The sequence below is a fragment of the Brachybacterium massiliense genome (assembly GCF_900184245.1).
Classification (GTDB): Bacteria; Actinomycetota; Actinomycetes; order Actinomycetales; family Dermabacteraceae; genus Brachybacterium; species Brachybacterium massiliense.
On sequence record NZ_FXXB01000008.1, the window covers coordinates 397,679 to 847,938 of the forward strand.

419 protein-coding genes, 11 tRNA genes and 3 pseudogenes (2 of these 433 running past the window's edge) are annotated in these 450,260 nt (G+C 70.9%); 202 read left to right on the top strand and 231 right to left on the bottom strand.

The annotated features are described in order from the left end of the window. The 3 genes in view from BN4251_RS11815 to BN4251_RS11825 are tightly spaced (at most 35 nt apart) and all read left to right on the top strand, a layout consistent with a single transcriptional unit that may run on beyond the window. A protein-coding gene (locus BN4251_RS11815) for a metal ABC transporter permease (RefSeq protein ID WP_087485290.1) crosses the window boundary here: on the top strand, positions 1-716 show its 3' portion. The gene continues 184 nt to the left of window position 1, outside the view; only the last 716 of its 900 coding nucleotides appear in the window; the start codon falls outside the window, past its left edge; it ends in the stop codon at positions 714-716. A 35-nt stretch (positions 717-751) separates the two neighbouring features. Continuing rightward, entirely contained in the window at positions 752-1,216 is a 465-nt protein-coding gene (locus tag BN4251_RS11820) for a Fur family transcriptional regulator (RefSeq protein ID WP_087485291.1), read from the top strand. After that, entirely contained in the window at positions 1,213-1,785 is a 573-nt protein-coding gene (locus tag BN4251_RS11825; protein WP_087485292.1) for a DedA family protein, read from the top strand. The genes BN4251_RS11820 and BN4251_RS11825 overlap by 4 nt, the downstream gene beginning before the upstream one ends. Here BN4251_RS11825 and BN4251_RS11830 read toward each other — a convergent pair. Continuing rightward, complete coding sequence (locus BN4251_RS11830) at positions 1,767-2,573, bottom strand: isoprenyl transferase (RefSeq protein ID WP_087485293.1); 807 nt, start codon at positions 2,571-2,573, stop codon at positions 1,767-1,769. The two genes, BN4251_RS11825 and BN4251_RS11830, sit on opposite strands and share 19 nt — an antisense overlap. A 59-nt stretch (positions 2,574-2,632) precedes the next feature. Continuing rightward, positions 2,633-3,367, bottom strand: a complete 735-nt coding sequence (recO, locus tag BN4251_RS11835; protein ID WP_087485294.1) for a DNA repair protein RecO — start codon at positions 3,365-3,367, stop codon at positions 2,633-2,635. A 202-nt stretch (positions 3,368-3,569) separates the two neighbouring features. Between recO and BN4251_RS11840 the strand changes: the two genes are divergently transcribed. Next, positions 3,570-4,286, top strand: coding sequence for an EcsC family protein (locus BN4251_RS11840; protein ID WP_087485295.1), 717 nt, complete (start codon positions 3,570-3,572; stop codon positions 4,284-4,286). Beyond that, positions 4,286-4,570, top strand: coding sequence for a 2'-5' RNA ligase family protein (locus BN4251_RS11845; protein ID WP_087485296.1), 285 nt, complete (start codon positions 4,286-4,288; stop codon positions 4,568-4,570). Before BN4251_RS11840 ends, BN4251_RS11845 begins: the two co-directional genes overlap by 1 nt. Here BN4251_RS11845 and BN4251_RS11850 read toward each other — a convergent pair. Next, positions 4,567-6,804, bottom strand: coding sequence for a M28 family peptidase (locus BN4251_RS11850; protein WP_087485297.1), 2,238 nt, complete (start codon positions 6,802-6,804; stop codon positions 4,567-4,569). The genes BN4251_RS11845 and BN4251_RS11850 overlap by 4 nt on opposite strands. Before the next feature lie 90 nt (positions 6,805-6,894). Next, the gene (locus BN4251_RS11855; protein WP_087485298.1) at positions 6,895-7,821 is read right to left on the bottom strand and encodes a LysR family transcriptional regulator; all 927 of its coding nucleotides are present in this window, start codon (positions 7,819-7,821) and stop codon (positions 6,895-6,897) included. A gap of 168 nt (positions 7,822-7,989) precedes the next feature. Here BN4251_RS11855 and BN4251_RS11860 point away from each other — a divergent pair, with 168 nt between their 5' ends. After that, positions 7,990-8,955, top strand: coding sequence for an EamA family transporter (locus tag BN4251_RS11860; protein WP_170932029.1), 966 nt, complete (start codon positions 7,990-7,992; stop codon positions 8,953-8,955). Between the two features lie 26 nt (positions 8,956-8,981). Here the strand turns inward: BN4251_RS11860 and leuA are convergent, their stop codons facing one another. The 6 genes from leuA to BN4251_RS11890 form a co-directional block, all read right to left on the bottom strand. Then, a complete protein-coding gene (gene leuA, locus BN4251_RS11865; protein WP_212647636.1) occupies positions 8,982-10,691 on the bottom strand; it encodes a 2-isopropylmalate synthase in 1,710 nt (569 codons plus the stop codon). A 302-nt stretch (positions 10,692-10,993) separates the two neighbouring features. Then, the gene (gene era, locus BN4251_RS11870; protein WP_087485301.1) at positions 10,994-11,971 is read right to left on the bottom strand and encodes a GTPase Era; all 978 of its coding nucleotides are present in this window, start codon (positions 11,969-11,971) and stop codon (positions 10,994-10,996) included. Continuing rightward, on the bottom strand, positions 11,961-13,295 hold the full coding sequence (locus BN4251_RS11875) for a hemolysin family protein (RefSeq protein ID WP_087485302.1): 1,335 nt from the start codon (positions 13,293-13,295) through the stop codon (positions 11,961-11,963). The genes era and BN4251_RS11875 overlap by 11 nt, the downstream gene beginning before the upstream one ends. Before the next feature lie 40 nt (positions 13,296-13,335). Then, positions 13,336-13,797 (bottom strand): rRNA maturation RNase YbeY, encoded by a 462-nt coding sequence (gene ybeY / locus BN4251_RS11880; RefSeq protein ID WP_087485303.1) that lies wholly within the window; start codon positions 13,795-13,797, stop codon positions 13,336-13,338. A gap of 2 nt (positions 13,798-13,799) precedes the next feature. Further along, a complete protein-coding gene (locus BN4251_RS11885) occupies positions 13,800-14,846 on the bottom strand; it encodes a PhoH family protein (RefSeq protein ID WP_087485304.1) in 1,047 nt (348 codons plus the stop codon). Beyond that, on the bottom strand, positions 14,843-15,217 hold the full coding sequence (locus tag BN4251_RS11890; protein ID WP_087485305.1) for an HIT domain-containing protein: 375 nt from the start codon (positions 15,215-15,217) through the stop codon (positions 14,843-14,845). Before BN4251_RS11890 ends, BN4251_RS11885 begins: the two co-directional genes overlap by 4 nt. 77 nt (positions 15,218-15,294) lie before the next feature. Between BN4251_RS11890 and BN4251_RS11895 the strand changes: the two genes are divergently transcribed. Further along, positions 15,295-15,837 carry an NADPH-dependent FMN reductase gene (locus BN4251_RS11895; protein ID WP_087485306.1) on the top strand — a complete coding sequence of 181 codons (543 nt, stop codon included), beginning with the start codon at positions 15,295-15,297 and terminating at the stop codon, positions 15,835-15,837. Positions 15,838-15,987: 150 nt separating this feature from the next. Here BN4251_RS11895 and BN4251_RS11900 read toward each other — a convergent pair whose 3' ends face one another. The 3 genes from BN4251_RS11900 to hrcA all read right to left on the bottom strand — a co-directional run bounded on the left by BN4251_RS11900 (position 15,988) and on the right by hrcA (position 19,006). Continuing rightward, the gene (locus tag BN4251_RS11900) at positions 15,988-16,776 is read right to left on the bottom strand and encodes a 16S rRNA (uracil(1498)-N(3))-methyltransferase (protein WP_087485307.1); all 789 of its coding nucleotides are present in this window, start codon (positions 16,774-16,776) and stop codon (positions 15,988-15,990) included. A gap of 21 nt (positions 16,777-16,797) precedes the next feature. Continuing rightward, complete coding sequence (gene dnaJ / locus BN4251_RS11905) at positions 16,798-17,925, bottom strand: molecular chaperone DnaJ (protein ID WP_087485308.1); 1,128 nt, start codon at positions 17,923-17,925, stop codon at positions 16,798-16,800. 70 nt (positions 17,926-17,995) lie between these two features. Next, positions 17,996-19,006 (bottom strand): heat-inducible transcriptional repressor HrcA, encoded by a 1,011-nt coding sequence (hrcA, locus tag BN4251_RS11910; protein ID WP_087485309.1) that lies wholly within the window; start codon positions 19,004-19,006, stop codon positions 17,996-17,998. A gap of 130 nt (positions 19,007-19,136) precedes the next feature. Here hrcA and BN4251_RS11915 point away from each other — a divergent pair, with 130 nt between their 5' ends. Together BN4251_RS11915 and BN4251_RS11920 are read left to right on the top strand one after the other, a co-directional pair. Further along, positions 19,137-20,033 (top strand): DUF3097 domain-containing protein, encoded by an 897-nt coding sequence (locus BN4251_RS11915; protein ID WP_170931951.1) that lies wholly within the window; start codon positions 19,137-19,139, stop codon positions 20,031-20,033. Positions 20,034-20,158: 125 nt separating this feature from the next. Beyond that, positions 20,159-20,914 carry a DUF4870 domain-containing protein gene (locus BN4251_RS11920; protein WP_087485311.1) on the top strand — a complete coding sequence of 252 codons (756 nt, stop codon included), beginning with the start codon at positions 20,159-20,161 and terminating at the stop codon, positions 20,912-20,914. A gap of 92 nt (positions 20,915-21,006) precedes the next feature. Here BN4251_RS11920 and BN4251_RS11925 read toward each other — a convergent pair whose 3' ends face one another. The 6 genes from BN4251_RS11925 to BN4251_RS11950 all read right to left on the bottom strand — a co-directional run bounded on the left by BN4251_RS11925 (position 21,007) and on the right by BN4251_RS11950 (position 27,978). Beyond that, positions 21,007-21,378, bottom strand: a complete 372-nt coding sequence (locus BN4251_RS11925) for an iron chaperone (RefSeq protein ID WP_087485312.1) — start codon at positions 21,376-21,378, stop codon at positions 21,007-21,009. Between the two features lie 40 nt (positions 21,379-21,418). Then, positions 21,419-22,567 (bottom strand): radical SAM family heme chaperone HemW, encoded by a 1,149-nt coding sequence (hemW, locus tag BN4251_RS11930; protein ID WP_087485313.1) that lies wholly within the window; start codon positions 22,565-22,567, stop codon positions 21,419-21,421. Beyond that, complete coding sequence (locus BN4251_RS11935; RefSeq protein WP_245810327.1) at positions 22,564-23,283, bottom strand: MOSC domain-containing protein; 720 nt, start codon at positions 23,281-23,283, stop codon at positions 22,564-22,566. Before BN4251_RS11935 ends, hemW begins: the two co-directional genes overlap by 4 nt. Then, positions 23,280-25,160: a translation elongation factor 4 gene (gene lepA / locus BN4251_RS11940; protein WP_087485314.1), complete on the bottom strand. Its 1,881-nt coding sequence runs from the start codon at positions 25,158-25,160 to the stop codon at positions 23,280-23,282. Before lepA ends, BN4251_RS11935 begins: the two co-directional genes overlap by 4 nt. Before the next feature lie 129 nt (positions 25,161-25,289). Continuing rightward, positions 25,290-26,207, bottom strand: coding sequence for an alpha-E domain-containing protein (locus tag BN4251_RS11945; RefSeq protein ID WP_245810328.1), 918 nt, complete (start codon positions 26,205-26,207; stop codon positions 25,290-25,292). Beyond that, positions 26,194-27,978, bottom strand: a complete 1,785-nt coding sequence (locus BN4251_RS11950; protein ID WP_170931952.1) for a circularly permuted type 2 ATP-grasp protein — start codon at positions 27,976-27,978, stop codon at positions 26,194-26,196. Before BN4251_RS11950 ends, BN4251_RS11945 begins: the two co-directional genes overlap by 14 nt. A gap of 64 nt (positions 27,979-28,042) precedes the next feature. Between BN4251_RS11950 and BN4251_RS11955 the strand changes: the two genes are divergently transcribed. Together BN4251_RS11955 and rpsT are read left to right on the top strand one after the other, a co-directional pair. Continuing rightward, positions 28,043-28,699, top strand: coding sequence for a type II toxin-antitoxin system PemK/MazF family toxin (locus tag BN4251_RS11955; RefSeq protein WP_087485316.1), 657 nt, complete (start codon positions 28,043-28,045; stop codon positions 28,697-28,699). A gap of 274 nt (positions 28,700-28,973) precedes the next feature. Then, a complete protein-coding gene (gene rpsT, locus BN4251_RS11960; protein WP_087485317.1) occupies positions 28,974-29,240 on the top strand; it encodes a 30S ribosomal protein S20 in 267 nt (88 codons plus the stop codon). Between the two features lie 100 nt (positions 29,241-29,340). Here rpsT and holA read toward each other — a convergent pair whose 3' ends face one another. From holA to BN4251_RS12000, 8 genes are all read right to left on the bottom strand, one after another. Then, positions 29,341-30,327: a DNA polymerase III subunit delta gene (gene holA / locus BN4251_RS11965; RefSeq protein WP_087485318.1), complete on the bottom strand. Its 987-nt coding sequence runs from the start codon at positions 30,325-30,327 to the stop codon at positions 29,341-29,343. 35 nt (positions 30,328-30,362) lie between these two features. After that, positions 30,363-32,723 (bottom strand): ComEC/Rec2 family competence protein, encoded by a 2,361-nt coding sequence (locus BN4251_RS11970; RefSeq protein ID WP_087485319.1) that lies wholly within the window; start codon positions 32,721-32,723, stop codon positions 30,363-30,365. Next, a complete protein-coding gene (locus BN4251_RS18880) occupies positions 32,720-33,517 on the bottom strand; it encodes a ComEA family DNA-binding protein (protein WP_087485320.1) in 798 nt (265 codons plus the stop codon). Before BN4251_RS18880 ends, BN4251_RS11970 begins: the two co-directional genes overlap by 4 nt. An 85-nt stretch (positions 33,518-33,602) precedes the next feature. Beyond that, positions 33,603-34,283, bottom strand: a complete 681-nt coding sequence (locus tag BN4251_RS11980) for a vitamin K epoxide reductase family protein (protein ID WP_087485321.1) — start codon at positions 34,281-34,283, stop codon at positions 33,603-33,605. 37 nt (positions 34,284-34,320) lie between these two features. Continuing rightward, a complete protein-coding gene (locus tag BN4251_RS11985; RefSeq protein ID WP_087485322.1) occupies positions 34,321-35,313 on the bottom strand; it encodes an NAD-dependent epimerase/dehydratase family protein in 993 nt (330 codons plus the stop codon). Further along, positions 35,310-37,943, bottom strand: a complete 2,634-nt coding sequence (locus BN4251_RS11990) for an alpha/beta fold hydrolase (protein WP_425426215.1) — start codon at positions 37,941-37,943, stop codon at positions 35,310-35,312. The genes BN4251_RS11985 and BN4251_RS11990 overlap by 4 nt, the downstream gene beginning before the upstream one ends. 62 nt (positions 37,944-38,005) lie before the next feature. Then, on the bottom strand, positions 38,006-39,037 hold the full coding sequence (locus BN4251_RS11995) for a 3-oxoacyl-ACP synthase III (protein WP_087485323.1): 1,032 nt from the start codon (positions 39,035-39,037) through the stop codon (positions 38,006-38,008). A 104-nt stretch (positions 39,038-39,141) separates the two neighbouring features. Beyond that, positions 39,142-40,119 (bottom strand): sugar phosphate isomerase/epimerase family protein, encoded by a 978-nt coding sequence (locus tag BN4251_RS12000; protein ID WP_087485324.1) that lies wholly within the window; start codon positions 40,117-40,119, stop codon positions 39,142-39,144. A gap of 67 nt (positions 40,120-40,186) precedes the next feature. Here BN4251_RS12000 and BN4251_RS12005 point away from each other — a divergent pair, with 67 nt between their 5' ends. Further along, positions 40,187-41,416 carry a GNAT family N-acetyltransferase gene (locus BN4251_RS12005; RefSeq protein ID WP_087485325.1) on the top strand — a complete coding sequence of 410 codons (1,230 nt, stop codon included), beginning with the start codon at positions 40,187-40,189 and terminating at the stop codon, positions 41,414-41,416. 30 nt (positions 41,417-41,446) lie between these two features. Next, positions 41,447-42,055 carry a thymidine kinase gene (locus tag BN4251_RS12010; protein WP_087485326.1) on the top strand — a complete coding sequence of 203 codons (609 nt, stop codon included), beginning with the start codon at positions 41,447-41,449 and terminating at the stop codon, positions 42,053-42,055. A gap of 27 nt (positions 42,056-42,082) precedes the next feature. Here the strand turns inward: BN4251_RS12010 and BN4251_RS12015 are convergent, their stop codons facing one another. Then, positions 42,083-42,445 carry a hypothetical protein gene (locus BN4251_RS12015; RefSeq protein ID WP_087485327.1) on the bottom strand — a complete coding sequence of 121 codons (363 nt, stop codon included), beginning with the start codon at positions 42,443-42,445 and terminating at the stop codon, positions 42,083-42,085. A 252-nt stretch (positions 42,446-42,697) separates the two neighbouring features. Here BN4251_RS12015 and BN4251_RS12020 point away from each other — a divergent pair, with 252 nt between their 5' ends. Next, entirely contained in the window at positions 42,698-46,162 is a 3,465-nt protein-coding gene (locus tag BN4251_RS12020) for a proline dehydrogenase family protein (RefSeq protein ID WP_170932031.1), read from the top strand. Positions 46,163-46,199: 37 nt separating this feature from the next. Next, positions 46,200-47,258: an acyltransferase family protein gene (locus tag BN4251_RS12025; RefSeq protein WP_087485329.1), complete on the top strand. Its 1,059-nt coding sequence runs from the start codon at positions 46,200-46,202 to the stop codon at positions 47,256-47,258. Between the two features lie 64 nt (positions 47,259-47,322). On the opposite strand, the gene BN4251_RS12030 is transcribed toward BN4251_RS12025, so the two are convergent. Then, a complete protein-coding gene (locus BN4251_RS12030; protein WP_087485330.1) occupies positions 47,323-48,711 on the bottom strand; it encodes a UTP--glucose-1-phosphate uridylyltransferase in 1,389 nt (462 codons plus the stop codon). 186 nt (positions 48,712-48,897) lie between these two features. Between BN4251_RS12030 and metG the strand changes: the two genes are divergently transcribed. Together metG and BN4251_RS12040 are read left to right on the top strand one after the other, a co-directional pair. Further along, the gene (metG, locus tag BN4251_RS12035; RefSeq protein WP_087485331.1) at positions 48,898-50,697 is read left to right on the top strand and encodes a methionine--tRNA ligase; all 1,800 of its coding nucleotides are present in this window, start codon (positions 48,898-48,900) and stop codon (positions 50,695-50,697) included. Between the two features lie 117 nt (positions 50,698-50,814). Then, positions 50,815-52,275, top strand: coding sequence for a sugar porter family MFS transporter (locus BN4251_RS12040; RefSeq protein WP_087485332.1), 1,461 nt, complete (start codon positions 50,815-50,817; stop codon positions 52,273-52,275). Positions 52,276-52,294: 19 nt separating this feature from the next. Here BN4251_RS12040 and BN4251_RS12045 read toward each other — a convergent pair whose 3' ends face one another. The 6 genes from BN4251_RS12045 to BN4251_RS12070 form a co-directional block, all read right to left on the bottom strand. Continuing rightward, entirely contained in the window at positions 52,295-54,166 is a 1,872-nt protein-coding gene (locus BN4251_RS12045) for a transketolase (RefSeq protein ID WP_087485333.1), read from the bottom strand. Positions 54,167-54,261: 95 nt separating this feature from the next. Then, positions 54,262-54,993 carry a PIG-L deacetylase family protein gene (locus BN4251_RS12050; protein ID WP_087486361.1) on the bottom strand — a complete coding sequence of 244 codons (732 nt, stop codon included), beginning with the start codon at positions 54,991-54,993 and terminating at the stop codon, positions 54,262-54,264. A 10-nt stretch (positions 54,994-55,003) separates the two neighbouring features. Beyond that, positions 55,004-56,095, bottom strand: coding sequence for an FAD-dependent oxidoreductase (locus tag BN4251_RS12055; protein ID WP_087485334.1), 1,092 nt, complete (start codon positions 56,093-56,095; stop codon positions 55,004-55,006). Positions 56,096-56,145: 50 nt separating this feature from the next. Next, positions 56,146-57,417: an O-acetylhomoserine aminocarboxypropyltransferase/cysteine synthase family protein gene (locus tag BN4251_RS12060; RefSeq protein WP_087485335.1), complete on the bottom strand. Its 1,272-nt coding sequence runs from the start codon at positions 57,415-57,417 to the stop codon at positions 56,146-56,148. Positions 57,418-57,486: 69 nt separating this feature from the next. Further along, the gene (locus BN4251_RS12065; protein ID WP_087485336.1) at positions 57,487-58,128 is read right to left on the bottom strand and encodes a DNA-3-methyladenine glycosylase I; all 642 of its coding nucleotides are present in this window, start codon (positions 58,126-58,128) and stop codon (positions 57,487-57,489) included. An 8-nt stretch (positions 58,129-58,136) separates the two neighbouring features. Next, positions 58,137-59,003: a siderophore-interacting protein gene (locus BN4251_RS12070; RefSeq protein WP_425426203.1), complete on the bottom strand. Its 867-nt coding sequence runs from the start codon at positions 59,001-59,003 to the stop codon at positions 58,137-58,139. Positions 59,004-59,070: 67 nt separating this feature from the next. On the opposite strand from BN4251_RS12070, the gene BN4251_RS12075 reads away from it, so the two are divergent. Next, a complete protein-coding gene (locus BN4251_RS12075; protein ID WP_087485338.1) occupies positions 59,071-60,597 on the top strand; it encodes a phytoene desaturase family protein in 1,527 nt (508 codons plus the stop codon). A 155-nt stretch (positions 60,598-60,752) separates the two neighbouring features. After that, entirely contained in the window at positions 60,753-62,165 is a 1,413-nt protein-coding gene (locus BN4251_RS12080; RefSeq protein ID WP_087486362.1) for a peptide MFS transporter, read from the top strand. A 3-nt stretch (positions 62,166-62,168) separates the two neighbouring features. Here the strand turns inward: BN4251_RS12080 and BN4251_RS12085 are convergent, their stop codons facing one another. From BN4251_RS12085 to BN4251_RS12095, 3 genes are all read right to left on the bottom strand, one after another. Next, the gene (locus BN4251_RS12085) at positions 62,169-62,348 is read right to left on the bottom strand and encodes a hypothetical protein (RefSeq protein ID WP_087485339.1); all 180 of its coding nucleotides are present in this window, start codon (positions 62,346-62,348) and stop codon (positions 62,169-62,171) included. After that, a complete protein-coding gene (locus BN4251_RS12090; protein WP_087485340.1) occupies positions 62,345-62,560 on the bottom strand; it encodes a hypothetical protein in 216 nt (71 codons plus the stop codon). Before BN4251_RS12090 ends, BN4251_RS12085 begins: the two co-directional genes overlap by 4 nt. Positions 62,561-62,633: 73 nt before the next feature. Further along, positions 62,634-63,935 (bottom strand): hypothetical protein, encoded by a 1,302-nt coding sequence (locus BN4251_RS12095; RefSeq protein WP_087485341.1) that lies wholly within the window; start codon positions 63,933-63,935, stop codon positions 62,634-62,636. Positions 63,936-64,146: 211 nt separating this feature from the next. Here BN4251_RS12095 and BN4251_RS12100 point away from each other — a divergent pair, with 211 nt between their 5' ends. Beyond that, complete coding sequence (locus tag BN4251_RS12100; RefSeq protein ID WP_087486363.1) at positions 64,147-64,674, top strand: HNH endonuclease; 528 nt, start codon at positions 64,147-64,149, stop codon at positions 64,672-64,674. A gap of 86 nt (positions 64,675-64,760) precedes the next feature. Further along, positions 64,761-66,296, top strand: coding sequence for a UDP-N-acetylglucosamine 1-carboxyvinyltransferase (locus tag BN4251_RS12105; RefSeq protein ID WP_170931954.1), 1,536 nt, complete (start codon positions 64,761-64,763; stop codon positions 66,294-66,296). Between the two features lie 16 nt (positions 66,297-66,312). Here the strand turns inward: BN4251_RS12105 and BN4251_RS12110 are convergent, their stop codons facing one another. Genes BN4251_RS12110 through BN4251_RS18735 form a run of 4 tightly spaced genes read right to left on the bottom strand, consistent with a single transcriptional unit; the run spans position 66,313 to position 71,810 of the window. Beyond that, a complete protein-coding gene (locus BN4251_RS12110) occupies positions 66,313-68,217 on the bottom strand; it encodes an FAD/NAD(P)-binding protein (protein WP_087485343.1) in 1,905 nt (634 codons plus the stop codon). Then, positions 68,214-69,068 carry an ABC transporter ATP-binding protein gene (locus BN4251_RS12115; RefSeq protein WP_087485344.1) on the bottom strand — a complete coding sequence of 285 codons (855 nt, stop codon included), beginning with the start codon at positions 69,066-69,068 and terminating at the stop codon, positions 68,214-68,216. Before BN4251_RS12115 ends, BN4251_RS12110 begins: the two co-directional genes overlap by 4 nt. Next, positions 69,065-71,224: an iron chelate uptake ABC transporter family permease subunit gene (locus BN4251_RS18730; RefSeq protein WP_245810329.1), complete on the bottom strand. Its 2,160-nt coding sequence runs from the start codon at positions 71,222-71,224 to the stop codon at positions 69,065-69,067. Before BN4251_RS18730 ends, BN4251_RS12115 begins: the two co-directional genes overlap by 4 nt. A gap of 19 nt (positions 71,225-71,243) precedes the next feature. Beyond that, positions 71,244-71,810, bottom strand: coding sequence for a peroxidase-related enzyme (locus BN4251_RS18735; protein WP_245810420.1), 567 nt, complete (start codon positions 71,808-71,810; stop codon positions 71,244-71,246). On the opposite strand from BN4251_RS18735, the gene BN4251_RS18740 reads away from it, so the two are divergent. The 3 genes from BN4251_RS18740 (at position 71,782) to BN4251_RS12135 (ending at position 76,113) form a co-directional block, all read left to right on the top strand. Then, positions 71,782-72,450, top strand: a complete 669-nt coding sequence (locus BN4251_RS18740; RefSeq protein ID WP_245810330.1) for a hypothetical protein — start codon at positions 71,782-71,784, stop codon at positions 72,448-72,450. The two genes, BN4251_RS18735 and BN4251_RS18740, sit on opposite strands and share 29 nt — an antisense overlap. A 137-nt stretch (positions 72,451-72,587) precedes the next feature. Further along, positions 72,588-74,519 carry a glycoside hydrolase family 127 protein gene (locus BN4251_RS12130; RefSeq protein ID WP_245810331.1) on the top strand — a complete coding sequence of 644 codons (1,932 nt, stop codon included), beginning with the start codon at positions 72,588-72,590 and terminating at the stop codon, positions 74,517-74,519. Positions 74,520-74,589: 70 nt separating this feature from the next. Then, entirely contained in the window at positions 74,590-76,113 is a 1,524-nt protein-coding gene (locus tag BN4251_RS12135; RefSeq protein ID WP_087485346.1) for a DUF1846 domain-containing protein, read from the top strand. 13 nt (positions 76,114-76,126) lie between these two features. On the opposite strand, the gene BN4251_RS12140 is transcribed toward BN4251_RS12135, so the two are convergent. Beyond that, positions 76,127-77,137 carry an endonuclease/exonuclease/phosphatase family protein gene (locus BN4251_RS12140; RefSeq protein WP_087485347.1) on the bottom strand — a complete coding sequence of 337 codons (1,011 nt, stop codon included), beginning with the start codon at positions 77,135-77,137 and terminating at the stop codon, positions 76,127-76,129. A gap of 180 nt (positions 77,138-77,317) precedes the next feature. Between BN4251_RS12140 and BN4251_RS12145 the strand changes: the two genes are divergently transcribed. The 5 genes from BN4251_RS12145 (at position 77,318) to BN4251_RS12165 (ending at position 83,057) form a co-directional block, all read left to right on the top strand. Further along, positions 77,318-78,070, top strand: coding sequence for an alpha/beta hydrolase (locus tag BN4251_RS12145; protein ID WP_087485348.1), 753 nt, complete (start codon positions 77,318-77,320; stop codon positions 78,068-78,070). A 228-nt stretch (positions 78,071-78,298) separates the two neighbouring features. After that, the gene (recQ, locus tag BN4251_RS12150; protein WP_087485349.1) at positions 78,299-80,197 is read left to right on the top strand and encodes a DNA helicase RecQ; all 1,899 of its coding nucleotides are present in this window, start codon (positions 78,299-78,301) and stop codon (positions 80,195-80,197) included. Between the two features lie 67 nt (positions 80,198-80,264). After that, positions 80,265-81,380, top strand: a complete 1,116-nt coding sequence (locus BN4251_RS12155) for a hypothetical protein (RefSeq protein ID WP_087485350.1) — start codon at positions 80,265-80,267, stop codon at positions 81,378-81,380. Between the two features lie 35 nt (positions 81,381-81,415). Next, complete coding sequence (locus BN4251_RS12160) at positions 81,416-82,057, top strand: (deoxy)nucleoside triphosphate pyrophosphohydrolase (protein WP_245810332.1); 642 nt, start codon at positions 81,416-81,418, stop codon at positions 82,055-82,057. 55 nt (positions 82,058-82,112) lie between these two features. Further along, positions 82,113-83,057 (top strand): SMP-30/gluconolactonase/LRE family protein, encoded by a 945-nt coding sequence (locus BN4251_RS12165; RefSeq protein WP_087485351.1) that lies wholly within the window; start codon positions 82,113-82,115, stop codon positions 83,055-83,057. On the opposite strand, the gene BN4251_RS12170 is transcribed toward BN4251_RS12165, so the two are convergent. The 5 genes from BN4251_RS12170 to BN4251_RS12190 form a co-directional block, all read right to left on the bottom strand. Beyond that, positions 83,045-83,419 (bottom strand): DoxX family protein, encoded by a 375-nt coding sequence (locus tag BN4251_RS12170; RefSeq protein ID WP_087485352.1) that lies wholly within the window; start codon positions 83,417-83,419, stop codon positions 83,045-83,047. The genes BN4251_RS12165 and BN4251_RS12170 overlap by 13 nt on opposite strands. A gap of 54 nt (positions 83,420-83,473) precedes the next feature. Further along, positions 83,474-84,313, bottom strand: coding sequence for a uroporphyrinogen-III synthase (locus BN4251_RS12175; RefSeq protein ID WP_087485353.1), 840 nt, complete (start codon positions 84,311-84,313; stop codon positions 83,474-83,476). Between the two features lie 4 nt (positions 84,314-84,317). Continuing rightward, positions 84,318-85,298: an NYN domain-containing protein gene (locus BN4251_RS12180; RefSeq protein WP_087485354.1), complete on the bottom strand. Its 981-nt coding sequence runs from the start codon at positions 85,296-85,298 to the stop codon at positions 84,318-84,320. A gap of 68 nt (positions 85,299-85,366) precedes the next feature. Further along, positions 85,367-85,720: a cupin domain-containing protein gene (locus BN4251_RS12185; RefSeq protein ID WP_087485355.1), complete on the bottom strand. Its 354-nt coding sequence runs from the start codon at positions 85,718-85,720 to the stop codon at positions 85,367-85,369. 25 nt (positions 85,721-85,745) lie between these two features. Further along, positions 85,746-86,654 (bottom strand): LysR substrate-binding domain-containing protein, encoded by a 909-nt coding sequence (locus BN4251_RS12190; RefSeq protein WP_087485356.1) that lies wholly within the window; start codon positions 86,652-86,654, stop codon positions 85,746-85,748. 71 nt (positions 86,655-86,725) lie between these two features. On the opposite strand from BN4251_RS12190, the gene BN4251_RS12195 reads away from it, so the two are divergent. From BN4251_RS12195 to BN4251_RS12220, 6 genes are all read left to right on the top strand, one after another. Then, positions 86,726-87,757, top strand: coding sequence for a YeiH family protein (locus BN4251_RS12195; protein WP_245810333.1), 1,032 nt, complete (start codon positions 86,726-86,728; stop codon positions 87,755-87,757). A gap of 62 nt (positions 87,758-87,819) precedes the next feature. Beyond that, a complete protein-coding gene (locus BN4251_RS12200; protein WP_087485358.1) occupies positions 87,820-88,242 on the top strand; it encodes a TOBE domain-containing protein in 423 nt (140 codons plus the stop codon). Next, positions 88,239-89,021: a molybdate ABC transporter substrate-binding protein gene (modA, locus tag BN4251_RS12205; protein ID WP_087485359.1), complete on the top strand. Its 783-nt coding sequence runs from the start codon at positions 88,239-88,241 to the stop codon at positions 89,019-89,021. Before BN4251_RS12200 ends, modA begins: the two co-directional genes overlap by 4 nt. Beyond that, positions 89,018-89,788, top strand: coding sequence for an ABC transporter permease (locus tag BN4251_RS12210; protein ID WP_087485360.1), 771 nt, complete (start codon positions 89,018-89,020; stop codon positions 89,786-89,788). Before modA ends, BN4251_RS12210 begins: the two co-directional genes overlap by 4 nt. After that, entirely contained in the window at positions 89,785-90,795 is a 1,011-nt protein-coding gene (locus tag BN4251_RS12215) for an ABC transporter ATP-binding protein (RefSeq protein ID WP_087485361.1), read from the top strand. The genes BN4251_RS12210 and BN4251_RS12215 overlap by 4 nt, the downstream gene beginning before the upstream one ends. Beyond that, complete coding sequence (locus tag BN4251_RS12220) at positions 90,792-91,442, top strand: endonuclease III domain-containing protein (RefSeq protein ID WP_087485362.1); 651 nt, start codon at positions 90,792-90,794, stop codon at positions 91,440-91,442. Before BN4251_RS12215 ends, BN4251_RS12220 begins: the two co-directional genes overlap by 4 nt. Here BN4251_RS12220 and BN4251_RS12225 read toward each other — a convergent pair. From BN4251_RS12225 to BN4251_RS12240, 4 genes are all read right to left on the bottom strand, one after another. Further along, on the bottom strand, positions 91,372-92,406 hold the full coding sequence (locus BN4251_RS12225; RefSeq protein ID WP_140398430.1) for a LacI family DNA-binding transcriptional regulator: 1,035 nt from the start codon (positions 92,404-92,406) through the stop codon (positions 91,372-91,374). The two genes, BN4251_RS12220 and BN4251_RS12225, sit on opposite strands and share 71 nt — an antisense overlap. 13 nt (positions 92,407-92,419) lie before the next feature. Next, entirely contained in the window at positions 92,420-93,328 is a 909-nt protein-coding gene (locus BN4251_RS12230) for a carbohydrate ABC transporter permease (RefSeq protein ID WP_087485363.1), read from the bottom strand. Positions 93,329-93,338: 10 nt separating this feature from the next. Next, positions 93,339-94,358 (bottom strand): carbohydrate ABC transporter permease, encoded by a 1,020-nt coding sequence (locus tag BN4251_RS12235; protein WP_245810334.1) that lies wholly within the window; start codon positions 94,356-94,358, stop codon positions 93,339-93,341. A gap of 71 nt (positions 94,359-94,429) precedes the next feature. Then, entirely contained in the window at positions 94,430-95,707 is a 1,278-nt protein-coding gene (locus tag BN4251_RS12240; RefSeq protein WP_087485364.1) for an ABC transporter substrate-binding protein, read from the bottom strand. Between the two features lie 842 nt (positions 95,708-96,549). On the opposite strand from BN4251_RS12240, the gene BN4251_RS18020 reads away from it, so the two are divergent. Further along, the gene (locus tag BN4251_RS18020) at positions 96,550-98,100 is read left to right on the top strand and encodes a hypothetical protein (RefSeq protein WP_140398432.1); all 1,551 of its coding nucleotides are present in this window, start codon (positions 96,550-96,552) and stop codon (positions 98,098-98,100) included. Here BN4251_RS18020 and BN4251_RS12250 read toward each other — a convergent pair. The 3 genes from BN4251_RS12250 to BN4251_RS12260 all read right to left on the bottom strand — a co-directional run bounded on the left by BN4251_RS12250 (position 98,012) and on the right by BN4251_RS12260 (position 100,237). After that, complete coding sequence (locus tag BN4251_RS12250) at positions 98,012-98,959, bottom strand: DNA adenine methylase (RefSeq protein WP_083311011.1); 948 nt, start codon at positions 98,957-98,959, stop codon at positions 98,012-98,014. The two genes, BN4251_RS18020 and BN4251_RS12250, sit on opposite strands and share 89 nt — an antisense overlap. Before the next feature lie 463 nt (positions 98,960-99,422). Next, on the bottom strand, positions 99,423-99,824 hold the full coding sequence (locus tag BN4251_RS12255) for a recombinase family protein (RefSeq protein ID WP_087485366.1): 402 nt from the start codon (positions 99,822-99,824) through the stop codon (positions 99,423-99,425). Further along, positions 99,821-100,237, bottom strand: coding sequence for a hypothetical protein (locus tag BN4251_RS12260; RefSeq protein WP_070637944.1), 417 nt, complete (start codon positions 100,235-100,237; stop codon positions 99,821-99,823). The genes BN4251_RS12255 and BN4251_RS12260 overlap by 4 nt, the downstream gene beginning before the upstream one ends. A 203-nt stretch (positions 100,238-100,440) precedes the next feature. Between BN4251_RS12260 and BN4251_RS12265 the strand changes: the two genes are divergently transcribed. Further along, positions 100,441-101,442 carry a DNA-processing protein DprA gene (locus tag BN4251_RS12265; RefSeq protein ID WP_087485367.1) on the top strand — a complete coding sequence of 334 codons (1,002 nt, stop codon included), beginning with the start codon at positions 100,441-100,443 and terminating at the stop codon, positions 101,440-101,442. 15 nt (positions 101,443-101,457) lie between these two features. On the opposite strand, the gene mobF is transcribed toward BN4251_RS12265, so the two are convergent. Further along, complete coding sequence (gene mobF / locus BN4251_RS12270) at positions 101,458-105,021, bottom strand: MobF family relaxase (protein ID WP_087485368.1); 3,564 nt, start codon at positions 105,019-105,021, stop codon at positions 101,458-101,460. A 340-nt stretch (positions 105,022-105,361) separates the two neighbouring features. Here mobF and BN4251_RS12275 point away from each other — a divergent pair, with 340 nt between their 5' ends. The 18 genes from BN4251_RS12275 to BN4251_RS12360 all read left to right on the top strand — a co-directional run bounded on the left by BN4251_RS12275 (position 105,362) and on the right by BN4251_RS12360 (position 122,591). After that, positions 105,362-106,477, top strand: a complete 1,116-nt coding sequence (locus BN4251_RS12275; RefSeq protein WP_087485369.1) for a DNA cytosine methyltransferase — start codon at positions 105,362-105,364, stop codon at positions 106,475-106,477. 90 nt (positions 106,478-106,567) lie between these two features. Continuing rightward, positions 106,568-108,241 carry an ATP-binding cassette domain-containing protein gene (locus tag BN4251_RS12280; protein WP_087485370.1) on the top strand — a complete coding sequence of 558 codons (1,674 nt, stop codon included), beginning with the start codon at positions 106,568-106,570 and terminating at the stop codon, positions 108,239-108,241. Positions 108,242-108,244: 3 nt separating this feature from the next. Beyond that, positions 108,245-108,853 (top strand): TetR/AcrR family transcriptional regulator, encoded by a 609-nt coding sequence (locus tag BN4251_RS12285; RefSeq protein WP_087485371.1) that lies wholly within the window; start codon positions 108,245-108,247, stop codon positions 108,851-108,853. 14 nt (positions 108,854-108,867) lie between these two features. Further along, the gene (locus tag BN4251_RS12290; protein ID WP_212647614.1) at positions 108,868-110,022 is read left to right on the top strand and encodes an MFS transporter; all 1,155 of its coding nucleotides are present in this window, start codon (positions 108,868-108,870) and stop codon (positions 110,020-110,022) included. Further along, entirely contained in the window at positions 110,019-110,423 is a 405-nt protein-coding gene (locus BN4251_RS12295) for a GNAT family N-acetyltransferase (RefSeq protein ID WP_245810336.1), read from the top strand. Before BN4251_RS12290 ends, BN4251_RS12295 begins: the two co-directional genes overlap by 4 nt. A gap of 94 nt (positions 110,424-110,517) precedes the next feature. Continuing rightward, on the top strand, positions 110,518-111,369 hold the full coding sequence (locus BN4251_RS12300) for a helix-turn-helix domain-containing protein (RefSeq protein ID WP_245810337.1): 852 nt from the start codon (positions 110,518-110,520) through the stop codon (positions 111,367-111,369). A gap of 236 nt (positions 111,370-111,605) precedes the next feature. Continuing rightward, entirely contained in the window at positions 111,606-112,685 is a 1,080-nt protein-coding gene (locus BN4251_RS12305) for an ArdC-like ssDNA-binding domain-containing protein (RefSeq protein ID WP_087485373.1), read from the top strand. Then, positions 112,685-113,611, top strand: coding sequence for a bifunctional DNA primase/polymerase (locus BN4251_RS12310; RefSeq protein WP_087485374.1), 927 nt, complete (start codon positions 112,685-112,687; stop codon positions 113,609-113,611). Before BN4251_RS12305 ends, BN4251_RS12310 begins: the two co-directional genes overlap by 1 nt. Further along, on the top strand, positions 113,608-114,423 hold the full coding sequence (locus BN4251_RS12315; RefSeq protein ID WP_170931955.1) for a DUF2637 domain-containing protein: 816 nt from the start codon (positions 113,608-113,610) through the stop codon (positions 114,421-114,423). Before BN4251_RS12310 ends, BN4251_RS12315 begins: the two co-directional genes overlap by 4 nt. Further along, positions 114,420-114,830, top strand: a complete 411-nt coding sequence (locus tag BN4251_RS12320; protein WP_140398433.1) for a hypothetical protein — start codon at positions 114,420-114,422, stop codon at positions 114,828-114,830. Before BN4251_RS12315 ends, BN4251_RS12320 begins: the two co-directional genes overlap by 4 nt. 100 nt (positions 114,831-114,930) lie before the next feature. Beyond that, positions 114,931-115,812: a hypothetical protein gene (locus BN4251_RS12325; protein WP_087485377.1), complete on the top strand. Its 882-nt coding sequence runs from the start codon at positions 114,931-114,933 to the stop codon at positions 115,810-115,812. Next, positions 115,809-116,819, top strand: a complete 1,011-nt coding sequence (locus tag BN4251_RS12330) for a ParB N-terminal domain-containing protein (RefSeq protein WP_087485378.1) — start codon at positions 115,809-115,811, stop codon at positions 116,817-116,819. Before BN4251_RS12325 ends, BN4251_RS12330 begins: the two co-directional genes overlap by 4 nt. A gap of 74 nt (positions 116,820-116,893) precedes the next feature. Continuing rightward, on the top strand, positions 116,894-117,568 hold the full coding sequence (locus BN4251_RS12335) for a hypothetical protein (protein ID WP_087485379.1): 675 nt from the start codon (positions 116,894-116,896) through the stop codon (positions 117,566-117,568). 19 nt (positions 117,569-117,587) lie between these two features. Next, a complete protein-coding gene (locus tag BN4251_RS12340; RefSeq protein ID WP_087485380.1) occupies positions 117,588-119,228 on the top strand; it encodes a M23 family metallopeptidase in 1,641 nt (546 codons plus the stop codon). Next, positions 119,228-119,494 (top strand): DUF6112 family protein, encoded by a 267-nt coding sequence (locus BN4251_RS12345; protein WP_087485381.1) that lies wholly within the window; start codon positions 119,228-119,230, stop codon positions 119,492-119,494. Before BN4251_RS12340 ends, BN4251_RS12345 begins: the two co-directional genes overlap by 1 nt. Before the next feature lie 139 nt (positions 119,495-119,633). After that, positions 119,634-119,903 (top strand): DUF6112 family protein, encoded by a 270-nt coding sequence (locus BN4251_RS12350; protein ID WP_087486369.1) that lies wholly within the window; start codon positions 119,634-119,636, stop codon positions 119,901-119,903. A 34-nt stretch (positions 119,904-119,937) separates the two neighbouring features. Continuing rightward, positions 119,938-121,173: a conjugal transfer protein TrbL gene (locus BN4251_RS12355; RefSeq protein ID WP_245810338.1), complete on the top strand. Its 1,236-nt coding sequence runs from the start codon at positions 119,938-119,940 to the stop codon at positions 121,171-121,173. After that, positions 121,122-122,591, top strand: coding sequence for an SCO6880 family protein (locus BN4251_RS12360; RefSeq protein WP_087485382.1), 1,470 nt, complete (start codon positions 121,122-121,124; stop codon positions 122,589-122,591). The genes BN4251_RS12355 and BN4251_RS12360 overlap by 52 nt, the downstream gene beginning before the upstream one ends. A gap of 7 nt (positions 122,592-122,598) precedes the next feature. Here BN4251_RS12360 and BN4251_RS12365 read toward each other — a convergent pair whose 3' ends face one another. Next, on the bottom strand, positions 122,599-123,660 hold the full coding sequence (locus BN4251_RS12365) for a CHAT domain-containing protein (RefSeq protein WP_087485383.1): 1,062 nt from the start codon (positions 123,658-123,660) through the stop codon (positions 122,599-122,601). Positions 123,661-123,813: 153 nt separating this feature from the next. On the opposite strand from BN4251_RS12365, the gene BN4251_RS12370 reads away from it, so the two are divergent. The 8 genes and pseudogenes from BN4251_RS12370 to BN4251_RS18995 form a co-directional block, all read left to right on the top strand. Further along, entirely contained in the window at positions 123,814-124,599 is a 786-nt protein-coding gene (locus tag BN4251_RS12370; protein ID WP_087485384.1) for a hypothetical protein, read from the top strand. Beyond that, a complete protein-coding gene (locus tag BN4251_RS12375; RefSeq protein ID WP_087485385.1) occupies positions 124,596-126,077 on the top strand; it encodes a TraC family protein in 1,482 nt (493 codons plus the stop codon). Before BN4251_RS12370 ends, BN4251_RS12375 begins: the two co-directional genes overlap by 4 nt. A 33-nt stretch (positions 126,078-126,110) precedes the next feature. Beyond that, positions 126,111-126,656: a hypothetical protein gene (locus BN4251_RS12380; RefSeq protein ID WP_170931956.1), complete on the top strand. Its 546-nt coding sequence runs from the start codon at positions 126,111-126,113 to the stop codon at positions 126,654-126,656. 29 nt (positions 126,657-126,685) lie between these two features. After that, the gene (locus tag BN4251_RS12385) at positions 126,686-128,437 is read left to right on the top strand and encodes a type IV secretory system conjugative DNA transfer family protein (RefSeq protein ID WP_087486370.1); all 1,752 of its coding nucleotides are present in this window, start codon (positions 126,686-126,688) and stop codon (positions 128,435-128,437) included. A 93-nt stretch (positions 128,438-128,530) separates the two neighbouring features. Beyond that, a complete protein-coding gene (locus tag BN4251_RS12390; protein ID WP_087485387.1) occupies positions 128,531-129,010 on the top strand; it encodes a single-stranded DNA-binding protein in 480 nt (159 codons plus the stop codon). Between the two features lie 15 nt (positions 129,011-129,025). Further along, positions 129,026-129,631, top strand: a complete 606-nt coding sequence (locus tag BN4251_RS12395; RefSeq protein WP_087485388.1) for a hypothetical protein — start codon at positions 129,026-129,028, stop codon at positions 129,629-129,631. A 6-nt stretch (positions 129,632-129,637) separates the two neighbouring features. Then, positions 129,638-129,838, top strand: coding sequence for a hypothetical protein (locus BN4251_RS12400; protein WP_087485389.1), 201 nt, complete (start codon positions 129,638-129,640; stop codon positions 129,836-129,838). A gap of 165 nt (positions 129,839-130,003) precedes the next feature. Then, positions 130,004-131,083, top strand: a pseudogene (locus BN4251_RS18995) (recombinase family protein); the annotation flags it as partial. Positions 131,084-131,672: 589 nt separating this feature from the next. Here BN4251_RS18995 and BN4251_RS12420 read toward each other — a convergent pair. From BN4251_RS12420 to BN4251_RS12475, 12 genes are all read right to left on the bottom strand, one after another. Continuing rightward, positions 131,673-131,745: transfer RNA gene (locus BN4251_RS12420), tRNA-Ala, on the bottom strand. A gap of 34 nt (positions 131,746-131,779) precedes the next feature. After that, complete coding sequence (locus BN4251_RS12425; protein ID WP_342744526.1) at positions 131,780-132,400, bottom strand: histidine phosphatase family protein; 621 nt, start codon at positions 132,398-132,400, stop codon at positions 131,780-131,782. Between the two features lie 26 nt (positions 132,401-132,426). Beyond that, positions 132,427-132,804 carry a ribosome silencing factor gene (gene rsfS, locus BN4251_RS12430; RefSeq protein WP_087485393.1) on the bottom strand — a complete coding sequence of 126 codons (378 nt, stop codon included), beginning with the start codon at positions 132,802-132,804 and terminating at the stop codon, positions 132,427-132,429. Beyond that, on the bottom strand, positions 132,801-133,370 hold the full coding sequence (locus BN4251_RS12435; protein WP_087485394.1) for a hypothetical protein: 570 nt from the start codon (positions 133,368-133,370) through the stop codon (positions 132,801-132,803). Before BN4251_RS12435 ends, rsfS begins: the two co-directional genes overlap by 4 nt. Next, entirely contained in the window at positions 133,367-133,972 is a 606-nt protein-coding gene (nadD, locus tag BN4251_RS12440; protein WP_087485395.1) for a nicotinate-nucleotide adenylyltransferase, read from the bottom strand. Before nadD ends, BN4251_RS12435 begins: the two co-directional genes overlap by 4 nt. 4 nt (positions 133,973-133,976) lie before the next feature. After that, the gene (locus BN4251_RS12445; RefSeq protein ID WP_087485396.1) at positions 133,977-134,159 is read right to left on the bottom strand and encodes a hypothetical protein; all 183 of its coding nucleotides are present in this window, start codon (positions 134,157-134,159) and stop codon (positions 133,977-133,979) included. A gap of 88 nt (positions 134,160-134,247) precedes the next feature. Continuing rightward, positions 134,248-135,552: a glutamate-5-semialdehyde dehydrogenase gene (locus BN4251_RS12450; RefSeq protein ID WP_087485397.1), complete on the bottom strand. Its 1,305-nt coding sequence runs from the start codon at positions 135,550-135,552 to the stop codon at positions 134,248-134,250. 59 nt (positions 135,553-135,611) lie between these two features. Further along, the gene (gene proB, locus BN4251_RS12455) at positions 135,612-136,757 is read right to left on the bottom strand and encodes a glutamate 5-kinase (protein ID WP_087485398.1); all 1,146 of its coding nucleotides are present in this window, start codon (positions 136,755-136,757) and stop codon (positions 135,612-135,614) included. Continuing rightward, positions 136,754-138,286, bottom strand: coding sequence for a GTPase ObgE (gene obgE, locus BN4251_RS12460; protein WP_087485399.1), 1,533 nt, complete (start codon positions 138,284-138,286; stop codon positions 136,754-136,756). Before obgE ends, proB begins: the two co-directional genes overlap by 4 nt. Before the next feature lie 99 nt (positions 138,287-138,385). Next, the gene (gene rpmA, locus BN4251_RS12465) at positions 138,386-138,640 is read right to left on the bottom strand and encodes a 50S ribosomal protein L27 (RefSeq protein ID WP_087485400.1); all 255 of its coding nucleotides are present in this window, start codon (positions 138,638-138,640) and stop codon (positions 138,386-138,388) included. Between the two features lie 33 nt (positions 138,641-138,673). Further along, the gene (gene rplU, locus BN4251_RS12470) at positions 138,674-138,982 is read right to left on the bottom strand and encodes a 50S ribosomal protein L21 (RefSeq protein WP_015775855.1); all 309 of its coding nucleotides are present in this window, start codon (positions 138,980-138,982) and stop codon (positions 138,674-138,676) included. 259 nt (positions 138,983-139,241) lie between these two features. Then, positions 139,242-142,127, bottom strand: a complete 2,886-nt coding sequence (locus BN4251_RS12475; RefSeq protein WP_087485401.1) for an Rne/Rng family ribonuclease — start codon at positions 142,125-142,127, stop codon at positions 139,242-139,244. Between the two features lie 367 nt (positions 142,128-142,494). On the opposite strand from BN4251_RS12475, the gene BN4251_RS12480 reads away from it, so the two are divergent. From BN4251_RS12480 to BN4251_RS12500, 5 genes are read left to right on the top strand one after another with little or no spacing between them, the layout of a single operon-like run. Next, on the top strand, positions 142,495-144,051 hold the full coding sequence (locus BN4251_RS12480; RefSeq protein WP_087485402.1) for a cytochrome ubiquinol oxidase subunit I: 1,557 nt from the start codon (positions 142,495-142,497) through the stop codon (positions 144,049-144,051). Positions 144,052-144,071: 20 nt separating this feature from the next. Beyond that, complete coding sequence (cydB, locus tag BN4251_RS12485) at positions 144,072-145,154, top strand: cytochrome d ubiquinol oxidase subunit II (protein ID WP_170931957.1); 1,083 nt, start codon at positions 144,072-144,074, stop codon at positions 145,152-145,154. Positions 145,155-145,167: 13 nt separating this feature from the next. After that, positions 145,168-146,886 (top strand): thiol reductant ABC exporter subunit CydD, encoded by a 1,719-nt coding sequence (gene cydD, locus BN4251_RS12490; RefSeq protein ID WP_087485403.1) that lies wholly within the window; start codon positions 145,168-145,170, stop codon positions 146,884-146,886. Next, a complete protein-coding gene (cydC, locus tag BN4251_RS12495; RefSeq protein WP_087485404.1) occupies positions 146,883-148,613 on the top strand; it encodes a thiol reductant ABC exporter subunit CydC in 1,731 nt (576 codons plus the stop codon). The genes cydD and cydC overlap by 4 nt, the downstream gene beginning before the upstream one ends. Then, a complete protein-coding gene (locus BN4251_RS12500) occupies positions 148,610-149,743 on the top strand; it encodes a sensor histidine kinase (protein ID WP_087485405.1) in 1,134 nt (377 codons plus the stop codon). Before cydC ends, BN4251_RS12500 begins: the two co-directional genes overlap by 4 nt. Positions 149,744-149,752: 9 nt before the next feature. Here the strand turns inward: BN4251_RS12500 and BN4251_RS12505 are convergent, their stop codons facing one another. The 10 genes and pseudogenes from BN4251_RS12505 to BN4251_RS12550 all read right to left on the bottom strand — a co-directional run bounded on the left by BN4251_RS12505 (position 149,753) and on the right by BN4251_RS12550 (position 159,229). Next, a complete protein-coding gene (locus BN4251_RS12505; RefSeq protein ID WP_087485406.1) occupies positions 149,753-150,382 on the bottom strand; it encodes a response regulator transcription factor in 630 nt (209 codons plus the stop codon). Positions 150,383-150,437: 55 nt separating this feature from the next. After that, a complete protein-coding gene (gene mutM, locus BN4251_RS12510; protein WP_087485407.1) occupies positions 150,438-151,394 on the bottom strand; it encodes a bifunctional DNA-formamidopyrimidine glycosylase/DNA-(apurinic or apyrimidinic site) lyase in 957 nt (318 codons plus the stop codon). Between the two features lie 4 nt (positions 151,395-151,398). Further along, the gene (gene rnc / locus BN4251_RS12515) at positions 151,399-152,151 is read right to left on the bottom strand and encodes a ribonuclease III (protein ID WP_087485408.1); all 753 of its coding nucleotides are present in this window, start codon (positions 152,149-152,151) and stop codon (positions 151,399-151,401) included. Further along, the gene (locus BN4251_RS12520; RefSeq protein WP_087485409.1) at positions 152,151-152,759 is read right to left on the bottom strand and encodes a YceD family protein; all 609 of its coding nucleotides are present in this window, start codon (positions 152,757-152,759) and stop codon (positions 152,151-152,153) included. Before BN4251_RS12520 ends, rnc begins: the two co-directional genes overlap by 1 nt. Positions 152,760-152,792: 33 nt before the next feature. Continuing rightward, complete coding sequence (coaD, locus tag BN4251_RS12525) at positions 152,793-153,284, bottom strand: pantetheine-phosphate adenylyltransferase (RefSeq protein ID WP_087485410.1); 492 nt, start codon at positions 153,282-153,284, stop codon at positions 152,793-152,795. A 32-nt stretch (positions 153,285-153,316) separates the two neighbouring features. Beyond that, positions 153,317-153,667, bottom strand: a pseudogene (locus BN4251_RS12530) (DUF3224 domain-containing protein); the annotation flags it as partial. Between the two features lie 52 nt (positions 153,668-153,719). Then, positions 153,720-154,334, bottom strand: coding sequence for a GNAT family N-acetyltransferase (locus BN4251_RS12535; protein ID WP_087485412.1), 615 nt, complete (start codon positions 154,332-154,334; stop codon positions 153,720-153,722). Positions 154,335-154,400: 66 nt separating this feature from the next. Further along, positions 154,401-155,984 (bottom strand): HNH endonuclease signature motif containing protein, encoded by a 1,584-nt coding sequence (locus BN4251_RS12540; RefSeq protein ID WP_087485413.1) that lies wholly within the window; start codon positions 155,982-155,984, stop codon positions 154,401-154,403. 469 nt (positions 155,985-156,453) lie between these two features. Then, on the bottom strand, positions 156,454-157,008 hold the full coding sequence (gene rsmD / locus BN4251_RS12545) for a 16S rRNA (guanine(966)-N(2))-methyltransferase RsmD (protein WP_087485414.1): 555 nt from the start codon (positions 157,006-157,008) through the stop codon (positions 156,454-156,456). 1 nt (position 157,009) lies between these two features. Further along, entirely contained in the window at positions 157,010-159,229 is a 2,220-nt protein-coding gene (locus BN4251_RS12550) for an ATP-dependent DNA helicase RecG (protein ID WP_087485415.1), read from the bottom strand. Between the two features lie 264 nt (positions 159,230-159,493). On the opposite strand from BN4251_RS12550, the gene rpmB reads away from it, so the two are divergent. Next, positions 159,494-159,691 carry a 50S ribosomal protein L28 gene (gene rpmB, locus BN4251_RS12555; RefSeq protein ID WP_087485416.1) on the top strand — a complete coding sequence of 66 codons (198 nt, stop codon included), beginning with the start codon at positions 159,494-159,496 and terminating at the stop codon, positions 159,689-159,691. Between the two features lie 99 nt (positions 159,692-159,790). On the opposite strand, the gene BN4251_RS12560 is transcribed toward rpmB, so the two are convergent. From BN4251_RS12560 to thiL, 3 genes are all read right to left on the bottom strand, one after another. Further along, positions 159,791-160,702: a GNAT family N-acetyltransferase gene (locus BN4251_RS12560; RefSeq protein WP_087485417.1), complete on the bottom strand. Its 912-nt coding sequence runs from the start codon at positions 160,700-160,702 to the stop codon at positions 159,791-159,793. After that, positions 160,699-161,775, bottom strand: a complete 1,077-nt coding sequence (locus BN4251_RS12565; RefSeq protein WP_087485418.1) for an NAD(P)-dependent alcohol dehydrogenase — start codon at positions 161,773-161,775, stop codon at positions 160,699-160,701. The genes BN4251_RS12560 and BN4251_RS12565 overlap by 4 nt, the downstream gene beginning before the upstream one ends. Before the next feature lie 65 nt (positions 161,776-161,840). Next, positions 161,841-162,881 carry a thiamine-phosphate kinase gene (thiL, locus tag BN4251_RS12570; protein WP_245810340.1) on the bottom strand — a complete coding sequence of 347 codons (1,041 nt, stop codon included), beginning with the start codon at positions 162,879-162,881 and terminating at the stop codon, positions 161,841-161,843. 100 nt (positions 162,882-162,981) lie between these two features. On the opposite strand from thiL, the gene BN4251_RS12575 reads away from it, so the two are divergent. Next, positions 162,982-163,473 (top strand): DUF3515 family protein, encoded by a 492-nt coding sequence (locus BN4251_RS12575; RefSeq protein WP_087485419.1) that lies wholly within the window; start codon positions 162,982-162,984, stop codon positions 163,471-163,473. A gap of 16 nt (positions 163,474-163,489) precedes the next feature. Here the strand turns inward: BN4251_RS12575 and BN4251_RS12580 are convergent, their stop codons facing one another. The 7 genes from BN4251_RS12580 to leuC all read right to left on the bottom strand — a co-directional run bounded on the left by BN4251_RS12580 (position 163,490) and on the right by leuC (position 170,487). Further along, complete coding sequence (locus BN4251_RS12580; protein ID WP_087485420.1) at positions 163,490-164,605, bottom strand: D-alanine--D-alanine ligase family protein; 1,116 nt, start codon at positions 164,603-164,605, stop codon at positions 163,490-163,492. 23 nt (positions 164,606-164,628) lie between these two features. After that, positions 164,629-165,627, bottom strand: coding sequence for an NAD(P)H-dependent glycerol-3-phosphate dehydrogenase (locus tag BN4251_RS12585; protein WP_087485421.1), 999 nt, complete (start codon positions 165,625-165,627; stop codon positions 164,629-164,631). Next, the gene (locus BN4251_RS12590) at positions 165,624-166,424 is read right to left on the bottom strand and encodes a lysophospholipid acyltransferase family protein (RefSeq protein WP_170931959.1); all 801 of its coding nucleotides are present in this window, start codon (positions 166,422-166,424) and stop codon (positions 165,624-165,626) included. Before BN4251_RS12590 ends, BN4251_RS12585 begins: the two co-directional genes overlap by 4 nt. Then, positions 166,424-167,005 carry a DUF2867 domain-containing protein gene (locus tag BN4251_RS12595; protein ID WP_087485423.1) on the bottom strand — a complete coding sequence of 194 codons (582 nt, stop codon included), beginning with the start codon at positions 167,003-167,005 and terminating at the stop codon, positions 166,424-166,426. The genes BN4251_RS12590 and BN4251_RS12595 overlap by 1 nt, the downstream gene beginning before the upstream one ends. Beyond that, on the bottom strand, positions 167,002-168,324 hold the full coding sequence (murA, locus tag BN4251_RS12600; RefSeq protein ID WP_087485424.1) for a UDP-N-acetylglucosamine 1-carboxyvinyltransferase: 1,323 nt from the start codon (positions 168,322-168,324) through the stop codon (positions 167,002-167,004). Before murA ends, BN4251_RS12595 begins: the two co-directional genes overlap by 4 nt. A gap of 97 nt (positions 168,325-168,421) precedes the next feature. Beyond that, the gene (leuD, locus tag BN4251_RS12605) at positions 168,422-169,036 is read right to left on the bottom strand and encodes a 3-isopropylmalate dehydratase small subunit (RefSeq protein WP_087485425.1); all 615 of its coding nucleotides are present in this window, start codon (positions 169,034-169,036) and stop codon (positions 168,422-168,424) included. 11 nt (positions 169,037-169,047) lie between these two features. Continuing rightward, positions 169,048-170,487, bottom strand: a complete 1,440-nt coding sequence (leuC, locus tag BN4251_RS12610) for a 3-isopropylmalate dehydratase large subunit (RefSeq protein WP_087485426.1) — start codon at positions 170,485-170,487, stop codon at positions 169,048-169,050. Positions 170,488-170,626: 139 nt separating this feature from the next. Here leuC and BN4251_RS12615 point away from each other — a divergent pair, with 139 nt between their 5' ends. Further along, positions 170,627-171,361, top strand: coding sequence for an IclR family transcriptional regulator (locus BN4251_RS12615; protein WP_087485427.1), 735 nt, complete (start codon positions 170,627-170,629; stop codon positions 171,359-171,361). A gap of 6 nt (positions 171,362-171,367) precedes the next feature. On the opposite strand, the gene BN4251_RS12620 is transcribed toward BN4251_RS12615, so the two are convergent. The 6 genes from BN4251_RS12620 to BN4251_RS12645 form a co-directional block, all read right to left on the bottom strand. Further along, on the bottom strand, positions 171,368-172,186 hold the full coding sequence (locus BN4251_RS12620) for a universal stress protein (RefSeq protein WP_087485428.1): 819 nt from the start codon (positions 172,184-172,186) through the stop codon (positions 171,368-171,370). Between the two features lie 113 nt (positions 172,187-172,299). Further along, positions 172,300-172,372: transfer RNA gene (locus tag BN4251_RS12625), tRNA-Glu, on the bottom strand. A gap of 50 nt (positions 172,373-172,422) precedes the next feature. Beyond that, positions 172,423-172,495 (bottom strand) — tRNA-Glu (locus BN4251_RS12630). Positions 172,496-172,530: 35 nt separating this feature from the next. Continuing rightward, positions 172,531-172,602 (bottom strand) — tRNA-Gln (locus BN4251_RS12635). 183 nt (positions 172,603-172,785) lie between these two features. Beyond that, on the bottom strand, positions 172,786-174,276 hold the full coding sequence (gene gltX, locus BN4251_RS12640; protein ID WP_281255313.1) for a glutamate--tRNA ligase: 1,491 nt from the start codon (positions 174,274-174,276) through the stop codon (positions 172,786-172,788). 38 nt (positions 174,277-174,314) lie between these two features. Next, entirely contained in the window at positions 174,315-175,100 is a 786-nt protein-coding gene (locus BN4251_RS12645; RefSeq protein ID WP_087485430.1) for a fumarylacetoacetate hydrolase family protein, read from the bottom strand. A gap of 114 nt (positions 175,101-175,214) precedes the next feature. Here BN4251_RS12645 and BN4251_RS12650 point away from each other — a divergent pair, with 114 nt between their 5' ends. Beyond that, a complete protein-coding gene (locus BN4251_RS12650; RefSeq protein WP_087485431.1) occupies positions 175,215-176,300 on the top strand; it encodes an LLM class flavin-dependent oxidoreductase in 1,086 nt (361 codons plus the stop codon). A gap of 19 nt (positions 176,301-176,319) precedes the next feature. On the opposite strand, the gene BN4251_RS12655 is transcribed toward BN4251_RS12650, so the two are convergent. Then, positions 176,320-176,862 (bottom strand): DUF2199 domain-containing protein, encoded by a 543-nt coding sequence (locus BN4251_RS12655; RefSeq protein WP_087485432.1) that lies wholly within the window; start codon positions 176,860-176,862, stop codon positions 176,320-176,322. Between the two features lie 208 nt (positions 176,863-177,070). Between BN4251_RS12655 and BN4251_RS12660 the strand changes: the two genes are divergently transcribed. Next, positions 177,071-178,060, top strand: a complete 990-nt coding sequence (locus tag BN4251_RS12660; protein WP_087486373.1) for a 3-methyladenine DNA glycosylase — start codon at positions 177,071-177,073, stop codon at positions 178,058-178,060. A gap of 56 nt (positions 178,061-178,116) precedes the next feature. Continuing rightward, positions 178,117-180,678 carry a DEAD/DEAH box helicase gene (locus tag BN4251_RS12665; RefSeq protein WP_087485433.1) on the top strand — a complete coding sequence of 854 codons (2,562 nt, stop codon included), beginning with the start codon at positions 178,117-178,119 and terminating at the stop codon, positions 180,676-180,678. A gap of 81 nt (positions 180,679-180,759) precedes the next feature. Here the strand turns inward: BN4251_RS12665 and BN4251_RS12670 are convergent, their stop codons facing one another. From BN4251_RS12670 to BN4251_RS12765, 19 genes are all read right to left on the bottom strand, one after another. After that, on the bottom strand, positions 180,760-180,990 hold the full coding sequence (locus BN4251_RS12670) for a hypothetical protein (RefSeq protein WP_087485434.1): 231 nt from the start codon (positions 180,988-180,990) through the stop codon (positions 180,760-180,762). A 156-nt stretch (positions 180,991-181,146) separates the two neighbouring features. Continuing rightward, complete coding sequence (locus BN4251_RS12675; RefSeq protein WP_087485435.1) at positions 181,147-182,181, bottom strand: trypsin-like serine peptidase; 1,035 nt, start codon at positions 182,179-182,181, stop codon at positions 181,147-181,149. 298 nt (positions 182,182-182,479) lie between these two features. After that, a complete protein-coding gene (locus BN4251_RS12680) occupies positions 182,480-182,755 on the bottom strand; it encodes a DUF6457 domain-containing protein (RefSeq protein ID WP_087485436.1) in 276 nt (91 codons plus the stop codon). After that, positions 182,755-183,486 (bottom strand): respiratory nitrate reductase subunit gamma, encoded by a 732-nt coding sequence (narI, locus tag BN4251_RS12685; RefSeq protein ID WP_087485437.1) that lies wholly within the window; start codon positions 183,484-183,486, stop codon positions 182,755-182,757. Before narI ends, BN4251_RS12680 begins: the two co-directional genes overlap by 1 nt. Next, on the bottom strand, positions 183,483-184,307 hold the full coding sequence (gene narJ / locus BN4251_RS12690) for a nitrate reductase molybdenum cofactor assembly chaperone (protein ID WP_087485438.1): 825 nt from the start codon (positions 184,305-184,307) through the stop codon (positions 183,483-183,485). The genes narI and narJ overlap by 4 nt, the downstream gene beginning before the upstream one ends. Further along, the gene (narH, locus tag BN4251_RS12695) at positions 184,307-185,941 is read right to left on the bottom strand and encodes a nitrate reductase subunit beta (RefSeq protein ID WP_087485439.1); all 1,635 of its coding nucleotides are present in this window, start codon (positions 185,939-185,941) and stop codon (positions 184,307-184,309) included. Before narH ends, narJ begins: the two co-directional genes overlap by 1 nt. 29 nt (positions 185,942-185,970) lie before the next feature. After that, positions 185,971-189,729 carry a nitrate reductase subunit alpha gene (locus BN4251_RS12700; RefSeq protein WP_087485440.1) on the bottom strand — a complete coding sequence of 1,253 codons (3,759 nt, stop codon included), beginning with the start codon at positions 189,727-189,729 and terminating at the stop codon, positions 185,971-185,973. 52 nt (positions 189,730-189,781) lie between these two features. Continuing rightward, positions 189,782-190,588, bottom strand: coding sequence for an MFS transporter (locus BN4251_RS12705; RefSeq protein WP_245810341.1), 807 nt, complete (start codon positions 190,586-190,588; stop codon positions 189,782-189,784). Between the two features lie 56 nt (positions 190,589-190,644). After that, on the bottom strand, positions 190,645-191,931 hold the full coding sequence (locus tag BN4251_RS12710) for an ISL3 family transposase (RefSeq protein ID WP_087483965.1): 1,287 nt from the start codon (positions 191,929-191,931) through the stop codon (positions 190,645-190,647). 92 nt (positions 191,932-192,023) lie between these two features. Beyond that, a complete protein-coding gene (locus BN4251_RS12715; RefSeq protein ID WP_342744528.1) occupies positions 192,024-192,470 on the bottom strand; it encodes an MFS transporter in 447 nt (148 codons plus the stop codon). A gap of 249 nt (positions 192,471-192,719) precedes the next feature. Next, complete coding sequence (locus BN4251_RS12720) at positions 192,720-193,247, bottom strand: glycine cleavage system transcriptional repressor (protein WP_087485441.1); 528 nt, start codon at positions 193,245-193,247, stop codon at positions 192,720-192,722. Positions 193,248-193,295: 48 nt separating this feature from the next. Then, positions 193,296-194,927, bottom strand: a complete 1,632-nt coding sequence (cimA, locus tag BN4251_RS12725) for a citramalate synthase (RefSeq protein WP_087485442.1) — start codon at positions 194,925-194,927, stop codon at positions 193,296-193,298. 7 nt (positions 194,928-194,934) lie between these two features. Continuing rightward, a complete protein-coding gene (locus tag BN4251_RS12730) occupies positions 194,935-196,026 on the bottom strand; it encodes a branched-chain amino acid aminotransferase (RefSeq protein WP_087485443.1) in 1,092 nt (363 codons plus the stop codon). A 50-nt stretch (positions 196,027-196,076) separates the two neighbouring features. After that, positions 196,077-197,150 carry a 3-isopropylmalate dehydrogenase gene (locus BN4251_RS12735; protein WP_087485444.1) on the bottom strand — a complete coding sequence of 358 codons (1,074 nt, stop codon included), beginning with the start codon at positions 197,148-197,150 and terminating at the stop codon, positions 196,077-196,079. A gap of 26 nt (positions 197,151-197,176) precedes the next feature. Further along, positions 197,177-198,781 (bottom strand): phosphoglycerate dehydrogenase, encoded by a 1,605-nt coding sequence (serA, locus tag BN4251_RS12740; protein WP_087485445.1) that lies wholly within the window; start codon positions 198,779-198,781, stop codon positions 197,177-197,179. Positions 198,782-198,876: 95 nt separating this feature from the next. After that, complete coding sequence (locus BN4251_RS12745; protein ID WP_087485446.1) at positions 198,877-200,130, bottom strand: hypothetical protein; 1,254 nt, start codon at positions 200,128-200,130, stop codon at positions 198,877-198,879. Between the two features lie 201 nt (positions 200,131-200,331). Continuing rightward, positions 200,332-201,363 carry a ketol-acid reductoisomerase gene (ilvC, locus tag BN4251_RS12755; protein WP_087485448.1) on the bottom strand — a complete coding sequence of 344 codons (1,032 nt, stop codon included), beginning with the start codon at positions 201,361-201,363 and terminating at the stop codon, positions 200,332-200,334. Between the two features lie 113 nt (positions 201,364-201,476). Next, complete coding sequence (gene ilvN / locus BN4251_RS12760) at positions 201,477-202,013, bottom strand: acetolactate synthase small subunit (RefSeq protein WP_245810423.1); 537 nt, start codon at positions 202,011-202,013, stop codon at positions 201,477-201,479. Between the two features lie 5 nt (positions 202,014-202,018). Beyond that, complete coding sequence (locus BN4251_RS12765) at positions 202,019-203,776, bottom strand: acetolactate synthase large subunit (protein ID WP_245810342.1); 1,758 nt, start codon at positions 203,774-203,776, stop codon at positions 202,019-202,021. Positions 203,777-204,160: 384 nt separating this feature from the next. On the opposite strand from BN4251_RS12765, the gene nirB reads away from it, so the two are divergent. The 3 genes from nirB (at position 204,161) to cobA (ending at position 208,895) form a co-directional block, all read left to right on the top strand. Then, on the top strand, positions 204,161-206,851 hold the full coding sequence (gene nirB / locus BN4251_RS12770; protein ID WP_087485450.1) for a nitrite reductase large subunit NirB: 2,691 nt from the start codon (positions 204,161-204,163) through the stop codon (positions 206,849-206,851). Further along, complete coding sequence (gene nirD / locus BN4251_RS12775; protein ID WP_087485451.1) at positions 206,848-207,264, top strand: nitrite reductase small subunit NirD; 417 nt, start codon at positions 206,848-206,850, stop codon at positions 207,262-207,264. Before nirB ends, nirD begins: the two co-directional genes overlap by 4 nt. 65 nt (positions 207,265-207,329) lie before the next feature. Beyond that, the gene (cobA, locus tag BN4251_RS12780; RefSeq protein WP_087485452.1) at positions 207,330-208,895 is read left to right on the top strand and encodes a uroporphyrinogen-III C-methyltransferase; all 1,566 of its coding nucleotides are present in this window, start codon (positions 207,330-207,332) and stop codon (positions 208,893-208,895) included. 22 nt (positions 208,896-208,917) lie between these two features. On the opposite strand, the gene ilvD is transcribed toward cobA, so the two are convergent. The 5 genes from ilvD to BN4251_RS12805 all read right to left on the bottom strand — a co-directional run bounded on the left by ilvD (position 208,918) and on the right by BN4251_RS12805 (position 214,941). Beyond that, positions 208,918-210,750, bottom strand: coding sequence for a dihydroxy-acid dehydratase (gene ilvD / locus BN4251_RS12785; RefSeq protein ID WP_087485453.1), 1,833 nt, complete (start codon positions 210,748-210,750; stop codon positions 208,918-208,920). Positions 210,751-210,851: 101 nt separating this feature from the next. Beyond that, on the bottom strand, positions 210,852-212,366 hold the full coding sequence (gene gatB, locus BN4251_RS12790) for an Asp-tRNA(Asn)/Glu-tRNA(Gln) amidotransferase subunit GatB (protein ID WP_087485454.1): 1,515 nt from the start codon (positions 212,364-212,366) through the stop codon (positions 210,852-210,854). After that, positions 212,366-213,871 (bottom strand): Asp-tRNA(Asn)/Glu-tRNA(Gln) amidotransferase subunit GatA, encoded by a 1,506-nt coding sequence (gatA, locus tag BN4251_RS12795; protein ID WP_087485455.1) that lies wholly within the window; start codon positions 213,869-213,871, stop codon positions 212,366-212,368. Before gatA ends, gatB begins: the two co-directional genes overlap by 1 nt. Positions 213,872-213,873: 2 nt before the next feature. Then, on the bottom strand, positions 213,874-214,170 hold the full coding sequence (gatC, locus tag BN4251_RS12800; protein ID WP_087485456.1) for an Asp-tRNA(Asn)/Glu-tRNA(Gln) amidotransferase subunit GatC: 297 nt from the start codon (positions 214,168-214,170) through the stop codon (positions 213,874-213,876). An 18-nt stretch (positions 214,171-214,188) separates the two neighbouring features. Continuing rightward, positions 214,189-214,941 carry a GNAT family N-acetyltransferase gene (locus BN4251_RS12805; protein WP_170931960.1) on the bottom strand — a complete coding sequence of 251 codons (753 nt, stop codon included), beginning with the start codon at positions 214,939-214,941 and terminating at the stop codon, positions 214,189-214,191. 184 nt (positions 214,942-215,125) lie between these two features. Between BN4251_RS12805 and BN4251_RS12810 the strand changes: the two genes are divergently transcribed. Then, a complete protein-coding gene (locus tag BN4251_RS12810) occupies positions 215,126-215,353 on the top strand; it encodes a hypothetical protein (RefSeq protein ID WP_087485458.1) in 228 nt (75 codons plus the stop codon). Positions 215,354-215,413: 60 nt separating this feature from the next. After that, entirely contained in the window at positions 215,414-217,675 is a 2,262-nt protein-coding gene (locus BN4251_RS12815) for a RecQ family ATP-dependent DNA helicase (protein ID WP_087485459.1), read from the top strand. 24 nt (positions 217,676-217,699) lie between these two features. On the opposite strand, the gene BN4251_RS12820 is transcribed toward BN4251_RS12815, so the two are convergent. The 4 genes from BN4251_RS12820 to mnmA are packed head-to-tail and all read right to left on the bottom strand — an operon-like array spanning position 217,700 to position 222,550. After that, positions 217,700-220,234 carry an NAD-dependent DNA ligase LigA gene (locus tag BN4251_RS12820; RefSeq protein WP_170931961.1) on the bottom strand — a complete coding sequence of 845 codons (2,535 nt, stop codon included), beginning with the start codon at positions 220,232-220,234 and terminating at the stop codon, positions 217,700-217,702. A 35-nt stretch (positions 220,235-220,269) separates the two neighbouring features. After that, the gene (locus BN4251_RS18750; protein WP_245810343.1) at positions 220,270-220,752 is read right to left on the bottom strand and encodes a hypothetical protein; all 483 of its coding nucleotides are present in this window, start codon (positions 220,750-220,752) and stop codon (positions 220,270-220,272) included. After that, positions 220,692-221,444, bottom strand: coding sequence for a hypothetical protein (locus BN4251_RS18755; RefSeq protein ID WP_245810344.1), 753 nt, complete (start codon positions 221,442-221,444; stop codon positions 220,692-220,694). Before BN4251_RS18755 ends, BN4251_RS18750 begins: the two co-directional genes overlap by 61 nt. After that, the gene (gene mnmA, locus BN4251_RS12830) at positions 221,441-222,550 is read right to left on the bottom strand and encodes a tRNA 2-thiouridine(34) synthase MnmA (RefSeq protein WP_087486375.1); all 1,110 of its coding nucleotides are present in this window, start codon (positions 222,548-222,550) and stop codon (positions 221,441-221,443) included. Before mnmA ends, BN4251_RS18755 begins: the two co-directional genes overlap by 4 nt. Before the next feature lie 158 nt (positions 222,551-222,708). Here mnmA and BN4251_RS12835 point away from each other — a divergent pair, with 158 nt between their 5' ends. Further along, positions 222,709-223,551 (top strand): phosphotransferase, encoded by an 843-nt coding sequence (locus tag BN4251_RS12835; protein WP_087485461.1) that lies wholly within the window; start codon positions 222,709-222,711, stop codon positions 223,549-223,551. A gap of 25 nt (positions 223,552-223,576) precedes the next feature. Here BN4251_RS12835 and BN4251_RS12840 read toward each other — a convergent pair whose 3' ends face one another. Genes BN4251_RS12840 through BN4251_RS12870 form a run of 7 tightly spaced genes read right to left on the bottom strand, consistent with a single transcriptional unit; the run spans position 223,577 to position 230,268 of the window. Further along, positions 223,577-224,764, bottom strand: coding sequence for a cysteine desulfurase family protein (locus BN4251_RS12840; RefSeq protein WP_245810345.1), 1,188 nt, complete (start codon positions 224,762-224,764; stop codon positions 223,577-223,579). After that, complete coding sequence (locus tag BN4251_RS12845) at positions 224,761-225,690, bottom strand: hypothetical protein (RefSeq protein WP_087485463.1); 930 nt, start codon at positions 225,688-225,690, stop codon at positions 224,761-224,763. The genes BN4251_RS12840 and BN4251_RS12845 overlap by 4 nt, the downstream gene beginning before the upstream one ends. After that, positions 225,687-226,697 carry a vWA domain-containing protein gene (locus BN4251_RS12850; RefSeq protein ID WP_245810346.1) on the bottom strand — a complete coding sequence of 337 codons (1,011 nt, stop codon included), beginning with the start codon at positions 226,695-226,697 and terminating at the stop codon, positions 225,687-225,689. Before BN4251_RS12850 ends, BN4251_RS12845 begins: the two co-directional genes overlap by 4 nt. Next, positions 226,682-227,698, bottom strand: a complete 1,017-nt coding sequence (locus BN4251_RS12855; RefSeq protein ID WP_245810347.1) for a vWA domain-containing protein — start codon at positions 227,696-227,698, stop codon at positions 226,682-226,684. The genes BN4251_RS12850 and BN4251_RS12855 overlap by 16 nt, the downstream gene beginning before the upstream one ends. Further along, positions 227,695-228,201 carry a hypothetical protein gene (locus tag BN4251_RS12860; RefSeq protein ID WP_087485466.1) on the bottom strand — a complete coding sequence of 169 codons (507 nt, stop codon included), beginning with the start codon at positions 228,199-228,201 and terminating at the stop codon, positions 227,695-227,697. Before BN4251_RS12860 ends, BN4251_RS12855 begins: the two co-directional genes overlap by 4 nt. Further along, complete coding sequence (locus tag BN4251_RS12865) at positions 228,188-229,084, bottom strand: DUF58 domain-containing protein (protein WP_087485467.1); 897 nt, start codon at positions 229,082-229,084, stop codon at positions 228,188-228,190. Before BN4251_RS12865 ends, BN4251_RS12860 begins: the two co-directional genes overlap by 14 nt. A gap of 32 nt (positions 229,085-229,116) precedes the next feature. Then, positions 229,117-230,268: an AAA family ATPase gene (locus BN4251_RS12870; protein WP_087485468.1), complete on the bottom strand. Its 1,152-nt coding sequence runs from the start codon at positions 230,266-230,268 to the stop codon at positions 229,117-229,119. 241 nt (positions 230,269-230,509) lie between these two features. Between BN4251_RS12870 and glgX the strand changes: the two genes are divergently transcribed. The 3 genes from glgX to glgB all read left to right on the top strand — a co-directional run bounded on the left by glgX (position 230,510) and on the right by glgB (position 237,080). Continuing rightward, a complete protein-coding gene (gene glgX / locus BN4251_RS12875) occupies positions 230,510-232,723 on the top strand; it encodes a glycogen debranching protein GlgX (RefSeq protein ID WP_087485469.1) in 2,214 nt (737 codons plus the stop codon). A 93-nt stretch (positions 232,724-232,816) separates the two neighbouring features. Continuing rightward, positions 232,817-234,844 carry an alpha-1,4-glucan--maltose-1-phosphate maltosyltransferase gene (locus BN4251_RS12880; protein WP_087485470.1) on the top strand — a complete coding sequence of 676 codons (2,028 nt, stop codon included), beginning with the start codon at positions 232,817-232,819 and terminating at the stop codon, positions 234,842-234,844. Between the two features lies 1 nt (position 234,845). Beyond that, positions 234,846-237,080 (top strand): 1,4-alpha-glucan branching protein GlgB, encoded by a 2,235-nt coding sequence (gene glgB / locus BN4251_RS12885; protein ID WP_087485471.1) that lies wholly within the window; start codon positions 234,846-234,848, stop codon positions 237,078-237,080. 55 nt (positions 237,081-237,135) lie between these two features. On the opposite strand, the gene BN4251_RS12890 is transcribed toward glgB, so the two are convergent. The 3 genes from BN4251_RS12890 to BN4251_RS12900 all read right to left on the bottom strand — a co-directional run bounded on the left by BN4251_RS12890 (position 237,136) and on the right by BN4251_RS12900 (position 240,401). Next, complete coding sequence (locus BN4251_RS12890) at positions 237,136-238,038, bottom strand: tetratricopeptide repeat protein (protein WP_087485472.1); 903 nt, start codon at positions 238,036-238,038, stop codon at positions 237,136-237,138. 75 nt (positions 238,039-238,113) lie between these two features. After that, on the bottom strand, positions 238,114-239,205 hold the full coding sequence (locus BN4251_RS12895; RefSeq protein ID WP_087485473.1) for a DUF8094 domain-containing protein: 1,092 nt from the start codon (positions 239,203-239,205) through the stop codon (positions 238,114-238,116). Further along, positions 239,202-240,401, bottom strand: a complete 1,200-nt coding sequence (locus BN4251_RS12900) for a hypothetical protein (protein WP_087485474.1) — start codon at positions 240,399-240,401, stop codon at positions 239,202-239,204. The genes BN4251_RS12895 and BN4251_RS12900 overlap by 4 nt, the downstream gene beginning before the upstream one ends. A 197-nt stretch (positions 240,402-240,598) precedes the next feature. On the opposite strand from BN4251_RS12900, the gene nucS reads away from it, so the two are divergent. Both nucS and BN4251_RS12910 read left to right on the top strand, forming a co-directional pair. Then, entirely contained in the window at positions 240,599-241,306 is a 708-nt protein-coding gene (gene nucS, locus BN4251_RS12905) for an endonuclease NucS (RefSeq protein ID WP_087485475.1), read from the top strand. A 43-nt stretch (positions 241,307-241,349) separates the two neighbouring features. After that, complete coding sequence (locus BN4251_RS12910) at positions 241,350-242,570, top strand: N-acetylglucosamine-6-phosphate deacetylase (protein WP_087485476.1); 1,221 nt, start codon at positions 241,350-241,352, stop codon at positions 242,568-242,570. A gap of 73 nt (positions 242,571-242,643) precedes the next feature. On the opposite strand, the gene BN4251_RS12915 is transcribed toward BN4251_RS12910, so the two are convergent. From BN4251_RS12915 to BN4251_RS13000, 18 genes are all read right to left on the bottom strand, one after another. Further along, entirely contained in the window at positions 242,644-243,084 is a 441-nt protein-coding gene (locus BN4251_RS12915) for a DUF2550 domain-containing protein (RefSeq protein WP_087485477.1), read from the bottom strand. An 18-nt stretch (positions 243,085-243,102) separates the two neighbouring features. Continuing rightward, a complete protein-coding gene (locus BN4251_RS12920; protein WP_087485478.1) occupies positions 243,103-243,384 on the bottom strand; it encodes a F0F1 ATP synthase subunit epsilon in 282 nt (93 codons plus the stop codon). Further along, positions 243,381-244,853 carry a F0F1 ATP synthase subunit beta gene (gene atpD / locus BN4251_RS12925; RefSeq protein WP_170931962.1) on the bottom strand — a complete coding sequence of 491 codons (1,473 nt, stop codon included), beginning with the start codon at positions 244,851-244,853 and terminating at the stop codon, positions 243,381-243,383. Before atpD ends, BN4251_RS12920 begins: the two co-directional genes overlap by 4 nt. Before the next feature lie 52 nt (positions 244,854-244,905). Continuing rightward, a complete protein-coding gene (locus BN4251_RS12930; RefSeq protein WP_087485480.1) occupies positions 244,906-245,820 on the bottom strand; it encodes a F0F1 ATP synthase subunit gamma in 915 nt (304 codons plus the stop codon). A gap of 72 nt (positions 245,821-245,892) precedes the next feature. Continuing rightward, the gene (atpA, locus tag BN4251_RS12935; RefSeq protein ID WP_087485481.1) at positions 245,893-247,518 is read right to left on the bottom strand and encodes a F0F1 ATP synthase subunit alpha; all 1,626 of its coding nucleotides are present in this window, start codon (positions 247,516-247,518) and stop codon (positions 245,893-245,895) included. Between the two features lie 80 nt (positions 247,519-247,598). Continuing rightward, positions 247,599-248,414 carry a F0F1 ATP synthase subunit delta gene (locus BN4251_RS12940; protein ID WP_087485482.1) on the bottom strand — a complete coding sequence of 272 codons (816 nt, stop codon included), beginning with the start codon at positions 248,412-248,414 and terminating at the stop codon, positions 247,599-247,601. A gap of 9 nt (positions 248,415-248,423) precedes the next feature. After that, positions 248,424-248,969 (bottom strand): F0F1 ATP synthase subunit B, encoded by a 546-nt coding sequence (locus BN4251_RS12945; RefSeq protein WP_087485483.1) that lies wholly within the window; start codon positions 248,967-248,969, stop codon positions 248,424-248,426. A 10-nt stretch (positions 248,970-248,979) separates the two neighbouring features. After that, positions 248,980-249,207 (bottom strand): ATP synthase F0 subunit C, encoded by a 228-nt coding sequence (gene atpE / locus BN4251_RS12950; protein WP_087485484.1) that lies wholly within the window; start codon positions 249,205-249,207, stop codon positions 248,980-248,982. Positions 249,208-249,310: 103 nt separating this feature from the next. Then, positions 249,311-250,054 carry a F0F1 ATP synthase subunit A gene (gene atpB, locus BN4251_RS12955; protein ID WP_087485485.1) on the bottom strand — a complete coding sequence of 248 codons (744 nt, stop codon included), beginning with the start codon at positions 250,052-250,054 and terminating at the stop codon, positions 249,311-249,313. A 276-nt stretch (positions 250,055-250,330) separates the two neighbouring features. Continuing rightward, positions 250,331-250,756 carry a Cg1360 family ATP-synthase-associated protein gene (locus BN4251_RS12960; protein ID WP_245810348.1) on the bottom strand — a complete coding sequence of 142 codons (426 nt, stop codon included), beginning with the start codon at positions 250,754-250,756 and terminating at the stop codon, positions 250,331-250,333. 89 nt (positions 250,757-250,845) lie between these two features. Beyond that, complete coding sequence (locus tag BN4251_RS12965) at positions 250,846-251,970, bottom strand: MraY family glycosyltransferase (RefSeq protein WP_087485486.1); 1,125 nt, start codon at positions 251,968-251,970, stop codon at positions 250,846-250,848. Continuing rightward, complete coding sequence (locus tag BN4251_RS12970) at positions 251,967-252,917, bottom strand: L-threonylcarbamoyladenylate synthase (RefSeq protein WP_087485487.1); 951 nt, start codon at positions 252,915-252,917, stop codon at positions 251,967-251,969. The genes BN4251_RS12965 and BN4251_RS12970 overlap by 4 nt, the downstream gene beginning before the upstream one ends. Further along, complete coding sequence (locus tag BN4251_RS12975) at positions 252,914-253,822, bottom strand: N5-glutamine methyltransferase family protein (RefSeq protein ID WP_087485488.1); 909 nt, start codon at positions 253,820-253,822, stop codon at positions 252,914-252,916. Before BN4251_RS12975 ends, BN4251_RS12970 begins: the two co-directional genes overlap by 4 nt. Continuing rightward, on the bottom strand, positions 253,819-254,958 hold the full coding sequence (gene prfA, locus BN4251_RS12980) for a peptide chain release factor 1 (protein ID WP_087485489.1): 1,140 nt from the start codon (positions 254,956-254,958) through the stop codon (positions 253,819-253,821). The genes BN4251_RS12975 and prfA overlap by 4 nt, the downstream gene beginning before the upstream one ends. Before the next feature lie 91 nt (positions 254,959-255,049). Beyond that, complete coding sequence (gene rpmE / locus BN4251_RS12985) at positions 255,050-255,259, bottom strand: 50S ribosomal protein L31 (RefSeq protein WP_087485490.1); 210 nt, start codon at positions 255,257-255,259, stop codon at positions 255,050-255,052. Between the two features lie 141 nt (positions 255,260-255,400). Continuing rightward, on the bottom strand, positions 255,401-256,375 hold the full coding sequence (locus BN4251_RS12990; protein WP_245810349.1) for a LacI family DNA-binding transcriptional regulator: 975 nt from the start codon (positions 256,373-256,375) through the stop codon (positions 255,401-255,403). Positions 256,376-256,380: 5 nt separating this feature from the next. After that, complete coding sequence (locus BN4251_RS12995; protein WP_087485492.1) at positions 256,381-258,396, bottom strand: aldo/keto reductase; 2,016 nt, start codon at positions 258,394-258,396, stop codon at positions 256,381-256,383. A 71-nt stretch (positions 258,397-258,467) separates the two neighbouring features. Continuing rightward, complete coding sequence (locus BN4251_RS13000; RefSeq protein WP_087485493.1) at positions 258,468-259,754, bottom strand: ISL3 family transposase; 1,287 nt, start codon at positions 259,752-259,754, stop codon at positions 258,468-258,470. Positions 259,755-260,153: 399 nt separating this feature from the next. Between BN4251_RS13000 and BN4251_RS13005 the strand changes: the two genes are divergently transcribed. The 3 genes from BN4251_RS13005 to BN4251_RS13015 all read left to right on the top strand — a co-directional run bounded on the left by BN4251_RS13005 (position 260,154) and on the right by BN4251_RS13015 (position 263,373). Continuing rightward, on the top strand, positions 260,154-261,473 hold the full coding sequence (locus BN4251_RS13005; RefSeq protein WP_245810350.1) for an ABC transporter substrate-binding protein: 1,320 nt from the start codon (positions 260,154-260,156) through the stop codon (positions 261,471-261,473). Further along, complete coding sequence (locus BN4251_RS13010) at positions 261,470-262,465, top strand: carbohydrate ABC transporter permease (RefSeq protein ID WP_087485494.1); 996 nt, start codon at positions 261,470-261,472, stop codon at positions 262,463-262,465. Before BN4251_RS13005 ends, BN4251_RS13010 begins: the two co-directional genes overlap by 4 nt. Before the next feature lie 65 nt (positions 262,466-262,530). After that, complete coding sequence (locus tag BN4251_RS13015; RefSeq protein WP_087485495.1) at positions 262,531-263,373, top strand: carbohydrate ABC transporter permease; 843 nt, start codon at positions 262,531-262,533, stop codon at positions 263,371-263,373. A 58-nt stretch (positions 263,374-263,431) separates the two neighbouring features. Here the strand turns inward: BN4251_RS13015 and rho are convergent, their stop codons facing one another. From rho to lysA, 5 genes are all read right to left on the bottom strand, one after another. Then, positions 263,432-265,435 carry a transcription termination factor Rho gene (rho, locus tag BN4251_RS13020; RefSeq protein WP_212647615.1) on the bottom strand — a complete coding sequence of 668 codons (2,004 nt, stop codon included), beginning with the start codon at positions 265,433-265,435 and terminating at the stop codon, positions 263,432-263,434. A 329-nt stretch (positions 265,436-265,764) separates the two neighbouring features. Further along, positions 265,765-266,679, bottom strand: coding sequence for a homoserine kinase (thrB, locus tag BN4251_RS13025; protein ID WP_087485496.1), 915 nt, complete (start codon positions 266,677-266,679; stop codon positions 265,765-265,767). Then, complete coding sequence (gene thrC, locus BN4251_RS13030) at positions 266,676-267,734, bottom strand: threonine synthase (protein WP_087485497.1); 1,059 nt, start codon at positions 267,732-267,734, stop codon at positions 266,676-266,678. Before thrC ends, thrB begins: the two co-directional genes overlap by 4 nt. A 5-nt stretch (positions 267,735-267,739) precedes the next feature. Then, the gene (locus BN4251_RS13035) at positions 267,740-269,089 is read right to left on the bottom strand and encodes a homoserine dehydrogenase (RefSeq protein ID WP_087485498.1); all 1,350 of its coding nucleotides are present in this window, start codon (positions 269,087-269,089) and stop codon (positions 267,740-267,742) included. A gap of 131 nt (positions 269,090-269,220) precedes the next feature. Continuing rightward, positions 269,221-270,633 (bottom strand): diaminopimelate decarboxylase, encoded by a 1,413-nt coding sequence (gene lysA / locus BN4251_RS13040; RefSeq protein WP_087485499.1) that lies wholly within the window; start codon positions 270,631-270,633, stop codon positions 269,221-269,223. Between the two features lie 329 nt (positions 270,634-270,962). On the opposite strand from lysA, the gene BN4251_RS13045 reads away from it, so the two are divergent. After that, positions 270,963-273,245 (top strand): bifunctional alpha,alpha-trehalose-phosphate synthase (UDP-forming)/trehalose-phosphatase, encoded by a 2,283-nt coding sequence (locus tag BN4251_RS13045; RefSeq protein WP_087485500.1) that lies wholly within the window; start codon positions 270,963-270,965, stop codon positions 273,243-273,245. 149 nt (positions 273,246-273,394) lie between these two features. Here BN4251_RS13045 and BN4251_RS13050 read toward each other — a convergent pair. The 3 genes from BN4251_RS13050 to BN4251_RS13060 all read right to left on the bottom strand — a co-directional run bounded on the left by BN4251_RS13050 (position 273,395) and on the right by BN4251_RS13060 (position 275,398). After that, positions 273,395-273,467 (bottom strand) — tRNA-Arg (locus tag BN4251_RS13050). 81 nt (positions 273,468-273,548) lie between these two features. Then, a complete protein-coding gene (tsaD, locus tag BN4251_RS13055; RefSeq protein ID WP_087485501.1) occupies positions 273,549-274,604 on the bottom strand; it encodes a tRNA (adenosine(37)-N6)-threonylcarbamoyltransferase complex transferase subunit TsaD in 1,056 nt (351 codons plus the stop codon). Next, positions 274,601-275,398: a M23 family metallopeptidase gene (locus tag BN4251_RS13060; protein ID WP_245810351.1), complete on the bottom strand. Its 798-nt coding sequence runs from the start codon at positions 275,396-275,398 to the stop codon at positions 274,601-274,603. The genes tsaD and BN4251_RS13060 overlap by 4 nt, the downstream gene beginning before the upstream one ends. 401 nt (positions 275,399-275,799) lie before the next feature. Here BN4251_RS13060 and BN4251_RS13065 point away from each other — a divergent pair, with 401 nt between their 5' ends. From BN4251_RS13065 to BN4251_RS19000, 5 genes are all read left to right on the top strand, one after another. Further along, a complete protein-coding gene (locus BN4251_RS13065) occupies positions 275,800-276,615 on the top strand; it encodes a response regulator transcription factor (protein ID WP_087485502.1) in 816 nt (271 codons plus the stop codon). Beyond that, complete coding sequence (locus BN4251_RS13070; RefSeq protein WP_087485503.1) at positions 276,612-277,718, top strand: sensor histidine kinase; 1,107 nt, start codon at positions 276,612-276,614, stop codon at positions 277,716-277,718. Before BN4251_RS13065 ends, BN4251_RS13070 begins: the two co-directional genes overlap by 4 nt. Before the next feature lie 123 nt (positions 277,719-277,841). Continuing rightward, positions 277,842-281,642 carry a multifunctional oxoglutarate decarboxylase/oxoglutarate dehydrogenase thiamine pyrophosphate-binding subunit/dihydrolipoyllysine-residue succinyltransferase subunit gene (locus BN4251_RS13075; RefSeq protein ID WP_087485504.1) on the top strand — a complete coding sequence of 1,267 codons (3,801 nt, stop codon included), beginning with the start codon at positions 277,842-277,844 and terminating at the stop codon, positions 281,640-281,642. Between the two features lie 94 nt (positions 281,643-281,736). After that, complete coding sequence (locus BN4251_RS13080) at positions 281,737-282,366, top strand: GDSL-type esterase/lipase family protein (RefSeq protein ID WP_170932034.1); 630 nt, start codon at positions 281,737-281,739, stop codon at positions 282,364-282,366. Between the two features lie 132 nt (positions 282,367-282,498). Next, the gene (locus tag BN4251_RS19000; protein WP_369801468.1) at positions 282,499-282,573 is read left to right on the top strand and encodes a 50S ribosomal protein bL37; all 75 of its coding nucleotides are present in this window, start codon (positions 282,499-282,501) and stop codon (positions 282,571-282,573) included. 80 nt (positions 282,574-282,653) lie between these two features. On the opposite strand, the gene BN4251_RS13085 is transcribed toward BN4251_RS19000, so the two are convergent. Together BN4251_RS13085 and BN4251_RS13090 are read right to left on the bottom strand one after the other, a co-directional pair. Beyond that, positions 282,654-283,001 (bottom strand): anti-sigma factor, encoded by a 348-nt coding sequence (locus tag BN4251_RS13085; protein WP_087485506.1) that lies wholly within the window; start codon positions 282,999-283,001, stop codon positions 282,654-282,656. Next, positions 282,998-283,705: a sigma-70 family RNA polymerase sigma factor gene (locus tag BN4251_RS13090; RefSeq protein WP_425426204.1), complete on the bottom strand. Its 708-nt coding sequence runs from the start codon at positions 283,703-283,705 to the stop codon at positions 282,998-283,000. Before BN4251_RS13090 ends, BN4251_RS13085 begins: the two co-directional genes overlap by 4 nt. Positions 283,706-283,950: 245 nt before the next feature. Between BN4251_RS13090 and BN4251_RS13095 the strand changes: the two genes are divergently transcribed. From BN4251_RS13095 to BN4251_RS13120, 6 genes are all read left to right on the top strand, one after another. Further along, positions 283,951-284,517 carry a DoxX family membrane protein gene (locus BN4251_RS13095; protein ID WP_087485508.1) on the top strand — a complete coding sequence of 189 codons (567 nt, stop codon included), beginning with the start codon at positions 283,951-283,953 and terminating at the stop codon, positions 284,515-284,517. Positions 284,518-284,521: 4 nt separating this feature from the next. Continuing rightward, positions 284,522-285,847, top strand: a complete 1,326-nt coding sequence (aroA, locus tag BN4251_RS13100) for a 3-phosphoshikimate 1-carboxyvinyltransferase (protein ID WP_087485509.1) — start codon at positions 284,522-284,524, stop codon at positions 285,845-285,847. After that, entirely contained in the window at positions 285,844-286,911 is a 1,068-nt protein-coding gene (rsgA, locus tag BN4251_RS13105) for a ribosome small subunit-dependent GTPase A (protein ID WP_087485510.1), read from the top strand. Before aroA ends, rsgA begins: the two co-directional genes overlap by 4 nt. 68 nt (positions 286,912-286,979) lie before the next feature. Then, entirely contained in the window at positions 286,980-287,774 is a 795-nt protein-coding gene (gene hisN, locus BN4251_RS13110; RefSeq protein ID WP_087485511.1) for a histidinol-phosphatase, read from the top strand. A 131-nt stretch (positions 287,775-287,905) separates the two neighbouring features. After that, entirely contained in the window at positions 287,906-289,126 is a 1,221-nt protein-coding gene (locus tag BN4251_RS13115) for a pyrophosphate--fructose-6-phosphate 1-phosphotransferase (RefSeq protein WP_087485512.1), read from the top strand. A gap of 4 nt (positions 289,127-289,130) precedes the next feature. Beyond that, a complete protein-coding gene (locus BN4251_RS13120) occupies positions 289,131-289,952 on the top strand; it encodes a C2 family cysteine protease (protein ID WP_170931963.1) in 822 nt (273 codons plus the stop codon). A gap of 15 nt (positions 289,953-289,967) precedes the next feature. On the opposite strand, the gene BN4251_RS13125 is transcribed toward BN4251_RS13120, so the two are convergent. The 3 genes from BN4251_RS13125 to BN4251_RS13135 form a co-directional block, all read right to left on the bottom strand. Further along, a complete protein-coding gene (locus tag BN4251_RS13125) occupies positions 289,968-290,597 on the bottom strand; it encodes an SGNH/GDSL hydrolase family protein (RefSeq protein WP_087485513.1) in 630 nt (209 codons plus the stop codon). Positions 290,598-290,664: 67 nt separating this feature from the next. Then, positions 290,665-290,738: transfer RNA gene (locus BN4251_RS13130), tRNA-Met, on the bottom strand. Positions 290,739-290,911: 173 nt separating this feature from the next. Next, positions 290,912-294,001 (bottom strand): UPF0182 family membrane protein, encoded by a 3,090-nt coding sequence (locus BN4251_RS13135; protein WP_087486381.1) that lies wholly within the window; start codon positions 293,999-294,001, stop codon positions 290,912-290,914. 177 nt (positions 294,002-294,178) lie between these two features. On the opposite strand from BN4251_RS13135, the gene BN4251_RS13140 reads away from it, so the two are divergent. Further along, complete coding sequence (locus tag BN4251_RS13140; protein WP_087485514.1) at positions 294,179-294,712, top strand: PPA1309 family protein; 534 nt, start codon at positions 294,179-294,181, stop codon at positions 294,710-294,712. A gap of 7 nt (positions 294,713-294,719) precedes the next feature. Here the strand turns inward: BN4251_RS13140 and BN4251_RS13145 are convergent, their stop codons facing one another. The 4 genes from BN4251_RS13145 to BN4251_RS13160 all read right to left on the bottom strand — a co-directional run bounded on the left by BN4251_RS13145 (position 294,720) and on the right by BN4251_RS13160 (position 298,142). After that, a complete protein-coding gene (locus tag BN4251_RS13145) occupies positions 294,720-295,187 on the bottom strand; it encodes a single-stranded DNA-binding protein (RefSeq protein WP_245810353.1) in 468 nt (155 codons plus the stop codon). Between the two features lie 15 nt (positions 295,188-295,202). Next, complete coding sequence (locus BN4251_RS13150; protein WP_140398435.1) at positions 295,203-296,570, bottom strand: recombinase family protein; 1,368 nt, start codon at positions 296,568-296,570, stop codon at positions 295,203-295,205. Positions 296,571-296,726: 156 nt separating this feature from the next. Then, positions 296,727-297,443, bottom strand: a complete 717-nt coding sequence (locus BN4251_RS13155) for a hypothetical protein (protein ID WP_087485516.1) — start codon at positions 297,441-297,443, stop codon at positions 296,727-296,729. A gap of 165 nt (positions 297,444-297,608) precedes the next feature. Further along, a complete protein-coding gene (locus BN4251_RS13160; RefSeq protein ID WP_087485517.1) occupies positions 297,609-298,142 on the bottom strand; it encodes a helix-turn-helix domain-containing protein in 534 nt (177 codons plus the stop codon). Positions 298,143-298,335: 193 nt separating this feature from the next. On the opposite strand from BN4251_RS13160, the gene BN4251_RS13165 reads away from it, so the two are divergent. Together BN4251_RS13165 and BN4251_RS13170 are read left to right on the top strand one after the other, a co-directional pair. Then, positions 298,336-298,614 carry a helix-turn-helix domain-containing protein gene (locus tag BN4251_RS13165; protein WP_087485518.1) on the top strand — a complete coding sequence of 93 codons (279 nt, stop codon included), beginning with the start codon at positions 298,336-298,338 and terminating at the stop codon, positions 298,612-298,614. A gap of 28 nt (positions 298,615-298,642) precedes the next feature. Next, complete coding sequence (locus BN4251_RS13170; protein WP_087485519.1) at positions 298,643-298,945, top strand: hypothetical protein; 303 nt, start codon at positions 298,643-298,645, stop codon at positions 298,943-298,945. A 155-nt stretch (positions 298,946-299,100) separates the two neighbouring features. Here the strand turns inward: BN4251_RS13170 and BN4251_RS13175 are convergent, their stop codons facing one another. Continuing rightward, the gene (locus BN4251_RS13175) at positions 299,101-299,304 is read right to left on the bottom strand and encodes a hypothetical protein (protein WP_087485520.1); all 204 of its coding nucleotides are present in this window, start codon (positions 299,302-299,304) and stop codon (positions 299,101-299,103) included. A gap of 126 nt (positions 299,305-299,430) precedes the next feature. Here BN4251_RS13175 and BN4251_RS13180 point away from each other — a divergent pair, with 126 nt between their 5' ends. The 56 genes from BN4251_RS13180 to BN4251_RS18050 all read left to right on the top strand — a co-directional run bounded on the left by BN4251_RS13180 (position 299,431) and on the right by BN4251_RS18050 (position 342,222). Next, positions 299,431-299,637 (top strand): hypothetical protein, encoded by a 207-nt coding sequence (locus BN4251_RS13180; protein WP_087485521.1) that lies wholly within the window; start codon positions 299,431-299,433, stop codon positions 299,635-299,637. A gap of 59 nt (positions 299,638-299,696) precedes the next feature. Beyond that, positions 299,697-300,569, top strand: a complete 873-nt coding sequence (locus BN4251_RS13185) for a phage antirepressor KilAC domain-containing protein (protein WP_087485522.1) — start codon at positions 299,697-299,699, stop codon at positions 300,567-300,569. Positions 300,570-300,854: 285 nt separating this feature from the next. Continuing rightward, on the top strand, positions 300,855-301,106 hold the full coding sequence (locus BN4251_RS13190) for a hypothetical protein (protein ID WP_087485523.1): 252 nt from the start codon (positions 300,855-300,857) through the stop codon (positions 301,104-301,106). Between the two features lie 226 nt (positions 301,107-301,332). Further along, on the top strand, positions 301,333-301,512 hold the full coding sequence (locus BN4251_RS13195) for a hypothetical protein (RefSeq protein WP_087485524.1): 180 nt from the start codon (positions 301,333-301,335) through the stop codon (positions 301,510-301,512). Positions 301,513-301,526: 14 nt separating this feature from the next. Next, on the top strand, positions 301,527-301,955 hold the full coding sequence (locus BN4251_RS13200; RefSeq protein WP_140398436.1) for a hypothetical protein: 429 nt from the start codon (positions 301,527-301,529) through the stop codon (positions 301,953-301,955). Between the two features lie 6 nt (positions 301,956-301,961). Then, entirely contained in the window at positions 301,962-303,374 is a 1,413-nt protein-coding gene (locus BN4251_RS13205) for a ParB/RepB/Spo0J family partition protein (protein WP_087485526.1), read from the top strand. A gap of 127 nt (positions 303,375-303,501) precedes the next feature. After that, positions 303,502-304,338, top strand: a complete 837-nt coding sequence (locus tag BN4251_RS13210) for a hypothetical protein (protein ID WP_087485527.1) — start codon at positions 303,502-303,504, stop codon at positions 304,336-304,338. Further along, the gene (locus BN4251_RS13215) at positions 304,338-304,946 is read left to right on the top strand and encodes a hypothetical protein (RefSeq protein ID WP_087485528.1); all 609 of its coding nucleotides are present in this window, start codon (positions 304,338-304,340) and stop codon (positions 304,944-304,946) included. The genes BN4251_RS13210 and BN4251_RS13215 overlap by 1 nt, the downstream gene beginning before the upstream one ends. Then, a complete protein-coding gene (locus BN4251_RS13220) occupies positions 304,943-305,860 on the top strand; it encodes a hypothetical protein (RefSeq protein WP_087485529.1) in 918 nt (305 codons plus the stop codon). The genes BN4251_RS13215 and BN4251_RS13220 overlap by 4 nt, the downstream gene beginning before the upstream one ends. Further along, positions 305,857-306,357, top strand: a complete 501-nt coding sequence (locus BN4251_RS18040) for a hypothetical protein (protein ID WP_140398437.1) — start codon at positions 305,857-305,859, stop codon at positions 306,355-306,357. The genes BN4251_RS13220 and BN4251_RS18040 overlap by 4 nt, the downstream gene beginning before the upstream one ends. Beyond that, positions 306,357-306,875, top strand: a complete 519-nt coding sequence (locus BN4251_RS18045) for a hypothetical protein (protein WP_140398438.1) — start codon at positions 306,357-306,359, stop codon at positions 306,873-306,875. Before BN4251_RS18040 ends, BN4251_RS18045 begins: the two co-directional genes overlap by 1 nt. A 29-nt stretch (positions 306,876-306,904) precedes the next feature. Continuing rightward, positions 306,905-307,108, top strand: coding sequence for a WhiB family transcriptional regulator (locus BN4251_RS13230; protein ID WP_212647641.1), 204 nt, complete (start codon positions 306,905-306,907; stop codon positions 307,106-307,108). Positions 307,109-307,363: 255 nt separating this feature from the next. Continuing rightward, positions 307,364-308,260 (top strand): hypothetical protein, encoded by an 897-nt coding sequence (locus BN4251_RS13235; RefSeq protein WP_087485532.1) that lies wholly within the window; start codon positions 307,364-307,366, stop codon positions 308,258-308,260. Beyond that, entirely contained in the window at positions 308,257-308,610 is a 354-nt protein-coding gene (locus BN4251_RS13240; protein ID WP_087485533.1) for a DUF4326 domain-containing protein, read from the top strand. Before BN4251_RS13235 ends, BN4251_RS13240 begins: the two co-directional genes overlap by 4 nt. Next, positions 308,607-308,750, top strand: a complete 144-nt coding sequence (locus BN4251_RS18340) for a hypothetical protein (protein WP_170931964.1) — start codon at positions 308,607-308,609, stop codon at positions 308,748-308,750. Before BN4251_RS13240 ends, BN4251_RS18340 begins: the two co-directional genes overlap by 4 nt. Beyond that, positions 308,747-309,124: a hypothetical protein gene (locus BN4251_RS13245; RefSeq protein WP_087485534.1), complete on the top strand. Its 378-nt coding sequence runs from the start codon at positions 308,747-308,749 to the stop codon at positions 309,122-309,124. The genes BN4251_RS18340 and BN4251_RS13245 overlap by 4 nt, the downstream gene beginning before the upstream one ends. Positions 309,125-309,319: 195 nt before the next feature. After that, entirely contained in the window at positions 309,320-309,490 is a 171-nt protein-coding gene (locus tag BN4251_RS18345; RefSeq protein WP_170931965.1) for a hypothetical protein, read from the top strand. Beyond that, positions 309,487-309,810 (top strand): hypothetical protein, encoded by a 324-nt coding sequence (locus BN4251_RS13250; RefSeq protein WP_087485535.1) that lies wholly within the window; start codon positions 309,487-309,489, stop codon positions 309,808-309,810. The genes BN4251_RS18345 and BN4251_RS13250 overlap by 4 nt, the downstream gene beginning before the upstream one ends. Further along, entirely contained in the window at positions 309,807-310,337 is a 531-nt protein-coding gene (locus BN4251_RS13255) for a hypothetical protein (RefSeq protein WP_087485536.1), read from the top strand. Before BN4251_RS13250 ends, BN4251_RS13255 begins: the two co-directional genes overlap by 4 nt. Before the next feature lie 136 nt (positions 310,338-310,473). Continuing rightward, positions 310,474-310,698 carry a hypothetical protein gene (locus tag BN4251_RS13260; protein WP_087485537.1) on the top strand — a complete coding sequence of 75 codons (225 nt, stop codon included), beginning with the start codon at positions 310,474-310,476 and terminating at the stop codon, positions 310,696-310,698. After that, positions 310,695-311,000, top strand: coding sequence for a hypothetical protein (locus BN4251_RS13265; RefSeq protein ID WP_087485538.1), 306 nt, complete (start codon positions 310,695-310,697; stop codon positions 310,998-311,000). The genes BN4251_RS13260 and BN4251_RS13265 overlap by 4 nt, the downstream gene beginning before the upstream one ends. Next, complete coding sequence (locus BN4251_RS13270; RefSeq protein ID WP_087485539.1) at positions 310,997-311,377, top strand: hypothetical protein; 381 nt, start codon at positions 310,997-310,999, stop codon at positions 311,375-311,377. The genes BN4251_RS13265 and BN4251_RS13270 overlap by 4 nt, the downstream gene beginning before the upstream one ends. After that, positions 311,374-311,679: an RNA methyltransferase gene (locus tag BN4251_RS13275; protein WP_087485540.1), complete on the top strand. Its 306-nt coding sequence runs from the start codon at positions 311,374-311,376 to the stop codon at positions 311,677-311,679. Before BN4251_RS13270 ends, BN4251_RS13275 begins: the two co-directional genes overlap by 4 nt. Before the next feature lie 180 nt (positions 311,680-311,859). Beyond that, positions 311,860-313,050 (top strand): hypothetical protein, encoded by a 1,191-nt coding sequence (locus BN4251_RS13280; RefSeq protein WP_140398439.1) that lies wholly within the window; start codon positions 311,860-311,862, stop codon positions 313,048-313,050. Beyond that, on the top strand, positions 313,022-313,531 hold the full coding sequence (locus BN4251_RS13285) for a hypothetical protein (protein WP_140398440.1): 510 nt from the start codon (positions 313,022-313,024) through the stop codon (positions 313,529-313,531). The genes BN4251_RS13280 and BN4251_RS13285 overlap by 29 nt, the downstream gene beginning before the upstream one ends. 573 nt (positions 313,532-314,104) lie before the next feature. Next, positions 314,105-314,329, top strand: a complete 225-nt coding sequence (locus BN4251_RS13295; RefSeq protein ID WP_087485544.1) for a hypothetical protein — start codon at positions 314,105-314,107, stop codon at positions 314,327-314,329. Between the two features lie 1,297 nt (positions 314,330-315,626). Next, entirely contained in the window at positions 315,627-316,487 is an 861-nt protein-coding gene (locus BN4251_RS18495; protein WP_212647616.1) for a hypothetical protein, read from the top strand. An 18-nt stretch (positions 316,488-316,505) separates the two neighbouring features. Next, on the top strand, positions 316,506-318,116 hold the full coding sequence (locus BN4251_RS13305; RefSeq protein WP_087485545.1) for a hypothetical protein: 1,611 nt from the start codon (positions 316,506-316,508) through the stop codon (positions 318,114-318,116). A gap of 40 nt (positions 318,117-318,156) precedes the next feature. Further along, a complete protein-coding gene (locus tag BN4251_RS13310) occupies positions 318,157-319,599 on the top strand; it encodes a phage portal protein (protein ID WP_170931966.1) in 1,443 nt (480 codons plus the stop codon). Then, positions 319,599-320,336, top strand: coding sequence for a VG15 protein (locus BN4251_RS13315; RefSeq protein ID WP_087485547.1), 738 nt, complete (start codon positions 319,599-319,601; stop codon positions 320,334-320,336). Before BN4251_RS13310 ends, BN4251_RS13315 begins: the two co-directional genes overlap by 1 nt. A gap of 131 nt (positions 320,337-320,467) precedes the next feature. Next, on the top strand, positions 320,468-321,133 hold the full coding sequence (locus tag BN4251_RS13320) for a hypothetical protein (RefSeq protein WP_087485548.1): 666 nt from the start codon (positions 320,468-320,470) through the stop codon (positions 321,131-321,133). Between the two features lie 16 nt (positions 321,134-321,149). After that, positions 321,150-321,515, top strand: coding sequence for a hypothetical protein (locus BN4251_RS13325; RefSeq protein WP_087485549.1), 366 nt, complete (start codon positions 321,150-321,152; stop codon positions 321,513-321,515). A gap of 18 nt (positions 321,516-321,533) precedes the next feature. Beyond that, positions 321,534-322,529: a major capsid protein gene (locus BN4251_RS13330; protein WP_087485550.1), complete on the top strand. Its 996-nt coding sequence runs from the start codon at positions 321,534-321,536 to the stop codon at positions 322,527-322,529. Positions 322,530-322,608: 79 nt separating this feature from the next. Beyond that, positions 322,609-323,019: a hypothetical protein gene (locus tag BN4251_RS13335; RefSeq protein ID WP_087485551.1), complete on the top strand. Its 411-nt coding sequence runs from the start codon at positions 322,609-322,611 to the stop codon at positions 323,017-323,019. After that, entirely contained in the window at positions 323,019-323,363 is a 345-nt protein-coding gene (locus BN4251_RS13340) for a hypothetical protein (protein ID WP_087485552.1), read from the top strand. Before BN4251_RS13335 ends, BN4251_RS13340 begins: the two co-directional genes overlap by 1 nt. Beyond that, positions 323,347-323,661 carry a hypothetical protein gene (locus BN4251_RS13345; RefSeq protein WP_087485553.1) on the top strand — a complete coding sequence of 105 codons (315 nt, stop codon included), beginning with the start codon at positions 323,347-323,349 and terminating at the stop codon, positions 323,659-323,661. Before BN4251_RS13340 ends, BN4251_RS13345 begins: the two co-directional genes overlap by 17 nt. Further along, the gene (locus BN4251_RS13350) at positions 323,661-324,011 is read left to right on the top strand and encodes a hypothetical protein (RefSeq protein ID WP_087485554.1); all 351 of its coding nucleotides are present in this window, start codon (positions 323,661-323,663) and stop codon (positions 324,009-324,011) included. Before BN4251_RS13345 ends, BN4251_RS13350 begins: the two co-directional genes overlap by 1 nt. A gap of 70 nt (positions 324,012-324,081) precedes the next feature. Then, the gene (locus BN4251_RS13355) at positions 324,082-324,744 is read left to right on the top strand and encodes a hypothetical protein (protein WP_087485555.1); all 663 of its coding nucleotides are present in this window, start codon (positions 324,082-324,084) and stop codon (positions 324,742-324,744) included. A 43-nt stretch (positions 324,745-324,787) separates the two neighbouring features. After that, complete coding sequence (locus BN4251_RS13360; protein ID WP_087485556.1) at positions 324,788-325,036, top strand: hypothetical protein; 249 nt, start codon at positions 324,788-324,790, stop codon at positions 325,034-325,036. Continuing rightward, positions 325,033-325,437, top strand: a complete 405-nt coding sequence (locus BN4251_RS13365; RefSeq protein WP_087485557.1) for a hypothetical protein — start codon at positions 325,033-325,035, stop codon at positions 325,435-325,437. The genes BN4251_RS13360 and BN4251_RS13365 overlap by 4 nt, the downstream gene beginning before the upstream one ends. A 155-nt stretch (positions 325,438-325,592) precedes the next feature. After that, the gene (locus tag BN4251_RS13370; RefSeq protein WP_140398441.1) at positions 325,593-325,937 is read left to right on the top strand and encodes a hypothetical protein; all 345 of its coding nucleotides are present in this window, start codon (positions 325,593-325,595) and stop codon (positions 325,935-325,937) included. A 43-nt stretch (positions 325,938-325,980) separates the two neighbouring features. After that, entirely contained in the window at positions 325,981-330,315 is a 4,335-nt protein-coding gene (locus tag BN4251_RS13375; protein WP_140398442.1) for a phage tail protein, read from the top strand. Between the two features lie 168 nt (positions 330,316-330,483). Then, entirely contained in the window at positions 330,484-331,188 is a 705-nt protein-coding gene (locus BN4251_RS13380) for a hypothetical protein (protein ID WP_140398443.1), read from the top strand. Positions 331,189-331,201: 13 nt separating this feature from the next. Beyond that, a complete protein-coding gene (locus BN4251_RS13385; protein ID WP_140398444.1) occupies positions 331,202-332,209 on the top strand; it encodes a hypothetical protein in 1,008 nt (335 codons plus the stop codon). Beyond that, positions 332,206-333,288: a hypothetical protein gene (locus BN4251_RS13390; RefSeq protein ID WP_140398445.1), complete on the top strand. Its 1,083-nt coding sequence runs from the start codon at positions 332,206-332,208 to the stop codon at positions 333,286-333,288. The genes BN4251_RS13385 and BN4251_RS13390 overlap by 4 nt, the downstream gene beginning before the upstream one ends. An 11-nt stretch (positions 333,289-333,299) precedes the next feature. Beyond that, a complete protein-coding gene (locus tag BN4251_RS13395) occupies positions 333,300-334,253 on the top strand; it encodes a hypothetical protein (protein WP_087485563.1) in 954 nt (317 codons plus the stop codon). Then, a complete protein-coding gene (locus BN4251_RS13400) occupies positions 334,253-334,831 on the top strand; it encodes a hypothetical protein (RefSeq protein ID WP_087485564.1) in 579 nt (192 codons plus the stop codon). Before BN4251_RS13395 ends, BN4251_RS13400 begins: the two co-directional genes overlap by 1 nt. 11 nt (positions 334,832-334,842) lie before the next feature. Beyond that, the gene (locus BN4251_RS13405; protein WP_087485565.1) at positions 334,843-335,049 is read left to right on the top strand and encodes a hypothetical protein; all 207 of its coding nucleotides are present in this window, start codon (positions 334,843-334,845) and stop codon (positions 335,047-335,049) included. Positions 335,050-335,110: 61 nt separating this feature from the next. Further along, complete coding sequence (locus tag BN4251_RS13410) at positions 335,111-338,131, top strand: carbohydrate binding domain-containing protein (protein WP_087485566.1); 3,021 nt, start codon at positions 335,111-335,113, stop codon at positions 338,129-338,131. Positions 338,132-338,144: 13 nt separating this feature from the next. Next, complete coding sequence (locus BN4251_RS13415; protein ID WP_087485567.1) at positions 338,145-338,474, top strand: hypothetical protein; 330 nt, start codon at positions 338,145-338,147, stop codon at positions 338,472-338,474. Between the two features lie 79 nt (positions 338,475-338,553). Continuing rightward, the gene (locus tag BN4251_RS18350; protein WP_170931967.1) at positions 338,554-338,730 is read left to right on the top strand and encodes a hypothetical protein; all 177 of its coding nucleotides are present in this window, start codon (positions 338,554-338,556) and stop codon (positions 338,728-338,730) included. Further along, positions 338,730-339,914: a peptidoglycan-binding protein gene (locus BN4251_RS13420; protein ID WP_087485568.1), complete on the top strand. Its 1,185-nt coding sequence runs from the start codon at positions 338,730-338,732 to the stop codon at positions 339,912-339,914. The genes BN4251_RS18350 and BN4251_RS13420 overlap by 1 nt, the downstream gene beginning before the upstream one ends. Positions 339,915-339,917: 3 nt before the next feature. Then, entirely contained in the window at positions 339,918-340,364 is a 447-nt protein-coding gene (locus tag BN4251_RS13425) for a hypothetical protein (protein WP_087485569.1), read from the top strand. Next, positions 340,357-340,812 carry a hypothetical protein gene (locus tag BN4251_RS13430; RefSeq protein WP_087485570.1) on the top strand — a complete coding sequence of 152 codons (456 nt, stop codon included), beginning with the start codon at positions 340,357-340,359 and terminating at the stop codon, positions 340,810-340,812. The genes BN4251_RS13425 and BN4251_RS13430 overlap by 8 nt, the downstream gene beginning before the upstream one ends. Beyond that, positions 340,809-341,246 carry a hypothetical protein gene (locus BN4251_RS13435; protein ID WP_087485571.1) on the top strand — a complete coding sequence of 146 codons (438 nt, stop codon included), beginning with the start codon at positions 340,809-340,811 and terminating at the stop codon, positions 341,244-341,246. The genes BN4251_RS13430 and BN4251_RS13435 overlap by 4 nt, the downstream gene beginning before the upstream one ends. A 322-nt stretch (positions 341,247-341,568) precedes the next feature. Continuing rightward, positions 341,569-342,222, top strand: a complete 654-nt coding sequence (locus tag BN4251_RS18050) for a hypothetical protein (RefSeq protein WP_140398446.1) — start codon at positions 341,569-341,571, stop codon at positions 342,220-342,222. Between the two features lie 59 nt (positions 342,223-342,281). Here BN4251_RS18050 and BN4251_RS13450 read toward each other — a convergent pair whose 3' ends face one another. The 5 genes from BN4251_RS13450 to BN4251_RS13470 all read right to left on the bottom strand — a co-directional run bounded on the left by BN4251_RS13450 (position 342,282) and on the right by BN4251_RS13470 (position 346,644). Then, complete coding sequence (locus BN4251_RS13450; protein WP_087485574.1) at positions 342,282-342,536, bottom strand: hypothetical protein; 255 nt, start codon at positions 342,534-342,536, stop codon at positions 342,282-342,284. A 461-nt stretch (positions 342,537-342,997) separates the two neighbouring features. Next, a tRNA-Thr gene (locus tag BN4251_RS13455) sits at positions 342,998-343,070 on the bottom strand. Positions 343,071-343,179: 109 nt separating this feature from the next. After that, positions 343,180-344,793: an alpha/beta hydrolase gene (locus tag BN4251_RS13460; RefSeq protein WP_087485575.1), complete on the bottom strand. Its 1,614-nt coding sequence runs from the start codon at positions 344,791-344,793 to the stop codon at positions 343,180-343,182. A gap of 122 nt (positions 344,794-344,915) precedes the next feature. After that, positions 344,916-345,650, bottom strand: a complete 735-nt coding sequence (locus BN4251_RS13465; protein WP_087485576.1) for an ABC transporter permease — start codon at positions 345,648-345,650, stop codon at positions 344,916-344,918. A 25-nt stretch (positions 345,651-345,675) separates the two neighbouring features. Further along, entirely contained in the window at positions 345,676-346,644 is a 969-nt protein-coding gene (locus BN4251_RS13470; RefSeq protein ID WP_087485577.1) for an ABC transporter ATP-binding protein, read from the bottom strand. Positions 346,645-346,844: 200 nt separating this feature from the next. Here BN4251_RS13470 and BN4251_RS13475 point away from each other — a divergent pair, with 200 nt between their 5' ends. Both BN4251_RS13475 and BN4251_RS13480 read left to right on the top strand, forming a co-directional pair. Further along, complete coding sequence (locus BN4251_RS13475) at positions 346,845-347,978, top strand: sensor histidine kinase (protein ID WP_245810354.1); 1,134 nt, start codon at positions 346,845-346,847, stop codon at positions 347,976-347,978. Beyond that, on the top strand, positions 347,960-348,643 hold the full coding sequence (locus BN4251_RS13480; RefSeq protein ID WP_212647617.1) for a response regulator: 684 nt from the start codon (positions 347,960-347,962) through the stop codon (positions 348,641-348,643). Before BN4251_RS13475 ends, BN4251_RS13480 begins: the two co-directional genes overlap by 19 nt. 198 nt (positions 348,644-348,841) lie before the next feature. Here BN4251_RS13480 and BN4251_RS13485 read toward each other — a convergent pair whose 3' ends face one another. Then, positions 348,842-349,207, bottom strand: coding sequence for a metallopeptidase family protein (locus BN4251_RS13485; RefSeq protein ID WP_087485579.1), 366 nt, complete (start codon positions 349,205-349,207; stop codon positions 348,842-348,844). 127 nt (positions 349,208-349,334) lie between these two features. On the opposite strand from BN4251_RS13485, the gene BN4251_RS13490 reads away from it, so the two are divergent. The 5 genes from BN4251_RS13490 (at position 349,335) to BN4251_RS13510 (ending at position 352,877) form a co-directional block, all read left to right on the top strand. Beyond that, a tRNA-Glu gene (locus BN4251_RS13490) sits at positions 349,335-349,407 on the top strand. 141 nt (positions 349,408-349,548) lie between these two features. Then, positions 349,549-349,622, top strand: a tRNA-Asp gene (locus BN4251_RS13495). A 191-nt stretch (positions 349,623-349,813) separates the two neighbouring features. After that, positions 349,814-350,836: an NADP-dependent oxidoreductase gene (locus BN4251_RS13500; protein ID WP_087485580.1), complete on the top strand. Its 1,023-nt coding sequence runs from the start codon at positions 349,814-349,816 to the stop codon at positions 350,834-350,836. Positions 350,837-350,944: 108 nt separating this feature from the next. Further along, positions 350,945-351,020, top strand: a tRNA-Phe gene (locus BN4251_RS13505). Between the two features lie 183 nt (positions 351,021-351,203). Continuing rightward, positions 351,204-352,877, top strand: coding sequence for a formate--tetrahydrofolate ligase (locus BN4251_RS13510; protein WP_087485581.1), 1,674 nt, complete (start codon positions 351,204-351,206; stop codon positions 352,875-352,877). A gap of 206 nt (positions 352,878-353,083) precedes the next feature. Here BN4251_RS13510 and BN4251_RS13515 read toward each other — a convergent pair whose 3' ends face one another. Genes BN4251_RS13515 through BN4251_RS13540 form a run of 6 tightly spaced genes read right to left on the bottom strand, consistent with a single transcriptional unit; the run spans position 353,084 to position 359,977 of the window. After that, positions 353,084-353,674 carry a cation:proton antiporter gene (locus BN4251_RS13515; RefSeq protein ID WP_087485582.1) on the bottom strand — a complete coding sequence of 197 codons (591 nt, stop codon included), beginning with the start codon at positions 353,672-353,674 and terminating at the stop codon, positions 353,084-353,086. After that, a complete protein-coding gene (locus BN4251_RS13520) occupies positions 353,671-354,237 on the bottom strand; it encodes an MrpF/PhaF family protein (RefSeq protein ID WP_087485583.1) in 567 nt (188 codons plus the stop codon). Before BN4251_RS13520 ends, BN4251_RS13515 begins: the two co-directional genes overlap by 4 nt. Continuing rightward, positions 354,234-354,773 carry a Na+/H+ antiporter subunit E gene (locus BN4251_RS13525; protein ID WP_087485584.1) on the bottom strand — a complete coding sequence of 180 codons (540 nt, stop codon included), beginning with the start codon at positions 354,771-354,773 and terminating at the stop codon, positions 354,234-354,236. The genes BN4251_RS13520 and BN4251_RS13525 overlap by 4 nt, the downstream gene beginning before the upstream one ends. Further along, positions 354,770-356,350 (bottom strand): Na+/H+ antiporter subunit D, encoded by a 1,581-nt coding sequence (locus BN4251_RS13530; protein WP_087485585.1) that lies wholly within the window; start codon positions 356,348-356,350, stop codon positions 354,770-354,772. The genes BN4251_RS13525 and BN4251_RS13530 overlap by 4 nt, the downstream gene beginning before the upstream one ends. Further along, on the bottom strand, positions 356,347-357,048 hold the full coding sequence (locus tag BN4251_RS13535) for a Na(+)/H(+) antiporter subunit C (RefSeq protein ID WP_087485586.1): 702 nt from the start codon (positions 357,046-357,048) through the stop codon (positions 356,347-356,349). The genes BN4251_RS13530 and BN4251_RS13535 overlap by 4 nt, the downstream gene beginning before the upstream one ends. After that, positions 357,038-359,977, bottom strand: coding sequence for a Na+/H+ antiporter subunit A (locus BN4251_RS13540; RefSeq protein ID WP_087485587.1), 2,940 nt, complete (start codon positions 359,975-359,977; stop codon positions 357,038-357,040). The genes BN4251_RS13535 and BN4251_RS13540 overlap by 11 nt, the downstream gene beginning before the upstream one ends. A gap of 134 nt (positions 359,978-360,111) precedes the next feature. On the opposite strand from BN4251_RS13540, the gene BN4251_RS13545 reads away from it, so the two are divergent. Next, entirely contained in the window at positions 360,112-361,464 is a 1,353-nt protein-coding gene (locus tag BN4251_RS13545; RefSeq protein WP_087485588.1) for an MFS transporter, read from the top strand. Between the two features lie 82 nt (positions 361,465-361,546). Here the strand turns inward: BN4251_RS13545 and BN4251_RS13550 are convergent, their stop codons facing one another. After that, the gene (locus BN4251_RS13550) at positions 361,547-362,413 is read right to left on the bottom strand and encodes a hypothetical protein (RefSeq protein ID WP_087485589.1); all 867 of its coding nucleotides are present in this window, start codon (positions 362,411-362,413) and stop codon (positions 361,547-361,549) included. Beyond that, on the bottom strand, positions 362,410-363,003 hold the full coding sequence (dcd, locus tag BN4251_RS13555) for a dCTP deaminase (protein WP_087485590.1): 594 nt from the start codon (positions 363,001-363,003) through the stop codon (positions 362,410-362,412). The genes BN4251_RS13550 and dcd overlap by 4 nt, the downstream gene beginning before the upstream one ends. Before the next feature lie 196 nt (positions 363,004-363,199). Here dcd and BN4251_RS13560 point away from each other — a divergent pair. Further along, positions 363,200-363,270: transfer RNA gene (locus BN4251_RS13560), tRNA-Gly, on the top strand. A gap of 163 nt (positions 363,271-363,433) precedes the next feature. Beyond that, positions 363,434-364,009 carry a TetR/AcrR family transcriptional regulator gene (locus BN4251_RS13565; protein WP_087485591.1) on the top strand — a complete coding sequence of 192 codons (576 nt, stop codon included), beginning with the start codon at positions 363,434-363,436 and terminating at the stop codon, positions 364,007-364,009. Positions 364,010-364,093: 84 nt separating this feature from the next. Here BN4251_RS13565 and BN4251_RS13570 read toward each other — a convergent pair whose 3' ends face one another. The 7 genes from BN4251_RS13570 to BN4251_RS13600 all read right to left on the bottom strand — a co-directional run bounded on the left by BN4251_RS13570 (position 364,094) and on the right by BN4251_RS13600 (position 374,464). After that, on the bottom strand, positions 364,094-366,571 hold the full coding sequence (locus BN4251_RS13570) for a pyrophosphatase (RefSeq protein ID WP_087485592.1): 2,478 nt from the start codon (positions 366,569-366,571) through the stop codon (positions 364,094-364,096). Between the two features lie 108 nt (positions 366,572-366,679). Beyond that, positions 366,680-368,689 carry a thioredoxin-like domain-containing protein gene (locus BN4251_RS13575; protein ID WP_087485593.1) on the bottom strand — a complete coding sequence of 670 codons (2,010 nt, stop codon included), beginning with the start codon at positions 368,687-368,689 and terminating at the stop codon, positions 366,680-366,682. Positions 368,690-368,762: 73 nt separating this feature from the next. Further along, positions 368,763-369,446, bottom strand: coding sequence for an HAD family hydrolase (locus tag BN4251_RS13580; RefSeq protein WP_087486384.1), 684 nt, complete (start codon positions 369,444-369,446; stop codon positions 368,763-368,765). Next, on the bottom strand, positions 369,443-370,147 hold the full coding sequence (locus BN4251_RS13585) for an HAD family hydrolase (protein ID WP_170931968.1): 705 nt from the start codon (positions 370,145-370,147) through the stop codon (positions 369,443-369,445). The genes BN4251_RS13580 and BN4251_RS13585 overlap by 4 nt, the downstream gene beginning before the upstream one ends. A gap of 77 nt (positions 370,148-370,224) precedes the next feature. Next, positions 370,225-371,514, bottom strand: a complete 1,290-nt coding sequence (locus BN4251_RS13590; RefSeq protein WP_087485595.1) for an O-acetylhomoserine aminocarboxypropyltransferase/cysteine synthase family protein — start codon at positions 371,512-371,514, stop codon at positions 370,225-370,227. Between the two features lie 162 nt (positions 371,515-371,676). After that, complete coding sequence (locus BN4251_RS13595; RefSeq protein WP_087485596.1) at positions 371,677-373,380, bottom strand: ABC-F family ATP-binding cassette domain-containing protein; 1,704 nt, start codon at positions 373,378-373,380, stop codon at positions 371,677-371,679. A 109-nt stretch (positions 373,381-373,489) separates the two neighbouring features. After that, a complete protein-coding gene (locus BN4251_RS13600) occupies positions 373,490-374,464 on the bottom strand; it encodes an N-acetylmuramic acid 6-phosphate etherase (RefSeq protein WP_087485597.1) in 975 nt (324 codons plus the stop codon). A gap of 195 nt (positions 374,465-374,659) precedes the next feature. Here BN4251_RS13600 and BN4251_RS13605 point away from each other — a divergent pair, with 195 nt between their 5' ends. Both BN4251_RS13605 and BN4251_RS13610 read left to right on the top strand, forming a co-directional pair. Beyond that, positions 374,660-375,715, top strand: coding sequence for an N-acetylglucosamine kinase (locus tag BN4251_RS13605; RefSeq protein ID WP_087485598.1), 1,056 nt, complete (start codon positions 374,660-374,662; stop codon positions 375,713-375,715). Positions 375,716-375,803: 88 nt separating this feature from the next. Next, the gene (locus tag BN4251_RS13610; protein ID WP_087485599.1) at positions 375,804-377,240 is read left to right on the top strand and encodes a flavin-containing monooxygenase; all 1,437 of its coding nucleotides are present in this window, start codon (positions 375,804-375,806) and stop codon (positions 377,238-377,240) included. 2 nt (positions 377,241-377,242) lie between these two features. On the opposite strand, the gene BN4251_RS13615 is transcribed toward BN4251_RS13610, so the two are convergent. The 15 genes from BN4251_RS13615 to BN4251_RS13680 form a co-directional block, all read right to left on the bottom strand. Beyond that, positions 377,243-379,036, bottom strand: coding sequence for a cytochrome c oxidase assembly protein (locus BN4251_RS13615; protein WP_087485600.1), 1,794 nt, complete (start codon positions 379,034-379,036; stop codon positions 377,243-377,245). After that, complete coding sequence (locus BN4251_RS13620) at positions 379,033-379,443, bottom strand: fluoride efflux transporter FluC (protein WP_087485601.1); 411 nt, start codon at positions 379,441-379,443, stop codon at positions 379,033-379,035. Before BN4251_RS13620 ends, BN4251_RS13615 begins: the two co-directional genes overlap by 4 nt. Beyond that, complete coding sequence (locus tag BN4251_RS13625) at positions 379,440-380,009, bottom strand: fluoride efflux transporter FluC (protein ID WP_245810355.1); 570 nt, start codon at positions 380,007-380,009, stop codon at positions 379,440-379,442. The genes BN4251_RS13620 and BN4251_RS13625 overlap by 4 nt, the downstream gene beginning before the upstream one ends. A 55-nt stretch (positions 380,010-380,064) precedes the next feature. Continuing rightward, a complete protein-coding gene (locus BN4251_RS13630; RefSeq protein ID WP_245810424.1) occupies positions 380,065-381,105 on the bottom strand; it encodes a dihydrolipoamide acetyltransferase family protein in 1,041 nt (346 codons plus the stop codon). Continuing rightward, positions 381,032-381,574 (bottom strand): biotin/lipoyl-containing protein, encoded by a 543-nt coding sequence (locus BN4251_RS18760; RefSeq protein ID WP_245810356.1) that lies wholly within the window; start codon positions 381,572-381,574, stop codon positions 381,032-381,034. The genes BN4251_RS13630 and BN4251_RS18760 overlap by 74 nt, the downstream gene beginning before the upstream one ends. A 33-nt stretch (positions 381,575-381,607) precedes the next feature. Next, entirely contained in the window at positions 381,608-382,600 is a 993-nt protein-coding gene (locus tag BN4251_RS13635) for an alpha-ketoacid dehydrogenase subunit beta (RefSeq protein WP_087485602.1), read from the bottom strand. Further along, a complete protein-coding gene (locus BN4251_RS13640) occupies positions 382,597-383,721 on the bottom strand; it encodes a thiamine pyrophosphate-dependent enzyme (protein WP_087485603.1) in 1,125 nt (374 codons plus the stop codon). Before BN4251_RS13640 ends, BN4251_RS13635 begins: the two co-directional genes overlap by 4 nt. 106 nt (positions 383,722-383,827) lie before the next feature. Continuing rightward, complete coding sequence (locus tag BN4251_RS13645; protein WP_087485604.1) at positions 383,828-384,688, bottom strand: MurR/RpiR family transcriptional regulator; 861 nt, start codon at positions 384,686-384,688, stop codon at positions 383,828-383,830. Beyond that, positions 384,685-385,893: an anhydro-N-acetylmuramic acid kinase gene (locus BN4251_RS13650; RefSeq protein WP_087485605.1), complete on the bottom strand. Its 1,209-nt coding sequence runs from the start codon at positions 385,891-385,893 to the stop codon at positions 384,685-384,687. Before BN4251_RS13650 ends, BN4251_RS13645 begins: the two co-directional genes overlap by 4 nt. Continuing rightward, entirely contained in the window at positions 385,893-387,353 is a 1,461-nt protein-coding gene (locus BN4251_RS13655) for a glycoside hydrolase family 3 N-terminal domain-containing protein (RefSeq protein ID WP_087485606.1), read from the bottom strand. The genes BN4251_RS13650 and BN4251_RS13655 overlap by 1 nt, the downstream gene beginning before the upstream one ends. A gap of 3 nt (positions 387,354-387,356) precedes the next feature. Next, positions 387,357-388,184 (bottom strand): carbohydrate ABC transporter permease, encoded by an 828-nt coding sequence (locus tag BN4251_RS13660; protein ID WP_087485607.1) that lies wholly within the window; start codon positions 388,182-388,184, stop codon positions 387,357-387,359. After that, on the bottom strand, positions 388,181-389,158 hold the full coding sequence (locus tag BN4251_RS13665; RefSeq protein ID WP_087485608.1) for a carbohydrate ABC transporter permease: 978 nt from the start codon (positions 389,156-389,158) through the stop codon (positions 388,181-388,183). The genes BN4251_RS13660 and BN4251_RS13665 overlap by 4 nt, the downstream gene beginning before the upstream one ends. After that, positions 389,155-390,456, bottom strand: a complete 1,302-nt coding sequence (locus BN4251_RS13670; protein ID WP_087485609.1) for a sugar ABC transporter substrate-binding protein — start codon at positions 390,454-390,456, stop codon at positions 389,155-389,157. The genes BN4251_RS13665 and BN4251_RS13670 overlap by 4 nt, the downstream gene beginning before the upstream one ends. A gap of 256 nt (positions 390,457-390,712) precedes the next feature. Beyond that, the gene (locus BN4251_RS13675) at positions 390,713-392,005 is read right to left on the bottom strand and encodes a Gfo/Idh/MocA family protein (RefSeq protein ID WP_087485610.1); all 1,293 of its coding nucleotides are present in this window, start codon (positions 392,003-392,005) and stop codon (positions 390,713-390,715) included. 87 nt (positions 392,006-392,092) lie between these two features. Further along, positions 392,093-393,451: an MFS transporter gene (locus tag BN4251_RS13680; RefSeq protein WP_087485611.1), complete on the bottom strand. Its 1,359-nt coding sequence runs from the start codon at positions 393,449-393,451 to the stop codon at positions 392,093-392,095. Between the two features lie 452 nt (positions 393,452-393,903). Here BN4251_RS13680 and BN4251_RS13685 point away from each other — a divergent pair, with 452 nt between their 5' ends. From BN4251_RS13685 to trpB, 6 genes are all read left to right on the top strand, one after another. Further along, the gene (locus tag BN4251_RS13685) at positions 393,904-394,218 is read left to right on the top strand and encodes a hypothetical protein (protein WP_087485612.1); all 315 of its coding nucleotides are present in this window, start codon (positions 393,904-393,906) and stop codon (positions 394,216-394,218) included. Positions 394,219-394,222: 4 nt separating this feature from the next. After that, positions 394,223-394,936, top strand: a complete 714-nt coding sequence (locus tag BN4251_RS13690) for a hypothetical protein (RefSeq protein WP_087485613.1) — start codon at positions 394,223-394,225, stop codon at positions 394,934-394,936. Between the two features lie 18 nt (positions 394,937-394,954). Further along, positions 394,955-396,064 (top strand): peptidoglycan-binding domain-containing protein, encoded by a 1,110-nt coding sequence (locus BN4251_RS13695; RefSeq protein WP_087485614.1) that lies wholly within the window; start codon positions 394,955-394,957, stop codon positions 396,062-396,064. Further along, the gene (locus BN4251_RS13700) at positions 396,061-396,708 is read left to right on the top strand and encodes an ABC transporter ATP-binding protein (protein ID WP_087485615.1); all 648 of its coding nucleotides are present in this window, start codon (positions 396,061-396,063) and stop codon (positions 396,706-396,708) included. Before BN4251_RS13695 ends, BN4251_RS13700 begins: the two co-directional genes overlap by 4 nt. Positions 396,709-396,890: 182 nt before the next feature. Then, complete coding sequence (locus BN4251_RS13705) at positions 396,891-397,793, top strand: permease (RefSeq protein WP_140398447.1); 903 nt, start codon at positions 396,891-396,893, stop codon at positions 397,791-397,793. Between the two features lie 200 nt (positions 397,794-397,993). Further along, positions 397,994-399,301, top strand: a complete 1,308-nt coding sequence (gene trpB, locus BN4251_RS13710) for a tryptophan synthase subunit beta (RefSeq protein ID WP_087485617.1) — start codon at positions 397,994-397,996, stop codon at positions 399,299-399,301. Positions 399,302-399,351: 50 nt separating this feature from the next. On the opposite strand, the gene BN4251_RS13715 is transcribed toward trpB, so the two are convergent. Then, positions 399,352-400,443 carry a histidinol-phosphate transaminase gene (locus BN4251_RS13715; RefSeq protein WP_087485618.1) on the bottom strand — a complete coding sequence of 364 codons (1,092 nt, stop codon included), beginning with the start codon at positions 400,441-400,443 and terminating at the stop codon, positions 399,352-399,354. Positions 400,444-400,557: 114 nt separating this feature from the next. On the opposite strand from BN4251_RS13715, the gene BN4251_RS13720 reads away from it, so the two are divergent. Both BN4251_RS13720 and purB read left to right on the top strand, forming a co-directional pair. Continuing rightward, positions 400,558-400,971: a phage holin family protein gene (locus tag BN4251_RS13720; protein WP_087485619.1), complete on the top strand. Its 414-nt coding sequence runs from the start codon at positions 400,558-400,560 to the stop codon at positions 400,969-400,971. A gap of 64 nt (positions 400,972-401,035) precedes the next feature. After that, positions 401,036-402,451, top strand: a complete 1,416-nt coding sequence (gene purB / locus BN4251_RS13725; protein ID WP_087485620.1) for an adenylosuccinate lyase — start codon at positions 401,036-401,038, stop codon at positions 402,449-402,451. A 100-nt stretch (positions 402,452-402,551) separates the two neighbouring features. On the opposite strand, the gene BN4251_RS13730 is transcribed toward purB, so the two are convergent. Further along, the gene (locus BN4251_RS13730; RefSeq protein WP_087485621.1) at positions 402,552-403,268 is read right to left on the bottom strand and encodes an SDR family oxidoreductase; all 717 of its coding nucleotides are present in this window, start codon (positions 403,266-403,268) and stop codon (positions 402,552-402,554) included. A gap of 91 nt (positions 403,269-403,359) precedes the next feature. Between BN4251_RS13730 and BN4251_RS13735 the strand changes: the two genes are divergently transcribed. Then, the gene (locus tag BN4251_RS13735; RefSeq protein ID WP_087485622.1) at positions 403,360-404,121 is read left to right on the top strand and encodes a CPBP family intramembrane glutamic endopeptidase; all 762 of its coding nucleotides are present in this window, start codon (positions 403,360-403,362) and stop codon (positions 404,119-404,121) included. Between the two features lie 46 nt (positions 404,122-404,167). Here the strand turns inward: BN4251_RS13735 and BN4251_RS13740 are convergent, their stop codons facing one another. From BN4251_RS13740 to mshD, 10 genes are all read right to left on the bottom strand, one after another. Continuing rightward, positions 404,168-404,494 (bottom strand): rhodanese-like domain-containing protein, encoded by a 327-nt coding sequence (locus BN4251_RS13740; RefSeq protein WP_087485623.1) that lies wholly within the window; start codon positions 404,492-404,494, stop codon positions 404,168-404,170. Positions 404,495-404,793: 299 nt separating this feature from the next. Continuing rightward, the gene (locus tag BN4251_RS13745; protein ID WP_087485624.1) at positions 404,794-406,143 is read right to left on the bottom strand and encodes an FtsX-like permease family protein; all 1,350 of its coding nucleotides are present in this window, start codon (positions 406,141-406,143) and stop codon (positions 404,794-404,796) included. Further along, entirely contained in the window at positions 406,140-406,931 is a 792-nt protein-coding gene (locus BN4251_RS13750) for an ABC transporter ATP-binding protein (protein ID WP_087485625.1), read from the bottom strand. Before BN4251_RS13750 ends, BN4251_RS13745 begins: the two co-directional genes overlap by 4 nt. Positions 406,932-407,236: 305 nt before the next feature. Continuing rightward, positions 407,237-408,022 (bottom strand): phosphate ABC transporter ATP-binding protein PstB, encoded by a 786-nt coding sequence (pstB, locus tag BN4251_RS13755; protein WP_087485626.1) that lies wholly within the window; start codon positions 408,020-408,022, stop codon positions 407,237-407,239. 28 nt (positions 408,023-408,050) lie between these two features. Then, positions 408,051-409,214 carry a phosphate ABC transporter permease PstA gene (pstA, locus tag BN4251_RS13760; protein WP_087485627.1) on the bottom strand — a complete coding sequence of 388 codons (1,164 nt, stop codon included), beginning with the start codon at positions 409,212-409,214 and terminating at the stop codon, positions 408,051-408,053. A gap of 9 nt (positions 409,215-409,223) precedes the next feature. Next, positions 409,224-410,186, bottom strand: coding sequence for a phosphate ABC transporter permease subunit PstC (pstC, locus tag BN4251_RS13765; protein ID WP_087485628.1), 963 nt, complete (start codon positions 410,184-410,186; stop codon positions 409,224-409,226). A gap of 111 nt (positions 410,187-410,297) precedes the next feature. Beyond that, positions 410,298-411,452 carry a phosphate ABC transporter substrate-binding protein PstS gene (pstS, locus tag BN4251_RS13770; RefSeq protein WP_087485629.1) on the bottom strand — a complete coding sequence of 385 codons (1,155 nt, stop codon included), beginning with the start codon at positions 411,450-411,452 and terminating at the stop codon, positions 410,298-410,300. A 242-nt stretch (positions 411,453-411,694) separates the two neighbouring features. After that, positions 411,695-412,309 carry a DUF4190 domain-containing protein gene (locus BN4251_RS18355; protein WP_170931969.1) on the bottom strand — a complete coding sequence of 205 codons (615 nt, stop codon included), beginning with the start codon at positions 412,307-412,309 and terminating at the stop codon, positions 411,695-411,697. A gap of 95 nt (positions 412,310-412,404) precedes the next feature. Next, the gene (locus BN4251_RS13780) at positions 412,405-413,349 is read right to left on the bottom strand and encodes an NUDIX hydrolase (protein ID WP_087485630.1); all 945 of its coding nucleotides are present in this window, start codon (positions 413,347-413,349) and stop codon (positions 412,405-412,407) included. Positions 413,350-413,353: 4 nt separating this feature from the next. Then, entirely contained in the window at positions 413,354-414,253 is a 900-nt protein-coding gene (gene mshD, locus BN4251_RS13785) for a mycothiol synthase (RefSeq protein ID WP_087485631.1), read from the bottom strand. A 168-nt stretch (positions 414,254-414,421) separates the two neighbouring features. Here mshD and BN4251_RS13790 point away from each other — a divergent pair, with 168 nt between their 5' ends. The 6 genes from BN4251_RS13790 to BN4251_RS13820 all read left to right on the top strand — a co-directional run bounded on the left by BN4251_RS13790 (position 414,422) and on the right by BN4251_RS13820 (position 419,416). After that, positions 414,422-415,168 (top strand): hypothetical protein, encoded by a 747-nt coding sequence (locus tag BN4251_RS13790; RefSeq protein ID WP_087485632.1) that lies wholly within the window; start codon positions 414,422-414,424, stop codon positions 415,166-415,168. Positions 415,169-415,356: 188 nt separating this feature from the next. Beyond that, positions 415,357-415,989 carry a heme-binding beta-barrel domain-containing protein gene (locus tag BN4251_RS13800; RefSeq protein WP_087485634.1) on the top strand — a complete coding sequence of 211 codons (633 nt, stop codon included), beginning with the start codon at positions 415,357-415,359 and terminating at the stop codon, positions 415,987-415,989. After that, complete coding sequence (gene ygfZ / locus BN4251_RS13805) at positions 415,982-417,103, top strand: CAF17-like 4Fe-4S cluster assembly/insertion protein YgfZ (protein WP_087485635.1); 1,122 nt, start codon at positions 415,982-415,984, stop codon at positions 417,101-417,103. Before BN4251_RS13800 ends, ygfZ begins: the two co-directional genes overlap by 8 nt. Positions 417,104-417,197: 94 nt before the next feature. Continuing rightward, complete coding sequence (locus BN4251_RS13810) at positions 417,198-417,632, top strand: hypothetical protein (protein ID WP_087486387.1); 435 nt, start codon at positions 417,198-417,200, stop codon at positions 417,630-417,632. Next, complete coding sequence (locus tag BN4251_RS13815) at positions 417,629-418,948, top strand: FUSC family protein (RefSeq protein ID WP_087485636.1); 1,320 nt, start codon at positions 417,629-417,631, stop codon at positions 418,946-418,948. Before BN4251_RS13810 ends, BN4251_RS13815 begins: the two co-directional genes overlap by 4 nt. A gap of 150 nt (positions 418,949-419,098) precedes the next feature. Beyond that, a complete protein-coding gene (locus BN4251_RS13820) occupies positions 419,099-419,416 on the top strand; it encodes a DUF2516 family protein (protein WP_087485637.1) in 318 nt (105 codons plus the stop codon). 240 nt (positions 419,417-419,656) lie between these two features. Here BN4251_RS13820 and fbaA read toward each other — a convergent pair whose 3' ends face one another. The 3 genes from fbaA to BN4251_RS13835 form a co-directional block, all read right to left on the bottom strand. Then, positions 419,657-420,685, bottom strand: a complete 1,029-nt coding sequence (fbaA, locus tag BN4251_RS13825; protein WP_087485638.1) for a class II fructose-bisphosphate aldolase — start codon at positions 420,683-420,685, stop codon at positions 419,657-419,659. Positions 420,686-420,893: 208 nt separating this feature from the next. Further along, positions 420,894-421,556 carry a TrmH family RNA methyltransferase gene (locus tag BN4251_RS13830; RefSeq protein WP_087485639.1) on the bottom strand — a complete coding sequence of 221 codons (663 nt, stop codon included), beginning with the start codon at positions 421,554-421,556 and terminating at the stop codon, positions 420,894-420,896. Further along, the gene (locus BN4251_RS13835; RefSeq protein ID WP_087485640.1) at positions 421,553-422,290 is read right to left on the bottom strand and encodes a DedA family protein; all 738 of its coding nucleotides are present in this window, start codon (positions 422,288-422,290) and stop codon (positions 421,553-421,555) included. The genes BN4251_RS13830 and BN4251_RS13835 overlap by 4 nt, the downstream gene beginning before the upstream one ends. 185 nt (positions 422,291-422,475) lie before the next feature. Here BN4251_RS13835 and ypfJ point away from each other — a divergent pair. Next, positions 422,476-423,359, top strand: a pseudogene (gene ypfJ / locus BN4251_RS13840) (KPN_02809 family neutral zinc metallopeptidase). Positions 423,360-423,389: 30 nt separating this feature from the next. On the opposite strand, the gene BN4251_RS13845 reads toward ypfJ, so the two are convergent. Both BN4251_RS13845 and BN4251_RS13850 read right to left on the bottom strand, forming a co-directional pair. Further along, entirely contained in the window at positions 423,390-423,983 is a 594-nt protein-coding gene (locus BN4251_RS13845; protein ID WP_087485641.1) for an orotate phosphoribosyltransferase, read from the bottom strand. 53 nt (positions 423,984-424,036) lie between these two features. After that, positions 424,037-424,885 carry an SDR family NAD(P)-dependent oxidoreductase gene (locus BN4251_RS13850; protein WP_087485642.1) on the bottom strand — a complete coding sequence of 283 codons (849 nt, stop codon included), beginning with the start codon at positions 424,883-424,885 and terminating at the stop codon, positions 424,037-424,039. A 65-nt stretch (positions 424,886-424,950) separates the two neighbouring features. Between BN4251_RS13850 and BN4251_RS13855 the strand changes: the two genes are divergently transcribed. The 8 genes from BN4251_RS13855 to BN4251_RS13890 all read left to right on the top strand — a co-directional run bounded on the left by BN4251_RS13855 (position 424,951) and on the right by BN4251_RS13890 (position 431,675). After that, positions 424,951-425,751 carry an exodeoxyribonuclease III gene (locus BN4251_RS13855; RefSeq protein WP_087485643.1) on the top strand — a complete coding sequence of 267 codons (801 nt, stop codon included), beginning with the start codon at positions 424,951-424,953 and terminating at the stop codon, positions 425,749-425,751. Positions 425,752-425,841: 90 nt separating this feature from the next. Then, positions 425,842-426,717 (top strand): MerR family transcriptional regulator, encoded by an 876-nt coding sequence (locus BN4251_RS13860; protein ID WP_087485644.1) that lies wholly within the window; start codon positions 425,842-425,844, stop codon positions 426,715-426,717. 443 nt (positions 426,718-427,160) lie between these two features. After that, complete coding sequence (locus BN4251_RS13865) at positions 427,161-428,345, top strand: CpaE-like family protein (RefSeq protein WP_087485645.1); 1,185 nt, start codon at positions 427,161-427,163, stop codon at positions 428,343-428,345. Next, positions 428,342-429,556, top strand: coding sequence for a TadA family conjugal transfer-associated ATPase (locus tag BN4251_RS13870; protein WP_087485646.1), 1,215 nt, complete (start codon positions 428,342-428,344; stop codon positions 429,554-429,556). Before BN4251_RS13865 ends, BN4251_RS13870 begins: the two co-directional genes overlap by 4 nt. Then, the gene (locus tag BN4251_RS13875) at positions 429,553-430,638 is read left to right on the top strand and encodes a type II secretion system F family protein (RefSeq protein ID WP_087485647.1); all 1,086 of its coding nucleotides are present in this window, start codon (positions 429,553-429,555) and stop codon (positions 430,636-430,638) included. The genes BN4251_RS13870 and BN4251_RS13875 overlap by 4 nt, the downstream gene beginning before the upstream one ends. A 112-nt stretch (positions 430,639-430,750) precedes the next feature. Next, a complete protein-coding gene (locus BN4251_RS13880) occupies positions 430,751-430,951 on the top strand; it encodes a DUF4244 domain-containing protein (protein ID WP_087486388.1) in 201 nt (66 codons plus the stop codon). Continuing rightward, the gene (locus BN4251_RS13885; RefSeq protein ID WP_087485648.1) at positions 430,951-431,346 is read left to right on the top strand and encodes a TadE family type IV pilus minor pilin; all 396 of its coding nucleotides are present in this window, start codon (positions 430,951-430,953) and stop codon (positions 431,344-431,346) included. Before BN4251_RS13880 ends, BN4251_RS13885 begins: the two co-directional genes overlap by 1 nt. After that, on the top strand, positions 431,343-431,675 hold the full coding sequence (locus tag BN4251_RS13890; protein WP_087485649.1) for an Rv3654c family TadE-like protein: 333 nt from the start codon (positions 431,343-431,345) through the stop codon (positions 431,673-431,675). The genes BN4251_RS13885 and BN4251_RS13890 overlap by 4 nt, the downstream gene beginning before the upstream one ends. Positions 431,676-431,715: 40 nt before the next feature. On the opposite strand, the gene BN4251_RS13895 is transcribed toward BN4251_RS13890, so the two are convergent. Then, positions 431,716-434,211: a DEAD/DEAH box helicase gene (locus tag BN4251_RS13895; protein ID WP_087485650.1), complete on the bottom strand. Its 2,496-nt coding sequence runs from the start codon at positions 434,209-434,211 to the stop codon at positions 431,716-431,718. 95 nt (positions 434,212-434,306) lie between these two features. Between BN4251_RS13895 and BN4251_RS13900 the strand changes: the two genes are divergently transcribed. From BN4251_RS13900 to topA, 3 genes are all read left to right on the top strand, one after another. Further along, positions 434,307-435,866: a DUF7059 domain-containing protein gene (locus tag BN4251_RS13900; protein ID WP_087485651.1), complete on the top strand. Its 1,560-nt coding sequence runs from the start codon at positions 434,307-434,309 to the stop codon at positions 435,864-435,866. Further along, entirely contained in the window at positions 435,863-436,819 is a 957-nt protein-coding gene (locus BN4251_RS13905) for a phosphatase PAP2 family protein (protein ID WP_087485652.1), read from the top strand. The genes BN4251_RS13900 and BN4251_RS13905 overlap by 4 nt, the downstream gene beginning before the upstream one ends. A 102-nt stretch (positions 436,820-436,921) precedes the next feature. Next, entirely contained in the window at positions 436,922-439,627 is a 2,706-nt protein-coding gene (gene topA / locus BN4251_RS13910; protein WP_087485653.1) for a type I DNA topoisomerase, read from the top strand. A gap of 149 nt (positions 439,628-439,776) precedes the next feature. Here the strand turns inward: topA and BN4251_RS13915 are convergent, their stop codons facing one another. The 3 genes from BN4251_RS13915 to BN4251_RS13925 form a co-directional block, all read right to left on the bottom strand. Continuing rightward, positions 439,777-440,685, bottom strand: a complete 909-nt coding sequence (locus tag BN4251_RS13915; protein WP_087485654.1) for a carbohydrate ABC transporter permease — start codon at positions 440,683-440,685, stop codon at positions 439,777-439,779. Further along, the gene (locus BN4251_RS13920; protein WP_087486389.1) at positions 440,682-441,614 is read right to left on the bottom strand and encodes a carbohydrate ABC transporter permease; all 933 of its coding nucleotides are present in this window, start codon (positions 441,612-441,614) and stop codon (positions 440,682-440,684) included. Before BN4251_RS13920 ends, BN4251_RS13915 begins: the two co-directional genes overlap by 4 nt. A 71-nt stretch (positions 441,615-441,685) precedes the next feature. Beyond that, a complete protein-coding gene (locus BN4251_RS13925) occupies positions 441,686-443,017 on the bottom strand; it encodes an ABC transporter substrate-binding protein (protein ID WP_087485655.1) in 1,332 nt (443 codons plus the stop codon). Positions 443,018-443,192: 175 nt separating this feature from the next. On the opposite strand from BN4251_RS13925, the gene BN4251_RS13930 reads away from it, so the two are divergent. From BN4251_RS13930 to BN4251_RS13940, 3 genes are read left to right on the top strand one after another with little or no spacing between them, the layout of a single operon-like run. Continuing rightward, positions 443,193-444,269, top strand: coding sequence for a Gfo/Idh/MocA family protein (locus BN4251_RS13930; protein WP_087485656.1), 1,077 nt, complete (start codon positions 443,193-443,195; stop codon positions 444,267-444,269). Continuing rightward, a complete protein-coding gene (gene tmk / locus BN4251_RS13935) occupies positions 444,266-444,997 on the top strand; it encodes a dTMP kinase (protein WP_087485657.1) in 732 nt (243 codons plus the stop codon). Before BN4251_RS13930 ends, tmk begins: the two co-directional genes overlap by 4 nt. Further along, positions 444,994-446,181 carry a DNA polymerase III subunit delta' gene (locus BN4251_RS13940; RefSeq protein ID WP_087485658.1) on the top strand — a complete coding sequence of 396 codons (1,188 nt, stop codon included), beginning with the start codon at positions 444,994-444,996 and terminating at the stop codon, positions 446,179-446,181. Before tmk ends, BN4251_RS13940 begins: the two co-directional genes overlap by 4 nt. A 114-nt stretch (positions 446,182-446,295) precedes the next feature. Here the strand turns inward: BN4251_RS13940 and BN4251_RS13945 are convergent, their stop codons facing one another. From BN4251_RS13945 to BN4251_RS13960, 4 genes are all read right to left on the bottom strand, one after another. Continuing rightward, entirely contained in the window at positions 446,296-447,501 is a 1,206-nt protein-coding gene (locus BN4251_RS13945) for a DUF3027 domain-containing protein (protein ID WP_245810357.1), read from the bottom strand. A 3-nt stretch (positions 447,502-447,504) separates the two neighbouring features. Next, complete coding sequence (locus BN4251_RS13950; RefSeq protein ID WP_087485659.1) at positions 447,505-447,891, bottom strand: cold-shock protein; 387 nt, start codon at positions 447,889-447,891, stop codon at positions 447,505-447,507. Between the two features lie 200 nt (positions 447,892-448,091). After that, on the bottom strand, positions 448,092-448,826 hold the full coding sequence (locus BN4251_RS13955) for an NUDIX hydrolase (protein WP_245810358.1): 735 nt from the start codon (positions 448,824-448,826) through the stop codon (positions 448,092-448,094). Next, positions 448,823-449,515, bottom strand: a complete 693-nt coding sequence (locus BN4251_RS13960; protein ID WP_087485660.1) for an endonuclease III domain-containing protein — start codon at positions 449,513-449,515, stop codon at positions 448,823-448,825. Before BN4251_RS13960 ends, BN4251_RS13955 begins: the two co-directional genes overlap by 4 nt. A 157-nt stretch (positions 449,516-449,672) precedes the next feature. On the opposite strand from BN4251_RS13960, the gene BN4251_RS13965 reads away from it, so the two are divergent. Then, positions 449,673-450,260, top strand: partial view of a Crp/Fnr family transcriptional regulator gene (locus BN4251_RS13965; protein WP_087485661.1) — the 5' portion only. 90 nt of this gene lie beyond the right edge of the window; the window shows 588 of its 678 coding nt (coding positions 1-588); its start codon is at positions 449,673-449,675; its stop codon lies off the right edge, out of view.

Below are 450,260 nucleotides of genomic sequence, written 5' to 3' on the forward strand. Positions count from 1 at the left end.
CCTGGATCAGTGCCTCCCCCGCCGATCTGCTCGCGATCCCCGGCGCTCTCGCGGCGTCCGTGATCGGTGCGCTGCTGATCGAGTACGTGCGGGAGATCAGCCACACCAGCCGTGACGTCGCGCTCGCGATCCTGTTCTACGGAGGCATCGCGGGCGGCGTGGTGATCATCCAGCTCGCCGGCGGCACCTCCCAGAACCTGATGGGCTATCTGTTCGGCTCCCTCTCGACCGTCACCGCCCTGGACACGATCATCTCCTCGGTGCTCGCCGTGCTCGTGCTCGTGATCGGGGTGGGGCTGTCGGGGCTGCTGTCCGCAGTGACCGCGGATGAGGAGTTCGCTCGCGCCTCTGGCCTCCCGGTGCGCCTGGTGAACGTGCTGATCGCGGTGCTCGCCGCGCTCACGGTGACCCTGTCGATGCGGATCGTGGGCGCGCTGATGGTCTCGGCCCTGATGATCGTCCCGGTCGCCGCGGCGCAGCAGCTGGTGGTGGGCTTCGCCCGCACCATGCGCACCGCGATGGCGATCGCCGTGGTCTGCTCGCTCGGCGGGCTGCTGATCACCGTGTACGTCGATCTGCCGCCGGGCGGCGTGATCGTGCTGCTGACCGTCGCCGCCTACGTCCTGGGACTGGTGGTGCGGGCGGTGCGGCCCGCCCAGCGGGTCCCCGCCGTCGGCGGTCCCGGACCCGCCCGCAGTGCAACGCCCCACCACTGATAGAAGTCCTGGTCGCGCTGGGGGACAATGAGGTCATGCAACGGAACACCCGCCAGCGCACCGCGATCCTCGAGACGCTCTCGCGCCAGGACGACTTCCGCAGCGCCCAGCAGATTCACGAGCAGATGCGGGCCGACGGCGAGACCGTGGGCCTGGCCACCGTGTATCGCAACCTCCAGACCCTCGCGCGCTCCGGACGTCTCGACGTGCTCGTCGCCGCGGACGGCGAATCCCTCTACCGCCAGTGCGAGGACACCGGGCACCACCATCACCTGGTGTGCCGCAGGTGCGGGCGCACCGTCGAGTTCCTCGCGCCGAAGCTCGAGAGCTCGATGACCGCGATCGCGCACGAGCACGGCTTCTCCGAGGTCGACCACACCCTCGAGGTGTTCGGGCTGTGCCCCGACCACTCGGCACAGGGCACCGTGCCGGACGAGGATCCGGACGACGAGAGTGACGAGAACGACCAGGACGACCAGGACGAGGCGCGCGCACGATGATGGAGTGGGTCGGTGAGCTGCCGCTGCTGGCCGCGGTCGCGTTCCTGTACGTGGTGATCTGGTGCCGGGCCGGTGCCACCTATCTGCTGGGGCGCGGGGCCCGCAAGGCGGCCGACAGGGGCCGGGTCGCGGCCTTCCTCGAGTCCCCGAACGTGCAGCGCGCCACGGATCTGATCAACCGGTGGGGCGCCCCGGTGGTCGCGCTGAGCTTCCTCACCGTCGGCTTCCAGACGGCCGCGAACGCCGCGGCGGGCCTGACCGGGATGCCGGCCAGGCGATACGCTCCCGCCCTCGCGATCGGCGGCCTGGCCTGGGCACTGATCTACGCCACGGTGGGGCTGGTGGCCTTCCGCGCCTGGTTCGAGCTGTTCGTGCTCTCCCCCTGGGCCGCGGTGGCCGCGCTCGCGGTGGTCGTGGTGCTGATCGGGATCCTGCTGCGGCACCGCCGCCGCACCGGCGGCGTGGTGGCCGCCGCCGCTGCCCTGCCCGAGGCGGAGGAGACGAGCCCGCCCGTCGACGGCGCGGTCCCTGCGACCGCCTCGTCGAAGGATCAGACCGTCGAGGGCTGATCCGGGGCGTCGATCGCGCCGCCGTAGCGGCGGTCGCGCCGCGCGTACTCGGTGATCGCACGCCACAGCACGCGCCGGTCCACGTCCGGCCACAGCTCCTCGACGAACACCAGCTCCGCGTACGCCGACTGCCACAGCAGGAAGTTCGAGGTGCGCTGCTCCCCGCTGGTGCGCAGGAACAGGTCCACGTCCGGCATGTCCGGGTCGATCAGGTGACGCTGGATGGTGCGCTCGCTGATGCCGGAGCCCTTGAGGCGTCCCGCACGGGCCTGCTCGGCGATCTCCCGCACGGCATCGACCAGCTCGGCGCGACCGCCGTAGTTCACGCACATGTACAGGGTCATGCGGGTGTTGTCGCGGGTGAGCTCCTCGGCTTCCTTCAGCTCGCGGATCACCGAGCCCCACAGCCTCTGCTCGCGGCCCACCCAGACGATGCGCACGCCCCAGGAGTGCAGCGTGTCGCGCTGGCGGCGCAGCACGGAGCGGGAGAAGCCCATCAGGAAGCGCACCTCCTCCGGGGAGCGCTTCCAGTTCTCGGTGGAGAAGGCGTAGGCGCTCAGGTGCGTGACGCCGATCTGGAGGGCGCCGGCGACCACGTCCAGCAGCGCCGCCTCGCCCGCCTCGTGCCCTGCCGTGCGGGGCAGCCCCTGGCGGTTGGCCCAGCGGCCGTTGCCGTCCATCACCACGGCCACGTGGCCGGGGATGGTGGGGGCGGGCAGCTGCGGGGGCCGCGCGCCGCTGGGATGTGGGTGCGGCTCCTGGTACCCGTGTCGGGATGCACCGGGCATGGGGTCCTCCTGGAGGGTTCGCAGGGCTCTGCGGGTCGGTGGGGCGGGCGCGCTCGCGCTCAGCGCTCGACGTAATGCAGGGAGCGTACCGAGCGCTCGAGGTGCCAGGTCACCGTGTCGGTGATGAGGCGTCCGGCCTCCTGGTGGACGGACTCCTCGGCGCCGAGCACATTGTCCCAGTCTCCGGCCAGCAGGAAGATCAGCTGCTCGATGGTGGACTGCCGCACGGCGATCGCGCCGGGCTTTCGGCATGCCGTGCACACCAGACCGCCCGCACGGATGTCGTGCGCATGGTGGGGGCCGGGCGCTCCGCAGGCCGCGCAGACCCGCAGCTCTGGCGCCCAGCCCGAGACCGCGAGGGTGCGCAGCAGGAAGGAGTCGAGGATCAGCGGCGGGGGCAGCCGCCCCTCCCCCATCGCCCGCAGGGCGCCGACGAGCATCAGGAAGCCGCGCTGGCTGGGGTCGACCACCTCGTCGGTGAGGCGGTCGGTGGTCTCGAGCATCGCGCTCGCGGCGGTGAAGCGGCCGTAGTCGGTGCTGATGCCGACGGCGAAGGCCTCGATGGTGACCACCTGGGTGACGGTGTGGAGGTTCTTGCCCGCGTGCAGCTGCACGTCGACCAGGTTGAACGGCTCCAGCCGGGCCCCGAACCGGCTGCCGGTGCGGCGCACTCCCTTGGCGACCGCGCGCACCTTGCCGTGGCGGCGGGTCAGGAGCGTGATGATGCGATCGGCCTCGCCCAGCGGGTGGGTGCGCAGGACGATCGCATCGTCGCGGTAGAGCTTCTGCTGCATGGTGCTCCGAGCCTACGGCCGGCGCCGCACCGCGGTGGGCAGGCGGGCCCGGTGTCGCGCGCGGCCTCGCTCACGCCGCTCCCTATGCTCCTCCCACCGCCCGGTCGGTCTCGGTGCCGCGCACAGCGCGGCACGGCATGATGGGCGCATCATCCGCCGCACCGCGCGCACCGCGGTGCACGACGAGAAGGAGGTGGCCGGTATGGGGATCTTCTCGATGCTGCGCCGCGACAGCTCGGCCCGGAGCACGGCCCGACAGGCCATGAAGGAGGCGCGTCGTGGCGACGAGGCCTCGAAGGACGGGGCTCTCGAGCGCGTGGTGACGATCATCCGCGACATCGGCCTGGACGGGAAACTCACCTACTCCTCCGCCGCCCAGATCGCCGAGCACGCCCAGCGCGGTCGCGGCCGGCGCCGTCCCGAGGTGGCGGTGAGGCGGCTCGTGCGCCGCCACCGCTGGGGCGTGACGGTGGGAGGCTTCGCCACGGGCCTGGGCGGATTCGTGACCCTGCCGATCCTGCTGCCCACCAACGTGGTCGAGTTCTACGTCCAGGCCACCCGTATGGTCGGGGCGATCGCGGTGGTGCGCGGCTATGACATCGAGGATGAGGAAATCCGGGTGCGGGTCCTGGCCTCGCTGCTGGGCGAGGAGTCCGGGGAGGTGCTGAAGAACGTCGGGCTCGGACCGATCGCGGGGGTCGCGGCACGCGGGGTCGCGGGGCAGCTGCCGGTGGGGCCGCAGTCCCAAGTCGCGAGCGCGATCGGCGGGCGTCTGCTGCGCCGCTTCGGCCTGCGCTCGGCGCGCCTGTTCGGCAAGTCGATCCCGGGCCTGGGTGCGGTGCTCGGCGCACTCATGGACCGCTCCCAGCTGAACCGCATCGCGAAATCCGCGAAGAAGAGCTTCCCGCCCCTGCACTGATGCGCCTCTTCGCGGCGATCCGCCCCTCCACGCAGGCGCTCGAGCACCTCGACTCGGCGCTCCACGAGGTGCGGGCCGATGCCGGACTCTCCCTGCGCTGGACGGAGGAGCGGCCGCCCGATCCCTCACAGCTAGCGCTCTCCCGCGCCGTGCATGCGCTGTCGGTCTATCGGGGCCCCTCATGGGAGGCGGAGGAGGTCGAGCTGCTCAGCTCCCACCTGGGGCAGGGCCGCTCGGGCGGTCCCCGGCACGAGCTGCTCGGGAGTGTGCCGCTGGGCGGCTAGCGCCGTGCGGTGATGACCACCTTCATCGCCGGTTGCATCAGCGACACCTCCTCGCCCGGCGCCGTCCAGCCGCCGGCCAGCGCGGGATCGTAGCTGGTCTCGACCGCCGTGACCTCGGCTGCGGGCTCCACCTGCGCGTCCACCACGACCGTCTGCCCTGCGCGCAGGCCGTGGATCTGCAAGGTGCGCAGTCCCTCGGAGGAGTCGACTGCGACGTCGTCCACCATCACCTGGGACATCGTTCCCTCGCTCACGGTGAGCTCCACGGCAGAGGCATCGCGCACGGCGGTGAAGGCGATCTGCACCCGCCCGTCGGGCGCCTCGGCGAGCTCGAGCGCGGGCATCTCGATCTCGGAGCTCGCCTGGGTGCCGTCGAGCGCCCGGCCCCAGTCCGTGCTGCCGGAGACCTCCCAGGTGGTGGCGCTGTCCGCGCCGTCGACATGGGCGATGGCCCGCTCCTGGAGGGGTTCTGGCGCGGCGAGGGTCCAGAAGGTGCCGCCGATCGCGAGCGCGGCGACGAGCACGGCAGGCACCAGCGGGGCCAGCAGGCGCCGGAGCCGACGCGCAGGCTGCGGCGCGGCGCCGGTGCGGCTGAGCAGGAGCGGGGCCGCCGCCCCCAGTCCGATCAGCGCGGTGCCGGCGAGGCCGCCGGCGGCCGAGGCAATACCGAACTCGCCGAGGGAGTGCAGCTGCGTGCCCAGCAGCCAGCCCGTCGGCGCGAGGGCGAGGGCCCGCACCACCATCGCGGGGAGCGCAGGGAGGACGCTGGAGAGCACGATGCCTCCGGCCGCGATCGCGGCCGGCAGGATCATCGAGCCGCCGAGGAAGGGCGAGTACACCCCGAGCACCGCGAGCAGAGCGGTCACGAGCAGCGAGGCGCCCAGCAGCAGGGCCGTGCGGGAGATCAGCAGACGAGCCAGTACCCAGCCGGCCGTCGCCACCGCGGCCGCGAGCACCAGCTCCGCGAGGAGGAAGGGCTCGGCGCGCACCGGTTCGCGCGTGGTCTGGGAGAGCATCGACGGGGTGGCGCCGGCTGTGAGGCTCCACAGCGTCACGGCACCGACCACGGCGGCGGCGAGCACCAGCAGCGCCGTCAGCGCTCCGCCGAGCACGCCGCGCAGGCTCACCTCGGCGCGTCGGCGCCCCACCCACACCGCCGCGAGCACCGCGAGCGGGGCGAGCAGGCCCAGCACGGTCACCAGCAGCGGCGGCACGCCGAGGATCCCCCAGGGCGTGGTGGTCTGCACCGGGCTCTCCTCGGCGCGCTGCGCGAGCTCTGCCAGGTCACGTTGGGTGAGATCCCGGGTGAGGGCGAGGGTCAGCTCTCCGTAGTGCTGGAGGGTGCCCGGATCGAGATGCTCGGCATCGTCCTGGGCGGAGTGGTAGGCCCAGGCCTCGTCGATGATCGCCATGTCCATCCCCCACCAGCCGCCCTCGCGGTAGGCGGAGAAGTCGGTGTCGTTGGGGATGATCGCGAACAGCGCGTCGGTGAAGGATTCGAACTCGGGCCGGGGCGAGGAGCCGATCACGGCGTGCATCGGGCCGGCGGCGCGGGTGACCATCGGGCGGCCCGAGACGCCGCGGGCCTCGTGGTTCAGCACCACCACGGGCTGGGTGAGCTCCTCGGCGCCGTCGGCGAGATACGCATCCGCGCCCAGCAGCCCGCGTTCCTCGCCGTCGACCAGCAGCACCACCAGGTCGTTCCGCGTCGCCTCCGGACCCAGCGCGCGCACCGTCTCGAGGATCACCGCGAGGCCCACCCCGGCGTCGGCCGCGCCGGGGGCGTTCGGGACCGAGTCGATGTGGGTGGCCAGCACGATCGTCCCAGTCGGGTCCGTGCCCGGGCGGGTGGCGACGAGGTTGCGCACGAAGCCGCTCGTGGCCTGATCGCCGTGCTCGCGCACGCCGATCCCCTCCTGGGTGCGGGTCTCGAAGCCGAGCTCGCCGAGCTGAGAGGCGAGCTCCTCGTGGGCGCGGTCGTTGGCGGCGGAGCCGACGGGACGAGGCTCGGCGATCAGCGGCGCGGCGGCTGCGGAGGCGCGCTCGGCGCTGAAGACGTCGCTCGCCGCGCCGGCCTCCACCGGGGCGATGATCCCCCTCGAGGCGGCGCCCGCGAGAGTCGTGGCGAGCAGGATCAGCAGCACCAGCAGGCCATGCCAGCGCGGGGCTCCGGACGCCGACGAGGGAGGGATGGGCGGGGAAGGATCGGCCACGTCGCCGTGAGGAGAGCTCATGCCTACTTTCTACCGCTCGGCGCTGCGCTGCGCCTCCTCCCTGCGGAGGAGACGGTCGCGTGTCGCACCGCAGTGACGGGGCGTGGCGCCTCAGGTCCCGAGGGTCTCGAGGTCCTCAAGGGCGCTGAGCGACTCCGCGGCCTCGAGCAGGGCGGAGCGGAAGGCGAGCAGCGAGGGATGCTGCGCCGCCCCGGCCCGGGCCGCGGTGTAGAGCGAGCGGTGAGGGTCGCCCAGCAGGCGCAGCACCCTGGTGCCGCCGAGATGCTCGGAAGCGATGATGCCGGGGACGAACGCCACCGCGTGCCCGGAGCGCACCAGGTGCACCTGCAGCAGCGGGTCCGGGGTGGTGAAGCGGACCTGCGGCTCCACGCCGACGGAGCGCAGATGGGTGCGGGACCAGATCCCGGTGCGGCTCTGCGGAGGATCCAGCGCCCAGGGAGCCTCGGCGAGATCCGCGAAGCGGCGCGCCCCGGACCAGGGCCCCACGTCCGGCAGCACCAGCAGCAGCGGATCGGTCAGCAGCGCCTCGCGGTCGGTGCCGCGACGCACCACCTGCTGCCCTCCGGGGTAGTCCTCCCCCAGGATCACGTCGTAGCGGCGGGCGAGCAGACCCTCGTACGCCTCGTCGACCTCCTGCTGGCCGAGCTCGAGGTGCAGAGCCGGATGGCGCTGGGCGAGCACGCTCACCGCCGCCGGGGCGAGCGCGATCATCGGGGTCTGGAAGGAGGCCACCCGCAGCAGCCCGCCCGCCTCTCCCTGAGCGTCGGCCAGCTCGGCCTCGGCGGCCTCGAGCAGGCCCAGCATCTCCTCGGCGCGGCGTGCCAGGCGCACCCCGGCATCGGTGAGCACCACCCGCCTGCCGACCTGCTGGAACAGGGTGACCTTGGTCTCCCGCTCCAGGTGGGAGAGCTGCTGGGACACGGCCGACGGCGACATCGAATGGGCGCGAGCCACCGCCGACATGGTCTCCAGCCTGCGCAGTTCGTGCAGCAGGAACAGCCGGTGCAGGTTCAGCACGTCGCCCCCTCGGATCGTGAAGGAATGCTTCACGATACCGCTTCGAAACATGCGCTGGACCGGGCAGGACGTCGGGCCCATAGTGGAGGCGTGACCGCTTCGACCGCTCCCGCCTCCGCTCCGTCGGCCTCCCCCGCGCGCGCCCCGCGCGGCGGCTCCGGGGTGCCGATGACACCGGTGCTGTTCATCCTCGGCTCCTGCATCTCCCTGCAGTTCGGCGCGGCGCTGGCGACCCAGCTCTTCCCCGAGCTCGGGGCGTGGGGCACCACCACCCTGCGCCTGGGGATCGCCGCGCTGGTGCTCATGCTGATCGTGCGCCCGAAGCTCCACCGCTTCACGAAAGAGCAGTGGATCGCAGTGCTGCTGTTCGGCGGCGCGATCGGCGCGATGAACGGCGCGTTCTACGCCTCGATCGCCCGGATCCCGCTCGGCACAGCGGTCGCGATCGAGTTCCTGGGACCGCTCGCCGTCGCGGCGATCCTCTCCACCCGGCGCACCGACCTGCTGTGGGTGGTGCTCGCCCTGGCAGGAGTGAGCCTGTTCGGGATCGAGTCGCTGACCGGCAGCGCCGCACTGGACGGGATCGGGGTGCTGTTCGCCCTGATCGCCGCCGTGTTCTGGGGCCTGTACATCCTCGCCAGCGCCCGGGTGGGGCGCTTGGTGCCCGGCCAGGACGGTCTCGCCGTCGCGATGGTGATCGGCACCCTGGTGGTGCTGCCGCTGGGCGCACCGGGCGCCCTCACCGGTCTCCTGGACATGCGGCTGCTGGCCCTGGCCGCGGCCACCGCCGTGCTCGCCTCGGTGCTCCCGTACACCCTCGAGCTCGCGGCGCTGCGCCGCCTGCCGCGGCACGTGTTCGGGATCCTGCTGAGCCTCGAGCCCGTCATCGCCCTGCTCGCGGGCGTGCTCCTGATCGGGCAGCACGCCACGCCTCTGCGGATCGCCGCGGCGGTGCTGGTGGTGGGCGCGAGCGTGGGCATCACCCTCACCGCACGCGGCGCCGCGCCGACGGAGCCCGTCCCGGCGGACGAGCCGCCCGGCTGGGATCTGCCCACCCCGACGCACGCCACGGTCACCGGGGAGATGCCGGCGCTCAGCGAGGCGCAGGTGCGGGAGACCGCGACCCGCGAGTGAGCTCAGCGCGGGCGCGGCCCCCAGGCTCAGGCCCGGGCGCGCTGCTCGCGGTTCAGCGCGGAGATGATCGCCGCGAGGGAGGCGCGGGTGATCGAGCCGTCGATGCCCACGCCCCAGAAGATCCGGTCTCCGATCTCGCACTCGATGTAGGAGGCGGCCAGGGAGTCGTCGCCCTCGGTGAGCGCGTGCTCGGCATAGTCGAGGATGCGCACGTCGATCTTCCGCTCGGCCAGCGCCTTGACGAAGCCGTCCAGCGGGCCGTTGCCGATCCCGGTGACCACGTGCTCCTCGCCGTCAACCACGAGCGTGACCGTGATGCGGTCCGCGCCCTCGCCGGTGGACTCCTGGTGGATCGAGGTGATCGAGAAGCGACCCCAGCGCTGGGACTCCTCGGTCGCCGGGAGGTACTCGTCGGTGAAGGCGTCCCAGAGCTGCTCGGGGCTGACCTCGCCGCCGTCGGAGTCGGTCTTCTGCTGGACGATGCCGGAGAACTCGATCTGCAGGCGGCGCGGCAGGTCCAGGCCGTGCTCGGTGCGCAGCAGGTAGGCCATGCCGCCCTTGCCGGACTGGGAGTTCACGCGGATCACGGCCTCGTAGGAGCGGCCCAGGTCCTTGGGGTCCACCGGCAGGTAGGGCACGCGCCAGACGATGTCGTCCACGCTCCGGCCGGCCTTCTCCGCGTCGACCTCCATCCGCTCCAGGCCCTTCTTGATGGCGTCCTGATGGGAGCCGGAGAAGGCGGTGAACACGAGGTCGCCGCCGTAGGGGCTGCGCTCGGGCACCGGCATCTGGTTGCAGTGCTCGACGGTGCGGCGCACCTCGTCGAGGTCGCTGAAGTCGATCTGCGGGTCGATGCCCTGGCTGAACAGGTTCAGTCCCAGGGTCACCAGGTCCACGTTGCCGGTGCGCTCTCCGTTGCCGAACAGGCAGCCCTCGATGCGGTCGGCGCCGGCCAGGTAGCCGAGCTCGGCGGCGGCCACGCCGGTGCCGCGGTCGTTGTGGGGGTGCAGGGACAGCACGATCGAGTCGCGGCGGTCGAGGTGGCGGTGCATCCACTCGATCGAGTCGGCGTAGACGTTGGGGGTCGCCATCTCCACCGTCGCCGGCAGGTTGATGATCATCTTGTCGTCCGGGGTGGGCTGGAACACCTCGGTGACCGCATTGCACACCCGCAGCGCGTACTCGAGCTCGGTGCCGGTGTAGGACTCCGGCGAGTACTGGTAGGTCACCTGCGTCTCGGGGATGGTCTCCTCGTACTTCTTGCACAGCAGCGCGCCCTGGACGGCGATGTCGAGCACGGTGTCCTCGTCGGCGCGGAAGACCACGTCGCGCTGGACCACGGAGGTGGAGTTGTACAGGTGCACCACCGCGCGGGGGGCACCGGCGATCGCCTGGTAGGTGCGCTCGATGAGGTGCTCGCGGGACTGGGTGAGGACCTGGATGGAGACGTCCTCGGGGATGCGGTCCTCGTCGATGAGCATACGCACGAAGTCGTAGTCAGTGGTGGAGGCGGCGGGGAAGCCGACCTCGATCTCCTTGTAGCCCATGCGCACGAGCAGCTCGAACATCCGCAGCTTGCGCTCGGAGTTCATCGGGTCGATGAGGGCCTGGTTGCCGTCGCGCAGGTCGACCGCGCACCAGCGGGGGGCGCGGGTGATGCGGCGGGCGGGCCAGGTGCGGTCCGGCAGCTCGACCTGGATCTGCTCGTGGAAGGGCAGGTACTTGTGGGTCGGCATGCCCGAGGGCTGCTGCGGCGCGTCGCCGGTGGTGCCGACGACGGGGCTGGTGGGATCGCCCTCGGCCGCGATGGTGCTGGTGATCGTGGAGTCAGTCATCTGGAGGTCCTTCTTGCTGGGGTACCGGTCGCCGGACAGCACTTCAGCCGCGGCGGGGTCCCGGCGTTCAGGTCCCGTCGCGGCGGCTAAGCAGGAGCAGCGATCCACGCATGAGCGTCACCGTAGCACCGTCGCCCTCGGCGCTCGGGCCCGCCCACGATGCGAACGCCTCGCCCCCGGGCGCAGCGCCGGAGACCGAGGCATCAGAACCCCAGCCGGCCCAGCTGCTTGGGGTCGCGCTGCCATTCCTTGGCGACCTTGACGCGCAGGTCGAGGTGCACCTTCCGGCCGATCAGCTCGTTGATCTCGGCGCGGGCGCGCGAGCCGACCTCCTTCAGCCGCGAGCCGCCGCGACCGATGATGATGCCCTTCTGGCTGTCGCGCTCGACGTAGAGGGTCGCGCGCACCACCAGTCGGCCCTGTCCAGGTGCGACCTCCGCGAAGGGGTCGCCGTCGGGATCGGTCTCGACGACCTCCTCGACCACCACCGCGATCGAGTGGGGCAGCTCGTCGCGCACGCCCTCGAGAGCCGCCTCGCGGATCAGCTCGGAGATCCGGTCATCGCGCGACTCCTCGGTGAGCTGATCATCGGGGTAGAGCTGCGGACCCTCGGGGAGCCGAGAGGAGATGACGTCCAGCAGCACGTCGATCTGCTCGCCCTTGACGGCGGAGATCGGCACGATGTCGTCGAAGCTCATCAGCTGATCCACGCTCATCAGGTGCTCGGCCAGCGCGTCACGGCCCACCAGGTCGATCTTGGTGACGACCGCGATCACCTTCGGGCCGCGGCGGCCGCGGCGCAGCTCGGCGAGGTCCTCGGCGACGAAGCGGTCGCCCGGGCCGATCTTCTGATCGGCGGGCAGGCAGAAGCCCACCACGTCGACCTCGCCGAGGGTGCCGCGCACCAGATCGTTCAGCCGCTCGCCGAGCAGCGTGCGAGGGCGGTGCACACCGGGAGTGTCCACCAGCACGATCTGCGCGTTCCCGCGGGTGACGATCCCGCGGATGGCGCGACGGGTGGTCTGCGGCTTGCTCGAGGTGATCGCGACCTTCTCCCCCACCAGCGCGTTGGTCAGCGTCGACTTGCCGACGTTGGGGCGGCCCACGAGCGCCACGAAGCCCGAGCGGTGCACGTCCTCGGCATCGGCGCGAGCGCCGCCGGGGTTCTCGTCAGCGGTCATGGTCGTCCTCCTGGTCACTGTCCTGCATGTCGTCGTCCTGGGCCCGGCGCACGAGCACCGTGGAGAGCCGCTTGCGTCGGCCCGCGGTCTTCTCGCCCTCGAGCTCGAGGCCGAGGGCTGTCGCGGTGGTGCCGGGCAGCGGCACCCGGCCGGTGGTCTTCGCGAGCAGACCGCCCACGCTGTCGATGTCGTCGTCATCGAGATCGAGGCCGAACAGCTCCCCCACCTCGGAGAGCCCGGCGCGGGCGGGCACGCGGTAGCGGCCCTGGCCGAGGTCCACAATCTCCGGCTCCGCGCGGTCGTGCTCATCGGAGATGTCGCCCACGATCTCCTCGAGGATGTCCTCGATCGTCACGATCCCCGCGACGCCTCCGTACTCGTCGACCAGCACGGTGATGTGCACGTTGCTGGTCTGCATCTGCTCGAGGACCTCGTCGGCCGCGACGAACTCGGGGGCGAATCGCGCGACGCGCATCACCTCGTGGACGGGGCGCTGCGGTCGCGGGTCCCACGGCGAGTGGATCGCCCGCATCACGTCCTTGACGTAGAGCATCCCGCGCAGGTCGTCGACGCTGTCGCCGATCACCGGGATCCGCGAGTAGCCGGAGCGGACGAACAGGCGCATCGCCTTCTCGGCGCTCGAGTCGGCGGTGAGGGTGACCATGTCCGGCCGCGGCACCATCAGCTCGCGCACCATCGTGCCGCGCAGGTCGAAGACGCCCTGGATCATGTCCCGCTCGCCGTCGCGCACGTGCTCGTCCTCGAGGGCGCGGTCCACGTTCTGGCGGGCCTTCTCCGCACCCTCCTCGGGATCCTCCTGCTGGCCCGGGCGCCGGTCGAGGGACTCGCCCACGCGGCTCAAGGCGCCCGCGGGAAGCCACAGCACCGCCCGCACCGTCGTGAGCAGGGTGCGGCCGGACAGCAGCACGGACTCGGGCCGACGCTGACCGATCGTGCGCGGCGAGATCGCGAGGATCACGAGCACGAGCGCCCCGGAGAGCACGAGCGTGGCCAGCAGCGGCAGCGCCCAGCCGCCGCCGAGCGAGAGCTCATCCCAGGTCACGAACACGATCCCGGCGACGCTCGAGACCATCAGCGCCTCGGAGAGCATCCGCCCGAGCATGACCGAGGCGAGCGTGCGCCGCGCGTCCGCGAGCTGGTGCAGCAGCCGGGAGCGCACCGGCGCGGGACGTCCCGCGAGCGCCTTCTCCAGGCTGCTGCGGGAGACCGCCTCGTGCGCGGCGTCGAGCGCGGCGAGCATCCCCGCGGTCAGCGCGGCGAGGGCCGTCAGCGGGATCAGCACGGCCAGGGCGAGGCTCAGCATGGTCGCAGCAGAGAGGTCGAAGGAAGCACGGCGAGGGCGCTCAGCGTTCCGGGCGCGAGGCGAGGAAGGTGAGCAGCAGCTTGCGCTGGAGGTCGAACATGACCTTGCGCTCGTCCTCCTCCATGTGGTCATAGCCCAACAGGTGGAGGATCGAGTGGACCGTCAGCAGCAGCATCTCCTCGACGGCGCTGTGGCCGGCCTCTGCCGCCTGCCTCGCCGCGACGCTCGGGCACAGCACGACATCGCCGAGCAGGCCCTCCTCGGTGGGGCTCTCCGCGGTGCCGGGGGTGAGCTCGTCCATGGGGAAGCTCATCACGTCGGTGGGGCCGGGCAGGTCCAGCCACTGCACGTGCAGCTTCTCCATCGCGTCCTCGTCCACGAACAGGATGCTCATCTCCGTGGCGGGATGCAGGTGCATCGCCTCGAAGACGAAGCGCGCCAGCTCGACGAACTCCCGCTCGTCCACGACGGCGGTGGTCTCGTTGCGGATCTCGATGGTCAACGTCAGCTCCCCTTGTGCGTGCGATGACGGGCGTCGCGGCTGCCGCCCGGCTGGATCTCCCAGCGTCCGTAGGCCTCGACGATGTCGCTCACCAGCCGGTGGCGCACCACGTCGCGCGAGGACATGCGGCAGAAGGAGATGTCGTCGATGCCGGCGAGCACCTTCTCCACCACCCTCAGGCCGCTGCTCTGCCCACCGGGCAGGTCCACCTGCGTGACATCGCCGGTGACCACCATGGTGGAGTTGAAGCCCAGACGGGTCAGGAACATCTTCATCTGCTCGGGCGTGGTGTTCTGCGCCTCGTCGAGGATGATGAAGGCGTCGTTGAGAGTGCGCCCGCGCATGTACGCCAGCGGTGCGACCTCGATCGTGCCCGCACCCATCAGGCGCGGGATCGACTCCGGGTCCAGCATGTCGTGCAGGGCGTCGTAGAGCGGGCGCAGGTACGGGTCGATCTTCTCGCTGAGCCCGCCGGGCAGGAAGCCCAGCCGCTCCCCCGCCTCGACGGCGGGACGGGTGAGGATGATGCGGTCCACCTGCTTGCTCAGCAGCTTCTGCACGGCCATCGCGACCGCGAGGTAGGTCTTGCCGGTGCCGGCCGGGCCGATCCCGAAGGTGATGGTCGAGCTCTCGATCGACTCGATGTACGTCTTCTGCCCCATCGTCTTGGGGCGGATGCTGCGCCCGCGCGAGGACAGGATGGTGCGCGAGAGCACCTGCTCGAGCTTCTTCCCGGAGGCTCTGTCATCGCCGTACAGGTTCGCGGCGCGCTGCACGGCCTCGGCGGTGACCGCCTGGCCGGTGCTCGCCAGCTCGATCAGGGAGCGCATGATGTGCTCGGCGCGGCGCAGCGCCTCCTCGGTGCCGCGCAGCGTGACCTGGTGGCCGCGCACGTGCACATCAGTGTCCGGCACCGCATCCTCGAGGGCGGCCAGTGCCTGATCGTTCTCCCCGAGCACCTGGAAGGGGCTGAGGTGGTCGGGGATCGCCAGCTTCCGCTCGCGCACCTCGGGGGTGCGCCCGGGAGCCGGGTCGAGGGAGTCCGTCACAGTTCTCCTTCTGCGAGCTTCCCGCCCGCCAGGACGTGCGCATGCACATGGAACACGGTCTGTCCGGCGTCGGCGCCGGTGTTGAAGAGCAGGCGGAAGTCGCCGCCGGCGAGATCCGCCGCGATCGTCGCGGCGGTCTGCGCCGTGTGGGCGAGCAGCGCAGGGTCCTGCGCGAGCTCGGTCACATCGCGCAGGTGGGTGCGGGGCACGACGAGCACATGGACCTTCGCCTGCGGGCTGAGGTCCTTGAACGCGATGACCTTCTCGTCCTCGTGGACACGCTCGGAAGGGATCTCCCCGGCGATGATCCTGCAGAACACGCAATCGGGATCGTGACGCTGTGTGACGGGCTCGGTGACGCTGTTTCCCATGATGGGGAGTCTACGGGAGCGAGGAACGCCACCACGGGTTGGGGAACACCGGGAGAGTATGAGAAGTTTTAATCACTATGACGAAACTCGGAATCATCCTGGCCAGTGCCCGCCCGAACCGCGTGGGAGAGCATGTCTCCCGCTGGGTCCTCGACGCCGTCCCCACCGGCGTCGACGTGGATCTGATCGACCTGCGCGAGGTGGCTCTGCCGGCCTTCGACGGCACCAGCAGCCCCAAGCAGGGCCTGCCCAAGGAGACGGACCACTCCCGCGCCTGGGGTGAGCGGATCGACGCCCTCGACGCCCTGGTGATCCTCACCCCGCAGTACAACGGCTCCTACCCGGGCAACCTCAAGACCGCCATCGACTTCCTCTACGAGGAGTGGAACGAGCTGCCCACCGTGCTGGTCGGCTACGGCTGGGGCTCGGCCGGCGAGGTCCTCCCCCTGCTGGAGACCCTTATGACGCGCCTGGGCGCCGACGTGGTCGGCTCGGTGGGGCTCGGCTTCCGCGAGGATCTGTCCGTGGAGGGCGAGCTCTTCGTGGCCGACGAGAAGGCCTCTGCGCTGCGCGAGCTGCTCAGCACGCTCTCCGAGCGCTCCCTCGCGAAGGTCGGCTGACCGGCCCCGCTCCCCCGGCACGGCGACGCGCCGATCCGCTGACCTCGAGAGCACCGATCCCCTGCATCTCTGCACGGGATCGGTGCTCTCGGCGTTCTCCGCCCGGCGCGTCAGGGTGCGGTCCGCGACGAGCTGGCCAGACTGGCCAGGTCAGCCCCAGCGGCCCACCAGCGCGCTGAGCACGGCGATCGCGGCGGGCCCTGCGGTCGAGGAGCGGAGCACCTCGGGCCCGAGCAGCACGGATCGGGCACCGGCCGACCGCAGCTGCTCGAGCTCCTCGGGGGCGATCCCGCCCTCGGGGCCGACGATCACGATGATCTCCTCGAGCCCGTCCTCGCTCGCCGCGGCGAGCTGGGCAGACAGGCTCATCAGGCCCACGGACTCCTGCTCGTGCAGCACGAGCACCAGCACGTCCTGCGCGCTGCGCTCACTCAGCGCGGCGGCGAGCTGCGCGGTGGTCACGGGCTCGCCCACGGCCGGAATGCCGGGGCGGCGGCACTGCTTGACCGCGGCGCGCACGGTCGACTCCCATCTGGCGCGCCCCTTGCGCTGCTTCTCGCCGCGCCACACGGACACCGAGCGCCGCGCGCTCCACGGCACCACGGCGTCGACGCCGAGCTCGGTCGCGGACTCGACGGCCTGCTCGTCACGGCCACCCGTGGCCAGCGCCTGGACCAGCGTCAGCCGCGGCAGGCGCTGCACCGCCGGGGAGGGGTCCGCGAGCAGGCGCACCTCGAGCGCCTCCTTGAGGGCGCCGGTCACCTCGGCGAGCACCTGGCGTCCCGGCGCGTCGGTCAGCAGCAGCTGCTCCCCCACCCCGATCCGTGCGACCTTCGCAGCATGCCGGCCCTCGTCGCCGTCGAGCACGAGAGCGTCTCCCTCGCCCGAGGTGGCGAGCGAGTCATCGAGGATCAGGAAGCCGGGCGGGGTGGTGGGCATCGTCGGCGTCTCCGCTCGGGATCAGAGGTCGCGCAGGCGCTCGCGGAGCTTCGCGAACGGTCCGCGCTGGCCCTTGCTGCGGCGAGCGGTCTCCTCGCCGCGCAGGGCGGCGAACTGCTCGAGCAGCGAGCGCTCCTCCTCGCTCAGCGAGGTGGGCACGTCCACGTCGAGGACCACGCGCAGGTCCCCGCGCCGCTCACGGCGCAGCGGGGTGACGCCGAGACCCTTGAGGGTGATCTCCTCGCCGGGCTGGACGCCGGGGCGGATGTCGAGCTCCTGCTCGCCGTCGAAGGTGTCCAGCGGGATCGTGGTGCCGAGCGCCGCCGTGGTCATGGGCACGGCGATGGTGGTGACCAGATCGTCGCCGTCGCGGTCGAACATCTCGTGGTCGCTCACGGACAGCTCGACGAACAGGTCGCCGGAGGGGCCGCCCGCCTCGCCGGTCTCGCCCTCGCCGCGCAGCTGGATGCGGGTGCCGTTCTCCACGCCGGAGGGGATGCGCACGGTGACGGTGCGCTCGGAGGCGGTGCGACCGTGGCCGGCGCAGCCGGTGCAGGGGCTCTCGATCACGTCGCCGTGGCCCTCGCAGGTGGGGCAGGGCGCCATCGTGACCATCTGGCCCAGCAGCGACTGGGCCACGCGCTGGACATGGCCGGAGCCGTTGCAGGCGGTGCAGCGGGTGGGGCTGGTGCCGGGCTCGCAGCAGGAGCCGGAGCAGCGCTCGCACAGCACCGCGGTGCGGAAGCTGACCTCTTCCTCGGTGCCGAAGACGACGTCGCGCAGGGTGATCTTCACGCGGCGCAGCACATCGCCGCCGCGGCGCTGGCGGGGCACGGGGCCCTGGTTGCGGCCGCGCATGCCGGAGGCGCCCGCGAACATGTCGAAGATGTCGTTGAAGTCGAATCCGGCGCCGCCGCCGGGGAAGCCGCCGCCCATGCCCGGGCCGCCCCCCATGTCGTACTGGCGGCGCTTGTCCGCATGGGAGAGGGTCTCGTACGCCTGGGAGACCTTCTTGAACTTCTCCGCCGCCTCCGGGTCCGGGTTGACGTCCGGGTGGAGGGTGCGGGCGAGCTTGCGGTACGCCTTCTTGATCTCCTCGGTCGAGGCGTCGCGGGAGACGCCGAGCAGCTCGTAGTAGTCGTCGTTCACAGGCGTGGGTCCTTCACAGGGGTCGGAGGTCGGTGACGGCCGGCGACGGGCGCGTGGCCCGCCGGCGCGGTCATTCGAGGAATCGGGAGACGTAGCGGGCGATCGCCTGGACGGTCGAGATCCCGGCCGCGTAGTCCATGCGGCTGGGGCCGAGGATCGCGAGGTGGGAGCCGGCGCCGTAGCCCGCGCCGACGAGAGCGGCCTGGTGCAACGCCCGGTCGTGGAGCTCGGTGCCGATCCGCACCTGCACGTCCCCCGGGGAGACGTGCATCTCGGTGAACAGGCGCAGCAGCACCAGCTGCTCCTCGAGGACGTCCAGCAGCGGCTCGACGTCGCGGGCGAAGTCCTGGGCGGAGCGGGCGATGTTCGCGGTGCCCGCCATCATGATGCGGTCCTCGGCGCGGGTCGCGGCCAGCGCGGTGAGCGCCTCGGCCACCTCCGCGGCGGCGGGCCGCTCGGGGACGGGCAGGGACTCGAGGTAGTCCGTCAGCGGCGCGGCGAGGTCGGTGACCTCCCGGCCGGCGACGGCGCGGTTCAGCTGGTCGCGCAGCGCCGCGTAGTACTCGGCGGGGCGGCCGGCGACGACGGGGACGGTGCGCTGGTCCACCCGCCCCGACTCGGTGATCAGCACGACCAGCAGCAGCGAGTCCGCGACCTTCACGAGCTCGACGTGGCGGATGCGGGCCTGGCGGCGGGCCGGGTACTGCACCATCGCCACCTGCTGGGTGAGCTGTGCGAGCAGGCGCACGGTGCGTCCCAGCAGCTCCTCCACGTCGCCCACGTCCTCGAGCAGCGTGCGGATCGCACGGCGCTCGGGTGCCGAGAGCGGCTTGATGGTGGCCACGTGGTCCACGAAGGTGCGGTACCCCTTGTCCGTGGGAACGCGGCCCGCCGAGGTGTGCGGCTGATGGATCAGCCCCTCCTCCTCGAGCAGGGACATGTCGTTGCGCACGGTTGCGGCGGAGACGCCGAGCTCGTGCCGCTCCAGGAGCGACTTGGAGCCGACGGGCTCACGGGTCGAGACGTAGTCCTCGACGATCGCGCCGAGGATCTGGAGCTTGCGGGCGTCCGTCTCGCTCACCTCCTGCGCTGCGTGCTTCCGTCCCGTGGGCCCGAACCGGTCGGGCCCGATGCTGGCACTCTCTCATGCCAGGTGCCAATCCTACGCGTCGCGGCGCGCTGCGCGGGGAGGCGTTCGCCACGGGTGTACGGTGTCGCGCGTGTCTGCACCTTCCGCTCGCTTCCCCGACCGGTACGGCCGTGACGTGCTCTCCTCCGGCCCTCCCGCGCATCATCGTCGACGTCCCGTGGCGCGTGAGGTCGCCGCGCAGAAGGGGCTGGTCGCCGAGGAGGCCTCGACCGGCTTCACCGGCGCCGTCACCCGGGTGGAGAAGATCGCCGGGGAGTTCGTGGTCGAGCTCGAAAACGGTCGTGGGGTGCGCCGCACCTTCCCGCTGGGCCCCGGGTTCATGATCGACGGCCAGCCCGTGGTGCTCAGCCGGCCCGTGGCGAGGTCCGCGGTGCCGGTACGCAAGCGCTCCGCCTCGGGCTCCGTGTACGTCGAGGGGGCGAAGGCGCGCACCGCCCGCGCCTCCCGCATCTGGGTCGAGGGCACCCACGACGCCGAGCTGGTGCAGAAGGTGTGGGGGCACGATCTTCGCCTCGAGGGGATCGTGGTCGAGCAGCTCGAGGGCGCGGACAACCTCGCCGAGCGGGTGCGCGAGTTCGGTCCCGCACCGGGCCGGCGGCTCGGGATCCTCGTCGATCACCTGGTCAAGGGGTCCAAGGAGTCCCGCATCGCCGCAGAGGTGATGGCCCTGCCCGGGGCTCGCGGGAACGTGACGGTGCTGGGCCACCCGTACGTGGACGTCTGGCAGGCGGTCAAGCCCGCCCGTGTCGGCCTCGCGTCCTGGCCCCACATCCCCAAGGGCACCGATATCAAGGTGGGCACGCTCGCCGCGCTCGGCTGGCCGCACGAGGACAAGGCGGACATCGGGCTGGGCTGGAAGCGGATCCTGTCCACCGTGCGCTCCTACGCGGACATCGAGCCGACGCTCTCGGGCCGCATCGAGGAGCTCATCGATTTCGTGACCGTCGACCCGTCGTGACCGGTGGGGGTTATCCCCCACCGGATCCGGCGGCTCGCCACGCTGGCCTTCGGGGCCGTGCTGGATAGGCTGGAGGCATCATCCCGATGCCGGACCTGCCACCGGCCCGTCCGAAAGAAGGAACCATGAGCCAGACCCCGCCTCCGAACGATCCGTACGGCACCGAGCCCGGCGCGCCCGCGCCGCACGGCGCCGAGCCGGGCAGCCCGACCTCCGACCCGGCGCTGCACCCGCACGATCCCTTCGCCTACGACGACTCCACCCGTCAGGCCCCCGCACCGCAGGCGCAGCAGCCGCCGGCCCCTCAGCCCTCGGCTCCCCAGCCCTCGGCGGGCACCTATGACGCACCGGCCGGCGGCTACGCGGCACCCGGCGCGGCCGGTGCCTCGGCCCAGAGCGGCCACTCCCCCTACGGCGCCCCGCACACGGCGCCTGCCGGTGACGGTCCGGACCAGCCCGCTCCAGGCACCAAGGGCGTGTACGAGGGGCCGCTGTCCGGTCAGCCGCTCAGCCGCTCGGACTCACGCATGTGGGCGCTGTTCTCGCAGCTCGCGGTGGTGCTCGGCCACGTGGTCAGCTGGGGCTTCCTCGGCTGGGTCGGTCCACTGATCATCTTCATGATGTACAAGGACCGCGACCGCTTCGTCCGCTTCCACGCCGCGGAGGCGCTGAACGGTGCGATCGCCGTGGTCATCGCCCAGATCGTGCTCGGCATCCTGATCACCATCTTCGGCGTCGTCACCCTCGGCTTCGGCTTCGCGCTGTACCCGCTGGTGGGGCTGCCGGCGCTGGTCCAGCTGATCTTCTCGATCATCGGCGCGGTCAAGGCCAACCAGGGCGAGTACTGGGCCTACCCGGTGAACATCCGCCTGGTGAAGTGAGCCCCGCGCCGCTCGCGGCGCCGTGAGCGCAGGAGCCCCCGGGATCCTCGGATTCCGGGGGCTCCTGCTGTGCGCTCAGGCTCTGCTCGCCCTCACATCCAGGTCACGCCGTCCTGCTCGTACTCGCGCACGCGGTGGGCGATCATCCGGCGCAGCAGCTCGGTGGGCACGGGCGCGTCGTAGGGCAGCTTGATGCTCCCCTTCCCGGTCTCGTGCTCGGTGAGCTCCTCGTCGAAGGCCTCTCGGGTGCTCGGGGTGAAGGTGATGTTCGTGTGCTTGCGGTGGGCGCTGATGATCAGCAGGATCATCCCGCTGGGGTGGATCAGCGCGGGCGCGCCCCACTTCAGGGCCTCGCTCGCGGTGGGCACGGCGTCCCGTGCCAGGGCGAGCAGCTCGCGCATCCGGGAGGCGGCCGGCTCCTCGAGCGCCGCGAGGTGCTCCTCGACCGTGGTGGGTTTCGTCATGGCACCAGTGTGCACACCCGCGGGCCGTGCGCGGGAGGGATCAGGGCACCAGGTCCCGGATCACCGCGTCGGCGAGGAGACGGCCCTGGCGGGTGAGCACGGCGCGGCCGGCCTGGAGGGCTTCCGGCTCGAGATGGCCCCGGTCGCGGTGCACGGCGAGCATCGGCCGACGGTGCTCGGGGACCACGTCGACGGCCAGACCGTCGGCGATGCGCAGCTCGAGCATGATCCGCTCGACCACCCGGTCCTCGCCTGCGACCTGCTCGGAGTCCGCCAGCGGCATCTCCCCCGCGGCGAGCATGCGCGCATAGCGGCTGGGGTGCTTCACGTTCCACGAGCGCAGTCCGTCGCGGTGGCGGTGGGCGCCGGGCCCGATGCCCCACCAGTCGGTGCCCTTCCAGTAGGCGAGGTTGTGGCGCGAGCGCTGCGCGGGGGTGCGCGCCCAGTTCGAGACCTCGTACCAGGACAGCCCGTCGGCGCGGGCGAGATCATCGACCAGCTCGTACTTGTCGGCCATGTCGTCCGGATCGGGCTGCTCGAGCTCGCCGCGGCGCAGCTGACGGGCCATCGCGGTGTTTCCCTCGATGATCAGCGAGTACGCCGACATGTGGTCGACCCCGCAGGCGAGCGCCGCCTTCACGGAGGTCTCGACGTCGGCGAGGGTCTCCCCCGGGGTGCCGTAGATGAGGTCGAGGCTGACATCGAGCCCGGCCTCGCGGGCCCAGGCCACGGCCTGCGGCACCTTCTCGGGGTCATGGGTGCGGTCCAGGGTCCTCAGCACCGAGGGGACGGCGGACTGCATGCCGAAGGAGACCCGGGTGATGCCGCCGGCGGCGAGCCGGGAGAGGGAGGCGCGGGTGACCGAGTCGGGGTTCGCCTCGGTGGTGATCTCGGCGCCGTCCGCGAGCGGGATCAGGCGGCGCAGGTGATCCAGCATCGACACGAGGTCATCGGCCGGCAGCAGGGTGGGGGTGCCGCCGCCGAAGAACACGGTGGCGACCTGCTCGTACTCGTAGCCGGCCGCCCGATCCTCGGCGAGCGTCAGGTCCATCTCGCGCATGGCGTTGGCGGGGTACTCGGCCTGGGAGCCGCCGCCGCCGAGCTCGGTGGCGGTATAGGTGTTGAAGTCGCAGTATCCGCAGCGCACGGCGCAGAACGGGACGTGGATGTAGACGGAGAGGTCGTTCACAGGCCCATCCCCAGGCCGAGGCCGCGCCCGGTGGAGCGCAGCGTCTCGGGGAAGGCGGCGCTCTCCCCCGCCCGCTGCAGGGCGTTCAGGGCGCTGCCGGCCAGCGAGTCGTACAGCACGGTGCCGCTGGCCTCGGCCCAGTCGAGCAGGTCGCGGGCCTGCTGTGCGCTCAGCCCGCGGAAGGCCTGGCCGATGGTGACGCCGTGCTCGGGGCGGTGGAGCACCTCGATCGCGTCCCCGGCGGAGGTCTCCCCCTCGACGAGCACCCGGAAGTAGGCGCCCGCGCCGCCCGCGGCGGTGAAGTGCCTGCCCCAGCGACGGTCGCCGATCCAGGCGGAGAAGGTGCCGCAGGGGTTGCGCACCGTCGTGGCCTCGAGCTCGGCGGTGCCCACGCGCCAGCGCTCCCCGATCACGGTCTCGTCGGTGTCCTGCCCGGTGGTCACGAGGTTCTCCCCGAAGGACCCGTCGGGCAGGTCGATCCCGCGCGCCTCGGCATGCGCCTGCCGGGTCTCGCGCGCGAAGGCGTAGACGGCCTTGAAGATGCCGCCGTGGTGCTCGCGGTCGCCCTGGACATCGCCGAGCACACCATGGGTGAGCAGGCGGACAGCGCCGTCGACGGGCCGCTTGTCGATCCCGCTCATCAGGCCGCTGGAGGCGACCGGGAAGAGCTGGGCGACGGTGCAGACCGCCGCGATCCGTCCGGTCGGCGCGCTCACTTCTTCTTGGCGTCCTTGGGCATGTCGCCCTCGTCGGAGGAGAGCGCGGCGATGAACGCCTCCTGCGGAACCTCGACGGAGCCGATGTTCTTCATGCGCTTCTTGCCCTCCTTCTGCTTCTCCAGGAGCTTGCGCTTGCGGGAGATGTCGCCGCCGTAGCACTTGGACAGCACGTCCTTGCGCATCGCCCGGATGTTCTCGCGGGCGATGATGCGCGAACCGATCGCGGCCTGAATCGGCACCTCGAACTGCTGGCGCGGGATGAGCTTCTTGAGCTTCCCCGCCATCTCGACACCGTAGTTATAGGCCTTGTCACGGTGCACGATCGCGCTGAAGGCGTCCACCGGCTCGCCCTGGAGCAACATGTCCACCTTCACGAGGTCCGCGACCTGGGAGCCGGAGACGTCGTAGTCCAGCGAGGCGTAGCCCTTGGTGCGGGACTTCAGCTGGTCGAAGAAGTCGAAGACGATCTCCGCCAGCGGCAGCGTATAGCGCAGCTCCACGCGGTCCTCGCTGAGGTAGTCCATGCCGCCGAGGCTGCCGCGCTTGGACTGGCACAGCTCCATCACGGCACCGATGAACTCGCTGGGCACGAGGATGGTGGCCTTGGTGATGGGCTCGCTGATCTCGTGCACCTTGCCGACGGGGAAGTCGGAGGGGTTGAGCACCTCGACCTCGGTGCCGTCCTCCATGAGCACCTGGTAGACCACCGACGGGGCGGTCGAGATCAGGTCCAGATCGAACTCGCGCTCGAGCCGCTCGCGCACGATCTCCAGGTGCAGCAGGCCCAGGAAGCCCACGCGGAAGCCGAATCCCAGGGCGGTGGAGGTCTCCGGCTCGTACAGCAGAGCCGCGTCGTTGAGCTTGAGCTTGTCGAGCGCGTCGCGCAGCACCGGATAGTCGGAGCCGTCGATCGGGAACAGGCCGGAGTACACCATCGGCTTGGGATCGGAGTAGCCCTCGAGAGGATCCTCCGCGCCGCGGACGGACGTGGTGATCGTGTCGCCGACCTTGGACTGGCGCACGTCCTTCACACCGGTGATCAGGTAGCCGACCTCGCCGGGGCCGATGCCCTGGGTGGCGCGGGGCTCGGGCGAGCTCACGCCGATCTCGAGCAGCTCGTGGTGGGCGCCGGTGGACATCATGTCGATGCGTTCGCGAGCCTTGAGGTGGCCGTCGACCACACGGATGTAGGTGACCACGCCGCGGTAGGTGTCATAGACGGAGTCGAAGATCATCGCGCGGCAGGGCGCGTCCGGGTCGCCCTCCGGGGCGGGCAGGGTGCGCACCACGTGGTCCAGGAGGTCCTCGACGCCCAGGCCCGTCTTGCCCGAGACGCGCAGCACGTCATCGGGGTCCACGCCGACCAGCTGACCGATCTCGGCCGCGTACTTGTCCGGCTCCGCGCCGGGCAGGTCGATCTTGTTGAGCACCGGGATGATGGTGAGGTCGTTCTCCATCGCCAGGTACAGGTTCGCGAGCGTCTGCGCCTCGATGCCCTGCGCGGCGTCCACCAGCAGGATCGCGCCCTCGCATGCCGCGAGCGAGCGGGAGACCTCGTAGGTGAAGTCCACGTGCCCGGGGGTGTCGATCATGTTCAGGGCGTAGTTGACGCCGTCGACCTGCCAGGGCATGCGCACGGCCTGGCTCTTGACGGTGATGCCGCGCTCGCGCTCGATGTCCATGCGGTCGAGGTACTGGGCGCGCATCGCGCGGTCCTCGACGATCCCGGTGATCTGCAGCATGCGATCGGCCAGCGTGGACTTGCCATGGTCGATGTGGGCGATGATGCAGAAGTTGCGGAGCCGCTCCTGGGGCGTGGACGCGGGAAGGATGTCCCGGGCCTCATCGGCAGCGATCCTCGGGGTCACCGGCATGGGTCCTCTCGTCGATGGCAGAGCGTCGTGCAGGCGCACGGACGATCGCACCATGGTCTCATGGGCCCCGCCGAGGGGCCTGCTGCGCCGCCTCCGGCGGGCCGACGTCACACGTCGGTCCCGGCGAAGTCAGTGCGCGGGGTGGAAGTAGGTGGTGCCCAGCGCACGCGTGACGGCGCCGATGACCATCTGCAGCTGCTCCATCTCGTCGTCGAAGGACTCGACGATGTCATCCAGCGGGCGGAAGCGCAGGCTCGCCAGCGCCCGGCCGACGATCCTCCGGCCGGGCTCGGCGGTGCCGAGCCGGTCGAAGCTGTTGCCGTGGAGCTTCGCGAGCGCCTCGAGCGCCTCGTCGATCTCCGCCAGGCAATGCGCGGCGGAGCGCGGGAAGATCGAGTCCAGCAGCAGGAACTCGATCGCTCGGGCCGCCCGCACCCGGCCCCGGTAGGAGCGAATATATGCCTCGTGCGCGCTGCAGGAGCGCAGCAGCATCACGGTCGCGGCGTCGGAGGAGTCCTCGAAGTCGTGAGCCTGCAGGTTGCGGGCGAGCATGTCCACCCGTTCGAGCAGCTGCCCGATGCGCAGGAACAGCCAGGCCTCGTCACGGGTCATGGAGGAGTCCACCAGTCCGTCCACCACTGCGCAGCGGTCCTTGGCGAACTGGAATGCGCCGTGCATCCGGGAGGGCCGCACACCGCGGGGCAGGCCCAGCGTGGTGGTGTTCAGCGACTCCCACACCTCGGTCGAGAGCACCTCGCGCACGCCGCGAGCGTTCTCGCGGGCGGTCTGCAGGGCGCCCGCCACGGAGGAGGGGTTCTGCCGGTCGGTGACCAGCCGGTCCAGCACCCGCTGGACCGTCAGCTCGGACTCCTCGACGTGCTCGACCCCGAAGATCTGGTAGACCCCGCGGCAGGCGGGAGCGGCATCGAGGGACGACTCCTCGGTGATGGCCTGGAGCTTCACGTCGAGGATGCGGGCGGTCTGGTCGGCGCGCTCGACGTAGCGACCGATCCAGAACATCGAGTCGGCGATCCTACTGAGCATCATGGCGTGCCTCCTCGGTCCTGCCGGTGGGCGTGCTGTCCTCGTCGGCCTCGTCGACCCCGTCGGCCCCGTCGGTCACGTGCTCGACATCCTCGACGTGCCCGGCATCCTCGACGTCCTCGACGTCCTCGGCATCGATGAGCGGGATCGCGGAGGTGACGGGCTCGGGCTCGCTCTCCTCCGCGGGCTGCGGCTCCTCGCGCGGGTCCGGGTACTCGTCGTACTCGTCGTAGCTGTCGTCGAGCGGGTCCTCGATGTCCGCGAAGTCCGCGACGTCGTCGACCTGCTCGCCGGCGGACTGCGAGGGCGAGCTCTCGGCGGCGTCGGAGGTGCGCACGGGGGCGAGCACCCAGGTGTCCTTGGAGCCTCCGCCGCGAGAGGAGTTCACGATCATCTCGCCGCGGGGCAGCGCCACCCGGGTGAGCCCGCCGGGCAGCACCCAGATGCCGTCCCCGCTGTTGAGGGCGAAGGGGCGCAGGTCCACGTGACGCGGCTCGGGCCCCTCCTCGACCAGCGTGGGGATGGTGGACAGCTGCACCACGGGCTGGGCGATCCATCCGCGCGGATCGGCCTGCAGGCGCTCGCGCAGCTGATCGAGCTCCTCGCGCGAGGCGGCGGGCCCGATCACGATGCCCTTGCCGCCCGAGCCGTCCACGGGCTTGACCACGAGCTCGTCGAGCCGGTCCAGCACCTCGGCGAGGGAGTCCGGCTCCTCGAGGCGCCAGGTGTTCACGTTGGGGAGGATCGGCTCCTCGGAGAGGTAGTAGCGGATCAGGTCGGGCACGTAGGTGTAGGTGAGCTTGTCGTCGCCGATCCCGTTGCCGATCGCGTTGGCGACCACCACGTTGCCGGCGAGGATCGCGCGCACCAGGCCCGGCACGCCGAGCATCGAGTCGGGGCGGAACACCTCGGGGTCCAGGAAGGAGTCGTCGGTGCGCTTGTAGATGACGTCCACGCGGCGCAGCCCGGCGGTGGTGCGCATGTAGATGCGCTCGCCGCGCTCGACGAGGTCCGAGGCCTCCACGAGGTCCACGCCCATGGTGCGGGCCAGCAGCGAGTGCTCGAAGTAGGCGCTGTTGAACCGTCCCGGGGTGAGCACCACCACGGTCGCCTCCTCGCCGGCGGTGTCGGGGGCGGCGGCCTGGAGGGCGGCGAGCAGGCGCCCGGGGTACTCGCCCACGCGGCGCACGGGCCGGGCGGCGAACAGCTCGGGGAAGCCCTGCGCCATGGCCCGACGGTTCGAGAGCACGTAGCTGACGCCGCTGGGGGTGCGGACGTTGTCCTCGAGCACCCGGAAATCGCCGGCACCATCGCGCACCAGGTCGATCCCGGAGATGTGGATGCGCACCCCGCCCGGCGGGGAGTAGCCGCGCATCGCCTCGACCACGTCGGCGGAGGAGGCGATCAGCTCGGCCGGGATCACCCCGTCGGCGACCGCGCGGCGGTCCTGGTAGACGTCCTCGAGGAGGTGCTCGAGGGCCCGCACCCGCTGGGCCACCCCTGCGGAGACGCGGGACCACTCCTCGGCGGCGATGACCCGTGGGATCGCATCGATCGGGAAGGGGCGCTCCTCCCCCGCGTAGTCGAAGGTGATCCCCTGGTCGAGATAGCTCAGCGCCAGGGACTCCGATCTGGCGCGGAACTCCTCCAGGCCGAGTCCGTCCAGGGCGTCATGCAGCGCCTGATAGGTGGGGCGCACGGTCCCGTCCGCAGCGAACATCTCGTCGCCGCCGGTTCCGGTCCGGGCGCCGTGGAACAGCGAGGTGGCGGACATGCCTACCATTCTCACACCGTCCCGGTCCCCATGTGGCGCAGACCGCCCAGGAAGCGAGAACCCGATGTCCTTTGCCTCCCGCCTCTCCTCGGCCCTTCGCTCGATCTCGCGCAGCCCGGCCGTGCGGCGCAGCATCCGCGGGCTCGGGCGCGCGGCGGTCCGCGCAGCGACCGAGCAGCGTCGCGGGCAGTCACACGATGGCAGGGCGGCGCGCACCGCCGGGGAGCCAGCGCCCCGCCCCCAGATGCGCGGCGGCGCCGGGGAGGGCGCGCACTCCCTGGCCGATCGCACAGGCGGCACCGCCCTGGCCTTCGACTATGCGCCCCGGAGGGATGACCACCCGGATCCGGGCGAGGTGGTGTGGGCGTGGGTGCCCTACGAGGAGGACCTCTCCCAGGGCAAGGATCGCCCGGTGCTGGTGATCGCCGAGGAGCAGGCCTCCGCCGGCGGCTCCGACGGGTCCGGCGAGGTGCTGATCGCCCTGATGCTCACCTCGCGCGATCGCGCCGACGAGGGCGCTGTGACCACCGATGAGCACGGCTCCACCTGGGTGGACATCGGCTCCGGCGACTGGGATGCGCAGGGTCGTCCCTCCGAGGTGCGGGCCGACCGTTTGCTGCGGCTGTCCCCCGCCGCCGTGCGCCGCGAGGGAGGCCGGCTGGACCGCGAACGCTACGATCGGGTCTCCGCAGCGGTGCGCACCGTGCACGGCTGGGGCTGACCTGGCAGGACGATCACGAGACACGCCGCACACCGGGGGCGTCCGGGGCGGTCCGCTCTGGTAATGTCTTTCCCTGTATGTGTGACATACCGTTCGGTGTGCGCATGACGTGGTCCCGCCGTGTCAGGGATGGCGTTTCGTGCGACCCGGGCGAGTACCCGTGGCAGCGACCCGGTACCGACGTCTCCAGGCGAGTCCCCACCGCCGTCCCCGTCGGATCCGTTCCTCGGCCGTCGCGGGAGATCCACCGCAGCAGCACTAGAGAAGAGTCCCCGTGGCAAACATCAAGTCCCAGATCAAGCGGAACAAGACGAACGAGAAGGCGCGTCTGCGCAACCGTGCCGTCAAGTCCGAGCTGAAGACCTACACCCGCAAGGTGAAGGCCGCCGTCTCCACCGGTGACGCCGAGGCCGCCGGCGAGGCGCTCAAGACCGCCTCCCGCAAGCTGGACAAGGCCGTCTCCAAGGGCGTCATCCACCAGAACCAGGCCGCGAACCGCAAGTCCGGTCTCGCCAAGCTGGTCGCCGGCGTCGGCGCCTGAGCCTTCCGCTCCTCTCGACGGAGCCCCGCACACCACGACGGTGTGCGGGGCTCCGTCGTCTCCGCAGACGTTTCCGCAGCGGATCCTGCGCGAGGACCCCTCAGCGGGCGCGGCGCGCGCGGCAGATCTCCATCACCATCCGCTGCACGGACCACTGCGGGTCACGGCCTGCGCCCTTGACCTCGTGATCGGCACGGGCCACGGCCTCGAGCGCACGGGCGAGGGTGCGGTCGTTCCAGTGGCGGGCCTCGCGGGAGAGGCTGCGCAGCATCCAGTCCGGCATACCCAGGGTGCGGGCGCTCGCCCGGGGTGCGGTGACCTTCGCCAGCGAACGCATCTTGGAGGCGATCGCAGCGACGATCGGCACCGGATCGGCGCCCGAGAGCTGCGCCTGCTGGAGCAGCTGGAGCGCCTCCTGCTCCCGGCCCGCGATCGCCGCGTCAGCGACGGCGAAGGCGGTGGACTCCACACGGCCCGCGGTGAGGGCGTGCACGTCCTGGAGGGTCACCTGGACGGCCTGCTCCCCCGGATCGGCGGTGGAGTCCTCGATCAGCTGGCGGCTGATCGCGGCGAGCTCGGCGAGGTCGGTGCCGAAGGCATCCACCAGCGCGACCAGCGCCTCGGGCTGGATGCGGCGCTGGGCGCGCGCGAACTCGGCGGCGACGAAGGTCTGCTTGTCCGCGGCGCGCTTGACGGGGCTCGCATCGACCCGGGGCACTCCGAGCTTCTTCAGGGCGTCCAGCAGCTTCTTGCCGCGGTTGCCACCGCGGTGGACGAGCACCAGGGCGACCTCGGGCTCGGGCGCCTTGAGGTACTCCAGCAGCTCGAGCACCAGGGTGTCCGGGGCGGACTGCAGCTCGGGCACCAGCACGAAGCGGGGCTCGCCGAACAGGGAGGGGCTCGCCACCTGGGCGAGGGCGCCGGGGCCGAGGGCGTCGCCGGAGAGATCATGGATCGCGACCGACGGATCGGCTTCGCGGGCCAGGCCGCGCAGGCGCTGGACAGCGCGGTCGGCGATCAGGTTCTCCGTACCGTGGATGAGCACGATCGGTGCGAGGGCGACGCTGTGCCACTCGACATCGCTCACGGGGGCTCCTCACTGCTGGGGCGGACTGGTCGATCCTAGCGGGCCGGACCGACGCTCCGCGGCGCGGGGCTGTCGGTGGTGAGCACGACGGTGCCGTGCACGTCGGTGCGCAGCACCTGCGTGCCGGTCTCGCGCAGCAGGGCGAGCAGCTCGTCGGTGGGGTGGCCGAAGCTGTTCTCCGCCCCGACGGGGACCAGGGCCAGCTCCGCCTGCAGCTGGTGGTAGAGCGGGGCGTGCTGGAAGCGGGAGCCGTGGTGGGCGACCTTGAGGATGTCCGTGCGTCCCGGGGCGAGGGCGGCCAGCTCGCTCTGGGCTCCGGGCTCGAGGTCGCCGAGGGTGACCATGCGGGTGCCGTCCTCCCAGTGCACCTCGAGCACGAGCGAGCAGTTGTTCGCACCGTCCCCTTCGCTCGAGCCGCTCTGAGCGGCGGAGGCGCGCAGCGCATCCTCGGCGGATCCTGGCCACAGCACCCGCACAGCGAGGCCCTCGCGCTGCCAGGACTGCCCGGTGCGGACGACGGTGACGGGGGCGGCGGGCACCACCTTCTCCTCCGCGCCGGGCAGCGGGCACACCCACTGCTGAGCGGGCAGCCGGCGGCCGGTGAGCGCATCGTTGCCGCCCACGTGATCCGCGTGGGGATGGCTGAGCACGAGCAGGTCGATCCGCGTGACCTGCAGCCGGTCCAGGCACTGGCGCAGCGCGGCGGGATCGGGGCCGGTGTCCAGGAGCACGGTGGGAGAGTCCCGAGAGGCGGCCTGGGGTCTCATCAGCACCGCGTCGCCCTGGCCCACGGCGCACAGGGCCAGGTACCAGTCCGGCCCCGTGCCCAGCGGCAGCATCCGCCCGATGCCGGGTGCGAGCGCGACCACCAGCAGCGCGGTGACCGTCCAGCGCACCAGCGGCACCCGGCGCGCGGCGACCGCGATCGCCGCGACCAGCACCACGGCGATCGCCAGCAGCACCCCGGTGGCGCCCTCGGGCACGGCGATGCGGGATCCGGGCAACGCATCGGCGGCGCGGGCGACCAGCAGCACCAGATGCGCTCCCCCGCCGGCCACGGAGTACAGCAGCTGCGCCGCCGCCGGGGAGAGGACCCCCAGCAGCAGGGCGAGCATGCCGATCACCGTGGAGGGCCCCACCAGCGGGCCCACGATCATGTTCACCGCGACCGCCCAGACGGAGACCTCGGGGGTGAGCAGGATCAGCAGCGGGGTGCAGGCGAGCTGCGCCACCAACGGCACGGCGAGCACGAGCGCGGCGGTGCGGCCTATCCGCTCCCCCGAGAGCTCGACCAGAGCGGTGGCCAGAGGCGGCGCGGCCAGCAGGATCGCCGCGGTCGCGAGCGCCGAGAGCAGGAAGCCGACGGAGGCCGCGGTGACCGGGTCCAGCACCGACCACAGCGCGACGGTGAGAGCGAGCGCCGCCACCGGGGAGGCGCGCACTCCGGCGAAGCGGGCGGCCAGCAGCGGGGCGGCCATGGTCGCGGCGCGCTGGACGCTGGGCTCGTCCCCCACCAGCCACACGTACGCCGCGACCACGGCGCCGGCCACCACCAGGCGGGGGCGTCGCCGCACCCCGGCCAGCAGCAGCGGGATCAGCACCGCGCCCAGGATCAGCGCGATGTTCGCGCCCGAGACGGCGACGAGATGCGAGATCCCGGCGCGGCGCATCATCTCCTCGCTGCGCTCGCTCATGCCGAGCGTGTCCCCCGTGGTCATCCCCCGCACCAGGGCGGCTTCGTCGGCAGGGAGGTGGGCGGTCGCCTCGCGCGCCTGCTGCCGCAGCGCGTGGCGAGCTGACTGCGCCCGGCCCGCCATGCCGGACAGGGCCACCGGCCGCACCTCGGTGGCGCGCAGGATCACCAGGGAGCCGCTGACGGTGACGGTGCCGCGTACCTGGGCGGTGTCCCCGTCCCGCACCCGCTCCATCGCCGCCAGCGCCTCGCCGTCCGCTCGCACGAGCACCGGGAGGGAGCCGGGAAGCGGCCGCTGGTCGCGCCCGATCGAGGCGGCGCCCTGCACTGTGCGGGCGCGCATCTGCAGCCCGCCCCGGGACCAGTCGGGGCCGCCGGAGGGCGGTGCGGGATCCGCAGCGGCGACCACGCTGAGCTCCACGATCAGTCCCTCGGCCGCGGCCTCCTCGAGCAGGGCGTCGGTGCCTCCATGGCGCTCGAGCGCCGGGAACAGGAGCACCCCTGCGAGCACCACGATCCCCAGGTGGGCGTAGAGACCGGAGGCGGTGCGGGTGCCGGAGGTGAGGGTGATGGCGGTCAGCACGGCTGCGACCAGCACCGCTGCGCCCGCGACGGCGGCGGCCGTGCCGGCGGTGATGCCGAGCACCGCGAGCGCCCAGACGCAGGTCGCGCCCGGCAGCAGGCGCAGATCCGACCGTCTCATACCGTGGCACGCTCACGGATCTTCTCGAGGGTGGCGGGACCGATCCCGGAGACCTCGAGCAGTCCGTCCACGGAGGTGAACGGGCCGTTCTTCTCGCGATGTTCGAGGATCCGCTGGGCGATCGCGGGTCCCACCCCGGGCAGCTCCTCGAGCTCGGCGGCGCTCGCGGTGTTCAGATCGATCTGCCCCTGGCTCCCAGTGCTCCCGGACCCCGCCGGGGACCCACCGCCGGTCTCCGCGGCGGAGGCAGGAGGCTCCTCCCCCGGCACGGGGACATGGATGTGCTCGCCGTCCTCGAGAGGGCGTGCGAGGTTGATGGCCGAGAGGTCCGCCTCACCTCCCGGGCCGCCGGCGGCCTCGAGGGCGTCGTCCACGCGGGAGCCGGGCGGCAGGCTCACCACCCCCGGCTCGTCCACCGCTCCGGAGACGTGCACGACGAGCTGCTGGGGCGCCGGGGGCTCGGAGGCGTCCTGGGCGGCGGCGCTGGGCGCCTCCTCGGCCGGGGAGGGCTCGCCGGCATCGTCGCCGGGAGCTTTCTGCGGCGGTGCCTCGACGGCGGTCTCGGGCTCGGGCGGCACCGCGGTGCCGGAGCCGGAGAGGTGGATGGCGCCGACGGCGATCAGCACCAGCACCGCGATCCCCACCAGCGCGGAGGGAGAGGGCGCGGGCACGGAGAACCGACGCGCCGGCGACTGCCCGCTGTGGTCACGCCGCTCGATCAGCGGCTGGCCGGTGCGGCGATGCCGTCCGGTGCGACCGCGCCGGCGCCCTCCGGTTCCGCCCTGTGCTCCCATGCCCGCGAACCTAGACGCGCGCGGTCCTCCCGTGCGCTGAGGAGCGGGGAGCTGGGGACGAACGCCCCCTGTGGAGGAACGGTGCTCAGGCGAGCCCGAACATGACCAGCCACTGCCGCCAGAACGCCGCGGCGATCACCACGATCACCAGCAGGTACCACAGCAGGGTCAGCACCACCCAGCGGCGCAGCAGGTTCGCCAGCGGGGCGGGCAGGGGCAGGTCGCCGCTCTCGATGGTGCGGGCGAGGGCCGCGAAGAACATCGGGGCGGTGACCGACCAGATCACCATGCACCAGGGGCACAGCGCCCTGATCAGGAAGATCGCCGAGATCGCCAGGAAGTGCACGTAGCCGATGGCGAAGGTCATCCCGCCGAGCCGGGCCCAGCGCATCCAGGGCGGCAGCGCGGTGCCCGAAGCCATCAGCGCACCGATCACGCCCATGATCGCGAAGCCGCCCAGCCCGATCGCCATGTTGGGGACGCCGAGGGCGGAGGACTGCCAGGTCATCATCACGTTCCCGCAGGAGATCAGCGGGTTCACGTCGCAGGAGAGGGTGGCGTCGGGGTTCTCGAGCAGGATCTCCTTGCCGAGCTGCAGCTCGAGCGAGGCGATCCATCCCACCAGGCCGCCCAGCAGCAGCACCAAGCCGGTCAGGCGCTGGCCGGCGCGGCTCTTCGCGGAGCGCTCCGCGGCGAGCTCCGCATCGATCTCGGCCAGCAGCTGGGCGTCGTCCTGTGCGGCGTCGGCGCGGCGGTTCTCGCTCATGGGGTGACCCTGTTCCTCCGTGCGGTGCGCACGGCTCTCAGACGACGGGATGCTCGCGGAACCAGGCGGCGAGATGCTGGTTGCCCTCGTCGAGGCTCACACGCGGGGTCCACTGCAGGCGCTCGCGGGTGCGTCGCTGATCGAACCAGTGGGCGGTGGACATCTGCTCGGCGAGGAACTCCGTCATCGGCGGCTCGTCGTGCCCGGGGCGCTTCTCCCACACCTGCTCGATCACGCGGCCGGCGAAGCGGGCCACGCTGCCGGGCAGGTGGATCCGCGGCTGCGGCACACCGGCGGCGTCGCACCAGCCGGCGAACACGTCACGCACGGTGCGGGGCTCGCCGTTGGAGACCACGAAGCTCTCCCCGTGCACGTCCTCGATGCGGTCGAGGGCGGCGACGATCGCGTCGGCGGCGTTGGTGACGTAGGTGGTGTCGATCAGGGCCATGCCCTCATCCAGCAGCGGGAGCCGGCCGGTGCGGGCGCGGTCCACGATCCGTCCCACCAGCTGGGTGTCCCCCGGGCCCCACACGACGTGGGGGCGCACGGAGGTGATCAGCAGACCGTCGGTGCCGTCGGCCTCCATCGCCAGCAGCTCGGCGGCCGCCTTGGTGCGGGCGTAGGGGCCGCGGGCCTGCGAGGGGTCGGCGGGGGTGGCATCGAGGCCCACGATCGCGCGACCCAGATGCGCGACCGAGGGCGAGGAGATGTTCACCAGGGCGCCGCCGCCGTTCGCGCGCAGCGCGTCCAGGACGTGCCGGGTGCCCTCGATGTTGATCGCCCGGTACTCGCTCTCGGGCCCGGAGATGGACACCTTCGCGGCGAGGTGGATCACCGCGTCGGCTCCCTTCACCGCCCGGCGGACGTCCTCCGCCTCGGTGAGCGAGCCCTGCACGTCCTCGATGCCCTCGAGCCCGGCGGGGCGGCGCTGGAAGGCGCGCACGGTCGCGCCGCGATCGCGCAGCGCGGTCGCGACGGCGCCGCCGAGCATGCCCGAGGCGCCGGTGACCAGGATCGTGGGTGCGCTCACAGGGAGTCCGCCTTCTCTCCTCGCAGGGTCTGCTCGGACCAGCGGGACAGAGCGGCACGGTCGATCTTGGAGTTGTGCCGGATGTCCGTGGGCAGCGCGCGGGTGGTGAACACCGCGACCACCTCGGCGCCGCTGCGGTCGCGTACGGCGCGGCGCACGGCCTCCTGCAGGGAGGGCTCGGCGGGGCGCGGGCGGCCCGCCCTGCCCGGCCGGTAGCCCTGCTCGGTCTCGAGGATCACCACGATCTGCTGGGTGCCGCGGGGGCCGACGACCGCTGCGCCCGCACGGCGCACCGTGGGCACCGACTCGGCGGCCTCCTCGACCTGGACCGGGGTGAGCATGCCGTGGGCGGTGGCGAGCACGTGGTCCGCACGGCCCTCGACCCACAGGCGACCGGCCTCGTCGAGGTGGCCGACGTCGCCGGTGGCGTGCCAGCCCTCGAAGCGCATCGCGGTGCGGGTGGTGCGCCAGAGCATGAGATAGCGGTCGCGCACGTGCGGGGCGCGCACCAGGATCTCGCCGCTCACGCCGGGGGTGTCGAGGATCGTCCCGGTGGTGCGGCCGAGCTCGTCCATCTCGGCGATCGCGATCTCGACCCGGGGCACGGGGCGGCCGACGCACACTCCGGAGCCCTCCCCCGCCGCCTCGATGCCCTCGAGGTCGATCGCGGCCACGGCCAGGCACTCGGTCATGCCGTAGGGCGTCAGCGCGTGCGCGTTCGGCATCAGCGAACGCAGGTCCCGCAGCAGATGCGCCGGGATCGGAGCGCCGGCGGAGAAGAAGCTCTGCGCACCGGCCATCGCGGCGCGGCCAGCGTCATCGAGCTGATCGGCGGTGTCCAGGATGTTGCGCAGCGCCGCGGGGGCGGTGAACACGGCGGGGCTGCCGAGCGCCGCGATCGCCTGGGCGAGGGCCGGGGCGGTCAGCTCGCCGGGCCGGGTGATGTCCATGTCGGGCACGACCGTCGGCGCGCCGAGCGCGGGGCCCAGCAGCGCGAAGGTCGCGAAGCCCGCGACCAGGCCGCGCTCGGGGGCCAGCTGCAGGGTGTCCCCCACGGCGTCGAACATCGCGCCGAGCTGACGGTGGGTGAGCACGGCGCCCTTGGCGGGGCCGGTGGAGCCGGAGGTGAACAGGATCGCGGCATCGGCCTCGGGGGCGGGCCAGGGGGCGTCCAGCGGCGCGCCCAGGTCGCGCATCACCGAGCCGGAGCGGGCGAGCTCCGCGATCGAGGTCTCCACCCCGAGCGCGACGCGGTCCACGGTGGGCAGCTGCTCGACCGAGAGGCGGCGGCCGGGCCAGCCCAGCGCGCGGGCGCCCACGAGAGCCTTCTTGATGCCGATGAACCAGTCGGGGTGCGAGCCGATCACCGCACGGGTCAGGCCCGCCGTGCCCAGTCCCGCATCCGCGACCACCGCGACGGCGCCGATGCGGAAGCAGGCGTAGAGCACGCCGGTGAGATCTGCCCCGGGCGTGATCAGCAGGCTCACCCGGTCCCCGGGTCGCACGCCGTGGGCGAGCAGACCGGCCGCGATGTCGTCGATGCGGCGGTTCAGCAGGGACCAGGAGATCTCCCGGGTCTCGCCGTCCTCGGCGCCGAGCTCGACCACAGCCGGGCTGTGGGCATGGCGGGGATCGGCGGCGAGCTCGGCGATCGGTGCGCCGATGTGCCTCTCGGGGGCGGGCTCGGCGTAGGAGGAGACGGCGCGCCAGGCGGGGGCCTGGGTGCGCGGCTCCTCGGCGGTGCCGAAGTTCTCGTGCAGCCAGCCGGCTACCAGCCCGGCCACGTCGGCGTCCTCCCACACCAGGTGGGAGGCCTTCTCGAAGCGATGCACGTCGGCGTGCGGGACCCGCTCGATCAGGTCGCGCAGGAAACGGTCGGAGAAGGTGATGTCGCGCGGGCCCCAGGCGAACAGGGTGGGCACATCCAGCTCGCGGATGCCCTCGGCGACCCGCTCGAGGGTGGCGCGGGAGGGGTGCTCGGCCGCGGCCGGGATGTCGGCCACGAACTGGTCGATGCCGAGCCGGCGGGCGCGCGTGCGGTACGGGGCGAGGTAGGCGTCGCGCACCTCGGCCGGCAGCGCCGGCTTGGACAGCGACAGCGTGGTGCGCAGGAAGGTGTCGGTGACCGAGGTGGCGGGGGTGCGGAACCAGGGCGCCGAGGCGAGCTGCAGGGCCTTCGGCAGCGACTCCTCGAGCTCCTGGTGCACGCCGGTGTTGGTGAGGATCATCCCGACCAGGTCGTGGCGGTTGTCCAGCGCCCAGCCCGCGGAGATCAGCCCGCCCCAGTCGTGGCCGACGGTGACCACCGGGCCGCGCAGGGACAGCGCATCGGTGAGCAGGGACAGGTCGGTGATGCGGTCCTGGTAGCGGCGCTTGATGCCGGTGCGCTCGGACCAGCCCATCTCCAGCTGGTCCACGGCGATCAGGCGCCAGGGGATGTCCGCACGCACCAGGGAGCGGAACAGGAAGGAGTAGGTGGGGTTGCCGTGCACCGCCAGCAGGGTGCCGCGCGGGGTGATGCCGCGCTCGGCCAGCAGCGGCCCGGAGTCCAGCAGGTGCCAGCGGCGCTGCTCGCCGGAGTGGTCGCGCACCTCGAGGGTGCGGCTGAGCCGGGGGTCCACCCCGGGCATCGCCGGGATCTCGGGTGCCGTCGGGGTGGTCCCGCGTCGGCGCCCTGTGCTGCGGGTGGTGTTCACCACTCGACCTCCATCATCGCCGTGTTCAGGCCGGATCCGACACCCATCAGCAGCACGCGCTGCCCGCGCCGGATGTCGTTCTGGTAGTGCGCGAGGGTCATCGGCACCGCTTCGGCGGCGACGTTGCCCCAGTCCGCCAGGGTCATCGGGATGCGCTCCATCTCCACCCCGGTGATCTTCGAGAAGTTGCGGATGTACACCGTCGAGACCTGATGCGGGATGACCAGGTCGAGGTTCTTGAAGTCGTGCCCGGCCTCGTTGGCGCCCTTCCAGGTGTCCAGGATCAGCTGGATGCCGTTCTCGAGCAGCCCCGCGGAGTCGGTGCGCATGTCCTGCATGTTCGCCACGCACAGCTCGTGGTGCTCGGTGCCGGCACGGGCCTGGGTGTGCTTCAGGCGGTGCCCCTCGGGGTGCGCGTCGGCCGGGCCGAGGACGGCGGCCGCGGCGCCGGAGCCGAGGGTCAGGGAGGCGAACTGGTTGTTGAAGTCCGCGCGGGTGGAGGTCTTGGAGTTCAGGCGCTCGACGGTGCCGCGCTGGACCTCCTCGACATCCTCGGCGCCCACCACGAGCGCGTACTTGATCTGCCCGGAGTCGATCATCGCCGAGGCCATCGACATGGCGTTGACGAATCCGAGGCAGGCGTTGGTGATGTCGAAGTTCATCGCGCTCGTGGGCAGGCCCAGCGAGTGGTGGATCCCGGTGGAGACGGCGGGCTCGAGGTGCTGGCGGGACACCGAGGCGTTGATCAGCAGGCCCACCTGGTCGCGCATGATCCCGGCCTTGGCCATGGCGCGCTCGGCGGCGAGCACCACGCCCTGCTTCCAGCCGTTCTCTCGGTCACGCCACCAGCGGCGCTCGTAGACCCCGGCGACCCGCTGCAGCACGCCCTTGGGCAGCCGCAGGCGCTTGCGCGCCGGGGCGAGCATCTCGTCGATCTCGTCCGAGGTGACAGTGACCTGCGGAAGGCTCATCTCGATCGCCAGCAGGCTGGTGTTCGCGTGGACGATCCCTGTGTTCCCGTTCCCCATCGGCGTGCGTTACCTCGTCAGTCCGTGTGCTTGTCGTCGTCGCGGGGCCGCATGCGGCCGGGCGATTGCCTCCGTCATTGTCACACCCGCTCCTGGGGAGTCCCTCACGAGGTGGTGGATCCCACGTCGTCGCCGCTGCCCTCCTCGTCGAGGTGGTGACCGAGGTGGTGACGGGCGAAGGCGAGGCTCTGACGCAACGTGCGCTCACGCATCTCGGGGTTGTTGCTGGTGGTGACCTCGAGCAGCACCGACCCCTCCCAGCCGCGGTTGGACAGGCGGCGCAGCACCTCGGCGCAGGGCTGGTTGCCCTCGCCCGGGGGCAGGTGCTCGTCCTTGGTGGTCCGGCCCGATCCGTCCGCGAGGTGGAGATGGGTGAGGCGGTCCCCGAGCCGGTCGATCATCTCGAGCGCGTCGTCACCGGCCGTGGCTGCGTGGGAGAGGTCGACGGTGACGTGGGCGTAGTCCTCGTCGGTGGGATCGTGATCGGGCAGGTAGTTCAGCAGCTCCCGCACCCCCAGCCGCCACGGGTACATGTTCTCCACCGCGATCGCGATCCCGTGCTCCTCCTCGAGCGCGGCGACGCCCTCGACGAAGCCGCGGGCGTACTTGCCCTGCCAGCGGAAGGGAGGGTGCGCCACGATCGTGGGCACCTCGAGCTCCTTCGCGATCTCGAGGGTCCGCTCGATCTTGATCCAGGCGTCACGGCCCCACAGGCCCTGCAGGAAGAACAGGGTGGGGGCATGGAGGGAGAGGATCGGCTGCTCGTACCGCCGGGAGTACTCGCGCAGCAGCGCCGGGTCCTGGCTGTCCTTGGGATAGGAGACCATCACCTCGATCCCGTCGTAGCCGATCTTCTGCGCGAGGCGGAAGGCGTCCTCGACCCCGGAGGGGAACACCGAGGAGGTCGACAGGCCCACCGGGATGCGGCGCTGAGGAGCCTGGTCGCTGCGGGGATCACCGGCCGCGAGACGCTTGGAGAGCGCCTCGCGCGCGGCGCGCTGGGCGCTGTTGGGCCGGGTGTAGGGCTTGCGGGCGCCGTCTCGCGGCGCATCCGTCGATCGACGGTCACGGCGTGGGCTCACGGCATCTCCTCGGGACGGGGCGGGCGTGGTCAGTATGCAACAGCCCGCGCGCCCTAGACTCTTCCGCATGCCTGTTCGCGATCTGACCGCCGGGGACTTCGCCGCCTACGCATCGATGAGCTCGGGTGCCTTCGGCGGCTCCTACGATCCGACGGCGCCGGGCGCGCCGCGCGACTTCTCCCCCGGGCAGACCCCGCTCGGGATCGACGCCTCGAGCGTGCCGGGCGGTCTCGACGGGGTGCTCGCCGCGGGTGCCCGTATCCGCCATGACCGGGTCGCCCTGGGCGGCGGCGTGGTGGGCTGCGGCGGGATCGCGGGCCTGGCCGTCCACCCGGCGCACCGGGGTGATGGACTGTTCGGGCAGCTGCTCACCGCGGTGATCGCGCGCTGCGACGCCGAGGGGCTGCCGCTGTCGATGCTCTACCCCTCGAACCCGGCGATCTATCGCCGCTTCGGTTACCAGGTGGTCGCGCGCACCGAGTCGCTGATCGTGCCGCTGGTGGATCTGCAGCGGCTGCGCCCCGTGCCCGATCGCCGCCTGGTGCCGGTGACCGAGCAGACGATGCCGCGCCTGCGCGAGCTCTACCACCGGCTGAGCGCCCATGAGAACGCGATGCTGCGGCGGGAGGCTCCCCTGTTCGAGGAGGGGCTGCCCGGTGGGGGCTGGTCCGCGCTGCTGCTCGAGGACCTCTCCGGCACCGCGCACGGCTACGTGTCCTGGACGCGCCTGGACGGTGGGGACGGTGTCGGGCTCGAGGTGCACGAGGTGCTGGGACGCACCCGCGCCGACCGGATCGCGCTGCTGCGCTCGCTCGGCTCGTGGTCCACGGTCACCGAGAATGTGCGGGTGCGCCTGCGGCCCGAGGACCCGCTGCTGGACGCCCTGCCCGGCGGAGGGGCACGCCCCGATCCCGGCCCGGTGCCGTTGGTGATGATGCGGGTGGTGGACACCGTCGGCGCCCTGCGGGCCCGTCCCGCCCCGCCCTCGCTGACGGGCGCGGTGCGCCTGGTGGTCGAGGACTCCACCGTCCCTCCCGGCACCTGCCGGGCCGCGGGAACCTTCGTGGTCTCCGCGGCCGACGGGCGCATCGAGGCCGCCCCCGAGGAGGGTGAGGACCGTGTGCTGCTGGGCACGATCCGCCTCGACATCCACGCCGCGTCCCTGCTCCTGGTGGGAGGGCGGAGCCTCGCCGATGCTCGCCGGCTCGACCTCACCGCGACGGCCGACCCGGCCGCCGAGACCTTCCTGGACGCACTGCTGGCCGGTCCGCGGCCGGGCGTCCTCGACGCCTTCTGATCACGCCCCCACGAGCCACGGAGCCGATGCATGGCCAAGCTGCACTTCAAGTACGGAGCGATGAACTCCGGCAAGTCCGACACCCTGATCAAGACCGCCTACAACTACGACGAGCGGGGCCTGGCCACGCTGACCGTCAAGGCGGAGCTCGACACCAAGGGCGAGGACTGGGTGGTGGCGCGCGGCGGCGCGCGTCGCCAGGTGGATGTGCTCGCCCATTCCGGTGAGGACCTCCGTGCACGGGTCCACGCCATGGCCGACGAGCGCGGGCTGCGCCCGCTGCACTGCGTGCTGGTGGACGAGGCGCAGTTCCTCGAGCCCGCTCAGATCGATGCTCTGTTCTGCATCGCCAAGCAGGACGGCATCTCCGTGATCTGCTACGGGCTGCGCACTGACTTCCGCACCGTGATGTTCCCGGGGGCCTCGCGGCTGTTCGAGCTCGCGGACAACATCGAGAAGCTGCCCACCATGTGCCGCTGCGGCTCGCAGGCGGAGTTCAACTGCCGCGCCGCCGGCGGGCGGTTCGTCTTCGAGGGCGAGCAGGTCGCGATCGATGGCGAGCAGGTGACCTACATGTCGCTGTGCGGTCCGTGCTTCATGCAGGAACAGGAACGCGCCGGCGTCACCGTACTGGGGTGACACCGGCGCGCAGCGGTCCGGGCTGGCTCAGGAGCTGAGCGGCTTGTCCTCGCCCACCTCGGCATCGCCGCCCGCGCTCGCGGTGTCCGCCGAGCTCGCGGCGACATCGTCCTGCTCGCCGCCGAGGCGCTCCTTGGCGCTGTCCGCGGCGTCGGCGACCTTGTGCTGGACCGTGGAGGCGACCTCGGGGGCCTTCTCCTTGACGGTCGAGGCGGTGTCCTGCGCGACGCGGGTCGCGGTCTCCTTCGCCTGGGTGGCGCGGCGCTGGACCTCGGGATCGTCGGCGACCTGACGGGCGGTGCGCTCGAGCGACTCGTAGGGGCCGCGGCCTGCGCGGGAGCCGACGACGAACCCGATCGCGAGTCCGGCCAGGAAAATGAGCTTCTTCATCAGTGCCTCCAGGATCGTCCGGTGTCTCTCCCCCGCATCGTGCCACAGCCGCACGGCTCGCACTCGTGCGCGCCGACCGAGCGGTCCACTGACGTGCCGCGCCCCTCTCGTCCCATTCCGGTCCCACAACGGTCACAGAACCTCCACGCGCAGGGTCCCTCGGCCCGCCCGGCGCGCCCGGCGAGGACCTACGATCGAGGGCACCGCACCGTCGCCGTGTCCCGCTCAAGGATGGAGACTTCGTTGTCCCAGATGCCCCGTTCGCAGTCTCCGCTCGATAACCCCCGAGCCACCTCCGTGACCGTCGAGGAGATCTCCTCGCAGGTGCGCAGCTGGGTGGACGCCGCCGCGCTGCGCCCCGTGCCGGGCCCGGCCAAGATGCTCTCGGACCTGCTGCGGGATCCCAAGGGGCTCGAGTTCACGCTAGGCTTCGTCGACCGCGTGATCCGCCCCGAGGATCCCCGTGCCGCGGCGGTCGAGCTGCGTCGTCTCGCGCAGGACCCGCCCGCCTTCCTGCCCGCGCCCCTGCGCCGGGTGCTGGGTCTGGGCGGGCTGGCCTCCCAGCTCGCGCCCACGGCCGTGGTGCCCACCGCGCAGGCCACGATGCGGCGCATGGTCAGCCATCTGATCCTCGATGCCCGCCCCCGCCCCCTGAGCGCCGCGATCTCCCGCCTCACGGCCGACGGCACGGCGCTGAACATCAACCTGCTCGGCGAGGCGGTGCTCGGCGCCCAGGAGGCATCGCGCCGGATGCAGGGGGTGCGCGAGCTGGTCGAGCGCGAGGACGTCGACTACCTCTCGATCAAGGTCTCCTCGCTGGTGGACCATCTGCCGCTGTGGGCCGCCGCCGAGACGGTGGACCACACGGTCGAGACGCTGCTGCCGCTGTACCTGGATGCCGCGCGCCGCGACCATCCCACCTTCTTGAACATGGACATGGAGGAGTACCGGGACCTGGAGCTGACACTGCAGGTGTTCGAGAAGCTGCTGGACCGGCCCGAGCTCGAGCATCTGCATGCCGGGATCGTGCTGCAGGCGTACCTGCCGGATGCGCCCGCGGCGATGGAGCGGGTGCGGGCCTTCGCCGAGCGGAGGGTCGCCGCGGGCGGCGCCCCTGTGAAGGTACGACTGGTCAAGGGCGCGAACCTCGCGATGGAGCAGGTGGACGCGTCCGTCCACGGCTGGACCCAGGCCCCGCTGCTGAGCAAGGAGGAGACCGACGCCCAGTACAAGCGGATGCTGCTCGAGGCGCTGGATCCTGCACGCCTGGAGGTCGTCCATCTGGGGGTGGCCGGGCACAACCTCTTCGACATCGCGTTCGCGCATCTGCTGATGCGCGAACGGGGGATCCCCTCCGGTCCCGGCCACGGCGTCGAGTTCGAGATGCTCGCCGGCATGGCGCCGGGGCAGCAGGCGGTGGTGCGGGAGTCGACAGGCACCATGCGCCTGTATGTGCCGATCGTGCATCCGCGCCACTTCGACGTCGCGGTCTCATACCTGGTGCGGCGCCTGGAGGAGAACGCCTCCTCCCAGAACTTCCTCTCGGCCGCCTTCGAGCTGGAGAGCTCCGAGGAGCTGTTCGAGCGGGAGCGGCAGCGCTTCGACCGCGCGCTCGAGCGGGCGATGTCCGAGACCTCCCTGCCCACCCACCGCGATCAGGACCGTGGCGCGGAGGCCGCGAGCGGCGGTCCGCTGCGTCTGGGCTCCCCCGCCCTGCCCGCGGTGCCCGGAGCCTTCCGCAACACCCCGGACACCGACCTGTCCACCGCGGCGAACCAGGAGTGGGCCGCCCGAATCACCCATCGGATCCGCGGCTCCGAGCTGGGTGTGCAGGAGATCAGGGCGGCGCGACTGGAGAGCGTCGAGGAGGTCGAGGCGACGATCTCCCGCGCCCTGGACGCCCAGGCGGCCTGGGCCGGGCTCGGCGTGGAGAAGCGCGCGCAGATCCTGCGCCGCGCGGCCGGGACCCTGGCGGCGCACCGGGCCGAGCTGCTCGAGGTGATGGCCTCGGAGACCGGCAAGACCCTCGAGCAGGGCGATCCGGAGGTCAGCGAGGCCATCGACTTCGCCCTCTACTACGCGGAGCAGGCGGAGCGCCTCGCCGCCCAGAGCGATCTGGTGCCCTCCCCGCGCCCGCTCACCCTGGTCACCCCACCATGGAACTTCCCGGTCGCGATCCCCACCGGCGGGACGCTCTCTGCGCTCGTCACCGGCAGCAGCGTGATCATGAAGCCGGCTCCGCAGTCGCGTCGCAGCGGCGCCCTGATCGGGCGCCTGCTGCACGAGGCCGGCGTCCCGCAGGACGTGTTCACGCTGGTCGATGTGCCGGAGAACGAGGTGGGCCGGGCCCTGATCGCGGATCCGCGGATCTCCCAGCTGATCCTCACCGGCGCCTCGGAGACGGCCTCCCTGTTCGCCTCCTGGCGTCCCGAGCTGCGGATCCTCGCCGAGACCAGCGGGAAGAACTCGATCATCGTCACCCCGCACGCCGATTTGGACCTGGCCGCTCGGGACGTCGCCGCGAGCGCCTTCGGGCACGCCGGCCAGAAGTGCTCGGCGGCATCCCTGGTGATCACCGTCGGCTCCGTGACCCGCTCGCGCCGCTTCTCCGCACAGCTCGCGGATGCGGTGCTGAGCCTGCACGTGGGCCCGCCCACGGATCCGACCGCGCAGATGGGCCCGGTGGTGGAGCAGCCCGGGCAGAAGCTGCGCGCGGGTCTGACCGAGCTGGGCGACGGGGAGGCCTGGCTGTCACGGCCGCGTCTGCTGGATGAGAGCGGCACCCTGTTCTCCCCCGGTGTGCGCACCGGCGTCGAGGAGGGCTCCGCCTTCCATCTGACCGAGTACTTCGGTCCGGTGCTCGGAGTGATCCACGCCGAGACCCTCGAGGAGGCGGTGCGGATCCAGAACGGCACGGCCTACGGCCTGACCGCCGGGCTCCATTCGCTCGATCCTGAGGAGATCGCCTGGTGGACCGAGCATGTCGAGGCGGGCAACCTCTACGTCAACCGGGGCATCACCGGGGCGATCGTGGAGCGTCAGCCCTTCGGGGGCTGGAAGCGCTCCTCGGTGGGTCAGACCGCGAAGGCCGGAGGCCCCAACTATCTCGTCCACCTCATGGACTGGGCCGACGCCGCAGCCGTCCCCGACAAGCAGAGCGACCCGGAGTCGTGGGCCGCCGCGGCGCGCCACAGCGATCGGGAGCACTTCTCGGTCACCTTCGCCCCGCGCGACGTCCAGGACCTGCACGGCGAGATCAACGTGCTGCGCTACCTGCCGCTGCCGGTGATGGTCCGCGCCGCGGAGGGCAGCTCGCCCCACGAGCTCGAGCGGGTGCTGCACGCCGCGGCGACAGCCAACGCCGCCGTGGAGGTGTCCGCGGCGAGCCGCGACTCGGCGGAGGCCGCGCGCAGGGCCCTCGGTGATGAGGCCTCGGTCACGGTCGAGGACGCGGCGGCCTTCGCCTCCCGCGTCCCCTCGCTCCCCCAGTCGCGGGTGCGTCTGATCGGCGCGGTCGATCCGCAGCTGCGCACGGCGATCGCGGAGAACATCGAGGTCGCGCTGTTCACCGGGGAGGTGGTCGTGAGCGGTCGGGTGGAGCTGCTGCCCTTCCTGCGCGAGCAGGCGATCAGCGCGACGAACCACCGCTACGGCAACCCTCTGCCACAGCCGCTGGACCTCACCGGCGGGAGGGGCTTCTCGCGCGGACGGGCATGAGGTCGTAGCCTTCCCCAGTCCCCTCCCCCTGCGAGAGCTGCTTCCATGCCCCCATGACGCCTCGGCACCCGCCCGTGACCGGGATCCCTTCCTCGACAACGCGCGGGGGATCCTGATCGCCCTGGTGGTGGTCGGTCACACCCTCGAATGCTTCGACGTGATCGGGGACGTGCTGGGCGGCACCCTGTACAAGGCGATCTACTCCTTCCACATGGCCGCCTTCGTGATCATCTCCGGCTATCTCTCGCGCTCCTATCGCAATGAGCCGCGGCAGGTGAAGCGCCTGCTCACCGCGATGCTGGTGCCGTACGTGATCTTCCAGATGGTGCACGAGGCGGGCAAGGCGCTGCTGCTGGGGCAGGAGTTCGCGCTGCAGCTGGTGGTCCCGGCCTGGACGCTGTGGTTCCTGTTCGCGCTGATGGTGTGGCGCCTGCTCACGCCGGTGCTGCGCCAGCTGCGCCACCCGCTGGTCTTCGCGGTCGCGATCTCGGTGATCGCGCCGCTGGATCCCGATCTGGACTCGACGCTGAGCATCGGCCGGCTGCTGGGGATGCTGCCCTTCTTCGTGCTGGGCCTGGTGTGCACCCCGGAGGTGCTCGAGCAGGTGCGCTCGTTCCGTCCCCGCTGGCCGGGCGCGCTGGTGCTGCTGGCCGCGGTGGTGTGCGCCTTCCTGCTGCGGGAGCAGGTCAGCAACTCGTACTTCTACCTGCGCGAGGCCTACGACGAGGAGGCGAGCGTGCTGTTCAGCGTGGCGGTGCGGCTGGGTGCGCTGGTCGTGGGCGTGGTCGGCACCCTTGCCCTGCTGCTGGTGACGCCGCGCGCGCAGTCCGTGCTGACCACCGTGGGCTCGCGCTCGCTGACCATCTACCTGCTGCACACGGTGCTGCTGCTGCCCATCCGCTACGCCGAGTCGCTGCCCGGCTGGGTCGAGACCGGGTGGGGGACGCTCGCTCTGGTGGGGGTGGGCCTGCTGCTCACGGCTGTGCTAGCCACCGGGATCGTCGGCCGCCTCACCCGCTGGCTCATCGATCCTCCGATCGGCCGGTGGCTGACCCGGCCCGCCCCGGAGGAGTCGGCGCCTCCGATGACCCGCTAAGCCCAGATGGCGCCGCCCCGGCGGGATCCTCGTGGATCCGGCCGGGGCGCGAGGTCGTGCGGGATCAGCCCGCCGAGACGGTGCCCACCCGGGCGCCCTCGGGGACCTCGCCGCCCTCCTCGCCGAGCACGGCGTCACCGATCACGGAGACGTCGGCGCCGAAGGTCCAGTCGCCCTGCACGTCCAGACTCACGGCCTCCTTGAGGGAGGGCACGCCGTGCGGGAAGCGCGGCTCGAAGTCCTGGATCAGCTTGTACGAGCCGCTGTGCAGCGAGACCGCGGGCACCTTGTCGACCTGCTGGACCAGCGCGACGCGCTCGTCGAGGTCGTAGGCGTCCGAGCGCACCAGCAGCAGGTCGCTGGTGGCCTTGACGGGCAGGAAGCGGTCCCGGCCCACGACGATCGCGGTCGCACCGTCGAACACCTCGATCGCGGCGCCCATGGCGGACTCGATCTGGTAGACGGGGGTGCTGGACTTGTCCGAGGGGTCGACCGTCTTCTCGTTGCGGATCAGCGGCAGGCCCATGACGCCGTCGCGCTCCTTGAGGATCGCGTCGAGCTGCTCGAGATCCCACCACAGGTTGTTGGTGTGGAAGTAGGGATGGCGGTGCTCGTCGGTGAAGTAGTCCATCTCCTCTGCGGGGGTCTGCGCCGTGTCGCGCAGGATGAGCCGGCCGTCGGACTTGCGCACCGCGAGGTGCCCGCCCTTGCGATCCGCGGCGGTGCGGCGGCACAGCTCCGCCGCGTAGGGGGCGCCGGTGGAGGCGAACCAGGAGGCGATCACGGGGCTGGGCACGGTGCCGAGGTTGTCGGAGTTCGAGACCGAGGCGTACTTGAAGCCCGCATCCAGCAGCTGCTGGAGCAGTCCGGAGGTCTGCAGGGCGGTGTAGATGTCGCCGTGGCCGGGCGGGCACCACTCGAGGGCCGGATCGGCGTCCCACTGCACGGGGGTGAGGTCGTCGACGCGGAGCTTGGGCTCCTTGTTCTGCAGGAAGTCCAGCGGCAGATCGCCGACGGGCAGGTCAGGGTACTTCCGCAGCACCTCGAGGGTGTCCTCGCGGGTGCGGAAGGAGTTCATGAAGATCAGCGGCAGGCGGGAGCCGGTGCCGCGGCGGGCGGCGAGGACCTGCTCGACGATGATGTCCAGGAAGCTCTTTCCCTCGCGCACAGGCAGCAGCGACTTGGCCTTGTCCAGGCCCATCGAGGTGCCCAGGCCTCCGTTGAGGTTGATGATCGCGACCTGGTCGAAGACCTGCTTGGCGTGGCCGACGTCGATCTGCACGTCCTCGAGCCGGGGCGGATCGAGGTACGGCTCGATGGTGTCCTCGGGGATGGAGCCGGTGACTCCGTCCTCGAGCTGACCGTAGTAGTGGGAGAAGACGTCGATCGCGGTCTGCGGGACCCCGGCGTCGGCCATCTTCTGCTGTGCTGCGGCAAGTCCTTCGGTGCTCATGCCCCCAGGGTATCGGGGCGGACGACGCCTTCACGCCGCCCGCCCCGTCCGTCTCAGCCGCCGAGCTCCAGCCGCAACCGGTGAGACGGCGTACGGCACCTCCGCGGGGTACGGGAGTTCGGGTGGGCCGGCATCGAGCACCGCCCGGACTGACCTGAACGCCGCGCTCCCCTAGACTCCTCTTCCATGAGCACAGTCCTGTCCGCGGTCGCCTGGCCGTATGCCAACGGTCCCCGCCACATCGGTCATGTCGCCGGTTTCGGCGTTCCCTCCGATGTCTTCTCCCGTTACATGCGGATGGCGGGCCACGACGTGCTGATGGTCTCGGGCACCGACGAGCACGGCACCCCGATCCTGGTCGAGGCGGACAAGGAGGGCGTCACCGCCCAGGAGCTCGCCGATCGCAACAACCGCCTGATCGTCGAGGACCTGGTCGCGCTCGGGCTCTCCTACGACCTGTTCACCCGCACCACCACCCGCAACCACTACCAGGTGGTGCAGGACATGTTCGTCGCGGTGCGCGACAACGGCTACATGATCGAGCAGATCACCTCCGGGGCGATCTCCCCCTCGACCGGTCGCACGCTGCCGGACCGCTACATCGAGGGCACCTGTCCGATCTGCAAGGCGGGCGGCGCGCGCGGGGATCAGTGCGACAACTGCGGCAACCAGCTCGATCCCACCGATCTGATCGATCCTGTCTCCCGCATCAACGGCGAGACCCCGCAGTTCGTGGAGACCTCCCACTGGTTCCTGGATCTGCCGGCGCTGGCCGCCGAGCTGGGCCGCTGGCTCGACGAGCGCGAGGCCACCGGCACCTGGCGCCCCAATGTGATCCGCTTCAGCCAGAACATCCTCGAGGACATCCGCCCCCGTGCGATGACGCGCGACATCGACTGGGGCATCCCGGTGCCGGGCTGGGAGGACCAGCCGAACAAGCGCCTGTACGTCTGGTTCGACGCCGTGATCGGCTACCTCTCCGCCTCGATCGAGTGGGCGCGCCGCAGCGGCGACCCCGAGGCATGGCGCAGGTGGTGGAACGATCCCGAGACGCTCAGCTACTACTTCATGGGCAAGGACAACATCGTCTTCCACTCCCAGATCTGGCCGGCGGAGATGATCGCCCAGAACGGCAAGGGCGACAAGGGTGGCGAGCCCGGGCGTTTCGGCGAGCTGAACCTCCCCACCGAGGTGGTCTCGAGCGAGTTCCTGACGATGGAGGGCAAGAAGTTCTCCTCCTCCAAGCGCGTGGTCATCTACGTGCGCGACATGCTGAAGACCTACCAGCCCGATGCGCTGCGCTACTTCATCTCCGCCGCAGGCCCGGAGAACCAGGACTCGGACTTCACCTGGGTGGACTTCGTCTCCCGCACCAACAACGAGCTCGTGGCCGGCTGGGGCAACCTGGTCAACCGCACCGCCGCGATGATCGCGAAGAATGTGGGCGAGATCCCGGCGGCCGGTGACCTCGAGGAGGTCGACGAGAAGCTGCTGGCGGCGATCCGTGAGGGCTTCGACACCGTCGGCAGGCTCATCGAGAGCCACCGCCAGCGGGCCGCGATCGCCGAGGCGATGCGTCTGGTGGGCGAGGCGAACCGCTACGTCTCGGAGACCGAGCCGTTCAAGATGAAGAGCGCGGAGCAGCGCCCGCGCCTGCTCACGGTCCTGCACGTGCTCGCGCAGGCCGTCACCGACCTGAACACGATGCTCTCCCCGTTCCTGCCCCATTCCGCGAACGCGGTGGAGAAGGCGCTGGGCGGCGAGCGGCAGATCGCGCCGATGCCCCGTATCGACGAGGTCGAGGACCTCGACGGCGGCCACGGCTACCCGATCATCACCGGCGACTACACGGACGTCCCGGCCTGGGCGCACCGTCCGGTGGGCGTGGGTCAGACGGTCGTCAAGCCCAGCGGGATCTTCGTCAAGCTGGATCCGAAGATCGCCGAGGAGGAGCTCGAGCGCCTCGAGGCCGCCGCGGAACAGTGACTACGCCGCCGAGGTACGGCGCGCGGGCTGACCGACCGGCCCGTGGCACCCCCGCCGGTGCATGAGCGGGATAGTGTGGCCGCTCGTGATCCCACCGATCCAGGAGGCGGAGAGCTCATGTCCACACCCTCAGCCAGCTCGGGAGCGGGCTCGGCGCCTGCCCAGCATCTGAACGCGAAGGTCGTCGGGATCTCTCTCGCCGCGGCGGTGGGCGGCTTCCTGTTCGGCTTCGACACCTCGGTGATCAACGGCGCCGTCAACGCCCTGTCCGAGGAGTTCTCCCTCGGGCCCGGGCTGACCGGCTTCGCGGTCTCCTCCGCGCTGCTGGGCTGCGCCGTCGGCGCCTGGTTCGCCGGCTCCCTGTCCAACCGCTACGGCCGCATCCCCGTGATGGTGATCGCCGCGATCCTGTTCTTCGTCTCCGCGGTCGGCTCGGGACTGGCCTTCGGAGTCTGGGACCTGATCCTGTGGCGCGTGATCGGCGGTCTCGGCGTGGGCGCGGCGAGCGTGATCGCCCCCGCCTACATCGCCGAGGTCGCCCCGGCCAGGTTCCGCGGCCGCCTGGGCTCGCTCCAGCAGCTCGCGATCGTGCTGGGCATCTTCACGGCGCTGCTGTCCAACGCGCTGATCGCGAATACGGCCGGAGGCTCCTCGGAGACCTTCTGGTTCGGTGTCGCCGCGTGGCGCTGGATGTTCATGATCGAGGCGGTGCCTGCTGCCGCGTACGGCGTCATGGCCCTGTTCCTGCCGGAGTCCCCGCGCTACCTGATCCGCCGCGGCCAGCTGGATCGGGCCTCGAAGGTGCTCTACGACTTCACCGGCGAGGTCGATGTCAACCTCAAGATCGAGCAGATCCGCAAGACGCTCGAGCGGGAGGACGCGGAGAGCCTGCGTGATCTGGTGGGCGAGCGCTTCGGACTCAAGCCCATCGTGTGGCTCGGCATCCTGCTGTCCCTGTTCCAGCAGCTGGTGGGCATCAACGTCATCTTCTACTACTCGACCACGCTGTGGCAGTCCGTCGGTTTCGACGAATCCCAGGCACTGCTGACCAGCACCTTCACCTCGATCATGAACATCGTCGCGACGATCATCGCGATCCTGCTGGTGGATCGCGTGGGACGGCGCGTGATGCTGCTGGTGGGCTCGGCGGGGATGGCCCTCTCGCTCGCCCTGATGGCGCTGGCCTTCTCCTTCGGCGAGATGTCCGCAGGCGCTGAGAGCGTCTCGCTGCCGGATCCGTGGTCGACGGTCGCGCTCGTGGCCGCGAACGCCTTCGTGATGTTCTTCGGCACCACGTGGGGCCCGCTGGTGTGGGTGCTGCTGGGAGAGATCTTCCCCAACCGGATCCGTGCCTCCGCGCTCGCGGTCGCGGCCGCCGCGCAGTGGGCGGCGAACTGGGCCGTCTCGGCGAGCTTCCCGACCCTGTCGGACATCGGACTGAGCTTCGCCTACGGCCTGTACGCCGCCTTCGCGCTGCTGAGCCTGGTCTTCGTTTTCCTGTGGGTGCCCGAGACCAAGGACCGCGAGCTCGAGGACATGGACTCCCTCGAGCTCGGGCGGGGCCGCAGGAGCAGCTGACCCCCGCCCGAGCGGGCGCTCACCCCTCGAGCGCGGCCCGTGCGGCGCGCGCGATGTGCGCCGCGTCGATGCCCGCCCAGTCCAGCAGCTCCTCGGTGGTGCCAGAGCCGGGCACGCCGTTCACCGCGAGGTGGCGCAGATGCAGGTCGGTGATCGGCTCGGCGGCGAGCGCGGCGAGCACCGCGGCGCCCAGGCCGCCCTCGGCGTGGTGGTCCTCGGCCACCACCAAGCGCCCGCCGGTCTCGGCGACGGCCGCGCGGATCCCCTCGCCGTCGATCGGCTTGACGGAGTAGGCGTCGATCACGCGGGCCTGCACGCCGTCCTCGGCCAGCTCATCGGCCGCGGCGAGCGCCTCGTGCAGCGTCACGCCGGCACCGATGAGGGTGACCGCATCGTGCGGGCTGCTGCGCAGGGTCTTGGACCCGCCGACGGGGAACTCCTCCTCGGGCCCGTAGAGCACCGGGTATCCGCCGCGGGTGGTGCGCAGGTAGCTGACTCCCGAGAGCTCCGCCATCTGGGCGACCAGCGCGGCGGTGGAGGTGGCGTCGCTGGGGTAGAGCACCGTGGAGCCCTGCGTCGCGGCGATCATCGCGAGGTCCTCGAGGCCCATCTGGGAGGGGCCGTCGGCGCCGATCTCGACGCCCGCGTGGGAGCCGATCAGCCGCAGATCCGCCCGGGAGACGGGCGCCATCCGGAGGAAGTCGGCGGCGCGGGTCAGGAACGCTGCGAAGGTCGAGGCGTAGGCGATGTAGCCGCGGGTGGACAGTCCGGTCGCGGCGGCGACCATCTGCTGCTCGGCGATGAACATCTCGAAGAACCGCTCCGGGTGGGCCTCGACGAAGTCGGCGACGCCGGTGGAGTTGGAGACCTCGCCGTCGAGCGCGACCACGCGCGGGTCGACGTCGGCGAGCGCGGTGAGCGCGGGCCCGTAGGCCTTGCGGGTGGCGACCTCCTCGCCGCGCTCGAAGGCGGGCAGCTGGACCGTGCCCCGCGGGGTGCGGTCCGCCGTATCGATCTGGGGCGGCTTGGGTCCGCGCACCTGCAGGGAGCGCTCCCCGCCGAGGGAGGCGATGGTCTCCTCGGCCTTGTCCTCGGGGATCGGCTTGCCGTGCCAATCCAGCTCGTCCTCGATGCCGGGGATGCCCTTGCCCTTGACGGTGCGGGCGAGGATCACCAGGGGCCGGTCGAGCTCGCCGTCGGCCTGGGCCAGGGCGTCATCGATCTGGGCGATGTCGTGGCCGTCGATGATCACGGCGCGGGCACCGAAGGCCTCGACTCTCGCGGCGTAGGTGTCCATGTCCCGGCCGAGCGCGGTCTCGCCGCGCTGGCCCAGCCGGTTCACGTCCACGATGGTGACGAGGTTGGTCAGCCCGTAGTGCGCGGCGGTGGCGAACGCCTCCCACATCGAGCCCTCGGCGAGCTCGCTGTCGCCGGTGAGCACCCACACCCGGTAGGGCGCCTGCTCGAGATGCTTCCCGGCGAGCGCGATCCCGACCCCGTCGGGCAGTCCCTGGCCGAGGGAGCCGGTGGCGACGTCGACCCAGGGCAGCACCGGGGTGGGGTGGCCCTCGAGGCGCTGGCCGAAGCGGCGGTACCCCTCCATCAGCTCCTGGTCGGAGACGACGCCCGCGGCCTTGTAGACCGAGTACAGCAGGGGTGAGGCGTGTCCCTTGGAGAACACCAGGTGGTCGTTGCCGGGGGCGTCGGGCGCGTCCCAGTCGTAGCGCAGGTGACGGGACATGAGGGTGGCCAGCAGGTCGGCTGCTGAGAGGCTCGAGGTGGGATGGCCGGAGCCGGCGCTGGTCGAGGCGCGGATCGAGTCGACGCGCAGCTGCGCGGCGAGCTCCGGGATCTGGTCGAGGCCGAGGCCTTCGTGCATGGAGGTGGTCATCAGGTCTCCTTCCGTGGCGGATCGTGCCTGATCACCCCACCGTAGGAGCCGCGCCGCCTGGGCGGCAACGATCGACGACCGGACGGTCGGCCTGCTCAGAGGTCGAAGACGCGCAGCACCACGGCGTGGTCGGTGCCTGAGGCCTCGCCTCCGCCGCGCAGCACCTCGGGGATGAACTCCTCGGGCAACGGGTGGCCCTCCACGTGCGCGAGGTAGGCCTCGTGGGCGTTCAGCGAATCCACGGCCGCCTGCACATGCCGCGCCTCCACGGGCCTGGCGTGGGTGGGTGCGGGGTGTCCGGCGATCGCCAGAGAGCGGGTGCGCCAGGCGGCGAGCCCCTCCTGCTCGGCCAGCTCGCGGAACACCCAGGGGTTGGCCGCATCGCGGCAGGCGTCAACGGCGGCGAGTCCGGCGACGCGGTGGTCGGCCTGGTTCAGCCCGCCGTACGCCTCGACCTCGAAGTTCGCGGTGAGCACGAGGTCGGGGCGGATCTGGCGGATCACCCGGGCGATGTCGCGGCGCAGGCTCAGCGTTCCCTCGAGCATGCCGTCGGGGTGGTCGAGATAGCGCAGCTCGGTGACCCCGACGATCTCGCAGGCGCGGCGCTGCTCCTTCTCGCGCAGCGGGCCGATGGTGGCGGGGTTCTCGACCATCCCGGCCTCGCCGCGGGTGAGCAGCAGGTAGCTGACCTCGATCCCGGCCTCCGTCCAGGCGGCCACGGCGGCGGAGGCGCCGTACTCCATGTCGTCGGGGTGGGCGACGATGCACAGCACCCGCTGCACCTCGTCCTCGGGCAGGGCCGGCAGTGTGGCAGGTGAGGTGTCCATGACCACCACCCTAGGCGGCGACGGGCACGCGGGCGAGGTCCTTGAGCAGGCGGTTGACGGCGGCGCGGCCGGCGCGGTTGGCACCGATGGTCGAGGCGCTGGGTCCGTAGCCGAGCAAGTGGAGCCGGGGATCGTCGGCGACCGCCGTGCCGTCCAGTGCGATGCCTCCGTGGCGGTTGCGCAGGCCCAGCGGCGCGAGGTGGCGCAGCTCGTGGCGGAACCCGGTGGCCCACACGATCGCCTCGAGCGCGGTCTCGGTGCCGTCGGCCTCCACCACCCCGTGCGGGGTGAGGCGGGTGAACATCGGTCGGCGCGCAAGCAGTCCCTGCTGCGCGGCGGCGCGCAGCGGCGGTGTCCACACCAGGCCGGTGTGGGAGACGACGCTGCCCACGGGCAGTCCCTCGCGCACGCGCCGCTCCACTCCGGCCACGGCCTCGCGGCCGAGCTCCTCGGTGAAGGAGAGGTCCTGGAAGACGGGTTCGCGCCGCGTGTACCAGAGGGTCTCCCCCACCTCGGCGATCTCGAGCAGATGACCGAGCGCGCTGATGCCGCCGCCCACGATAGCGACCCGCTGCCCGGCGAAGTCCTCGGCGCGCACGTAGTCCGCGGTGTGCAGCTGGGTGCCGTGGAACTCCTCGGCGCCGGGCAGGGCGGGGCGGAAGGGCCGGGTCCAGGTGCCGGTCGCGTTGAGCACGGCCCGGGTGCGCAGAAGGGGGCGCGGGGTGCCGTCGGTGGCCACAGAGTGCACCAGCAGCGGGCGGGGCTCGGGTCCGTCGGCCGACGGGTCCTCCTCGACGCGGGTCACGCGGACCGGGCGCTGGATACGCACGGAGAAGCGCTGCTCGAAGTCGGAGAAATATGCGGGGACCACCCGGTGCGCGGGCTCGTCGTCCGCCGCGTCGACCTCGGGCATGCCGGGGAGCTCGCGGATCCCGTTGACGGCGGCCATGGTGAGGCTGTCCCAGCGATGGCGCCATGCGCCGCCGGGTCCCTCCTCGGCGTCGAGGATCGCGAAGCGCAGCCCTCCCCGGCGCAGCAGGTGGTGCGCGGCGGACAGTCCCGCCTGTCCGGCGCCGATCACCACCACGTCCAGGGTCTCCATGCCCGGTGCAACGGCACGGGTCTGCGCGGTGTTCCTCCCCGCGACGCGTCTCACGCCCGGGGCAGCGCCTGCACGATGTCCGCCCAGAGGTCCTCGATGTCCTCGAGGCCCACGCTGAGGCGCACGGTGCCCGGCCCCACCCCGCACGCCTGCCGCTGCTGTGCGCTGAGGTGGGAGTGAGTGGTGGTCCCCGGGTGGCAGACCAGGGAGCGGGCGTCCCCGAGGTTCACCGCGATCGTCCACAGCCGCAGCGCATCGCAGAAGGCTGCGGCGGCGGCCTCTCCCCCGGCGAGCTCGACGGAGAACACACCGGAGGTGCCGTGCGGGAAGTCTCGTCGGGCGAGGTGCGCGTCGGGCCGGCCGGGGATGCTCGGGTGCTCGACGCCAGCCACCTCGGGCAGGCCGTGCAGGCGTCCGGCGAGGCTCGCGGCGTCGGCGCTGACCTTCCGCATCCGCAGCGCGAGGGTCTCGATGCCCACCAGGATCTGCTGCGCGCTGGCGGCGGGCAGGGTGGCACCGAAATCGGTGACGTGCTTGGCGCGCGCGTAGGCCAGCAGCCCGGAACGCCCGTGCGCGTACTCGTCGGCGAACGTGACGCCGAAGCGCCGGCTCGGAGCGGTCAGACATCGCCAGCGCTCGGGCCGCCGGCGCGGGTCGAAGCGCCCGGTGTCCACGATCAGGCCGGCGATCGTGGTGCCGTGGCCGCACAGGTACTTCGTGGCGGAGTGCACCACGAGGTCCGCCCCGTGCTCGCCCGGGCGGTAGAGCGCCGGGCTGGCGAGGGTCGAGTCGACGATCACGGGCACATCGTGCTCGTGGGCGATCGCGGTGAGCACCTCGAGGTCCACGAGCTGGGCGCCCGGGTTCGCGATGGACTCGACGATCGCGGCGCGGGTGTCGGGGGTGAACGCCGCCCTCCAGGCCTCCAGGTCCCAGGGGTCGGCGACGGTGAAGCTCACGCCGAGGTCCGCGAGGGTGTCATCGAGGAACTCGGTGGTGCCGCCGTAGAGCCGTGAGGAGGCGACCACGTGCCCGCCGGGGGCGGCGAGCGCGCACAGGGCGATGGTGGTCGCCGCCTGGCCGGAGGCGACGGCGATCGCACCGATGCCGTTCTCCAGCGCGGTGATCCGCTGCTCGAGCACCGCGGTGGTGGGGTTGCCCGAACGGGAGTAGGCGAAGCCCTCGGCGCGCCGCTCGAACAGCGCCTTGAGCGAGGTGTGGGAGGCCTGCGCGTAGGCGCTCGAGCCGTAGACGGGCACGGTGAGCGCGCCGTGACCGTCCGCGGCGGTGTCCCATCCTGCGTGGATCGCTGCAGTGTTCATGGCGCCCTCCTCGGCCTCGTGCGTGCTCGTCGGTACAGCGTGGCGGGAGGGCGCGCGTCCGGGCGAGATCTATGACGGAGTGTGGCTCTGCATGATCGGGGCGCCGTCGGCCGCCCAGAGCCCGGAGGTGCCGCGGCGATGGGAGTCCAGCAGATGGGTGTCGACCACTCCCAGCGCCTCCATCAGCGCGAACATCGTGGTGGGGCCGACGAAGCGGAAGCCGCGGCGCTTGAGCTCCTGGGCGAGCGCGATCGATTCGGGGCTGGTGGTGGGGACCTCCGCCGCGCTGCGCGGCATCGGGGTGCGGGCCGGCCGGTGGGACCACACGAGGTCGGCGAGGGTGCTGCCGGGGCCGTCCTGTCCGCGCATCGCGAGCGTGGCGCGGGCGTTGGAGATCGTCGCCTCGATCTTGCCGCGGTGGCGGATGATCGAGGTGTCCTGCAGCAGGTGCTCGACCTCGCCGGGTCCGAACGCCGCGACGGCCTCGATCTCGAAGCCGGCGAAGGCGCGGCGGAACCCTTCGCGGCGGCGCAGGATCGTGGCCCAGCTGAGCCCGGACTGGAAGCCTTCGAGCGCGAGCCGTTCGAAGACCCCGCGCTCGTCTCGTACGGGCATCCCCCATTCGGTGTCGTAGTACTCGCGCAGGTCATCGTGCACCGACGCCCAGGCGGGGCGCGCCAGGCCGTCGGCGCCGACGATCAGGTCCGTCATCGGGCCGCTCAGTCGTCGATCCTGCCGATGGGCTCGCGCTTCTCGGCCTGGAACTGGTCCTCGATGCGTCCCAGCGCCCAGTACGCGGAGATCGAGATCTGCTCGCGCGGGATCCCGGCCTCCTTGACCAGCTTCGCACGCAGTTGCTTGGTGATGCCCCGCTCGACGTGGCAGAAGATCTGCAGGCCCTCGTGGTCCTCGAGGTCCAGTTGGTCGACGGCCTCGAGCAGCAGCTCGCGCTCGCCGATCAGCCAGCGCACCTCGACGCCGGCGGGATGTTCGAGCTCGAGCCGGTCCTCGTCGTGGTCGAGCTGGATCAGCACGGTGCCCTGGGCGTCTTCGTCCATGGCCTCGAGCCCGGCGGCGATCGCGGGCAGTGCGGCGTGGTCGCCGAGCATGAGGTGGCGGCGGGTCTCGGGGGCGGGGGTGTAGCCGCCGCCGGCACCGGACATCGCCAGCAGGTCGCCGGGCTGCGCTTCGTCGGCCCAGCGTGCGGCGATGCCGCTGTCCTCGCCGTCCCCGTGCAGGACCACGTCCACCTCGATCCGGCGCTTCTCGTCGTCCCAGCGGCGCACGGTGTAGGTGCGGCGGGCGGGCATCAGCTCGGGGCTGTGCTCGCGCAGGGCGTCCATATCGTAGGGCGGCTGGAGGCCGGAGGCCGGATCGGCGATGAGGAACTTGACGTAGGCGTCGGAGTTCCGGTTGCGGTTCAGGGCCTCGTAGCCCTCGCCGCCGAGCGTGAGCCGGAGCAGCCGGGGCGAGACACGGGTCTTGCCCAGCACCTCGAGCACGGCCTGGTTCCGCTTCGGGCGCGCGGGGCGCTGCGCGGTCGCGGAGGCGGGCGAGGACTGATCAGTGGTGGTCATGCTCTCCATATTACGCGCAACGGCTGTGACGTAAATGCCTGCCAGGGGTGCTCTCGCCCTCCTCTAGGCTGGGAGGATGAGTCCCGCTCCCGCTCCCGAGGTCGACGTGGCCGTGGTGGGCTCCGGTCCCAACGGCCTCGCGGCGGCCGTCACGCTGGCTCGCGCCGGGCTGCGGGTGCAGGTGCTCGAGGCGCAGGAGACGATCGGCGGCGGGGCGCGCACCCTCGATCTGGGGCTCGCCCCGGGGATCGTGCACGACATCTGCTCGGCCGCTCATCCCCTGGCGCTCGCGAGCCCGTTCTTCGAGGCGTTCGACGTGCGTGCTCGGGGCGTGCGCGCGATCGCCCCCGCCGCCTCCTACGCGCAGCCGCTGGATGATCAGCCGGCCGTGATCGCCTGGCACGATGCCGAGCGCACCGCCGAGGAGCTCGGCGCCGACGGACCCGCCTGGCGCGCCACGATCGGCGCCCTCGCCCGGCACGAGGACCTGGTGGTCGAGCTCGCGCTCGGGGACAAGCGCTCCGTCCAGCCCGCGCTGCTCAGCCCGCGCATCCTGGGCGCGGCTCCGCTGTTCGGGGCCCTGACCGGTCTGCAGGGCAGCCCCGCCTGGAACCTCCCCTTCCGCACCGAGCGAGCCCGGGCGCTGCTGGGCGGAGTGGCGGCGCATGCGATCGGCCCCATGCCGTCGCTGGCCCTGTCCGCGACCGCGGCGCTGCTGAGCACGATCGGTCACGGCACGGGCTGGCCGATCCCCGTCGGCGGCTCCCAGGCGATCACCGATGCCCTGGTCGCGGATCTTCGCGCCCACGGCGGGCAGATCCTCACCGGCCATCACGTGCGCACCTGGCGCGATGTGCCGCCGGCCCGGGCGGTGCTGCTGGACACCCCGGCGGGCGCCGCCGCAGACATCCTGTCGAACCGCCTGCCCAGCGGGCTCGAGCGGGCGCTGCGGCGCTTCCCCCACGGCGACGCGGCCGCGAAGGTCGACTTCGTGCTCTCCGGACCTGTGCCGTGGCGCGATGCCGAGGTGGGCGAGGCGGGCACCCAGCACCTGGGCGGGACCCGCGCACAGATGGCGCGGGCCGAGGCCCAGGTGGCCGCCGGGCGCGTGCCCGAGCATCCGGTGACGCTGGTCAGCGACCCCTCGGTCGCCGATCCCTCGCGGATCCACGGGGGCCTGCGCCCGCTGTGGGCCTATGCGCACGTTCCCGCCGGGGACACCACCGATCCCACCGAGCTGGTCACGCGGCAGATCGAGCGCTTCGCGCCCGGCTTCCGGGATCTCGTGGTCGCCGCGCAAGGGATCCCCGCCGCCGAGATGCCCGCGCACAATCCCTCCCTGGTGGGCGGGGACATCTCGATGGGCCGGGTGACGATGGCCGGGATGATCGCCCGTCCCACCGCGCGCTTGGATCCGTACCGGCTCGCGGAGACCGGGTGGTACCTGTGCTCCTCGGCGACCCCTCCGGGGCCGGGGGTGCACGGCATGTCCGGCTGGCACGCCGCCCGTCGCGTGCTGCGCCGCGAGTTCGGGATCCGCGAGATGCCGGACCTCTCGCCCGGCGCCGCCGGCACTCCTCCCGGAGCTGACGCGCGCGACTGACGTATCACACAGCGGCACTCCTGCGTTGAATTCCTATACCACGTGACGCAGGATGACTCACCGTGAATTCTTCAGACGGCCCCGCTCTCGAGACGGCCTCGCCGGTCCCCCCGGCCGACGACGCCGCCGCGCACAATCCCTCCGGACGCTCCTTCATGGGCCAGCCCGGCCCGCTCGCGAACCTCTTCAGCGTCGAGCTGTGGGAGCGCTTCAGCTTCTACGGGATGCAGGGCATCCTGGCGATCTACATGTACTTCGCCGCCACGCAGGGCGGTCTGGGGATCGACGAGGGCGTGGCCCTGGGCATCGTCGGCGCCTACGGCGGCTCCGTCTACCTGTTCTCGATCCTCGGCGCGTTGGTCTCGGACCGCCTCCTTGGGCCGGAGAAGACCCTCTTCGGCAGCGCCGTGATGATCATGCTGGGCCACCTCGCCCTGGCCGTGCTGCCGGGGGTGGCGGGCCTGATCGCCGGCCTGCTGCTGGTGGGCGTCGGCTCGGGAGGCCTGAAGTCCACCGCGGCCACCCTCGTGGGCTCCCTCTACACGCGCGATGATCCTCGCCGTGATGCGGGCTTCTCGATCTACTACATGGGCATCAACATCGGCGGCCTGCTGGGCCCGCTGGTGACCGGCTTCGCCCAGCAGCAGTGGGGCTTCCACCTCGGCTTCGCCCTCGCGGCCGTGGGCATGCTGATCGGCCTCATCCAGTACGCGGTGACCCGCAAGGGCCTGCCCGCGAGCGTGCACACCGTCCCCGATCCGCTGCCCCGCTCGCAGTACCCGGTGTGGGCCGCGGTCGCCGTCGGCTCGATCGCGCTGATCCTGATCCTGGTGCTCACCGGGGTGCTGAACGCGGGCAATCTCGCGACCGTGGTCGCGGGCCTCGCCGTCGTCGGCGCGATCGTGATCTTCGCGCTGCTGCTGACCTCGAAGAAGCTCGATGCGGACGAGCACTCCCGCGTGGTCGCCTTCATCCCGCTGTTCATCGGCACCGCCGCGTTCTTCGCGCTGTTCCAGCAGCAGTTCACCGTGATCACCCTGTACTCGGACACCCGGCTGGATCGAGAGATCCTCGGCTGGACGATCCCGATCTCCTGGGTGCAGTCCTTCAACCCGTTCTTCATCATCACCCTGGCCCCGGTGCTCGCGGCGGTGTGGACGAAGCTCGGCCCCCGCCAGCCCTCCACCCCGCGCAAGTTCGGCGTGGGCATCATCCTGATGGGCGCCGCGTTCCTGCTGTTCCTGCCGATGGCCTCCGTGGTGAAGGTGCCGGTGCTGTGGATCGCGATGATCATGCTGGTCGCCACGATCGGTGAGCTGTGGCTCTCCCCCGTGGGCCTGTCGCTCGCGACGAAGCTCGCCCCGGGCGCGTACCCGGTGATGATGATGGCGCTGTACAACCTCTCGGTCGCGCTGGGCACCTCCCTCTCGGGGGCGCTGGCCACCTTCTACAGCGCCGAGACCGAGGCGGCGTACTTCGGCGTGCTGGGCGCGGTCACGATCGGCATCGGCGTGCTGATGCTGCTGATCGCCCGGCCCGTGGGCGTGGCGATGCGCGGGGTGCGCTGAGCCTCAGCCTCCCAGCAGGGCGATCAGCACGCCGATCACGGCGCACGCGATCCCGAGCCCCGCCGCACCCCGCAGCAGGCGGCGGGCGGCGGGGTCCTGCCATCCCTTGAGCAGTCCCAGCACCAGGGACAGCACGAAGCACAGGACCGCGAGCGCGCCGACGATGCTGAGCAGCGCGATCATCGCCGGTTCCCCACGAACGCGACGCTGAACCCGATCACGGCGCAGAGCACGCCCAGTCCCAGCGCGACGCCGCCGAGGGCGCCTCCTATCCCGCCGTGCAGCAGCAGCGACAGCACGAAGGCGAGGATCGCGAGTGCGCCGACGACGGCGAGGGCGAGGAGCAGGAGGCGGCGGACCGGGGGCTCGGCGGAGTGCTGAGGACTCGGTTCCATGACGCCACCGTAGGCACTGATGGACAAGTGTCCAAGGGGTCACGAGCCCCGTTCCGCGACTGGCCCCAGGCGGTCAGTCCCGTTCCCGCAGCAGCGCCATGAGAGCGATCAGCAGTGCCGGGGAGCCCTGGTAGCGGCCGTGCTCCCGGCGCAGAGCACCGGCGGCCACGAGGTCCTCGAGATCGTGGCGCACTCTCATCCAGCGCTCGATCTGCTCGCGGTCCTCGCGCACCTCCGCGCTCGCATCCACCGGGTCGGTGAGCACCACCCCGTCCTCGCCGCAGGCGGCGGCGAGCGCGGCCGCGGTGTCCGGCATGCCGCGGAAGCCGCCGTCCTCGGGCCCGCGAGCATCACGTCCCAGCAGCAGCGCGGTCAGCACCGCGTGGCCGAACTCGACGAAGGCCTCCGGGTCCTCATCCTGCACGGCGTACGGGACGGGCCCGGCGCACCGCTGCGCCGTCCCGTCGGCCACCTCGATCCAGCCGCCGTCGCGCAGCGCCACCCAGGGGCCGACGATCTCGGGGTGGTCCCACATGCTGCGCACCGCACGGTGGATCCCGCAGGCGGCGAGCACGGCGGCGGTGTCCGCCCGGCTGAGCGATCCCGTCGCCGTGGAGCGCCGCGGCGTGGAGAGGTGGGCGAGCAGCGCGCCCGCGCAGCGCACGATGCTGATCTCCGTGTAGTCCTCGGGGTCCGCCTCGTGCTCGAGCTGCCGCGCGCTCTCGGGCTCGCCGGACGCCGCGGGAAGGAACCAGGGCCAGCTGCTGCGAGCCTCCTCCTCCGCGCGCACCGACTCGAGCGCCGCGTGCCGGTCATAGGGGCGGACGGGCTCGGCGAGCCGGCCCGTCTCGCTCAGACGCAGCCTCTCCTCATCGCCGAGCGAGTTGTACCAGTGCATGAACGCGGCGAGCTCCGTCTCGTCCTCGAGGTCGACGCCCAGGGACATGCCGTAGCCGAGGATGTTGGTGGAGAAGGAGCGCCGGGTGGGGTCATCGGCCGCCTCGAGGGCCGCGAACTCGAGCTCGGCGAGCACGGCCGGGGCGGAGGAGACGCTCATCGACTCGGGATGCCAGCGGCCCGTCTCGCGGAGGTAGCCCGTGAAGCGCCTCAGCGTGGGCACGAGGTCCATCACCTGCTCGCGCGGCTGAACCACGACGCGGGGCACCACCTCGGTGAGCAGGGCGGTGACGAGCTCCTCGGTCCACAGCCCGGGATCGGGCGAGTGCAGCTGCTCGGCCTTCAGGCGCAGCAGGGTCTCCAGGGTGCGCACCTCGTCGATCACCGGGGCGTCCTCGTCGGCGGTGAGGCGCCAGGTCCCGTACTCGGACAGCACGAGCTCCCGCTCGTGCTGCTGCGCCCTGCCGCGTTCCTCCATCCCTCCAGCATGACGGCACCGGAGCGCCCGTGCCAGCATCTGGCCGCTTCCGCGCCGTGCGGTGTCGCCCCGCGTCCAGCCGCCCGTCACCTGGACGTCCGCAAGAATTCTCTGGACCCTTCCGCCTCCCTGCGCGAGACTGGTGGTGCTCGATCGCTCAGACCGCCCCGTGGGCCGCAGCACCGGCGGCACCCCGGAGAGAGGTGACACGATGGCACAGGTGCGGGTGTACAACCTCGGCTACGACCCCGAGACGGGGGTCGGCGAGCTGCTGCACACTACGAGCGTGCGCCATGCCTTCGGGATGATCCGCCGCGAGGTCGCCGATCCCGTCGAGCTCACCATCATCGAGGACCGGATCGTCCCCACCGCGCTCGAGCTCACCCGCGAGCTGAGCGGTGCGTGGGTGGAGGGCGCCGGACAGCGCTCGGTGGGGTTCTCCTACCGGGCGGTCCACGAGCGGGATCATTGGACCTGCGCCTACTGCGGCCGTTCCGTGTCGAAGACTCCCGCCTGCGAGGCGCTGCTGGCCACGGTCGATCACATCCTCCCGGTCTCCCGCGGAGGGCCCTCGTCGTGGACGAACCTGGTCTCTGCCTGCAAGGAGTGCAACAACCGCAAGGCCGCCCGCACCCCTGAGGAGGCGGGGATGCCCCTGCGCGTGGCGCCGTACGATCCCGCACTCTCCTACCGGGTGGGCGGGCACGTGGAGCGCCTGCCCGCGCTGGTCGGCGCATGAGTGCGCTCCCCGCGCACTTGGCAACGTGAGGATCGCCGCATCCCGCCTCAACAGCACATATCTCATGTGTGAGTTACGGTCGCACCATGACTGAGAACGAGGACTACCTGGCACGGATCGGCACCCTGATCCGCGATGCCCGTCAGCACTCCGGCCTCACCCAGGCGCAGCTCGCCGCCGAGCTCGGCACCAGCCAGAGCGCGGTGAACCGGATCGAGAAGGGACAGCAGAACCTCACCCTCGAGACCATCTCCCGCATCGGCTCGGCGCTGGACTCCGAGCTGGTGGGGCTGGGCAGCTCCGGCCCCAGCAACCTGCGCGTGCAGGGCGAGACCACGCTCTCCGGCGCGATCGACGTGAAGTCCTCGAAGAACGCGGGCGTGGCGCTGCTGTGCGCCTCGCTGCTGAACACCGGTACCACCGTGCTGCGCAAGGTCGCGCGCATCGAGGAGGTCAACCGGCTGCTCGAGGTGCTCACCTCGATCGGCGTGAAGGCGACCTGGCTGAACCAGGAGAACGATCTCGAGCTGCGGGTCCCGGCCACCCTGGACCTCTCCTCGATCGACGCCGAGGCCGCGCGCCGCACCCGCTCGATCATCATGTTCCTGGGCCCGCTGCTGCACCGGGCCGGGAAGTTCCAGCTCCCCTACGCCGGGGGCTGTGATCTGGGCACCCGCACCGTCGAGCCCCATATGACGGCCCTGCGTCACTTCGGGCTCGAGGTGATCGCCACCGATCACCACTACCAGGCCAGCACCTCCCCGGTCACCGGCGCGCGCCGTCCCATCGTGCTCACCGAGCGCGGCGACACCGTCACCGAGAACGCTCTGCTGGCGGCCGCGCTGTACGAGGGCGAGACGATCATCCGCAACGCGAGCCCCAACTACATGGTCCAGGACCTGTGCTTCTTCCTCGAGAAGCTCGGGGTGCGGATCGAGGGCATCGGCACCACCACCCTGCGCGTGCACGGACTGGCACAGATCTCGACCGACGTGGACTACGCCCCGAGCGAGGACCCGATCGAGGCGATGAGCCTCATCTCCGCCGCGATCGTGACCCGTTCGAGCATCACGGTGCGTCGCGTGCCGATCGAGTTCATGGAGATCGAGCTGGCGCTGCTGGAGGAGATGGGACTGCGCTACGACCGTTCCGAGGAGTACACCGCCGAGAACGGCAAGACGCGCCTGGTGGACGTCACCACCTATCCCTCGGATCTGCGGGCCCCGATCGACAAGATCCACCCGATGCCGTTCCCGGGGCTGAACATCGACAACCTCCCCTTCTTCGCGGTGATCGCCGCGACCGCGGAGGGACAGACGATGCTGCACGACTGGGTCTACGAGAACCGCGCCATCTACCTCACCGAGCTCACCAAGCTGGGCGCCAACGTGAAGCTGATGGACCCGCACCGCGTGCTCATCGAGGGCCCGACGCGCTGGAGCGGCGCGGAGCTGGTGTGCCCGCCCGCACTGCGCCCCGCCGTGGTGATCCTGCTGGCGATGCTCGCCGCGAAGGGCACCTCGGTGCTGCGCAACGTGTACGTCATCAACCGCGGCTACGAGGACCTCGCGGCGCGGCTGAACAAGCTCGGCGCGCGGATCGAGACGTTCCGAGATATCTGAGCTCTCTGAGCTCACCTCAGGCGGAGGCGCCCACCCGGGCCCGCGCCATGATCTGCTTCGCCGCGATATCCGCTCCGGCCAGCAGCGGCGAGGGCACCCCCGGGGTCGCGCCGATCGCGGAGCCGGGCTGGGTGGAGGCCGCGGGGATGCCCAGCACCACCACGGAGTGATCGACCGTCCCGTCGGCGGCGACGAGGTTGTGGCCGGCATGCACGTCCTCGTCGAGAGCGGCGCGGGTCGCCTCCATGCTGTGGGTGGGCACGCCGTCGACGGCGTGCAGGCGGGCCCGGCCCGTCTCGAGCAGGCTGCGCAGGAGCGGGTCGCTGGTCTGCGGGATCTTCCCCTTGGACATCCGGGTCTCGAGCAGCACCGAGGAGGTCGCCACCCGTCCGGTCAGCGGCGAGGCGGCGCGGAACAGTCCCGCGGTCTCGTCGGCCTCGACCACCATCTCGGGGCCGATCAGCTCGATGACTCCGGCCTCGAGCAGGGCGAGCACGAGCCGCACGCGGTCCGCGGGCGGCCCGGAGGCGAGCGCGAGGGAGTGCCCGTCGAACCAGCCCAGCACATCGCGCACGAGGGAGTCCCCGGCGAAGGCTCCGGCTCCGGTGAGGCGGCCGACGTGGCGGCGCAGTGCGCCCATCGCGCCGTTGACCGCGGCGCGCGGATGGTGCCAGGGATCGGACATCGAGCCGAGCTCGTCCAGGATCAGTCGCCTGACCAGGCGGTTCCACTCGGCGCTGCTGACGGGGTCCCCGGTGGTGGGGCGGCTGAGCTCCTCGATCGTCCAGGCCCAGTGCGGGTCCCCGACCGCGGCTTCGAGCACCGCGTCGACCTCGTCCTGGGTCCCGGCGAGGTCGAGGCCCGCCAGCCACTCCCCCGCCACGGCCTGCGGGGCGTACTCGCTGAGCGCCTCGAGGTACACGCGGGCGAACTCGCGGGCGAGCACCGGCCACACCTCAGCGGCGAAGTCCACGTCGCAGCGGTCGGCGAGCTGCGCGAACCATTCCTCGTCCGCCCAGCGCGGGGTGAAGGGCCGCACGGGGCGGCCGCCCTCGGGCTTGGAGCGATAGGGCACGCCGCGCCGGGACCCGACCACCAGGTGGGGCTCCCGGCCGCTGGGAACATAGCGCAGGCGGCCGCGGTCATCGCCGTCGACCGGGAGGAGCTCGCCGCCCCATTCCTCGGCGAGCTGCCCGATCACGTCGAAGAAGTTCGCGCCCAGGCCGCGCACCAGCACGGTCTGGCCGGCGGGCAGGCCCGCGTAGGTGCGCTCGGCGGGCATCCCGGGCTCGGCGTAGCGCAGCGCGAAGCGGTCGGCGAAGTCGACCAGCGCGCTGATCTCGGGGCCGCGCTCGGCCTGGACCATGCCCTGGGCGAGCACGACGGTGGGTGCCGCCAGGCGCTGCCCGTCCTCGAGCACCACGGCGGTCTCCTCGCCCTCTCGTGCGAGGTCGACGGCCAGGCCCACGATCTCGGTGACCTCCACGTGCCCGGTGGCGATCGCCGCATCGAGCTGGTCGCGGAAGTACACGCCCTGCAGCCGCCGGGTGGGGAAGGAGGCGCCGGTGAGCGCGGCGGCCTCCTCGAGCACCCAGTCACCGGCGGGATGCCCGCCCTGGGCGCGGATGCTCCGCGCCCAGTCCACGAGGTCCGGACCCGGTGCGGCGGGACCGCTCATGCGGGTGGAGTCGTCGGGGTGGACGGTGGTGGCGTCGGCCTGGGTGTTGTTGAGGTACTGCGCGGGCTGATCGATCAGCCAGGTCGCGCCGGGGCCGACGGCGAGGGCGTCGATCACGGCCAGGCGGACCGGCCCGGTGCCCGTCGCGGCGGCGCGGGTGGCGGTGCGCAGCACGGTGGCGACGCCGCGGGGCCCGCCGCCGACGATGACGGCGTCGAAGCGGCGAGGTACGTGGGCGCTCATCGGGCGGCGACGGGGAAGGGTTCGGGGCGCACGCCGCCCTCGGCGTCCAGCTCCTCGAGGCGGGCGCCGGTGCGGGTGAAACCGGCGGCGTCCACGCGCGGGCGCACCTCGACGGAGTCCTCTCGTGCATCGACCTCGACGTCGACCTCGTAGACGGTGCGCAGGATCGGTGCCTGCAGCGCCTGGGCGGGCGAGCCGTCGGCGACCAGATGGCCGCCGTGAAGCACGATCACCTGGTCGCAGTAGCGGGCGGCGTGGTTGAGGTCGTGGATCGCGATCAGGGCGCTGATGCCCTCCTCGCGGGTGATCCGGCGCACCAGCTGCAGGGTCTCGATCTGGTAGCGCAGGTCGAGGGCGGAGGTGGGCTCGTCCAGCAGCAGCACGCGCGGCTCCTGGGCGAGGGCGCGGGCGATCATGGCGCGCTGCGCCTGCCCGCCGGAGAGCTCGGACATGGACTGCTCGGCGATGTCGCTGAGCCCCATCCGCACGATCGAGTCCTCGACCTTCGCGCGGTCCGCGGCGCCGGGCGCGATCCCGAAGTGCGGGGTGCGGCCCAGCATCACCGCCTCGCGCACGGTGAGGTCGAAGGGCGCATCCCCCACCTGGGGGACGTAGGCGACGATCCGGGCGAGTTCACGGCGGCCGAGGCCCGCGATGCGGCGGCCCTCGACGGTGATGTCTCCGCGGCGGGCGCGGTGCACTCCGGCGATGGCTTTGACCATGGTCGACTTGCCGGAGCCGTTGGGGCCCAGCAGCGCGCAGAAGGTGCCCGGGGCGACCTCGAAGGAGAGGCCGTCCAGGATCGTGCGGGATCCGTAGGAGAAGGACAGGTCGGTGACGGTGAGGCTCACTTCAGGGTGTTCCTTCGCGTGAGGATGAGGTAGATGAACACGGGGCCGCCGATGAAGGCGACCACGATGCCGACGGGCACCACGGCGGGGGCGATGGCGGTGCGCCCCACGGCGTCGGCGATCAGCAGCAGCAGGCCGCCCGAGAGGGCGGCGAAGGGCAGCAGGTGGCGGTGGTCGGCCCCGATCGCGAGGCGCGCGATGTGCGGGCCGACGAGCCCCACGAACCCGATGATCCCGCAGAAGGAGACGACCACGGCGGCGAGGGTGACGGACAGGGCGATCAGTCCGATACGCACCGGTCCCACGTTCACGCCGAAGCTGCGGGCGGCGTCGTCGCCCGCGAAGGCGATCGCGTTGAGGTCCTTGGAGAACAGCAGCGTCACCGGCACCGCGATCACGGTGATCACGCCGACGATGATCACGTCGGACCAGGTCGCGTCGTTCACGGAGCCGAAGGTCCAGCGGATGATGGCCTGGAGCGTGTTCTCGTTGGCGGTGAACTGGAGCGCCGAGGTGAGCGCCTCGAAGATCTGGGTCATCGCGATGCCGAGCAGCAGCAGGGTCGCCACCGCCATGCGGCGGGCCGTGGCGATGCCGAGCACGATCGCGGAGACGGTCAGCGCCATCACCATCGCGCCGGCGATCGTGGCCCAGGCGGGCAGCTGGTTGGTGCCGGCCAGGGTGATCACCAGCGCCGCCCCGAAGGCCGCGGCGGGCGAGACGCCGAGGGTGAAGGGGCTGACCAGCGGGTTGCGCAGCAGTCCCTGCATGAGCACGCCGGAGACCGACAGCGCGGCGCCGGCGGCGAAGGCGAGCAGCACGCGCGGCAGGCGCAGCTGGGTGATCACCGCATAGGAGGAGGCGAAGTCGGCACTGATGGTGCCGCCGAAGATGCTCACCTGGAGCGAGCGGAGCACATCGCCGAAGCCCACACCGGCGGTGCCGATGGTGACCGCGGCGATCAGGGCGATCACGGAGACGACCGCGCCGGCGGCGAGGACGAGGGACTTGCGCAGCTCGCGGCCGCGGCTGGGATCGCTCGGCTCCGGGGACGGGGCGGGCGCGAGCTGCGCAAGTCCCTGCGGCCCCTGCACGTAGTCGGCCGGAGCGGACAGCTCGGTGTCCTGGAACTCGCTCACCCAGCGCTCGAGGTACTCGTCGGGATCCACGCCCTCCATCTGCTCGGGGTGGAGCCAGGAGGCGAGGTAGACGGCACCGATCGACTTGCCCAGCGCGCTGGTGGCCCACCCGTTGGCGATCGCGACCCGCCCCTCGGCCACGGCGTTCAGGCCGCTCCAGCCGGGGCGGCCGTCGAGGTCCTCGCGCAGCGCTGCGAAGCGGTCGACGGGCTCGGCGGAGGGCTCGAACTCGTGCATCACGAACTGCGGATCGCGCAGCACCACCTCGGAGGGGTCGACGGTCAGCTCCTCCTGGGCGTCTCCCCCGGAGGCGTCGTCGAAGATGTTGCGTCCCCCGGCGGCCTCGATCATGGCGTGGAAGCCGGAGCCGGGCAGGGTGGTGAGGTAGGGCTCGACCGTCTCGAAGTACACCGTGACGGGCTCGACCTCGGCCAGCCGCTCCTGGAGCAGGGCGTCGATCTCGGCGCGGAGGTCGAGCACGCTCTGCGCGCCGTCCTCGACGCCGAAGACCTGCCCGAGCAGGGTGAGTGTCTCGTCGACCACCTCGGTGTCCCAGGCGGTGGCGATCACGACGGGGATGTCGAAGGCGGAGAGCTGCTCGAGCGCCTCCTGCCACACGGCGTTGCGCGGCAGGATCACGACGTCCGGGGCGAGCTCGGCGATGGCCTCGTAGTTCAGCTGGTCCAGCCCCTCGGCGATCACCTGCTCCTCGCTCAGCTCGAGGTAGGGCAGGCGGTCCAGGGAGGCGCGGTCCACGCCGATGACGCGGTCGCCGGCGCCGATCGCGCGCACGAACTCGTTGGAGTAGCTGTTGACGACCACGGCGGTCTGCGCGGGACCGGGCAGGGTCACCTCGCGGCCCTGGTCGTCGGTGAGGGTGAGCTCCTCGGTGCCGGCCGCCTCGCCCTCGACGGTCACCTCGCCGCACGCGGCGAGGCCCAGGACGGGCAGGGCGGCCAGCGCGGTGCCGAGCAGGGTGCGCCGGGTGGGGCGAGGGCGGGAGCTGGCGTGGGTCATGGTTCCTCGTTCGGGTCGGTCAGGCGGCGTCGGGCAGCGACGGGTCGCCGAGGCTGAGCATCAGGCGGTTGGCCCAGGCGAAGAAGGCCGAGGCGGTGAGCAGGTCGGTGATCTCGTGGTCATCGAGGCCCTGGGCGCGCAGAGCCTCGAGATGCGCCGCGCCGAGGGCGGGGCGGGGACGCGAGAGCTCGGCGGCGGCGGTGACGATCGCGCTCCAGCGCTCGTCCTGGCCCTCGGCCAGGGGTGCGAGGTCGGCGGAGATCCAGTCCGCGTTGCGCTCCAGCTGTGCGGCCAGCAGCGCATCGACCTCCTCCTCGCGCTTGGAGAAGCCCGCGGCCTTGCGCGCGTGCACGGAGGCGCAGTAGATGCAGTCGTTGACCTTGCTGGTCACGGCGGCGGCGAGCTCGCGCTCGGCCTTCGGCATGCCGTCGCGGGGCAGGAAGATGGCGTTGTCGAGCTCGCTGCGGGCCCGGGTGACGCCGGGGGTCAGCGAGAGCATCCGGAAGTAGACGCTGTTGGTGCTGGCCTTGGAGGCGAAGGAGGCGCGCTGCTCCTCGGTGAGCTCGTCCTCTGCCGGGACCTCGATCCAGGGCTCCCACTGGAGCTGGTCGCGGGTGAAGGCGGCGGGGCGGGTGCGGCCGCTCGCGGTGGTGCCGCCGTGCTGGGCGGCCGCGGGTGCGGGGGGTGCGGGCGGGCGCGTCGGCGGAGGGAACCTCGAGTCCGTGCAGCACGGCGAGGCCCGCGACCAGGCGCTGCAAGTGGCTCTCGAAGGCGACCAGCTGGCTGATCAGCACGACGGTGCGGGAGTCGTGGCCCGCAGCGGCCAGCTCCTCCTGCTCGGCGAGGGTCGCGAGCGCCGGGGAGATCGACAGCAGGTCCACCTGGTCGCGCAGCGCGGCGAGCGCGGGATCGTCGGTGAGCGGATCCGCGGCGAGCAGCTGCGCGGAGGCACCCTGGGAGCGGTGCCACTCGGAGAGCACCCCGCTGCCCTGCCAGTCCGCGCTCACGGCGGCGAGGGCATGGAGCACGGAGGCGGGCAGCACCTGGGGTTCGCGATAGAGCGCGTCGTAAGCGTCTCGGGTGCGTGCGAGCACGTCCGGGCGCAGCGTGGTCAGTGCCTCGCTCGCCTCGGGCGCTCCGTTCAGGAGCGCGGTGAGGATCTGAGGGGCGTCGAAGGACGGCTGCGCACTGGACATGCAGCCATCTTATGCACTCCAAAAGCATGACTAGGGTGAGGTGAGGTGTGGGAGCAGTCACGCCCATCGCGTCGGGCCGCGCCGTGATTCCCACGTTGTGAAAACCCTTGACCAGGAGCGATGCGCCGTCAAGGATGGACGGAGCCGCATCTCGACGAGGAGACCTCTTGCCTGCCCAGCCCCAGACCTTCACCCGCCCGGCGCCTGCCCTCCCCCGTTCGGGAGCGCACTCCCCGCTGCACCCGTTGGATCTCTCCCAGGTCACGCTGAACCCGCGCGGAGCGCTCGGCGCCTGGCAGGAGCTCAACGCCACCGCCACGATCCCCCACTGCATCGAGCAGCTGGAGACCTCCGGGGTGCTGGACAACTTCCGCCGCCTGCACGGCGAGACCGACGCTCCGCACCGCGGCTTCGTGTTCGCAGATTCGGACCTGTTCAAGGTGATCGAGGCCGTCGCCTGGGAGATCGGCCGCACGGGCACCACCGCCCACGACGCATGGCTCGACGAGATGATCGCGCTGATCGCGCGCACCCAGGAGGAGGACGGGTACCTCCACACCTGGATCCAGGGAGTGCACCCGGTCAAGAAGTTCACAGAGCTGAACTGGACCCACGAGATGTACGTGCTGGGCCATTGGCTGCAGGCTGCGATCGCTTTGGCCCGCACCGCCGAACGCACCGATCTGCTCGATCTGGCGCTGCGCTTCGTGGACCTGGTCGACTCCCGCTTCGGCCCCGACGGGGAGGACGGGATCCCTGGCCACCCGGAGATCGAGACCGCCCTCGTGGAGCTCTACCGGCTCACCGGCGATCAGCGGCACCTGGCCCTCGCCCAGCATCTCGTGGACCAGCGCGGCCGCGGGATCCTTCCCGGCGGATCCTTCGGCGGCCGCTACTACCAGGATCACCGTCCGGTGCGCGAGGCGACCGATCCCACCGGCCATGCGGTGCGGCAGCTGTACCTCAACGCCGGCGTCACCGATCTCCTCCTCGAGACCGGCGAGGAGGCGCTCCGGGACGTCATGCGCGAGCAGTGGGACCGGGTCCACACGCGGAAGATGTACCTCTCGGGCGCCTTCGGCTCACGGCACCGGGACGAGTCCTTCGGCAACGATCACGAGCTCCCCTCGGACCGTGCCTATGCCGAGACCTGCGCGACGATCGCGGATCTCCACTGGACCTGGCGGATGATGCTCGCCGAGCACGACCCTCGGCATGCAGATGTGATCGAGCGCGAGATCCACAACGCCCTGGCCGCCTCGATCGACGAGACCGGGACGCGTTTCTTCTACTCCAACCCGCTGCAGCGTCGCCCCGACCGCTTCTTCGAGGAGAACGCCCCCGCCGCGCGCGAGCCGTGGTATTCCTGTGCCTGCTGCCCGCCCAACATCGCGCGCACCGTCGCACAGCTCGGCGCGTACATCGCCGGGCTGCGCCTCGAGGAGGACGGACCGTCCCTGGAGATCCTCCAGCTCGCCGACGTCTCGATCTCGCTGCCCGCCCTCCTGGGCACCGGCACCGTCCACGTGGACACCGACTATCCGGACTCCGGCACGCTCCGCCTGCGCACCGACTCGCTGGGTGCGTCCGACGGCGCGCGGCTCGGACTGCGCCTCCCCGGCTGGGTGCGCAGCGGCACCCTGGTTCCGGCCGATGGACCGGAGCGCCCCCTGAGCGCCGAGGAGCTGACCGCCCAGCGTCTCGTGCTGCCGCTCGAGCAGGTCGACGGCACCGTCGTTGTGCTGGACATGCCTCCGCGGTGGACGACCTCGCACCCCCGCGTGGACGCGACCCGGGGCTGCGTGGCCCTCGAGCGGGGCCCTCTGATCCACTGCCTGGAGCAGGTGGACATGCCCGAGGGCGTCGAGGTCGACGACCTCCTCGTCCCCGCCGGAGCGACGGCACGCCCGCGGGAGGACGGCACGATCGAACTCACGCTGCTGCACCGCCCCGACAGCGGTGATCTCTACCGCGGCGCGCAGGCGGCATCACCCACCGGCGATGCCGCACAGGAGGTCACGGTGACGGCGCCGCGCTTCTCTCGCTGGGGGAACCGCGGGCCCGGAGCGATGCGGATCTGGATCCCCAGCGCGCCCTGACCCTGGTACGGTCGGCCACGCCGCTCGTGGCGCCCCGGTGCCGACCCACGGTCGGTGCTAGCGTGCCGGGGTGACCGCCTCGGATCTCCGCCCCAGCTCCCCCGCCCCCGCGATCGGCTTCGACCGGGAGAGGTACATCGAACTGCAGTCGCGGCACATCCAGCAGCGACGCGACGAGATCGGCGGGAAGCTGTACCTGGAGATGGGCGGGAAGCTCTTCGACGACCACCATGCCTCCCGCGTGCTCCCGGGATTCACCCCGGACAACAAGATCGCGATGCTCCACCGCCTGAAGGACGAGCTGGAGATCCTGGTCTGCCTGAACGCCAAGGACCTCGAACGGCAGAAGGTGCGCGCGGATCTGGGGATCTCCTACGAGGACGATCTTCTGCGACTGATCGACGTGTTCCGCGAGCACGGCTTCCTGGTCGAGAACGTGGTGCTGACCCAGCTGGAGGAGTCCAACCACGTGGCGCAGTCGTTCATCGAGCGGCTGGAGCGGCTGGGGCTGAACGTCGCCCGCCACACGGTGATCCCCGGCTACCCCCAGGACACGGCCCGCATCGTCTCCGAGCAGGGCTTCGGCGCGAACGAGTACACCCGCACCAGCCGCGATCTGATCGTGGTGACGGCGCCGGGGCCGGGCTCGGGCAAGCTCGCCACCTGCCTCTCGCAGATCTACCACGACCATCAGCGCGGCATCAGCTCCGGCTATGCGAAGTTCGAGACCTTCCCGATCTGGAACCTGCCGCTCGAGCATCCGGTGAACCTCGCCTACGAGTCGGCGACCGCGGATCTGGATGATCTGAACCTCATCGATCCGTTCCACCTTGCCGCCTACGGGGAGCAGGTCACCAGCTACAACCGTGATGTCGAGGTCTTCCCGCTGCTGCGCACGCTGCTCGAGCGCCTCACGGGCACCTCTCCGTACGCCTCCCCCACCGATATGGGCGTGAACCTGGCCGGCGAGTGCATCATCGATGACGAGGTGTGCCGCGAGGCCTCCCAGCAGGAGATCATCCGCCGCTACTACAAGGCCCTGATGGCCGAGCGGATCGGCGACGAGGACGATGTCGTCTCCCAGCGGATCGGGATGATCATGTCCAAGGCGGGCTGCTCTCCCCACGATCGCGCAGTCGTGGAGCCGGCTCTCGCGGTGGAGGCGCGCACCGGGGAGCCGGGCGCCGCGATCCAGCTCGCCGACGGCACGCTGATCACCGGGAAGACCTCACCGCTGCTGGGCTGCTCGGCCGCGATGCTGCTGAACGCGCTGAAGCACCTGGCGGGCCTCGACGATGCGGTGCAGCTGCTCTCCCCCTCCTCGATCGAGCCGATCCAGACCCTGAAGACCGAGCACCTGGGCTCTCGCAATCCACGCCTGCACACGGACGAGGTGCTCATCGCGCTGTCGGTCTCCGCCTCGAGCGATGAGAACGCGCGCCGCGCGATCGATCAGCTGCGGAGCCTGGCCGGGTGCGATGTGCACACCACCACGATCCTGGGCACCGTGGACGAGGACATCTTCCGCAACCTCGGGATCTCGGTGACCTCCGAGCCGCGCTTCCTGCGCAAGCAGCTGTACCACAAGCGCTGAGGGGGCCCGCGACTCAGGGCAGCGCGATCAGCACCTGCACCGGGGTGTGGTCCGATGGGAAGGCGCCGTCCTCGGCGCGCCAGATGTTGATCGCGGCCTGCTCGACCTCGATCTCCTCGCTGGTCAGCACCCAGTCGATCCGTCGGTCTCCCTCGACGGGCTCGCCGTAGTTGGGGAAGGTGCCCCAGGCCGGCGTGAGCTGCTGCTCGGCGCTGTGCCAGGCGTCCGCGTAGGGGCCGTCCTCGACGAGGTCGGCGTATGCCTCGGACTGCTCCGCGATCGCGTTGAAGTCGCCGGTGATCACGAGCGGGAGGTCCGCGAGCTCGGGGTGCTCGCGCAGCGCGATCAGCGCTTCTGCGCTGCGGAGCCGGGCGGGCTCCGAGCGGTGGTCGAAATGGGTGTTGATCACGCCGAGCTCGGTGCCGGTGGCGCGGTCCCGCAGCCGCGCCCACACCACGAGGCGGCTGATCTCGTTGCCCCACGACGTCGAACCGATCAGCTCCGGGGTGTCCGAGAGCCAGGTCTGGTCCCAGGCCAGCAGCTCGAACCGATCACGGTCGTAGAAGAGCGCGGAGTGCTCGTCGCTGCTGCCGCCGTGCCGCCCGTAGCCCACGTAGCGGTGACCGGGCAGGGCCTCTTCGATCGCGGCGAGCTGGCGGAACTTGGCCTCCTGGACGCCGAGCAGGGTGGGCTGCTCACGGCACAGGAGCTCGGTCACCAGGGGGCGGCGCTCCGGCCAGTGGTCCGCCTCGCCCGCCTGCGTCGCCGCCAGTCCGAAGCTCGCCGCCTCGTCCGCGCGGGAGAGGTCCAGGCGGATGTTGAAGCTCATGACGTGGAGGTGATGGGGACCTGCGCGGCCGATCAGCGGCTGCTCCTCGGTGCTCTCGCCGTGATCCGCCTCGGGCGCACCGGGGGCAGGCGCTCCGGGGTCGGAGAGCGCGGGCACCGCGGCGAGGGCCATCACCCCCGCCGCCCCGAGTCCGAGACCGGTGAGGAGGGCGCGGCGGTCGAGGGTGCGGGTCATTCAGAACTCCTGGTGGTCGGCGGGAGGCTCCTCGCACCGTAGAGACTGCGCATCGGGCGTATCGGACATGCGCCATCGAGGTCGGCAACTGTTCACCCACTCGGCAGATGCCCGCCATCCTCCGGCCTCCGACGCCGCGACCGGGGCCGAGGGTATCGAGCACAGCGCTACGGTGCTCCCATGGATATTCCTCGACCCCGGCGGGTGCTGCGGGTCCTGCTCGCCACCGCACTGGTGCTGATCCTGCTGGCCGTTATCGGGATCATCGCCTGGAGCCGGATCGGCGTGATGGCCGCCGAGGCCGAGCCGTGGCAGGAGGTGCTCGAGGACCCCCGGATCACGGTCACGGAGTCCGACACCGCGCTGATCCTCCAACCGGCGGAGTCCTCCGAGACCGCAGAGGCCGGGCTCGTCTTCTACCCCGGTGCCAAGGTCGCACCGGAGGCCTATGCGGCGCGACTGTCCGGCCTCGCGACCGGGCACGGCATGACCGTCGTGATCGTCCGTCCCGTCCTCAACCTGGCGCTGCTGGACCGGCGCGGCCTGGACACCTTCACCGGATCCGTCCCCGAGGTGGAGACCTGGCTGGTGGGCGGGCACTCGCTCGGCGGGGTGCGTGCCTGCCAGGTCGCTCCCGAGACGGACGGCCTGATCCTGTTCGCCGCCTACTGCGCGAACGACCTCTCCGCACAGGACCTGCCGGTGCTGAGCCTCTCCGGCAGCGAGGACGAGCTCTCGACGCCCCAGGACATCGCGGAGCACCGCGACAACCTGCCCGAGGCGGCGGTCATGCAGCAGGTCGACGGGGCGAGCCACGCCCGGTTCGGGAACTACGGCGAGCAGCGCGGCGACGGCACGGCAGAGATCTCCGACGAGGAGATGGACCGTGAGCTCATGACCGCCCTGGCCGAGTTCGTGGCGCACAGCACGTGACCCCCTGCCCGCCCCGCTCCTGGTGAGGCCGGATTCCCACCCTTCTCGACACCATGACATGATGTCGCAGTTCGCGCGCCGGATAGGGGATATCCGGCGCGCGGCGAGCGGTCGATCCCCGTAGGGACGGCCCTCGCAGGCTGTCCGGATCGTCTCCGTCCCGGTCGCCGTCCACAGCGGCGCACCCCTGCTCGCAGCGCGTCGTCCCGCCCGCATACAGTGGCCGTCATGAGCATTCCCTCCGCCGCCGCCGATCCGATCTCCGCGCTCCGCGAGGGCGATGCCGGGCAAACGGACGCGGCCCTCGAGATCCTCTCGCGGGTCTTCGGCTACGACTCCTTCCGCGGGGACCAGGCCGCGATCATCGAGCAGGTCGCCGGCGGGGGCGACGCGGTGGTGCTGATGCCCACCGGCGGCGGCAAGTCGCTGTGCTATCAGATCCCCGCGCTGCTGCGCGAGGGCACCGGGATCGTGATCTCCCCGCTGATCGCGCTGATGTCGGATCAGGTCGCGGCGCTCGAGGCCGTCGGCATCCGTGCCGCCTTCCTCAACTCGACCCTGGACCTCCACGAGGCGCGGGCGGTCGAGCAGCAGCTGCTGGCCGGTGAGCTGGATCTGCTGTACATGGCGCCGGAGCGCCTGGTCCTCCCCCGCACCCAGGACCTGCTGCGCCGCGCCCGCCTGGCGCTGTTCGCGATCGACGAGGCCCACTGCGTCTCCCAGTGGGGCCACGACTTCCGCCCCGACTACATGGGGCTGTCGGTGCTCGCCGACGCCTTCCCCGAGGTGCCGCGGATCGCGCTGACCGCGACCGCGACCGAGGCGACCCATCGCGAGCTCACCGAGCGGCTGCGACTGCAGGGGGCGAAGCACTTCGTCTCCAGCTTCGACCGTCCCAACATCCAGTACCGGATCGTTCCCAAGGCCTCTCCCCGCGAGCAGCTGCTGCGGCTGATCACCAGCGAGCATGAGGGCGACTCCGGCATCGTCTACTGCCTCTCGCGCAAGAGTGTGGAGCAGACCGCCGAGGCGCTCGTGGCGCGGGGCATCCCGGCGCTGCCGTATCACGCAGGGCTCGATGCGGCCGTGCGCCAGGACCACCAGGAGCGGTTCCTGCGGGCGGAGGGGCTGATCATCGTCGCGACGATCGCGTTCGGCATGGGGATCGACAAGCCCGATGTCCGCTTCGTCGCGCACCTGGACCTGCCCAAGTCCATCGAGGGCTACTACCAGGAGACGGGCCGGGCGGGCCGTGACGGGCAGCCCTCGACAGCCTGGATGGCGTACGGGCTGGGCGATGTGGTCAACCAGCGCCGGTTCATCGATGCCGGGGAGGGCGATGAGCAGTTCAAGCGCAACGCCCGCTCGCACCTCGATGCGATGCTCGCCCTGTGCGAGACGGTCAGCTGCCGCCGCGCGCAGCTGCTGCGCTACTTCGGGCAGGACATGGGCGAGGAGAGCTGCGGGAACTGCGATACCTGCCTGAGCCCGCCCGAGACCTGGGATGCCACGGTCGCCTCCCAGAAGCTGCTGTCGGCGCTGATCCGCCTGGAGCGTGAGCGGGACCAGCGGTTCGGCTCCGGGCAGGTGATCGACGTGCTGCTGGGCCGCGAGAACGAGCGCTCCGCGCAGTCCCGCCACCAGGAGCTGAGCGTCTGGGGCATCGGCACCGAGCTGACCGAGAAGCAGTGGCGCACCACGATCCGCCAGCTCCTGGCCCGCGGGATCATCGAGGCGGAGGGCGAGTACGGCGTGCTGGTGCCCGGGGCGCATGCAGGTCCGGTGCTGCGCGGCGAGGCCACGGTCGAGCTCGCCGTGGACCGTGCACCGGCCAGGTCCACCCGCTCCCGCAGCGCACGCTCAGGTGGCGGTGCACGGGCCGCCGAAGGGCTCGGCATCGCCGAGCGCGATCGGTTCGAGGCCCTGCGGGAATGGCGCACCTCCGTCGCCAAGGAGAAGCAGATCCCTCCGTACATGGTCTTCTCGGATGCCACCCTGGTCGGCATCGTCGAAGCACGTCCCACCACCGTCGCCCAGCTCGGCGAGGTCAGCGGGGTGGGGGCCAAGAAGCTCGCCGAGTACGGGGAGGACGTGCTGGCGGTGCTGCCGGCTGCGTCGACGGACTGACCTCACGATGCCCGGCGCTTCCCACTAACCTGGACACAGCAGACATTCAGGGGCAGGGGGAACCGCCATGACCGCACCATCACCGTCGCAGTGGCCGCAGCAGCCGTCCGCGCAGCCGCCCGGGGCGCAGCACCCGGCACCGAAGAATCGCAAGCCGCTGCTGATCGCGGGGATCCTCGGCGGCGCGGGCTGCCTGCTCGTGCTGCTGCTGGTGGTGGCCCTGATCATCGTCTTCGCGGTGCGCGGCGGAGGTGCCGGCGGCACCACCGGCGGCGGCGAGGGCACGCCCGTCGAGGCCGCGCCGGAGGAGCAGATCACCGCCGCGGTCACCGAGTACATGGGAGCGCTCGAGTCCGGCGACAGCACGAGGGCGCTCGAGCTCGCGCCGGTCGATGACTCCTCCGCCCTGCTCTCGACCGAGGCGTACGACGCCGCGCTCGAGGCCTCCCCGGTCACCGATGTGGAGATCGGCGAACCGGTGGTGGAGTACTCCAGCAGCGGCACCATCAGCGTCTCCTACACCGTCGACGGACAGCCGCAGACCGAGGAGCTCATGGTGTACGACGCCGAGGGCGACGGCACCTGGGCGCTCTCCCGGGGTCTCGGGGCCAGCGCCATGGTCCCCTCCGCGCTCGGGGGCCTCGGATTCACCCTCAACGGCGAGGAGGTCGCGATCGAGGAGAGCCTGTTCCTGCTCCCCGGCGCCTACACCCCGGCCGTCGGTGCGGAGCACTTCACGCTCTCGAGCGAGGATCCGCTCACCGTGATCGACGAGGCCGAGGGGCTGTACGAGCTGGAGCCGGCGCTCACCGAGGACGGGCTGGGCGCGTTCCGCACGGCGGTCCAGGACGCGGTCGACGGCTGCCTTAAGCAGACCACCCTGGAGGCAGGCTGCGGCATCGGCACGCTGCCGGCCACCACGACCGACGGCTGGACCCTCACCGAGGACACGGTGCGCCGTTCCCTCTCCGAGGAGGGCCGGCGGACGATCGAGAAGATGGAGGCGACCCCGCGCTATGACGAGCCCACGTTCGTCGAGGGCGAGCACATCGGCACCGTCAGCACCGAGATGGACTGCACCAAGGACGGCCAGCAGGGGATCTGCGAGATGATCCTGGGCGGTGGCATGTCGACGCCGTCCGTCGACATGGCGGACCCGGAGCTCCCGGTCACCTGGAGCTGAGCTCGCCTGTCACAGGTGGGCGGGACACTGGAGCCATGATCGACGATCAGGTGCGCGGCCTCTGCCCCCGCTGCGGGGACTCGCAGGTGATCCACCATGTGCTCGGCATGCCGGTGCTGGATGCCGTCTCCTCCGCACCGCCCTGGGTGCACTGGGCGGGCTGCACGTGGCTCGGCCCCGATCGCGAGTGCGGTGCCTGCGACTTCACCTGGTGGGCAGCGGACCACGGGCACCTCGGCGAGGAGGACCTCGCCGCAGGAGAGCTCGCTCCCCTGCGCGTGGTCGGTGCGGTGATCGTGGACGGGGACAGGATCCTCGCCGCGCGCCGCGGCCCCGGCAGGAGCGCCGCAGGGCTGTGGGAGTTCCCGGGCGGGAAGATCGAGGCCGGTGAATCACCGCAGCAGGCGCTCGCGCGGGAGCTGCGTGAGGAGCTGGACGTCGAGGTGGAGGTGGGCTGGCTGATCGGCCGCGGCGAGGGCTTCGCCGGCCTGCGGGAGCTCCAGCTGGACTGCTACTGGGCGCGTCTGCGCGGTCCTGCGCCGCGCGAGAGCACCGACCATGACGCCCTCGAGTGGGTGCGGCGCGACCAGCTCGCCCAGCGCCCCTGGGCGGAGCCCGATCTGCCGGTGCTCGCCCTGCTCCTCGAGGGAGCCGAGCCCACCTACTCGCAGCCCTGACCGCACGAGGCGGGATCGACTGCGCGGGTGGGCGGCCCTGGCCTAGTCTGCGGGCATGACCACCTCCTCGCTGCTCGCCGCCGACGCCGTCCTCGAGAAGGTCGCCACCGGCGCGACCTGGGCCGAGGGCCCGGTATGGCTGCCTCATCGGCGCGCCGTGCGCTTCAGCGACATCCCCGGCAACCGCATCCTCGAGTACTCCGAGGTCAGCGGCGAGCTGGAGGTCTTCGCCGAGGGCGTGGAGTTCACCAACGGGCGCACCCTCGATCTGGACGGGAACGTCGTGGAGTGCTCCCACGGCCGCCGAGCCGTCCAGCGCGACACCGCCGTCGGCCCCGGGGATGCGCACGATCCCACCACGCTCGTGGACAGCTTCGGGGGTCAGCGCCTGAACTCCCCCAATGACGTGGTGGTCGCCTCAGACGGCTCGATCTGGTTCACCGATCCCTCCTACGGGATCAAACGCCCCGAGGAGGGGCATGCCGGCGAGGAGGAGTACGGCGACCGCTGGGTGTTCCGCTTCGACGAGCGCGACGGCTCGCTGACGCCGGTCGTGATCGACGTCGAGGCGCCCAACGGGCTCGCCTTCTCCCCCGATGAGTCGCTGCTGTACGTCGCGGACTCCTCCCTCAGCCCGGCCGAGCGCGAGGCAGCTTCGAGCGCGCGTCCTCGCGGGCGCGCGATCCACGTCTACGACGTGATCGAGGGCCGCCATGCCAAGAACGGCCGCGTGCTCACCGAGGTCTCCCCCGGCCTGCCGGACGGGATCCGCGTGGATGTCGAAGGACGGATCTGGAGCTCGAGCCTGTCAGGGGTGCAGGTGTTCGCGCCATCCGGGGAGCGGCTGCTGGACCTGCCGGTCCCCGAGAAGGTGGGCAACCTGTGCTTCGGCGGCGAGGACGGTGCGATGCTCTACCTCGTCGCGACCACGAGCCTGTACCGGATCCGCACCACCACGCGCGATGCGAGCACGGCGGCCCGCGCGGCTCACAGCGGGTAGGGCCCGAACCGAGACCAGAACAGCACCACGGAGCAGATCGCCAGCACGATCGAGGGCAGCGCGGCCCGGAGGCCGTCGCCGCGCCGCACATGCACGAGCGCGGCGAAGACCATCGTGATCGCCAGGCCCGCTGCGGCCATCGGCACCAGGATCGTGGCGACTGAGGCGAGGGCGGGGATGAGCAGGCCCATCGCGCCCAGGATCTCGAGCGCGCCGATCCCGCGGATCATGTTCTGCGGGAAGTCCTCGACGTAGGGGGTCCGCTCGATCTGCTGCTCACGGGGGCTGACGAGCTTCACCCCGCCCGAGACCAGGAATATTGCGGCGAGGGCGAAGGCCAGGATCCACAGCAGGGTGTTCATGAGGGCGCCTCCTTCGACGGGGTCAGCCAGTATCCCCCTCCGGGGTGCCGCCCGTCACCCCGCGTCGGTCGCGAAGTGCTGGACCACGGTGCGGGCCAGCGAGCCCATCCGCATCCTCTCGGCCAGCAGCACCGGCAGCCCTCGCCCCTCGAGCGGTGCCGAGGTGATGGGGCCGACGCAGGCCAGCAGCAGCTCTCCCGCCAGGGCGCGGGCGCGGATCCGGTCCAGCTGCCCGGCCTGCTCCGCCGCCTCGAGCCAGCCGGTCGCGCCGGGCGCGGAGGTGAACAGCACCCCGTCGGCCCCGCCGGTGCCGGCCAGCTCGACCGAGCGTCGCAGCTGCTCGGGACGGCGGCTGGGGCCCCAGCGGTAGACGGTCAGGCTCACCACGTCGGCGCCGTGCGCGCTCAGCAGCTCGTCGAGCCCGTCGGCCCCGGAGCCGTGGTGCTGGACCGCGACCCTGGCTCCTGCCAGCTCCTTCCCGCGCAGATGCTCCCCCACCTCGGCCGCGGTCTCGGAGGCCGCGACCCAGGTGGCCTCGAGCCCTGCCTGTCGCACCGCGCCCTGGGCCTTGGGCCCGCGTGCGAGGATCTCCGCCCCGGCGAGCGCGGCGCGCAGCGGGTCTCCCAGCCCGGCGGCGTCGGCCGCCTCCATCCAGCCGCGCAGCCCCACTGCGGTGAGGACCACGAGGATCTGCGGGGGCTGGGCGATCAGCGCGCGGGTGCGCTCGCGCAGCGACTGGTCATCGAGGTGCGGGAGGGTGGACATCGCCGGGGCGTGCACGGTGCTCGCGCCGTGGCGTGCCAGGGCCGCGGCGAGCTCCTCGGCCTTGCGGTCCACGGCGAGGATCAGGGTGCGGCCGTCGAGGGCGTCGGAGAGTCGGGGCGCATCCGGCATCTGCTCAGTCCCTCGCGCGGACCAGTCGTTCGTGTCCGCTCTCGGAGAGCTCGGCGATCTCGGCGTTGCCCTTGAGGAAGTCATTGAAGGACTTGAAGCCGATCGCCTTCTCGCTGAAGGAGGAGTCCATGCGGCGCATGTGGGACTTCACCGCGGAGGCGTGCAGCCAGTCGCTGTCGCCGCGGTCGCCCAGCTGGAGGGCACGCTGCAGCAGCCGGGTCGCCGCCTCGCGAGGGTCCTCGCCGGTCTCCTCGTCGTCGGCGTCCTCCGCGGCCTCGGCCGCCTCCTCCGCGGCGCGGTCGGCCGCGCGCGCCTTCGCCTCGGCGTCCGAGGAGCGCCGGGACCGGGTGCGGCCGCCGCTCCCGCTGTCCCCGGGGCCGCTCGAGAGCCGGCGCGAGCGGCTCCGCTGCGGGGCGGGCTTCTCCACGCCGGGCAGGTTCTCGTAGGACTCGAACTCGTCGCAGGCGGCGGCGAGGGATTTCGCGGTCGAGCCCGCCACGCCCATGGCGATCACGTAGCGGCCCAGCCGGCGGCAGCGCTGGGCGAGGGGGACGTAGTCGGAGTCGCCGGCGACGATCACCACGTGGGTGAGGTCCGGCATCAGGTAGAGGTCCTCGACGGTGTCGACGGCCAGGCGGATGTCGGCGCCGTTCTTCGCGTAGGCCGCGGCGGGGAACAGCTGGACGAGGTCCACGGCGCGGGCCACCAGCTGGCTGCGGTAGATCGCGTTGACGGGCGAGGACCAGTCCGCGTAGGCGCGGGTGAGCATGAGGGAGCCGAACGACGCCGCATAGTCGATGACGGCGCCGACGTCCACGGTGGCCTTGGCCAGGCGCTCGGCGATCTCGGGCTCGGTGGGGTCCTCGATGATGCGCTGGCGGTCGCGGCTGTAGGCCTGGCGTCCGTGGACCCTGTCGTACCAGGACATGACGATGTTGTCGAAGTCGAGATAGACGGCGACGCGGGGATCTTGAAGGTCTGGCATGGCACCAGTGTGCCTGGTCGGCGCGGTGCTGTGCGGCAGGACCGACCGCGGACGCCCCGGGGCCCGGCTCAGCCCTCGCTCTGCGGGCTTCGGATCTGCAGCCCTCCACGGCGCCGACGGTGCACGGTGAGGTACTCCAGCCCCTCCTCACCGGCTCGGAATCCGCGCCGGGTGCGGCGGGGCAGCAGGGCGAGGTCGCCGACGCGCAGCGGCTGCTCCCCCGCCTCGGTGCGCAGCGTGCCGCTGCCGCGCACCACGTGGATCAGGGTGTCCACCTCGGCGCCGAGGTGCTCGGGGATGCTCTCCCCCGCGGGGAGGCGGATCAGGTTGGAGTCCAGTTCGCGGTCGGGCTCGGCGATGGACCAGACGGCGCCGCGGGCGGGCTCGTCGGGCTGCGCGGTGGTGTTGGTGAGCAGCGGCATGTGCTGAACCTATCCCGGGAGCGGCTCAGCGCTCGGCGGGGGCGGGGGAGCTCGCAGCCGCGACCAGCTCGGCGGAAGGTCCGCTGAGCCGGCGCGGTCCGCGCCAGACGGCGGTGAGGGGGCGGCGCAGGCGCTGCCCGGCCACGGGGACGCGGTGCAGCTGGCCGGCGTCGAGCGGGGCGCGCACCGCGAGCATGCTGAGCACGGCCGGTCCGGCGCCCGAGGCGACGGCGATGCGCACGGCGGCGTTGCTGCCGAGCTCCTGCACGGGCGGGGTGGCGGAGGCGGCGGGCACCAGCTCCTCGAAGGCGTCGCGGGTGCCGGAGCCGCCCTCGCGCACCACGAGCGGAGTCGCGGCGAGCTCGGCGATGTCCAGCGGCTCGGTGCGGTGGGCCCAGGGGTGCTGCGGGGAGACGACCACCACCAGCTCGTCCTCGCGCAGGGTCATGGAGTGCACGGCGCGGGGGACGTGCGGCGTCTCGACGAAACCGAGCTGGAGGTGCCCGTCGTGCAGGCCGGCGAGCACCTGGGTGGAGTTGAGCACCTCGAGGTCCACTCGGGTGCGGGCGCTGGTGCGGCGCAGCTCGGTGAGCCAGGCGGGCATCAGATGCTCGGCGATGGTCATGCTCACCCCGACCCTCAGCTCGCGGGCGTCCTCGTCGCGGCTGTGCCGCAGCCAGGCGGTGAACTCCTCGGCGGCCTCGAGCAGCTCGCGCGCGTGGGCGGCGTAGAGCAGGCCGGCGGAGGTGGGGCGCGAGCCGCGGGGGTCGCGGTCCAGCAGCGCGGTGCCGGCCTGGGCCTCGAGCTGAGCGATCATCCGGCTCGCGTTGGGCTGGTGCATCCCCAGCCGACGGGCGCCCGCGCCGAGGCCGCCCTCGTCCACCACCGCGACGAACAGGGCCAGGGCGTGGAGGTTCGGGAGCGCATCAGGCATATCAGAATCATATGCCGTGGTCGCGAAGTGCTCTCTACCGGGCCGCGCGCACGGGTGGGACGGTACAGCTCATGCCCGCCTCCGCAGCTCCCGCGCCTCCCGCTCGTTCTGCTCCTCCGGCCGTCCGCCTCTCCCTGTGGCCGGGCCTGCTGGCATCCCTGGCGGTCGCGGTGGCTTCGATGGCGGCCGCGCAGCTGCTGCCGGGGCTCAGCGCGCTGGTGATCGCGATCGTGGCGGGGGTGCTGGTCGCGAACCTCACGTCCCTGCCGGCGGCTCTGGCGCCGGGCCTGCAGCTCTCCTCGAAGAAGCTGCTGCGGGCCGGGATCGTGCTGCTGGGCCTGCAGGTGGCGCTCGGGGAGCTGCTCGGCCTGGGCGCTCCGATGCTGCTGGTGGTCGCGGGTGTGGTCGTGATCGGGATCCTCGGCACGGTGGCGCTCGGGCGGGCCCTCGGCGTGGAGAAGGGGCTGACGATCCTGGTGGCCTGCGGCTTCTCGATCTGCGGTGCGGCGGCCGTCGCCGCGGCGGCCGGGGTGATCGATCCCGAGGAGGAGCATGAGGAGCGCACGGTCACCGCGATCGCGCTGGTGGTGCTGTGCGGGACGCTGATGATCGCCGCGGTGCCGGCGCTCGCGGCGCTGCTCGCCCTGCCGGCCGAGACGGCTGGGCTCTGGGCCGGTGCGTCGATCCATGAGGTCGCGCAGGTGGTCGCCGCGGGCGGGGCGCTCGGCGGGAGCGCGCTGACGCTCGCGGTGATCGTGAAGCTCGCCCGGGTGCTGATGCTCGCTCCGGTGATGGCGGTGCTCAGCCTCCAGCAGCGACGCGAGGGCGCGGCCGAGGGGAAGCGACCGCCGCTGATGCCGCTGTTCGTGCTCGGGTTTCTCGCGATGGTGGTGCTGCGCACGCTCGTGCCGCTCCCGGGCCCGATGCTGGAGACCGCCTCGCTGCTGCAGACGGCGCTGCTCGCCGCGGCGATGTTCGCCCTCGGCACGGGGGTGAGGGTGCGTCGCCTGCTGCAGGTGGGGGCGCGCCCCGTCGCGCTCGCGGCGGCCTCGACGCTGCTGGTCGCCTCGGTGGCCCTGGCCGGGGTCCTGCTCGCCTCCTGACACACCCCCACTCCCCCGGAAAGGCCCGAAAGTCCCGCAGCTGCGGCCCTATGATGGCTTCCATGACGCAACTGCGAGTACGCGAGGCCGCGGTGTTCCTCGGAGTCAGCGAGGACACCGTCCGGCGCTGGATCGAGAAGGGGACGCTCAGCGCGGGCACCGACGCCGCCGGGCGCAAGGTGCTCGAGGGCACGGAGGTGGCCCGGCACGCCCGGGAGATCGCGGCGGCACCGGAGCTGCACGGCTCCACGGCCTCCTCCGCCCGCAACCGTTTCGTCGGCCTGGTGACCGATGTCGTGATGGACACCGTGATGGCCCAGGTGGAGCTGCAATGCGGTCCTTTCCGCGTGGTGTCCCTGATGAGCAGCGAGGCCGCGCGCGAGCTCGGGCTCGAGCCCGGCAAGATCGCCAGCGCCGTGGTCAAGGCCACCCAGGTCGTCATCGAGGCCGAGCCCGATGATCCCGCCCAGGGAGCATTGCGATGAAGCCCCGCTCCCGCCTCGCCGCCGCAGCGGCCGGCCTTGTCCTGCTCGCGGCCGGCTGCGGCGGCGCGGGTGACACCGCCGCCGGCGGCGAGGCGTCCGCCGAGGACACGACGCTGCTGGTCTTCGCCGCCGCCTCCCTGCAGGAGCCCTTCGAGGACCTCGCCGAACAGTTCGAGGCGCAGAACGAGGGCGTGGACGTGCAGCTGAACTTCGCCGGCTCCTCGACCCTCGTCGAGCAGATCCAGCAGGGCGCCCCGGCGGACGTCTTCGCCTCGGCGAACACCTCGAACATGGGCAAGCTCGTCGAGGCCGATCTCCACGGCGCCGAGCCGGTGGACTTCACCTCCAACACGCTGATGATCGCGGTCCCGGCCGGCAACCCCGCCGAGGTCACGAACCTCGCCTCGCTCACCGAGGAGGAGCTGAACCTGGTCGTCTGCGCGCCCGAGGTCCCCTGCGGTGCGGCCACCGAGACCGTCGAGGAGGCCGCTGGGCTCACCTTCTCCCCCGTCAGCGAGGAGCAGTCGGTCACCGATGTGCTGAACAAGGTCACCAGCGGCGAGGCCGATGCCGGCCTGGTCTACGTCACCGATGTGAAGAAGGCGGGGGATGCGGCCTGGGGCATCGACTTCCCCGAGTCCGACGCCGCCGTGAACATCTACCCGATCACCACCGTGAAGGGCACCGAGAACGCGGAGCTCGGCCAGGAGTTCGTGGATCTGGTGCGGAGAGAGGACGGCCAGGAGCTGCTGGCCGGATACGGGTTCGCCGGGGTATGAGATCCCTCCCCCGCTGGATGCTGCTGCCGGCGCTGCTCGGTGGGCTGTTCGTGCTGCTGCCGCTGATCTCGATGGGGCTGCGGGTCCAGTGGGGGAGCTTCGGCGCCCTGGTCACCAGCGAGTCCTCGCTGCAGGCGCTGCGCCTGAGCCTCCAGACCTCCTCCACCAGCGCGCTGGTGTGCGTGGTGCTCGGCGTGCCGATGTCGCTGGTGCTGGCCCGCTCCTCCTTCCGCGGGCTCTCCCTGCTGCGCTCGCTGGTGCTGATCCCGTTGGTGCTGCCGCCCGTCGTGGGCGGCATCGCGCTGCTGTACACCTTCGGCCGGCAGGGCCTGCTGGGTCAGCATTTCGAGCTGCTGGGGCTGCAGGTCGCGTTCTCCACCACGGCGGTGGTGCTCGCCCAGACCTTCGTGGCCCTGCCCTTCCTGGTGATCAGCCTCGAGGGCGCACTGCGCACCGCGGGCACTCGCTACGAGGCGGCCGCCGCCTCGCTCGGCGCCCGGCCCACTCGGGTGATGTTGCAGGTGACGCTGCCGCTGATGATGCCGGCACTGCTGTCCGGGACCGTGCTCTCCTTCGCGCGGGCGCTCGGCGAGTTCGGCGCCACGATCACCTTCGCCGGTTCGCTGCAGGGCACCACGCGCACTCTGCCGCTGGAGATCTACCTGCAGCGCGAGAGCGATCCGGAGGCCGCGGTCGCGCTGTCCTTCGTGCTGATGATCGTCGCGGTGCTGATCATCGCCGTGGCCCGCCGGCGGGTGGTCGCATGAGCCTGTCGCTGTGCGCCTCGGTCCCCGAGCGCGGGGTCGAGCTCGAGCTCGAGGTGGCCGACGGGGAGACCCTCGCGCTGATCGGCCCCAACGGCGCCGGGAAGTCCACGGCGCTGTCGTTGATCGCGGGGGCGCTGCGCCCCGCCACGGGACAGGTCGTCCTCGACGGGCAGGTGCTGACCGGTCAGGGGCGCTGGGTGCCGCCGCATCAGCGGCAGGTCACCACGCTCTCGCAGGACCCGGTGCTGTTCCCGCACCTCACGGCCCGCGGGAACATCCGCTTCGGACTGCGCGCACAGGGACAGTCGCGGCAGCGAGCGCACCGCGAGGCGGGGCGCTGGCTCGCCGAGCTCGGCATCAGCGAGCTCGCCGACCGCCGGCCCGCGGCGCTCTCCGGCGGGCAGGCTCAGCGGGTCGCGATCGCCCGGGCCCTGGCCGCCGATCCCCGGCTGCTGCTCCTGGACGAGCCGATGGCGGCTCTCGACATCGACGTCGCCCCTGCTCTACGGGAGCAGCTGAGGGGCTTCCTCGCCCCGCGCACCGCCCTGATCGTCACCCATGACGTGCTCGATGCGCTCAGCCTCGCCGACCGGATCGTGGTGCTCGAGGCCGGGAGAGTGGCGGAGCAGGGGCTCACGAGGGAGCTGCTCACCCGGCCCCGCACCGCGTTCACGGCCCGCTTCGCCGGGCTGAACCTCGTCACCGGACGCTGGGCCGGCGGCGCCGTGGTCCTCGAGGACGGGACCCGCCTCCGGGCCGCCGGCGACTTCCGTGCCGGGTCCTGGGTGCATGCCGCCTTCCGTCCCTCGGCGGTGCGCCTCACGGCGAACGACGGGATCCCCCGCACTGTGACCGGGCTGCTGCCCCGCGGCGACCTGATCCGGGTGCGCACGCGCGGCGTCGCCGCGGATCTTCCGCCCCAGGAGATCGCCGAGCACCGTCTCGAGCCGGGGTCCGCGGTGCGCCTGGAGATCCCGGCCGAGGCCGTGACAGCCTACGAGGCATGATCGATCTGCGCGCCCTGCATCGGGAGCTGCGGGCACTGCACGGCCCGCAGGGCTGGTGGTGGCCCGGCGAGGAGCCCTTCGAGATCGCCGTGGGCGCGGTGCTGGTCCAGCGCAGCCGCTGGGAGCAGGCCGCCGCGGCGATCACGGCGCTGCGCGGAGCGGGCCTGCTGGAGGCGGAGGCGCTCGCGGGGGCCGACGAGGAGGACGTGCGCGCCCTGGTGCGGCCGGCCGGCTTCTCGCGCACCAAGCCGCGTCGCGTGCAGGCGCTCGCCCGCTGGTGGGACGAGCACGCCGACGCGGCGCACGAGCTCTCGGACGCCGCGCTGCGCACCGAGCTGCTCGGCGTCGAGGGCGTGGGCGAGGAGACCGCGGATGCGATCTCGCTGTACTGCTTCTGCCGTCCCGCCTTCCTGTGCGATGAGTACGCCAGGCGTGTGCTGCGCGCACGGGGCGCGATGGTCCCGGGCTCCTATCGCGCCTTCCGCCGCGCCCTCGAGGGAGTGCTGGCCGAGGCGGAGTTCGAGGTCGCCGAGCTCGCCGAGCTGCACGGCCTGATCGTCGAGGAGGGCAAGACGCTCAGGTCGTCGAGCGCACCGCCAACTGTGGAGCCAGCACGATCTGCTGCTCCACCTCGCGCCCGGCGATGAGGTCCACCAGCATCCTCGCGCCGAGCTCGGCGAGGCGACGGCCGGGGTTGATCACGGTGGTCAGCGAGATGGTGTCGTCCGCGGCGGAGGCGATGTCGTCGAAGCCAGTCACCGCGACGTCCTCCGGGATCCTCATCCCCTGACCCTCGAGCTTCTTGAGCGCGCCCAGCGCCATCAGGTCGCTGCTGGCGAAGAGGGCGTCGAACTCGACGCCGGAGGCCAGCAGCGCCGCGGTCTCCCGTTCGCCGGAGGCGAGGGTGAAGTCCCCGAAGGACTGCCAGGCGGGCTGGAGCCCCGCATCGGCCAGCGCCTTCTCGAATCCCTCCCGACGGTCCACGGCCGCCGGCATGTCCTGGGGGCCGCAGACCATCGCGATCCGGCGCCTGCCCCGTGAGAGCAGATGCTCGGCCGCCAGGCGGCCGCCCTCGGTGTTGTCGAGGTCCACGAACGGTGCGGTGAGCCCCTCGGGCGGGCGGCCGATGAACACCACCGGCACCGACGCCTCCCGGAGCACCTCGACGGAGAGGTCCCCCTCGTGGTGGGAGACCACCAGGAGGCCGTCGGCGTGGCCGCCGCGCAGGAAGCGCCGGGTGCGGGCGTGGTCCTGCGGGCTCGAGAGCACCAGCAGCAGCTGCTTGTCGCTCTCGTCGAGCCCGGCGGTGACCCCGGAGATCGCGCTGACGAAGAAGGGATCGGTGAACACCCGCGATTCGTGCTCGGGCACGATCAGCGCGACCGCGCCGGTCTGCCGGCTGGCGAGGCTGCGGGCGGCGTTGTTGGGCACATAGCCGAGCTCGCGCACGGCCTGCTCGACCTTCGCGACCTTGTCCCGCCGCACCTGCACGTCCCCGCGCACCACGCGCGAGACGGTGGCGCGGGAGACCCCCGCCACGCGTGCCACGTCCTCGAGGGTCACCCCTCGGCCGTTGGCCGCGCCCTCGTCGAACTCGTCCAGCATCCCCATCCGCAGTTCCCTCTCAGCCCTTGACCGCGCCCTGCATGATGCCACCGACGAGCTGTCGCCCGGCGAGGATGAACAGAAGCAGGAGCGGGATCACGGAGACCACCACACCGGACATGATGAGCGAATAGTCCTTGAAGTAGGACGCCTGCAGCTGCTGCAGTGCCACCGGCAGGGTGAGGTTGTCGCCGCGCAGGATGATGAAGGGCCAGAAGAAGTTGGTCCACGAGCCCACGAAGGTGAACAGGAACAGCATCGCCCCCGCGCCCCGTGAGGCGGGCAGCGCCACGTGCCAGTAGCTGCGGAAGAGGTTGCAGCCGTCCATGCGCGCGGCCTCGATCAGCTCGAAGGGCAGCGCATCATCGAGGTACTGCGTCATCCAGAACACGCCGAAGGCGGTGACCAGGCCCGGGATGATCACGGCCTTGAGGTCTCCCACCCAGCCCAGGCGCGCCATGATGATGAACAGCGGGATCACGCCCAGCTGGACGGGCACGGCCATGGTCGCGATCACGAAAAGCAGCAGCGCGCGCCGGCCCCGGAAGCTCAGCTTCGAGAACGCGAAGCCGGCCAGGGTGGCGAAGAAGACCACCGAGATCGACGTCAGCGTCGCCACGAGGATCGAGTTGACCATCGCGGCCCAGAAGTTGATGTCGGAGCCGATCACCTCCCCGATATTGCTGAAGAGGTTGCCCTGCGGGATCAGGCTCGGTATCGGATTGCGGGCGATGGTGCCGGCATCGGAGGAGGCCAGCAGCAGCGCGTAGTAGAGCGGGAAGAACGAGATCGCGAGGATCACGGCCAGCAGGCCGTAGTTCCACCAGCGCGGGCGCGCGTCGACGCCTCCCCCGCCCTTGAGACGACGGCGGGCCGCACGGGCCGCGCCCTTTCCGGCGAACTGCTCGATGGCAGCGGTCGACTGCATGAGGGGCTCCTTACCGCGTGCCCTTGGCGGGACCGCCGGAGTGGGCGATCCGCTTGGTGATCAGGAAGTTGAGGATGCCGATGGCGATGATGATCAGGAACAGCAGCCAGGCGACGGCGGAGGCTCTGCCGAAGGAGATCTGGGGCCCCCAGCCGAGCTCGTAGAGGTACATGGTCATCGTCATCCACTGGCGGGAGGCTCCGCCCTGCCCGCCCGTGTCGAACATGCGCGGCTCGTCGAAGATCTGCAGGCCGCCGATGGTCGAGGTGATCACCACGAAGATGATCGTGGGGCGCAGCATGGGCACGGTCACGTGCAGGAAGCGGCGCATCCGCCCGGTGCCGTCGATGATCGCGGCCTCGTAGATCTCGCGCGGGATCGCCTGCATCGCGGCGAGGAAGATCAGCGCGTTGTAGCCGGTCCAGCGGAAGTTCACCATGGTCGCGATGGCGAAGTGCGCGGCCAGCGCATCGGAGTGCCATTCGATCGCGGGCAGGCCCACGCCCATCAGCACGTTGTTCACCAGGCCCGACTGGTCCGCGAAGATCTTCGTGAAGATCAGCGAGACCGCGACCGGGGCGACGATGAAGGGCACCAGCACGCCCATGCGCCAGAAGGTCTTGGCGCGCAGGTTCGCATCGAGCACGTAGGCGATGAGAATCGCGGCGATCACCTGCGGTACCGAGGAGAGCAGGAAGATCGAGAAGGTGTTGCGCAGCGCCTTGTAGAAGTTGTCGGAGCCGAGCACGAACTCGAAGTTCGCCAGGCCCACGAAGTCGCCCTGCCCGCGGATCAGGTCCCAGTCATGCAGCGAGACCCAGGCCGTATAGAGGATCGGGAACAGGCCCACGAGGAAGAACAGCAGGAAGAAGGGGCTGACGAAGACGTACGGGGTCACCCGCATGTCCAGCCGCGCGAGCCGCGAGCGGCGGGCGGTGCGTGCCGGAGAGGCGGGCGTGCGGCGCGACGGAGGTGCGGGCGCCGGGCCGGAGGGCTCCGAGCTGGTGGTGGGGCGCGTCGAGGCGGTCACCGGTGTCCTTTCGCTGGGGGTGACGGGCGCGGGCGGCTCGTGCCGCCCGCGCCTGTCTCCGACGGTGCGTCTCAGGCGAGGCCGAGCTCGTCGTACGCGGTCAGCGCCTGCTCCCAGGACTCGGCCGGGTCCACGCCGTCCCCGTCCCAGCGGGTGATCGCATCCGCGACCACGGTGTTGATGACGAAGAAGTTCGGCCCCATGAAGGGCTGCACCTCGATCGCGGTGGCCCGCTCGGAGAAGATCTCCCCGACCGGGGCGTCGTTGAAGAAGGGGTTCACGGAGCTGGTGACCTCCTCCGACTCGAGCGCCTCGAGCTGGCTGGGGAAGGCGCCGACGGCCGCGAAGGCGGCGGCCTGCTGCGCAGGAGCGGTCAGCCAGGCGGCGAGCTTCTTCGCCTCCTCGACGTTCTTGCCCTGCGAGGGGACGGCGAGGTAGGAGCCGCCCCAGTTGCCGCCGCCGCCGGGGAAGACATCGGCGATGTCCCAGCCCTCGACGCCATCGGCGTTGCCGGACAGCGGGCCCATCATCCACGGCGGGCAGAGCATGGTCGCGAAGCCGTCGCTCTGGAAGGAGGCGGTCCAGTCCTCCTCCCACTGCGTCATGCCGCCGGAGATGTCCTTGTACTCCACCAGCAGGTCGTAGATCGCCTTGACGTCGGCGTTCTCCGCGAGCGGGACCGGGGTGCCGTCGGCCGTCTCGTAGGGGTGGGTGAGCTGCTGGACCATGCCGTTGAAGGTGCCGCCGGCACCGTCGAACCACGGGATGCCGGTCGCCTCGGTGAACTGGCGACCTGCCTCGAAGTAGGTCTCCCAGTCACCGGTGAGCAGCTCGGCGACCTCGGTGCGGTCGGTGGGCAGCCCGGCCTTCTCGAAGAGGTCGGCGCGGTAGGCGATCGCCTCGGGGCCGATGTCGGTGCCGTAGCCGACGAGCTTGCCGTCGACGGTCGCGGCCTCGACCTTCCAGTCCAGCCAGCGGCCCTCGAGCTCGGGATCGGTGAGGTCCTCGAAGACATCCGCGTACTGCAGCAGCTCGGCCCACCAGCCGACCTCGACGCCCTCGACGTCCGCGAGCCCGGAGCCGGCGGCGAGGCCGGTCATCAGGTTGGCGCGGGCGTCATCGGCGGTCGCGGCCTTCTTGTGGGTGATCGTCACGCCCGGGTTCTCCGCCTCGTACTTCGCGAAGAGGTCCTCGTAGCCGAACTCGTTGAACGTGGCGACGGTGAGCTCGATGTCGCCGCCGCCGCTGCCTCCGTCGCCGCCGCCGGAGCTGCTGCTGCACCCTGCGATCGCCGCGGTGGCGGCGGTGGCCGCCGAGGCGGCGAGAGCGGTCCTGCGCGTGAACTTCATGGTGAACTCCTTCGTCCGGTCCTGCGATCTGGATCTGAGAGCGCTCTCAGGATGACTGAGATCCTGAGAGCGCTCTCAGAAGGGATGTCAGTCACAGTACACGAGGAGGGGAGGATCGGAGGTCTCGATACGGTCTCGGACGGGGCAGCGCCGCGACAGCGCGACACCGGCCCTCAGGGTGACCGCGCACGACGACGAAGGGCCCCACCTTTCGGTGGGGCCCTTCGCAAGAGTCACTGTCTCACGGTTTCTCGAGTGGAGGTAGCGCGACAGTGTTCGAACCTTGCCCCATCCCTAGAGTTGGCCGCTTCCTCGCATCGAGCGATCCGTCGTCGGCGCGGGTCAGCGGCAGTGTCGCCGGGTCCCACGCGGCCGCTCCCTCGTCCGGTTCCGAGGCTGACGCCGGAGATGCTGGATGAGGCGGAGCGGAGGCACAACACTGGCGAGACCCTACGCCAGATCGCGGACGATCTAAGCGTGAGCAGGCAGCGCCTCGCCGAGCACCTGCGCGGGCGTGGGGTCGCGATCCGAGGTCAAGGTCCATCACCGGAACAGGTGCTCGAGATGGCCCTCCGCTATGAACAGGGCGAATCTCTGGCGACCGTAGGTGCCCGAGTCGGTTTCAACGCGGGCACTGTGCGCACGCACCTACTGCGTGCTGGTGTATCGCTTCGGGACCCTCACGGACGAGTGCGGTAGGCCACGTTACCTCGACAGGATCGATCACAGTCGCCTAGAAAAAGTGAGGTACTTGGCTGATCGGTCAGCGTCGCTCGGGAGAGCGATGCCCGGCAGCATGGGCGCGGGAGTCCGCGTGTCGGCGCGCGTCCGGGCTCGCAAACATGGGAATCTGGAAGATGATCTCCGGCTGGAGGTCTGGATGCGGAGAATCGGAACCAACGAAGGGAGCGGCAGTGCCACGAGTACCTGAGGAGGTTCGTCGAGTCAAAGTCGACTCGCTGGCTCTTGACCTGAGCAACTTCCGCTTCGCTGTCGATCAGAGCAATGAGTCTCTTGCCTTCAACTACCTGTTCGAGGAGTACGACGTACTTGGGATGGCACGTTCTCTTCTACGAGAGGGCTACACCACAAACGAGCTTCCTCTAGTCGTCGAGGAAAATAGTCGTTTTGTAGTACTGGAAGCAAATCGGCGAGTGAGTGCACTCCGCGCCCTTCGCGATCCTTCACTTGCTCCGGCATATCGACAGAGAATTGAGGCGTTACTGAAAAGGCATCAGGAGGACGCCGACGAGTTGCCTGACGAAATATATGTCACGGTATTTCCTGATCGGAAGACTGCCGCCCCCATTTTGGCACGCCAGCATATCGGTGAGGACAAAAAGAGGTGGGGCCTCGACGAGCAAGCGAAGTTCGTTCTTGCCCAGCTCACCGATGAGGTTGACGTCAAGTACCTGAAAGAGACGCTGACTGGAATTAAAGACGTGGTTCGCCTTATCCGCATGGGGCGAGTCCGCGAAGCCCTCTTGTCGACGAATTTTACAGACGCAGACATTGCCGCATTCGCGGCTGGGCAAGAGTTGAAGATGTCCGTCTTCGAGTACGCATACCGTAGCCGAGAGATTCAGCCGCTTATGGGCTTTTCCTTCGACCAGGATGGAAACGTTACATCTCGACCTGAAAGTCCCGGTCAGATCGCAGTTCTCGAACGTGTCCTCCGCGGATTTCAGAGCGGGGAACTCAGTACACGTCGCGTGCTCGACAACAAGAAGGGAGACGCATACAAGGAACTAGTTGAAGAGTTGAAAGCAATTCTTGACCCACCCACTCAAAGTGAGGTCAGTACGTCAACGCCAAGTAGCTCAACGCCGGTTGACGACACCCCAAGCGGAGCGAACACAGACCCGCATGGTTCCGGTACCGCGAAGCAGCCCTCTTCCCCCTCGTCCAATTCTGAGACCACTACAGATGAACAACAACCTCAGCGCGGACCTAATCACCCAGACACGCGTGACAAGCTTTCGCTACAAGGCATCGACCAACTCCCCGTTCCCGAGGCGTTCGCCGCGAGGTTGCACGAGCTTCGTTCTATTAGCCTGAAGTCGCATCCCACTGCGGCCACAATGCTTTTGCGCTCTGTGATCGAGGCAGCAATCAAGGAACACTTTGCGCAACGAGGCACGACGGTAAGCGGTGAACTTGGGCGTGCTGTAGACGCGGTTTTCCGAGCCTACCCAAAGGAACGCCAGATCTCTCAGGCGGTGCAACTACTGAAAAATGCACGCGGACCGATTGCTGGTTCGGGCGAGTGGTTTAACGCTCCTACGCACTCCATGCACGTAACCATTACCGCGCCAGAGATCCATCAAGCATGGCGCGAGATGCTTCCGTTGCTTCGCTTCCTTTTGAGCCCTGCACAGCCTGCCACCCCTTGATGAGGGCTTCAGCGACTCTTGGAGAAGCGATCATGAGTTCGTCCGTGAAACCTGGGTGGCGCGCAGAGTAATTTAGCTCATACCTACTCTGAAAATAATCCGCATACAGGTTCTCGATGAGCGGCGATACGTCGTAGGTCATCACCCAATGAGCGCCGTCTATACGTTGTACCGTGCGGGCCAACGCCTCGTGATCACGAGCGTCGAAAGCGTTTAGATAGAGCTGCGATCCTGCACGCACGTAAGGTGGGTCAATGTACATGAATGTTGTTGGATCGCTCCCGTACTCACGTATCACCGTTCGCCCATCAAGGTCTGTGACAGTGATTGCGTCTGCAAGAACCCCGATTTCTGAGACTCTATCTGCGAGTTTCTCCCGATTGAAACGCGCGTCGATCTTGTAGTTTCCCTGTTGCGCCAATCCACCGATAACACCGCCACGGAGCACGCCAGAGCGATTTGTGCGATTGAGATAGAAGAAGGAGAATCCCAGGGCGAGATGGTCGTCCGTTTTACCGGCCCTGTATATCTCACGCTGTCGTTTCCACTCATCAATATTTAGAGGCGTCTCGACGATGAGGCGCGTGAAGTCGTCCGTCTGTTCTGTTACTGATCTCCAAAAAGCGTAGACGGCCGAGTCGAAGTCATTGATTACGAGACGCTTTACGAGTCCTTGCCGTAGCAGAGCAATACCTGCTCCAGCACCGCCAGCGTAGGGCTCAACATAGCATGCATCGGTGATGTCAAGTTCGCCAATTAGGTCCGCGAAAAGCCCCGCTAGCGCGGCCTTTCCGCCTGGATAGCGAAGTGGGGAGAGTGTCCCGTATCTCCTAGTGGCCCGGATGCTCAAGTGCTCCATCAAACAACCACCTTAGCTGCCCGGAATGCGGCAACTCTGCAGCGAGTAGAGCAAAACCGCGCATCCTTCCGAGCAACAATATGCGCTTGGCACTGCTGGCATGTGATCAGTTGACCTCGTCGACGCATCCGTTCTTGACGGATTTGCTTGGCCCACTGACGCAACTGCTCCTCAGTCGCCGTTGTCACGTCTTCCATGTAACGGATCATACACGTTACCAACTGCCATCGAACAGCGGACGTGATTTCGCTCGCCACATGGTTCTTGCCGCGACCGTGAGCTGAGCAGGCGGCGATCCGGGTGCATGGAGAGGCGGTCACTGAGGGTTGGCCGCATAGTTCGTGCAGAGTTGACCTCAGTACGAGGCGTCATGCTTTGTGGCACATCTCGGGGCTGTAGAACAGCGAAAGGCCCCACTCTCAACCCGGTGAGAGTGGGGCCTTGTCGATGGGGCGGGAACGGGTCAGGGTTCGCGATGCCCGCCAGGGAGCGGATCGTCGTGCCGTTCCTGGAACTCGGCGTAGGCCTGTTTGATTCCGACGAAGATTGCGTCGCGCCCGTTGGTGGTCTTCTCCTTCGTGACGTGGATCGTCACTCCGGCCTCCTGGAGTCGCTGCACCGTGGCGAGGTGCTCGTTGATCTTCTCCCCGAGTCGCGCGAGGTCGTTAACGATGACCGCGCTGACATCGTACTGTTGGACGGCTTCGAGCATGGCATCGAGGCCGTGGCCGGTGCGCCCGATGTCGTAGTAGGAGCCGGTGACCGTCAGACCGAGCTCGCTCGCGTACTGGCGGCAGGCGGTCTCCTGATCGGCCAGCCACTTCTCGTTGTGGACCGCGCTGCGCCGGTAGATCACCGTGTTCATGATGCGCCTCCCGCCAGAGCCGGCTCCGCGTCGGCCTGCTCGCTCGACGCTGCGGCGTCGCGGCGGGCGTTGCGGCGCTGGACGTGCTCGCGGTGCCGGACGCGGGCGAGGGCGATGAGGCTCATCGGGCCAAGCCAGAGCATTTTGAGCGCGTTCCACGCGCACAGCAGGACGACCAGGTGGAGCCATCCCCACTCCGAGCCGGCCTGGTCGATGACATCGCTCAGGAGCTTGACGACGGCGATATAGGGCGCGGCGAGCAGCATCGCGGGAACACCCCACTTGAGTCCGCGGCGGGTGTAGACGGCATCGCGGATGCGGTTCGTCGGGAAGAACCGGCGGGTCTCTTCCAGGTTCTGGGCGGTGTTCTCGCTCTGGCGCCAGCGGCGTCGGACGCGGTCACTGAGGAACATTGCGGGCCTCCTTCAACACGGTCGAATGATCGAAGCGGCGTGTTGGTGGTGGCCCCGCGGAAGGGGGCGATCCCGAAAGACCCTACAGATTGGAAGCCTGCGCTTCGTCTTCGAGTTTACGCCGGAGTCGCGCCAAGTGAAAGGTCTCCCCGCTGCTCCGGGTGCACCTGCTCGGTAATGCCTGCGAGTGGAAGGACCCGATCATGGTTTCTCTGGCTGACTACGCCCGCGATGAGCGGACGGCCCGCGTGATGCTCTCGATGATCGTCGAGCCCAATGACGCCAAGATCGGTCGCCTGCTGCGACGGGAAGGCGGCATCGAGACCCTCCGCCTGCTCGACGCCGGCGGGCCGATGCCCGGCCTCCGGGCCGAGGAAGCGACGATCCTGCACCACACCGCTCAGCAGTTCGGCTCGCGCGACAGCTTCAAGGACGATCTGGCCCACGCCCTCGACGGCTCATATACGCCGCTGGTCCCTGGCGACGCGCCCTGGCCCGTCTCGGTCGACGAGCTGGGTGATCGCGCCCCCTACGTACTGTGGGCGAGAGGGGCGACCTCATTCCTCGCGACCCGGAGCGATGCGCGAGTCACGATCACCGGGTCTCGGGCCGCGACTGCATACGGGGATCATGTCGCCGGGGAGCTCGCCGCGGATGCGTCGATGACCGAGCAGATCGTCGTCTCCGGCGGCGCCTACGGTATCGACGGCGCAGCACATCACGGGGCGCTCGCAGCCGATGGTGACACCATCGCGGTCATGGTCGGCGGCCCGGACCGCCTCTATCCCGCGGGGCACCGCGACATGCTCGAACGGGTCGGCGATCTGGGGCTGCTGCTGAGCGAAATGCCTCCCGGCTCGGCCCCGACGCGGCACCGGTTCATCGCCCGCGGCCGGCTCCTCGCGGCACTGTCCTCGGCGACGTTGATCGTGGAAGCCGGGGCACGATCCGGCGCGCTGAACGTCGCCCGCGAAGCGAACTCCCTCGGCCGGGGCGTCGGGGCAGTGCCCGGCCCGATCACGTCCGCGGCGAGCACCGGCACGCATCTGCTGCTGCGTGAAGGCACCGCCACCCTCGTGACCGGCTCGCACGATGTCGCCGCCCTCACCACCAGCCGGCAGCAGGCACCAGCACGAGACCAGGGCCTGACCACCGGGCAGGACCTCGATGCTCTCGACCAGGAGCGGCCCGGCCGTTCCCTCTGATCGAAGGTTCGTCGCTCAGAGCGTGCGCCCCTGCCGGGCCTCGATGGTGAGGTCCGGCTGCTCGGTGTCCGGGGTCTGCTGGCTGAGCTGCTTCGCTCGGCTCAGCGCGGCCTGGGCGCGGGCGGCGTCGATCTTCTGCGTCTCCGACCCGGCTACGGCGCCGAGCGGGTGGTCGTCGGTGATCTGGTAGCGGTCGCGGTACGCGGCAACGACCTGCCCGAACCTGCGCCATCGCTGCGCGGCGCGTGCCTCCCCTGGTTTCGCGCCGAGCGCGGTCGTCCACGGTGCGGCCTCGTCCGTGTCCCGGTCGAAGACCGCGGCGGCGCGGCGCTCGATCAGCTCCTGCCGCTCCACCAGTGTGCGGTGCATCTCGGGGTCGGTGACTCCTGCGGCGTATGGGATGAGGCCGGCGATGAGCTGCGGCGCCTGCCGCGTGCGGCCGGACCCGGCAAGCCTGGTCGTGGCGCGGGCGACGCGGTGATGCAGGACGGAGGCGATGTCGTCGGCATCCTCGAATCCCCGCGCCGCCACCAGACGCGGGAGCAGGTCGTCGAGGTCGTAGCGGTTCGCCTCCGCGCGGCGCAGCTCGGTCGACAGGGCGCCGTAGGCATCGGAGCCGAGCACGAGATCGACCTGCCCCTCCGTGAGGCCGGCGATCTCCAGGAGGGTGGCCCAGCGGTCGTGCTGGCCGGCCTGGGCGATGGTCTCGTACTCCGCGGCGAGCTGCCCGATCGAGCCCCAGCGTTCCTGCTCAGCGGTGATGGTCTCGTGCGCGGACAGCTCCGCGCCGACGTGCTGCAGCACCCCGTAAAGGACGCTTCGGGAGGTGGCGTCGGGGTTGTCGGAGGGATGCGGGGCGACATGCTCGGTATCGGCGGTGTCGGTGGCGACGTAGGCGTGGTTCCCGTGGCGGCCGCGGGTCATCGCGACGTAGAAGTTCTCCCGCGTCGTCGTCGCCGTGGTGACCACGTGCGAGGTGTCGACGGTGATGCCTTGGGCGCGGTGCGCGGTGATCGCGTACCCGAGCTCGACCTGCTCGGCCACATACGGGGCCGGGAGCACCATCGACCCGCCGAATCGTCGCCCGTCGGGGCGGACGGTGATCGACCCGTCCTCGCCCACGGCCGTGACCGTCCACCGGTCGCCGTTGCGCACCCGTGCTCTGCCGTTCTTCGAGCGCAGATGTCGGTTGTTCTCGCGCGTGATGACCAGATCGCCCTTCGATGCGCTCGTGCCGTCATGCAGGAAGGCCTCACGTCCGGGGGTGATGGTGCCGTCGAGGATGAGGTCGGCGCGGGCACGCTCGTTGAGCTGGGTCACCGTCTCCCGCGTCTCCGCGACCAGGATCGACGCCCTCCCCTTCTGGGAGTCGTGGCGCCAGGCGGCGTAGGCGGCATCGACCATCGTCTCCTGCTCTCCTCCGCGGACCCGGCCGTGCTCGATGAGGGCGTCGATCGCGCTCGTGCGGCCGTGGCGCAGGTTCAGAGAGTTCGCCTTCTCCCACGACGCCGAGAAGCGATGTACATCGGTGAGCTCGGGGGCGTCGTCGCGGTCGTGCACGAGCATCCCGAACGCCCCGCCCGCGTCGACGGCTTGGAGCTGCGACCAGTCACCGACCAGGAGGACTTTCGCGCCGGCTTCTTCTGCCACGGTGGTGATGCGGTCGAGGGAGCCGGTGCCGGCCAGCGATGCCTCGTCGAGGATTACGAGCTGTCCCTGCTCGAAGGTGCGACCCTGATGAAGATGCAGCTGCCACCAGCGGGCGGTGTTGTCGGTGGCGATGCCGAGCTCCTCGCCGAGGACCTGCGCGGCCGTCTCCGACGGGGCGAGGCCGACCACCGAGCCGGAACCGTGTTCCTTCTCCCACGCCCGCTTCAAGGCGCTCATCGCCGTGGTCTTGCCCGCACCGGCGGGCCCGACCAGGACATCCACGACCCGGCCGGAGACGGCGATCCGTGTGAGCGCCTCGGCCTGATCCGGTCCGAGCCGGCGCCCTTCAGCGTCGGGCTTGCCGGCGATCTTCTCCACGGTTGCAAGCTCGATCGTCGGCCCGGTCATGGTGTGGGAGCGGTCGAGGAGGCGGTCTTCGGCGGCCAGCAGCTCCTCGGTCGAATACAGGATCGCCCCGGTGTGGCGGAAGCGGCTCGACCCATCCGGGCGGCGGAACAACAACGGGCTCGACGCCAGCTCCGGGGGCGTCAGCCGCAGCGACGCTTGTTCGGCGGCATCGGTGACCATCCCCGTGATCGCCTCGCGATCCTCCGCGGTCGCGAACCTGATGCCCATGAGCTGGCGGCTCGCTTCGGCGTGCAGGTTCCAGCGCCGCCACGTCGACCGCTTCTCACCCACCACCTCGACCACGGAGCGGCCGAGGTCGGCGATCGTGTCCAGCGGCACGTCATCGGCCCGCAACAGCGCCGCCTGCTCCGCGTGCGTTGAGACGGTGCGTGCCCAGCCGGTCGCATCCTCGCCCAGCAGTCCGGTGGCGCGGGTACGCCAGTCGGCGGTGAGGTCCGCGAGGGAGTGCACCTGCTTCGCCGGCCGGGTCGCGAGCGTCGCCTGCGCTCGGAGCTTCAAGACTGTCTTCGAGGACGGCTGGCGGCCGTGCCTGTGGACGTAGGCGTCGATCAGCCGGGTCTTCTCCTCCTCGATCTGCCGGGTACGAGATGAGAACTCCGTCACCAGCTCCTCCGGCACCGGCGCGAGCTCCCACGCCGGGTTCCGATCCCGGCCCCGCTCCCGCGCTTCCCACTCGATGCCGAACGTGCCCGTGATCCGGTCGGCCAACGTCGCGTTGTACAACTCAGACAGGGCGACGATCGAGGCGTGCACGGGCCGCCCGGCGAGCGTGCGCCACTTCTGATCCTGCACGGTCAGGACCTTGTTGCTCACCACGACGTGCGTATGCAACTGGGGATCGGAGCTGCGCGAGTCGTAGTGGTCGAACGCGGTCGCCAAGACGCCGGCGACATCGACGTGGGCGACCGCCCCCTCGGGGCCTGCCGCGCCGACGCGCGTGGTCGCGACCTCGCGTTCGAGGAACGCGATCACCTCGGCAACCGCCTGATGATGCGCGTCCGCAATCAGCGATTGCGTGCCCGCGTCCGCAACCCCCCACAGCGCGGACAGCGACTTCGGTACTGAGAACGTCAGATCGTAGCCGGCGACCGCACGGCGGGTGCCGCGCTCGGCCTCCTCCGCCTCGATCGCCGCGACCTGCTCGGTACGAGAGACCGGCCCGAGCTCCGGATCGAGATCCGCGACGCGCTTGTCGACGCGCTCCTGCACGCTCGCGTACTGCCGATATGCCTCTCCCAACGCCTCGCCCGTGATCGGGTCGCGGCCCATCCCGACCAAGAGCTGGAGCTGCGCCTCGGAGACCTGGCCACCGGCGGCGAGCTCCCCGCCACCAAGGAACGGCAGACCCGACCCCATCCAGAAACCGGGAGGTGTTCCCTCCTCCGTGTAATACCTCGTCAACGGCGTCGAGAGATCACGATCACCATCACCCGCGGCGACAGTGCGCAGGAGGTACTGGTAGCCGTCGCCGGCCGACATCACCCGCATCGAGACCGTCATAGCGACGAGGTGAGCCGTCGGCATCTCGCATCTCGACGCTATCGAATCCAGCACTGTCAACTTAGGTTGACGCGGCGGGCCTCGCTTGAAAGACGTGTGGCGGCTCATGGAGCGGCGAGAGGAGGCGCTGCTCAGCAGACAGGTGGTGATGAGGGGTCGGTATCGGGGGTTGGGCTCGAAGTGCGTCGGGCGGCCGGTGCACCTGGCAGGTGTTCAGCCCGGCAGGTCGACGCCCTTGTACAGCGGTCTCGGCGTCCGGGGTTCACGAAGCCCGGCAGGTCGACACCCGTGTACAGCGGTCTCGGCGTCCGGGGTTCACGAAGACCTGCGGAGCCACCTGATGCACGACCGACTCTCCGATTCTCGCCCGGTCAGGATCGGGTCGCTGTTCTCCGGCTACGGCGGCCTCGACCTCGCCGTCGAGTACGCCACCGGCGGGGAGACGATCTGGTTCTCCGAGATCAACACCCCCTCCATCCGCGTCTTCGCCCATCACTGGCCCGGCATCCCGAACCTCGGCGACATCACATCCGTCGACTGGGCGACGGTGCCACCGATCGACGTGCTGATCGGCGGGTTCCCGTGCCAAGACGTGAGCACGGTCGGCAAGGGCGCCGGCCTCGCACCCGGCACCCGCTCCGGGCTCTGGTCGCACATGGCGGCCGCGATCGACGCGCTGCAACCCGAGCTCGTCATCATCGAGAACGTCCGCGGCCTGCTCTCCGCATCCGCAATCCGCCCCACCCCGGAAGGAACAACCCCCGATGCACGCAACCCCGACGATGCAACCGACGAGCCTGCAACCGCCGTTCGCAACCTGGAACCCGACCCGTGGCCGCTGGGAGACGAGCCAACGCGACCTCTTCGGGCGCACGGAGCCGTACTCGGCGATCTGGCCGACCTCCGGCGAACTGCGCGATGGACCGACCTACCGGCGTCACTGGCCGGCGCACCACATCACCGGTCCCGGTTCTTCCTCACCGCCCATCGCGAGGACGCTGTTCCGGACACCTTTGGCCTCAGACTCCTCGCGCGGCGGCGAGACCCTGGACCAGGTACGGACACGCCGGGGCACGATCGCCCTGAGCCACCAGGTGATCGACCTGGCGCTGCACGGGCCGCATGGCTCGCCCGCCAGCTGGAACGAGTCCGAGACCCTGTTCGCCCTGATCGAGGACATCTTCACCGCTGGGGGCGATACGCCCAGGCCATCACCCGATGGGAGCAGATCACCGGACGAGCAACCCCCGCCCCCGCGATCCTGAACGAGGAGAAAGGCCCACGCCCAGCGCCTGAGTTCGTCGAATGGCTCATGGGCCTCCCGGCCGGCTGGGTCACCGACCCCGGGCATGGTCTGACTGCGGCCCAGCAGAACGCCGCCTTGGGCAACGGCGTTCTGCCTCTCCAAGCAGTCGTCGCCCTCGACGCCCTACGGAAGGGCACTGAGCCACGATGAGGACGGCGTGCCGTCCTACGCGTGGCTGCGCGCTGGTGACGGAGTGATCTGTTCAGCACTATTTATCACAGGCGTGATAGTTTGGTGTGTATGACTCATCTAGATGTTGCTTCGGTGGCGTACACGCTTGCGGACGGTCGTCCGCTGCTGAGCGATGTGTCCTTCAGCGTGGGCCAGGCCGAGCGCGTCGCGCTGATCGGCGCGAACGGTGCGGGCAAGAGCACACTGCTGCGCATCATCACCAAGGAGCTCGCACCTGAAGCGGGTAGCGTGGCGCGATCCGGCGCGTTGGGCGTGATGCGGCAGTTCATCACGGGTGGCACTGTTCGCGACCTGTTGCTGTCTGTCGCGCCGCCTGCGATCCGCGACGCGGCGGCACGGCTCACCGGCGCCGAGGCCGTGATGGAGGATCGGGGCACCACGGAGTCGCAGATGGCATTCGCGACCGCTGTCGCCGCGTGGGGTGACGCGGGCGGGTACGACGTCGAGGTGCTGTGGGATGCCTGCACCGTCGCCGCGCTCGGGGTGCCATTCGAGCAGTGCCGTGACCGGGCAATATCGACGCTCTCGGGCGGTGAGCAGAAGCGACTCGCGCTGGAAGCCCTGCTGCACGGCCCGGACGACCTGCTGCTGCTGGACGAACCGGACAACTCGCTCGACGTGCCAGGCAAGCGATGGCTGGAAGAACAGCTTCGCACAACGGGCAAAGGGGTGCTCTACGTGAGTCACGACCGGGAGCTCCTGGCCCGCACCGCCACGAAGATCGTCACCCTCGAACTCGGCGCAGCCGGCAACACCGCCTGGACGCACGCTGGGAGCTTCGAGACCTACCACGAGGCGCGCAGGCAGCGCTTCGCCCGACTGGACGAACTCCGCCGCCGCTGGGATGAGGAACACCAGAAGCTACGTGCTCTTATGCAGATGTACAAGCAGAAAGCCGCCTACAACTCCGACATGGCCTCCCGCTACCGGGCCGCGCAGACCCGACTGGCGAGGTTCGAGGATGCGGGGCCACCCGAGGAACAACCGCACGAGCAGCACCTCGCGATGCGACTGCAGGGTGGACGCACCGGCAAGCGAGCGCTTACCTGCACAGGGCTAGAGTTGACCGGCCTGATGCATCCGTTCGATTTCGAGGCGTGGTACGGCGACCGGATCGCGGTGCTCGGGTCGAATGGCTCCGGCAAGTCGCACTTACTCCGCCTGCTCGCTGCGGGCGGCAGCGATCCCAGCCCCGAGCATGCGCCCGTCACCGAGACGGTGATCGATCCAGTACCGCACACCGGTGTCGCGACCCTGGGTGCGCGGGTGCGACCGGGCTGGTTTGCGCAGAACCGTGGCCGCCCGGACCTTGCGGGGCGGACGCTGTTGGAGATTCTTCACCGAGGCGACGAGCACCGTTCCGGGATGCCCCGCGAGGACGCCTCTCGTGCGCTGGCCCGCTACGAACTCGCGCACGCCGCGGAGCAGACCTTTGATTCTCTCTCGGGCGGGCAGCAGGCGAGGCTCCAGATTCTGCTGCTCGAACTCGGCGGGGCGACGATGCTGCTGCTAGATGAGCCGACCGACAACCTCGACCTTATCTCCGCCGAGGCGCTACAGCACGCACTCAGCCGATTTGAGGGCACCGTGATCGTCGTCACGCACGACCGATGGTTCGCCCGCGACTTTGACCGCTTCCTCGTCTTCGGCGCCGACGGAGACGTGTACGAGAGTGCCGAGCCGGTCTGGGATGAGACCCGCGTAGTCAGAGAAAGGAACTGAATCATGCCCGCACGGATCGACCCCGAACAGCGGCGTCAGCAGGTCATCGAGGCCGCGTTCCGCCTCGTCATCGCAGACGGCATCGAGGGAGTGTCGCTGCGGAAGGTCGCCGACGAGTCGGGGCTGAACATTGGCTCGGTGCGGCACTACTTCGACGGGCACCACGACCTGCTGACCGCAGCAGCGGAAGAAGCGGGTGACCGGATGGGACGCAGGCTCGCTGAGCACCCGGTCAAGCGTCTTCGCGGTCTGCGCGGCGACGCGGCACTGGACGCCCTCCAAGCGCTGGTCGAGACAGTCATGCCCGTCGATGATGCGCGCCGGGCGGAGACGATCATCGTGGTCGAGCTCGTCATAGCTTCGCGCACCAGGCCAGTGTTCCGTGCCATGTCCGAGCGCATGGGCACTGACCTGTCCGCCGTGATGCGCGAAGCGCTCGACGCACTCGACCTCCCTGATCCCGACCTTGCCGCCGCGCAACTGGTCGCCGTGGTCGGCGGCCTGACGATGGATGCCGTGACACCGCACGGCGGCCTCAGCGCCGACCGGGTCAGGGAAATACTGCGCGCGCATCTCCGGCTGCTGCTGACCACCGCGAATGAGAGCCGATAGATATGCCTGCGTGGTTGTTCGCACTGCTCGCCGCCGCGTTCGTGTTGTACACGGATGACTATGTGATCGCGGGCATCCTGCCCGAGCTCGCGCGCGATCTGACCGTCTCCGAGGGGCAGGCCGGGCAGCTCGTGACCGTGTTCTCTGTCACCGTTGCGGTCGCGGCACCCGTTGCCGCGGTCGCTCTGGCACGCATCCCGCGTCGATGGCTTTTCGCCGTCTCGCTGCTGGTCTTCATCGCCGCGAACATCGCGGCGGCGACAACGCCGTCGTTCACGGTCTTGATGCTGCTGCGCGTCGTCGCCGCGCTTGCGGCCGCGAGCACCACTCCGGCATTGTTCGCGTTCGCGGCACGGCACGCGCCCGCGGACAAGGTGGGGCGGTTCATCGCCGTCGTCTCGCTCGGTGTCACCGGCTCAATCGCCGCGGGGGTGCCCCTCGGCACCTGGATCGGCGGCGCGTTCGGATGGCGAGCCACGTTCGCAGCAATGGCCGTCGCCGGAGCGATCGTGCTCGTCTTCGTGCTCACGACGCTGCCCCGAAGCGAGGGGCCGGACGAGACGCCGGTGTTGCGCGACCAGGTGCGCACGCTGCAACAACTGCCGATCTCGCTGGGGCTGCTGGCGAACTGCGTGCTGATGACCGGTTCGATGATGATGCTCACCTACCTCGCGCCCTACCTGGCTTCGGCCACGACAGCGGGCGTAGAGGAACGGGCACTCGCGTTCAGCCTGTCCGGGATCGCAGGCATCCTCGGAATCTGGCTCGGCGGTATCGCCACCGACCGCTGGGGCGCAGACCGAACACTCCTGTTCGGCATCGCTGCCATCGTCGCCTCGATGCTCGCACTCTGGGTGCTCTGGGCCAGCCGCCCCGCTTCGCTACCGCTCGTGCTCGTCGTGGCCACGGTCTGGGGTGGGATGGCGTTCTGGAACTCACCAGCGATCCAGGCCCGCCTGCACCACCTCGCGGGTCCCGTCTCCGGACAAGCCCTGGCACTCAACACTTCGGGCACCTACCTCGGCGTCTCCATCGGAGCCGCAGCCGGCGGGCTCATCCTCTCTAGCGTTGGGTCGGGCGGCCTCCCACTGATCGCGGCAGGCTTCGCCGTCGCAGCGCTCCTCCTGCTCAACCTCGCTCGTCGCTCGACGCAGGAGCTCAGTTCTTGAAAACTCAAGACGCCGCTATCTTTACTTCTCCGCGGGGTGGCGACCTCGCCGGGCTCGCGATCGCTGACACCACGACCGACGCGTTCGCCGGGAGCCTGGCCCTCTTCGACGTGAGTGACGAGTCCGCCGAGGTCGCGTTCTGGATTCATCCCGCTTATCGAGGGTCAGGTGTCGCCGCTACCGCTCTGGCGCTGGCAGCCCGGTTCGCCAGGGCCAGCGGGCTGCATGAACTCACCGCGCGGGCGCTGTCCGAGAACTCGGCCTCGCAGCGCACTCTCACTGCAGCGGGCTTCGTATTCCAACGACAAACCCTCGATACCGCGCCCTCGGGCGAGCGAGTCCAGTTGCTGCACTACTCCTACCGGCGGCACACGGCAGGCAAGGGAAGAGGACGTCGATAGAGGGTGAGTGCCGCTGAGAGCTGAGGGGTTTCATGCGTTAGTTGCGCGGACGCGGACTCTGCATCGTCCGGTCGGGCCGGTCGCGTATGACTGCGTGAAGCTGATCGTCGTCCGTGATGGCAGCGCGATCTTGTTCAGCGAGTTCGGGCAGCAGCCGGTACGGCCGGGAGATGTGATCCTGCTCGGCCCGAACGTGCTGTGCGGGTCGGAACCAGAAGGGCACATCACCGTTACCACGATCTATGCCGACACCGACTACGTGATCGATCAGGCGTTCTGGCAGCACGCCGACATCCTGTACGACCGGCTCGATGCAATGGGGTTCGCTGAGAAGGTCTACTCGGACCCAGCGCAGATCCTGCGCCTCGGTGAGGATCGGACGGGCATGATGATGGCGTGGCTGGATGAGATGGTCGCCCTCAGCCTCGACGGGCAATTCCACCACCGATTCCATCGGCTGCAGGCGCTCTGGTTCGCGATCATGGACGTGGTCACTCCCCATATCCGTCGATCTTCTGTACAGCTCACGCCGTTGCAGCGGGCACGCTCGCGTCCCGTGCTGCCGCGTACGCGCCGGTTCGCGCCGCTGCGCCGAGAAGCGCTACTCGCTCGCGAAGCCCTCCACGAGAACGTCGCGCACCCGTGGACGCTGGGCGAGCTGGCCGAAACCGTGCGACTGTCTCCGCAACAGTTCACGCGGGTGTTCGCTGAGGCGTTCGGGAAGACCCCGATCGCCTACCTGACGATGCTGCGGGTGCAGGAGATGGCGCGGCTGCTGCGCGAGACCGATCTGCCCGTCGCTGCTGCGGGCCGGCGCGTGGGCTGGTCGAGCCGGTCGCGGGCGACGGAGGCGTTCATCGAGCACACCGGGCTCAGCCCGAGCCGCTACCGCGCCATGCGCCCCGTCACTGCCGATCACCCCGAGAACGGCACCGTGGTCCGGTAAACCGTCACTTCGCCCGGCGTCCGACCGGACATCACCGATTCCCGCACATCGTCGGCGGGAGCGCTGGTAGTCCGGTATGTCCTACGTCAGGCACGACCACAAGTTGTCCTGGCGGCCAACCTACCGATCCCGTAGTTCGCTGACCGTCTCGACTCGCCGGATGTGCCTGGCTCACCTCGCAGGTACAGGGCCAGCCACCGCCCCTGGTGGCTGGCCCGCCGGGAGGAGGCCGGACGATGGCGACGAGGCAAGAGGAGGCCCGCCAGGCGCGGGAGGCGAAGCTCGACGAGCTCCACGACAAGCTCACCGGTGCCGTCGAGCGGCTCGTCACCGGTGACGACTGGGCCGACGCGCTCCGGTTCGCGGCCAGGTTCCGGTCGCGGTCGTTCAACAACGTCCTGCTGATCTGGGAGCAGCATCAGGCCGCGTTCGAACAGGGCCGGGTACCGGAGCCGTTCCCGACCTATGTCGCCGGGTACAAGCAGTGGCAACAGCTCGGCCGACAGGTCGGCAAAGGCCAGGCCGGATACCAGACCCTCGCCCCGGTCACCGGAAGATTCGCGTCGGCGAACCCCTCTGATCCGGCGTCGTGGCGGCGCCTGAATCGGGGTGAGAAGCCGAAGCCGGGCGAGGTCGTGCGCTCGAAGATGGTCGGGGTACGCCCGGCCTACGTCTGGGATGTCTCCCAGACCACCGGCGACCCGCTCCCGAAGAAGCCGGAGCCGCGGCTGCTGACCGGGGAGGCGCCGGAAGGACTGCGCGAGGGGCTAGCGGAGCGGATCGAGGCGGAGGGGTTCGAGCTGCTGTGGGTGCCGCACGAGGGCATGATCGGCGGCGCGAACGGGCTGACGAACTTCGAGACCCGCCAGGTCGCGGTGCGGGAGAACATGCCCGATGCCGCGCAGGTGAAGACCGAGGGCCATGAGCTCGCCCACGTGCTGATGCACGGCCCCGACCAGGAGGAGGCCCGCCAGCATCGCGGGATCGGCGAGGTCGAAGCCGAGTCCGTGGCGCTGATGATCGGCGCCGCTCACGGGATAGACACCAGCGAGTACACGATCCCGTACGTGGCCGGGTGGGCGGCGTCCGTGGATGGGAAGAACCTGGTCGAGGTGGTGCAGGCCGCCGGGGAGCGTATCCGCAAGACCGCGATCGACATCCTCGATGGGTTCGACACGGTCCAGGTGAGCGACGGCACCCCGCCCGGCCTCGACCGCGACACACAGCGTCGGCCGCAGGAGCGTCGCCAAGATCGGGCGGCACCCGCTACGGAGCCTGAGGAGCTGCGACCCGAGCGAGCGGGGCGGGGGCTGTGATGGCTGCCCGTGATCTGTCGGCGCTCTTCCTCGACATCACTGAGCAGCCGCTCCCGAGTGCGGCCCGCGGGCTTGCGGTGTCGGGGGTGCCGGTGTTCCCGGTCGCGCCGCGCGCCAAGGTGCCGCTGATCCGCAACGGCCGCGGCTTCCGGGATGCCACAACCGATCTGGGTCAGGTCGAGGCGTGGTGGCGGCGCTTCCCACACGCGAACATCGGCATCCCCACCGGCGCTGCCTCCGGCCTGGTCGTGGTGGATGTGGACGTGCACGGCACGAACGGCTACGACGCCCTGAACCGCGCCGACCAGGCCGGCCTGGTCGCCGGGTGGAAGTTTCTGGTGCGCTCGCCCACGGGCGGCCTGCACCTCTACTACCCAGCCGCCGACGAGATGGAGCAGCGGTCGTGGCAGGCCGGGAATGCGGGGATCGACTTCCGCGGCGACGGCGGCTACATCGTCGCCCCACCCTCGCTGCGCGTGATCGACGGCGCGACCGTTCCCTACCGGATCACCGAGGTCGGCACCGACCCCGCACACCCGCTGGACGCGGGCCGGCTGCGGCGTTTTCTCGAACCGCCCCGTCCGCCGCGCCGATTCCCGCCCCGGCTGCGCGGGCAGGGGCGGACCGATCCGCAGAAGCTCGCGAACTGGCTGGGCGGAGAGCGCACCGACCGGAACCGAAAGCTGTTCTGGGCCTCCTGCGTGCTCGCCGAGGAAGGCGTGCCGTATCGGGATGCGCTGGACGCGATGCTCACGGTCGAGCAGCCCGACTTCGGGTCACGGGAGATCACCCGCACCGTCACCTCCGGCTACAAGCGCATCGACGGCACCCCAGCTCCGGCAGGTGAGACGAGGGCGTCCCACCCCGTTCCGGCGCGTGACGCGGCCCCGGAGCAGCGGCTGGCGCCGGCGAGGGGGCTGGGATGAAACGGCGGCGCGGGTGGGCGGTGGTCACGGCCGCGTCGGGCACTGTGCTCATCGGCGCGGGCGCGTTCTGGTTGAGCTTCACGGCGCTGGCCGACCTCGCCGTGCGTTCCGGGATCGGGGGCGGGCAGGCGTGGATCTGGCCGCTGCTGGTCGATGGGTTGATCGTGGTCGCGACCGTCGCCGTGGTCGCGCTTGATGGGCGCCGGGCGGCCTGGTATCCGTGGGCGCTGCTGATCGCGGGTGCGCTGATGTCGGTAACCGCGAACACCGCTCACGCCCTGGTCACCGCCGAGGCGTCCGTGCCGGGCCTGCTCGCCGCGACCGTCGCCGCCGTCCCGCCACTGGTGCTGCTGGCCTCCACGCATCTGACGGTCGTGCTCATCCGTTCCACCCGCACCACGACCACACCGCCGCAGACGGAGGCGCCGCTGCCGGCTGTGCCGGCGGCCGGCGCCGCGCCCGAGATCCCAGCCCCGCGCAAGGCGCCGGCGCCCGACGATCCCTCACCGCAGCACGAGGACGAGGACGAGGACGAAGTAGAGCCGTCCGCGCCCGTGACGCACGAGCCCCACGAGCCGGCTCCGCCGGTGGCTGGTTCTGGTCGGCGGGAGCGGGCGGCGCGGCTGCGGGAGGCGGGCTGGTCGAACAAGCAGATCGCCCGCGAACTCGATGTCCACCCCTCGACCGTGGGGCGGTGGCTTCCCCAACCACCCCAGCCCCAGCCCGAGGCCGAGGGGTCTGAGTCTTCTGAGTCGTCCGGCCCGCGGGAGGCCGGCACCCCACCTGAACAAGCCGAGGAGGAACCGTCATGAACACCGAACAGCACCCGCACGACCAGCAGTCACCCGAACCGCCGCCACCATCCGAGGCAGCAGGACCGGAGCGGCCTGACCCGTCGGCCGGGATGGCGCCGGAAGCGATCCAGGCCGCCGACGTCGACCGCGAGAAGCAGCCCGCGGAGGGCGTGGACGTGGAGAAGCCGACGCGCGGGGTGGACTGGGTGCGCGCCTCCGACCTGCTCTCCCGTGGCAGCGGCTCTCTGTCGCGGAGCGGCATCGACCTGGATGCCAAGCTCGCTCGTGGGACCCGGCACGGCATCGCGGTCAGCGCCAAGTATGTCGGTCGGCAGATCGCCGCGGGCGCGAGGCGGCTGCCGCCGGTCTCGGCGTTCGGGCGCGAGGAGCCCGCGCCCGAGGCGCCGGGTCTGGGCAGGAAGTGACCCAGGGGTGAGCCGTCATGTCTACGATCCGACGTTCTTTCCCTAACCGACCCGCTGTTCGTGGGAGTCGGTGTGCACCTGCCTGTCAGGAGGTGCCGAGATGATCCCGCACACGACAACTGCCGCCGGCCCGGGCGGCGAGGACTACACGACTGGCGAGGGCCTGCGCGCTCTGCTGGCCCGGCTGCACGCGGACGGGCCGGGCGCGTGGCGCACCGATCCGACCGCCGCGAATCTCATGCAGTACGCGGCCGAGAAGTATGCGGCTCTGGCGCGTAAGCACGGTCTTGATCCGTGGGAGGCGGCGGCTGCCGCGTTCGTTGTGATGCGCACTCGTTCCGCGCGCGAGGCCGATGACCCGTGGGGCGTGGTCACGCACGCGGTGCGGATCACCTGTATCGCCGAGGAACGTGCCCAGGGGCTGCTGTGCTCGACGCATCAGGCGCGCCGTCCGCACTACTCGGTCTTCCACGACGCTGAACGCCTCTCCGACCGCGAGAACCCGCTGGATGACTACCATCCCGCGTTCCACATCACCGACCCCCACCCCGACGACGACACCGGCGAGAACGGGGGCGAGCGGGAGGTGGTGGAGCCGGCGGGGGTGGTCACGTCGGCGTCTGGTGCGGTGGAGGACGCGATCGCGTTCGTCACCGTCCTCGGGTGGCCGGCCCAAACGGCCCGCGCCGCGGTTGAGCATGTCTGCCACGCGCTCGCCCGTGCGGGGTCGCGGCAGTCTGCGTTCGAGGTGTTGCGCCGCGACCGGCACTCCCGCGCCCTGCTCGATCTGCCCGGTTCCTCGTGGACGGCGCTGCTGCGGGCACTGCTCGGCAACCCCGCTCCCGGTGTCGCCGCGACCTCGGCGGGGCGGGGCATCCTGCTGCGCCTGCTGATCGGTGAGACGCTACCGGTGTTGCTGCACGACGACGACCTCGTGCTCACCGTGTCGCTGGCGGCACCCAGGAATGGAGGCCGGCGATGAGTATCGAGCTGGAACGGGCCGTGTCCTCGATCAGGATCGGGAACCGGCACCGCACCGACCTGGGCGACATCGACGCTCTGGCCGCGTCGATCGCCCGCGACGGTCTGCTCCAGCCCCCGACGATCACCCCGGACGGGGTGCTCGTGTGCGGCAGGCGCCGGCTCGCCGCGATCCAGCAGCTCGGCTGGCGGGTGGTGAACGTGTGGGTGCGGCAAGGGATCTCGGACCGGCTCGGGCATCTTCTTGCGGAGCAGGACGACAACCTGTTGCACAAGGACCTCACCCCACTGGAAGCAGCCTCCCTCTACCGAGAGCTCAAAGAGCTGTTGGCCGAGGACGCGGCCCGCCGGCAGGAAGCATCCCGGTTCAGCAGCGACCACCAACCGTCCGAGAACGGCGAGGGTGGGGAGGACGGTGGCGGAAAATTTCCGGCACCGTCACCGACTGCGGGTGAGGCCAGGCAGCAGGCGGCGGCGATGATCCCGGGAGCGGCGTCGTATCGGACGTTGGACAAGATCGAGGCGATCCAGCAGGCCGCCGACCGTGACGACCTCCCCGACGACACCCGAGCCCAGGTCGCTGATGCGTTGGCGCGGATCGAGTCGGGAGCGCCGGTGCATCCGATCTTCGAGGAGGTCCGCGCCCTCATCGACGATCCCGCCCGGAGCCGGGATGCGGAGCTGGACCGGCTCGCGCAGGAGGCGGTCGCCCGCGCCAAGAACCGGCCCCGCCGCACGAAGAACCCTGCTGCTCCCGCGCCGGCGGGGCTCACGGTGTGGACGGCCCGCTCGTTCGTCGTGATCTGGGGCGAACTGACCGATTGGTGGACGCATTACGACCCGGCCGTGCTCGCCGGCGAGCTCAGCGAGGAGCAGATTGAGATGTTCCTGACGATCGCCGATGGCACCGCCCGCTTCGCCACCGCCCTCCGTGCCGCACGCAACCGCAACACCGACAACGACAACGATGGTGAGGAGGGTGGCGTGCGGCATCTGCGAGCCCTCTGACCCTCCTTCGGTTCGCCGCCCCGGGCCCCGTGTGGGTGCTGGGGCGGATGTGCGTCGGGGCGCACCTGGTGGGCATGAACCCGACAGATGCTTCTCGTTCCCGACGCCGACTGGTCGTCATGATCTCTGCCGCTGTTGTCGTGCTGCTGTTGGTCGGCGTCGGTGTCTACGGCCTGGTCTCCGGCCCCCGCACCACCAGCAGCGACCCGCCGCCTGCGCGTCCGTCACCGACCGCACCGGGCACGACGGACCGCGCGCCGGGTGAGCTGGCACCGATCCCCGAGACCGACGACCCCGAGGAGTTCGCCCGGCTGGTGGCCGAGGCGCTGTTCGAGTGGGACACGACCACCGGGTTGATGCCGCCGGACCACACCAGCGTGCTCCTGGCCGTAGCGGACCCTTCCGGGATCGAGCAGGCGGGCCTGGCATCGGATGTCGCCGGCTACCTCCCGACCCGCGACACCTGGGTCGAGCTGCGCAAATACTCCACCACCCAGCACCTAGAGATCACGGACGTGTTCGTGCCCGAAGCGTGGGCGGAGGCCGAAGCTCAGGCGCAGCCGGGGCAACTGGCGCCGGGGACCACCGCGTACACGGTCGAGGGCATCCGCCACCGGCAGGGCATCTGGAACGACAAACCGACGTCGAGCGCGCATGAGGTGGCGTTCACGATCTTCCTGACCTGCCCGCCCGACGGCGACCCCTGCTATCTGCTGCGCCTGTCCGTCCTCGACCAGCCCCTGCGCTGAAACCCAGGGGGACGCTCTGATGCTGCGCAAAGCGATCGCGGGGCTCGCCGCCCTCGTCCTGCTCGGCCCGATGATCGTGCTCGTCTCGGTCGGGCTGCTCGTCAATCCTTCGGCCGCCTCTTGCGCAGCTCCTGGCGGCAGCGTGCAGGTCGGCGACATCCCGGATGAGCTGACCTCCACCACCCGCAACGGGGAACACATGGTCCTCGGACGAACCGAGCTCACCCACGCCGCCACGATCATCGAGACCGGTTCAACCACTGAGGGGGTCGGCCGGGACGGGATCATCATCGCGCTGATGGCGGCGCTGACGGAGTCTCGGATGCGGATGCTCGCCAACACCTCCGCGTATCCGGAGAGCGGCGACTACCCGCACGACGGCAACGGCTCAGATCACGACTCCCTCGGCCTGTTTCAGATGCGGCCCGCCTCCGGGTGGGGCACCGTCGCCGAGCTCATGGACCCCGACTACCAGGCCGCCGCGTTCTTCGGTGGCCCGGGCGGACCCAACGCCGGCTCACCCAGGGGGCTGCTGGACATTCCCGGGTGGGAGCAGATGAGCAAGGGCGAAGCCGCCCAAGCCGTCGAAGTATCGGCGTACCCGGACCGCTACGACAACTACGAGCCCGTCGCCGAAGACATCCTCACCGCCCTCACCGGAAGCGGCGATCCCGGCCCCACCCGTGCCCCGGTCCTGGTGAGCGCGGATCCGGTGGAGTCCTCGCGGGTGGTGTTCCCGCTGCCGGAGGGCACCTGGGTGCCGACGAGCCCGTTCGGGCCGAGGGTGCATCCGATCACCGGGGAGCAGTCCTTCCACACCGGCTCGGACTTCTCGGCCCCGGACGGCACCCCGATCTTCGCCGCCGCGGACGGCATCGTGACGGTCGCGGAGTTCTCCGGCGGTTACGGGGGCCTCGTCGTCATCGAGCACCGCATCGACGGGAAGACCCTTGCGACCGCGTACGCGCACTCTTGGGAGCACGGCATCCACGTCGCCCCGGGTGACACGGTGCGGGCCGGGCAGCACATCGCCGACGTCGGCAGCTCGGGGATGTCGACGGGGCCGCATCTGCATTTCGAGGTCCGCGACGGCGGCACCGACGGCGAGTACATCGACCCCGCGAAATGGCTCAACGACCACGACGCCGCCGACCTCGACGAGTCCGACGTCACCCCACCCGGGCAGGACGACTGCGACAGCGAGCAGGGCACGGCGGGTGATCCGTCGCCGGTGGAGGGCGACCCGGACGAGCTGGTGGACGACCCCACCAGCGGCGGGCAGATCACGGTGCGGATGCGCAGCGTCTACGAACAGACCCTCGCCGCGTTCCCGGAGTCGACGTGGGCGTGCTACTCGCCCCGGCCGGGATCGAAATCGGAGCATCCGATCGGGCGGGCGTGTGATGTGGTGTTCGGGAACGCGATCGGCCAGTACCCGACCCCGGCCCAGCTCGAGTACGGGTGGCAGGTCACCAACTGGCTCCAAGAGGACGCCGAGATCCTCGGCGTCGAGTACCTGATCTGGCAAGGGAAGATCTGGTCCCTCGCCCGGGCCGATGAGGGCTGGCGCGACTACAGCGGCGGCGGGATGCACGACCCCTCAGATGTGACCGGCGGGCACTTCGACCACCTCCATATCACGGTCCGGGAGGGGGTGTGATGGAGGTGTTCCCGGATTTCGAGGGGCTGTCGGGGATCGAGGATCTGCGGGAGGTCGCCGGCGCGCTGTTGATGTTCGTGCTGATCGTGGCGGTGCTGATGCTCATCGTCTCAGGCGTCTGCTGGGCGATCGGCTCCAGCAACGGCAACTACCAGCTCGCCGCCCGCGGCCGGGCCGGGGTGTTCGTGTCCTTCGCCGGCGCGATCCTCGCCGGCGCCGGCGTCGCGTGGCTGAACTGGCTCATCACCATCGGCAACCAGCTCTAACCCCGCTGCGGTCGTCGTCTGTCTTCTCTGGCCCGTCCTCTGGTGCTTCGGCACCTCGGGGCGGGCCTTTCGTGTGCCCGGGGGTCCGGGGGTGCACCTGGCGGTCGGAACTGTCTCTCGTCTCGTGAAAGGGCACATCGTGATCGACATCGACCCCAACTCCAGCGGCCTGCCGGGCATCGAGCAGCTGCGCACCATCGTCGGCGCCGTGATGACCGTCGGCCTGATCCTGTCCGTGCTCGCGCTGATCATCTCCGCGATCATCTGGGCTTACGGCTCCAACTCCTCGAACCCGCACCTGGCCGGGCGGGGAAAGACGGGGCTGCTCATCTCCTGCGGCGCGGCCGTGATCTGCGGCGCCGCCGTCGCACTGGTGAACTTCGGCTGGACCGTCGGCCAGCAGGTCTGACCCCCTCTTCTGCGTGTGAAAGGAGGGGTGCGCCGTGAGCGTGTGCGACATCCCCGTCATCTCCACCGTGTGCGACGCGGTCGGTGAGGGCACCGCGTCCCTGATCGCCGCCCCGTTCGACTGGCTCGCCTCCTCGATGGCCGGGGCCGCGGCCTGGCTGATGGAGACGATGTGGACCGTCTTCGACACCACCACTCTGGTCGACCTGACCCAGGACGGGTTCATCTCGGTCTACAACATCGTCTTCGGGATCGCCCTGTTCATCATCGCGATCTTCTTCTTCCTCCAACTGATCACCGGGATGATCCAGCGCGACCCCGGCGCCCTCTCCCGCGCCGCGCTCGGGGCCGGCAAATCGATCCTCGGCAGCTTCATGGTCATCACGCTGACCACGGTCCTGCTGGAGATCGTCGACCAGCTGTGCATCGGCCTCATCCAGGCCGCCGGGGAGACCACCGAATCGATGGGCAACCAGCTCCTCCTCCTCGCTGGCGCCCTGTCCGGGCTGAACATCGCCGCACCCGGCGTCGGCGCGATCGTCTCGATCTTCCTCGCCGGCCTGATGATCGCCGCCATCGCCATCGTCTGGTTCAGCCTGCTGATCCGCAAGGCGCTGATCCTCGTCACCGTGGTCCTCGCCCCGCTCGCCTTGTCGGGGGCGTCGTGGGATGTCACGAAGGGGTGGATCGGGAAATGGGCGACCTTCCTGATCGCCCTGATCGTCTCCAAGCTCGTCCTGGTCGTGGTGTTCCTGGTCGCGATCACGCAGGTCGCGACCCCCATCGACACCGGCCTGACCGCGGTGACCGAGCCGATCGCCGGGATCGTGCTGATGGGGATCGCCGCGTTCGCCCCCTACATGGTCTACCGGCTCATCTCGTTCGTGGGCTTCGACCTCTACAACTCGATGGGCGCTGAGCAAGACGCAAAGAACGCCATGAACCGCCCCCTCCCGATCCCCACCAGGGCCGGCGGTGAGGGCCCGAAGAAGATCCTCGACAGCCCTGATGGCGGGGGCGGACGTGACGCTGTCTCTTATACACCTCCGACACTGCCGACGCGCAGAACACCGGCAACACCACCCCCAACGGCAGCAGCGGCGACGGCGGCCCGGGCGGCGGCGGTACGCCGCCGGCTCCGTCGGCACCGGTGCCCAACCCCCCGACCGAGCCGTCCGCCCCAGCAGACCCCGGCCCGGCCGGTGGGAAGGAGTAGGCGATGCCCCGCACCGACGACACCACACCGAGCGCCGGCGAGCTGGTGCCGGTGAAGTTCTCCCGCCTCACCCGACGCGGCCTCATCCTGGGCCTGTCGCTGTCGCAGATGATCGCCCTCGGCATCGGCGGCGCGTCCCTGATCGGGGCGCTCTATGCCGGCGGCGGCATCCTCATCGCCTACTCCGCCCCCATCTGGGCGGCCGCGATCGCCCTGACCTGGGTGAAGGCCGGCGGTCGGGCGCTGGTCGAGTGGATACCCGTGTGCGCCTGGTGGGCCTGGCGCACCACCGGCGGACAACTGCTGTATCGGCGCCGGATCGTGACCCCCAGGCCCGAGGGTACGCTCGCGCTGCCGGGTGACATGGCCAGGCTGCGCGAGTACACCGATCCCGAGACGGGGGCCGGGATGATCCACGACCCGACCGCGAACACGCTGACGGTGGTGGTGTCGGTGACGCATCCGGCGTTCGTGCTGCTGGACCCGTCCGAGCAGCACCGCCGCGTCACCGCCTGGGGCCGTGTGCTGGCGACGATCTGCCGCTCCGGCCGGGTCGCCACCCTCCAAGTCCTGGAACGGACATTGCCGGATTCGGGGCAGGGGCTCGCCGAATGGTGGGCCGAGCACGGCACCCACGACACCTCCTGGGCTTCGACCACCTATGCAGAGTTGATCGACCGGGCCGGGCCTGCCGGGGAACGGCACGCCATGACGCTGTCGCTGTCTCTGGATATGAAGGCGGCGGGCCGGCAGATCCGGACCGCCGGCGGCGGCATCAAGGGCGCGGCGAACGTGCTCCGCCAGGAAATGACCACCCTCGTCTCCGCGCTCCGCGCCGCCGACCTCACCCCGTCCGGGTGGCTGACCCCCGGGGAGCTGGCGGTGATGCTGCGCACCGCTTACGACCCCGCGATCGGGCCGACCCTGGAACGCCACGGCCAGCTCGGGCAGGACCTCGCCACCGCCGGGCCGGTCGCGGTCGCCGAGACGTGGGAGCGCCTGCGCACCGACTCGGGCTACCACGCCGTGCTGTGGATCAGCGAATGGCCGAGGGCGATGGTGTATCCCGGGTTCCTCGCCCCGGTGACCTTGTCGACGGGGATACAGCGGTCGATCTCGCTGCTGTGCACCCCGCTCAGGACTGACCAGGCCGTGCGCGACATCCGCAAGAAGAAGGTGGAGTACATCAGCGACCGCGCCCAGCGAGCGAAGATCGGCCAGATCCAGGACGCCTCCCAGACCGCCGAGTACGAGGACGTGCTTCGCCAGGAGGCCGACCTGACCGCCGGGCACGGGGTGCTGCGCTACACCGGCCTCATCGCCGTCACCGCCCCGACCGTCGAGGAGCTCGACACGGCGGTCGCGGCGATCGAGCAGGCCGCTATCCAGGCCTCCTGCGAAACCCGGCGCCTGGTCGGGCAGCAGGCCGCCGCGTTCACCGCCGCCGCCCTGCCCATCGCCCGCCGTATCTGAGATGTGGTCAGTCGGTGGGCTTGACCAGGATCGTGGCGCCGGGGTCGACGTCGGGAGCTACGGCGAGGGTCGGGAGCTCGGCACCGTCGAGGCCGGCCATCTCCAACGCGGCCTGTCCGGACAGATGCGCCGAGCGCACGGACTGCCCGTTCGCAATGGAGGCGTAGAACTGGGCGGCATAGTTGATGGCGTCCCCGTCGTCGATGCTGTCGGCCATGCCGATGGCGAACGGGACGACGTCCGCGACGAGTTGATCGATCTGTGCGGCAGATTTGCAGGCGTTGAGCAGCACGAGCAGCGGCGGGTCGTCGGTGGCGGCGATGGCGCGTGAGAACGCGCGCGCCGTGACGACGTGCCCGTCGTGCGGTGCGTCGGTGTCGTGTTCGAAGACGATGAGGTCTTCGTTGCTGTGTCCGGAGAAGTGCACGACGTGCGGACGGAACTTGGTGATGCCACCCAGCAGGTCGCTCGCGGTCGCGGCAGGGCGGACATCGAGTTCGATCAGGTCTCGGTGCAGCGCGGACTCGACCGCGGATCGGATGCGCTTCTGCTCTCGTCCGACGCGTAGATCGCCTTCGGAGGACGCGCCGAGCAACAGCACCCGCAGCTTCTCGGGCTTGGGTGCCCGCAGTTCCCGGAGGGCTTCGCCGACAGCATGTTCCGTGCGGTCGAAGCGCGCTTCGGTTGCCGCGCGTTCGGCGGCTGCCCGCCGGTCAGCGGCGGTCTGCTCTCGCTTGCGCTTGCGTTCCGCCGCGTCGGCCTCGGAGCGCTCTGCCCGGGCGAGCTTGGTCTGGAGGTCTGCTTCCTGCTTCCGGTAGCCGGAGGCCTTGTCCGCCCACTTGTTCGCTTCGCTTCCGGCGGACGCGGCCTCCTTGTCGCGCTGGGCGGCCCGGCTCAACTTCGATTTCTGTGTCGACGCGCTCTTGGTCTTCGTCGCCTCCTGACGCGCCTTGTCCGCCTCGGCACGCTTCTTTGACTCCTTGTTCCGGTACTCACCGGCCTTCTTTTCCGCGTCGACGCGCTGCTTGCGCTTGCGCTCCAGCTCCCCGCGGTACTGCTGTGATCCCAACTCGGCTCCTCTCGATTCACCTGCGTGGCAACGCTATCCGGCACCACGGACACCGCAGAGCCGTGCGCACCTGGGGAACACAGCGCCCCGACCCCATCTCACCTCCGCCGGGGTCGGGGCGCTGCCGCGCCCGCCGAAACCTGAGGAGCTGTCATGCCGACTTTCACCGATCCGCTCGCCGATGCCCGCGAAGCCGCTGAGGCATTGCGTGGGCTCGCGCACGCCACGATCAACATCGAAGACCCGCGCGCCATGTATGAGGTCATCGGGAACCTGCTGGCCAGCACCCGGTACCTGGCCCAGGTCACCGATCAGCTCGCCCAGAACCTTCACCGCAGTGCGGCACGGGCGACGACCGATCACGGCGATTCGCTCGCCGCACGAACTCTCCTCGGTGACACGATCGACGCGCTGCGCACCGCGTCCGCCCGCATGGATCAAGCCGAAGTCTCCCTCGACCAGGCATCCGGGAAGGCGGGGCAGATCGCGTGGAAGCCCGACGATCCGCAGCACCGGTGGGTCAGCATCGTGTTCCTCCAAGGCGAGGACGCGGACCCGGTGATGGAGATCATCGACCGGCGGGGCACGGACGCCGCGATCGCCCACCTCGCCGGCTGGGACTACGGCGAGGAGACGGTCAGCGATGCGATGGAGAACGGGTACTTCTACGACACCGCCCCGCACAGCGCCGCCGACCGGCTCGCCACCTCCGGCGACTACGCCCTCACCTACAGCCCCGACCTGGGCTACGTCGGGCTCTCCCGCCGCATCGACGCCCCCAACCCCGACGCGCCCGCCTCCGGCACCACCACACTGCCTGTACCGGAGCCTGAGCCGCGACGGGAGCGGCATCGCCGACCGGCACGGCCGGAAGCGTCGTCGTGGTTCCGGCCGGACGCGATCGATGAGGTCGCCGAGAACCGGGGGCTGTTCCGGTGAGCGGCGACCGCGAGAAGCTGCACTCCGCCGTCCTCGTCGCCCCCGCGAAAGAGCGGCGCCGGCTGCGCCAGCAGCGCCGAGCCGCCGCCGCGGAGCTCGTCGCCGAACAGCGCACCCGCGAGCGGGCCGAGACCCAAGCGAAGCGGGAGCGCGAGCGGGCCGAACGGCGGGCGACCCGGTATCTGCCCACCGCCGGCGAGCCCGGTCCCGCCACCCTGCGCACGCCGGGCCGGTTTCGCCTCCCGAAACATCAGGACACCAGCGCGATGCTCGCCGGGGCGTATCCGTTTCTCGCCGAAGGCGGCCTCGGCTCCCAAGGCGTGTTCATCGGCCAAGACCTCTACTCCGGCGGCAGCTTTGTCTACGACCCCTGGGTGCTGTATGCGAACGGGGTCATCACCGCCCCGAACATCGTGGTCGCCGGCATCGTAGGCTCCGGCAAGTCGAGCCTCGCGAAGAGCCTCTACACCCGCTCGCTCGGGTTCGGGCGCCGCGTCTACATCCCCGGTGACCCCAAAGGCGAACACACCGCCGTGGCGGAAGCCGTCGGCGGGCGGGCGATCAAGCTCGGCCACGGCCTGCCCTCCCGCCTGAACCCCCTCGATGAGGGATACCGACCCGCCGGGATGAGCGACGAACAATGGACAGCCACCGTCGTCTCCCGGCGACGCGACCTGATCGGGGCGCTCACGGAGACCGTGCTGGCGCGACCCATGTCGCCGTTGGAGCACACCGCGATCGACACCGCCCTGGCCGCGACCATGCGGGCTAACTCGGTGCCGATCCTGCCCATGATCGTCGACCACCTCCTCGACCCCGACGGCGATCCCGACGGCAGGCTCCGAGAGGACGGGCGGATCGTCGGGCACGCCCTGCGTCGCCTGGTCGCCGGTGACCTGGCCGGGCTGTTCGACGGCCCCTCGACGGAGGTGTTCGATCCGTCGCTGCCGATGATCTCCCTCGACCTGTCCCAGGTCACCGAGAACTCCACCCTCATCAGCGCGCTCATGACCTGCTCGTCGGCGTGGCTGGAAGCCGCCCTCCTCGACCCCGCCGGCGGGCAACGCTGGTGCATCTACGACGAAGCCTGGCGACTCATGTCCCAACGCGCCCTGCTGAAGCGGATGGACGCGCACTGGCGGCTCGCCAGGGCGTACGGGATCGCGAACGCGATGATCTTCCACAAAGTCTCCGACCTCGACAACGTCGGCGACCAAGGCTCAGCCATGCGCGGCCTCGCCAACAGCCTGCTCGCGAACGCGGAGACGCGGATCATCTACCGGCAAGAATCCGACCAGCTCGGCCCCACCTCCACGGCGCTCGGGCTGACCGGCACCGAACAGGCCCTGCTGCCCACCCTCGGGGTCGGGCAAGGGCTGTGGAAGATCAAGGGCTCGTCCTACGTCGTCCAACACCAGCTACACCCCGCCGAAAACCGACTCTTCGACACAAGCTCGCGAGCAGCAGCGCGCAGCTAGGAACACCAGGAGGTGCGGGTGCACCTGGCGGGCATGAGACACGCACACACCCCTGCCGATTCGACCAGTCCCGCACCGGTGTCGGTGCCGCATCTCGTGCTCGACGTGCACGATGACGGCACCATGTCCGCGACCCTCGACCACCACCCGGTCGCTGCGCCGGAGGATGTGGGGGCGTGGCGACGGGCGATGTTCGCACAGATCATCGATCACGTCACCGGCGACCGGGCGATCCCGGTGCGCGTCACCGTGCACGAGGTCGACGGCAGCACCTTCACCGACATCCTCCCCGCCGCCAAACGCCCCGCTCTGAAGCGCGACACGGACTCGGAGCCGGAGCCGGTGAGGAAGCCCGGCAGGCGTCGTCGCGGGGCAGATTCCATCGAGATCGACGGCGGTGACGGGTTTATCTCCGGCGAAGACATCGCCGTCGCGGTCATCGTCGCCCACACCGACGCGACCCCCGATGGGCGGGCCCGCGCCCTCCTCGACCCCCAGGTCGTCACCGCAGCGAAGGCGGCGGAGGTGGTGCTGGTCGGGCGCGTCTCGGGCACGATCGCCGTCCGGGGCCTGCCGTGACCGGCGCGCAGGGCCGCCCCGGCCAGCCGATGGGTGATGAGCTCACCAACCTCCTGCTCATCGCGATCGGAGGGCTGCTCGGGGTCGCCTTCGTGCTCCGCGCCGCGGGCAGTGTCGCCGCGTTCGTCACCGGCACACCTCAGCCGACCGCCGGGGCGACCGGCGGGGTCGCGGTGTTCTTCCACCCGGCCGATCCGGGCGGGCAGCTCGGCGCCACCGGCCTGAACCCGGTCGTCTACTGGATCACCGCCGCCTTCATGCTCACCATCCTGACCGTGTCGGGGTTCTGGGCCTGGACCATGATCCACCGGTTGACTCGGCAGACCGCCGCCGATCCGCACCGGCAGGAAGGCACTGCCACCGGTCACGAGGTCGCCAAGGCCGCGTCGGCGAAGGCGCTCATGCGGCGGGCCGGCACCCTGCGCCCCAGCTTGGAGAACCTCGAGCCGGGCGATGTCGGGTATCGGCTCGGGATCGCGCATCGGCACGAGGTGTGGGCGAGCGTGGAGGACTCGATCCTGTTGATTGGGCCGCCCCGTTCCGGCAAGGGCCTGCACCTGATCATCCCGGCGATCCTCGACGCGCCCGGCGCCGTCGTCACCACGAGCACCCGGCCGGATAACGTCACCGCCTGCCTCCGCGCAAGAAGGCGTATTGGCCCGGTGGCGGTGTTCGACCCCCAGCGTCTCGCCCAGGGCCTGCCGGCGGGGATGCGGTGGTCACCGATCCGGGGCTGCGAGTCTCCGCAGGCCGCGATGATCCGCGCCGCGGGCCTGGCGTCTGCCACCGGCTTGTCCGCGGGCGGGGTCGAAGGCGGCGACTTCTGGGAGGGCAAGACGAAAGCCGCGCTGCAGGCGCTGCTGCACGCTGCCGCCCTCGACGGCCGATCACCGTCTGAGCTGTTCCGGTGGACTCTCGACCCCACCAGCGCGGCGGATGCGGTCGCGATCCTCACCAACCACCCGCAGGCCGCGACCGGGTGGGCGGACTCGCTCGCGTCGATGATCGATGCCGATCCGCGCACAAGGGATTCGATCTGGCAGGGCGTCAGCCTCTCTCTCGCGGCGCTGGCTGATCCGCGGGTGCTCGATGCGGTCTCACCCGGTGAGGGTGAGGAGTTCGATCCCGAGGCGTTCATCCGTGAGCGCGGCACCCTGTTCCTCCTTGCCACCGGCGCCGGCGCCGGGAACAGCGCGGCACTCGTGGCTGCGCTGGTCGAGGACGTGGTGGAGACGGCCCGTCGCATGGCCGCCCGCTCGACGGGTGCCCGTTTGGACCCGCCGCTGCTGTTGTGTCTGGATGAGATCGGGAACCTGGCACCTCTTCCCAGCCTTCCGACGTTGATGGCCGAAGGCGGGGGCACCGGCATCACCACCCTCGCGGTGCTCCAGTCTCTCGCGCAGGCGCGGGACAAGTGGAACGAGCACCAGGCCGGCGCGATCTGGGATGCGTCCATCGTGAAGATCATCCTCGGCGGCGCCTCCAACAGCCGCGACCTCCAGGACCTCTCCACACTGATCGGGGAACGCGACGAGCTCACCGACACCACCACCGTCGGTGACCACGGCTCCCGCTCCAACCAGCGCAGCGTGCGGCGGGTCGCGATCCTGCCGCCCGATCACATCCGGCGCCTGCCGTTCGGCACCGCGGTGACCCTGCTGCGGTCGGCACCGCCAATCATCACCGACCTGCGGGCGTGGCCCGCCCGCCCCGATGGCAAACAGATCCAGTCGGATCGAGCCGAGGTCGAACGGCTCCTGCGCGGCGCCCACCGCGAGTAGACGACGCGGGCGTACCGGGGTGGTCGAGTGCACCTGCCTGCCACGAGCAGCCCCGACGACGAGCGGGCGGCATGAGCAGAGCAGGAGCACACGATGAGCGAGCAGCAGCCAGACGTCGACCCGGAGATCGGTCAGGCCTTCTACGGGTTCGTCGCCTCCGAACCGCAGCTGACCTGGCACGACGGCAAGCCGCGCCTGTACTTCAAGGCCGGGCAGGAGCATTACGAGTACGGCCCGGACGGGTCGCGCACCAAGCTGCCGACCACCTTCCACGATGTCGTCGCGTTCCGCGGCGCCGCGAAGAGTGGTGGCGAGATGCTGTCGAAGCAGGACTGGTTTCTTGCGCACGGCCGTCTCGAAACCAGCACGAACCCGAACACCGGGGTGGAGAGCAAGGAGTTCATCGCCAACCGGTTCGGTCCCGACGCCGCCCGGATGAACATCGAGATCGGCACCCCGCGCCGACTGTCGCAGATGGAGTCCCCGAACCGGCAGCAGCCGCAGCGGCAGGGCGGGTTCGAGCCGCCCGAGCAGGAACAGCCCGCCCGCGAGCAGCCCGCACGGGCCCTGTGAACGGAGGCGGACGCGATGAACGACACCACCACCCCGCCCGACCTCCCCGAACCGGAAGAGTGGGAGGACGAGGACCTCGGTCCGACAGGCCCCGACGATGATGTGCCGGGGCCGCCGCGGCCGGTGAACTGGAACCTGCTGCTCGCGCACGACCTGGAGCAGGAATGGCTCGCCCTGAACCGTTGGGTCGAGTGGGTCAGGCGAGAGTACGCGCTGCCCGCATCGGTGATCCCGCCGTTGTGGCACCGGCATCCGGCGCTGAAGTGGGAGCTGTCCGCGCTGCACCTGCACTGGCTGGCCGCGTACGACCCAGAACAGGACGCCTCGGCCGCGATCGGGTGGCACCGCGACTTCGCCGCCGCCCGGCAGCGGCTGCGCGACTGGGTCGCCGCCTCCGGCACCCGCCTGCATCGCGACCGCCCCGACCGGCAGACCGCCTGGCCCGGCGAGCCCCCGGCACCGCCGGTCGAAGACATCCCGATCACGAACCGGCGCGAGGACTTCGTGGCCTTCGTGATCGAACAGGTCGCCCGCCGCAAAGCCGCCGAGGACGCCTTCTTCGCCCGCCTCGACGACGCCGACATCGACCCCGACATGGGTGCCGATTCCGAAGGCGGGTGATCGGTGATGGTGCGGAACTATCAGCGCAAGACTCAACGCCCATCATCGGACCGGCGGCTGCGGGTCACGTTCACGAGGCGGGAGCAGATCGACACTGGGAAGATCGCCGAAGTCCTCATCCGCGTCGCCCTGCGCGAGGCCGGCACCGGCAGCCCGGTCGGCCAGGCCGGAGACCAGCTCCGGGCGCTGCTGGCCAGCGAACGGTAGAATCCCTGTTGTACGTCCATCCAGGGCGCTACCGGCTAACCCATCTGTTGCCCGAGCCCGTCGCGGTTCGGCAGGCCTTCCCATCTGTGTCGTGACCGCCAGTCGGCGCCCGCACCCAACCCCATCGCTGGGTGCTGGGTGAGAGCCCGAAAGGCAGTCACGACCATGACGCTCATCGACCTCCCCGCAGGCCTCGACCTAAGCGCCCTGCGCACCCTCGCCTCCGGCCCGAAACCCGCCTACGAGCAGGTTCTTCCTGATGGGAAGGTGCCTGCGATCTCGTACTTGCGGGTCTCCACCAAGGACCAGGCCACCCGCAACGGGCTCGAAGAAGGTCTCTCCATCCCCGCGCAGCGCGACGCCGCGCAGCGGAAGGCCGACCAGCTCGGCGCGGTCATCGTCGCGGAGTTCATCGAGCCCGGCGAGTCCGGGAAAACCGCGCGTCGCAAAGCGCTCCAGGAGATGCTGAACTACCTCGCCGAGCACCCCGTCCGGTACTGCATCATCAACAAGGTCGACCGCATCGCTCGCAACCGGCTCGATGACGCGATCATCCACGCCACCCTCCGCCAGGCCGGGGTCACGCTCGTGTCCGTCATGGAGAACATCGACGAGACCCCGTCCGGCATGCTCATGCACGGCATCATGGCCTCCATCGCCGAGTTCTACTCCCTGAACCTCGCCCAGGAGGTCACCAAGGGGCTCGTGCAGAAAGCGACGATCGGCGGCACCCCGCACAAGGCGCCCATCGGCTACCTCAACATCCGCACAGTGGATGCGAACGGGCGCGAAGTCCGCGAGGTGCGGCTCGATCCCGACCGGGCCGAGCTGATCCGGTTCGCGTTCACCGCTTACGCCACCGGGGACTGGTCGCTGTCGAGGCTCGCCAGGGAGCTGGAGACCCGCGGCCTCACCACGAGGCCGACGCCGTCGTTCCCGGCGAAGCCGGTCACCACGACCGCGCTGCACAAGATCCTCACCAACCCCTACTACCAGGGCATTGTCACCTTCCGCGACGTCACCTACCCCGGCACGCACGATGCGCTCGTGACGCCGGAGACGTTCGAGCAGGTGCAGACGATCCTCCAGCAGAACCACGTCGTCGGCGACAAGCCGCAGAAGTACGACCACTACCTCAAAGGCTCGATCTACTGCGGCTGCGGGAAGAAGCTCATGTTCGAGAGGCCTCGCAACCACCAGGGCGTCGCCTACGACTACTTCACCTGCACCGGCCGCCGGTTCAAGCGCAACGACTGCCAGCGCACCGCCATCCTCACCCACCGCGTGGAACAGGCGATCGAGACCGGCTACCAGGACATCTCCATCAGCCCCGGCGAGGCAGCACAGGTTCAGGGCGTGCTCGGGCCGGTGTTCGACACCCTCTCCGAATCCACGAGCGACGAGAAGAAGCTGCTGACCGGGCAGAAGGCCAAGCTCGAAGCCGAACAGGTCAAGCTCCTCCAAGCCCACTACGCCGACGCGATCCCCATCGACCTGCTCAAGACCGAGCAAGACCGCATCCGCGCCAGCCTCCAAGCGATCACGGGTCGGCTCGACACCTTGGAGACGACCTACGACAAGGCCAAGGTCGGGCTTGACGCGATCCTCGGCCTCCTCACCGACATCGGCGACGTCTACGCGAAGGCAGAACCCTCAGAGCGGCGGATGCTCAACCGGGCCCTGTTCGACCGCATCGTCATCGATGACGAGGACCAGGCCACCCTCGAACCAGCCGAGGCCATCCAGACGATCCTGGCGACCAGCCCCAGGCCACACAACGAAAGAACCTTGCCCCGCGATGATGCGGGGCAAGGTTCGAACGTTCAACTTTACGTGGAGCTAAGGGGATTCGAACCCCTGACCTCTTCCATGCCATGGAAGCGCGCTACCAACTGCGCCATAGCCCCGTATCGGGTGCCGCCCGCAGGCGACTCATCGATATTACCCCGGGTTCCGATCCCCGGGGAAATCGGGAGGCAGGTTGTGTGACACCAACCTCATCAGCCCGTCCGCGGGCTCCGAGTGGAGGGGTTCGAGCACGGAGCGATGGCAGTTCTCCAGCCCGGCGATGCCGCGGAAGCCGTTGGCGTCCAGGCCGAGCAGGGTGGTGATGCCGAGCGTGATCGCCGCACCGTGGGCGACCACCATCACGGTGCCGCCGTCGTGCGCCGCGACCAGGGCACGGCAGGCCGCCGCTACCCGCTCCCCCACCTCGGGGCGGTCCTCGACGCCGAGGCCGAGCACCGGGCGGTGCGCGCGCCAGTCGGCGTGCTCCTCGGGCCAGCGGCGATGGATCTCCTCGCCCGTGAGCCCCTCCCAGCGGCCGAAGCTGCGCTCGAGGAAGGCGCCATCGGTGCGGACCTCGAGCCCCGTGCCGCGGGAGAGGAGGCGAGCGGTCTCCCGCGCGCGCTGAAGCGGCGAGGCGACCAGGAGGTCCGGCGGGTCCGCGCTCACCAGCGCGGCCAGGCTCTCCGCCTGGCGGATGCCGGCTTCGTTCAGCGGGATGTCCACCTGCCCCTGGAGGCGGCCCTGTCGGTTGTACTCCGTCTGACCGTGGCGCACCAGGATCAGACGGGTGCGCGCGGCCCTCACTCCGCGGCGGCCCGGTCGATGTGCAGATCGATCACGGGGGCGTCGCGCCAGAGCCGCTCGAGCGCGTAGAAGGCGCGGTCCTCGGCGTGCTGGACGTGCACGACGATGTCGCCGTAGTCCAGCAGGACCCAGCGCGCGTCCCGCTCGCCCTCACGGCGCAGCGGCTTGCGGCGACGCTCCTTGAGCAGCGCCTCCTCGACGCCGTCGACGATCGCGGAGACCTGACGCTCGGACTCCCCGCTGCACACGAGGAAGACGTCGGTGATCACCACCAGCTCGGAGACATCGAGGCCGATGACCTCCTGTGCCAGCTTGTCCGTGGCGGCCTGTGCGGCCACCCGGGAGAGGTCGAGGGATTCTTCAGGGGCGCTCACGCGGCAGCTTCCTCCAGGACGGGATGGGAATGGTCGACGAACAGTTCGGTCAGGGCGAGATCGGCGGCGGAGGCCGTGCCGGGGCCGATCACGCCGGTGAGCAGCAGGGCGACCAGCACGACCAGCGCGATCGCGACGAGCGCCCACACCAGCCACAGCAGCGCTCGGCCGCCGGACCGCTCGGGGCGGTGCAGCACCTTGCCGTCGAAGCGGGGCGCGGGCTTGGGCTCGGGGGCCTCGGTCACCGAGAGCTCGCCGAGCTCCACCCCGTCGTGGTCGTGGGTCAGGGTGCTCACGGCCGCCGCCTCGGCGGCGGGCACGGCGGAGCCGCCGCTCGGCGCCGGCTCCTCGCTGAGCTCGATGATGCGGGCGCGACGGCCGAACTTGCGCAGCGCAGGGCGCTGGGCGTCAGCCGTCGGCGGGGCCACGGCACCGCGCACCCCGGGCACCGCCTGCTGCTCGCGCGTGGACTCCATGGCGGCGCGTGCTTCCAGGGCGGCGCTCTCCTCGGGGCTCAGCTCACGGGCGCGGCGTCCGCGCCGCGGAGTGGTCTGGGGCTCGGTCATCGGCCGTCACCTCCTGTGTAGAGGGCGTACTTGTTGATGTATTGGACGACGCCGTCGGGCACCAGGTACCAGACGGGCGCGCCGGCCGCGACCCGGGTGCGGCAGTCGGTGGAGCTGATCGCCATCGCGGGGACCTCGATGAGGGTGACGCCGTCATCCGGCAGTCCCGAGGTGTCGAGCTCGTGCCCGGGCCGGGTGACCCCGACGAAGTGGGCGAGCTCGAAGATCTCCTCGGTGTCCTTCCAGGTGAGGATGTTCTGCAAAGCATCCGCGCCGGTGATGAAGAACAGGTCCGCCTCGGGCTGGTCCCGGTGCAGGTCACGCAGCGTGTCGATCGTGTAGGTGGCGCCCGGCCGGTCGATGTCCACCCGGGAGACGGTGAAGACGGGGTTGGCCGCCGTGGCAACCACCGTCATCAGGTACCGGTGCTCCGGATCGGAGATCTCCCGGTCCTCCTTCTGCCAGGGCCGACCGGTGGGGACGAAGACGACCTCGTCGAGACCGAAGACGCTCTGGACCTCGCTGGCGGCGACGAGGTGGCCGTGATGGATCGGATCGAACGTCCCGCCCATCACGCCGATCCGGCGTCGCTGCAGCTCCACGAGGTCAGTGATCGGAGCCGGAGTCGTTCTTCTTGTCCAGGCTGCGGTGGTGCTTCCCGCCGGTGAGCCAGGTCAGGCCCAGCAGGGACATCAGGATGAGGAACATACCGATGCCGATAGCGGGCGCAGGGATCCCCTCGCTGGCGAGGGCGCCGGACTCGGCGAGGATCACGAGCTGCTCAGTCATCTTCTTCAGGGCCTTTCCACGGGTGACCGTGCCATCATCCCACAGCGGCCTGCGGTCTCATGCCCCGGCGCGCATGATGGGAGTGGGCTCACGGCCGCACCTGGCCCTGCCCCACCACCAGCCACTTGGTCGCGGTGATCTCCCGCAGGCCCATCGGGCCGCGGGCGTGGAGCTTCTGGGTGGAGATCCCGATCTCCGCGCCGAAGCCGAACTCGCCGCCGTCGGAGAAGCGGGTGGAGGCGTTGGCCATCACCACCGCCGAGTCGACCTCGGTGAGGAAGCGGTGCTGGCTGGTGGAGTCGCGGGTGAGGATCGACTCGGTGTGCCCGGTGGAGTGCGCGCGGATGTGGGCGAGCGCCGCGTCGAGGTCGTCGACGATCTTCACGGCGAGCTCGAGGGCCAGGTACTCGGTCTCCCAGTCCTCCTCGCTCGCGGGGACCACCTGCGCCTCGGGCACCGTCTCGGCGAGGAGCGCGGCGGAGGGCTCGTCCGCGTGGAAGCGCACCCCGGCCTCGACCAGCGGTGCGGCCACGCGCGGCAGCGCCTCGGCGGCGATGTCGCGGTGGACCAGCAGGGTCTCCAGGGCGTTGCACACGCCGATCCGCTGGGTCTTGGCATTGGCGACGATCGCGGCGGCGTCCTCGAGATCGGCGGTGGCGTCGAGGAGGATGTGGGTCTTGCCGGTGCCGGTCTCGATCACCGGGACCAGCGAGTGCTCGACCACGCGGCGGATCAGTCCCGCTCCCCCGCGCGGGATCAGCACGTCGACCAGCCCGCGGGCCCGCATCAGCACGTCCACGCCCTCGCGCCCGTGCTCGTCGATCCCGACGATGAGGTCCTCGGGCAGATCGTGCTCGGCGAGCACCGAGCGCAGCACCGCGATCAGCGCGGTGTTCGAGTGCAGCGCGGCGGAGCCGCCGCGCAGCACCACCGCGCTGCCGGCCTTGAGGGCGAGGCCCGCGGCGTCGACGGTGACGTTCGGGCGCGCCTCGTAGACCATCCCGATCACGCCCATCGGCACGCGCACCTCGCGCAGCTCGAGCCCGTTGTCGAGCACGGAGCCGCGCACCACCTCGCCGACGGGATCGGGCAGGGCGGCCGCGTCCCGCAGCTGCTGGGCGATCGAGGCGACGCGCCGGGAGTCCAGGGCGAGCCGGTCGCGCAGACCGGCGGCCATGCCGGCGGCGTCGGCCGCCTCGAGATCCCGGGCGTTGGCGGCGACGATCTCCTCGGCGCGCTCCACGAGCGCGTCCGCCATCGCCGTCAGCACGCGGTCCTTGGTGCCGCGGTGGAGCCGGGCGAGGGCGGGCTGGGCGTCCCGCGCCGCGCGAGCGGCGTCGAGGACTGCGGCGGTCAGGGTGGGATCCTCGCTGGTGGGGGTCAGGTCGTCCATGGCCCGAGTCTACGAGCGCGGGCCGTGCAGGCCGAGGGGTGTCCGCTCCTCGCGACGGCTCAGAGGGTCACCAGCTGGTCGCGATGGATGGCGGGGCGGCGGAACCGCTCCCCCAGGTGCTCGCGCGCCTCGTCGGTGCCGCGGCCGGCCATGGCCCGCAGCTCGTCGCTGCTGAAGGAGGCGATGCCGCGGGCGATGATCGCGCCGTCCGGGGCGGCGACATCCACCGGGACGCCTGCCGGGAAGGTGCCGGTGACCGCGGTGATGCCGACGGCCAGCAGGGACCGGCGGCGGCTGCGGACCGCCTCGGCGGCCCCCTGGTCCAGGTGCAGGATGCCCGCGCCGCGGGTCGCGAAGCGCAGCCACACCAGCTGCGAGCGGCGGCGGCCGTGGTGGGCGGGGAAGAACGTGCCCACCTCCCCGCCCTCGAGCGCGGCGGCGAAGTTCTCGGGCGTGGTCATCAGCGCCGCGGTGCCGGTGGTGACGGCCAGCTGGGCGGCGGAGAGCTTGGTGACCATGCCGCCGGTGCCCACCTTCGAGCCCACCGAGCCGATGCTGACCCCGGCGAGGCGTGCCACGTCGTCGACCTGGCCGATGCGTCGGGCGCCGGGCTCGCGGGGCGGGGCGGTGTAGAGCGCGTCCACGTCGGTGAGCAGGATCAGCGCGTCGGCGCCCAGCAGCTGGGCGACCAGCGCGGCCAGGCGGTCGTTGTCCCCGAAGCGGATCTCGTGGGTGGCGGTGGTGTCGTTCTCGTTGACCACCGGCACGGCCTGGAGATCCAGCAGCGCCTCGAGCGCGCTGCGCACGTTGCGGTAGGTCTCGGGGCGGATCACGTCGGACTCGGTCAGCAGCACCTGCCCCGTGATCAGGCCGTGGGCGCCCAGGGCGCTCGACCAGGCGCCGGCCAGCAGCGCCTGTCCCACGCTCGCGGCGGCCTGCTGGAGCTCGACCGAGGAGGGCCGCTCGGCCAGTCCCAGCGGGCTCAGCGCCGCGGCGATCGCGCCCGAGGAGACGATCACCAGCTCGGTGCCGCGGCCGGCCAGATGGGCGGCGACGTCCGCGATCCCCCGGACGCGCTGCTCGTCGAGCTGTCCGTGCTCGTCGGTGAGGCTCGAGGAGCCGATCTTCACCACGATGCGCCGCGCCGCGCCGAGGGCCTCGCGCGAGGTGATCCGTCCGGGCTGGCGCAGCTCCGGTGTGCTCACCGGGCCTCGTCCTCGGAGGCGGGATCGGCCCAGTGCCCGGCCTTGCGCTCGGCCTCCATCGCGGCGATCCGGTCCATCCGCTGCTGGGTGCGCAGACGCTGGGTCTCCCGCTTCTCCTCGCGGGTGGGACGGCGATGGTCCTCGAAACGCTCATCGGTGCCGCGCCGGCCCAGCAGCTCGGCGCCGCCCACCATCGTCGGCTCCCAGTCGAAGACGACCGCGTCGGCGCCCGCCCCGATCAGCACGGTCGAGCCGGCCACCGCGCCGGCGGCGTACAGCCGGTCCTCCACACCGAGCTTGGCAAGGCGGTCGGCGAGGAATCCGACGGCCTCGTCGTTGGTGAAGTCGGTCTGCTGCACCCAGCGCTCGGGCTTGTCGCCGCGCACGCGGTAGGCGTTGTCGCCGTCGTACTGCTCGATGACCACCTCGAAGGCCTTCTCGTCGACCGCCTTGGGGGTCAGCACGATCGGGGCCGGCTCCGGAGCGGGCAGAGCGGCACGGGCCTGCTCGACCAGCTCGCCGAGGGTGAAGGAGAGCTCTCGCAGGCCCTTGCGGGAGATCGCGGAGACATCGAGGATCGGCACGCCGCGCTCCCCGAGGCGCTCGCGCACCATGTCGGCCATGTCGGCCCCGTCGGGCAGATCGGTCTTGTTGAGCACGATCACCGTGGGGCGCTCCATCAGCGGCACCCGCTCACCGGCCTCCTCGTCGAGCCCGGCCGCATAGCTCGCGAGCTCGTGCTCGATGGTCTCGAGGTCCTTGACCGGGTCCCGATCGGATTCGAGCGCGGCGGCGTCCAGCACATGCACCAGCACGTGGCAGCGCTCGATGTGGCGCAGGAAATCCAGACCCAGGCCCTTGCCCTGGCTCGCGCCGGGGATCAGTCCGGGCACGTCCGCGATGGTGTAGCGGTGCTCGCCCGCCTCAACCACCCCGAGGTTCGGCACCAGCGTGGTGAAGGGGTAGTCGGCGATCTTCGGCCGCGCGGCGCTCATCGCCGCGATCAGCGAGGACTTGCCGGCACTGGGGTATCCCACCAGGGCGACGTCCGCGACGGACTTCAGCTCGAGCACGAGGGTGCGCTCCTGCCCGGGCTCGCCGAGCAGAGCGAAGCCGGGGGCCTTGCGCCGGGCGTTGGCCAGCGCCGCGTTGCCGAGACCGCCGCTGCCGCCGCGGGCGGCGACGAAGCGGGTGCCGATGCCGATGAGGTCCGCGAGCACGGTGCCGTGCTCATCGGTGACCACGGTGCCGTCCGGGACGGAGAGCACGAGGTCCTCGCCGCGCGCCCCATGGCGCAGATCGCCCTTGCCGAAGCCGCCGCTGGTGGCCTTCTGGTGGGGCTTGTGGTGGTACTCGAGCAGCGTCGTGGTCGAGGCGTCGACCTCGAGGATCACGTCGCCGCCGCGGCCGCCGTCGGCGCCATCGGGCCCGGCCAGGGGCTTGAACTTCTCACGACGGATGGAGGCGGCGCCGTTCCCGCCCGATCCCCCGATGACCTGCAGGGTGACGCGGTCGACGAATGTGGCCATGGGTTCACTCCGATGATGGTGGGGAATGCGTCGAGGGGCGGAGCGTCAGGCTCCGCCCCTCGAAGGAAGCTGTGCGTCCCGGTGACCGGGACGAGGTGCTCAGACCGTCTCGACGACGCTGACCACGCGACGGTCGCGCTTGTGACCGAACTCCACGGTGCCCGCGGTCAGCGCGTACAGCGTGTCGTCGTTGCCGCGACCCACGCCGTCACCGGGGTGGATCTTGGTGCCGCGCTGGCGGACGATGATCTCGCCCGCGCCGACGATCTGGCCGCCGAAGCGCTTGACGCCGAGACGCTGGGCGTTCGAGTCGCGCCCGTTCTTGGAGGAGCTGACGCCCTTCTTAGATGCCATCTGGGATCAATCCTTGTCTGGTCGAGGGATCGCTCAGGCGATGCCCGTGATCTTCAGCCGGGTCAGCTCCTGGCGGTGGCCCTGGCGCTTCTTGTAACCGGTCTTGTTCTTGTAGCGGAGGATGCGGATCTTCTCGCCGCGGAGGTCCTCGACCTTCTCGGCGGTGACCTTGACCTTCGCGAGCTCGTTCTGGGCGGAGGTGACCTTGTCACCGTCGACCAGCAGCACGGGAGCGAGATCGATGCTGTCGCCCGCCTCGCCTGCCACGCGGTTGATCACGATGGTGTCACCGACCGACACCTTCTCCTGACGACCGCCTGCGCGGACGATTGCGTACACCACGTCAATGCTCCATCTTGTGAATCGGATTGCTCTTCGAGCCGTTCTTCCTACCGGGGTGGCACCGCGGACCTGCGACCGTCAACCGGGTCCGGCCCCTGCATGAGCAGGGTCGGGTGGGAGATGCGGTCGCGCGATGTCCACCGGAATCACGACTGCGGCACGTTCTGCGCCAGGGGACAGCTTACGATCCCCGCACCCCTCGGTCAACCACCGGACACGGTCCGACCTGCGAGAACGCGGTCACACCCTGTGGAACACGTCACCCCTCGTCGGGGGTGGTCTGCTCCTGCTCCGCGGTCCCGCTCGTGACGACCTCGCCGTCGACCGTCACCTCGGGCTGGCTGCTCGCCCCCGAGGCCGCGGCGATGGACGCGATCGTGGCGCGGGCCAGCGCGCGGCTGTCGGCGTCGTCCTCGAGGCGGTGGACGTCGCCCTGCGCCTCCTCGGCGCCGCTGTCCGTGCTCTCGCCCTCGTCCTTGGCGCCGCCGCGGCCGCGACGGCCCCGGCGCCGGGAGGACTTCGAGGAGTCGTCCCCGCCGCCGTTCCCGTTCCCGCTGCCGCCGCCGTTGCCGCCGTGGCTGTGGCTGCCGTCCATGTCGACCACCAGGCCGCGGCCGCTGCAGTGCTCGCAGGTGGCCGAGAAGGTCTCGACCAGGCCCTGGCCGACGCGCTTGCGCGTCATCTGCACGAGCCCCAGGGAGGTGACCTCGGCCACCTGGTGCTTGGTGCGGTCGCGTCCCAGGCACTCGACCAGGCGCCGCAGCACGAGGTCGCGGTTGGACTCGAGCACCATGTCGATGAAGTCGATGACGATGATGCCGCCGATGTCGCGCAGGCGCAGCTGGCGCACGATCTCCTCGGCGGATTCGAGGTTGTTCTTGGTGACGGTCTCCTCGAGGGAGCCGCCGGAGCCGGTGAACTTGCCGGTGTTCACGTCGATCACGGTCATCGCCTCGGTGCGGTCGATCACCAGGGAGCCGCCGGAGGGCAGGTAGACCTTGCGGTCCATCGCCTTGAGCAGCTGCTCGTCGATGCGGTGCTTGGCGAAGACGTCCTTCTCGCCGACGTGGCGGGTGACGCGCTCGAGCAGGTCCGGCGCGACGTCGCTGACGTAGGCGTGGACGTCGTCGTGCACCTTCTCGCCCTCGACGATCAGCGAGGTGAAGTCCTCGTTGAAGACGTCGCGCACGACCTTGATCGCGATGTCGGGCTCCTGGGAGAGCGCGACCGGGGCGGAGCGGTTCTTCTGCGCCTTCTGGATCTTCTCCCACTGCGCGCGCAGGCGCTCGACGTCGTGGGTGAGCTCCTCCTCGCTCGCCCCCTCGGCGGCGGTGCGCACGATGACGCCCGCGTCCTCGGGGATGATCTGGCGCATGATCTTCTTCAGCCGCGCGCGCTCGTTGTCGGGCAGCTTGCGGGAGATGCCGGTCATCGAGCCGCCGGGCACGAACACCACGTAGCGGCCGGGCAGGGAGATCTGACTGGTCAGGCGGGCGCCCTTGTGGCCGATGGGGTCCTTCGTGACCTGGACGAGCACCGGGTCGCCGCTCTTGAGCGCGAGCTCGATGCGGCGCGGCTGGCCCTCGAGGCCCACGGCGTCCCAGTTCACCTCGCCGGCGTAGAGCACGGCGTTGCGGCCCTTGCCGATGTCCACGAACGCGGCCTCCATCGAGGGCAGCACGTTCTGGACCTTGCCCATGTAGACGTTGCCGACCATCGAGGTCTGCGACTTCTGGGCGACGTAGTGCTCGACCAGGACGTCGTCCTCGAGCACGGCGATCTGGGTGCGGCCGGCGCGCTCGCGCACCACCATCGAGCGCTTGACGGACTCGCGGCGGGCGAGGAACTCGGCCTCGGTGATCACGTTGCGGCGACGGCCTGCGTCACGGCCCTCGCGGCGGCGCTGGCGCTTGGCCTCGAGACGGGTCGAGCCCTTGACGGCCTGGACCTCGTCGCGGGCCTCGCGGACCTTGACCACGGTGTTGGGTGGATCGTCGGACGCACCGGCGTCGTCGTTCCCGCTGCCGGAGCGGCGACGGCGCCGACGGCGGCGCGAACCGGACGAGCTCGAGGAGCCGGACTCCCCGTTCTCGCCGTTGCCCTCGCCCCCGGAGGAGTCGTCCTGGGAGGAGTCGGAGCTGGCGTCCTCGCCCTCGGCGGAGCTCTCTGCGGAGTCGCTGTCGACGGAGGAGTCGTCGTCCCCGCGGCCGCGGCCGCGTCGTCCCCGGCCCCCGCGACGGCGGCGGCGCCGGGAGCTGCTCCCCGGGCCGTCGGAGGAGCGGCGCTCGTCGTTCTCGCCCTCGTCCTCGGAGCCCTCGGAGTCGTCCTCGGCGGAGGTGGGGGCGGAGTTGTCCTCGGACGCCTCGGCGGCGCCGGCCTCACGCTGCGAGGAGCGGCGCGAGCGGCTGCGGCGCGAGCGGGACGGGGACTGCTGCTCGTCCTGCTCCTCCTGGGCGTCCTGAGTCGAGTCGTCCTCGTCGTCCACCTCGGCGGCGGCGAAGGAGAGGTCCGCGCTGCCCACCGGGGCGTCGTGCGCTCCGACGGTGGTGCGCGGCTGCGGGGTGGGTGCCTGGAACAGGAGGGAGGCGAAGTCCATCTGGACCTGCTCGCGGCGGCGGGCGCGGTCCTCGTCCGCGTCGTCCTTCTGGCCGGTCGTCGCAGCCTTGCGGGCGGGCTCGGTCTCCGCGGTGCCGCGGGCCGAGGCCAGGGCGCGCAGATCGCCCACGACGGGGTTCGCGTCCGCGGGGTTCTCTTCCACGGCGTTCACGTCCGCCGGGTTCTCCGCGGCGGTCTGCTCGTCGGGCTCGACCGCAGCCTCCTCGACAGCCGGCTGCTCCGGCTGCGCGGGCTCGGGGGTCGGCTCAGGTGCCGGCGCGGTCGCCGTCGGGATCACGGGCGCGCCGGCCGGCGCGCCGGCGCGGCGGCGGAGGCGCTTGGGGGCGGCCGTCGGCTCGGGCGCCGCGGCGGTGGTCTCCTGCGGGGCGACCACGGTGCGCGGTGCGGTGGTCGCGGGCTGCTCGACGGTGGGCGGGGTGAAGGCAGGTGCTCCTGCGGGGGCTCCGGCACGGCGGCGACGACGCGCGGGGGCGGTGGTCTGCGTCTCGTCGGACGAGTCGTTCTCGGGATTATGGGTGCTGTCAGCCATACGGCCGTCTCCTTCTGGAGGACCAGCGCACCCTGGTCCCGTCTGGTCATCGTCTCTGTGGACGGAAGTCTCAAGCCCTCGCCGTCGCGCAGCTCCCCGTGGAAGCGCTGCGATGCCGACCGAGGGAGCACTGCGGTCGCGGTCGTCCGCGTAGCCGGTGCTCCGACGTCACGACGCCGGGAGGTTCTCCCACCCGGTACGGAGCGGGAGAGTGCCGCGATCAGTATGGCACAGGGGCTCCGCGCGCCCCTGTGCGACATGCGCTGCGGATCATGGCCGGTTCGCCCGGACCAGGACCATCGTCCTGCTGGCCCCGGGCGCCCGCCCGTAGCTTTTATAACGTCGTGTCGCTCGGCCGGAAGGACCCATGGAAGCCCTCGACCTCGCACGGTGGCAGTTCGGCATCACCACCGTGTACCACTTCATCTTCGTGCCGCTCACCATCGGCCTGTCGCTGCTGGTCGCGATCATGCACACTCGCGCGGTGTTCTCCAAGGACCCGGTGCGCAAGGACGCCTGGACGCGGATGACGAAGTTCTTCGGCTCGATGCTGATTGTGAACTTCGGCATCGGCATCGCCACCGGCATCGTGCAGGAGTTCCAGTTCGGCATGAACTGGTCCGAGTACGCCCGTTACGTGGGCGACGTGTTCGGCGCCCCGCTCGCCCTCGAGGGCCTGGCGGCGTTCTTCCTCGAATCGGTGTTCCTGGGGCTGTGGATCTTCGGCTGGGGCAAGATGCCCGAGAAGATCCATCTGCTGACGATCTGGGCGGTCGCGATCGGCACCACCCTGTCGGCCTACTTCATCATCGCCGCGAACTCGTTCATGCAGCATCCCGTCGGCGCGATGCTGAACCCCGAGACGGGGCGCGCCGAGCTCGATCCCTCCCAGGGCTCGATCCTCGCGGTGCTCACCAATGTCACCGCGCTCGCGGCGTTCCCGCACGTGGTCTCCGGCGCCTGGCTGGTGGCGGGGGCCTTCCTCACCGGCGTCGCCTCCTGGCACATGGTCACGCACCACCGCCGGGCGCGGCAGCTCGGCCTGGACACCGAGGAGGGGCAGGAGCAGCACCTCGCGTCGCGCGACCTGTACCGCCCCACGGTGCGCTTCGGTGTGATCGCGATGTGCGTCTCCGCCGTGGTGCTGGTCATCTCGGGCGATGTGCAGGCGAAGCTCATGTTCGAGCAGCAGCCGATGAAGATGGCGTCGGCCGAGGCGCTGTGCGAGACGCAGACGGACGTGCCGTTCTCCATCCTCACCGTCGGCGGGCCCGATGCCTTCAGCGAGGACTGCGACGGCGTCACCCACATCATCGAGATCCCCTATGTGACCGGGATCCTCGCCACCAACGATCCGCATGCCGAGCTGCAGGGTGTGGACGACCTGAACGCCCAGTACAAGGAGCAGTTCGGTGAGACCGCCCTGAACATCCACGGCGAGGAGGTCGAGGTCGACTACCGGCCCAACCTGTTCGTCACCTACTGGTCCTTCCGCCTGATGATGGGGCTCGCGGCCTTCAGCGGGATCCTCGCCCTCTGGGCGCTGTGGGTCACCCGCGGCAAGGGTGAGAACGCCCGCACCACCGGGTCGAAGGCCTTCCAGTGGTTCGCGGTGCTGTCGATCCCGATGCCGTTCTTCGCGAACTCCGCCGGCTGGGTGTTCACCGAGATCGGTCGCCAGCCCTGGGTGGTCCACCCCAATCCGCTGGATCCCACTGTGCGGCTGATGACGATGCAGGGGGTCTCGGCCAATCCGGGCTGGATGGTGCTGACCTCGCTGGTGGCCTTCACGTTGGTGTACGGCGTGCTCGCGGTGATCTGGTTCCAGATGATGCGCAAGGCGGCTCTGAAGGGCGCCCCGCTGCCGAAGCGGGATGAGCGCACCCAGGAGCTCGACACCCCCACCCTCTCCTTCGACTACTGAGACAGGGACGAGAACTGATCATGGATGCCATGCTCGAGCCCACGGTCCTGCAGACCCTGTGGTTCTTCCTCATCGCCTTCTTCTTCCTGGGCTACTTCGTCCTCGAGGGCTTCGATTTCGGAGTGCAGATGAACGTCGCCACCGTGTGGCGGCGCGGCTCCGGCACGCGCGGCACGGTGCTGAAGACCATCGGCCCCGTCTGGGACGGCAACGAGGTCTGGGTGATCACCGGCGGCGCGCTGCTGTTCGCGGCCTTCCCCGAGTGGTACGCGACGCTGTTCTCCGGCTTCTACCTGGCGCTGCTGCTCCTGCTGCTGGTGCTGATCGTGCGCGTGTGCGCCTTCAAGTGGCGGGACAAGGTCGATTCCGAGCGCTGGCGCACGAGCTGGGACGTGGTGCACGTGATCGGCGGCTTCGCGCCCGCGCTGCTGTGGGGCGTGGCCTTCGGCAACATCGTCTCCGGGGTCTCGATCGACGAGAACCGCTGGGTGACCACCACCCTGCTGGAGCTGCTGAACCCCTTCGCGCTGCTGAGCGGGCTGGTGTTCGTGCTGCTGTTCTGGCTGCACGGCACCCTCTACCTCACGCTCAAGATCGAGGGGCCGCTGCGCGAGGACGCGAACCGCTGGGCGGGCCGGCTGGTGTGGCCCACGATCGTGGCCGGCGCCGCCTTCCTGCTCTGGTACCAGTTCGCGCACTCGAACACCTGGCTGACCCTGATCCCGGTCGCGGTCGCGGCGCTCGCCCTGCTCTCCGTGGTGCCGCTGAACCGGGCGCGCCGCGAGGGCCTCGCCTTCGGGGCGACCACCACCGCGATCGCCGCGGCATCGATCACCCTGTTCGGCGGCCTGTTCCCCTACGTGATGCCCGCGGCGAACGATCCGGCGAACTCGCTCACGGTCGCGAACGCCTCCTCGACCTCGCACACCCTGACGGTGATGCTGGTGGCGCTGTGCATCCTGATGCCGATCGTGCTGGCCTACACCGTGTGGACGTATCGGGTGTTCCGCCACCGGGTGCGCGATGAGGACTCCCCCGCCCCCGGCTCCCAGCTGCTCGAGAAGGCCAAGCGGGGCTACCGGGAAGCCTTCGAGCAGGACTGACACACTGGCCACGATGACCACCACCGCCGCAGGGCCGCTCACCGCCGGGGCCGACGCCGACGCGCCCGCCGCCCCGCGCCGGAGCCGTGCGCCGCTGGATCCCCGCCTGGTGCGGGAGGTGCACGCGGCACGGCGCCACGTGGCGCTGACGGTCGCCCTCGGGCTCGTGCAGTCGGCGAGCATCGTCGTCACGGCGCTGGTGATCGCCCGCCTGGGCGCGCAGCTGCTGGTCGAGCGGGAGGTGCCGGAGGGGACCCCGGGCCTGCTGCTGGTGCTGGTGGCGGCGCTCGCGGTGCGCGCCGGGGCGGTGCTGGTCGAGGAGGCCACCGCCCACCGCGCCGCGACCGAGGCGATCAGCGAGCTGCGAGGGCGGATCGTGGTACATGCCGCGCGCCTGGGCCCCCGTGCCGGAGCAGGCCGCGGCGCGGATCTCACCTCGCTCGCGACCACCGGCATCGAGAACCTCCGCCCGTACCTGGTGGGGTACGTGCCGCAGCTGATGCTCTCGCTCACCGTGACACCTCTGTGCCTGCTCACGATCTACCTGCTGGACCCCCTGAGCGCCGGGATCGCGCTGTTCACGCTGCCGCTGGTGCCGCTGTTCATGATCCTGGTGGGCAAGCTGACCGTGGGCCGCTCCGAACGGCTGATCGCGGACATGCGCTCGCTGTGGGCCCAGCTGCTGGACCTGGTGGACGGCCTGCCCACGCTGCGGGCCCTGGGCCGTGAGAAGGGCCCGGAGAAGATGGTGCGGACGCTCGGCGACCGCCACCGCTCCTCGGCGATGGGCTCGCTGAAGTACGCCTTCCTCTCCTCGATGGTGCTCGAGCTGCTGGCGACGCTGTGCGTGGCCCTGATCGCGGTGAATATCGGGATGCGCCTGGTATACGGGCACATGGATCTCGCGCCCGCGCTCGCGGTGCTCGTGCTGGCCCCGGAGATCTACCAGCCGCTGCGCAACGTCGGCTCCCAGTACCACTCCTCGACCGACGGGCTCGCCGCCGTGGGCGCCGCCTTCGAGGTGCTCGACGAGCCCGCTCCGGCCGACGGGACCGTCCAGGCTCCCGCTCTGCGCGGCGCGACGCTCCGCCTGCGCGGAGTCTCGGTGCGCTCGCGGGACGGCTTCGCGCCGCACCGGGCCGAGCTCGAGGTGCGCCCCGGGCGCGTGCTCGCGGTGACGGGCGCCTCGGGCTCCGGCAAGACCACCGCCGTGCAGGTGCTGCTGGGCCTGCTCGAGGCCGATCAGGGCACGGCGGAGATCGTCGCTGCGGACGGTGCTGTCACCGATGTGCGCGAGGTGAGGCGGCGGAGCCTGTGGGAGCAGGTGGCGCTGCTGCCCCAGCGGCCGGTGCTGCCGCCGGGCACGATCCGCTCTGTGCTCCTCGGCGCCCGCCCCGGTGCGGAGCAGGCGGAGCTCGAGGCCGCCGCGGCCGCGACAGGGCTGGACGCGGTGATCGCCGAACGCGGCTGGGACGCCGATCTGGGCCGCGCCGGCAGCGGGATCTCGCTCGGTGAGCGTCAGCGTCTGGCCCTGGCCCGGGCGGTCCTCTCCTCCACCCCGCTGGTGGTGCTGGACGAGCCCACCGCGCATCTCGACGGCGCCACCGAGCAGGTGGTGCTGGATCTGATCGAGACGCTGCGCGGTGAAGGGCGCACCGTCGTGGTGATCGCGCACCGGTCCCGCCTGGTGGAGACCGCCGACGAGGTCGCCGTGGTGGAGGCCGGACGATGAGCGCCACCCCTGCCGCCCCTGTCGCCGCTGCCGCCCCTGCTGCTCTGCGCCGCGCCGAGCGGGCGCTCGAGATCCCGCCCGCGCGCCTGCTCGCGGCGGTGCTCGCCGGCTGTGCGACCCTCGGCTCCGCCTTCGCGCTCGCCGCGGTCTCCGCCTACCTGGTCACCCGGGCCTGGACGATGCCGCCGGTGCTGGACCTCACCGTGGCGGTGGTGATGGTGCGCGCGCTCGGCGTCTCCCGCGGCGTGTTCCGCTGGCTCGAGCGGATGCTCACCCACGACCTCGCCCTGCGCGGCGTGGTCTCCCTGCGCACGAACCTGTTCACCGCGCTCGCCGCGCGCCGGGACGATGCGCTGACCCGGCTGCGGCGCGGCGATCTGCTGGCCCGGCTCGGGGATGACGCGCAGGAGCTCGGCGACCACGTCATCAAGGCGGTGGTGCCGGGCATCGTGGCGGTCGTGATGTGCGTGGCGGTGCTCGCGACCTTCGCTCCGCTCTCGCTCTCGGCGACGGCGACGATGCTCGCGGCGCTGCTGCTGGCGAGCCTCCTGGCGCCGCTGGCCGCGTTCCGGGCCGCGCGGCTGACCGAGCAGGCTGTGGTGACCACCCGCTCCGACGTCAGCGCGCGGGCGCTCGAGATCCTCGACGACGCCACCTCGCTGCAGGTGGACGGCCGTCTCGAGGCCGCTCTCGAGGAGCTGCGTGCCGGGCAGTCGGCGCACGATGCGGCGATCGACCGTGCCGCCCTGCCGGCCGCCATCGCCTCCGCCGCGGTGCCGCTGACGATGATCCTCGCCGTGACCGGATCGCTGCTCGCGGCCGGCACGGCGTGGCTCGACGGCGGCGCCTCCGCAGGGCAGATCGGCATCCTGCTGCTGCTCCCGCTGTCCTCCTTCGAGGCCGCGACCACGCTCCCCGCGGCCGCGACCCAGTACGCCCGCTCGCGCGCCGCCGCGCAGCGACTGGAGGCGCTGGTCGGTCCTGCCGAGGACGCGACGGCGACCAAGCCGGCCCCCGCCACCGCGCTGCGACCTGCGTCGGCCGCTCTGCGCGCGGTGGGGCTGAGCGCCGGGTGGTCCCCGGAGCGGCCCCGGGTGAGGGCGCTGGACCTCGACCTGCCGCCCGGCTCGCGTCTCGCCGTCGTCGGCCCGTCCGGCAGCGGTAAGTCGACCCTGCTGGCGACGCTCGCGGGTCTGCTCGCACCGCTCGAGGGCCGCGTGGAGCTCGACGGGCACGCTCTTGCCAGGCTCGAGGCGGACCAGGTGCGCTCCCGCGTGACGATGTTCGCCGAGGACGCGCACGTGTTCGCGACCACCGTGCGGGAGAACCTGCGCGTGGTGCGCGGAGACCTCGAGGACGCCCAGGTGCGGGCGGCGCTCGACGCCGTCGGCCTCGACGACTGGATCGCGTCGCTGCCGGCGGGCCTGGACACCATGCTGGGACCGGACGGCACCACCATCTCCGGCGGGGAGCGTCGGCGCCTGCTGCTGGCCCGGGCCGTGGTGCGCGGCGGTCCGGTGCTGCTGCTCGACGAGCCCACCGAGCATCTGGACACCGCGCGCGGTGATCAGCTGCTGCGTGCCCTGCTGGATCCGGGGGATGATGCTCTGGTGCCGGAGGGGACCACGGTCGTGGTGGTGACCCACCGCGTCGAGGCGATCCCGCACGGCACCCCGGTGCTGTCCCTCGGCCCTGATGCCGCCGCCCGTCTCGAGGAGAGCCGATGACCTCGCCCATCCCCCCGTCACGGGCCCAGCGGCCCCGCATCCAGGACCTCGCCGGCGCCGTCCTCGCCGGCAGCGAGACCGAGGACCTGCTGGATCTGCTGCTGCACTCCTCTCGCGGAGATCTCGACGCGCGCAGCGCCGTGCTGGTGATGCCGCTGACACCGGGCGCCTGGGCGGTCGAGATGGTCGAGGGCGCGGACTCCGACGTGCTGCTGGGCGAGGATATCGCCGCCGACTCGCCCGCCGGGATCGGCCTGCAGCACGCGGACCCGGAGGCGCTCGAGGCGATCGGCTCCTGGGAGGTGGGGTCGGAGCGGCGCCGGGCGCTGGTCGCGGTGATCGACGCCGCCGAGCACGGCACGGGTCTGCTCGCCGTGCTGCGCGACGAGGACTCGTCCCCCTTCACCGAGGCGGACCGGGAGCGGCTCGACTCCCTCGCGGCCCTGCTCGCCCTCACCCTGCGCGTTCCGACGCTGCGCTCGAGCAGCGAGATCGACGACGAGCGCGGACGCATCGCCCGCGACCTCCACGATCTGGCGATCCAGGAGCTGTTCGCGGTGGGCATGGAGCTCGAGAGCCTGGTGGAGTCGCTCGGCTCGCCCGACGTGACGCCGTCGAAGGCGCGGATCCGCAGCTCGGTCGCGACCTCCGTGCAGGGGGTCGAGAACGCGGTCGCCCAGATCCGGCAGATCGTCCAGTCGCTGCGGCGCGAGCGCTCCGAGGCCACGCTCACCGAGCAGCTGCGCCACGAGGTGGGGCTCGCGACGGCGGGCCTGGGCTTCGTCCCCTCGATGCGGCTGCCTCCGCGGCCCTCCGAGATGGATGCCGAGCTGCCTCCGGAGATCGCGGAGGACGTGGTGGCGGTGGTGCGCGAATGCCTGGCCAATGCGGCCCGGCACGCTCATGCGAGCGCGGTCGCGGTCTCGGTGAGCGTGTTCTCCGAGGGCGTGGACCGGGTGGTGCAGGTCAACGTCTCCGACAACGGACGCGGGATCGACCCCTCGGTGCGCCGTCGCAGCGGGCTGGCGAACATGTCCGCGCGGGCGCGGCGTCACTCCGGGTGGGTGGACGCGATCAACCTCGAGCCGGGCACGATGATCTCCTGGCGGGTCACCCTGCCCGCCACGTGAGGACTCAGCTCACTGGGGCTTCCAGCCGGCGCGGCGACGGGCGGCGACCATCGCCGCGACCTGGGTGCGGCGCTGCATGCCGAGGGTCTGGAGGATGACCGTGACGCGGTTCTTGACCGTCTTCTCGGCGATCCCGAGCTCCTCGGCGATCTCGCGGTTCGAGTGGCCGTCGCCGATCAGCTCGACCACCCGCTGATCGGACTCCGACAGCCCCGTCTCGTCCTCGACGTGCGCGGCCGGCCAGATCGACTTCCCGCCCCGGATCGCGATGATCGCCTCGACGATCTCCTGCGAGCGGGCGGACTTCAGCATCAGCCCGGCGGCCCCCGCGGCCTTCGACTCGCGCAGCGCCGCGTCATCGTCGAAGCTGGTCAGCACCAGCATCAGCTGCTCGGGGTCCAGCTCGCGGGCGGCCTTCATCACGTCGATGCCGGTGCCGTCGGGCAGCTGGAGGTCCACCACGAGCACCTCGGGACGGATCGCGGGCAGGCGGCGGGTCGCCTCGGCCACCGAGGAGGCCTCGCCGATCACGCTGAGCGACTCGCTCGCATCGATCACGGTGACGATCCCCCGGCGCACCACCTCGTGGTCGTCCACCAGCATCACGCGGATCGGGCCGGACTGTTCGGTCGCTGTCACGGAGCGTCCTTCCTGCATCACCTGGTGAGATCTGTCGTCGACGAATCTACCGCACCTACAGGGGCCCCGCGGGAACGGTCCTGCGCTGGCACCGCGGGCAGAAGTGCGAGGAACGGTTCTGGTGCATCACCCGTCGGATCGTGCCGCCGCACCGCGCGCACGGCTCGCCCTCGCGGCCGTAGGCGTTCAGGGAGCGGGCGAAGTACCCGCTGCGGCCGTCCACGTTCACGTACAGGGCATCGAAGCTGGTACCGCCCACCTCGAGCGCCCGCTCCATCACCTCGCGGGCGGCGCGCAGGATCGTGAGCGCCCGGCGCTGGCTGAGCGCCGCGCCGGGGGTGTCGTAGCGGGTGCGGGCCGCCCACAGCGCCTCGTCGGCGTAGATGTTCCCGATCCCGGAGACGATCTCCTGGTTCAGCAGCAGGGTCTTCACGGCGCTGCGGCGGCCGCGCAGAGCACGGGCCACGTCGGGCAGGTCGATCGCGGGGTCGAGCAGGTCTCGGGCCACGTGCGCGGCGTCGGCGGGCAGCAGGGCGTCGGGACTGCCCACGCCCGCGAGGGCCCCGTCGGGCGCCTCGACCAGCTCGCTGGTCCACAGCCCGCCGAAGAGCCGCTGGTCGATGAGGTCCACGCGGGTGCCGTCATCGAGGTGCAGCGAGAGGCGGCGGTGGCGCAGCGGATCGGAGGCGGGCCCCTCGGAGGGTGCGGTGGGGGCCGTGGCGACAGCTCCGGTGGTGCCGATCCGCAGCTGGCCGCTCATGCCCAGGTGCCCCATCAGGGCCTCACCCGTCTCGGCACCGGCGCCGTCGGCCAGACGCCACCACAGGAATTTCCCGCGCCGCACCACGGCGGAGAGGGTGCTGCCGAGCAGCGCGGCGCGCAGCCGGTCCGCTCCCCCGGGCTGGCGGCGGATGATGCGAGCATCGAGCAGCTCGAGCCCGGTGATGGTGCGGCCGACGGTGCGGGGCTCGAGGCCCCGCCGCACGACCTCGACCTCGGGCAGCTCGGGCATCTGCTCAGCCTCGGGGGATCAGCGACTCACCGCGCGCGGCGAGGACCTGACGCACCGCGTTCTGGGCGGCGGCGAGCTCGGCGTCCTTCTTCGAGGCGCCGTCGCCGCTCGCGGTGACGATGCCGTCCACGGTGACCGTCGCGGTGAACACCTTCTGGTGCTCGAGCCCCGCCTCGGCGATCGCGTAGGAGACGCTCGACCCCTCGGCCGCGGCGATCTCCTGCAGCCGGGACTTGAAGTCATACCCGGTCTCGAGGAACTCATCGGAGTCGAGCAGCGGACGCAGCAGGTCCAGCACGAACCGACGCGAGACGTCCTGTCCCAGCGCCAGATGGACCGCTCCGATCACGGCCTCGGTGGTGTCAGCGAGGATCGAGGCCTTCGCACGACCGCCGGTGAGGTCCTCGCCGCGGCCCAGCCGCACGTAGGCGCCGAGGTCGAGCTTGGAGGCGATCACGGCGAGCGCGCGGGTGCTCACGGTCGCGGCCCGTCGCCGAGCGAGATCGCCCTCGGGCAGTGTGGGGTGGGAGGCGTAGAGGTGCTCGGTGACGGCCAGCTGCAGCACTGCGTCGCCGAGGAACTCGAGCCGCTCGTTGTGCGGCAGCCCGTCGTTCTCGTAGGAGTAGGAGCGATGGGTGAGCGCCAGCTCGAGCAGCCCGGAGGCCTTGAGATCAGCGGCCTGCGCGCCGTCCAGCGGCAGTCGATCCAGCAGGCCCTGCGGGGCGGCGGCCTCAGTGGCGCGGCGCCTGCGCGCCATCAGGCCTCCTCGTTCCTGCTCGAGCCGTCCTCGTCGGTATCGGTCGACTCTCCGGAGTCCTCGTCCAGCAGGCCCTGAAGCGCCGCGAAGCGGGGATCGATCACGTCGTGGTGGTGGTCCGGATCGTTCTCCATGCGGAAGCCGCACTGGGCGCACAGGCCGGGGCAGTCCTCGCGGCACAGGGGGCGCTCGTCGGCCTCCATCGCGAGGGCGTCGCGCACCAGCGGGCCGACATTGACGGCGTCGTCCTCGAAGAGCACGGAGTCGTCCCTGTCCTCGGCCTTGACCTTCTCCGGGTACATGAACAGCTCGTCGACGCGCGCGGTGACGTCCTGCTCCACCGGGTCGAGGCAGCGGGAGCACTCGCCCTCGAGGTGGGCGGTCACGGTGCCGTGGACGTAGATGCCCTCGACCACGGACTCGAGCTCGGCCTCGACCGCGATGTCCTGCCCCTCGGGGACCTGCATCGCGATGCCGCCGGCCTCACGGGCCGGGGCGGGGACGGTGCGCTCCACGCGGCGGTGGGTTCCGGGGCGGCCGACGAGGTCGATCGCATCGAACTGCAGCGCCGTGTCGAGCGTGCTGCGGGGGGTGGCGTCGGAAGACATCGGTGACGGTCCTGTTCGTGTCGAGGGGGCCATTCAGGATACGGCGGAGGCGGCGCGCAGGGCGTCCAGGGAGGGGCCGGGGAGCATGTCGGAGACATCACCTCCGAGGGCATGGACCTCCCGCACCAGCGAGGAGGAGATGTGCGCGAGGGTCGAATCGGTGAGCAGGAAGACCGTGTCCACACCGGAGAGGTGCTGGTTCATCCGCGCCATCGGCTCCTCGTAGGCGAGGTCGAGCTGGGAGCGCAGGCCGCGCACGACGGCGTCGGCGCCGATGTCCCGGCAGAAGTCGACCAGCAGCCCCTTGGGAAGGGTGCGCACTTCGACGTTGCCCTCGAGCTGCTCCTGCTGGAGGGTCTGCGTGATCGACGCCTTGCGGGCCTCGAGGTCGAGCGTCCCCTTCTTGGAGGGGTTGTGGGAGACGGCGATGACCACGTGATGACCGAGGGCCGCGGCACGACGGGTGAGGTCGAGGTGTCCCAGCGTGAAGGGATCGAACGAGCCGGGCAGGACGACGGTGCTCATGCCGTCACTGTAGTGCGCCGGAGCCGGATCGCTCAGCCCAGGGCGATGGTGACGTGGTGCAGGCCGTCGTCGTCGATGGTGCCGATGGTGAGGGTCCCGGTGGTCCCGGCGAGCTCGCCGGTGCCCGAACCGGGGGCGATCACGTAGCTCAGCTCGGGCTCACCGCCGGCCATGGTGCCGAGCTGCTGGAGCACGAGGGTGCCGCTGCGGCCGTCGAGGGTGCCCTCGAAGGCCTCGGTAGCGATGTAGGAGGCGTTGCCGCCGGCCGGTTCCCCCGCGGTGAGCATGATGCCGCGGGAGCTGCCTTCGAGGGCGCCGGTCCAGGTCTTGGCGAGGTCGAAGCGGTCGGCGGCGCCGGGGAGGTTCTCGGCGGGCGTCAGCGAGACGGTGAAGGCGGCGGCGACCGCTTCGACCCTGGCTGCTGGAGCTCATGCCTCAAGTATCGGTGCCGTGGGGGTGCGGCGCGCCGGTTCCGCGGCGAGCTTCGCTCACGGGGTGCTCGTTCGCGAGCAGCGCGTAGGACATCCCGTCGAGCCAGCGGCCGCTGCGGTGGAGGGACTCCTCGCGGAACACTCCCTCGAGGCGCATGCCGATCTTCTCCATGACGCGGCGCGAGGCGAGGTTCTCAGCGAAGCACGCCGCCTCGACCCGGCGCGCACCGAGGGTCTCGAAGGCGATGCGGAGCAGGGCGGCGGCGAACTCGGTGCCGAGGCCCCGTCCCTGGACGGCAGGGTCGAGCGCCCAGCCGATCTCGGCCTGCTGGCCCTTGGCCTGCTCGACCATGTCGGCCTGGGACCAAGCGTCCTGCAGCTCGACCTTGCCGACGGCGACGATCCGCCCATCGAGCCGACCCACGACGCAACTGTCGAGACCGCGGTCCCACCACTGCTGGTGCGCCTCGGCCGTGGCGCTCAGCGTGGTGGTCCATTCCTGCACCTCCGGCAGGCGGTGCCAGGGCCAGACTGCCGCGGCGTCCTCGGATCGACCTGGACGCAGCTCGAGGCGGGCGGTGCGGAAGGGTGATTCGAGGTCGGTGAGCGAGCGGGACATCGGGACAGAGTAGCGGCCCGTTCAGTTGCGTTCCGGTCCGAAGGGGTCGAGTCGGACGGGGTCGGGTCAGAACGGCACGGGGCGGTGCTCCAGCAGCGGCGCCAGGGGCGGCGGGCCAGGATCGTCGTGCTCGTCGTAGTCGGGATCGCTGTAGTGCTCGAGGAGGTGGAGGCCCCACCGGTCCTGCTCCTCGTGGAGCGGGCTCTCGGCGATGACGTCGTCGAAGTATCCGTTGCGGGTGAGCGCTTCGAACTCGAGGTCGCTGCGGTACTGCTCCCAGGCATGCTGCAGCTGCTCGGACAGCTCCCTGGTGACCAGATCGGTGTTCCGGGCGGCATCGCACACGGCGGCGTCGCCGATCTGCCACCGGGTGGTCCCGGTGTCCTGGTCCCTGACGGGATCCAGCAGGCCCGCCGTCTTCATCCTGTGGTGCAGGCGACACAGGCGATGGAGGTTGTCCAGGGAGGTGGGGCCGCCACGGTCCGGGTTCTCGAGATCGAACTCCTGGATGTGGTCGATCTCCCCGACGGTCATCACGTTGCGGGCGCAGCCCGGGACCGCGCAGACAGGGTCGATCAGGCGGAGGTTCTCTGCCATCGCCGTGGAGGTCCGGTAGGTGCGGGAGGCCGACGGGAGGTAGCCCCCTGCGATCGGCTCGGCGAGCACGCGCTCGAAGGCCGGGGCCTTCGCGACGAGCTCCCGTGCCATGCGCGGCGGGATCGGGATCGTCCCGTCCAGCGTCGCCGGGGCGTTCGAGAGGCCGAGCAGGGTGAGCACGGGGACGACGACGGAGATCCGGAACGCGGGGTCAGGCACCTCGATGGCGCCGGTGTGGAGCTGCGAGCGGACCGCGATCGCGTACTGCAGTGCGGACAGCGGGAGGTGCTTCCCGTCGCGGGCGGCATCGCCGTCGAGGTCGAAGGGGATCGGGGCGCCCGTCTCGAGAGCGTGGCGCTGGGCGTCCTGCACGGCACGGGCGGCGGCGTCGAGCCGCTGACCGAAGGCGGTGATCTCGGGGATCGGGCCGCGGATGATGAGGCAGGCGGTGCCGTCGCCGTCCGGCGAGGGATGGATGCTCACGCTGCGCTGCTCCTCGGGCGACTCCTGGACGGCGTCCGTGCCGAACCATGCGATGAGCAGGCGCAGCTCGCGGTAGAAGCGTTCGACGTCGATCGCCTCGAGCTGCCAGGCTGCTACCCGCTCGTCGACGAGCCGGCGCTGGTGCGCGGTCAGGCGCAGCACGCTGCGGATCAGCCATTCGAACCACTCGATCGGCAGCGCGCCCTCGGCCACGCGGGCGAAGCAGGCGGGCAGATCGGTCACCGCCACATGAGCGTCGCGCAGTCGGTCCTCTCCGCGGGTCGTCTTCACCCGCAGACCCGCGGCGGCGGCCAGGGCGTGGAGCGCCTTCTCCTCGGCCTCGTCCCCCTTCGTCCAGAGCGTGGCGAGATCGTGCATCTCGGCGATGTAGAGCGCGGCATGCTCCTGCCGGCGGCGACGGAAGATGCGCAGCACGGTCTCCGCCTCGGAGCTCCGCGGTGTGACGTCGGCACGCTCGAGGAGCGCCTGGGAGGTCAGAGGGGTGCGGGCCGTGACGTGCTTGAGGGGCGGCCCGTCGGCGCGGCGCGAAGCGGTGGCCTGTTCCCTCATCACCGCTCCTTCCGAATGTCGATCGCGAGCACCCTGCGCTCGGGCGGTGAAGTCCCGGCGACGGTGCGCCCTACCAGTTTAGAACGAGCGCTCGAAAGAGACAAGAGCTCACCCAGTTCGACCCCAGAATGTGGATAACCCTCCACTGTGGAGGAATGGTCAAGATATCCACAGCCAGTGCATGATATGTGGATACTGGCAGGTCATATCTGGTCCAGGGCTAGCCGTTCGGTGGCACAATATTGCTGAGCTGCCGGGCTCGCCCATCATGTGCACTGGCCAGAAGATTGATGCGCAAATAAGCACACCAGCCCCTGCAATTCAAGGCCCCCACAGGAATGTGGATAACCGCCGGGAGGGGCGGGGCCGCCACGCCCCTCACACGGGGCCGCTGCACTGCACCACCGCTCAGGACAGGGCTACGACGCCCCAGCACCCCTCAGGCCGGGCCACCGAACTGCAGCACCCCTCAGGCCGGGCCACCGAACTGCAGCACTGTCTCGCCGTAGCCCTTCGTGCCGTCGTCGGCCCACCCCTCGGGCCAGACGATCGCGGGCGTGCGCGAGGAGCGCTCGATGACCACCAGGGCGTCGTCGGCGAGCGCGGGACGCAGGGCGAGCAGGAGCTGCTCGAGAGACTCGGTGCTGACGTCGTACGGCGGATCGAGGAAGACCAGGGTCGCCCCATGGCCCGCGAGCTGGGTGGCCACGGTCGCCGCCTTCGCGGCGCGGATATCGGTGCGAGCTTCGAGCCCGAGATCGCTCGCTGTGCGGCGCAGCTGCTTGGCGGTCGGGCCGTGCAGCTCCACGAGCACGGCGTGCGCGGCGCCGCGCGAGAGCGCCTCGAAGGCCAGCCCACCGGTGCCGGCGTAGAGGTCGAGCACGCGAGCGCCATCGAGCGCGTCCCAGCCCTCGAGGCGGTTGAACAGGGCCTCGCGCACCTTGTCGGAGGTGGGACGGGTGCCCTTGCCGGGCGGGCCGGGGATGGTGCGGCCGCCGAGGCTGCCGGAGACGATGCGGGGCACGTCAGCTCCTCTCCACGTCGGGGTCGGCATCCCGCAGGCGGTCCGCGATGGCGCCGGCGAGAGCGGGATGGTCGGTGAGATCGGGATCCGCGGCGACGACGGCGAAGGCATCCTCACGGGCCTGTTCGATGGCGCGGGCATCGCGCATCACGTCGAGGTGCTTGAGCGTGCGCTGGAGGCCGGACTGCTCCTCCCCCACCAGGTCGCCGGCGCCACGACGGCGCAGATCGAGCTCGGCGAGCGCGAAGCCGTCGGTCGCTCCGGCGATCGCCTCGAGGTGCTGGGAGTGCTCCTTGCCGGGCACTGCGGAGGTGTCGAAGAAGGCGATGCCGGGATGCTCGCCGCGACCCACACGGCCGCGCAGCTGGTGCAGCTGGGAGACGCCGAAGCGCTCGGCGTCCAGCACGATCATCACCGAGGCGTTGGGGACGTCCACCCCCACCTCGATGACGGTGGTGGAGACCAGTAGATCGATCTCGCCGCTCGCCATCTGCGCCATTACCTGCTGCTTCTCCTCACCGCTCATCCGGCCGTGGAGCACGCCCACGCGCACGCCGGCGAGCTCGGGGCGCTCGGCGAGGCGCTGCGCGGTCTGGGTGACGCCGCGGGCGGGGTCGAGCGCTGGGGGCTGCTCCTTGCCGTTCTCGTCGAGCACGGACGGGGCCGGGGCGTCGTCGGCGGCGTCATCCTCGTCGATGCGGGCGCACACCACGAACACCTGGCGCCCGGCGGAGATCTCCTCCGCGGCGCGCGCCCACATCCGCCGCTCCCACTTCGGGAGCTTCTCGTGGACCACGAAGCTGGTGACCCCGGCCCTCTGCCCGGGGCTCTCGCGCAGGGTGAGCACGTCGAGGTCGCCGACGGTCGCGAGGGCGGCGGTGCGCGGGATCGGGGTCGCGGTCATCACGATCACGTGGGGGCTCTGCCCGGCGGGGCCCTTGGTGCGCAGGCGTCGGCGGTGGTCCACGCCGAAGCGGTGCTGCTCGTCGATCACCACCAGGCCGAGGGAGGCGAACTCGACGTTCTCGGTGAGCAGGGCGTGGGTGCCCACCACGATGCCGGCCTGCCCGGAGGTGATGTCCAGGAGGGTCTCGCGACGCCCCGCGGTGCGCTGGGAGCCGGTGAGCAGGCGCACCCGGGTGGCCTCCTCATGGGCGTCGAGCTGGCCGGCGCGGGCGAGGTCGCCGAGCAGGGTCAGCAGCGTTCGGTGGTGTTGCTCGGCGAGCACCTCGGTGGGGGCGAGCAGGGCGGCCTGGTGGCCGGAGTCCACGGCACGGAGCATGGCGCGCAGAGCCACGACGGTCTTCCCGGAGCCCACGTCGCCCTGCAGCAGCGCGCTGGTGGGGTGACCGTTGCCGATCCGCTCGGTGAGCCGCGCGCCGATCTCGCGCTGTCCGTCGGTGAGGGAGAAGGGCAGGCGCTCGTCGAACAGGCCCTGCAGCGGCCCCTCGGCGGCGAGGACGGGCGCAGGGGTGCGCTGGTCCTGGGCGCGGCGCTGGGCGAAGATCGCCTGCAGCACGAAAGCCTCCTCATAGCGCAGATGCGCCATCCCCTGCTGCATCTGCTCGAGGGTGAGCGGGGTGTGGACGAGGCGGACCGCCTCCTCGAGCGGAGGGAGCCCGCGCCGGGCGAGCACATCGGCGGGGACGGGTCGCGAGAGGGAGCCGGCGAACTCGAGTCCCTTCTCGACGGCCGAGCGCATCGTGGCCTGAGCGATGTTCTGTCGCAGCGGGTAGACCGGCCTCGGACGCTGGGCGAAGGCGCGGCCCTGATCGGTGTCCTCGTAGGGCTCGTAGGTGGGGTGGGCGATCTGCAGCTCGTCGCGATAGTCGTTGCGGCCCACGGTGCCGTGCACGACGATGTGGGCGCCGACGGGCAGGCGCCCTCGGTGCCATGCCACCTGGTGCTGCTTGGTGAGGAAGAAGGTCAGCGGCATGTCCTCGATGCCGTCGGAGACGATGACCTCGAGGACGAATCCGCGACGGCTGCGCATCACACGGTCCCGCAGGGAGACCACGGAGACGACGGCGCTGACCTCCTCGCCCTCGCCCACCTCGTGCAGGGAGCGCAGCGGGGCGGGCACGACGTAGCGGCGCGGGGCGAAACGCATCATGGTGTCCAGGTCCCGCACCCCGAAGGAGGCCATGGCCTTGGACTCCTTGGACACCAGCAGTTCCGACAGCGGCATCGACCCGCGCGAGGACTCCTGCCTCCTGACCATGTGTGCGGCTCCTCGCTCTCGGTCCCGTACAGTGCAGCGTGCGAGGTCCTATCGTGCCACTGTCCTGCACTCTCGTGACGGAATCCACAGTCGGCGGACCGGTCCTCCACTTCTGGCCCGCACGCATCTGAGCTATGATTCCGTGGTTGCCCTGACCGCCGGGGGCTCGCACCTCCGTGCTCACCCAGGTCACCGACCCCGCCGTCCAGGCGCGGGGGTGGAGCGGGCACCGCGATCAGAACATCGACGTACCAGGAGACGACAGTGGCTGCTTCCACGTGTGACATCTGCGCCAAGAGCCCCAGCTTCGGCAAGGCCGTGTCTCACTCGCACCGCCGCACCTCGCGTCGCTGGAACCCGAACATCCAGTCGGTCCGCACTGTGATCAACGGCACCAGCAAGCGCGTGAACGTGTGCACCTCCTGCCTCAAGGCAGGCAAGGTCAGCACGCTCGGTGCCTGAGCGAGACCGCAAGGACTCATCTGCGTGAGCCCTCACCCTTCGGGGTGGGGGCTTTCGTGCATCTCAGACAGCCCCGGCGGCTCAGGCTGCCGAGACAGTTCAGGGCACGTCGCGCAGACGAGCGGTGAGCCCGTTCGGGATCTCGACCAGGTGCACCGGATCCATCTCGGCGCGACGCAGGGTGGCCAGGAGCGGGGCGGTGTGCGGGTCGGTGGGGTGGTTGTCGAGATCGAGCGACTCAGCACCGAGGGCGCGCAGATCCTCGAGCGTCGCCGCGAGGCACAGGGCGACGTCTGCCCGGGCGTGCGGGGCTGCGGCGTCGACGGCTTCGAGGCCGCCCTCGCGGCGAGGGCCGACGGGGTCGGAGTAGAGGTCGGCGAGCGCTGTGATCCTCCCGTCGCGCATCACGGCCCAGGAGTGCTCGAGCACGGACTCCTCGAAGAACTCCTCCCCCACCACGGGCCGCAGCACCTCGCGCAGGGCGGTCGGGGACCAGCTGGCGTGCTGCCAGGCATAGCGGTCCACCAGGGCCTCGACGAGCTGCTCCCGAGGCAGCTCAGCCCAGGGGACGGCGCGGGCGGCACCGTCCTGGGCCGAGCGCGCCACGGCGCACCAGCGAGCGGTGCGCTCGTCGGTGAGATCCACACGCAGCAGCGGCACCTCGAGATAGGTCACCGCGCCCTGGGCGCGGAGAAAGGCGTCACGCTCGGAACCCGGCTCCGCCTTGCTCGACAATGGATTATCGCTGTATTTGCCGAGTTCGTGGAGAAGCGCTGTGCCGTGTCCGCGGCGACGGTGCGCCTCCGCGATCTCGAGCTCCACCAGATCGCGGACGGGATGTGCGGTGTTCGGACCGATGCGGCCCACGCCGATCACCTCGCCGTCGACCTCCAGCACCAGGGCGCGGAAGCCCGCCCGCCACCGATCCGGCTTCAGCCAGCTGAAGCGGTGGCCGTCACGTGCGACGTCGGCCTCGGCGGCGGGGCGGAACCTCCGCGACGGGGTGATCACTCCGCGACGGCGTCCGCGAAGGTGGCGGTGTCGATCACGGCGCGGAAGTGGACCTCTCCGGCGACCACGCGGTCGTAGGCGGCGTCGGCCTCATCGACCCCGATCACCTCGATCTTCGCGACGATCCCGTGCTCGGCGCAGAAGTCGAGCATCTCCTGGGTCTCGGCGATGCCGCCGATGTTGGAGCCGGCGAGCACCTTGTTGCCGCCGATCAGCGAGCCGAAGCCAACGGGCTGCTTCTCAGGGGGAAGGCCCACGACCGCCATCACGCCGCGGGGCGTAAGCAGGCGCAGGTAGCGGTCCACGTCGATGGAGGCGCTGATCGTGTTGAGGATCAGATCGAACTCGCCGCGATGCTCGCGGAAGAAGTTCTCCTCGGTCGTGGCGAGCACGCGGGTCGCGCCGAGGGCGAGGGCGTCCTGCTCCTTCCTCAGCGAGCGGGAGAGCACGGTGACCTCAGCGCCCATCGCGGCGGCGAGCTGCACACCCATGTGGCCGAGCCCGCCCAGGCCCAGCACGGCCACGCGCTTGGCGCGGCCGTCGACCGTCTCGCCCGCGCCCCAGCGGCGCAGCGGGGCATAGGTGGTGATACCGGCGCACAGCAGGGGTGCGGCGGCGTCGAACTCGATCGCGTCCGGGATCCGCAGCACGAAGCGCTCGTTGACCACGACCTTCTCGGCGTAACCGCCCTGCGTGATCGTGCCGTCGACGTCCTCGGCGTTGTACGTGCCCACGTTGCCGTTGAGGCAGTTCTGCTCCTGATCGGCGCGGCACTCCTCGCAGGTGCCGCAGGAGTCCACCATGCAGCCCACGCCCACGCGGTCGCCGACCTTCCACTCGGTGACATCGGAGCCGACGGCGGAGACGACGCCCGCGATCTCGTGGCCGACGGTCAGCGGGAAGTGCGCCTCGCCCCACTCGTTGCGGATAGTGTGGATGTCGCTGTGGCAGATGCCGGCGGCCTTGATGTCGATGACCACGTCATCGGCGCGCGGATCGCGGCGCTCGATGGCGGCGACACGGAAGGGCTGTTCGGGACCGGACTTCTGCAGGGCCTTGACAGTGATCGGCATGGAGGTCTCCTCGACAGCTCGGGGGTCTGGAGGCGCGTGCGCGCCGCCGGACAGCCTAGTGGCGCTCAGGAGAAATGGTCGAAGCCCTCTCCATCGATGGACGCGCCGTCCAGGAGCACTCCCGGCGCCTCTGCTCCGCTCGGCAGCACCCGTCCGATCGCGCGGAAGCCCTCCGGCAGCGCGTCGGGCGCGAAGGTCGCGAGCATCGCGTGCTCCTCGGCCCCGTGGAGCACCCACTGCCACGGGTCCTCCTCCAGCTCGGCGGCGAGCGGGGCGAGCGCGTCCACGTCGAGCTCCAGCGCCGCGCGGTCGAGGTCGAGGGTGACCTGCGAGGCGGCGGCGAGGCGGCCGCCGTCCCGCACCAGCCCGTCGGAGAGGTCCATCATCGCGTGGGCGGCGCGGCCCCCGCCCCAGCCGAGCGAGAGATCCGGCTCGGGGGCGTCGTGCCAGCGCAGCAGCTGCGCGGCCGACGGGTCCTGGATGCGGTCGAGCATGATCGTGGGGCGTCCGCCCTCCCCCGGGCGTACGAGCACCCGCTGGGCGAGCACCAGGGCGAGGCCCGCCGCGGACCGGCCCAGCCGAGGCGCGCCGATCGCGAGGACGTCCCCCGCGCGGGCGCCGGAGCGGGTAAGGGGGCTCTGCTGCTCGGGCAGGGATCCGACGGCCGTGACCGTGACGGTCAGGTGCTCGGCGCGGCCCAGATCGCCGCCGACGATGCTCGCGCCGTCGGCCTCCGCGCGTGCGGTGAGCCCGATCGTGAGCTCCTCGAACACGGAGGCGTGCGTCCCCTCCGGGGCGGAGAGCGAGACCACCAGGGCATGGGGGCGGGCACCCATCGCCGCGATGTCGGCGAGGTTCTGCACCGCCGCCTTGTGGCCGATCCAGCGCGGCGTGGTGGTGTGGCCGAAGAAGTCGTGTCGCTCGACGAGGGTGTCGGTGGTGATCACCAGGCGAGGCGAGGGCAGGCGCACCACGGCGGCGTCGTCCCCGGGGCCGAGCTCGACCTCGGGACCGAGCCGGAGGTGCGGGAGCATGCGGGCCAGGAGGGCGGCCTCGCCGCGCGGGACGGGGTCGCTCGGGACGGCGAGCAGACGGGAGCGGAGCACGCCGAGAGCCTACCGGTCGGGCACACTGGGAGCATGGACCGGGATCGTGGGGGAAGTCGCCTGCCATGCTCCCAGTGTGCCCGACCGGTAGGCTCTCGGCGTGCTCCGCTCCCGTCTGCTCGCCGTCCCCGCCGCCGCTCTGATGGCCGTGGGCCTGGTCTCCTGCGGCACCGTGCAGGTGCCGGCCGGTCCCGAGGCCGCGCACCCCGTGTGCGCGGACGTGATCCTCGGCGCACCGCCGGAGGTGCTCGGCATGGAGCGGCAGGAGACCTCGAGCCAGGGCACCGCCGCCTGGGGCGACGGCGAGGACACCGTGGTGATGCGCTGCGGCGTGACCCCGCCCGGGCCCACCACGGACATGTGCACCCGCCTGGCCGACGGTCAGGGGCTCGAGGTGGACTGGATCGTGCGCGAGCTCGAGGACGGGGTGTTCCTGTACACCACCTACGGCCGCGAGCCCGCGATCGACGTCACGGTGCCGCGCTCGGCCAGCCCGGATCAGCCCTCGGGCGCGGCCATCGACCTCGCCCAGGTGGTCACCCGCAACATCGAGGCGACCGAGCACTGCGTGGGCCCCGGCGACGAGGTGTGAGCAGGAGCAGGACCGCTCAGCGGGGGCCGAGGCGCCGCGTGCGCGCCCGGTCGATCAGCTCGGCGATGAGATCCGGGTAGCGCAGGCCCATGTTCTCCCACAGCACCGGGAACATCGAGTACGGGGTGAAGCCGGGCATGGTGTTGACCTCGTTGATCAGCACCCGCTGGTCACGGGTGACGAACATGTCCACCCTCGCGAGCCCTTCGAGGCCCAGCGCCGTGAAGGCGCGCGAGGCCGTCTCGCGGATCTCCTCGAGCAGCCCGTCGGGCAGTGCGACGGGGACGTCGATGCTCACGGTGCCCTTGCCGAAGTACTTCGCCTCGTAGTCGTAGAACTCGAGATCGTCCCCGACCTTCACCTCGCCGGGGAGCGTGGTACCCGGCTCCTGGCCGTCGCGTCCCTGCAGCACGCCGCACTCGACCTCACGGGCATCCAGCCCCTCCTCGACGAGCACCTTGGGATCCTCGGCGAAGGCGTCCTTCATCGCGGCCTCGAGCTGGGAGGGGTCGTTCACGCGGGTCACCCCGAGGCTCGAGCCGGCGCGCGCGGGCTTGACGAACCAGGGCAGCGGATGATGCTTGCGCAGGTGGGCGAGGACGCGATGGGACTCCGCCGCCCAACGGTCCTCGTGGATCACGATGCCGGGGGCGCATTCGAGGCCAGCGGCGCGCAGCACGAGCTTGGTCGCCGCCTTGTCCATGGCGGTGGCGGAGGCGAGCACGCCGCTGCCCACGTAGGGGATGTCGAGCATCTCGAGCATGCCTTGGACGGTGCCGTCCTCGCCGTAGGAGCCGTGCAGCAGCGGCCAGACGACGTCGACATCGGCGAGATCGTGGACGGCGCCGTCGCGGAGCGTGCGCAGCGTGATCGGCTCGCCCGGGCGGTGACGGACATCCGGCAGCAGCACCTCATCGCCGGCCGACGCGACCTCGGGGGCGCGGCCGTCCACGAGGGTCCAGTCGCTCGGGTCGTCGGAGACGTGGAGCCAGCGGCCCTCGCGGGTGATGCCGATCGCGACGACGTCGAAGCGCTCGCGATCGATCGCGGCGAGGATGCCGCCGGCGGTCACGCACGAGATGCCGTGCTCGCCGCTGCGGCCGCCGAACAGGAGGGCGACGGTGGTGCTCATGGGCCAAGGATATTCACGGAAGCTCACTCCGGGCGCACGGAGCGCGCCAGCAGGGCCGAGGTGACCTTGACGATACGTGCGCCGTGATCCACGACCTCCACCACGGCGCGCGTGATGGGCATGTCCACCCCCAGCTGCCCGGCGAGCTCCGCGACAGCGCGCGCGGTCGCGACGCCCTCGGCGGTCTGCCCCACCTCGGTCGCGGCGGCGTCGACATCGAGCCCGCGGCCCAGGGCCAGGCCCAGCCGGTGGTTGCGGCTCAGCGGCGAGGAGCAGGTCGCGACGAGGTCGCCCATGCCCGCGAGTCCCGAGAAGGTCTCACGCCGACCCCCGAGCGCCACGCCCAGGCGGGTGATCTCCGCAAGGCCCCGGGTGATCAGGGAGGCGGTGGTGTTGTGTCCGTGACCCAGCCCGACCGCAGCGCCGACGGCGATCGCGATGACGTTCTTCACGCTGCCGGCGATCTCGACGCCGATGACGTCGGTCGAGGTGTAGGTGCGCAGGTAGGGGGCGCGGGCCCAGCCGGCCATCGTCTCCGCGAGCTCCTGCGAGGGCGCGGCGACCACGCTCGCGCACGGCCTGCGCTCGAGGATCTCGGCGGAGAGGTTCGGGCCCGAGAGCACGCCCACGAGCTCGGGCACCGCTCCCCCGGCCTGGACCAGGATCTCGCTGATGCGGGCATCGGTGCCGCGCTCGATGCCCTTGGTCAGGGAGAGCACCGGCACAGCGGGAAGAGCCAGCCACGGCGCGAGGGTCGCGCGCATGGACTGCGCTGGGATCGCGACCACCACGCCGTCGGCGCCCTCGAGCGCCTCCTGCACGTCGGAGGTGGCGTGCAGGCCGGCGGGCAGCTCGTGCTCGCCGAGGTAGGTGCTGTTGCGGTGCTGCTCGCGGATCTCGCGGGCGATCTCCTCACGGCGGGCCCAGAGGGTCACCTCGGCCCCGCCGTCGAGGAGCACCTGCGCGAAGGTGGTGCCCCAGCTGCCGGCGCCCAGCACTGCGAGTCGGGTGGTGGAGGTCATGAGGTCTGCTTCCAGGCGATGTATCCGGGCTGCGGCCTGCCCACCTCAGGGCGGTGGGCGTCCCGGCGGCCGTCGTGGAGGGTGGTGGGCGGCTGCTGGCCCCGCAGCTCGCCCAGGAGAGCGGCGATCCGCCCCATCAGGTCCTCGGTGACGCGCACCGCGGCCTGGTGGACCGTCTCGCCCTCCTGGACCGAGACGGTGTACGGCGCGCCGACGAGCATCTGCACACGGCGCCCGGGGCGGGGCCGCGGCAGCGGGGAGCCGACGGGCCACAGCGCGCGGCCGCCCCAGGCCGCGATCGGCAGCAGGGGCGCGCCGGTCTCGAGGGCGAGACGGGCCGCTCCCAGGCGCGCCTGCATGGGCCACAGCTCGCGGTCGCGGGTGTACGTGCCCTCGGGGAAGAGCATGATCAGCTCGCCGCGCTCGAGGGCCTCGCGGGCCGAGGCGAGGGCGTCGCGGCTGCGGGAGGTGCCGCGGTGGACGGGGATCTGGCGGGCGGCGCGCAGGATCCGGCCCAGCACGGGGATGCGGAACAGGGAGTCCTTGGCCAGGAAGCGCGGCGCGATGCCGCCGGCCTGCAGCAGATGGCCGTAGCCGAAGGGATCGAAGGCGCTGAGGTGGTTGCCGCACGCGATCACAGGACCGGACTGCGGCAGGTTCTCGGTGCCCCGCCAGCGGGGCCTCGACAACAGGGTGAGCAGCGGTCGCAGCGGGAGCTGGGCGAGGCCGATGATCGGCCCGGCGCGGCGCGCGGGGACCCTCGCGGCACCGATGTCCCAGCTGCGCAGCAGGGACATCAGCGCTCGGCCGAGGAGCCCCGGCCCAGGGCTCTGCGGGAGACCTGCCCCGTCAACGATGCGGCGCCCGGATCGCCCACCAGGGAGCGACGGCGCAGCGTGGTGGGAGCACGACGGGCCAGGGTGTTCACGGCCGCGGCATGCATCAGGCGGCGCGGGGCGAAGGCCAGGCGGCCGCGCACCGAGAGGTACTTCACCGCGGTGGTCACCTGCAGCAGCTCGCCGCCCGGCAGCAGCGCGACGCCGATGCGCACCGCAAGCTTGTCGTCGTCGTCGATGATCAGCGCCTCGGAGCCGAGCACCTCGTCGGCGACGAACTCCTTCTCCGGCGGGGGCACCATGTCGAACAGACGGATCGCCTCGTCGCGCAGCGCCCGCAGCCCGCGGGAAGCCAGCGGGATGTTCTCGTGGGAGAAGATCGCGTCGGCCCAGAGCCGGGGGTCCTGCTCCTCGACACCGCGGGTGGGGACGATCACCACGTCGCAGTAGTCGGGGATCGGGATGTCGCGCAGGGCAAGGGAGCCGGCCGCCCCGCCCACCGGGCCCGGCACCGGATCGCCGAAGAGACCCTCGGTGCTCATCGGGACTCCTCCCAGAACTCCGCCCCCAGAGCGCCGAGCTTGTCGCGGAAGGACTCGTAGCCGCGATCGATCAGGTCGATGCCGCGGATGGTGGAAACTCCCTCCGCGCCGAGCGCCGCGATCAGGTAGGAGAAGCCGCCGCGGAGGTCCGGGACGGTGATGTCCGCGCCGTGCAGCGCGGTGGGGCCCGAGACCACGGCGGAGTGGTTGTAGTTGGAGCGGCCGAAGCGGCAGCTCGAACCGCCCAGGCACTCCCGGTACACCTGGATGTGGGCGCCCATGTCGCCCAGCGCCGAGGTGAAGCCGAGACGGTTCTCGTAGACGGTCTCGTGGAGGATGGAGATGCCGTCGGCCTGGGTCAGCGCGACTACCAGCGGCTGCTGCCAGTCGGTCATGAAGCCGGGGTGCACGTCGGTCTCCAGCGCGATCGCCTTCAGCGGGGTGCCCGGGTGGAAGAAGCGGATCCCGTCCTCGCGGATCTCCATCCCTCCCCCGACCTTGCGGAAGACGTTCAGGAAGGTCGCCATCGGCTTCTGCTCGGCGCCGCGCACGAAGACTGAGCCCTTGGTGACCAGCGCCGCGCAGGCCCAGGAGCCGGCCTCGATGCGATCCGAGAGCGCGGTGTGCTCGTAGCCGGAGAGCCGGTCCACGCCCTCGATCGTGATGGTGCGGTCGGTCTGCAGCGAGATCAGCGCGCCCATCTTCTGCAGCACGGCGATGAGGTCCTCGATCTCCGGCTCGACCGCGGCGTTGGTGAGCTCCGTGACGCCCTGGGCGCGCACGGCCGTCAGCAGCACCTGCTCGGTCGCCCCGACGCTCGGGTACTCGAGATGGATCTTGGTGCCGCGCAGGCCGTTGGGCGCGGTGATGTAGATGCCCATCTCGCGCTTGTCGACCACGGCGCCGAAGCTGCGCAGCACATCGAGGTGGTAGTTGATCGGCCGGTCGCCGATGCGGCATCCGCCGAGGTCGGGGATGATCGCCTCGCCCAGGCGGTGCAGCAGCGGCCCGCAGAACAGGATCGGGATGCGGGAGCTGCCCGCATGCGCGTCGATATCCGCCACATGGGCGCGCTCGACGTTCGAGGGATCCAGCTGCAGCGTGCCGCCGGCGACGTCGTGCTCGATCTTCACGCCGTGGATGGACAGCAGGTTCGAGACGATCCGCACGTCGGAGATGTCCGGCACCGAGCGCAGCACGCTGGGGTCCTCGCCCAGCAGTGCGGCGACCATCGCCTTCGAGACCAGGTTCTTCGCCCCGCGGACGGTGATCTCACCGTCCAGGGGACGTCCTCCGCGCACATGGAATGTCGAACTCATGGTGTCCTTGCCCTCGAGGGTCAGGCGTCATCGGCGCCCGTCACTGACCGGGTCACCATACCGGAGCGACCTGCTCGCGCCCCGGCAGGTCGCCGCGTCAGTGCGAGTCCGCGGTCCGCGCCGGGAGGGTCTTCGGCATCCAGGCGGGGCGGGTGGCCTCGAAGTCGGTGATGTCCTGCTCGTGGCGGAGGGTCAGGCCGATGTCGTCGAGCCCCTCCATCAGGCGCCAGCGCGTGTAGTCGTCGATCTCGAAGCGGAACGTCGCCTCGCCCGCGTGGACCTGTCGGTTCTCGAGGTCCACGGTCACCTCGGTGCCGGGGTTCTCCTCGAGGATCTTCCACAGCTGCTCGAGGTCGTCCTGGGTGAGGATCCCGGCGACCAGTCCCTGCTTGCCCGCGTTGCCGCGGAAGATCTCGGCGAAGCGGGTGGACAGCACCGCCTTGAAGCCGTAGTCGCGCAGCGCCCAGACGGCGTGCTCGCGGGAGGAGCCGGTGCCGAAGTCGGGGCCGGCCACGAGCACGGAGCCCTTGGCGTAGGCGGGCTGGTTCAGCACGAACTCGGGGTCATTGGTGCGCCAGGCGTTGAACAGGCCGTCGTCGAAGCCGGTCTTGGTGACGCGCTTGAGGTAGACGGCGGGGATGATCTGGTCGGTGTCCACGTTGCTGCGGCGCAGCGGGACGCCGATGCCGGTATGGGTGGTGAAGGCTTCCATGGGGCTGCTCCTCAGGCGATGGGCTGGAGGTCGGAGGGCGCGACGGGGGCGCCGAGGTCCGACGGGGAGGACAGGGTGCCGCGCACGGCGGTGGCGGCGGCGACCACGGGCGAGACCAGGTGGGTGCGGCCGCCCTTGCCCTGACGTCCCTCGAAGTTGCGGTTGGAGGTCGAGGCGGCACGCTCGCCGGGGGCGAGCTGGTCCGGGTTCATGCCCAGGCACATCGAGCAGCCGGCCTGACGCCATTCGGCGCCGAAGTCGAGGAAGATCCGGTCCAGGCCCTCCTGCTCCGCCTGCAGGCGTACCCGGGCCGAGCCGGGCACCACCAGCACGCGCACGTCGGGGTGCTTGGCGCGCCCCTCGAGCACGGAGGCGAAGGCCCGCAGATCCTCGATGCGCCCGTTGGTGCACGAGCCCATGAAGACGGTGTCGACCTTGATGTCCTTCAGCGGGGTGCCGGGGACCAGGTCCATGTACTCCAGCGCGCGCTCGGCGGCGAAGCGGTCGGTCTCGTCCACGAAGTCCTCCGGGGCGGGCACCGCGGAGGACAGCGGCAGGCCCTGGCCGGGGTTGGTGCCCCAGGTGACGAAAGGTTCGAGCTGGTCGGCGTCGATGAACACCTCGGCGTCGAAGACGGCGTCGTCGTCGCTGCGCAGGGTCTTCCAGTACTCGACGGCCTCGTCCCAGTCGGCCCCCTGCGGTGCGTGGGGGCGGCCCTGGACGTAGTCGAAGGTGGTCTGGTCGGGAGCGATCATGCCGGCGCGGGCACCGGCCTCGATAGACATGTTGCAGATCGTCATGCGGCCCTCCATGGAGAGCTCACGGATCGCCTCGCCGCGGTACTCGAGCACATAGCCCGCACCGCCGCCGGTGCCGATCTTCGCGATCACCGCGAGGATGATGTCCTTCGCGGTGACGCCCGGCTTGAGGGAGCCGGTGACGGTGATCGCCATGGTCTTGAAGGGGGTCAGCGGCAGGGTCTGGGTGGCGAGCACGTGCTCGACCTCGGAGGTGCCGATGCCGAAGGCGAGCGCCCCGAAGGCGCCGTGGGTCGAGGTGTGGGAGTCACCGCACACGACGGTGATGCCGGGCATGGTCAGGCCGAGCTGGGGGCCCACCACGTGGACGATGCCCTGCTCCTTGTCGCCGAGCGGGTGGATGCGCACGCCGAACTCCTCGGAGTTCCTGCGCAGCGTCTCGATCTGGGTGCGGGAGGTGATGTCCGCGATCGGCTTGTCGATGTCGATCGTGGGGGTGTTGTGGTCCTCGGTCGCGATCGTCTGATCGATGCGGCGCGGGGTGCGGCCCTCCTGGCGCAGGCCGTCGAAGGCCTGCGGGCTCGTCACCTCGTGGAGGAGCTGGAGGTCGATGTACAGCAGGTCCGGTTCGCCGTTCTCTCCGCGGCGGACCACGTGATCCGCCCAGACCTTCTCCGCGAGGGTCCCCGCCATGTCGATCCTTCCCTGCACCCGATCGGGGTGCGCTGCTGAATGCTGAGACGCGCCCGGAGTGCGGGCGCTCGCTCCATGGTGGGCACGTCCACGATGCGACGCACTTGCGTCTCACCAAATAAGACGGCAGTATCGGAGCATGGACAAGACCACTGAGGAGAACGGCAGCGGCGTCGGCGTGCTCGACAAGGCGGCCATCGTGCTCGGCGCTCTCGAGGCCGCCCCCGCCACTCTCGCCCAGCTCGTGCAGTCGACGGGCCTGGCCCGGCCCACCGCCCACCGTCTCGCGGTGGCGCTCGAGTACCACCATCTGGTCGCCCGCGACATGCAGGGCCGCTTCATCCTCGGCCCGCGCCTGGGAGAGCTCGCGGCGGCGGCGGGCGAGGACCGTCTGCTCGCCTCCGCGGGGCCCGTGCTCGCGGCCCTGCGCGATCACACCGGCGAATCCGCACAGCTCTACCGCCGCCAGGGCGATCACCGCATCTGCGTGGCCGCCGCGGAGCGTCCCATCGGCCTGCGCGATTCGGTGCCGCTGGGCTCGGCGCTGACGATGCGCGCGGGCTCGGCCGCGCAGATCCTGCTGGCCTGGGAGGAGCCCGACCGGCTCCACCGCGGACTGCTGGGCGCCCGCTTCACCGCCACCCAGCTCTCCGCCGTACGGCGCCGGGGCTGGGCGCAGTCCATCGGTGAGCGCGAGCCCGGCGTGGGCTCCGTCTCCGCCCCGGTGCGCGGCCCCAACGGGCGCGTGGTCGCGGCGCTGAGCATCTCCGGGCCGATCGAGCGCATCACGCGCCAGCCCGGACGCCTGCACGCCGCCTCGGTGATGAGCAGCGCGAACCATCTCACCGAGCTGCTGCGCCGCGCCGGCTCCTGAGCCGGATCAGTCCCGCTCGATCCAGACGGGCGTGTTCGCGAAGCGGAGCACGTTGACCAGCTGGCGCGGTGCGGACACCTTGCCGCCCGCCCCCGGGGACCGCTCCCCGGCGACCACCATCAGGCAGGCGTCCTGGCTCGCCTGGATCAGCTCCCTGGGGCTCTCCGAGGCGGCGATCGTCACATCGCGCACGAACACCGAGGGATGGGTGAGCGCGATCCGCTGCGCGGTGCCGGCGAGGATCTCCTGCGCCTGCTCCGGGGTGGTCTCCGGGCGCACCACCAGGTGGATGTCGCGCCCGTACGCGCGCGCGAGATCCGCGGCACGGGTGACGACCTCGGTGGCGACCTCGTGGTGGACCAGCCCGATCGGGCCTCGCCCGTCGATCTCGCCGCGGACCACCACCACGGGGCAGTGCGAGCGCCCGGCCAGCGCCAGGCTCTTGGAGCCGACGATGAGGGTCATCAGGCGGCCGAGCCCTCGCCCGCCGAGCACCAGCAGGTCGGACTCCTCGCTCGCCTCGACCAGCACCGGCACCGCGTTGCCGTCCACGATCTCCGAGGTCACAGGCAGATCCGGGTGATCCTCGCGGATGATCGCGACCGCATCCTGGATCAGGCTGTGCGCGGCGTTGCGGAAGCCTGATCCGGCCATGCCGGAGATCGGGTCGATGTTGACGTCGAGCTCGGTCCACACGAACGCGTGGACGAGATGGAGATGACCGCCGACGGCTGCGGCGTGACGGGTGGCCCAGCGGACCGCCTGATCGGATTCGTCGGCATCGAACACACCGACGGTGATTCTCGGAGCATCGCTGTGCGTCATGTCACGACGATACTCCGCGGCGGCCGCGCGGGCACCCGGAACGGGGGAACCGGCCGTGAGCGGGGCCCGGAACGACGAAGGAGCCGACATCCGAAGATGCCGGCTCCTGCTCGTACCCCGTACCGGATTTGAACCGGTGTTACCGCCGTGAGAGGGCGGCGTCCTAGGCCGCTAGACGAACGGGGCGGACGCAAGGCCTGACGGCCTCGCAGTGCAGGCCCTAGGTGCCTGCGACGTACCCCGTACCGGATTTGAACCGGTGTTACCGCCGTGAGAGGGCGGCGTCCTAGGCCGCTAGACGAACGGGGCGCGAGCCAAGCGACATTCGTGAATGTCGCGCAGCGCTGGGGTACCAGGACTCGAACCTAGAATGACGGTACCAGAAACCGTTGTGTTGCCAATTACACCATACCCCATGGTGAGAAGCACTTTCTGCTGTCCCGATCCGTTCCGTTCCCCGGTGGTTCCCGTGGACTTTCCGAACTGTTCTGCATGCCGTACCGAGGTAAGACTCTACCGGCTTCTTCGGCGGAGCACAAAGCGAGAAGGCCTCTGAGCGCTGTGAGGCTCGGCACCCTGCCCCACAGCGCTCGGCCGGCTCAGCCCTCGGCGGCCAGACGCTCCCTCAGCGAGCGCAGGCGCGCGAGGCTCGAGGAGCGGCCCAGCAGCTCCATCGACTCGAACAGCGGCGGGGAGATGCGGCGACCCGAGATCGCGCTGCGCAGCGGTCCGAAGGCGAGACGGGGCTTGATGCCCATCTCCTCGATGATCGCGCCGCGCAGGGCCTCCTCGAGGGCGGCCGCGGTGAAGGAGTCCTCCGGGAGGGTGCCGATCTCCGCGATCGCGCGGTCCAGCACCGCCACCGGGTCATCGCCCAGCTTCTTCAGGGCATCGTCCTGGACCACCAGGTCCTCGTCGGCCACGAAGAGGAAGCCCATCAGGTCAGGCGCCTCGCCGAGCAGGTTCATGCGGGTCTGCACGAGCGGGGTGGCCGCGGAGACCAGTGCACGCTGCGCCTCGGTGACCTCCTCGCTGAGCACGCCGCCGGCCTGGAGGTAGGGGATCAGGCGCTCGGCGAGCTCCGCCTCGGGCAGCAGCCGGATGTGATCGGCGTTGATGGCGGTGGCCTTCTTGAGATCCACGCGCGCCGGGTTCGGGTTGACGTCGGCGGCGTCGAAGCGCTCGATCAGCTGCTCGCGGCTGAAGATGTCCTCGTCGGCGCTGTAGCCCCAGCCGAGCAGGGAGAGGTAGTTGACCATCCCCTCGGGAGTGAAGCCCTGGTCGCGGTAGAGGAAGAGATTGGACTGCGGATCGCGCTTGGAGAGCTTCTTATTGCCGTCGCCCATCACATACGGCAGGTGACCGAACTCGGGCACGCGCTCGGCCACGCCCACGTCGATCAGCGCCCGGTACAGCGCGATCTGGCGCGGCGTGGAAGAGAGGATGTCCTCGCCGCGCAGCACGTGGGTGATCCGCATGAGCGCATCGTCGACGGGGTTGACCAGCGTGTAGAGCGGCTGTCCGTTGGCCCGCACCACCACGAAGTCCGGAGTCGAGCCGGCCTTGAAGGTGATCTCGCCGCGCACCATGTCGGTGAAGGTGATGTCCTCCTGCGGCATGCGCAGGCGCCAGGTGGGCTCGCGACCCTCGGCGCGGAAGGCGTCCTTCTGCTCCTGGGTGAGATCGCGGTCGTAACCGTCGTAGCCGAGCTGCGGGTCGCGGCCCGCGGCGCGGTGGCGCTCGACGATCTCCTCCGCGGTGGAGAAGGACTCGTAGATATGGCCGGCGTCCTTCAGCTTCGCGATCACGTCCTGATAGATCTCGCCGCGCTCGGACTGGCGGTAGGGCCCGTCCGGGCCGCCCACCTCCACACCCTCGTCCCAGTCGATGCCGAGCCAGCGCATGGCGTCCAGCAGCTGGAGGTAGGACTCCTCGCTGTCCCGGGCGGCGTCGGTGTCCTCGATGCGGAAGACGAGCTTGCCGCCGTGGTGGCGGGCGTGCGCCCAGTTGAACAGGGCGGTGCGCACCATGCCCACGTGCGGGGTGCCGGTGGGGCTGGGGCAGAAGCGCACCCGGACCTCGTCGGTCACGGCGAAGGTTGCGGGGTGAGGGATGAGCGGCGCGCTGCTCAGCGGCGCACGATCGGGTTGGACAGGGTGCCGATGCCTTCGACCGTGATGTCGACGGTGGCGCCGGCGGGCACGGTGCGCACCCCGGCGGGAGTTCCGGTCAGCACCAGGTCGCCGGGCAGCAGGGTCACGACGGTGGAGATCTCGGCGATCAGCTCCGTGACGGAGCGGACCATGTCCGCGGTGGTGCCCTGCTGAGCGATCTCACCGTCGACATGGCTCGAGATGGACAGGCCCGCGGGGGCGGTGACGTCCAGGTCCGTCTCGATCCAGGGCCCGATGGGGCAGGAGGTGTCGAAGGCCTTGGCGCGGAACCACTGGTTCTCCGCGCGCTGGGAGTCCCGGGCGGTGAGGTCGTTGGCGCAGGTGTAGCCGAGCACATGATCGGCCACCTGCTCGGGCGTGATGTCCTTGGCCATCCGCTTGATGACCACGGCGAGCTCGGCCTCGAGGCTGACCTCCTCGCTGTAGGAGGGCAGGACCACCGGATCCCCGGGGCCCACCACCGCGGTGTTGGGCTTGAGGAAGAACAGGGCCTGCTCGGGCAGCTCGCTCCCCATCTCCGCGGCGTGGGCGGCATAGTTCTTGCCGACGCACACCACCTTCGAGCGGGGGATCACGGGCGCCAGCAGGCGCACGTCCTCGAGCGGCACGATGGTGCCTGTCGGTCGGATCTCTGTGTACAGGGGGTCACCGGTGATCCCGTAGACCATGTCGCGGCCGTCCTTCTCGCTGACGATGCCGTACATGGGATCTTCGCCGGTGGTGAATCGGGCGATGCGCATGCCTGTCAGTCTAGGCGCTCACCCCTACCGGCCCGGGGGCTGTCCTGCACCACTGGCCACCGGGCCCCGCACCGACTATGGTTTACCTTTCAACCGCACTGTCCTGGAGGGCCCGTGAGCATCGATCCGCAGTCCATCACCTTCGGTCTCGACACCTTCGGGGATGTGACCGTCGACGCCCAGGGCGATCCGGTGCCCGTCTCGCAGGTGCTGCGGGACGTCGTGGCGCAGGGAGAGCTCGCCGACCAGGTGGGCATCGACCATTTCTCGATCGGTGAGCACCACCGCCCCGACTTCGCGGTGAGCGCGCCCGACGTGGTCCTCGCCGCGCTCGCCGCCCGCACCCAGCGCATCACGCTCGGCACCGCGGTGATCGTGCTGAGCTCCGATGACCCGCTGCGCGTGGTCGAGCGCTTCTCCACGCTCGACGGACTCTCGAACGGTCGCGCCGAGCTCACCGTGGGCCGCGGCTCCTTCACGGAGTCCTTCCCGCTGTTCGGCTTCTCGATGCAGGACTACGAGACGCTGTTCGAGGAGAAGCTGGATCTGCTCGCCGCCGCGATCACCGGTGAGCCGATCACCTGGAGCGGCGCGACCCGCCCCCCGCTGAACGAGCAGTCGCTCTACCCGCCGCTCGAGCGCGCGCTGCCCACCTGGGTGGCTGTGGGCGGCAGCCCCAACTCGGTGATCCGGGCCGCCCGGCACGGACTGCCGCTGATGCTCGCGATCATCGGCGGCCCCGCCCAGCGCTTCGCCCCCTACGTGCAGCTCTTCCACGAGGCGAACCAGAAGCTGGGCAACGCTCCACTTCCCGTCGGCGTGCACTCCCCCGGTCACATCGCCGCCGATGACGCCACCGCTCGCGAGCAGCTGGCGCCGCACTGGATCCACAACCGCAACGAGATCGGTCGCGAGCGCGGCTGGGGCCCCTCCGGCATCGCGGAGTTCGACGGCGAGATGCAGCACGGCGCTCTGTACGCGGGATCGCCCGAGACGGTCGCCCGGAAGATCGCTGCCACGATCGGCTCACTCGGGGTGGATCGCTTCGACCTCAAGTACGCCAGCGGCCCGATGCCGCACGAGCAGCTGATGGAGTCGATCCGGCTCTACGGGACCGAGGTGATCCCGCGCGTGCGCGAGCTGCTCGCACAGCACGGGCGGGAGCACGGCGACGCCGACTCCGCCTTCGACGAGGCCTGAGCCTGCGCCGGAGGCGGGGTCACAGCTCCGCCTCCTCCAGCAGCACCGAACGGACCCGCAGCTCCGCCTCCTTCCGTGTGATGCCCTCGCGCTCCTCGCGCCACAGTCCGTGCCCGCCCGTGAGCTCGGGGATGATCAGCGGCGGCATGAGCCCGTGCGCTCGCACCTGCACAGGCACGGACAGCGAGTCCGGCGATCCCGGCAGCTCATTGGCCAGCATGCCTTGATACTCCCCGCGGAAGCCCGGTCTCTCCCAGTGCTCGGCGAGATCGAGGTAGTCCTCCTGGCTCAGCTGGGCCCACGGGGAGTAGACCAGCAGCGCCTCCTCCCCCTTCACCGGGAGCGACAGGAAGCCCCGGACGTAGCACTCCACCTCGCTGCCGTTGTCCAGCAGGCAGACCTCCCCGGTGGAGCGCACCCGGGTCAGCCGCTCCCAGCGGTTCATCTGCAGCACCGGTTCGGGATGCAGGAGGTCGATCAGCGGCCAGGGATTGTCCTCGGTGCCGTCGGCGCCCCGGTGGCGCTCACCGCACCCTGCGCAGTCGTAGTCGATTCCTGACATCTGCTCGCTCCTCCCACCCACGGCGCTCTGCCACGAGATGGACGCACCCTAGGAACGCCGACCATTTCCCCTCCAGGCCCCGGCCACCGATGTGGACGAGCGGGCCGTGGGGAGGAAGGCCGTCAGCACGGTGCGGCATCATGGTCGCGTGGTTCCCGACCCGCGCCCCGCCCCCACGGCGCCGCCCCGCAGCCCGCACCGCACCGAGGTGCCGCCGGCGGCGACGGTGCTCGATGCCGCGCAGGCGCGGGAGGCGAGGCGCGCGCACGAGGAGCGGGCCGACGCGCTCACCGCCGCCCACCGGGAGCGGAAGGCACGCGGCGAGAAGCACGCGGTCGAGGATTTCCTGTTCACCTACTACCCCTTCTCGCCCGCCCGACTGCGGCGCTGGCACCCCGGCTGGGAGGTCGCCTACGACGCGGCGGCCGATGCCGACGGGCGCGGCCGCAGCCTGATCGCGGACGTCGACGGTGAGGGGCACCGCTCCTGGTACCTCGACTCCCCCGCAGACGGACCCGACGCAGGCGAGCCCGGCGGTGATGGTCCGCGGATCCTTCGCCGCGCGGATGTGACGCGATATCTCAGCGAGCGCGGTGACGCGCTCGGTTTCATGACCCGGCTGCTGTCCGCGTCCTCGCTGACTCGTCGGCGCCCCGAGTTCGGCTGCTTCGGGCTGCACGAGTGGGCGATGGTGCATCGCGTCCCCGAGGGCGGCCAGCGCCATGAGGATCTGCCGCTGCGCCTGAGCGCCGCCGAGACGGACGCCGTGGTCGAGCGGGAGAAGCTGGTGTGCTCCCATATCGACGCTTTCCGCTTCTTCACCCCGTCGGCCGCTCCCCGCAACGCTTTCGAGCCCACGCGCGAGACTCAGGTGCGGCATGACAACCCGGCCTGCCTGCATGTGGGGATGGATCTGTACAAGTGGGCGATGAAGCTGAGCCCGCTGGTGCCCTCGGCGCTCGTGCTGGACTGCTTCGAGCATGCTCGCGCGACACGGGTGCTGGACATGGAGGCGAGCCCGTACGACGTGCGACCGCTGGGCTACGGGATGGTGCCGATCGAGACCCCGGCGGGCAAGGCCGAGTACGTGCGCCGACAGCGCGCGCTGGCCGTACGCGCCGATGCGCTGCGCCAGCAGCTGCTGGCCGCGCTGCAGGACCTGCCGGGCCTGACGGGCGTGCCGGGCATCGCGGGCTGAGCGGCGGCGAGCCCTGCGCGGGCTCGCCCGTCCCTGCACCCTGGCAGACTGGGAGCATGCCGATCCTTGCGCCGTTCCTGCCTGAGAGCACTCCTGACGCCGGACAGGACGCGATCGTCGACGGATTCGTCGCCGCCCAGGAGACCGTGGGCCGCACCCTCTACCCGCACCAGGAGGAGGCGCTGCTGGCGATCGCCGCCGGTGACCACGTCATCGCCGCCACGCCCACCGGCTCCGGCAAGACCACGATCGCCTACTCCGCGCTCTTCGCGGCGATGGCCCGGGGCGAGCGCTCGTACTACACCGCACCGATCAAGGCACTGGTGAGCGAGAAGTTCTTCGACCTGGTCGCCCAGTTCGGGGCCGAGAACGTGGGCATGATGACCGGTGACTCCGCGGTCAACCACGATGCCCCGATCATCGTGTGCACCGCGGAGATCTTCGCCAACCACGCACTGCGCGACGGTCCCGGCAGCGATGTGGGCCTGGCGGTGATGGATGAGTTCCACTACTACGGCGACCCGCAGCGCGGCTGGGCCTGGCAGGTGCCTCTGGTGGAGCTGCCGCGCTGCCAGTTCGTGCTGATGAGCGCGACGCTCGGCGATGTGACGCGCTTCGTCGAGGATCTCACCGAGCGCACCGAGCGCGAGACCACCGTGATCGACGACGCCCCGCGCCCCGTGCCGCTGGACTTCCGCTGGTCGCTCGAGCCCTTGCCCGAGACGATCGAGACGATCCTCACCGACCGCGACGCGCCCGTCTACATCGTGCACTTCACCCAGAAGGACGCCCTCGAGCAGGCGCAGGCGCTGCAGGGACAGAAGATCCTCACCGGCGAGGAGAAGGAGCAGATCCGCGAGATCATCGGCGACTTCCGCTTCTCCAAGGGGTTCGGGCAGATCCTCTCCCGCCTGGTGCGCGAGGGGATCGGCGTGCACCACGCGGGGATGCTCCCGAAGTACCGCCGCCTGGTCGAGAAGCTCGCGCAGTCCGGACTGCTGAAGATCATCTGCGGCACCGACACCCTCGGGGTGGGGATCAACGTGCCGATCCGCACCGTGCTGCTGACGGGGCTGGCGAAGTTCGACGGCAAGCGGATGCGCCTGCTGAACGCGCGCGAGTTCCATCAGATCGCCGGCCGGGCCGGCCGCGCCGGCTACGACACCATCGGGCACGTGGTGGTGCAGGCGCCGAGCTGGACCATCGAGTTCGAGAAGGAACGGGCGAAGCTACGGGCCCGCGAGGAGGCGGGGAAGACCCCCAACAGCGCCAAGAAGCGCAAGAAGGAGCCCAAGCCCCGTATCCCCGAGGGCGCGATCAGCTGGTCCGAGGCGAACCTGACCAAGCTCGTCGAGAACGCGCCCGAGCCGCTGCGCCCGCACATGAAGATCACGGCCTCGATGGTGCTCGCGCTGATCGCGCGCCCCGGGGACGCGATCGCCTCCGGCCGCCACCTGATCATGACCAGCCACCAGACCACGGCGCAGAAGCTGAAGCTGGTCAAGGACGCCCTGGAGATCTTCCGCGGGCTGAGGGACTCCGAGATCATCGAGGTGCTCGAGGCGCCGGATCACCTGGGGCGGCGCTTCGCCCTGGTCGAGGACCTCCAGCTGGACTTCACGATGAACCAGCCGCTGGCGCCCTTTGCGATCGCGATGATCGACTCGCTCGACGAGGAGTCTCCGACGCTCACCCTCGACACCGTCTCGATCATCGAGGCGGTGCTGGAGGATCCGCGGCAGATCCTGCTCGCCCAGCAGAGCTCCGCCAAGGGCGAGCTGCTGGCCGAGCTCAAGGCCGACGGGGTCGAGTACACCGAGCGCATGGCACTGCTCGACGAGGTGACCTGGCCGAAGCCCCTGCAGGAGGACCTCGAGGCCGCGCTCGAGATCTACGCGCGCTCGCGCCCCTGGGTGCGCACCGACGACCTCTCCCCCAAGTCGGTGGTGCGCGAGATCTACGAGACCGGACAGACCTTCAGCGAATTCGTGCAGCGCTATGGGCTGCAGCGCTCCGAGGGGATCGTGCTGCGATATCTCTCCGACGCGTACCAGGCGCTGCGCCGCACCATCCCGCAGGATCTGCGCACCGAGGACCTCGAGGACCTCATCGAGTGGCTCGGTGTGCTGGTGCGCGGCATCGACTCCTCGCTGCTGGACGAGTGGGAGGCGCTCACCCACCCCGAGGACACCGACCCCGACGGCGCCTCGGAGATCCGTCCCACGACGCCCCGCGGCCTCTCCGCACAGACGAAGGTGCTTCGCACCATGGTGCGCGCGGCGATGTGGCAGCGGATCGAGCATTTCGCCTTCGAGAGGGAGTCGCGCCTGGCCGAGCTCGACGGCGGCTCCGGCTGGGACCGGCCGCGCTGGGCGAGCGCGATGGACGAGTACTACGACGCCTACGACGACGTCGGCATCGACGGCGCGGCCCGCTCTCCGCAGCTGCTGCAGATCACCGAGGAGTCGAAGCTCTGGCGGATCCGACAGGTCATCTCCGACCCCGAGGGCAACCACGACTGGGCGATCGAGGCGGAGCTCGATCTGGAGGCGACCGACGAGGCGGGCGAGCCGGTGCTCGCCATCACCCACGTGGGCGATCCCACGAGCCGCCCCTGAGCGCACCCCGGACGACGACGGAGGCCGGTGCCCATGCGGGCATCGGCCTCCGGTCTCGGCGTCTTCAGCGCTGCCGGCTACTCACCAGGGGTTGACCTCGACAGCGTTCGGAGTGGCGTGGCCCCAGGGATTGACCTCGACCGCCGAGGACGAGACCTTCTTCCACGGATTGACCTCGACGGCGGCGGCCGCGCCGGCACCGGCGAACAGCAGGCCGGTCGCGAGGGCCGCGCCTGCGGCCGCTCGCGGGAGTCGTGACAGCCAACGGCGTGCAGGGGGCGTCGTGTTCGCCCCGTCGATCTGGGAACTCATCAGTGCTGTCCTCTCGGGATGGGCGGCGTGGGGGGAAGTCCGCTGAGCACACCATACCTGGCGTGATGACGATCACAAACAGTCGTCTCATGGCACCAGGAGGCGCCGGCCCGCGGCTGCGGGGCCGGCGCCCGGGAAGGTGCGGGGGCGGGGCGCTCAGGCCGCGGCCGCCTCCTGGTAGACCTGCTGGGCCACGTCGCCCAGGTACGGGCCGTACATGACGTTCGGCTGCAGGGTGTAGCCGAAGCTGTTCACCGAGATCTGCATGCCGTCGGGGCCGTCACCGGCGAACCAGGGGCCGCCGGAGGAGCCGCCGGTCATGTCGCAGTCGATGGCCTGGTCGTCGGTGCCGCCGATGGTGTCGTCGGCGCCGAAGTCCTGGCATTGCTCGAGGGATTCGCCGTCGAAGGGCGCGGCCGCCGGGTAGCCGTAGGAGGTGTAGAGCTGTCCGCGCTCGGTGTTGAACTCGATGCCCGAGGCGCCCACGGCCTCCGCGAGGGTGCCGGTGCCGGAATCGGGCTGGACCACGGCGAAGGCGATGTCGTAGTTCATGTCCTCCTGGCCCACCCACTGCTGCGGGGCGTAGAGCTGGGTCGCGCTCCACAGGCCGTGCGGGGTCTGGCCGTTGTCGTAGCCGGGGGCGAACACCCAGTTGCTGGCCCAGGTGCCGGCCTCGCTGGTGCAGTGGCCCGCGGTGGAGACGGTCGAGCCGTTGTCCGCGGCGACGGAGTTGCCGGAGCAGACGTAGTCGTTGCCGCCGACGGTGAAGAAGACCTTGCCGATGTGGGCGGTGCCGGTCGCCGCCGCCGCGGCATCCTGCGCACCGCCCTGGTCCTGCGTCTCGGCCTGCCGTTCGCCCTGCGCATCGGCGGCGGGGGCGATGCTCGGCACCTGCACGGTGCGCGAGGACTCGACCTGACCGTCGGGGGCCTGGCCCTCCTCGATCAGCTCCTCGGCGGGAGCGGCGGACTCCATCCGCTCCGGGGTCCAGTAGTCCGCGGCGTCGGTCTGTGCGGACTGCGAGAACGTCGTGCTCTCGAGCTGGTCGTCGCCGGGCTCGGCCGAGGCGAGCCCGGCGACGCCGAGGGCGAGGGCGGCGGCGAACAGAGCGCCGCCCGCGAGGCGTGCGCCGCGCGCGAGGAGGTGCGCCGGTGCCGCGCAGGGGTCGTGGGGTTCCTGATCGTGAGTCACCGTGGGGGTCCTTCCGGGGTGGGGTCATTGGCCGCGGACCACACGCTACGAGCAGTGAGGCATCTCACGACATGGGTCGAAGGTGCCAGGTGACCGCCCGGTCACCGGGTGGCGGGACGTTCGGACGATGCACAGCGCCCGCCCCGGAGACGCTCAGGTCTCGGGACGGGCGCTGTCCTCACAGGTGCGGGGCGGTTCTGGACTGTCGTCGGCCCGCCGCCGCGCGATGCGCGCGGTACGACCGGACCACGCAGGAATCGCGACGAAAGTACCTGCCGCTCCCCCGCGCGTCGGAGGCTCAGGCCGCCGACGCCCGCTCGCGGGTGACATCCTCGACCGCGGCGCAGGCCTCTTCGAGGCTCGCACCGCGCGCCACCGCCGCGCCCACCAGGAAGGCGGAGATCGGCGCCATCGAGCGCTGCACGCCCTCGGCGACCACCCCGGTCATCTGGTGGACCCGGTCCACGTCCAGAGCCACGGCGTCCACCTCGAGCTGCCGCGCCACACGGTCCAGCCAGGGCCGCAGGGTCGTCTCCCAGTCCTCCTGGAGGGTGACAGGGGGTCTCGAGGCCATCAGAACTTCACCTTCTCCCAGCCGCGGCGCTCGGCCTCCTTGCGGGGGTCCTTGCTGCGGTAGACGATGTAGGGCCGGGTGAGGTAACCCACCGGCGCCGCGAAGACGTGCACCAGACGCGTGAACGGCCAGATGCCGAACAGCGCGACCGCGCTGAGCACGTGCAGCTGGAAGAAGATCGGCGCCTGCGCCATCAGCTCGGGGACCGGCTGGAAGGTCCAGAAGCTGCGGAACCAGATCGAGACGCCGTCGCGGTAGTCGTAGGTGCCGAAGGTCGTGTGCACCACGGTCGCCAGCACGCCGCAGATGATCGTCATCGCCAGCAGCAGGTACATCAGCTTGTCACCCGCGGTCGTGGCGCCGAAGACGCGCTGGTTGGTGCGTCGGCGGTAGATCAGGATCAGCAGCCCGCCCACGCACGCCACCGCGGCGGCGAGCCCGATCGTGACGGCCATCAGGTGGTAGACGTGGTCGCTGATCCCGATCGCCCGCGTCCAGGGCTTGGGGATCCCCAGGCCCACGACGTGGCCGAAGAAGATCCCGATGATCCCGAAGTGGAACATCGGCGAGCCGATCGCGAGCAGCTTGGACTCGTAGATCTGGCTCGAGCGGGTGGTCCAGCCGAAGCGGTCGGCCTTGAACCGCCAGATGTGCCCGAGCACGAACACGGCGAGCACCATGTAGGGGAACACCACCCACAGCATCAGCTGGAGCGTGGTCACGTCGTTCATGAGGGCCGTCCTCTCAACAGGTCCACCGGGACTGGTCCGGGCGCCGCGGCGCCGGAGCCGCATCCGCTCGAGGCGAAGGTCTGCCCTGCGAGGTCCCCGGCGTCGCCGTCGAGCCCGTAGCCGTCCAGGCCCACGGTCTCCTCCTCGGGACCCTCCTCGGCGAGCCGCAGCACCGCATCGCGGTCATCGGCGTCCAGAGGAGGCAGGGTCGAGCACAGCGCCACCAGAGCCCCGTGCCAGGGAGAGGAGATGTCCGCCAGGTGCAGGCGCAGCAGCTCCACACCCGGACGGTTCGAGCGCAGGATCTTCGCGCAACGCTCGGCATCGTGCGCGGCGCCGAACTCGAGGACCACCGGCAGGTGGTCCGGCAGCTCGTCGCTGCCGATCTCGAGGCCGGCCGCGCGGAAGTCCTGCTTGATCCGCAGCAGCGCCATGCCGCGCCGACGGGTGTCGCCATGGCTGAAGTAGGTCAGGTGCAGGCACCCGCGCCGACGCGTGTCGAAGGTGTCGACGTACTCCTCCTGCACCGAGACCGCGTCGCGCTCGAGCAGATCATCGACCGTGCGCAGCAGCGCCGAGCGAGCCGGCTCGGGCAGCTCACCGGCGAGCTCGCGCACCGCGGGGTAGCGCGAGACGGTCTCCTGATCCGGGTAGGTCAGCAGCCAGGACACCGCGATCCAGGTGATCCGCATCTGCTCGGTGCTCATACCGGAGGCGTGCAGCAGGTCGCGGGGCGAGCGCGCCGGAGAGCGCGTGAGCGTCGCGGTGCTCGTCCCCGCCCCCTCGGAGCGGCGACCGAGCAGTCGTGCCAGGGCTCCCATCAGGCGCTCCCCGTGGCCGGGGTCGGGAACAGCCCGTCGGGCCGTCCGTTGCCGTCCCAGTTCAGCAGGTTGATGCGCACGCCCTCGGGACGCTCCGGGCCGTTCTGCTGCCGCTTGGTCGCGAAGCCGGGGCCGGACATGCCCAGCGACTCCTCGGGCAGGGACATCCCCATGCCCGGACCGCCGGGAGCGTTCAGCGGGCAGTCGGTGCCGGTGGACTCCAGATCGTGCGCGGACTCGTGATGTCCGACGGGGATCACGTAGCGGTCCTCGTACTTGGCGATCGCCAGCAGGCGGTACATGTCCTGCATCGTCTCGCCGTCCATCCCGACGGCGTTGGCGATGCCCTCGCGGGGCTCGTTGCCGAGGTTGATGTCGCGCATGTAGGAGCGCATCGCCGCCATCCGGTACAGCACCCGCTCGACCGTGGGGACGTCCCCCGCGGTGAAGAGGTTCGCGAGGTACTCGACCGGGATGCGCAGGGCATCGATCGCGGCGAACAGGTTCTCGGCGTCCTCGGCGTCGTACCCGGTGTCGCGGACCACGTCCACCACCGGGGACAGCGGCGGGATATACCAGACCATCGGCATGGTGCGGTACTCGGGGTGCAGCGGGAGCGCGACCTCGTAGTCCTTGATCAGCTTGTAGGTCGGGGAGTTCTGCGCGGCGAGGATCCAGTCGTGGTGGATGCCGGCCTTGCGCGCCTCGGCGATGACCTCGGGATCATGGGGGTCGAGGATGATGTCCCGCTGGGCCTCGTACAGGCCCTTCTCGTCCTTGGTGGAGGCGGCCTCGGTGACGCGGTCGGCGTCGTAGAGCACCAGGCCGATGTAGCGCAGGCGCCCCACGCATGTCTCCGCACAGACCGTCGGCTCGCCCTGCTCGAGGCGGGGGTAGCAGAAGGTGCACTTCTCGGCCTTGCCGGTCTGGTGGTTGAAGTAGATCTTCTTGTACGGGCAGCCGGTGATGCACATGCGCCAGCCGCGGCAGCCGTCCTGGTCCACCAGCACGATGCCGTCCTCCTCGCGCTTGTAGATCGCGCCGGAGGGGCAGGAGGCCACGCAGGTGGGGTTCAGGCAGTGCTCGCAGATGCGCGGCAGGTAGAACATGAAGGTCTGATCGAACTCGAACTGGACCTTGTCCTCGATGCCCTTGAGCATCGGGTCCTTGTCCTTGTGCAGGTAGGTGCCGCCGAGGTCGTCGTCCCAGTTGCCCGACCACTCGATCTGTACGCGCTCACCGGTGATCAGCGACTTCGGCGGTGCGGTGGGGATGTTCTCCTGCTGCGCGGGGGCGTTGAGCAGGTTGTCGTACTCGTAGGTCCACGGCTCGTAGTAGTCCTCGATGCCGGGGAGCTTGGGGTTGGAGAACAGCTGCATCAGCTTGGTGATGCGGCCGCCGGCCTTGAGCTTGAGGCGCCCGTTCTTGCCGAGCTCCCACCCACCCTTCCACTTCTCCTGGTCCTCGTAGCCGCGGGGGTATCCCTGGCCGGGCCTGGTCTCGACGTTGTTGAACCAGATGTACTCCGTCCCGGAGCGGTTGGTCCACGCCTGCTTGCAGGTCACCGAGCAGGTGTGGCAGCCGATGCACTTGTCGAGGTTCATCACCATCGACATCTGGGCCATGACGCGCATGTCGTTCCTCCTTGTTCTCGCTCGCGGGATCAGTACTCGACAGGGGCGGTGCGCTTGCGGATCATCGTCACCTCGTCACGCTGGTTCCCGGTCGGGCCGTAGTAGTTGAAGGCGTAGGACAGCTGCCCGTAGCCGCCGATCAGGTGCGAGGGCTTGAGCATGATGCGGGTCAGCGAGTTGTGGATGCCGCCCCGCTTCCCGTCCCGCTCCGTCAGCGGCACGTTCACGGTGCGGTCCTGCGCGTGGTGCATGAAGGCGGTGCCCTTGGGCATGCGGTGGGAGACCACCGCCCGCGCCGCCACGACGCCGTTGCGGTTGACGGCCTCGATCCAGTCGTTGTCGGTGATGCCGACGGCCTCCGCGTCCTCGACGCTCATCCAGATGGTCTGGCCGCCGCGGGAGAGGTTCATCATGAAGAAGTTCTCCATGTACATCGAGTGGATCGCCCACTTGTTGTGCGGGGTCAGGTAGCGCACCGAGATGGCGCCCGTGGCCTCGTCCTTCTCCCCCACCGGTCGCTCGCCGAACAGGGCCGTCATGTCCAGCGGCGGGCGGAACACCGGCAGCGCCTCGCCCATCTCGAGCATCCAGTCGTGGTCGACGTAGAAGTGCTGGCGACCGGTGAGGGTGTGCCAGGGCTTCTTGCGCTCGACGTTGATGGTGAAGGGGCTGTAGCGGCGCCCGCCGGACTCCGAGCCGGACCATTCAGGGCTGGTGATCACCGGGACCGGTGCGGCCTTGGTGTCCGCGAAGTGCACGCGCTTGCCCTCGTGCTCGGCGGCGAGGTCGTGCAGTGTCGTGCCGGTGCGCTTCTCGAGGGTCTTGAAGCCCTCGGTGGCCATGTGGCCGTTGGTGGTGCCCGAGAGCCCGAGGATGAACTCGCACGCCTGCAGGTCCGTCTCGAGCTTGGGGCGCCCGGCGGCGGGCCCGGTGCGGTGGACGCCGTTGAGCCTGCCGAGCTCGGCGACGTACTCCTTCACGTCGAAGGTGATGCCCTTGGTGGTCATACCGAGCTTCTCGAGCAGCGGGCCGATCGAGGTGAACTTGGCGTGGATCTGCGTGTAGTCGCGCTCGACCTCCACCAGCGTGGGCATGGTCTGCCCCGGGATCGGCTCGCACTCCCCGAACTTCCAGTCCTTGACCCGGCCGTGCGGGGTGGCGAGCTCGCCGGGGGTGTCGTGCTGGAGCGGGAAGGCGACGACGTCCTTGCGGGTGCCCAGGTGGGTCTCGGCGAGCTGGCTGAAGCGCTTGGCGATGCCGGCCCAGGTCTCCCAGTCGGTGCGGGACTCCCACGGGTTGGAGATCGCGGGGTTGAAGGAGTGCACGAAGGGGTGCATGTCCGTGGTTGAGAGGTCGTGCTTCTCGTACCAGGTCGCGGCCGGCAGCACGACGTCCGAGTGCAGCGTGTGGCTCGTCATGCGGAAGTCGAGCGTGAGCATCAGGTCGACCTTCCCCACCGGGGCCTCGTCGCGCCACTTCACATCCCGCGGGCGCAGGTGCTCCGGGGTCTCCTCCTCGGTGGCCGCGGAGTCCACCCCTAGCAGATGGCGGAAGAAGTACTGATCGCCCTTGGCGGAGGAGCCCAGCGTGTTCGCCCGCCAGATCGACCAGATCTTGGGGTGGTTCTGGTGGGCGTCCGGATCCTCGGCGGCGAAGTTGATGCCGCCGTTCTTGAGCTGGTCCACCAGGTAGGGGATGGTCTCCTCCCCCGCCTCGGCGGCCCGGTCGGCGACGTCGAGGGAGCTGATGTCGAACTGCGGGTAGAAGGGCTGCCAGCCCAGGCGCTGGGACAGGGCGACCGCGTCGGCGGTGGTGGTGTTCGCGAAGCGGCCCGCGCCGGTGGTGGCCGCGAGGGTGTCCGCGCCGAAGCGGTCGTAGCGCCACTGGTCGGTGTGCATGTACCAGTAGGTGGTCTGGGTCATCTGGCGCGGGGGCCGCGACCAGTCCAGCGCATTGGCCAGGTGCAGCCAGCCGGTGATCGGGCGCACCTTCTCCTGTCCCACGTAATGGGCCCAGCCGCCGCCGTTGACGCCCTGGGTGCCGCACAGGTTGGTCAGGGTGAGGAAGGAGCGGTAGATGGTGTCGGAGTGGAACCAGTGGTTGGTGCCGGCGCCCATGATGATCATCGAGCGGCCGCCCGAGTCGATCGCGTTCTGCGCGAACTCGCGGGCGATGCGCGCCGCGGCCTGTCCGGGCACACCGGTGATCGTCTCCTGCCAGGCCGGGGTGTAGAGCGCGTCGGCGTCATCGAGGCCCTTCGCCCACTGTCCGGGCAGGCCCTCGCGGCCCACGCCGTACTCGGCCAGCAGCAGGTCGAAAACGGTGGTGACGATGCGGCCGTCGATCTCACGCACGGGCACCCCGCGGGCGACATCGCCGCGCCCGCCCTGGCCGGCGGTGTCGAAGCGCGGCATCAGCACCTCGGCGACATCCTCATGGTGGCCCAGCAGGGACAGCGCGGGATCGATGTCGCCCAGCTCGAGGTTCCAGCGGCCCTCGCCGTCGGCCGAGTAGCGGTGGCCGAGGGTGCCGTTGGGGACCACGACCTGGCCGGTCGCGACGTCGAACATCATCGGCTTGAAATCGGCGTGCTCGGTGGCGGCCTCGGCGGTGCGATGCTCGCCCGCCTCGCTGGCCACCAGGAACTTGCCCGGCACCAGCGAGCCGTCCTCGCGCCGCTCGAGCTGCACCAGGAAGGGCAGGTCGGTGTACTGGGCGGAGTAGGACTGGAAGTACGGGACCTGCTTGTCGACGTAGAACTCGCGCAGGATCGTGTGGCCCATCGCCATCGCCAGGGCGGCGTCCGTGCCCGGGTGCGGGGCCAGCCACTCGTCGGCGAACTTCACCGATTCGGCGTAGTCGGGCGCCACGGAGATGACCTTCTGACCGCGGTAGCGGGCCTCGACCATCCAGTGCGCGTCCGGGGTGCGGGTCAGGGGCACGTTCGAGCCCCACATGATGAGGTAGGCGGCGTCCCACCAGTCGCCGGACTCGGGCACGTCGGTCTGGTCGCCGAACACCTGCGGAGAGGCGGGCGGCAGATCCGCGTACCAGTCGTAGAAGGACAGCATCGAGCCGCCGATGAGCTGGTGGAAGCGGGCGCCCGAGGAGAAGGAGACCTGGCTCATCGCCGGGATCGGCGAGAAGCCGGTGGCGCGGTCGGGGCCGAACTCCTTGACGGTGTGCACGTAGGCGGCGGCGACGAGCTCCTCGGCCTCCTCCCAGGTGGCGCGCACCAGGCCGCCCTTGCCGCGGGCGCGCTTGTAGCGCATCGCCTTCTCGGGATCGGAGACGATCGCCTTCCAGGCCTCGACGGGATCATGGCCCGGGGCCTTCGCCTTCTCCTCGCGGTACAGGCGCAGCAGCTCGGAGCGCACGTAGGGGTAGCGCACGCGGGTGGGCGAGTAGGTGTACCAGGAGAACGAGGCGCCGCGGGGGCAGCCTCGCGGCTCGTACTCGGGCTTGTCCGGCCCGGCCGAGGGGTAGTCGGTCTCCTGCGACTCCCAGGTGATCACGCCGTCCTTGACGTAGACCTTCCACGAGCAGGAGCCGGTGCAGTTCACGCCGTGGGTGGAGCGCACCACCTTGTCGTGGCTCCAGCGCTCGCGGTAGAAGGAGTCGCCGCTGCGACCGCCCACGCGGTGGGTCTCGCGGTTGTCCTCGCTGATCCTCTCCGAGCGGCTGAACATCTTGCGCGCGCCGATGAGGGCGTCGAACAGCGGCGAGTCGATCCCGGCGGCGGGGCCGGAGGCTCCGTCCTTCGGTGCCTGGCGGTCCTGGATGGTCATGAGGTGCTCCTCCTGGAGGCGAGGTGTGCGGGACGACGGGGACGGGAAACGGTCACCGGGAGGCGAGTCTGGGTTCCTGGGCGCTCGCGCGCGCTCCGCGGGCGACGAAGTAAGTCACGACGATCGCGCCGAGGGTCGCCAGCAGCAGCAGGATGATCCCGAGGGAGTAGCTGCCGCTGTCGGCGTGGATCGCGGCCATGATCAGCGGCGGGACGAAGCCGCCCAGGCCTCCGGCCGCGCCGACGAAGCCGGTCACGGAGCCGACCACGGAGGGATCGCTGGTCTGTGCGACCAGGGCGAACACGGCACCGGATCCGAGGCCGAGGCCCGCGGCCATGACGATGTACACGAGCGTGCCGATCGGCATCAGCGCCGGCTGGAAGGCGAGCACCGCGGCGGAGACGGCGACGGCGATGTACGAGAGCTGCAGCGTGGTCGCCGCGCCCAGACGGTCCGAGAGGGTGCCGCCGAGCGGTCGCATGATCACCGCGACGATCACGAAACCGGCCATGCGGAAAGAGGCGTCGGCCGCCTCGAGCCCGTACCAGTTCTGCAGCATCGTGGGCAGGAAGACGGAGAAGGCGACGTAGCCGCCGAAGGACAGCGCGTAGAGGTAGCAGGCCTGCCAGGTGACCTTGAGCTTCATGACGGCCAGCGACTGGGCGACGATGTTCTTGCGCGAGGGCGTCCAGGTGGGGGCGTTGTGCATGAACAGCCAGGCCACCACGGCGTAGAGCACCAGGGCGATGGCGGTCAGCACGAACGGGGCCGCGTTCCCCACCGAGTTCACCAGCGGCACGGTGGTGAAGGCGCTGATCGCGGTGCCGCCCATGCCCACGCCGTAGAGGCCGGTGGCCATGCCGCGCTTGGCGGCTCTTCGCGGTTCGTGGTGAATGACCCTGCTGTAGCGGGTATTCACGCTACGGTTCTCGCGGCGCTGGCTAACAGGATACGGGTCCGGTAGTTCTCCGCGTTACGGAAGCCGCGGCCGGTGCGTTTGATGTTCTTGATGCCGGTGTTCGCTGCCTCGACTCGGGCGGTGGTCGCGCCGGTGACGATGAGGACCTCGATCGCGTCCCACCAGGTCACGACGGTGTCGTAGAGCTTGGTCGCCTCGGGCATGTTCGCGAGCTGGGCGAAGTAGCCCATCCGCATCCGTTCGTCCCAGGCCTGGGCGAGGGTGTCGGTGGCCAGCAAGCGGCGGAGCTGCTCCTTGATGCCCCAGGCGGCCGAGAGCTCGTCGGTGGGGTCATCGGTGCGGAACACCGACTCCAACCGCTCCCAGGCCCGTGGAGTGAGGGTGTCAGCGCCGCGTAGCAGCAGCATCCGGTGGGCCCAGGCCGGGTCGTCCTTGCGGCCGCGACGACCGCGATGGGTGCGGGCTAGGCGTTGACGGACGGTGGTGACCATGTCGTTTCCGAGCTTGACGAGGTGGAACTTGTCGACCGAGACCGCAACGCGGGGCAGGTAGGTCCGCAGTGCTTTGCGGAACGCGGCCGAGGGATCGATGGCGACGATCTCGATCCGCTCCCGCCAGAGCTCGGAGCGCTGGGCGAGCCAGTCGCCGACGGCGGTGGAGTCCCGGCCGTCGACGATACCGAGGACCTGCCCGGTGGAGAGGTCGACCAGGGTCGTCATCCAGGGCTCGAACCGTCTCCAGGCACCGTCGTCGGTGCGGAACCAGCGCACCGACCGGTAGCGGTGCTCATCGATGCCCAGGCGCGTCACTGACACGTCCTCGGCGGTGGGCAGGACCACGGCGGCAGCCGCCAGCGCGGCCTGGACCAGCCACCACGAGACGCCATGGGCCCGGGCGACTTCCGAGGCTGCCCGGCCAGAGGTGATCACCGCGGAGACGACCTGATCCCGCAGCCGGGTCGTCGAGCGCGCGCGGTGCGGGACCTGGTCGGTCGCTTCCCAGAACGTGCGCCGGGCGCAGGCCGACTCGAGGCAGAACCAGCGCCGCTTGGCCCACACCACCGCCATCGCCCCGGCCACGGGCACGTCTCGCACCTTCTGGGATCGGCGGGAGTGGACCTTGGTCGCGAGCACCCCGCACGACGGACAGCCCGGCGGCTCGATGGATTCGATCACCACCCGCCGGCCTCCATCGGGCAGGTCGATCGCGTCGATGACGCGGTAGTCGGGCAGGTTGAAGATCGTGCTCGCAGCATCTCGCTGCGAACCCGTATTCTCATGCACAGGCTCGTGGTCCTCTGGGATGTGGCTGTCTAGACAACACCCATCACAGCAGGACCACGGGTCGTTCTACGCCAGCGACGCGACGCTCTCCTTCACCACGAGCCGCGAAGAGCCCGCTTGGCGGGCGGGAACCAGGAGTTCACATACGGCACACCGATCGCGAAGGTGGTGCCCGCGACCCCGAGGAAGAATCCGCCCAGCAGAAGCGTGGAGTAGGTGTACTGGCCGACGAATCCGATGAACAGCACCGGAATGACGGTGATGAGGGAGACCACCGGGAACATGAGGTGCCCGCCGAGACGGTCGGTGAGGCCGCCCATCAGGATCCGGCCGAGGGAACCGACCAGCACCGGGATCGCGACGATCAGCGAGGCATCGGCGGCCAGGCCCCTCTCGACGTAGACGGGGCCGAGCGGGCTGAGCAGCGCCCACGCCCAGAAGTTCACGCCGAATCCGAGGGTGACCAGGAGCAGCGCGCGCCAGGCTCCGGCGGGAACCTCAGTGCTGGGGGTGGCGGAGGGGACGGGGGACGCGGTCATCGACGACTCTCCACGCTCGAGGGCGAGTACGTGGATCGAGGACTGCCCGATGACGTCTCGCGAGGGGTGATCTGCACCCTGCAAGAATCCTCGACCGTGAAGACCACAGTAGGGGACTTCGGTCCCGGAAAGCACGCAATCCGCGGAAAGCCTGACTTTCCCCCGAATTATGGACGGCGGTCATTGCATATTCACAGAGAAAGCGACTTCAGCAATGCGAACGTCACGTAATTGTGCCGTGCGGGCCGCTCACTCGGGAGCGTCGAGCTCCAGGTCCACCATCAGCTCAGCGGCGATCGTCTCGAGCGCCTCGCGCACCTGAGCCTCCTCGACCTCGGCGGGCAGGCGCACCTCGGCCTCGGCCTCGAAGAGCATGCCGCCCCCTTCGGGCGCCTCGCGGGTCCAGCTGCGCAGCCCGTCGATCGTCGCGCCCTGGGAGCGCAGGGCGGAGGCCACCTCGCGCACCATCCCGGTGCGGTCCTGGCCCAGCAGGTGCAGGCGCAGCACGGAGCGCGGCCCCCTCTCCTCCCCGGCCGCGGTGCCCTCGGCCGCCTCCACCGAGAGTCCGACCTCCTCGGACAGGGCGGGCAGCGCCTCGAGGAAGGCCGGGACGCGCTCATCGGGCAGCTCGACCTGGACGATGCCGGCGAATTTCCCGGCGAGCAGCGCGAGCTGGCTGTCGACCCAGTTGCCGTCGTGCTCGTCCACAGCGGCGGCGAGTGCGGCCACGAGGCCCGGTCGGTCATCCCCGATGGCGGTGAGCACGTAGGTCGTCATGGCCTCAGGGTAGCCCTCCGGGTGCCGACGCGGCACGGGGTTCGCCGATCAGACCCCCGACTTGTACAGGCCGTAGGTGTAGGCGTCGTAGATCGCCTCCCAGGAGGCCTCGATGACGTTGGGGCCCACGCCCACGGTCTGGAACTCGAGGCCGCGTCCCGAGGTGCGCACGAGCACGCGCGTGGTGGCGTCGGTGCCGTGGTGGGCATCGAGGATGCGCACCTTGAAGTCGCGCAGCTCGAAGTCGTCCACCTCGGGATGGCGCTCGCGCAGCGCGGCGCGCAGGGCGAGGTCCAGGGCGTTGACCGGGCCGTTGCCCTCGGCGATCGCGACCTTCCGCTCATGCGGGCCCTCGCCGTCGGCGTGGAGCTTCACGGTCGCCTCGGTCTCCAGGGTGCCGTCACGGCCCAGTTGCGAGGTGGCGCGCCAGGACTCGACGGTCGAGTAGCTCGGCGCCTGGCCCAGCGCGTCCAGCACCAGCAGCTCGAAGGACGCATCGGCGGCCTCGTACGAGTAGCCGATCGCCTCGCGCTGCTTGACGGTGGCCGCGAGGCGCGAGAGGAGCTCGGGATGCCCCGCCAGGTCGATGCCGAGCTCACGTCCCTTGAGCTCGATCGAGGCACGGCCGGCCATGTCGGAGATGATCATCCGCATGTCGTTGCCGACGGCTCGGGGGTCGGTGTGCTGGTAGAGGTCGGGGTCGACCCGGATCGCGCTCGCGTGCAGGCCTGCCTTGTGGGCGAAGGCGCTCGCTCCCACGTACGGGGCCCGGGGGTTGACCGCGAGGTTGACGATCTCGCCGATCGCGTGGGCGATGCGGGTGGTCTCCTCGAGGGTCTCGGCGGGGAGGAGGTCCATGCCCATCTTGAGCTGGAGGTCCGCCATCAGGGTGACCAGGTTCGCGTTGCCGGTGCGCTCCCCGTATCCGTTCACGCAGCCCTGCACATGGGTGATGCCGGCCCGCACCGCGGAGATCGCGTTGGCGACCGCGCAGCCGGTGTCGTCGTGGGTGTGCACACCCAGCCGGGCCTCGCCCGCACCCGCGGCCGCGAGGCGGCTGCGAAGGTCCTCGACCATCTCGGTCACCTGGTGCGGGAGCATCCCGCCGTTGGTGTCGCACAGCACGAGCACCGAGGCACCGGCCTCGTGCGCGGCGACCAGCACGGAGGTCGTGTAGTCGGCGTCGTGGAGGAAGCCGTCGAAGAAGTGCTCGGCGTCCAGGAACACCTCACGTCCCAGCCCCACCAGGTGCTGCACCGTCTCGCGCACCATGGCGAGGTTCTCGTCGCCGGTGGTGCGCAGGGCGCCGGTGACATGGCGCAGATCCGACTTCGCCACCAGCGTGATGGTGGGCGCGCCGGAGTCGACGAGCGCCGCGACCTGGAGGTCCTCCTGGACGGCGACCCCGGCCTTGCGGGTGGCGCCGAAGGCCGCCAGGCGCGCGCTGCGCAGCTCGAGCTCTGAGGACGCTCGGGCGAAGAACTCGGTGTCCCGCGGGACGGCGCCGGGCCAGCCGCCCTCGATATAGGTCACGCCGAGGTCGTCGAGGTGCCGGGCCACGGCGAGCTTGTCCGCGACCGAGAGTGTGAGGCCCTCCTGCTGCGAGCCGTCGCGGAGCGTGGTGTCGTAGAGGTGGAACGAGGGGATCTGCGCGGGAGCCTGTGCGGCGTTCTCGATCATCTCGATCTCACACCAGTCGGGTCATCCAGCCGTGACGGTCCGGGATCCGGCCGTACTGGATGTCGGTGAGCTCCTTGCGCAGGGCCAGGGTGGTCTCGCCCGAGCCGGCGTCGCCCACGGTCCAGGAGCCGCCGCGGGCACGGAACTCACCGATCGGGTTGATCACCGCGGCGGTGCCGCAGGCGAACATCTCGGTGATCTCGCCGCTGCCGAGCTGCTCGAGCACCTCGCTCATGACCAGTCGCTGCTCGGACACCTCGAGGCCGCGGTCGCGGGCCAGCTGCAGAATCGACAGCCGCGTGACGCCCTCGAGGATCGAGCCGGTCAGGGCCGGGGTGAGCAGGCGCCCGTCCCGCGTGATCGCGAAGACGTTCATGCCGGAGAGCTCGTCGATGCTGGTGTGGGTCTCGGAGTCCAGGAACAGCACCTCGTCGGCCCCGTTCTCCGCGGCCTCGTTCTTGCCCAGCAGCGAGGAGGCGTAGTTGCCGCCGCACTTCGCGGCGCCGGTGCCGCCGGCCCCGGCCCGTGCGTACTCGTCGGTGATCCACACCACCAGCGGCTGCACGCCGCGAGGGAAGTACGGACCGGCCGGCGAGGCGATCACGTAGTAGTCCACGGTGTGCGAGGCGCGCACGCCCAGGAACTCCTCGCTCGCGAACATGAAGGGGCGCAGGTACAGCGACTCCTCGCTGGTGGCCTCCGGCACCCAGGGCTCATCCGCCGCGACCAGCGCGCGCAGCGAGGCGAGGAAGTCCGGCACCGGCAGCTCGGGCAGGGCCAGGCGGCGAGCGGAGCGCTGGAGACGCTCGCCGTTGGCCTCGGGACGGAAGGTCCACACCGAGCCGTCGGCGTGGCGGAAGGCCTTCAGGCCCTCGAAGATCTCCTGGCCGTAGTGCAGCACCGCCGCGGCGGGAGAGAGCTGCAGCGGACCGAAGGGGAGCACCTCTCCCCCGCCCCAGCCGCTCTCGACGGTCCATCGGGCGTGGGCCATGAAGTCCGTGTAGTGCTGGCCGAAGCCGGGAGCGGCGAGGATCCGAGCGCGCTCGGCGTCGCCGACACGGCGGGCGGTGCTGGTCTGGGTGAAGTCGAGCGCACTCACGGGGTTCTCCTCGGTGCAGGGTGGATGGTCAGGTGGTCGGTGGCCGGGGCTCAGCGCCCGGCGATCGCGGCGACCAGGTCGTCGCCGATCTGCGTGGTCCCGCGCGCGCCGAGCGCCTCGGAGCCGGCCCGGGCGGCCAGGTCGTTCTCGACCGCGGCGCGCACCGCGGCGGCCGGCTCGAGGTGGCCGAGATGGTCCAGCAGCAGCGCGACCGAGAGCACGGTGGCGGTGGGATCGGCGAGGTTCTTCCCAGCGATGTCGGGGGCGGAGCCGTGGACCGGTTCGAACATCGAAGGGAAGGCACCGGTGGGATTGATGTTGCCGCTCGCGGCCAGGCCGATGCCGCCGCCGACCGCCGCGGCGAGGTCGGTGACGATGTCGCCGAAGAGGTTGTCGGTGACGATGACGTCGAAGCGCGAGGGGTCGGTGGCCAGGTAGATCATCGCCGCGTCCACATGGGCGTAGTCGACGACGACGTCCGGGTGCTCGGCACCGACCTGCTCGACGATGCGGCGGTAGAGGTGGCCGGCGTGAACCAGCACGTTGTGCTTGTGGACCAGGGTGAGCTTCCGGCGACGGCGCTCGGCCTGCTCGAAGGCGTAGCGCACCACGCGCTCGACGCCGACGGCGGTGTTGAGGGACACCTCGGTGGCGACCTCGAGCTCGGTGCCGGTGCGCAGCGAGCCGCCGTTGCCGACGTACGGGCCCTCGGTGCCCTCGCGCACGACCACGAAGTCCATCTCGCCCGGATCCGCGAGCGGCGAGGACACTCCCGGGAACAGCTTGGTGGGGCGGAGGTTGACGAAGTGGTCGAAGGCGAAGCGCAGCTTCAGCAGCAGCCCGCGCTCGAGCACGCCCGAGGGCACGCCCGGATCGCCGACGGCGCCCAGCAGGATCGCGTCGTGCTCGGCGAGGCGCGCCATGTCCTCGTCGGTGAGCGTCTCGCCCGTGCGGTGCCAGCGGCCCGCGCCGAGGTCGAAGTCGGTGGTCTCGACGCTCACCCCGGCGGGCTCGAGGGCGGCGCGCAGGGCGCGCAGGCCCTGGGGGACGACCTCCTTGCCGATGCCGTCGCCCTCGATGACGGCGAGCTGGAGGACGGAGGGATCTGCGGCGTGGGTGCTCATGGGGTGCTCCGGTTCTTCGGGGGCGATCAGTAGACGAGGTCGACGGTGTGGATCGAGCGGGCGTCGATCGCGGCGCCCAGCTCCTCGGCGAACTCGCGGTCCACGGACTCGTCGAGATCCAGGACCACGAGGGCCTCGTCGCCGCGGCGGCCCTTGCGGGAGACCTGCATGCCGCCGATGTTGATGCCGGCCTCGCCGAGGCGGAGGCCGTAGGTGCCGATCAGGCCCGGGCCGTCCTGGTAGCGGATGATCAGCAGGTGGTCGCTCAGCGCGACGTCCAGGGCATGGCCGAACACCTCGGTGAGCTTGTGCTCCTGGTCCACACCGCTCAGGGTGCCGGAGACGCTGACCACGCCACCGTCGCGCAGGGTGCCGCGCAGGGTGATGACGTTGCGGAAGCGCTCGGTGCTCTCGTCGGTCACCAGCTGCACGGTGATCCCGCGCTCCTCGGCCAGCACTGGGGCGTTGACGTAGCTGACCTGCTCGGTGACCACCGAGCGGAAGACGCCCCGCAGGGCGGAGAGCTTCAGAGCGGTGACATCGCGCGAGGCGATCTCGCCGTGCACCTCGATGTCCAGCAGCTCGGGCGACTCGCCGGCGAGGGCCGTGAAGAGCTGGCCGAGCCGGTCGGCGAGGGCCACGCCGGGGCGCACCAGGTCATCGATCGCGCCCCCGGCGACGTTGACCGCATCAGGCACGAGCTCGCCGGCCAGGGCCAGACGCACGGACTTCGCGACCGCGACGCCGGCCTTCTCCTGCGCCTCGGCGGTCGAGGCGCCCAGGTGCGGGGTGAGGGTGACGTTGTCCAGCTCGAGCAGGCGCCGGGCGGTCTCGGAGGCCGTGGGCGGCTCGGAGGAGTAGACGTCCAGCGCCGCGCCGGCGATGCGCCCGGAGGAGAGGGCCTCGTAGAGGGCGGTCTCGTCGATCAGCCCGCCGCGGGCGGCGTTGACCACGTGCAGGGACGGCTTGGCGAGCGCGAACTGCTCGGCGCCGATCAGGCCGGTGGTCTCGGGGGTCTTGGGCATGTGCACGGTGACCACGTCGGATTCGCGCATCAGCTCGTCGAGCTCGACCACGCGGGCGCCGAGCTCGGCGGCGCGGGTGTGGTTGACGTAGGGGTCGTAGGCGAGCAGCTCGACACCGAAAGGTGCGAGGCGCTCGGCGACCAGCTGGCCGATGCGGCCGAAGCCCACGACCCCGACCGTCTTGCCCAGCAGCTCGACGCCCGTGAGCTGCTTGCGCTCCCACCTGCCGGCCTTGACCGAGGCGTCAGCCCGGCCGATGTTGCGCAGCGAAGCGAGGATCAGCGCGACCGCGAGCTCGGCGGCGGAGGTGATGTTCGAGGTGGGGGCGTTGATGACCATCACGCCCGCGCTGGTGGCGGCGGGCACGTCCACGTTGTCCAGTCCCACGCCGGCGCGCGCGACGACCTTCAGGGAGCGGGCGGCGGCGTAGACCTCGGCGTCGACCTGGGTCGCGGAGCGGACCAGGAGCGCGTCGGCGTCCACGACGGCCTCGAGCAGGGCACCGCGATCGGTGCCGTCGACGTGGCGGACATCGGCATCGTCGCCGAAGACCTCGATGGTGGCGGGCGAGAGTTCTTCGGCGAGCAGCACGACGGGACGGGTCACTGGGGTACCTTCCGGGACGGATCGGCGGCGACGGGGGGAGCCGTCGTCAGGGCCGAGCACAGACTACTGCCCTGTCCGCCATTCGGTCATCTCGGTCAGGATGCGAGATCCAGTCCTGCCAGCACCTGATGGGCCAGGACCGGGGCCTCCTCCGGGTCGACGTCATGCAGCTGCACCGTGAACTGCTCCCCCTCACGGTGGAGCGTGACGGTCACGGAGTACGTGGTGTCCAGGCCGATCCCGATCGCCGCCACGGCGAGATCCGCCCCGGGGACCTCGGCCCGCGCGACGTGGCGACTGGCCGAGAGGGGGTACGGGGAGGGCGTGCCCAGTCCGGTGCGCAGCACTGCGGCGCGCCGCTGGCCGTCCTGGAACATCAGCCCCACCTCGGTCACGTCCGGGTCGCCCACCTCCGGCGGCAGGGACACGGTGAGGCCGCGCATGCTGTGCTCGGTCCAGTCCCCGGGGACCTCGGCACCCTCGACCACGGGCAGGCTCGAGGGGTCCTCGATGTGGATGCTGGGAGCGGAGTTGGCGCGGTAGACCATCAGCACGGTGCCGGCATCCTCGTCGATCGCGAGGCCGTAGGTCACGTTGCGCACCAGCGGCATCTCCCCCTCCTCCGTGCGGACCGGGAGCGCTCCGCGCACCGAGGCCAGGAAGAGAGGTCCGCTCAGACCCTCGACCTCGAGGTGCTCGACCTCGGTGGCGGCCTCGAGGATGCTCATCCGGGGCCCGTCGGCCGGGTACTCGAGAGGCTCGAAGCCGTAGCTCTCTGGCAGCCCCTGCTCCGGATCCTGCGCACCGGAGACGGGCATCTGGGCGAACAGCTCGTCGAAGGCCGCGACATCGACGCCCTCGAGGCCGAAGGCCTCCACCAGCGCCGGTGCGATCTCATCGGAGCGGGAGTTGTCCGCCTCGCACAGCAGCGGAGTATCGAGGATCTCGATGATCGTCTGCACGAGCACACCGGTGGCCGAGCCGTGCACCGCCTCGCGCCCTCCGAGCGCCTCCTCGACCCGCGGGTCGATGCGGCGGGGCTCCGTCGTGAAGATCGGCGAGTCCTCGGGGAAGCCCGGGGACCACCAGGTCCCGTAGCGGTCCTCCCGCTCGAGCTGTCCCTTCATGGTGCCGAACTCCTCGTCGGCCGCCTCCAGGTCGAGCTCGACCAGTGTGAGGTCCTCCTCGCGCGCCCAGGCGTCGAAGGTGCTGCCGGGCTCCTCGGTCGGTTCGTCGGCCTGCTCCTCCGCGTCCTCGTCGCCGGCGCCTTCCTCCGGCTCGGCGCTCCGGGCGGGGTCCTCGTCCTCGCCGAGGCCGGGCAGAACGGTGCAAGCCCCTGCAGTGGTCACCACTCCGAGTGCCCCCAGCCCCCTCAGCGCCGTCCGCCTGGTGGCCGTCCGTCTGGTGGTCCTGTGCGGCGCCATCTGCGACCCTCCCCTGCCGGCCCTCGTGCCGGCGCTGCCCTGCTCTCGGTCTGTGCACATGATGCACGAACAGCGGCGGCGGGCGCACCTCGAAGGTGCGCCCGCCGTCGCGGTGCCGGGGGTCGCTCAGCGCGCGGCGCTGCCCTCGACGTAGTCCTCGTCGATCGGCTGCGCGCTCCAGGAGAACATCTTGCGCAGGTCCTTGCCGACGACCTCGATCTGGTGCTTCGCCTCGGTCTCGCGCAGCTCCTTGAACTCGGGCGCGCCCGCGTCCTGGTCGTCGATGAAGCGCTTGGCGAAGGCACCGCTCTGGATGTCCGCGAGGACCTCCTTCATGGCCTTCTTGGTGTCGGCGTTCACCACGCGCGGCCCGGAGACGTAGTCGCCGTACTCCGCGGTGTCGGAGATCGACCAGCGCTGCTTGGCGATGCCGCCCTCGAACATGAGGTCCACGATCAGCTTGAGCTCGTGGAGCACCTCGAAGTAGGCGATCTCGGGCTGGTAGCCCGCCTCGGAGAGGGTCTCGAAGCCGGCCTGGACCAGGTGGCTCATGCCGCCGCAGAGCACGGCCTGCTCACCGAACAGGTCGGTCTCAGTCTCCTCGGTGAAGGTGGTCTTGATGACGCCGGCGCGGGTGCCGCCGATGCCCTTGGCGTAGGACAGCGCGAGGCCCCAGGCGCCGCCGGTGGCGTCCTGCTCGACGGCGACGATGTCCGGGATGCCGCGGCCGGCGACGTACTCGCGGCGCACGGTGTGGCCCGGTGCCTTCGGCGCGATCAGCAGCACGTCGACGCCCGCGGGGACCTCGATGTAGCCGAAGCGGATGTTGAAGCCGTGCGCGAAGGCGAGCGCCTTGCCCTCGCTCAGGTGCGGCTGGATGGAATCCGCGTAGACCTTCCGCTGATCCTGGTCGGGGGTGAGGATCATGATCAGATCGGCCCACTCGGCGACCTCGGCGACGGTGCCGACGCCCAGGCCCTGCTCCTCGGCCTTGGCGCGGGACTTCGAGCCCTCGCGCAGGCCCACACGGACCTCGACTCCGCTGTCGCGCAGGTTCAGCGCGTGGGCGTGGCCCTGGGAGCCGAAGCCGACGATGCCGACCTTCTTGCCCTGGATGATGGACAGATCGGCGTTGTCGTCGTAGAAGATCTCAGCCACGTTGTGCTCCTTCAATGATCGGGGTGCGGGCGACAGGTCGATCCTATCGCCGGTTGTCTTGCATGATGGGCGTTCGTCTCAGCTGTGGAGACGCCGCGGAGGGGGGCGGGGGATCAGCCCAGCAGGCTGCGATCGGTGATCGCCCGTCCGCCGCGGCCGATGGCGACCTCGCCGGACTTGACGATCTCGCGGATGCCGAAGGACTCGAGCATCCCCAGCAGCGCCGAGAGCTTGTCCTGGGTTCCGGTGGCCTCGACGGTCACCGAGTCGGCGGCCGCGTCGACCACCTTCGCGCGGAACATCTGGACGATCTCCAGCACCGAGGTGCGGGTGGAGTTGTCCGCGGTCACCTTGATCAGGATCAGCTCGCGCTGCACCGTGGCGCGGGCGTCGAGCTGGACGATCTTGAGCACGTTCACCAGCTTGTTCAGCTGCTTGGTGATCTGCTCGAGGCGTCGCTGGTCGACGTCGACCACCACGGTGATGCGGGAGATCTCCGGGTGCTCGGTCGGTCCGACCGCGAGGGAGGAGATGTTGTACCCGCGGCGCGAGAACAGCGCGGTGACGCGGGTGAGCACGCCGGGCTTGTTCTCGACCAGCACCGAGAGGGTCTGGCTCTCGGGGGTCATGACGAAATCGGTCGTGTTCATACTCATCAGATGTCCCTCTCCCACTCGGGGCTCATGCCCTGGGCGATCTGGATCTCGTCGTTGGAGACGCCGGCGGGCACCATCGGCCACACCATCGCGTCGGCGCTGACGGTGAAGTCGATGACCACGGGGCGGTCGTTGATCTCCATCGCCTGCTGGATCGTCGCGTCGATGTCCTCGTCGCGCTCGCACCGCAGGCCCACGCAGCCGTAGGCCTCCGCCAGCTTCACGAAGTCGGGGACGCGGCGCGAGCCGTGCCCGGTGTTCAGCTCGGTGTTGGAGTAGCGCTGGTCATAGAACAGGTTCTGCCACTGGCGCACCATGCCCAGGCTCGAGTTGTTGATGACCGCGACCTTGATCGGGATGTTGTCGATGACGCAGGTGGCGAGCTCCTGGTTGGTCATCTGGAAGCATCCGTCGCCGTCGATCGCCCACACCACCCTGTCCGGCTGGCCGACCTTCGCGCCCATCGCCGCGGGCACGGAGTAGCCCATGGTGCCCAGGCCCCCGGAGTTCAGCCAGGTGCAGGGGTTCTCGTACTTGATGAACTGGGCGGACCACATCTGGTGCTGGCCCACGCCCGCGACGTAGATCGAGTCCGGCCCGGAGATCTCGCCGATGCGGCTGATGACCTTCTGCGGAGCGGTCAGGCCGTCCTCGGTCTCGGTCCAGCCCAGCGGGTAGTTCTCCCTCAGCATGTTCAGGGTGTTCCACCAGGTCGAGTAATCGCGGGTATCGTCGGCCGCGATGCGCTCGCGCAGCTCGTCGCTCAGAGCGCGGGCGATGTCTGCGGCCTGGCCCACGATCGGGACGTCGGCCTCGCGGTTCTTCGAGATCTCGGCCGGGTCGATGTCCGCGTGGACGATCTTCGCGTTCGGGGCGAAGGAGTCCAGCACGCCGGTGACGCGGTCGTCGAAGCGCGCTCCGATGTTGACGATCAGGTCCGAGCGCTGCAGGGCGGAGACCGCGGCGACGGTGCCGTGCATGCCGGGCATGCCGAGGTGGCTGGGGTGCGAGTCCGGCAGTGCGCCGCGCGCCATGAGGGTGGTGACGAAGGGGGCGCCGGAGACGTCGATCAGCTCGGTGACCTCGGCGCTCGCGTTGCCGCGCAGCACGCCGCCGCCGAGCAGGAACACCGGGCGCTGGGCCTCCATCAGCAGCGAGGCCGCCTCGCGGATCTGCTTGCTGTGCGGGCGCGGATCCGGGCGGTAGCCGGGCAGGTCCAGCGATTCGGGCCAGACGAACTGGGTCATCGACTGCTGGGCGTCCTTGGTGACGTCCACCAGCACCACGCCGGGACGGCCGGTCGAGGCGATGTGGAAGGCCTGCTTGATGACCTTGGGGATGTCGTCCGCGGAGGAGACCAGGAAGTTGTGCTTCGTGATCGGCATGGTCATGCCCACGATGTCCGCCTCCTGGAAGGCGTCGGTGCCGATGAACATCGAGCCGACCTGGCCGGTGATCGCGACCATCGGGATCGAGTCCATCTGGGCGTCCGCGATCGCGGTGATCAGGTTCGTGGCGCCCGGGCCCGAGGTGGCCAGGCACACCCCGACCTTGCCGGTGGCGTGGGCGTAGCCGCTGGCCGCATGGCCCGCGCCCTGCTCGTGACGGACCAGCACGTGCCGCAGGCCCTCGGCATCCATCAGCGGATCGTAGGTGGGCAGGATGGCGCCGCCGGGAAGGCCGAAGACGACCTCTGCTCCGGCGTGCTTGAGGGACTCGACCAGCGCCTGCGCGCCGGTCATCTGCTGTCCGGTCATCGGAACTCCTTCGTCGTCTCGGACGGTGGGCATGGCGGTGAACTGCTGCGTCGACCTCCGCTCCCTCCGCCGCGCTGTGTCCGACGCACGAAAAAGCCCCTCCGCCTGGGGCTCGGGGAGGGGCGCGGATGACAGCTCGTAGTGACGAGTGGGCGTCAGCCGCGCTCGGGAACTACGAGAAGGATCGTCTGCATGCGCCCACACTAGGCCCTTTCCCCCTGCGCGCACCAGGTGTCCGGATCGCGAGACCATACGGACGGCGGTCCGCGCTCACGACCACGGCGCGCCCGGGCCGACGAGGGCGAAAGTCCTGCGAACAGGGCCGCGACCTCCATAGGGTATGAGCGTCGTCACCCGTTCCCGAGTGGTTCGAGAGCATCCGCCATGAGCACCCCAGGACATTCCCCCCTCGCCCCCGTCGCAGAGCACGCGCCGCTGAGCGACGCCCGCATCGTCGTGATCGGCGGCGGTATGACCGGCCACCGCTTCGCCGCGCGCCTGCAGTCCCAGGATCCGGAGGGCGACTGGACCCTCACCGTGATCGGAGAGGAGAAGGAGATGCCCTACGACCGCGTGCACCTGTCGAACTGGTTCTCCACCCGCAGCGCGGACATGCTCGCCCTGGACACCGGGGTCTGGGACGATCCGCGGATCACCCTGCTCACCGGGGACAAGGCCGAGTCGATCGACCGCTCCGCGCAGACCGTCACCACCGCTGCAGGCACCGTGGTCCCCTACGACCGGCTGGTGCTGGCCACAGGCTCCTGGGCGTGGGCGCCGCGCGCCGAGGGCAAGGACCTGCCCGGCACCTTCTCCTATCGCACCGTCGAGGACGTCGAGCGGATCGCCGAGTGGGTGAGCCTGCGCGGCGAGACGCTGGGACGGCCCGTGCGCGGCGTGGTCGTGGGCGGCGGCGTGCTGGGCCTCGAGGCCGCGGCCGCGCTGCAGAACCTCGGCGCCACCTCGACCGTCGTCGAGTTCGCCGACCGCATCATGGCCGTCCAGCTCGACCAGGGCGGCGGCGAGATGCTGCGCCTGCTGGTCCAGGACGAGGGCATCGAGGTGCGCACCGGGGTGGGCGCGAGCCGGTTCGGGCCCGCGGCCGACGGCGCGATCGGCACCGCCGAGCTCACCGACGACTCCTCCCTGCCCGCGGACGTGGTCATCTTCTCCACCGGCATCCGGCCCCGCGACCGCCTCGCACGCGAGGCGGGCCTCGCGATCGCCGAGCGCGGCGGCGTGGTGGTGGGCGAGGCCTGCCAGACCTCCGATCCGGCGATCTGGGCGGTCGGCGAATGCGCGTCGTTCAACGACTCCTGCGCGGGTCTGATCGCGCCCGGCAACGACATGGCCGACGTGGTCGTGGACCGCTTCCTCGGCGGCACCCGAGTGCACGAGCGCAAGGACGACGGCACCAAGCTCAAGGGCGTGGGCGTGGACGCGGCGGCCTTCGGGGACGTCAACGCGCTCAGCCCCGGCGCGCTCGAGGTCTCCTTCGTGGATCCCGTCAACCGCAAGTACCGCAAGCTCGTGATGTCCGATGACGCCAAGCTGCTGCTGGGCGGCGTGTTCGTGGGCGATATCGAGCTGTACTCGCAGCTGCGCCCCCTGATCGGCCGCAACCTCGGCGCGGACCCGTCGGCCGTGATCGCCCCCGAGGGCGGGGCGGACGCGATGGCGGGCGCGGAGCTGCCCGACGACGCGGTGGTCTGCTCGTGCAACAACGTCGTCGCCGGCACCGTGCGCCATCCCATCCACGAGCAGTCCTGCCACACCGTCGGCGCGATCAAGGAGTGCACCACCGCGGGCACCGTCTGCGGATCCTGCGTGCCCACCCTGTCCAAGATGCTGGGCCAGGAGCTCGCCAAGAGCGGCATCGCCGTCTCCACCGCGATGTGCGAGCACTTCGCCCACTCCCGCGCCGAGCTGTACCAGCTGGTCAAGGAGGGCGGCCAGCAGACCTTCACCGAGATCGTCACGGCCTTCGGCCGCGGCCGCGGCTGCGCGGTGTGCAAGCCGGTGGTCGCCTCCATCCTCTCGAGCCTCGGCACCACCTCGGGGCGCCTGCACTCCCCCGTCGGCGAGCAGCTGGGCGCGCTGCAGGACACCAACGACCACGTGATGGCGAACATCCAGAAGAACGGCACCTACTCGGTGATCCCCCGCATGCCCGCGGGCGAGGTCACCCCCGAGCAGCTGCTCGTGCTCGCGCAGGTGGCCCTCGACTACGGGCTCTACCTCAAGCTCAACGGCGCCCAGCGGATCGGCATGTTCGGGGCGCGCCTGGACCAGCTGCCGGAGATCTGGCGCCGCCTGGTCGATGCGGGCTTCGAATCCGGTCACGCCTACGGCAAGTCGCTGCGCATGGTGAAGTCCTGCGTGGGCTCGACCTGGTGCCGCTACGGCGTGCAGGACTCGACCGGGATGGCTGTCGCCCTCGAGCGCCGCTACCGGGGGCTGCGCTCCCCGCACAAGCTGAAGATCGGCGTCTCGGGCTGCGCCCGCGAGTGCGCCGAGGCCCGTGCCAAGGACGTCGGCGTGATCGCCACGACCAAGGGCTGGAACCTCTACGTCGGCGGCAACGGCGGCGCGCAGCCCGCGCACGCCCAGCTGCTGATCGAGGACCTCGACGACGAGAACCTGGTCAAATGCATCGACCGCTTCCTGATGCTCTACATCCAGGAGGCGGACAAGCTCCAGCGCACCGCGCGCTGGGTCGAGGACCGCGAGGGCGGGATCGAGGAGCTGCGCCGCGTGGTGGTCGAGGACTCCCTCGGCATCGGCGAGGAGCTCGAGGCCCAGATGGCCAACCACGTCGCGACCTATGAGGACGAGTGGACCGCCACGCTGAACGATCCGCAGCGGCTGGCGAAGTTCGTCTCCTTCGTCAACGCCCCAGGCGTGGCCGATCCGGACCTCGCCTGGGTCCCCGAGCGCGGCCAGATGCGCCCCGCCCACGAGATGGACAGCCGCACCGCGCCCGATCCGGTGCGGGCCCGTGAGCTGGCCGCGCTGAGCCTGGGGGCGACCAGCCCGATGGGCGATGCCGTCGAGGGCGAGGAGATCGACCGATGACCACCCAGGAGCCGACCATGATCGACATCTGCGCACTGAGCGACCTCTCCGTCGAGCGGGGAGCCGCGGCGCTGCTGGACGGGGTCCAGGTAGCGGTGTTCCGCCTGGTGGACGACTCGGTGCGCGCCTGCCAGCAGCGGGACCCCTACTCGGGCGCCAACGTGCTCTCCCGCGGCCTGGTGGGCTCCCACGAGCTCCCGGGCGAGGGCGAGGAGCCCGGCGAGATCGTGCCCACGATCGCGTCCCCGATGTACAAGCAGGCGTGGAACCTCGACACCGGCGAGGTGCTCGACTCCGGCGGCGGGCAGAAGCTGCCGATCGCCGTGCACGAGGCCGAGGTGCGCGACGGGCGGGTGCTGGTCTCGGCCCGCCCACGCGGCGCCGCGGTCTCCGAGCCCGCCGCCGCACCCTGATCCGCTCGTTCCCGCCGCGGTGACCTTCCCCGTCACCGCGGCGAGCCCTGCCCCGAAAGGCTCCCGTGCACTCCCCTGCTCCGCTTCCCGACCTCGAGCCCGTCACTCTCGAGCCCGGCTCCGTCGCCCTGATCGGCGGCGGTCCCGGCGCTCTCGATCTGCTCACGCTGCGCGGCTGGTCCCTGCTGCGGCAGGCCGACGTGGTGGTCGCCGACCGCCTGGGCCCGACGGCGCTGCTCGAGCAGCTGGGCCCCGAGGTCGAGGTGATCGACGTGGGCAAGACCCCCGGCCGTCCCAGCCTCGGCCAGAGCGGGATCGGCGAGCTGCTGGTGGAGCGGGCGAGGGCCGGTCATCGCGTGGCCCGCCTCAAGGGCGGCGATCCCTTCGTGCTCGGCCGCGGCGGCGAGGAGGTGCTGGCCTGCCGAGCCGCCGGGGTGCCGGTGCAGGTGGTGCCGGGCGTGTCCTCGGCGATCGCGGGTCCGGCGGCGGCCGACGTGCCGGTCACCCACCGCGGTGCCTCCGTCGCCGTGCACATCGTCAACGCGCACGGCGACCTGGGACCCGCGGATCTCGCGGCACTCGCCGATCCGGGCACCACCACGGTGCTCATGATGGGAATGGGCTGGCTGCCGCGCCTGGTGGCCCAGGCGCGGCTGAACGGCATCGACCCCGCCACCCCGGTCGCGATCGTGCAGGAGGCGACGCTGCCCGGTCAGCGTGCCGTGCACGGCACCCTCGCCACGATCGAAGAGATCGCGGCGGAGGCCGGGATCGGCCATCCCGCCGTGATCACCGTGGGCCGCACCTCCGCCGAGGGCTTCCTGCGCCCGCCGGAGCCCGCCTCCCCGGCGCACGGCGCGGGGCGCGAGGCGCTGGTGGGCCCAGCACCGGTGCCGGTCGCCGCGGATCCCGTGATGCCTGTGCTGATCGGGACCGCGCACGGCACCCGGCTGCGGGAAGGGCGCGACGAGATCCGCGCGATCCTGCAGCGCGTCGCCGCGCTGCTGCCCGAGGCGACCGTGCGCGAGGCCTATGTGGACGTGCAGACCCCCACCCCGGCAGAGGTGGTCGCCGAGATCGCTCCGGCGCGCGGGGACGGCCGGCGCACGCGCGAGCAGAGCCCGCCCGCCGCGGTGGTGGTCCCGCTGTTGCTGACCACCGGCTTCCACGTGGGCGACGACATCGCAGGGGCCGTGGCCGATCATGAGGCGGTCGCGGCGGCGCCGATGGGCCCCGATCCGCGTCTGGCCGAGGTGATGGCCGACCGGCTCGCGGAGGCGGGCGCGCATGCCGAGGACGCGGTGGTGATGGCCGTGGCCGGCACCCGTGATCCGGCCGGGCAGGCGATGGCGCACGAGATGGGCGCCCTGCTCTCGCAGCGGCTGGGCCGGGAGGTCACCGTCGCGTTCATCGCCGCGGCCGAGCCGTCGGTGCCGGATGCCGTCGCGCGCCTGCGCGGCGGGGACGAGGCGGAGGGGCGGGTGGTCATCGCGTGCTACCTGCTCGCTCGCGGCTTCTTCCACTCCCAGCTCGAGGGCACCGGCGCGGATCTGGTGGCCGAGCCGCTCGGCGATCATCCGCTGATCGCCGAGCTGCTCGTGGATCGCTATCGCGGGGCGCTGGGCACCTGATCCCGCCCGCTCGCCCGCCCGCTCAGTCCAGCGGGCGGCGGGTCGCGCCGTAGGTGGCCGAGCGCACCAGGTGCGCGTAGACCTTCAGTGCCTGGGAGACCTTGCGCTCGCGCTGAGCGGGACGCCAGGGCAGCGGGCCCTTCTGCTCACGGCGGCGGGCCAGCTCGTCCTCGGGGACATCGAGCTCGAGCAGGCGCTTGTCGACGTCGATGATGATCCTGTCGCCGTCCTCGATCAGGCCGATCAGCCCGCCCTCGGCGGCCTCCGGGGAGATGTGCCCGATCGAGACGCCGCTGGTGCCGCCGGAGAAGCGGCCGTCGGTGATCAGGGCGCAGGTCTTCCCCAGGCCGCGGCCCTTGAGGAAGGAGGTGGGGTAGAGCATCTCCTGCATGCCGGGACCGCCCTGGGGGCCCTCGTAGCGGATCACCACGACGTCCCCGGCCTTGACGGTCTTGTCGAGGATCTTCTGGACCGCCTCCTCCTGGGAGTCGCAGACCACCGCGGTGCCCTCGAAGTGGAAGAGGTCCTCGGTGACGCCCGCGGTCTTGAACACGGCGCCGTCACGGGCGAGGTTGCCCTTGAGCACGGCGAGGCCGCCGTCCTTGGTGTGAGCGTGCGGGACGGAGCGGACCACCCCGTTCTCGCCGTCGGTGTCGAGCTCGTCCCAGGTGTTGGTGGTGGAGAACGCCTGGGTGGTGCGCACCCCGCCGGGGGCCGCGTGGAAGAGGGCCTCGGCCTTCTTCGTGGCGGTGCCGCCGCGGATGTCCCATTCGGCGAGCCAGCTGGCCAGGTCCGGGGAGTGGACGGTGTGGATGTCGTGGTCCAGCAGCCCGGCCCGGTCGAGCTCGCCGAGGATCGCGGGAATGCCTCCGGCGCGGTGGACGTCCTCGACGTGCGCGGTGCCGTTGGGTGCGACCTTCGACAGGGTGGGCACCAGGCGGGAGATGCGGTCGATGTCGTCGAGGCCGAAGTCGACCTCGCCCTCGATCGCGACGGCGAGGATGTGCAGGATCGTGTTGGTCGAGCCGCCCATCGCGACGTCCATCGCCATGGCGTTGTGGAACGCGGCCCGGGTCGCGATCGAGCGCGGCAGCACCGACTCGTCGCCGTCCTCGTAGTAGCGCTTGGCGAGGTCCACGATCCGCCGGCCGGCGTCGAGGAAGAGCTCCCTGCGGAAGGCGTGGGTGGCCAGCGTGGTGCCGTTGCCGGGCAGGGACAGGCCGAGCACCTCGGTGAGGCAGTTCATCGAGTTCGCGGTGAACATCCCCGAGCACGAGCCGCAGGTGGGGCAGGCGTTCTCCTCGACCTCGGCGAGCTGGGCGTCGGTGATGGAGTCATCGGCGGAGAGCGACATCGCATCGACCAGGTCGATGCGGTTCTCGGTCACGCCCTCGACGGGCTTGCCGGACTCGGAGGGGCCGCCGGAGACGAAGATGACCGGGATGTTCAGCCGCATCGCGGCCATCAGATGGCCCGGGGTGATCTTGTCGCAGTTGGAGATGCACACCAGCGCGTCGGCGGTGTGGGCGTTGACCATGTACTCGATCGAGTCGGCGATGATGTCGCGGCTGGGCAGCGAGTAGAGCATGCCGCCGTGGCCCATCGCGATGCCGTCGTCCACGGCGATCGTGTTGAACTCCTTGGAGACGCCGCCGGCCTTCTCGATCGCGCCTGCGACCAGGTCGCCCATGTTCTTGAGATGGACGTGGCCGGGCACGAACTGCGTGTAGGAGTTGGCGATCGCGATGATCGGTTTGCCGAAGTCCTCGCTCTTCATGCCGGTCGCGCGCCAGAGGGCGCGGGCGCCTGCCATGTTGCGGCCGTGGGTCGAGGTGCGTGAGCGGAGCTGAACCATGGATCCATGCTACGCCGCCATGCGAGATGGCGGTGTCACCATCCGGACAGCGGACGGCCCGGCCCCGAGCGGGACCGGGCCGTGCCGGGATCGCCGGGGCCTCAGGAGACGCCGAGCTTGTCCATGATGATCTCGCGCACGCGGCCGGCGTCGGCCTGGCCGCGCGTGGCCTTCATGATCGGGCCGATCAGTGCGCCGATGGCCTGGACCTTGCCGCCCTGGATCTTCGCGACCACGTCGGGGTTGTCGGCGATCGCCTGATCCACGGCACCGGTGAGCACCGAATCGTCGGAGACCACGGCCAGACCCTCGGCCTCGACGATCGCGGCGGGATCGCCCTCGCCCTCGAGCACCTTGGTGAGCACCTGCTTGGCGATCTTGTCGTTGATCTTCTTCTCGTCGACGAGGCCCTGCAGCTCGGCGACCTGCGCCGGGGTGACCGCGAGGGCGCTCAGCTCGGTCTCGCGATCCTTCGCGATGCGGGCCAGCTCGCCCATCCACCACTTGCGGGCGCTCTGGGCGCTCGCCCCGGCGGCGACGCTCGCCTCGATGAGGTCCAGGGCGTCGGCGTTGACGACGTCCCGCATCTCGAGATCGCTGAAGCCCCACTCGCCGAGCAGACGGCGACGGCGCGCCGCGGGCAGCTCTGGCAGCGAGGCGCGGATCTCCTCGACCCACTCCCGGCCCGGGGCCACCGGCACCAGATCCGGCTCGGGGAAGTAGCGGTAGTCCTCGGCGTCGGACTTCGGGCGGCCCGAGGAGGTGCCGCCGGTGTCCTCGTGGAAGTGGCGGGTCTCCTGGACCACCTGCTGGCCGGCGTCGAGCACGCCGGCCTGGCGGGAGATCTCGTAGCGCACGGTCCTCTCGATCGAGCGGAACGAGTTCACGTTCTTGGTCTCGGTGCGGGTGCCCAGCGGCGACTCGGGGGTCTCGCGCAGGGAGACGTTGATATCAGCGCGCACGTTGCCGCGCTCCATCCGTGCCTCGGAGACGTCCAGCGCCCGGAAGATGTCGCGCAGGGTGCGCACGTAGGCCGCGGCGACCTCGGGGGCGCGCCCCTTGGTGTCCGGGATCGGCCTGGTGACGATCTCCACCAGCGGCACGCCGGCGCGGTTGTAGTCGACCTGGGAGTGGGTGGCGCCGTGGATGCGTCCGGTGGCGCCGCCGACGTGGGTGTTCTTGCCGGCGTCCTCCTCCATGTGGGCGCGCTCGATCTCGACCCGGACGATCTCCCCGTCCTCGAGCTCGACGTCGACCCAGCCGTCGAAGGCGATGGGCTCGTCGTACTGCGAGGTCTGGAAGTTCTTGGTGAGGTCCGGGTAGAAGTACTGCTTGCGCGAGAACCGGCAGGTCTCCGCGATCGAGCAGTTCAGCGCGAGGCCGATCCTGATCGCGTACTCGACGGCCCGACGGTTGACCACCGGCAGCGCGCCGGGCAGGCCCAGCGAGGTCGGGGTGATCGCCGTGTTGGGCTCGGCGGCGAAGATGTTGGGTGCGCCGTCGAACATCTTGGTGACCGTGCCCAGCTCCACGTGCACCTCGATGCCGAGCACCGGGTCGAAGCGGGAGATGGCGTCGTCGTAGTCGACGAGGTCGAGGTCGGCTGCAGTGCTCATCACTTCGCTCCGTTCATGAGCTCGGGGGCCTTGGACAGCAGCGGGCCGCCCCAGGAGTCCTCGAGCAGCGCCTCGAGGGCACCGCCGACGCGGTACAGGCGCTCGTCGGCCCTCGCGGGGGCGAGGAACTGGATGCCGGCGGGCAGGCCGTCCTCGGCGAGACCGCTGGGGATGGTGATGCCCGGGGTGCCGGCGAGGTTGGCGGGGATGGTGGCGATGTCGTTCATGTACATCGCGGTGGGGTCGTCGATCTTCTCGCCGAGGCGGAAGGCGACGGTGGGCGCGGTGGGCGAGGCGAGCACGTCGACCTGCTCGAAGGCGGCGGCGAAGTCGCGCTGCACCAGGGTGCGGACCTTCTGGGCGCTGCCGTAGTAGGCGTCGTAGTAGCCGGCCGAGAGGGCGTAGGTGCCCAGCAGGATGCGGCGCTTGACCTCGTCGCCGAAGCCGGTGCCGCGGGTGGCCTTCATGACATTCTCTGCAGTAGGACTGTCGTGGGGCACCACTCTGAGGCCGAAGCGCATGCCGTCGAACTTGGCGAGGTTGCTCGAGGCCTCCGAGGGCATGATCAGGTAGTAGGCGCCCAGGGCGTAGCGGAAGTTCGGGCAGGAGACCCGCACGATCTCCGCGCCGGCGCGCTCGAGCTGCTCGAGCGACTCGGTGAAGCGGGCGCTGACCTCGGGGGCGAAGCCCTCGCCCTCGAGCTCCTCGATGACGCCCACACGCAGCCCCTTGACGTCCTTGCTGCGGGCGGCCTGGGTGAAGGCGCCCACCGGATCGGTCAGGGAGGTGGAGTCCAGCGGGTCGTGGCCGGCGATCAGCTCGTGCAGCAGCGCCGAGTCCTCGACGGTGCGGGAGACGGGCCCGGCCTGGTCCAGCGAGCTGGCCATGGCGATCAGTCCGTACCGGGAGACGGAGCCGTAGGTGGGCTTGACACCGACGGTGCCGGTGACTGCTCCGGGCTGGCGGATCGAGCCCCCGGTGTCGGTGCCGATCGCCAGCGGTGCCTCATAGGCGCCCACGGCCGCGGCCGAGCCGCCGCCGGAGCCGCCGGGGATCCGCTCGCGGTCCCAGGGGTTGCGGGTGGGGCCGAAGGCGCTGGTCTCGGTGGAGGAGCCCATCGCGAACTCGTCCATGTTGGTCTTGCCCAGAATCGGCAGCCCGGCCCTGCGCAGTGCGGTGACCAGGGTCGCGTCGTAGGGCGGGATCCAGCCCTCGAGCATCTTCGAGCCGGCGGTGGTGGGCTGGCCCTCGGTGACCACGACGTCCTTGACGGCGATCGGCACCCCGGCCAGGGCGTGCAGCTCCTCGCCGGCGGCGCGGCGGGAGTCGACGTCCTTCGCGGTGGCGAGCGCCTCCTCGGTGCTCACGTGGAGGAAGGCGTTCAGGTCGCCGTCGACGGCGGCGATGCGGTCCAGGTGGGCGCGGGTGAGCTCCTCGGAGGAGATCTCCCCGGCCGAGAGCGCGCCGGCCTGCTGGGCCGCGCTGCGGCGGATGATGTCGTTCATGGTCACTCCTCGCCCAGGATCTGCGGGACGGCGAAGCGGCCGTCCTGTGCCTCAGGAGCGCCGGCCAGCGCCTGCTCCTGGGTCAGGGTGTTCGCGACGACGTCCTCACGGAAGACGTTCGTCATGGCAATGGGGTGGGACGTCGCGGGAACATCCTCGGTGGCGACCTCGGAGACGGAGGCGACAGCGTCCATGATGGAGTCGAACTCGCCCGCGAAGCGGTCGATCTCCTCCTCGGTGAGCTGGATCCGTGCGAGGTCGGCGAGGCGTGCGACGTCATCTCGTCCGATCGAAGGCATGGGGACATCCTAAGCCGGTCAGGCCCCTGCGGTGCCCACCCGGTAGTGGTAGCCGCCGGTGCGAGTGAAGCCGAGATCACGGTAGAGACGGCGTGCGGGGGTGCTGTCCTCCTCCACCTCGAGCAGGGCGCGCCGGGCCCCCTGCACGGCGGCGAGCGCGAGCAGCGTCCCGGACAGCGCCCGGCCCAGTCCGCGGCGGCGCTGCGCGGGATCCACCGCGATCATGTTGAGCACCGCGACGGTCTCCTTGCCGACGCTCACCAGCGCGGCCCGGCCGACGGCGGCATCGGCCTCACCGCCGGGAGCCGGCAAGCGCACCTGCAGCGACACGGTGCCGCCGAGGATCTCGCGCAGCGTCCGCTCCGCCTCCGCCCCCTCCCGCGGTGCCAGGGCCCAGGCGGCGCGGAACCAGTCCTCGTCCAGCGCGCCGGTGGAGATCACGGCAGCGGGGTGGGGGCGCGGCAGGGTGCCGGTCAGCGGCTTCTCGAGGATCTCGCTGCGGCCCACGAGCTCGTCGCCGCGCTCGGCCAGCAGAGGGTCGAGCGCCTCGGGCGAGACCCCGTCCACGATGCGGTGCACGGGCCGCTCCCCCGTCATCGCGACCAGCGCCTCGACCCGTTCGAGGGCGGGCACGAGCTGCTCGGCGGAGTCGGGGGCGTCCAGGGCGAGGATGCTGTGCGCGCGCCGGGTCACGCCGCGGGAGCGGAACACCGCGAAGCCGTCGGCGTCCAGACGCTGGAGCGGCTGCCAGCCGCCGATCAGCGCCTCCATCAGGCGCCTCCCGGCGAGCGGACGAGGGGTCGGGGACGAGGCGGAGCCTCGGGAGCGTCGAGTCACCCTCGCGAGCCTACCCAGCTCGCCGGCGGCGCCCGGCCTACCGCTCGTTCCTCCCTGACGTGGCGGCGGGTTTCCTCGCTAGACTTCGGTCTCCACCGGAGAACGAAGGGACCTCGACATGTCCGTCGACCCGAACATCGATTACCACGCCCACGATCCCGAGGACGGCGAGGAGCGCTCAACGGATCCCGTGCTGCGCGAGGCGCAGGAGCTCGAGGCGAAGATGCGCCGTGCGCTGGCCACGAAGGACGATCCGCTGCGGGACGACGAGTCCACCTCGGAGCGTCTGCGTCGGCTCGAGCGGGAGGGCTCCTCCCCCAGCACCCCCACCTCCTCGGACGACTGATCCTGCCGCCGCCCGGCGGACGCGGGATCATGCGTCGGGGGCGGTTGCCACACTGGGGGCATGAGCGACGGCTTCTCGACCCCCGACTCCTCCGCCCCCACCTCGCTGCGCGAGGAGGCCCGTGACGCGCTGCGGGCCCTGACCGGGAACGCGGACGCCGACTTCCACCAGGGCCAGTTCGAGGCGATCTCCGCGCTGGTCGAGCAGCGGCGCCGGGTGCTCGTGGTCCAGCGCACCGGCTGGGGGAAGTCCGCGGTCTACTTCCTGGCGGCCCTGCTGCAGCGTCGGCGCGGCGCGGGCCCGGCCCTGATCGTCTCCCCGCTGATCGCGCTGATGCGCGACCAGGTCGCCGCGGCGCGCCGAGCCGGGGTGCGGGCGGAGGCGATCAGCTCCGCGAATCCCACCGAGTGGTCCGACATCGAGCAGGCCCTGGCCGCTGATCAGCTGGACGTGCTGCTGGTCTCGCCCGAGCGGCTGGTCAACCCTCGCTTCCGCGAGGAGCAGCTGCCCGCGCTGGTGGACCGCTGCGGGCTGCTGGTGATCGATGAGGCGCACTGCATCTCCGACTGGGGCCACGACTTCCGTCCCGACTACCGCCGCCTGCGAGACCTGGTGGCGCAGCTCGGCGCCGAGGTGCCGGTGCTCGCGACCACCGCGACCGCGAACTCGCGCGTGGTGGCGGATGTGGCGGAGCAGCTCGGCGTCCAGGCGACCGGCGGCGGCGCGGCGGGCTCCGAGGTGCTCACCCTGCGCGGCTCCCTGACCCGTTCCTCGCTGCGCCTGGGCTCGCTGTCGCTGCCCGATGATCGGGACCGTCTCGCCTATCTCGTCGAGCATCTCGACCGCTTCGAGGGCTCGGGGATCATCTACACCCTCACCGTCTCCGCCGCGGAGGATCTCGCGGAGCTGCTGGACCGGCCCGACCGTCCGGTGCGCGCCTACACAGGGCGCACCGACGCCGAGGACCGGGCCGAGCTCGAGCAGGCGCTCAAGGACAACCGGGTCAAAGCGCTCGCGGCCACCAGCGCCCTGGGCATGGGCTTCGACAAGCCGGATCTGGGCTTCGTGATCCATCTCGGCGCCCCCAGCTCCCCGGTCGCCTACTACCAGCAGGTGGGGCGTGCGGGCCGTGCCACGGACAGCGCGGACGTGCTGCTGCTGCCGGGCCGGGAGGACCGCGCGATCTGGGAGTACTTCGCGACCGCCTCGATGCCCTCGCAGGAAAGCGCCGCGAGCGTGCTCACGGCGCTGGCCGAGGCCGATCGGCCGTTGAGCACCGCGGCGCTCGAGGCGCGGGTGGATGTGCGGCGCACGGCGCTGGACCTGCTGCTGAAGGTGCTCGCGGTCGACGGTGCGGTGCAGAACGTCAAGGGCGGGTGGATCTCCACCGGCCGGCCGTGGACGTACGACGCCCCGCGCTACGAGCACGTGGCCCGGGCGCGGCGCGAGGAGCAGCAGGCGATGCTCGAGTACGAGGGGCTGCGTGCCGGTGATCCGCAGCAGTGCCGGATGCTGTTCCTGGCCCGTCAGCTCGATGACGACACCGCGGAGCCCTGCGGCCGCTGCGATGTGTGCGCGGGGCCCTGGTACCCGCTGCCCGGCGCCGCACCGGCCGGCGGAGCACAGGCCGATGGCGCTGCGTCGAGCGCGGCCGAGAGCAGCCGGGAGGCCGTCTCGAAGCTGCTGGACCGGGTGGGGGTCCCCGTCGAGGCCCGCAAGCAGTGGCCCCAGGGGCTGGACCGGCTCGGGGTCACCGGCGAGTCCGGCGCCCCGCTGCGAGGGAACATCCCGCCCGACGAGCGCGTCGAGGAGGGACGCGCGGTGGCGCGGATGTCCGATCTGGGCTGGGCCGTGCCGCTGCGCGCACTGCTCGCCACCGATGAGGACGGGCGGCGGCTGGACGCCGAGCTCACCCCGGCGATCGCCCAGCGCGTGATCGAGGTGCTCGGCGCCTGGGACTGGGAGCAGCGTCCCGCGGCGGTGCTCGCGATCGGCTCCGCGACCCGGCCCCGCCTGGTGCGGGACCTCGCCTCGGGCATCGCGCGCGTGGGCAGGATGCAGGACCTCGGCGTGCTCCCGCTGGCCGCGGAGGCAGGCCCCCTCCACGGTGCCCGCAACAGCGCCTTCCGGATCGCCGCCCTGCAGGGGCGCTTCGAGATCACCGAGGAGCTGTCCCAGGCGCTCAGCGCGCTCGAGGGGGCACCGATCCTGCTGGTCGACGACGAGATCGACACACGTTGGACGATGACTCTGGCGGGACGGATGCTGCGGCGCGCCGGTTCCGGCCCCGTGCTGCCCCTCGCGCTCGCGCTGATCGGGTGAGCACCCAGGGTCGAGCAGGATGAGTCAGTCCTTCTCGGCCTCGCTCGGCGGGGGCGTGTCCTCGGCGACCGCCTCGGCGCCTCCCTCGAGCAGGGCCACGAAGCCGGCCTCGTCGAGGATCCGCAGGCCGAGATCGCGGGCCTTGGTCTCCTTCGAGCCGGCGTTCTCGCCGACGACCACGAAGTCGGTCTTCTTCGAGACGGAGCCGGAGGCCTTGCCGCCGCGGGTGATGATCGCCTCCTTCGCCCCGTCTCGGCTGAATCCCTCGAGCCCGCCGGTGACGACGATCGTGAGGCCCTCGAGGGTCTTCACGAAGCCTTCGACGACCTCGTCGGCCATGCGCACTCCGGACCGGGCCCAGCCGTCCACGAGCTCGCGATGCCAGCCCACGGAGAACCACTCCACCACCGCCTCGGCGATGATCGCGCCCACGCCGTCGGTGTCGGTGAGCTGCTCAACGCTCGCCTCCCGGATCGCGTCCATCGAACCGTAGGCGGTCGCCAGGGAGCGCGCCGCGGAGGGGCCGACGTGGCGGATCGACAGCGCCACGAGCACCCGCCACAGCGGCTGGTCCTTCGCCTTCTCGAGCTCCGCCATCAGCGTCTCGGTGGACTTCAGAACCGCGGGGTCCTTGACCTGCTTCCACACGCCCTCGCGCTTGTAGTGGCGGAACTGGGGGCGCGACCAGAAGGCGGGCTGGATGCGCCAGTCCCCCGTCGGCTCCCCGTCGCGCCGCTCGGGCTGCCACACGAACACCTCGCGCAGCGCCTCGGGGGTGAGGTCGAACAGGTCCGCGCCGGTGCTGATCACGCCCTGCTGCTCGCCGGGCAGCAGCGGGTCCTCGGCGTCGGTGATCCGCAGCAGCGGGACACCGTCGTTGCCGGCGGTGATCTCACCGTTCTTCACCACGCAGAACTGCTCGCGCTCGGTGTCGGAGAGATCGCGGATCGGCAGATGGATGCTGTGGCCCGCGCCGAGCGCGGCGAGCGCCTCCCCGCGGCGCTTGTCCGGGTCGGTGAGCGCGATCGCGCTCTCCTCGCCAAGGGACTCGATGTCGAAGGCGCCGCGGGATCCGGCATGCTCCACCCGGCCGGTGACCTGGGCGGGGCAGTCCTTGCGGTTGGGGCAGCGCCAGTCCTTGTCCCCCTCCTTCTCGGGGCGGATCTCGGTGCCGCAGGCGGGGCAGGCGGTGGGCATCACGAAGGGCCGCTCGCTGCCGTCGCGCAGGTTCTCGACGGGGCCGAGGATCTCGGGGATCACGTCACCGGCCTTGCGCAGGATGACGGTGTCGCCGATCAGCACGCCCTTGCGCTCGACGTCGAACTGGTTGTGCAGGGTCGCTTTCTCCACGGTCGAGCCGGCGACGGTGACCGGCTCCATCACCCCGAACGGGGTGACCCGCCCGGTGCGACCCACCTGGACCTGGATGTCCAGCAGCTTCGTGGTGACCTCCTCGGGCGGGAACTTCACCGCGACCGCCCAGCGCGGGGCGCGGGAGGTGGAGCCGAGCGCGCGCTGCTGGGAGAAGGCGTCGACCTTGACGACGATCCCGTCGATCTCGTGCTCGACGTCGTGACGGTGCTCGCCGTGATGCTCGACGTACTCGATGACCTCGTCGATCGAGTCCGCGACCTGCATGTAGCGGCTGGTGGGCAGCCCCCAGGAGGCCAGCAGCTCGTACATCTCGCTCTGGGAGCCCACGGGCGGATCGGGCCAGGCGCCGAGGCCGTGGACGGTCAGGCGCAGCATCGACAGTCGCGCCTGGCCGGCCTCCCGCTCGAGGCCCTCCTTCTTGTCCAGCTGCTGGCGCAGCCCGCCCGCGGCGGTGTTGCGCGGGTTCGCGAAGGTGGGGAAGCGACGGGTCGCGGCGAGCATCTCGCGCTCCTCGTCGAAGGCGCGGCGGCCCTCGGCCTGGCGGGCCTCCCAGCGCTGGCGCGACTCCTGCACCGCACGTTCGCGCAGCTCGACCTGGAGGTCGTTCAGGCGCGTGAAGTCCGCGGTGGGCATGAACACCTCGCCCCGCACCTCGACCAGCGGCGGATGCCCCTCCCCGTCGAGACGCTGCGGGATGCCGTGCACGCGCAGGGCGTTGGCGGTGACATCCTCGCCGGCGCGGCCGTCGCCACGGGTCGCGGCGGTGACGAGCTCGCCGTGCTCGTAGCGGAGGTTGATCGCGAGCCCGTCGATCTTCAGCTCGAGCAGGTAGCGGGTACTCCCGCCGAGCTCGGCGGCGGCGTGCTCGCACCACTGGCGCAGCTCCTCGGAGGAGAAGACGTTGTCCAGGCTCTGCATCCGCTCGGCGTGGTCGATCGTGGGCAACCCGGCGCCGAGCGCCCCGCCCACGGTGCGGGTGGGCGAGTCCTCGGCGGCCAGCTGCGGGTTCTGCTCCTCGAGCGCCCGCAGCTCCTTCTCGAGCTCGTCGTACTCGGCATCGGCCATGGTGGGAGCGTCATGCTCGTAGTAGTCCACGCGCGCCTGCTCGATCTGCGCGGTGAGCTCTGCGATGCGCTGCTGCGCGGTCTCGTCGGCGGTGCGGGGGTCCTGCTCGTTCGTGGTCACCCGGCCATTGTCGCGCACGGGTGGGACGGCGCGGGTCAGGCGGCGAGCCGCTCGGCCCAGGCGGGGGCCACGCGCAGCAGCGCCAGCAGCGCGTCCTCGTCCAGCAGCGTCGAGGCCGACGGCTGCGCGGAGGGGTCCACGAGCCCGCTGTGGACGGCGTGGGCGGAGCCGGTGTGCGCCACGACCGACACCCCGGCGGCGTCGGCGTCGCTGTGGCCGAGGCGGCGCCAGGTCTCGAGCATCATCTCCAGCTCGGGGCCGAGCTTCCCGCCCGGGCGCGGGTCCACCACGATCTCGAACACGCAGTCCTGATCGGCGGCCTCGGCGACGCCCTCCCACAGGGCGCGCCCCTCCGGGGTAGTCAGCGGCGGCATGCGGCTCGGCGACATGAGCATGCGGCGCGCTCCCGCGTCACGGGCGGCGCGCAGCAGTTCGATGTTCGCGCCCACGCCGAGGGTCACGGAGTCCGCGCCGAGGCCGAACTCCTCGAGCGCGACGAACAGGCAGCGCCACAGCACCCCGATCTCGGGGGCGGGGATCGGTGCGTAGCGGCGCCGGCCGTGACGCGGGCGATCCCCGCCCCCGAGATCGGGGTGCTGTGGCGCCGGCCGGAGGGGGTGGGGATGCGTCCCTCGTGCACGGCGGCCACCGCGTCCTCGCGCAGCAGCACGTGCAGCTGCGCGCCGGGGACGCGCTCCTGGAGGGTCGCGAGGTGGTCCACCAGTCCCTCGGCCAGCAGCATCGGCAGGTCGCGCACGGCACCGGGGTCGCCGAGGGTCCTCTCCCCCGACTGCAGGAAGGTCGCACCGGAGAGGGTGGCCGGGCCGAGCGCCGTGGTCATCAGCGGTCCCTCGTAGCCCAGCAGCGCGATCCGCGCCGCATCCAGCATCCGTCGGCGCTGCTCGCGGGCGCGCTGCCAGGCGAGCCCCGTGCCGGTGCCGAGGCGCCAGCCGTAGCTGACCAGGTCGCCGGTGGTCTCAGCCAGCAGCGCGAGGGTGGCGGGCAGCAGGTGGTCGGCCTCGTCCTGGCCGAGCGCCGAGGGCAGGTAGAGCCGGGTGGCGATCTGCTCCTCGAGGTCGTCGCCGAGCAGGGCGCGCAGGCGCATCAGGGAGGCCAGGTACGGGTCGTCGGGCAGCTCGAGCCGCAGGGCGTCCTGCGGGGTGGGGGCGCGGAAGGTGCCGTCCCCGGTGAGGGTGACCAGAGGTCTCATGCGCGGCGCTCCAGGGTGGCGGCGGCGAGGACCCGGTCCCCGTCGTAGAGGACGAGGGTCTGGCCGGGGGCGACGCCGCGGATCGGGGTGCTGAGCTCGATCCGCAGGCTCTCGGCGGGCTCCGCGCCCTCCGGGCCGGCGCCGGCGGGGACCTCGAGGATCCTCGCCTCGGTCGCCTCGCCGTGGGCGCGGATCTGGGCGTGGACCCTGCGGCCCACCTCGAGCGGTTCGAAGGAGATCACGTCGGTGGCGCGCAGCTCGCGGGTGGACAGCAGCTCCGCGGCGCCGATCACGACCTGTCGGGAGGAGGGATCGATGTCCACCACGTAGCGCGGTGCGCCGTCGGGCGCGGGGTGCTGGATGCCGAGCCCCTTGCGCTGGCCGATGGTGAAGCCGTGGGTGCCGCGATGGGTGCCCAGCACGGTGCCGGCCTCGTCGAGGATCTCGCCGGGCGCCTCGCCCAGGTGACGCTCGAGGAAGCCGCGGGTGTCGCCGTCGGCGACGAAGCAGATGTCGTAGCTGTCCGGCTTGGTGGAGACGCCGAGGCCGCGGGCGCGCGCCTCGGCGCGCACCTCCTCCTTGGTCTCGTACTCCCCCAGCGGGAACAGGGAGCGGCCCACGGCGTCCGGTCCCATGACCGCGAGCACGTAGGACTGGTCCTTGGCCATGTTGCGCGAGCGGTGCAGCGAGGGCGCGCCCGCGGGGCCGTCGGTGCGGATGGAGGCGTAGTGGCCGGTGCACACCGCGTCAAAGCCGAGCGCCGTGGCGCGCTCGAGCAGGGAGGCGAACTTGATCCGCTCGTTGCAGCGCACGCAGGGGTTCGGGGTGCGGCCGGCCGCGTACTCGGACAGGAAGTCCTCTACCACCAGGTCGTGGAAGTCGTCGGAGAGGTCCCAGACGTAATACGGGATGCCGATGCGGTCGGCGGCGCGGCGGGCGTCGGAGGCGTCCTCGACGGTGCAGCAGCCGCGTGAGCCGGTGCGGGTCTGGTCCCGGTTCTTGGACAGCGCCATGTGCACGCCCACCACCTCGTGGCCGGCATCCACGGCACGCGCCGCGGCGACGGCGGAGTCCACCCCGCCGCTCATCGCTGCCAGCACCTTCACCACGTCCGCCTTTCCCTCGTCCGGCTGTCCAGTGTACGGAGCGGGACTCCCCTGCCGGGGTGGTGCGATACGTGATCTGCGCCCCGCCTGCGCCGCTCCTGCCCCCCGTGCCGCCCTCCGGAAGGTCTCGCCGACGGTGTCCTGGCTACGATCGCGGCATGGAGCTCCCCGGCCTCGACGCCCCGCAGCAGTCCCTGCTCGCGCAGTGGGCACCTCATGCCGTGCTCGTCCACGACCACAGCTGGGGGCTGGTGCAGACCACGGTGCTCGAGCTCGAGGACCCGGGCCATGGCACGGTCATCGTCAAGGCCGGCGGGCCCGAGGACCATCATCTCGCGCGGGAGCTGCGTGCGCATCGTGAGTGGCTCCGTCCCTGGGTGCGCACCGGGCACGCCCCGCAGCTCCTCGCGGCCGACGCCGAGGCCAAGCTGCTGATGACGCAGTTCCTGCCCGGCCGGCTGGTGGAGGGCCGCCCGGCGCAGGATGATCCGGACACCTACCGGCAGGCCGGTGCGCTGCTCGCCCGCTTCCATGCCCAGCACGCGGAGACCTCGACGGACTGGGACGCACGCCTGACCCAGCGAGCGCGAGGTTGGCTGGAGCGTCCTCACCGGATCGATGCAGGGTCCGCTGCCGCGCTGCGCGCCGAGATCAGCACCTGGCCCCGCACCGGGGAGGTGGCGCTGGTACCGACCCACGGGGACTGGCAGCCCCGCAACTGGCTCATCGATGAGGGCACGGTGCGGGTGATCGACTTCGGGCGCGCCGATCTGCGGCCCGCGGTCGAGGATCTCGCGCGCCTGGCCCGCCAGGACTTCACCCGCGATCCCGCGCTCGAGCTCGCGTTCCTCGAGGGCTATGGGCACGATCCGCGCGAAGCAGGGCTGTGGCGGCGCACGCTCATGGTCGAGGCGATCGGCACGGCCGTCTGGGCCCATGGCGTGGGCGATGCGTCGTTCGAGCAGGTGGGACTGGATCAGATCGCGCAGCTGCTCGGCTGAGCCCGGCCACCCGCTGCGCAGTGCTTCAGCCGAAGAGCGCCCCGACCGCCCGAGCCCGCTCGAGCGATTCGGGCAGCGCCGCGAGCAGGAGATCGATGTCCCGCTCGGTGCTGGTCCAGCCCAGGGACAGGCGCAGCGCCCCGCGCGCCTGCTGATCGCTGACACCCATCGCCGCGAGCACCGGACTGGCCTGGGTCACGCCGGCCGAGCAGGCGGAGCCTGCGGCGGAATCCACGCCGCGCTCGTCCAGCAGGAACAGCAGCGAGTCGGAGTCCGCGCCGGGGAAGATCACGTGCACGATGTGGCCGGACTGCGGGGCATCCTCGGGCAGGGTGAAGCGGGCCCCGGGATCGACGGCGCGGATGCCGGCCCGGAGCCTGGCTGAGAGAGCCCGCAGCCGCCGGGACTGCTGCTCGCGCTCGGCGAGGGTCTCCTGCAGTGCGGCCGCATAGGCGGCGGTGTGCGCAGCGTCCAGAGTCCCGGAGCGCACTCCTCGCTGCTGGCCCCCGCCGGTGCTGGTCACGGCGAAGGGCACCTCGGGCTTCGCCACGAGTGCCCCCACCCCCACCGGCGCACCGATCTTGTGCCCCGACAGGGACATCAGATCCACGTCCTCCCAGGACGGCAGGGATACATGCCCCACCCCCTGCACCGCATCGGTGTGGACGAGCGTGCCGTGGGGGCGGGCAGCCGCGGCGAGGGCGGCCAGGTCCTGCACGGCGCCGGTCTCGTTGTTGACCAGCGCGGCGCTGACCACGCTGACCGCGCCGTCGGCGAGCGCTGCGGCGACCCCCTCGGGCCGCAGCGCACCGAGGTGGTCCACCGGCAGCTCTCTGGCCTCGATCGCGGGGGAACCGGAGGCGAGGGAGCCGGCGGTGGCGACGACCGCCGGATGGTCCGTCGCGGCGACCGCGACCGCGGTGCGCTCAGGGTCCTTGGCGTGTGCTCCCAGCGCGACGGCGCGCAGGGCCAGGTTGTCCGCCTCGGTGCCGCCCGAGGTCATGATCAGCCAGGAGCGGCGCACCCCCAGCAGCGAGGCGATCTGCTCGAGCGCCTCGTCCAGCACGCTGCGGGCGCGCCGCCCCGAGGAGTGGACCGAGGAAGGGTTCCCGCGCACCGCCGAGGCCTCGAGGAACGCCTCCCGCGCCGCTGGTCGCAGCACCGTGGTCGCGGCGTGGTCGAGGTAGGCGCGCTCGCGCTCGTCAGCGCTCACCAGGGCTTCACCGGGTCATCGTTCGACCCGCCGTCATCCTCGCCCTCGCCGCCCTGGGCGTCGCGGTTGCGCTCCTCGAGCTCGTCGTCCTTCTGGTCCTCCTCGGAGCCGCCGTCGGTCGGGGCCTCCTCCTCGGGGCCGTCGCCCTCGGGATCCTCACGGGTGGGATCGCCGGGATCCTGCTGGCCGGGGGTGCCGCCCTCCTCGGTGCCGCGGTCGTTCGGGTCGTTGCCGGCCTCCTCGTCGGCCCCTCGGCGCTTCTCCTCGATGCGGTCGCCGTTGCCCTCGGTGGTCTCGGAGTCCTCGTTGCCGGCTCCGCCGCCGCCCTCGCCCTCTCCTTCGCCGCCGCTTCCGCCGCCGGCGCAGGGGGCCAGCAGCTGCTCGGCCTCGAAGAGTCGATCGGCGCGCTGCTGGGGGTCCTCGATCAGATCGGCCTGGCGCTCGATCGCGATCGCGAGGTTGTTGATGATCTTGCACTGGGCGTGCATCGGCGAGTTGATGTCGCTGTGCGCGTTCCACTCGTCCAGGGCGATCCTCAGCTCGGCCTCGGCCTCGGCGTCCTTCCCCTGCTGCAGCAGGGAGGTGCCCTCGGACATGTGCGGGAGGTAGGGCTCGAACCAGTTGGCGAGCTCGACCGGTCCCAGCCGCTCGATCGCCTCGGGGTAGGCCTCCTCCTCATAGGCGCTGAGGTGGGTGGCCTGCGTGATCGGCATCGACACGAACTTCACCATCAGCAGCGCGAGCGCGATCAGCAGCGGCGAGAGCACCACGAACACGATCAGGCGGGTCAGCCGCAGCCGGCGCACGTTCAGCCCGAAGTCGCTCGGTCGGCCGCGCTCGTCCTGCGTGAGCGCGGGCGGGGTGCTCGCGCTCTGGGGCCCGGCGGGTTCGGCGGCGGGGCTCTTCTGCGACAGTCCTGTGCTCATCTCTGCGCTCCCGATATGTCGTAGCGGTCGAGCCTCCGGGGCAGGCGGTAGGTCATCTCGCCGAGCTCCCAGATCAGCAGTGCGGCCAGCGGGATCGCGGCCACCCAGTACCAGTCATCGAAGCTCGCCACCCCTCGCGTCGACTCTATCGGGACGGGGCTGAGCTCGATGCCCTCCATCGTGCCCTCGATCGGAGCCTCGGGGTCATCGCGGTGGAGGTAGGGCACGCCCATCCCGCCCGCGATGGTCTGCAGCTGCTGCTCGTCGATGCGCGAGATGCCCGGCTGGCCGTCGGGCCCGGTGATGTACTCGCCGTGGTCCTCGCCGCCCTGGGCCTTCATCGGCCCGCCCTCGGCGGTGCCGTAGCCCAGCACGGCCCCGCCGTCGATGAAGCCGGCGGCCTGGCTGAAGGACTCCGACTCCTGCTCGTCGGTGTTCTCGCCGTCGGAGAGGAAGTAGACGAGCACGCTCGACTCGGGATCCTGCTCGCGCGCCTCGGAGATCTCCACCAGCAGCGGGGTCAGGGCGCGGTCCACGTTCGAGCCCTTGGAGTAGGCGGTGGGCTCGGTGGTGAGGGTGTCGATCCAGGCCCGCGCCGCGCCGGCGTCGGTGGTCAGCGGCAGCTGCTGGGTGGCGGTCGAGTCGAAGGCGATGATCGAGTAGCGCGCGCCCTCGGTCATGCCCATCACCCGCTCCATATCCGCCTTCACACCGTCGAGGCGGGGCTGCTCGCCCGCGTAGTCCTCGGCGTTCATCGACCCGGTGCGGTCCACCACGAAGAACACGTTCGCGTTCATCCGCTGGGTCTGCTCGCCCTCGATCGGGGTGACCGGGCGCAGCGCCACCACGAGCAGCAGCAGCACCATCAGCAGGCGGCGCGCCCAGGCCACTCGCTGGCGCGGACGCAGGATCAGCAGCGCCGTGCACAGGATCAGCATCAGCGCGAACAGCGGGATCGTGGCCCACAGGGGGATCAGGTGCTCGAGATACATCAGCGGGCTCTCCATCCCAGCAGCAGGATCCCCACCAGCGTGAGGAAGGTGAGCACGAAGCCCACCATCGGATGATCGGTGCGCACCACGGTCGGGGTCGCGCCGAGCACCTCCGCCTGCGTCTTCTGGATCTCGTTGATGATCGAGGGGATCGCCTGCGGGTCGGAGGACTCGTACAGTGCGCCGTCCTGATCCTCGGTGGCGGTCTGCAGCTCCTCGAAGCACTGGGGACCGCACTCGTAGGGCCCGGGGTAGAAGGTGTACAGGTCGATCTTGCGGGTAGCGACCCGCTCGGTGGCCTCCTCGAGGGTGAAGATCGGCTCGCCGTTGACCTCGTTGTCCGTCGCGAAGATGATCGAGCGCGAGCGATCCTGCTCCGCCTGGTCGAACACCTGGGCGCAGGAGGCGAGGCCGTCGGGGACCACCGAGGCCTCGTCGGGGATCCCACGGGTGCCGTCCACGAACTCGACGTACTGGCGCACCTTCTCGTCGGAGTAGTCCTGGCTGCCCAGGCGGTACCCGAACTCGTCGAAGTCGATCGCCTCCGACGCCGCCTCGAGCTCGCGCTGGATCAGGTCGTAGTCGTTGGTCAGCGGGAACACCGTGCGGCTGGTCGAGTTGAAGATGGACAGCGCCACGCGCTCGCCCTCGAAGCCGTCCACCATCTCGGCGAAGGTCGCGAGGATCTCGGTGTCGTACTCGTACATCGAGCCGGACACGTCCAGGCACAGCACGATGTCGCGCGAGGAGAACTCGGGCGTCTCGATCCGCTCGCTCGCGATCCGGCCGGACAGCACCGAGGCCGAGATCACCGCGAGCACCGCGACGCCCACCTGCAGCACCCGCACGATGCGGGCGGTGCGCTGGGCGCGCACGAAGCTCGGTATGCGGTCCATGTACTGGGAGTTCGCCACCAGCACCGGGGAGCGGCGCATCGCGCGGCGGTTCCAGAAGGTGATCGCCCAGACCGCGAGCGCGGCGATCAGCAGCAGCGCCGTGACCCACCAGAAGATCATGACCACGAGCGGATCACCTCCCTCGCCCGGCGCACGGACTCACGCAGGTCGCGGTCCGAGGACAGCGCGAAATCGGGTTCGTACAGATCGGCGATCAGCGTGCCGACGGGGCGGGTGCGCGGATCCGCGAGCAGCGTGGCGAGGTCCTGGCTGGTGACGTCGTGGCCCGTGGTGCGGCGCACGAAGCGGCGCATCACGCCGGTGAGCTCGTGGTGGCCCTCGCGGGCGCCGAGCTGCTCGGCGTCGTGACGGTCGGCGATGTCGTTGACGGCGCGCAGGAACTCCGCCTTGAGGGTCTCGGCGTCGGTGGGGCGGCCGCGGTAGGCGACGCGCTTCTCGATCGCACGGGTGATCTTCAGCGTCCCCCAGATCAGGGCGATGATCACCACCAGGCACAGCACCGCGAGGATGATCCAGGCGATCGAGTACTGGGGCGGGGCGATGATCTCCGGGGGCGCCGGCTCGGCCCGCAGCACCCCGGCGAGCGGCTCAGGAACGGGCATGGCGGTACTCCCTCGACCGCAGCAGGGCGATCATGTCGTCCACGACGGTGCTCTCCCCCTGGGTGAGCATGTGGCTGATGTGCAGTCTGTCCAGCATCTCCTCGACCCCGTCGCGCCGGGCCTGCCGGTAGGCGGCGACGTCCCGTGCGACCTTCCGCGAGGTGCGCGCCATCGAGGCGATCTCGCGGGGCGAGTCGACGTCGACCACGTCATGCTCGAGCGCGGTGCCCTGGAGCGGATCCGCATCGGCGATGCGGATCACGATCAGGTCGTGGCGGGTCTTCAGGCGCCGCAGCAGCGTGAAGTCCTCCACGGTGGGGTGGGCCTCGTCGGTGATGATCGTCATCAGGGTCGGTCGTGTGGTGACGCGGAAGGCCCGCTCGAGCAGCCAGGCGCTGCTGGCGGGCGCGGCCGCGGTGGTGGTGGCCTGCTGGGCGGTGCGCAGCAGCAGCTCGAGGTGACCGTCGCTGGACCTCGAGGGCAGCTGGATGGGGCGGCTCTCGCTGCCGGCCACCATGCCCACCAGGTCGCCGTTCTTCTGGGCCAGGAAGCACACCATGCCGGCGGCGAGGATCATCGCCTCGCGCTTGGAGGTGCCGTCGGCGGCGGTCGCCGCCATCGCGGAGGAGGTGTCCGCCACGATCGAGAGGTGGCGCACCCGCTCCTCGTTGAACTGGCGGATCAGCGGCTCGCCGGAGCGGGCGGTGGCCTTCCAGTCGATGTCGGAGACCTTGTCCCCGGGCTGGTAGTACTTCAGGTCGTCGAAGTCCTCGCCGCTGCCCTTGAACAGCGAGCGTCCCCGGCCCTGGATCAGGCCGCGCGCGCGGTGGGAGGTGTGCAGATCCACCCGTGCCTTGACGCGGGTCAGCAGAGAGGTGGCCATCGGCTCCCGCCCTCCTCGATCGTGGGTGGCACTCAGGGCATCGGCACGGCGTGGAACACCGCGTCGATGATCTGCTCGGGCTTGATCCCGCTGGCGAGCGCGTCGAAGGTGAGGACCAGGCGGTGGCGCAGCACCCCGTGGCGCATGGCGCGCACATCATCGGGGGTGACGTAGTCGCGGCCGTTGAGGAGGGCGTGCGCCTGGCCCACGCGCATCAGGGCGAGGGAGCCGCGGGGGCTCGCGCCCACCCGCACCGACTGGGTGAGGTTCGGGACCGGGCGGGGGCCCGAGCCGCGGGTGGTGAAGATCAGATCGATGATGTAGCGCTTGACCGCCGGGTCCACGTACACCTGGTCCACCATCTGCTGGAGGAAGCGCACGTCCTCGAGCGTCACAGTGCCCATCGCCTCGCGCGGGCCGGTGAGGCTGCCCGCGGTGGAGCGGTCCAGGATCTCGTGCTCCTCGGCGGGGCGCGGATAGGTGAGGATCTCCTTCATCAGGAATCGATCCATCTGCGCCTCAGGGAGGACGTAGGTGCCCTCCTCCTCGATCGGGTTCTGGGTGGCGAGCACCATGAACGGCTCGGGCAGCTTGTACACCTCGCCGCCGATGGAGGTCTGGCGCTCCTGCATCGCCTCGAGCATCGCCGACTGCGTCTTCGCGCTCGAGCGATTGATCTCGTCCAGCAGCACCACGTTCGCGTGCACAGGGCCGAGCTGGGTGGTGAAGGTGCCCGAGCCGTAGTTGAAGATCTGGGTGCCGATGATGTCGTTGGGCATCAGGTCGGGGGTGCACTGGATGCGTGCGAAGGAGCCGGTGATCGAGGAGGCCAGGGCACTCGCGGCGGTGGTCTTGGCCAGCCCGGGCACGGACTCCAGCAGCACGTGACCGCCCGCGGCGAGCGCGGCCAGCAGGGTGGTGCGCAGGTTCTCCTGGCCCACCACGCGCGAGCCGAACACGCCCGAGATGGTGGAGATGATCGCGCCGGCGCGCTCGAGCTCACGGGGCGGGATCGCCGCCTGCGAGGGCGCGAATCCGCCGGGTCCGCGGCCGGGCCCCGAGGCGGAGGAGGCCGACGGGCCCGAGGGCTGTGCAGGCACTGCGGGCTGTGCGGGCGCGGCGGGCTGTGCGGGCGCGGCGGGACGTGCCTGGTTCGCGGGCTGCGGGCTGGGTGGAATGCTCATGCGCTGGGGCTCCCCCGTCGTGCGTTCGACTCGTGCGGCGTGGACTGCAGATGCTCTCGGGCACGGCCGCGGTGCTCCGCCCCTCCCCCGAGGTGGCCGGAGGCCGACAGGTCATGACCGTGCTGATCGCCCTCCATCCGCCGCCGGCGGATCGAGGATCACCTGGCCGATCCTAGCGGCACCGCCCGCCGCCGGTGGGCATCGGGCCCGGCGTGGACGACGGGGATGGGAGAATGCCCGGGTGCTAGCCGACCGTCTCGACCGTGCCACGCCGCCCGTCGCCCCCACCTCCCCCGGGCTGGTGGTGGACGCCCAGGGCCGCGGCACCTTCGCCGTCGCCGCACCGCGCGCGGAGTCGGTGGACCTGTGCATCCGGCGCGGCACCACCGAGCACCGCCAGCGCCTGCGCCACTTCGACGGCGGCCTGCGCTGGGACCACGTCAGCGGGATGACGCCGGGCACGCTGTACGGACTGCGGGTGGACGGCCCGTGGGATCCGTCGGCCGGCCTGTTCTGCAATCCGCGCAAGCTGCTGCTGGATCCCTGGGGCCGCGGCGTCTCCCACGCCTCCTCGCTGCTGCGCGCGTTCTTCCCCTTCGAGGTCGATGCGATGCTCGACCGGGCGGGCGAGCACCACCAGCGCAGCGAGGTGGACAGCGGGGACGTGGCGGTGTGGTCCGTGGTGGTCTCGGACTCGTTCGACTGGCGCGGCGATCTGCGTCCGATGGTGGCCTGGGACTCCACCGTGCTCTACGAGCTGCACGTCAAGGGCTTCACGCAGCTGCACCCGGAGCTGCCGCCCGAGCAGCGCGGCACCTATGCGGGGCTCGGCCATCCCGCCGTCACCGGCTACCTGCGGAGCCTCGGGATCACCAGCGTCGAGCTGCTGCCCATCCATGCCGCGATGGACGAGCCGCACCTGACCCGGCTGGGGCTGACGAACTACTGGGGCTACTCGAGCATGTCGTTCTTCGCGCCCGATCCGGCGCTGGCGACCCCCGCCGCCCAGCGGGCCGGGGCCCAGGCGGTCGTGGACGAGGTGAAGACCATGGTGCGCAGCCTCCACGCCGCGGGCTTCGAGGTGATCCTCGATGTGGTCTACAACCACACCGCCGAGGGCGGGGCCGACGGCCCCTCGCTGTCCCTGCGCGGCTTGGACAACCTCGAGTACTACTGGACCGATCACGGCACCTTCCTCGACGTCACCGGCACCGGCGGCACCCTGGACCCCCGCTCCCGTCATGTGATGGACCTGATCCTGGCCTCGCTGAGGTACTGGGTCCAGGAGATGCACGTGGACGGCTTCCGTTTCGACCTCGCCGCGACGCTGGGACGGGACGAGAACGGGTTCAGCCACGATCATCCACTGCTGCGCGCGATCCTCACCGACCCGGTGCTGCGCGGGGTGAAGCTCATCGCCGAGCCCTGGGACGTGGGCACCGGCGGCTGGCAGACCGGGAACTTCCCGCCCCCGTTCACCGAGTGGAACGACGCCTTCCGTGACGATGTGCGCTCCTTCTGGCTGGCCGACCGGGCGGTGCGCGAGCGCACCGGCGAGCGCGCCACGGGCGGGGTGCGCGACCTCGCGACGAGGCTGGCCGGCTCCTCGGACCTGCTCACCGGGCAGGATCCGCCCGAGCTCCCGGCCGGGCGCAGCCTGCGCTCCCCCTGGGCGTCGGTCAACTACGTCACGGCGCACGACGGCTTCACCCTGCGCGACCTCACCGTCTACGAGACCAAGCGCAACCACGCCAACGGCGAGGACAACCGCGACGGGACCTCGAACAACCGCTCCTACCACCACGGGCACGAGGGCGAGCTGCCTGAGGGCGGCCCGGAGGCGGAGCGGATCGAGCAGGCGCGGCGCCGCACCGCACGCAGCATCCTGGCCACCCTGCTGCTGGCCTCGGGCACCCCGATGCTCACCGCCGGCGACGAGCGCGGCCGCACTCAGCAGGGCAACAACAACGCCTACTGCCAGGACAACGAGATCTCCTGGGTCGACTGGCGGCGCACCCGCGGCGGGGAGCAGCTGCGCGAGACGGTCTCGCGCCTGCTGCAGCTGCGCGGGGAGCACCCCCAGCTGCGCAGCCCGCACTTCCTGCGCCCCGCCGATCCGGAGCGCCTCGACGCCGGGCAGGTCGCCTGGTTCACGGCCGACGGGCACGAGATGGCGCACGAGGACTGGATGGATCCCGCCCAGCATCTGCTGTGCATGCTGCGCCCCGCGATCCCGGGCCGTGAGGGCGCGGAGCACCTGCTGGTGATCCTCTCGGCGGAGGCGGAGTACCGCCGCGTGCAGCTGCCGAGGGCTCCCTGGCCCCAGGGCACCGCCCGCGTGCTGCTGGACACCTCCGTGGAGAGTCCCGAGCTGCTGCCCGAGGAGCCGCTCGTGGAGCGCTCCCTCACCGTGGCCGCCGGCAGCGTGGTGGTCCTCGGGATCACGCCCGACTGAGCAGCGGACCCTCGCGAGCGGCTATCGTGAGGACCGTCACCGCGACCGTCGCAGAGCACCTCGTCACCGGCGAGAGCTCAGGCAGGAGAGGCCATGTCCGAGACCACCGACCGCACGGGGCTGGCAGCCGGGGTGGGGCGCATCCCGATCATGGCGGTGCAGCCCGTCGTGGACGGCGGGAGGTTCCCGGCACGCTGCGTCGAGGGCGAGAGCGTGCAGGTCACCGCCAACGCCTTCCGCGAGGGGCACGACCGGATGGGCGTGCAGCTGGTGCTCACCGACCCCGACGGCGCCTCGCGGCGTCGGCCCCTGGAGCCGATCGAGCCCGGCCTGGACCTGTGGGCGACCACCATCCGCCCCGAGCGGACCGGCCGCTGGAGCTTCCGGATCGAGGCGTTCTCCGCCCCGTTCGAGACCTGGGCCCATGTGGCGGAGGTGAAGATCCCCGCGGGCCTCGACGTCGACCTGGTGTGCGCCGAGGGCGCCCTGGTGCTCGAGCGGATCCTCGCCGAGATCGAGGACGGCTCCCGCCCCGTCGCCGACGGCCCGGTGGTCAGCGCTGCGCTCGAGAGCCTGCGCTCCCCCGGCCTGTCCGCCTCCTCCCGCGTCGCTCCCGCGCTCGCCGCGGACCTGCGCGGCATCCTCGCCGAGCGCCCCCTGCGCGAGGGCGTGACCGTCTCGGACACCTACGTCCTGGAGGTCCAGCGCCGGCGAGCCCTGTACGGCTCGTGGTACGAGTTCTTCCCCCGCTCCGAGGGGGCGACCTTCGATCCGGAGCATGGCTGGACCTCGGGCACCTTCCGCACCGCGGCCCGCTCCCTGGACCGGATCGCCGCGATGGGCTTCGACGTCGCCTACCTCACCCCGATCCACCCGATCGGCACCACCCACCGCAAGGGCCGCAACAACAGCCTGGAGACCCAGCCCGGGGACCCCGGCTCCCCGTACGCGATCGGCGCGGCCGAGGGCGGGCATGAGGCGATCCACCCCGATCTGGGCACGATGGAGGACTTCGACGCCTTCGTGGCCCGGGCGAAGGAGCTCGGGCTCGAGGTCGCGATGGACATCGCCCTGCAGTGCTCCCCCGATCATCCGTGGGTGAAGGAGCATCCCGAGTGGTTCGTGGTGCAGGCCGACGGCACGATCGCCTACGCCGAGAACCCGCCCAAGAAGTACCAGGACATCTACCCGCTGAGCTTCGACACCGACTACGAGGGCCTGTACGCCGCGGTGCGGGACATGCTCGAGCTGTGGGTCTCCCACGGGGTGACCCTGTTCCGGGTGGACAACCCCCACACCAAGCCCGTGCGGTTCTGGGAGGAGCTGCTGGCCGAGTTCGCCCGGAAGCATCCCGAGGTGATCTTCCTGGCCGAGGCGTTCACCCGGCCCACGATGATGCACACCCTGGGCAAGGTGGGCTACCACCAGAGCTACACCTACTTCACCTGGCGCGAGAGCGCCGAGGAGCTGCGCGAGTACCTCGAGGAGCTGGTCGAGGCCGCGCCCTACATGCGGCCGAGCTTCTGGCCCACCACCCACGACATCCTCACTCCCTTCATGAGCACGGGCGGGCGCCGCGCGTTCGTGCTGCGCGCGATCCTGGCCGCCACCCTGGTGCCCACCTGGGGCATCTACAGCGGCTACGAGCTGGTCGAGGATGTCCCCCGGCCCGGGGCGCAGGAACAGATCGACAACGAGAAGTACGAGTACAAGCCCCGCGACTACGCCGGTGCGCTCGCCCGCGGTGAGAGCCTCGAGCCGCTGCTGGGCGCGCTCAACCGGATCCGCCGGGAGCATCCCGCGCTGCAGACCCTCACCACGATCCGCTTCCACCGGGCCGAGGACGAGCAGGTGCTGGTCTTCTCGAAGCATCTCGATGCCGCCGCCACCGGCACCGGCTCCCCGGACACCGTGCTGGTGGTCTCTCTGACCGCCCACGACCGCGACGCCTGGACCACCCTGCACCTGGACCTGGACGCGCTCGGCGTGGGCGAGTCCTTCGAGGTCGAGGACCTGCTGACCGGTGAACGCTTCAGCTGGGACCGCGATCCCTACGTGATCCTCAGCGCCGCCGACCGGCCCGCGCACATCCTGCGGATCATCCACCCCGAGGAGAGCTGACATGACGACGACTCCCGACCCCGCCGCCCGCCCATCGGGCCCGGTGATGCCGCTGGGCGAGCATGAGCTCGGTGCGACCGCCACCGGCAGCCACCACGAGCCCCACTCGGTGCTCGGCGCGCACGAGTACGAGGGCGCGACGACGGTGCGCGCCCTCGCACCGCTCGCGCACGCCGTGGACGTGCTCCTGCCCGACGGCAGCCGCCACCCCATGGAGCACGAGTACGACGGCATCTGGGTGGCCTCGGTGCCGCAGACGGACCTGCCCTCCCACCGCCTCGGCGTGACCTGGTCCGAGGGGTCCGAGCCCGTCGTGCTCGAGAACCCCTACCGCTTCCTGCCCACCATCGGCGAGCTGGACCTGCACCTCATCCACGAGGGACGTCATGAGGAGCTGTGGCGGGCGCTGGGCTCCCATGTGCGGGCCGTGCACGGCGAGGGCGAGGGGGCGGAAGCCGTCGAGGGCACCTCCTTCGCCGTCTGGGCACCCAACGCCCGCGCGGTGCAGGTGGTCGGCTCGTTCAACGGCTGGGACGGCCGCCTGCATGCCATGCGCTCCCTGGGCGTCTCCGGCGTCTGGGAGCTGTTCGTCCCCGGCATCGGCGAAGGCGAGACCTACAAGTACCGGATCCTCGGCGCGGACAGCATCTGGCGGGACAAGGCCGATCCGATGGCCCGCTTCGCCGAGGTCCCGCCCGCGACCGGTTCCGTGGTCACCACCAGCACCTTCGAGTGGACCGACGAGCACTGGCTGGCCGAACGCGCCTCGCGCCAGCCGGTCTCCTCGCGGATGTCGATCTACGAGGTGCACCTGGCGAGCTGGCGGCCGGGGCTGGGCTACCGGGAGCTGGCCACCGAGCTGACCGACTATGTGCGCGAGATGGGCTTCACCCATGTGGAGTTCATGCCGGTGGCCGAGCATCCCTTCGGCGGCTCCTGGGGATACCAGGTCACCGGCTACTACGCCCCCACCTCCCGCCTGGGCAGCCCCGATGAGCTGCGGCACCTGATCGACACGCTGCACGGCGCGGGCATCGGCGTGATCATGGACTGGGTCCCCGCCCACTTCCCCAAGGACGAGTGGGCGCTGGGCCGCTTCGACGGCACTCCCCTGTACGAGCACGCGGACCCGCGCCGCGGCGAGCACCCGGACTGGGGCACGTACATCTTCGACACCGGTCGCCACGAGGTGCGCAACTTCCTGGTCGCCAACGCCTGCTACTGGCTCGAGGAGTTCCACGTCGACGGCCTGCGGGTCGACGCGGTCGCCTCGATGCTCTACCGCGACTACTCGCGCGAGGACGGCCAGTGGGTGCCCAACCACCACGGCGGGCGCGAGGACCTCGAGAACATCGCCTTCCTCCAGGAGACCACCGCGACCGCGTACAAGCGCGCCCCGGGCATCGTGATGATCGCCGAGGAGTCCACCTCGTTCCCCGGCGTCACCCGCCCCACCGACACCGGCGGGCTCGGGTTCGGCTTCAAATGGAACATGGGCTGGATGCATGACACCCTCGAGTACATCGGCGAGGACCCCGTGCACCGTCAGCACCGCCACGGCGAGCTCACCTTCTCGATGGTCTACCAGTACTCCGAGAACTTCGTGCTGCCGCTGAGCCATGACGAGGTCGTCCATGGCAAGGGCTCCCTGCTGCGCAAGGCGCCCGGGGACGACTGGCAGCAGGCGGCGACGCTGCGCGCCTATCTCACCTTCCAGTGGACCCACCCCGGCAAGCAGCTGGTGTTCATGGGCACCGAGTTCGCGCAGGGCACCGAATGGTCCGAGCAGGCGGGGCTGCCCTGGTGGCTGCTGGAGTACCCGCTGCACCGCGGCACCCAGCAGCTGGTGCGGGACCTCAACGGCCTGCAGGCCGAGTTCCCGGCCCTCTACCAGCGGGATCAGGATCCGGGCGGCTTCGAGTGGCTGATCGGTGATGACGCGGGCCGCAACCTGCTGTCCTTCGTGCGGCGCGACGAGGCCGGCGACCCGGTGGTCGCGGTGGTCAACTTCTCCGCCCAGCCCTGGCACGAGTACCGCATCCCGCTGCCCGAGGGCGGGGTCTGGCTCGAGGTGCTGAACTCCGACGCCCCCGTCTACGGCGGCAGCGGGGTGGGCAACCTCGGCCGGGTGCATGCCGAGAAGCTGCCCCAGCACGGCCGGGAGCACTCGGTGCGCCTGTCGGTGCCGCCGCTGGGCGCGGTGCTGCTGGTGCCCGAGCGCCTGCGCGAGCGCTGAGCCGGCGTGCGGGACCCGGGGAGGTGCCCGGGTCCCGCGCCTCGAGCCGGGGCTCTCAGTACAGGAGGTTCGCCAGGCGCTTGCGGGCCGGGCCGACGCGCGGATCGTCGGCGCCGGCGACCTCGAACAGCTCGAGCAGCCGCGTGCGCACCGCGTTCTTGGTCTCCTGGTCGGCGCCGCGCAGCAGATCCAGCAGGCGGCCGAAGGCATCCTCGACGTGCCCGCCGAGCATGTCGAGATCGGCGACCAGCAGCTGGGCGTCCAGGTCGCCGGGGTTCTGCGCGGCGGCCTCTCGGGAGGCGGCGAGGTCGGCGTCGCGGGTGCGGCGCATCAGGCTGACGGTCGCCAGGCCCGCCTTCGCCTCGGCATCGGCCGGGGACTCCTGCAGCTGCTTCTCGTAGGCGGCGACCGCGGAGTCGAGGTCGCCCTTCTCGATCGCCTCGTAGGCCTCGGCGATCAGCGGCGGCAGCGGCTCCTCCGCCGGCGCCTGCTCCTGGACCGGGCCGCCGGAGACGTCCATGCCCTGCTGACGCGCCACCTCGAGCACCTGGGTGACGAGGTTGTCGATCTCCGCGTCCGGCAGCACGGACTGCACGATCGGCTGGATCTGGCCCTGGATCAGCAGCAGCAGGGTGGGCAGCTGCTGGACGCGCAGCGCCCCGGCGACCCGCTGCTGGGTGTCGGCATCCACGACCGCGAGCCGCAGCGCCCCGTGCTGCGCGTCCACAGCGCGGCGCAGCGAGGCCAGGAACGCCTCGCCCTCGGGCACTCGGGCGCTCGTGACCAGGAGCAGGGTGGCCACCTGCTGGGAGTCGGCGATCAGCTGCTCGAGGCCCTGCTCGGTGACGGCGACCTCATGGGCCGAGGGGGTGCCGCCGGTGGCGGAGCCTCCGCCGGCCGGGGCGCCGGCGGGCTGCTTCAGGGCGGCCAGATCGATCATTCCGTACGGGTCGGTCACGGGTGAACTCCTTCGATGACTGCGGGACGGGCCCAGTCTAGGGAGTCCGGCCGAGGATCGGTTGCGCGGGTGCGCTCACTCCCCCGAGGCGTCCAGGGCGGTCTGGGTGGCGCCGATCGGCTGGACCTTGCCGGAGGAGTCCTTCGGCGGGATGTACAGCGCGACGTGGGTGCCGAAGGAGCGCACGTACTCGGAGCTGAACTCCCGCTCCCCGATCACCTTGGTGTACTTGTTGTCCTCGGCGTAGCGCATGGTGGCGCCGTCCTTGATGGCGACCCTGCGGCTCGAGCGCAGCGTGCCCATCACGATCGCGCCGCCGTCATCGGTGCGCAGGCCCGCGAACTCGTCCTCGTCGACCTTGTAGGTCTCCTTGATGGTGGCGGCCTCGTCGCGCTCCACCCCGGCGTTGAGCTCGCGGCGCTCGGTGGCGATGCGCTCGTGGGTGACGGTCTGGAAGGGGTTGTCCGCCAGCAGATCGTCCGGGTCCTCGTTGTTGCCGCTGGTGAGCACGTTCGCGTAGAGGGACAGGGCCTTCGCCGGGGTCATCAGCAGATCCTCCGTCTCCCGGGTGACCTGCTCCGCGCCGACCAGCTCGTTGGCGACCATCGGCATCTCGATGCCCACGGCCTGCTGCGCCCAGCCCCAGCAGGTGTAGGGCGACTTCGCGTCCTTCTGCTGCATGACCACGAAGTAGGGCACGCCCTCCTCCTCCACGGAGTCCTCGACCAGCGCGATCGCGGTGCGGGGGAACTCCGCAGTGACGGAGGTCATCGGGACGATCAGCTCGCTGCCGGGGGTGCGGAGGTCCTCGGCCCACTCCTCGGCCTTGTCGATCATCGCGTAGGCCGCCTTGCGGAAGTCCGCGGCGGAGCCGCTGACGCGGGGGGCGAGTTCCTCGACGTCGCGCGCCTCGTCCGCCGCGACCACGGCGGCGTGGATCTCCGGCACGATCCGGGCGAACTGCTCGGTGGTCTGCACCGGGGTGGGCTCCTCGTGGGGCCGGCCGGTGGACGGGGCGGGCGGCGGCTCCACCTCGGAGCTGCAGGCCGCGAGCACGCCGCTGGTGAGGAGGGTGCCGGCTCCCAGCAGGAGTCCGCGGCGGTCCAGGGAACGGCTCATCGTGGTGGTGTCCTTCCGCGCCGGCCGGCGCAGCTCGTGGCGGGTCATCGGCGCTCCTCGTCATCCCCGAACAGGCGCACGGGCGCGCCCGGCTCCTCCTGCGGAGCGTCCTCGAGGCTGCTCTCCTGCGCGGTCTCGTCGTGCGCGGCATCGTCTGTGCCGGTGTCGTCCGTCGCGGTGTCGACGGTCGCGGTGTCGTCCGTGGCGGTGTCGTCCGTGGTGGCGTCATCCGTCGCGGCGGGCTCGTCCGACGGTCCGTCGGCCGAGCTCTCGTCGGCCGCACCCTCGTCTGCCTCGGGGGCGGTGGGCTCCCCGAGCGACCAGACGCTCTGCTCGCGCACGGGCTGCGCGGGGGCGCCGAAGAGGTCGTCGAGGTCGTCGCGAGAGGTCTCGGGCTCGGTGGGATCGGATTCCTCCACCCGTTCGAGCTGCTCCGTCCGCTCGGCCTGCACCGTGTGCCCGGCCTGTGCCGCGTGCTCGGTCTCTGCCTCGTCCTGTGCGGCGAGAGCACCGGCGCCGACGGCGCCTGCTCCGGCGGCCCCTGCGCCGGCGGCGGCGGACTGCGCGGGAAGCTGCTCCGTCTCGTCGTGTACGGGCGGCTCCTCGTCCTCGACGCGGCGACGGCCGCCGCCGAGCGAGACCACCAGCAGCACCAGGCCGATCACGGCGATCGCGGCGCCGCCGGCGTAGGCGAAGGGCACCCACTCGTTCTCGGCGTCCACGGGCCAGGTGATCGAGACGGTGTCGGCGCCCGGCGCGGTGCCGTCGGTGACCAGCAGGATCGCGCGGTAGGGCTGCGCGTTGTCCCCGTGCTCACCGGCCCAGAAGTCAGCGACCTGGAAGGTGTACGGGCTGGGCTGCGTCTCGACGGAGCGCCACAGGTCCGAGCTGGTGGGCGAGGAGATCTCCTCGGCCCCGTCGGCGTTGACCTCCTGGGTGGACAGGGTGGTCCAGTCGCTGGCCCCGGTGATGCGGGTGTAGCGGGTGTCCTCGAGGTAGGCCTCGATGTCGCCATTGGAGGCAGTGATCAGCGAGACGTCCGAGGCGCCCTCGATGGAGACCTGCCCCTCGGAGCCGCCCACGTAGAGCACGCCCGGGTCGATGACCACGGCCGAGCCGGGATCCTCGAGAGCGACCGTGGCGGTGGTCTCGGTCTCAGGGGCCCAGGTGGTCTCTCCCAGGCGGCCCAGCACGAGTCCGACGACTCCGATCAGGACCAGCACGATTGCCAGCGCTCGTTGCACGGTAGGAAGCTCCTTCGAGGTGGCCCGGGGCTCCGCCCGGACGGGGTGACCAGCCCACGATACGAGCGGCCCTCGGTCCAGAACAGGCCCTAGTGAGCATGTGCACCTGGGTAAAGCAGTTCTCATGAACGTCTCATCGTCCTCTCATCCCGCAGGTCGCAGCGGCTCCGAGGCCTCCGGTGTCGTAGGGTGGCCGGGTGCGTCTTGTTGTTGCTCGTTGCTCCGTCGACTACACCGGTCGACTCACCGCCCATCTCCCGCTGGCTCCTCGGCTGCTGATCATCAAGGCCGACGGCAGCGTGCTGATCCATTCCGACGGGGGCAGCTACAAGCCCCTGAACTGGATGAGCCCGCCGTGCACGCTGACCACCTCGCGGCGCGGCGATGACGAGGTGGCGGAGGATCCCGAGGGCGAGTGGATCGAGCAGTGGGATGTGGTCCACGACAAGTCCGGCGACCGGCTGCGGGTGCGCCTGCACGAGGTCTTCGAGGACTCCTCCCATGAGCTCGGCGTGGATCCCGGCCTGCAGAAGGACGGCGTCGAGGCGCACCTGCAGGCGCTGCTCGCCGAGAACATCGAGACCCTCGGTGACGGCTGGTCGCTGGTGCGGCGCGAGTACTTCACCGCGATCGGTCCGGTGGACATCCTGGCCAAGGATCCCGAGGGCGGATCGGTCGCGATCGAGATCAAGCGGCGCGGCGAGATCGACGGCGTCGAGCAGCTGACCCGGTATCTCGAGCTGCTCAACCGCGATCCGCTGCTGGCCCCGGTGCGCGGCATCTTCGCCGCCCAGGCCATCAAGCCCCAGGCGCGCGTGCTCGCGACCGATCGCGGCATCGACTGCGTGACCCTGGACTACGACGCGCTGCGCGGCATCGACGATGCCGAGTCCCGCCTGTTCTGAGCATCCCGCGGGCCCCGCGCCCCTTCCGCGACCTGGAGAGACAATGACCGTCCCCGCCTCCCCCGCCCTCACGGCCGAGCTGGCCCTGCGCGGCACCGCTGTGCTCCCCCAGGGGCTGGTGCCCGATGCGCTGGTGCTGATCGGAGGCGAGGACATCCTCTGGGCCGGTCCCATCTCCCAGGCCCCGGAGTACAGTTCGGCAGCGCAGATCACTCATGAGGGACTGATCCTCCCAGGCCTGGTGGACCTGCACTGCCATGGCGGCGGCGGGGCGTCCTTCCCGGACGCGACCGGTCTCGAGGACATGCTCACCGCGGTCGCCGAGCATCGCCGCCACGGCACCACGAGCCTGGTCGCCTCGCTCGTGACCGCTGACGCCGACACCCTGCGCTCACGGGTGAGCGACCTCGCGCGTCTCGCAGCCGACGGGGAGATCGCCGCGATCCATCTCGAGGGGCCGTTCCTCTCCGTCGAGCGCCGCGGCGCCCAGAATCCCGAGCACATCACCGCCGGGGACGCGGAGCTCGTGCGCGAGCTCGCCGACCTCGCGGGCGGGGCGCTGGCCACCATGACCGTCGCCCCGGAGACGGAGCACGCCGACGCCGTGCTCGCGGCCCTTGCCGAGGCGGGCGCGGTCCCCTCGCTCGGGCACACCGACGGCAGCAGCGCCCAGATGACCCGTGCGGTGGGGCTGTCCCTCGAGGCGCTGCGCAGTGCACGCGGACGCTCGGCGCGACCCACCGCCACCCACCTGTTCAACGGGATGCGCCCGATCCATCACCGGGACCCGGGCCCGGCGCTCGCCGCCCTGGATGCCGCGGCGCGCGGTGAGCTGGTGGTCGAGGTGATCGCCGACGGCGTGCACCTCGATGCCCGCACCGTCGCGCATGTGTTCTCCCTCGCCTCCGAGGACGCCGTGGTGCTGGTGACCGATGCGATGGCGGCTGCGGGGATGCCGGACGGCCAGTACCGGCTGGGCTCGCTGGATGTGACGGTCCGGTCCGGGATCGCGACCCTCACCGGGGGCACCGCGATCGCCGGCGGCACCGCCCATCTGCTGGACGTGGTGCGCTTCGCCGTCGAGGAGGCGGGGGTGGATCTCGTGCGCGCGGTGCGCGCGGCCTCGAGCACCCCGGCGCAGGTGCTCGGGATGCAGGATCGGATCGGGTCCCTCGCCGCGGGCCGGCGCGCGGACGCGGTGCTGGTCAATGCGCAGCTGGCCCCGGTCTCGGTGCTGCGGGCGGGCTCGTTCCTCACGGAGTGATCCCGGAGCTCGCGCGGCCCGGCGGCAGGGCCCGGTGACAGGGTGCGCCGTCCAGTGTGTCGCGAGGAGGGCGTCAGTCGGCGTCGCCGAGCACCATGCCGGTGGGAGCCGCCTCCAGCCAGGAGTTCAGCGCGGCCCCGGAGACCAGGTCGACGATCGCGCTGATCTCCCGCTCGCCACGGAGGCTGAACTCGAGCAGATAGCTGTCCTCCGCCCCCTCGATCTGGGCGGGCAGGCGACGACGGGAGACGTCCAGGATGTCCGCCCGTCGGATCACCACCTCGGGCCGCAGGCTCACCGAGAACGCCTTGAACCAGCGCAGGCGGTCGTTGCTGAAGCGCATCAGCCCGTGCTGCCAGCTCGCGCCGCCCACCAGGCCGCGCCGCTGCATGGTGCACTCGAAGGCTCCGCGGCGACGAGCGACCACCAGCTGGCGGAGCACCACCATCACCGCCGCCACGACGAAGAGCATCCCGATCCCCAGGACGAGGATCGGGATGCTCAGATCGGTCATGGTCGCGGCGCGGGCGCGTCAGATCCGGGAGTCGGCGGACTCGACGGGTCGGGCATCATCGACGCCGATGGTCACGACATCGGAGTCGACCGAGACGAAACCGCCCTCGACGGCCAGCTGCTCGACGTGACCGGACTGATCGATGATCCGCACGGTGCCGGTGCCGAGGATGGCCAGGGTGGGCTGCATCTGCGGCAGGATGCCCATCGAGCCGTCCACGGCGGGCACGACGACCTGCGCGGCCTCACCCGTCCAGACGGTGCGATCCGCGGTGACGAAGGTGACGTCGAGCGCACTCACGCGCCGAGCTCCTTGTCGATGCGGTGCTGGTTCTCGAGCACCATGTCGATCCCGCCGACGTTGAAGAAGGCGGACTCGGTGATGTGGTCGAACTCGCCGTCGCAGATGCCCTTGAAGCCCTCGATGGTGTCGCGCATCGGGACGTCCGAGCCGTCGACGCCGGTGAACTGCTTGGCGAGGTGGGTGTTCTGCGAGAGGAACTGCTGGATGCGGCGTGCGCGGGAGACGATGACCTTGTCCTCCTCGGACAGCTCATCGACGCCGAGCATCGCGATGATGTCCTGCAGCTCCTTGTTGCGCTGGAGGATCTGCTTCACGCGCACCGCGGTGTCGTAGTGGTCCTGGCCCACGTAGCGGGGGTCGAGGATCCGCGAGGTCGAGGTCAGCGGGTCGATCGCCGGGTACAGACCGCGCGAGGCGATCTCACGGGAGAGCTCCGTGGTGGCGTCGAGGTGGGCGAAGGTGGTCGCCGGCGCCGGGTCGGTGTAGTCGTCGGCCGGGACGTAGATCGCCTGCATCGAGGTGATCGAATGGCCGCGGGTCGAGGTGATGCGCTCCTGGAGCACACCCATCTCGTCCGCCAAGTTGGGCTGGTAGCCCACCGCGGAGGGCATACGGCCCAGCAGGGTGGAGACCTCGGAGCCCGCCTGGGTGAAGCGGAAGATGTTGTCGATGAACAGCAGCACGTCCTGGGCCTGCTCATCACGGAAGTACTCCGCCATGGTCAGAGCGGACAGGGCGACGCGCAGACGGGTGCCCGGGGGCTCGTCCATCTGGCCGAAGACCAGGGCGGTCTTGTCGATGACGCCGGACTCGGTCATCTCCTCGATGAGGTCCCAGCCCTCACGGGTGCGCTCGCCGACACCGGCGAACACGGAGACGCCGTCGTGGTTGTTGGCCACGCGGTAGATCATCTCCTGGATGAGCACCGTCTTGCCCACGCCCGCGCCGCCGAAGAGGCCGATCTTTCCGCCCTTGACGTACGGGGTGAGCAGGTCGATCGACTTGATGCCGGTCTCGAACATCTGGGTGGCCGACTCGAGCTGGTCGAAGTTCGGGGCCTTGCGGTGGATGGGCCAGCGCTCGGTGACCTGCAGCTGGTCGGCGGGCTTGTTCAGCGGGTTGCCGACCACGTCGAAGACGGTGCCGAGGGTCGCGTCGCCGACGGGCACCGAGATCGGGGCGCCGGTGTCGGTCACGGCCTGGCCGCGCACGAGGCCGTCGGTGGGCTTGAGCGCGATGCCGCGCACCATGCCGTCGCCGAGGTGCTGGGCGGTCTCGAGGGTCAGCGTGGACTCCTCGAGGCCCGAGCCCTCCGCGGAGATCTCGATGGTCAGCGCGTTGTACAGCTCCGGGATGTTGCCCGGGGGGAACTCGATGTCGACGACGGCGCCGGTGACGCGGGCGACGCGCCCGGTCGCGGCCGAGGCCGCAGCGGCAGGTGCCTGACTGTCAGTGGTGATGGTCATGTCCGTTCTCTCCATGTCGGGCCGCCGCGCGGGGCGCAGTCGGCCAAGGGTCTCAGCGTTCGGTGCGGCCGGATCCCGAGAGGGCGTCGGCGCCGCCGACGATCTCCGTGATCTCCTGGGTGATCTCCGCCTGGCGGGCGGAGTTCGCCAGCCGGGTGAACTTTCGGATCTGGGTCTCCGCATTGTCGGTGGCGGTCTTCATCGCGCGCTGCGTAGAGGCGTGCTCGGACGCCATCGCCTGCAGCAGGATGTTGATGATGCGCGATTCGATGTACCGCGGCATCAGCTCCTCGACGACCGTGTCGGCGTCGGGGGTGAAGGCGTACAGCGGGAAGGAGGGGCGGGGGCCGCCCTGCTCCGCCTCGACCAGACCCATCGGCACCATCCGGATGGACTTGGTGTTCTGGAGGAAGCGGGTCTTGAACTCGGTGCCGACCACGTAGAGCTCGTCCAGGTGGGTCGAGTCGTCCTCGGCGAGGAGGTCCGCGGTGAGGACGGAGGCGATCTCCCGGCCCAGCGCCGGCAGCTCGTTCTCCTTGTACGGCGTCCACGCGCGGTGCGGGGGCCGGTTGCGGAACCGGTAGTACGAGTCGCCCTTGCGGCCGACCACGTACATCACGGGCTCCTTGCCCTGATCGCGCAGCGTGTTCGCGAGCTGCTCGGCAGCCCGGATGACGTTGTGCGAGTAGGGGCCGGTCATGCCGCGGTCCGCCGTGATCATCAGGATCCCCGCACGGCCGCTCTGCCGGCGCTCGCTGTCCAGGAAGGGATGCGAGATCTCGTCGGAGTGGGTGGCCACCGAGCCGATCGCGCGGGTGAGCGCGTCGGCGTACGGCGTCGTCGCCTCGACCCGAGCGTGGGCCTTGGCGATGCGCGAGGCCGCGACCATCTCCTTGGCCTTGAAGATCTTCTTCATCCCCTGGGCGGAACGGATCTTCTGCTTGTATACCCTCTGCTGGGCTCCCATGTCTCTCCTCGTGCGGGGTGGATGCGTCCGGGCGGTGGGCCGCCGCCTCCTCGGAGGCGGCGGCATCTCGCATCAGCCGCGGACGATCTGCTCCTGCTCGATCTGGTCGGCAGCCATCCGGCCGCTCTCGTCGTTGCGCGCGGCGTCCTCGCCCTTGCCGGCCAGGTAGTCCTTCTTGACCTGGTCGAGGATGCTGCTGAGCTCCTCCTCGGTCGAGGACTCGAACTTGCCGGAGGTGCGGATCGCCTCGAGCACGCCGCCGTTGTGGCGCAGGTGCTCGAGCAGCTGCGACTCGAACTCGCGCACGTCCTCGACCTCGAGGTCGTCGAACTTGCCCTTGGTGCCGGCCCAGATGGAGACGACCTGCTCCTCCATCGGGAACGGGGAGTACTGGGACTGCTTGAGCAGCTCCATCAGGCGCGCGCCACGGTTGAGCTGCTGCTTCGAGGCGGCGTCGAGGTCCGAGGCGAACATCGCGAAGGCCTCGAGGTCGCGGTACTGCGCCAGGTCGATCTTCAGGGTGCCCGAGACGGCCTTCATGGCCTTCGTCTGCGCGGAGCCGCCGACGCGGGAGACCGAGATGCCGACGTCGACCGCAGGACGCTGGTTCGAGTTGAACAGGTCCGACTGCAGGAAGCACTGGCCGTCGGTGATCGAGATGACGTTGGTGGGGATGTACGCCGAGACGTCGTTCGCCTTGGTCTCGATGATCGGCAGACCGGTCATCGAGCCGCCTCCCATCTCGTCCGAGAGCTTCGCGCAGCGCTCGAGCAGGCGGGAGTGCAGGTAGAACACGTCGCCCGGGTAGGCCTCACGGCCCGGCGGGCGGCGCAGCAGCAGGGACACGGCGCGGTAGGCCTCGGCCTGCTTGGAGAGGTCGTCGAAGACGATGAGGACGTGCTTGCCCTCGTACATCCAGTGCTGGCCGATGGCCGAGCCCGTGTAGGGCGCGATGTACTTGAAGCCGGCCGGGTCGGAGGCGGGGGCCGCGACGATGGTGGTGTACTCCATCGCGCCGGCCTCCTCGAGGGTCGCGCGCACGGAGGCGATCGTCGAGCCCTTCTGGCCGACGGCGACGTAGATGCAGCGCACCTGCTTGTCCGGATCGCCCGAGTCCCAGTTGGCCTTCTGGTTCAGGATCGTGTCGATGCCGATCGCGGTCTTGCCGGTCTGGCGGTCACCGATGATCAGCTGGCGCTGGCCACGGCCGATCGGGGTCATCGCGTCGATCGCCTTGAGGCCCGTCTGCATGGGCTCCTTGACGGCCTTTCGCTGCATCACGCCGGGCGCCTGCAGCTCGAGGGCGCGACGGCCCACGGTCTCGATCTCGCCGAGGCCGTCGATGGGGGCGCCGACGGGGTCGACCACGCGGCCGAGGTAGCCGTCGCCGACCGGCACGGAGAGCACCTGGCCGGTGCGGCGGACCTGCTGGCCCTCCTCGATGCCGGAGAACTCGCCGAGGACCACGACGCCGATCTCGCGCAGCTCGAGATTGAGGGCGAGACCGAGGGTGCCGTCCTCGAAGCGGACCAGCTCGTTGGCCATGACGTTGGGCAGGCCCTCGACGCGCGCGATGCCGTCGGCGGCCTCGCTGACGCGGCCGATCTCCTCGCGCTCGGTGGCGCCTGCCTGGTAGGTGGACACCGCGGTGTCCAGGGCGTTCCGGATCTCCTCCGGGCTGATCGTGAGCTCCGCCATCTGCTGCTTCGCTTCCTCTCGGTCTCCCCGTGGCGGGGATGGTCTGAACAATGCTGGGGACGCCGGGGCGTCGGGATGAGTCAGGCCACGAGCTGCGACCGGGCTCGGGAGAGCCGGGCCAGCACGGTGGCGTCATAGAGGTCGTCGCCGACCTGGATCCGGAGCCCACCCACGACGTCGGGGTCGACCTGGAGGTTCATCTGGACCTCGCGGCCGTAGATGCTGGACAGGACGGCACCGAGCCGTGCCTGCTGCGTCTCGTTCAGCGGCACTGCGCTGGAGACGGCGGCGAAGGCACGCCGGCGACGGTCGGAGGCGAAGCGCGCGAACTCCTCGACCCGGCGGGCCGGCTTGAGCTCGGTGCGACGCCCCACGGCGCGGGCCGCGAGGGCGGCCGTGAGCCGGTGGGTGCGACCGTTCAGCAGAGCGCTCAGCATGGTCGCGCGCTGCGAGGGGTTCTCCCGTGCGCCGTCGAGCGCAGCGGTGAGATCACCGCTGTCGTCGATCATGCGGGAGACCTCGAACAGCTCTCCCTCGACCTGCTCGAGGACGCCCTCGGACTGGGCCTGCTCCAGCAGGGCCGAGACGCCCAGCAGCTCGAGGGCATCGAGGATGTCCTCCTGCTCCGACCAGCGCCGGCTGACGACCTCGAGAGTCCTCTCGAGGCTCTGCGGGCTGACCCGGCTGCTCAGCAGCGACCGCACGGTGGCCTCCTTGACCTCGGCGGGACGGCCGGGATCGGAGAGCGTGCGGACGAGCTGGTTGCTGGAGTCGATGGCGTCAGCCACCGAGAACAGCTCCTGGGCCTCGGCTTCCAGCGCGCCGCGGCCGCCTGCGAAGGCGGCCTCGGCCTGCCGGAGCACCTCGGCGAAGGAGGTGGAGGAGGTTCCTCGCATCACGGTTCCTTATCGGGTGGTGGCCTGGCTCGACTCGAGGTCGTCCAGGAACCGGTCGATCACACGGCGGGAGCGCTCGTCGTCGGAGAGAGACTCTCCGACGATCTTGGACGCCAGGTCGCTCGCGAGCGATCCGACCTCCCCGCGCAGCTCGGTCGAGGCGGCGATGCGCTCTGCGCTGAGCTGCTGGCGTCCCGCGGCCAGAACGCGCTCGTTCTCGGCCTCGGCACGGGCACGGGCCTCGTCGACGATCTTCTGACCGTCCGCACGGGCCTTCTCACGGATAGAAGCGGCCTCCTGCCGCGCTGCGGCAAGCTCCTGCTCCTGGTCGCTCTTGAGCTGGTCGACCTGCTCCTGGACCTTCTCCGCGTTGCGGATGCCGCCCTCGATCTTCTCGGCGCGCTCGTCCAGCACGGCGTTCATGCGGGGGAGCACGAACTTCATGAAGACGGCGACGAAGATCACCAGGAAGATCGCCGACCAGACGATCTCCTCAGGGAGCGGGATGAGCAGCCGCCAGCCGGGGACCTCTCCCCCTGCTTCTGCCAGATTCATCAGCGCAGCCTCAGAAGATCAGACCGGTGACGATCGCGAGCAGCGCGAGGATCTCGGTGAACGCGACACCGATCAGCATGGTGGTCTGCAGCTGCGAGCGCATCTCGGGCTGACGGGCCTGCGCCTCGGCGGTCTTGCCGACGAGGATGCCGAGGCCGATGCCCGGGCCGATCGCGGCGAGGCCGTAGCCGATGGTCGCGATGTTGCCGGACACCTCAGCGAGGATCGTGGGCTCCATGGGTGTTTCCTTTCGTTGTGCCGCGTTGGGGGCGACGATCAGGTCTTGGGTCAGGGGGGAACCGCTCAGGGGCGACGCACCGGCCACCCCGTGGAGACGGGGGTCAGTGCTCGTCGGCGGTCGCGAGCTGGATGTACACCGCGGTCAGCATCGTGAAGATGAAGGCCTGCAGCGCGCCGACGAAGATCTCGAAGCCGTAGATGCCGATGGCCATCGCTCCGGCGAAGGGGCTGATCGCGATCAGCCAGTCGCCCGAGAACAGCAGCGCGTGGGTCATGCCGATGAACACGACGATCATCATGTGGCCGGCGACCATGTTCGCGAGCAGTCGGATGGTGAGCGAGGCCCAGCGGATCACGACCACCTGCAGCAGCTCGATCGGGATCAGCAGGATGTAGATCGGCCACGGGATGCCGGGGGGCATGGTCTCGGACTTGATGTAGCCGAGGAAGCCGTGCTTCTTGATGCCGGCGCCGACGTAGGTGACGAAGGTCCACAGCGCCAGCAGCAGCGGCAGGCCGATCACGGAGGTGCCCGCGAGGTTCAGGCCGGGGATCACGCCGGCCAGGTTCATCGACAGGATGAAGAAGAACATCGTGATCAGCATCGGGGCGAAGCGCTTGCCGTCCTTGAGGCCCAGCGTGTTCGCGATGATGTTGTTGTTCACGAAGTCGATGATCAGCTCGACGACGCTCTGCAGGCGGCCGGGCACGAGCTTGGCCCTCGAGGCGATCACGCACATCGCGATGAGCACGACGGCGAGGACGATGAGTCGCACCAGCTGGACGCGGTTGAACTCGAACCACGTGCCGTCGAAGAGGATCGCGTCCGGGAAGAACTCACCCAACGTGGGGATGTGGAAGAAGGAGTCGCCCTCTGCGTACAGTGCCGGACTGAGGTCTGCGGTGTTCAGCTCGATCTCCCAGGTTCGTTCGACCGTCGGGGACGGCCTGGATGGTCATGCCAGATCGAGCTCACTCGCGGTGCGGCCACCGTGCGTACGGCGATGGACGACGCCATGGCGTTCCCGGGTGGTCGATCAGCGCTCTTCTCGCTCAACGTCCCTGGCCATCATTATGGCCCGTGATCAGCGGTCGAGCGCCTCCGGAAGCATAACAGAACCTCATGAGCCACCGGGGGCGTCCTGTGGGTCCTCGGGCCCGTCATGGGGCACCACGTCGAGGGGTTGGCGCGCTCGCGCCAGCAGCACGGCCTCCACGATCACGGCCGAGACCGCGCCGACCAGCAGTGCGAGGCCGATCCAGGGCATCGAGACGCTCTCGAGGTCCCTCACCCCGATCAGGACGAGGATCACAATGAACATCTTGACCGCCCAGCTGCCGAGCACCGTCGCGGCCATCGAGATCGGCGTCAGGCGCGCCCCGAGGAAGGTGATCCCGACCGTCGGCAGGACCATCACGAGGGTGAGGCCGAAACCGATCAGCGCGCCCCAGAGCGCGGCGGGCTCGGGGCGGGAGGCGGCGATCGCGATGACGATCGCATCGAGGACGACGCCCACCACCAGAGCGATCAGCGTCGCCCGCTGCATCGCCCTGTCACCGGCGGCGCGTCGCACCCGACGCTTCGGGGTGGGGGCGGCGGGGGTCTCAGGCCTTCGGGGTGGGGGCGGCGGGGGTCTCAGGCTGAGGGGACATCGGATTCCTTCCGGTGACGGCCGGTGCGCCATCTGAGCGGGTCGAAGGTGAGCAGGAGCGCGATCAGCAGTCCGATCACCCAGAAGAGCAGGACCGCGCGCATCGGGACCACGAGCGGCAGCAGCAGGCCCACGGAGATGACGACGGTCCAGGTGTACATGATCAGCACAGCGGTGCGCTTGCTGTGGCCGAGGCTGAGCAGGCGGTGGTGCAGGTGCGCCTTGTCCGCGTGGAAAGGGGACCTGCCCGAGCCGATGCGCCGCACCACCGCGAGGGCGAAGTCCAGGAACGGGATCACCATCACGCCGATGGGGAGCAGGATCGGCAGGAACTGGCCGAAGAAGTCCGCCCCGGACAGGCGCACGGGGTCGACCTGGCCCGTGACCGCGATCGTGCTCGCGGCCAGCAGCAGTCCCAGCAGCATCGACCCCGAGTCCCCCATGAAGATGCGGGCCCGGGTGAGGTTGTGCGGCAGGAAGCCCAGACACGCCCCGATCATCACCGCGGTCAGCAGGGCCGCGAGGGAGGAGTAGTCGGTCGAGGAGGCGCTGCGGGTGAGGGTGTAGGCGTAGACGAAGAAGGCCGAGCCGCCGATCGCCATGACGCCGGCGGCGAGGCCGTCGAGCCCGTCCACGAAGTTGACCGCGTTCATGCTCACCACCACCACCAGCACGGTGAGGATCAGCGCGGTGCGGCCGGACAGCACGGTCACGCCGTTGATCGGCAGGGTCACCAGGGACACGCCCTGCCAGGCCAGCAGCACAGCGGCGAGCACCTGGCCGGCGAGCTTGGTGACCCAGTCGAGGTCCCACTTGTCGTCGGCGGCGCCCAGCAGGCACACCAGGGCCGCGGCGGCGAGGATCGCCCAGGGCTGGCGGGAGTCGCGGAAGAGCCCCTCGAGGAAGGGGACGTTGCTGGCCACCAGCAGCGCGCACGCGACTCCGGCGAGCATCGCCAGTCCTCCCAGGCGCGGTGTCACCGCGTCGTGGACGTCCCGGTCCCTCACCGCTGTCATGGCGCCGGCGCGGCGGGCCAGCAGCCGCACCGCCGGGGTCACGAGATAGGCGACCGCCGCGGCGAGCAGCAGGAGGAAGAGATAGACCCTCACCCGGGCGTGTTCTTCGAGTCGTCCTCCGTCCCTGCCTGTGCAGGAGCGTTCTCGCCGTCACCGACCCCGGTCAGCGGGGTCTCGGCCGCGGGAGCGTCGGCCTCGGGACCGGGCTGCTCAGGCTCGGAGGGCAGGTCCAGGACCGAGGTGGCCGATGCGGCGTTCTCCTGCGCGTCCGCCTCCTGCGGGGTGGCCTCGGCGGTGGTCGCGGCCGAACCCTCGTCCGTGGCCTCGGCCTCGCCGATCTCCGCAGCGGTGCCCTCGGCGTCCTCGGCGTCGTCTGCCGGCTCCTCCGGCTCGGGCTCCGGTGCGGTGAAGATGTCGCCCACCACCTCGATGATGCGCTCCTTGGACAGCGCGCCCTGACGGACGATCTCGGCCGGGGTGACCGTGGTGTCGAGGATGGTGGAGCTCTCGCCGATGCGGGCGGTCCCGCCGTCGAGGTAGATCGAGACCGCATCGCCCAGCTGGGTGGCGGCGTCGAGCACGCTCAGCGCGGCGGGCTTGCCGTGGCGGTTGGCGCTCGAGACCGCGAGCGGTCCGGTGCGGCGCAGCAGCTCGAGCGCGACCTCGTCCTCGGGCATGCGCAGCGCGACGGTGCCGCGGGTCTCGCCGAGGTCCCAGGTGAGGGAGGGCTGAGCGTTGAGGATCAGCGTGAGCGGACCGGGCCAGAGCTCCTCGGTGAGGTCCTCGACGTAATCCGGAACGTCCACCGCGAGCGCGAGCAGCACCGCGTGGTCACCGATCAGCACCGGCGGCGGGGTGTCGCGGCCGCGCCCCTTCGCCTCGAGCAGCGCCTGGACCGCATCCGGCGTGAACGCGTCGGCGCCGATGCCGTAGACCGTGTCGGTCGGCAGGACGATCAGGCCGCCGTCGCGCACGGCGTCGACGGCGGCGGCGAGGGCGTCCTCGCGGGTCTCTGGGTTCTGGGTGTCATGCACGCTCACCGGGTCAGTCTCTCACTTCCGTGGGTCGGGGCCACCGGGGCGCGGCGGGCGACGAGGAATCGGTCGCGGCCGGTCAGGTCCGGGGCGGTGGACAGCAGGTCGAATCCGCCGTGCTCGGAGGCCGCCTCCCGCGCGGCCGGGCCCTGCACGTCGGCGTGCTCCATGATCAGCACTCCCCCGGGCCGCAGCAGTCGGGCGGACCAGGCGATCACGGCATGGGGCACCTCGAGCCCGTCCTCGCCGCCGCCGAACAGCGCACGGTGGGGATCGTGCTCGATCACCTCCGGGTCACGGGGCACGGCATCGGGCGGGATGTAGGGAGGGTTGGACAGCACGGCGTCCACGGGTGCGGCGGCGGCGAGCTCGGGGATCTGCGTGAGCAGATCCGCCTGCAGCACCCTGCCGCGGCCGGGCCCCGCGAGCTCGAGATTCTCGGCGGCCAGCTGCGCGGCCGTCTCGTCGATCTCGACGGACAGCACCCGTGCTGCGGGAAGCTCGTCGAGCACGGTGGCGCCGAGCGCTCCGCTGCCCGCGCAGAGATCGACCACGTGCGCGAGCTCGCCGGTGCTGTGCTCGCGCAACAGGTCCAGGGCGAGCTCGGTCTCGGGGCGGGGGATGAACACACCGGGGCGGACGGCGAGCATCAGGCGGCGGAACGGCGCACGGCCGAGGATCAGCTGGAGGGGCTCGCGATGCTCACGGCGCACGGTGAGCCGCTCGAGCTCGGCGGAGAAGCCGGGTGGCAGCTCATCGAGCATCACCAGCGGCCTGTCGGTGCCGGCGGCGTGGGCGATCAGCGCCCGGGCGTCCACGCTCGGGGACTCGAGCCCGGCCTCCCCCAGCCGTCGCGTGGTCGCGGACAGCGCGGCACGCAGGCGCTCGCGCACCGGGAGATGCTCGCTCATCGATCCTGCCCCTGGTCGGTGCCGGCCTCGGCGTCGGCGAGACGCGCGGCCCGCTCGGCATCGCGCGAGGACGCGATCAGCTCATCGAGGTCCCCGGCGAGGACCTGGGCGAGGTTGCCGGCCTTGTAACCGGTGCGATGATCGGCGACCCGCGACTCGGGGAAGTTGTAGGTGCGGATGCGCTCGCTGCGGTCAACGCTGCGCACCTGCGAGCGACGGGCCGCGGAGGACTGCGCCTCCTGCTCGGCCCGCCGGGCATCCAGCAGGCGCGTGCGCAGGATCCGCAGCGCCTGCTCCCGGTTCTGCAGCTGGCTCTTCTGGTCCTGGCAGGAGACCACCACGCCGGTGGGCAGATGGGTGATGCGCACCGCCGAGTCGGTGGTGTTCACGCTCTGCCCGCCCGGGCCGCTCGAGCGGAAGACGTCGATCCGCAGGTTCGCCGGCGCCATCGCCTCGGCCAGCAGCTCGCTCTCATCCTCGTCATCGGCCTCGGGCAGCACGAGCACGCCCACGGCGGAGGTGTGGATGCGCCCCTGAGACTCCGTGACGGGCACGCGCTGGACACGATGCACGCCGGCCTCGTGCTTGAGGTGGGCCCAGACGCCGTCCGCGGGACCGGCCACGCTGCGGGCGGCGATCGCGACGGTGACGTCCTTGAGCCCGCCGAGATCCGACTCCGCGGAGGTCAGCACCTCCAGGCGCCACCCCTTGGACTCCGCATAGGCGCGGTACATGCGCAGCATCTCCGCGGCGAAGAGGGCGGACTCCTCCCCGCCCGCGCCGGCCTTGATCTCGAGGATCACGTCCCGCACGTCATCGGGGTCGCGCGGGGCGAGCAGATCATCGAGGTGCTCGCGCTCCTGAGCCAGGCGGGCGGCGAGCTGCTCGGCCTCGGCGGCGATCTCCTCGTCGTCGTCCTCGAGCTCGACGAGCTCGCGGGCGGTCTCGAGCTCCGCGGCGGTGCGCTCGAGCTGCGCGGCGGCGGCGAGCACCCCGTCGAGCTCCGCATAGCGGCGGCCCACGCGGCGGGCGCGGGCCGCGTCGTCGTGCAGGGCCGGATCGGCCATCGACTCCTGGAGCCGGGCATGCTCGAGGCGCAGCGGCGCGAGACGGTCACCCTGGTCGTGCGCACTCATCGGTGCTTCCTCCTCAGCGTGCCGGCACCGCCGTCACAGACGACGACGCCGGTGCGTGCCCGCAGGCGCGCACCGGCGTCGGAGACGTCGGTCAGTTCTTCTTGCCGTAGCGGGCCTGGAAGCGCGCGACGCGGCCGCCGGTGTCCAGGATCTTCTGCTTGCCGGTGTAGAACGGGTGGCACTCGGAGCAGACCTCGGTGCTGATCACACCGTCCTTCTTGGTGCTGCGAGTGGTGAACGAGTTGCCGCAGGTGCAGGTGACCTGGGTCTCGACGTATGCGGGGTGGATCTCAGCCTTCATGTCTCTCCTTGCTCGAGGTCGCTGGGTCGGCGCCCGGCCGGGCGCCGTGAACCAGAACCGACGTCACAGTCTGCCACGTCGGAGCCCCTGCGGGCGAGGGTCCGGGATGCGGCGTGCGACACCTCGCGCCGGCGCCGCCGCTCAGGTCGAGGCGCGCACGTCCAGCGTGTAGGGCACCTTGCGGTGGGCCCCCTCGCCGCGCAGCGGGACCGAGCCGTCGAGCATCCCGGCCACGAGCGCGACGGTCGCCTCCGCGACCGCCTGGATGTCGATGCTGAGCGTGGTCAGCTCGGGGGTGACCAGCGAGGCGATCTCGAGCCCGTCGACGCCCACCAGGCGCACCTGCGCCGGGACGTCGACATCGAGTCCGCGCAGCGCGCGCAGCAGGCGCACGGCGAGCTCGTCGTTGAACGCCACGATCACGTCGACGCCGTCGGCGAGCACCTCCTGGAGCATCTCTCGGTGCCCCTCGCGGGCATCGACCTCGCGCACGGCCACCTCTCCCCCGCCGGTCACCGTGGAGAGCGCCGCGGCGAGGGCGAGGCTGCGCGCTCGGCCGAGACCGCCGGCGAGGTCGAGCACGAGCGGGCGGCGGGCGCCGGCCTCTCGCAGGTGCTCGGCCAGCTGTGCCATCGCCGCATCGCGCGGGAGCTCGACCACTCCTCCCAGCTCGAGGTGGGAGGGGCGGGCGTCGAGCTGGACCACGGGCATCCCGCCCCGGCCGCGGATGTCCGCGGTGAGCACCCCGTAGCCGACCAGCGCGTCGACCCGTCGGGCGAGATCGCCCGCCACCTGCTGCGGACGGGGCGCGTTCAGCGCCTCGGCGAGCACGACGTTCCAGCCGTGGGGCGCGCACGCGCGCACCACCGCGGCGCCGAGCTCGGCGAAGTAGGCGTTGCTGAGGTCCTCGACGACCAGGCCCAGGGTGATGGGCCCCTGCTCGACGAGGCCGCGGCCGAAGCGGGAGGGCCGGTAGTTGAGCTCCTGTGCCGCCTCGAGCACCTTCTCCCGGGTGGATGCGCTGATCCCGGGCAGGTCGTTCATCGCGCGCGAGACGGTCTGACGGGAGACCCCGGCCCGTTCCGCGACATCGATGATCGTGGCTCGACGCGGCATGGCGCTCATCGTACCGGCGACTTCAGATCCAGCCAGGCCATCTCCTGCTCGCTCAGCTCGACGCCCAGGCCCAGGGTGGACGAGCGCATCTCGGCGATGCTGCGCGGGCCGAACAGCGCGAAGGTGGGGAACCTCTGGTGCAGCACGAAGGCCAGGGCGATCGCGGTGGCGGGCACCCCGCGCTCGGCCCCGAGCTGCTCGGCGCGGGCGAGGCGCTCGAAGTTCTCCTCGCTGTAGTAGCAGCGCACGAGTTCCGGATCGGAGAGGTCCTCAGGGTGGGCGCGGCCGGTGAAGAAGCCGCGCGCCTGCGAGGACCACGGCAGCAGGGCGATGCCCCGCTCCTCGAGCCAGGCCTTGGACTCGGCGTCGGTGGCGTGGACGCAGCCGGCCCACGGCACGTCCAGCGCCTCGGCCAGGCCGAAGTGGTTGGACAGGATGGTGAATCCGGTGCGGCCGTTGGCGCGGGCGTACTCATTGGCCTCGTCCACCCGGGCCGGGGTCCAGTTCGAGCCGCCGTAGGCGCGGATGCGGCCCGCGCGCAGGTGCTCGTCCATCACGTCCACGAACTCCCCCACGGGGATCTCGGGGTTGTCGCGGTGCATCATGTAGAGGTCCGCGTGGTCGGTGCCCTGGCGCTCGAGGGACTCCTCGAGCTGGCGGGTGATCGACTCGGGATCGCAGTGCGGGGTGTGGGCGCCCTTGGTGATCACCACGACGTCGTCGCGGACCCCGCGGTTGCGTACCCACTGGCCGAAGAGCTTCTCGATGTATCCGCCGCCGTAGATGTAGGCGGTGTCGAAGGTGGTGCCGCCCATCTCGTAGAAGGCGTCGAACATCGCCGAGGCGTGGGCGAGGTTCATCTGGTTGTCGCAGCCCATCACCAGGCGCGAGACCTGCTTGTCGACCCCGGGGATGCCGCCGTAGGTCATGGCGGGCCCGGCCTGGACCGAGCCGCGTGCGAGCGGCCGACCGGTGAGGGTGGGGATGTTCGCGGTGTCCGCCTCGAAGGGGTAGCGCAGCCCGATCTGCTCGCGCCATGCGTCCAGCGCCCGCGCCTGGCCCAGGGAGTTCTCCCCGGTCAGCTCCGGGACCACACCGTCCCCGCGGGCCGCTCGGGCCAGGGCGTCGGCCTCGAGGGCGTAGGGTGCCGCGGCGGGGATCTCGAGGCGCTGCGGCTGCTCGCCGACCACATCGAGCTCGATGATCTGCGGCTCCTTCCCCAGGCCCCACGGGTCGCTGAGGCGGATCACGCCGCGCGAACCGGTGATCGTGGCCGTCTGCGGGTCGGCCAGCCGCACGCCGGTGCGCAGGCTCGCGGTGATCCCGCCGGGCAGGGTGAGCTCTGCGGTGGCCCACTCGTCGACCCCGGTCTCCCCGAGGGTGCCGCTGCCCGTGACGGTGAGCGGATCGGCGAAGGCGCGGCCCTGCACGGCCCCGGCCACGAAGCGAGCCAGAGACATCGGGTAGCAGCCCACGTCCAGGATCCCGCCGCCGGCGGTGTCGGTCTCGAACAGGCGGCCGGTGCGGCCGCCGGTGTCGAAGGCGAAGGAGGCGTCGACGTGGGTGACCTCGCCGATCGCACCCTCGGCGACGAGCTCGAGCACGCGCGCGGTCTGGGGGTGGAAGCGGTACATGTAGGCCTCGAGCAGCACCCGCTCGCTGCGGGCGGCGAGGTCGATCAGCGCCATCGAGGTGCCCGAGTTCGGGGTCAGCGGCTTCTCGCACAGCACGTGCTTGCCAGCCTCGAGGGCGCGGGCGGCGAGCGCGGCGTGGCCGGTGTGCACGGTGGAGATGTAGACCGCATCGACCTGCTCGGACGCGAGCACCTGATCGTAGTCGCCGATCAGGGCGGGCTCGGCGAGAGGGAACTCCTCGGCGAAGGCGCGGGCCCGCTCCGGGGAGCTCGAGCCGACGGCGACCAGTACGCCGTCCTGGGAGGAGGGCAGCTGGGTGGCGAAGCGGCGGGCAATCGAGCCGGGGCCGAGGACGGCCCAGCGGAAGGGTGCGGTAGCAATGCTCATGGAGGCGTCATCGTCCTTCGATAAGGCGGCTCTTCGCGGTTCGTGGTGAATGACCCTGCTGTAGCGGGTATTCACGCTACGGTTCTCGCGGCGCTGGCTAACAGGATACGGGTCCGGTAGTTCTCCGCGTTACGGAAGCCGCGGCCGGTGCGTTTGATGTTCTTGATGCCGGTGTTCGCTGCCTCGACTCGGGCGGTGGTCGCGCCGGTGACGATGAGGACCTCGATCGCGTCCCACCAGGTCACGACGGTGTCGTAGAGCTTGGTCGCCTCGGGCATGTTCGCGAGCTGGGCGAAGTAGCCCATCCGCATCCGTTCGTCCCAGGCCTGGGCGAGGGTGTCGGTGGCCAGCAAGCGGCGGAGCTGCTCCTTGATGCCCCAGGCGGCCGAGAGCTCGTCGGTGGGGTCATCGGTGCGGAACACCGACTCCAACCGCTCCCAGGCCCGTGGAGTGAGGGTGTCAGCGCCGCGTAGCAGCAGCATCCGGTGGGCCCAGGCCGGGTCGTCCTTGCGGCCGCGACGACCGCGATGGGTGCGGGCTAGGCGTTGACGGACGGTGGTGACCATGTCGTTTCCGAGCTTGACGAGGTGGAACTTGTCGACCGAGACCGCAACGCGGGGCAGGTAGGTCCGCAGTGCTTTGCGGAACGCGGCCGAGGGATCGATGGCGACGATCTCGATCCGCTCCCGCCAGAGCTCGGAGCGCTGGGCGAGCCAGTCGCCGACGGCGGTGGAGTCCCGGCCGTCGACGATACCGAGGACCTGCCCGGTGGAGAGGTCGACCAGGGTCGTCATCCAGGGCTCGAACCGTCTCCAGGCACCGTCGTCGGTGCGGAACCAGCGCACCGACCGGTAGCGGTGCTCATCGATGCCCAGGCGCGTCACTGACACGTCCTCGGCGGTGGGCAGGACCACGGCGGCAGCCGCCAGCGCGGCCTGGACCAGCCACCACGAGACGCCATGGGCCCGGGCGACTTCCGAGGCTGCCCGGCCAGAGGTGATCACCGCGGAGACGACCTGATCCCGCAGCCGGGTCGTCGAGCGCGCGCGGTGCGGGACCTGGTCGGTCGCTTCCCAGAACGTGCGCCGGGCGCAGGCCGACTCGAGGCAGAACCAGCGCCGCTTGGCCCACACCACCGCCATCGCCCCGGCCACGGGCACGTCTCGCACCTTCTGGGATCGGCGGGAGTGGACCCTGGTCGCGAGCACCCCGCACGACGGACAGCCCGGCGGCTCGATGGATTCGATCACCACCCGCCGGCCTCCATCGGGCAGGTCGATCGCGTCGATGACGCGGTAGTCGGGCAGGTTGAAGATCGTGCTCGCAGCATCTCGCTGCGAACCCGTATTCTCATGCACAGGCTCGTGGTCCTCTGGGATGTGGCTGTCTAGACAACACCCATCACAGCAGGACCACGGGTCGTTCTACGCCAGCGACGCGACGCTCTCCTTCACCACGAGCCGCGAAGAGCCGATAAGGCGGGGCTGGAACTGTGTGGACGTGCGCCGTGGGCACTGACGCGGATCCCTCCACGGGACACCACGGCGTGAACGTTCACGTCAGAATCACACTATCGCGCCGCCCCCTCGGGGACAAGCCCGACGAGGCGATATGGACCGCCAATCCGCCTCGCCGGCGAAACCGCCGCCCTTCAGGAGCGCCCGGGAGGGATCGTTGACGGGAAAGCGCCTGCCTGACATGATCTGCGCCACTTGTAGTCGTTCACAGGACGTCACCGCTCGACGAGGAGGGTGCACATGACCACGAGGACAGCACGCGGAGGGCACTGGCAGCCCCCGCCCGGCCGGCTGAGCCGCCGCACCGCGATGCTCGGCGCAGGGATCCTCCCCTTCGCCCTCGCGAGCTGCGGCTCCGATCCGAGCATCTCGGCGGATCCGGATGAGCTGGTGATGTGGTACTGGAATCGTTCTGCGAGCCCCGAGCTGCTGGCCCAGGCCGCGGAGCAGATCCCCGGGACGGACCGTCACGTGCGTGCGGACGTCGTCGGCACCAACTTCGACACGAAGCTGCGGACGAGCCTGGCCGGCGACGCCTACATCCCCGACATCACCTACATCAACTCCAACAACGCCCTCTACTTCACCAACGAGGATCTCTTCCTCGATCTGGGAGAGCTCGGTGCCGATTCCGTCCAGGACGACTTCTACGAGTGGAAGTGGAATCTCGGCATGACCCCGAAGGGCAGATTCTGCTTCTTCCCGCTGGACATCGGCCCCACGGGCTTCTTCTACCGCCAGGACATCTTCGACCAGGCAGGCCTCCCCTCCAGCCCCGAGGAGGTCGGTGCCGCGACCACGACCTGGGAGGACTGGATCGCCCTCGGCGTGGAGCTGCGCGGGGCCGCGGACTCCGCCATGGTCAACGATGCCCAGACCGTCTTCGAGGGCTTCTTGAACGCAAGCCCCGAGCGGTACTTCGACACGGACGACACCCCGCTCTACCTGCAGCCGGACAGCGCCGTGCGGCAGGCATGGGACACCACCGTCTCCGCGATCCAGGCCGATGTGACCGCTCGGATCCCGCGCGACCGCGGCACGGACCAGAACGCGGCCTGGTCCAGCGGGCGCACCTCCGGCAACATCAGCGCCGCATGGTGGGCACAGATCCTGCAGGAGTCCGCTCCCGACACGGCAGGCGCCTGGCGCCTGGCCGACCAGCCCGTGAGGCCGGGGAACAACGGCGGATCGTTCGCCGCGCTCCCCCACACCTGCAAGGACCCCGACGCAGCACTGTCCTTCCTGACGTGGATCAACAACCCGCAGAACCAGGCGCTCGCCTACGAGGACGTCCAGCTGTTCCCCTCGACTCCGGCCTCCTTCGACGCGCTCTCCTACTCCGGAGAGTTCTTCGGCGAGCAGGATCCTCTCGAATTCTTCTCGACAGCGGCCGAGTCGGTGCCCACCTCCTTCATCAGCACCTGGGAGACCCTCATCGGCGGGAGCTTCACCTTCGAGATCGGCAACGTCGAGACCGCCGGGAAGGATCCTGAGCAGGCCTGGGAGGACGCGCTCGCCCAGGCTCAGAAGGTGCTCACGAAGCGAGGTGTCCTGTCATGACCACCACCGCCACCCCGCGTGCCTCCGCCTCCTCGAACACACCGCCCACCTTGCGCTCGGCCCGTACCACCCGTCAGCGGATCCGCCGCGCACTGCCCCTGTACGCGGCGATCTCCCCCTTCTACCTGCTGTTCGCCGTCTTCGGGCTGTTCCCGATCCTGTTCTCGATCGTGCTGTCCTTCATGGACTGGGACGGCATGGGCGAGATCTCCTTCGTGGGCCTGGCCCAGTACCAGTACCTGCTCGCCGACACGAGGTTCTGGAACGCCGTGGGGAACACCTTCATCATTTGGTTCCTCTCCACGGTCCCGATGCTGTTCCTCGCCATGGTGATCGCGTTCCTGCTGCACCAGAACATCCGCTTCACGAAGTTCTACCGGGTGGCCTTCTTCCTGCCCAACGTCACCTCAATGGTGGCCATGGCGATCGTCTTCGGCTCCGTCTTCTCCGACACCTTCGGCCTGGTGAACTCGGCGCTGACGGCGCTCGGCCTCGACACCGTGCCGTGGCTCTCGAGCCCCTGGGGCATCAAGTTCACCATCGCGATGATGGTGATCTGGCGGTTCACCGGCTACAACGCGATCATCTACCTCGCCGGTCTCCAGGCGGTCCCGACCGACCTCTACGACTCGGCGAAGGTCGACGGCGCGAGCCTCCCCCAGGTGTTCTTCCGGATCACCATCCCGATGATGCGGCCGATCATCCTGTTCACGGTCATCACCTCCACCATCGGCGGGCTGAGCCTGTTCACCGAGCCCCAGGTGCTGCTGGGCGACAGCGGCGGCGCCGGCGAGGCCGGCATGACCATCGTGCTCTACCAGTACAACCAGGCCTTCACCCAGTTCGATTTCGGCTATGGCTCCGCGATCGCCTGGGCGCTGTTCCTGATCGCCGCGGTGTTCGCCGTGATCAACTGGCGCCTGGTCTCCGGGCGCGGCGACAGCGTGCAGCCGCGTCCCTCCCGGACCACGACGAAGGAGGCGCGACGATGACCGCCCTCGCCCCTGTTCCCCGAACGGACACCGCTGTAGGAACGGGTGCCGGCCCAGAGCGTCCCATGAACGCGCACTACGTGGCCCGGGGGCGCATCGCACGGGCGATCACCCACGTGTGCGTAGTGATCGGCGTGCTGCTGTCGGTGTTCCCGTTCTACTGGCTGGTCGTCATGTCGACGTCCACCACCGCGGAGATCTTCGGGTTCCCGCCCAAGCTCACGCCCGGCACCAGCTTCGTGGAGAACGTGACCAACGTCCTCACCAGCGTGGATCTGCTGCAGGCGCTCATGAACACCCTTATCGTCTCGGCCTCGTGCGCGGTGCTGGTGATGTTCTTCGACTCCCTGGCGGCCTTCGCCTTCGCCAAGTACGACTTCCCCGGGAAGAAGGTGCTGTTCATCCTGCTCATCGCGACGATGCTCGTGCCGGGGAGCCTCTCGCTGGTGCCGAGCTTCATCCTCATGTCGGAGATCGGCTGGGTGGGCACGCTCCAGGCGCTGATCGTGCCCGGCGCCGCGAACGCCTTCGGCATCTTCCTGCTGAGGCAGATGGCGGCCGGATCAGTGCCCGATGAGCTCATCGAATCGGCAAGGATCGATGGCGCGGGCTTCTTCAGGACCTATTGGCGCATCGGCGTCCCGATGCTGCGGGGCGGCCTCGCCTTCCTGGGGATCTTTACCTTCATCACGGCGTGGAACGACTACGTCTGGCCGCTGATCATCCTCGTGGATCCCGAGCGTCAGACTCTGCAGACAGCCCTGCAGAACCTGAACTCGCTGTATCTGACCGACTACGGGATGGTGATGGCCGGTGCGCTGATCAGCGTGCTCCCGCTGATCGGCGTGTTCATCATCGGATCACGGCACTTCATCGCGAACATCGCCGCCGGCGCCATCAAGGGGTGAGTCGGGATCGGGGCGCCTCCCCGGAGGGAGGCGCCCCGATCCCGCGGCCGATGCCCGGTCAGTCCGCGGTGCGCCCGCCGACGCTCGGCGTGTTCTTCTGGACCGTCATCAGGAACTCGGTGTTCGACTGGGTCTTCTTGGTGCGCTCCATCAGCAGCTCGAGCGCCTGCTGCTGCTCGAGCGAGCCGAGCACGCGGCGGAGCTTCCACATGATGGCCAGCTCCTCCTTGCCCATCAGCGCCTCCTCACGGCGGGTGCCGGAGGCGTTGACGTCGATGGCCGGGAAGATGCGCTTGTCCGCGAGGTGACGCGAGAGGCGCAGCTCCATGTTGCCGGTGCCCTTGAACTCCTCGAAGATGACCTCGTCCATCTTCGAGCCGGTCTCCACCAGGGCCGAGGCCAGGATGGTGAGCGATCCGCCGTTCTCGATGTTGCGGGCCGCGCCGAAGAACCGCTTGGGCGGGTAGAGCGCCGAGGCGTCCACACCACCGGAGAGGATGCGCCCGGAGGCCGGGGCGGCGAGGTTGTAGGCGCGGGACAGACGGGTGAGCGAGTCCAGTAGCACCACGACGTCGCGGCCCATCTCGACCAGGCGCTTGGCGCGCTCGATCGCGAGCTCGGCCACGATCGTGTGGTCGGAGGCGGGACGGTCGAAGGTCGAGGCGATGACCTCACCCTTGACCGTGCGCTGCATGTCGGTGACCTCCTCGGGGCGCTCGTCGACGAGCACCACCATGAGGTGGACCTCAGGGTTGTTCGTGGTGATCGCGTTGGCGACCTGCTGCATCACGATCGTCTTGCCGGCCTTCGGGGGCGCGACGATCAGGCCGCGCTGGCCCTTGCCGATCGGGGAGACGAGATCGATCAGGCGCGGGGCCAGAGCGTTCGGCGCAGTCTCCAGGCGGAGCCGCTCGTCCGGGTACAGCGGGGTGAGCTTGCCGAAGTCGACGCGCTGACGGGCGCGCTCGGGAGCCATCCCATTGACGGTGTCGACCTGCACCAGCGCCGCGTACTTGCTGTGCTGGTTGCCGCCGCCCTTGCCGCGACGATTGCGACCGCCGCCTCCGCCGTGGTGCTGCTGCTCGACGTGGAGATCCTCGCCGTCGCGCGGAGCCTTGACCTGGCCGGTGATCGCATCACCCTTGCGCAGGCCGGCACGGCGCACCTGGTTCATCGTCACGTACACGTCGCTCGGGCCGGGCAGGTACCCGGTGGTGCGCACGTAGGCGTGGTTGTCGCGGATGTCGAGGATGCCGGCGATGGTCATCAGCTCATCGCCCTCACGGGCGCCGCCATCGTCCTGCTGGCCCTGGTTCCCCTGGTTGCCCTGGTTCCCCTGACCGCCCTGGTCATTCTGACCTCCGCGACCGCGACGCTTGCGGTCGCGCGAGCGGTTGCGGCTGCGGGAACGGCCCCGACGGTCGTCGTCGTTGCCGTCGCCGCCCTGGCGGTCGCCGTCCGACTCGCCGGAGCGGTCGGGCAGCTCGATGTCCTCGAGCCGACGGCGCTGGTTCCCGCCCTGCTGATCGCCGCGGCCGCCCCGGCCGCCTTCGTCCTGCTGACGGTCGTCCTGGCGACCGTCCTGACGGCGGTCGTCCTGACGCGGATCGTCCTGCTGGCCGCGTCCCTGCTGGCCACGATCCTGCTGGCCACGGTCCTGGCGTCGGTCGCCGCCCTCGCTCTGGCGCTCTCCCCCGCGCGCGGGCAGCTCGATGCCGAGCTCGGGCACGGAGTCGTCCTGCTGCGCAGCGGCCTGCTCACCGCGACGGGAGCGGGAGCGGCTGCGGGGTGCCGAGCCCTCCTGGGCCGGCTCGCTCGCACCCTGCGAGGACTGCGCGGGCTCGGTGGCCTGCGCTCGCGCCGCAGCAGCGGGCTCGGACTGCGCGGGGGCCTCGGCCGGGGCGGCAGGCGCGGCAGCGGGAGCGCCGCTGCCGCGGATGGCCTCGATCAGCTCGCTCTTGCGCAGTCGGCGCGCGCCCTTGATGCCTCGCTCCGCGGCGATGGCCTGCAGCTCCGGAAGCTTCTTCGCGGCGAGATCTGCCGCGGAGGTGGTGTCGTTCACCCGGGTTCCTTCCTGTCGAGCCGTTCTCGTCGGCTCTGTTCTGGTCTGGGTGCCGCGCAGCGATGGGAAAACTTGGTCCCCGGGTGCTGCGGCAACTGGTCCGAGCAGGGCTCTCCCCCACGATGCGAGGCATCCGCGGTCGACCTGCCGGTGTGATTCGGGGTACGTCAGCGCGGGTGCACGGGAGCGCAGTTCACGAGGTGAAGGGAGCGCGTGGACCATGCAGGGCGCTTCTCAGGGCGCACATCGGGGCGCTGGGTTCTGCGCACAGCATCCGCAGGGGATCTGCTGCAGGGTTCGGCGTCGTGCGATGTCGTCTGGACGCAGGCTCAACCTACCACAGGCGTGGAGGGGACTTCCCGCAGCGGCACCTCGGCGATCCGCCAGCTGCGGGGGTCGGCGACGAAGCGTCGCACCAGCGGCGCGAGGTCCCCGCGGCGTCCGGACAGCACCAGCACGGAGGGACCCGCCCCCGAGATCACGGCGGCGTGGCCCTCCTGACGCAGCACCCGCATCAGCTCGACGCTCTCGGGCATGCCGGGGGCGCGCTGCTCCTGGTGGAGGCGGTCCTCGGTGGCCTGCAGAAGCAGCTCGGGAGCGCTGGCGAGGGCATGGACCAGCAGCGCGGCGCGCGAGGCGTTGTGGACCGCGTCGGCGTGCGGCACCTGCTCGGGCAGCAGCCCGCGCGCCTGATGGGTGGAGAGGGTGGCACCGGGCAGGAGCACCACGGGGCGCAGGGCGCGCTCGGCATGGGCCAGCGGCACGGCATGCGCCCGCTCACCCTCCATCCAGGACAGCACCACGCCGCCTCTCAGCGCCGGGGCGGCGTTGTCGGGATGTCCCTCGAACTCGGTCGCGAGCTGGAGGACGGCATCGTCGTCCAGCGCCTCGGGATCGGAGATCATGCCGCGGGCGAGCAGCAGGCCGGCCACGGTCGCTGCGGCGCTCGAACCCAGACCCCGTCCATGGGGGATCCGGTTGTGCGCGCGCAGGCGCAGGCCCGTCTGCGGAGCCCCCGCATAGTCCAGCCCTCGGCGCAGCGCCCGCACCACCAGGTGGTCCTCGCCGTCCGGGAGATCGCCGGAGCCCTCCCCTTCGACCTCGATCTCGACGGCGCCCGTGGTCGCCTCGACGCTCAGCACGTCGCACAGGTCCAGGGCCAGACCCAGCGCATCGAATCCGGGGCCGAGGTTCGCGGAGGTCGCGGGGACCTGCACCGAGACCGTGGTGTTCTGGATCCTCACAGGCCGATGGCCTCCGCCGCGGCGGCGATGTCCACCGGCACCACGGTGGGGGTGAGATCGTGCTGGGTCATCGCGGTGTCGATGTCCTTGAGCCCGTTGCCGGTGACGGTGATCGCGATCGTCGCCCCGGCCGGCACCAGCCCGCGCTCGGACTGCTGCAGGAGGCCGGCCACGCCCGCCGCGGAGGCGGGCTCGACGAAGATGCCCACCTCGGCGGCGAGCAGCTTCTGGGCATCGAGGATCTGCTGATCGGTGACCGCGTCGATGAGACCTCCGGAGTCGTCGCGCGCGTCCACGGCGAGGTGCCAGGAGGCGGGGGCGCCGATGCGGATCGCGGTGGCGACAGTCTCGGGGTCCGAGATCGGGTGCCCTGCGACGAACGGGGCGGCGCCCGCGGCTTGGAAGCCCCACATCTGCGGGAGCGACTCGTTGACCCCGGCCTCGCGGTACTCGCGGTAGCCCATCCAGTAGGCGGAGATGTTGCCGGCGTTGCCCACGGGCAGGATGTGGATGTCCGGTGCGCGGCCCAGCGCATCGCTCACCTCGAAGGCGGCGGTCTTCTGGCCCTGCAGGCGGTAGGGATTCACGGAGTTGACCAGCTCGATCGGGTGCTCGGCATCGAGCTTGCGCGCGATCTCGAGGCAGTCGTCGAAGTTGCCATCCACCTGGATCAGCTTCGCACCGTGCACCACGGCCTGGGCGAGCTTGCCGGCGGCGATCTTGCCCTGCGGCAGCAGCACCGCGCAGGTCAGGCCCGCGGCGGTGGCGTAGGCGGCGGCCGAGGCGCTGGTGTTGCCGGTCGAGGCGCACACCACGGCGGTGGCACCGTCGTTGAGGGCCTTGGACATCGCCGAGACCATGCCGCGGTCCTTGAAGGAGCCGGTCGGGTTCATGCCCTCGACCTTGACGTGGACGTCCGCACCGACCTTCTTCGACAGCGCGGGGGCGTGCACCAGCGGGGTGCCGCCCTCTCCCAGGGTCAGCAGGGTGTCGTTCTCAGCGAACGGAAGGTGTTCTCTGTACTCGGCGAGGACGCCGCGCCACTGATGTGCCATAGGGGTCATTCTCCTTCGATGCGCAGGACGGAATCGATGCTCAGCACCGTGGCGGTGGAGGAGAACACGTCCAGCGACGCGGTCATCGCGGACTCCAGCGCACGGTGGGTGCTGATCCCGATGTGGGCACGCACCGGCGCGCCCGTCTCGGCCGATTCCTCGAGCAGTTCCTGGTGGATGGTCGAGATCGAGATCCCGTACCCCGAGAGGGTGCCGGCGATCTCGGCGAGCACGCCGGGCCGGTCCTCGACGGTCAGGGAGATGTAGAAGGCGCTGCGCAGCTCCTCGAGCGGGATCGACTCGAGCTCGGCGTAGCGGGACTCGCGCGGCCCCACTCCCCCGTGCACGCGGGTGCGGGCGGCGGAGACCACGTCGCCGAGGACGGCGGAAGCGGTGGGCGCGCCCCCGGCGCCCTGGCCGTAGAACATCAGCGACCCGGCGGCGTCCGCCTCGATGAACACGGCGTTGTACGCCTCGGAGACCGAGGCCAGGGGATGTTCCTCGGGGATCAGCGCCGGATAGACGCGAGCGGAGATGCGCTCTCCGGTCTCCTCCTCGATGCGCTCGACGATCGAGAGCAGCTTGATGGTGCGTCCCATGCGGGCGGCCGCGGAGATGTCCTGGGCGGAGACCGAGGTGATCCCCTCGCAGTGGACGTCGGTCAGGCGCACCCGGCTGTGGAAGGCGAGGGAGGCGAGGATCGAGGCCTTCGCCGCGGCGTCGTGCCCCTCGACGTCGGCCGTCGGGTCCGCCTCGGCGTAGCCGAGCTCCTGCGCGCTGGCCAGGGCGTCCTCGAAGCTCGCACCCGAGCGGGTCATCGCATCGAGGATGTAGTTGGTGGTGCCGTTGACGATGCCCAGCACGCGCTGGATCCGGTCTCCGGCGAGGGACTCGCGCACCGGTCGCACCAGCGGGATCGCGCCGGCGACCGCCGCTTCGAAGGAGAGGTCGACGCCGTGGGCGTCGGCCGCCTCGTAGAGCGCGGCGCCGTCCTGGGCGAGCAGCGCCTTGTTGGCGGTGACCACGCTGGCCCCGTGGGCCATCGCCTCCAGCAGCAGGGTGCGGGCGGGCTCGATGCCGCCCATCACCTCGATGACGAGGTCCGCCTCGCGCACCAGGCTCTCCGCGTCGCGGGTGAGGAGGTGGGCGGGGACGTGCTCGCCGCGGTCGCGCTCCGTGTCCCGCACGGCGACGCCCGTGATCTCGAGCCTGCCGCCGATGCGGTGGGCGAGCTCCTCGCCCTGCTGCGAGATCAGGCGCAGCACCTCGGTGCCGACGGTGCCGGCGCCGAGCACGGCGACGCGGAGGGAGGGGAGCTCCGGGGTGGCCGGGCTGCCGGCGGGGTGCAGTGACATCTGCGAGGTGGTCCTTCCACGGGGTCCGACGGATGGTGCGGAGTCGGGCGGAGTCGGGCCCTCGCACTGTAGCCGAGGGCGAGGGCCTCCTGTGACCCTGCGTGAACGATTGCGACGCGCGGGGCGGCGGCTCAGCCCACGTCGAGGCCGAGCAGGTCCTCCTCCGTCTCGCGACGGATCAGGGTGCGGATCTCGCCGTCCTTCACGGCGACCACCGGCGGGCGCGGCACGTGGTTGTAGTTCGAGGCCAGCGAGTAGCAGTACGCGCCGGTCACGGGCACGGAGACCAGGTCCCCGGGGCGGACGTCGCCGGGCAGGTACTCGTCCTTGACCACGATGTCGCCGCTCTCGCAGTGCTTGCCGACCACGCGCACCACCTCGGGGGCAGCCTCGGAGACCCGGCCGCTGAGCAGGCACGAGTAGTCGGCGTCGTAGAGGGCGGTGCGCACGTTGTCGCTCATCCCGCCGTCGACCGAGACGTAGAGGCGGTGGTGGGGGCCGCCCAGGCGCACGTCCTTGATGGTGCCCACGGTGTACAGCGTTTGGGTGGAGGGGCCCGCGATCGCACGGCCCGGCTCGAAGGACAGGTGCGGCACCTCGAGCTCGAGCTCGCGGCTCTGGCGCACCACGATCTCGGCGATCCCGGCGGCCAGCACCTCGGGCGTCTGCGGGGTGTGCTGGGTGTTGTACATGACGCCGAAGCCGCCGCCCAGGTCGAGCTGGTCGATGGTGTACCCGAGCTCGTCGCGCACCTGGGCGACCAGGCGCAGGATCCGCCGGGCGGCGACCTCGAAGCCGCCCGTGTCGAAGATCTGCGAGCCGATGTGGGAATGCAGCCCCACCAGGTCCAGGCGGGATGCGGAGAGGGTGCGGCGCACAGCCTCGAAGGCGTCGCCCGCGGTGAGCGAGAGCCCGAACTTCTGATCCTCGTGGGCGGTGGCGATGAACTCGTGGGTGTGCGCCTCCACCCCCGTGGTCACGCGCAGCATCACGGAGGCGCGCAGGTCGAGCTGCTGGGCGATGGCGTCGACCCGATCGATCTCGCCGAGGGAGTCGATCACGATGCGTCCCACCCCGGCTTCGAGGGCGCGGCGGATCTCGGCATCGGACTTGTTGTTGCCGTGCAGGGCGATGCGCTCGGCGGGGAACCCGGCGCGCAGCGCGACGGCGAGCTCTCCCCCGGTGCACACGTCCAGGCCCAGCCCGTCCTCCTCCACCCAGCGGGCCACGGCACCGCACAGGAACGCCTTGCCCGCGTAGTAGACGTCCGCCCCGGCGTGGTCGCGGAACGCCTCGCCGAAGGCGTCGCGGAAGGCACGGGCGCGGTGGCGGAAGTCGTCCTCGTCGAGCACGAAGGCAGGGGTGCCGACCTCCTCGGCGATGCGGCGCACGTCCACTCCGGCGACCTCGACGGCACCGTCGGCGGCGCGCGCGGTGCCGCGCGACCACAGGCCGTCGATCAACGTGTTGACGTCGGCGGGGTAGGGCAGCCAGGTGGGGGCCGCATCATTGCCGTGAAGTGCTCCGGCCTCGTGGGCGCGCATATCTGCTCCTGCTCTCGCACATCCGCTCCGGCGCAGCGGCCGGAGGGTCGCGCCGTCGGCGCACTGCGAGCGTAGGTGCCGGGCGCGGGGCGAGGCGGCGCCGTCCGCTCCGCGAACGCTCGGGCGGCGCCCTGCCGTCCACCCGGTCGAGAACCGTCCATGCAGGTCAGGTACCCAGGTCAGAGCGAGGAGGCGCAGGACGTGCGCGGGCCGGGTGACCGATCGCACTTGATAGTGTCGGAGCATCGGCGCGGGTGCCGGCGGCCGCCGCGCTCCGGCGCACGGCCCGGCCCCTCGCCCCCGATCCGATACGACGCGAAGGAGAACCGGTGCCCTCAGCATCTTCGACCCAGGACGCGCAGCGCCAGCACGAGCTGGTGGTGGTCGCCAACCGCCTACCCGTGGACTCGCGCACCCTGCCCGACGGCGCCACGGAATGGGTGACCAGCCCCGGAGGCCTGGTCACCGCGATGGAGTCCGTGATGCGCACCGTCGACTCCGGCGCCTGGGTGGGCTGGGGTGGCACGGCCGGCGAGGCGCCCGAGCCCTTCGAGGCCGACGGGATGAGCCTGTACCCGGTGCGGCTGGACCAGGAGGACGTCGAGCGCTACTACGAGGGCTTCTCCAACGCTACGCTCTGGCCCCTCTACCACGACGTGATCGTGGACCCGGAGTTCCATCGCACCTGGTGGGACAGCTATCTCTCCGCCAACCGGCGCTTCGCCGAGGCCGCCGCCCCGGTGGCCGCGCCCGGGGGGACGATCTGGGTGCACGACTACCAGCTCCAGCTGGTCCCCCAGATGATCCGCGCCAAGCGCAGCGACGTGCGGATCGGGTTCTTCAACCACATCCCGTTCCCCTCCGTCGAGCTGTTCTCGCAGCTGCCCAAGCGCAACTCGATCCTGCGCGGCCTGCTGGGCGCCGATCTGCTCGGCTTCCAGCGCGAGAGCGATTCGCTGAACTTCGTCTCGGCGGTGCGACGGCTGCTGGGCTACCACGTCGAGGGGATGACGATCTTCGTGCCCGGACTGGGCGCTTCACCGGTGCGCGAGGTCCAGGTGCAGACCTTCCCGATCTCGATCGACTCGGCGGCCGTCTCCGCGCTCACCGAGGATCCGCAGATCCGCGAGCGCGCCGCCCAGCTGCGCCGCGATCTGGGCGATCCGGCGAAGATCGTGCTGGGCGTGGACCGGCTGGACTACACCAAGGGCATCCGTCACCGCCTCAAGGCCTGGGGAGAGTTGCTGGACGACGGCCTGATCGACCCTCATGACGCCGTGATGATCCAGGTCGCCACGCCCTCGCGCGAGCGGGTCGAGGCCTATCGTCAGCTGCGGGACGAGGTGGAGCTCACCGTGGGCCGGATCAACGGCGAGCATGCGCCGATCGGCCGCCCGGCGGTGTCCTATCAGCATCATTCCTTCGACCGCCGTGACATGACCGCCATGTTCATGGCCGCGGACGTCGTGCTGGTGACCGCGCTGCGCGACGGCATGAACCTGGTGGCCAAGGAGTACGTCGCCTCCCGCCCGGACCTGCACGGCGTGCTGGTGCTCAGCGAATTCGCGGGCGCTGCGGACGAGCTGCGCGCCGCGGTGATGGTGAATCCGCACGATATCGACGAGCTGAAGGCCGCGATCCTGCGCTCGCTCGCGATGCCCGCGGAGGAGCAGGAGGAGGCGATGCGCTCGCTGCGCCACCAGGTGATGGAGCACGACGTGCAGACCTGGGCCCACAACTTCCTGCAGCAGCTCGAGGAGTCGGGCGATCCGGAACCCGCGGTCACGCCCACGATCCATCTCACCGGCGAGACGCCGAGCGAGGCCGGGGAGGTCGAGACCGCCCTCACCGCCTTCGCGGAGGTGCCGCGCCTGCTGATCGCCTCGGACTTCGACGGGGTGATCGCCCCGATCGTCTCCGATCGCGATGCGGTGCAGCCCGACGCCGCGGCGCTGACCGCGCTGCGGGAGCTCTCCGAGCTGCCCGGGGTCGCGGTCGCGCTGGTCTCGGGCCGCGCCCTCGCGGATCTGGACTCCCACACGCGGATGCCGAGCTCGGTGGTGCTGGTGGGCTCGCACGGTGCCGAGGTCGGCGCGCTCCCGCCGTGGATGCAGGCCGAGGTGCTGGACCAGTCCTCCCTCACGATGACCGAGCAGAAGGAGGAGCTGCTCGCCTCCATCACGGCGACCCTGCGCCGGATCGCGCGCGCCCATCCCGGCACGGAGGTGGAGACCAAGCCCACCGCCGCGGTGCTGCACACCCGCAACGCGAAGGGACGCGGCAGCATCAATGCCACCGAGTCCGCGCTCGAGTACGCGATGACCCTGCCCGATGTCACGGTGACCCCGGGCAAGGAGGTCGTCGAGTTCGCGGTGGTGCCCACCTCGAAGGGAGCGGCGGTGGACACGCTGGCGCGGGCGAGCGCCGCCGACGCCTGGCTCTACCTGGGCGATGACGTGACCGACGAATCCGTCTTCGCACAGCTCGGGGACCGCGACCTGGGCCTGAAGGTGGGCGGCGGCGACACCGCCGCGCGTCTGCGCATCGCGGACACCGAGGCGGTGCGCGGCGTGCTGCAGCGGCTGCTCGAGCTGCGCGGCCAGAGGCGCTGACCCTCCCTCCCCCACACTGATGCCCTGCACCGTCCGGTGCAGGGCATCGGTGCGTTCCAGGGCTCCGCGCGAGGGCAGAGGCAGAGAACGGCAGATGCAGAAATCCCCGCCCACGGACCGTGGTGGTCCAGGACGGGGATTCGGCTCGGTGCCCGCGACAGGATTCGAACCTACGACCTTCTGCTCCGGAGGCAGACGCTCTATCCACTGAGCTACGCGGGCCGACCAGGGAAGTCTAGCAACACCTCGGCGACAGGGACGACACAGCGCCCGAGCGGGCCCCTGGGTGTGAGGCGGACCTCATCACAGCAGCGGCAGCTGCGCCCCGTGGAGCACCGCGGAGGGGTCCGCGGAGATGCCGAGGCCGCTGGGCTCGGCGCCCGAGCGCACCAGCAGATCACCGACCGCGGCGATCATCGCGCCGTTGTCGGTGCACAGACGGGGCGGAGGGATCCGCAGCTCGATGCCGTGCTCGTCGCACGCCTGCTGCGCGACCGCGCGGAGCCGCGCGTTCGCGGCCACCCCACCCACGATGACCAGCGTGTCCAGCCCGCGCTCGCGCACGGCGCGCACCGACTTCCTCACCAGCACATCCACCACGGCCTGCTCGAAGGAGGCGGCGATGTCCGCGACCGGCACCGGTTCGCCCGCACGCTCGAGAGTCTCGACGGTGCGGGCCACGGCGGTCTTGAGACCGGAGAAGGAGAAGGTGTACGGCGCATCCCCCTGCCGCAGCATCGCGCGGGGGAAGGCGAAGGCGGTGGGGTCCCCGTCGACGGCGGCGCGGGAGATCACCGGGCCGCCCGGGTAGCCGAGGCCGAGCAGGCGGGCGACCTTGTCGAAGGCCTCGCCGGCGGCGTCGTCGAGGGTGTCGCCGAGGTGCTCGATCGGGTCGCGCACCAGGTCGCCGACGGCCAGGATCGAGGTGTGCCCGCCGGAGACGATCAGCACGATGCTGCGCTCGGGCAGGGGGCCGTGCTCGAGGGTGTCGGCGGCGGCGTGGCCGGCCAGGTGGTGGACGCCGTACAGCGGGGTGCCCAGCGACCAGGCGATCGACTTCGCGGCTGCGAGGCCGACGTGCACGGCGGTGGCCAGGCCGGGCCCCGAGGTCACGGCGACGTGGCTGATGTCCTCGAGCTCCACGCCTGCGTCGTCGAGCGCGATGCGCAGGGTGGGCACGACGGCCTCGAGATGGGCGCGTGCGGCGATCTCGGGAACCACGCCGCCGAAGTCCGCGTGCTGCGCGGCGCTCGAGGCGAGGCCCTGCCCCAGCAGGCGGCCTTCGGAGACGATCCCGAAGCCGGTCTCGTCGCAGGAGGACTCGACGCCGAGGACGATCGGCGCCCGGGTGGCGGTCACCGCAGGATCGTCATGGGGTTCGAGTAGTTGCCCGCTTCATCCATCTTCGCGAAGTGCAGGTGGCAGCCGGTGGAGCGGCCGGTCGAGCCGACGTAGCCGATGGTCTCGCCGGCGGAGACGGTCGCGCCGACCGAGGTGGCGAAGCCCTGCAGGTGGTAGTAGCCGGTGACGACACCGTTGCCGTGATCCACCTTCACGCGGTTGCCGGAGGCGCGGTGGTACTCGACGGCGACGACGGTGCCGCTCTGGGCAGCGGAGACGGGGGTGCCGCAGGAGGCACCGAAGTCCACCCCGTCATGGCTCTTGTAGTAGCCCAGGACCGGGTGCATGCGACCGCCGTAGCCGGAGGTCAGCGGGCCGGAGACGGGACGGACGTAGCCGGAGGATCCGACGGGCTCCGCAGCGCTGCCGGGCTCGGTGACCGGCTCGGGCTCGGGGACCGAGACCTCGATGCCGGTGCCCTCACCCTCCGCCTTGTCGGCCTTGTCGGCATTGTCGGCCTTCTTCGACCCCTCAGAGCCCTCAGCCTTCTCCGAGTCGTCGGAGGCCGGGGAGGTGCGACCCTCGCTGCGGCTGGCGTCGGTGTTCGCCTCACGGGTCTCGACCTCGTCGCCGGCCTCTGCGAGATCGGCGGTGGGGAGCGCCACGGGGGCGGTCACGGCGGCGGGCTGCTGGGCCGGAGCGGCGGGCTGGGCCTGCGCGAGCGTCTCGCCCGGCACGGCGGCCTCGTCGATCCCGGAGGCGGCCGCGGCGAGCGGCGCGGCGATCGTGGCGGTCGCGAGGACGCCCAGCACGCCGACCTTCAGGGCACCCGCAGGAACAGCGGAGTCACGATGGGTCCCCCCGACTGCACGGTGCTTGCGCACCGTGGCGCGTCCGTCGGCGCGATGATTCGCCACGTGTAGACCTCTTCCATTGCGACTGCATAGTTCACGTTGATGCATCTGTCCGATCGCGACGCCGGACAGGGGAAGTACGCGTCGCCGAACAACCTCGACCAAGCTACGCGCCACGCAGGGGGTCGGACGAGCAGGTCAACCGGGTCATTGCCAAGTTTTTGCCATCGCGTCCCAAAGGTTGCCCGATCTTGACGAGCCAGCCCGTCTCCGGGCGCGTCAGGTCACCCTCCGCGCTCCGGACACGACCTGTGGATCACACCCATGGGGAACGGAGCGGCGGCGTCTACAGTGTCCCCATGCCGACCCCGGACCAGACCGCAGCCCCCGGAACCCCGCCCGTGCGCGTGGTGGTGATCGAGGACGAGCCGACGATCACCCGCGCGATCGCCGACCGCCTCACCGCGGAGGGCTGGGAGGTCTCCACCGCTCTCGACGGCCCCTCCGGTGTGCGGATGGTGAGCGAGGTGCGCCCCGACGTGGTGGTGCTGGACGTGATGCTCCCCGGCTTCGACGGCCTCGAGGTGTGCCGCCGGATCCAGGCCGACGAGCCGGTCCCGGTGCTCATGCTGACCGCCCGCGACGACGAGACCGACATGTTGGTGGGCCTCGGGGTGGGCGCGGACGACTACATGACCAAGCCCTTCTCGATGCGTGAGCTGGTGGCGCGGCTGAAAGCGCTGCTGCGGCGGGTGCGCCGCACCGGCCCGGCCGCCCCGACGGAGGCCGAGAAGCAGGAGGCCCTGCAGTTCGGCGACCTGCTCATCGACCGGGCCGGCCGCCGCGTGATGCGGGCGGGCGTCCCGGCGCATCTCACTCCCACCGAGTTCGATCTGCTGCTGTGCCTGGCCGGAGCGCCCGGCACGGTGCTCACGCGTGAGCAGCTGCTCGCGGATGTCTGGGACTGGGTGGATGCGACCGGCACCCGCACCGTCGACTCCCACGTCAAGGCCCTGCGCCGCAAGCTCGGCGCCGATCTGGTGCGCACCGTCCACGGCGTCGGCTATGCGCTCGAGATCCCCGAGGAGCCCGAGGAGGGCGAGGCGTCACCCCGCAGCGCCCCGTCGGACATCTCCTCGATGCCCACCCCGAACCTGCCCACGCAGGACTCGTGAGCACAGCGCCCGAGGATTCCCCCGGCGCCCCGCGGCGGGTGCCCGAGCGGCTCGACGTGCGCCCGCTGGACCGGTTCCGCTCCTTCAAGGTCAAGCTGGGGATCCTGGTCGCGGCGAGCGTGGCCGTGGCGGCGCTGCTCACGCAGGTGAGCATCCGGGCCGGCATCGCGCCGCTGCTCGCGCTGCCGCTGGTGGTGATCGCGGCGCTGGTGTTCACGCAGCTGCTCGCCCGGGGCATGACCTCGCCCCTGCGGGAGATGACCGGGGCGGCGCAGGCGATGGCCCGCGGCGACTACAGCCGACCGGTGCGCGCCAGCAGCCGCGACGAGGTGGGCCAGCTCGCCGACGCCTTCTCGACCATGGCCTCCGAGCTCGAGCAGACCGACCGGATGCGCCGCGACCTGGTCGCGAACGTGTCCCATGAGCTGCGCACCCCCGTCGCGGGGCTGCGCGCCCAGCTCGAGAACCTCGTGGACGGGGTCACCGAGCCCGATCCGGCCGCCCTCGAGGTGGCGCTGAACGAGACCGAGCGCCTCTCCCAGCTGGTGGACCACCTTCTGGACCTCTCCCGGCTCGATGCGGGCGTGGTCGACCTCGACATCGAGGAGGTCGAGCTGACGCCGTTCCTGCACGAGGTCTCGGACGCCGCCGCGCTCGCCACCGGCGGGCGTCAGGTGCGCTGGATCATCGAGGTGGACCCGCCGGACCTCTCGGTCCCCGCCGATGCGGCGCGCCTGCACCAGGTCATCTACAACCTGCTCGAGAACGCGGCCCGCCACTCCCCCGTCGGTGGCAGGATCCACCTCTCGGCCGCACCGCTGCCGGAGGTGGACGGCGTGCGCATCGACGTGCACGACGAGGGCCCGGGCATCGCGCGCGAGGACCGCGCCCGCGTGTTCGAGCGATTCCAGCGCGGCGGCTACGCGGACTCCTCCGGCGGCACCGGCCTGGGGCTGGCGATCGCGCGCTGGGCGGTGGGCCTGCACGGCGGGACGATCGAGGTGCTCGACGACCCGCGCAGCCATCACGCCCAGGAGGGTCGCTCCTCGCTGATCCGGGTGGTGCTGCCGCTGCGCTCGCAGCCGGCGCGAGGGACGGCGTGAGATCGGGCACGCCGCCGCCCTGCGACCTCCCCCGTCGGCGCCGACGGCGCACGATGCGCCCCTCGTGCCGTTAGGCTGTGGACATCCGTATCTCTCGACCGTGAGAAGGCTGGCGATCTCAGAGTGTCACAGCAGACACAGGACTCCGATTCTGCGGAGTTCGGTCCCAATCAGTGGCTCGTGGACGCGCTCCGCGAGCAGTGGCAGGAGGATCCCTCGAGCGTCGACCCCAGCTGGGCGGAGTACTTCGCCGACAGCGCGGTGAACGCCGGTTCCTCCCGTCCGTCCGGGGACAACTCGACATCCTCGGAGGCGTCGACGACGACGCCTGCGAAGGCTCCCGAGCCCGCGCCGGAGCAGAACGCTCCCCGCGCGGAAGCGGATCCCCCGCCGGCGAAGGCCTCGAAGGCCCCCGCGGCCTCTTCCCAGCCCGCGAAGGAAGCCCCTGCCGTGAACGACGACACCGCGAAGCCGGCCCCGAAGGCGCCAGCCGTCTCCACCACGTCGGACCGCCCCGCGAAGGTCCCCACCACGACCGCTCAGATCCCCGCCGTGGAGCTGCGGGAGCCCGAGCAGGTCAAGCTGCGCGGACCGGCCGCCGCCGTGGTGCGGAACATGGACGAGTCGCTCGCCGTGCCGACGGCGACATCGGTGCGCGACGTCCCGGTGAAGCTGCTGTTCGACAACCGCATCGTCATCAACAACCACCTCAAGCGCCACCGCGGCGGCAAGGTGTCCTTCACTCACCTCATCGGCTGGGCGATGATCGAGGCGATCACCGAGATCACCGACATGAACAACGGCTTCGACGTCGATGAGAAGGGCAAGCCGCTCCTGCTCAAGCGCGAGGACATCAACTTCGGCCTCGCGATCGACATGCCGCGCCCCGACGGGTCCCGCGGCCTGGTGGTCCCGAATATCAAGGGCGCTCAGCGCTTCGACTTCCGCGGCTTCTGGCAGGCCTACGAGGAGGTCGTGAAGAAGGCCCGCGCGGGCAAGCTCACGATGGACGACTTCTCGCACACCACCGTGTCCCTGACAAACCCCGGCGGCATCGGCACCGTCCACTCGATCCCCCGGCTCATGCAGGGCCAGGGCGTGATCGTGGGCGTCGGCGCGATGGACTACCCGGCGCAGTTCCAGGGCGCGAGCTCCGCGACCCTTGCCGATCTGGCGATCTCGAAGGTCATGACCCTGACCTCGACCTACGACCACCGCATCATCCAGGGCGCCGCCTCGGGCGAGTTCCTCAAGCGGATGGCGGACAAGCTGCTGGGCAAGGACGGCTTCTACGACCGTGTCTTCGCCGCGCTGCGGCTGCCCTACCAGCCGGTTCGCTGGGTTCCGGACAACCCGTTCAAGCACACCGAGTCCGAGCGCCTGGCGCGGGTGATGGACATGATCCATGCCTACCGCGTGCGCGGCCACCTGATGGCAGACACCGATCCGCTGCAGTACAAGGTGCGCACCCATCCGGATCTCGATGTCGAGACCTACGGCCTGACCCTGTGGGACCTCGACCGCACCTTCCCCACGCGCGGGCTGGGCGGCACGGAGACGGCGACCCTGCGCGATATCCTCGGCGTGCTGCGCGACGCCTACTGCCGCTCCATCGGCGTGGAGTACATGCACATCTCCGACCCGGAGGAGCGTGCCTGGATCCAGCAGAAGATGGAGACGCCCCGCCGTCCCTTCGACAAGGCGGAGCTGACCCACATCATGGATCGGCTCAACGCCGCGGAGGCGTTCGAGACCTTCCTGCAGACCAAGTTCGTGGGCCAGAAGCGCTTCTCCCTCGAGGGCGGCGAGGCCGTGATCCCGATGCTCGACGCGGTGCTGCACGGTGCGGCGCACGACGGGCTCGACGAGGTCGCGATCGGCATGTCCCACCGCGGTCGTCTGAACGTGCTCTCGAACCTCGCCGGGAAGAGCTACGGCCAGATCTTCCAGGAGTTCGAGGGCAACTACGGCCAGAAGCTCGGCTCCGGAGACGTCAAGTACCACCTGGGCACCGAGGGCACCTACACCTCGCGCGATGGCAAGACCACCAAGGTCTACCTCGCCGCGAACCCCTCGCACCTGGAGGCCGTGAACCCGGTCCTCGAGGGCATCGTGCGCGCCAAGCAGGACCGCCTCGAGCGTCCTGAGGAGTTCCCGGTGCTGCCGGTGCTCGTGCACGGCGATGCCGCCTTCGCCGGCCAGGGCGTGGTCACCGAGACCCTGAACCTCTCGGAGCTGCGCGGCTACCGCACCGGCGGCACGATCCACGTGATCATCAACAACCAGATCGGCTTCACCACGCTGCCGGACTCCTCGCGCTCGTCGTTCTACTCGACCGACGTCGCCAAGTCCACGCAGCTGCCGATCTTCCACGTCAACGGCGATGACCCCGAGGCCTGCGTGCGGGTCGCCGAGATCGCCTTCGAGTTCCGTCAGAAGTTCCACCGCGATGTCGTCATCGACATGGTCTGCTACCGCCGCCGTGGTCACAACGAGGGCGATGACCCCTCGATGACCCAGCCGGAGATGTACAAGCTGATCGGTGAGAAGCCCTCGACGCGCAAGCTGTACACCGAGGCGCTGATCGAGCGCGGCGACCTCACCGAGGAGGAGACCGAGGGCCTGGTGCGCAACTTCCAGGCGCACCTGGACGAGGCCTTCGCCTCGACCCGTTCAAAGGGCGCGGACTCCTCGGAGTCCTCGGACTCCTCCGCCGACGTGCAGGGCCTGGACCTGCCCGATGCGCAGCAGGGCTCCCCCTCCCCGGCCGCGGCCGAGACCGCCGTGGACGCCTCGATGCTCGAGCTGATCGGGAAGGCACACAGCGACGTCCCCGACTCCTTCACCGTGCACCCGAAGCTGATGACCGTGCTGCAGCGCCGAACCCAGATGGCGACCGAGGGCAAGATCGACTGGGCCTTCGGCGAGCTGCTGGGCTTCGGCTCCCTGCTGCTGCAGGGACACCGCGTGCGCCTGGCCGGGCAGGACTCGCGCCGCGGCACCTTCGTGCAGCGCCACAGCGTCCTGATCGACCACGAGAACGGAGACACCTGGACCCCGCTGTCCCATCTCTCCGATGACCAGGCGCGGTTCAACGTCTACGACTCCTCGCTCTCGGAGTTCGCGGCGCTCGGCTTCGAGTACGGCTACTCGGTCGAGAGCCCGCAGTCGCTCGTGCTGTGGGAGGCGCAGTTCGGCGACTTCGTCAACGGCGCACAGACCATCATCGACGAGTTCGTCTCCGCCTCCGAGCAGAAGTGGGGCCAGAACTCGAGCGTGGTGATGCTCCTGCCCCACGGCTACGAGGGTCAGGGCCCGGACCACTCCTCCGCCCGCATCGAGCGCTTCCTGCAGCTGTGCGCGGAGGAGAACATGCGCGTGGCGGCCCCGTCGACCCCGGCGAGCTACTTCCACCTGCTGCGTAAGCAGGCGCTCACCGAGCCGAAGAAGCCGCTGATCGTCTTCACCCCGAAGTCGATGTTGCGCAACAAGGCCGCGGTGAGCGCGGTGGAGGACTTCACCTCGGGCACCTTCGAGCCGGTCCTGCCGGATATCACGGTGAACCCCTCCGAGGTGCGCCGCGTGCTGATCGCCTCCGGCAAGGTCTACTGGGACCTGGTCGCTCGTCGGAAGGCCACCGAGGCCACCGACACCGCGATCGTGCGGGTCGAGCAGCTCTACCCGCTGCCCACCGAGCAGCTGCTGGAGGCGCTGGACGCCTACCGCGATGCGAAGCTGGTGTGGGTCCAGGAGGAGCCGCAGAACCAGGGTGCCTGGAGCTTCATGGCGCTGAACTTCGCCGCCGAGGTGGGGCGCACCCTGCAGGTGGTCGCCCGTCCGGCCTCCGCCTCCCCGGCGACCGGCTCGAACTCGACGCACAAGGTCGAGCAGGAGAACCTGCTCGACCGGGCCTTCGAGGCCTGATCCCGCTCGCGGGCCACGGGTTCGCCCGTGGCCCGCGTCGCCGTTAGTGTTGAGGTTCTCGTCCCCACAGGAGGTCCCGGTGCCCGCCGTGCCCATGACGCCCGCCTCGGATCCGGCATCCCGGATCCGGATCATCGCGCTCGGAGACGAGCTCCTCGCCGGAGTGGGTGACGCCCGCGCTCTGGGATGGCTCGGCCGCGCGGTGGCCAGCGAACAGGGGGCGGAGAGCCGTATCGACGTGTTCACCGCGGCGCTGCCCGGTGAGACCTCGGCGGATCTGGCCGAGCGCTGGGACGTGGATGTGCAGCGCCGCTACTCCGCGCAGGGGCAGGCCGATGCCACGATCGACCACCGGGTGGTCGTGGCGATGGGCCGCGGCGACGTGGATGCCGGCATCTCCCTGGCCCGCTCGCGCCTGAACCTCGCGAAGATCCTCGACGGGCTCGAGCGTCTGCGCATCCCCGCCTTCGTGGTGGGCCCGCCGCCCAGCGCCGACGCCGGCACCACCAGCGCCGTGCGGGACCTCTCGGCCGCGTTCGAGGACGTCTGCTCCCGTCGTCGGATCCCCTACGTCGACACCGTCGGCGGGCTGGCGGGGCACGACCAGTGGGAGAGCGACATCGCCCGCTCCCCCGGTGATCATCCGGGGCAGACCGGCTACGGGCTGATGGCCTGGCTGGTGCTCCACGCAGGCTTCGGCTCCTGGCTCGGCACCTCCTCCTGACACCGTTCGCAGGTGCTGCGAGGCACGAGTGACCTCCGCCTCAGCCCTGCCGATGACCTGGCCCTGCGTGCTCAGGCGCCGGTGCCGATATGGCATACTCGTTGGGTTACCGGCCGAAGGAAGGAGAGCGTGATGAGCAAGCGAGGACGCAAGCGCAAGGCTCGCCGCAAGAACAGCGCGAATCGCGGCAAGCGCCCCAACAGCTGACCGCGATATCGCCGCGAGCGACATGATGAAGGGCCCCTCCTGCGGGAGGGGCCCTTCATCATGTCCGGGGCCGGCGCGCTTCAGGGCGCGGGATAGCTGCGGCGGGTGGTGGTCGAGGTGGTGGTCACCTGGACGGTCCCGTCGCCCGTCTCGGTACGCGTGACCGAGACGGTGCGGCACTGCACGGCGATGCGCTCGCGCAGCTCCGAGGGGGCGCGGTCCGCGCAGCTGCGGCGCACGAGCTCCTTCATCAGGCGCAGCTGCTCCCATTCCTCATGGCACTCGGGGCAGTCCGCGGTGTGCCGGCGCATCCGCTCGACGAGCTCGCGGGGCAGCTCGCCGTCGAGCGCCTCCTCGAAGCCGTAGCGCAGGTCGCGGCCGCGACGAGGAGCGGTCTCCTGTCGTGCTGCGGGGTCGTCGTGGTTCATCGTTCCTCCTCCCGTTCCTTCGTTGCTGTGGCCGCGCCGTCCGGGCTCCCGGTGACTGCGTCAGGGTGCTCGCGCAGGAAGCCGCTGCGGTAGGCGTAGTCGGAGAGCTTCTCGCGCAGCTGGCGGCGCCCGCGGTGGAGCCGGGACATGACCGTGCCGATGGGCGTGTCCATGATCTCGGCGATCTCCTTGTAGGCGAAGCCCTCGACGTCTGCGAGGTAGACCGCGATGCGGTAGTCCTCGCGCAGCTCCCCGAGCGCCTCCTTCACCGCGGAGTCCGGCAGGGTGTCGAGCACCTCGGTCTCGGCGGAGCGCAGGCCGCTGCTGGTGTGCCCGGCCACCTCGGCCAGCTGCCAGTCCTCGACCGTGTCAGTCCAGGCCTCCTTGGGCCGGCGCTGCTTCTTGCGGTAGAGCGAGATGTAGCTGTTGGTCATGATCCGGTACAGCCACGCGCGCATGTTCGTGCCGGGCGTGAACCGGTCCCGGGCGCGGAACGCCTTGACGAAGGTGTCCTGGACGAGATCCTCGGCGTCGTGCGGATTGCGGGTCATGCGCAGCGCGCCGCCGTAGAGCGAGTCCAGGTGCGAGAGCGCCTCCGACTCGAAGTCGAAGTCGGCGGCGTCATCCGGCACGGTGGCGAGCGCTGCGCTCTCACCGTCCGGGGAGCCCTCGTCGGGACTCGGCATGGGATCTGTCCGGTTCATCGCCCTCCAACCTACGCCACACGGTCGGGTCGGAGCGTGCTCGATCAGCGCTGCGCTCATCCATCGTCCCTTCCCCCGGCCGCGGCCGATGCCGTCCAGACGGGCCGATCCGGTCCCGTCCACGCTCAGGTGCAACGCACGCGGCCCGGAGGATGTTCCCTCGGCTGTAGTCTGGACGTCGGTGACCTGGCCGACACGGCGGGGCCACCGGATCTGCTGACACCCGTCAAGAACGTGAGGACACCATGGCCCTGGTTCGTCGCATCGCACGACCGCTGCTCGCCGCTCCCTTCATCTTCGAGGGCGTGCGCACCGCGCTCCGCCCCGAGCGGGAGATCGATGTCTACCCGGAGGCCTTCGACGCCGTCGACTCCGCGATCGGCAAGACCTCCGCTCCCGGCTTCCTCGACGTCCGCACCGTCGTGCGCGCCACCGGTGTGGTCGCCGCCGGCGCCGGCGTCCTCTACGCCACCAACCGCTGCCCCCGCGCTGCCGCCGCCGCCCTGCTCGTGACCACGTCGGTGGGCTGGGCCGGGCGCAAGCGGATCTGGGAGCTGCGCGGCGAGGAGCTGACCCAGGAGGTCCAGTCGATCCTCACCGACGCAGGTCTGATCGGCGGCGTGCTGCTGGCCGTGGTCGACCACGACGGCAAGCCCTCGCTCGGTTACCGGGCCAACAGCTTCATCGAGCGCAGCCAGAAGAAGGCCGCGGCGAAGCAACGTCAGCTGGAGAAGAAGGCCGGCGCGCTGGAGAAGAAGGCGAAGGGGGCGGTGCAGACCGCTCAGAAGCAGCTCTCCGTCCAGCAGGGCTGAGCCGATGATGTCCGAGGTGCTGTGGAACGCACCCGTCGCCGACCAGCCGGTCGATGCCCTGGTGCGAGTCCCGGGATCGAAGTCTCTGACCGCACGCTGGATGCTGCTGGCCGCCGCGGCGGACGAGCCCTCCGTGCTGCGCGGTGCCCTGGTCTCCCGGGACACCCGCCTGATGCGGGACGCCCTCGAGCGGCTCGGTGCCGTGTTCGAGGTGGTGGACGGGTCCATGCACGTCACCCCGCTGCCCCCGCCCGGGGAGCATCCGGCCGAGCCGATCGAGATCCACACGGGTCTGGCCGGCACGGTGATGCGCTTCGTGCCTATCCTGGCGGCGCTGCATCACGGCGATGTGCGCTTCACCGGCGATGACGCGGCGCTCGCCCGTCCGATGGACGCGGTGGTGCAGGTGCTCCGCCAGCAGGGCGTCGAGGTCACCGAGCACGGCGAGCCGGGCCGGCTGCCGCTGACGGTGCACGGCACCGGCCGTCTGCGCGGGGGCCGGATCGAGGTCGATGCGTCCGCCTCGAGCCAGTTCGTCTCCAATGCGCTGCTGGTCGCGGCGCGGGGCGAGCAGGACCTCGAGCTGGTGCACGTGGGCGAGGTGCTGCCCTCCCTGCCGCACATCGAGATGACCCTCGAGACGCTGCGGCAGGCCGGTGTGGAGGCCTCCCATCAGGTCGATCCGCAGGGGCGGCACAGCTGGAGCGTCACCCACGGCGCGATCCGTCCGGTGGAGGTCACGATCGAGCCGGATCTGTCCAACGCGGGCCCCTTCCTGGCGGCGGCGCTGGTCACCGGCGGCACGATCGCTGTCGACGACTGGCCCGAGACCACCACGCAGCCCGGCGACTCCTATCGCGAGCTGCTGTCCCGGATAGGCGGCGAGGTGTGGCGCGAGGACGACTCGGTGTGCGTGCGCGGCACCGGGAGGATCCGCGGCATCGAGGCGGACATGTCCGCCGTCGGCGAGCTCGTGCCCACGATGTCGGCGCTGTGCGCGCTCGCGGAGACCCCCTCCCGCCTGACCGGGGTGGCGCATCTGCGCGGCCACGAGACCGACCGTCTCAAGGCGCTCGCGACCGAGCTGTCCAAGCTCGGCGCCCGCACCGTCGAGCTCGAGGACGGCCTCGAGATCCATCCCGGCCCGCTCAGCGGCACCGTGTTCGAGAGCTACGAGGATCACCGGATGGCCACCGCCGGGGCGATCATCGGCCTGCGGGTCCCGGATCTGCGGGTGGTGGACATCGGCACCACCCAGAAGACCCTCCCCGACTTCGTGGGGATGTGGCTGTCGATGCTGCACCCGGAACCGGCGGTGGACGACGCGTGAGGGGCTCGTCACGCGAGTACGACGAGAGCGATGTGCGCGTGCGCCCCAACCGGCGCGGCTCACGTCCTCGCACGAAAGATCGTCCCAAGCACGAGGACGCCGTCACCGCCCGCGTGGTCTCCGTGGACCGCGGGCGGTGGCGCACCGTCGTGGGCGAGGGGACCGCGCAGCAGCGCGCCGTCACCGCGATGCGCGCCCGGGAACTGGGCCGCTCCCCCATCGTCCCCGGCGATCTGGTGGGCCTGGTCGGTGACGTCTCGGGCCGCGAGGGATCCCTCGCGCGGATCGTGCGGATCCAGGAGCGCAGCTCCTTCCTGCGCCGCAGCGCCGACGACGACGACCCCACCGAGCGCCCGCTGGTCGCGAACGTCGACCTGATGGTGATGGTGACGGCGCTGGCGAACCCCGAGCCGCGCGGCGGCATGATCGACCGCTGCCTGGTCGCCGCCTATGTCGCGGGGATCGACGCCCTGCTGGTGCTCACCAAGTCCGATCTGCGCTCCCCCGACGAGTTCCTCACGAGCTATGCCCCGCTCGGTCTCGAGCACGTGGTCACCCACCGCGAGCCCGCCGAGCAGGCGAGCGATCCGCAGGCGCCCGAGATCGTGGGCCTGGAGGAGCTGCGCGAACGCCTCTCCGGGCGGGTCAGCGTGCTGATCGGCCACTCGGGCGTGGGCAAGTCGACGCTGCTCAACGCGCTGGTTCCGGGCACCGATCGCGCGATCGGCGTGGTCAACGACGTCACGGGACGCGGCCGACACACCTCCTCGTCGGCGCTGGCGATGCAGCTGCCGGAGGATGACGGCTGGGTGATCGACACCCCCGGCGTGCGCTCCTTCGGCCTGGGCCATGTGGACCCCGATGAGCTGATCGACGCCTTCGCGGACCTCTCCGTGCTGGCCGAGCAGTGCCCGCGCGGCTGCTCGCATCTGGAGGACGCCCCCGACTGCGCCCTGGACGCGCTGGTGGAGGCGGGAGAGGCCGGCACCGCGGGCCCGGCACGGCTGGTCTCCTACCGGCGGCTGGCCACGGCGCTGCAGAAGAACGATCCCTGGGACCTCTGAGGCGCTGGGCCGCCGGCGTGCCCGCGTCGCTGCGCAGAGCAGCGCCCACCGGCCCGTAGTGTGGGCGCATGTCCAGTCGATTCGCCGATGACCTGCGCCTGGCCCACGTCCTGGCCGACGCCGTGGACCAGCTGACGATGTCCCGCTTCAAGGCGCAGGACCTCGAGGTCTCCACCAAGCCCGATCTCACCGAGGTCACCGATGCGGACCGCGCCGCCGAGCAGCTGGTGCGCTCGCAGCTCTCCCGCTCCCGCTCGCGCGACCAGGTGATCGGCGAGGAGTTCGGCACCACGGGCGCCTCCCCGCGCCAGTGGGTGATCGATCCGATCGACGGCACCAGCAACTTCGTGCGCGGGGTGCCCGTGTGGGGCACGCTGATCGGCCTGATCGAGGACGGCCGGCCCGTGGTGGGCCTGGTCTCCGCGCCGGCGCTGGGGCGCCGCTGGTGGGGCGGCGAGGAGGCGGGCGCCTGGACGGGCACCCGCATCAACAGCGCCTCGCGCCTGCAGGTCTCCTCCGTCTCCCGCATCGACGAGGCCTCGCTGTCCTACTCCTCCCTGCACGGCTGGGCGGAGCGGGAGCGCCTGCCCCAGATGCTGAACCTGATGCAGCGGTTCTGGCGCACCCGCGCCTACGGCGACTTCTGGTCCTACATGCTGGTGGCCGAGGGCGCGGTGGACGTCGCCTGCGAGCCGGAGCTCGCGCTGCACGACATGGCCGCGCTGGTCCCGATCGTCACCGAGGCGGGCGGCCGCTTCACCTCGCTCCAGGGCGAGGACGGCCCCTTCGGCGGGGACGCTGTCGCCAGCAACGGGCTGCTGCACGAGGAGATCCTCGAGGCGCTCGCAGAGCGTCAGGGCTGAGCGTCGCGCGCTCGCGGCCGCGGTGCGCAGGTCGCTGCCGGTCCACGCGGGACCCTCGCGCGCCTGGGCCCGCCCGTGATCGGTAGACTCGGTGCGTCGTGACCCCGAACCGTGAAGGGATACCTCCCCCTATGACCGTCAAGCGCGTCGCCCTCCTGACCGCCGGTGGCTATGCCCCCTGCCTCTCCTCCGCCGTCGGCGGACTGATCGAGCGCTACACCGAACTGGTGCCGGACGTCGAGATCATCGCCTACAAGCACGGCTACTGGGGACTGCTCTCCGGCGAGAAGCTCGTGGTGGACGACGAGGTGCGTGCGAAGGCCGGCCTGCTGCACAACTACGGCGGCTCCCCCATCGGCAACTCCCGCGTGAAGCTCACCAACACCGCGGACCTGGTCAAGCGCGGCCTGATCCAGGAGGGCGAGAACGCCCTCGAGGTCGCCGCGAACAAGCTCAAGGCCGACGGCGTGGACGTGCTGCACACCATCGGCGGCGATGACACCAACACCACCGCCGCGGATCTGGCGAAGTACCTGCACGAGAACGGTCACGAGATGCAGGTCGTGGGCCTGCCCAAGACGATCGACAACGACATCGTGCCGATCCGTCAGTCGCTCGGCGCGAAGTCCGCCGCGGAGCAGTCCAGCGTCTTCGCGCAGAACATCATCGCCGAGCACGGCTCGAACCCGAAGATGCTGATCATCCACGAGATCATGGGCCGCGCCTGCGGCTACCTCACCGCGCAGGCCGCCGAGTACTACCAGACCTGGCATTCCCAGCAGGAGTGGCTGCCCGGCATCGGCCACCGCGCCGACCGCTGGGACGTCCACGCCGTGTTCCTGCCCGAGCTGAAGCTCGACATCGACGCCGAGGCCGAGCGCCTCAAGAAGGTCATGGACGAGACCGGCTGCGTGAACATCTTCCTCTCCGAGGGTGCGGGCATCCCCGAGATCGTCGCCGAGATGCAGGCCCGCGGCGAGGAGCCGGAGAAGGATCCCTTCGGCCACGTCAAGATCGACACCATCAACCCCGGCCAGTGGTTCGCGAAGCAGTTCGCCGAGAAGCTGGGCGCGGAGAAGGTCATGGTCCAGAAGTCCGGCTACTTCTCGCGCTCCGCGAAGGCGAACGCCGATGACCTGCGCCTGATCAAGTCGATGACCGACTACGCCGTGCAGGTCGCCCTCGAGGGCGGCTCGGGCCTGATCGGCCACGATGAGGAGCGCGATGACGTGCTGCGCGCCGTCGAGTTCGAGCGCGTCGCCGGACACAAGGCCTTCGACGTCTCCCAGCCCTGGTTCCACGAGGTCATGGAGCGCACCGGCCAGAAGATCGTCCCGGCCACCGCCGAGTGATCTGATGGACCACCGGGCCGACGTCGCGCCGCTCGGCGCCCGTCGGCCCGGCGTGCGCACCTGGCGCCGCACCCTTCGCGCGCTCGCCCTGACGGGGCGGGCGCGCGACGCATATCCGGGACCGGATGCCCGCGGCGTGCTGCAGCTGGGTCCCGGTCCGTCGGCGTCCGCGCTGTTGGAGGATCGCGGCCCTCTCGCCCCGCCTCGGCTGCTGCGCCCCCGCCAGGGGCGGCTCGGGGACTGCTGGGTGATGGCCCCGATGGTGGCCCTCCACGAGACCGCCCCGGAGCGGCTGCGCGCCCTGCTGAGCGCGGAGCAGGACGGGATCGTCTCGGTGCACCTGCCCGGGCTGGCGGAGCCGCTGCGGGTGGATCGCCGCTTCCCTGTCGACGAGCGCGGCGTCTTCCAGTACGGCAGGCGCGACGGCGCGAACCCGGGATGGGTGGGCGTGCTCGAGAAGGCGATCGCCGCGCATATCGCCGGTGACTACGCCTTCCTGCAGCGCGGCTTCGCCCGCTTCGGCTTCGAGATCCTGCTCGGCGAGAGGGTGCATTCGCAGCTGCGGATGCCCAGTGCCGCGCAGATCATCGCCTGGCGCGCCGAGCACCGCGCGATCGCTGCATCGACCCATCCCTTCAGCGCGCGCGTGCCGAGCGCGGCCGGGCCGCTGCCGGCCAACCATGTCTTCGCGGTGGTGGGCGCCGATGCGCGCAGCGGGCACGTGCATCTGCGCAATCCTGTGCGGCCCTCGGCGCTGCTGGTGCTCGATGCCCGCAGCTTCCGGCGCGGCTTCCTGTCGGTGGATGTGACGGGTCCGCTGGGCTGAGGGTCGCGGGCAGGTTCAGCGCCCTGCGGCGTCGAGCCAGGCGTCGGCGATCAGGCGATGGCCCGCGGGGGTGGGGTGCACGCCGTCCTCGGCGAGGGTGGCGGGCGTATGCCCGGCCGCGTAGGCGGTCGCGAGCACCTGCTCGAGGTCCACAATCCGGTGGCCGTGCTCGGCGGCCAGGCGCCGGATGATCGCGACCTTTCCGTCGAGGTCGCTGTGGACTCGTGCGGCCTGCTCGTCGATGTCCGCGACGAACGGGACGATCATCAGCACCGGAGCATCCGGCACTCTCGCCGAGAGCCGCTCGAGGAGGTTCCGGCAGCCCTGCTCGAAGGAGTCGTCGGTGACGTGCTCGCCGCGCGTGAAGCGGTGCCAGGCGTCGTTCACACCCACGTAGATCGTGACCAGGTCCGGGGCGTGGTCGAGGCAGTCGACGGTGAAGCGGGCCTCGAGATCTGCGACCTTGTTCCCGCTGATGCCCCGGTTGATGAGCGTGGCGGTGGGCTCATGGGCGGCGAAGTGCTCCGCGAGCAGTCGCACATAGCCGTGGCCCAGCTCCTCAGGGTCTTCGCGCCGCCCGCAGTCGGTGATGGAGTCGCCGATGAACAGCAGCGTGCGCGGGGCGGGGGTCTCAGGTGAGGTCATGGGCGCCATCGTGCCAGACATGGCAGAAGGCCCGGACAGTGTTTCCACTGTCCGGGCCTTCTTCTCGTAGCGGGGGCAGGATTTGAACCTACGACCTCCGGGTTATGAGCCCGGCGAGCTACCGAACTGCTCCACCCCGCGGCGACATCAGTAACTCTACGACCACTCGCCCACCGAGTCCAACCAGAACCCCTCCGACGTGGGCCATGACACGTTCACGGGCCGTTCACCTGCCTGGACGCCGGAACGCCCGGCCGGCTCCGGTGGACAACCGGCGCCGGTCGGGCGTTCCTGGAGGATCGGAGCGCGGTGACTCAGCCCTCGCCTCCGTCGGAGGGCTGCGCCGGGACCCCGGTGCCGCCGAGCTCCGCGTTGGCGGCCATCGCCCTCTCGAGCGCATCGGAGAGTCGCTCCTGGGCCTCGCCGTAACCGGCCCAGTCGCCCTCGGCCATCGCGGTCTCCGCATCGACCACTGCGGTGTCCATGTCCTCGAGGGCCTGGTCGAGGCGCTCCTGCGCGGAGCCTGCCGCCGGCGGTGCCGGGCTCTCCTCGCCGCCCTCTGCCGGGGCGTCCTCAGCGGGCGCGTCCTCGCCCTCCTGGACGGTGCCCTCGCCGGTCTCGGCATCGACCGCGCCGGAGGGGGCATCGGTGTCGGAGACCTCGGCGTCGCCGGCGCTCGCACCGGAGTCACCGCCGAAGACGAGGTCGAGCGCCTCGTCGAGCGTCGGCGCGAAGCCGATCTTCTCGCCGAAGGAGACCAGCACCATCTGCAGCAGCGGGTACTGGGTGCCGCCACCGGTCTGCGAGGACTGCAGGAAGACGGGCTGGACGTACAGCAGACCGCCGCCAACCGGCAGGGTGAGCAGGTTGCCGTTGATGACCTCGGAGTTGCCGGACTTCAGCAGGTTCAGCGCCTGTGAGACGTCGGGCTCCGCGTTGAACGTGGCCTGCACCTGGCCGGGACCGTTGACCGGGTTCGAGGCCGGCAGCACCATCAGCGTCATGTCACCGAAGGTATCCGCCGGATTCCCCTCGGCATCTCCCGTCTCCGAGTCCACCGCGAGATAGCCGGTGAGCACGTTCTGCCCCTCGGAGGGGATGAAGCTCGAGGAGAGCATGAAGCGCGGCGACTCGGCATCCGGCATCTGCATCGTCAGGTACATCGGCGGCTGCGGGGCCTGCTGGCCCGTGCTGCCGTCGGGGTTGGTGGGTGCGGGGACCGTCGGGTCCGGCGGGACCTGCCAGAAGTCCTGCTGGGTGAAGAAGTCGTCCGCGTCGGTGACGTGGTAGGTCGCCAGGATCTCGCGCTGGGCCTTGAAGAAGTCCGCGGGGTAGCGCAGATGCGACATCAGCTCGCCGCTGATCGTGGAGGCCGGCTGCAGCGCCTCCGGGAACACCTCGGACCATGCCTTGAGGATCGGGTCCTCGGTGTCCCAGGTGTACAGCGTCACCGAGCCGTCGAAGGCGTTGACGGTGGCCTTGACGGAGTTGCGCATGTAGTTCGCCGAGCGCTCGCGGTTGATGGCGGAGTCGTTCGGGTTGGTCTGGGAGTCGTTGACTGTCTCGTCCAGGTTCACCGACTGCGAATACGGGTACTCCGTGGTCGTGGTGTACCCGTCGACGACCCACACCAGCTGGTCATCGACCACTGCCGGGTACATCTGGGAATCCAGCGACAGGAACGGGGCGACCTCGCGCACGCGCTGCTGGGGGTCGCGGTCGTAGAGGATCTGCGACTCCTCGTTGAGATAGTCGGAGATCACGATGTTCGGATCCCGGAACTTGATCGCATACAGCAGCTGGTTGACGAAGCCGCCCACCGAGGGGCCGCCGTCTCCCTGGAAGGTGTTGTAGACCTGGTCGCCGCCCTGCTCGTCGTCGGTGCTGCCGCGCTGGTAGTCGAACTCCTCGGGCTCGCTGCCCTCGGGAGCGCCGACGATCGAGTAGTCCGGGGAGTGACGGCCGAAGTAGACGCGCTCCTCGTACTCGCCGAGGGCGCCGCTGCCCGGCACACCCGACTGCAGGAAGCTGGGCTCACCATCGGCGTTGCGGCGGTTGCCGTAGGAGGCGGCGGCGCCGTAGCCGTGGGTGTAGATGATGTGCTGGTCGACCCAGGAGCGGTCGGCGAGGCCGAACTTGTCCGGGCGCAGCTCGCGCACACCGATCACGGTGTCCTGGAGCTCGCCGTCGATCTCGTAGCGGTCCACGCTGAGCACGTCGTCGAAGCCCCAGTAGCGACGGTTCGCCTCACGCTGCTCGAAGGTGGGCGAGATGATGTTGGGGTCCATCAGGCGGATCTGCGCCGTGGTGGAGGCGTCCTCGCGCAGCGCGCCGGGCTCGGCATCGGTGGTGGCGGTGTAGGGCACCTCGTTGATGTCGTCCAGGTTGAACGCGGTGCGGGTGGCATCGATGTTGTTCTGGATGTAGGGCTGCTCGAGCGCGCGCTCGTTGGGCTGGACCTGGAACTGCTGGATCGCCCAGGGGTAGAGGTTGCCGACCACCAGGGTGGACAGGATCATCAGGCCCGCGCCGATCGCGGGGATGCGCCAGTCCGAGCGGAAGATCCACACCACGAACAGCGCCGCCACCACGATCGAGGCGATCGCGAGGATGGTCTGGGCGGGCAGGATCGCGTTGTGGTCCGCGTAGGAGGCGCCCTCGAAACGGGGGTGCGGAGCGGTGAGCAGGTCATAGCGCTGGAACCAGTGGCCGGCACCGAGCAGCAGCACGTAGATGGCGGCGAGCACGCCGAGGTGTCGGCGCGCCGAGCGGGTGACCTCGAGGCCGCTGTCCTGGCCCCAGCTGACGCCGCCGTAGATGAAGTGCCCCACGAGGGCGCCGACGATCGAGACCAGCAGCACGAACTGACCGAAGGAGACGAGCAGATCGATCAGCGGCAGGGTGAAGACGTAGAACGAGATGTCGTTCTCGAAGATCGGATCGACCTGCCCGAAGTCCTGCGGGTGGAGGAAGAGCTGCACGTCCTGCCAGCGGCGGGACAGGGCGAGGCCGCCGAACGCACCGATCACGACCGGGGCACCGTAGGTCAGGCCGCGACGCAGCGGATCCACGGCAGCACGGAACTGCTCGAGCGCCTCCTGCTCACGCGTGACCGGCGGGTAGACCGGGCGCTTCATGTAGGCGATGCGCAGGCTGAGGAACAGCGGGACCGCGAACAGCACGAAGCCGCCGACGAACAGCAGGCCCTGGGTGAGCCAGCGCGTGGTGAGCACGTCGGTGAACTCGAGCTGGTCCATCCAGAGGTACTTGGTCCACACCTCGGAGGCGATGACGAGCAGGGCGATCAGCGCGACGAGCGCACCGATCGTGATCGCCAGCGGGGAGATCTTCCCCGAACCGCCCTGGTTCGATGCAGGGGCTGGACGTGGGCGCGGCCGTGGCATGTCGCCGAACGGGGCGGAGAAACTCACAGATAACCTCAGTGCCTTGTTGTCGGGGCTCTCGGTCGCTGCTGCGGTGCAGGAGGTGTGACCGGGGCTCCGGGTACAGTGTGGTGCCGCCGCGAGATGCGGCGGTCCTCCTATTCTGTCAGGCGAACCTGTAAGGGACCTCTCGATCCGATGACGACTCCGGCCCCGGACCCACTCGACGCACCGACCGCCGCGCTCGCCGCCGCCGTCCTCGAGGTGGCTCGTCATGTGGAGGGCGGCGATCTGCCGTCCCCGCGGCTGTTCGCCCTCGCTCGCAGCGCCGATCTGATGAAGGTCTCCCCCTCCCTCGCGGCGCTCCTCGGAGCGGACGGTGACGGCACCGGGGCGCCCGATGACCTGCATCTGACGCCGATCGACCTCGAGGACGGCTCCCCCGTGGATCCCGATCCGCTCGCCGCGCTCGAGTCCATCCAGTGGCCGGACCTCGCCGCCGGGGGTGCGATCGTGTGCGACCTCGCGCCGTCGGCATGGTCCGTGCGCGAGGGCGCCGGTGCCGGGGATCTGCCCTCCGGCAGCGCCCTGAGGGTGGTGGCCGCGGCACTGAGCGACGGCACCACCTGGTCGGCGGTGCACCGCGGCGACGAAGAGGGGTACGTCCTCGGCGCCGCGCTGCTGCCGGACATCACCCGGGCGCTGGTCCAGACGCTCTCCGCGAGCGACTGAGCCGGTCTCAGAATGCCGGGGCGAGCGAGTCGTCGTCCGCGGACTCGGTCTCGAAGGCGTCCTCCGCGTCCTCGCTGACGGAGTCGCTGAGCACCTCACCGGTCTGCGGATCGACATCGGGCACGTCCGCCGTCCGCAGCGGCTTGGTGAAGATGGCGCTGCCGTAGGTCAGATCGTGACCGACGGCCTCCGCCTGGATGTTCAGCGAGTGGCGCTGGGTCTCGTCCTGGGCGATCCACTCGGAGCTGCTGAGCCGGCCGGTGACGATCAGGGGCTGGCCCTTGCGCACGGAGGTGAGCAGATTGCGGGCGAGGTTCCTGCGGGCGAACACGGTGATGAACTCGGTCTTGCGGTCGGCGAAGTCCTGGGTGGCGGCGTTGTAGTACCGCCCGGTGACGGCGATCCGCACCTTCGCGGTGACGGTGCCGTTGTCCTGCTTGTGCTCGGTGGGATCAGCGGTGGCATTGCCGATCACGGTCGTGAGTCTGCGTCAACCCGTACTGGGTGTGTAGGTGCCGGCGGGGTAGATCTCGATGTGCTTGTCGGCGTTGAAGTCGATGGTCACGGCATCGAGGGCGCGGTGTAGGAGAGTGCGGCGGTGGGTGACGGGGAGGATATCCCAGTCGTCCGCGAGGGAAACGAGAGCGTCGCGCAGCGGCGGCGCTGCCTCTTCTGCGGTGCCTGCTTCGAGGGCGTTCCGTGCGGCGCCGAGCTTCTCCTCGAGCGGTGCGGCTGCGAGGCGGTAGGCGTCGGGGCTGATGATGTTCTCGGCGAGCTGGACGGTGAGGCGGGAGAGGCTGGTCTCGTGCTGCGTGACGGTCCGCTTCAGCGCGGCAACGTCGGCGGTGGGCTTGGGTGCGGTCTCGACGGGGACGGAGCGTCGGAACTTCGCTTCCTGCTCGACCCAGGCGCGCACGGTGTCGTCTACGAGGTGGGTGGGGATCTGGACGCCTTGGTGCGCGCCGGAGAATCGGGCGGAGTAGCAGCGGTAGTACCACCAGCGGCCGCGCGCGGCGGCGCCGGTGAGGGCCCGCCCGCACACGCCGCACTTCGTGAGCCCGGACAGCAGGTACTCGCTAGCCTCGGTCCGGGGCGCGGCCGAGCGCCGCTTCCGAGCTTGCCGGTAGGCCGCGAACTCCGCCTCCGTGATCAGGGGCTCGTGCGCGCCGGGCAGCCATTGCCCGTGGTAGAAGATCCGGCCGACAGCGAACTCCTTGTCGAGGATCTGGATGAGGTTTCCCGCGGTCCAGCGCTTGCCGTGCAGCGTGGTGATCCCCTGCGAGTTGAGCCAGATGCACAGTCCGTACATCGTCTCCCCGGCCGCGAACCGCCTGTAGAGGTCCACCAGGATCGGGCCGGTGACGGGGTCGGGGACGTGGATGCCGTTCTCCCGGTCGTAGAAGTACCCGAACGTGGCCTTGCCGTGCGGGGTGAGTCCGAGCTTTACGCGCCGGGCCTGCGCCTCACGCCACTGGTCCCCCGCCCGCTCCGACTCGTAAGCGGCGATCTCGATCATCATCCCGCGCGACAGCCGCCCGATGCTGGTGCTGGTGTCGATCGGCTCAGTCGCCGACTCGATCCGCCCCCCGGCCTCCTGCGTCCGGTCGGCCGCGAGATACCAGTCCAGCCTGTTCCGTGAGAGCCGCGACCACTTCCACAGCACGATCACGTCCGCGGCGCCGCGCTGGACCGCATCCATCACCGCCGCAACCCCAGGCCGATTGAACGTCCTCCCCGACAGACCCGGATCCGACTCGACCCCCACCACCTCATAGCCGTGCCGCGCCGCATGCTCCCGCCCCGCGGACTCCTGCAGCTCGAGGCTGATCGACTCCTCCCGAAACGTCGACTGCCGCAAATACAGAATCGCACGCTGCCGCGTGCCCCTACCCCTACTCAACCCAGATCCCTCCTTCCCCAGCCGCTCTCGAACGCCGCTCCGCGCTCGCTGGGGGTGTTAAGGGCCCTCCGTCAGCAGTGGCGCTGGCCGGAGGGCCATGGTCGTTCGATGCCGCTACTTCACTGGGAACGGCACGAACTCGTCAGCAAACAGCGAGGTGCTTGCGCTCATGAAGGAAACCTCATCGGGGAGGTCGCCGGGGCCGACGAGCCACTGCTCGTTGCGCTGCCCGACGTTCGCGCTCTCGGACTCGATCTCCCATGCGAGGTCGTTCACCTCGAGGTCGAGGTCTGAACCGTCGTCGATGATCTCGTCCCACTCCACGGCCTGGTTGTTGAGGTTCTGGAATGCGTACTCGTTGCCATCTGCGTCGTACATGAGCCACTCGTACATCCCGATCTCTTCGGTGCCATCGCGATTGTCGACGTCGATGCGGATGTAAGTGACAGGGTCCTCGCCGACGAGTTCGCGCATTCGTTCGATGTCCTCGGGGCCCTCAACGCCGATCTCGGCAATGCCTTTCACTCCGGTCATGCCCTCGAGGTAGAAGCTCCCGCGGGTGGGCACCGCGTTGTTCGCGACTGCATCGACGTCGAGGGCAATGGACTCACCGTCGAACTCGGCGGCGTCGCTCTCGCCTCCATCCGCAATCGCGTCGCCTTCTGGCTCTTCAGCGTCCGTGGACTCCGCGCTCGGCGCGTCAGGCTGCTCTGCCGTGGCACCGTCGGCATCGGTGGGGGTGACCTCTTCAGCATCAGGCGTCCCTCCGCAGGCGGCGAGCAGCAAGAGGGCGGCGGCAGGTGCTGCGAGCAGTCGGAGGGTGCGTTTCATGGTGAGCTCCTTGAGGGTGGTGGTGTTGATGGTTGGATCGTAGGCAGAGCCTCCGACGCCCGGTTGCGCCGTGACCGATCCGGTACCGCCGCTGTGGCCTACGCGGCCGCGCACAGGCGTAATAAGCCCATCTCGCTGAGCATCACGCTCCATGCACGCTGGAAGCTACTCGGCATCGTCCTCACCGTCCTCTTGCTTCGCGCGTAGTTGGGCGCTCAGGCTGTCCCGCTCTTTCTCGAGGATGCGAATACGTCGCTCCAGCGCCTGAGACCTTGTGACGAGCAGGGCGGCTAGCTCGCTTGCAGTGAGGTCGACAGCCGTCGGAGGTCCGTCGTAGCTGTCGTTCGACTCGACCTCGTCCGGTGCGGCGTCGACACCTGCAATCGGCCCGTGCGGCGCACGCACCTGCATGATGCCGCCGCGGCGATCGCCGCCTGGGTACTCGATCTCTGTCCAGCGAGAGTCGCCGACGAAGAGCGCATGGAGCGTCCCCTCGGCCCAGCCCAGAGCACGCTCGATCTTGGCTCGGCTCGTGTCGTGAGGCCACCTCTCTCCGCGCTCGAGAGAGCGGAGCGTCTTCGCGTCCACGCCGGCCTCCGTTGCGAGAGATGCCTGGCTGAGGCCGAGCTGCACGCGTTGTTCGACTACGGCACGGCCCGCTTCGGCGAGCTGGGCGTAGTAGCGCTCCTGTGTGTTCATGGCGCAATCGTGACAGGAACCATCGGGAACAACAATCCGCCATATGGGGGGCAGAGGCGGAGGTAACACGGGAACACCTTGGGGTAACTACATTGATGTTGTTCCCCTTCCACCGGCACAAACGCCTGTTATCGACCAGTGTTCCTCGCGGTTCCGCTTGCAAGTTCCCTAGAGTTCCCCTACGGTTAGCGGCATGAACACGGAACCTAACGGAACTCAGCGGAGGCCCACCCGCTCTGCCTCAACTGAGGCCCAGCGGATCGGCGCCACTCTCCGCACCATCCGGGAGCTGCGCGGATTCACCGTCGACGAGCTCGCCCGCGAGGTCGGCATCTCCCGCCCCTACCTCGCCAACATCGAGGCCGGCCGCAAGCCGCTCTCCGACGTCCTTCTCGCGAAGCTCTCCAACGCCCTGCGCGTTCGACAGCTCGCGATCATGCGCCCCGATCTCGAAGAGAGCACCGCCGCCTGACCAGCCACCGATCAAGGAGCAGATCACCATGGCACCCACGACCCTCACCCTCGTCCCGACCGAGGCCGACATCTACCCCCACCTCGGCAAGGACGACACCTGCATCTACTGCGGGTCCGCGCAGACCGACGAGCAGGCCGAGAACGACCGCACTGTCGAACACGTGACCCGCGACCTCGTCACCCTGCACCGCATCCGCGAGGCGCTCCGGGTCGAGTTCGGTTTCGAGAACCCGGGCTTCGACGACGACGTGTACGACCTCCTCTGCGAGCTCGACACCGCCACCCGCACCACGACGCCGGCGCTCGCCGAGACGGCGGTGGCCCGATGAGCGCCCGGGGTTGCCAGTGCCGGTGCGGGACGAGCGACGGCGCCCTCCCAAAGGAGGACGCCGTCACGATTCGTCACATCGATGCGACGCGACTGCGTGGATCTGACGAGATCTTCGTGGACGGGCCAGTCCGCATCATCCCGCTGGACGTGACGTCACTTACCGGTGCTTCGAGCCTCAATCGCACCGAGGGTGGTGAAGACGTCGTGGAAGGTCCGGTCGACGAGAGAGGCGAACTCCTTGACGTCGTACGACTCAGCGTTGTTCAGCTCGCGGACAGCGGTGTTGTACCGCTGGACGAGTTCGTAGGACAGGGGTGCGTCTGCGGCCGAGAACGGAATCGGCGTGCCGTCGCTCATGATGCTTCTCCTTCGGTTGGTGAGGATGCTGAACCGGGCCTGGCCAGCACTGCCAGCGTAGAAGGAGAACCGGCTGCGGGAGGCCCGAACGCAGGGTCTCCCGCGTCCGACCTCAGCGCCGCACTGATGCAGCAGGCGGAGCTACTCCACCACGAGCTCTGGAGGCTGCGCCGCACGCCCGAGGACATCGCTCGGATCCGCGCGCTCCGGGACGCGCTCAGCGTCTTGACCGACCTGCCGTCGAGCTACTCGACCGGCGCTGCCTTCTACTACGCCGGCGCCGCACTCGCGTCCGCTGATACCGCGCTCGCCGAGGCACACCCCGAGTCCTGAATGAAGAAGCGCCCCCGCCATGCCGGGCGGGGGCGCACGAACCCAGAAGGGAACGAATCATGTCTGACCTTACCCCCTCCACTCCGTCGGCGGAGTCTCCGTTCGACGCGATCAAGCGCACCCGCCCCGACGGCGCCGAGTTCTGGTCCGCCCGCGACCTGATGCCGCTCCTGGGCTACTCCGCTTGGCGGAACTTCGAGGTCCCCCTCGAGCGTGCTCGGAAGTCCGCCGAGGCGCAGGGCCACGTTGTCGCCGAGCACTTTGCGGGATCCCGCAAAGTCGCCTCGAGCGGCCCAAGCATGGCCGACTTCCAGCTCTCTCGCTTCGCCGCGTACCTCGTGGCGATGAATGGAGATCCCAACAAGTCCGAGGTCGCGGCAGCGCAGGCGTACTTCGCGATCCGGACCCGCGAGGCTGAGGTCGCCGAGCCCGCGCCCGTCGCGCTTCCTGGCCGTCGTGAGCTCGCTCAGATGGTCCTCGAGGCCGAGGACCGCGCGGACCGGGAGGCGATCGCCCGGGCTCGCGTCGAGTATCAGCTTGAGAAGCAGCAGCCCGTCGTTGATTACCACCAGAAGTTCGTCGCGGAGCACCAGGACATCGTCACGATCGACAACTTCGCCTCGCAGTACGGCACGACGGGTCCGAAGGTCCGGGAGCTGATGAAGGAGACGGGCGTGGCGGTCCGCCGCGTCGTCGCGCAGCGCTGGTCGAAGAGCAAGGGCCGAATGGTCGACGACTACGAGTGGCGCCCCCGCCAGGGCGTCCTCTCGTCGGACTGGTTCGTCCTCCGCCCCCAGCACAACGCCCCGCGCCTCCACAACGGCCAGGTCCGCCAGACGCTCTACGTCCTCCAGTACCGCGTCCAGCACCTCGCCACGAAGCTCGGCCTGACCGCGCCCGTCCTTGACTTCGACGGGAGTGACCCCCGATGACCGCCCCGCGCCACCGAGCGCTCCCCCGCTCCCGCCCCAGCGGCCGGCGCCGAGGCGCCCGCCGCATCCCCCGCGACATCGTCCGCGCGCTCGCGGACACCGCCCTGAAGCACAGGAAGGACCAGTCATGACCTGCGATTACTGCGGTCTCCCGCTCGCTCCGGAGGCCCGTCACGAGCTCTGCGACGTCGAGGCCAGCATGGCACCGCTGCTCGCCCCGCTCCATTCCTGCCCGGACTCGGGCACGTACCCGTGCGAGTCCTGCAACCCGGTGGAGGTGTCGGCATGACCTCCACGACCCAGCGGAAGATCCGTGAGCAGGTGCAGGCGGGGATCGATGCGCGTGTGGCGTTCCAGGACGAGGAGGACCGGATCGCGGCTGCCGCTGGCGTGATCATGCTCGGCGCGGACGGGACGAGTGTCGAAGAGGCCGCTCGTATGGCGAAGCGTGCTGGCGGCCCGTCGGTCGAGGAGCTCGTCCAGATGATCCGGGTGCGCCGCGCGCACCCGTCGGTCCCGGGTCGGGTGGCGGCGTGAGCGGGCGGGTGATTCCGATGCGTCGTTCGCGTCGGAAGCGGATCGCGCTGGAGCTGCTGCAGTGCTCGCCGGAGCAGTGGCTGGTGGCGTGTGAGTGCGGGCGCTCTTCGCGGCACGCGACGCGTGATGGTGCGCGGGCGGCGCGGCGCAAGCACCAGGCCGATCATGACCGCGCCGAGGCGCTGCATCCGGCGGGCAAGGCCCGGCCGCAGGGCGGTGATCCAGCATGAGCGTCTTGCTCTTCCTGTCCGGCCTCGCGGTGAAGGCCGTGTTGCTGCTCGCGATCGCCGCGGTGCTCGTCGCGATCCCGCTCGTGTGGTGGGACTGCACGGCGGGGCCCTCGGCCGGCATGGCTCGCGAGCACGCCCAGCGCGGCCGCCCCGTCGTGGGGGTGGGTGGCAGGTGAGGTCTCGTCGTCCCGTGAACGCGCGCCCGGCGCGTCCGGCACCGGTCTGTGAGGACTGCGGTGCGGACGTGTGGTGGGCGTGGGGGCTCCACGGCAAGAAGTGGACCCCTCTCGTGCCCGAGCGGTACGCCCTCGAGGGCGGGATCGGGCGGTTCGAGGTCTGGCGGGACGCCCACGGAGGGCTGCTGTGCAAGCACCGGCCCGAGGGCGAGCGGGGCGACATGGATCAGTCGTGGCGCGGGAACCACCACAACGCGGTGTGCGCGCACTACCGCGGTGAGGCGACGGGCGCGCTGCTGCGCGAGGTGCGGGACGCGGTCCCGCTGATGGAGGACAGGGACTTGCTCGTGCTCGGCCACCGGCTGCGCGAGCTCGGAGACGCGATCTCCGCACAGATCAGGCGCAGGGCCATGCAGGCCGACGCCGACAACGACAGGGAGTAGAAGGACATGGAGCAGATCACCATGGTGCCGCTGGAGCAGCTGCACCCGCACGAGCAGAACCCCCGCATCGACGCGGCCCAGGTCGAGGACCTGGCCGAATCGATCCGCGAGCACGGCATCGAGGTCCCCCTCGTCGTCGTCCCCCCGTACGACGACACCGAAGGTGGGTGGGTCGTCATCGCCGGGCACCGCCGTCTCACCGCCGCGCACGCCGTCGGCCTCACCGAGGTGCCGGTGCTGGTCCGCGCCGACCTCATGTCGAAGCAGGAACAGCTGGCGTTCATGGCCTCGGAGAACGTCCACCGTGACCAGCTGACCCCGATGGAGGAGTCCCGCCTGGTGCAGGACATGCTCGAGCTCGGCATGACCCAGGCCCAGGTCGCGAAGCAGACCGCGCTCGGCAAGCAGCGCGTCCGCGACCGGGTCAAGCTCAGCAAGCTCGCCGAGGACACCGGCGAGAAGGTCCACCGCGGCCAGGTCAGCATCGATGACGCCCTCGTGATCGCCGAGTACAGCGACGACCCGCAGATCGCGCAGGAGCTCGAGGCGCATGCTGGCACGTACCACTTCGACTTCATCACCTCGCGTGCGAAGGCTCGCCGCGAGAAGCAGCAGCGGACCGACGCGGCGATGAAGGAGGCGAAGAAGCGGGGCATCCGGATTGCCGGCGAGGCCGCCGATTTCGTCGGCCTCGCCGAGCTGATCGAGATCGGCTTCACCACCCCCACGCTCGAAGATGCTGCGGCCCGCGAGGTCGACGGCGAGGAGTGGGGCGCGCTTGTAGCGTCTGAGCACTCGTCCTGCCCCGGCCATGCCGCCCGCGTGATTCAGTACGGCTCGGACGCTGGCTACCTCGAGACGGGCTGCGACCAGGTCGCCGAGCAGCACGCCGACGCCACCTCCCCCACCGCCGAGCCGGAGCCCGCGAGTCCGTGGGACGACATCACCGCCGAGGACTTCGACGCCGCCCGCATCCACCGTGAGCAGCACCTCGCCAAGCAGCTCCCGGCGATGAACCCCGAGTCGACTGCCGTCGAGCTCGCCACCGAACAGCTCCTCGGCCAGTGCTGGCGCGACTACGGCGACTCCCCCGACGCGGTCGCGCTCATCGAGGCACTGACCGGCGTCGAAGGCAAGTCCCGTGTCCGCCGCAAGCTGGCCACCTGGCCCCTTTCCGTCCTCGTCCTGCTCAACACACAGTGGTGGGAGCTCGCCGCCCACCACCGCTACATGGGCGAGGGCCGCCAGGGCTCCTCCTACTGGGGCGAGAAGTCCAAGCTCCGCCGCCTCCTCGAGGACACCGGCTACTCCTGGACCGAGCCAGAGCAGCGCGCGATCCTCCTCGCCACCGGCAAGGCCCACGACGCCACCGACGAGGCCGACGGCGCTGCGCTCGCCGAGGGTGGTGAGGCGGCATGACGACGTACATCGATCCGTGCGCGTGGTTCGCGGGGTGTGGGCGCAGGGCGACGGGCATGATGCCCCATCCGGTGCTGGGTGAGCTCCCGATCTGTGATCGGTGCCGGAAGATCGTGGAGGCGAACCGATGACCACGATCGAGTTCTCGGCACCGGGCAGCGGGAAGGATCCTGTCACGCTCTCGTCCGAGCAGCTATCGAAGCTCGCTGAGCGTGGCGCTGGTCTGGGCTCCCGGGTGTCGTTCACGGTGTACGGCAGCGAGTTCATGGCGCTGCTGCGGGTCGTTGGCCTGTTCCAGGCAGATCCGAGGACGTTCGACGTCCTCGCCGCGGTGCGCTGCATGGTCTGCGGGGACGGCCTGTACATGTCGGCGGTGAACGGTGTCTCGGCGGCCGCGGCGCATGTGGACACGATCCAGGTCGATGGTCTGGGCCCTTTCTCGATCTCGTACGAGCATGTGAAGCAGATCCTGTCGTTCTTCAAGCCCGGGAAGCGGAAGGGCAAGGACAAGGAGCTGTTCGTCCTCGAGGTGACCGTCTCCGACACGGAGCTGGTGATCGCTGATGTGTCGAAGCTGTTCGGCGGCGACAAGCTCACGATGGCGTTACCCCCGGAGGCGGAGGTCCTCGAGCGGGGTGAGCAGTCGCAGTCGGAGCGCGCGTTCGCGGCGTTCTCGACGCTGGCGGGTGGCACCGCACCGGATCATCCGGTCGCGCTCGAGGATGGTGTGCACTTCTCCCCCGCGGAGGTGGCTCGCCTTGGTGATGCCGCCGCGCTGCTGAACATGGAGCTGTCCCTGCGGATGCTCGGCCGGCGCCTGGTCGCGCCGCTGGGCCCGTGGTGCATCGCCTACACCGCAGGCACGCTGCGGAAGGACGACGGGGAACAGCGCCCCTTCATCGATGAGAAGTCGCTGCAGGGGTGGCGTGCTCGTCTCGAGGACCTCGAGAAGGGGGTGCTCTGATGCTCCGGATCGACAGGAAGCTGGTGTTCCTCGACATCGAGGCGACGAGCCTGGACATCTGGACGGCGCGGCCGTGGGAGATCGCGATGATCGAGCGGTGGCCGGATGGGCGTGAGCGGTCCACGGAGCTGATGGTCAGCGACGTCGACACCTCGGACGCTGAGCCGGAGGCGCTCGAGGTGGGGCGGTTCGCGCAGCGGCACACTCCGGGCGGCCGGGCGCGCTGGTACGAGGAGAAGATCGTCGCGCTGTGGGTCGCTCGGCGGCTCTCGCCGGAGCAGGGGCTGGGCCGCCCGGTGGTCGTGGGCTCGAACGTGGCGGGCTACGACCTGCCGGTGATCACGGCGATGCTCGCCCGCCATGCCCGCTACATCGGCCGGATCGGTGCAGCACCGGCGTGGCACCACCATCCGATCGACCTCGTGACCTGGACCCAGGCCCGTGAGGCCGCGGGCCCGTTCAGCACCGTCTCCCTCGGCGCCGGGTCGTACGACCTGTCCGAGCTGGCGGGTGTGCCCCGCCCAGCCGGCGCGGTCGCGCACACCGCGATGGGTGATGTGCTGTGGGCGCGGGCGTGGTGGGACGCGGTCAAGGGCGTGATCGCATGACCGCCCAGACTGTGCGCGGCGTGGTCCGCGACTGCACCCACCCGATCGCGAAGCACAAGCACGGCACCGCCACGGCATACAAGCGGGACCGGTGTCGCTGCACCCCGTGCACGCGTGCGCAGAACGTCGAGGATCGGCGCCGCCGCCTCGACGCGCATCTGGGCGTCCCCCGCCGGATCGATGCGGGCCCGGTCCGTGAGCACATCCTCGCTCTGAAGGCCGCTGGCGTCGGGTACCACCGCACGGCGCAGCTCGCGGGAGTCTCTAGCTCGACGGTTCAGAAGCTCGTCCGCCGCGATCCGAACCGTCGCGATGGGCTGCCGCAGCAGAACATCACCCCGGACGTGGCGGCGAAGATCCTCGCCGTCGAGGCGTCGCTGGAGACCGCCTCCACCGGCGCCGCGCTCGACGCAACGGGCACACTGCGTCGCCTGCACGCTCTGCATGCCCGTGGCTGGTCCCGCCGGGCACTCGCGGACGAGCTCGGCGTCGCGAACTACGCCCTGAGCTACATCGAGGAGCGCGGCACGGTCACAGGCTCGATGGCCCGCGCAATCCAGCGACTTTACGACCGGCTGTGGGATCAGGCCCCGCCCTCCGCGACACAGCAGGAACGCGCAGCGGTCACCTCCACACTCCGCTGGGCCGAGAGGAACCGGTGGCAGCCACCAGCCGCGTGGGATGACGAGACGATCGACGACCCCACCGCGCGCCCCCACGGCAAGATCCGCGCCCGCCTCACGGCGACCCAGCGTCTGGACGAGCTGCTGTTCCTGGTCCGTGCGGGAACGCCCCTCGAGGAAGCCCTCACCCGCACCGGCTACTCGGAATGGAGCAACGCCCGCACCTCCGCCGTGCGGCACGGCCACCCCGCCGCGTCACTGCTGCAGGACCAGCTGGAGGTCGCAGCATGACCGGCCGGACCCGCTCCCGCCCCACCAGCCCCGCGGAGTGCACGTGCAAGAAGGCCCACCACGAGCACGGCACCACGGGCATGTACGACCGCCACAAGTGCGGCTGCGACCCCTGCTACGCCGCCGCCAGATCCCGCCGCGAAGCCCGAACCGACGTTGCACCTCAACCAGCCGACGAACACGCCATCCAAGGGCTCTTCGTCGCGACCTTCCCCTACTACGGCGGCCTCTCACCCCAACGCCTACGCCGCATCCTCCGCACCGAGGTCGCAGCGCTCGCCGAGGGGCAGGGGGTGCGGGTGCTGGCGGGAGACCTGGTGGTCCGGATCGATCGGACGGGCGCGGGTGTGTTCGTGGCCGTCGCGGTCCCGGCGGAGACGTTGGCGCCGCTGGTCGAGGTGAATCAGCGTGCCGCGGAGCTCGCGTGGCGGCACGAGCAGGCACATCCACTGCTGGCGAAGGCGCTGATCAGTTCTATCGAGGAGGAGGCGGCGTGATGAAGCTCGGGAAGCATCCACCACTGGCTGGGCCAATGGACCTTGGAGACGCATCTCAATCCCTCCGCGACCGCTTCTGGTCGAAGGTGAGGATCGCGGGCCCGGACGAGTGCTGGGAGTGGGCGGCCTACAGAAAGTCGGGTGGGTACGGCCAGTTCATGCTCGAGAAGGGGAAGTTCAGGACGGCCTCGAGGGTGTCTCTAGCGCTTTCCGGGGTCGTGCTCGGGGTCAACGAAATGGCCTGCCACACGTGCGACAACCCACCATGCGTGAACCCCGCGCACCTGTTCCCTGGATCGCAGTCGATGAACGGACTCGACAGCGTGTCGAAGGGAAGGGCCAACCGCTCCCGTGGAGCGCAGCACCTGAGTGCGCGGCTTACTCCCGACGACGTTCGTGCGATCCGCGCCGTGCCCGAGGCCTACGGCGTCACTGCCTCTCTCGCACGCGAATACGGCGTTTCTTGGGTGGCGATTCGGAACGTTCGTCTCCGCCGCACGTGGAAGGAAGTTGCATGAACTGGGAACTTCATAAGCCAGAACCCTGGATGGCAGACGCTCTATGTGCGCAGGTAGATGGAGATGTTTGGTTCCCCGCGGTCGGCGGCTCCGCGAAGGAGGCCAAGGCCATCTGCAAGGAGTGTCCGGTGCTGGAGCAGTGCCTGGCGTTCGCGGTCGAGCACCACGAGGTGGGCATCTGGGGCGGGACGAGCGAGAAGCAGCGCCGGGCGCTCCGGCGGGAGGCGGCGTGATGAAGGTCAGCCACTCGATCCCCACCCGCGAGGCGCGCCGGCATGTCCGGACCATCGACTGCCCGTGCAGCCCGGCCCAAGCCGTGACCGCAGCACCCGGCGAGCAGCCGGCCGTGACCATCACCCACCGCCCCCTGCCGAAGAAGAGGAAGCCGTGACCGCCTGCCCGCACCTCGTCTTCGGCTACTCCCCCTGCACCCGCCCCGCCGGCCACACCGGCGCCCACTACGGCGACATCAACCCCAGGAGAACACCATGAGCATGATCACGAGCCGCAACACGCGTTCCCTCAACGCGATCAACACCGCGGACTTCATCGTCATCCGCAGAGGTCCCGGAGGTATCTCGATCGAAGCGCACGAACGGGAGGACGATTGGTCATCCGTGACGGTCGGGCCGTTCGACCTCGGCGAGCTGCGCGCGACTCTGGATCGTCTTGCCGCCACACCGTCTCTGCTCGGCTCCTACAGCCGCACGGACGCCCCTGATCTGCTGGATGGAGGGGTCACTGCCGCCGCCATCGAGAAGGAGACCGAGGACCCGGGCGGGCCGCTCGACGAAACGGCCGACTTCTGGCGCGCACGGTGGAAGGAAGCCGCAGACCGGGCCGACGCCCGCGACCTCGCCGCACACCAGTGGAAGGAGGCGACACGGGAGAACATCGCCCGATTCCGAGCTGCACGCGACTTCGCGGAGATGTGCCAGAAGGGGTCCCGCGCGGCCACCGCCCGTGCCGAGAAGGCCGAGCGGGAGCGGGACGAGTGGAAGGACTCCGCGATCAAGGCGATGGCCGATCTTGAACGCGCCGAGCAGCCCCGCCCGCTCACCGCCCGCGAGCACCTCTCTGCCGCGTGGGAGGCCGCGCACGTGCCCGCCGACGGGATCATCCCCGCCGGGGCCGACTACCTGTGGCGGAGTGCCGTGACGGGTCGGGTCGTCCAGGGAACTCCTGACGATGAGGCCGCGAGCACGGGCGCGGGCGGCTCCATCGAGCGCCGCCTCCTGGACTCGCCCTCGGCACGCCCTGAGTGGGCCGACATCGAGGACGTGCTCAACGTGGGCTGGCCCGAGGGAATCAACGGCTCGGACAACGGCTACATCGCCCGAACTCTCCACGAGGGCGGCGTCCGCGTGACGGGGGCGGACCGATGAGCCCGCGGCGGATCCAGCAGCGCCGCACGAAGGGGTGGCGGAAGCCCGAGGGCGCGGTGTCGGTGACCCGGTCGTCGAAGCACGGCAACCACTACCGCGTCGTCCCCGTGGGCCGGGGCTATGCCGTCAAGGACCACCACGACGAGGACTGGGGCCACTACCCCACCATCCGCGAAGCGCGAGCCCGCGCCGTGCGCCTGTACCGCTTCGACGTGACGGACATCGACCAGGGCAACATCCCGCTGATCCAGGAGGAGCTGAGCGGGAAGGACCTCATGTGCTGGTGCCCCCTCGACCAGCCCTGCCACGCCGACGTCCTCCTCGAACTCGCGAACGGAGACCCCCGATGACCGCCGACCCGATCTCCCAGCTGGTGGCCGCCCACCGTGCCATCGCCGAGCAGGCCCGTGCCGATGGCGACCCTGGCCGCGCCAACCTTCACGAATGGGCTGCCGAGCAAGCCCTCATTTTCAAGGAGCAGGACCGATGACCCGCCTCCGCACGGTCCTCCGCACACTCACCGGCGTCGCTCCTCTCGTGGGTGGCGCGGTGGCTGTGGGCGCCGCGGTCGACTCTGCTCTCGATCACGCATGGGCTCAGGCAGCGTGGGCGCTCGTCGCCGCCGGCTGGGCTTTCCTGTACGCGGCCCACCGTTGCCCGGCGCCGGAGCCGGTCGAGCGGGGCCTGGCGTGTGTGCACTTCGTTGGCGGGCCTGAGGACGGAGGCGGTGGGATCCTCCCGGGCGTCGCTCGGGACCTGCACCGCTCCACGATCCAGGTCGAGGGTGCTGACTACCGGATCGCAGCCGTTGAGCAGACCTGCTACCGCGCCGAGCTGGCTCCGATCCGGGAGGCGGCCGAGTGAGCCGGCACCGCCCGGGCGCGCGCGTGCGGCTGCGCCGCGGCCGCGTCGCGCACATCGTCGCCTCGACCGCTCCGGATGACCCGGCCCGCTTCACCCTCTGCGGCATGCCCGTCCTTCTCGACGACCGCGCCGCGCTGCCCGAGGACCCCGACTGCACCGGCTGCTACAACCGCCCGGCCCGGAGGAGGCGATCGCGTGGGACAGACCTTTCACGTCTACCCGGTCGATGACCTGATTGCGCACGACACCGAGACCGAGGACTGCATCTGCGGTCCCAAGATCGAGCTGGTCCCCTCCGAAACGGGCGACGGCTGGCTGATCACTCACAACTCCCTCGACGGAAGAGAAGCCAAGGAGAACCGATGAGCACGACCACGATCTACGTCCCCACCCCTGTCGAGACGCTCGAGCAGGCGAAGGCGCTGCCCCACGGCACCATCGCTCGCGTCCAGCTCGAGGAGAAGGACGACTGGACCGTCCTCGCCCTCTCCGATCTGAAGAACCCGAAGCAGCCGGGCGCCCGGTTCTGGTTCGCGCCGATGAGCTTCAACGCCTTCCTCGACGACGCGATCGTCGGCGGCATCGCCCTGACCCCCATCGAGGTGGAGATCGAGCAGATCCGCGAGACCGAGGGCCGCCGCCGGGCGAAGACGCTCTTCGTCACCCCGTGGGAGGAGACCCGATGACCACCTCGACCATGTACCTGTTCACTGGCGAGACGAACGTCCGGACTACCCGCCGTGAGCGCTACGGGCACAGTGGTGCAAAGCGCTACGAGAGCGCGGCGGTGGCCGTGACCGTGCTCGCCGCAGACCAGGCCGCCGCCGAGCGGATCGCCGGCGCGATGCTCAGCACCCCGGACGACACCCCCGGCGGCGCCTTCAGCCACCACGTCGACACGCACACCCGCTGCTTCACGTGGACCCGTGTCGAGCCCGCACCCGCCGGCATCGCCGAGGCAGAGCAGCTCCGGCAGGAGCTCGTCCAGACCGTCGCCCTGCTCGACGAAGCCCGGTCGGACCTCAGAGTCTCCGAACGGCAGGCATCCGACGAGCGCGAGCGCGGCGAGTACACACAGCAGCGGATCACGGACGTGTACGCGCTGCACAGCCCGGCAGGATCGCCCCCGGTGTGTCAGCACTGCCAGGGCTCGCAGGGCGGGCACCCTCCCTTCCCGTGCCCCACGATCCGCGCGCTCGAGGGGGACGCATGAGGTTCCCGACCATCGAAGAGGCTTTCGAGGCTGCCGGGTGCATCGCGTTCGGGCACCAGTGGGAGCACATCACCCGCCGCAGGACCGAGGAGGTGTACCGATGCACCGAGTGTGGTGCGACCGAGAGGAAGCCCAGATGACCACTCCGCAGCCCAAGACCGTGAAGCTCTCCATCTCCCTGACCGCCGACGGTCAGCTCGGCTTCAGCAGCGCGGGGAGCAGCCCGGACACCACCGCGCATGACCAGTGCCGGGCGCTCATGCTCGGGATCTACGTCCTCTGCCGGCAGACGATCGGCGGCAGCCCCGACACCGAGGTGATCCAGGACCTGAAGGACTGGGCCGACGAGGTGATGTCATGACCGCCCGATTCGTCTACGTCCCGCGCCTGATCGAGTCCGCCGAGCAGGCCGAAGCACTGCCCATCGGGACCTGCGCGAAGATCGAGGAGACCGCCGGTACCGGCACCTGGTACGCGCCGCCACGAGTCAACATCGGCCGTGGCATGTGGTCCGGTGACGACCTCTACCGCTGCTCCGACATGGTCGGCTGGACGGCTCTCGTGCCCATCGAAGCCGAGGAGGGGACCGACACCATCGAGACCGGCGAGGGGCACTTTTACACCCGCACCCGCTTCGTCACCCCCTGGGAGGAGCCCCGATGAGTATTTACGCAGGACCGTTCTGGGAGGTCGGCGGCCGGGGCAACCCCGGCAGCGTCCGCACCCGCGACAGCGTCAAGGACTACGCCGCCGGGCGCCGTGGGGCGAACCGGTATCCCACCGACCACACCGGGTCGGTGGCCGTGATCGGCCTCTCGGTGATCCCCGACCACTGCGTCCCGGGGAACGACGAAGGCGACGAATGGGGCGACCGCTGTCGTCTCACGATCGACCGCTGGGACCCGAAGTGGAAGCAGCCGATGGCCGTGCCCGACGCCGGCGGGTCTCTCATCCTCGACATCCCCGCGGCACGAGCACTCGCAGCCGCCCTCGCCGAGTGGGCCGATGGCGCCACCGCATCTCCGAAGGAGCCCCGATGATCACCGAGCAGACCCGCCGGCGGCGCCGCGGCCGCGCGATCCGGAAGGCACGCCGCGCACAGCAGCACCACCGCACCGCGCAGTCCCCCTTCGACAGGTTCCACCGATGGAGCTCCGAGGGGATCACCGCCACGGTCGCCCGGACGCTCGACGCGCTCGCCGGAGCCCTCGTGGCCATCGGCACCACAGCCCGCGTGGCCGCGAGCCGGATCACGCCCCTGCTCCTAACCCCGCGCGATGGCGCCGGCGCTCGCCGGCAGCTGCTCCACAACGGGCGGGCGCCGAGGAAGGGAGGGAGGTGATGAGCGATGGCGCAGATCTGTGATTCCTGCGGCCGGGTGATCAACCCGGTGACGAGCGAATGTGCATGTTCGGACTGATGGGAGTGAGGGCCTGTGGCCTGGTTAAAGACGGGTGATACCGCGGCGATGGATGAGCGTGTGCTCGACGTCGCGGAGCTCGAGACGGCGGAGCCGTGGTCGGTGAACGAGGTGTTCGGCTTCGTGTCGCGCATGTTCATCCAGGCGGCTCAGCAGGGCAGCGACTACCGCGTGTCGATGGGCACGGCGATGGCGCTCTCGCCGCGGTATGAGCTGCTGCTTTTGCAGGCCTCACAGACGGGGCTGCTGGAGCTCGCCGTCGAGGACGGCCGGCGGATGATCCGTCTGGTCGCAGATGGGGACTTTCACCATCTGCGAACGCGCGAGGAGATCGAGCACGAGAACGCCCGCAAGGCGAACAACTCCGACCCCTCGCTCACGGTGCCTGCCCGGCGCCGCGATGGAGATGCGTGCCGCTACTGCGGGAAGGTCGTCAACTGGGCTGACCGGAAGGGCAACAGGGGTGGGACGTACGACCACCTGAAGCTGCCCGCCCAGAGCTACCACGAGCTCGTCGTCGCGTGCATCGAGTGCAACAGCGGCCGCCGGGACGGTTCCAAGGGCCGTGATGCCCGCTACCCGCTTCTGCCGGCACCCGTGGAGGGCCAGCAGTACTACTCGAAGTCCACGATCCAGTGGCTCGAGCAGAACGGCACTATCCTCACCGAGCTCGGCCTGACGATCCCGAAGCGCCAGCGCGGCGCGAAGGACCGCCGACCGGGTGTCCAGACCCGGACTGACGCGACCCCCGCCCAGGGGCGTGCGTCCACCACCGAGGGTGCAGGGCCCGCGGCGTCGCCTCATGGCGGCGAACAACGACCTGCTGGCCCCCAGACGCGACCGGAGCCCGCGGCGCCGCACACCAGCGGCGAACAGCGACCCGAGCCTGCGCGCGGAGCCACCCCGACCGACGAGCATGCGGTGCCTGCGCGTGCTTCCGAGGACCCTGCTGACGCGGCGCCGCATACCAGCGGCGAACAGCGCGCAGGCCACCCCTCGGAGGCACCAGACGCGGACCACATGCCCGATCAGGTCGCACCTGAGGTCGTCCAGAAACCCAATACAGCCAGGCGAAACGCTCTCGGCAGATCCGATCTGGATCCTGAGGGTGCGGGATCTGGATTTGCCGGGTCGGGACGGGACGGGTCGGGCCGGGAAGGGCCGGGACGGGGGCCGCCGGCCCGGCGGCCCCGCCTGGGAGACATCGAAGGAAGCGTGGTCGGAGAGGGAGGGGCAAGCGGTGAGGGCGATGGTGGATCCGCGGGTGAATCAGTTCCTGAAGATGGTCAATGATCTGGAGGAGGCTGCTCGTGTGCTTCCTCGGTGGGCGAAGCGGAAGGTCGAGGGTCCGTCGGGTGGTGGTTCTGGCTCGGCGGTGCTGGTGAATGTGACCGGGCTCGATCTGGCTCGCGAGATCCATGCCGTGCTCGTGCCGTGGTGTGAGCAGGTGGCTGAGGAGTGTGGGCTCGACCCGTTGTGGCCAGAGGTGTCGTCGTGGGCGCAGACTCCGTCGGGCGCGTGGGTTGCGACGGGTGGGAACACTGGCGAGGTCGCTCGGTGGTTACGGGCGAACGCTGGCTTCGTAATCGAGCAGCCGTGGTATGCGGACGAGATGTGGCCCGAGCTGCTCGAGCTACGTCGGAAGGCCCGGGCGCTGATGGGGTTGTGGCGGTCACCGCGGTCGATGCGTGATGCGGTGATCGAGGCCGCGGCGTCGGGTGGGTCGCTCGAGGAGATGCGGGAGGTGGCGCGTGCACGCCGAGCAGAAGCCTGAGGGTCTGGTCGTTGACCGGGCGTGGATCACGAGGATGTACGGGCTCTCCGACCGGTGGATCCGGCAGGAGCTCCCGGTCCACGAGTACGGGCGGGGCGGCAAGGCGCTGCACCTGTTGACGCCTGATGTGGTGGGGCGGCTGTCGAGCACTCCGTCTCGACGCCGTGGGAGGCGCGACACGCCGCGTCGTTCTGGGGGTCCTTGACGCTATGCCACCCTAATGCCACCCTGATCGTGATCTTGGTGCACTGTCACCTTCGGCCCGTTCGCACATGCGCGAGCGGGCCGTTCGCATGCCTGCCGGCGGCCGGGCCAGCCTCACCATCCTCCTGGACCCCGTGCTCGGACCCGAGCCGCCGGCACCCATCTCGCCCCGCGAGTCCCTGAGGGGGTGGCCACGATGTGACCTCCTCTCGTGTTGCTGGGCCAGAACCCCGAGGTGCTGCTCCTCCTCGGGTCCCCGGGTTGAAGCCCCCTGATCGGTGTGCTCCCTGTGGGGCCGTGGCTCGGTGGCGAGCTCCCCTACCTCGCCGCCGAGCCTTCGGCTGCGCCTCGTTGACGAAGGAGTTCTTCATGGATCCGCGCGACCAGCTTCTGCAGCACCTCGAGCACGCCGACCTCGATGGCGTAGACGAGCTCGAGGACGGAGACGTGATCACCGGCGCCGTGGTGCTGCTTCGGGTGGAGCGCCTCTCGGAGGAGGGCACGGCCGTGGTGATGACCAGTGACGTGGACTTCTTCTCCCAGCTCGGGCTGCTGACGGCGGCGCGGGATCTGATGCGTGACGACGGGGAATGATGGCGACCTACTCCCGGCCACACTACGACTCGTACCGGGACCTGGCCGAGGCGCTGAGACGCAAGGCTCGGGCACAGGATCTGCCGTGTCACCTGTGCGGTAGGCGGATCGATTGGGATGCGGACTGGCGTGACCAGTGGTCGTACACCTACGACCATGACGTGCCGATCGTGGCGGGTGGTGATCCGCGTGGGCCTGGCAGACAGGCCCACCGAAGATGAAGCTGTAACGCGCGACGCTCCGACCGGGTCGAGTTCGAGCCCGTGCGCCGGCCGCGGACTACGAAGGACTGGACTGGTGGTCGATCCGGGAGGAGGTGATCCCGGTGGCGAGATCGGTGTGTTCGGTGGACAGTTGCTCCAATCCTGCGAGACACAAGGGCGCAGACCTCTGCGCCAAGCACTACCACCGGCTCTACCGCCACGGCAGCGTCGACCTCACCGCGCAGGCAAGTGGAATCTCAGTCCGAAAGCCCCGTAGGTACAGGACGATCACAATGAAGCACCACCCCCTCGCGATGGCGAACGGCAAGGTGTACCGGCACCGCATGGTTCTGTATGACGCTCTCGGCGGGGAGGACCCCGAGTGCTACTGGTGCGGGAAGCAGCTTCGCTGGTCTGCGCGCCGAGGTGATCCGTCCTGCGTGCACGTGGACCATCTGGATGGAGACACCGGGAACGACGAGCGTGCCAACCTCGAGCCATCATGCGGTGGATGCAATTCGGGTCGAGGCATCCAGGAGCGAAGCCGAGCGCTTCGGGCAGCTGGCCTGTGGTCTGGGTACGACACCGTCGCCACCCTGAAACGGGGTGGGAGAGCTGAGAACGTGGAGGCTCGGCGGCTCGGCAGGGCAGAGGCCGCGACCGACGGCTGCGCACGAGTGTGACCCGGAGGGGCGCCCCCCCGTCCGGGTCACACTCGTGCGCAGCCGTCGGTCCGGCCCTCCCGCCTCCACACGCATAGTCGGGATTTCACACACAGATCTCGATTCTGGCCGTTGGACGGGAAGAGCCGAGATTCACACACAAACATGCAGGTCAGAGCGTCATTCACGGGCTCCATAGCGAACTATGTCGCTCACCGCTCGCTGGGCCTGCATCGATGCGATCGAGGCGGACAGGCATTGGACATCTCTGCAGGTCACCCCCTAGATTCGTCCCCTTCTTCGGGGTAGAATCGGGGCATGAGGAGACAGTGCGACTGCGGGGCGAGGATCCCCGTGAGCGAGCGGCCGGGGAGGCCCCGTCGCTACTGCTCCGCGCCGTGTCGAAAGCGGGCCTGGCGGCAGCGCCGTGCGGTGCCCCGCAAGATGCGGGCGACGCCGCGCTGGGTGCGGTGGACGCTCGAGCCTCGCAGGGACAAGCTCACGAAGGTGCCGCGTCAGCTGAACGGGCGGCACGCCTCGAGCACCGACCCGCGCACCTGGACGACGTTCGCCGCTGCGCGCTCCTCCTCGCTCGGCGAAGGGATCGGCTGGGTGCTCGGCGAGGGCATCGGCTGCATCGACCTCGACGACTGCATCATCGACGGCCGCCTGCAGCCCTGGGCCGAGGAGATCATCCGCAAGTACCGACGCCGCGCCCTGCTGATCGAGCGCTCCTGGTCCGGTGAAGGCGTCCACATCTTCATGCGGATGAAGCCCGGCGCCGGCCGCCGCATCCGCGACGGCCGCAACATCGAGGTCTATCCCCCGGACTCGGGTCGCTACATCGCGGTGACCGGCCGTCGCTTCGATCTGGACGGAGGTGTGGTCGTGGAACGCGAGCTGAAGCCCTGCGGCACCCCAGCAGCCGCACGCCGGCACCGGCGCCGCGGAGAGCCCGTCTGCGAGGAGTGCCGCGCCGCCGAGCGGGAGGCCACTGCCCTCTCCCGGGCCGTGAAGCGTTCCGAGGCGCGCGAGGAAGCAGCGCAGGACGCCGAGCAGGTCCCGGAGAAGATCGACCAGCTGACCGAGCTGCGGTTCATGTACGGGCGGATCCGTGGCGCGCTGCACCGCGCCGAGCCGAAGGAGGTCGCGACGCTCGTGAAGCAGGGCGACCAGATCCTCGCCCGCATCGCGCAGCTCGGCGAGGGCCCCGCTGTCCAGATGTCGCAGCCCGCTGGCGATGAGGTCGACGAGTTCCGCCGTAGGCGCGAGGACCGCCGTGTAGCGAGGTGAACCAGGGGGTGACCGTTCGTGTCGGCCCCCACCATCGATGAGAGCCGGATCGGCGCTCAGCGCCCCCGGATCTACCGCACGCCGACGCACACCTACTCCTCCGGCCCGGACGCTGTCGACTTCATGCGCCTCACGGGCACAGAGCCTGACGACTGGCAGGAATGGGCGCTTGAGCAGACGCTCGCAGAGCGCGACGACGGCAGGTTCGTGCCGCTCGAGGTCGGCTTGGTCGTCCCCCGCCAGTCCGGGAAGAACTACCTGCTCGAGGCGCGCGTCCTCGCCGGCATCTTCCTCTTCGGTGAGAAGGAGATCATCCACTCGGCTCAGGCGATCCGGACGGCTCGCAAGTCGCACCGTTCGCTGGCGCAGCTGATCCGCCGCACCCCGTCGCTGTTCCGTCGCGTGCTCGGCTACAAGGGCCAGGCACCGAATGCGGACATCAAGGGGATCAAGTCCTCGGGCATCGAGATGTCGATCGAGTTCGACAACGGTGCGAAGGTCGAGTTCGTCACGCGGACGAAGGACTCGGTCCGTGGCTTCACCGGTGACCTCGTGATCATCGACGAGGCCTATGCCGTCGACTCCGAGGAAGTCGCTGCGATGCTGCCGACGATGGCTGCACGCACTGCTGAGGGCTCCCCGCAGGTCTGGTACGTGTCCTCGGCTGCCCGGGCGCACTCGGACTTCCTCCGGGCGCTCCGCGAGCGTGCGCAGGCGCCGGAGGGCCGCGAGCGGCTGCTCTGCTACCTCGAGTGGTCAGCCCCATCGGACATCGAGACCGATTCGACGAAGCTTGAGTTTCCGACCGAGGAGCTCGTCGAGGCGCTGTACCAGGCGAACCCTGGTCTCGGCCGCCGAATCACCCTCGAGTACATCCTCGAGGTCGAGTGGGGCGCCATGACCGACACCGACTTCCGCTGCGAGCGGCTGGGGATCCCCGTGCCGATCGGCTCGGACGACTTCATCCCCTCGACCGCCTGGACTCGCTGCCGTGACGACGAGCTGATCGCCGCCGTCGAGGACGCGGGCGAGGTGGAGCAGGGGCTCAGGGACGTGCGGCTCGCGATCGACGTCGCCCCGGACCGGTCCCGGGCCGCGATCGGCCTCGCCGGTATCCGCGGCGATGGTCGAGTCCACCTCGAGGTGGTGGACCAGGGCGACGGTGTCGACTGGGTGCCGCGCGCGCTCGCCGATCTGTGGGCCGCGAACAACGAGTTCCCGGTGCTGGTGCAGATGGGCTCGTCTGCGGAGGAGCTGATCCCCGACGTTCGCAAGGCTGGTGTCCCGGCCCGGCCGGTGGTGCTCCGTGAGTACGCCGCCGCGTGCGGACGGATGCTCGATGGGATCAAGGACACGCAGGTCGCGCATGTCGAGCAGGAGAGCCTCGACGGTGCGGTCCGCGCTGCTCGGCCCTCCTACAAGGGCGACACGCGCTTCATCTGGAAGCGGGCGCACGCGCTCGCCGATATCACTCCGCTCGTCACCGTGACGCTCGCGGCGAATCAGGCGCTGAAGTCTCTTCAGCGTGACGTCAACGTTCCGCCCTCCGAGGAGATGCAGGAACGCTCCCGGACTCGTGGCGGCCGCATTGTGGCGCGCCGGCGGACTGTTCAACGCTCGACTCGGTGAGGGGAGGTAGATGGTGTCGCGACTCCTGAACGAAGACGAGATGAGAATCCTGGCGCGCCTGCGGGCACAGATCCGGGGCCAGAAGCAGCGGAACACGCTGAGAGACCGGTACGACGACGGCGAGCATGTGCTGGACAAGATGCCGGTGTCGATCCCGGACTCGATGAAGGACCTGCGCGTCCCGATCGGGTGGCCGGACAAGGCCTGCACCGCGCGGGCGTCGCGGATGAAGCCGTCGATGTATTCCAACCGCGTGAAGACCACGCTGCTGGACGACGTCGAGGAGATCTTCACCGCGAACCAGTGGCAGCAGATCGAACGGCAGGCGATCCGGTCGGGGATCCGCCATGGCGTCTCGTTCGTGTTCACCTCCCGGGGGAAGCCGGAGCTCGGTGAGCCCGAGGAGCTGATGACCGTCGCCGACGCACACAACGCGACGGCGATCCTCGATGGCCGGACTCGGCGGACTACCGCGGCGCTCGAGCTTGTGAACGAGCCGACCCCGCCGGGCGGGTTCCCGCTGGATCGGCAGATCCTCTACCTGCCGGGCCGGACCCTCGTGCTGGAGAACGGGGCTGACCGCCGCCTCCGTGTCGAGCACGAGGTGGAGACGGGCACGCAGCGGGTGCTGTGCACCCCGTACGTGCACGACGCGACCCTGCAGCGCCCCTTCGGTCGCTCGGCCATCAGCCGCGAGCTGATGGGGCTGACGGACCTGGGCGTGCGCACGATGATGCGTTTCGAATCGACGTCGGAGTTCTACTCGGCGCCGCGCGTGTGGATGAAGTCCGCGATCGCGGAGCTGTTCGAGTCCGCTTCCGGTGACGACGACGGGATCCGCGCTGGCTGGGAGCCGATCATCGGCGCGATCATGGGGCTGCCCGAGGTGTTCGACGAGGAGACTGGCGAGGTCATCCGGCCCGAGCTGCATCAGCTGCCGCAGGTGACGATGCAGCCTCTGACGGATGGTTTCCGCATGATCGCCGCGCAGGTGTCCGGGGAGACGTCGGTGCCGCTGTCGTACCTCGGCGTGGTGCAGGACTCGAACCCGACGAGCGCGGAGGCGATCAAGGCTTCCGAGCTCGACCTCGTGAACCTCGCGATCTACCTGCAGGACTCGTTCGACATCGGCCGGCGCTCGCTGGCGTTGGACGTGCTCACGGTCCGCCACGGCGGGCTGGATGAGTCGATGGTGAAGGATCTGTCGACGCTGAAGCCTCGCTGGGATGATCCGCGCACGAAGTCGGTGCTCGAGCAGTCGCAGATGGTGGTTCAGCAGGTCGAGGCTGGGAACTTCCAGCCCGGTGCGGAGTCCACGCTGCGGCAGCTGCCGATCAGCGAGGAGGACGTGCAGACCTTCGCGCAGGAGGCCCGCACCGCGCGCGGCTCGTCCCGCGTGATGGAGCTGCTGAACCGCGCAGCAGCAGCGGACTCCGAGGAGCAGTCCGAGGGCCTGCTGGGCGCCGGTGAGGTGGTGGCCTGATGGTCACCCAGGCTCAGCTCGGCGAGTACAAGCGCGGCCAGCAGCAGATCGACCGTCTGGTGAAGCGGGATGTGCGGCAGCTGTGGGATGCGCTCGGCGCGATCGAGCCGGACCGGAAGCGGGACCTACTCGTGGACATGGTGCCGGGGCTGGTCAACAGCTATGGCCCGATCGCGGCGACGCTCGCGGCGGAGTTCTTCGCCGACACGGTGCTGCTCGAGCCGACGGTCCCGGTGATCGACTCGACCGAGGCGGTCCAGAAGTCCACGCGCGCCGTGATCGGCGGTCTGTGGACGGGCCAGGAGGCGAAGGCACGTGAGCGGCTGGTCGAGTCGATCGTCAGGCACACGCGTCAGCACGGGCGCACCACGATCCGTGAGTCGGTCGGCCGCACCGGTGGCCGCGTGCGCTACGCCAGGATCTTGTCGTACGGGTCGAAGAAGGGTCCTTGCGCCTGGTGCCGGATGCTCGCCTCGCGCGGCGCCGTGTACTGGTCCGAGATCACCGCCGGCGGCCTGGACGACTGGCACGATTCGGACAACTGCGACGCCGTCGCGGTGCGCTCGCCGGAGGACTTCCCCGCCGGGGTGCCCGGGTATGACGACATCGTCGTGCACCCGGAGACGAAGGCGTGGATGCCTCGCGAGATGTTCGACGAGTACTCCTCGGTGCACGAGTACCTCGACACCGACAAGCAGGTCGCCGCGAAGATGCGCGAGAAGTACGGCTACACCTGACCCCCTGATTTTCACCGTCCCCTCGGCCCTGCTGGCAGCCAGCCCGCAGGGTTCTTCGTCGCGAACGGCAGCGCGACGAGCTCGAGGGTGCGGGCCCTGTCCTGCCGGCCCACTCCCATGGAGGCAATCTCATGTCCACCACGACCATCCCCTCGCATCTGAAGGGTCTCCCGCACGGCATCGACATCACCGCTCCCGGTGGCATCGATGCGCTGATCGGCTTCCACCGGCGCACCTTCGGTGACGCCCAGATGAACACGAACGCCGGCGCCGGTGACTCCGGTGGCGGCGACGGTGATCAGGGCAAGCAGAAGTCGCAGCCCCGCACCTTCACTCAGGACGAGCTGAACGCATTCCTCGCTGAAGAGCGTCGCAAGGCCGAGCAGAAGTACGCGGGCTACGACGAGCTGAAGGCCAAGGCCGACAAGCTCGACCAGGCCGAGCAGGAGAACCAGACCGAGCTGCAGAAGGCGATCGCTCGGGCTGAGAAGGCCGAGAAGGCAGTCGAGACCGAGCGCGCCGGCCGCGAGGCCGCTGAGCGGAAGTCTCTGGCGGCCACGGTCGCTGCGGAGAAGGGCGTTCCCTCCTCCCACATCTCCGGCACCACTCGCGAGGAGCTCGAGAAGTCGGCCGATCTGCTGATCGCCTGGCGCACCGGCAACGAGCAGCAGCAGGAGCCGCAGCAGGTTGGCGGCTACGTCCCGCACTCGGGCACCGGCAAGCAGGGCGCAGCCCCGGCAACGATGCTCTCGGGTCGTGAACGGGCCGAGGCCAAGCACGCCAAGAACAAGAACTGATCCAAGGAGGATCGCCATGGGCTACAGCCCGAAGACCACCCGCACCTGGGGTGGTGAGGACTACCGCGTGTTCGGGTCCCGCCACGCCATCAACAACGCGAAGTCGTACCTGCTGAACGCCGCGGCGTTCCCGGCCGGCGACTTCCCCGACGGCATCGTGCCGCTCGGCCAGACCGTCGCGCTCGTCAACGACAAGCTCGTCCCCTTCGACGCCGCCGGCACCGATGGGGCCGAGGTGTTCCTGGGCGTGCTCGCCGCGACCCGCGACGTCTCCGACGGCGACGAGATCGCCCCGGTCGTCTGGCACGGCCTGATCCACACCGCGTACCTGCCCACCACCTCCACCGTCCCCGCTGACGGTGGCCAGATCACTTTCGCGTGAGAGAGGAGGACCTGAATCATGGCGATCCTCGCTGACCAGTTCCCCCCGGTCGACACCACCGGATACGGCCGCGCCGTCGTTGAGACGGTCGACACCACCATCCTCCAGTCGATCTTCCCGAACCGCACCCAGACCTCGAACGTCGCTTCCTGGACCGAGAAGGACCGGATCCGCAACGAGGCGCAGTACCGCGCCTGGGGCGCGGAGACAGAGTTCGGCCAGCTCGCCGGCGGCCGCGAGAAGACCCAGAAGCTCGCTGCCCTGGGGCTGAAGCTGCCCTTCACCGAGGACGACTCGCTCGCCGTCGCCAACGGGCTCGCCAACGAGCAGGACATCGTGGACGGCCTCGCCGACCAGGTGTCCGAGTCGGTGGTGAACACGCTGCAGCGCCAGCGCGCCGGCGCGCTCGAGAACGCCGCGTACCTCGCGGAGGGCGAGAAGTTCTCCGTGCCCATCGAGTTCGTGCGCGACCCCGCACTCGACGCGGCCCCGTCCACGCTGTTCGACGCCACCGGCGCCGACCCCGTGGAGTTCATCGCAGCGCGTGCCGCCGCGATCCGCAAGGCGGGCGGGCGCCGCCCGACCATCATGCTCGGCTCCGGCCGGATCCAGGCCGCCCTGGCCCGGTCCGCCGCGATGATCTCGTACGCCGGCGCGGGCAAGGTCTCGCTCATCGGTAACGACGTGGTCGACGAGGTGCTGCGCTCCTTCGGGCTCCCGCGCTTCGTCGCCTTCGACGAGGAGGGCGCCAACGGCACCCCGCTGCTGTCCGACCACAAGCTGTACTTCGCCAGCGACGACGGCTCCGTCGGGCACACCGCCTGGGGCCCCTCCACCGCCGCTCTGAACTCGAAGTACGGCATCGCCCGCCCCGACGCGCCCGGCCTGTTCGTCGGCGTGTACGAGGAGGAGGACGCGGACACCAAGTACGTCCGCTCCGACGCGACCGCCCTGGTCGTCCTCCGCAACCCGGACGCCACCGCGGCGCCCGCCGTCCTCGCCCCGGCGGCCTGACCGCCCTGCCCCTGAGCACGGCGGGCGCCCCGTGGAAAGCCCCGGAGCGCTCGCCGTGCCTGCCAGGAAGGAGTAGCCGATGGCCGAGGACCCCACTCTCCTCACGACCAACGATGTGAAGGGTCGATGGCTCTCCTCGATGGGGCCCTTCCCAGCCACCGACGAAGAGCTCACCGAGCACGTCGAAGACGCCGAGGGCCTGATCCTCGACGAGTTCCCCGACATCCCCGACCGGATCGCCAAGGGCACCCTGAAGAAGAAGACCGTCGTCCGCGTCGGTGCTCGCATGGTGCTGCGCCTGCTGAACAACCCCACCGGCGCCCGCACCGAGCAGGAGTCCGCAGGCGAGTTCTCGCAGTCCCGCACCGTCACGGGAGACGTCCTCGGCGAGGTCTACCTCTCCGACCGCGACCGCGCCGAGCTCACCGACCGCAGCCCCGCCACACGCACGACCCCGAAGGCGTTCACCCTCATGCCCAGGGGCGTCTGATGCGACCGATCACTGCCCGGTTCAAGGACTCCTGGAAGGTCGACGTCACCGTCACCGACGGCGCCCGAGACCAATGGGGCGACCCCATCCAGCCCGGCGGCCCCGTCACCATCGAGGACTGCCTGTTCTCCCCCACCTCCTCCACCGAGGGACAGAACCTGTCCCAGGTCCCCGACGACCGCGCCAAGCTCCTCGCCCCGCCCGGCCACGTCATCCCGACCACCGCCACCATCTCCGTCCCCGGCTACGGCGACTACGCCGTCGACGGCACCCCCAACAGGTGGCCGCTCGGCACCAGCGTCCAGCTCACCAGGAAGGGCAGGAAACATGGCACAGCAGCGTGAAGGCTTCACCGCCGACCCTGACGGCATCCGAGAGCTCATGACCTCCCCCATGGCCGCCAGGGCCTCCCTGAACGCCGCCCACACCGTGCAGCGCGTCGCCGAAGCCATCGCCCCCCGCAACTCCGGCACCTATGCACGATCGTTCCGCTCCAGCAACCAGCGCACCCCCACCCTCACCGCCCGCGGCGGCATGGAGGTCCGCGCCGGCGCGATCGTCGAGAACACAGCCCCCCACGCCGCCGCCGTCGAGGCGCGCAGCAACGTCCTCACCCGAGCCGCGAAGGGGGTCCGCTACTGATGGACACCGCCCGCATCACCGCCGCGCTCCTGGCGGGCGCCGGCATCACGGCGGTCACCTACATCGACACCTACGACGACCTCCCCTTCATCCACATCACCCAGACCCGCACCGAACGCAACGACCTGTTCGGACTCGACACCCTCACCCTCACCGGCTACGCACCCGGACGCACAGCAGCCCTCGACATCATCGAGGCCGCGCTCGCGCTCGCCGATGGGCGTCCGGTGTTCGATGCGGAGCATGGGCTGATCGATCGGCTGTCGCGGTTCTCCGCGCCGGTGCCGTCGTCATTCACCGATCAGCTGGTGACCGCTTCTGCTGAGGTCACCGCCGAGTACCGGCTCTGAAGAGTCGACCACCTTCCTGAGCCCTCGCCGCCGTGGTGGGGGCTTTCTCGATGCCTGCAAGGAGGCACCCATGGCCACGTTCGAGGAGCTGCGCGCGCAGTCCGACAACACCAACAACGTCCGCAAGACTCTCGGCGCGCTGATCTTCCTGGCGCCGCTGACCGCGGATCTGATCACCACGCTCACCGACGAGGACGGCTCGATCAAGCCGCTGCCCGACGAGTTCTTCTCGCTGGGCCTGTTCTCCCGTGACGCGATCAGCTTCGCGAGGGAGTCGGACACGGAGGCGACCGAGGCGCTGGGGTACATGTCCCCAGTGCGTGAGGACATCTCCTCGATCTCCCGCACGATCACCGCGACCGCCTACGAGGTGGACAAGCGCCGCATCCGCGAGATCGCCGACGGCACCGACCTGTCGGACGTCGTCGCGGTCAACGGCGAGATCGCCTACGACGAGCCCGAGGTGCCGGTCAACCGTCGCTGGCGGCTGCTCGCGATCGGCCGGGACATCAACAAGCGCACCGGTGAGGACATCCTGCGCGCGAACTTCTACCCGCAGGTCGAGCTGAACTCGATGCCCGGCGAGGAGTGGGGCACCGACGCGCTGTCCCAGGAGCTCGCGTTCACGAACTACCTCGACCAGGACGCCGGGTACGCCCGTCGTCGCTTCCTGGCCGGTCCCGGTCTCGATCCCGTCGCGCTGGGCTTCGGCACCGCCCCGACCGTTCCGTGACCCTCTGCTGGACCTGACCCCCACATTCGAAGGAGAAGCCATCATGGCTGAAAAGAAGAACAAGCCCGTCACCCTGGTGAAGGGCACCCGCAAGGTGACCACCTCGCTGCCGCGCGAGATCGTCCAGTACAAGGCCGCCGGCTGGCGCGAGGAGAAGGCGTCGAAGCCCGCCGAGGCTCCCGAGGCCGACTCGCCCCAGGACGTCGACGAGCCGAAGTCGAGCGAGGATCCGGGCGCCAGCGCGAACCCGCGCTCGACTGCACAGGCTGCGAAGGGTGGGGCGAAGAAGTGACCGATTCCCCGGTGACCGAGCCCGTGGACGACGTCGAGGACGAGCTGCTCACCCTCGAGCAGCTGGAGGCGGAGGTCGCCCCGACGGGCAAGCCGTTCCGCTTCCGCGTCGACGCAGACCGGGTGCTGGAGCTGAAGTCTCCGCTCCACATGGGTGCTGCAGCGTTCGAGCGTGTCATGAGCGCGATGAACTCCTCGCAGGCGCTCGGCGAGATGGGCGAGGTGGCCGCGGTCGTGCAGCTGCTGCCCGCCATGATCGGCGAGGACAACTACCAGGTCCTCCTCGATGCGGACATCTCTCTCATGGCGCTGGTACGCCTACAGGAGAAGGTCGAGGCGTACTACTCGGAGGAGCTCGCCTCCATCGGGGTGGATGACCCAAAAGGCTCCACCTCGCGCTGAGCCTCGTCTCGAGGTTCCGTAGTCAGGTCCGTGCCGACCTCGCGCAGGTGTACCCCGGCACGGACCTGGCTGCCCTCGTCGCTGCTCACCGCTGGTCGACGCTGGCAGACCTGATCCACGAGCTACCGAAAGCGTCCCGCACATGGGAAGCGGTCATGAACGACCCGGACCTCGCACGCCAGATAGTCGAGGCCCAGAACCGGGACGCCCGCTTGGATCCCGATAACGACTCGGATGACGACTTCCGCGACGACTCCCCGGGGTGGGCGCCGCAGTACCGGGACTACGACCTGCACGCGAAACAGCTCGGCGACCTGATCAACACGGTCGCGGCCCTGAACCAGACGGTCCGCGCGCTCGTGGGAGCGAAGGCCCGCGCCGTGGACCCCTACCCGGTTCCTCGCACGGCGCTGCCCGATGCCGAGGTGGACCAGGCGCGCGCCGATGGCGACGCGATTCTCAACATGCTCGGCATGAGGGACGAAGTCCACAGCGACTGACCTCTCATGACCGGCCACCTGCTCATAGGAAGGGGTGGTCGGTGTGGCTTCGATCATCGTCGGTGCCGTTGGTGTGCTCGTGCGCCCGATCGCGAAGGGCATCAACAAGTCGGTCGAGAACTCCTTCTCCGGTGCGCCGGCCGTGGCGGAGAAGGTCGGCCGCTCGATGGGCCGCTCGATGAACCGTGCGTTCTCGGCGTCGAAGCCCGTCGATGTGGAGCGCGCTACGAAGTCGCTGCAGAGGGCGCAGGAGGCTCTGGCGGGTCACACTGAGCGGTCGGCGCTCCGGCAGCGCAAGGCACAGGAAGACGTGGCGAAGGCCCGCCAGAACGTCGCAGACGTGGCCACGACGTCGTCGGAGAAGGTGCAGAAGGCTCAGGCCGGCCTGGAGTCGGCTGAGGCCGATCTGGCGCGCGTGGTGGAGCAGTCTGCCCGGGACCAGGAGGCGGCGAAGCGGAAGGTTGAGCAGGCTGAGGCGGAGCTCGGCCGGACGGTGGAGCAGTCTGCCCGGGACCAGGAGGCGGCGAAGCGTCGTGTCGATGCCGCGCAGCGCGACTACAACGAGACCGTCGCCGAGTACGGCGCGGAGTCAGCGCAGGCCCAGGCGGCTGCTGACCGGCTGGCTGACGCCGAGGACAAGCTCGCCAAGGCCGTCTCGGACGGGGCGTCCCGGCAGGAGCGCGCGAAGGAACGCGTGACCGACGCGCAGGAGCGTCTGGCTCGGGTCACCGAGGAAGGTGCTCTGAAGCAGGAGCGGGCGCAGCGCAAGGTCACCGACGCGCAGGAGGCGTACTCCCGCGCCGTTGAGGAGTCTGGCAAGGACTCCGACGCAGCTCGCAGGGCTGCGGACGATCTGGCGATCGCCGAGGAGAACCTGAAGACCGCGGCCATGGAAGCCGCGCAGGGCCACCAGACTCTCGAGGCTGAGGTGGCCGAGGCGAAGCGTGCCCTGGATGAGGCGGAGCGCTCCTCGCGCGGGCTGTCCCGGGCGTGGCAGGGCGCGAAGGACTTCGGCGCCGACTACAAGGGCATGGGCAACCGCCTGAATGCGGCGATCGGCCCGAAGGTCTGGCGGGGCATCAAGCTCGGCGTGCTGGGAGTCGCCGGCACGATCACGGGCGTCCTCGGAACAGCACTCGTGAAGGGGTGGGGGAGGCTCACCTCGCTCGAGAACGCGGAATCGACTCTCCGTGGCCTGGGACACACGGGCGAGAACGTCCAGTCGATCATGGACAACGCCCTCGCCGCGGTGAAGGGCACCGCCTTCGGCATGGACGAGGCTGCAGGTACTGCTGCAGTGCTGGTCGGCGCGGGCGTGAAGCCTGGCGAGGGACTCGAGAAGACACTCCGGCTGATCGGTGACGCCGCCACCATTGGTGGGTCGTCGCTTGACGAGATGGGGTCGATCTTCGGGAAGGTCGCTGCCCGCGGCAGTCTCAACGGCGAGGTGATGCAACAGCTGCTGGATCGGAATATCGGTCTTCTGCCTCAGCTGGCTGAGCACTACGGGGTGACCAACGAAGCGGCTCAGAAGATGGTCTCCGACGGCAAGGTCTCCTTCGAGGACTTCTCCGAGGTCATGGAGAAGACCCTTGGCGGCGCAGCGCTCGAGGCCGGCAACACCACCCAGGGCGCCTTCAAGAACATGGGCGCTTCCATGGGCCGCTTCGGAGCCGCACTGCTGAAGGACATCTTCCCCCTTGTCGCACCGCTCTTCGGCAAGGTCACCGAACTGTTCGACTACCTGACGGACGCTGCTGGTCCGGCGATCGAGTCTGTCGTGGAGCGGCTGAAGCCCTTCGCCGAGAGCATGAAGAACGTCTTCGATCTCCTGGTCACGGGGGACTTCAAGGGCGGCATCTTCAGCCTCGAGGAGGACTCCCCCTTCATCGGGTTCCTGTTCACGGTCAGGGAGGTGGCGATCGAGCTCTGGGAGAAGGCGCTCAAGCCCCTCGGCACCTGGATCGGGCAGAACTGGCCGGTGATCGCCGCGGCGGTCGGTGGGCTCATCGCCTACCTCGGCGGCTCCATGCTCATCGCGGCGATCGGCTCGATCGGGTCGGCGCTGGGAGCTGTCCTCGGCTCCGCTACGGTCATCGGCGGCGCGATCGCGACGGTGGTCGGTGCGCTGGTGGGGTTCTTCACCCAGACCGAGACCGGCCAGGAGCTGCTGGGCCGCTTCGTGTCCTTCGTCCGGGACACCCTGCGGCCCGGCGTCGTGGGCGCCTTCGAGGCGATCCGCGACTTCGTGGTCGATGAGCTGTGGCCGATGCTGAAGTCGCGTTTCGAGGCGATCCGTGACCTCGCGTTGCAGGTGTGGGATGGCGTGATCCGTCCCGCGTTCGAGCAGTTCACGGGCTACCTCCGCGACACCTTCTTCCCGATCGTGCAGCGTCTGTGGACGGAGTACGTCCAGCCCGTGTTCCTCGCCATCGGAGCCGCCGCTGTGTGGCTCTGGGAGAACGCGGTGAAGCCCGCGATGTCGGCGCTGGATCACTTCATCGGGAACGTCCTGGGCCCGGTCATCATCTGGCTCTGGGAGAACGTCGTCTCGCCGGCGTTCTCGGCGATCGGCGAGATTATCGACTTCGCCTGGAACAAGGTCATCTTCCCGGCGCTGGATGCGCTGAAGTACTTCCTGTTCGAAGTGCTTCCGCCCGCATTCCAGTGGCTGTGGGACACGGCGAAGACCGTCTGGGACGGCATCAAGACGACGATCCACGCGGTCGTTGACTGGTTCCAGACCTGGGTGTGGCCAGTGATCGAGCTCGTGATCGAGCTGATCAAGCTCGGGTTCCGCACGATGCGCGACGTGCTCAGGACGGTGTGGTTCGCCGTAAGGGACAACGTGATCCGGCCCGTCGTGAACTGGTTCCGGGACACGGCCTGGCCCATGATCAGCCGGGTCATCGACTCGATCAAGACCGGCTTCGACGTGATGAAGTCGGCGATCGACACGGCCTGGTCCTTCGTGAAGGACCGCGTAATCAACCCGGTCGCGACCTGGTTCCGAGACACCATAAAGCCGCTGTTCGACACCACGACCACTGGTGTCGGCGACGCCTTCACCTCGATGAAGGACTCGGTGAAGAAGGCGTGGGACGCCATCAAGTCCACCGCGAAGGCGCCGATCAAGTTCGTCGTCCAGACGGTGCTGAATGATGCGCTGATCGGGAACTTCAACAAGGTCGCGAAGAAGCTCGGCACCTCGCAGCTGCCGACGGTGTCTCTACCTGCCGGCTTCGCTCGAGGTGGGATCCTGCCCGGTTCGTCGTCATGGCGAGACGGGGACGATCAGATCGTCGCTGCCCGCCGCGGTGAAGGCTGGATGGTCTCGGAAGGGCTGCGGGATCCGCTCTCGCGGTCCCTCTTCCTCGCCGCGAACAGTGCCGCGCGCACCAACGGCACGTCGTTCGCCGACTTCCTGCGCGGCCACGTCACCGGCGGCTTCGCTGGCGGCGGCATCGTCGACTGGGTGAAGGACACGGGATCGAAGGCCTGGAAGGGCACCAAGAAGGCCGCGGGCACGGCGAAGGATCTTGCCGGCCACGCGCTCGACAAGGTGCTCGATGGCGTCGACTTCGTGGCCGAAGCGCTGAGGGACCCCGCGGGCATCTTCAAGAAGGTCTACGACGCCGTGATCGGGAAGATCCCCGCAGCGGGTCTCGTGACCGACGTCGCGAAGGCCTCGGGCAAGCGGGTGTTGGACGGCGCGATCGCCAAGGTGAAGGAGATGATCGCCCCGTCGATCGAGATGCCCGACCTGTCGGGCATCAAGGCGGGCGGCTCTCTCGCGATGGCACGGTCTATCGCGCGCTCGTTCGGTCTCACCATGACGTCGTTCCGGCGTGGTGGTGCTCGCACGGCCGGGTCGGGATCGGTGTCGTTGCACGCTCTCGGGCGCGCGATGGACTTCTCGAACTCGTCCGGGCCGACACCTCAGATGATGGGGTTCTTCAACGCCATGCACGCCTTCCGGCCGACCGAGCTGCTGTACTCGCCTGCGGGTGCTCGGCAGTGGCGGCGCGGCGGGTACATGGCGGACACCTCGGGCGCGACCAAGCGCATGCACTACAACCACGTGCATGTCGGCTTCAACCGGGGCGGCATCGTAGATCAGCGTCCGACGCTGTTTGACCAGGGCGGGATTCTCCCTCCTGGCCTGACTGGGGTGCTGAACGCGACGAAGAAGCCCGAGGCTGTGCTCACCAATGAGCAGCTGCAGCAGTTGCGCACCCTCACCTCTCGGGATCCGGCTAGCGGAGACACCTTCGTCGTCAACGCCCAGAACGATCGCGCACAGGAGCTCGTCAGCGAGCTGATGTGGGCGCAGAAGACACGGCGCCGCCGTGGCCGCTACGCCCATGCGGGGAGGTGACCGATGCTCGTCTCGCTGCACGATGTGACCGTCGGCGAGCCCGGTCACGACCTCGTCCTCACGGGGTTCGATCTGGAACTCGGAAGTGTCCGCACCGGTGACGCGTCCTTGCCCGTTGGGCATGGGTCGCGTCCCGGCGCGGACTTCCTCGAAGCAGGGACGATCACGATGACGCTCAGGTCGTCCTACGGGATCCATGACCGGGCCGCCGCGGACCGCGTCACGTCCGCATTCACGCGTGCGTGGCGGGCGAGCCTGGCAGCCCCTCCCGGTGTGATGACGCCGTTGCTCGTCCGCCCCGGGGACTCGGCTCGAGTGGCCTACGGCCGCGCCGGCCGGATCAGCCCACCGGCCACCGACTCCATGCTCAAGCGCCAGGGACTCGTCGAGATCGTTGCGGAGTTCCGGGTGCTGGATCCGTTCGTGTACGACACCATCCCGACCGGGGCGACGATCTCGGTCGTGCCCCGGTCCCTCGGGGGGATCATCGCCCCGATCGTCACCCCGGTGACGACCACGATGACCTCGGGGGTGGAGTACCGGATGCTCACCGTCGGCGGGGATGCCCCGGCGCCGCTGCGCGTGGTCTTCCACGGCCCGGCCCGCGACCCGAAGGTCACGGTTGGCGGGGTCGAGGTCGGGGTCGTCGGCGAGGTCGCCTACGACGAGAACGTGATCGTCGATGGCCGCACCAGGTCCGTGCACCTCGATGACGCCGCGCAGACCCCCGCGGGGCACCGCCTCTCCCGCGGCTCGCGCCTGGATCTGCTCCGTGTGGAGCCGGGCACGCACGAGGTCGCTTTCACTGCCACGGACCGCACCGGCACCGCCCGGGCCACGGTCGAGGCGACACCCGCTTACTACCACCTCTGAGGAGGCCCATCTGATGGCAATGGAACGCGTCCCCTACCTCGTAGGTGGGGGTTTCGAGCACTCCGCTGAGGTGATGCGCGCGGCGCTCGCCGCGGCGACGTCGGGTGCGGAGGGTCTGGTGAACGCCGGGGACTTCAAGGTCACGCCGACCGCGGTGCCGGGCACGAACGTCGCGGTCGCGCCCGGCAACGCGCTGATCCGCAACTCTTACGGCGGTGGTGGCGCGCAAACGTACGCGGTGCGTGCGCCGTCGCAGACGCAGCTGCCGATTCAGGCGACCGGCTCGGCCGGCGCCCGCACGGACCTGGTCGTGGCCCGGGTCGATGACCCGACTTACGGTGGTGGGGCGTTCGACCCCGCCACGTTCGAGGCGGCGAAGCTCGAGGTGATCCGGGGCGTGCCGGCGAACACCCGCACGGCGGCGCAGCTGGGCCTGTCCTACCCCGCGATCGCTCTTGCTCGAATCACGCTGCCGGCGTCGACGGGCACGGTCACGGCCGGGATGATCACGGACCTGCGCGCCCTGGCGCAGCCACGGAAGGAACGCCACCTGTACGTACATCCGATGACGCAGGCGGACGGGATCGTGCGGATCGTGAACCGACGGGACATCGGTGACTGGTGGCCGAACCCGGACACCATCACGGGCTGGCGCATCGATGTGCCCGAGTGGGCGCAGCGCGTGCGGATCATCGGCCAGGCCGGTGGTGTGCTGATCCGCCGCGGCTCCGCGAACGCGTGGGGCCGGGTGTGGGCGCGGATCGGGTCGCAGTACGACGGGACCGGGATCGACACGCAGGAGACGTCGTGGGACCTCGCGTCCGGCACGGTCGGCAATGCTCGTGAGTCGTGGATGACCGGCGCGGATCGTGCTGTACCGGCTGGTCTGCGGGGTGCGACGAATCAGATGCTCTCCATGCGAGGCCGCGTCATCTCCTCTGACAATGACGACTCCCTCCCCGTCCTCGACTCCCTGTCGGTGGTGTCGCTGGATGTCGAGTTCTACGAGACGGCCGTATGAGTGCCCGGGTGCTGCTGCAGGAGCTGCCCTCGGGCCGGGTGCTGGACTGGGCGGTGCCGCTGTCGGGTGCGGAGGCGACGCGAGCCCTCTCGGGGCCGGGCGGCCTGGACGGTGCCCTGCCCGAGGGGTACGGCTTCCCCGTCCGGGAGTGGGGTAGCGCGCTGTGGGTCGAGGATTCCGGCACCTTCCACGGTGGCGGGATCGTCACCACCGTCGAGCATGCTGATCGGCAGATCCGTGTCGGCTGCACCGGCATCACGGGGTATGCGGCGGGGATGCCGTGGCTCGCCCCGCGGGAGGACCTGATCGACGTTGATCCCCTCGACATCGTCCGCAAGATCTGGACCCACCTCCAGGCCGAGCCCGGCGGGAACCTCCACCTCACGGTCGACCCTCTCACGACCCCGGTCAGGGTGGGTGAGGAGGAGCGCGAGGTCGAGTTCACCACCAGCACCGGTGACGACGTCAGCTTCGAGACGGGCCCGTTCCGGCTGAATCCGGTTGATGCGCAGGACCTCGCGAAGACGATCGACGACCTCGCCGCCTCTACCCCGTTCGACTACCTCGAGCACACGGCCTGGGATGGGGAGCAGATCGTGCACCGCCTCCAGCTCGGCCATCCCGCGATCGGGACGAGGCATGCGCAGATGCGGTTCCACACCACCGAGAACCTCGCCGTCCTCCCGACGCTCGGGTTCGATGAGGATGCGTACGCCTCCGAGGTACTGATGATCGGCGCCGGGGAGGGTCGCGCAGCGATCACCGCGCACGTCCCCGATGCCCCGACCAGGTTGCGCCGCGTCGCGGTCCTGGCGGACAAGTCCCTCCGCTCCAAGGCGGCCGCAACACGGCGTGCACGCGAGGAGCTGACCGCCCGCACCGCCGACGGGGAAGTCACCGACCTGACCGTCTGGGACTCCCCTCACGCCCGCATCGACGAGCTCGGACCGGGCGACACCATCCACATCGCCGGCCCACTTCTGACCGGTGCGGTGCTGGACCACTGGGTGCGGATCGTCGAGATCACCCGCCCCGTCGAAGACCCGGCCACCGCGATACTCGCGGTCATCCCCGCATAGGAGGTCCCCCTGTGGCTGATCCGCAGACGCGGAAGCTCGCCCGGCAGCTGGTCCAGATGGACGAGCGGCTCAAGCACCTCGAGACCGTGCCCCAGATGGCCCACTCCTCGATCGACGACCACGGCCTGCCCGTCTACGACAAGGACGGCAACCTCGTCACGAGGATCGGGAAGCAGGCGGACGGGACATGGGGCGCACCGCCCCTCGGCGGGCCCATCCCCTCGCCCCCAGTGGGAGTGTCCGCCACGGGCGGACCCGGACTGATCAACATCACCTGGACCGGGGACTACGCCCACGGCGCCGCACCACTGGACTTCGATGCGCTCGAGGTCCTCATCGACGGCGCTCTTGCCGGGTCGATCTCGAATCGGGATGGCGGCACCGTGTCGATCGGCGCCGAGCATGGCACTCGGTACGTCTCGGCGAGGATCCGGACGCTGGTGCCGCGCCACTCGCCTCTCACCTCCCCGTTCAGCGTGGTGGTGGGTCCCCCTGCGGATCAGCTGTTCATCGAGGCGCAGGAGCGGATCGAGGCTGCGGAGGAGGAGCTCGAGGCCGCGAAGCTCGAGCTGCAGGAGGCCGCGGCGAACGTCGTCCAGACGCGGGAGGACCTGACCCGCCTGGAGGAGGAGACGCTGCCGGCGGTGGTGGCGGAGCTCGAGGAAGCTGACCGTCTCGCGAACGAGCGTCTCACCGCGGCGCTGCAGCGGATCGGCGACGCGGAGAAGGTCGTTCAGCAGGCGGCAGGGCGTCTGGATACCGCTGAGGATCGCCTGTCGGGTCTGGATCGTCGTGTCGTCGATACGGAGGCCGCCGTCGAGGAGACCGTGCGGCGACTATCAGGTGCTGAGCTGCAAACGCAGCGCGGCCCCGTCCCGGAGCCGGATTCTCCGCTGGGCGCGCACTGGGTGTCGCCATCCGGCCACCTGTATGTCCGTATCGAATGTGAAGAGGGGGTTGCCTGATGACGTACACACCACGCTCGTGGGCTGATGGTGAGCTGGTCACAGCTGAGGATCTGAATCGGATCGAGCAGGGGATCGAGGCCACGGATGCGGACCTCGACGGCAAGGCGGACACCACCGACCCGCGGCTTTCGGACGCCCGCCCCCCGACCGCGCACCAGCACCCCGTCTCCGACGTGACCGGCCTACAGGCGGCTCTTGATGCGCTGGGGGCTTCTACTGGCGTCCGCGTCATCGACCTCATCGACGGCACTGTGTGGCAGTCCCGCGCAGGTATGCGCTGCTCCATCATGCGCACGGGGCCTTTAGTGATGCTGTCGGTGGTGAATGTCCTCGCGGCGGCGAGCGGGGCGTCCTCGACCCCGCAGCGCCCCATCCCGGTCGGGTTCCGCCCGGCCCAGGAGGTGAACGCCACGCTGATCGGGGGGAGTGCAGTTTCGGCCGCGCGCCTCCTCGTACAGACGAGCGGATCGACCATTTTTGCCACGCCCGGCCCGGCGTCGGGCGCGTATGCCGCGTCGGCGATGTGGATCACCGCCGACCCCTGGCCCAGCACCCTCCCCGGCGACCCGGCCTGACAGGAGCAGACATGGACCTGAGAACGCTAACCGATGACGACCTCGACGCGCACCGTATCGCTGTGTTGACCGAGCAGGAGCGGCGCGCCAACCTCGCGCAGCTCCCCGACCAGCTCGCCACGATGGCGCGTGATGCGGTTGCGGCGGGCTGTGACCGTGACGACCTGCTCGCCCGCGTGACCGACGCGCTCACCACCGACCAGGAGGCCCCGCAGTGAGCATCCGCTACGCGGGCTACTGGACGGCACTTGGCTGATAGATGAGAGAGGGTGATCGCTGGTGACCACGTCGATCCTGCCTCTGCGGCTCGGTACGGCCCGGCTCGGTCAGTACGTCGAGCCGGGCGCGGAGGCGCCGAAGCGGATCACGGTTCATGGTGAGTGTTGGGAGCTGGTCACGGACCCGCAGATCGCGGTGACGGAGCAGCAGATCCGGAGATGGGCTGCGCAGGACGCCCAGGAGAAGGCTGAAGCCGCTCAGGAGGAGGCGGTCCGTCTCGCAGGGATCGCGGCGACCGAAGCGGATGAAGCTCTCGAGGCCGTGCTGGGCGAGATGGTCTCTGACAAGTCCAACGTCTTCATCCAGTCCGTCGCGCCGGTCGCGGAGATGCGCAAGCAGGGCGTGCTGTGGATCGACACCCGCCCTGTTGTCGTCGACGGCGCCCAGGTGCCGGGCAACATCCCGAAGACCTGGGACCCGGCCGCTGCCCAGTGGGTGGCGGTCACGGACGCCGCAGCCGTGCGGGCGGCTGCTGATGCCGCTGATGCCCACGCTGCTGCTGATGCCGCTGCGGCTGCGGCGGGTGAGGCGATGGCCGAGGCCCGCTATGGGGCCCGCCTCGCTGATCGCGCTCCTACCCCTGCTGACGGGGTCGACATGCCCGATGGGGCGGGCTGGCACCAGTACGGCCTGACCACCAACCACGAGGGCGTCACCGATGTGCGGCTGGTGCAGACGTGGCGGTGGGACGGAGCCCAGTGGCGTCGCCTGGACATGGACACCACCATGCTGCCCGCCGTGGATATCGGTACCGGCACATTCGGTGACCTCTCTGGCGACCGCCTCGACATCACGGGCGAGTTCTCGGCGCGGGTCGCGGAGCTGATGGACGCTGCGGCGAAGCGGCTGATCGTGACCGAGGATGCGCTGCTGCAGCGCGCCACGGTGATCGAGGACATCGTCACCCCGGAGATCGCGGCCGCCCGCGGTTATTTCGAGGAGATCATCCTCGGCTCGGGCGCGAACGTGATCCCGAACGGGAACCTCGCGATCTTCGACCGCGACACCACCACGGGTGAGCAGCTGTCGACGCTGCGAGGCTGGCCCGGCGCGACGGGCATCATGGCGATGGCCCCGCCCGGGCTGCCCCGCTCGATCGGGATCAACGGCCGCGCGAACCGCGGCTCCGCCCGGTTCGCGGTGATGCCGGGCGAGACGTACTACTTCGCGGTGTACGTGTGGGCGGACCGGGCCGGGAAGCGGTTCTACGTCCAGCTCAACAGCAACGGCCAGACGAGCCCGTACGTGATCTCGAACCAGGTCACCCAGTCCCAGGAGTGGGTGCGGTTCGAGGGCCAGGTGACGATCCCGCAGGATGTCACCGAGGTCCAGCTCAACATCTACGGCAACCACACCAACGGCACGACCACCGCGGGCTGGCAGCGGTTCGCTGGGTTCGAGATGCGCCGCGCGATCGACACCTCGCTGATCGTGCCCGGCGCGATCAAGGCCCGCCAGATCCTCCTGACCGGCAACCCGGATGATCCGGACGAGGCAGCGCTCGCTGCGTCGCTCGCGGAGATCATCAAGCTGAAGGTCGGGCATCTGATCGTCGAGGACCAGGCCGATATCGAGGGTGCTCGCCTCGTCGGCGAGGCGTTCGCGGACTACCTCAACGTCACCGGGCAGCTGCTCGTCGGCGGTGAGGGCGCCGTGTTCACTGGCCCGGTCGCGTTCAAGAACTTGGTCGCGACGGGTGATCCGGATGATCCGGAGGCCGCGGCGATCATCGCGTCACTCGCGCGGATGCTCCGCATCGTCGCTGGCGACCCGACCGGTGAACGGGTCGAGATCGACCGCGACGGCGTCGTGAAGTACGGCCTGGACCCAGACGGGGTCCAGTACGAGATGGTCCGCATCGGCCCCGGCGAGGGTGACAACCTCCTCGCCATCGGCGACACCACCATGTCCCCGGAGGGCGTGCAGGCTCCCTCGGCCGAGGTCGAGACGCTCACGGTCGGTGGCCAGGGCCTGGAGGAGTGGCTCGACCCCTACCCGAAGGGCGTCGTGGGCTTTACCTACGAGGGATCCTCGTCCGCGTGGGACGGGTCGGGTAGGGAGATCGTCCGCCTGCAGGCTGAGGCGGAGCTCCTCCCGAACCGTCGCTACTCGATCACCGTGGATCAGCACTTCGTCCGGACCCGCACGAACGCAGTGGTCCCGTACGTGGAGCAGATGCGGTGGACGATGGACGGCACGGACGTGAAGGGCGAGGACGACGCCGGTGGCCCGTCCACGATGCTCGCCTACGTCCGCCACTTCCTGTCCGCGGCGGGGTCGACCACGTCGGAGGCGGTGCCTGCACTGGTCGGATGGATCGACACGCACGAGGACAACAACGGCTTCGGCACCGCGCCGAGGCTGGGGAAGTTCGCGCTGAGCACCCGCTCGGCCGGTGGTGTGGACACGCGCCTGATCGGGACCAGCACGTACCCGATCCGGATCACGATCCGGGATGAGGGCCCGACCATTCAGGCGACCGGCCGGTCCTGGTTCCATCTCGGGACGCCGGCGCAGGGATCCTCGGAGGCACCTGCTCCGAAGCCCGAGGTCAAGAGGTACACCAAGACGTACACCTCGATCTCGTTCCACACCTACGACAACAACGACAACCAGACCAGCGACCTGGATGTGGTGCAGGGCCTGTACGCGGGTGGGCCCTCGCGGCTGCGTCGTCGTGGTGGGTGGAAGTTCCAGTCCTTCACCTCGGATCTGTCCGGGGCGACGGTCGAGAAGATCGAGGTCTACGTCTACCTCAACCACTCGTACTACCACGCGGGTGCGGACGTGAACCTCGCGACGCACAACGGGAACGTCGGCAACTCGCTGACCTCCCGCGTGACGGTCCGAGGCTGGAAGCGGAACACCGGCAGGTGGATCACTCTCCCGTCCTCGCTGCACAACGGCTTCCGCAACGGCAGCCTGCAGGGTATCGGCGTGATCTCCACGAACTCGACCGCTCAGCAGTACGCCCGGTTCAACGGTTCCGGCGCGAAGATCAGAATCACGTTCCGCAAGTGATCAGGAGGTCACTATGTCGTTGCTCGCCGCTCAGGCGCTCATCACCAACTCCCAGCTCCGCTCCCGCGTGGAGTCTGCGATCCGGACCACCGCCGCCGAGCGCGTCGGATGGGAGGGCGCTGCTGGCGTCCTCGCCCGCGCGGGATACACGGCCCCGGACACGGTCGCGCACCCGTTCATGCTGCGCCTCGCAACGAACGGGGACGTGATCGACGCTGCATGCGATGCGTGCGGTCACGCCGGACCTGTCGACGACGACACGATCCTGTGGATCATCGGCGACACCTGGAGCGCGATCGCCACCGAGATCTACGGCCCCCCGGAGCCTCCGCCCACTACCTGATCCCCGCACCCTCTGAGGCCCCGCGCAGCACTGCTGTTCGGGGCCTCAGCCATGCCCGCACATCCCTGAGGAGACCCCCATGCCCGAGCCCGAGCAGGAGCTGTACGGAGACGAGCACGAGCCGATCGAGGACGACACCGCCGACCAGATGATCGACGGCGAGCACCCCGACGGCGACTATCCGCCTGAGATCTACGACGACGACCCGGAAGAGCCGATCGAAGACGAGCCGGCAGTCGAGGACGGAGAGGACTGATGGCGCACAAGATCCTCCCGAGGTCGGCGTGGTCGTCGACCAGCGCTCGCGGCACCGGCATCACGTGGTCGCGAGTCCGCGGCATCGTCTGCCACTACCCCGCTATGGGGAAAGCGGTCGGCGTGCTCACGCAGGCGCAGGAAGCGGCGCGGCTGCGCGGCTGGCGCTCGTACCACGTGAACTCGCTGGGCTGGCTGGACATCGGCTACTCCTACGCGATCGGCCAGTCGGGGCGGATCTACTCGCTGCGCGGTGATCGGGTCGGTGGCCACACCTACGGCCACAACAGCACGACGTTGGGCGTGCTGTTCATCGTCGGCGACAACGAACCTCTCACCGCCGCCGCGAAGGCCGCGTTCCGGGCACTCCGGGCCACGCTCCGCAAGCGCGGCGCGTCCTCGGGCGTGTGGGGCCACCGGGAGATGTCCGGGAACTCCACCCGCTGCCCCGGCCCGTTCATCATGGGCTCGATCCGCGACGGGTCCCTCACGGGCAGCTCCGCAGGAGCGTCGAAGCCGAGCACCCCCTCGAAGCCGTCACCCTCGCCGAGCGCCGAGTTCGCCGACGTGGACAAGACCCAGACCTGGCTGAAGGCGCTCGGCTACGACCCCGGCCCGCTGGACGGCAAGTACGACACCAAGACCGCCGCCGCGACGCGGGCAGCGCAGGAGGCTCTCGGAATCACCCCGGTGGACGGCCGCCCCGGCCCCACCACACGCACCCATCTGGAGGCAGCAGTGACCACTCTCGACAAGATCAGCAAGGACCTCGCGACCATCAAGCGCGCGCTCGAGCCCGGAATCGCTGGGAAGCGCACCGACGGCGAGCACGTCGCCCAGATGCGGAAGTTCCGCAACGAACTCTCCACCACCATCCCCGCCGAGGTCCTCGACGCACCGATCCGCCTCCAGGGCTCCCGCGCCGGCACCACCAGCACCCTGCGCACCAAGATGGCGTGGCTCGACCACGAGCGCGACCGCCAGAACGCCGCCATCGCCGGCCTCTCCACCCAGCTGGCCGGCCTGTCCGCCGCCGTGACCGCGCTCGCGGACGGCGGGTCGGTCGACCTCGAGGCTGTGCGTGCCGCGGCCGCCGAGGGCGCGCGGCAGGGTGGCGTGTCCGTCTCGGCCGAGGACGTCGCGGCGCTGCTCGCGATCACTGTCGCCCCGGACGACGAGGGCTGACCCGTGCCATCCAGCCCGTTCCCCGTCCCGCCGGGGAGGCTGCGCTGGCTCACCCGCGCCGAGGACGCGATCCGGGTCGGGATCTACTCCTGGATCACCGTCTCCGGCGCGGCGGTGCTGTACCACCCGCCCCGCTCGTACGGGCAGGTCGCTGACGTCCTCACCTTCGGCTGGGGGCTGCTGCAGCTCCTGGCCGTGGTGGGCGTCGTCGCAGTGCTCGCCGGCAAGCCGCTGTGGGAGTGGAGAATCGCCGGGCCCGTCGCGGCCGGGATCCTCTTCTACGCTCTCGTCTCTTTCCAGGCTGTCGGCGCGGAGGGACTCGGTCACCTACCGCGCGCGGCGGATGTCACGGCCCTGTCCCTCGCGATCCTCGCCAGATTCTTCGCGCTGTGGCAGAAGGTCGAGCAGGCCGAGGTGAGGGCGCGAGTGCAGAGGGGGATGGATGAGTGACGCCGCGATCCAGGCCCTCAGCGCCGTCGTCATCGCCGCCATCGGGATCATCACCACCTACATCACCGTCCGCGGCCGCTCGCCTCGGGATGAGCCGGACGCAGCGCCGGTCACGAACGAGCAGGTGCGCGAGGCCGAGGATCCGGGCGTCGTCGCGATCAAGATCGCCTACGGCACGCAGCTCCAGCTCGAGAAGACCCAGGCCGATCTCGACAAGACGAAGACGTCGCTGGGCCAGACGCAGTCCGACCTCGAGCAGACCGTGAAGGACCTCGAGGCCGTGCGCGGCGAGCTCCGCTCTGTCCTCGCCGAGCTCGAGTCCATCGCCCGCGACCTCCGCCGATTCGTCGAGTGGGAGGAAGCCGGCGCCCACGGCGCCCCACCGATCGCCCTGACCGACATCTACGCCCGCCTCGAGGCCCTCACCAGAAAGAGACCCCACCCATGACGGAAGTCATCGCCACTGCCACTGCCCTCACCCCGATTGGTGCGGTGCTCGTCCTGGCCGCGCTCGCGCAGGTCGCCATCGTCCAGGCCGCCAAGGACCAGGCATGGTCCAAGAAGCGCACCCAGCGCGTCTCGATCATCGTCGCCGCGGTGCTCGGCCTCGTGGCCGCGGTCGTGCTCGGCATGATCACCGGGCTCCCCGACTCCGTGATCCAGATCGTCTCCTCGATCCTCCTGTCCGTCGCCGCGGTCGCGGTGCTCGGCCAGGGCCTGTACAAGGTGATCGGCTACGCCATCCCCGATGGCCGCGACGAGGACGACCCTGGCACCCCGACGATCGTCGTGAACGGGACCGTTGACCCGGAAGTCGTCATCGGCGACCTCGATCTGCGCGGGCTCCGCGTCCGTGGCGAGCGACCGAAGGACGACGTCTGATGTACGTCTGTCCCCGCTGCGGCGCGACCTACGAGGACTTTACGAGCGCCGAGTGGTGCAAGCGTGAGGACGACCTCAACCGGTACGCCGACCACGACACTGAACTCAGAGCATGAAGAAACGCCCCATCCTGGCCCTGACGGGCTGGGATGGGGCGCTATCGTCATCTCCAGGCAGTCGACGCGCTACCTGTGAACATCCCGATTGACCAAGGGTTTCACAGATGCATAAACTGCGATCACCTCGACGGACGGTCGGGGTTTCTGTGTCCATCCGGGGATGCGACCGCATGTTCTGGGCGCCCCCGAAGAGAAAGTCGGGCATGTTGATCTCGGAGGGTGACGATGACCACCACGAACCTCTTTCCACAGCTCCCGGAGCTTCCGAAGGGGATGAAGGCAATCTCGCTGAACGGGGACCGGAAGCTGAGGATCCTGGCCAAGGAGCTGGAGAGCACTCAGCCGATGCCTCGAAGGACCGTGAGGAAGACCAGCAGCAGGCACTCAGTCGCGTCGAAGATGGCTCGGATGAAGAGCTCACGGAAGCAGACCAGCGCGTAATTGAACTCGCGATGGTGGCCGCCCAGGTCGCCATCGAGCGCTCCGAGTCGTTCAGTGGCCTCTTGCCTGCTCCGAAGGATTGGGAGCGCTACGGACCTGAGTGGCACGAGCGGATCATGCAGATGTCAGAGTCGTTCACGACCCATGAGTCGGCGCGTCGAGACCGAGTGGTCGACGCAACGATCGATGAAGCTCCGAAGTCCCGCCGCACCGCAGCAGCTCTGGCGATGATCGCGATGGTTCTTGCCTTCGTTGCTGGCGTGGTCTTTCGCCAACCGTGGCTCGGCGCGGCCTTCATCACGATGCCCGTCATGCTGATGGTCCAGGCGTTCCTCCCGGAGCGAGAGAGCAAGACGTCTCATACGCCGACGGAGCGCAGAGGATCGTCCAGATCGCCTGAAGAGGACGAAAGGTAGTTCGTTGCGACCGAAGCGCCCCCACTCTCCTTTGGGAGGGTGGGGGCGCTTTCATGCGCTCAGGTGTCCGTGCGCGTCGACGACGAGCTGTAGCAGCCGATCTCGCGCAGGGCCTCGTTGGCCTGGACCACCTTCGAGGACTTCGGATCCCACTCGTTGCGGATCTCGAACAGCTCAGCACAGGTGGCACCCGATTCGAGAGCGTCGTTGAACCCCTCATAAGTACCGGTGTCAGCCGGCCCACTACCGCACGCGCTCAGTGCCACGGCGGCAAGGAGACAGATGGAAGCGGAGCGCACGCGGGTGACCATCATCAGGAGGTTACCCGGGCTCCGGCCGGGGCGGGGCGGGTTCGGCACGACACCGGTCCGGTGACTGCGGGCGCATCATGCCCGTGCGCCCGGTCCGTACTCCGTACTCCTCCATCGGCCCGGCCCCCACCCGGCCGACGCACCCCACGAGCGTCCGGGTACCGCAGTCACGGCACTCCCAGGTCCGGTGCCCGCCCGTGAACGGCCCGGCCCCGCACTGGCAGGCCTGCCACCCGATCAGGTACCGGTCACTCCCGCAGACACAGGTCGGTGGGGTGGGTTCGGCCCAGCCGTGCGGTGTGCGGATCAGCCAGGAGTCGGTCATGGGGACAGTGTGCCGGGAGGGTGAGACCGCTCCGACAGGCATGCTGAGATGGCCATCTGTCAGGATGGGCAACCTGTTGGGCATCTCGGGCATGAAACAGACCCGGCCTCCGTGGTGGAGAACCGGGCCTGACCTGCGGAGCCGCCTAGGAGAATCGAACTCCTGACCTATTCATTACGAGTGAATCGCTCTACCGACTGAGCTAAGGCGGCATCGCCACCCGGAGGTGGCAGACCGGTTCACTGTACGTGACCTGCGCCGGTCGGCGCAAAGCCGGGAACAGCGATCCCCGTCACGCTCACAGCGCTCTGGCCGGGGCTGTCAGCAGCGCAGTCCGTCCTCGGGGACGGTGTCCTCGAGGAGGTAGGCGTCCACCTGCTCCTCGATGCAGCCGCCCGAGCGGCCGTAGGCGGTGTGGCCGTTCCCCTCGAAGGTCAGCAGCACGGAATCGTCCAGCTGCTCGGCGAGGCTCTGCGACCAGGCGTAGGGGGTGGCCGGGTCGCCGGTGGTGCCGATGACCACGATCGGGCCGGCGCCCTCCGCGGCGATCGGGGCGGGCTCGCGCAGCGGCGGGACCGACCAGTGGGCGCAGCCGTCCCCGCCGAGCGAGGGCCCGAACGTCGGGAACTCCTCGGCCAGGCGCTCCGCCTCCTGCGCCACCCACTCCTCGTCGGCGACGCCGGGGTGGTCCAGGCAGTTCACGGCGGTGATCGCGAAGGCGGCGTTGGTGCGGTAGGTGCCGTCGGCGGAGCGCTCGGCGGAGAGATCGGCGATGCGCAGCAGCGGCGCGCCGTCGCCGTTCATCGCGGAGGTGAGCGCCTCGCGCCCCGGCTGCCACAGGCCGTCCTCGTACATCAGCATCAGCACGGCCGAGCGGGCGAGCGCGCCGGTGAGCGGCCGCTCGGGATCGCCCGTGCCCAGCGGGCTCTCGTCGATCGAGGCGAACAGGGCCTGCAGCTGGTGCTTCGCCTCCTCCTCGGTGCCCTTGAAGGGGCAGCCCTCGCCCGCCTCGAGGCAGTTCGCCAGGAACGCCTCGGTGGCCAGCTCGAAGCCCTCGGCCTGCCCCGCCACGAACTCGTTCATCGACAAGGAGGGGTCCACGGCGCCGTCGAGCACGAAGCGGTCCACGCGGTCCGGGTGGAGCTCGGCGTAGCTGGCGCCGAGGTAGGTGCCGTAGGAGTAGCCGAGGTAGTCGAGCTGCTCCTCGCCGAGCGCGGCGCGCAGCACGTCCATGTCACGGGCGGCGGAGTAGGTGTCGAGGTAGGGCAGCACCTCGCCGGAGTTCGCCTCGCAGGCCTCGGCGATGCGCACGCTCCACTCCTCGCTCTCGGGCGAGCCGGGCTCCGCGGTCGCGGCGAGGTACTCGTCGGTCTCCTGGTCGCTGAGGCATTCGATCCCTGCTGAGCGGTTCACGCCGCGCGGGTCGAAGCCCACCAGGTCGTAGGCTCGGCTGATCTCGGGCGAGACCAGCAGCGGGAGGCTCTCGAGGAAGTTCACGCCGGAGCCGCCGGGGCCGCCGGGGTTGGTGACCAGAGAGCCGATCCGCTCACCGGTGGCCGCGATCTGCGCCACCGCGATCTCGATGTCGCCCGCCTCAGGATCGTTCCAGGCCAGCGGCACGGTGATCGTGCCGCACTCGAGATCCGGATCGTTCACGCCCTCGCAGGGCCCCCACTGGATCTGCTGCTCGTAGTAGGCGGCGTAGGCCGGGTCCTCGGCGGGGTCCGAGGGGAGGTCCGCCGCGGCGGAGGTGCCGAGCTCCTGGAGCTGGGGGCCGTCCTCCTGCGGGGCCGACGGGCCGGGCCCGGCATCGGGGCCTCCGTCGCCGTCGGGCGCCGGATCGGTGGAGGTGCACCCTCCCAGCACGAGGACCGTGGCGGCCGCCGCGGCGGCGAGACGGGCGGAGAGCCGTGGGCGGAGGACGGCAGTGGTCATTCGAGATTCCTATGTCCGTGCAGGGGAAGTCGGCGCGAGAGAGCGGGGAGGGCCCGGCCATCCTAGGCCCCGCCCTCCCCGCTCGTGCCCCCTGTGGACGGGGCTCGCGGGGCGCGGGGCGCTCACCCGACCTCGCGCACCGCCCAGCGGCGGATGCCGAGCGCGGCGGGCACGACCACCAGGAGCAGCAGAGGCAGCAGATCGAAGGCGGTGCCCTCCCCGCCGGCGATGACCATGGCGGCGGTCTGCAGGTCGAGGGCGCGGATGATGTCGGAGAGCAGCTCGGAGCCGAAGGCCGTCGCGATCACCCCGGCGGTGGAGACCACGAAGGGGACCCCGATCGCGGCGACCATGCCGAGCACGGTGGACTGCAGCACCATCGCCATCGCGAGGGAGAACAGGAGCGTGGCCAGGAGGACCGCCAGATGGCTGGTGAAGACCTCGTCGACGGTGGAGAACACCGCGCCCTGCCCCATCAGCTCCCCGCCGATCCAGGTGGTCGCGGCGGCGAGGCCGACGGACAGCGCCACCAGCACCAGGAACACTGCGGCGGTGGCGAGCACCTTCGAGGTCAGCACGGCCAGGCGGGCCGGGCGCTGCAGGAGGGTGTTCTGGATCGAGTGATCGGACCACTCCCCCGCCGTCATCAGCACCGTGATCACCGGGATGATCAGGCTCAGCGGGAGGGTCAGGAAGAAGAAGGTGAGGCTGATGTCGGAGGTGCCCTCGGGCATCAGCGAGGGCTGGATCAGCCCGCCGAGCAGCGCGAAGCCGAGCACGGCGAGCAGGGACAGGGTCAGCAGGATCGCGGCACCGCGGGTGTCGAGGAAGCTGCGCAGATCGATATCGGGTCGCATGGGAACTCCTGGTGGGGCGGGCCGGTCAGCGGATCGGGACGGGAACGGGCTGGGCATCCGGCGCGGTACCGGCGGGGCTCTGCTCGAGCTGTCCGGTGAGGGCGAAGAAGACCTCCTCGAGGCCGCTGCCGTCGCTCGCGCCGAGGGAGGTCAGCACCAGCTGCTCCTTCAGCGCCAGACGCCCCATGTCCTCGGGGGCGAGGCTCACCTCGAGCTCGGCGGCGGAGCGCTGCTCGTAGGCGATCCCGTGCCGGTCCAGCGCCGCGCGCAGCGCCTTCGGATCGAGGGCGCTGACGCGGGTGCCGGACTCGCTGGTCAGCTCCTCGAGGGTGCCCTCGCGCACCAGGCGGCCCTGGGAGATGACGACCAGGCGGTCCACGGTCGCCTCGACCTCGCGCAGCTGGTGGCTCGAGAGCAGCACCGTGCCGCCGGCGTCGGCGAAGGAGCGCAGCAGTCGGCGCATCCAGCGGATCCCCTCGGGGTCCAGGCCGTTGGCGGGCTCATCGAGGACCAGCACGGCCGGGTCGCCGATCAGGGCGACCCCGATGCCAAGGCGCTGGCGCATGCCGTAGGAGTAGCCGGCCACGCGCTTGCGGCCCGCATCGGCGAGGCCGACCATCGTGAGCACCTCGTCGGCCCGGGAGGCCGGCATGCCGACGGTGGCCGCGGTCAGACGCAGCGTCTCGAGTCCGGTGCGGCCGCCGTGCAGGGCGCGCGCATCGAGCATCACGCCGATGGTGCGGGCGGGGTGGGCGAGGCTGCGATACGGGGCGCCGCCCACGAGGGCCTCACCCTCGTCGGCCGTGGCGAGACCGGTGAGGATGCGCAGCGTGGTGGACTTCCCGGCGCCGTTGGGGCCGAGGAAGCCGGTGACGGTGCCTGGATGGCACACGAAGCTGAGGTCGTCGACAGCGGCGCGGGCGCCGTAGCGCTTGGTCACGCCGCGCACCTCGAGGGTGGGTCCGGCGGCGGCGGAGGGGGTCGTGGTGGTCATGGCAGAAGGCTCCTCCTCCGCGCCCGGGCGCGGCCACCGACCCCCGGTCAGGCGCGCGCCGACGAAGGTCGGGCGCCGCGTCCCCCTGCGGGAGGACAGGGGCGACCTCCGTCGATCCCGGGGGCGACCTGCGTCCATCCCCGGGCCGCATGCGCGCGGGCGGGAGCGCTCGGCGCATCGTCCGCCGCTACAGTTGCCACGTGGACGTTCAGGGAGCACCCAAGCGAATTCGCTGGCAGGAGGTGCTGCTCCTCGCCGTGGTCACGGCGGAGGCGATCGCGCAGGCGGGGCTCGCGACCTCGTCGATCGAGCTGTGGCGCGCCGGGCTGGTGCTCGCGCTCGGCGCCGCCCTGCTGCCGCGACACCGCCACTGGCGCTGGCTGCTGCCCGTGCTGCTGGTGATCAACGCCGCCGCGATGTCTCTATCCGTGCTGATCATCGTCACCTACTGCTATGCGACCCGCAGCCAGAACCGGCTGCTCACCCTCCTCGTGGCGCTGCTGGCCGTGGCCTCCGGCTCCCTGCCGATGGCGCTGTGGATGGGGCTCGGCCCGTTCATCGGCCTCACCGGCCTGGTGGTGGTGACCCTCATCGTCGCCGCCTCCGCCGCGACCGGCATGTACACCTCGACCCGGCGAGCGTTGCTGGCGCAGCTGCAGAAGCGCGCCGAGCAGGCGGAGTCCGGCCGGGCCGTCGCCGAGGACCAGGCCCGGCGCGCCGAGCGCACCCGCATCGCGCGCGAGATGCACGACATCGTGGCGCACAAGATCTCCCTGGTCGCGCTGCAGGCAGGTGCGCTCGAGGTGAACCCCACCCTGGACCGCGAGCAGGTCCAGCAGTCCGCCGGCCTGATCCGGCAGACCGCCACGACCGCGCTCTCGGAGCTGCGGGAGGTGCTGGGCGTGCTGCGCGGCGACGGGGAGGAGGCGCCGCTGGCGCCCCAGCCCACCTGGGAGGACGTGCGCCGCCTGGTGACCACCTCCAAGGACGCGGGCATCGCCGTGGACCTGTTCGACTTCATCGACGATCCGGTGCCCGACCCCCTGGCCCGCACCGCCTACCGCGTGGTGCAGGAGGGGCTGACCAACATCCACAAGCACGCCCTGCACACCAAGGCACGGGTGGCGCTGATCGGCGAGCCCGGCACCGAGCTGGTGATCGAGGTCAGTAATGTTCTCCCCAAGGGGTTCACGACGGATCTGCCCGGGGCCCGGATGGGCCTGTCGGGCATCGAGACCCGCGTGACGCACGCGGGCGGCACCATCACGTCGGGCCCCACCGACGACGGACGTTTCGAAGTGAGGGCGGTGATCCCGTGGCCGACGGCGACGTGACGCGCGTGGGACTGATCGACGACGACTCCCTGGTGCGCGCCGGACTGGCGATGATCCTCGGCGCAGACCCGGGGATCGAGGTGGTGGCGCAGGGAGACGACGGCGCCGAGGCGGTGACGCTCGTGCAGAAGCACCGCCCCGATGTGCTGCTGATGGACGTGCGCATGCCCCGCATGGACGGCATCGCCGCGACCGCCGCGGTCAGCGCCCTGCCCTCCCCGCCCAAGATCATCATGCTCACCACCTTCGACATGGACGAGTACGTGTTCCAGGCGCTCGAGGCCGGGGCCAGCGGATTCCTGCTCAAGGACACCCCGCCCCAGGACCTCGCCCGGGCCGTGCACGTGGTCGCCGGCGGCGACGCGATGCTCTCCCCCACCATCACCCGGCGCATGCTCTCCCACTTCTCCGAGGCGAACCCCGGCTCCCGCCAGGACCGCCACCCCGGCCTCGAGCAGCTCACCGACCGCGAGACCGAGGTGCTCGGCGCGGTGGGCGCGGGACTGTCCAACGCCCAGATCGGGATGCGGCTGTTCATGAGCGAGGCGACCGTGAAGGCGCACGTCTCGAAGATCTTCGCGAAGCTCGACTGCAGCAACCGCGTGCAGATCGCGATCATCGCCCACGAGGCCGGCCTCACCGACCTCGACGCCGACCAGGTCTGAGCAGGCGGGACGGGGCGGGGCGGCCGCGCCGGGGCGCCACACGGCAGACGGCCCGCCACACGACAGAACGTTCCACGTCGGTGGTACTTCACGTCGAATGGCCGCGGGAAAGCGAGCAGCACTGCCGGAACAGAAGCGGGCACCGGCACCGGCCGATCCGCGCCGGGCGGTCAGCGCTGGCCGATCCGCGCCGACCGGTCAGCCCCAGCCGAGCTCGTGGAGGCGGTCGTCGCTGATGCCGAACAGGTGGCCGATCTCGTGCAGCACGGTCACCGCGATCTCCTCGACCAGGTGCTCGCGGGAGACGGCATGCCGCTGCAGCGGCCCGCGGAAGACGAAGATCCGATCCGGCTGCGCGTAACCATCGAACACACTGCGCTGATCCAGTGGGATCCCCTCATAGAGTCCCAGCAGCTCCGCACCGCCGGACTGCTCGGGCAGCGGCTCCTCCTCGACCAGGATCGCGACGTTCGCCCGGGCGATGGCGCGGGCCACCTCGTCGGGCAGCGAATCGAGAGCGTCGTCGACCGCTTCCTCGAACTCCTCACGGCTGATCCGGATCATGGAGCCATCGAACCATGCCCCGCCCGCGCCATGCCCCGCCCGTGTCGCGTGCACCGCATCACCCGGCCGAGGTGCGGCGAGGAGGCCACGCGGTGGGTATGCTTTCTCCTCGGGCAGTCATGCCCAGGCCCCCATCGTCTAGTGGCCTAGGACACCGGCCTTTCACGCCGGCGACACGGGTTCGAATCCCGTTGGGGGTACGCATCACGGTGCGGCGGAGACGCGCGCACCGGGAGGCACCGGAGTGCGAGGCGGCTCACAGCAGGTTTGGTCGAGAGCCTCCAGATGTTCCGGTAGAGTTATCCATGTCGAAACGAGCAGTCAGCGTGGAGACGACGCAAGGCCCTGTAGCTCAGTTGGTTAGAGTGCCGCCCTGTCACGGCGGAGGTCGCCGGTTCAAGCCCGGTCAGGGTCGCCCCCGAGAGAAGGCCCCGGAACATCGTTCCGGGGCCTTCCGCATTCCCTGCTCTCTGCGCATAGCGCCCGGCGCACGCCACCCGCGCGCTTCGTGCCCCGCACGCCCTTCTCGCACCACCGATCGGTCGGCTCAGTGCTCCCGAAGCGTCGGCCTCCCCGGCAGCCCGCCTCTCCCCCTACGCTCGGGGGATGAGCACCGCACTGCGCAATCACCGCATCCGCCTCGCCTCCCGCCCCCACGGGGAGCCCGTCGAGGCCGACTTCACCCGCGACGTGGTGGAGGTCCCCTCCCCCGACCCCGGTCAGGTGCTGCTGCGCACCCGCTATCTCTCCCTGGATCCGTACGTGCGCGGGCGCATGAGCGCCGCGAAGTCCTATGCCGCGCCGATGGAGGTCGGGGACGTGATCGTGGGCGGCACCGTCTCCGAGGTGGTCGAGTCCGCGGCCGACGGCTTCGCGCCCGGCGACACGGTCCTGTCCTACGGCGGCTGGCAGGAGTACAGCCTCGAATCCGCTGCGCATCTGCGGCGCCTGGACCCGTCGGCCGTGCCGGTCACCACCGCGCTCGGCGTGCTGGGCATGCCCGGCTTCACCGCCTACGCGGGTCTGCTCGCGATCGGGAAGCCGCAGCCCGGGGAGACCGTCGCCGTCGCGGCGGCCACCGGTCCCGTCGGCTCCGCCGTGGGCCAGATCGCGAAGCTGCACGGTGCCCGCGCCATCGGCATCGCGGGCGGTGAGCAGAAGGTCGCGCGGATGCGCGAGCTCGGCTTCGATGCCGCGCTGGATCACCGGGCTCCGGAGCTCGCGGGCCGTCTGGCCGCGGCTTCGCCCGACGGCATCGACGTGTACTTCGAGAACGTGGGCGGCGCGGTCTGGGACGCTGTGCTGCCCCGGCTGAACGAGTTCGCCCGCGTTCCCGTGTGCGGGCTCGCCGCGCTGTACAACGCGACCTCCGCCCCGGAAGGACCGGACCGCAGCGCGCAGCTGATGCGGGAGGTGCTCTCCAAGAGCCTCACCCTGCGCGGCTTCATCCAGCGCGAGTTCGTGCCCACCATGTTCGAGGACTTCCTGCGGGACATGACCGACTGGGTCGCCTCGGGGAAGGTGCAGCACACCGAGGACATCACCGAAGGTCTGGATCGCGCGCCGGAGGCCTTCGTAGGGATGCTGCGGGGCCAGAACTTCGGCAAGGCGATCATCCAGGTCTCCTGAGCGCGGCCCGTCGGCCGGACCGGCGTGGTGTGCCTTACACCGCGCCGGTCCGGTTGGTCGCACACCTGACCCGGCTGGTACTCTGAACCCCGGTCACCTCGTGACCACGGCTCTGTAGCTCAGTTGGTAGAGCGTTCGACTGAAAATCGAAAGGTCACCGGATCGACGCCGGTCGGAGCCACCACCACGAAGCCCCCTGGTCCGCCAGGGGGCTTCGTCGCGCCCGGGGGCACGACCTCCCGCGGTGCCCGCGCCAGTCCCTCAGTTGCCGACGCTTCCGGCGCCCGGGAGGATCCTCGCTCCCCGTAGGCTGTGGAGCATGTGCGTCCGGAACGGTCCGGGCACCGACCCTCGAGGAAGGACGACGATGTCATCCGAGAACCCGGACCTCCGGATCGCCCAGGCGGCGACGCTCACGCCCATCACCGAGATCGCCGAGGCGGCGGGGGTCCCCGCGGAGGCGCTCGTGTCCTACGGCGCGTACAAGGCCAAGGTCGATGTGCGCAGGATGACGCCGAGCGGCACGGAAGGGAAGCTCGTGCTGGTCTCGGCCATGTCGCCCACCCCGGCCGGTGAGGGCAAGTCGACCACCACCGTGGGCCTGGCCGACGCGTTCTCGCTCAAGGGGCATCGCACGATGGTCGCCCTGCGTGAGCCGGCGCTCGGCCCGATCATGGGGATCAAGGGCGGCGCCACCGGCGGCGGGCATGCGCAGGTGGTGCCGATGGAGGACATCAACCTGCACTTCACCGGGGACTTCCATGCCATCCAGATCGCGAACAACACCCTCGCCGCGCTGATCGACAACCACATCCACCAGGGCAATGCGCTGGGCATCGATCCGCGCCGCATCCAATGGAAGCGCGTGGTGGACGTCAACGACCGCGCGCTGCGCAAGGCGGTCATCGGACTGGGCGGCCCCGCCCAGGGCGTCCCCCGCGAGGACGGCTTCGACATCGTGGTGGCCTCGGAGATCATGGCGGTGCTGTGCCTGGCCACCGATCTGCAGGACCTCCAGGCCCGCGTCGACCGGATCGTCGTCGGCTTCACGTACGACCGCTCCCCCGTGACCGTCGCCGATCTGCAGGTGGGCGGCGCGATCACGATGCTGCTCAAGGACGCGCTGCTGCCCAACCTGGTCCAGACCCTCGGCGGCACCCCCGCCCTGGTGCACGGCGGCCCGTTCGCGAACATCGCCCACGGCTGCAACTCCCTGGCCGCGACCCGACTGGCGCTCTCGCTCGCGGACATCACCGTCACCGAGGCGGGCTTCGGCTCGGACCTCGGCGCGGAGAAGTTCCTGGACATCAAGGCACGGCTGGGCGGGCTCTCCCCCGACGCCGGCGTGGTGGTCACGACGGTGCGCGCCCTGAAGATGCACGGCGGCGTGGCCAAGGGCGACCTCGCCACCGAGGACATCGCGGCCGCGCTCGAGGGCACCGCGAACCTCGCCCGCCACGTGCAGAACATGCGCAAGTTCGGGATCGAGCCGGTGATCGCGCTGAACCGCTTCCCCACCGACACCGAAGTGGAGCTCGATGCAGTCCTCGCTTGGGCGAAGGAGCAGGGCTTCCGAGCGGCGCTGTCGGAGGTGTGGGCCAAGGGCGGCGAGGGTGGCCTCGCCGTCGCCGATCAGGTGCTCGCCGCGATCGAGGAGGACGCCCCCGACTTCCACCACCTCTACGACCCGGCCGGCGGCATCGAGGAGTCCCTGCGCACCCTCGCGCGGGAGATCTACGGCGCCGACGACGTCGTCTTCGAGGACCGCGCCCCCGCTCAGCTGCGGATGCTCAAGCGCAACGGCTGGGACACCCTGCCGGTGTGCGTGGCCAAGACCCAGTACTCCTTCTCCGACGATCCCACCGCGCTCGGCGCCCCCACCGGGCATGTGCTGCATGTGCGCGATCTGGTGCCGAAGATCGGCGCGGGCTTCGTGGTCGCGCTGACCGGCGCGATCATGACGATGCCGGGCCTGCCGAAGGAACCGGCCGCCCTGCGCATGGGCGTCACCGAGTCCGGGGAGTCCGTCGGCCTGTTCTGACCCGGCCGCGGGCGGCGCTGTGAGTCAGCAGCCCGCTGACGCTGCCCGCCACCAGCCTGCTGACGTTCCCGGCCAACCGCCCGCTGACGAACCAGATTCAGCGCGATCGTGGTTCGCCAGCGGGCTGTTGGCGTTGGGGCGGCGGGGCGGAGCCGAGGGCGGCGGCGGAGCCGAGGGTGGCGGCGGGGCAGGCGCGGCGCTGCGGCTCACTGGCGCGGGTCGCGCTCGGCGACCTCCTCGGCCTCGAGCTCGGTCTCGTCGTCGAGGTCGATGTCGATGACCTCCTCGTCCTCGACGTCCTGGGCGCGGGCCTCGGGCTCGACCCAGTTGGTGTCGGTGAGCGGCTCGACCGTCTCGATGACCACGTTCTCGGGGAAGCGGTCCTGGGAGTCGTCGGCCATGCCGCGGTGGTCGTCGCCGTCCTCGTCGACGAAGCCGTCCTCGTCGTCGTCCTCGTCGTCGGAGTCCGCCAGGCGCGGGCTGAGCTCGTCGAAGGCGTAGTCACGGCCGTGCACGAAGCCGCGCCGGAAGGCGGCACGGCCCACCATCACGCTCGCGACCGGCACGGTGAGCATCTGCGCGAGCAGCACCACCAGGAGGAACGCCGCGAGCGACCAGGAGCGCGAGACCAGCGCCGCCCCCGAGAAGACCAACATCAGTCCGAGCACCTGGGGCTTGGAGGCGGCGTGGGTGCGCATCAGCACGCCGTCGAAGCGGTTCAGGCCGATCGCGGAGACCAGGCCCAGCAGCAGGCCACCTCCGATCAGCACGCCCGCGATGATCTCGATGACGGTCATCGCTCCCCCTCCGTGCGCCGATCCTCCTGCGAGCGTTCGAACTCGTCGTCGAAGCCGCGCCCGCCAGGCTGGGCTCCGAAGCCCTCCTCGTCCCAGTCCTCGAGCGGCTCGCCGGGTCGGTCCGGATCCGAGACGGGATCCGGGTCGGCGTAGAGGTCGTCGTCCTCCGCGGCGACGGAGCCATGATGCGGCTCCTCCTCCCAGCTGTCCCCCTCGATCGGGTCGAGGTGGATCGCCTCGTGCGGGCCGGTGCCGGTGCCGGGCTCGGAGGGGTGCGGGGTCAGACGGGTCTGCAACGATTCCTCACGGGCCACGAAGCGGGCGAAGGTGACGGTGCCGATGAAGGCCATACCGGTCAGGCTCAGCATCGCCGGCCCCGCCCAGGCGGCCCGGGAGCCGGCGACGTACAGCGCCATCCCCATCAGCACCAGGGTCACCAGGGAGTCACTCGAGATCGCGCGGTCCAGGATCGTGGGGCCCACGACCATCCGGTACACCACGCCCAGCGCGGCGAGGGCCAGCAGGGCGCCGTAGATGACCAGCAGCAGGTCGAATCCGCTCATCGCAGCCCCGCCTCCTCGAGCACCTCACGCCGCCCGACCGCCCACAGCAGCCGCTCCTCCTGGGCGAGCACGCTCGCGCGCGCCTTCTCGACGGCCTCGACGGTGCCGGCGTTGAAGGTGTGCAGGAACAGCATGCCCGTGGCGCGCTGCGCCTCGACCACGACGGAGCCCGGGATCAGGGTGCACAGCACGCCAGTGAAGGTGAGGAAGAAGTCCGAGCGCGAGGCCATCCGCACCGCGATCACGGAGCTGGGCGGCTGGGGCCCGGGACGGACCGCGTAGTAGGCGACCTGGATCGCGGAGACCACCACGTCGAACAGGAAGCGCAGCACGAACAGGGTGAAGCGCACGGGGCGCAGGGTCAGCTCGTGGCCCGTGGGCGGCATCGGGAAGAGCACGAACACCAGCACGGCGACCGCGATGCCGCCGAGCACGTTCTTGAGGTCCACGCCGCCCCACAGCATGCACCAGAGCACCACGGCGGTGAGCACCCACACCCAGGAGTGCCGCAGATCGCTGAGCCGTCGCCGGATCATTCGTCGACCTCCTGTCCGTTGCCGTCCAGGCGGTGCCCGGCGTCGTCGATCCGGTACTCCAGCTGCCCTGCGGCCTCATCGCCGAGCACCGCGCTGACGTAGGGGACGCGCTCGAGCACGGAGCTGGCGGCCTCATCGGCGTAGGTCATGATCGGGCCGGCCAGGATCGTGAGCACCAGGGAGAAGGCGATCATCGCAGCGGTGGCCCCGCCCATCACGTTCGGCAGCGGCACGTCGCGCTCGATGATCTCGTCGCTGGGCTCCTGCCAGAAGGCGCGGTTCCAGATCTTCGCGATCGCGTACAGGGTCAGCAGGCTGGTGAGAACGCTGATGGCGATGAGGATCCAGCCGGAGGTGCGGTCGTACTGGATGCCGGCCTCGATCAGCCCCACCTTGCCGATGAAGCCGGAGAACGGCGGGATGCCGGCGAGGTTCATCGCGGGGATGAAGAACAGCACCGCGATGACCGGGGCGAGCTTCTGCAGCCCCCCGAGCTTGATCAGGTTGGTGGTGCCGCCGCGGTGCTCGATCAGGCCGGCGGCCAGGAACAGCGTGGACTGCACGGTGATGTGGTGGGCGACGTAGTAGATGGTCGCCCCCATGCCCAGCTGGGTGCTCATCCCGATGCCGAACAGCATGTAGCCCATGTGGGAGACGAGCGTGAAGGAGAGCACGCGCTTGAGGTCAGTCTGCGCGACGGCGCCGAAGATGCCGATCAGCAGGCTCAGCGCGGCGGCCGCGAGCAGCAGGTTCTGGATCTGGGAGGCGGGGAACAGCAGCGTCTCCAGGCGCAGGATCGCGTAGATGCCCACCTTCGTCAGCAGGCCCGCGAACACGGCGGTGACCGGTGCGGGGGCGGTGGGGTACGAATCCGGCAGCCAGGCGCTCAGCGGGAAGATCGCGGCCTTGATGCCGAAGGCCACCAGGAGCATCAGCTCGAGCACCATGCGGATGCCGGGCTCGAGGCCGTCCAGCCGCACCGCCATCTCGGCGAGGTTGACGGTGCCTACCGCGGCGTACACGCAGGCGACGGCGGCCAGGAAGATGATCGAGCTGAGCAGGGAGACGATGACGTAGGTGGTCGCGGCGCGGACGCGGCTCGCGGAGCCGCCGAGGGTCAGCAGCACGTAGCTCGCCGCCAGCAGCACCTCGAAGCCGACGTAGAGGTTGAACAGGTCGCCGGCCAGGAACGCCATGGACACGCCGGCGGTGAGGGCGAGGTAGGTGGGGTGGTAGATCGCCACCGGTGTGCGTTCGATGTTCTCGCTGACCGTCTGGGCGCTCGAGTAGATCAGCACCGCGAGCGTGACGAAGCTCGAGACCAGCAGCATCAACGCGGTCAGCCGGTCCGCGACCAGCACGATGCCCAGCTGCGGTGTCCAGTTGCCGATCTGGAGCACCATCACGCCCTCGAGCGTGACGTAGTAGCCCAGCACCATCGCGACCACGAAGATCGAGGCGAGGGTGAGGATCGCGACCCAGAGCTGGAGCTTGGTGTAGTGGCGCAGCAGCAGCGTGAACGCGGCGCCGGCCAGAGGCAGCATCACCGGCAGCGCCAGGAGCAGCTCGATGCTCATCGCTCCCCCCGTCCATCGGTGTGCTCACGGTCGGTCTCGGTGGCGGGACCCGCGCCGGGCACGCCCCCCATCGCGGAGCGCTGCTCCGCCCGTCCGCGGCGCGCCGAGGGCGCACCTTCCTGCTCCGCGCGCCGACGAGGCCGCGGAGGCGGTGGCCCCTCGCCCTCGTCAGCCTCGGTGGCGTCCTGCGGGACGTCCTCCGCGCTGGTGAGGTCCGAGCCCAGCGGATCGTCGTCCTCGGGCAGGTAGAGCCCCTGCGACTGGGCGAGCGCACCGCGCCGTGACTCCTCGGTGAGGGCCTGGGACCAGGGCAGGTGCTCGGTCTCCCCCTCGGTGCGACGGCGCCGGCGGCGCAGCACGCGCCGGTCCTCGACGTCGTCGGGGACCTCGTCGTGGCCGAACAGCTGCCAGGCCCGGTAGGCGAGCGCGACGCCGAAAGCGGTGATGCCCAGAGAGATCACGATCGCGGTGAGCACCATCGCGAAGGGCAGCGGGTCGGTCATCTCTTCGGCGTTCGCGCTGCCCTCGAAGGGCGGCAGCCCCGGAGGTCCGGCCGCGATGATGAACAACAGGTTCACGCCGTTGCCGAGCAGCACGAAGCCCAGGATGATCCGGGACAGCGTGCGCTCGAGCATGAGGTAGACGCCGCACGCGATGAGCACGCCGGCGATCAGCAGCAGGGAGAGGCTAACTGGCATCGATCTCCGCCTCCTGCTGCTGGTCGATCTGCGCGCCGAGCGAGCGCAGGAAGTCGAGCATCACGCCGACCACCACGAGGTAGACGCCGATGTCGAAGATGAGGGCGCTGGGGAAGTGCAGCTCGCCCAGCAGCGGCACGTGGACCACCGGGGTGGCGCTGGCGAAGACGGTCCCGCCGAACAGCAGCGGGAGCACCCCGGCGAGCACGGCGATCGCCATCCCGGCGCCGAGCACGAGGCCCGCCTGGACGGGCATGGCCTCGCTCAGCTCGTAGCGTCCTCCGGCGAGATAGCGCAGCGCGAGGGCGAGCCCGGCGACCAGTCCGCCGGCGAAGCCGCCGCCGGGAAGGTTGTGCCCGGCCATCAGCAGGTACACCGAGAACATCATCATCATCGGGAAGGCGATGCGGGTGATCACCTCGAGCATCACCATGCGCCGCTCGGGCGCGAGGGTCAGGCCGGCCGAGAGCCAGGTGCGCCAGCGGTTGCCGCCGGCGACCTCGTCGGGACGGGCATCGAAGTCCAGCGCGTTCTGCGGCAGTTCGGAGTCCACCCGACGACGCCAGATGGACGCCTGGGAGTCGAGGTCGCGCACCCGGGAGATCGGGCGCTCGCGGCGGGTGACGAAGATCAGCGAGGCCACGCCCGTGGCGACCACCAGCAGCACCGAGATCTCGCCCATCGTGTCCCACACACGCGCATCGACCAGGGTCACGTTGACCACATTGTGGCCGCCGCCGACGGTGTAGGCGGGCTCGATCAGGCCGATGCCCAGCGGCGCCTGGTAGCGGGCGTCGGCCGCATAGAGCGCGCCGCCGCACAGCACGATCGCGGTCGAGATGGCGATCCCCCAGCGGCCCCAGGCACCGATCCGCAGGGGCCGGCGCGAGAAGTGGAGCGGCAGGCGGCGCAGCACCAGCACCAGCACCACGGTCATCGCGGTCTCGACCAGCACCTGGGTGGTGGCGACGTCGGGCGCGCCGGCGACCAGGAACAGGATCGCCACGCAGTAGCCGGTGACGGTGATCAGGAAGACGGCGCGCAGGCGCCGACGGGAGCGGGCGGCGCCGAGGGCGGCCAGCGCCGCGACCGGCAGCAGGATCAGCTCGACCGGGTGCTGGAAGAGCACGAGGTTGTCCGGCATCCCCACCTGGGTGAGGGCGACCGGCGCGACCAGCGCGACCAGCACCACCAGCATCGTGCCCAGCGTGTAGGGCAGGGAGCCCCGCTGGAACAGGGCGGTCGCGGCGATCGAGACGGCGTCGGTGCCGCGCAGGAGACGACGGAAGCCGCGCTCGGCGTCGAAGGCGTCGAGGACGCCGCCGTCGGCCCAGCGCTGCGGCGACAAGCGCTTCTGCAGCATCGCGAAGGGACGGGCGAGCAGGGACAGCCCGATGCCCAGGCCCAGGGTGAGCACGGAGGCCAGCAGCGGCACTCCCAGGTGGGGGATCACCACCAGGTGGATGCCCTCGCTGGTCTCGGGCAGGATCGAGGAGTAGCTGCGCAGCACCTCCTCGAGCGGTCCGGCGAAGGCGGCGAGCGCGACCGACAGCACAGTCACCAGGGCCGGCGGCAGCCAGTACAGCACGGGGATGTGCGGCTTCTCGACCGGCGGGGCACCGGGGGCGGGACCGAAGGCGCCCACCACGAAGCGCCAGGAGTAGGCGACGGTGAGGATGGAGCCCGCGATCAGCGCGAGCAGCAGCAGGCGCTGCCATCCGCCCGCGTACCAGAGGGCGGAGTAGATCGACTCCTTGGCCACGAAGCCGTACAGCGGCGGCACCGCCGCCATCGACGCGGCCGAGACGGTGCCGATCACCGCGGTCACGGGCGCCACCCTGCCCACCCCGGAGAGCACGCGCAGGTCGCGGGTGCCGAACTTCTTGTCGATGATGCCCACGACCATGAACAGCGGCGCCTTGAACACGGCGTGCGCGATGAGCATCGCCAGGCCCGCGAGGACGGCGTCATGCGTGGCCAGTCCCGCGATTGCGGCGAGGAAGCCCAGCTGGGAGACGGTGCCATAGGCGAGCAGCAGCTTGATGTCCGTCTGCCGCAGGGCGCGCCAGCCTCCCACCAGCATGGTCGCGGCGCCGAAGGCCGCGAGCACCATGGTGACCACCTCGAGGTGAGTGAGCGCGGGCGCGACGCGGAGGATCAGGTAGATGCCGGCCTTCACCATCGCCGCGGCGTGCAGGTAGGCGGAGACCGGGGTGGGTGCGGCCATCGCGCCCGGGAGCCAGAAGTGCGTGGGCACCAGGGCGGACTTGCTCGTGGCCCCGGCGAGGATCAGCACCATCGCGGTGATCAGGAACGGACCGGCCTGCTCCCACATCGGCGCGGCGACGATCGCCGAGAGCCGCATCGTGCCTGCCTGGGCGGCCACCATCAGCAGGCCCACCAGCATCGCCAGGCCACCGGCGGTGGTCGAGATCAGCGCGTTCAGCGCCGCACGGCGGGAGGCCTGCTTGTCCTGGTAGTGGCCGATCAGCAGGTAGGAGAAGACGGTGGTGAGCTCCCAGAAGGTGTAGATCACCATGACGTCGTCGGCCAGCACCAGGCCCACCATCGCGCCCGCGAAGGCGGTCAGCACCCCGGCGAAGCGCCCGAGCCCGGGCTCCGTGTCCTTGAAGTAGCGCGCGCAGTAGAGCAGCACGATCGCGCCGATGCCGGTGGCGATCAGGGCGAGCACCCAGCTCAGGACGTCGAGCCGGAAGGCGATGTCGATCCCGAAGGCGGGGATCCAGGGCACGGACTCCACCCGGGGCGTCTCGGCGAGCTGGTGCGGATCCAGCGTCGCCAGCCAGATCGCCGACGCCGCCGGCACCACGGCGAGGGGGTAGAAGGCGTTGCGGCCGATCCACCGCACCAGGAGGGGTCCCACGAGCGCCGCCACGAGGTGGGCGAGCAGCATCGTGAACACGCGCATCTCCGTCCGGGGATGAGGGAAGGGCCTCGGCCATCTTACGGGAGAGGGCCTCACCGTTCCCTGAAACCCTTCTCACGATCCGTGCGTTCTCGGACTGGTGCACTCGGGGCCGTGGCGGTCCGTAGAGTGTCGTCATGGCCACCATCTCGGACCCGGGGGCGAGCGTGTCCTCCCGCCGCCCCGCGCGCCCGCCCGTGCTCTCCTTCGCCCTGTGGGACGGAGGGATGTCCGCCTTCAGCTCGGTGATCCTCACCTTCGTGTTCGCGACCTACGTGGCGAGCGCGGTCGCCTCCGAGGGCGTCGTCGGCGACGAGGCCGTCCAGGCCGCGCAGGCGCACGGCTCGCAGGTGCTGACCACCTGGCAGTCGATCGGTGCGGTCGCCGTGGCGCTGCTGGCGCCGCTGCTGGGCAACCTCGCCGACCGCGGCGGGGCGCGCAACGCCCTGCTGCGGATCACCACGATCGCGACCGTGGTGGTGGTCGCGCTGATGCCGCTGGTGGCGCTCGATCAGGACTACCTGGTGCTGGGCGCGGTGCTGATCGCGCTGGCCGTGGTGTTCAGCGAGCTCGCGGGCGTGTTCGTGAACTCGGTGCTGCCGGAGATCTCCACCCCCGCCAACCGGGGCCGCGTCTCGGGCACCGCCTGGGCGGTGGGCTACTGGGGCTCGATCGTGTGCCTGGGCCTGGTGCTGGTGCTGTTCGTGATGCCGGGAACGGGCCTGCTCGGCATCACCGGGGAAGACGGCTGGAACTACCGGGCGATCCCCCTGTTCGTTGCGCTGTGGATCCTGGTGGGCACGCTGCCGCTGATGCTCCGCGTCCCGAAGCATCCTGCGACCGCGCCGGGCGAGCGGTGGAACCCCTGGCAGGGCTACGCGCGCATCGTGCGCCGCGTGATCCGGGCCTTCCGCGAGGAGCCGGTGATGCTGCAGTACCTGGTGGCCTCGGCCATCTACCGCGACGGGCTGGGTGCGGTGTTCTCGATCGCGGGCGTGCTGGCCGCGAACGCGTACGGCTTCTCCTTCACCGAGATCATCATCTTCGGCATCGCCGCGAACCTGGTGGCCGGGATCGGGGTGTTCGTCGGCGGCCTGGTCGATGACCGGGTGGGGCCGCGCCCCGTGATCATCGTCGGCTGCCTGGGCGTGATCGTGCTGGGCCTGGTGGTGCTGTTCTTCGGCTCGAGCCTGGTGTTCTGGGTCGCGGGCCTGGCGATCTGCCTGTTCGTGGGCCCGGTGCAGTCCGCCTCACGGAACCTGCTCACCCGCCTCTCCCAGCCCGGCCGGGAGACGGAGAACTTCGGGCTGTACGCGACCACGGGCCGTGCGCTCGGTTTCCTGGGCACCGGCGCCTTCGCCGTGGTGGTCGCGATCTCGGGCGATACCCGCACCGGGATCCTCGGGATCGTGCTGGTGATGGTGCTGGGGCTGATCGCCTTCACACCGATCCGGCTGGGCGCGGCGGGCCGGGCACCGGGCGAGGCCTGAGCCGGTCGTCGGCGCGCAGCGGACGACGGCTGGTGACTGGCGGCAGACGGCCAGCGCCCGACGGCTGCCGGTCGTCGGTCCCTCAGAGGAGGTCGGCGGGATCGACCAGGAAGCCCTCGAGATCCACGATGTAGCCGCCGACGCTCTCGAGCAGCAGCCCGGCGAGGCGGCCGATCCGCTGGTAGGCGTGCTGCCACCGCTCGGCGACCTCGTTCGATGGGACCTCGAGCGCATCCTCCTCCGGATCGGCGGTGAGGTGCACCAGCTCGTAATGGGCGGCGTCCTCGGCCCAGTCCAGGGCGGACAGCGCCACGGGCCGGGCCCCCAGCCCCACCCGCAGGGAGATCTCCGGCCGGGCCCCCAGCCCCACCCGCAGGGAGATCTCCTCCCCCTCCGGCAGCGGGATGGTGAGGCTGTATCCGGTGCGTGCGACGCCCTCGGGTGCCTCGTCGAGCTCGGCGTCCGCCTCGACCGGAGCGATCAGCTGCGCGAGGGACTCCGGGGCCAGGGCGTGCGGGCTCACCACGGTCAGGTCCCGCACCTGGAAGGGGTGGGGCTCGAGCCGCACCCCCGAGTCGGTGACCACCGCGCCGTAGAGCCTCCGGCCCAGAGACCAGGCGAGGTCGAGCGCCTCCCGCTCGAGCCCGAAGGGCATCCCCTCGGGGAAGGCGCGGCCGTAGCCGTGCGAGTCGGTCATGCCCTCGGGCAGCGGCAGCTCGCGCTCGCGCGGGGCCTCCACGGTCCAGCGGCCCGCGCCGCGCGGGGAACGATCGGGCTCCAGCAGCATGTCATCGCCCAGCTCGATCGTGCCGTCCTCGCGCTCGGTCGCGCCGGGCCGCACATTGCGCACCATCGCGAGCACGTCGCGCGGGGCGGTGTCGCGCGGCAGCTGCAGCCGGTGACGGGCGCGGGACTCTTCGACGGGCGTCGGCGGGACCGAGGCGGTCACTGCTCCTCCTCGACGGGGATGCGGGTGCGGTGGAAGTTCTGGGCGGAGCGCGAGGGTGTGGGGCCGCGCTGTCCCAGGTAGCGGTTGAGGTTGCCGGCGCTGCCGTAGGGGTTCTCCGCGGCGCTCGAGAGGCGGAAGAAGCACAGCTGGCCGATCTTCATGCCCGGCCACAGCGCCACCGGCAGGGTGGCCATGTTGGACAGCTCGAGGGTGATGTGCCCTTCGAAGCCGGGGTCGATGAATCCGGCGGTCGAGTGCGTGAGCAGGCCCAGGCGTCCCAGGGAGCTCTTGCCCTCGAGGCGGGCGGCGATGTCCTCGGGCAGGGTGATCCGCTCGTAGGTCGAGGCGAGCACGAACTCCCCCGGATGCAGCATGTACGCCTCGTCGGGATCCACCGCGACCTCGCGCGTGAGATCGGCCTGCTCGCGAGAGGGGTCGATCATCGCGTGCTTGTGGTTGTCGAACAGGCGGAAGAACCTGTCGATGCGCACGTCGACGGAGGCGGGCTGGATCATCTCCTCCGCGAAGGGGTCCAGACGCACCCGCCCGGCCTCGATCTCGGCCCGGATGTCACGATCGCTCAGCAGCACGGCGACAACACTAGCCTCCCCACCTGCTCCTCGACAGCCCGGTCCCAGGATCGCTCGGGCACCGCCGACCCGCGGCGCCGCGCGAACCGGCCGCCGGCGCCCGGTTCGCGGAGCACCGCCACGAGGGGGTATGCTGATCCGCGTTCGCCCGAGCGGCACGATCCCCCGGATCGTGCTCCGTCCCGGGCACTGGCACGCGGGTGTAGTTCAATGGTAGAACTTCAGCTTCCCAAGCTGACAGCGCGGGTTCGATTCCCGTCACCCGCTCTCTCGAACGCCGATCCCTGAGGGGGTCGGCGTTCTTCGTCTCCGCGCCCCTCCCTGCCAGGATGGCCTCGAGAGCGCTTCCCGGGCGGACCGCACGGACGTGCACGTCAGCGCCGCCGGTACCGGGATTATGTCGGTTCGCGCGTGAGTGTAAGAATGCGGCATGCCCAAGATCATCGGAGGGTCCCTCGAGGAGCATCGCGAGCGCACTCGCGAGAAGATCTTCGCCGCCCTCGCCGAGCTGCTCGAGACCCAGTCGTTCGAGTCGGTCACCTTCTCGAAGATCGCAGCGGCGGCCGAGGTGGGTCGCACCGCGATGTACAACCACTTCCCGGACCGCGAGACCCTGCTGGTCGAGTACGCGATCTACGAGACGACGGACTACATCGCGCAGCTGCGCGCCGGGGTCAGCGACTCCGCCACGCCCCGTGACGCGGTGATCGCCTACATCCACACCCAGCTGGATCTCAACGTGTCCTTCCACGTGCCGCAGACCTCCGGCGGAGCGACGCTCTCCCCGGCGACGGCCGCCCGGATGCGGGACCACGTGGTGATGATCGAGGACGTGCTGCGCACGATCGTGGCCGACGGGGTGGCCAGCGGCGACTTCGCCGAGGACATCGACGTGGGCGCGACAGTGCGCATCATCAACGGTCTGCTGGTGGGATCCTCGGCCAAGCGCTACTCCCGCACGGCGCTCGAGGCCTTCGTGCTGCGCGGCCTCGGCGCCCAGCGCTGACGGGACGGACCGAGGGCGAGACCGCAGGGGTCAGGACCCCTGCACGCCCCTGCCCGAGCCCGAGCCCCAGCCAGAGCCCACTTCCTAGCCCTCGTCCTCAGGCTTGTCCTCGCCCTTCTTCGACCGCTTGCGGCGGCTGCTGCGGGAGGGTCTCACGGGCACGGGGACCTCGTCGACGTCGCCGTCCTCCCAGTCCATCGCGTCCAGGCCCTCGTCGGCGGTGTCCTCGGTGCGGGCGAACAGGGGGCGGGCGATCTCGCCCTCGTCGTCCTCGAGATCCACCTCGGGGGCGGTCGCGGCGACCACCCAGCAGGTGAGGGCGATGATCAGCGCGAGCACCGCGATGCCCGCGCGCAGGTAGGGGCTGGTGCCGTCGGTGCTCATGCCCACCACGGCGCTGATCGCGAGGGTGCTCAGCAGCGCGCTGGTGAGCAGCAACGGCAGAGCCACGGCACCGATCGCGGAGCGGAGGATCGCGGTGAGCACCGCCCCGCCCAGGGCGCCGGAATGCCCCCAGGAGCCGCTGCCGCCGTAGCGACCCCCGCCGATCACCTCGGCGGCGTTCTCGAGGGTGGAGGCGGCACCGAGCATCCACGTCCCCAGGCCCGCCGCGGTGAGCACCACGCCGGCGACCAGGCCGGGCAGCGCCGCCGGGCCGAGCCCGAACCCGGCGATCAGCGGCATCAGCACCGCGAGCACCAGAGCGGGCGCGGAGGCGCGACGCACCGCCTCGGGCAGCTCCGGCAGATCGATGCGCGCGCGCTTCTCGAGCAGTCCTGCACGGGTCTCGACCACGGCGCTCGCGCCCAGGCGGCGGGCGCCGTCGAGCAGGGAGGAGGTCACCAGCAGCACGGTGATCACGCCCAGTCCGAGCCCGCCCAGCAGGGTGAGGGAGGCGGGGGTGGCCGCGTGCAGGGCGCGGTCCTCCCAGACCGTCGCCGCGCGGGGGGCGAGCTGGAGGGCGCTGAGCAGCGGGCCGAGGGTGCCGAGCGCGATCAGGCCGCCGGAGAGCAGCAGGGCGGCGCGGGGGCCGTCCGAGGCCCCGGCCGCGGCGCTGCGCATCCCGGCCTCGGTCTCCGGGCCCTCGGCGAGGGACGCGGCCATCAGGGAGCCCGCGTGCGCGGCCACCACGATCAGGGCGCCGAGACCGGCATGGACCAGCAGCGCCAGCGCGAGGGAGGGCACACCCGCGGAGAGCACGGAGATCACCGCACCGATGAGTACCAGCAGGGCGAGCGCGCCCGCCGCGGTCAGGGCGGTCGAGCCCAGGCCCGCGGTGATCCCGAGCGCCCCGCCGGTGCGGCTGGTGCGCGCCGCACGCAGCACCGTGCCGCCGAAGCGGTGGCCGACGCCGCCCTGCAGCACCACCGCGCCGAGCGCGCTGAGCACGCCGAGGCCGAGCGCGAGCGCGACGACGACATTGGGGGTGATCGAGTAGAGGGTCAGCGTGTCCAGGAAGGTGCTGGCGTACTGGGACTCGTCGGTCTGGGTGACCCACTGGCCCATGTCGCTCAGCGCCTGCTCGATCTGCGGCTCGAGAGCCTCGCGCGGGGTGGGGGTGCCGCCGGTGATCGCGTCGTCGGTGAAGTTCTCCAGGCCCACGTCCTCGAAGCGCAGGTCCTTGTAGAGCGAGGGGATCCACAGGGCGGAGGCGGCGACCGCGCCCGCACCGCCCAGCACCGCGGGGATCAGCCCGCCCAGCCGCAGCGCACCGCGCTCATGGCCGGCGCTGCCGTGGTGCGGGAGGATCGCCACCACCGCGGCGGCCAGCATCGCCGTGCCCAGCGCCAACAGCACCACGATCAGGCCCTCGGCGGCGAGCACGGGCACGCCCAGCAGCACGCCCACGCCGGCGGCTGCGGTGGTCAGGGCCACCAGGTCCGCGCTGAGCGCGCCGCCGCGACGGAACATGCGGGCGCTGCGCAGGTGGGGGCGGCCCGGGTTCGCGGGGTCGGCGGCCTCGAGCTCGTGCTCGTCGGTGCCCACCAGCAGCGCCGAGGCGGAGGCGGAGGCCTCGAACGGCGCCGCGGAGATCCGGATCGCGAGCGCGGAGATCGCGGCACCGGCGGCCAGGGCGATCAGCGCCGGACCGGCGGAGGCCTCCAGGAACCACACGATGATCACGATCGGCAGCAGCGCGACCGCGAGGGAGCCGGTGACGGCGAGGGCACCCAGTCGCGGGATCAGCCGCACGCGCCGCTCGGCGTCCAGGCCGAGCGCGGCCAGCTGCACGGCGATGCCGCGCCAGGCCGCGAGCGGACCGAGGCCGAGACCCGCCAGCAGCAGCGCCGAGCGCAGGATCCTGTCATCGGTGGTGCCGGGCGCGAGATAGAGCAGCACCGCGGCGGGCAGGCCCACCCACAGCATGAGCGAGCCGGAGGAGAGCAGCTGCGCGCCCAGACGGCGCCCGAGGCCGTCGTCGACCTCCTCGCTGTCCTCATCGCGCTGCAGACGGCTGGGGACGACGGCCCCGACGACGAGCGCCGCGATCGCGAGCGCGCCGATCACCAGCAGGGTCACGGCGAGATCGTCGCCCAGGGGGAATTGCGTGATCAGATCCACGAAAGAGCTTCCGACGACGGGGCTCGGAGGTCCGAGCAGGGGGACGCACCGGAGCAGGGCTCCGGCGGCCGAGGATAGCGGAGAGCGGGTGCCGCGTCCGGCACGGGCTCAGGCCAGCAGCGACAGATCGAGATGATCCGGGCCGCCCTCGACGACCGTGATCGGCACGCCCCAGTCCTGCTGATGCATGTGGCAGGCGGGGAACTCGATCGCCGGGTCCGCATCGCACGAGGCGGCGCGGGCGCTGACGTGCAGGACGCCCTCGGTGTAGGCCGGATCGAGCTCGAGCGTGCGCTCCAGGGCGGTGTCCACGCCGCCGCCGGAGGTCAGCATCGCGCTGGGGGTGGTCGAGATGGTCACCTGGGTGGAGGGGCCCAGCGAGTCGTCGAGCTTGTGCCCGGGCGGCGGGGTGAACAGCACCCGCACCGTCAGCGGGCCGGGGCCCACCTCGGTGACCGGGCGCTCGGAGCGCTGGGCTCCGCGGTCGATCATCCGCTCGGCGGCCTTGGCCACCGGCACCCAGGTGATGCGGTGGGTGCCGGACTCGACGACGATCAGCTGGCCGATCCCGTCGATGGGCGGGCCGACGATCGCGTCGGAGGGCTCCTTGAGATCGGTCGCGACGGTGACCACGTGCGCCTGTGCGGGTGCGGGCTGCTCGGAGCCCGCGGCGCCGGGCTGATCGGGCAGCCCGATCACGCCGCTGAGCGCGGTGATGCCGCCGGTGGCGGTGCCGCCGTCGGCCGCGGGCTCCTCGACGATGCGGATCGCGCCGTTGTACGTGTCGGAGACGGCGATGCGGCCGTCGGGCAGGGCGGTCACGCCCAGGGGGTGCTGCAGGCGCGCCGTGCTCGCCGGGCCGTCCACGTGCCCGAAGTCGAACAGGCCCTCGCCCACGAGGGTGCTGACCTGCATCGTCTGCGGATCCAGGACACGGATCGCGGAAGTCTCGGAGTCGGCGATGACGATGCGGCCGTCGGGCAGCTCGTCCAGGCCGGAGGGCTGCGCCCACCAGGAGGTGACGGCGGGGCCGTCGACCAGGCCCTCCTGGGTGGTGCCGGCGAGCACCATCAGCGCCCCGGTGACGGGGTCGAAGGTCCACAGCTGGTGGACGCCCGCCATCGCGATCACCGCGCGGCCCAGCACATGCGACCAGGTCAGGTCCCACGGGGTGGACAGCGCGAAGCTGCGGGCATCGCCCTCGCCGCGGGGCAGCGGCTCGCCCTGCATCCACTGGGCGCCGGTGCCGGCGACGGTCACCACCTCGGTCGCGGTGCGCGAGCGCAGCAGGCGGTCCTGGCCCACCTTCACCCCGCGCAGGCGATGGTTGGTGGTGTCGGCGACCAGCAGGTCGTAGCCCACCTCGGCCGCGACCTGCTCGGGCAGGGCGAGCACGCCGTTGGGCTCGGCGAACTGGGCGGTCTCCTCGTCGCCGTCGGCGTGGCCGCGCGTGCCGGTGCCGATCGTCGCATCGACCGTCGCGCCGTCGTTCTGGAAGACCACCAGGCGGTGCTGGCCGGCATCGGAGACCACCAGGCGGCCGTCCGGCAGGACGGTGAGCTTGGAGGGGAAACGGAGGGTCTGCGGGGTGCGCTCGCTGAGCACCGTGGGCGCGGGGCGGCGGCGCAGCGAGCCGTCGGCCTCGCCCTCGGCGACGAGCTGCTCGATGAGCCGGTCGAGGTTCGCGGCATGGCCCTCGCCCGAGAGGTTGCCGGCGATGCGCCCGTGGGTGTCCAGCACCATCAGGGTGGGCCAGGCGCGCGCGCCGTACTCGGTCCAGGTCTCGAGCTCCGGATCGTCGATCACCGGGTGGCTGACCTCGTAGCGCTCGATGTTCGCCGCGAGCGCCTCGGGATCCTTCTCGAACTCGAACTTCGGCGAGTGGACGCCGACGACCACCAGCTCGTTCTCCCACTTCTCCTCGAGCGGGCGCAGCTCGTCGAGGACGTGGAGGCAGTTGACGCAGCAGAAGGTCCAGAAGTCCAGCAGGACGATCTTCCCGCGCAGCGCCTCGAGATCGAGGTCCACGCCTCCCGTGTTCAGCCAGCCGCGGCCGCGCAGGGCCGAGCCATGGGCACGGGCGGTCAGGGGTGCGGAAGGATCGGACGATGTGCTCATGGGGTCCAGTGAACACCGGATCGGCGCCGGGGGGCCAACTCGAGTGACATGCGTGGACATCCTCGGCGGCGGATCACCAGGTGCGGATCCACTGCGCGAGCTCGGGATCGGTGAGGGAGGACAGCGTCAGATCGGCCGGCGGGGCGGAGAATCCGGGGGTCGGCACGGCGATCAGCCGCAGGCCCGCGTCCCGAGCGGACTGCGCGCCGGTGCCGGAGTCCTCGAAGGCGAGCACCTCGGACGGCTCGGCGCCGAGCGCACGGGCCGCCGCGGCGTACATGTCCGGTGCGGGCTTGGGCCGGGCCACGGTGTCCGAGGCCTCGAGCACGGTGAAGTGCTCGCGCAGACCGCCGCGCACCAGCTTGTCCTCGAGCGAGGCGAGCCAGGAGTTCGAGGCGCAGCCCAGCGGCACCCGCTCCCCCGCGAGCGCAAGGACCTCGGGGACGCCGGGCATGGTGCGCATGCCCGTGCCGAGCTCGTCGGCGAACACGTGGTGGAGGTCGTCGAGGATCTCCTGCTCGCAGTGGCCGCTGCGGCGTGCGATCAGCTCCGCCGCGACCTCGATGGTCGCGCCGTGCAGCACGTCGGCATCGCCCTCGCGCAGCTGGGCGCCGTGATCGGCGACCACCCGGTCCTCGGTGCGCTGCCAGACGGATTCGGTGTCCAGCAGCAGCCCGTCGCAGTCGAAGACGATGGCGCGCGGGGTCCAGTCGCCGAAGGCCTCGGCGAAGCGGGCGGGGATCGTGCTCGCGGTCATCGGCGCGCCTCCCACTGTGCGATCCACCCGGTGAGCACCGGATCGGCCATCGAGGTCAGGCGGCGCGGCGCGCGCGGCTCCTGGCCGGGGATGGACGGGACGGCGATCAGCTGCAGGCCGGCCGCGAGCGCGGCCTCGGCCCCGGTCTCGGAGTCCTCGAAGCCGAGGCAGTCCGCGGGGTCGGCGCCCAGGGCGCGGGCCGCCGCGAGGTACATGTCGGGCGCCGGCTTGGGCTCGGCGACGTCCTCGATGGCGACGGATGCATCGATCACGCCGGCGATCCCGAGCTCGGTGAGCTTGAGGTCGAGCATCTCGCGCGGGGAGTTGGAGGCGACGGCGACGGGCCGCACCGCGGCCATCGCGCGCAGCGCCTCGAGCGCGCCGGGCAGCGGCGAGAGCTTCTCGCCGATGTGCTCGCGGTGCGCGGCCACCAGCTCCTCCCCCACCCGGTGAGGGTCCTTGCCCACGGCGCCGGCGATCGTGGTCACGACCACCTCGACGGAGCGGCCGGTGATCGCCCGACGGGTCGCCGGGTCCAGGGTCGCCCCGTGCTGGGAGAGGTAGGAGTCCTGCAGGGCGACCCACTGGCCCTCGGTGTCCACCAGCAGTCCATCGCAGTCGAAGATCACGGCGCTGGGGGCCCAGCGCGGCGGCCACTGGTCCAGCGGGGAGGCGAGAAGGGCGGCGGGCTCGAAGCTCATGCCGACCAGGGTATCCACCCTCGCCTGCACGAGTGCTCCGAGGCCCGCCGCCCCTCGCCGTGCGATGCCCTCAGGGCTCAGGCCGAGGCAGCGGCCAGGCCCTGCTCGATGTCGGCGAGGATGTCGTCGATGTGCTCGATGCCCACGCTCAGGCGCACGAAGCCCGGCTCGATGCCGGCGGCGCGCTGCTCCTGCTCGCTCAGCTGCGAGTGAGTGGTCGAGGCGGGGTGGATGACGAGGCTGCGCACGTCGCCGATGTTCGCCACGTGCGAGTGGAGGGTCAGCGCGTCCACGAAGCGTCGGCCGGCCTCGAGCCCGCCCGGCAGGACGAAGCCGAGCACGCTGCCGGCGCCCTGGGGGAGGTACCTGTCCGCGGTCTCCTTGTACGGGGAGGAGTCAAGCGACGCCCAGGTCACCTGGCCCACCCGCTCGTCGGCCTCAAGGAAGTCGGCGACCTTGCGGGTGTTCTCCAGGTGGCGCTCCATGCGCAGCGGCAGCGTCTCCAGACCCTGGCCGATGAGGAAGGCGTTGAACGGGGAGACCGCCGGGCCCAGGTCGCGCAGCAGGTTGGTGCGCGCGCGGGTCGCGAAGGCGGCGGGCAGGCCCGCGAAGACGAGGCCGTTGTAGGACTCGTCCGGCTGGTTGAACTGGGGGTACTTCTCGGCATGGGCGGCGAAGTCGAAGCTGTCGCCGTCCACGAGCACGCCGGCGATCGAGGTGCCGTGGCCGCCGAGGAACTTGGTGGCCGAGTGCACCACGATGTCCGCGCCGTGCTCGAGCGGGCGCAGCAGGAACGGGGTGGCGACAGTGTTGTCGACGATCAGCGGCACCCCGATCTCATGGGCGACGTCCGCGATCGCCCGCAGATCGGGGATGTCCTGCTTGGGGTTGGGGATCGACTCGACGAAGAACGCCCGGGTGGTCTCATCCGCGGCCGCCCGCCAGGACGCCGGATCGGTGGGGTCCTCGACCCACTGCGCGGTGATGCCCAGGCGGCTGAGGGTGTGCTTGAACAGGTTGAAGGAGCCGCCGTAGAGGCTCGGGGAGACGGCGATGGAGTCGCCGGCGCCGGCGAGGTTGAGGATCGACAGGGTGATCGCGCTCTGCCCGGAGGCGAGCAGCAGGCCCGCCGCCCCACCCTCGAGCGCGGCGATGCGATCCTCGACCGCCGCCTGGGTGGGATTGGTGATGCGGGTGTAGATGGGCGCGGCCTCGGCGAGCGCGAAGCGATCCGCGGCGGACTGCGCCGAGGGGAACACGAAGCTCGTGGTCTGGTGGATCGGCAGCGCGCGCGAGCCCGCATCGGAGTCGGGGGTCTGGCCGGCGTGGATGGTGAGGGTCTCGAACCTGTGGGTCTGCTCGGTCATGGCGGTGCTCCTCCTGTGACGGGTGATGGACCCAGACTGGACCGGCCGCATGCCCCGTGCCGAGGAACATGAACGCGGATGAACGTGCGCCCTGCGGTGCGCGGCCGGTCGGCTCCGCGCATGAGCCGCGCCCAGGCGGCCGGTCCCGTGCTGGGGCGGCGCTCAGGCGGGCGGGTCCGTGCGGGCGGGCAGCTCGAGCCGCTCGCCCTGCCAGCGGCTGCGCAGCCAGCGGTCGTGGGAGGCGATCAGCACGGTGCCCTCCCACTGCGCGAGCGCCGCCTCGAGCCGGGTCGCGGTGACCAGGGCGAGATGGTTGGTGGGCTCATCGAGCACCAGCACCTCGGGGCCGCGCAGCAGCACGGCGGCGAGCATCACCCGGCGCAGCTGACCGCGCGAGAGCAGCTCCAGGGGCCGGGCGAGGTCGCGAGGATGGACCAGTCCGAACAGCTCCGGCACGGCGCTGTCCTCCGCACCGTCGAGCCCCGCGGCCTCCCGCAAGTGGCGGCCCACGCTGATGCCGACCGGCGCGATGTCGTCCTGGCCGAGGTGGCCGATCCGCAGGCCGCGCGGGCGATCCACGGTGCCCGCCGTGGGCTCGAGAGCGCCGACCACCAGGTCCAGCAGCGTCGACTTCCCGCTCCCGTTCGGTCCGGTGACCAGCAGATGCTGCCCGGCCGAGAGGCTGAAGGAGGTCGGTGCGAGGCGGCCCGTGAGCGTGACGCCGCTGAGCGCGAGCTGCACCGCGCCGGCACCGGTGGGTGCGTCGGCCTGCGGCAGGTGGGTCAGGTGCAGCTCGGCGGGCGGCCTGCGCACCTGGTTCTGCTCGAGCTGGGCGAGGCGGGCGCGGGACTCCCGCAGCCGGCGGGAGACCACGGCGGCGTTGCGGTCGGCGTAGAACTTCTTCGCGGCCCGGGCCTCGGTGCGCGGCGCGGCACCGGCATGGCCGACGCTCGCGGCGTCCACCACCGCCTGGCGCAGGTTTGCCAGCTCCTCCTGCTCGGTGCGGTAGCGATGCTCCCAGCGGTCCCGGGCCTCGAAGCGGGCCAGCAGGTAGTCGCTGAACCCGCCGGTGTACGCGGTGAGCCCGCCCGGCTCGGCCGCGACCGGGGACTCGGCGGGGTCGAGGTCGAGCTGGGCGACGGTCGCGTCGTCGAGGAAGGCGCGGTCGTGGCTGGCGATCAGCACCGGGCCGGGATGCGCGGCGATCGCCGCGGCGAGGAAGGCGGCGCCGGGCTCGTCGAGGTGGTTGGTGGGCTCGTCCAGCAACCAGCTGGTGGGGCGGGAGATCAGCAGGTGCGCGAGGGCGAGGCGCTCGCGCTGGCCGCCGCTGATCTTCCCGATCCCGGTGGCGCGGTCGAGGTCGCCGAGGCCCAGCCCCTCGACCACCTCGTCGGCGCGCCGCTCGGCGTTCCACACGTCGGCGATCGTCGCCTCGGCCAGCAGCTGGTCGTAGCGCTGCACCGCACGGGGTGCGGGCTCTCCCCCGTCCGCGCCGAGGACCTCACCGGCGGTGATCAGCTCCTGCTCGAGGCGGCGCGAGCGCTCGAGGGCGTGGGCGATCACCTCGGCGAGGGTCGCGGCGGGTGGGAAGGGCAGCTCCTGGTGGAGCACGCCGATCGGCCCGGGCACCGCGACGGTGCCCGCCTCGGGGCGCAGCTGCCCAGCGAGGATCCGCAGCAGGGTGGACTTCCCGCTGCCGTTCTCGCCGAGCAGGCCGGTGGGTCGCCCTGCAGGGACCACGAGGCTCACATCCGTGAGCACCCGGCGGTCCGGATACGCGAAGGAGAGGCCGTCGGCCCGCAGATGCAGGGCGGGGTCCGTGGAGACGGCGTCGACGGACGGGGAGGACGAGGGATGCGCGGGCATGGATCAGCTCCTGGACACGGGTGGGGTGCATGGCGGGGCTGATCACAGACGCATGCCGGCACCCTACGGGCACCGCCGGCAGCGGTCCAGGGTTTATCCGCGCGGGATCTCAGCCCTGCCCGGCCAGCGCGCCGACCGCGGAGCGGATCCCCGCCGGATCGCCCAGGCGCCCGGCATCGCGCGGGAAGCGCTCGAGCACCTCGCGTGCGGCGTCCACCTCGGCGCCCGCGAGCAGCGCCACCACGGCCACGCGCACGCTGCCGCCCGCCGCCTCGAGCACGCGCGCCGCATGCTGCGGGTCCACGCCGCTGGCCTGCACCAGCATCCGCACGGTGCGGGCCACGAGCTTCGCGTTGGTGGGCCGGACGTCGATCATGAGGTTCCCGAAGGTGGTGCCGAGCCGCACCATCGTCGCGGTGGACAGGGCGTTCAGGGTCAGCTTCTGCGCCGTGCCGGCCTTCATGCGGGTGGAGCCGGTGACCACCTCGGGGCCGACGTCCAGCAGGATCGGGTGATCGGCCAGCGGGGCGAGCGGAGCCTCCGGGTTCGCGGAGATCAGCGCGGTGGGCATCCCCGCCGCGCGAGCCGCCTCGAGCGCACCGGCCACGAAGGGGGTGCGCCCGCTCGCGGCCAGCCCGATCACCACGTCACCGGGGGCGCACTCCTGTGCGACCAGCTCGGCGCCGGCCTCGGTGGAGTCCTCGGCCCCCTCGACGGCGGTGAGGAAGGCTCCGTCCCCGCCCGCGAGGTGCGCGGTGATCATCGAGGGGTCGGCGTTGAAGGTGGGGGCGAGCTCGACGGCGTCGAGCACCGCGAGCCGTCCCGAGGTGCCCGCGCCGAGGTAGTGGACGGTGCCGCCCGCGGAGATGGCCTGCACGCACACCTCGACCAGCGCCGCGATCTGAGGGGCCCGGGCCTGGACCGCCGCGGCGACCGTCGCCTCCTGGCCGAGGATCACCTCGACCATGCCGTGGGCGTCGAGCGCATCGAGCTCGGCGCTGGCCGGGTTGCGCTCCTCGGTCGGGGAGGCGAGGTCGACGAGGCTCACGTCGAGGGACGTCTGGTCCCGCTCGGGAGAGGTCACGGGGGCTCCTGGGGTCGGGGACGGGAGGCGGCACCCCGCCTCCGGACCGTCGTCGGTCCTCCGTGCGGGGCCTGCCGTGCTCGCACCCAGGGTAGCGAGATCCTCCCTCGGCGCCGCATCGCACCGGGACGCGCCGTGCGCAGCAGATCCCGGCGGCGCCCGCCTAGCATGTGGGCTAGGACGAGGGGGACCACGATGAGCACATCCGAGACCCGGCCGCCCCACGAGGGGCCCGGCGACGCCGCGCACACCGACGCACCAGCGGCGACCACCGCGCCGCCGCGCCTGCTGCTGGCCGGGGACATCGGCGGGACCAGCTCCCGCATCGCCCTGGCCCCGCTGGACGGTGCGATCCTCGCCGAGGCGGAGGGGCCCGGCGCGAACCTGCGATCCTCGGGCACGGCCGCTCTCGAGAACATCACGCGCACGGTCCAGCAGGTGCTGGAACAGGGTCGCGAGCAGCTCGGGGCCGATGGGGAGATCCTCGCGGTGGCGCTGGGCGTCTCGGGCGCGGGACCGGCGCGGGCCGAGGAGGTGCGGCGCGGGGTCGCCGAGCGGCTCGCGGGCCTGGGGATCGCGCCGGAGCGGATCCTGGTCACCGACGACCTGCACACCGCCTTCCTCTCCGGGGGTGTGGGGGACGACGGACTGCTCGTGCTCGCCGGGACCGGTGCGGTCGCGGTGCGCTTCGAGGAACGACAGGCGGTGGCTCGCCGGGACGGGATGGGCTGGCTGCTGGGCGACATCGGCTCGGCGGTGTGGCTGGGCCGACGCACCCTCGAGGCGGTCGCCGCGGATCTCGACGGCCGCGGCCCGCGCACACGCCTGACCGAGGAGGTGGGGGCGATGCTGGGCCTGGACCTGCGCGAGGGCGAGCGTCCTCCCTCCCCCACCGGCGACCCGCGCCAGGATCTGATCCGGGCGCTGGACGAGGAGCTGCCGGCGGAGGCGCCCGCGGCGCTGGGCCGTTTCGCGCGCCTCCCCGGGATGGTGGCCGAGGACCCGGTGGCCCGCGAGATCCTCGACCTCGCCGTCTCCCACGTGCTCGAGACCGTGCAGGCCCTGGATCCGGGGGCCGCACTGCCGGTGGTGCTCGCCGGCTCCGTGCTCACCGGCCCCGGCCCGCTCGGCGAGACCGTGACGACTCGGCTGCGGGAGGCCGGCCGCTCCTTCCGCACCGCGCCCACCGGTATGCCCGGCGCGCTGCTCCTGGCCAGGGAGCGGGCGTCGCGGCACCGGGCGCGGCGATAGGATGGCGAGCGTCCGCCCGCTGCTGAGCCGGGTGCCCGGGACGCACCGGGCACCGCGCGCCGCCCGACTCGGAAGAAGGCTTCCCTCGATGCCCGATCCCCACCACCAGATCCCCACCCGCGAGAAGGTGCTGATCATCGGCGCCGGCCCGGCCGGTCTCGCCGCCGCCGCGGCGCTCAAGGCGCTCGAGGTGCCCTTCGACCTGGTCGATCGCGCCGCGCACGTCGGCGGGATCTGGGACCCCGAGCGGGAGGACTCCCCGGTGTGGCCCACGATGGAGATGATCTCCTCGCGCGAGCACACCCAGTACGAGGACCTGCTCCAGCCGGTCTCCTACCCGGAGTTCCTCTCCCCCGGGCAGATGGCGAAGTACCTGCGCGCCTACGCGGCCCGCCACGATCTCACCGAGCACTTCCGCCCGCGCACCGCCGTGCGCTCCGCGCGCCCCTTCGAGGAGGGCGTGTGGCAGGTGGAGCTGTCCACCGGCGAGATCGGGATCTACCGCGCGGTGATCTCCGCGCACGGCATCTCCGAGCGCCCCCACCTCCCCGGCTGGGCGCAGGAGATCCCCTCCTCGGTGCAGGTCATGCACTCCAAGGACTGGAAGGGCGCCGACGGGCTCGAGGGCAAGCGGGTGCTCGTGGTCGGCTCCGGGCAGTCCGCCGCCGACATCTCGGTCGACGCCGCGCGGCGCGCGCTCGAGGTGCGCTGGTCGATGCGCACCGGCCACTGGGTGGTGCCACGCCGCGTCGCCGGCATCCCCGGTGACGTAGCCGCCTCGAGGGAGCCGTCCGCGCTGGGCGGGCTGAACCAGAAGATCGCCGAGACCGTCATCCGCCGCACCGTCGGCGATCCCGTCGCGGCGGGCCTGCCCGCCCCGCAGGGCGGCCTGCTCGAGGACGCCGTGATCGTCTCCGACGACGTGCTGGACCGCGTGCGCGAGGGCCGCGTCACCCCGGCCGGCGAGGTCACCGGCATCGCGGAGGACGGCACCATCACCCACCGCGCCTCCGGCTCCGACACCGCGCAGCAGACCTACGCCCCCGATGTGATCGTGCTGGCCACCGGCTACGAGTCCGGCGCGGACCACCTGCCCCAGGACGTGGTGCCCCGCACCGCCTCGGGCGAGCTCGATCTGTTCCTGGGCGCCTTCGCGCGGGGCCGCGACGACCTCGTGATCCTCGGCCAGCAGCGCGTCTCGGGCGGTGTGCTGCCGATCCTCGTCGAGCAGGCGGACATCGCCGCGTACATGATGGCCGCGACCCGCGAGGGCGCCGCCTCCGACTCCCCCGCGCTCGCCCAGTTCCGTCGTGTGCGCGCCGGGTCCGAGTCGGCGGTGCCGGCGAAGCCCGCCTCCCGCGACGGGGGCCTGCTGGGGCGCCTCGGCGGCGTGCTCGGCGCGCACCGCGTCACCCCGCGCGCCGCGCTCACGACCGGTGACGACGGGGCGGAGAACCTGGTGCCGGTCGCGGATCGCGACACCCTGCTGGCGCGCCTGCGCTCGGTGCGGGGCCTGTTCGCCTGACCTCAGCGCGCGGCGGGCTCGCGCCGGCGCCGCAGCGCGACCAGGACCACGCCTGCGGTGACCGCCACCAGCACGAGCGCGGCGATGCCGCCCCGCTGCTGGTCCGCGAGCGCATCGGCCCACCAGGTGCGGCCGGTGGCACCGAACCAGCTCGCCGCGAGCAGGCGATCGCTCAGCATCAGCGCCGCGGCGGCGGCGAGCCCCGCCCCGAGCGGCGCGCCGGCCACCAGCAGGCGCTGCCAGCGCGGCGCGGCGGCCTCGACCGCGCGCACGGCGAGCACGCTCAGCGCACCGCCGAACAGGGCCAGCATCTGCAGCGCCAGGTGCATCGCGTGGCCGTCGAGCGCGATGCGCAGGAAGGGGCTGATGTACGCGGCGCTCAGCGCCACCGGCCCCAGCAGGGACGCGACCAGGGCCAGCCACCAGCGGCCGCCCAGCAGGGCGCGCAGCCGCTCGGGCACGGCCCCGACGCTGCCCAGCAGCGCGCCCACCGTGACCATCAGCAGCAGGTGCTGCAGCACGTGCGCGGAGACCAGCACCTTGCTGTACACGTTCAGGGGGCCGCTGGTGATCAGCACCAGCATCACGGCGGAGAGCAGCAGGCGGCGGCTCTGGGCGCGGGGGCGGCGCGGGGCTCGCGGGCGCCACCAGATCAGCAGCATCACGCAGGCCAGCGCCATGCCGAAGGGGTCCGGCCGCCAGGCTGTGAGCACCGCGGCGAGCGTCGGCGCCTCGGGCAGCGGATACCCGGTGAGCACCCCGGCGGGGCCGGCGGGCGGGATACCGGTCTCGGCCGGCGGCGGAGAGGAGCTCATCGCGGCCGCGAGGGCGACGGCCAGGCCCATCAGGGCGAGCTCGAGCAGGGCCAGGCGCCGGTAGGTGGCGCGCGCGTGGCGCTCCCCCTCGGCGGGGCCGTCGGCGAAACCGGTCGCGATCGCGCGGCGCTGCAGGGCGCCGAGGCCCGCGAGCAGGAGCAGCAGCACCGCCTTGGCCACGCCCAGCTGGACGTAGGCGCTGGTGAGAATCTCCCCGGGGTGGTTCATCCGCACCGCGAGCGCCCACACGCCGCTGAGCCCGAGCGCGATCCAGCAGATCAGCGCGAGATGCGAGTAGCCGCGCACCACGGCGGCATCATCGCGCCCGCGGTCCGGCAGCAGCTGCAGGACCGCCAGGCCGCCCAGCCAGATCCCCACGGCCAGCAGATGGATCAGCATGGTCGAGGTGCCCACCTCGTGGGTCTCGTCCCCGGCGGCGTGCCCCGTCATCGCGGCGGCGAAGAGCACCAGCGAGGCCAGTGCCGCGACCGTGCGGGCGATCGTCACCGAGGTGCCGAGCACCGCGATGGTGGTGGTGGCCGCGGCGGTCACCAGCGCGGTCAGCAGCCAGATCCCCAGATCGGTGGCGAGGAAGACGGACAGGTCCGAGCCGAAGCGGGGTGATCCCACGGGCTGCCCGGTCGCCACCGCGTAGGAGAAGGCGAGGGAGGCGCCGCGGGCGAGGGTGGTCGCGCCCGCGGCGATGGCCACCACGAGCAGCACCCGGGCACGGTCCTCGGCGCTCCTCAGCAGCCAGCCCGCGACCACGGCGCCGCCCAGGGTCAGGGCGGCGGCGAGGTCGGCGAGGGTCGAGGCGATCGGGGCACCGCGCCGGGCGATGGGCCCGGCGTCCATCAGCACGAGGTTGTCCCCACCGGCGGCGTCGGCCGCGAGCACCGAGATGCCGCCGAGCACGATCAGCCCGCCGAGCAGCGCGAGCAGGATCCCCGGACGCGGCAGGCGCGCGGAGGGGGAGGTCATGACGCGATCACCAGGCCCACCCAGAGCGCGGCCATCCCGCTGCCGGCGCTCAGCAGCAGGTAGGCCAGCGCGATCGAGAAGCTGGAGCGGCGCACCAGCTCGACGATGTCGTGCGCGGCGGTGGACAGGGTGGACAGCCCTCCGCAGAAGCCGGCCGCGAGCATCAGGTTCACGTAGCCGCCCCACCCGGTCGCCGCCCCGAAGCGGGCCACCACGATGCCGAGCAGGAGACAGGCGAGGACGTTCGCGGCGAAGGTGGCCCAGGGCCGGATCCGTTCGGGCTCCTCCGCCTGCCGCGCACGCGCCCAGCGCACCGCCAGCTCACCGAGGCCCCAGCGGGCCGCTGCGCCCAGCCCGCCGCCGAGGGTCACCAGCACGGCAGCCAGGAGCAGCCCTCCCGCGCTCATGGCTCCTCCCCGTCCCGCACGGCGGGGGCGGTGCGGGCGCCGAGGCGGCGTCCCAGCAGCAGGCCCGCCACCATCGCACCCAGGCACAGCAGGATCGTCTGGGCGCCGTAGATCAGCGCGATGATCGGGAAATCCGCGCCGATCATCGCCGAGCCCTCGAGCACCACGGCGGAGAAGGTCGTGAACCCTCCGCACAGCCCGGTGCCCAGCAGCGGATGCATCCAGGGCCTGCCGGGCCGCACCTCGAGCACGCCGCTGAGCACACCGAGCCCGAGGCAACCCGCGAGGTTCACCCAGAAGGTGGCCCAGGGCAGCTCGACCAGGGTGGGGGTGGTGACCGTGGGCACCAGCAGAGTCAGCATCAGGCGCAGCAGGGAGCCGGCCGCGCCGCCGGCGAAGACCAGCAGCGCGATCTGCCAGGTGCTCAGCCGCGCACGGACCGGGCCGGAGCCGAGGGTGTCCGAGGCGGTGACCTCCTCGAAGCGCAGCGCCGCCATCTCGACCGTGTGCATGCGCGGGTCGTCACGGCGCGGCGTGCGCGGCGCAGGGGCAGGGCTCGAGGTCACCGCCACAGCGTACCGACGACCGTGCCGGTGCCGTGCACAGGCTGCGGGGAGGCGCTCAACCCCACACGAGGCCGAGCGAGGGGTCCTCGAGCACGGCGGAGACATCGCGCAGCAGCTCCGCGCCGAGCGCCCCGTCGATCAGGCGGTGGTCGAAGCTCAGCGAGAGCGTCGCGACCTGTCGGGGCACGATCTGGCCGTCCACCACCCAGGGCTTCTGCTTGATCGCGCCGACGCCGAGGATCGCGGACTCCCCCGGGTTCAGGATCGGGGTGCCGGAGTCGATGTCGAAGACGCCGTAGTTGGTGACCGTGATGGTGCCGTCGCGGGTGTCGCGCAGCGAGGTGCGGCCCGCGCGCGCGGTGCGGGCGAGATCGCCGATGCCCTCGGCGAGCTCCCGCAGCGTCATCAGGTGCGCATCCTTGAGGTTGGGCACGATCAGTCCGCGCGGGGTGGCCGCGGCGATGCCGAGGTTCACGTAGTGCTTGTAGACGATCTCCTGCGCGGCCTCGTCCCAGGAGGCGTTGACCTCGGGGTTGCGGCGGATCGCGACCAGCAGCGCCTTCGCGATCACGGCCAGCGGGCTGATCTTGACGTCGGCCCATTCGCGCGCGGTGCGCAGCTGCGCGACGATCTGCATCGCGTGGGTCATGTCGATCTCGTTGAACACGGTCACGTGCGGGGCGGTGAAGGCCGAGGCCACCATCGCCTCGGCGGTGCGCTTGCGCACCGAGCGGATCGGCACCCGGGTGGTGCGCTCATCGCTGGTCACGCCCGAGAAGGGCTGGTCGCGCAGGCTCTTCATGGCTCCTGAGAGGCCCTCCGGAGCCTGCGGGGACTCCTCGGGGAAGTAGGCGGCGTCGGTGTCGCCGCCGATCGCGCGCTGCTGGGCGGCGAGCACGTCCTGGCGGGTGACGGTCCCCTCGGGGCCGGTGGCCAGCACGTCATGCAGCGCGATCCCGAGATCGCGGGCGAGCTTGCGCACGGGCGGCTTGGCGAGGATCCGGCCGATCGGCACCTGCTGATCATCCTCGGACTGCGCGGGCTCCGCACGGCGCCGACGCCGACGCTGCGGGGCGGCGCTCGCGCCGTAGCCCACCAGGTTCTTGGGCTCCTCGGCGCCGGACTGCTCCGCGGCAGGCTGCTCCGCGGTGGGCTCCTCGACGGGGGCGGCGACCTGCTCGGCCATCTCCTCGGCCGAGGGGTCCGGCTCCGCCTCGTAGGCCGCCCCTCCCGCGGGGGCGGGGGCGGCCTACGAGTCCCGCGGGGGCGGGGGCGGAGGCCGGGGCGGGTCCGCCGGAGGTGTCCACCTGCACCAGCCCCGAACCCACCGGGACCTCGTCCCCCACCGCGACCAGGATCGCGACGACGGTGCCGGCGACATGGCTGGACAGCTCGACGGCGCTCTTGGCGGTCTCGACCTCGACCACGGGGGCGTTGATCTCGATGCGGTCGCCGACGGCGACCTTGATCTCGAGGATCTCCGCCTCGGTGAGGCCCTCACCGGGATCGGTGAGGGGGATCGTCACGATCGACGGGGAGGTACCAGCGTTCTCGGCGGCATTCATGGTCGTGATCCTTTCACGCGGGGTGCGCGTCCGTCAGTGCTCGAGCAGGCGGTCCACGCCGTCGAGCACCCGGTCCAGGTCGGGGAGGTAGGCGTGCTCCATGCGCGCCGGCGGGTAGGGCAGGTGGTAGCCGCCCACGCGGAGCACCGGCGCCTCGAGGTGGTAGAAGCACTGCTCGGAGATGCGGGCCGCGATCTCTCCGCCGAGGCCGCCCAGCACGGGGGCCTCGTGCACGATCAGCAGGCGGCCGGTACGGCGCACCGAGTCGGCGATCGCGGGGTAGTCCACCGGGGCGAGGGAGCGGGCGTCGATCACCTCGAGGTCGATGCCGTCCTCGGCGGCGGCCTGGGCGCTCTCGAGCACGAGCGGCATGCTCGGGCCCCAGGCCAGCACCGTCGCATCGGTGCCGGCGCGCACCACCTCGGCCTGCCACGGGGAGAGCGCGGGGCGGTGGTCGGGGTCCACATCGCCCTTGACCCAGTAGCGGCGCTTGGGCTCGAGCATGATCACCGGGTCCTCGGACTCGATGGCCTGCCGGGTCATCCAGTAGGCGTCCTGCGCGTTCGAGGGGGCGAGGATCCGCAGCCCGGCGGTGTGCGCGAACAGCGCCTCGGGGCTCTCGGAGTGGTGCTCGACCGCGCCGATCCCGCCGCCGTGGGGGATGCGGATGACCATCGGCAGGTTCACGCTGCCGCTGGTGCGGTTGTGCATCTTGGCGACCTGGGTGGTGATCTGGTTGTAGGCCGGGTAGACGAAGCCGTCGAACTGGATCTCGACCACGGGGCGGTAGCCGCGCACGGCCAGGCCCACGGCGGTGCCGACGATGCCCGCCTCGGCCAGCGGCGTGTCCACCACGCGCTGGGAGCCGAACTCGGCGTGGAGCCCGTCGGTGACGCGGAAGACGCCGCCGAGCACGCCGATGTCCTCGCCCATCATCATCACGCGCTCATCGGCGCGCATCGCGTCGCGCAGACCGGCCGTGATCGCCTTCGCGATCGGGAGGTTCACCGAGGTCACCGCGCTCATGCCTGCTCTCCGCTCTGCTGGTCCTGCCCGTCGTCCTCGAACTGGGAGATGTACTCGAGGTACTCCTCCCTCTCCGCGTCGACGATCGGATGCGGCTCGGCGTAGGGGTGGTCGAACATCCGCACCGGGTCCGGGTCCTCCATGCCGTGGATGTGGTGGTGCAGCTGCATCGCGAGGTCGTGGGCCTCCTCGTCGCAGCGTGTCGCGTAGTCCTCGTCGATCTCGCCGAGCTGCTCGAGGTGGCGGCGCAGGCGCAGGATCGGATCCTTCGCGGCCCACTCCTCCTCCTCGGCGGCGGGGCGGTAGCGGGAGGCGTCGTCGCTGGTGGTGTGGGCGGCCATGCGGTAGGTGAGTGCCTCGACGAACACGGGCCCGTGCCCCGAGCGGGCTGAGTCCAGCGCCGTGCGCACCGCGCCGAGCACGGCGAGCACGTCGTTGCCGTCCACCCGCACCGAGGGGATGCCCCAGCCGCGCGAGCGCTGGGCCAGCGGCACCCGGGACTGCACCTGGGTGGGCACGGAGATGGCCCACTGGTTGTTCTGGGTGTAGAAGACCACCGGAGCCTGGAAGGAGGCGGCGAAGGTGAAGGACTCCGCGACCTCCCCCTCGCTCGAGGCGCCGTCGCCGAACAGGGCGAGCACGGAGGTGTCGGTGGTGGCATCGCCGGTGCCCACCACGCCGTCGCGCTGCAGGCCCATCGCATAGCCCACGGCGTGCGGGGCCTGGGAGCCGAGCACGATCATGTACGGGTGGGTGCGCAGGGCGTTGGGGTCCCAGCCGCCGTGACTGATGCCGCGGAACAGCTCGAGCAGGCGCCACGGCTCGATGCCGCGCGCCCAGGCCACGCCGTGCTCGCGGTAGGTGGGCACCAGATAGTCCTGCTCGCGCGCGGCGTGGCCGGCACCGATCTGCGCGGCCTCCTGGCCGAGCGCGCTGGCCCACAGGCCGAGCTGGCCCTGGCGCTGCAGAGTGGTGGCCTCGAGGTCCGCGGCGCGGATCATCACCATGTCGCGGTAGTAGCCGCGCAGACGCTCGGGCGTGGCCAGGCCGCTGCTCTCGAGCACCGCGTCCAGCTCGTCGTGCGGGGTGCGGGTGCCGTCGGCCGCGAGGAGCTGGACCATCGGCTCCTCGGCCGCGACGTCGGGGATCGTGGATCGGAAGACACTCACGGACGCGAGCGTAACCTACGGTGCCGTAAGTTCCAAGGAGCCTCGACCCGGCGGCGGCTCAGGGGCGGCGCGGCTCGAGCGCCCTGCGGGTGCGGCGCAGCGCGTCCTGGCCGGCGTCGGGCAGGCGTGCGGTGACCGCGATCAGCAGGCAGTCCGCGATCGTCAGCTGCGCGATGCGGGAGCTGGTGGCGCCCGCCCGGAAGGACGGCTCGCGGGAGGCGGTCAGCAGCAGGTGCGCCGCGCCGAGGGCCAGCGGGCTCGCGGGATCCCCGGTGATCGCGAGGGTGCGGGCCCCGCCCTCGTCGGCGAGCGCGAGCGCCTCGAGCACGTCGGTGGTGCGGCCCGAGTCCGAGATCGCGACCAGGCAGTCGAGCTCCCCCAGCCCCGCCACGGCCGGCAGCGCATCATGCGCACTGGTGAGGGCATGGGCGGACAGGCCCAGGCGGGTGAGCTTGTACTGCAGGTCCATCGCCGCGAGGCCCGAGGCGCCGGCCCCCACCAGCACGATGCGACGGGAGCCGACGAGCACCTCGGCGACCTGCTCGAGCACCCCGATATCCAGCAGCCGCACCGTGTCCCGCACGGCGCGGCCATCCGCGGCGGCGATCCGGGAGACGGAGACGGCCAGGGGGTCGGCGGCGTCGATCGAGATGGGGAAGACCAGCTCGTCCTCCTGGCCTGCGGCGCGCGCGGCCTCCTCGACCAGGGCGCGGCGGAAGTCGCGGTAGCCGCTGTAGCCGAGCTCGCGGGCGAAGTTCACCACCGAGGACTGGGCGCAGTCCGCCGCGGCGGCGAGCTGGTCGATGGTCAGCCGGCCGGCGGCGACGGGGTCGGCGAGCACCACATCGGCCAGGCGCCGCAGCACGGGCTGGAGGTCGTCGCGCCGCCCGCGCAGCCGCGGCAGCAGCGGGGGCGTCACGCCTCCGCCCCGGGCGGGTCGAGCACAAGGCGGTGCACGGGCAGGTGATCCGTCTCGGCGCTGTCCAGGGTGCGCAGGCCGTGGGGCGGGGTGAGGGAGCCGAGCACCACGGGGCGCCGGGCGCCGGTATGGGCGGTGCCGTCGGGGCGCTCGAGGGTGCCGGGGATCCCGTGCGCGCCGTGGTGGCCCAGCAGCGCGATCAGCAGCGCCTCCTTGCCGTCGGCGGGGATGCCGAGGTCATCGGCGCTGTGCAGGGGGATCGGGTCCAGGTGCGCGGCGAGTCGCTCGAGCAGCAGCGGGTTGCGGATCCCGCCGCCGGAGGCGACGACGCGCCGCGCCGGGGTGCGCTCGATCCCGCGGGCGATGGTGACCGCGGTGAGCTCCACGAGGGTCGCGAGCAGGTCGGGCAGGGTCAGGGCCTCGAGCGCCTGCTCGCCGAGCTGCCGGCGCACGTAGCCGCCGTCGAAGTGCTCGCGGCCGGTCGAGCGGGGCAGGGGGCGGGCGTAGAAGGGCTCGCGCAGCAGGGTCTCGAGCGCGGAGCGGCTCACCGTGCCGGTGCGGGCGATCTCGGCGTCGAGGTCCGCGCCGCGGCCGGTCGCGGCGTGCACCGCGGCGTCCAGCAGGGCGTTGCCGGGGCCGAGGTCGCCGGCGAGCACCTCCTCGGCGCCGACGAGGGTGAGGTTGGAGATCCCGCCGATGTTCAGCACGGCGGTGGGGATGCCGCCGGTGCCCAGCAGCAGCTGGTCCAGCAGCGGGGCGAGCGGAGCGCCCTGCCCGCCCGCGGCGACGTCGGCGGTGCGCAGATCCCAGAGCACGGGCAGGGAGGTCGTCTCGGCGATCCGTGAGGCGTCGCCGATCTGGAGCGTGGCGCGGACGGTGCCGTCCTCGGTCACGTCGTGGTGGAGGGTCTGGCCGTGGGTGGCGATCAGGTCGGCGCCCCCGTGCCGGGCGAGCACCGCGGCGGCGGCTCCTGCGAAGGCGTCCCCCACCGCGGCGTGCAGGCGGTTCCAGGCGGCGACGTCGGCGGGAGCGGGCGGCAGCACGGCGCGCAGCGCATCCTGGGTGGCGCGCGGCCAGGGCTCCTCGCCGGTGTGGAGCATGCGGGCCCGCAGCGTCGAGGGGTCCGCGGCGTCGCGCGTGAAGTCCACCACCGCCACGTCGATCCCGTCGAGGCTGGTGCCGGACATCATCCCCAGCACCCGCATCAGCGCTCGCCTCCCCGCAGGGCGGCGACGGCGGCGCGCATCATGGTGCGTCCCCCGCCGTGGGCGAGCACCAGGCGGCGGTGGTCGGGGGCGGCGTCGGGCACGCCGGTGTGGACCACGATCGCGTCGGGGCGGCGGGCCAGGAGCTCGGCGAGGCGAGCGCCCTCCTCCGCGTCGCTGCGCGGCAGGCGGGGGAGGATCAGCAGCTGCGACGCGGGGTCGATCTGCCCCGGGTAGTCCGGCTCCTGGGCCTGCACCCCGCACTCGCGCAGGGCGTGGACCAGCTGCTGGGAGCGGGCGCCGGAGGCGTGCTGGGCGCGGAAGCGCACATCGGCCACGGTGACGGGCCCGGGCTCGAGGGCGGCGCGGCGGGTGCGGACGGCGCGGGCGGCGGCCTCCGCGCCGAGCTGCTCGGCCTGGCGCAGGGCGTCCGCGAGCGGCATCGCGGGCACGAAGCGCCGACGGGTGCGCAGCGTGTGCAGGATCCCGCGGGTGCGCTCGGCGCGGGCGCGGAGGCTCTCGCGGGAGATCCGGCCCGTGGCCGCGGCCGCGAGCAGCGCGTCATGGGCCTCGCGCAGCATCTGCTGGTCGTCGCGGCGGATCGAGGTGCCCAGGCACAGCAGGTCGGCATCGGCCTCGAACGCGCGCACCACGGCCTCCCCGTATCCGGGGTCCTGTGCGACGGCGCCCATGTCCAGGGCGTCGGTGATCACCAGCCCGCGGTACCGGCCGCCGGCCGCGCGGTCCAGCAGCGGCCGGGACCAGGGGGAGATCGAGGCGGGGCCCTCGCCATGGGCGGGGACCAGCACGTGCGCGGTCATCACGCTGTCCAGCCAGGGCACGATCCCCCAGGGTGCGAGGTGCTCGCGCTCGAACTGGCGGGCCTCGAGGTCGATCAGCGGCAGGGCGGTGTGGGAGTCGGTCGCGGTGGCGCCGTGGCCGGGGAAGTGCTTGGCGCAGGTGCCCAGACCCGCCTCGACCAGGCCCGCGGCGAAGGCACGGGCGTGGGCGGCGACCCGGTCAGGGTCGTCGCCGAAGGCCCGGGTGCCGATCACGGGGTTGGCCGGATCGGTGGAGACGTCGAGCACCGGGGCGAGGTCGAGGTCCAGGTCGCAGGCGGCCAGCACGTCCCCGAGGGCGCTGCCCACCGCGCGGGTCAGCTCGGTGTCGTCGATCTCGCCGAGCGCCCAGGCGGTGGGCAGGGACGAGCCGGTCGCGGACTGGATCCGGGTGACGTCCCCGCCCTCCTCGTCGATCGCGACCACGCAGTCCGCGGCCCGGGCGTGCACCGCCTCGGCCAGGCGCCGGGCCGTGGGCGGATCGGGGGTGTTGTGCCCGAACAGGATCACCGAGGCGAGCCCGGCATCCAGCGCCTCCCCCACCCAGTCGGGCAGGTCGGTGCCGGTGAAGGGCGCCATCAGCACGCCGAGGGCATCGGGATCCCAGGTGGTCTCTGCCATCTCTCAGCCTTTCACGGCACCGGCGGTCATGCCCTTGGCGAGGTTGCGCTGGACCAGCACGAAGAAGAGCACCACGGGCAGGGTGATGATCGTCGAGGCGGCCATCACCGAGCCCCAGTCCGCGGTGTTCTGGGTGAAGAAGGTGCGCAGGCCCACGCCGACGGTGTACTTCGAGCTGTCCTGCATGAAGGTCAGCGCGAAGATGAACTCGTTCCAGGCGGTGATGAAGGAGAACACCGAGGTGGCGACCAGGCCCGGCGCCACCAGCGGCAGCAGGATCGAGCGGAACATCCGGAACCAGCCGGCGCCGTCGATGTAGGCGGCCTCCTCGAGCTCGCGCGGGACCGCCGCGACGAAGCCGCGCAGGTTCCAGATCGCGAAGGCGAGGGAGAAGCCCAGGTAGACGATGATCAGCCCCAACAGGGAGTTGAGCATCTGCAGGTTCCTCGCTTGGAGGAACAGCGGGATGACCAGCGCCTCGAGCGGCACCATCTGCACCATCAGCACCATGATCAGCACCTGGGTGCGCAGGCGGAAGCGGAAGCGCGCCACGGCCACCGCGGCCAGCAGCGCGACGATCGCGGAGAGCACCACGGTGCCCACGGCCACGATCACCGAGACCCGCACGTAGCGGAGAAATCCGGCGTCGACCAGCACGTAGCGGAAGTGGTCGAGGGTGAAGCCGCTGGGCAGCAGGCTCGCGCCGCGCGAGAGAGGGCTGGTGTCCACCGCGGTGGAGAGCATCCAGTAGAACGGGAACAGGCTCAGCGAGATCAGCACGACCACGCCGATCGCCTTGCCGGCCGTGGAGGCGGGCGTCTTGCGGTTCACAGCTCCTCCTCCTTCATCAGCGTGCGGATGTAGACCACGGAGATGAGCAGCAGCAGGCCCGTCAGCAGCACCGCGATGGTCGACCCCATGCCGTACTCGCCCTGGGCGAAGGACTGGGTGTAGGACCACACGCCGAGGTTCATCACCTCGCGGGTGGTGCCGTCACCGCCGGGCATCAGGAAGATCTGCACGAACACCTTGAAGTCCCAGATCGTGGAGAGGATGACGCAGACGGCGATGATGGGGCGCAGGGTCGGCACGGTGACGCTCCAGAAGCGTCGCCAGGCGGTCGCGCCGTCCATCGCGGCGGCCTCGTACAGCTCGTGCGGGACGGTCATCAGCCCGGCCAGCATGGTCACGGCGATGAAGGGGAAGCCGTGGTAGACCACGTTGATCGTGGCGATCGCATAGAACGTCCACCGGTTGGTGAACCAGTTGTAGCTGCCGGCCTCCATCAGCCCGAGCCCGTCGAGGGTGGAGATCACCAGTCCCGACTGCGGGTCGAAGAGCCACACGAAGATGTAGGTGCCGGTCAGGGCGGGGACCGCCCAGGCGACCATGATCGCGGTGGTCGAGATCGATCGCCACACCGTGCCCAGCGAGTTCAGGAACAGCGCGACCACGGTGCCCACGATCATCGTCAGCACCACGCACACCAGCGCGAAGCCGACGGTGTTCGGCAGGACCGTCTTCCACAGGAAGGGGTCCGAGAGCACCTGGAGGTAGTTGTCCAGGCCCACGTAGTTGGTGTCGCCGCGCAGGAGGTTGCGCAGCTCGTAGTCCTGGAACGACAGGTTCAGCACCCGCAGCATCGGCCACAGCAGCAGCACCCCGAGCACGAGCAGGCCGGGGGCGAGCAGGAGCCAGGGTGCGGCGGCGCGGCGGAGGCGGCGCCCCAGCGGGACGGTGCGGCGGTTCAGCACCGCCGCGCCGTCCCGCGGGACGTCGGTGTCCACGGTCGGGGTCGAGCTCATTCGGAGAAGAAGCCGTCCATCTCGGCGGCGGCCGTATCGGCCGCCTCCTGCACCGGGGTGCCCTCGAGCACGGTGCCCACCAGGGTGGTCATGGTCTTGGCGCCCTCGATCTTGCCCCAGGCGGGGGTGACCGGGACGGTCTTGCCGCCCTCGGTCATCTGCTGCGCGAAGACGGCGGTGAGCTCGTCGCCGCCGGCGACCACCTCGTCCATCGCCTCGATGGTGCCGGGGAAGTAGTTGGTCTCCTCGGCCCAGCGGGTGGCGAAGTCGCCGGTGGTGACCAGCTTGATGAGCTCGAAGGCAAGCTCGGGCTCCTGGGTCTCGGTGAAGCGGCACACCAGGGAGCCGCCGAGGAAGGACGGCGCGACGGGGCTGTCCTTGGCGGGGATGGTGAAGGCGACCAGCTTCTCGGCCAGCTCGGGGTTGTCCTGGCGGATGGTGGCGGGCACCCAGGAGCCGGTGATGAACATCGGCACCTTCTCCTGCAGGAACTCGGCGAGCGCCTCGGTCTCCACCCAGGTGGTGGCCGCGGCGGTCGAGGAGTTGTGCTTCAGGGCCAGGTCCGTGTACCAGGTCAGGCCCTCGACGGCCTCGGGGGAGTTGATGGTCGCGGTCCAGGCGCCGTCGGCCTCCTGGGCGATCTCGCCGCCCGCTCCCCAGATGAAGGGGGTCGCGGAGAAGATGCTCGCCCCGGGGACGGGGAAGGAGATCCAGTCCGGGTTGTGCTCCTCGAGCGTGGTGATCATGGTCAGCAGCTCGTCCCAGTTCTCGGGCTGCGAGTTGACCCCCGCCTCCTCGAGCATCTCGCGGTTGCCGAGGATCGAGCGCACGCCCGCGTACCAGGGCATGCCGTACATCGCGCCGTCGAGCGTGCCCGCCTCGACGAGTCCCTCGACCAGCCCCTCGGTCAGGCCCGCGGCCTCGATGTCCTCGGTGAGGTCGTCGAGCCCGCCGGCGTCGGCGAACTCAGGCACCCAGGTGGTGCCGACCTCGGCGACGTCCGGGCCGGTGCCGCCGGCCATGGCGGTGACGAACTTGTCGTGCGCGCCCTCCCAGGGCTGGACCTGCACGTCGAGGGTCGCTCCGGTGGCCTCGGTGAACGCGGTCTTGAGCTCTTCGATGTAGGTGTCGGCGCTGGCGTTGGTGCCCTCCATCAGCCAGAAGGTGAGGGTCTTGCCCTCGCCGTCCACCTCTCCGCCGGAGCCTCCGGAACCGCCGGAGTCGCCTCCGCAGGCGGCGAGGGCGAGGGCGGCCGAGCCTGCCGCGCCGGCGGCCAGGACGTGTCGTCGAGCGATCATGGATGACTCCTTCGTCGGTCCTCCGACTCGGCGCCGCGTCGCGGACCGGTCGATGAGAAAACTTCATTCCACTGCGTTTCGGGAGTGAAGTTACCACTTGAGCGACGCCTTGCCATCCCCCGGATCACGTCGTGCTCCGACTGTTACACAACCCCCTTGCCGAATTGGCGAGCCCCTGCAGCCCCTCGTCAGCCCTCGCGCACGGACGACGGGCCCGGCACCTCGCGGTGCCGGGCCCGTCGGGGGTCGCGCCGCATCACTCGGTGACGGCGCCCTTGGCGGCCTCCTGCGCGGCGTACAGCGCCTCGAGGTCGATCGGCTCCTGCTCGGCGTCGAGGTCCTGCACCGGCAGCGGGCAGTCGCCGAGGTCGTGGATCGGCAGCCGCTCGCCGCCCTGGTTCATCGACTGGTGGGCGATGACGCCGGGGAGGGTGTAGCGGGCGGCCTGCCAGGCGTTGACCATGGGCTGCATGCCGTCGACCACGGCGCGTGCGAAGTCGTCGACCAGGAAGTGGTGGGCGCCCTCGTGTCCGTTGGGCATGCCCTGGAACTCCTTGGGCAGGCGTGCCTGGTGGTGGGCGGGCGCGGCACCGGCGACGAAGGCGTCGCGCAGCGCCTCGGAGACGTCCGCCAGGCGCGGGTCGTCCAGGCTCATGGTGGCCTGGGTGCTGATCAGATCGGTCACCTCGAGCACGCGCTGCTTGTCGTGCCAGTAGGTGACGTCGATGGTCTCCTCGAAGCTGGACTCCTCGCCGAAGAAGCGGAAGCGGGATTCGCGCTTGTGGCTGGGGTAGCCCACGCGGCGCAGCTCGTTGGTGCGGAAGGCGCCGCCGTTGTCCATGCCGAACAGGGCGAAGGCGTTGGAGACGTCGTTGCCGAACATTGAGACGTCCTTGTCGAAGACGCCATCGCCGCGGGTATCGGGGCGGCCGAGCGCCGAGACGGAGGTGGCGTGGCGCTCCCCCAGCACTCCGAGGATGCCGCCGATGGAGTGGGTGGGGTAGAGCAGGGGCGGGTAGGAGGCGGTGGACCTCCACTGCTCGCCGCCGGAGTACTTGTAGGCGTCATAGAAGCCGAGGTCCATGTCATGGACATAGTCGCCCTCGGCGTAGAACACCTCGCCGAAGGCGCCGGTGCGGTGGATGCGGCGGGCCAGCACCACAGCGGCGTTGTACTGGCTGGTCTCGCCCATCATGTACACCAGCCCCGTGCGCTCGACCTCTTCGGTGATCTGGCGGATCTCGTCCTCGTGGATCGCCATCGGCACGGCGGAGTAGACGTGCTTGCCCGCGCGCAGGGCGGCCAGGGCGTGCTCACCGTGAGTCCAGCGCTGGGTGAAGATCGCGACCGCGTCGACGTCCGAGGCCAGCAGCTCCTCGAGCGTGTCGTAGCGGCCCGCGAAGCGCACGCCTCGTGCTTCGACGGCGTCGATCCGCTCGGGGACGGAGTCGACGGCGTAGAGCGCGTCGATCTCGGGGTGGGCGGCGAAGAGCTCCGCGAAGTGGGAGCCGAACTGGCCGATCCCGACGATGCCCAGCGTGAACGACATATTTCCTCCTTGAAAGTAAGTGACGGGGGCAACGCTACGCCAGGGAGCACCCGGACGGCAAGCCGCTGGCGGCGCTGTCCGGAGCCCTCAGAGCCGGCGCCAGCGGCCCGAGCGCCACACATCGCGCCACGGCGGCACGTCCTGCCCGCGAGCGGCCATCCGTCGCCGCAGGTTCTGCCTGGTCACGAGCATCCCCACCACCCCGATCGCGAGCATCGGCAGCTGCACCGCGAAGGCCAGGCGGAAGGCCTCGAGGTCATAGTTCCCGTCGGGCCGCAGAAGGTCCAGCACCACGCCGATCAGCAGGATCGCGGTGAGCCCGCCGAGGAACCCGCCCATGATCACCACGCCGGTGGCGGTGCCCAGCCGATGCCGGGCCAGATCCGTGCGCGGGAAGTCGAAGCCCACGCTGCTGGCCGGCCCGCCGATCGAGAAGCCGGCGACCAGCACGATCAGCAGCCAGATCGGGGCGGGCCCGGGCCACAGCACGAGCGCCGCGAGGGGCACCACGATGGCCGCCACGATCAGCAGCACGAGCGTGGAGCGGCGCAGCGGATGGCGCTGGGTGAGCGCGCCGATCAGCGGCCCTCCGATGATCGCGACGACCACCAGCACCGTCATCACCGCGGAGGCCGCGGGCCGGCTGAGCCCCTCCCCCGCCGTGAGATACGGATAGCCCCACATCATCGAGAAGGCGATGCCGGTGAACCCGGCGGTGTAGTGGGTGAAGAAGCCCAGCTGGGTGGAGGGGTGGCGGAGGATGCGGGCGAGCACCAGCGGGATCCTGCGCAGGTCCTGCCGCTGGCGCGGGCGCGGAACCCCGGGCGGGGTCGCGCGGACCACCAGCAGCACCAGCAGCGCGGCGATCGCGCTGAGGGAGGCGGCCGACGTGAAGGCGGTGCCCCATCCGGCCACGCTCAGCACCGCCACGAAGGGCACCGCGGAGGCGATCTGCCCCACCTGGCCGAGGATGCCGGTGAGCTGGGTGAGCACCGGAACCCGTCCGGCGGGGAACCAGGCCGGGACCAGACGGATCGCGCTCGAGAAGGTCAGCGCGTCCCCGGCGCCCAGCACGATGCGGGCGATCATCGCGGTGCCCACGGTCTCGGTCTGTGCCATCAGCAGCTGGCCCGCGCCCATCAGCAGCGCGCCCGCGACCAGGGTGACGCGGGAGCCGTAACGGTCCAGCAGCATCCCGGCGGGGATCTGGGCGAGGGCGTAGACGCCCAACTGCAGCACCACGAAGCTCGAGACGATGGTGGCGGAGGCACCGAAGCGATCGGCCGCCTCGAGCCCGGCGACGCCCATGGTGGTGCGCTGGAGGACCGCGACCGAGTACGCCATCACCGCGCCGATCCAGACCACGTACGCGCGTGCCCCGCCCAGACGGGACGCTACGGGCCGAGACGGCTCCGACGGGGGCGCGACGGAATGTCGCTCGGCCATTCGTTACTCCGCCCCCTATACCCGTCGACCTGCGGCCGCCGTCGTTGTCGGCCGTCGTCGTGCGCCGGTGCGGCCCGCCCTAGGCTACCGCCTAGGAATCGGGCGGGACCAGCGTGAGTCGCAGCTCTCGCCGACGCGAGTCGGCGGGGCTCGAGGCGACCACGGCGCCCGCGGACCGAATCCGTGACCCGCTTCCTGGCGCGCCTGCTCCTGATACCTGGCCGACCAACCAGACCCCGGTGGTCGGGAGTACTCACAAGGTAACGGGTAGATTCAGGAATGGCCGCACTCAACCCGTCGAATATCGTGGGTCGCAGCCCAAACAGCCAGAACTACTGAGTGGCCTCTGATAGATCACAAATGGGTAACACTCCATCAACCATCCCCCAGCGGCCAAGGTTACGACTACCTTGCGGGGTAACTCATATCACTCACGTTCGAGGAGGCGCATCATGAAACGACGCTTGTCCACCCTGGCGGCGACGTTGCTCATTGCCCTACTGGGGCTCAGTGCAGCCCCGGCGCTCGCTGCCACTGAATCCGGCTCGATCAACTGCAGTGCAGGGGGCGGCAAGGTCGGGGTTCGGGCTGAGCAGCAGCGCCTCGGCGCCCTGTCGGCCACCGTCAACGGCTCCACGCTTTTCAGTGTCAATGGTTATTACCACTACTCCAAGACATCGCTGGTTTCCAGCGGTAACTGGAGCGCCTCATCGAACACCTTGCTCTACAGCGGAACCTACGCCTGGTGCCAGGGCGGCATCGGCTGACCTCATGCGGCTTCGCACTTCGCCGACCCGCTGGGTACTGACCGCGATCCTCGCAGTAACAGTGCTCGGCGGGTGCAACGCACCGTTCAACGAAACCCCCGACGACCCGACGCCCGACACGATCGACGCCAGCACCTGGGCGCCGAGCCAGCCGATCTCGCATCCCACCTACACCGAGGCCGAACAGTTGGAGTGGCGAGAGGGATGGCTCATCTCCATGGCGCAGGAGAGCGGTATGGTAGATCCTCCGGAAGTCGATCTCATCCGCTGGACGACGTCGATGCGGGAGTATCAGGAATCTTACGCAGAGTGCTCCACGAATGCGGGTTTCCCGCAAACCCTAGATACACTCGGACTGCCGTACTTCGATCCTCCCCCGCCAGCCTCTCAAAAAGAGGCGCTCGATCTCGTGCTGTACACCTGCAATGCCCAGTATTCGCCTTTGCCTCAACTCATGGACGACTGGTCCCCCGACCAGCTCGGGCTCCTCTGGGACTACTGGAACGAAGCGTTCCTGCCCTGTCTCGAGGCTCAAGAAGTGGAGCTCCCCGATGGCCCGGTCCCTTCGCGCGAGACCTACGTCGAGACCTTCTACAGCGATCCAGATTCACGCTGGTGGCCTTACGAGGCGTTGTTCTCCCTCCCCGAGGACCGGCTGGACCCTGTAGCGGCAATGTGCCCGCCCTATCCTCCGGATGAACACTTCTACGGTTCCTGACGCCCACCGAAAGCCACCATGACCTCCGGTTCCCGCTCCCCCGCCCGGCTCCTGCTACTGGTCCTGCTGTGCCTCGTGCTCCTCGCCGCCGCGTTCTGGGCGGGGCGCGTCACCGTCGGCCCTTCTCCGATCGACGCCGTGGAGGAGACGGGCGCACCAGTCGTGACCGTCAGCACTCAAGAGGTGGGCCGCTCCTTCACCCTCGTCACGACGGTGACCCAGAGCTTCGCACCGATCGCGGTCAACTCCCTGACAGGCACCGTCACCGCGGTCGGCGAGCCGGGGCCTGTCGACATCGGAGACCTGTTGTACGCGGTGGATCTCGTCCCCGTGCGCGCTGTGCCGGGCGAGGTGCCGTTCTACCGCGACCTCGAGCCGGGCTCCCGCGGTGACGACGTCGCACAGATCCAGGACGCCTTGCGGGAGCTCGGCCATCTCGGCCATGAGGCCGACGGGAACTTCGATGCCGCGACGGAGCGGGCCGTGCGGGCCTGGCAGCGGGAGTCGGGACGCCCCGCCACCGGATCTCTGCCCCACGGCGAGCTCGTCGCAATCCCCCACCTTCCCAGCCCCGTCCGGCTCGACTCCACGGTGGTCGGCGTCGGGCTCCAGGTCGCCGGCGGTGAGACAGCAGTGACGGTCCCGGCCGGTGAGCCTCGATTCGTCATGTCGGTGTCCACGGCGCAGGCGCAGCTCATCCCGTCCGACGCCACCTTGACGGTGCACTCCGGCGAGGACTCATGGCCAGCGATCATTGCCGAATCGGGGCCGGGCGACACCGGGACGGATCTCGTCCTCGCTGCGCCGGACGGCGGCCCGGTCTGCGGCGAGCAGTGCGCGAGCCTCTCGGGCGCCGAGAGCCTCAACCTGATGACCGACGTGCTCCTCGTCCCCGCCCAGTCCGGCCCGGCGGTCCCGCAGGCCGCGATCCTCACCGGGGCCGACGGCCGCACCACGGTCCGCCTCGCCGGCAGCGGCGAGAGCGTCGAGGTGACGGTCCTTGGCGTGCAGGACGGGATCGCCGTGGTCGACGGCCTGAGCGACGGCCAAGAAATCCAGCTCCCGCAGGGCGATGCACCGTTGGAGACCAGCGGGGACAGTCCCCCGGCCTCGGACGGTGGAGAATGACGCGCCCCGTCCTGGCCGTGGCCGACCTGCGTTTTCGGTACTCGCGGCGCGGAGAGGAGATGTACCACGGCCTCGACCATTCCTTCGTGCCCGGCACCGTCACCGCACTGACCGGTCCCTCCGGCCGGGGGAAGTCGACCCTGCTGTACGTCCTCGGCCTCCTCCTCACCCCCATGTCCGGGGCGGTGTCCCTCGCCGGTCGGGCCGTGTCCTCGGCTCCCGACGCCGAGCGCTCTGCCCTGCGCGCCCGGCGCTTCGGCTTCGTCTTCCAGGACGCCGAACTCGATCCCACCCGCACGATCCTCGACGCGGTGTGCGAGGCCGGCCTCTACGGCGGAGGTCGGCCCGGCGAGCTGCGCTCCGCAGCGACGACGTTGCTCACGCGTTTCGGCCTCGATCATCGGGCCGCCCACCGCCCGGGGCAGATCAGCGGCGGGCAGGCGCAGCGCGTCGCGCTCTGCCGGGCGCTGCTGAACGACCCCGACGTCGTGCTCGCGGACGAACCCACCGGCAACCTCGACCGCGACAACGCGAATCTGGTGCTCGGGGCGCTCGCCGATGTCGCGGCGGAGGGGCGTACGGTCATCGTCGCGACCCACGACGAGCACGTGGTCGACCGCTGCGACGAGATGCTGGCCCTGTGAGACCCGCGATCTTGCTCCGTGAGGCGGCGGCGAGCGCCCTCGCCGCCCGCATCCCGTCGGCCCTTGTCGTGTTGGTCTCTGCAGCGATGTGCCTGGTCGCTATCCTCACGGCGGGACAGGCGGAGGCGAGCCGGCGCGCCATCCACGAGCAGCTCTCGGGACCCGATGCCCGGCTGCTCTCGATGACGGCCGAGGTCGGCGCGGAGTTCATCAATCCCGCGACCGTCGGCGTCCTCCAGGGGCTCGACGACGCCGAGGCCGTCCTCGCGCGCACGCCGGCCACTGACGTGGTAAACGCTGCGCTCGGCTCCGGGAGCGACGCCGCGCCCCTGTGGGACGTCACCGGGGACCTGCCGCAGGCGGTGACCCTCATCGGCGGGCGCTGGCCCGCACCGGGAGAGGCCCTCGTGTCGGAGCGCGCGCAGGAGGTGTTCGGTCTCGAGACCGGGGTCGGGGCCGTCGAGACGGTCGACGGTCGCCAAATACCCGTCGTCGGGATCTACGCCCCCACCGATGCCTTCGCGCACCTCGACAGCGGCGTTCTCGGCGCGACGGATGGCTCGGCGCGGCTGTCTACGGTCGACGTACTCGCATCGTCCCTCGCCGCGGTCGCGCCGATGCACAGCGCCGCGCTGGCAGTCCTCGCGCCTCCGGACCCGACGATGATCACCGTCTCCTCACCGCTCACTGCCGCCCGGACGGCGCTCGAACTCGATGCGCAACTCGCGGCCTCGGCGCGGCAGCTTCTGGCGATCGTACTCGGCGCGGGGCTCTTCCTCGTCGCGACGGTCGTGCTCGCGGACGTGATGATCCGCAGCCGCGACCTCGGCCGCCGTCGCACTCTCGGCATCGGTCGGCTCGATCTCGTCCTGCTCGTCTCGGTGCGCACGGCACTCGCGGCGGTGCCCGGCGCCGCTCTTGCAGCCGCCGCCGGCTTGAGCCTAGGGATGGCCGACGCGATGGTGCCACCGAGGGTCGTCGTCGCGATCGCCGTGCTCGGTATCGCGACGGCGTTCGCGGCCGCGGTCCCTCCGGCAGCCTTCGCGGCGCGACGTGACCCGGTCCGCGTGATGCGCACGGCTTGAGGGCATCGCCTGGGACGCATGAGTCGATGCACGTCGTGCCGCCCCACCCCTATACTCATCACCATGCGTATCACGATGACCTGGTGGACCGCCTGAGGGCGGTTCCCTGTCGCATGCGCTGACACCGAAGCCGCCCGTCGCCGGGCGGCTTCTTCTGCAATGACGCAGCCCGGGACGGGCCCATACCTCGAAGGACCCTCATGACCGGCACCGCTCCCGCCCCCACGACCGCACCTGCCGCGCCGACCGCCGAGCCCCGCACTCTGGCGGAGGCCGCAGACCTCACCCGCTCCCCCGAGTTCGCCGGGAACACCGGCGGCGGCTTCGGCGGCTTCGGCGGAGCGGACCTGCCTCCGCCGCTGGTGGGTCCGATGGCGGAGGTCGCCGCCGCGTACCAGGAGGCGCGTCACGATCCGGAGTTCTACGCCGAGTACACCCGCCTGCTGCGGGACGTCGTGGGCCGCCCCTCGCCGATCACCGCGGCGGACCGCCTCTCCGACGGCCTCGGCGGGGCCCGCATCCACCTCAAGCGTGAGGACCTCAACCACACCGGCGCCCACAAGATCAACCACACCATCGGTGAGGCCCTGCTCGCGAAGCGGATGGGCAAGCGCACCCTGATCGCGGAGACCGGCGCCGGTCAGCACGGGGTGGCGCTCGCGACCGCTGCAGCCCTGGTGGGCCTGGAGTGCGAGATCCACATGGGAGCGGTCGACGTCGCCAAGCAGCACCCCAACGTGGTGCGTATGCGCCTGCTCGGGGCGAAGGTGGTCTCGGTCGAGGCCGGCCAGCGCACCCTCAAGGAGGCGGTGGACTCGGCGTTCGACGTCTACGCCGCAGATCCCGAGCGATACCTCTTCGCGATCGGTTCGGTGGTGGGCCCCGCTCCCTTCCCCGACCTGGTGCGGGACTTCCAGTCGGTGGTGGGCCGCGAGGCCCGCTCCCAGTTCCTCACGACGCACGGCCGCCTCCCGGACGCGGTGATCGCCTCGGTGGGCGGCGGCTCGAACGCGATGGGCGCGTTCACGGGCTTCCTCGAGGACCGCGAGGTGCGCCTGATCGGCGTCGAGCCCGGCGGCCAGGGCGATGAGGCGGGACAGCATGCGGCGACCATGAGCTTCGGCTCCCCCGGGATGCTCCACGGCATGAACACCCTGGTGCTGCAGGACGCGCAGGGCGAGCCCGCAGAGGTCCACTCGATCGCCTCGGGCCTGGACTACCCCGGCGTCGGCCCCCAGCACGCGCACCTGGCGGAGGTGGGGCGCGTCGAGTACGTCAAGGAGGGCGATGACGCGGTGCTCGCCGCGTTCGTGGAGCTCAGCCGCAGCGAGGGCATCATCCCGGCGCTCGAGTCCGCACATGCGCTCGCGCACGCGATCCGGATCGCGCCGACGCTCCCCGCGGAACAGAACCTGCTGGTGAACCTCTCCGGGCGCGGCGACAAGGACATCGACTACGTCGCCGAGCGGATCGGGATGACGGGCGAGGCCGACGAGATCGTGCGCTGAGGGTCCGCGGCGCCGAGCGTCACGCGCTCGTCGGTCCCCGCGGCGCCGGCTCAGCGCTCCCGCCAGGCCCCCGCGATCTGGATCAGGCGATCGTTCGCCTCCTGCTCGGCGATCGTGGCGCGCACCCCGTCGGCGCCGTAGGCGCGCAGCACCAGCCCTCGCGCGTCGGCGAACTCGGTGAACTCACCGCTGCGCTCCCCGAGCGGGAAGTAGACGAAGTTGCCGTGGCTGACGGGCAGCTCCCAGCCCTGCTCGGCGAGCGCACGCAGCACCCGCGAGCGCTCGTCACGGATCCATCCGGCGCGGCGGTCCAGTTCGTCCCGCACCTCGGGGTGCAGGCTCGCGAGCGCTGCGGCCTGCGCGGGCGCGCTGGCCCCGAAGGGCACGGTGACCTGGCCGAGCGCACGGGCCAGCCGCGGATGCGCGACCGCGTAGCCGATCCTCAGGCCCGCCAGGCCCTGCAGCTTGGAGAAGGTGCGCAGCAGCACCACGTTGCCGTGGCGGCGGAAGATCCCGGCGGTGCCGAGCACGGTCGCGGGATCGTGGAACTCGCGGTACGCCTCGTCGATCGCGACCACCACGTGGTCGGGCACACGGGCCAGGAACTCCTCGACCTGATCCGTGGACAGCGACGGGCCGGTGGGGTTGTTCGGGGTGCACAGCAGGATCAGCCGGGTGCGCTCGGTGATCGCTACGGCCATCGCCTCGAGATCGTGCTCGCCGTCCTCGGTGAGCGGGACCGGCACCGGCACCCCGCCGTGAGAGCCCACCAGGATCGGGTACGCCTCGAAGGAGCGCCAGGCGAAGACCACCTCGTCGCCCTCCCCCACCAGCGCCCGCACCAGGTCGCCGGAGACCGCGACGGAGCCCGTGGACAGGCAGATCTGGGAGGCCTCCACGCCATGCTCGCGCCCGAGCGCATCCCGCAGCTCCTGGGCGGCGGCGTCCGGATAGCGATGCGTCTGCTCGAGCGAGGCGATCGCCGCCTCGCGCACCGCCTGGACCGGCGGGAAGGGCGACTCGTTCGAAGAGACCTTGTAGCGGTGGATGCCGTCGTCGGCCGCGGGCTTGCCGGCGACATAGGCGGGCAGGTTCTCGAGCGCCGGGCGCAGGAGGATGTTCTCGGCGGGATGTGCGGACATGCTCCCAGGGTAGATCCGGGCGCGGCGCGGGGACGGAGGTGTCCGGCGCAGGCTTCCTCGATCCTGGGGGTTATCCCTGAGGCGCCGCCCAGCCTCCCGGCGGACAATGGCGCCATGAGATTCCTCGGCCACATCATCGTCACCGGTCTCGCACTGTGGGTCACCGCGCTGATCCTGCCCGGCATGCACCTGGGCCACGACAGCGCGAGCACCCTCACCCAGGTCCTCACGATCGCGGCGATCGCGCTGATCCTCGCGCTCATCAACACCATCGTCAGGCCCGTCCTGTCCCTGCTCACCCTCCCCATCACCTGCCTCACGCTGGGCCTGTTCCAGCTGGTCATCAACACGCTGATGCTGCTGCTGGCGAGCTGGGTGTCGGGGCTGTTCGACCTCACCCTCGCCTTCGACTCCTTCTGGTGGGCGCTCCTCGCGGGCGTGATCATCGGGCTCCTCTCGGGGATCGTCGAGGGGGTCACCGGCCTCGGCCAGGACCGTCGCGAGCGCAGCTGGTCCGCCGGCGAGTGACCTGACCGGTCCGCGTCGAGGACCGCCTCGGCGCGGACCGTGCCCGGTCTGGGAGACTGTGCCCATGGCTCACTCCTTCGCGGACATCTCCCCGCAGATCGCCCTGACCCCGCTCGACGGCCGCTACCGCGCGCAGACCGCGCCGCTGGTCGACCACCTCTCCGAGGCGGCGCTGAACCGCTCCCGCCTGGTGGTGGAGACCGAGTGGATGATCCACCTGCTCGATCAGCAGGTCATCCCCGGACTGCGCACCCTCACCGAGGACGAGCGCGCCCTGCTGCGCGCGATCCCCGAGGACTTCGGCGCCGAGGGCATCGCCGAGCACGCCGAGATCGAGCGCGAGACGGTCCACGACGTCAAGGCGATCGAGTACTACATCAAGCGTCGCCTGGCCGGCACCTCGCTCGAGCCCCTCGCCGAGGTGGTGCACATCTACTGCACCAGCGAGGACGTCAACAACCTCTCCTACGCCCTGATGGTCAAGGGCGCGGTCGAGCAGGTGTGGCTGCCCGCCCTGCAGGACGTGATCGCGGATCTGAACGCCCTCGCGAAGGATGCCGCCGAGGTGCCGATGCTCTCGCGCACCCACGGCCAGCCCGCCACCCCCACCACGCTCGGCAAGGAGATCGCCGTCTTCGCGCACCGGCTGGGCCGCCAGGCGAGGCGGATCGCGGCCGACGAGTACCTCGGCAAGATCAACGGCGCGACCGGCACCTACGCCGCGCACGCCGTCTCCGTCCCGTCAGCGGACTGGGAGCGGGTCTCGCGCACCTTCGTCGAGCACCTGGGACTGACCTGGAACCCGCTGACCACCCAGATCGAGTCCCACGACTGGCAGGCCGAGGTGTACGCGGACATCGCCCGCGCCGGCCGGATCCTGCACAACCTGGCCACCGACGTGTGGACCTACATCTCGATGGGCTACTTCCGTCAGCGCCTCTCCGCCCAGGGCGGCACCGGCTCCTCGACCATGCCCCACAAGGTCAACCCCATCCGCTTCGAGAACGCCGAGGCGAACCTCGAGATCTCCGGGGCGCTGCTGGACTCGCTGGCCTCGACCCTGGTCACCTCGCGCCTGCAGCGGGACCTCACGGACTCCACCACGCAGCGCAACATCGGCCCCGCGATCGGGCACTCGTTGCTCGCGATCGCGAACATCCGCAAGGGCCTCGCAGGGCTGGACGTGGATGCCGACGCGATGGCGGCCGACCTCGACGGCAACTGGGAGGTGCTCGGCGAGGCGGTCCAGTCGGTGATGCGCACCCTCGGCGTGCAGGGCATGCCCGGGCTCGACAACCCCTACGAGCGGCTGAAGCACCTCACCCGAGGTCAGCGCGTGGACGGCGAGGGTATGCGCGAGTTCGTGCGCTCCCTGGGCCTGCCCGAGGCGGAGCAGGAGCGGCTGCTCGCGCTCAGCCCCGCGACCTACGTCGGCTACGCGGCGCAGCTGGTCGACCACTTGGACGCCCCGCGCGCCTGAGCCCGGGGCGCGCCTGAGCCCGGGGCGCGCCTGGGCCCTGCGCGGCGGTCCCTGCGCGCCGGGGCCCCTGCACTGCGGGTCCCGGGCGCCGGGGGAGCTCTCAGCCGATCGCGCGGGGTCGCAGGTCGATGCTCGCCACGACCGCGTCCTCCGGTGCGCGCAGCACGAAGCCGATCGCGGAGGCGACGGTGGCCGGGCGCATGTACTTCTCGGCCTCGTACTCGCCCTGCTCCGCGGCGCGCAGCTCGTGCTGCATGTCCGTGTCCACCCGGCCCGGGTGCACGGAGCTGACCCGCACCCCGTGCGGCAGCTCCTCCTGGCGCAGCGCATCCGTCCAGGCCCGCAGCGCGAACTTCGAGGCGGAGTACGCGCCGCGGTCTCCCTTCGCGTTGTAGCCGGAGCCCGAGTTCACGGCGACGACCGTGCCCCGCGCCTCGCGCAGCGCGGGCAGCAGCAGGCGCGTCAGCTCCGAGACCGCGGTGACGTTGATCGCGAAATTCCGCTCCCAGTCCTCGGCGCTCAGCTCCTCGACGCTGCCGTTGACCAGAATCCCTGCCGAGTGGACGACCCCAGCGAGCCCGCCCGGCAGGTCGAGCGCGCGGACCGCCTCGGCCGTGGCAGCGTGATCGGTCAGCTCGGCGACGAGCACCTCGGCCGAATCCAGCTCGGCGGCGAGAGCGGCGAGCGCCCGGCCATCGCGCCCGCTGAGGATCAGGTGGTGGTCCGCGGCGAGCTCATGGGCGACGGCGCGGCCGATGCCGCGGCTGGCTCCGGGGATCAGGACGGCGGGACGGGTGGCGCGGTGCTCGGTGGTCATGGCGCGAGTCTGGCACGTGGCGTCGGTCGGGCGCGGAGCGGGCGGATGCCGGGCGGTGCCGCACCGGGGCGTGGGGTGGGAGTATGACCGGATGGAGGCGATGACCCCGAGCCGGGGATGGCTGCGTGCCGAGGTGATCCTGGTGCTCGCCCTGTCCCTGGGACGCAGCGCCGTGTACTCCTTGCTGTCGCTCGCGCAGGCGCTGGCCACCGGTCCCCTGTCCGCGCAGTCGACCTCGCTGAACAGCTCGCTGCGGGAGAACCCCTGGCTGGACCTGCTGTACCAGCTGCTGTCGATCACCTTCACCCTGGTGCCGGTGGCGCTGGTGGTGCTGCTGCTGACGTTGACCGCGGGAACGCTCCAGCAGGCGCTGCAGGATCTGGGGATGGACCTCGCCCGCCCGCTGCGGGATCTCGCCCACGGAGTGCTGCTCACCGCGGGCATCGGGATCCCGGGCCTGGCCATCTACTACCTGGGCCGGCTGCTCGGGGCGACGGTCGAGGTGATCCCGGCGGCCCTGGACACCCACTGGTGGACGCTGCCGGTGCTGGTGCTCCACGCGATCAAAAATGCCGTGTTGGAGGAGGTGATCGTGGTGGGCTACCTGTTCCAGCGGCTCGAGAAGCTGGGCTGGTCGCCGCGCCGGATCATCGTGGTCTCCGCGCTGCTGCGCGGGGCGTACCACACGTATCAGGGGGTGGGGCCGGGCCTTGCGAACCTGGTGATGGGGCTGGTGTTCGGCGAGTGGTACCGGCGCACCCGCCGCACCATGCCGCTGGTCATCGCGCACACCCTGCTCGATGTGTTCGCCTTCGTGGGCTACGCCCTGCTGCAGGACGTGATCTCCACCTGAGCCCGGCGGCTCAGCACGCGAGCGGGCTCAGAGGAGGCGAACTGGCTCAGAGGATGAAGGCCTCGCCGTCTCCGTCGGACTCGATCGGCAGGCCGGACTCGAACCACTGGTCCATCCCGCCGGAGACGTTGATCGCCTCGAAGCCGTTGGCGTTGAGCCATTGCGCGACCTGGAAGCTGCGCCCGCCGGAGCGGCAGACGATGTACAGCGGGTCATCGGTCTCGGGCAGCTGGTCGAGGTTCTCCATCAGCGTGCTGGCCGGGAGGTGCTGGGCGTTGGCGGCATGGCCGGCGTCCCACTCGTTCTGCTCACGCACGTCGAGGAGGTGTGCGTCCTCGGGGACGGCGGTCGGTGCGACGTTCTCAAGATCCATGCCGTCAGCCTAACGCCGCGCCCCGCACCGGAGGGGGCACGGGGCGGGGCGGGGGCGGGGCGGGCGCTGGAGCAGGGTGCCTGCGGCAGCGCTCCGGCGGGCGCTGGAGCAGGGTGCCTGCGGCAGAGGCCGATGGTCGAGAACTGGCGTCCTGGCGATGACTACGGCGATTTCTCCATAGTCATCGCCCCTGCGCCAGTACTCGACCATTACCGACCGCGCTCGACGATGCTGGACCAGTCACGGGGTGCTGAACCAGGCACGACAGTGCTGGACCAGGCGTGCCCTTCGCGCGGCGGTCAGGCCGCGCGGGTCGCGTACCGCTTCACGAGCGGGGAGGCGACCATCACCGCAGCGATCACCAGGACGTAGGCGCCGACCACGCTGCCCAGGTACTGCAGGGCCATCATCGGGTTGTTCGGGGTTCCGCCGAGCACGGTGGTGATCACCAGCAGCGCCGTGCCGGTCGCGATGATCGAGCTGAGCAGCACCGGCACCGCGATCTCCGCAAGGCGCGCACGATGCAGCTGGGCCACCTCGGCGCCGGCGATGTGCTGGGCGCGCAGGCGGGGGGCCTGGTCGATCACGCGGGCGGTCTGGGTCACGCCGGTGCTGACTGCGGCGAGCACCGCCGCGATCCCGAGGGTGAGCAGGCCGCCGGTGTTCATGGCGGTGAACAGCATGGCCTCCTCCGGGTTCGAGGCCTCTCCGAGCGTCGCGGAGACCGTCAGGAATCCGGCGACGACCAGGGCGAAGGTGATGCCCGAGACGGCGCGCCAGCCGGCTCGCGGGTCCCCGGCCAGTCGCCGGGCGCCCACCATCAGGGACGGGAACGGGGCGGTCTTCGCGAGCACCAGCGCTGAGACCCAGACGATGAACGGGCCCACCACATTGATGCCCGCCACGATCGCGGCGACGAACAGGACCACGATCACGATCGCCATCGCACCGCCGCCGCTCTGGCCCATGAGCGCCGCGCCCACGTTCATGAAGAGCACGAAGCCGATGATCAGCACGCCCCAGATCACGAGGCGCATCACGGACAGCCGCACCACTCGCGAGTCACGGGCCACGCCCAGCGGGCTGAGCACCACGCCCATCAGCGACACGCCTGCGGATCCGGCGGCGAGCACCACCAGGGCGAGGACCAGCACGGGGTACGCCCAGAGGGGCATCAGCAGGTCCGCCACCGAGAAGGGCGCGATCCCGAAGTCAAGGCGGGTCAGCGCAGGGGTGACCGCCACATGGGCGCCGATGCCGATCACGGCGCCGAGCAGCGACTGGGCGACGACGTCGAGCACCGCGACCGAGCCGACCTGGCCGCTGGTGCCGCCCACCAGGCGCATCGTGGCCAGGTCCTGTTCGCGCCGCGCGAGGGACAGCCGGGCGGCGGATCCGCCGAGGCCCACGGCGCTGGGCACCAGCAGGGCGGAGGCGATGAACGCACAGAAGGAGAGGAACGGCATGATCGAGGACTCGCCGGTCATGGCGACGGGGTCCGCGGCGCTGCGGCCGAAGAACGCCGCCGCGCCGCCGAGCACGGTCGCGATGATCGCGGTCGCGGCGGCGAAGGCGATGATCGGCAGCACGTCGGCCAGCGCGCCGCGGCGCCGCAGCAGCAGGGGTGCGGAGGTGAGCAGGGCGTTCATCGTGCCGCTCCGGCGAGCTCGACGTCTTCGGCGGGGCGCACGAACTCCTGGGCGATCCGGCCGTCACGCATCGCGACGGTGCGGCGGCAGGCCGCGGCGACCTTCGCGTCGTGCGTGACCATCACCAGGCTCGCGCCGGTGTCCCGGCAGGAGTCCGCCAGGATCTGCAGCACGGCCTGGCCGGTGGTCTGGTCGAGCGCGCCGGTGGGCTCGTCGGCGAAGACCACCGAGGGCCGACCGGCCAGCGCGCGGGCGATCGCGACGCGCTGCGCCTGCCCGCCCGAGAGCTGGGTGGGCCGACGCTCGTGCATGCCGGACAGGCCGAGACGGTCCAGCCAGGAGGCGGCCTCTGCGGTGGCGGCACGGCGGGAGACGCCTCCGAGCATGCGCGGCAGGATCACGTTCTCGAGCGCGGTCAGCTCGGGCAGCAGCTGCCCGTCCTGGAAGACGAAGCCGAAGTCCTGACGCCGCATCCGGGTGCGGCGCCGGTCCGACAGGGACGCGAGGTCCGTGCCGTCGTGGTGCACGCTGCCGGAGCTGGGGGTGAGGATCCCGGCGAGGATGTGCAGCAGGGTGGTCTTGCCGCAGCCGGAGGGGCCCATCACGGCGAGCGAGTCGGCGCGCGCCACGTCGAGGTCCACGCCGTCGAGGGCGCGGGTGGTGGTGCCTGCGGTGCCGTAGGTCATCAGCAGGCCGCGGGCCGCCAGCACCGGTGAGGGATGGACCATGCCGGGCTGCGCGGCCGGGTGCATGCCCGTCGCTACGGGCGGGGCGGAGGGTGCGGCCATGGGAGGCGCGGAGGTCGTCTGCCCCCTACGGTCCCGCGCACGGCCCTGCGGGCGCGTCCGTCTCCGGGGCCGTCCCTGCCCCGCGCGGTCAGACCCTGGTCTGATCCGTGCGGCCTCACCCGTCCTCCTCGAGGCCCGTCGAACGAGAACACCGATACCTGCCGGATCTGGCAGATATCGGTGTTCTCGATGGGCCCCGCGGGCGTGTCGCGTGGGAAGCGGCCCGCGGGGGATCCGGAACCGGCCCCGGCTGCGTCGGGCGAGCCCGCGGTGGCGCGGGACAGCGGAGCCGGCGGGGGCGCGGGTCAGCCGAAACGACCGGAGATGTAGTCCTCGGTCTCCTTGTTCGCGGGGTTGGTGAAGATCGTGTCGGTGTCGTCGATCTCGATCAGGTGACCGGGCTTGCCGGTGCCGGCGATGTTGAAGAACCCGGTGCGGTCCGAGACGCGGGAGGCCTGCTGCATGTTGTGTGTCACGATCACGATCGTGTACTCCTGCTTGAGCTCATGGATCAGGTCCTCGATCGCGAGGGTCGAGATCGGGTCCAGCGCCGAGCAGGGCTCGTCCATCAGCACCACCTCGGGCTGCACGGCGATCGTGCGAGCGATGCACAGGCGCTGCTGCTGACCGCCGGACAGGCCCATGCCGGGCTTGTCGAGGCGGTCCTTGACCTCGTTCCAGAGGTTCGCGCCCTTGAGCGCACGCTCGGCCAGGTCGTCCGCGGCGGAGCGGGAGATACGGCGGTTGTTGAGCTTCACGCCGGCCAGGACGTTGTCCCGGATGGACATGGTCGGGAAGGGGTTCGCCTTCTGGAAGACCATGCCCACGCGGCGGCGCACGTTGACCGGGTCCACGCGCGAGTCGTAGATGTTCTCGCCGTTGATCTCGACCTTGCCCTTCGCGTACGCGCCGGGGATCACCTCGTGCATGCGGTTCAGGGTGCGCAGGAAGGTGGACTTCCCGCAGCCGGACGGGCCGATCAGGGCGGTCACCGAACGGGGCCGGATCTGGACGTCGACGCCCTCCACGGCGAGAAAGTCGCCGTAGTAGATGTTGAGGTCCTCGACATTGATGGGCTGGGGCGCTGCCATCAGGTGTCCTTTCGCGTAGGGCGACAGCTCAGCGGCTGAGCTTCGGGGAGAAGTAGTGGCTGACGAGACGGGCGGCGATGTTCAGCACCATCACGATGACGATCAGCGTGAAGGCTGCGGCCCAGGCACGATCGATGTTGGTCGTGATCGAGCAGGCGTACACCTCCTGGTTGACCGGGTTGGTGACCGTCTCGTTCATGCAGTTCGCGTTGCCGTTGCGGTATTGCTGGTTGATGAAGGTCGGCAGGGTGGCCATGCGGCCGTCGAACATGTTCCAGTTCACCGAGGTGACCATGCCGACGGTGAGCAGCAGCGGAGCGGTCTCGCCGATCACGCGGGCGATGGCGAGGGTGATGCCCGTGGTCAGGCCCGCGATCGCGGTGCGCAGCACGACCTTGACGATGGTGAGCCATTTGGGCACGCCCAGCGCGTAGGACGCCTCGCGCAGGTCCATGGGGACCAGGCGGAGCATCTCCTCGCTGTTGCGCACCACTGTGGGGATCATCAGCAGCGAGAGCGCGACGGCGCCCATGATGCCCATGCGCACGCTCTGGTCGGGCATGAAGGCGATGAACAGGGCCAGTCCGAACAGGCCCGCCACGATCGAGGGGATGCCGGTCATGACGTCGACCAGGAAGGTGACGCCCCTGCCGAGGGTGCGCTTCCATCCCTGGTCCGCGTACTCGACCAGGAAGATCGCGGTGAACAGCCCCACGGGGATCGAGATGATCGAGGCCCACAGGGTGATCAGCAGCGTGCCGACGATGGCGTGGAAGACGCCGCCGGCGTCGGCCCCGCCGATGATGCCGGACATGTCCTCGCTCCAGAAGGAGAAGGGGGTGGGCTTGGCGGCGATCGCGCGGGTGAGGCCGCGGCTGATGACCTCCCACAGCAGCGACAGCAGCGGGAACATCGAGATCGCGAAGGCGCCGATGACCAGGAGTGTCATCAGGCGGTCCATCGCCCAGCGGGGGCCCTCGCGCAGCAGCGAGTAGCCCCAGCCGAACAGCAGGTGCAGCCCGAAGCCGAGCATGATCGCGCTCGCGACCGAGAGGGCGTCGAAGATCGCCAGCACGGCGACCGCGACCAGCAGTCCGGCGAGGCCGGTGAAGATGAGGTGGTACCAGGGCAGCCGGCGCTCATCGGAGGAGCGCACGGTGGGCGGGGCCTGGACGGAGGTCGAGGAGCTCATGGGTACCTCTCAGCTCTTGGGGCCGCTGCGGGCGACGATCCACCGGGCGAGCGCGTTGATGATGAACGTCAGCACGAACAGCACCAGGCCGGTGAAGATGAGCAGGGACATGTCGACGCCGGAGGCCTCGGCCTGCTTGGAGGCGATGTTGGCGGCGATCGAGTTGTGGCGACCCACCTCGAGGATGTGCAGCGAGAAGGTCGCGCCGGGGGCGAGGATCATCAGCACGGCCATGGTCTCGCCGAGCGCTCGGCCCAGGCCCAGCATCGACGCGGCGACGACGCCGCCGCGCCCGAAGGGGAGCACGACGGTGCGGATGGTCTCCCAGCGGGTCGCGCCGAGGGCGAGGGCGGCCTCCTCCTGGAGGCGCGGGGTCTGCAGGAACACCTCACGGGAGACCGCCGTGATGATCGGCAGCACCATCACCGCGAGCACCACCGAGGCGGAGGCCAGGTTGCGCATCGGAGCGGTGGGCTCGCCCGCGAACAGCGGGATCCAGCCGAAGTAGGTGTTGAGGAAGACGTACACCGGCTCGAGCTTGGGCACCAGCCAGATGCCGCCCCACAGGCCGTAGACCACCGAGGGCACCGCGGCGAGCAGGTCGATCATGTAGCCGAGGCCCGAGGCGAGGCGGCGCGGGGCGAAGTGCGAGATGAACAGGGCGATGCCGATCGAGATCGGGATCGCGATCACCAGGGCGATCGCCGAGGCGAGCACCGTGCCGTAGACCAGCGGGAGCGTGACCTCGATGAGGGAGAACTCCGAGGTGCCGGAGAACTCCTGGCTCGCGATCACGGCGGGCATCGACTCGGAGGTCAGGAAGATCGCCACTGCGGCGAGGGTGAGGAAGATGAGCAGGCCGGAGCCGACGCTCAGGTAGGAGAAGACCGAGTCGCCGACGCGACGACCGCTGCCCCTCATCGAGGAGGTCTGCGGTGCCGGGGAGTCCGACTCGAGATCAGTGGTGCTCATAGGGGCCTTCCTCAGAGCTCACAGGGTTGTGGGAGAGCGGATGATGCCGGTTCGCGGCTGTGCCGCCGGACCAGGATTGGGCCGGCGGCACAGCGCTGTGCGAGGGCTGGATCAGCCGACGGTGATGCCGTCGATCGCAGCCTGTGCTTCGGTGCGCAGCTCCTCGGAGATCGGGGCGGAGCCGGCGTTCTCGAGGCCGGCCTGCTGGCCCTCCTCGGAGATGATGTAGGAGGCGTAGGCCTTGACCGCCTCGCCCTCGGCGGAGTCGGCGTAGGAGCCGCACAGCGCGAGGTAGGAGATGAGGACGATCGGATAGACGCCCGACTCCTCGGTGGTGCGGTCGAGCTCCACGACGATGTCGTTCTCCTCGCGACCCTCCTCGCGGGGGGAGACGTCGACGGCCTTGGCGGCGGCCTCGGAGCTGTACTCGACGAACTCCTCGCCCACCTGGATGCTGGCGGTGCCGAGGTTGCCGGCCTGCGAGGCGTCAGCGTAGCCGATGGTGCCGTTGCCGCCCTCGACCGTGGAGATCAGGCCGGAGGTGCCGTCACCGGACTGACCGCCGTCGATCGGCCAGGTCTCGATGGGGCCGTGGGTCCAGGCGTCGGGAGCGTTCTTCGAGAGGTACTCGGTGAAGTTCTCGGTGGTGCCGGAGTCGTCGGAGCGGTGGACCGGGACGATGTCCAGATCGGGCAGCTCGGCGTCGGGGTTGAGGTCGGCGATCGCCGGATCGTTCCAGTTGGTGATGTCGCCGGCGAAGATGCCGCCGATGACCTCGGCCGAGAGGTTCAGCGACTCGACGCCCTCGAGGTTGAACACGACCGCGATCGGGGAGATGTAGACGGGGAGGTTGAACGCCTGCTCGTCGTTGCACACCTCGGTGGAGGCTGCGAGCTCCTCCTCGTCCAGGGCGGCGTCGGTGCCGGCGAACTTCACCTGACCGGAGAGGAACTGCTCGCGGCCGGTGCCGGAGCCGGTGGGGTCGTAGGTGACGGTGAGGTCGCCGCCCTCGGCGCCCACGAGGCCCATGAAGGACTCGGTCCAGGCGGTCTGGGCGTTCTGCATGGAGGACGCACCGGAGCCGGCGAGGTTGCCGGTCAGCTCGGCGTAGCCGCCGGCCGAGGCGCCGCCGTTGTCCGAAGCACCGCTGCCGCCGCCGTTGCCGCCGTTGCCCTCATCGGAGCCGCCGCCGCAGCCGGCGAGCGCGAGGCCGCCGACGAGTCCGAGCGCGGCCAGCGAGACGAGCTTGTTCTGACGAACGTTCACTACGAGTCCTTTCGGGGCCGTCGGCCCGGAATCCTGTGGTGGAGGAGGTCTGACAGCGGCGACGCTAAGGAGGGCAGGTGACGGGCCGCCCGCCCTTGTGTGAACAGCAGGTGAACTCCCCGCCGGACAGCATGAACTTGCAGGTCAGATACAGGATACGAACAGGTCACAGTGTGCTCGCGACGCTGCTGTGCGTGGTGTGCGCCACGCGGCCGGCCGGGCCTTCTCGCCGCAGGACCCGCTCAGGCCCCGGACATCTCGGTGAAGATCGCGAGGACGAAGATCACGATGTAGAACACGAGGATCAGCAGCGGCAGCAGACCGACCAGGCTGGTGACCAGCCCTGCGATGGCCAGCCCGCGCCCGCCCTTCGGTGCCGGAGCGCTCGGGCCGGTCTCCTTCATGCCCTTGGCGGCGAAGATGATGCCGACGGGCGAGGTGAGCCCGGCGCACATCGTCAGCGCCAGCAGGCCGAGCACGAGCGAGGTGATCGCCGCTCCGGAGCTCGGCGGCGGCGGGGCGTGGTGCCCGTAGCCCTGCGGCCCCGGATATGGGGCAGGGTGCTGGTGTCCCGGGTACGCCTGCCCGGGGTGTTGCTGCCCTGAGTACGGCTGTCCCGCGCCGGCCATCGCGGCGCCGCCCCCCGCGGGGTTCTCGGCGCCGCTGCCGAAGACGGGTCCGAACCCGTCGGCGTCCAACGGCTCGCTCACATAGGGGTCGGTGCCCTCGGGCCCCACCGCGTAGGGATCCTCCGATGAGGAGTGCGACCACCCCGCGTCGCTGTCGCTCCCGTACGGGTCGCGGTCGCCGTATCCCCCGTGGTAATCCGGCAGGCCGCCGGGCTGCTGCGTGCTCATGTGCTCCTGTGTCCTTCCCCTGATCCGTGCGGGCCCCTTGTGCTCAGCCGTCGTCCTGAGCCGTTGTCCTGGGCCGTTGTCGTCAGCCGTCGTTCTCAGCCGATGTTCGGCAGGTGCCGCTCGACGGCGACCACCGTGCCGTCGGCAGTGGTGTGCAGCAGCAGCGCCTCCCCCGCGGCGAGGAAGGGATCCTCCCGCGGCAGCTCGAGCGCCGCCCCCTGGCGTGCGACCTCCCGCACCGCCTCGATCACCGTAGGCAGCACCGGGCGATGGGTGCACACCACGGTGGACCGCGCCTCGCGCAGCACCCTCTCGATCACCGCGGCGGTGCGCGAGGGATGGTCCGCGTGCGCCGCCTCGGTGAGCTCGTCCTTGGTCCTGACCTTCAGCCCCTCGACCTTCGCGAGCGGTTCGACGGTGTCCAGACAGCGCTTCCAGGGACTGCTGACCACGCTCGCGGGGTCGAAGGCGTCCAGCAGCGGAGGCAGTGCCTGCGCCTGCTTCTTCCCCTTGCGGTTCAAGGGCCGGGTGCCCTCGCCCTTGCGCCACTTCGAGCGCGACAGCGCCGCGCCGTGGCGCTGGATGATGATCGGCACGGTCCGGTGCTCGTCGGCCTCCACGAAGCGACGCAGCGCGACCAGCGGGACCTGATCGCTCTGGCGGGCGACCAGCGCCTCCGCCTCCTCGAGGGGGACCCAGCGCATCTCGTCCACCTCGCGGCTGTCCTGCGGGCCGGGGCCGATCTTCGCGCGCACGGTCGCGGTCCAGTACTGGACGATCTTGGTGCGCCCGTCGGGCAGCAGGTACACCGACGCCGGCAACGGCCGGTGCAGGCGCACCCGGTACCCGGTCTCCTCGGCGACCTCGCGCACCGCGGCGGCGGGGAAGGTCTCGCCCTTGTCGAGCTTGCCCTTGGGGATGGACCAGTCGTCGTAGCGGGGCCGGTGGATCAGCAGCACCTGCAGCTGATCGCCCTTCTCGCGCCAGGCGAGGGCGCCGGCGGCGAGCACGGGCTGCGGCCGGCCGGGGGCGACGCGCACCGGCTCAGCCCTTCCCGGCCGTGCGCAGCTGCACGTCCCGGCCGGAGACGGTGAATCCCCAGTTCTCGTAGAGGCGCAGCGCGGGGGCGTTGTCCGCTTCGACGTAGAGCTCGACGCCGGGGACCCCGCTCTTCTGCAGGCGAGTCAGCGACTCCGCCAGCAGCATCCCGGCGACGCCGTGCCCCTGCACGGAGGGATCGGTGGCGACCACGTAGATCTCGGCGTCATGGGTGACGTCGCCGGGGCTCTCGCGCTTGACCCAGACGAAGCCGACCACCTCGTCCTCGCGCAGGGCGACCACCATGTCCTCGGCGTCGAACCACGGCTGGGCGAGGCGCTGCTCGAGGTCCTCGAGAGTGAGCGCGCCCTGCTCGGGGTGCTCGGCGAAGGCGCGGGCGTTGACCTCCACCCAGCGCTCGGCATCGCGCTCGCGGTCGAAGGCGTCCAGCCGCAGGCCCTCGAGCGTGGAGCGGGGGATCTCGGGCAGGGTCTCACCGGGCCCCAGCCCGCGGTGCAGGGTGAGCAGGCGCCGGGTCTCCTCCAGACCGGCGGCGCGCAGGAAGGCGAGGGATCCCTCGAGCGCTCCATGCGCCCACACCGCGGCGTCCTCGTGGAGTGTCAGCGCCTCGCGCAGCAGCTCGGTGCCGTGCCCGCGACGGCGGTGGGAGGGATGGACCATCCCCTGCACGGTGCCGTCGGCGAGAACGTTCGTGTAGCCGACCAGGAGGCGGGCGGTGCCGTCCGCAGCGTCCTGCTCGCGCAGGATGTGGTGGGCGCGCTCGCCCTCGAGCGCGAGGATCGCGGCCTCGTCCAGCGGGGAGACGCCGTCGTGCGCCGTGGTGGTCGCGAGCAGCTCGCGGACGTCCGCACGGAGCGTCGGCGACAGAGCGGCCGTCGTGGTCATGGGGTCCTTCCGGGCTCTGGGGCGGTACCGCCCTCCGGTGGATCACCGCCACCTGAGGAGCGTGAGTATGCCGTCACCAGCGGGCACTCGTAGACTGCCACTGTAGCGCCCGCCGACGACCCGTCGGCGCCGCGGCCCGAGACCGGAATCGACAGCGAGGGAGGACCCGTGACGGCTCCCGAGCGTACGCCCCTGGGCGCGACCCTCGCGCTGCTGATCGCAGTGGTCTCGATGACCGGTTCCCTCTCGCCGATGCTGATGGCGGCCTCGATCGCGCTGCTCTCCCTGGTGCTCGGCCTCGCCTGGCCGGCGCTGCTCGAGCTGCCCTCCCCCGCCGGGACCCGCGTCGTCGTCGCGGGCACGGGCATCCTCGGCGCCCTGGTGGCCGTGCTCGCTCCGGAACGGCTCTCTCCCGTCTCCGGCGTGGTGATGGTGTGCGCCGCGGGCGTGTTCGCCTCCTTCGTCCACCAGATGCTGCGCCGTGAGAGACGCCACCTCACGGAATCGCTGACCGGGACCGTCGCCGGGGCGTTCGTCTCGGGCATCTCAGCGAGCTGGGTGATCGCCCAGTCGGCGGCGACCGGCGACGACTCCGCCGGACTGATCACCGCGATCGCCGCAGGGCTCGGCGCCACCCTGCTGCTGAACACCTCGCCGCTGCCCGGTCCGGTGCGACTGGCCCTGGCGATCCTCGCAGGCTCCGCGGTCACCGCCTGGCTGCTGATCTCCCTGTTCGCGGTCGCACCGCTGATCGCCGCGGGCGTCGCGCTGGTGACCGCGATCGGGGCGGGCTGCGCCCATCTGCTGGCCGGCTCGCCGCTGGTGGCGAAGGAGCCGGTGCCCTCGCTCGCGGTCGGTGTGGTGCCGGTCGCGACGGTGGGCGTGGTCGCGCACCTGGCCGTGCTGCTGATCTGATCCGGGCGATGCGGGACGACACCCGCCGCGACGGCCTCCGCAGGGCGCTGGGGACGATAGACTCGGCCCCATGTCCGCCCTCTCCATCTTCTTCATCGCCCTCGTCGTCCTGGTGGGCGTCGGCACGCTCGCCTTCGCCGCCCTGGTGATCACGCGGCTGTTCAACCGCTGAGCGTTCTGCGGCACCGATGCCCATCACGCTCGACACCTCGCTCCCGCCGTCCCTGTACCCGCTGGCCTGGCTGATCGGCAGCTGGGAGGGCAGCGGTGCGCTCCAGCAGCCTGAGCAGGACTCCTCCGACGTCCGCATCGAGCAGCAGCTCGTCTGCGCCGCGACGGAGGAGGGCACCCTGAGCTGGCGCTCCACGATCCACCGCGTCGACGCCCCGGCTCCGCTCCCGCCCACCAGCGCGTTCGCGCGCGAGGAGTCCCCCGCCCCGGCGGCCGACGCCACCGGCGAGCGCACCCTCCTGCACCGCGAGGACGGGATCTGGACCGTCGGCGACCTGCTGCCCGGCCAGGATCGCGCCGCGGCCGAGGCCGCTCGTCCCGGCACCCCCGGCAGCTACCTCTCGCACCGACTGGACGCCCGCCTCGAGCGGCGCGGCGGGCAGCCCGAGCAGTGGGCCGGCGAGGTGCGCGGCCCGCGGGTCCAGCTCGCGCTCGGCGCGGCCGACGGCACCGTCACCCAGACCCGCATGTTCGGGTACGTCACCGGCCGGCTGATGTGGCTGTGGGAGCAGCGACGGCCCGTGCCGGACGGGGCACCCGGTGAGACCGAGATGTCCCCCTACCTCTCCCTGGAGCTGCACCGTGTCTGATCCCGTCCGCGACGTCCGCCCCCTCCTCGGCACCGGTGCCGTGCTCGGAGAAGGACCCGACGCGACGGTGCCCGTCCACTACGGCTCCCCCCTGCGCGAGCAGCGCCGCCTGCTCGAGCGCGCCGCCGTGGTGGATCTCGGCCAGTTCGAGGTGCTCGAGGTGCGCGGCGCCGACGCCCGCAGCTGGATGACCACCGTGACCACGCAGGTGCTCGCGGGCACGCCCGTCGGCTCCTCCTCCTCGCTCGCGGTGCTCTCACCGCAGGGCCGGGTCGAGCACATGGCCTCCGCCGTGGTGATCGAGGACGAGGCCCTGCTGCTGGTGCTCGACGCGGGTGCCCGCGCGGGCCTGCGCCGATACCTCGAGATGATGCGCTTCGCCGCCCGGGTGGAGCTGATCGACCGTGACGACCTGCGCGTGCTGGGCGCCCTCGCCCCCGCCACCCAGGTGCTGCCCGCGCTCGGCCTGCCCGAGCCGGTCGCCGTCTGGTCCGAGCCGTGGCCGCAGCTCGCCCCGGGAGGGGTCGCCTACGGCCCCGACCCCGAGGACCCGGAGGGCGCGGTGCTGACGGTCCTCGACGCCGCTGCGCTCCAGCAGCTGGACTGGCGACCCGAGCACCTCGCTGGGATGAGCTCCTGGGAGGCGGTGCGGATCGCGGACCATCGCGCCCGCCATACCCGCGAGGTCGATGAGCGCACCATCCCCCACGAGCTGGACCTGCTGCGCACCACCGTGCACACCACCAAGGGCTGCTACCGCGGCCAGGAGACGGTCGCGAAGGTGCTCAACCTCGGCCAGCCGCCCCGCCGCCTGGTGATGCTCCACCTCGACGGCTCGCAGGACATCCCGGCGGCTCCCGGCGGCGAGGTGCGCCTGGGCGACTCCTCCGGCAAGGTCGTGGGCACGGTCACCTCGGCGGCCCTGCACGCCGATCTGGGCCCGATCGCCCTCGCCGTGGTGCGCCGGGCGGTGCCGCTCGACGCCGCCCTGGTGGTGCAGGTCCCGGCCGGAGAGATCGACGGGGAGCCCCACTGGGTGTGGCTCGACGCCACCCAGGAGCCGATCGTGCTGCCGCGCGATCACGGGGAGCGCCCGGTCACCGCGAAGCTCTGAGGGGGACGTCTCCTCGACGTCCTCACGGATCCGCCACTGCCCTTCTACCCGGACCGCCTGTGCCCGCCCCGCGTCTGCTGGAACAATGGCGGTCATGAGAGCTGAGGGCGACCAGGAGCAGTGGATCCGGCAGCGCCGGGAAGCGGTCGAGGTCAAGGAGCAGGCGCTGCGCGCCGCCCGGCTCGAGGAGCATGAGAAGGCCACCGCGCTGATCAGAGAAGGCGTGGAGCGTTTCCGCGCCGCAGGCATCGCCCCCGTCGCGCTGCGCGCCCGGCCCTTCCAGGGCAGCGGCACCCTCCGCACCGGCCTCGAGGGCTGGTATCTCAAGCAGGACCGCACCCTCGCGGTGGACGCCGAGGGCCGCTACTACGTGATGCGAGTGGACGGCGGGCTGCGCGCCCGCCTGCGCGGCGCCGCGCCCGAGCCCAGCTGGGCTCCGCTGGTGGTGGGCCGCGGCGCTCGTGACGGCGACACCTTCCGGCTCGAGGAGCTGCTGGAGATGCGGCTGAAGGATCCGGTGCCGGCATGAAGTCCTCACGCCCGCCCGCGACGGGTCCCGTGCCCACCGTCACCGCACCGCTGCCGGTGCTCGAGCGTGTCCGCACCACCGTGCGCGACTGGTTCACCCAGGGCCTCTCCCGCGGCCGCGGCGATGCGCTCACCGTGGGGCGTGCCGCGATCGCGGCCGCTCTCGCCTATCTGATCAGCGGCTTCATCTGGAGTCACGAGCATCCGTTCTTCTCCTCGATCGTCGCGTTCATCATCATCGGCTTCGGCATCGAGAAGAAGATGCGCAAGATCGTGGAGATGTCCTGCGGCGTGATGCTCGGAGTGCTGCTGGGCGAGCTCGCGCGCGCCACGATCGGCTCGGGCACCTGGCAGATCCTGGTGGTCGTGTTCTGCGCCGGGATGCTCGCGCGCTTCATCGACTCCTCGAACCTGTTCGGCTTCCAGGTCGCGATCCAGTCGCTGCTGGTGATGATCATGCCCGTCACCCCCGGCATGACCCCTGGCGGGCGCGCGCTGGACGCGGTGACCGGGGTGGTGGTCGCGATCATCATCCATCTGCTGCTCTCCGGGGACCCGCGGCGCCTGCAGTCGCGGGCGGCGAACTCGTTCTACCGCGAGCTCGAGGACACGCTGGTGAGCCTCGCCCTCTCGGCCCGCAGCGGCGACCGGGGCGTGGCCCAGGCCGCGCTGAAGAACCTCCGCGAGGTCTCCCAGAAGTTCACCGACGAGTGGGAGCTGGCCAATGACGTGGCCAACGAGATGGCGACCTTCTCCCCCTCGGGACTGCGCCACGCCGACGACGTCAACCGGCTCGAGCACCTGCTCGTCGGCTCCGACCGCGCGATGCGGAACATGCGCGTGATCGCACGCCGCGAGGTGGAGTTCCTCGAAGCGGTCAACGGCGACGCCCACTCGCGCCTGGCCGACGCCCTGCTCGCCGCCCGCGACGCGATTCAGGAGCTCAGCGCGGCCGTCTCCCACGAGGAGGTCGACTTCACCGAGGCGCGACGGAAACTGCGCCTGTTCAGCTCCTACCTCTCCCCCGAGATGCTGCTGCGCAACGACGAGGGGATGCGCCCTGGGCGCGCCGGCCACTTCGAGGGCGTGACGCTCACGATCCAGCTCCGCTCCCTCGCGATCGACCTGCTGCAGGCCACCGGGCTCAGCGCCTCCGATGCGAAGCAGTTCCTGCCCAGCCTGGTGATCGCGGCCGACGGCGACGCGATCGGACCCCGGCCGATGACCACCGAGATGCGCGCGCTCGAACCGCCGGCCACCACCGAGGCGCTCGAGCTGCTGATCACCGACCGCTCGGATCCAGACCGACGACCTTGAAGTGCGCGGCGACTGACGACACTGAGGTGCGCGGCGACTGACGGCCGTGAACTGCCGTGCGACCGATGGGGCGCGGCGCGGTGAGCCGCTCCCGGGCGTGTACCGGCCGAGGTCCGGGATCCGCCCAGGGGGTCGCCGTATCCTGACCGGATGATCGCCCTCATCCAGATGTGGATCTTCCTCGTCCTCGCCGTGGCTCTGCTCGCCGTCGAGATCTGGGCCCTCGTGAACGCCCTGCGCTTCCGCCCGGACGCCTACGTCGCCGCGGACAAGCGCTCCAAGACGTTCTGGGGCGTGCTGACCGGGGTGTCCGTGCTGCTGGGCTTCCTCTCGCTGCCCTATCCGATCGGCGGCGGCAGCTCGATGCTGTTCATGCTCGCCGGCGTGATCATCGCCGGCATCTTCCTGGCCGACGTCCTGCCCGCGCTGAAGCGGGTCATGGGCCGCGCCCAGGGCAACCGCTGGTGACCCCCGCCTGACCCGCCCCGCGCCGGCCGCCCCGCCGGGCCCCAACACGTCAACAGCCCGCTGACGAACCGGATCCGGGCTGGATCTGGTTCGTCAGCGGGCTGTTCGCCGGCGTAGCGCCGACGGAGCGTCGATCAGGCGGGCCTTCGGCCTGATCTCCTACCGCTCGTACCTCGCAGTACGTCGCTCAGGCGGGCCTTCGGCCTGATCTCCTACCGCTCGTACCTCGCAGTACGTCGCTCAGGCGGAGTGGGTGCCGGCCGAGCGGAGGTTCTGGCAGGCCTCGACGATGCGAGCGGCCATGCCGGCCTCGGCCTTCTTGCCCCAGGCGCGGGGGTCGTAGGCCTTCTTGTTGCCGACCTCGCCGTCGACCTTCAGCACGCCGTCGTAGTTCTCGAACATGTGCGAGACCACGGGGCGGGTGAAGGCGTACTGGGTGTCGGTGTCGATGTTCATCTTGATCGTGCCGTAGTCCAGCGCCTCGGCGATCTCCTCCTCGGTGGAGCCGGAGCCCCCGTGCATGACCAGGTCGAAGGGCTGGTCCTTGCCGTACTTCTCGCCGACGACCTTCTGGATGTCATCCAGGACCTTCGGGCGCAGCTTGACGTTGCCGGGCTTGTAGACGCCGTGCACGTTGCCGAAGGTGAGGGCGGTCAGGTAGCGGCCCTTCTCGCCCAGGCCCAGCTTGGCGGCGGTCTTGAGACCGTCCTCGGGGGTGGAGAAGAGCTTGTCGTTGGAGACGTTGGCGACCACGCCGTCCTCCTCGCCGCCCACGACGCCGACCTCGATCTCGAGGATCTTCTTCGCCTCGACGGTCTTCTCGAGCAGACGCTCGGCGATCTCGAGGTTCTCGTCGACCGGCACGGCGGAGCCGTCCCACATGTGCGACTGGAACAGCGGGTCCAGGCCCTTCTTGACGCGGTTCTCGAGGTCCCACTCGATCAGCGGCTCGACCCAGGTGGGCAGAACCTCCTTGGCGCAGTGGTCGGTGTGCAGCGCGACGTTGATCGGGTAGTTCTTGGCCACGGCGTGGACGAACTCGGCCAGCGCGATCGAGCCGGCGACGCGGTCCTTGACGGTGGAGCCGGAGAGGTACTCGGCGCCGCCGAAGGACACCTGGATGATGCCGTCGGAGCCGGCCTCGGTGAAGCCCTGCAGCGCCGCGATGGCGGTCTGCGAGCTGGAGACGTTCACGGCCGGGTAAGCGAACTTGCCGGCCTTGGCCCGGTCGATCATCTCTGCGTACTGATCCGGGGTTGCGACTGCCATGGGGCATTCTCCTTCGTTCACGGGAGTGTGCGACGACCGGCGGCACGCTTCGCGCCGCGAACGGTCATCCGATCGTCCTCATTGTTCCACAGTGCGGCGCACCGCCCTCGGGCCGAGGTCCCCCGTGGACGGGACCGGCGCCGGGACCCGTCGGCCCTGCCGGGAGGACGGGCCTTCGAACCTCCCCGACACCGACCGAGAGCCGAGGTCAGCGCAGCGGACCCTCCGGGATCACAGCGTGCTGCAGGATCCAGGTGTGCATCGCGATGGCGGCCGCCGCGGCGACGTTGATCGAACGGGTCGAGCCGAACTGGGTGATGCCCACCACGAGGTCGGCCGCGGCGAGGATCTCGGGGCTCACGCCCGGCCCCTCCTGTCCCACCACCAGCAGCGCGTTCTTCGGCAGCGGGGTGCGCTCGATCGGCAGCGCCCCCTCGACCAGGTCGATCGCCACGATCGGGCGGCCGTGCTCGCGGGCCCAGTCCCGCAGGTGCTGGGCGTCGGGGTGGTGGATCTCGTGCTGGTAGCGGTCGGTGACCATCGCGCCGCGGCGATTCCAGCGGCGCCGGCCCACGACGTGGAAGGCACCGACGGCGAAGGCGTTGGCGGTGCGCACCACCGAGCCGATGTTCGCGTCGTGCTCGAGATTCTCGATCGCGACGTGCAGCCCGTGGCGGGAGGTGTCGAGCTCGGCGATGATCGCCTCGCGGCGCCAGTAGCGGAAGCGGTCCTCGACGTTGCGGCGGTCGCCGTGGGCGAGCAGCTCGGGGTCCAGGCGCGGGTCCTCGGGCCAGGGTTCGGGGTGGGGGCCGACGCCGACCTCGCGCGGCTCACCGGGGTCGGGTGCGGCGCCCTCGGGGGTCCGGGTCACCGGTCGTCGGTCCGCGTGCGCGCGTCTTCGGGCTCGTCCTCGGTGCCGTCCTCGGCGCTGTCCTGGTGCTCGTTCTCGCGCTCGAGCTCTTCGAGATGCTTCTGGTCGGGGTCGGGCAGGCCGAGCTCGCGGCGCTTCTTCTCGCGCAGCACCAGCTTGACGAGGAACCACAGGATCACCAGGGCCACGATCGCGTAGACGACCTTGGAGAAGATGTCGGTGTAGGGCTCGATCACGGTCCAGTTGCTGCCCATGAAGAAGCCGATGGTCAGGAAGATCGTGTTCCAGATCGCGCTGCCGGCGGCGGTGAGCAGGGTGAACGATCTCAGCGGCATCGCATACAGGCCTGCGGGGATGGAGATCAGCGAGCGCACCCCGGGCACGAAGCGGCCGAAGAAGATGGCCTTGTGTCCGTGCTTGTCCATGAACGCGACGGACTTGTCGTAGTCCTCGACGTGAACCAGCGGCAGGCGGATCACCAGGCGGCGCAGCCGTTCGGGGCCGAGAGCGCGGCCGATCCCATACAGCATCCAGGCGCCGGCGACGGAGCCCGCCACGGAGGCCAGCAGCATCACCCAGTAGGAGTTGTCCGGCCCGGCCGCGGCGACGCCCGCGAGCGGCAGGATCACCTCGGAGGGGATCGGCGGGAACAGGTTCTCGGCGAAGATCAGCAGGAAGACGCCGAGGGCCCCGAGGCTGTTCATGGTCTCGACCGCCCAGTCGACGATGTTCATGCGAGGTCCTCTGCGGCGTGGGGTGACGAGCGGACGTGCGAGGCCGCTCGGGAACGGTCTCCGGTCCGCGCCCCATGCTAGGCGCCGGCGGGGTGGTCGAGGATGACCGGCCGGTCACATCCCCAGGACCTTCACGAACGCTGTTCCGCCTGCTCACAGCGCATGTTCAGGTCTACTGTATGCGCATGACGTTCAACCCGAATGCGGAGATCCGCTCCGACAACGTCTCCGCCGGCGGCGGGGGCGGTTTCCGGCCGCGCGGTGGCGGGGGCCGAGGGTGCTGCTGGTGATCGTGGTGATCTACACCCTGATGGGGAACAACCCGCTGGATCTGCTGGGCGGGGCCGCCTCGCAGGGCCCGGCCGCGCAGGGCAGCTCTCTCGAGCACTGCCTGACGGGCGCGGATGCGAACGAGCGCGACGACTGCCTGGTCCAGGCGACGGTCGAGTCCGCGGACTCGCTGTGGGAACGGCTCGGCCCGGAGGCGGGGATCGACTTCGTGGTGGCGCAGGGCGTCATCTTCGACCAGAGCGTGCAGACCGGCTGCGGCGCGGCCACCTCGGATATCGGCCCGTTCTACTGCCCCGCGGACATGACGCTCTACGTGGACGTGTCCTTCTTCGATGCGCTGTCCTCGCAGTACGGCGCCGATGACGGGCAGCTGGCGAAGATGTACGTGGTCGCCCACGAGTACGGCCACCACATCCAGCACTTGGACGGCACGATGCAGGCCGCGGACCGCACCCGCACCGGACCGCAGTCCGACGGGGTGCGCCTGGAGCTGCAGGCGGACTGCTACGCCGGGGTGTGGGCGCATCATGCCGCGAACACCACCGATGAGAACGGCAACGCGATGCTGATGCCGCTGTCCTCCGCGGACATCGCCTCGGCGCTCTCGGCCGCGAGCGCCGTCGGGGACGACCACATCCAGCGCGAGGTGGCCGACGGGCCGGTGCGCCCGGAGACCTGGACCCACGGCTCCTCCGAGCAGCGCGCCGCCTGGTTCACCACGGGCTACGAGCAGGGCACCGTGGCGGCGTGCGACACCTTCTCCGTCCCTGAGGTCTGAGGCTCCGGGCGTGATCCGCCCGGGCCCCGCTCAGATCTCGAGCTCGGAGATGTCGTACGCGGCGAGGTAGCGGTACCCGGCCGCCTCGACCGCCTCGCGGGACGCATCGGAGCGGTGCACGATCACGGCGACCGCATCGATCTGCGCGCCGGCCTCGGTGAGCGCCTCGCAGGCGGTCAGCACGCTGCCGCCGGTGGTGGAGGTGTCCTCGACCGCGACCACGCGGCGGCCGGTGACGTCGGGCCCTTCGATGCGTCGCTGCAGCCCGTGGGCCTTGTTCGCCTTGCGCACCACGAAGGCGTCGAGCGCCTCGCTCCCGGGATCCGCGGCGGAGGCGTGCAGGATGGAGGTCGCCACCGGGTCCGCACCCAGGGTCAGACCGCCCACGGCCTCGACGCCGGGGACCAGGCCCTCACGGCGCAGCAGATCCACCATCACGCGCCCCACCAGCGGGGACGCTTCGTGGTGGAGGGTGATGCGGCGCAGGTCCACGTAGTGATCCGCCTCGGCGCCCGAGGAGAGGATCACATGGCCGCGCACCACGGCGAGGTCACGGATCAGGACTCGCAGGCGCTCACGGGCGTCGTCGATCGGGAGGGACTGGGCAGTGCTGGGGGCGGGCATGCGGTCAGCGTAATGGACCCTGCCGGGCCGGCGCGTGCCGGCCCACGTCGGCCCTACGCCCCGTCCTCGCGCTGCCAAGGCGCGTGGAGGTTCCGGCGCGAGGCGCGCCGCTGGGAGCGCTGCACCGACCGGGCCAGCAGGCGCCGGTACCAGTCCGGTGAGGTGAGCGCACGCACCAGCGGCCGCGGAGCGATGCGGGAGACCTCCCCCGCGGTGCGGTACTTCACCGAAGGGATGGACAGGACGTTGCCCTTGGCGGTGTCCTTGAGCGCCTGCTCGACCACATAGGGGGCCTTCAGCCAGGTGATCCGCGGCAGCCCTTCCATCGACATCGACGCGCGTTCGTGGAACTCGGTCTGCACGAAGCCGGGCAGCAGCGCGGTCGCGGTGACCCCGGTGCCCTTGAGCTCCATCGCGAGCGATTCGGTGAACACGGTGACCCAGCTCTTGGACGCGGCGTAGGGGCCCGCGGTGGTGTAGCCCGCGAGCGAGCTGACGTTGAGGATCGCGCCCCTGCGGCGCTGGACCATCGTGCGCGCGGCGGCGTGGGAGAGCACCAGCACAGCCCGCATCAGGGTGTCCAACTGCTTCTCGTGATCCTCGACGCCCACCTCGAGGAACCCGCCGCGCAGCCCGTACCCGGCGTTGTTGACCAGCAGCTCGACCCGTTCGACGGGGTCGGTCAGGCGCAGAGCCACCCGTTCGAGCTGCTCACGGTCGGAGAGATCCGCGGGCAGCACCTCGACGGTGACATCGTGGACGTCCCGGATCTGCTCGGCGACGGCGCGGAGCCGGTCCTCATCGCGGGAGACCAGCACGAGGTGGTGTCCGGTCCCGGCCAGCTGCCAGGCGAACTCGAGGCCCAGTCCGGAGGTCGATCCGGTGACGAGTGCACGCGCCATGCGGCCGAGTTTACGACTCCCCACCGCGATCGGTGCGGACCTTCGCTCCCCCGTAGGATCGGGTCATGCGCATCGCGACCTGGAACATCAATTCGCTGCGAGCCCGGATGGATCGGGTGCTCGCCTTCCTCGAGCGGCACGACGTGGACGTGCTCGCCCTGCAGGAGCTCAAGGCCCGGCCCGAGCAGCTGGACCTGGGCCGCTTCGAGGAGGCCGGCTACGAGATCGCCGCGCACGGCCTGAACCAGTGGAACGGCGTGGCGCTGGTCTCCCGTGCGGGTCTGAGCGATGTGCGCACCGAGCTGCCGGCCGTGCCCACCTGGCCCGAGGACGAGACCGGTGTGGTCGAGGCGCGGGCCATCGGCGGCGTGGTCGGGGACGGACTGCGGATCTGGTCGCTGTACGTGCCCAACGGTCGCGAGCTCGAGCACCCGCACTACGACTACAAGCTGCGCTGGTACGAGGCGCTGCGGGCCGAGGGGGCGCGGGAGCTCGCCGAGGATCCGCAGGCTCGGGCGGTGCTGGTGGGCGACTTCAACGTCGCCCCCTTCGACGAGGACGTGTGGGACATGGAGTTCTTCGCGGACAAGACGCACGTCACCGCGCCGGAGCGGGCCGCGTTCCAGTCGGTGGTCGACGCTGGCTACGCCGATGTGGTGCGCGCCGATTATCCCGGCCCCGGCGTCTACACCTACTGGGACTATCAGGCGCTGCGCTTCCCGAAGAAGGAGGGCATGCGCATCGACTTCGTGCTGGGCTCGCCCGCTGTGCAGTCCGCGGTGACCGGCTCGTTCATCGACCGTGAGGAGCGCAAGGGCAAGGGCGCCTCGGATCACGCACCCGTGGTGGTGGACCTGGAGTTCTGAGACGGGCCCAGCGGACGGGTGGGGGTTTGACCCTCCTGCGGGAGGAGACCTCACCGTGGAGGGACCCACTACCCCGAGAGGAGCCCGCCCGTGCTGAACATCGGCGAGTTCGCCCGCACCACCGGCCTGACCGTGAAGGCCCTGCGCTACTACGACGAGAAGGACGTGCTCGCCCCGGCCCGCACCGATCCCTTCACCGGCTACCGCAGCTACGGCACCGAGCAGATCCGACCGGCCGCCGCGCTCAGCGTGCTGCGGTCGATGGGCCTGTCGACGGCCGCGGCGAAACGCGTGCTGGAGGCGGAGGAGAGCCCCGACGAGCTCCTGGACCGCCACCGCCGCGAGGTGCTCGCCGAGCGGGAGCGTCAGGACCGGATCTGGGAGGAGGGCCGGGCGATGCTCGAGGGCTACGCGAGCCCGTGCGCACTGCAGGAGCGCGAGGCAGCACCGCTGCCATGGGTCGGCATCGCCGTGCCGCTGCCGGATGGCGAGGGGGAGGACGGCGCGCACCCGGCCACCGGCGACAGCGCTGCTGCGGATCCGGGGGCGAAGGCGGCCGCTGGGTCGGGCAGGGAGGCGGACACGCAGCTCGAGCTGCTGCTGTCCGCCCTGTCGGCGCGGGAGGCGGCGGTCACCGGGCCCTCCTGGTCCTCGTTCCGCAGCGCGGCCGACGGCGCGGGGGTCGAGATGGTGCTGGCGGTCGGGCTCGCACAGCCGCTGCGTCCCGAGGACGTGCCCGGCGGGCTCGTCGACTCCGTCGTCTCCGGGGTCCTGCCCGCGCGCACGGAGCAGTTCGTCCGGCTCGGGCCGGTGCTCGAGCTGGGACCGGAGCTGACGGCGCCGCATCCCGGGATGGTCGCGCTCCTCACGGCGGCGGGGGCCGACAGGGCCGACCATGTCCGGCAGACCCTGGTGTTCGGGGCCGACGGCGAGAGCTGCGCCGAGCTGGTCATCGACGTGCACTGACGCTCAGGGCGCCCGCTCCCCCGGAACGTGGGGGCGGCCGACGGGGGCCGGGCCTCGAGGAGGCCGGATGTCGAGGGGTCGGCTGTCCGTGGGAGCCGGGCCGATGACGGGGAGGCTGCATGACCCCGGACGTGATGGAGCGGCGTCGCGATCTCTCACGGCGCCGCTCCGGACGAGCCATCTGCATCGGGATCAGGCGTACACGCGTTACAGCTGCGGTGGCGCTTTCGACGCCTCACAGCCGGTCCGTTGCGGGGACCAGTCGTACGTGGGTTCCGATGCCGGTATTCGTCGTTGTGCAGATCACACTACGCGCCCTCTGGCGGTGATGCAAGAGGACCGAAGTCCCCCGTCTCCGGGCGACCTCTCCTCCACATCGCCGCGTCATCCACCGCGGCGCATCGGCCCTGTCGTCCGCCCTCGAGGACGGCCAGCATGGCCGCATGACCAGCACCACCGCCGCCCCCACCGCCCACGAGGATCCCGTGCCGGGGCTCGTGGACACCGCCGTCCCCGCCGAGCCCTCGCAGAGCACGGGCTCGCGACCGCTGCGCCGGCGCTCCCGCTTCCCGGGACCTGAGCCGCAGGCCCCGCACACTCCTGCGCAGGACCACGCGGAGCACTCTCTCGAGAGCCGCCCGAAGGTGACCTGGCTCGGTCCTGCGGGGCCGCTGCGCGAGCAGGTGCGCGACCATGCCACCGCCGTCGGCGCCGAGCTGTGCGAGAGCGGCGCCCCGGGCGCCGTGCACTGCACCGTGGCCGACGCCGCGGCGCTCACCGGCGGTGCCCGGGTCACGGGCGGGGACCGTCGCCCGCTGCTCGTGGTGACCGACGCGGAGGAGATCCCCCAGGACCTGTGGCCGCGGGCCCTCGAGTGCGGTGCCCGTGCCGTGCTGCCCCTGCCGGCGCGTTCCGAGGAGCTGCTCTCCCGCCTGGCCGATCTCGCCCGACCGCGCACCAGCACGCTGATGCTCGGGGTGGCCGGAGGCAGCGGCGGCGCCGGGGCCTCGAGCTTCGCCGCCCGGCTCGCGGCGGCGGCCCGCGCGCACGGCCCGGTGACGCTGCTGGATGCGGATCCGCTCGGCGGCGGGCTCGATCTGCTGGTCGAGGCCCCGACGGCCGACGGGATCTGCTGGTCCGAGGCGGGCACGCTGGGACCGGACGACGGGGAAGCGCTGCGGGAGGGCCTGCCCCGGGTGGACGAGGTGGCCCTGCTGACGGCGCGAGACGACGCGGGCCCCTCCCCCGAGCAGCTGGTGCGGGCGCTGACCGCGCTGTCGCCGCTCGGCGGGATCGTGATCGTGGACCTCGGCGCCGAGCTGGTGCCGGCCGCGGCAGAGCTGCTGGACCCGCTGCTGGTGGTGGTGCCTTCGAGCGATCACGCCGTGCGCGCGGCGGCGAGGCGGCTGCGCGTCTGGCAGCTGCCTGCGGACCTGGCCCAGGTGGTGGTGCGCCGCCGCGGGGATCTCGTGCCCCGGGAAGTCGCGGAGGACCTCGCCCTCCCGCTGGCCGGCGCCTTCCGTGACAGCGCCCGCGGCACCGTGCCGCTGCTGGACGTGCGCCGGCGCGGGGCGGACCGCACCGCCCGGGACCTGCTGTCCGCCGTGCTCTCCGAGGCCCGCGCATGAGCACCGCCATCGCCTCCCCCGAGACCGACCTCGCCCCGCTGCTGGACCTGGTGCGCGAGGACCTGGTGCGCTCCCCCGGCGCTGTGGACGTGCCCCGGATCGTGCGGGTGCTGCGCCGTCAGGGCCGGGTGCTCGGCGCGGCGGCGACCCTCGAGCTCACCGCCCGGATCCGTGATCACGTGGACGGGCTCGGCCCGCTCCAGGCGCTCGTCGCGCCCGGGGTGACAGATCTGCTGGTCAACGACGACGGCACCGTCTGGGTCGATGACCGCTCGGGGATGCACCGCACCGATCTGCTGCTGGGCCCGGACGAGGCCCGGGATCTCGCGGTGCGCCTGGCCACGGCGAGCGGGCGGCGCCTGGACGACGCCGTGCCCTGGGCCGATGCGCATCTCCCCTCGGGCGTGCGCTTCCATGCCGTGCTCCCGCCGCTGTCTCCGGGCGGGGCGATCCTCTCGCTGCGGCTGCCGGCGAGCGAGCGGCTCGACCTGGATGACCTCGAGCGTCTGGGCGCGATCGGTCCCGATGTGCGTCGGGTGCTGCAGGCGATCATCGCGGCCCGGGTGCCGTTCCTGGTCACCGGCGGCACCGGGACGGGGAAGTCGACCCTGCTGGCCGCGATGCTGCGCGAGGTGCCGCACGGCGAGCGGATCGTGGTGGTCGAGGACGTGCTCGAGCTCAGCGTCGACCATCCCCATGTGGTGCATCTGCAGTCCCGGCACGCCAACAGCGAGGGCGCGGGCGCCGTGGACCTCACCGCCCTGGTGCGTCAGAGCCTGCGGATGCGCCCGGACCGGGTGGTGCTCGGCGAGTGCCGCGGCGCGGAGGTGCGCGAGCTGCTGCAGGCGCTGAACACGGGGCACGAGGGCGGGTGCGGCACCGTCCACGCGAACGCCGCCGCCGACGTCCCAGCCCGGCTCGAGGCCCTCGGCGCGCTCGGCGGCCTGGACCGCGGCGCACTGGCCGCCCAGGTCTCGAGCGCGCTCGAGGTAGTCATCCATCTCGCCCGACGCGACGGGGTGCGCCGGCTCGAGGAGATCGCCCTGCTGCACCGCGACGAGGAGGGGATGCTCCGCGCCTCCACCGCGCTGAGCGTGCGGGACGGGCGGCTCGAGGAGGGCCCGGCCGCCGCCGCCCTGGCCACGCGGGTCACTGCGGCGGCGCAGGCCCTCGAGGCCGTCGCCCCTGCACCGCGCAGGAGGCCGGCATGAGCCTCGCCGTCCTCGCCCTCGCCCTGGTCCTGCTGTGGGTCCTCGCCCCTCCGGCGCTGACGCCCGTGACCGAGCCGCCAGTGCGACGGGCACGCCGCACACCGTCCGGTCCGCTCGAGATGGCACAGCTGGTCGAGCAGCTGTCCACAGTCATCGCCTCCGGCGCCGGCATCCGCCAGGCCTGGGCCGCGCTGGCCCGCTCCCTGCCCCACGGCGAGCTGCGTGATCTGGCCCGCGCCGCGGCCTCCGGCGCGGATCCGCGCCGCGCGGCCGGACCACGGCTGCAGCGCTCCGAGATGCTCGCCTCCCTCGGCGCGGCCCTCACGGTCAGCGCACGCACGGGCGCACCGACCGCCACGATGCTGCAGAGCCTGGCCGAGGCGCTGCGCGCGCTGCACGACGCCGCCCAGGCGCGCCGCAGCGCCTTCGCCGGCCCCCGCTCGACCGCCCGCATCCTCCTGGTCCTGCCGCTGGCCGGGCTGGGGCTGGGGATGCTGCTGGGCGGGGATCCGCTGCGGCTGATGCTCGCCTCCCCGGCGGGGAACCTGCTGGGGGCCACAGGAATCGTGCTGACCGTGCTCGGCTGGTGGTGGATGCACCGCCTGATCCGGCAGGCCGATCCCCCGCAGGACCGCGGCGTGGACCCCTCGGTGGTGCTCGAGCTGATCGCGGGGGCGCTCGAGTCCGGGCTGCCGCTCGCGCGGGCGGTCGGCGCAGTCGCCGAGTCCCTGACGCCGGGCACCGATGCCACCGTCCTGGCGCGCCTGGCGACCGCGCTCGGCGCGGGAGTGTCGGCCGCGCGGACGCTCGAGACGCTGCCGCCGGCGTGGGCGGTGCTGGGCCGCAGCGCGGTGCTGGCCGAGTCCACGGGCGCGGACCTCGGCCGGGTGCTGCGCTCGGCCGCCCGCGATGCCCGTCGTGGCCGTGCACGTGACGCAGAGGTGCTGGCCGCCCACCTCGCGGTGCGCCTGGTGCTCCCCACGGGCCTGACCCTGCTTCCCGCTTTCGTGGCGCTCGGCATCATCCCCACGGTGATGTCGCTGCTGGGCGGCACCCTCTCCCTCACCTCCTCCGGGATGTGAGGCCCTGACCACCGGGAAGGACCCGGTGCGCCGGCCCCTTCCCGGGTCGGTGACCGGCGGCCACGGCCGCCACGGGACGGCGCACGTCGTCCCCGAGAAGAAGGAGAAGAGCATGACACTCACGATGGAACGGATGCGCCGCGCGCTGGACCGCACGATGCGGGACGAGCGCGGCGCCTCGACCGCCGAGTACGCGATCACGGTGCTCGCCGCCTGCGGATTCGCCGCCGTCCTGGTCGCCCTGCTGGCGTCCGGGGAGGTGCGGGAGCTGCTGATGGGGATCATCACCGCGGCGCTGTCGAAGGGGTCCTGATGCCGCGGTTCCCCCGGTCGTCCCGTCTGCGGGACGACCGGGGGTCCGCCACGGCGGAGACCGCGATCGTGCTGCCCGTGGTGGTGGTGATGGTGGTGGTCGTGCTGCTGACCGGTGCCGGGCTCGGCACGCAGATCCGGCTCGAGTCGGCGGCCCGCGGGGCCGCCCGGGAGCTGGCGCGCGGGGAGGATCCCGCTGCGGCGAGCGCCGTGGCGCAGCGGGTGGGCGGGGAGGGCACCACGGTGTCGATCTCCACCGGCGGCGAGTGGGCGCGGGTCGAGGTGAGCCGCACCCTGCAGGCGCCCGCCGGGCCGCTGGCCGGGGCCATCTGGGAGCTGTCGGCCGATGCCGAGGCCCGCCTCGAACCGCACCTGCTCAGCGGGGGTGCGCCATGAGCACCGGTGCCGCCTCCGTGCTGGCCTGGTCCGGGGCGGCGACCGCCGTGATCGGTGGCCTGTCCCTGCTGGGCACCGGGCTGCTGGCCCGGTCCGAGGCCGCGACCGCCGCGGATCTCGCCGCCCTCGCCGGGGCGGATGCGCTCGCCTCCGCGCACGGCGACCCGTGCGCGGTGGCGGCCGAGACCGCCTCGCGCAACGACGCCGCGCTGAGCGGCTGCGAGCTGCGTGACTGGGACGTGCTGGTGACGGTGCAGGTCGAGGCCGGGCCGCTGCCCCCGGCGAGCGCACGCTCCCGGGCCGGTCCCAGCCCGACGGACCTGCCCTGAGGCGCCGACGGACGGCCCGCGCCACAGGACGGCCCGTGCCTCAGGACTGGGGCGTGAGCAGCTCGAGCAGCCGCATGGCCTGGGCCTTCGAGAGGGGTTCGTTGCCGTTGCCGCACTTGGGGGAGACCACGCAGGCGGGGCAGCCCGTCTCGCAGCGGCACTCCCCGATCATGTCGGCGGTGGCGCGCAGCCAGGCGTCGGCGTCGTCGGCCCCGCGCTCGGCGAAGCCGGCGCCGCCGGGCGCCCCGTCGTAGACGAAGATCGTGGGCTCCCCGGTGTCCTCGTGCAGCGCGGCCGAGAGCCCGCCGATGTCCCACCGGTCGCAGGTGGCTAGCAGGGGCAGCATCGAGATCGCGGCGTGCTCGGCGGCGTGCAGCGCACCGGGCAGCTCCTCGGCGGGAATCTGCGCGGCGTCGGTCCGCTCGCGCGGAATCACCCACCACACCGCTTTGGTGGTGAGGGTGCGCGGCGGCAGGTCCAGGGGGTGCTGGGCGAGCACGGCCTGGGTGTACACATCGCGCATCTGATAGCCGGTGACCTGGTCGGTGACGTCCACCGTGCCGAAGCACAGCTGCGCCCCGCCGCTCCAGGCGATCTCGCGATCCACCTGCCGGATCCGCAGGGTCGAGGTGGACTGCGGGTGGGTGGTGTGCAGCGGGTCCTCACGGTGCACGAAGGCCGCCGCCAGGTCCACGTCCAGGCGGTCCACCACGTAGCTGCTCCCCTGGTGCAGGTAGACGGCGCCGTCATGGACCTGGGTGTGGGCGCTCGCGGCGTCCACGGTGCCCAGCAGCACGCCGCTGCTCTGCTCCACGATCCGCACCGGCTCCCCGCCGCTGCCGCGCAGATCGGTGAGGCCGTGCGCGGATTCGCTCATCGTCCAGTACCAGCCGCTCGCGCGGGAGCGCAGCACTCCGCGGGCGGCGAGGGTGGTCAGCAGGTCCCGGGCGGTGGGGCCGAAGATCCCCTCCTCCCCGTCGCGGATCGCGAGCTCGGAGGCGGCGGCGCACAGGTGCGGGGTCATCACGTAAGGGTTGGCGGGGTCGAACACGGCCGCCTCCACCTCGGCTCCGAACAGAGTCTCGGGATGATGGACCACATAGGTGTCCAGCGGGTCCTCCCGCGCCACGAACAGCGCGAGCGCTCCTCCGTCGGCGTCCTGGCGGCGGCCGGCACGGCCGAACTGCTGCCACAGGGAGGCGCGGGTGCCGGGCCAGCCGGCGACCACCACCGCGTCCAGGCCCGCGATGTCGATCCCCAGCTCGAGAGCGTTCGTGGAGGCCAGCGCCCGCAGCTCTCCCGAGCGCAGATCGTCCTCGAGGGCGCGCCGTTCCCGGGCGAGGTAGCCGCCGCGGTAGGCGGCGATCCGCGAGGCGCTGTCCATCAGCGACGGGGAGCCGGAGTGCTCGGCCTTCTGCGTGAGCAGCCGCTGGGCGCCGCTCGAGACCAGCTCGGCGCCACGGCGGGAGCGGGCGAAGACGAGGGTCTGCACATCCTGCTCGACGAGATCGGCCAGCAGGGCCGCGGCCTCGCTCGTGGCCGAGCGGCGCAGCGGGTCCTCGGCGCGCCGCCCCGCTCCGTCCGCGCCCTGCTCCCCGTCCTGCCCCTCGCCCAGCACGTCATCCAGGTCATCGCCCAGCACGTCTCCGGCCCCGGGCGCCCCCGTGCCGCGCTGCGCCCAGGCCGCCGGGTCCCCGCGGCCGTCGACCCGGGTGCGGGTGCCCGGCTCCCACAGCCCGATCGTGAGCCCGGCGCGCGGGGAGCCGTCCTCGGTGACCGCCTCGACGTCGCGGCCGATCAGCCGCGAGGCCGAGATCTCCGGATTCGCGGTGGTGGCGGAGGCGAGGATGAAGGTGGGATCGGCGCGGTAGTGGGCGGCGATCCGGCGCAGGCGCCGCATCACCATCGACACATGGCTGCCGAACACGCCGCGATAGCTGTGGCACTCGTCGATGATCACGTAGCGCAGGGCCCGGAAGAAGTGGGCCCACTGCTCGTGGCCGGGGAGGATCCCGAAGTGCAGCATGTCGGGGTTGGTCAGCACCACCGTGCCGTGGCGGCGCACCCAGCGGCGCTGCTCGGTGGGGGTGTCCCCGTCGTAGACCGCGACGCGCGCATCGCGGATCCCGGCGCCGTCGGCCATCGCGGTGATGTTGGTGAGCTGGTCCGCGGCGAGCGCCTTGGTGGGCGAGAGGTACAGGGCGGTGGCGCGGGGCGCTTCGTAGTCGTGCTCACGGGCGCCGATCGCGGTGAGCACCGGCAGCAGATAGGCCAGCGACTTGCCGGAGGCGGTGGCGGTGGCGAGCACCACGTCCTGCCCCGCGTGGGCGAGCTGGGCGGCCTGCTCCTGGTGGATCCACGGCGCGGTGATGCCGCGCTCGGCCAGGTGCTGGAGGAGGCGCGGATCGGTCCAGGCGGGGAAGCTGCCGCGGCGTCCGGCCCGGGCGGGGCGGCGCTCGACGTGCGTGAGGCAGCTGCGGCGCACCAGCGGAGCGGTGAGGTGGGACAGGAGGTCCTCGGCCGCGCCTGCCCGCATCCGCTCCTCGCTCCCCGCGCCTGCCCACAGGCCCTGCGCATATCCCACACCTGGCCTCCGGATCCGCTCCAGGTGGCTGATGCACAATCGTAGCCATGTCGACCGACTCCCCGGCCCCTCCCCCTCGCGTGCTCGCCGCCGAGGTCGAGGCCCTGCGCGCCGATCTGACCGCCGCCCGCTTCACCAGCGCCCGGAGCGAGGAGCTGCTGGGGCCGGTGGCCTCGCAGGCGCTGCGTCGGGAGAACCCCGCCCCCGCGCGCCGGATCCTCACCCGGCTCGAGGACCCTGCCGCGACGCTGCTGGACCTGTTCACCCTCGGCGCCCGGATCCCGCGCGCCCAGGTCGAGGCCGCGCTGCCGGCTCTCGGTGTGGAGGGCGCGCAGCGCCTGGGACTCCTCGAGGCCGACGGCGAGGGGCCCGACTCCCCCGTGCGGGCGCTGTGGGAGCTCGCCCCGTACTCAGCGCAGGATGATCTGGGGGAGATCGAGTGGTGGATCGCCTCGGACCTCTCCGAGCTCGCGACCGATGCGCCGCTGGGCCCGGAGCACGTGCTCGGGGTGGGCGGCGCCTCCCTGACCCTGGCCCGGATCACGCCCCGTGAGCGGGTGGGCAGCGTGCTGGACCTGGGCTGCGGCGGCGGGATCCAGGCGCTGCACGCCTCCCGCCACGCCGAGCGGGTGGTGGCCACGGACCTCTCGGAGCGGGCGCTCAGCGTCGCCGCCTTCAACGCGGCGCTCAACGGCATCGACCTCGAGCTGCGTCAGGGCTCGCTGCTGGAGCCGGTGGCCGGGGAGAGGTTCGACCTGATCGTCTCCAACCCGCCGTTCGTGATCACCCCGCGCACCCTCGAGGACGCCGACACCACCTGGACCTATCGCGATGGCGGCCGGGCCGGGGACGCGCTGCTCGAGGAGCTGCTGCAGTCGCTGCCCGCGCACCTGGCACCCGGCGGCACCGCCGTGATGCTCGGCAACTGGGAGATCCGCGAGGGCGAGGACTGGGATGCCCATCCGCGCCGCTGGCTGCAGGGCGCGAGCGCCGACGGGGTCGACGCCTGGGTGCTGCAGCGCGAGCGGGAGGATCCCGCCCAGTACGCGGAGACCTGGATCCGCGATGGCGGCATCACCTCCCGCGATCCGCGCTGGCCCGCCCTGATGAGCGCCTGGCTGGACGACTTCGCTGGCCGCGGCGTCACCGGGATCGGCTTCGGCTACCTGCTGCTGCGCCGCCCGCTCGGCAGCACCGGGAGGCCCGGGGTGCTGCGCACCGAGGAGGTCCCCGCCACCGGCAGCGGCACGCTCTCGGTCCACCTCGCGCAGTCCCTGCGGATGCTCGATGCGCTCGAGTCGCTCGACGATGCGGCGTTGTCCGCCTCCCGGCCGGTGCGGGCGGATGATGTGGTCGAGCGGCGTCATCTCACCCCCGGGCAGTGGGATCCGATGCTGATCGAGCTGGTGCAGGGCGCGGGCTTCGCGCGGTCGGTGCCCGCGGACCAGCTGCTGGCCGCGACCGTCGGTGCGCTGGATGGGACGCTCACGCTCGGGCAGGTGCTCGCGGCCGTGTGCGCCCTGACCGACGCCGACCCGGACGAGGCGGGCGCACGGCTCCTGCCCGCGGTGCGGGAGCTGGCGATCACCGGGATGGTGACCCTGTGAGCGCCGGGGGCGAGCGCGTGGGCGGTCTGGCCCGGCCGCTGCTGTCGCTGCTGGCGGCCGCGCTGTGCACGGCGGCGATCGTGGCGCTGGCCCGCACCGCGGTGGGCACCGCGAGCGGGCAGCGGCTGGATCAGCTGATCCTCTCGGGCGCCAAGAACCACAGCGGGCCCCTGTCCCAGTACGCGCAGGAGGCGGTGGGCTCGGTGAGCCTGCCCGTGATCGGGACGCTGCTGGCGCTGGCCGCGGTGCTGGTGCTGATCCGTCGGCGCCTGTCCCTGCTGGTGCCGCTGACCGTGCTGGTGCTGGGCGCGAACCTCTCCACCCAGGTGATCAAGCACGTGCTGGTCACCCGCCAGGCACTGGGCCCGGGCATCGAGATCACCCCCAACTCCTTCCCCTCGGGGCACACCACCCTCGCCGCGACCGCGATGATCGCGCTGGTGCTGGCGAGCGGACCGGCCCGGGTGGTGCTCGCGCCGATCGGTGCGCTGTGGACGGTCGCGGCGGGGCTGGGCACGCTGGTGCTGGGCTGGCATCGGCCCAGCGACGTGATCGGAGCGATCGCCGTCGCGGCGACCTGGACCTTCCTGGTGCTCGCGGTGGATGGTCTGCGCACCCGGCGTCGCCGTCGCCGCGCCCTCGCCGAGTCCTCCGCAGGGCACGGCCGGCGCCGTCGGCCCCCGCAGCTCGAGGCCGCGCCAGGCGCCGGGGCGCCGAGCACGGTGCTGGCTATCCTGCTGGGCCTGGCGGGGGCGGTGGGCCTCGCCCTCGGCGCGATGGGACTGCTCGCGGTGCCGCTGCCGCTCGAGCTGCACGACGCCTCCCAGCAGCAGCTGGCGTTCCGCGCCACGGCGGCGCTGATCACCGGCGGGACGGCTGCGTGGATGGCTCTGGTGCTGGCGCTGCGCACGCCCACCTCACATCGGGCACGCACGACCGAGCGTGTACCGTGAGCAATCGCCGAGCGCTGTGATGCGTCCGGTTCATCCCGGACCACGGCATTCGGCCACGGCGGACGGGCCGCGATCAGACGCGGCGAGGAAGGACACATTCACGTGACAGGCGGACGGCATCTGGTGATCGTCGAGTCCCCGGCGAAGGCGCGCACCATCGCGCGCTACCTCGGGGACGACTACATCGTCCTGGCTTCGGTGGGACATATCCGTGACATCCCGGTGCCGCGCGACCTCCCCGCCGAGATGAAGAAGGGCCCCTACGGCAAGTTCGGGGTGGACGTCGAGGGCGACTTCGACCCCTACTACATCGTGAGCCCGGACAAGAAGAAGACCGTCGCGGAGCTGAAGAAGGCCCTCAAGGACGCCGACACCCTCTACCTCGCCACGGATGAGGACCGCGAGGGCGAGGCGATCGCCTGGCACCTGCTGGAGACCCTCAAGCCCAAGAAGTCCCTGCCGGTCAAGCGCATGGTGTTCCACGAGATCACCAAGGACGCGATCCTCGGCGCGCTCGAGAACACCCGCGAGATCGACTCCCACCTGGTGGACGCGCAGGAGACGCGCCGCATCCTGGACCGACTGGTGGGCTTCGAGCTCTCACCGGTGCTGTGGCGCAAGATCAAGCCGTCCCTGTCGGCCGGTCGTGTGCAGTCCGTCGCGACCCGTCTGGTGGTCGAGCGCGAGCGCGAGCGGATGGCGTTCGTGCCCGCCGAGTACTGGGACGTCACCGGCACCTTCGGCGACGGCGGCGAGCAGTTCACCGCCAAGATCCAGACCGTCGACGGCTCCCGTGTCGCCAGCGGCTCCGACTTCGCCGACGACGGCACCCTGAAGCCCAAGGCCTCCGGCGCGACCGTCCTCACCGAGGAGTCCACCGGGGCTCTGGTCGAGGCGCTCACGGACGCTCCCGCCGTCGTCTCCGCCCTCGAGTCCAAGCCGTACACGCGCCGCCCGGCCGCGCCCTTCACCACCTCGTCGCTGCAGCAGGAGGCCTCGCGCAAGCTGCGGCTGGGCGCCCGCCAGGCGATGCGGGTGGCGCAATCGCTGTACGAGAACGGCTACATCACCTACATGCGTACCGATTCGGTCACGCTCTCGGGTGAGGCGATCAAGGCCTCCCGCGCCCAGGCCGCGGAGCTGTACGGCGCGCAGTACGTGCCGGACAAGCCGCGCTACTACCAGTCGAAGTCCCAGAGCGCCCAGGAGGCGCACGAGGCGATCCGTCCCGCCGGGGACCGCTTCCGCACCCCTGCGGACGTCGCGGGCTCCCTCTCGGGCGACGAGTTCCGCCTGTACGAGCTGATCTGGAAGCGCACCATCGCCTCCCAGATGGCCGACGCGAAGGGCACCACCTCGACCGTCGAGCTGCTGCTCGAGCAGAGCTCCCGGGCCGCGACCTTCCGCGCCGCCGGCACCGTGATCACCTTCCGCGGCTTCCTCGCCGCCTACGAGGAGGGCCGCGACGCCACCCGGTACGGCAACGAGGAGTCCGACGGCAAGGGCGACAAGCGCCTGCCGCAGATGGCGGAGGGTCAGGTGCTCGAGACCCGCGAGCTCACCCCGGACGGCCACACCACCACCCCTCCCCCGCGCTACACCGAGGCCTCGCTGGTGCGCGCCCTCGAGGAGCGCGGGATCGGCCGCCCCTCGACCTACGCCTCGACCGTCGCCACGGTCCAGGATCGCGGCTACGTGCTGCGCCGCGGCACCGCGCTGGTGCCCAGCTGGACCGCGTTCGCGGTGGTGCGCCTGCTCGAGGAGCACTTCGGCACGTTCATCGACTACGACTTCACCGCCCAGATGGAGCAGCAGCTGGACCGCATGGCCCAGGGCGATCTGGGACGCTCGCAGTACCTGCGCAACTTCTATCTCTCCGACGGCACGGACAGCCCGATCGGGCTGAAGCCGATGGTCGATGACCTCGGCGAGATCGATGCCCGTGCGATCAACAGCATCGAGATCGGTGAGGGGATCACGCTGCGGGTGGGCCGCTACGGCGCCTACGTCGAGCAGATCGCCCGGGACGAGAACGGGGAGCCGATCGAGGGCGCCGATCCGCGGCGCGCGAACGTCTCCGACGAGGTCGCCCCCGATGAGCTGACAGTCGAGAAGGCCAAGGAGTTGCTCGAGCGGGCCAAGGATGACGGCCGCGTGCTGGGCACCGATCCGGAGTCCGGTCACGAGATCGTCGCCAAGGACGGCCGCTACGGCCCCTATGTCACCGAGATCCTGCCCGAGCCGGTCACGGCCGACGGGAAGAAGATCCCCAAGACCAAGCAGCCGAAGCCCCGCACCGGCTCGCTGCTGAAGTCGATGGACCTCTCCACCGTCACCCTCGAGGACGCGCTGAAGCTGCTGAGCCTGCCGCGCGTGGTGGGCACCACCGAGGACGGCGTCGAGATCACCGCCCAGAACGGCCGCTACGGGCCGTACATGAAGAAGGGCACCGACTCTCGCTCCCTCGAGACCGAGGAGCAGATCTTCACGATCACCATGGAGGAGGCCGAGAAGATCTACGCCCAGCCCAAGACTCGCGGCCGCGCCGCGGCGAAGCCCCCGCTCAAGGAGCTGGGCACCGATCCGGTCAGCGAGAAGCCGATCGTGATCAAGGACGGCCGCTTCGGCCCGTACATCACCGACGGCACCACCAACGTGTCCCTCCGCGCGACCGAGAAGGTCGAGGAGATCACCGAGTCCGTCGCGATCGAGAAGCTCGCCGAGAAGCGCGCCAAGGGACCGGCCACGAAGAAGGCCCCCGCCAAGCGCACCACCACGCGCAAGAAGGCGCCGACGAAGAAGAGCTGAGCGCGCATCGCCTGGGGCGATACGCCGACTGCATGAGCAGGGGCACGGACCGTGACGGTCCGTGCCCCTGCTCATGACCCCGCCTCGTCCCTCCGGGCGGAGTGCTCAGCGGATCGCCGCAGCTCCTCGCGACGCTCGGCGCCTGGAGATCACTTGACCGATCCAGCGGCGAGGCCGCTGACGATGCGTCGCTGGAAGATCAGCACCATGATGATCAGCGGAACCGTCACGATCACGCCGGCGGCCATCTTCGTGCCGTACGGGGTGTCGAACTGGGAGATGCCGGTGAACTTCGAGATCGCGACGTTCGCGGTCTGCATCAGCGGTGCGTTCACCATTGTCAGGGCGATGAGGAACTCGTTCCACGCCGCGATGAAGGTGATGATCGCGGTGGTGAACACTCCGGGTGCGGCCAGCGGCAGGATGACCCGGGTGAACGCCCCGAAGCGGGTGGTCCCATCGATCATCGCCGCCTGCTCGAGCTCGACCGGCAGCTGCCGGAAGAACGCGTTGAGGTTCCACACCGCCAGCGGCAGCGCGAAGGAGATCGTCGGCAGGATCATCGCCTGGTAGGTGTTGATCCAGTTGAAGGGAAACCACACGAAGCCTCCGCTGAAAAGCTTCAGCAGCGGGACCACGAGCGTGACGACCGGGAACATCGAGGTCGCCACGATGAGGAACATGACCAGCACCTTGCCGCGGAAATCGAGCCGGGCCAGCGCGTACGCGCCGAACACGCCGAGCACGAGTACCAGCAGCGTGGTGCCACCGGCGACGATCAGCGAGTTCAGCAGAGCGCGGGTGAAGTTGTTCGACGGGTCGAAGACCGCGATGAAGTTCTCGACGCTGATCGGACTCGGGATCAGCTCCGTCGAGCGGCCCTCGCTGGGCCGACGCAGCGCGGAGACGATCATCCAGTAGAACGGTGCCAGGCAGTACACCAGGATGAACGCGATCCCCACGCCGATGACGACGGAGCCGAGGGTGCGGCCCTTGTGCTTCTTGGGCGCCAGCACCTCGCCAGTGCGGGAGACGACCCCGGAGGTGGTGGTGCTCATGGCATGCTCCCTTCGGAGGTCGTGCGCAGGCGGCGCGGGACTCGCTTCTTCTTCGGCGGGCGGTTCTGATCACCGATCACGTCCGCTCCGAGCAGCTTGATGAACAAGTACGCCACCAGACAGATGTAGGCGAAGAGCACCATCGAGTACGCGGAGGCGGCGCCGAAGTTCGTCTTCGCGGCGGCATCGGTGGCGAGCATCGAGAGGGTCTGGCCGGAGTCCAAGGTCCCCAGCAGCACGTAAGGCAGGTCGAACATGCGCATGGCGTCGAGCAGACGGAACAGCACCGCCACCACGAGCACCGGGCGCACCAGCGGGAGCGTGATCCTCCAGAACGTCTGCCAGCGGTTCGCGCCGTCCACCGTCGCTGCCTCGTAGACCTGCTTGTCGATGGTCTGCAGTCCGGCGAGGGTGAGTAGGCCGATGTACGGCGCCGTCTTCCAGATATCGGCGATGAGCACCGCGGCCTTGGCCTGCCAGCCCTCGGTGGTCCACAGCACCTGGTAGTCCAGCAGCCGGTTCGCGATGCCGTTCGCATCGAAGATCAGCTGCCACATCAGGGCCGAGACCACCGTGGGGATCGCCCACGGGATGAGGATCGAGGCGCGCACCAGTCCGGTCGCACGCATCGCTCTGGCCATGATCAGCGCCATCGCAACGCCGAGAACCGTCTCGATGCTCACGCCGACTACGGTGAACAGCGTGGTGTTCCAGAAGGCGTTCCAGAACCCTGCCCCCGCACCCGTGCCGGTGACCGCGTCGATGTAGTTGTCCAGGCCGACGAAGGTGTCGCCCTGGATGATCAGCCCGGTGGTCGGGTCGATCCCCTGTCCCGACTGCATCAGGGACTGCCAGGCCGACAGCACCAGCGGGAACCCGACGACGAGCGCGAGAAGGATCAGCGTCGGCAGCAGGAGGAGGTATGCCATCCCCCCGTGGTCCCCGCCGGTCTTCTTCCCGCGCCTGCCGCCGGTCGTCGTGGAACGAGCGGCGACGGTGGTCACTGCGCCACGAGCTCGGTCAACTGGGCCTGCAGGTCCTGCAGAGCCGGCTCTGCATCCTTCTCGCCGGAGAAGCAAGCGTAGGCCGCCTCCTGGATCGCCTGGGTCACCTCGCCGTACTGGACGGCGGCGGGGCGGCTGGTCCCGGCGTCGATCGCCTCCTTCAGCTGCGGCAGGAAGGGGAACGCCTCGAGCATGTCCGCGTCCTCGTAGACTCCGACGTTCGCCGGAGCCTGCGCGGTCGCCAGACCCCATTCCTTCTGCCGGACGGCATCAACCATGAAGGCGATGAAGTCGACGGCCGTGCCCTTGTTCTTCGCGAAGGCACTCACCCCGAGGTTCAATCCGCCGAGCGTCGAGCTGCCAGGTCCGTCGATCCCGGGCACGAGACTCGCCACCATCTTGCCGTTGACCGACGAGGAGCCGTCCTCCGCCTGGCCGAGCGCCCAGACGTACGGCCAGTTCTGCAGGAAGGCGAGGCGCCCGTCCTGATAGGCCGCGCGGGACTCCTCCTCCTTGTAGGTCAGCGCCTCCTGAGGGATGAAGCCCTTGTCGAATCCGTCGCGGACGGCCTGGATCCCGGCCAGTGCCTCCGCCGAATCGGCATGAGGATTGCCCTCGTTGTCGAAGAGCTGGCCGCCGGCCGACGCCACGAGTCCGGCCGTCTGGACGGTGAGCCCCTCGTACTTGGAGTACTGCGAGCCGAAGCCGAGCAGCTCCGGATCCTCCTTCTGCAAGGTCTCGATCGCCGCGTACATCTCTGCGAAGGTCTCCGGCGGGCCGTCGAGCCCAGCCTGCTCGAGCAGATCGGTGCGGGAGAACAGCAGCTGAGCGTTCGTGATGAAGGGGACCCCGTAGAGCTTGTCGAAGTAGGTGGCGGTCGTCACCGTGGCGGGGATCAGCTCGTCGAGCGGGAACCTGTCCTGCGGCAGTTCGATGACCCATTGGTTCGCCGCGAACTCGGCGGTCCAGATCACGTCCAGTCCGAGCACGGTGTACGCATCGGACTTCGCCTGCGCGTTGTTGATCATCTGACGGCGCTGCTCGTCGGCGGACTCGGGCAGCTCGATGAGCGTGACCTCTTCGTCGGGGTGCTCGGAGTTCCACGTCTCCAGGAACTCGGCGAGCTTGCCCGTGGTGTCCTTGCCCTTCGCAAGCGTGATCGGACCCCGCTCCTCGAAGTCCGCGGCGGGGGCATCGCCGCCACCGCCGCCCTCGGTCGAGCCCCCGGAGCAGGCGGCCAGCGCCGCGGCCGCGGTCGTCACGCCACCGGCGGCGAGGACGGTGCGGCGGGACGTACGGAGGCGGGACGCGCCAGTGCTGTGAACCATGTCGAAACTCCTTTGTCCAGACGCGAGCACGGATGTGCCCGATCGCATGATTCTAAGCTCCGCCTGCGGCCGTGCGCGTCCTCGGCATGCCCATTGATGTTCCCTCCCCATGCCGTCGGTCCGAGGGATCCACGCCCGAGGACCGAAGTGTCTGCCCGACCGATAGATTGGACCCATGACCGAGAACGACGCGCCCCACCGAACCGGGGCAGGCGATGCCCTGACGCTGCCGGCCCCCACCGTCCTCGATCCGGCCACGGCGCCGGGGCTGCGCTGGGGCGTGATCTCCCCCGGGCATATCGCCGGCCAGTTCACCGCCACCGCGCACCGCGCGACCGCCTCGCGGGTGGTCTCCGTCGTCTCCCGCTCCCTCGAGCGGGCCGAGGCCTTCGCGGCGGAGCACGGCATCGAGCGCGCCGTCGACTCCGTCGAGCAGATGCTCGCGGCCGGTGGCCTGGACGCCGTCTACGTCGCCTCCCCCCACGCCCAGCATCATGCCCTGACCCGCCCGGTGCTCGAGGCGGGCATCCCGGTGCTGGTCGAGAAGGCCTTCACCCTCAACACCGCCGAGGCCCGCGACCTGCTCGACCTCGCCCGTGCGCAGGGCGTGTTCGCGATGGAGGCGATGTGGGCGCGGTTCCTGCCGCAGTACGACGTGCTGCGCCAGGTGCTCGCCTCCGGCATGCTCGGCGAGATCGTCGAGGTCGCCGCCGATCACGGGCAGACCTTCCCCGCGGATCCGAGCCACCGCATGTTCGCCCCTGAGCTGGGCGGCGGCGCGCTGCTGGACCTGGGCGTGTACCCGATCTCCTTCGCGCAGATGGTGCTCGGGGATCTCCGCGACCTCGCGGTGCGCGGAACCCTCACCGAGACCGGCGTGGATGCGTACTTCGGGCTGCTCGCGGCGGGGGCCGACGGCGGCAGCGCCCGCCTGTCCTCCACCCTGCTCTCCCGCACCCCCACGCAGGCGGTGGTGAACGGCACCGCGGGCTCCGCGCACCTGGCGGGCCCGTTCTTCGCGCCGAGCACCCTCACCATCACCCTTCACGACGGTCGCCGCGCCGTGTTCGAGCATCCTGCGGATCGCGGGGACGGGATGGCGTACGAGATCGCCGAGTCCGCCCGTCGGATCACCGCCGGGGAGCTCGAGTCCCCGCTGATGAGCTGGCAGGACACCCTCAGCGTGATGGGCACGATGGATGCGGTGCGCGCCGAGCTCGGCGTGGTCTACCCCGGGGAGGAGCCCCAGTGAGCATCATCGAGGCGGCCCGCGGGCTGCGCATCCCCCCGCTGCACCCGCCGCGGCGCGGCGTGTTCGTCTCCTTCGAGGGCGGTGACGGCGCCGGAAAGTCCACCCAGATGCAGATGCTGCGGAACCATCTGGTCACCGAGCGCTCGGTGGCCGAGGACCTCATCCTCACCACCCGCGAGCCGGGCGGCACGCCGATGGGCGAGAGCATCCGCGAGCTGCTGCTGCACGGGGAGGACGTCGAGCCGCGCGCCGAGGCGCTGCTGTACGCGGCGGATCGCGCCCACCACATCTCCACCGTGGTCAAGCCCCACCTTGCCCGCGGAGGTCTCGTGCTCAGCGACCGCTATCTCGACTCCTCCGTCGCCTACCAGGGTGCCGGGCGGGACCTGGACGCCGAGGAGATCACGTCCCTGTCGCTGTGGGCGGTGGACGGGCTGCTCCCCCACCGCACGATCCTGCTGGACGTGCCCACCCAGGCCCTCGAGGAGCGCCGCGACCCGGCGATCCTGGACCGCCTGGAGCAGGCCGGGCTCGAGTTCCACGAGGCTGTGCGCCAGGAGTTCCTGGACCTCGCCGCCGCGGATCCCGAGCGCTACGCCGTGATCGACGGGACCCTCACCCGTGAGGAGGTGCACGCCCAGGTGCTCACGGCCGTTGCCGAGGTGCTGAGCCTGTTCGACCCCACCTTCGAGCCTGCTCCGCCCACCCGTCACCGGGACGAGCAGTGACCGCTACCGGCCTCGATCCGGCCGCTGCGGCGCCCGCCCCGGCGGGAGGGGTCTGGGCCGATGTGGTGGGACAGGACGCGGCGGTCGCCCAGTTCCGCCGCGCCGCCTCCCCTGGCGGCTCCCTCGCCCAGGCATGGCTGGTCACGGGCCCGCCCGGCTCGGGCCGCTCGACCGCCGCACGCGCCTTCGCGGCGACGCTGCAGTGCGAGAGGGGCACCGGCTGCGGGCAGTGCCGGGCCTGCCGCACCACCCTCGCGAACACCCACCCTGATGTCACCGTGGTCGCCACCGACAAGCTCTCGATCGCGAAGGAGGAGGTGCGCGCGCTGGTGATGACCGCGCAGCGCGCCCCCGCGACGGGACGCCACCGGGTGGTGATCGTCGAGGACGCGGACCGGATGACCGCCGGCACCTTCAACGTGCTGCTGAAGTCGATCGAGGAGCCGCCGCCGGCGACGGTGTGGATGCTGTGCGCCCCGTCGGCGGAGGATCTCGCGCCCACCATCCGCTCCCGCTGCCGCCTGGTGACGCTCTCGGTGCCGTCCTCGGAGGTGGTCGCCGAGCTTCTGCGCCGCCGCGACGGGATCGACGAGTCCCTCGCCGTGCGCGCCGCGCGGGCCGCGCAGGGGCACATCGGTCTCGCGCTGCGCTACGCGACCCAGGAGGGTGCGCTGGCCGCCCGCGAGGAGTCGGCGCGCACCCTGCTGGGGCTCGGCGGCACCGGGCAGGCGGTGCTCGCCGCGCAGTCGCTCGTGGATCGCGCCACCGCGGAGGCGAAGGAGCATGCGGACGTCGTCGCCACCGAGGAGAAGGAGCGCTTCCTGCACTCGGCCGGCATCGAGGACGGCAAGGTCCCGCCCTCCCTGCGCGCCCAGATGCGTCAGCTGGAGGAGGACGCCAAGCGCCGTCAGACCCGCCTGGTGCGCGACGTGCTGGACCGCTATCTGCTCGATGCCCACTCGGTGCTGCGCGATGTGCTCAGCCGGCAGCTGGGCACCGGCTCCGAGCTGGTCAACGTCGAGGTCGCGCCCGAGATCGAGCAGGTCGCCGCGCAGGGCTCGGGCCGCGTCACGCTGGGACTGCTCGAGGCGGTGCAGGAGGCGCGCGAGCGGATCGGCGGGAACGTGCCGCCGCTGCTGGCGATCGAGGCGCTGCTGGCCCGGATCGCCACGTCCCTGCGCTGAGCCGCCGTACCGCGCAGAGCACCGCCGCACCGGCGCCCTGCGCGCCTCGCCGGACATGACGAGCGCCCTGCCTCCCTCAGGGGAGACAGGGCGCTCGTCGTTGCGGGGTGAGGCTCAGGCCTCGGAGGAGCCGTCTGCGGACGGGGCCTCGTCGGCGGGAGAATCCGCCTCAGGGATCTCATCGAGCAGCGATCCCTGAGCCGGTGTCTCGACGGTCTCCGCAGCGGCGGGTTCGGCCGCGGCCGGCTCCGCGGCGGCGTCATCGCCCGAGGTGGACTCAGCGTCAGCAGGTGCAGCCGCGGCAGGCTGATCCCCGGCGGGCTCGACCAGGATCGGGGCGGGCTCCTCGGACTGCTCCTCCGCAGCTCCAGGAGCCTCCGCGGACTCGCCAGCGGGCGCCACGTCGGTGCTCGTGCCCTCGGCGGGCTCGTCCGAGACCCTCTGCTCGGTGGACTGATCCGAGGCCTTCTGCTCAGCGGGCTCGTCCGAGGTCTTCTGCTCAGCGGGCTCGTCGGCCGCGGCGGCGTCCTTCTGGTACTCCACATCCAGCTCGTCGAGGATCACGCCGCTGCTGCGGGAGATCTCGCGGTCCTCGTCCTGCTGGCCGGTCTCGGAGTGCGCACCGCAGCCGAACTTGAGGTGCACCACGCGCCCGTCGGCCGGGGACCACTCGTTGGTGCACACCCCGAACTCGTGGCGCAGGGAGCCGGAGAGCTTGGTGAGGAAGCCGCAGCTGGAGCAGTTGGCCGCGACGGTGCCGCGTCGGCCGCGACCGGAGGTCTGGCGCGGGCCGAACTCGCCGGCGTGCCAGCGCTCGGCGGCGTCGGTGCGACCCTCCGGGGAGAGCACGCGGGGCCGGCCCAGGCCGAGCTCCCACTGCGCGACCCGGTCCGCCTCCTCATCCTCGGTGGCCTCGTACCCCTGCTCGAGCCGTTCGTCCTGCTCACGGTAGGGAAGCAGGTCGTCGGTGCCGACGTCGGAGGGCTTGAGCCGCTCGGACCACGGCTCCCACTCGGGCGCGAGGATCGCCTCCTCGCCGGGCAGCAGCGCCGTCTCGGCGACGGTCGCGGCCTTCGCGCGGGAGGCGCGGGCCAGCACGACCACCCACGACCAGCCGCGGTAGCCGGGCATGGTGCACTCGAAGACATGGGTGACCAGCCGTTCCCCGCTGGCCTCGGCGCGCAGGTGCTCACCGACCTGGCCGGGCTCGGTGACCTCGAGCAGCGCCTCGCGGGCGAGATCGACGGCGGCGGCCGCGATCGCATCCAGCTTCGGACGCGCGGTGCGGGTGCGGCGGGTGGCGGCGGTCGGGGATGTCATGTCTCAGGCCTCGAAGTTGTCGGCGACAGCACGGAGGACGGTGGCGATCTTCTGGGAGTGCCCGCGGTCGGGGTAGCGGCCCTGGCGCAGGCCGTTGGAGGCATCGTCGAGCAGGCGGATCAGGTCCTCGACCATCGCGGCCATCTCGTCGGCCTTGGGGCGGCGCGCACGGCTGACCGACGGAGCGGGCTCCATCAGCTGCAGCGACAGCACCTGCGGGCCCCGACGCCCGTCGACCATGTCGAACTCGACGCGAGCACCCGGACGGAGCGTGGTGACCCCGTCGGGCAGATTCGTGGCGTGCACGTAGACGCTCTGACCGTCCTCGTCATCGAGGATGAAGCCGAAGCCCTTCTCGGCGTCGTAGAACTTCACCTTGCCGCGTGGCACCTGGATCCCATTCCTTGTCTGCTGCTCATCGGTCTGCGGGTACTGGTGTCCGGGGCGTGGGCGCAGCGTCCGTGCCGGTCGCTCCGCATGCACCCCGAGGGGCTGCCGGAGACCGTCCGGCAGCACTCGAGTCTATCGTGCCCGGGCTGGTCGATGGCGAGCGGATTCCGGCGGCGTGACCACGGCCACCGCCACCCGGATCAGCGGCGCCGCTCGGGCGGGATCTCGCGCACCGGCGCGGTGTCCGGAACCGGGTCCAGGCCCAGCCCGGTGAGCACCTTCTCGAGGATCATCGCCGTGAATCCCCAGATGAACGCGTCCTGCGGCAGGGAGAACACGGGGCCGACGCCCATCCCGCCGAGCGTGCCGCGCTCGCGGTGGGCCGGATCGGTGAGCGAGCCGGGCCCGGTCAGCGGCGCCCACACCAGGCGCTCAACCTCGATCGGGTCCTGCACGCCGAGCTGCGGCACCGACGGCGACCAGCTCAGCACCGGGGTGACCCGCTGGATCCGCCACGGCATCGGGATCGGTGCGAAGGCGCCCAGCACGTGCGCGTCGGCGGGATCCAGTCCCGTCTCCTCCTGCGCCTCGCGCAGCGCGGTGTGGACGTCATCGCGGTCGCCGGGGTCGCGGCCACCGCCCGGCAGGGAGAACTGCCCGGGCTGGGAGCGCAGCGAGTGGCCGCGCTCCTCGAGGATCACGCGCGCATCGTCCAGGCCGGTGCCGGCCAGATGGATCAGCACGGCGCTGCGGCGCACGGCGCGGCCCGCATTCTCGGGATCGCGGGGGTCGGGATCCCGGGTGACCAGCACGTCCCCCTCCTGCGCACGGGCGGCGAGCGGAGCCAGGAACTCGGCGCCGACGGGCAGCGGGACCCTGCCGGGCCCGCGACCGCGGGGCTCATGACCGTGGGGCTGGGTGCTCGTGCCGTTCACGCGACACCCACCTGCGGGCAGCTCGGCTGCAGCACGCACTCCCCGCACCGGGGCGAGCGGGCGGTGCAGACGCGGCGGCCGTGGAGGATCAGTCGCAGGCTGAGCACGGTGAGGTCCTCGGCCGCGGTGCCGGCGCCGTGGCGCGCCACCTGGGCGACCACATCCTCCTCGACGGCGCGGGGCTCGGTGCGTGCGGTCCAGCCCAGGCGCCGGGTGACGCGGCCGACGTGGGTGTCGACGGCGAGCAGCGGATGACCGAACCAGGTGCCGCGCACGACGTGGGCGGTCTTGCGCCCCACTCCGGGCAGCGCCTCGAGGTGCGCCTGGTCGTCCGGGACCTCGCCGCCGTGCCGCTCGAGCAGCCCCTGGGCGAGGCCGATGATCCGACGCGCCCGGGTCGCGCCCATTCCCAGCGGACGCACCACGGCGGTGACCTCGTCCTCGTCGGCGCCGGCGAGCGAGGCAGCATCCGGCCAGCGGGAGAACAGCTCGGGGGTGACCTGGTTGACGCGCACATCGGTGGTCTGCGCGGACAGGACCGTCGCGACCAGCAGTTCCAGCGCGTCGCGGTGGTGGAGCTCGGTGCGCGCATGGGGGTAGAGTTCTTCGAGCTCGGACGCGACGATCGCGGCCGGAGCTGGGGCGCCTGCCGCGCGCTCTCCGCCCTCGCGGGAGATCGACCTCGACATCTGAACGACTCCTCATCTCCGGTGCGGCGGACCAGCACGGCGCGGGCACGATAGTGTTTGACCATCATGTGACAGTCGCCACCGCAGACCGTGGCGCCCGCCACAGACGTCTTACAGCACGGTCCCGGCAGTCGGGGCCCCACACTCAGGAGGTTCCGTGGACGAGAACATCGTACGGTCATCGCCGCTGTTCGCTGCGCTCGACGAGGACGGCAAGCAGGCCGTGCTGGCGTCGATGAAGCAGGAGGACTACCACCGCAGCGCCACCATCTTCCGCGAGGGGGATCCGGGCGACCGCCTGTTCATCATCGGCTCCGGCAAGGTGAAGGTGGGCCACGCCTCGGGCGACGGCCGCGAGAACCTGCTGGCCGTGCTCGGCCCGGGCGAGACCCTCGGCGAGCTGTCGCTGTTCGATCCGGCGCCGCGCAACGCGACCGCGACCGTGGTCGCCGAGTCGACCCTCTACTCGCTCTCCCAGCAGGACCTCTACCGCGTCCTCGCACAGCGTCCCGAGGTGGGCCGTCACCTGCTGGCCTCGCTGGCCCGCCGCCTGCGCAAGACCAACGAGTCGCTCGCGGACCTGGTCTTCGCCGACGTCCCCGGCCGTGTCGCCAAGAACGTCCTAGACCTCGCGCAGCGCTTCGGCCGCCAGACCGACGATGGCGTGATGGTCGCCCACGGCCTCACCCAGGAGGAGCTGGCTCAGCTGGTCGGCGCCTCCCGTGAGACCGTCAACAAGGCCCTG

Excerpts from the sequence above, each read along its gene's own strand:
- BN4251_RS13890 (WP_087485649.1), top strand. The coding sequence starts at position 431,343 with ATGAGCACCGGTGCCGCCTCCGTGCTGGCCTGGTCCGGGGCGGCGACC.
- pstA (WP_087485627.1), bottom strand. The coding sequence starts at position 409,214 with ATGAGCTCCTCGACCTCCGTCCAGGCCCCGCCCACCGTGCGCTCCTCC.
- BN4251_RS12550 (WP_087485415.1), bottom strand. The coding sequence starts at position 159,229 with ATGGTCAGGAGGCAGGAGTCCTCGCGCGGGTCGATGCCGCTGTCGGAA.
- ilvD (WP_087485453.1), bottom strand. The coding sequence starts at position 210,750 with ATGGTTCAGCTCCGCTCACGCACCTCGACCCACGGCCGCAACATGGCA.
- nirB (WP_087485450.1), top strand. The coding sequence starts at position 204,161 with ATGAGCACCCCAGGACATTCCCCCCTCGCCCCCGTCGCAGAGCACGCG.
- BN4251_RS12280 (WP_087485370.1), top strand. The coding sequence starts at position 106,568 with ATGACTCATCTAGATGTTGCTTCGGTGGCGTACACGCTTGCGGACGGT.
- BN4251_RS18880 (WP_087485320.1), bottom strand. The coding sequence starts at position 33,517 with ATGGGAGCACAGGGCGGAACCGGAGGGCGCCGGCGCGGTCGCACCGGA.
- BN4251_RS13485 (WP_087485579.1), bottom strand. The coding sequence starts at position 349,207 with ATGATCCGGATCAGCCGTGAGGAGTTCGAGGAAGCGGTCGACGACGCT.
- BN4251_RS12815 (WP_087485459.1), top strand. The coding sequence starts at position 215,414 with ATGAGCGACGGCTTCTCGACCCCCGACTCCTCCGCCCCCACCTCGCTG.
- BN4251_RS13180 (WP_087485521.1), top strand. The coding sequence starts at position 299,431 with ATGCAGCAGGCGGAGCTACTCCACCACGAGCTCTGGAGGCTGCGCCGC.
- BN4251_RS12620 (WP_087485428.1), bottom strand. The coding sequence starts at position 172,186 with ATGACGCACAGCGATGCTCCGAGAATCACCGTCGGTGTGTTCGATGCC.
- BN4251_RS13520 (WP_087485583.1), bottom strand. The coding sequence starts at position 354,237 with ATGAGCGGATTCGACCTGCTGCTGGTCATCTACGGCGCCCTGCTGGCC.
- BN4251_RS12015 (WP_087485327.1), bottom strand. The coding sequence starts at position 42,445 with ATGAAGAAGCTCATTTTCCTGGCCGGACTCGCGATCGGGTTCGTCGTC.
- BN4251_RS13870 (WP_087485646.1), top strand. The coding sequence starts at position 428,342 with ATGAGCACCGCCATCGCCTCCCCCGAGACCGACCTCGCCCCGCTGCTG.
- BN4251_RS12765 (WP_245810342.1), bottom strand. The coding sequence starts at position 203,776 with ATGACCGGACAGCAGATGACCGGCGCGCAGGCGCTGGTCGAGTCCCTC.
- BN4251_RS12995 (WP_087485492.1), bottom strand. The coding sequence starts at position 258,396 with ATGAGCATTGCTACCGCACCCTTCCGCTGGGCCGTCCTCGGCCCCGGC.
- BN4251_RS13250 (WP_087485535.1), top strand. The coding sequence starts at position 309,487 with ATGAGCACGACCACGATCTACGTCCCCACCCCTGTCGAGACGCTCGAG.
- BN4251_RS13035 (WP_087485498.1), bottom strand. The coding sequence starts at position 269,089 with ATGTCACTGCACCCCGCCGGCAGCCCGGCCACCCCGGAGCTCCCCTCC.
- BN4251_RS12880 (WP_087485470.1), top strand. The coding sequence starts at position 232,817 with ATGTCCGAGACCACCGACCGCACGGGGCTGGCAGCCGGGGTGGGGCGC.
- BN4251_RS18050 (WP_140398446.1), top strand. The coding sequence starts at position 341,569 with ATGTTGATCTCGGAGGGTGACGATGACCACCACGAACCTCTTTCCACA.
- BN4251_RS13900 (WP_087485651.1), top strand. The coding sequence starts at position 434,307 with ATGTCGACCGACTCCCCGGCCCCTCCCCCTCGCGTGCTCGCCGCCGAG.
- BN4251_RS12310 (WP_087485374.1), top strand. The coding sequence starts at position 112,685 with ATGGCTGCCCGTGATCTGTCGGCGCTCTTCCTCGACATCACTGAGCAG.
- BN4251_RS13740 (WP_087485623.1), bottom strand. The coding sequence starts at position 404,494 with ATGGATCTTGAGAACGTCGCACCGACCGCCGTCCCCGAGGACGCACAC.
- BN4251_RS12435 (WP_087485394.1), bottom strand. The coding sequence starts at position 133,370 with ATGACCGAGCCCCAGACCACTCCGCGGCGCGGACGCCGCGCCCGTGAG.
- BN4251_RS12655 (WP_087485432.1), bottom strand. The coding sequence starts at position 176,862 with ATGTCAGGAATCGACTACGACTGCGCAGGGTGCGGTGAGCGCCACCGG.
- BN4251_RS13430 (WP_087485570.1), top strand. The coding sequence starts at position 340,357 with ATGAGTGACGCCGCGATCCAGGCCCTCAGCGCCGTCGTCATCGCCGCC.
- mshD (WP_087485631.1), bottom strand. The coding sequence starts at position 414,253 with ATGACCACGACGGCCGCTCTGTCGCCGACGCTCCGTGCGGACGTCCGC.
- BN4251_RS13945 (WP_245810357.1), bottom strand. The coding sequence starts at position 447,501 with ATGACATCCCCGACCGCCGCCACCCGCCGCACCCGCACCGCGCGTCCG.
- BN4251_RS12975 (WP_087485488.1), bottom strand. The coding sequence starts at position 253,822 with ATGAGCGAGCATCTCCCGGTGCGCGAGCGCCTGCGTGCCGCGCTGTCC.
- BN4251_RS13720 (WP_087485619.1), top strand. The coding sequence starts at position 400,558 with ATGAGATTCCTCGGCCACATCATCGTCACCGGTCTCGCACTGTGGGTC.
- metG (WP_087485331.1), top strand. The coding sequence starts at position 48,898 with ATGAGCACAGTCCTGTCCGCGGTCGCCTGGCCGTATGCCAACGGTCCC.
- BN4251_RS13350 (WP_087485554.1), top strand. The coding sequence starts at position 323,661 with ATGGACACCGCCCGCATCACCGCCGCGCTCCTGGCGGGCGCCGGCATC.
- BN4251_RS13800 (WP_087485634.1), top strand. The coding sequence starts at position 415,357 with ATGCCCATCACGCTCGACACCTCGCTCCCGCCGTCCCTGTACCCGCTG.
- BN4251_RS13750 (WP_087485625.1), bottom strand. The coding sequence starts at position 406,931 with ATGGCCGCACCCTCCGCCCCGCCCGTAGCGACGGGCATGCACCCGGCC.
- BN4251_RS12255 (WP_087485366.1), bottom strand. The coding sequence starts at position 99,824 with ATGAACACGGTGATCTACCGGCGCAGCGCGGTCCACAACGAGAAGTGG.
- BN4251_RS12200 (WP_087485358.1), top strand. The coding sequence starts at position 87,820 with ATGACGCAACTGCGAGTACGCGAGGCCGCGGTGTTCCTCGGAGTCAGC.
- BN4251_RS13405 (WP_087485565.1), top strand. The coding sequence starts at position 334,843 with ATGGACCTGAGAACGCTAACCGATGACGACCTCGACGCGCACCGTATC.
- BN4251_RS12190 (WP_087485356.1), bottom strand. The coding sequence starts at position 86,654 with ATGCCTGATGCGCTCCCGAACCTCCACGCCCTGGCCCTGTTCGTCGCG.
- BN4251_RS13450 (WP_087485574.1), bottom strand. The coding sequence starts at position 342,536 with ATGATGGTCACCCGCGTGCGCTCCGCTTCCATCTGTCTCCTTGCCGCC.
- narJ (WP_087485438.1), bottom strand. The coding sequence starts at position 184,307 with ATGGGAGCCCTGGCACGACTGCTCGGTCGCCGCTCCGAGGGGGCGGGG.
- BN4251_RS12665 (WP_087485433.1), top strand. The coding sequence starts at position 178,117 with ATGCCGATCCTTGCGCCGTTCCTGCCTGAGAGCACTCCTGACGCCGGA.
- BN4251_RS13120 (WP_170931963.1), top strand. The coding sequence starts at position 289,131 with ATGGACCACCGGGCCGACGTCGCGCCGCTCGGCGCCCGTCGGCCCGGC.
- BN4251_RS12140 (WP_087485347.1), bottom strand. The coding sequence starts at position 77,137 with ATGACCCGCACCCTCGACCGCCGCGCCCTCCTCACCGGTCTCGGACTC.
- BN4251_RS12065 (WP_087485336.1), bottom strand. The coding sequence starts at position 58,128 with ATGACGGACCTGATCGTCGGCGCCGACGGCCTGGCGCGCCCCGCCTGG.
- BN4251_RS12895 (WP_087485473.1), bottom strand. The coding sequence starts at position 239,205 with ATGACCCGCCACGAGCTGCGCCGGCCGGCGCGGAAGGACACCACCACG.
- BN4251_RS18760 (WP_245810356.1), bottom strand. The coding sequence starts at position 381,574 with ATGAATGCCGCCGAGAACGCTGGTACCTCCCCGTCGATCGTGACGATC.
- BN4251_RS13325 (WP_087485549.1), top strand. The coding sequence starts at position 321,150 with ATGGGCTACAGCCCGAAGACCACCCGCACCTGGGGTGGTGAGGACTAC.
- BN4251_RS12520 (WP_087485409.1), bottom strand. The coding sequence starts at position 152,759 with ATGTCTTCCGACGCCACCCCCCGCAGCACGCTCGACACGGCGCTGCAG.
- BN4251_RS12320 (WP_140398433.1), top strand. The coding sequence starts at position 114,420 with ATGAACACCGAACAGCACCCGCACGACCAGCAGTCACCCGAACCGCCG.
- BN4251_RS13535 (WP_087485586.1), bottom strand. The coding sequence starts at position 357,048 with ATGCCAGTTAGCCTCTCCCTGCTGCTGATCGCCGGCGTGCTCATCGCG.
- BN4251_RS12850 (WP_245810346.1), bottom strand. The coding sequence starts at position 226,697 with ATGGAGAGCCCGCTGATGTATCTCGAGCACCTGATCCCCCTGTGGGCC.
- BN4251_RS13875 (WP_087485647.1), top strand. The coding sequence starts at position 429,553 with ATGAGCCTCGCCGTCCTCGCCCTCGCCCTGGTCCTGCTGTGGGTCCTC.
- BN4251_RS13370 (WP_140398441.1), top strand. The coding sequence starts at position 325,593 with ATGAACGACCCGGACCTCGCACGCCAGATAGTCGAGGCCCAGAACCGG.
- recO (WP_087485294.1), bottom strand. The coding sequence starts at position 3,367 with ATGCAGCAGAAGCTCTACCGCGACGATGCGATCGTCCTGCGCACCCAC.
- BN4251_RS12645 (WP_087485430.1), bottom strand. The coding sequence starts at position 175,100 with ATGCGCATCGCCCGATTCACCACCGGCGAAGATCCCATGTACGGCATC.
- BN4251_RS13360 (WP_087485556.1), top strand. The coding sequence starts at position 324,788 with ATGGCTGAAAAGAAGAACAAGCCCGTCACCCTGGTGAAGGGCACCCGC.
- BN4251_RS11995 (WP_087485323.1), bottom strand. The coding sequence starts at position 39,037 with ATGGGGAACGGGAACACAGGGATCGTCCACGCGAACACCAGCCTGCTG.
- atpE (WP_087485484.1), bottom strand. The coding sequence starts at position 249,207 with ATGGAGCCCACGATCCTCGCTGAGGTGTCCGGCAACATCGCGACCATC.
- BN4251_RS18340 (WP_170931964.1), top strand. The coding sequence starts at position 308,607 with ATGACCGCCGACCCGATCTCCCAGCTGGTGGCCGCCCACCGTGCCATC.
- BN4251_RS13465 (WP_087485576.1), bottom strand. The coding sequence starts at position 345,650 with ATGCGACCCGATATCGATCTGCGCAGCTTCCTCGACACCCGCGGTGCC.
- BN4251_RS13295 (WP_087485544.1), top strand. The coding sequence starts at position 314,105 with ATGGATCCGCGCGACCAGCTTCTGCAGCACCTCGAGCACGCCGACCTC.
- BN4251_RS11950 (WP_170931952.1), bottom strand. The coding sequence starts at position 27,978 with ATGTCCGCCACCTCGCTGTTCCACGGCGCCCGGACCGGAACCGGCGGC.
- BN4251_RS13470 (WP_087485577.1), bottom strand. The coding sequence starts at position 346,644 with ATGACCACCACGACCCCCTCCGCCGCCGCCGGACCCACCCTCGAGGTG.
- BN4251_RS12940 (WP_087485482.1), bottom strand. The coding sequence starts at position 248,414 with ATGCGAGGAACCTCCTCCACCTCCTTCGCCGAGGTGCTCCGGCAGGCC.
- BN4251_RS11920 (WP_087485311.1), top strand. The coding sequence starts at position 20,159 with ATGAGCCAGACCCCGCCTCCGAACGATCCGTACGGCACCGAGCCCGGC.
- BN4251_RS13690 (WP_087485613.1), top strand. The coding sequence starts at position 394,223 with ATGCGGCTTCGCACTTCGCCGACCCGCTGGGTACTGACCGCGATCCTC.
- BN4251_RS13165 (WP_087485518.1), top strand. The coding sequence starts at position 298,336 with ATGAACACGGAACCTAACGGAACTCAGCGGAGGCCCACCCGCTCTGCC.
- BN4251_RS11890 (WP_087485305.1), bottom strand. The coding sequence starts at position 15,217 with ATGGGAAACAGCGTCACCGAGCCCGTCACACAGCGTCACGATCCCGAT.
- BN4251_RS13315 (WP_087485547.1), top strand. The coding sequence starts at position 319,599 with ATGGTCACCCAGGCTCAGCTCGGCGAGTACAAGCGCGGCCAGCAGCAG.
- BN4251_RS13215 (WP_087485528.1), top strand. The coding sequence starts at position 304,338 with ATGCTCCGGATCGACAGGAAGCTGGTGTTCCTCGACATCGAGGCGACG.
- BN4251_RS12275 (WP_087485369.1), top strand. The coding sequence starts at position 105,362 with ATGCACGACCGACTCTCCGATTCTCGCCCGGTCAGGATCGGGTCGCTG.
- BN4251_RS12145 (WP_087485348.1), top strand. The coding sequence starts at position 77,318 with ATGGATATTCCTCGACCCCGGCGGGTGCTGCGGGTCCTGCTCGCCACC.
- BN4251_RS12915 (WP_087485477.1), bottom strand. The coding sequence starts at position 243,084 with ATGACCGATCTGAGCATCCCGATCCTCGTCCTGGGGATCGGGATGCTC.
- BN4251_RS12250 (WP_083311011.1), bottom strand. The coding sequence starts at position 98,959 with ATGGAGCACTTGAGCATCCGGGCCACTAGGAGATACGGGACACTCTCC.
- BN4251_RS13210 (WP_087485527.1), top strand. The coding sequence starts at position 303,502 with ATGACCACGATCGAGTTCTCGGCACCGGGCAGCGGGAAGGATCCTGTC.
- trpB (WP_087485617.1), top strand. The coding sequence starts at position 397,994 with ATGACCGGCACCGCTCCCGCCCCCACGACCGCACCTGCCGCGCCGACC.
- BN4251_RS13925 (WP_087485655.1), bottom strand. The coding sequence starts at position 443,017 with ATGGTTCACAGCACTGGCGCGTCCCGCCTCCGTACGTCCCGCCGCACC.
- BN4251_RS13095 (WP_087485508.1), top strand. The coding sequence starts at position 283,951 with ATGGCCCTGGTTCGTCGCATCGCACGACCGCTGCTCGCCGCTCCCTTC.
- BN4251_RS13090 (WP_425426204.1), bottom strand. The coding sequence starts at position 283,705 with ATGAACCGGACAGATCCCATGCCGAGTCCCGACGAGGGCTCCCCGGAC.
- BN4251_RS13175 (WP_087485520.1), bottom strand. The coding sequence starts at position 299,304 with ATGAGCGACGGCACGCCGATTCCGTTCTCGGCCGCAGACGCACCCCTG.
- BN4251_RS13705 (WP_140398447.1), top strand. The coding sequence starts at position 396,891 with ATGACGGCCGAGGTCGGCGCGGAGTTCATCAATCCCGCGACCGTCGGC.
- BN4251_RS13270 (WP_087485539.1), top strand. The coding sequence starts at position 310,997 with ATGAGTATTTACGCAGGACCGTTCTGGGAGGTCGGCGGCCGGGGCAAC.
- BN4251_RS12595 (WP_087485423.1), bottom strand. The coding sequence starts at position 167,005 with ATGAGCACCGAGGGTCTCTTCGGCGATCCGGTGCCGGGCCCGGTGGGC.
- BN4251_RS13320 (WP_087485548.1), top strand. The coding sequence starts at position 320,468 with ATGTCCACCACGACCATCCCCTCGCATCTGAAGGGTCTCCCGCACGGC.
- BN4251_RS13525 (WP_087485584.1), bottom strand. The coding sequence starts at position 354,773 with ATGATCCGGCGACGGCTCAGCGATCTGCGGCACTCCTGGGTGTGGGTG.
- BN4251_RS11820 (WP_087485291.1), top strand. The coding sequence starts at position 752 with ATGCAACGGAACACCCGCCAGCGCACCGCGATCCTCGAGACGCTCTCG.
- BN4251_RS12590 (WP_170931959.1), bottom strand. The coding sequence starts at position 166,424 with ATGTCCCTGCTGCGCAGCTGGGACATCGGTGCCGCGAGGGTCCCCGCG.
- BN4251_RS12345 (WP_087485381.1), top strand. The coding sequence starts at position 119,228 with ATGGAGGTGTTCCCGGATTTCGAGGGGCTGTCGGGGATCGAGGATCTG.
- BN4251_RS12870 (WP_087485468.1), bottom strand. The coding sequence starts at position 230,268 with ATGAGCATTCCACCCAGCCCGCAGCCCGCGAACCAGGCACGTCCCGCC.
- lysA (WP_087485499.1), bottom strand. The coding sequence starts at position 270,633 with ATGCGCGCCCACGAGGCCGGAGCACTTCACGGCAATGATGCGGCCCCC.
- BN4251_RS12910 (WP_087485476.1), top strand. The coding sequence starts at position 241,350 with ATGACCGTCCCCGCCTCCCCCGCCCTCACGGCCGAGCTGGCCCTGCGC.
- BN4251_RS11990 (WP_425426215.1), bottom strand. The coding sequence starts at position 37,943 with ATGCCCGGGGTGGACCCCCGGCTCAGCCGCACCCTCGAGGTGCGCGAC.
- BN4251_RS12175 (WP_087485353.1), bottom strand. The coding sequence starts at position 84,313 with ATGCCGGATGCGCCCCGACTCTCCGACGCCCTCGACGGCCGCACCCTG.
- BN4251_RS13655 (WP_087485606.1), bottom strand. The coding sequence starts at position 387,353 with ATGGCAGAGACCACCTGGGATCCCGATGCCCTCGGCGTGCTGATGGCG.
- BN4251_RS12260 (WP_070637944.1), bottom strand. The coding sequence starts at position 100,237 with ATGTTCCTCAGTGACCGCGTCCGACGCCGCTGGCGCCAGAGCGAGAAC.
- BN4251_RS12500 (WP_087485405.1), top strand. The coding sequence starts at position 148,610 with ATGACCTCGCCCATCCCCCCGTCACGGGCCCAGCGGCCCCGCATCCAG.
- BN4251_RS13595 (WP_087485596.1), bottom strand. The coding sequence starts at position 373,380 with ATGCCCGCGCATCCCTCGTCCTCCCCGTCCGTCGACGCCGTCTCCACG.
- atpA (WP_087485481.1), bottom strand. The coding sequence starts at position 247,518 with ATGGCGGAGCTCACGATCAGCCCGGAGGAGATCCGGAACGCCCTGGAC.
- hisN (WP_087485511.1), top strand. The coding sequence starts at position 286,980 with ATGTCCAGTCGATTCGCCGATGACCTGCGCCTGGCCCACGTCCTGGCC.
- BN4251_RS13205 (WP_087485526.1), top strand. The coding sequence starts at position 301,962 with ATGGAGCAGATCACCATGGTGCCGCTGGAGCAGCTGCACCCGCACGAG.
- BN4251_RS13310 (WP_170931966.1), top strand. The coding sequence starts at position 318,157 with ATGAGAATCCTGGCGCGCCTGCGGGCACAGATCCGGGGCCAGAAGCAG.
- BN4251_RS12445 (WP_087485396.1), bottom strand. The coding sequence starts at position 134,159 with ATGACTGAGCAGCTCGTGATCCTCGCCGAGTCCGGCGCCCTCGCCAGC.
- BN4251_RS11875 (WP_087485302.1), bottom strand. The coding sequence starts at position 13,295 with ATGCTGAGCCTCGCCCTGGCCGTGCTGATCCCGCTGACGGCCCTCGCC.
- BN4251_RS13420 (WP_087485568.1), top strand. The coding sequence starts at position 338,730 with ATGGCGCACAAGATCCTCCCGAGGTCGGCGTGGTCGTCGACCAGCGCT.
- BN4251_RS12185 (WP_087485355.1), bottom strand. The coding sequence starts at position 85,720 with ATGCCGCTGCTCACCAACACCACCGCGCAGCCCGACGAGCCCGCCCGC.
- BN4251_RS12285 (WP_087485371.1), top strand. The coding sequence starts at position 108,245 with ATGCCCGCACGGATCGACCCCGAACAGCGGCGTCAGCAGGTCATCGAG.
- BN4251_RS13135 (WP_087486381.1), bottom strand. The coding sequence starts at position 294,001 with ATGCCACGGCCGCGCCCACGTCCAGCCCCTGCATCGAACCAGGGCGGT.
- BN4251_RS12050 (WP_087486361.1), bottom strand. The coding sequence starts at position 54,993 with ATGGACACCTCACCTGCCACACTGCCGGCCCTGCCCGAGGACGAGGTG.
- BN4251_RS12805 (WP_170931960.1), bottom strand. The coding sequence starts at position 214,941 with ATGGAGGCGCTGATCGGCGGCTGGCAGCCGCTCCAGCGTCTGGACGCC.
- BN4251_RS13880 (WP_087486388.1), top strand. The coding sequence starts at position 430,751 with ATGACACTCACGATGGAACGGATGCGCCGCGCGCTGGACCGCACGATG.
- BN4251_RS13700 (WP_087485615.1), top strand. The coding sequence starts at position 396,061 with ATGACGCGCCCCGTCCTGGCCGTGGCCGACCTGCGTTTTCGGTACTCG.
- BN4251_RS13335 (WP_087485551.1), top strand. The coding sequence starts at position 322,609 with ATGGCCGAGGACCCCACTCTCCTCACGACCAACGATGTGAAGGGTCGA.
- BN4251_RS13115 (WP_087485512.1), top strand. The coding sequence starts at position 287,906 with ATGACCGTCAAGCGCGTCGCCCTCCTGACCGCCGGTGGCTATGCCCCC.
- BN4251_RS13575 (WP_087485593.1), bottom strand. The coding sequence starts at position 368,689 with ATGAGCACATCGTCCGATCCTTCCGCACCCCTGACCGCCCGTGCCCAT.
- narH (WP_087485439.1), bottom strand. The coding sequence starts at position 185,941 with ATGCGCGTCATGGCCCAGATGTCGATGGTGATGAACCTCGACAAGTGC.
- BN4251_RS11925 (WP_087485312.1), bottom strand. The coding sequence starts at position 21,378 with ATGACGAAACCCACCACGGTCGAGGAGCACCTCGCGGCGCTCGAGGAG.
- BN4251_RS13675 (WP_087485610.1), bottom strand. The coding sequence starts at position 392,005 with ATGTCGTTCACGCTGGGCATCGTCGGGATCGGCCAGTTCGGCTCCCAC.
- BN4251_RS12735 (WP_087485444.1), bottom strand. The coding sequence starts at position 197,150 with ATGAGCACCCACGCCGCAGATCCCTCCGTCCTCCAGCTCGCCGTCATC.
- leuD (WP_087485425.1), bottom strand. The coding sequence starts at position 169,036 with ATGGAAGCCTTCACCACCCATACCGGCATCGGCGTCCCGCTGCGCCGC.
- BN4251_RS13435 (WP_087485571.1), top strand. The coding sequence starts at position 340,809 with ATGACGGAAGTCATCGCCACTGCCACTGCCCTCACCCCGATTGGTGCG.
- BN4251_RS13190 (WP_087485523.1), top strand. The coding sequence starts at position 300,855 with ATGACCTCCACGACCCAGCGGAAGATCCGTGAGCAGGTGCAGGCGGGG.
- BN4251_RS13235 (WP_087485532.1), top strand. The coding sequence starts at position 307,364 with ATGAGCATGATCACGAGCCGCAACACGCGTTCCCTCAACGCGATCAAC.
- BN4251_RS13385 (WP_140398444.1), top strand. The coding sequence starts at position 331,202 with ATGGCAATGGAACGCGTCCCCTACCTCGTAGGTGGGGGTTTCGAGCAC.
- BN4251_RS12090 (WP_087485340.1), bottom strand. The coding sequence starts at position 62,560 with ATGGAACCGAGTCCTCAGCACTCCGCCGAGCCCCCGGTCCGCCGCCTC.
- BN4251_RS13640 (WP_087485603.1), bottom strand. The coding sequence starts at position 383,721 with ATGGTCCAGCTCCTCGCGGCCGACGGCACCCGCACCCCGCACGACGAG.
- BN4251_RS12045 (WP_087485333.1), bottom strand. The coding sequence starts at position 54,166 with ATGACCACCTCCATGCACGAAGGCCTCGGCCTCGACCAGATCCCGGAG.
- BN4251_RS11825 (WP_087485292.1), top strand. The coding sequence starts at position 1,213 with ATGATGGAGTGGGTCGGTGAGCTGCCGCTGCTGGCCGCGGTCGCGTTC.
- BN4251_RS13815 (WP_087485636.1), top strand. The coding sequence starts at position 417,629 with ATGAAGTCCTCACGCCCGCCCGCGACGGGTCCCGTGCCCACCGTCACC.
- BN4251_RS12480 (WP_087485402.1), top strand. The coding sequence starts at position 142,495 with ATGGAAGCCCTCGACCTCGCACGGTGGCAGTTCGGCATCACCACCGTG.
- BN4251_RS11955 (WP_087485316.1), top strand. The coding sequence starts at position 28,043 with ATGTCCTTTGCCTCCCGCCTCTCCTCGGCCCTTCGCTCGATCTCGCGC.
- BN4251_RS12055 (WP_087485334.1), bottom strand. The coding sequence starts at position 56,095 with ATGGAGACCCTGGACGTGGTGGTGATCGGCGCCGGACAGGCGGGACTG.
- BN4251_RS12100 (WP_087486363.1), top strand. The coding sequence starts at position 64,147 with ATGGCACAGGTGCGGGTGTACAACCTCGGCTACGACCCCGAGACGGGG.
- BN4251_RS13125 (WP_087485513.1), bottom strand. The coding sequence starts at position 290,597 with ATGACCTCACCTGAGACCCCCGCCCCGCGCACGCTGCTGTTCATCGGC.
- fbaA (WP_087485638.1), bottom strand. The coding sequence starts at position 420,685 with ATGGCAGTCGCAACCCCGGATCAGTACGCAGAGATGATCGACCGGGCC.
- BN4251_RS12330 (WP_087485378.1), top strand. The coding sequence starts at position 115,809 with ATGAGTATCGAGCTGGAACGGGCCGTGTCCTCGATCAGGATCGGGAAC.
- BN4251_RS12085 (WP_087485339.1), bottom strand. The coding sequence starts at position 62,348 with ATGATCGCGCTGCTCAGCATCGTCGGCGCGCTCGCGGTCCTGTGCTTC.
- BN4251_RS12370 (WP_087485384.1), top strand. The coding sequence starts at position 123,814 with ATGCCGACTTTCACCGATCCGCTCGCCGATGCCCGCGAAGCCGCTGAG.
- BN4251_RS12030 (WP_087485330.1), bottom strand. The coding sequence starts at position 48,711 with ATGAGCACCGAAGGACTTGCCGCAGCACAGCAGAAGATGGCCGACGCC.
- rpmA (WP_087485400.1), bottom strand. The coding sequence starts at position 138,640 with ATGGCATCTAAGAAGGGCGTCAGCTCCTCCAAGAACGGGCGCGACTCG.
- glgB (WP_087485471.1), top strand. The coding sequence starts at position 234,846 with ATGACGACGACTCCCGACCCCGCCGCCCGCCCATCGGGCCCGGTGATG.
- BN4251_RS12335 (WP_087485379.1), top strand. The coding sequence starts at position 116,894 with ATGAACCCGACAGATGCTTCTCGTTCCCGACGCCGACTGGTCGTCATG.
- BN4251_RS13195 (WP_087485524.1), top strand. The coding sequence starts at position 301,333 with ATGAGCGTCTTGCTCTTCCTGTCCGGCCTCGCGGTGAAGGCCGTGTTG.
- rnc (WP_087485408.1), bottom strand. The coding sequence starts at position 152,151 with ATGGCGCGCAGGCGCCGCGCCACTGAGGCCGCCGCCCCGCAGGGCCTG.
- BN4251_RS12060 (WP_087485335.1), bottom strand. The coding sequence starts at position 57,417 with ATGAACACTGCAGCGATCCACGCAGGATGGGACACCGCCGCGGACGGT.
- BN4251_RS13820 (WP_087485637.1), top strand. The coding sequence starts at position 419,099 with ATGATCGCCCTCATCCAGATGTGGATCTTCCTCGTCCTCGCCGTGGCT.
- BN4251_RS13960 (WP_087485660.1), bottom strand. The coding sequence starts at position 449,515 with ATGTCGAGGTCGATCTCCCGCGAGGGCGGAGAGCGCGCGGCAGGCGCC.
- BN4251_RS13895 (WP_087485650.1), bottom strand. The coding sequence starts at position 434,211 with ATGCGGGCAGGCGCGGCCGAGGACCTCCTGTCCCACCTCACCGCTCCG.
- BN4251_RS18020 (WP_140398432.1), top strand. The coding sequence starts at position 96,550 with ATGGGAATCTGGAAGATGATCTCCGGCTGGAGGTCTGGATGCGGAGAA.
- BN4251_RS13810 (WP_087486387.1), top strand. The coding sequence starts at position 417,198 with ATGAGAGCTGAGGGCGACCAGGAGCAGTGGATCCGGCAGCGCCGGGAA.
- BN4251_RS13730 (WP_087485621.1), bottom strand. The coding sequence starts at position 403,268 with ATGACCACCGAGCACCGCGCCACCCGTCCCGCCGTCCTGATCCCCGGA.
- cydC (WP_087485404.1), top strand. The coding sequence starts at position 146,883 with ATGAGCGCCACCCCTGCCGCCCCTGTCGCCGCTGCCGCCCCTGCTGCT.
- BN4251_RS13685 (WP_087485612.1), top strand. The coding sequence starts at position 393,904 with ATGAAACGACGCTTGTCCACCCTGGCGGCGACGTTGCTCATTGCCCTA.
- BN4251_RS13085 (WP_087485506.1), bottom strand. The coding sequence starts at position 283,001 with ATGAACCACGACGACCCCGCAGCACGACAGGAGACCGCTCCTCGTCGC.
- BN4251_RS13735 (WP_087485622.1), top strand. The coding sequence starts at position 403,360 with ATGGAGGCGATGACCCCGAGCCGGGGATGGCTGCGTGCCGAGGTGATC.
- thrC (WP_087485497.1), bottom strand. The coding sequence starts at position 267,734 with ATGGCACATCAGTGGCGCGGCGTCCTCGCCGAGTACAGAGAACACCTT.
- BN4251_RS12315 (WP_170931955.1), top strand. The coding sequence starts at position 113,608 with ATGAAACGGCGGCGCGGGTGGGCGGTGGTCACGGCCGCGTCGGGCACT.
- BN4251_RS13865 (WP_087485645.1), top strand. The coding sequence starts at position 427,161 with ATGACCAGCACCACCGCCGCCCCCACCGCCCACGAGGATCCCGTGCCG.
- BN4251_RS11970 (WP_087485319.1), bottom strand. The coding sequence starts at position 32,723 with ATGAGACGGTCGGATCTGCGCCTGCTGCCGGGCGCGACCTGCGTCTGG.
- BN4251_RS13650 (WP_087485605.1), bottom strand. The coding sequence starts at position 385,893 with ATGCGGGTGCTGGGGATGATGTCCGGCACCAGCCTCGACGGGATCGAC.
- BN4251_RS18730 (WP_245810329.1), bottom strand. The coding sequence starts at position 71,224 with ATGACCCACGCCAGCTCCCGCCCTCGCCCCACCCGGCGCACCCTGCTC.
- BN4251_RS12670 (WP_087485434.1), bottom strand. The coding sequence starts at position 180,990 with ATGAGTTCCCAGATCGACGGGGCGAACACGACGCCCCCTGCACGCCGT.
- BN4251_RS12195 (WP_245810333.1), top strand. The coding sequence starts at position 86,726 with ATGCCCGCCTCCGCAGCTCCCGCGCCTCCCGCTCGTTCTGCTCCTCCG.
- BN4251_RS11830 (WP_087485293.1), bottom strand. The coding sequence starts at position 2,573 with ATGCCCGGTGCATCCCGACACGGGTACCAGGAGCCGCACCCACATCCC.
- BN4251_RS12230 (WP_087485363.1), bottom strand. The coding sequence starts at position 93,328 with ATGCAGTCGACCGCTGCCATCGAGCAGTTCGCCGGAAAGGGCGCGGCC.
- BN4251_RS12265 (WP_087485367.1), top strand. The coding sequence starts at position 100,441 with ATGGTTTCTCTGGCTGACTACGCCCGCGATGAGCGGACGGCCCGCGTG.
- BN4251_RS11980 (WP_087485321.1), bottom strand. The coding sequence starts at position 34,283 with ATGAGCGAGAACCGCCGCGCCGACGCCGCACAGGACGACGCCCAGCTG.
- obgE (WP_087485399.1), bottom strand. The coding sequence starts at position 138,286 with ATGGCCACATTCGTCGACCGCGTCACCCTGCAGGTCATCGGGGGATCG.
- BN4251_RS13255 (WP_087485536.1), top strand. The coding sequence starts at position 309,807 with ATGACCACCTCGACCATGTACCTGTTCACTGGCGAGACGAACGTCCGG.
- BN4251_RS13855 (WP_087485643.1), top strand. The coding sequence starts at position 424,951 with ATGCGCATCGCGACCTGGAACATCAATTCGCTGCGAGCCCGGATGGAT.
- BN4251_RS13580 (WP_087486384.1), bottom strand. The coding sequence starts at position 369,446 with ATGACCGCGAGCACGATCCCCGCCCGCTTCGCCGAGGCCTTCGGCGAC.
- rpmE (WP_087485490.1), bottom strand. The coding sequence starts at position 255,259 with ATGAAGGCTGAGATCCACCCCGCATACGTCGAGACCCAGGTCACCTGC.
- BN4251_RS18350 (WP_170931967.1), top strand. The coding sequence starts at position 338,554 with ATGCCCGAGCCCGAGCAGGAGCTGTACGGAGACGAGCACGAGCCGATC.
- BN4251_RS13665 (WP_087485608.1), bottom strand. The coding sequence starts at position 389,158 with ATGAGCTCGACCCCGACCGTGGACACCGACGTCCCGCGGGACGGCGCG.
- BN4251_RS11860 (WP_170932029.1), top strand. The coding sequence starts at position 7,990 with ATGACACCGGTGCTGTTCATCCTCGGCTCCTGCATCTCCCTGCAGTTC.
- BN4251_RS13275 (WP_087485540.1), top strand. The coding sequence starts at position 311,374 with ATGATCACCGAGCAGACCCGCCGGCGGCGCCGCGGCCGCGCGATCCGG.
- BN4251_RS12385 (WP_087486370.1), top strand. The coding sequence starts at position 126,686 with ATGGGTGATGAGCTCACCAACCTCCTGCTCATCGCGATCGGAGGGCTG.
- BN4251_RS13265 (WP_087485538.1), top strand. The coding sequence starts at position 310,695 with ATGACCGCCCGATTCGTCTACGTCCCGCGCCTGATCGAGTCCGCCGAG.
- BN4251_RS12215 (WP_087485361.1), top strand. The coding sequence starts at position 89,785 with ATGAGCCTGTCGCTGTGCGCCTCGGTCCCCGAGCGCGGGGTCGAGCTC.
- BN4251_RS12540 (WP_087485413.1), bottom strand. The coding sequence starts at position 155,984 with ATGAGGGAACAGGCCACCGCTTCGCGCCGCGCCGACGGGCCGCCCCTC.
- BN4251_RS12400 (WP_087485389.1), top strand. The coding sequence starts at position 129,638 with ATGGTGCGGAACTATCAGCGCAAGACTCAACGCCCATCATCGGACCGG.
- BN4251_RS12565 (WP_087485418.1), bottom strand. The coding sequence starts at position 161,775 with ATGCCGATCACTGTCAAGGCCCTGCAGAAGTCCGGTCCCGAACAGCCC.
- BN4251_RS13715 (WP_087485618.1), bottom strand. The coding sequence starts at position 400,443 with ATGTCCGCACATCCCGCCGAGAACATCCTCCTGCGCCCGGCGCTCGAG.
- gatC (WP_087485456.1), bottom strand. The coding sequence starts at position 214,170 with ATGCCTTCGATCGGACGAGATGACGTCGCACGCCTCGCCGACCTCGCA.
- BN4251_RS12220 (WP_087485362.1), top strand. The coding sequence starts at position 90,792 with ATGATCGATCTGCGCGCCCTGCATCGGGAGCTGCGGGCACTGCACGGC.
- BN4251_RS13160 (WP_087485517.1), bottom strand. The coding sequence starts at position 298,142 with ATGAACACACAGGAGCGCTACTACGCCCAGCTCGCCGAAGCGGGCCGT.
- BN4251_RS13230 (WP_212647641.1), top strand. The coding sequence starts at position 306,905 with ATGGCAGACGCTCTATGTGCGCAGGTAGATGGAGATGTTTGGTTCCCC.
- purB (WP_087485620.1), top strand. The coding sequence starts at position 401,036 with ATGGCTCACTCCTTCGCGGACATCTCCCCGCAGATCGCCCTGACCCCG.
- BN4251_RS12325 (WP_087485377.1), top strand. The coding sequence starts at position 114,931 with ATGATCCCGCACACGACAACTGCCGCCGGCCCGGGCGGCGAGGACTAC.
- BN4251_RS12390 (WP_087485387.1), top strand. The coding sequence starts at position 128,531 with ATGAGCGAGCAGCAGCCAGACGTCGACCCGGAGATCGGTCAGGCCTTC.
- BN4251_RS11945 (WP_245810328.1), bottom strand. The coding sequence starts at position 26,207 with ATGATGCTCAGTAGGATCGCCGACTCGATGTTCTGGATCGGTCGCTAC.
- BN4251_RS13005 (WP_245810350.1), top strand. The coding sequence starts at position 260,154 with ATGACCACGAGGACAGCACGCGGAGGGCACTGGCAGCCCCCGCCCGGC.
- lepA (WP_087485314.1), bottom strand. The coding sequence starts at position 25,160 with ATGCCGGTGACCCCGAGGATCGCTGCCGATGAGGCCCGGGACATCCTT.
- BN4251_RS12835 (WP_087485461.1), top strand. The coding sequence starts at position 222,709 with ATGGAGCTCCCCGGCCTCGACGCCCCGCAGCAGTCCCTGCTCGCGCAG.
- BN4251_RS12845 (WP_087485463.1), bottom strand. The coding sequence starts at position 225,690 with ATGAGCACAGGACTGTCGCAGAAGAGCCCCGCCGCCGAACCCGCCGGG.
- BN4251_RS13185 (WP_087485522.1), top strand. The coding sequence starts at position 299,697 with ATGTCTGACCTTACCCCCTCCACTCCGTCGGCGGAGTCTCCGTTCGAC.
- coaD (WP_087485410.1), bottom strand. The coding sequence starts at position 153,284 with ATGAGCACCGTCGTCCTGCCCGGCTCGTTCGATCCCTTCACGCTGGGA.
- BN4251_RS12580 (WP_087485420.1), bottom strand. The coding sequence starts at position 164,605 with ATGAGCACCACCGTCGCCCTCCTGTTCGGCGGCCGCAGCGGCGAGCAC.
- BN4251_RS13530 (WP_087485585.1), bottom strand. The coding sequence starts at position 356,350 with ATGAGCATCGAGCTGCTCCTGGCGCTGCCGGTGATGCTGCCTCTGGCC.
- era (WP_087485301.1), bottom strand. The coding sequence starts at position 11,971 with ATGACCGCTGACGAGAACCCCGGCGGCGCTCGCGCCGATGCCGAGGAC.
- BN4251_RS13850 (WP_087485642.1), bottom strand. The coding sequence starts at position 424,885 with ATGGCGCGTGCACTCGTCACCGGATCGACCTCCGGACTGGGCCTCGAG.
- cydD (WP_087485403.1), top strand. The coding sequence starts at position 145,168 with ATGACCACCACCGCCGCAGGGCCGCTCACCGCCGGGGCCGACGCCGAC.
- BN4251_RS13515 (WP_087485582.1), bottom strand. The coding sequence starts at position 353,674 with ATGACCGTCATCGAGATCATCGCGGGCGTGCTGATCGGAGGTGGCCTG.
- BN4251_RS13845 (WP_087485641.1), bottom strand. The coding sequence starts at position 423,983 with ATGCCCGCCCCCAGCACTGCCCAGTCCCTCCCGATCGACGACGCCCGT.
- murA (WP_087485424.1), bottom strand. The coding sequence starts at position 168,324 with ATGAGTTCGACATTCCATGTGCGCGGAGGACGTCCCCTGGACGGTGAG.
- BN4251_RS13245 (WP_087485534.1), top strand. The coding sequence starts at position 308,747 with ATGACCCGCCTCCGCACGGTCCTCCGCACACTCACCGGCGTCGCTCCT.
- BN4251_RS13240 (WP_087485533.1), top strand. The coding sequence starts at position 308,257 with ATGAGCCCGCGGCGGATCCAGCAGCGCCGCACGAAGGGGTGGCGGAAG.
- BN4251_RS13080 (WP_170932034.1), top strand. The coding sequence starts at position 281,737 with ATGACGCCCGCCTCGGATCCGGCATCCCGGATCCGGATCATCGCGCTC.
- BN4251_RS13340 (WP_087485552.1), top strand. The coding sequence starts at position 323,019 with ATGCGACCGATCACTGCCCGGTTCAAGGACTCCTGGAAGGTCGACGTC.
- pstB (WP_087485626.1), bottom strand. The coding sequence starts at position 408,022 with ATGGCAGCGCCCCAGCCCATCAATGTCGAGGACCTCAACATCTACTAC.
- BN4251_RS12165 (WP_087485351.1), top strand. The coding sequence starts at position 82,113 with ATGACCACCTCCTCGCTGCTCGCCGCCGACGCCGTCCTCGAGAAGGTC.
- BN4251_RS12210 (WP_087485360.1), top strand. The coding sequence starts at position 89,018 with ATGAGATCCCTCCCCCGCTGGATGCTGCTGCCGGCGCTGCTCGGTGGG.
- BN4251_RS13010 (WP_087485494.1), top strand. The coding sequence starts at position 261,470 with ATGACCACCACCGCCACCCCGCGTGCCTCCGCCTCCTCGAACACACCG.
- BN4251_RS12715 (WP_342744528.1), bottom strand. The coding sequence starts at position 192,470 with ATGACCGCGTCCCCCGTCCCCTCCGCCACCCCCAGCACTGAGGTTCCC.
- BN4251_RS12080 (WP_087486362.1), top strand. The coding sequence starts at position 60,753 with ATGGGCCAGCCCGGCCCGCTCGCGAACCTCTTCAGCGTCGAGCTGTGG.
- BN4251_RS12180 (WP_087485354.1), bottom strand. The coding sequence starts at position 85,298 with ATGCCAGACCTTCAAGATCCCCGCGTCGCCGTCTATCTCGACTTCGAC.
- BN4251_RS11840 (WP_087485295.1), top strand. The coding sequence starts at position 3,570 with ATGGGGATCTTCTCGATGCTGCGCCGCGACAGCTCGGCCCGGAGCACG.
- BN4251_RS12475 (WP_087485401.1), bottom strand. The coding sequence starts at position 142,127 with ATGGCTGACAGCACCCATAATCCCGAGAACGACTCGTCCGACGAGACG.
- BN4251_RS13695 (WP_087485614.1), top strand. The coding sequence starts at position 394,955 with ATGACCTCCGGTTCCCGCTCCCCCGCCCGGCTCCTGCTACTGGTCCTG.
- BN4251_RS13620 (WP_087485601.1), bottom strand. The coding sequence starts at position 379,443 with ATGAGCGCGGGAGGGCTGCTCCTGGCTGCCGTGCTGGTGACCCTCGGC.
- BN4251_RS12705 (WP_245810341.1), bottom strand. The coding sequence starts at position 190,588 with ATGGCCACCGGCCTCTACGGCGTGGGCATGGGCGGCACCGCGATCAGC.
- BN4251_RS13585 (WP_170931968.1), bottom strand. The coding sequence starts at position 370,147 with ATGAGCTTCGAGCCCGCCGCCCTTCTCGCCTCCCCGCTGGACCAGTGG.
- BN4251_RS12160 (WP_245810332.1), top strand. The coding sequence starts at position 81,416 with ATGATCGACGATCAGGTGCGCGGCCTCTGCCCCCGCTGCGGGGACTCG.
- BN4251_RS13605 (WP_087485598.1), top strand. The coding sequence starts at position 374,660 with ATGAGCACATCCGAGACCCGGCCGCCCCACGAGGGGCCCGGCGACGCC.
- prfA (WP_087485489.1), bottom strand. The coding sequence starts at position 254,958 with ATGAGTGCGCACGACCAGGGTGACCGTCTCGCGCCGCTGCGCCTCGAG.
- cydB (WP_170931957.1), top strand. The coding sequence starts at position 144,072 with ATGGATGCCATGCTCGAGCCCACGGTCCTGCAGACCCTGTGGTTCTTC.
- BN4251_RS18045 (WP_140398438.1), top strand. The coding sequence starts at position 306,357 with ATGAAGCTCGGGAAGCATCCACCACTGGCTGGGCCAATGGACCTTGGA.
- BN4251_RS12960 (WP_245810348.1), bottom strand. The coding sequence starts at position 250,756 with ATGCAGCGGGCGACGCTGATCGCTCTGGTGGTGGGCGTCGTCCTCGAT.
- BN4251_RS13920 (WP_087486389.1), bottom strand. The coding sequence starts at position 441,614 with ATGGCATACCTCCTCCTGCTGCCGACGCTGATCCTTCTCGCGCTCGTC.
- BN4251_RS12680 (WP_087485436.1), bottom strand. The coding sequence starts at position 182,755 with ATGGCCTCGAGACCCCCTGTCACCCTCCAGGAGGACTGGGAGACGACC.
- BN4251_RS13930 (WP_087485656.1), top strand. The coding sequence starts at position 443,193 with ATGACCGAGAACGACGCGCCCCACCGAACCGGGGCAGGCGATGCCCTG.
- BN4251_RS13745 (WP_087485624.1), bottom strand. The coding sequence starts at position 406,143 with ATGAACGCCCTGCTCACCTCCGCACCCCTGCTGCTGCGGCGCCGCGGC.
- BN4251_RS12720 (WP_087485441.1), bottom strand. The coding sequence starts at position 193,247 with ATGACGACCTACGTGCTCACCGCCATCGGGGATGACCGACCGGGCCTC.
- BN4251_RS13140 (WP_087485514.1), top strand. The coding sequence starts at position 294,179 with ATGACGACTCCGGCCCCGGACCCACTCGACGCACCGACCGCCGCGCTC.
- BN4251_RS11850 (WP_087485297.1), bottom strand. The coding sequence starts at position 6,804 with ATGAGCTCTCCTCACGGCGACGTGGCCGATCCTTCCCCGCCCATCCCT.
- BN4251_RS12930 (WP_087485480.1), bottom strand. The coding sequence starts at position 245,820 with ATGGGAGCCCAGCAGAGGGTATACAAGCAGAAGATCCGTTCCGCCCAG.
- BN4251_RS13545 (WP_087485588.1), top strand. The coding sequence starts at position 360,112 with ATGGCCACCATCTCGGACCCGGGGGCGAGCGTGTCCTCCCGCCGCCCC.
- BN4251_RS13380 (WP_140398443.1), top strand. The coding sequence starts at position 330,484 with ATGACGCTCAGGTCGTCCTACGGGATCCATGACCGGGCCGCCGCGGAC.
- BN4251_RS13015 (WP_087485495.1), top strand. The coding sequence starts at position 262,531 with ATGAACGCGCACTACGTGGCCCGGGGGCGCATCGCACGGGCGATCACC.
- BN4251_RS12865 (WP_087485467.1), bottom strand. The coding sequence starts at position 229,084 with ATGGCCACCTCTCTGCTGACCCGCGTCAAGGCACGGGTGGATCTGCAC.
- BN4251_RS12860 (WP_087485466.1), bottom strand. The coding sequence starts at position 228,201 with ATGCCCGTTCCTGAGCCGCTCGCCGGGGTGCTGCGGGCCGAGCCGGCG.
- BN4251_RS13260 (WP_087485537.1), top strand. The coding sequence starts at position 310,474 with ATGACCACTCCGCAGCCCAAGACCGTGAAGCTCTCCATCTCCCTGACC.
- nirD (WP_087485451.1), top strand. The coding sequence starts at position 206,848 with ATGACCACCCAGGAGCCGACCATGATCGACATCTGCGCACTGAGCGAC.
- BN4251_RS12225 (WP_140398430.1), bottom strand. The coding sequence starts at position 92,406 with ATGGGGATGCTGGACGAGTTCGACGAGGGCGCGGCCAACGGCCGAGGG.
- aroA (WP_087485509.1), top strand. The coding sequence starts at position 284,522 with ATGATGTCCGAGGTGCTGTGGAACGCACCCGTCGCCGACCAGCCGGTC.
- cimA (WP_087485442.1), bottom strand. The coding sequence starts at position 194,927 with ATGATCGAGAACGCCGCACAGGCTCCCGCGCAGATCCCCTCGTTCCAC.
- gatA (WP_087485455.1), bottom strand. The coding sequence starts at position 213,871 with ATGAACGACATCATCCGCCGCAGCGCGGCCCAGCAGGCCGGCGCGCTC.
- BN4251_RS13540 (WP_087485587.1), bottom strand. The coding sequence starts at position 359,977 with ATGCGCGTGTTCACGATGCTGCTCGCCCACCTCGTGGCGGCGCTCGTG.
- BN4251_RS12395 (WP_087485388.1), top strand. The coding sequence starts at position 129,026 with ATGAACGACACCACCACCCCGCCCGACCTCCCCGAACCGGAAGAGTGG.
- BN4251_RS13670 (WP_087485609.1), bottom strand. The coding sequence starts at position 390,456 with ATGATCGCTCGACGACACGTCCTGGCCGCCGGCGCGGCAGGCTCGGCC.
- BN4251_RS13355 (WP_087485555.1), top strand. The coding sequence starts at position 324,082 with ATGGCCACGTTCGAGGAGCTGCGCGCGCAGTCCGACAACACCAACAAC.
- BN4251_RS12945 (WP_087485483.1), bottom strand. The coding sequence starts at position 248,969 with ATGAATCTGGCAGAAGCAGGGGGAGAGGTCCCCGGCTGGCGGCTGCTC.
- BN4251_RS11900 (WP_087485307.1), bottom strand. The coding sequence starts at position 16,776 with ATGCCCACCACCCCGCCCGGCTTCCTGATCCTCGATGACTCGCTCGCC.
- BN4251_RS13915 (WP_087485654.1), bottom strand. The coding sequence starts at position 440,685 with ATGAGCACCACCACCTCCGGGGTCGTCTCCCGCACTGGCGAGGTGCTG.
- leuA (WP_212647636.1), bottom strand. The coding sequence starts at position 10,691 with ATGCCGACCCACAAGTACCTGCCCTTCCACGAGCAGATCCAGGTCGAG.
- BN4251_RS12095 (WP_087485341.1), bottom strand. The coding sequence starts at position 63,935 with ATGGAGGAACGCGGCAGGGCGCAGCAGCACGAGCGGGAGCTCGTGCTG.
- BN4251_RS12855 (WP_245810347.1), bottom strand. The coding sequence starts at position 227,698 with ATGATCTTCTGGTGGGTCACGGCGCTGCTGCTGATCGCCGCGCTCGCG.
- mutM (WP_087485407.1), bottom strand. The coding sequence starts at position 151,394 with ATGCCCGAGCTGCCCGAGGTCGAGGTCGTGCGGCGGGGCCTCGAGCCC.
- BN4251_RS12810 (WP_087485458.1), top strand. The coding sequence starts at position 215,126 with ATGTCCGTCGACCCGAACATCGATTACCACGCCCACGATCCCGAGGAC.
- BN4251_RS12615 (WP_087485427.1), top strand. The coding sequence starts at position 170,627 with ATGGACAAGACCACTGAGGAGAACGGCAGCGGCGTCGGCGTGCTCGAC.
- BN4251_RS12075 (WP_087485338.1), top strand. The coding sequence starts at position 59,071 with ATGAGTCCCGCTCCCGCTCCCGAGGTCGACGTGGCCGTGGTGGGCTCC.
- pstC (WP_087485628.1), bottom strand. The coding sequence starts at position 410,186 with ATGAGCACCACTGATCTCGAGTCGGACTCCCCGGCACCGCAGACCTCC.
- BN4251_RS12360 (WP_087485382.1), top strand. The coding sequence starts at position 121,122 with ATGCCCCGCACCGACGACACCACACCGAGCGCCGGCGAGCTGGTGCCG.
- BN4251_RS12170 (WP_087485352.1), bottom strand. The coding sequence starts at position 83,419 with ATGAACACCCTGCTGTGGATCCTGGCCTTCGCCCTCGCCGCAATATTC.
- modA (WP_087485359.1), top strand. The coding sequence starts at position 88,239 with ATGAAGCCCCGCTCCCGCCTCGCCGCCGCAGCGGCCGGCCTTGTCCTG.
- BN4251_RS11895 (WP_087485306.1), top strand. The coding sequence starts at position 15,295 with ATGACGAAACTCGGAATCATCCTGGCCAGTGCCCGCCCGAACCGCGTG.
- recQ (WP_087485349.1), top strand. The coding sequence starts at position 78,299 with ATGAGCATTCCCTCCGCCGCCGCCGATCCGATCTCCGCGCTCCGCGAG.
- BN4251_RS13510 (WP_087485581.1), top strand. The coding sequence starts at position 351,204 with ATGTCATCCGAGAACCCGGACCTCCGGATCGCCCAGGCGGCGACGCTC.
- BN4251_RS13500 (WP_087485580.1), top strand. The coding sequence starts at position 349,814 with ATGAGCACCGCACTGCGCAATCACCGCATCCGCCTCGCCTCCCGCCCC.
- BN4251_RS12010 (WP_087485326.1), top strand. The coding sequence starts at position 41,447 with ATGGCCAAGCTGCACTTCAAGTACGGAGCGATGAACTCCGGCAAGTCC.
- BN4251_RS13155 (WP_087485516.1), bottom strand. The coding sequence starts at position 297,443 with ATGAAACGCACCCTCCGACTGCTCGCAGCACCTGCCGCCGCCCTCTTG.
- BN4251_RS13565 (WP_087485591.1), top strand. The coding sequence starts at position 363,434 with ATGCCCAAGATCATCGGAGGGTCCCTCGAGGAGCATCGCGAGCGCACT.
- mobF (WP_087485368.1), bottom strand. The coding sequence starts at position 105,021 with ATGACGGTCTCGATGCGGGTGATGTCGGCCGGCGACGGCTACCAGTAC.
- BN4251_RS11845 (WP_087485296.1), top strand. The coding sequence starts at position 4,286 with ATGCGCCTCTTCGCGGCGATCCGCCCCTCCACGCAGGCGCTCGAGCAC.
- atpD (WP_170931962.1), bottom strand. The coding sequence starts at position 244,853 with ATGACCATCACCACTGACAGTCAGGCACCTGCCGCTGCGGCCTCGGCC.
- BN4251_RS13615 (WP_087485600.1), bottom strand. The coding sequence starts at position 379,036 with ATGACCTCCCCCTCCGCGCGCCTGCCGCGTCCGGGGATCCTGCTCGCG.
- BN4251_RS13680 (WP_087485611.1), bottom strand. The coding sequence starts at position 393,451 with ATGGCCGAGCGACATTCCGTCGCGCCCCCGTCGGAGCCGTCTCGGCCC.
- leuC (WP_087485426.1), bottom strand. The coding sequence starts at position 170,487 with ATGGCGGGGACCCTCGCGGAGAAGGTCTGGGCGGATCACGTGGTCCGC.
- BN4251_RS12305 (WP_087485373.1), top strand. The coding sequence starts at position 111,606 with ATGGCGACGAGGCAAGAGGAGGCCCGCCAGGCGCGGGAGGCGAAGCTC.
- ilvN (WP_245810423.1), bottom strand. The coding sequence starts at position 202,013 with ATGAACACGACCGATTTCGTCATGACCCCCGAGAGCCAGACCCTCTCG.
- BN4251_RS13835 (WP_087485640.1), bottom strand. The coding sequence starts at position 422,290 with ATGAACATCGTCGACTGGGCGGTCGAGACCATGAACAGCCTCGGGGCC.
- BN4251_RS13400 (WP_087485564.1), top strand. The coding sequence starts at position 334,253 with ATGACGTACACACCACGCTCGTGGGCTGATGGTGAGCTGGTCACAGCT.
- BN4251_RS13345 (WP_087485553.1), top strand. The coding sequence starts at position 323,347 with ATGGCACAGCAGCGTGAAGGCTTCACCGCCGACCCTGACGGCATCCGA.
- BN4251_RS12070 (WP_425426203.1), bottom strand. The coding sequence starts at position 59,003 with ATGGAGAGCATGACCACCACTGATCAGTCCTCGCCCGCCTCCGCGACC.
- BN4251_RS13390 (WP_140398445.1), top strand. The coding sequence starts at position 332,206 with ATGAGTGCCCGGGTGCTGCTGCAGGAGCTGCCCTCGGGCCGGGTGCTG.
- BN4251_RS13460 (WP_087485575.1), bottom strand. The coding sequence starts at position 344,793 with ATGACCACTGCCGTCCTCCGCCCACGGCTCTCCGCCCGTCTCGCCGCC.
- BN4251_RS12450 (WP_087485397.1), bottom strand. The coding sequence starts at position 135,552 with ATGGACGACCTGACCCCCACCAGCGAGGATCCCACCCTGACCGCCGCA.
- BN4251_RS12700 (WP_087485440.1), bottom strand. The coding sequence starts at position 189,729 with ATGACCATCCAGGACCGCCAGGCACCGAAGGACGGAGCCTCCGGCCCC.
- BN4251_RS13065 (WP_087485502.1), top strand. The coding sequence starts at position 275,800 with ATGCCGACCCCGGACCAGACCGCAGCCCCCGGAACCCCGCCCGTGCGC.
- BN4251_RS12585 (WP_087485421.1), bottom strand. The coding sequence starts at position 165,627 with ATGACCTCCACCACCCGACTCGCAGTGCTGGGCGCCGGCAGCTGGGGC.
- BN4251_RS12240 (WP_087485364.1), bottom strand. The coding sequence starts at position 95,707 with ATGAAGTTCACGCGCAGGACCGCTCTCGCCGCCTCGGCGGCCACCGCC.
- BN4251_RS13590 (WP_087485595.1), bottom strand. The coding sequence starts at position 371,514 with ATGACCGAGCAGACCCACAGGTTCGAGACCCTCACCATCCACGCCGGC.
- BN4251_RS12110 (WP_087485343.1), bottom strand. The coding sequence starts at position 68,217 with ATGAGCGCCCACGTACCTCGCCGCTTCGACGCCGTCATCGTCGGCGGC.
- BN4251_RS18040 (WP_140398437.1), top strand. The coding sequence starts at position 305,857 with ATGACCGGCCGGACCCGCTCCCGCCCCACCAGCCCCGCGGAGTGCACG.
- BN4251_RS12005 (WP_087485325.1), top strand. The coding sequence starts at position 40,187 with ATGCCTGTTCGCGATCTGACCGCCGGGGACTTCGCCGCCTACGCATCG.
- BN4251_RS12380 (WP_170931956.1), top strand. The coding sequence starts at position 126,111 with ATGAGACACGCACACACCCCTGCCGATTCGACCAGTCCCGCACCGGTG.
- gatB (WP_087485454.1), bottom strand. The coding sequence starts at position 212,366 with ATGAGCACTGCAGCCGACCTCGACCTCGTCGACTACGACGACGCCATC.
- BN4251_RS13170 (WP_087485519.1), top strand. The coding sequence starts at position 298,643 with ATGGCACCCACGACCCTCACCCTCGTCCCGACCGAGGCCGACATCTAC.
- BN4251_RS12340 (WP_087485380.1), top strand. The coding sequence starts at position 117,588 with ATGCTGCGCAAAGCGATCGCGGGGCTCGCCGCCCTCGTCCTGCTCGGC.
- BN4251_RS12155 (WP_087485350.1), top strand. The coding sequence starts at position 80,265 with ATGACCGCACCATCACCGTCGCAGTGGCCGCAGCAGCCGTCCGCGCAG.
- BN4251_RS18355 (WP_170931969.1), bottom strand. The coding sequence starts at position 412,309 with ATGAGCACGCAGCAGCCCGGCGGCCTGCCGGATTACCACGGGGGATAC.
- BN4251_RS13330 (WP_087485550.1), top strand. The coding sequence starts at position 321,534 with ATGGCGATCCTCGCTGACCAGTTCCCCCCGGTCGACACCACCGGATAC.
- BN4251_RS13415 (WP_087485567.1), top strand. The coding sequence starts at position 338,145 with ATGTCGTTGCTCGCCGCTCAGGCGCTCATCACCAACTCCCAGCTCCGC.
- BN4251_RS13885 (WP_087485648.1), top strand. The coding sequence starts at position 430,951 with ATGCCGCGGTTCCCCCGGTCGTCCCGTCTGCGGGACGACCGGGGGTCC.
- BN4251_RS12535 (WP_087485412.1), bottom strand. The coding sequence starts at position 154,334 with ATGTCCCGCTCGCTCACCGACCTCGAATCACCCTTCCGCACCGCCCGC.
- BN4251_RS12020 (WP_170932031.1), top strand. The coding sequence starts at position 42,698 with ATGCCCCGTTCGCAGTCTCCGCTCGATAACCCCCGAGCCACCTCCGTG.
- BN4251_RS12990 (WP_245810349.1), bottom strand. The coding sequence starts at position 256,375 with ATGCCGCGTCGAGCCACGATCATCGATGTCGCGGAACGGGCCGGGGTC.
- BN4251_RS12105 (WP_170931954.1), top strand. The coding sequence starts at position 64,761 with ATGACTGAGAACGAGGACTACCTGGCACGGATCGGCACCCTGATCCGC.
- BN4251_RS13635 (WP_087485602.1), bottom strand. The coding sequence starts at position 382,600 with ATGAGCGCGGTGACCTCGGTGAACCTCCCGATCGCGAAGGCGATCACG.
- BN4251_RS13220 (WP_087485529.1), top strand. The coding sequence starts at position 304,943 with ATGACCGCCCAGACTGTGCGCGGCGTGGTCCGCGACTGCACCCACCCG.
- BN4251_RS18755 (WP_245810344.1), bottom strand. The coding sequence starts at position 221,444 with ATGAGACCTCTGGTCACCCTCACCGGGGACGGCACCTTCCGCGCCCCC.
- BN4251_RS13610 (WP_087485599.1), top strand. The coding sequence starts at position 375,804 with ATGCCCGATCCCCACCACCAGATCCCCACCCGCGAGAAGGTGCTGATC.
- BN4251_RS12040 (WP_087485332.1), top strand. The coding sequence starts at position 50,815 with ATGTCCACACCCTCAGCCAGCTCGGGAGCGGGCTCGGCGCCTGCCCAG.
- narI (WP_087485437.1), bottom strand. The coding sequence starts at position 183,486 with ATGAACGACGTGACCACGCTCCAGCTGATGCTGTGGGTGGTGTTCCCC.